The sequence below is a fragment of the Kitasatospora albolonga genome, assembly GCA_002082585.1.
Classification (GTDB): domain Bacteria; phylum Actinomycetota; class Actinomycetes; order Streptomycetales; family Streptomycetaceae; genus Streptomyces; species Streptomyces stephensoniae.
Map to the genome: position 1 here is coordinate 4,762,356 of CP020563.1, position 454,326 is coordinate 5,216,681.

At 71.7% G+C, this 454,326-nt stretch carries 432 protein-coding genes, 5 tRNA genes, 13 pseudogenes and 2 CRISPR repeat arrays (2 of these 452 running past the window's edge); of the genes and pseudogenes, 278 read left to right on the forward strand and 172 right to left on the reverse strand.

Features of this window, described 5'->3' with window-relative positions; all coding sequences use genetic code 11:
• From B7C62_20910 to B7C62_20925, 4 genes are all read left to right on the forward strand, one after another.
• On the forward strand, positions 1–309 hold the end of the coding sequence (locus B7C62_20910; protein ID ARF74418.1) for an amidohydrolase. 909 nt of this gene lie to the left of the window's left edge; the window shows 309 of its 1,218 coding nt (coding positions 910–1,218); its start codon lies beyond the left edge, outside the window; it ends in the stop codon at positions 307–309.
• Positions 310–319: 10 nt separating this feature from the next.
• On the forward strand, positions 320–1,477 hold the full coding sequence (locus tag B7C62_20915) for an acyl-CoA dehydrogenase (protein ID ARF74419.1): 1,158 nt from the start codon (positions 320–322) through the stop codon (positions 1,475–1,477).
• A 6-nt stretch (positions 1,478–1,483) separates the two neighbouring features.
• Positions 1,484–2,533, forward strand: a complete 1,050-nt coding sequence (locus B7C62_20920) for an acyl-CoA dehydrogenase (GenBank protein ID ARF74420.1) — start codon at positions 1,484–1,486, stop codon at positions 2,531–2,533.
• Positions 2,534–2,970: 437 nt separating this feature from the next.
• Entirely contained in the window at positions 2,971–3,477 is a 507-nt protein-coding gene (locus tag B7C62_20925; protein ID ARF74421.1) for a hypothetical protein, read from the forward strand.
• 25 nt (positions 3,478–3,502) lie between these two features.
• Here the strand turns inward: B7C62_20925 and B7C62_20930 are convergent, their stop codons facing one another.
• Positions 3,503–4,429: a cyclase gene (locus B7C62_20930; protein ARF74422.1), complete on the reverse strand. Its 927-nt coding sequence runs from the start codon at positions 4,427–4,429 to the stop codon at positions 3,503–3,505.
• Between the two features lie 84 nt (positions 4,430–4,513).
• On the opposite strand from B7C62_20930, the gene B7C62_20935 reads away from it, so the two are divergent.
• The 3 genes from B7C62_20935 (at position 4,514) to B7C62_20945 (ending at position 7,811) form a co-directional block, all read left to right on the forward strand.
• On the forward strand, positions 4,514–5,431 hold the full coding sequence (locus B7C62_20935) for a short-chain dehydrogenase (GenBank protein ARF74423.1): 918 nt from the start codon (positions 4,514–4,516) through the stop codon (positions 5,429–5,431).
• Positions 5,432–5,619: 188 nt separating this feature from the next.
• Positions 5,620–6,765 carry an acyl-CoA dehydrogenase gene (locus B7C62_20940; protein ID ARF74424.1) on the forward strand — a complete coding sequence of 382 codons (1,146 nt, stop codon included), beginning with the start codon at positions 5,620–5,622 and terminating at the stop codon, positions 6,763–6,765.
• Positions 6,762–7,811 carry a Zn-dependent alcohol dehydrogenase gene (locus B7C62_20945; GenBank protein ARF74425.1) on the forward strand — a complete coding sequence of 350 codons (1,050 nt, stop codon included), beginning with the start codon at positions 6,762–6,764 and terminating at the stop codon, positions 7,809–7,811. The genes B7C62_20940 and B7C62_20945 overlap by 4 nt, the downstream gene beginning before the upstream one ends.
• An 84-nt stretch (positions 7,812–7,895) precedes the next feature.
• On the opposite strand, the gene B7C62_20950 is transcribed toward B7C62_20945, so the two are convergent.
• Positions 7,896–8,885: an AraC family transcriptional regulator gene (locus B7C62_20950; GenBank protein ID ARF74426.1), complete on the reverse strand. Its 990-nt coding sequence runs from the start codon at positions 8,883–8,885 to the stop codon at positions 7,896–7,898.
• Between the two features lie 174 nt (positions 8,886–9,059).
• Here B7C62_20950 and B7C62_20955 point away from each other — a divergent pair, with 174 nt between their 5' ends.
• Both B7C62_20955 and B7C62_20960 read left to right on the forward strand, forming a co-directional pair.
• Positions 9,060–9,485: a hypothetical protein gene (locus tag B7C62_20955; GenBank protein ARF74427.1), complete on the forward strand. Its 426-nt coding sequence runs from the start codon at positions 9,060–9,062 to the stop codon at positions 9,483–9,485.
• 65 nt (positions 9,486–9,550) lie between these two features.
• A complete protein-coding gene (locus tag B7C62_20960) occupies positions 9,551–10,870 on the forward strand; it encodes an MFS transporter (GenBank protein ID ARF74428.1) in 1,320 nt (439 codons plus the stop codon).
• 114 nt (positions 10,871–10,984) lie between these two features.
• Here the strand turns inward: B7C62_20960 and B7C62_20965 are convergent, their stop codons facing one another.
• Together B7C62_20965 and B7C62_20970 are read right to left on the reverse strand one after the other, a co-directional pair.
• Positions 10,985–11,590: an NADPH-flavin oxidoreductase gene (locus B7C62_20965; protein ARF77299.1), complete on the reverse strand. Its 606-nt coding sequence runs from the start codon at positions 11,588–11,590 to the stop codon at positions 10,985–10,987.
• 94 nt (positions 11,591–11,684) lie between these two features.
• Positions 11,685–12,170 carry an HPP family protein+B94 gene (locus B7C62_20970; protein ARF74429.1) on the reverse strand — a complete coding sequence of 162 codons (486 nt, stop codon included), beginning with the start codon at positions 12,168–12,170 and terminating at the stop codon, positions 11,685–11,687.
• A 166-nt stretch (positions 12,171–12,336) separates the two neighbouring features.
• Here B7C62_20970 and B7C62_20975 point away from each other — a divergent pair, with 166 nt between their 5' ends.
• Positions 12,337–13,008 (forward strand): hypothetical protein, encoded by a 672-nt coding sequence (locus B7C62_20975; GenBank protein ID ARF74430.1) that lies wholly within the window; start codon positions 12,337–12,339, stop codon positions 13,006–13,008.
• An 81-nt stretch (positions 13,009–13,089) separates the two neighbouring features.
• On the opposite strand, the gene B7C62_20980 is transcribed toward B7C62_20975, so the two are convergent.
• The gene (locus B7C62_20980; protein ARF74431.1) at positions 13,090–13,710 is read right to left on the reverse strand and encodes a hypothetical protein; all 621 of its coding nucleotides are present in this window, start codon (positions 13,708–13,710) and stop codon (positions 13,090–13,092) included.
• Between the two features lie 163 nt (positions 13,711–13,873).
• On the opposite strand from B7C62_20980, the gene B7C62_20985 reads away from it, so the two are divergent.
• From B7C62_20985 to B7C62_21000, 4 genes are all read left to right on the forward strand, one after another.
• Complete coding sequence (locus B7C62_20985) at positions 13,874–14,329, forward strand: glyoxalase (GenBank protein ARF77300.1); 456 nt, start codon at positions 13,874–13,876, stop codon at positions 14,327–14,329.
• A gap of 43 nt (positions 14,330–14,372) precedes the next feature.
• Positions 14,373–15,332, forward strand: a complete 960-nt coding sequence (locus B7C62_20990; protein ID ARF74432.1) for a pyridoxamine 5-phosphate oxidase — start codon at positions 14,373–14,375, stop codon at positions 15,330–15,332.
• Positions 15,333–15,617: 285 nt separating this feature from the next.
• Positions 15,618–15,812, forward strand: coding sequence for a ferredoxin (locus tag B7C62_20995; GenBank protein ARF74433.1), 195 nt, complete (start codon positions 15,618–15,620; stop codon positions 15,810–15,812).
• Positions 15,809–17,020, forward strand: coding sequence for an FAD-dependent oxidoreductase (locus tag B7C62_21000; GenBank protein ARF74434.1), 1,212 nt, complete (start codon positions 15,809–15,811; stop codon positions 17,018–17,020). Before B7C62_20995 ends, B7C62_21000 begins: the two co-directional genes overlap by 4 nt.
• Before the next feature lie 63 nt (positions 17,021–17,083).
• On the opposite strand, the gene B7C62_21005 is transcribed toward B7C62_21000, so the two are convergent.
• The 3 genes from B7C62_21005 to B7C62_21015 all read right to left on the reverse strand — a co-directional run bounded on the left by B7C62_21005 (position 17,084) and on the right by B7C62_21015 (position 20,368).
• On the reverse strand, positions 17,084–18,379 hold the full coding sequence (locus B7C62_21005) for a hypothetical protein (protein ARF77301.1): 1,296 nt from the start codon (positions 18,377–18,379) through the stop codon (positions 17,084–17,086).
• A 190-nt stretch (positions 18,380–18,569) separates the two neighbouring features.
• Positions 18,570–19,931, reverse strand: coding sequence for a hypothetical protein (locus B7C62_21010; protein ID ARF74435.1), 1,362 nt, complete (start codon positions 19,929–19,931; stop codon positions 18,570–18,572).
• A 77-nt stretch (positions 19,932–20,008) separates the two neighbouring features.
• Complete coding sequence (locus tag B7C62_21015; protein ID ARF74436.1) at positions 20,009–20,368, reverse strand: hypothetical protein; 360 nt, start codon at positions 20,366–20,368, stop codon at positions 20,009–20,011.
• Between the two features lie 168 nt (positions 20,369–20,536).
• On the opposite strand from B7C62_21015, the gene B7C62_21020 reads away from it, so the two are divergent.
• On the forward strand, positions 20,537–21,271 hold the full coding sequence (locus B7C62_21020; GenBank protein ID ARF74437.1) for a hypothetical protein: 735 nt from the start codon (positions 20,537–20,539) through the stop codon (positions 21,269–21,271).
• Between the two features lie 94 nt (positions 21,272–21,365).
• On the opposite strand, the gene B7C62_21025 is transcribed toward B7C62_21020, so the two are convergent.
• Positions 21,366–22,199 (reverse strand): enoyl-CoA hydratase, encoded by an 834-nt coding sequence (locus B7C62_21025; protein ARF77302.1) that lies wholly within the window; start codon positions 22,197–22,199, stop codon positions 21,366–21,368.
• Between the two features lie 77 nt (positions 22,200–22,276).
• Positions 22,277–24,514 (reverse strand): pimeloyl-CoA synthetase, encoded by a 2,238-nt coding sequence (locus B7C62_21030; protein ARF74438.1) that lies wholly within the window; start codon positions 24,512–24,514, stop codon positions 22,277–22,279.
• A gap of 198 nt (positions 24,515–24,712) precedes the next feature.
• Here B7C62_21030 and B7C62_21035 point away from each other — a divergent pair.
• Positions 24,713–24,786, forward strand: a tRNA-Met gene (locus B7C62_21035).
• Between the two features lie 149 nt (positions 24,787–24,935).
• Positions 24,936–25,805: an NAD(P)-dependent oxidoreductase gene (locus B7C62_21040; GenBank protein ARF74439.1), complete on the forward strand. Its 870-nt coding sequence runs from the start codon at positions 24,936–24,938 to the stop codon at positions 25,803–25,805.
• 91 nt (positions 25,806–25,896) lie between these two features.
• Here the strand turns inward: B7C62_21040 and B7C62_21045 are convergent, their stop codons facing one another.
• The 4 genes from B7C62_21045 to B7C62_21060 all read right to left on the reverse strand — a co-directional run bounded on the left by B7C62_21045 (position 25,897) and on the right by B7C62_21060 (position 28,974).
• Positions 25,897–26,433 carry a hypothetical protein gene (locus tag B7C62_21045; protein ID ARF74440.1) on the reverse strand — a complete coding sequence of 179 codons (537 nt, stop codon included), beginning with the start codon at positions 26,431–26,433 and terminating at the stop codon, positions 25,897–25,899.
• Between the two features lie 491 nt (positions 26,434–26,924).
• Positions 26,925–27,875, reverse strand: coding sequence for an AraC family transcriptional regulator (locus B7C62_21050; GenBank protein ID ARF74441.1), 951 nt, complete (start codon positions 27,873–27,875; stop codon positions 26,925–26,927).
• A 71-nt stretch (positions 27,876–27,946) separates the two neighbouring features.
• Entirely contained in the window at positions 27,947–28,447 is a 501-nt protein-coding gene (locus B7C62_21055; protein ARF74442.1) for a hypothetical protein, read from the reverse strand.
• Between the two features lie 158 nt (positions 28,448–28,605).
• Complete coding sequence (locus tag B7C62_21060; GenBank protein ID ARF74443.1) at positions 28,606–28,974, reverse strand: hypothetical protein; 369 nt, start codon at positions 28,972–28,974, stop codon at positions 28,606–28,608.
• Position 28,975: 1 nt separating this feature from the next.
• On the opposite strand from B7C62_21060, the gene B7C62_21065 reads away from it, so the two are divergent.
• A complete protein-coding gene (locus B7C62_21065) occupies positions 28,976–29,317 on the forward strand; it encodes a hypothetical protein (GenBank protein ID ARF74444.1) in 342 nt (113 codons plus the stop codon).
• Positions 29,318–29,638: 321 nt separating this feature from the next.
• Here B7C62_21065 and B7C62_21070 read toward each other — a convergent pair whose 3' ends face one another.
• A complete protein-coding gene (locus tag B7C62_21070) occupies positions 29,639–30,832 on the reverse strand; it encodes a monooxygenase (GenBank protein ID ARF74445.1) in 1,194 nt (397 codons plus the stop codon).
• Positions 30,833–31,059: 227 nt separating this feature from the next.
• Between B7C62_21070 and B7C62_21075 the strand changes: the two genes are divergently transcribed.
• Genes B7C62_21075 through B7C62_21085 form a run of 3 tightly spaced genes read left to right on the forward strand, consistent with a single transcriptional unit; the run spans position 31,060 to position 34,262 of the window.
• A complete protein-coding gene (locus B7C62_21075; protein ID ARF74446.1) occupies positions 31,060–32,064 on the forward strand; it encodes a Fe2+-enterobactin ABC transporter substrate-binding protein in 1,005 nt (334 codons plus the stop codon).
• Between the two features lie 37 nt (positions 32,065–32,101).
• Positions 32,102–33,145 (forward strand): iron ABC transporter permease, encoded by a 1,044-nt coding sequence (locus B7C62_21080; GenBank protein ID ARF74447.1) that lies wholly within the window; start codon positions 32,102–32,104, stop codon positions 33,143–33,145.
• Positions 33,146–33,173: 28 nt separating this feature from the next.
• Complete coding sequence (locus B7C62_21085) at positions 33,174–34,262, forward strand: hypothetical protein (GenBank protein ID ARF74448.1); 1,089 nt, start codon at positions 33,174–33,176, stop codon at positions 34,260–34,262.
• A gap of 143 nt (positions 34,263–34,405) precedes the next feature.
• Here B7C62_21085 and B7C62_21090 read toward each other — a convergent pair whose 3' ends face one another.
• The gene (locus tag B7C62_21090) at positions 34,406–34,723 is read right to left on the reverse strand and encodes a transcriptional regulator (protein ID ARF74449.1); all 318 of its coding nucleotides are present in this window, start codon (positions 34,721–34,723) and stop codon (positions 34,406–34,408) included.
• A 3-nt stretch (positions 34,724–34,726) separates the two neighbouring features.
• Positions 34,727–35,152, reverse strand: coding sequence for a hypothetical protein (locus B7C62_21095; GenBank protein ID ARF74450.1), 426 nt, complete (start codon positions 35,150–35,152; stop codon positions 34,727–34,729).
• 203 nt (positions 35,153–35,355) lie between these two features.
• On the opposite strand from B7C62_21095, the gene B7C62_21100 reads away from it, so the two are divergent.
• Positions 35,356–35,808 carry a DoxX family protein gene (locus B7C62_21100; GenBank protein ARF74451.1) on the forward strand — a complete coding sequence of 151 codons (453 nt, stop codon included), beginning with the start codon at positions 35,356–35,358 and terminating at the stop codon, positions 35,806–35,808.
• Between the two features lie 62 nt (positions 35,809–35,870).
• Positions 35,871–36,314, forward strand: a complete 444-nt coding sequence (locus B7C62_21105; protein ID ARF77303.1) for a hypothetical protein — start codon at positions 35,871–35,873, stop codon at positions 36,312–36,314.
• Positions 36,315–36,338: 24 nt separating this feature from the next.
• On the opposite strand, the gene B7C62_21110 is transcribed toward B7C62_21105, so the two are convergent.
• The 5 genes from B7C62_21110 to B7C62_21130 form a co-directional block, all read right to left on the reverse strand.
• Entirely contained in the window at positions 36,339–36,833 is a 495-nt protein-coding gene (locus tag B7C62_21110; protein ID ARF77304.1) for a hypothetical protein, read from the reverse strand.
• A gap of 157 nt (positions 36,834–36,990) precedes the next feature.
• The gene (locus B7C62_21115; protein ARF74452.1) at positions 36,991–37,584 is read right to left on the reverse strand and encodes a hypothetical protein; all 594 of its coding nucleotides are present in this window, start codon (positions 37,582–37,584) and stop codon (positions 36,991–36,993) included.
• A 20-nt stretch (positions 37,585–37,604) separates the two neighbouring features.
• Complete coding sequence (locus B7C62_21120) at positions 37,605–38,513, reverse strand: zinc metalloprotease HtpX (protein ID ARF74453.1); 909 nt, start codon at positions 38,511–38,513, stop codon at positions 37,605–37,607.
• Positions 38,514–38,638: 125 nt separating this feature from the next.
• Positions 38,639–39,334, reverse strand: a complete 696-nt coding sequence (locus tag B7C62_21125) for an oxidase (protein ARF74454.1) — start codon at positions 39,332–39,334, stop codon at positions 38,639–38,641.
• A gap of 98 nt (positions 39,335–39,432) precedes the next feature.
• Positions 39,433–40,608 (reverse strand): acetyl-CoA acetyltransferase, encoded by a 1,176-nt coding sequence (locus B7C62_21130; GenBank protein ARF74455.1) that lies wholly within the window; start codon positions 40,606–40,608, stop codon positions 39,433–39,435.
• A gap of 230 nt (positions 40,609–40,838) precedes the next feature.
• Here B7C62_21130 and B7C62_21135 point away from each other — a divergent pair, with 230 nt between their 5' ends.
• Both B7C62_21135 and B7C62_21140 read left to right on the forward strand, forming a co-directional pair.
• The gene (locus B7C62_21135; GenBank protein ARF74456.1) at positions 40,839–42,152 is read left to right on the forward strand and encodes an acyl-CoA dehydrogenase; all 1,314 of its coding nucleotides are present in this window, start codon (positions 40,839–40,841) and stop codon (positions 42,150–42,152) included.
• A complete protein-coding gene (locus tag B7C62_21140; GenBank protein ID ARF74457.1) occupies positions 42,152–42,646 on the forward strand; it encodes a deazaflavin-dependent nitroreductase in 495 nt (164 codons plus the stop codon). The genes B7C62_21135 and B7C62_21140 overlap by 1 nt, the downstream gene beginning before the upstream one ends.
• A gap of 106 nt (positions 42,647–42,752) precedes the next feature.
• On the opposite strand, the gene B7C62_21145 is transcribed toward B7C62_21140, so the two are convergent.
• On the reverse strand, positions 42,753–43,400 hold the full coding sequence (locus B7C62_21145; GenBank protein ARF74458.1) for a TetR family transcriptional regulator: 648 nt from the start codon (positions 43,398–43,400) through the stop codon (positions 42,753–42,755).
• 448 nt (positions 43,401–43,848) lie between these two features.
• Here B7C62_21145 and B7C62_21150 point away from each other — a divergent pair, with 448 nt between their 5' ends.
• Together B7C62_21150 and B7C62_21155 are read left to right on the forward strand one after the other, a co-directional pair.
• A complete protein-coding gene (locus B7C62_21150) occupies positions 43,849–44,658 on the forward strand; it encodes a hydrolase (GenBank protein ARF74459.1) in 810 nt (269 codons plus the stop codon).
• Positions 44,659–44,886: 228 nt separating this feature from the next.
• On the forward strand, positions 44,887–47,313 hold the full coding sequence (locus B7C62_21155; GenBank protein ID ARF74460.1) for a serine/threonine protein kinase: 2,427 nt from the start codon (positions 44,887–44,889) through the stop codon (positions 47,311–47,313).
• Between the two features lie 248 nt (positions 47,314–47,561).
• Here B7C62_21155 and B7C62_21160 read toward each other — a convergent pair whose 3' ends face one another.
• Positions 47,562–48,275 carry a hypothetical protein gene (locus B7C62_21160; GenBank protein ID ARF74461.1) on the reverse strand — a complete coding sequence of 238 codons (714 nt, stop codon included), beginning with the start codon at positions 48,273–48,275 and terminating at the stop codon, positions 47,562–47,564.
• Positions 48,276–48,502: 227 nt separating this feature from the next.
• Between B7C62_21160 and B7C62_21165 the strand changes: the two genes are divergently transcribed.
• Positions 48,503–49,027 carry a hypothetical protein gene (locus B7C62_21165; GenBank protein ARF74462.1) on the forward strand — a complete coding sequence of 175 codons (525 nt, stop codon included), beginning with the start codon at positions 48,503–48,505 and terminating at the stop codon, positions 49,025–49,027.
• Positions 49,028–49,090: 63 nt separating this feature from the next.
• Here the strand turns inward: B7C62_21165 and B7C62_21170 are convergent, their stop codons facing one another.
• Genes B7C62_21170 through B7C62_21180 form a run of 3 tightly spaced genes read right to left on the reverse strand, consistent with a single transcriptional unit; the run spans position 49,091 to position 51,515 of the window.
• On the reverse strand, positions 49,091–49,888 hold the full coding sequence (locus B7C62_21170; GenBank protein ID ARF74463.1) for an enoyl-CoA hydratase: 798 nt from the start codon (positions 49,886–49,888) through the stop codon (positions 49,091–49,093).
• 3 nt (positions 49,889–49,891) lie between these two features.
• Complete coding sequence (locus B7C62_21175) at positions 49,892–50,344, reverse strand: hypothetical protein (protein ID ARF74464.1); 453 nt, start codon at positions 50,342–50,344, stop codon at positions 49,892–49,894.
• A gap of 22 nt (positions 50,345–50,366) precedes the next feature.
• On the reverse strand, positions 50,367–51,515 hold the full coding sequence (locus B7C62_21180) for a lipid-transfer protein (protein ID ARF74465.1): 1,149 nt from the start codon (positions 51,513–51,515) through the stop codon (positions 50,367–50,369).
• A 100-nt stretch (positions 51,516–51,615) separates the two neighbouring features.
• Between B7C62_21180 and B7C62_21185 the strand changes: the two genes are divergently transcribed.
• From B7C62_21185 to B7C62_21195, 3 genes are all read left to right on the forward strand, one after another.
• Positions 51,616–53,172: a fatty acid--CoA ligase gene (locus B7C62_21185; GenBank protein ID ARF74466.1), complete on the forward strand. Its 1,557-nt coding sequence runs from the start codon at positions 51,616–51,618 to the stop codon at positions 53,170–53,172.
• 77 nt (positions 53,173–53,249) lie between these two features.
• Positions 53,250–53,549, forward strand: a complete 300-nt coding sequence (locus tag B7C62_21190; protein ID ARF74467.1) for a hypothetical protein — start codon at positions 53,250–53,252, stop codon at positions 53,547–53,549.
• Positions 53,549–53,944: a hypothetical protein gene (locus B7C62_21195; protein ARF74468.1), complete on the forward strand. Its 396-nt coding sequence runs from the start codon at positions 53,549–53,551 to the stop codon at positions 53,942–53,944. The genes B7C62_21190 and B7C62_21195 overlap by 1 nt, the downstream gene beginning before the upstream one ends.
• A 566-nt stretch (positions 53,945–54,510) precedes the next feature.
• Here the strand turns inward: B7C62_21195 and B7C62_21200 are convergent.
• Positions 54,511–57,588, reverse strand: coding sequence for an AfsR family transcriptional regulator (locus B7C62_21200; GenBank protein ID ARF74469.1), 3,078 nt, complete (start codon positions 57,586–57,588; stop codon positions 54,511–54,513).
• 376 nt (positions 57,589–57,964) lie between these two features.
• Between B7C62_21200 and B7C62_21205 the strand changes: the two genes are divergently transcribed.
• Complete coding sequence (locus B7C62_21205; protein ARF74470.1) at positions 57,965–59,185, forward strand: amidohydrolase; 1,221 nt, start codon at positions 57,965–57,967, stop codon at positions 59,183–59,185.
• A gap of 167 nt (positions 59,186–59,352) precedes the next feature.
• Here B7C62_21205 and B7C62_21210 read toward each other — a convergent pair whose 3' ends face one another.
• A complete protein-coding gene (locus B7C62_21210; GenBank protein ID ARF74471.1) occupies positions 59,353–60,189 on the reverse strand; it encodes a MerR family transcriptional regulator in 837 nt (278 codons plus the stop codon).
• A 213-nt stretch (positions 60,190–60,402) separates the two neighbouring features.
• Positions 60,403–60,606: a cold-shock protein gene (locus tag B7C62_21215; protein ARF74472.1), complete on the reverse strand. Its 204-nt coding sequence runs from the start codon at positions 60,604–60,606 to the stop codon at positions 60,403–60,405.
• Between the two features lie 377 nt (positions 60,607–60,983).
• Between B7C62_21215 and B7C62_21220 the strand changes: the two genes are divergently transcribed.
• The 4 genes from B7C62_21220 to B7C62_21235 all read left to right on the forward strand — a co-directional run bounded on the left by B7C62_21220 (position 60,984) and on the right by B7C62_21235 (position 66,124).
• Positions 60,984–61,910, forward strand: a complete 927-nt coding sequence (locus B7C62_21220) for a menaquinone biosynthesis protein (protein ID ARF74473.1) — start codon at positions 60,984–60,986, stop codon at positions 61,908–61,910.
• A gap of 350 nt (positions 61,911–62,260) precedes the next feature.
• Entirely contained in the window at positions 62,261–64,171 is a 1,911-nt protein-coding gene (locus B7C62_21225; GenBank protein ARF74474.1) for a serine/threonine protein kinase, read from the forward strand.
• Between the two features lie 71 nt (positions 64,172–64,242).
• Positions 64,243–65,442: a dehypoxanthine futalosine cyclase gene (locus tag B7C62_21230; GenBank protein ARF74475.1), complete on the forward strand. Its 1,200-nt coding sequence runs from the start codon at positions 64,243–64,245 to the stop codon at positions 65,440–65,442.
• A 7-nt stretch (positions 65,443–65,449) separates the two neighbouring features.
• Entirely contained in the window at positions 65,450–66,124 is a 675-nt protein-coding gene (locus B7C62_21235) for a hypothetical protein (GenBank protein ARF74476.1), read from the forward strand.
• A 26-nt stretch (positions 66,125–66,150) separates the two neighbouring features.
• Here B7C62_21235 and B7C62_21240 read toward each other — a convergent pair whose 3' ends face one another.
• Positions 66,151–67,176 carry a hypothetical protein gene (locus B7C62_21240; GenBank protein ID ARF74477.1) on the reverse strand — a complete coding sequence of 342 codons (1,026 nt, stop codon included), beginning with the start codon at positions 67,174–67,176 and terminating at the stop codon, positions 66,151–66,153.
• 24 nt (positions 67,177–67,200) lie between these two features.
• On the opposite strand from B7C62_21240, the gene B7C62_21245 reads away from it, so the two are divergent.
• A complete protein-coding gene (locus B7C62_21245; protein ID ARF74478.1) occupies positions 67,201–67,671 on the forward strand; it encodes a hypothetical protein in 471 nt (156 codons plus the stop codon).
• Here B7C62_21245 and B7C62_21250 read toward each other — a convergent pair.
• The gene (locus tag B7C62_21250; protein ARF74479.1) at positions 67,653–68,201 is read right to left on the reverse strand and encodes a SigE family RNA polymerase sigma factor; all 549 of its coding nucleotides are present in this window, start codon (positions 68,199–68,201) and stop codon (positions 67,653–67,655) included. The two genes, B7C62_21245 and B7C62_21250, sit on opposite strands and share 19 nt — an antisense overlap.
• A 472-nt stretch (positions 68,202–68,673) precedes the next feature.
• Between B7C62_21250 and B7C62_21255 the strand changes: the two genes are divergently transcribed.
• The 5 genes from B7C62_21255 to B7C62_21275 are packed head-to-tail and all read left to right on the forward strand — an operon-like array spanning position 68,674 to position 73,144.
• The gene (locus B7C62_21255; protein ARF74480.1) at positions 68,674–69,549 is read left to right on the forward strand and encodes an ABC transporter permease; all 876 of its coding nucleotides are present in this window, start codon (positions 68,674–68,676) and stop codon (positions 69,547–69,549) included.
• A gap of 52 nt (positions 69,550–69,601) precedes the next feature.
• Complete coding sequence (locus B7C62_21260; protein ARF74481.1) at positions 69,602–70,654, forward strand: glycine/betaine ABC transporter substrate-binding protein; 1,053 nt, start codon at positions 69,602–69,604, stop codon at positions 70,652–70,654.
• Positions 70,638–71,465 carry an ABC transporter gene (locus tag B7C62_21265; protein ID ARF74482.1) on the forward strand — a complete coding sequence of 276 codons (828 nt, stop codon included), beginning with the start codon at positions 70,638–70,640 and terminating at the stop codon, positions 71,463–71,465. The genes B7C62_21260 and B7C62_21265 overlap by 17 nt, the downstream gene beginning before the upstream one ends.
• A 32-nt stretch (positions 71,466–71,497) precedes the next feature.
• Positions 71,498–72,421, forward strand: coding sequence for a taurine dioxygenase (locus B7C62_21270; protein ARF74483.1), 924 nt, complete (start codon positions 71,498–71,500; stop codon positions 72,419–72,421).
• 30 nt (positions 72,422–72,451) lie between these two features.
• Positions 72,452–73,144, forward strand: coding sequence for a bifunctional demethylmenaquinone methyltransferase/2-methoxy-6-polyprenyl-1,4-benzoquinol methylase (locus B7C62_21275; GenBank protein ID ARF74484.1), 693 nt, complete (start codon positions 72,452–72,454; stop codon positions 73,142–73,144).
• Positions 73,145–73,157: 13 nt separating this feature from the next.
• Here the strand turns inward: B7C62_21275 and B7C62_21280 are convergent, their stop codons facing one another.
• Complete coding sequence (locus tag B7C62_21280; protein ID ARF74485.1) at positions 73,158–73,688, reverse strand: GNAT family N-acetyltransferase; 531 nt, start codon at positions 73,686–73,688, stop codon at positions 73,158–73,160.
• Between the two features lie 97 nt (positions 73,689–73,785).
• Between B7C62_21280 and B7C62_21285 the strand changes: the two genes are divergently transcribed.
• The 6 genes from B7C62_21285 (at position 73,786) to B7C62_21310 (ending at position 79,591) form a co-directional block, all read left to right on the forward strand.
• Positions 73,786–75,069 carry a drug:proton antiporter gene (locus B7C62_21285; GenBank protein ARF74486.1) on the forward strand — a complete coding sequence of 428 codons (1,284 nt, stop codon included), beginning with the start codon at positions 73,786–73,788 and terminating at the stop codon, positions 75,067–75,069.
• 10 nt (positions 75,070–75,079) lie between these two features.
• Complete coding sequence (locus B7C62_21290) at positions 75,080–75,955, forward strand: GNAT family N-acetyltransferase (protein ARF74487.1); 876 nt, start codon at positions 75,080–75,082, stop codon at positions 75,953–75,955.
• Positions 75,956–76,346: 391 nt separating this feature from the next.
• Positions 76,347–76,562, forward strand: a complete 216-nt coding sequence (locus B7C62_21295; protein ARF77305.1) for a hypothetical protein — start codon at positions 76,347–76,349, stop codon at positions 76,560–76,562.
• A 395-nt stretch (positions 76,563–76,957) separates the two neighbouring features.
• Complete coding sequence (locus B7C62_21300) at positions 76,958–78,181, forward strand: chloramphenicol efflux pump (protein ID ARF77306.1); 1,224 nt, start codon at positions 76,958–76,960, stop codon at positions 78,179–78,181.
• A gap of 44 nt (positions 78,182–78,225) precedes the next feature.
• On the forward strand, positions 78,226–78,762 hold the full coding sequence (locus B7C62_21305; GenBank protein ID ARF74488.1) for a glycosyltransferase: 537 nt from the start codon (positions 78,226–78,228) through the stop codon (positions 78,760–78,762).
• Entirely contained in the window at positions 78,746–79,591 is an 846-nt protein-coding gene (locus B7C62_21310; protein ARF74489.1) for a MerR family transcriptional regulator, read from the forward strand. The genes B7C62_21305 and B7C62_21310 overlap by 17 nt, the downstream gene beginning before the upstream one ends.
• Positions 79,592–79,612: 21 nt before the next feature.
• On the opposite strand, the gene B7C62_21315 is transcribed toward B7C62_21310, so the two are convergent.
• The 3 genes from B7C62_21315 to B7C62_21325 all read right to left on the reverse strand — a co-directional run bounded on the left by B7C62_21315 (position 79,613) and on the right by B7C62_21325 (position 81,261).
• Positions 79,613–80,005, reverse strand: coding sequence for a hypothetical protein (locus B7C62_21315; GenBank protein ID ARF74490.1), 393 nt, complete (start codon positions 80,003–80,005; stop codon positions 79,613–79,615).
• 192 nt (positions 80,006–80,197) lie between these two features.
• Positions 80,198–80,395, reverse strand: a complete 198-nt coding sequence (locus B7C62_21320; GenBank protein ID ARF74491.1) for a hypothetical protein — start codon at positions 80,393–80,395, stop codon at positions 80,198–80,200.
• An 11-nt stretch (positions 80,396–80,406) separates the two neighbouring features.
• Positions 80,407–81,261, reverse strand: a complete 855-nt coding sequence (locus tag B7C62_21325) for a transcriptional regulator (GenBank protein ARF74492.1) — start codon at positions 81,259–81,261, stop codon at positions 80,407–80,409.
• Between the two features lie 267 nt (positions 81,262–81,528).
• Here B7C62_21325 and B7C62_21330 point away from each other — a divergent pair, with 267 nt between their 5' ends.
• Entirely contained in the window at positions 81,529–82,017 is a 489-nt protein-coding gene (locus B7C62_21330; GenBank protein ID ARF74493.1) for an ATP-binding protein, read from the forward strand.
• 124 nt (positions 82,018–82,141) lie between these two features.
• Here the strand turns inward: B7C62_21330 and B7C62_21335 are convergent, their stop codons facing one another.
• Positions 82,142–83,032 carry a glycoside hydrolase gene (locus B7C62_21335; protein ID ARF74494.1) on the reverse strand — a complete coding sequence of 297 codons (891 nt, stop codon included), beginning with the start codon at positions 83,030–83,032 and terminating at the stop codon, positions 82,142–82,144.
• Between the two features lie 833 nt (positions 83,033–83,865).
• On the opposite strand from B7C62_21335, the gene B7C62_21340 reads away from it, so the two are divergent.
• The 15 genes from B7C62_21340 to B7C62_21410 all read left to right on the forward strand — a co-directional run bounded on the left by B7C62_21340 (position 83,866) and on the right by B7C62_21410 (position 102,346).
• On the forward strand, positions 83,866–84,225 hold the full coding sequence (locus B7C62_21340) for an NADH-quinone oxidoreductase subunit A (GenBank protein ARF74495.1): 360 nt from the start codon (positions 83,866–83,868) through the stop codon (positions 84,223–84,225).
• An 18-nt stretch (positions 84,226–84,243) separates the two neighbouring features.
• Entirely contained in the window at positions 84,244–84,798 is a 555-nt protein-coding gene (locus B7C62_21345) for an NADH-quinone oxidoreductase subunit B (GenBank protein ARF74496.1), read from the forward strand.
• Positions 84,795–85,520 (forward strand): NADH-quinone oxidoreductase subunit C, encoded by a 726-nt coding sequence (locus tag B7C62_21350; GenBank protein ARF74497.1) that lies wholly within the window; start codon positions 84,795–84,797, stop codon positions 85,518–85,520. The genes B7C62_21345 and B7C62_21350 overlap by 4 nt, the downstream gene beginning before the upstream one ends.
• Positions 85,520–86,842, forward strand: coding sequence for an NADH dehydrogenase subunit D (locus B7C62_21355; GenBank protein ID ARF74498.1), 1,323 nt, complete (start codon positions 85,520–85,522; stop codon positions 86,840–86,842). Before B7C62_21350 ends, B7C62_21355 begins: the two co-directional genes overlap by 1 nt.
• Positions 86,843–86,871: 29 nt before the next feature.
• On the forward strand, positions 86,872–87,741 hold the full coding sequence (locus tag B7C62_21360) for an NADH-quinone oxidoreductase subunit E (GenBank protein ID ARF74499.1): 870 nt from the start codon (positions 86,872–86,874) through the stop codon (positions 87,739–87,741).
• The gene (locus B7C62_21365) at positions 87,741–89,120 is read left to right on the forward strand and encodes an NADH-quinone oxidoreductase subunit F (protein ARF74500.1); all 1,380 of its coding nucleotides are present in this window, start codon (positions 87,741–87,743) and stop codon (positions 89,118–89,120) included. The genes B7C62_21360 and B7C62_21365 overlap by 1 nt, the downstream gene beginning before the upstream one ends.
• A complete protein-coding gene (locus B7C62_21370) occupies positions 89,117–91,627 on the forward strand; it encodes an NADH-quinone oxidoreductase subunit G (protein ID ARF74501.1) in 2,511 nt (836 codons plus the stop codon). Before B7C62_21365 ends, B7C62_21370 begins: the two co-directional genes overlap by 4 nt.
• Positions 91,624–93,027: an NADH-quinone oxidoreductase subunit H gene (locus tag B7C62_21375; protein ID ARF74502.1), complete on the forward strand. Its 1,404-nt coding sequence runs from the start codon at positions 91,624–91,626 to the stop codon at positions 93,025–93,027. The genes B7C62_21370 and B7C62_21375 overlap by 4 nt, the downstream gene beginning before the upstream one ends.
• Complete coding sequence (locus B7C62_21380) at positions 93,020–93,700, forward strand: NADH-quinone oxidoreductase subunit I (GenBank protein ID ARF74503.1); 681 nt, start codon at positions 93,020–93,022, stop codon at positions 93,698–93,700. The genes B7C62_21375 and B7C62_21380 overlap by 8 nt, the downstream gene beginning before the upstream one ends.
• Entirely contained in the window at positions 93,697–94,563 is an 867-nt protein-coding gene (locus B7C62_21385; protein ID ARF74504.1) for an NADH:ubiquinone oxidoreductase subunit J, read from the forward strand. The genes B7C62_21380 and B7C62_21385 overlap by 4 nt, the downstream gene beginning before the upstream one ends.
• Entirely contained in the window at positions 94,560–94,859 is a 300-nt protein-coding gene (locus B7C62_21390) for an NADH-quinone oxidoreductase subunit K (protein ARF74505.1), read from the forward strand. Before B7C62_21385 ends, B7C62_21390 begins: the two co-directional genes overlap by 4 nt.
• A gap of 13 nt (positions 94,860–94,872) precedes the next feature.
• Positions 94,873–96,768: an NADH-quinone oxidoreductase subunit L gene (locus B7C62_21395; GenBank protein ID ARF74506.1), complete on the forward strand. Its 1,896-nt coding sequence runs from the start codon at positions 94,873–94,875 to the stop codon at positions 96,766–96,768.
• A gap of 4 nt (positions 96,769–96,772) precedes the next feature.
• Positions 96,773–98,344: an NADH-quinone oxidoreductase subunit M gene (locus B7C62_21400; protein ID ARF74507.1), complete on the forward strand. Its 1,572-nt coding sequence runs from the start codon at positions 96,773–96,775 to the stop codon at positions 98,342–98,344.
• Positions 98,341–100,005 (forward strand): NADH-quinone oxidoreductase subunit N, encoded by a 1,665-nt coding sequence (locus tag B7C62_21405; protein ID ARF74508.1) that lies wholly within the window; start codon positions 98,341–98,343, stop codon positions 100,003–100,005. The genes B7C62_21400 and B7C62_21405 overlap by 4 nt, the downstream gene beginning before the upstream one ends.
• Before the next feature lie 205 nt (positions 100,006–100,210).
• A complete protein-coding gene (locus B7C62_21410; GenBank protein ID ARF77307.1) occupies positions 100,211–102,346 on the forward strand; it encodes a DNA helicase RecQ in 2,136 nt (711 codons plus the stop codon).
• A 63-nt stretch (positions 102,347–102,409) separates the two neighbouring features.
• On the opposite strand, the gene B7C62_21415 is transcribed toward B7C62_21410, so the two are convergent.
• The 4 genes from B7C62_21415 to B7C62_21430 all read right to left on the reverse strand — a co-directional run bounded on the left by B7C62_21415 (position 102,410) and on the right by B7C62_21430 (position 108,111).
• Positions 102,410–103,099: a GPP34 family phosphoprotein gene (locus tag B7C62_21415; protein ARF74509.1), complete on the reverse strand. Its 690-nt coding sequence runs from the start codon at positions 103,097–103,099 to the stop codon at positions 102,410–102,412.
• On the reverse strand, positions 103,096–104,325 hold the full coding sequence (locus B7C62_21420) for a fumarylacetoacetase (GenBank protein ARF74510.1): 1,230 nt from the start codon (positions 104,323–104,325) through the stop codon (positions 103,096–103,098). Before B7C62_21420 ends, B7C62_21415 begins: the two co-directional genes overlap by 4 nt.
• Before the next feature lie 245 nt (positions 104,326–104,570).
• Positions 104,571–106,565 (reverse strand): peptidase S15, encoded by a 1,995-nt coding sequence (locus B7C62_21425; protein ID ARF74511.1) that lies wholly within the window; start codon positions 106,563–106,565, stop codon positions 104,571–104,573.
• Between the two features lie 46 nt (positions 106,566–106,611).
• Positions 106,612–108,111 (reverse strand): MFS transporter, encoded by a 1,500-nt coding sequence (locus B7C62_21430; GenBank protein ARF74512.1) that lies wholly within the window; start codon positions 108,109–108,111, stop codon positions 106,612–106,614.
• Between the two features lie 170 nt (positions 108,112–108,281).
• Between B7C62_21430 and B7C62_21435 the strand changes: the two genes are divergently transcribed.
• The 4 genes and pseudogenes from B7C62_21435 to B7C62_21450 all read left to right on the forward strand — a co-directional run bounded on the left by B7C62_21435 (position 108,282) and on the right by B7C62_21450 (position 111,868).
• Positions 108,282–109,292: a geranylgeranyl pyrophosphate synthase gene (locus tag B7C62_21435; GenBank protein ARF74513.1), complete on the forward strand. Its 1,011-nt coding sequence runs from the start codon at positions 108,282–108,284 to the stop codon at positions 109,290–109,292.
• Between the two features lie 263 nt (positions 109,293–109,555).
• Entirely contained in the window at positions 109,556–110,809 is a 1,254-nt protein-coding gene (locus tag B7C62_21440) for a DUF2092 domain-containing protein (protein ID ARF74514.1), read from the forward strand.
• A gap of 96 nt (positions 110,810–110,905) precedes the next feature.
• Positions 110,906–111,058, forward strand: a pseudogene (locus tag B7C62_21445) (ABC transporter permease).
• Positions 111,059–111,286: 228 nt separating this feature from the next.
• Entirely contained in the window at positions 111,287–111,868 is a 582-nt protein-coding gene (locus B7C62_21450; GenBank protein ARF74515.1) for a TetR family transcriptional regulator, read from the forward strand.
• Between the two features lie 50 nt (positions 111,869–111,918).
• On the opposite strand, the gene B7C62_21455 is transcribed toward B7C62_21450, so the two are convergent.
• From B7C62_21455 to B7C62_21470, 4 genes are read right to left on the reverse strand one after another with little or no spacing between them, the layout of a single operon-like run.
• Entirely contained in the window at positions 111,919–113,292 is a 1,374-nt protein-coding gene (locus B7C62_21455; GenBank protein ID ARF74516.1) for a hypothetical protein, read from the reverse strand.
• Positions 113,293–114,360, reverse strand: coding sequence for a hypothetical protein (locus B7C62_21460; GenBank protein ARF74517.1), 1,068 nt, complete (start codon positions 114,358–114,360; stop codon positions 113,293–113,295).
• Positions 114,357–115,115: a di-trans,poly-cis-decaprenylcistransferase gene (locus B7C62_21465; GenBank protein ID ARF74518.1), complete on the reverse strand. Its 759-nt coding sequence runs from the start codon at positions 115,113–115,115 to the stop codon at positions 114,357–114,359. Before B7C62_21465 ends, B7C62_21460 begins: the two co-directional genes overlap by 4 nt.
• Positions 115,112–116,797 carry a hypothetical protein gene (locus tag B7C62_21470; GenBank protein ARF74519.1) on the reverse strand — a complete coding sequence of 562 codons (1,686 nt, stop codon included), beginning with the start codon at positions 116,795–116,797 and terminating at the stop codon, positions 115,112–115,114. Before B7C62_21470 ends, B7C62_21465 begins: the two co-directional genes overlap by 4 nt.
• Before the next feature lie 240 nt (positions 116,798–117,037).
• Between B7C62_21470 and B7C62_21475 the strand changes: the two genes are divergently transcribed.
• Positions 117,038–119,311: a diguanylate cyclase gene (locus B7C62_21475; GenBank protein ID ARF74520.1), complete on the forward strand. Its 2,274-nt coding sequence runs from the start codon at positions 117,038–117,040 to the stop codon at positions 119,309–119,311.
• Positions 119,312–119,315: 4 nt separating this feature from the next.
• Here B7C62_21475 and B7C62_21480 read toward each other — a convergent pair whose 3' ends face one another.
• The 4 genes from B7C62_21480 to B7C62_21495 all read right to left on the reverse strand — a co-directional run bounded on the left by B7C62_21480 (position 119,316) and on the right by B7C62_21495 (position 123,406).
• Positions 119,316–120,236: an aminoglycoside phosphotransferase gene (locus tag B7C62_21480; GenBank protein ARF74521.1), complete on the reverse strand. Its 921-nt coding sequence runs from the start codon at positions 120,234–120,236 to the stop codon at positions 119,316–119,318.
• Between the two features lie 201 nt (positions 120,237–120,437).
• A complete protein-coding gene (locus B7C62_21485; protein ID ARF74522.1) occupies positions 120,438–121,244 on the reverse strand; it encodes a hydrolase in 807 nt (268 codons plus the stop codon).
• A 357-nt stretch (positions 121,245–121,601) separates the two neighbouring features.
• Entirely contained in the window at positions 121,602–122,537 is a 936-nt protein-coding gene (locus B7C62_21490) for a hypothetical protein (GenBank protein ARF74523.1), read from the reverse strand.
• Positions 122,534–123,406 (reverse strand): hypothetical protein, encoded by an 873-nt coding sequence (locus B7C62_21495; protein ID ARF74524.1) that lies wholly within the window; start codon positions 123,404–123,406, stop codon positions 122,534–122,536. Before B7C62_21495 ends, B7C62_21490 begins: the two co-directional genes overlap by 4 nt.
• 397 nt (positions 123,407–123,803) lie before the next feature.
• Here B7C62_21495 and B7C62_21500 point away from each other — a divergent pair.
• A pseudogene (locus tag B7C62_21500) lies at positions 123,804–124,073 on the forward strand (hypothetical protein).
• Positions 124,074–124,364: 291 nt separating this feature from the next.
• Here the strand turns inward: B7C62_21500 and B7C62_21505 are convergent.
• The 7 genes and pseudogenes from B7C62_21505 to B7C62_21535 all read right to left on the reverse strand — a co-directional run bounded on the left by B7C62_21505 (position 124,365) and on the right by B7C62_21535 (position 129,634).
• Positions 124,365–124,841 carry a hypothetical protein gene (locus tag B7C62_21505; protein ID ARF74525.1) on the reverse strand — a complete coding sequence of 159 codons (477 nt, stop codon included), beginning with the start codon at positions 124,839–124,841 and terminating at the stop codon, positions 124,365–124,367.
• A 6-nt stretch (positions 124,842–124,847) separates the two neighbouring features.
• The gene (locus B7C62_21510) at positions 124,848–125,072 is read right to left on the reverse strand and encodes a DUF397 domain-containing protein (protein ID ARF74526.1); all 225 of its coding nucleotides are present in this window, start codon (positions 125,070–125,072) and stop codon (positions 124,848–124,850) included.
• Between the two features lie 75 nt (positions 125,073–125,147).
• On the reverse strand, positions 125,148–125,981 hold the full coding sequence (locus B7C62_21515; protein ID ARF74527.1) for a transcriptional regulator: 834 nt from the start codon (positions 125,979–125,981) through the stop codon (positions 125,148–125,150).
• Positions 125,978–126,472, reverse strand: coding sequence for a hypothetical protein (locus tag B7C62_21520; protein ARF74528.1), 495 nt, complete (start codon positions 126,470–126,472; stop codon positions 125,978–125,980). Before B7C62_21520 ends, B7C62_21515 begins: the two co-directional genes overlap by 4 nt.
• A gap of 13 nt (positions 126,473–126,485) precedes the next feature.
• On the reverse strand, positions 126,486–126,680 hold the full coding sequence (locus tag B7C62_21525; GenBank protein ARF77308.1) for a hypothetical protein: 195 nt from the start codon (positions 126,678–126,680) through the stop codon (positions 126,486–126,488).
• A 142-nt stretch (positions 126,681–126,822) separates the two neighbouring features.
• A complete protein-coding gene (locus B7C62_21530) occupies positions 126,823–127,044 on the reverse strand; it encodes a DUF397 domain-containing protein (protein ARF77309.1) in 222 nt (73 codons plus the stop codon).
• Between the two features lie 102 nt (positions 127,045–127,146).
• Positions 127,147–128,273: direct repeats of the CRISPR family, unit length 29 nt; unit sequence GGGACCACCCCCGCGTGCGCGGGGACGAC.
• A gap of 330 nt (positions 128,274–128,603) precedes the next feature.
• Positions 128,604–129,634, reverse strand: a pseudogene (locus B7C62_21535) (MarR family transcriptional regulator).
• A gap of 471 nt (positions 129,635–130,105) precedes the next feature.
• On the opposite strand from B7C62_21535, the gene B7C62_21540 reads away from it, so the two are divergent.
• Together B7C62_21540 and B7C62_21545 are read left to right on the forward strand one after the other, a co-directional pair.
• Positions 130,106–130,480 (forward strand): hypothetical protein, encoded by a 375-nt coding sequence (locus B7C62_21540; protein ID ARF74529.1) that lies wholly within the window; start codon positions 130,106–130,108, stop codon positions 130,478–130,480.
• 245 nt (positions 130,481–130,725) lie between these two features.
• A pseudogene (locus tag B7C62_21545) lies at positions 130,726–131,139 on the forward strand (hypothetical protein).
• Positions 131,140–131,506: 367 nt separating this feature from the next.
• Here the strand turns inward: B7C62_21545 and B7C62_21550 are convergent.
• On the reverse strand, positions 131,507–131,728 hold the full coding sequence (locus tag B7C62_21550) for a DUF397 domain-containing protein (protein ARF77310.1): 222 nt from the start codon (positions 131,726–131,728) through the stop codon (positions 131,507–131,509).
• 102 nt (positions 131,729–131,830) lie between these two features.
• Positions 131,831–132,890: direct repeats of the CRISPR family, unit length 29 nt; unit sequence GGGAACACCCCCGCGTGCGCGGGGACGAC.
• 299 nt (positions 132,891–133,189) lie between these two features.
• A complete protein-coding gene (locus tag B7C62_21555; GenBank protein ARF74530.1) occupies positions 133,190–134,341 on the reverse strand; it encodes a MarR family transcriptional regulator in 1,152 nt (383 codons plus the stop codon).
• A gap of 375 nt (positions 134,342–134,716) precedes the next feature.
• Here B7C62_21555 and B7C62_21560 point away from each other — a divergent pair.
• Positions 134,717–135,197, forward strand: a pseudogene (locus B7C62_21560) (hypothetical protein).
• A 99-nt stretch (positions 135,198–135,296) separates the two neighbouring features.
• Here the strand turns inward: B7C62_21560 and B7C62_21565 are convergent.
• On the reverse strand, positions 135,297–135,512 hold the full coding sequence (locus tag B7C62_21565) for a DUF397 domain-containing protein (protein ID ARF74531.1): 216 nt from the start codon (positions 135,510–135,512) through the stop codon (positions 135,297–135,299).
• Positions 135,509–136,360 carry a transcriptional regulator gene (locus B7C62_21570; protein ARF77311.1) on the reverse strand — a complete coding sequence of 284 codons (852 nt, stop codon included), beginning with the start codon at positions 136,358–136,360 and terminating at the stop codon, positions 135,509–135,511. Before B7C62_21570 ends, B7C62_21565 begins: the two co-directional genes overlap by 4 nt.
• An 81-nt stretch (positions 136,361–136,441) precedes the next feature.
• On the opposite strand from B7C62_21570, the gene B7C62_21575 reads away from it, so the two are divergent.
• From B7C62_21575 to B7C62_21585, 3 genes and pseudogenes are all read left to right on the forward strand, one after another.
• A complete protein-coding gene (locus tag B7C62_21575; GenBank protein ID ARF77312.1) occupies positions 136,442–136,702 on the forward strand; it encodes a hypothetical protein in 261 nt (86 codons plus the stop codon).
• Between the two features lie 113 nt (positions 136,703–136,815).
• The gene (locus tag B7C62_21580) at positions 136,816–137,232 is read left to right on the forward strand and encodes a hypothetical protein (GenBank protein ARF74532.1); all 417 of its coding nucleotides are present in this window, start codon (positions 136,816–136,818) and stop codon (positions 137,230–137,232) included.
• Positions 137,233–137,302: 70 nt separating this feature from the next.
• Positions 137,303–137,728: pseudogene (locus B7C62_21585) on the forward strand (hypothetical protein).
• A gap of 171 nt (positions 137,729–137,899) precedes the next feature.
• Here B7C62_21585 and B7C62_21590 read toward each other — a convergent pair.
• Entirely contained in the window at positions 137,900–138,763 is an 864-nt protein-coding gene (locus tag B7C62_21590; GenBank protein ID ARF74533.1) for an alpha/beta hydrolase, read from the reverse strand.
• Between the two features lie 54 nt (positions 138,764–138,817).
• On the opposite strand from B7C62_21590, the pseudogene B7C62_21595 reads away from it, so the two are divergent.
• A pseudogene (locus B7C62_21595) lies at positions 138,818–139,411 on the forward strand (TetR family transcriptional regulator).
• 184 nt (positions 139,412–139,595) lie between these two features.
• Positions 139,596–140,375: a hypothetical protein gene (locus B7C62_21600; GenBank protein ARF74534.1), complete on the forward strand. Its 780-nt coding sequence runs from the start codon at positions 139,596–139,598 to the stop codon at positions 140,373–140,375.
• 118 nt (positions 140,376–140,493) lie between these two features.
• Here the strand turns inward: B7C62_21600 and B7C62_21605 are convergent, their stop codons facing one another.
• The gene (locus tag B7C62_21605) at positions 140,494–141,078 is read right to left on the reverse strand and encodes a hypothetical protein (GenBank protein ID ARF74535.1); all 585 of its coding nucleotides are present in this window, start codon (positions 141,076–141,078) and stop codon (positions 140,494–140,496) included.
• On the opposite strand from B7C62_21605, the gene B7C62_21610 reads away from it, so the two are divergent.
• Complete coding sequence (locus B7C62_21610; protein ID ARF74536.1) at positions 141,068–141,265, forward strand: hypothetical protein; 198 nt, start codon at positions 141,068–141,070, stop codon at positions 141,263–141,265. The two genes, B7C62_21605 and B7C62_21610, sit on opposite strands and share 11 nt — an antisense overlap.
• 147 nt (positions 141,266–141,412) lie before the next feature.
• Here the strand turns inward: B7C62_21610 and B7C62_21615 are convergent, their stop codons facing one another.
• Entirely contained in the window at positions 141,413–141,868 is a 456-nt protein-coding gene (locus B7C62_21615) for a hypothetical protein (GenBank protein ARF74537.1), read from the reverse strand.
• A gap of 22 nt (positions 141,869–141,890) precedes the next feature.
• On the opposite strand from B7C62_21615, the gene B7C62_21620 reads away from it, so the two are divergent.
• Positions 141,891–142,556 carry a zf-CGNR multi-domain protein gene (locus B7C62_21620; GenBank protein ARF74538.1) on the forward strand — a complete coding sequence of 222 codons (666 nt, stop codon included), beginning with the start codon at positions 141,891–141,893 and terminating at the stop codon, positions 142,554–142,556.
• Between the two features lie 15 nt (positions 142,557–142,571).
• Positions 142,572–142,961: an activator of HSP90 ATPase 1 family protein gene (locus B7C62_21625; GenBank protein ARF74539.1), complete on the forward strand. Its 390-nt coding sequence runs from the start codon at positions 142,572–142,574 to the stop codon at positions 142,959–142,961.
• Positions 142,962–143,108: 147 nt separating this feature from the next.
• Here the strand turns inward: B7C62_21625 and B7C62_21630 are convergent, their stop codons facing one another.
• The 3 genes from B7C62_21630 to B7C62_21640 all read right to left on the reverse strand — a co-directional run bounded on the left by B7C62_21630 (position 143,109) and on the right by B7C62_21640 (position 145,600).
• Positions 143,109–143,570: a hypothetical protein gene (locus B7C62_21630; GenBank protein ARF74540.1), complete on the reverse strand. Its 462-nt coding sequence runs from the start codon at positions 143,568–143,570 to the stop codon at positions 143,109–143,111.
• Between the two features lie 18 nt (positions 143,571–143,588).
• Positions 143,589–144,575 (reverse strand): EamA family transporter, encoded by a 987-nt coding sequence (locus B7C62_21635; GenBank protein ID ARF74541.1) that lies wholly within the window; start codon positions 144,573–144,575, stop codon positions 143,589–143,591.
• A gap of 161 nt (positions 144,576–144,736) precedes the next feature.
• A complete protein-coding gene (locus tag B7C62_21640; protein ID ARF74542.1) occupies positions 144,737–145,600 on the reverse strand; it encodes an NAD(P)-dependent oxidoreductase in 864 nt (287 codons plus the stop codon).
• 237 nt (positions 145,601–145,837) lie between these two features.
• Between B7C62_21640 and B7C62_21645 the strand changes: the two genes are divergently transcribed.
• Positions 145,838–146,173: a transcriptional regulator gene (locus B7C62_21645; GenBank protein ID ARF74543.1), complete on the forward strand. Its 336-nt coding sequence runs from the start codon at positions 145,838–145,840 to the stop codon at positions 146,171–146,173.
• A gap of 171 nt (positions 146,174–146,344) precedes the next feature.
• Here B7C62_21645 and B7C62_21650 read toward each other — a convergent pair whose 3' ends face one another.
• The 6 genes and pseudogenes from B7C62_21650 to B7C62_21675 form a co-directional block, all read right to left on the reverse strand.
• Positions 146,345–147,418, reverse strand: coding sequence for a 2-oxoacid:ferredoxin oxidoreductase subunit beta (locus B7C62_21650; GenBank protein ARF74544.1), 1,074 nt, complete (start codon positions 147,416–147,418; stop codon positions 146,345–146,347).
• On the reverse strand, positions 147,411–149,375 hold the full coding sequence (locus B7C62_21655) for a 2-oxoglutarate ferredoxin oxidoreductase subunit alpha (protein ID ARF74545.1): 1,965 nt from the start codon (positions 149,373–149,375) through the stop codon (positions 147,411–147,413). Before B7C62_21655 ends, B7C62_21650 begins: the two co-directional genes overlap by 8 nt.
• Positions 149,376–149,890: 515 nt before the next feature.
• Positions 149,891–150,550 carry a DNA-binding response regulator gene (locus tag B7C62_21660; GenBank protein ID ARF74546.1) on the reverse strand — a complete coding sequence of 220 codons (660 nt, stop codon included), beginning with the start codon at positions 150,548–150,550 and terminating at the stop codon, positions 149,891–149,893.
• A 251-nt stretch (positions 150,551–150,801) separates the two neighbouring features.
• Positions 150,802–151,014, reverse strand: a pseudogene (locus B7C62_21665) (hypothetical protein).
• Positions 151,011–152,390: a histidine kinase gene (locus B7C62_21670; GenBank protein ARF74547.1), complete on the reverse strand. Its 1,380-nt coding sequence runs from the start codon at positions 152,388–152,390 to the stop codon at positions 151,011–151,013. The pseudogene B7C62_21665 and the gene B7C62_21670 overlap by 4 nt, the downstream one beginning before the upstream one ends.
• A 282-nt stretch (positions 152,391–152,672) precedes the next feature.
• Entirely contained in the window at positions 152,673–153,863 is a 1,191-nt protein-coding gene (locus B7C62_21675; protein ARF74548.1) for a histidine kinase, read from the reverse strand.
• Between the two features lie 198 nt (positions 153,864–154,061).
• On the opposite strand from B7C62_21675, the gene B7C62_21680 reads away from it, so the two are divergent.
• From B7C62_21680 to B7C62_21745, 14 genes are all read left to right on the forward strand, one after another.
• The gene (locus B7C62_21680; protein ID ARF77313.1) at positions 154,062–154,496 is read left to right on the forward strand and encodes an NADH-quinone oxidoreductase subunit A; all 435 of its coding nucleotides are present in this window, start codon (positions 154,062–154,064) and stop codon (positions 154,494–154,496) included.
• Positions 154,487–155,215: an NADH-quinone oxidoreductase subunit B gene (locus tag B7C62_21685; GenBank protein ID ARF74549.1), complete on the forward strand. Its 729-nt coding sequence runs from the start codon at positions 154,487–154,489 to the stop codon at positions 155,213–155,215. Before B7C62_21680 ends, B7C62_21685 begins: the two co-directional genes overlap by 10 nt.
• Positions 155,212–156,543 (forward strand): dehydrogenase, encoded by a 1,332-nt coding sequence (locus B7C62_21690; GenBank protein ID ARF74550.1) that lies wholly within the window; start codon positions 155,212–155,214, stop codon positions 156,541–156,543. Before B7C62_21685 ends, B7C62_21690 begins: the two co-directional genes overlap by 4 nt.
• Positions 156,540–157,508, forward strand: coding sequence for an NADH-quinone oxidoreductase subunit H (locus B7C62_21695; protein ID ARF74551.1), 969 nt, complete (start codon positions 156,540–156,542; stop codon positions 157,506–157,508). The genes B7C62_21690 and B7C62_21695 overlap by 4 nt, the downstream gene beginning before the upstream one ends.
• Positions 157,508–158,101 carry an NADH-quinone oxidoreductase subunit I gene (locus tag B7C62_21700; GenBank protein ID ARF74552.1) on the forward strand — a complete coding sequence of 198 codons (594 nt, stop codon included), beginning with the start codon at positions 157,508–157,510 and terminating at the stop codon, positions 158,099–158,101. Before B7C62_21695 ends, B7C62_21700 begins: the two co-directional genes overlap by 1 nt.
• Positions 158,098–158,730 carry a hydroxyacid dehydrogenase gene (locus B7C62_21705; GenBank protein ARF74553.1) on the forward strand — a complete coding sequence of 211 codons (633 nt, stop codon included), beginning with the start codon at positions 158,098–158,100 and terminating at the stop codon, positions 158,728–158,730. The genes B7C62_21700 and B7C62_21705 overlap by 4 nt, the downstream gene beginning before the upstream one ends.
• Entirely contained in the window at positions 158,730–159,182 is a 453-nt protein-coding gene (locus tag B7C62_21710; GenBank protein ARF74554.1) for an NADH-quinone oxidoreductase subunit K, read from the forward strand. The genes B7C62_21705 and B7C62_21710 overlap by 1 nt, the downstream gene beginning before the upstream one ends.
• On the forward strand, positions 159,179–161,179 hold the full coding sequence (locus B7C62_21715; GenBank protein ARF74555.1) for an NADH-quinone oxidoreductase subunit L: 2,001 nt from the start codon (positions 159,179–159,181) through the stop codon (positions 161,177–161,179). Before B7C62_21710 ends, B7C62_21715 begins: the two co-directional genes overlap by 4 nt.
• A complete protein-coding gene (locus B7C62_21720; protein ID ARF74556.1) occupies positions 161,176–162,828 on the forward strand; it encodes an NADH-quinone oxidoreductase subunit M in 1,653 nt (550 codons plus the stop codon). Before B7C62_21715 ends, B7C62_21720 begins: the two co-directional genes overlap by 4 nt.
• Positions 162,825–164,435, forward strand: coding sequence for an NADH-quinone oxidoreductase subunit N (locus B7C62_21725; GenBank protein ID ARF74557.1), 1,611 nt, complete (start codon positions 162,825–162,827; stop codon positions 164,433–164,435). The genes B7C62_21720 and B7C62_21725 overlap by 4 nt, the downstream gene beginning before the upstream one ends.
• 117 nt (positions 164,436–164,552) lie before the next feature.
• A complete protein-coding gene (locus B7C62_21730) occupies positions 164,553–165,008 on the forward strand; it encodes a large conductance mechanosensitive channel protein (GenBank protein ARF74558.1) in 456 nt (151 codons plus the stop codon).
• Between the two features lie 312 nt (positions 165,009–165,320).
• The gene (locus tag B7C62_21735; GenBank protein ARF74559.1) at positions 165,321–166,184 is read left to right on the forward strand and encodes a zinc metalloprotease HtpX; all 864 of its coding nucleotides are present in this window, start codon (positions 165,321–165,323) and stop codon (positions 166,182–166,184) included.
• A complete protein-coding gene (locus B7C62_21740) occupies positions 166,181–166,573 on the forward strand; it encodes a hypothetical protein (GenBank protein ARF74560.1) in 393 nt (130 codons plus the stop codon). Before B7C62_21735 ends, B7C62_21740 begins: the two co-directional genes overlap by 4 nt.
• 99 nt (positions 166,574–166,672) lie before the next feature.
• Complete coding sequence (locus tag B7C62_21745; GenBank protein ARF74561.1) at positions 166,673–166,945, forward strand: transglycosylase; 273 nt, start codon at positions 166,673–166,675, stop codon at positions 166,943–166,945.
• Between the two features lie 14 nt (positions 166,946–166,959).
• Here B7C62_21745 and B7C62_21750 read toward each other — a convergent pair whose 3' ends face one another.
• From B7C62_21750 to B7C62_21760, 3 genes are all read right to left on the reverse strand, one after another.
• The gene (locus B7C62_21750) at positions 166,960–167,637 is read right to left on the reverse strand and encodes an alpha-ketoglutarate-dependent dioxygenase AlkB (protein ID ARF74562.1); all 678 of its coding nucleotides are present in this window, start codon (positions 167,635–167,637) and stop codon (positions 166,960–166,962) included.
• Between the two features lie 14 nt (positions 167,638–167,651).
• Positions 167,652–168,170, reverse strand: a complete 519-nt coding sequence (locus B7C62_21755; protein ARF74563.1) for a cysteine methyltransferase — start codon at positions 168,168–168,170, stop codon at positions 167,652–167,654.
• A 191-nt stretch (positions 168,171–168,361) separates the two neighbouring features.
• Positions 168,362–168,850 carry a YajQ family cyclic di-GMP-binding protein gene (locus tag B7C62_21760; protein ARF74564.1) on the reverse strand — a complete coding sequence of 163 codons (489 nt, stop codon included), beginning with the start codon at positions 168,848–168,850 and terminating at the stop codon, positions 168,362–168,364.
• Between the two features lie 167 nt (positions 168,851–169,017).
• Here B7C62_21760 and B7C62_21765 point away from each other — a divergent pair.
• Positions 169,018–169,099, forward strand: a tRNA-Tyr gene (locus B7C62_21765).
• Between the two features lie 71 nt (positions 169,100–169,170).
• Here B7C62_21765 and B7C62_21770 read toward each other — a convergent pair.
• Both B7C62_21770 and B7C62_21775 read right to left on the reverse strand, forming a co-directional pair.
• Positions 169,171–169,827: an NAD-dependent dehydratase gene (locus B7C62_21770; protein ARF74565.1), complete on the reverse strand. Its 657-nt coding sequence runs from the start codon at positions 169,825–169,827 to the stop codon at positions 169,171–169,173.
• Between the two features lie 34 nt (positions 169,828–169,861).
• Positions 169,862–171,154: a hydrolase gene (locus B7C62_21775; protein ARF74566.1), complete on the reverse strand. Its 1,293-nt coding sequence runs from the start codon at positions 171,152–171,154 to the stop codon at positions 169,862–169,864.
• Between the two features lie 255 nt (positions 171,155–171,409).
• Between B7C62_21775 and B7C62_21780 the strand changes: the two genes are divergently transcribed.
• From B7C62_21780 to B7C62_21805, 6 genes are all read left to right on the forward strand, one after another.
• Positions 171,410–171,482 (forward strand) — tRNA-Thr (locus B7C62_21780).
• Positions 171,483–171,527: 45 nt separating this feature from the next.
• Positions 171,528–171,603 (forward strand) — tRNA-Met (locus tag B7C62_21785).
• A gap of 85 nt (positions 171,604–171,688) precedes the next feature.
• Complete coding sequence (locus tag B7C62_21790; GenBank protein ARF74567.1) at positions 171,689–171,853, forward strand: 50S ribosomal protein L33; 165 nt, start codon at positions 171,689–171,691, stop codon at positions 171,851–171,853.
• 117 nt (positions 171,854–171,970) lie between these two features.
• On the forward strand, positions 171,971–172,423 hold the full coding sequence (locus tag B7C62_21795) for a hypothetical protein (GenBank protein ARF74568.1): 453 nt from the start codon (positions 171,971–171,973) through the stop codon (positions 172,421–172,423).
• On the forward strand, positions 172,423–172,851 hold the full coding sequence (locus B7C62_21800; GenBank protein ID ARF74569.1) for a dehydratase: 429 nt from the start codon (positions 172,423–172,425) through the stop codon (positions 172,849–172,851). Before B7C62_21795 ends, B7C62_21800 begins: the two co-directional genes overlap by 1 nt.
• Positions 172,852–172,961: 110 nt before the next feature.
• Positions 172,962–174,017, forward strand: coding sequence for a UDP-N-acetylenolpyruvoylglucosamine reductase (locus tag B7C62_21805; GenBank protein ARF74570.1), 1,056 nt, complete (start codon positions 172,962–172,964; stop codon positions 174,015–174,017).
• A gap of 81 nt (positions 174,018–174,098) precedes the next feature.
• Here B7C62_21805 and B7C62_21810 read toward each other — a convergent pair whose 3' ends face one another.
• Both B7C62_21810 and B7C62_21815 read right to left on the reverse strand, forming a co-directional pair.
• Entirely contained in the window at positions 174,099–175,112 is a 1,014-nt protein-coding gene (locus tag B7C62_21810; GenBank protein ID ARF74571.1) for an adenosine deaminase, read from the reverse strand.
• A gap of 116 nt (positions 175,113–175,228) precedes the next feature.
• Complete coding sequence (locus B7C62_21815) at positions 175,229–176,455, reverse strand: aspartate aminotransferase (GenBank protein ID ARF74572.1); 1,227 nt, start codon at positions 176,453–176,455, stop codon at positions 175,229–175,231.
• Positions 176,456–176,678: 223 nt separating this feature from the next.
• Between B7C62_21815 and B7C62_21820 the strand changes: the two genes are divergently transcribed.
• The 8 genes from B7C62_21820 (at position 176,679) to B7C62_21855 (ending at position 181,927) form a co-directional block, all read left to right on the forward strand.
• Positions 176,679–176,754: transfer RNA gene (locus B7C62_21820), tRNA-Trp, on the forward strand.
• Between the two features lie 103 nt (positions 176,755–176,857).
• The gene (locus B7C62_21825; GenBank protein ID ARF74573.1) at positions 176,858–177,145 is read left to right on the forward strand and encodes a preprotein translocase subunit SecE; all 288 of its coding nucleotides are present in this window, start codon (positions 176,858–176,860) and stop codon (positions 177,143–177,145) included.
• Between the two features lie 73 nt (positions 177,146–177,218).
• Positions 177,219–178,088, forward strand: a complete 870-nt coding sequence (locus B7C62_21830) for a transcription termination/antitermination factor NusG (GenBank protein ID ARF74574.1) — start codon at positions 177,219–177,221, stop codon at positions 178,086–178,088.
• 176 nt (positions 178,089–178,264) lie between these two features.
• Positions 178,265–178,699, forward strand: a complete 435-nt coding sequence (locus B7C62_21835) for a 50S ribosomal protein L11 (GenBank protein ARF74575.1) — start codon at positions 178,265–178,267, stop codon at positions 178,697–178,699.
• 81 nt (positions 178,700–178,780) lie between these two features.
• On the forward strand, positions 178,781–179,503 hold the full coding sequence (locus B7C62_21840; protein ID ARF74576.1) for a 50S ribosomal protein L1: 723 nt from the start codon (positions 178,781–178,783) through the stop codon (positions 179,501–179,503).
• A gap of 212 nt (positions 179,504–179,715) precedes the next feature.
• On the forward strand, positions 179,716–180,615 hold the full coding sequence (locus tag B7C62_21845; GenBank protein ARF77314.1) for a hypothetical protein: 900 nt from the start codon (positions 179,716–179,718) through the stop codon (positions 180,613–180,615).
• Positions 180,616–180,901: 286 nt separating this feature from the next.
• Positions 180,902–181,459: a 50S ribosomal protein L10 gene (locus B7C62_21850; GenBank protein ID ARF74577.1), complete on the forward strand. Its 558-nt coding sequence runs from the start codon at positions 180,902–180,904 to the stop codon at positions 181,457–181,459.
• Positions 181,460–181,543: 84 nt separating this feature from the next.
• On the forward strand, positions 181,544–181,927 hold the full coding sequence (locus B7C62_21855; protein ID ARF74578.1) for a 50S ribosomal protein L7/L12: 384 nt from the start codon (positions 181,544–181,546) through the stop codon (positions 181,925–181,927).
• A 417-nt stretch (positions 181,928–182,344) separates the two neighbouring features.
• On the opposite strand, the gene B7C62_21860 is transcribed toward B7C62_21855, so the two are convergent.
• Positions 182,345–182,581, reverse strand: coding sequence for a hypothetical protein (locus B7C62_21860; GenBank protein ID ARF77315.1), 237 nt, complete (start codon positions 182,579–182,581; stop codon positions 182,345–182,347).
• On the opposite strand from B7C62_21860, the gene B7C62_21865 reads away from it, so the two are divergent.
• The 6 genes from B7C62_21865 to B7C62_21890 all read left to right on the forward strand — a co-directional run bounded on the left by B7C62_21865 (position 182,549) and on the right by B7C62_21890 (position 192,207).
• A complete protein-coding gene (locus tag B7C62_21865; protein ARF74579.1) occupies positions 182,549–186,034 on the forward strand; it encodes a DNA-directed RNA polymerase subunit beta in 3,486 nt (1,161 codons plus the stop codon). The two genes, B7C62_21860 and B7C62_21865, sit on opposite strands and share 33 nt — an antisense overlap.
• Positions 186,035–186,163: 129 nt before the next feature.
• Positions 186,164–190,063, forward strand: coding sequence for a DNA-directed RNA polymerase subunit beta' (locus tag B7C62_21870; protein ARF74580.1), 3,900 nt, complete (start codon positions 186,164–186,166; stop codon positions 190,061–190,063).
• 232 nt (positions 190,064–190,295) lie between these two features.
• Entirely contained in the window at positions 190,296–190,697 is a 402-nt protein-coding gene (locus B7C62_21875) for a hypothetical protein (GenBank protein ARF74581.1), read from the forward strand.
• Between the two features lie 116 nt (positions 190,698–190,813).
• Complete coding sequence (locus tag B7C62_21880) at positions 190,814–191,404, forward strand: phage tail protein (protein ID ARF74582.1); 591 nt, start codon at positions 190,814–190,816, stop codon at positions 191,402–191,404.
• Between the two features lie 99 nt (positions 191,405–191,503).
• A complete protein-coding gene (locus tag B7C62_21885) occupies positions 191,504–191,794 on the forward strand; it encodes a hypothetical protein (protein ID ARF74583.1) in 291 nt (96 codons plus the stop codon).
• A 47-nt stretch (positions 191,795–191,841) separates the two neighbouring features.
• Positions 191,842–192,207 carry a hypothetical protein gene (locus tag B7C62_21890; GenBank protein ARF77316.1) on the forward strand — a complete coding sequence of 122 codons (366 nt, stop codon included), beginning with the start codon at positions 191,842–191,844 and terminating at the stop codon, positions 192,205–192,207.
• Positions 192,208–192,209: 2 nt separating this feature from the next.
• Here the strand turns inward: B7C62_21890 and B7C62_21895 are convergent, their stop codons facing one another.
• Positions 192,210–192,962: a hypothetical protein gene (locus B7C62_21895; GenBank protein ARF74584.1), complete on the reverse strand. Its 753-nt coding sequence runs from the start codon at positions 192,960–192,962 to the stop codon at positions 192,210–192,212.
• A gap of 48 nt (positions 192,963–193,010) precedes the next feature.
• Here B7C62_21895 and B7C62_21900 point away from each other — a divergent pair, with 48 nt between their 5' ends.
• From B7C62_21900 to B7C62_21950, 11 genes are all read left to right on the forward strand, one after another.
• A complete protein-coding gene (locus B7C62_21900) occupies positions 193,011–193,544 on the forward strand; it encodes a hypothetical protein (GenBank protein ID ARF74585.1) in 534 nt (177 codons plus the stop codon).
• Positions 193,545–193,823: 279 nt separating this feature from the next.
• A complete protein-coding gene (locus tag B7C62_21905) occupies positions 193,824–194,729 on the forward strand; it encodes a hypothetical protein (GenBank protein ID ARF77317.1) in 906 nt (301 codons plus the stop codon).
• Between the two features lie 6 nt (positions 194,730–194,735).
• On the forward strand, positions 194,736–195,581 hold the full coding sequence (locus B7C62_21910; GenBank protein ID ARF74586.1) for a hypothetical protein: 846 nt from the start codon (positions 194,736–194,738) through the stop codon (positions 195,579–195,581).
• Positions 195,565–197,943, forward strand: coding sequence for a hypothetical protein (locus B7C62_21915; protein ID ARF74587.1), 2,379 nt, complete (start codon positions 195,565–195,567; stop codon positions 197,941–197,943). The genes B7C62_21910 and B7C62_21915 overlap by 17 nt, the downstream gene beginning before the upstream one ends.
• 20 nt (positions 197,944–197,963) lie before the next feature.
• Positions 197,964–198,209, forward strand: coding sequence for a hypothetical protein (locus B7C62_21920; GenBank protein ID ARF74588.1), 246 nt, complete (start codon positions 197,964–197,966; stop codon positions 198,207–198,209).
• Positions 198,210–198,294: 85 nt separating this feature from the next.
• On the forward strand, positions 198,295–198,936 hold the full coding sequence (locus B7C62_21925) for a hypothetical protein (GenBank protein ARF74589.1): 642 nt from the start codon (positions 198,295–198,297) through the stop codon (positions 198,934–198,936).
• Entirely contained in the window at positions 198,839–199,093 is a 255-nt protein-coding gene (locus B7C62_21930) for a hypothetical protein (GenBank protein ARF74590.1), read from the forward strand. Before B7C62_21925 ends, B7C62_21930 begins: the two co-directional genes overlap by 98 nt.
• Positions 199,078–199,935, forward strand: coding sequence for an N-acetylmuramoyl-L-alanine amidase (locus tag B7C62_21935; GenBank protein ID ARF74591.1), 858 nt, complete (start codon positions 199,078–199,080; stop codon positions 199,933–199,935). The genes B7C62_21930 and B7C62_21935 overlap by 16 nt, the downstream gene beginning before the upstream one ends.
• Before the next feature lie 189 nt (positions 199,936–200,124).
• The gene (locus B7C62_21940) at positions 200,125–200,376 is read left to right on the forward strand and encodes a hypothetical protein (protein ARF77318.1); all 252 of its coding nucleotides are present in this window, start codon (positions 200,125–200,127) and stop codon (positions 200,374–200,376) included.
• Positions 200,373–200,627 carry a hypothetical protein gene (locus B7C62_21945; protein ID ARF74592.1) on the forward strand — a complete coding sequence of 85 codons (255 nt, stop codon included), beginning with the start codon at positions 200,373–200,375 and terminating at the stop codon, positions 200,625–200,627. The genes B7C62_21940 and B7C62_21945 overlap by 4 nt, the downstream gene beginning before the upstream one ends.
• A gap of 193 nt (positions 200,628–200,820) precedes the next feature.
• Entirely contained in the window at positions 200,821–201,117 is a 297-nt protein-coding gene (locus tag B7C62_21950; GenBank protein ARF74593.1) for a hypothetical protein, read from the forward strand.
• 128 nt (positions 201,118–201,245) lie between these two features.
• On the opposite strand, the gene B7C62_21955 is transcribed toward B7C62_21950, so the two are convergent.
• Genes B7C62_21955 through B7C62_21965 form a run of 3 tightly spaced genes read right to left on the reverse strand, consistent with a single transcriptional unit; the run spans position 201,246 to position 202,470 of the window.
• The gene (locus tag B7C62_21955; GenBank protein ARF74594.1) at positions 201,246–201,440 is read right to left on the reverse strand and encodes a hypothetical protein; all 195 of its coding nucleotides are present in this window, start codon (positions 201,438–201,440) and stop codon (positions 201,246–201,248) included.
• Positions 201,437–202,186: a hypothetical protein gene (locus B7C62_21960; GenBank protein ARF74595.1), complete on the reverse strand. Its 750-nt coding sequence runs from the start codon at positions 202,184–202,186 to the stop codon at positions 201,437–201,439. The genes B7C62_21955 and B7C62_21960 overlap by 4 nt, the downstream gene beginning before the upstream one ends.
• Entirely contained in the window at positions 202,186–202,470 is a 285-nt protein-coding gene (locus tag B7C62_21965) for a hypothetical protein (protein ARF74596.1), read from the reverse strand. The genes B7C62_21960 and B7C62_21965 overlap by 1 nt, the downstream gene beginning before the upstream one ends.
• Positions 202,471–202,654: 184 nt before the next feature.
• Here B7C62_21965 and B7C62_21970 point away from each other — a divergent pair, with 184 nt between their 5' ends.
• Positions 202,655–203,134: a transcriptional regulator gene (locus tag B7C62_21970; GenBank protein ARF74597.1), complete on the forward strand. Its 480-nt coding sequence runs from the start codon at positions 202,655–202,657 to the stop codon at positions 203,132–203,134.
• Between the two features lie 129 nt (positions 203,135–203,263).
• Positions 203,264–203,911: a hypothetical protein gene (locus B7C62_21975; protein ARF74598.1), complete on the forward strand. Its 648-nt coding sequence runs from the start codon at positions 203,264–203,266 to the stop codon at positions 203,909–203,911.
• Positions 203,912–203,990: 79 nt separating this feature from the next.
• Here the strand turns inward: B7C62_21975 and B7C62_21980 are convergent, their stop codons facing one another.
• Positions 203,991–204,260 (reverse strand): hypothetical protein, encoded by a 270-nt coding sequence (locus B7C62_21980; GenBank protein ARF74599.1) that lies wholly within the window; start codon positions 204,258–204,260, stop codon positions 203,991–203,993.
• Positions 204,261–204,708: 448 nt separating this feature from the next.
• Between B7C62_21980 and B7C62_21985 the strand changes: the two genes are divergently transcribed.
• From B7C62_21985 to B7C62_22000, 4 genes are all read left to right on the forward strand, one after another.
• On the forward strand, positions 204,709–205,080 hold the full coding sequence (locus B7C62_21985) for a 30S ribosomal protein S12 (protein ARF74600.1): 372 nt from the start codon (positions 204,709–204,711) through the stop codon (positions 205,078–205,080).
• Positions 205,081–205,082: 2 nt separating this feature from the next.
• On the forward strand, positions 205,083–205,553 hold the full coding sequence (locus B7C62_21990; protein ARF74601.1) for a 30S ribosomal protein S7: 471 nt from the start codon (positions 205,083–205,085) through the stop codon (positions 205,551–205,553).
• Positions 205,554–205,591: 38 nt separating this feature from the next.
• The gene (locus B7C62_21995) at positions 205,592–207,721 is read left to right on the forward strand and encodes an elongation factor G (GenBank protein ARF74602.1); all 2,130 of its coding nucleotides are present in this window, start codon (positions 205,592–205,594) and stop codon (positions 207,719–207,721) included.
• Between the two features lie 157 nt (positions 207,722–207,878).
• Entirely contained in the window at positions 207,879–209,072 is a 1,194-nt protein-coding gene (locus B7C62_22000; GenBank protein ID ARF74603.1) for an elongation factor Tu, read from the forward strand.
• 136 nt (positions 209,073–209,208) lie between these two features.
• Here the strand turns inward: B7C62_22000 and B7C62_22005 are convergent, their stop codons facing one another.
• Positions 209,209–210,405, reverse strand: coding sequence for a two-component sensor histidine kinase (locus B7C62_22005; GenBank protein ID ARF74604.1), 1,197 nt, complete (start codon positions 210,403–210,405; stop codon positions 209,209–209,211).
• Between the two features lie 262 nt (positions 210,406–210,667).
• On the opposite strand from B7C62_22005, the gene B7C62_22010 reads away from it, so the two are divergent.
• The 3 genes from B7C62_22010 (at position 210,668) to B7C62_22020 (ending at position 218,350) form a co-directional block, all read left to right on the forward strand.
• A complete protein-coding gene (locus B7C62_22010; protein ID ARF74605.1) occupies positions 210,668–216,928 on the forward strand; it encodes a sugar-binding protein in 6,261 nt (2,086 codons plus the stop codon).
• Positions 216,928–217,353 (forward strand): hypothetical protein, encoded by a 426-nt coding sequence (locus tag B7C62_22015; GenBank protein ARF74606.1) that lies wholly within the window; start codon positions 216,928–216,930, stop codon positions 217,351–217,353. The genes B7C62_22010 and B7C62_22015 overlap by 1 nt, the downstream gene beginning before the upstream one ends.
• A 394-nt stretch (positions 217,354–217,747) precedes the next feature.
• Positions 217,748–218,350, forward strand: a complete 603-nt coding sequence (locus tag B7C62_22020; protein ARF74607.1) for a DNA-binding response regulator — start codon at positions 217,748–217,750, stop codon at positions 218,348–218,350.
• 120 nt (positions 218,351–218,470) lie between these two features.
• On the opposite strand, the gene B7C62_22025 is transcribed toward B7C62_22020, so the two are convergent.
• Together B7C62_22025 and B7C62_22030 are read right to left on the reverse strand one after the other, a co-directional pair.
• Positions 218,471–219,196, reverse strand: coding sequence for a trypsin (locus B7C62_22025; protein ARF74608.1), 726 nt, complete (start codon positions 219,194–219,196; stop codon positions 218,471–218,473).
• Positions 219,197–219,322: 126 nt separating this feature from the next.
• Entirely contained in the window at positions 219,323–221,407 is a 2,085-nt protein-coding gene (locus B7C62_22030; protein ID ARF74609.1) for a PIG-L family deacetylase, read from the reverse strand.
• Between the two features lie 856 nt (positions 221,408–222,263).
• Here B7C62_22030 and B7C62_22035 point away from each other — a divergent pair.
• From B7C62_22035 to rpsN, 15 genes are all read left to right on the forward strand, one after another.
• Positions 222,264–222,572: a 30S ribosomal protein S10 gene (locus B7C62_22035; GenBank protein ARF74610.1), complete on the forward strand. Its 309-nt coding sequence runs from the start codon at positions 222,264–222,266 to the stop codon at positions 222,570–222,572.
• A 14-nt stretch (positions 222,573–222,586) separates the two neighbouring features.
• On the forward strand, positions 222,587–223,231 hold the full coding sequence (locus tag B7C62_22040; protein ARF74611.1) for a 50S ribosomal protein L3: 645 nt from the start codon (positions 222,587–222,589) through the stop codon (positions 223,229–223,231).
• 4 nt (positions 223,232–223,235) lie between these two features.
• On the forward strand, positions 223,236–223,886 hold the full coding sequence (locus B7C62_22045; GenBank protein ARF74612.1) for a 50S ribosomal protein L4: 651 nt from the start codon (positions 223,236–223,238) through the stop codon (positions 223,884–223,886).
• A complete protein-coding gene (locus B7C62_22050; protein ID ARF74613.1) occupies positions 223,886–224,209 on the forward strand; it encodes a 50S ribosomal protein L23 in 324 nt (107 codons plus the stop codon). The genes B7C62_22045 and B7C62_22050 overlap by 1 nt, the downstream gene beginning before the upstream one ends.
• A 40-nt stretch (positions 224,210–224,249) precedes the next feature.
• Positions 224,250–225,086 carry a 50S ribosomal protein L2 gene (locus B7C62_22055; protein ID ARF74614.1) on the forward strand — a complete coding sequence of 279 codons (837 nt, stop codon included), beginning with the start codon at positions 224,250–224,252 and terminating at the stop codon, positions 225,084–225,086.
• Between the two features lie 12 nt (positions 225,087–225,098).
• On the forward strand, positions 225,099–225,380 hold the full coding sequence (locus B7C62_22060; protein ARF74615.1) for a 30S ribosomal protein S19: 282 nt from the start codon (positions 225,099–225,101) through the stop codon (positions 225,378–225,380).
• A 43-nt stretch (positions 225,381–225,423) separates the two neighbouring features.
• Positions 225,424–225,771: a 50S ribosomal protein L22 gene (locus tag B7C62_22065; protein ID ARF74616.1), complete on the forward strand. Its 348-nt coding sequence runs from the start codon at positions 225,424–225,426 to the stop codon at positions 225,769–225,771.
• On the forward strand, positions 225,771–226,610 hold the full coding sequence (locus tag B7C62_22070) for a 30S ribosomal protein S3 (GenBank protein ID ARF74617.1): 840 nt from the start codon (positions 225,771–225,773) through the stop codon (positions 226,608–226,610). The genes B7C62_22065 and B7C62_22070 overlap by 1 nt, the downstream gene beginning before the upstream one ends.
• A gap of 5 nt (positions 226,611–226,615) precedes the next feature.
• Positions 226,616–227,035, forward strand: coding sequence for a 50S ribosomal protein L16 (locus B7C62_22075; protein ID ARF74618.1), 420 nt, complete (start codon positions 226,616–226,618; stop codon positions 227,033–227,035).
• Entirely contained in the window at positions 227,035–227,259 is a 225-nt protein-coding gene (locus B7C62_22080; protein ID ARF74619.1) for a 50S ribosomal protein L29, read from the forward strand. Before B7C62_22075 ends, B7C62_22080 begins: the two co-directional genes overlap by 1 nt.
• Complete coding sequence (locus B7C62_22085) at positions 227,259–227,546, forward strand: 30S ribosomal protein S17 (GenBank protein ARF74620.1); 288 nt, start codon at positions 227,259–227,261, stop codon at positions 227,544–227,546. Before B7C62_22080 ends, B7C62_22085 begins: the two co-directional genes overlap by 1 nt.
• 105 nt (positions 227,547–227,651) lie before the next feature.
• The gene (locus B7C62_22090) at positions 227,652–228,020 is read left to right on the forward strand and encodes a 50S ribosomal protein L14 (protein ARF74621.1); all 369 of its coding nucleotides are present in this window, start codon (positions 227,652–227,654) and stop codon (positions 228,018–228,020) included.
• A gap of 2 nt (positions 228,021–228,022) precedes the next feature.
• A complete protein-coding gene (locus B7C62_22095) occupies positions 228,023–228,346 on the forward strand; it encodes a 50S ribosomal protein L24 (GenBank protein ARF74622.1) in 324 nt (107 codons plus the stop codon).
• The gene (locus B7C62_22100) at positions 228,346–228,903 is read left to right on the forward strand and encodes a 50S ribosomal protein L5 (GenBank protein ARF74623.1); all 558 of its coding nucleotides are present in this window, start codon (positions 228,346–228,348) and stop codon (positions 228,901–228,903) included. The genes B7C62_22095 and B7C62_22100 overlap by 1 nt, the downstream gene beginning before the upstream one ends.
• A 2-nt stretch (positions 228,904–228,905) precedes the next feature.
• A complete protein-coding gene (rpsN, locus tag B7C62_22105; GenBank protein ARF74624.1) occupies positions 228,906–229,091 on the forward strand; it encodes a 30S ribosomal protein S14 type Z in 186 nt (61 codons plus the stop codon).
• 124 nt (positions 229,092–229,215) lie between these two features.
• Here the strand turns inward: rpsN and B7C62_22110 are convergent, their stop codons facing one another.
• Positions 229,216–229,380 (reverse strand): 30S ribosomal protein S8, encoded by a 165-nt coding sequence (locus B7C62_22110; GenBank protein ARF77319.1) that lies wholly within the window; start codon positions 229,378–229,380, stop codon positions 229,216–229,218.
• On the opposite strand from B7C62_22110, the gene B7C62_22115 reads away from it, so the two are divergent.
• The 16 genes from B7C62_22115 (at position 229,315) to B7C62_22190 (ending at position 239,957) form a co-directional block, all read left to right on the forward strand.
• On the forward strand, positions 229,315–229,713 hold the full coding sequence (locus tag B7C62_22115; protein ARF74625.1) for a 30S ribosomal protein S8: 399 nt from the start codon (positions 229,315–229,317) through the stop codon (positions 229,711–229,713). The two genes, B7C62_22110 and B7C62_22115, sit on opposite strands and share 66 nt — an antisense overlap.
• A 21-nt stretch (positions 229,714–229,734) precedes the next feature.
• A complete protein-coding gene (locus tag B7C62_22120; protein ARF74626.1) occupies positions 229,735–230,274 on the forward strand; it encodes a 50S ribosomal protein L6 in 540 nt (179 codons plus the stop codon).
• 2 nt (positions 230,275–230,276) lie between these two features.
• Complete coding sequence (locus B7C62_22125) at positions 230,277–230,660, forward strand: 50S ribosomal protein L18 (GenBank protein ID ARF74627.1); 384 nt, start codon at positions 230,277–230,279, stop codon at positions 230,658–230,660.
• A 47-nt stretch (positions 230,661–230,707) separates the two neighbouring features.
• On the forward strand, positions 230,708–231,313 hold the full coding sequence (locus B7C62_22130; protein ARF74628.1) for a 30S ribosomal protein S5: 606 nt from the start codon (positions 230,708–230,710) through the stop codon (positions 231,311–231,313).
• Positions 231,313–231,495 carry a 50S ribosomal protein L30 gene (locus tag B7C62_22135; GenBank protein ID ARF74629.1) on the forward strand — a complete coding sequence of 61 codons (183 nt, stop codon included), beginning with the start codon at positions 231,313–231,315 and terminating at the stop codon, positions 231,493–231,495. The genes B7C62_22130 and B7C62_22135 overlap by 1 nt, the downstream gene beginning before the upstream one ends.
• 1 nt (position 231,496) lies before the next feature.
• The gene (locus tag B7C62_22140; GenBank protein ARF74630.1) at positions 231,497–231,952 is read left to right on the forward strand and encodes a 50S ribosomal protein L15; all 456 of its coding nucleotides are present in this window, start codon (positions 231,497–231,499) and stop codon (positions 231,950–231,952) included.
• Positions 231,953–232,415: 463 nt separating this feature from the next.
• Positions 232,416–233,729: a preprotein translocase subunit SecY gene (locus B7C62_22145; GenBank protein ID ARF74631.1), complete on the forward strand. Its 1,314-nt coding sequence runs from the start codon at positions 232,416–232,418 to the stop codon at positions 233,727–233,729.
• Positions 233,729–234,391 carry an adenylate kinase gene (locus B7C62_22150; protein ID ARF74632.1) on the forward strand — a complete coding sequence of 221 codons (663 nt, stop codon included), beginning with the start codon at positions 233,729–233,731 and terminating at the stop codon, positions 234,389–234,391. Before B7C62_22145 ends, B7C62_22150 begins: the two co-directional genes overlap by 1 nt.
• A 142-nt stretch (positions 234,392–234,533) precedes the next feature.
• Entirely contained in the window at positions 234,534–235,370 is an 837-nt protein-coding gene (locus B7C62_22155) for a type I methionyl aminopeptidase (GenBank protein ARF74633.1), read from the forward strand.
• 297 nt (positions 235,371–235,667) lie between these two features.
• Positions 235,668–235,889 (forward strand): translation initiation factor IF-1, encoded by a 222-nt coding sequence (locus B7C62_22160; protein ID ARF74634.1) that lies wholly within the window; start codon positions 235,668–235,670, stop codon positions 235,887–235,889.
• A gap of 60 nt (positions 235,890–235,949) precedes the next feature.
• Entirely contained in the window at positions 235,950–236,063 is a 114-nt protein-coding gene (locus tag B7C62_22165; protein ID ARF74635.1) for a 50S ribosomal protein L36, read from the forward strand.
• Between the two features lie 195 nt (positions 236,064–236,258).
• Positions 236,259–236,639 (forward strand): 30S ribosomal protein S13, encoded by a 381-nt coding sequence (locus B7C62_22170; GenBank protein ARF74636.1) that lies wholly within the window; start codon positions 236,259–236,261, stop codon positions 236,637–236,639.
• A gap of 104 nt (positions 236,640–236,743) precedes the next feature.
• Complete coding sequence (locus B7C62_22175; GenBank protein ARF74637.1) at positions 236,744–237,148, forward strand: 30S ribosomal protein S11; 405 nt, start codon at positions 236,744–236,746, stop codon at positions 237,146–237,148.
• Positions 237,149–237,287: 139 nt separating this feature from the next.
• Entirely contained in the window at positions 237,288–238,310 is a 1,023-nt protein-coding gene (locus tag B7C62_22180) for a DNA-directed RNA polymerase subunit alpha (protein ARF74638.1), read from the forward strand.
• Between the two features lie 185 nt (positions 238,311–238,495).
• The gene (locus tag B7C62_22185) at positions 238,496–239,011 is read left to right on the forward strand and encodes a 50S ribosomal protein L17 (protein ID ARF74639.1); all 516 of its coding nucleotides are present in this window, start codon (positions 238,496–238,498) and stop codon (positions 239,009–239,011) included.
• A gap of 88 nt (positions 239,012–239,099) precedes the next feature.
• The gene (locus B7C62_22190) at positions 239,100–239,957 is read left to right on the forward strand and encodes a tRNA pseudouridine(38-40) synthase TruA (GenBank protein ARF74640.1); all 858 of its coding nucleotides are present in this window, start codon (positions 239,100–239,102) and stop codon (positions 239,955–239,957) included.
• A gap of 25 nt (positions 239,958–239,982) precedes the next feature.
• Here the strand turns inward: B7C62_22190 and B7C62_22195 are convergent, their stop codons facing one another.
• Both B7C62_22195 and B7C62_22200 read right to left on the reverse strand, forming a co-directional pair.
• Complete coding sequence (locus B7C62_22195) at positions 239,983–240,327, reverse strand: hypothetical protein (GenBank protein ARF74641.1); 345 nt, start codon at positions 240,325–240,327, stop codon at positions 239,983–239,985.
• A gap of 141 nt (positions 240,328–240,468) precedes the next feature.
• A complete protein-coding gene (locus tag B7C62_22200) occupies positions 240,469–241,314 on the reverse strand; it encodes a hypothetical protein (protein ID ARF74642.1) in 846 nt (281 codons plus the stop codon).
• Between the two features lie 90 nt (positions 241,315–241,404).
• Here B7C62_22200 and B7C62_22205 point away from each other — a divergent pair, with 90 nt between their 5' ends.
• From B7C62_22205 to B7C62_22220, 4 genes are all read left to right on the forward strand, one after another.
• On the forward strand, positions 241,405–243,024 hold the full coding sequence (locus B7C62_22205) for an ABC transporter (protein ID ARF74643.1): 1,620 nt from the start codon (positions 241,405–241,407) through the stop codon (positions 243,022–243,024).
• Between the two features lie 296 nt (positions 243,025–243,320).
• Positions 243,321–243,764: a 50S ribosomal protein L13 gene (locus tag B7C62_22210; GenBank protein ARF74644.1), complete on the forward strand. Its 444-nt coding sequence runs from the start codon at positions 243,321–243,323 to the stop codon at positions 243,762–243,764.
• A 44-nt stretch (positions 243,765–243,808) separates the two neighbouring features.
• Positions 243,809–244,336, forward strand: coding sequence for a 30S ribosomal protein S9 (locus B7C62_22215; GenBank protein ID ARF74645.1), 528 nt, complete (start codon positions 243,809–243,811; stop codon positions 244,334–244,336).
• Positions 244,337–244,626: 290 nt separating this feature from the next.
• Positions 244,627–245,985 (forward strand): phosphoglucosamine mutase, encoded by a 1,359-nt coding sequence (locus B7C62_22220; GenBank protein ID ARF74646.1) that lies wholly within the window; start codon positions 244,627–244,629, stop codon positions 245,983–245,985.
• A 159-nt stretch (positions 245,986–246,144) separates the two neighbouring features.
• Here B7C62_22220 and B7C62_22225 read toward each other — a convergent pair whose 3' ends face one another.
• Positions 246,145–246,744 carry a hypothetical protein gene (locus B7C62_22225; GenBank protein ID ARF77320.1) on the reverse strand — a complete coding sequence of 200 codons (600 nt, stop codon included), beginning with the start codon at positions 246,742–246,744 and terminating at the stop codon, positions 246,145–246,147.
• 173 nt (positions 246,745–246,917) lie between these two features.
• On the opposite strand from B7C62_22225, the gene B7C62_22230 reads away from it, so the two are divergent.
• Positions 246,918–247,544, forward strand: a complete 627-nt coding sequence (locus tag B7C62_22230; GenBank protein ARF74647.1) for an NADPH-dependent FMN reductase — start codon at positions 246,918–246,920, stop codon at positions 247,542–247,544.
• Between the two features lie 52 nt (positions 247,545–247,596).
• On the opposite strand, the gene B7C62_22235 is transcribed toward B7C62_22230, so the two are convergent.
• From B7C62_22235 to B7C62_22250, 4 genes are all read right to left on the reverse strand, one after another.
• A complete protein-coding gene (locus B7C62_22235; protein ARF74648.1) occupies positions 247,597–248,562 on the reverse strand; it encodes a hypothetical protein in 966 nt (321 codons plus the stop codon).
• Positions 248,563–248,588: 26 nt separating this feature from the next.
• A complete protein-coding gene (locus B7C62_22240; GenBank protein ID ARF74649.1) occupies positions 248,589–249,584 on the reverse strand; it encodes a type I pantothenate kinase in 996 nt (331 codons plus the stop codon).
• A gap of 111 nt (positions 249,585–249,695) precedes the next feature.
• Positions 249,696–250,676, reverse strand: a complete 981-nt coding sequence (locus B7C62_22245; GenBank protein ARF74650.1) for a hypothetical protein — start codon at positions 250,674–250,676, stop codon at positions 249,696–249,698.
• Complete coding sequence (locus tag B7C62_22250) at positions 250,676–251,296, reverse strand: RNA polymerase subunit sigma-70 (GenBank protein ID ARF74651.1); 621 nt, start codon at positions 251,294–251,296, stop codon at positions 250,676–250,678. The genes B7C62_22245 and B7C62_22250 overlap by 1 nt, the downstream gene beginning before the upstream one ends.
• 309 nt (positions 251,297–251,605) lie before the next feature.
• Between B7C62_22250 and B7C62_22255 the strand changes: the two genes are divergently transcribed.
• Positions 251,606–252,124, forward strand: a complete 519-nt coding sequence (locus tag B7C62_22255; protein ID ARF74652.1) for a SigE family RNA polymerase sigma factor — start codon at positions 251,606–251,608, stop codon at positions 252,122–252,124.
• The gene (locus B7C62_22260; GenBank protein ID ARF74653.1) at positions 252,117–252,797 is read left to right on the forward strand and encodes a hypothetical protein; all 681 of its coding nucleotides are present in this window, start codon (positions 252,117–252,119) and stop codon (positions 252,795–252,797) included. The genes B7C62_22255 and B7C62_22260 overlap by 8 nt, the downstream gene beginning before the upstream one ends.
• Positions 252,798–252,906: 109 nt before the next feature.
• On the opposite strand, the gene B7C62_22265 is transcribed toward B7C62_22260, so the two are convergent.
• The 4 genes from B7C62_22265 to B7C62_22280 form a co-directional block, all read right to left on the reverse strand.
• Positions 252,907–253,587, reverse strand: a complete 681-nt coding sequence (locus B7C62_22265) for a hypothetical protein (protein ID ARF74654.1) — start codon at positions 253,585–253,587, stop codon at positions 252,907–252,909.
• Positions 253,588–253,673: 86 nt separating this feature from the next.
• The gene (locus tag B7C62_22270) at positions 253,674–254,243 is read right to left on the reverse strand and encodes a hypothetical protein (protein ARF74655.1); all 570 of its coding nucleotides are present in this window, start codon (positions 254,241–254,243) and stop codon (positions 253,674–253,676) included.
• Between the two features lie 422 nt (positions 254,244–254,665).
• Entirely contained in the window at positions 254,666–255,892 is a 1,227-nt protein-coding gene (locus B7C62_22275) for a serine protease (protein ARF74656.1), read from the reverse strand.
• Positions 255,893–255,939: 47 nt separating this feature from the next.
• Positions 255,940–257,442 carry a hypothetical protein gene (locus B7C62_22280; GenBank protein ARF74657.1) on the reverse strand — a complete coding sequence of 501 codons (1,503 nt, stop codon included), beginning with the start codon at positions 257,440–257,442 and terminating at the stop codon, positions 255,940–255,942.
• Between the two features lie 447 nt (positions 257,443–257,889).
• Between B7C62_22280 and B7C62_22285 the strand changes: the two genes are divergently transcribed.
• The 3 genes from B7C62_22285 (at position 257,890) to B7C62_22295 (ending at position 266,185) form a co-directional block, all read left to right on the forward strand.
• Positions 257,890–262,227, forward strand: a complete 4,338-nt coding sequence (locus tag B7C62_22285; protein ID ARF74658.1) for a hypothetical protein — start codon at positions 257,890–257,892, stop codon at positions 262,225–262,227.
• Between the two features lie 17 nt (positions 262,228–262,244).
• Entirely contained in the window at positions 262,245–262,673 is a 429-nt protein-coding gene (locus B7C62_22290) for a hypothetical protein (GenBank protein ARF74659.1), read from the forward strand.
• Between the two features lie 698 nt (positions 262,674–263,371).
• On the forward strand, positions 263,372–266,185 hold the full coding sequence (locus B7C62_22295; protein ARF77321.1) for a helix-turn-helix transcriptional regulator: 2,814 nt from the start codon (positions 263,372–263,374) through the stop codon (positions 266,183–266,185).
• Between the two features lie 59 nt (positions 266,186–266,244).
• Here B7C62_22295 and B7C62_22300 read toward each other — a convergent pair.
• A pseudogene (locus tag B7C62_22300) lies at positions 266,245–266,523 on the reverse strand (hypothetical protein).
• A gap of 522 nt (positions 266,524–267,045) precedes the next feature.
• Here B7C62_22300 and B7C62_22305 point away from each other — a divergent pair.
• The 3 genes and pseudogenes from B7C62_22305 to B7C62_22315 all read left to right on the forward strand — a co-directional run bounded on the left by B7C62_22305 (position 267,046) and on the right by B7C62_22315 (position 268,744).
• Positions 267,046–268,107: a hypothetical protein gene (locus B7C62_22305; protein ARF74660.1), complete on the forward strand. Its 1,062-nt coding sequence runs from the start codon at positions 267,046–267,048 to the stop codon at positions 268,105–268,107.
• A pseudogene (locus tag B7C62_22310) lies at positions 268,104–268,358 on the forward strand (hypothetical protein). The gene B7C62_22305 and the pseudogene B7C62_22310 overlap by 4 nt, the downstream one beginning before the upstream one ends.
• A pseudogene (locus B7C62_22315) lies at positions 268,352–268,744 on the forward strand (RNA polymerase subunit sigma-24). Before B7C62_22310 ends, B7C62_22315 begins: the two co-directional pseudogenes overlap by 7 nt.
• Before the next feature lie 130 nt (positions 268,745–268,874).
• On the opposite strand, the gene B7C62_22320 reads toward B7C62_22315, so the two are convergent.
• Positions 268,875–269,324, reverse strand: a complete 450-nt coding sequence (locus B7C62_22320) for a hypothetical protein (protein ID ARF74661.1) — start codon at positions 269,322–269,324, stop codon at positions 268,875–268,877.
• Between the two features lie 182 nt (positions 269,325–269,506).
• The gene (locus tag B7C62_22325) at positions 269,507–269,893 is read right to left on the reverse strand and encodes a hypothetical protein (GenBank protein ARF74662.1); all 387 of its coding nucleotides are present in this window, start codon (positions 269,891–269,893) and stop codon (positions 269,507–269,509) included.
• A gap of 524 nt (positions 269,894–270,417) precedes the next feature.
• Here B7C62_22325 and B7C62_22330 point away from each other — a divergent pair.
• The 4 genes from B7C62_22330 (at position 270,418) to B7C62_22345 (ending at position 275,124) form a co-directional block, all read left to right on the forward strand.
• A complete protein-coding gene (locus B7C62_22330) occupies positions 270,418–271,287 on the forward strand; it encodes a transcriptional regulator (protein ID ARF74663.1) in 870 nt (289 codons plus the stop codon).
• Complete coding sequence (locus B7C62_22335; GenBank protein ID ARF74664.1) at positions 271,262–272,068, forward strand: S-adenosyl methyltransferase; 807 nt, start codon at positions 271,262–271,264, stop codon at positions 272,066–272,068. The genes B7C62_22330 and B7C62_22335 overlap by 26 nt, the downstream gene beginning before the upstream one ends.
• An 81-nt stretch (positions 272,069–272,149) precedes the next feature.
• Positions 272,150–273,604: a hypothetical protein gene (locus tag B7C62_22340; protein ARF74665.1), complete on the forward strand. Its 1,455-nt coding sequence runs from the start codon at positions 272,150–272,152 to the stop codon at positions 273,602–273,604.
• Positions 273,605–273,723: 119 nt separating this feature from the next.
• Positions 273,724–275,124: a carboxypeptidase gene (locus B7C62_22345; protein ID ARF74666.1), complete on the forward strand. Its 1,401-nt coding sequence runs from the start codon at positions 273,724–273,726 to the stop codon at positions 275,122–275,124.
• A gap of 58 nt (positions 275,125–275,182) precedes the next feature.
• Here B7C62_22345 and B7C62_22350 read toward each other — a convergent pair whose 3' ends face one another.
• The gene (locus B7C62_22350) at positions 275,183–275,593 is read right to left on the reverse strand and encodes a VapC toxin family PIN domain ribonuclease (protein ARF74667.1); all 411 of its coding nucleotides are present in this window, start codon (positions 275,591–275,593) and stop codon (positions 275,183–275,185) included.
• On the reverse strand, positions 275,590–275,814 hold the full coding sequence (locus B7C62_22355; GenBank protein ID ARF77322.1) for a hypothetical protein: 225 nt from the start codon (positions 275,812–275,814) through the stop codon (positions 275,590–275,592). Before B7C62_22355 ends, B7C62_22350 begins: the two co-directional genes overlap by 4 nt.
• 118 nt (positions 275,815–275,932) lie before the next feature.
• Between B7C62_22355 and B7C62_22360 the strand changes: the two genes are divergently transcribed.
• The 8 genes from B7C62_22360 to B7C62_22395 all read left to right on the forward strand — a co-directional run bounded on the left by B7C62_22360 (position 275,933) and on the right by B7C62_22395 (position 283,766).
• Positions 275,933–277,780, forward strand: a complete 1,848-nt coding sequence (locus B7C62_22360; protein ARF74668.1) for a glutamine--fructose-6-phosphate transaminase (isomerizing) — start codon at positions 275,933–275,935, stop codon at positions 277,778–277,780.
• Between the two features lie 45 nt (positions 277,781–277,825).
• Positions 277,826–278,194, forward strand: coding sequence for a holo-ACP synthase (locus B7C62_22365; protein ARF74669.1), 369 nt, complete (start codon positions 277,826–277,828; stop codon positions 278,192–278,194).
• 96 nt (positions 278,195–278,290) lie between these two features.
• Positions 278,291–279,748 carry a bifunctional ADP-dependent NAD(P)H-hydrate dehydratase/NAD(P)H-hydrate epimerase gene (locus B7C62_22370; protein ID ARF74670.1) on the forward strand — a complete coding sequence of 486 codons (1,458 nt, stop codon included), beginning with the start codon at positions 278,291–278,293 and terminating at the stop codon, positions 279,746–279,748.
• Between the two features lie 130 nt (positions 279,749–279,878).
• The gene (locus B7C62_22375; protein ID ARF74671.1) at positions 279,879–280,265 is read left to right on the forward strand and encodes a MarR family transcriptional regulator; all 387 of its coding nucleotides are present in this window, start codon (positions 279,879–279,881) and stop codon (positions 280,263–280,265) included.
• Between the two features lie 60 nt (positions 280,266–280,325).
• A complete protein-coding gene (locus B7C62_22380) occupies positions 280,326–281,513 on the forward strand; it encodes an alanine racemase (protein ARF74672.1) in 1,188 nt (395 codons plus the stop codon).
• Entirely contained in the window at positions 281,510–282,883 is a 1,374-nt protein-coding gene (locus B7C62_22385) for an alpha/beta hydrolase (protein ID ARF74673.1), read from the forward strand. The genes B7C62_22380 and B7C62_22385 overlap by 4 nt, the downstream gene beginning before the upstream one ends.
• Positions 282,849–283,397 carry a tRNA (adenosine(37)-N6)-threonylcarbamoyltransferase complex ATPase subunit type 1 TsaE gene (locus B7C62_22390; GenBank protein ID ARF74674.1) on the forward strand — a complete coding sequence of 183 codons (549 nt, stop codon included), beginning with the start codon at positions 282,849–282,851 and terminating at the stop codon, positions 283,395–283,397. Before B7C62_22385 ends, B7C62_22390 begins: the two co-directional genes overlap by 35 nt.
• Before the next feature lie 165 nt (positions 283,398–283,562).
• Positions 283,563–283,766, forward strand: a complete 204-nt coding sequence (locus B7C62_22395; GenBank protein ID ARF74675.1) for a hypothetical protein — start codon at positions 283,563–283,565, stop codon at positions 283,764–283,766.
• Positions 283,767–283,911: 145 nt separating this feature from the next.
• Here B7C62_22395 and B7C62_22400 read toward each other — a convergent pair whose 3' ends face one another.
• Entirely contained in the window at positions 283,912–284,460 is a 549-nt protein-coding gene (locus B7C62_22400) for a hypothetical protein (protein ID ARF74676.1), read from the reverse strand.
• A 188-nt stretch (positions 284,461–284,648) separates the two neighbouring features.
• Between B7C62_22400 and B7C62_22405 the strand changes: the two genes are divergently transcribed.
• The 4 genes from B7C62_22405 to B7C62_22420 are packed head-to-tail and all read left to right on the forward strand — an operon-like array spanning position 284,649 to position 287,189.
• Entirely contained in the window at positions 284,649–285,299 is a 651-nt protein-coding gene (locus B7C62_22405) for a tRNA (adenosine(37)-N6)-threonylcarbamoyltransferase complex dimerization subunit type 1 TsaB (protein ID ARF74677.1), read from the forward strand.
• The gene (locus B7C62_22410; GenBank protein ARF74678.1) at positions 285,296–285,802 is read left to right on the forward strand and encodes a ribosomal-protein-alanine N-acetyltransferase; all 507 of its coding nucleotides are present in this window, start codon (positions 285,296–285,298) and stop codon (positions 285,800–285,802) included. Before B7C62_22405 ends, B7C62_22410 begins: the two co-directional genes overlap by 4 nt.
• Positions 285,802–286,920: a tRNA (adenosine(37)-N6)-threonylcarbamoyltransferase complex transferase subunit TsaD gene (locus tag B7C62_22415; GenBank protein ID ARF74679.1), complete on the forward strand. Its 1,119-nt coding sequence runs from the start codon at positions 285,802–285,804 to the stop codon at positions 286,918–286,920. The genes B7C62_22410 and B7C62_22415 overlap by 1 nt, the downstream gene beginning before the upstream one ends.
• Positions 286,917–287,189, forward strand: a complete 273-nt coding sequence (locus tag B7C62_22420; protein ID ARF74680.1) for a hypothetical protein — start codon at positions 286,917–286,919, stop codon at positions 287,187–287,189. The genes B7C62_22415 and B7C62_22420 overlap by 4 nt, the downstream gene beginning before the upstream one ends.
• A gap of 221 nt (positions 287,190–287,410) precedes the next feature.
• On the opposite strand, the gene B7C62_22425 is transcribed toward B7C62_22420, so the two are convergent.
• The gene (locus B7C62_22425) at positions 287,411–288,097 is read right to left on the reverse strand and encodes a TetR family transcriptional regulator (protein ID ARF74681.1); all 687 of its coding nucleotides are present in this window, start codon (positions 288,095–288,097) and stop codon (positions 287,411–287,413) included.
• Positions 288,098–288,200: 103 nt separating this feature from the next.
• On the opposite strand from B7C62_22425, the gene B7C62_22430 reads away from it, so the two are divergent.
• From B7C62_22430 to B7C62_22440, 3 genes are all read left to right on the forward strand, one after another.
• Positions 288,201–289,685: an MFS transporter gene (locus B7C62_22430; protein ARF74682.1), complete on the forward strand. Its 1,485-nt coding sequence runs from the start codon at positions 288,201–288,203 to the stop codon at positions 289,683–289,685.
• A gap of 111 nt (positions 289,686–289,796) precedes the next feature.
• Complete coding sequence (locus B7C62_22435; GenBank protein ID ARF74683.1) at positions 289,797–290,261, forward strand: hypothetical protein; 465 nt, start codon at positions 289,797–289,799, stop codon at positions 290,259–290,261.
• Between the two features lie 105 nt (positions 290,262–290,366).
• Positions 290,367–291,020 carry a hypothetical protein gene (locus B7C62_22440; protein ID ARF74684.1) on the forward strand — a complete coding sequence of 218 codons (654 nt, stop codon included), beginning with the start codon at positions 290,367–290,369 and terminating at the stop codon, positions 291,018–291,020.
• 9 nt (positions 291,021–291,029) lie between these two features.
• Here B7C62_22440 and B7C62_22445 read toward each other — a convergent pair whose 3' ends face one another.
• Positions 291,030–292,262: an SAM-dependent methyltransferase gene (locus tag B7C62_22445; GenBank protein ID ARF74685.1), complete on the reverse strand. Its 1,233-nt coding sequence runs from the start codon at positions 292,260–292,262 to the stop codon at positions 291,030–291,032.
• A gap of 149 nt (positions 292,263–292,411) precedes the next feature.
• On the opposite strand from B7C62_22445, the gene B7C62_22450 reads away from it, so the two are divergent.
• The 3 genes from B7C62_22450 to B7C62_22460 all read left to right on the forward strand — a co-directional run bounded on the left by B7C62_22450 (position 292,412) and on the right by B7C62_22460 (position 295,613).
• The gene (locus B7C62_22450) at positions 292,412–293,362 is read left to right on the forward strand and encodes a polysaccharide deacetylase (GenBank protein ID ARF74686.1); all 951 of its coding nucleotides are present in this window, start codon (positions 292,412–292,414) and stop codon (positions 293,360–293,362) included.
• A 217-nt stretch (positions 293,363–293,579) separates the two neighbouring features.
• Positions 293,580–293,888 (forward strand): co-chaperone GroES, encoded by a 309-nt coding sequence (locus tag B7C62_22455; GenBank protein ARF74687.1) that lies wholly within the window; start codon positions 293,580–293,582, stop codon positions 293,886–293,888.
• A gap of 99 nt (positions 293,889–293,987) precedes the next feature.
• Positions 293,988–295,613, forward strand: coding sequence for a chaperonin GroL (locus tag B7C62_22460; protein ID ARF74688.1), 1,626 nt, complete (start codon positions 293,988–293,990; stop codon positions 295,611–295,613).
• A 93-nt stretch (positions 295,614–295,706) separates the two neighbouring features.
• Here B7C62_22460 and B7C62_22465 read toward each other — a convergent pair whose 3' ends face one another.
• Positions 295,707–296,480, reverse strand: a complete 774-nt coding sequence (locus B7C62_22465) for a short-chain dehydrogenase (protein ARF74689.1) — start codon at positions 296,478–296,480, stop codon at positions 295,707–295,709.
• A 222-nt stretch (positions 296,481–296,702) separates the two neighbouring features.
• Positions 296,703–297,371: an MOSC domain-containing protein gene (locus tag B7C62_22470; protein ARF74690.1), complete on the reverse strand. Its 669-nt coding sequence runs from the start codon at positions 297,369–297,371 to the stop codon at positions 296,703–296,705.
• An 81-nt stretch (positions 297,372–297,452) separates the two neighbouring features.
• On the opposite strand from B7C62_22470, the gene B7C62_22475 reads away from it, so the two are divergent.
• Positions 297,453–298,343, forward strand: coding sequence for a LysR family transcriptional regulator (locus B7C62_22475; GenBank protein ID ARF74691.1), 891 nt, complete (start codon positions 297,453–297,455; stop codon positions 298,341–298,343).
• A gap of 72 nt (positions 298,344–298,415) precedes the next feature.
• Here the strand turns inward: B7C62_22475 and B7C62_22480 are convergent, their stop codons facing one another.
• Positions 298,416–298,757, reverse strand: a complete 342-nt coding sequence (locus tag B7C62_22480; GenBank protein ARF77323.1) for a WhiB family transcriptional regulator — start codon at positions 298,755–298,757, stop codon at positions 298,416–298,418.
• A gap of 451 nt (positions 298,758–299,208) precedes the next feature.
• Here B7C62_22480 and B7C62_22485 point away from each other — a divergent pair, with 451 nt between their 5' ends.
• From B7C62_22485 to B7C62_22500, 4 genes are all read left to right on the forward strand, one after another.
• A complete protein-coding gene (locus B7C62_22485; GenBank protein ARF74692.1) occupies positions 299,209–299,820 on the forward strand; it encodes a DNA-binding response regulator in 612 nt (203 codons plus the stop codon).
• A gap of 276 nt (positions 299,821–300,096) precedes the next feature.
• Complete coding sequence (locus tag B7C62_22490) at positions 300,097–300,672, forward strand: RNA polymerase sigma factor ShbA (protein ID ARF74693.1); 576 nt, start codon at positions 300,097–300,099, stop codon at positions 300,670–300,672.
• A 140-nt stretch (positions 300,673–300,812) separates the two neighbouring features.
• Complete coding sequence (locus tag B7C62_22495) at positions 300,813–302,315, forward strand: IMP dehydrogenase (GenBank protein ARF74694.1); 1,503 nt, start codon at positions 300,813–300,815, stop codon at positions 302,313–302,315.
• A gap of 104 nt (positions 302,316–302,419) precedes the next feature.
• A complete protein-coding gene (locus tag B7C62_22500) occupies positions 302,420–303,544 on the forward strand; it encodes an inosine 5-monophosphate dehydrogenase (GenBank protein ID ARF74695.1) in 1,125 nt (374 codons plus the stop codon).
• A gap of 74 nt (positions 303,545–303,618) precedes the next feature.
• On the opposite strand, the gene B7C62_22505 is transcribed toward B7C62_22500, so the two are convergent.
• Together B7C62_22505 and B7C62_22510 are read right to left on the reverse strand one after the other, a co-directional pair.
• A complete protein-coding gene (locus tag B7C62_22505) occupies positions 303,619–304,260 on the reverse strand; it encodes a hypothetical protein (protein ID ARF77324.1) in 642 nt (213 codons plus the stop codon).
• A 166-nt stretch (positions 304,261–304,426) separates the two neighbouring features.
• Positions 304,427–305,689 (reverse strand): UDP-N-acetyl-D-glucosamine dehydrogenase, encoded by a 1,263-nt coding sequence (locus B7C62_22510; GenBank protein ID ARF74696.1) that lies wholly within the window; start codon positions 305,687–305,689, stop codon positions 304,427–304,429.
• A gap of 246 nt (positions 305,690–305,935) precedes the next feature.
• Here B7C62_22510 and B7C62_22515 point away from each other — a divergent pair, with 246 nt between their 5' ends.
• The 8 genes from B7C62_22515 (at position 305,936) to B7C62_22550 (ending at position 322,914) form a co-directional block, all read left to right on the forward strand.
• Positions 305,936–307,642 (forward strand): glycerol-3-phosphate dehydrogenase, encoded by a 1,707-nt coding sequence (locus B7C62_22515; GenBank protein ID ARF77325.1) that lies wholly within the window; start codon positions 305,936–305,938, stop codon positions 307,640–307,642.
• A 286-nt stretch (positions 307,643–307,928) separates the two neighbouring features.
• Entirely contained in the window at positions 307,929–310,127 is a 2,199-nt protein-coding gene (locus B7C62_22520) for a serine/threonine protein kinase (GenBank protein ARF74697.1), read from the forward strand.
• Between the two features lie 225 nt (positions 310,128–310,352).
• On the forward strand, positions 310,353–313,556 hold the full coding sequence (locus B7C62_22525; GenBank protein ID ARF74698.1) for a serine/threonine protein kinase: 3,204 nt from the start codon (positions 310,353–310,355) through the stop codon (positions 313,554–313,556).
• A 145-nt stretch (positions 313,557–313,701) separates the two neighbouring features.
• Complete coding sequence (locus tag B7C62_22530) at positions 313,702–315,468, forward strand: serine/threonine protein kinase (protein ARF74699.1); 1,767 nt, start codon at positions 313,702–313,704, stop codon at positions 315,466–315,468.
• An 89-nt stretch (positions 315,469–315,557) separates the two neighbouring features.
• Positions 315,558–317,189 carry a serine/threonine protein kinase gene (locus tag B7C62_22535; protein ARF74700.1) on the forward strand — a complete coding sequence of 544 codons (1,632 nt, stop codon included), beginning with the start codon at positions 315,558–315,560 and terminating at the stop codon, positions 317,187–317,189.
• Between the two features lie 244 nt (positions 317,190–317,433).
• Entirely contained in the window at positions 317,434–319,050 is a 1,617-nt protein-coding gene (gene gabD2 / locus B7C62_22540; GenBank protein ID ARF74701.1) for a succinic semialdehyde dehydrogenase, read from the forward strand.
• A 50-nt stretch (positions 319,051–319,100) separates the two neighbouring features.
• A complete protein-coding gene (locus tag B7C62_22545; GenBank protein ARF74702.1) occupies positions 319,101–320,981 on the forward strand; it encodes a cholesterol oxidase in 1,881 nt (626 codons plus the stop codon).
• A gap of 136 nt (positions 320,982–321,117) precedes the next feature.
• On the forward strand, positions 321,118–322,914 hold the full coding sequence (locus tag B7C62_22550; protein ARF74703.1) for a peptidase: 1,797 nt from the start codon (positions 321,118–321,120) through the stop codon (positions 322,912–322,914).
• 409 nt (positions 322,915–323,323) lie between these two features.
• Here the strand turns inward: B7C62_22550 and B7C62_22555 are convergent, their stop codons facing one another.
• Positions 323,324–323,626, reverse strand: a complete 303-nt coding sequence (locus B7C62_22555) for a chorismate mutase (GenBank protein ID ARF74704.1) — start codon at positions 323,624–323,626, stop codon at positions 323,324–323,326.
• A 332-nt stretch (positions 323,627–323,958) separates the two neighbouring features.
• On the opposite strand from B7C62_22555, the gene B7C62_22560 reads away from it, so the two are divergent.
• The 5 genes from B7C62_22560 (at position 323,959) to B7C62_22580 (ending at position 329,183) form a co-directional block, all read left to right on the forward strand.
• Positions 323,959–325,545 (forward strand): GMP synthase (glutamine-hydrolyzing), encoded by a 1,587-nt coding sequence (locus B7C62_22560; GenBank protein ARF74705.1) that lies wholly within the window; start codon positions 323,959–323,961, stop codon positions 325,543–325,545.
• Positions 325,546–325,681: 136 nt separating this feature from the next.
• Positions 325,682–326,290: a hypothetical protein gene (locus tag B7C62_22565; GenBank protein ID ARF74706.1), complete on the forward strand. Its 609-nt coding sequence runs from the start codon at positions 325,682–325,684 to the stop codon at positions 326,288–326,290.
• An 80-nt stretch (positions 326,291–326,370) separates the two neighbouring features.
• On the forward strand, positions 326,371–327,159 hold the full coding sequence (locus B7C62_22570) for a class II aldolase/adducin family protein (GenBank protein ARF74707.1): 789 nt from the start codon (positions 326,371–326,373) through the stop codon (positions 327,157–327,159).
• Between the two features lie 113 nt (positions 327,160–327,272).
• The gene (locus B7C62_22575) at positions 327,273–328,541 is read left to right on the forward strand and encodes a hypothetical protein (protein ID ARF74708.1); all 1,269 of its coding nucleotides are present in this window, start codon (positions 327,273–327,275) and stop codon (positions 328,539–328,541) included.
• Positions 328,542–328,664: 123 nt separating this feature from the next.
• Positions 328,665–329,183 (forward strand): hypothetical protein, encoded by a 519-nt coding sequence (locus tag B7C62_22580; protein ID ARF74709.1) that lies wholly within the window; start codon positions 328,665–328,667, stop codon positions 329,181–329,183.
• Here B7C62_22580 and B7C62_22585 read toward each other — a convergent pair.
• Positions 329,090–329,353: a hypothetical protein gene (locus tag B7C62_22585; GenBank protein ARF74710.1), complete on the reverse strand. Its 264-nt coding sequence runs from the start codon at positions 329,351–329,353 to the stop codon at positions 329,090–329,092. The two genes, B7C62_22580 and B7C62_22585, sit on opposite strands and share 94 nt — an antisense overlap.
• Positions 329,340–330,680 (reverse strand): hypothetical protein, encoded by a 1,341-nt coding sequence (locus B7C62_22590; GenBank protein ARF74711.1) that lies wholly within the window; start codon positions 330,678–330,680, stop codon positions 329,340–329,342. The genes B7C62_22585 and B7C62_22590 overlap by 14 nt, the downstream gene beginning before the upstream one ends.
• 227 nt (positions 330,681–330,907) lie before the next feature.
• On the opposite strand from B7C62_22590, the gene B7C62_22595 reads away from it, so the two are divergent.
• Both B7C62_22595 and B7C62_22600 read left to right on the forward strand, forming a co-directional pair.
• On the forward strand, positions 330,908–332,206 hold the full coding sequence (locus tag B7C62_22595) for a histidine kinase (GenBank protein ID ARF74712.1): 1,299 nt from the start codon (positions 330,908–330,910) through the stop codon (positions 332,204–332,206).
• Positions 332,203–332,898 carry a DNA-binding response regulator gene (locus B7C62_22600; GenBank protein ARF74713.1) on the forward strand — a complete coding sequence of 232 codons (696 nt, stop codon included), beginning with the start codon at positions 332,203–332,205 and terminating at the stop codon, positions 332,896–332,898. Before B7C62_22595 ends, B7C62_22600 begins: the two co-directional genes overlap by 4 nt.
• 34 nt (positions 332,899–332,932) lie before the next feature.
• Here the strand turns inward: B7C62_22600 and B7C62_22605 are convergent, their stop codons facing one another.
• Positions 332,933–334,024 (reverse strand): hypothetical protein, encoded by a 1,092-nt coding sequence (locus B7C62_22605; GenBank protein ARF74714.1) that lies wholly within the window; start codon positions 334,022–334,024, stop codon positions 332,933–332,935.
• Positions 334,025–334,289: 265 nt separating this feature from the next.
• On the opposite strand from B7C62_22605, the gene B7C62_22610 reads away from it, so the two are divergent.
• On the forward strand, positions 334,290–334,643 hold the full coding sequence (locus B7C62_22610; GenBank protein ID ARF74715.1) for a hypothetical protein: 354 nt from the start codon (positions 334,290–334,292) through the stop codon (positions 334,641–334,643).
• Positions 334,644–334,687: 44 nt separating this feature from the next.
• Here B7C62_22610 and B7C62_22615 read toward each other — a convergent pair whose 3' ends face one another.
• Positions 334,688–335,899 (reverse strand): glycoside hydrolase, encoded by a 1,212-nt coding sequence (locus tag B7C62_22615; GenBank protein ARF77326.1) that lies wholly within the window; start codon positions 335,897–335,899, stop codon positions 334,688–334,690.
• Between the two features lie 434 nt (positions 335,900–336,333).
• On the opposite strand from B7C62_22615, the gene B7C62_22620 reads away from it, so the two are divergent.
• The gene (locus B7C62_22620) at positions 336,334–338,775 is read left to right on the forward strand and encodes a DNA helicase PcrA (protein ARF74716.1); all 2,442 of its coding nucleotides are present in this window, start codon (positions 336,334–336,336) and stop codon (positions 338,773–338,775) included.
• Between the two features lie 91 nt (positions 338,776–338,866).
• Here B7C62_22620 and B7C62_22625 read toward each other — a convergent pair whose 3' ends face one another.
• The gene (locus tag B7C62_22625; protein ID ARF74717.1) at positions 338,867–340,699 is read right to left on the reverse strand and encodes a peptidase M23; all 1,833 of its coding nucleotides are present in this window, start codon (positions 340,697–340,699) and stop codon (positions 338,867–338,869) included.
• Between the two features lie 205 nt (positions 340,700–340,904).
• Positions 340,905–341,768, reverse strand: coding sequence for a lipase (locus B7C62_22630; GenBank protein ARF74718.1), 864 nt, complete (start codon positions 341,766–341,768; stop codon positions 340,905–340,907).
• Positions 341,769–342,050: 282 nt separating this feature from the next.
• On the opposite strand from B7C62_22630, the gene B7C62_22635 reads away from it, so the two are divergent.
• Positions 342,051–342,464, forward strand: coding sequence for a methylmalonyl-CoA mutase (locus B7C62_22635; protein ID ARF74719.1), 414 nt, complete (start codon positions 342,051–342,053; stop codon positions 342,462–342,464).
• A gap of 145 nt (positions 342,465–342,609) precedes the next feature.
• On the opposite strand, the gene B7C62_22640 is transcribed toward B7C62_22635, so the two are convergent.
• Together B7C62_22640 and B7C62_22645 are read right to left on the reverse strand one after the other, a co-directional pair.
• Positions 342,610–344,265, reverse strand: a complete 1,656-nt coding sequence (locus tag B7C62_22640; GenBank protein ID ARF74720.1) for a hypothetical protein — start codon at positions 344,263–344,265, stop codon at positions 342,610–342,612.
• Positions 344,266–344,487: 222 nt separating this feature from the next.
• Positions 344,488–345,987: a hypothetical protein gene (locus B7C62_22645; protein ID ARF74721.1), complete on the reverse strand. Its 1,500-nt coding sequence runs from the start codon at positions 345,985–345,987 to the stop codon at positions 344,488–344,490.
• A gap of 208 nt (positions 345,988–346,195) precedes the next feature.
• Here B7C62_22645 and B7C62_22650 point away from each other — a divergent pair, with 208 nt between their 5' ends.
• The 5 genes from B7C62_22650 to B7C62_22670 all read left to right on the forward strand — a co-directional run bounded on the left by B7C62_22650 (position 346,196) and on the right by B7C62_22670 (position 353,491).
• Positions 346,196–347,320, forward strand: coding sequence for an ATPase (locus B7C62_22650; protein ID ARF74722.1), 1,125 nt, complete (start codon positions 346,196–346,198; stop codon positions 347,318–347,320).
• Complete coding sequence (locus B7C62_22655; protein ARF74723.1) at positions 347,317–349,764, forward strand: hypothetical protein; 2,448 nt, start codon at positions 347,317–347,319, stop codon at positions 349,762–349,764. The genes B7C62_22650 and B7C62_22655 overlap by 4 nt, the downstream gene beginning before the upstream one ends.
• A 56-nt stretch (positions 349,765–349,820) precedes the next feature.
• Positions 349,821–351,107 (forward strand): hypothetical protein, encoded by a 1,287-nt coding sequence (locus tag B7C62_22660; protein ID ARF74724.1) that lies wholly within the window; start codon positions 349,821–349,823, stop codon positions 351,105–351,107.
• A 296-nt stretch (positions 351,108–351,403) separates the two neighbouring features.
• Entirely contained in the window at positions 351,404–352,585 is a 1,182-nt protein-coding gene (locus tag B7C62_22665) for a succinate--CoA ligase subunit beta (protein ARF74725.1), read from the forward strand.
• Positions 352,586–352,606: 21 nt separating this feature from the next.
• The gene (locus B7C62_22670) at positions 352,607–353,491 is read left to right on the forward strand and encodes a succinate--CoA ligase subunit alpha (GenBank protein ID ARF74726.1); all 885 of its coding nucleotides are present in this window, start codon (positions 352,607–352,609) and stop codon (positions 353,489–353,491) included.
• 82 nt (positions 353,492–353,573) lie between these two features.
• Here the strand turns inward: B7C62_22670 and B7C62_22675 are convergent, their stop codons facing one another.
• On the reverse strand, positions 353,574–354,824 hold the full coding sequence (locus tag B7C62_22675) for a DNA-directed RNA polymerase sigma-70 factor (protein ARF74727.1): 1,251 nt from the start codon (positions 354,822–354,824) through the stop codon (positions 353,574–353,576).
• A gap of 126 nt (positions 354,825–354,950) precedes the next feature.
• On the opposite strand from B7C62_22675, the gene B7C62_22680 reads away from it, so the two are divergent.
• On the forward strand, positions 354,951–356,843 hold the full coding sequence (locus B7C62_22680) for a hypothetical protein (GenBank protein ARF74728.1): 1,893 nt from the start codon (positions 354,951–354,953) through the stop codon (positions 356,841–356,843).
• On the opposite strand, the gene B7C62_22685 is transcribed toward B7C62_22680, so the two are convergent.
• Entirely contained in the window at positions 356,833–357,741 is a 909-nt protein-coding gene (locus B7C62_22685; GenBank protein ID ARF74729.1) for a hypothetical protein, read from the reverse strand. The two genes, B7C62_22680 and B7C62_22685, sit on opposite strands and share 11 nt — an antisense overlap.
• A 261-nt stretch (positions 357,742–358,002) precedes the next feature.
• Here B7C62_22685 and B7C62_22690 point away from each other — a divergent pair, with 261 nt between their 5' ends.
• The 3 genes from B7C62_22690 (at position 358,003) to B7C62_22700 (ending at position 361,914) form a co-directional block, all read left to right on the forward strand.
• Positions 358,003–358,659, forward strand: a complete 657-nt coding sequence (locus tag B7C62_22690; GenBank protein ID ARF74730.1) for a phosphoribosylglycinamide formyltransferase — start codon at positions 358,003–358,005, stop codon at positions 358,657–358,659.
• Positions 358,646–360,199, forward strand: coding sequence for a bifunctional phosphoribosylaminoimidazolecarboxamide formyltransferase/IMP cyclohydrolase (locus tag B7C62_22695; GenBank protein ARF74731.1), 1,554 nt, complete (start codon positions 358,646–358,648; stop codon positions 360,197–360,199). The genes B7C62_22690 and B7C62_22695 overlap by 14 nt, the downstream gene beginning before the upstream one ends.
• A 227-nt stretch (positions 360,200–360,426) precedes the next feature.
• Complete coding sequence (locus tag B7C62_22700; GenBank protein ID ARF77327.1) at positions 360,427–361,914, forward strand: hypothetical protein; 1,488 nt, start codon at positions 360,427–360,429, stop codon at positions 361,912–361,914.
• A gap of 34 nt (positions 361,915–361,948) precedes the next feature.
• Here the strand turns inward: B7C62_22700 and B7C62_22705 are convergent, their stop codons facing one another.
• Positions 361,949–362,548 (reverse strand): hypothetical protein, encoded by a 600-nt coding sequence (locus B7C62_22705; protein ARF74732.1) that lies wholly within the window; start codon positions 362,546–362,548, stop codon positions 361,949–361,951.
• 219 nt (positions 362,549–362,767) lie between these two features.
• On the opposite strand from B7C62_22705, the gene B7C62_22710 reads away from it, so the two are divergent.
• The 4 genes from B7C62_22710 (at position 362,768) to B7C62_22725 (ending at position 367,239) form a co-directional block, all read left to right on the forward strand.
• Positions 362,768–363,649, forward strand: coding sequence for a bifunctional methylenetetrahydrofolate dehydrogenase/methenyltetrahydrofolate cyclohydrolase (locus B7C62_22710; GenBank protein ARF74733.1), 882 nt, complete (start codon positions 362,768–362,770; stop codon positions 363,647–363,649).
• A gap of 24 nt (positions 363,650–363,673) precedes the next feature.
• A complete protein-coding gene (locus B7C62_22715) occupies positions 363,674–364,294 on the forward strand; it encodes a hypothetical protein (GenBank protein ID ARF74734.1) in 621 nt (206 codons plus the stop codon).
• A gap of 539 nt (positions 364,295–364,833) precedes the next feature.
• Complete coding sequence (locus tag B7C62_22720) at positions 364,834–366,027, forward strand: hypothetical protein (GenBank protein ID ARF74735.1); 1,194 nt, start codon at positions 364,834–364,836, stop codon at positions 366,025–366,027.
• Positions 366,028–366,249: 222 nt separating this feature from the next.
• Entirely contained in the window at positions 366,250–367,239 is a 990-nt protein-coding gene (locus tag B7C62_22725; GenBank protein ID ARF74736.1) for a malate dehydrogenase, read from the forward strand.
• Positions 367,240–367,356: 117 nt separating this feature from the next.
• Here the strand turns inward: B7C62_22725 and B7C62_22730 are convergent, their stop codons facing one another.
• The 11 genes and pseudogenes from B7C62_22730 to B7C62_22780 all read right to left on the reverse strand — a co-directional run bounded on the left by B7C62_22730 (position 367,357) and on the right by B7C62_22780 (position 374,675).
• On the reverse strand, positions 367,357–368,112 hold the full coding sequence (locus B7C62_22730; GenBank protein ID ARF74737.1) for a carboxyvinyl-carboxyphosphonate phosphorylmutase: 756 nt from the start codon (positions 368,110–368,112) through the stop codon (positions 367,357–367,359).
• A gap of 23 nt (positions 368,113–368,135) precedes the next feature.
• A complete protein-coding gene (locus tag B7C62_22735) occupies positions 368,136–368,648 on the reverse strand; it encodes an alkylhydroperoxidase (GenBank protein ARF74738.1) in 513 nt (170 codons plus the stop codon).
• Between the two features lie 169 nt (positions 368,649–368,817).
• The gene (locus B7C62_22740; GenBank protein ARF77328.1) at positions 368,818–369,204 is read right to left on the reverse strand and encodes a hypothetical protein; all 387 of its coding nucleotides are present in this window, start codon (positions 369,202–369,204) and stop codon (positions 368,818–368,820) included.
• 23 nt (positions 369,205–369,227) lie between these two features.
• On the reverse strand, positions 369,228–369,626 hold the full coding sequence (locus tag B7C62_22745) for a hypothetical protein (GenBank protein ARF74739.1): 399 nt from the start codon (positions 369,624–369,626) through the stop codon (positions 369,228–369,230).
• A 137-nt stretch (positions 369,627–369,763) separates the two neighbouring features.
• Complete coding sequence (locus B7C62_22750; protein ID ARF77329.1) at positions 369,764–370,714, reverse strand: hypothetical protein; 951 nt, start codon at positions 370,712–370,714, stop codon at positions 369,764–369,766.
• A 41-nt stretch (positions 370,715–370,755) separates the two neighbouring features.
• On the reverse strand, positions 370,756–371,211 hold the full coding sequence (locus B7C62_22755; GenBank protein ID ARF74740.1) for an NUDIX hydrolase: 456 nt from the start codon (positions 371,209–371,211) through the stop codon (positions 370,756–370,758).
• A 195-nt stretch (positions 371,212–371,406) separates the two neighbouring features.
• Positions 371,407–372,093 (reverse strand): annotated as a pseudogene (locus B7C62_22760) (methyltransferase type 11).
• 291 nt (positions 372,094–372,384) lie between these two features.
• Positions 372,385–372,771, reverse strand: a complete 387-nt coding sequence (locus B7C62_22765; protein ID ARF77330.1) for a hypothetical protein — start codon at positions 372,769–372,771, stop codon at positions 372,385–372,387.
• A 27-nt stretch (positions 372,772–372,798) separates the two neighbouring features.
• Positions 372,799–373,062, reverse strand: a pseudogene (locus tag B7C62_22770) (hypothetical protein).
• Positions 373,059–373,283 carry a hypothetical protein gene (locus B7C62_22775; protein ARF74741.1) on the reverse strand — a complete coding sequence of 75 codons (225 nt, stop codon included), beginning with the start codon at positions 373,281–373,283 and terminating at the stop codon, positions 373,059–373,061. Before B7C62_22775 ends, B7C62_22770 begins: the two are co-directional and overlap by 4 nt.
• Before the next feature lie 228 nt (positions 373,284–373,511).
• A complete protein-coding gene (locus B7C62_22780; GenBank protein ID ARF74742.1) occupies positions 373,512–374,675 on the reverse strand; it encodes a hypothetical protein in 1,164 nt (387 codons plus the stop codon).
• 169 nt (positions 374,676–374,844) lie between these two features.
• On the opposite strand from B7C62_22780, the gene B7C62_22785 reads away from it, so the two are divergent.
• Complete coding sequence (locus B7C62_22785) at positions 374,845–376,245, forward strand: GntR family transcriptional regulator (protein ID ARF74743.1); 1,401 nt, start codon at positions 374,845–374,847, stop codon at positions 376,243–376,245.
• A gap of 77 nt (positions 376,246–376,322) precedes the next feature.
• Here B7C62_22785 and B7C62_22790 read toward each other — a convergent pair whose 3' ends face one another.
• The gene (locus tag B7C62_22790) at positions 376,323–377,174 is read right to left on the reverse strand and encodes a hypothetical protein (GenBank protein ARF74744.1); all 852 of its coding nucleotides are present in this window, start codon (positions 377,172–377,174) and stop codon (positions 376,323–376,325) included.
• A 169-nt stretch (positions 377,175–377,343) separates the two neighbouring features.
• Here B7C62_22790 and B7C62_22795 point away from each other — a divergent pair, with 169 nt between their 5' ends.
• On the forward strand, positions 377,344–377,667 hold the full coding sequence (locus B7C62_22795; protein ID ARF74745.1) for a hypothetical protein: 324 nt from the start codon (positions 377,344–377,346) through the stop codon (positions 377,665–377,667).
• A 5-nt stretch (positions 377,668–377,672) separates the two neighbouring features.
• Positions 377,673–378,860, forward strand: coding sequence for a glutathionylspermidine synthase (locus B7C62_22800; GenBank protein ID ARF74746.1), 1,188 nt, complete (start codon positions 377,673–377,675; stop codon positions 378,858–378,860).
• A gap of 9 nt (positions 378,861–378,869) precedes the next feature.
• On the opposite strand, the gene B7C62_22805 is transcribed toward B7C62_22800, so the two are convergent.
• Entirely contained in the window at positions 378,870–380,078 is a 1,209-nt protein-coding gene (locus B7C62_22805; protein ID ARF74747.1) for an ornithine--oxo-acid transaminase, read from the reverse strand.
• Positions 380,079–380,504: 426 nt separating this feature from the next.
• On the opposite strand from B7C62_22805, the gene B7C62_22810 reads away from it, so the two are divergent.
• Complete coding sequence (locus tag B7C62_22810) at positions 380,505–381,497, forward strand: tryptophan--tRNA ligase (protein ARF77331.1); 993 nt, start codon at positions 380,505–380,507, stop codon at positions 381,495–381,497.
• A 102-nt stretch (positions 381,498–381,599) separates the two neighbouring features.
• Complete coding sequence (locus B7C62_22815) at positions 381,600–382,190, forward strand: phosphoesterase (GenBank protein ID ARF77332.1); 591 nt, start codon at positions 381,600–381,602, stop codon at positions 382,188–382,190.
• A 109-nt stretch (positions 382,191–382,299) separates the two neighbouring features.
• Here the strand turns inward: B7C62_22815 and B7C62_22820 are convergent, their stop codons facing one another.
• A complete protein-coding gene (locus tag B7C62_22820; protein ARF74748.1) occupies positions 382,300–383,055 on the reverse strand; it encodes a decaprenylphospho-beta-D-erythro-pentofuranosid-2-ulose 2-reductase in 756 nt (251 codons plus the stop codon).
• A gap of 72 nt (positions 383,056–383,127) precedes the next feature.
• Positions 383,128–384,501, reverse strand: coding sequence for a decaprenylphosphoryl-beta-D-ribose oxidase (locus B7C62_22825; GenBank protein ID ARF74749.1), 1,374 nt, complete (start codon positions 384,499–384,501; stop codon positions 383,128–383,130).
• 186 nt (positions 384,502–384,687) lie between these two features.
• On the opposite strand from B7C62_22825, the gene B7C62_22830 reads away from it, so the two are divergent.
• On the forward strand, positions 384,688–385,677 hold the full coding sequence (locus B7C62_22830; protein ID ARF74750.1) for a hypothetical protein: 990 nt from the start codon (positions 384,688–384,690) through the stop codon (positions 385,675–385,677).
• A gap of 107 nt (positions 385,678–385,784) precedes the next feature.
• Here the strand turns inward: B7C62_22830 and B7C62_22835 are convergent, their stop codons facing one another.
• A complete protein-coding gene (locus B7C62_22835) occupies positions 385,785–387,053 on the reverse strand; it encodes a D-alanyl-D-alanine carboxypeptidase (protein ARF74751.1) in 1,269 nt (422 codons plus the stop codon).
• Between the two features lie 133 nt (positions 387,054–387,186).
• On the opposite strand from B7C62_22835, the gene B7C62_22840 reads away from it, so the two are divergent.
• The 3 genes from B7C62_22840 to B7C62_22850 all read left to right on the forward strand — a co-directional run bounded on the left by B7C62_22840 (position 387,187) and on the right by B7C62_22850 (position 390,734).
• Entirely contained in the window at positions 387,187–387,432 is a 246-nt protein-coding gene (locus B7C62_22840; protein ARF74752.1) for a hypothetical protein, read from the forward strand.
• 33 nt (positions 387,433–387,465) lie between these two features.
• On the forward strand, positions 387,466–388,914 hold the full coding sequence (locus B7C62_22845) for a hypothetical protein (GenBank protein ARF77333.1): 1,449 nt from the start codon (positions 387,466–387,468) through the stop codon (positions 388,912–388,914).
• 266 nt (positions 388,915–389,180) lie between these two features.
• Positions 389,181–390,734: a peptide-binding protein gene (locus B7C62_22850; GenBank protein ARF74753.1), complete on the forward strand. Its 1,554-nt coding sequence runs from the start codon at positions 389,181–389,183 to the stop codon at positions 390,732–390,734.
• A gap of 65 nt (positions 390,735–390,799) precedes the next feature.
• Here B7C62_22850 and B7C62_22855 read toward each other — a convergent pair whose 3' ends face one another.
• The 9 genes from B7C62_22855 to B7C62_22895 form a co-directional block, all read right to left on the reverse strand.
• The gene (locus B7C62_22855) at positions 390,800–391,606 is read right to left on the reverse strand and encodes a TetR family transcriptional regulator (protein ARF74754.1); all 807 of its coding nucleotides are present in this window, start codon (positions 391,604–391,606) and stop codon (positions 390,800–390,802) included.
• A gap of 46 nt (positions 391,607–391,652) precedes the next feature.
• Positions 391,653–392,087: a hypothetical protein gene (locus B7C62_22860; protein ARF74755.1), complete on the reverse strand. Its 435-nt coding sequence runs from the start codon at positions 392,085–392,087 to the stop codon at positions 391,653–391,655.
• A 111-nt stretch (positions 392,088–392,198) separates the two neighbouring features.
• Positions 392,199–393,080 carry a hypothetical protein gene (locus tag B7C62_22865; protein ID ARF74756.1) on the reverse strand — a complete coding sequence of 294 codons (882 nt, stop codon included), beginning with the start codon at positions 393,078–393,080 and terminating at the stop codon, positions 392,199–392,201.
• Positions 393,081–393,096: 16 nt separating this feature from the next.
• The gene (locus B7C62_22870; GenBank protein ID ARF74757.1) at positions 393,097–393,714 is read right to left on the reverse strand and encodes a hypothetical protein; all 618 of its coding nucleotides are present in this window, start codon (positions 393,712–393,714) and stop codon (positions 393,097–393,099) included.
• 174 nt (positions 393,715–393,888) lie between these two features.
• Positions 393,889–394,656 carry a succinate dehydrogenase iron-sulfur subunit gene (locus tag B7C62_22875; protein ARF74758.1) on the reverse strand — a complete coding sequence of 256 codons (768 nt, stop codon included), beginning with the start codon at positions 394,654–394,656 and terminating at the stop codon, positions 393,889–393,891.
• A complete protein-coding gene (locus tag B7C62_22880; protein ID ARF74759.1) occupies positions 394,656–396,410 on the reverse strand; it encodes a succinate dehydrogenase flavoprotein subunit in 1,755 nt (584 codons plus the stop codon). The genes B7C62_22875 and B7C62_22880 overlap by 1 nt, the downstream gene beginning before the upstream one ends.
• A 30-nt stretch (positions 396,411–396,440) precedes the next feature.
• Complete coding sequence (locus B7C62_22885) at positions 396,441–396,923, reverse strand: succinate dehydrogenase (GenBank protein ID ARF74760.1); 483 nt, start codon at positions 396,921–396,923, stop codon at positions 396,441–396,443.
• A 5-nt stretch (positions 396,924–396,928) separates the two neighbouring features.
• The gene (locus B7C62_22890; protein ID ARF74761.1) at positions 396,929–397,309 is read right to left on the reverse strand and encodes a succinate dehydrogenase, cytochrome b556 subunit; all 381 of its coding nucleotides are present in this window, start codon (positions 397,307–397,309) and stop codon (positions 396,929–396,931) included.
• A gap of 246 nt (positions 397,310–397,555) precedes the next feature.
• Positions 397,556–398,086, reverse strand: coding sequence for an OHCU decarboxylase (locus B7C62_22895; protein ID ARF74762.1), 531 nt, complete (start codon positions 398,084–398,086; stop codon positions 397,556–397,558).
• 490 nt (positions 398,087–398,576) lie between these two features.
• Here B7C62_22895 and B7C62_22900 point away from each other — a divergent pair, with 490 nt between their 5' ends.
• The 4 genes from B7C62_22900 to B7C62_22915 all read left to right on the forward strand — a co-directional run bounded on the left by B7C62_22900 (position 398,577) and on the right by B7C62_22915 (position 402,615).
• Positions 398,577–400,187: a beta-N-acetylglucosaminidase gene (locus tag B7C62_22900; protein ARF74763.1), complete on the forward strand. Its 1,611-nt coding sequence runs from the start codon at positions 398,577–398,579 to the stop codon at positions 400,185–400,187.
• Positions 400,188–400,450: 263 nt separating this feature from the next.
• Positions 400,451–401,260, forward strand: a complete 810-nt coding sequence (locus tag B7C62_22905; GenBank protein ARF74764.1) for a hypothetical protein — start codon at positions 400,451–400,453, stop codon at positions 401,258–401,260.
• A gap of 86 nt (positions 401,261–401,346) precedes the next feature.
• Positions 401,347–401,928: a hypothetical protein gene (locus B7C62_22910; protein ID ARF74765.1), complete on the forward strand. Its 582-nt coding sequence runs from the start codon at positions 401,347–401,349 to the stop codon at positions 401,926–401,928.
• Between the two features lie 279 nt (positions 401,929–402,207).
• Positions 402,208–402,615, forward strand: a complete 408-nt coding sequence (locus B7C62_22915) for a hypothetical protein (protein ID ARF74766.1) — start codon at positions 402,208–402,210, stop codon at positions 402,613–402,615.
• A gap of 28 nt (positions 402,616–402,643) precedes the next feature.
• On the opposite strand, the gene B7C62_22920 is transcribed toward B7C62_22915, so the two are convergent.
• Together B7C62_22920 and B7C62_22925 are read right to left on the reverse strand one after the other, a co-directional pair.
• Complete coding sequence (locus tag B7C62_22920; GenBank protein ARF74767.1) at positions 402,644–402,931, reverse strand: hypothetical protein; 288 nt, start codon at positions 402,929–402,931, stop codon at positions 402,644–402,646.
• A 58-nt stretch (positions 402,932–402,989) separates the two neighbouring features.
• Positions 402,990–403,727: an HNH endonuclease gene (locus B7C62_22925; GenBank protein ID ARF77334.1), complete on the reverse strand. Its 738-nt coding sequence runs from the start codon at positions 403,725–403,727 to the stop codon at positions 402,990–402,992.
• 154 nt (positions 403,728–403,881) lie between these two features.
• Here B7C62_22925 and B7C62_22930 point away from each other — a divergent pair, with 154 nt between their 5' ends.
• A complete protein-coding gene (locus B7C62_22930; protein ID ARF74768.1) occupies positions 403,882–404,079 on the forward strand; it encodes a hypothetical protein in 198 nt (65 codons plus the stop codon).
• A gap of 27 nt (positions 404,080–404,106) precedes the next feature.
• On the opposite strand, the gene B7C62_22935 is transcribed toward B7C62_22930, so the two are convergent.
• Positions 404,107–405,279: a UDP-N-acetylglucosamine--N-acetylmuramyl-(pentapeptide) pyrophosphoryl-undecaprenol N-acetylglucosamine transferase gene (locus tag B7C62_22935; GenBank protein ARF77335.1), complete on the reverse strand. Its 1,173-nt coding sequence runs from the start codon at positions 405,277–405,279 to the stop codon at positions 404,107–404,109.
• Between the two features lie 345 nt (positions 405,280–405,624).
• On the opposite strand from B7C62_22935, the gene B7C62_22940 reads away from it, so the two are divergent.
• Together B7C62_22940 and B7C62_22945 are read left to right on the forward strand one after the other, a co-directional pair.
• Positions 405,625–406,404: an RNA polymerase gene (locus B7C62_22940; GenBank protein ARF74769.1), complete on the forward strand. Its 780-nt coding sequence runs from the start codon at positions 405,625–405,627 to the stop codon at positions 406,402–406,404.
• Positions 406,404–407,549, forward strand: coding sequence for a hypothetical protein (locus B7C62_22945; protein ID ARF74770.1), 1,146 nt, complete (start codon positions 406,404–406,406; stop codon positions 407,547–407,549). The genes B7C62_22940 and B7C62_22945 overlap by 1 nt, the downstream gene beginning before the upstream one ends.
• 398 nt (positions 407,550–407,947) lie before the next feature.
• Here B7C62_22945 and B7C62_22950 read toward each other — a convergent pair whose 3' ends face one another.
• The gene (locus B7C62_22950; GenBank protein ID ARF74771.1) at positions 407,948–408,568 is read right to left on the reverse strand and encodes a hypothetical protein; all 621 of its coding nucleotides are present in this window, start codon (positions 408,566–408,568) and stop codon (positions 407,948–407,950) included.
• A gap of 676 nt (positions 408,569–409,244) precedes the next feature.
• Here B7C62_22950 and B7C62_22955 point away from each other — a divergent pair.
• On the forward strand, positions 409,245–409,910 hold the full coding sequence (locus B7C62_22955; GenBank protein ID ARF74772.1) for a leucine efflux protein LeuE: 666 nt from the start codon (positions 409,245–409,247) through the stop codon (positions 409,908–409,910).
• A 35-nt stretch (positions 409,911–409,945) separates the two neighbouring features.
• Here the strand turns inward: B7C62_22955 and B7C62_22960 are convergent, their stop codons facing one another.
• The 3 genes from B7C62_22960 to B7C62_22970 all read right to left on the reverse strand — a co-directional run bounded on the left by B7C62_22960 (position 409,946) and on the right by B7C62_22970 (position 412,307).
• On the reverse strand, positions 409,946–410,326 hold the full coding sequence (locus B7C62_22960; GenBank protein ARF74773.1) for a hypothetical protein: 381 nt from the start codon (positions 410,324–410,326) through the stop codon (positions 409,946–409,948).
• Between the two features lie 268 nt (positions 410,327–410,594).
• Positions 410,595–411,059 (reverse strand): transcriptional regulator, encoded by a 465-nt coding sequence (locus B7C62_22965; GenBank protein ID ARF74774.1) that lies wholly within the window; start codon positions 411,057–411,059, stop codon positions 410,595–410,597.
• 69 nt (positions 411,060–411,128) lie between these two features.
• A complete protein-coding gene (locus B7C62_22970; GenBank protein ID ARF74775.1) occupies positions 411,129–412,307 on the reverse strand; it encodes an acyltransferase in 1,179 nt (392 codons plus the stop codon).
• 249 nt (positions 412,308–412,556) lie between these two features.
• Between B7C62_22970 and B7C62_22975 the strand changes: the two genes are divergently transcribed.
• Together B7C62_22975 and B7C62_22980 are read left to right on the forward strand one after the other, a co-directional pair.
• On the forward strand, positions 412,557–414,131 hold the full coding sequence (locus tag B7C62_22975; protein ARF74776.1) for a hypothetical protein: 1,575 nt from the start codon (positions 412,557–412,559) through the stop codon (positions 414,129–414,131).
• Entirely contained in the window at positions 414,128–416,455 is a 2,328-nt protein-coding gene (locus B7C62_22980; GenBank protein ARF74777.1) for a polysaccharide pyruvyl transferase, read from the forward strand. The genes B7C62_22975 and B7C62_22980 overlap by 4 nt, the downstream gene beginning before the upstream one ends.
• 85 nt (positions 416,456–416,540) lie before the next feature.
• Here the strand turns inward: B7C62_22980 and B7C62_22985 are convergent, their stop codons facing one another.
• Positions 416,541–417,896 carry a hypothetical protein gene (locus B7C62_22985; protein ARF74778.1) on the reverse strand — a complete coding sequence of 452 codons (1,356 nt, stop codon included), beginning with the start codon at positions 417,894–417,896 and terminating at the stop codon, positions 416,541–416,543.
• Complete coding sequence (locus B7C62_22990; protein ARF77336.1) at positions 417,893–418,885, reverse strand: glycosyl transferase; 993 nt, start codon at positions 418,883–418,885, stop codon at positions 417,893–417,895. Before B7C62_22990 ends, B7C62_22985 begins: the two co-directional genes overlap by 4 nt.
• Before the next feature lie 340 nt (positions 418,886–419,225).
• Here B7C62_22990 and B7C62_22995 point away from each other — a divergent pair, with 340 nt between their 5' ends.
• The 12 genes from B7C62_22995 to B7C62_23050 all read left to right on the forward strand — a co-directional run bounded on the left by B7C62_22995 (position 419,226) and on the right by B7C62_23050 (position 433,332).
• Entirely contained in the window at positions 419,226–420,617 is a 1,392-nt protein-coding gene (locus tag B7C62_22995; protein ARF74779.1) for a hypothetical protein, read from the forward strand.
• Between the two features lie 20 nt (positions 420,618–420,637).
• A complete protein-coding gene (locus B7C62_23000; protein ARF74780.1) occupies positions 420,638–421,903 on the forward strand; it encodes a transferase in 1,266 nt (421 codons plus the stop codon).
• Between the two features lie 12 nt (positions 421,904–421,915).
• The gene (locus B7C62_23005) at positions 421,916–422,851 is read left to right on the forward strand and encodes an N-acetylneuraminate synthase (GenBank protein ID ARF74781.1); all 936 of its coding nucleotides are present in this window, start codon (positions 421,916–421,918) and stop codon (positions 422,849–422,851) included.
• Positions 422,852–422,861: 10 nt separating this feature from the next.
• The gene (locus B7C62_23010; protein ID ARF74782.1) at positions 422,862–423,896 is read left to right on the forward strand and encodes a hypothetical protein; all 1,035 of its coding nucleotides are present in this window, start codon (positions 422,862–422,864) and stop codon (positions 423,894–423,896) included.
• Between the two features lie 155 nt (positions 423,897–424,051).
• A complete protein-coding gene (locus B7C62_23015; protein ID ARF74783.1) occupies positions 424,052–425,287 on the forward strand; it encodes an N-acyl-L-amino acid amidohydrolase in 1,236 nt (411 codons plus the stop codon).
• Between the two features lie 174 nt (positions 425,288–425,461).
• Positions 425,462–426,505, forward strand: a complete 1,044-nt coding sequence (locus tag B7C62_23020) for a BMP family ABC transporter substrate-binding protein (GenBank protein ARF74784.1) — start codon at positions 425,462–425,464, stop codon at positions 426,503–426,505.
• 371 nt (positions 426,506–426,876) lie between these two features.
• A complete protein-coding gene (locus B7C62_23025) occupies positions 426,877–428,460 on the forward strand; it encodes a heme ABC transporter ATP-binding protein (protein ARF74785.1) in 1,584 nt (527 codons plus the stop codon).
• Positions 428,457–429,572: a sugar ABC transporter permease gene (locus B7C62_23030; GenBank protein ID ARF74786.1), complete on the forward strand. Its 1,116-nt coding sequence runs from the start codon at positions 428,457–428,459 to the stop codon at positions 429,570–429,572. Before B7C62_23025 ends, B7C62_23030 begins: the two co-directional genes overlap by 4 nt.
• Positions 429,569–430,831, forward strand: a complete 1,263-nt coding sequence (locus tag B7C62_23035; protein ID ARF74787.1) for an ABC transporter permease — start codon at positions 429,569–429,571, stop codon at positions 430,829–430,831. Before B7C62_23030 ends, B7C62_23035 begins: the two co-directional genes overlap by 4 nt.
• The gene (locus B7C62_23040) at positions 430,828–431,250 is read left to right on the forward strand and encodes a cytidine deaminase (protein ARF74788.1); all 423 of its coding nucleotides are present in this window, start codon (positions 430,828–430,830) and stop codon (positions 431,248–431,250) included. The genes B7C62_23035 and B7C62_23040 overlap by 4 nt, the downstream gene beginning before the upstream one ends.
• Positions 431,251–431,366: 116 nt before the next feature.
• A complete protein-coding gene (locus B7C62_23045; GenBank protein ARF74789.1) occupies positions 431,367–432,644 on the forward strand; it encodes a thymidine phosphorylase in 1,278 nt (425 codons plus the stop codon).
• 97 nt (positions 432,645–432,741) lie between these two features.
• Entirely contained in the window at positions 432,742–433,332 is a 591-nt protein-coding gene (locus tag B7C62_23050) for a restriction endonuclease (protein ID ARF74790.1), read from the forward strand.
• Between the two features lie 105 nt (positions 433,333–433,437).
• Here the strand turns inward: B7C62_23050 and B7C62_23055 are convergent, their stop codons facing one another.
• A complete protein-coding gene (locus B7C62_23055) occupies positions 433,438–436,701 on the reverse strand; it encodes a peptidase S8 (GenBank protein ID ARF77337.1) in 3,264 nt (1,087 codons plus the stop codon).
• 273 nt (positions 436,702–436,974) lie between these two features.
• On the opposite strand from B7C62_23055, the gene B7C62_23060 reads away from it, so the two are divergent.
• Positions 436,975–437,466: a hypothetical protein gene (locus B7C62_23060; GenBank protein ID ARF74791.1), complete on the forward strand. Its 492-nt coding sequence runs from the start codon at positions 436,975–436,977 to the stop codon at positions 437,464–437,466.
• A 158-nt stretch (positions 437,467–437,624) separates the two neighbouring features.
• On the opposite strand, the gene B7C62_23065 is transcribed toward B7C62_23060, so the two are convergent.
• The 3 genes from B7C62_23065 to B7C62_23075 form a co-directional block, all read right to left on the reverse strand.
• Positions 437,625–438,677 (reverse strand): RNA polymerase subunit sigma-70, encoded by a 1,053-nt coding sequence (locus B7C62_23065; protein ID ARF74792.1) that lies wholly within the window; start codon positions 438,675–438,677, stop codon positions 437,625–437,627.
• A gap of 139 nt (positions 438,678–438,816) precedes the next feature.
• Complete coding sequence (locus B7C62_23070; protein ID ARF74793.1) at positions 438,817–439,536, reverse strand: hypothetical protein; 720 nt, start codon at positions 439,534–439,536, stop codon at positions 438,817–438,819.
• A gap of 173 nt (positions 439,537–439,709) precedes the next feature.
• A complete protein-coding gene (locus B7C62_23075; GenBank protein ID ARF74794.1) occupies positions 439,710–441,020 on the reverse strand; it encodes a hypothetical protein in 1,311 nt (436 codons plus the stop codon).
• 62 nt (positions 441,021–441,082) lie between these two features.
• On the opposite strand from B7C62_23075, the gene B7C62_23080 reads away from it, so the two are divergent.
• The 3 genes from B7C62_23080 (at position 441,083) to B7C62_23090 (ending at position 444,062) form a co-directional block, all read left to right on the forward strand.
• Positions 441,083–442,036 carry a LysR family transcriptional regulator gene (locus B7C62_23080; protein ID ARF74795.1) on the forward strand — a complete coding sequence of 318 codons (954 nt, stop codon included), beginning with the start codon at positions 441,083–441,085 and terminating at the stop codon, positions 442,034–442,036.
• 123 nt (positions 442,037–442,159) lie between these two features.
• A complete protein-coding gene (locus tag B7C62_23085) occupies positions 442,160–443,254 on the forward strand; it encodes a hypothetical protein (GenBank protein ID ARF74796.1) in 1,095 nt (364 codons plus the stop codon).
• 55 nt (positions 443,255–443,309) lie between these two features.
• Entirely contained in the window at positions 443,310–444,062 is a 753-nt protein-coding gene (locus B7C62_23090) for a hypothetical protein (GenBank protein ID ARF74797.1), read from the forward strand.
• An 81-nt stretch (positions 444,063–444,143) separates the two neighbouring features.
• On the opposite strand, the gene B7C62_23095 is transcribed toward B7C62_23090, so the two are convergent.
• Complete coding sequence (locus tag B7C62_23095; protein ID ARF74798.1) at positions 444,144–444,905, reverse strand: alpha/beta hydrolase; 762 nt, start codon at positions 444,903–444,905, stop codon at positions 444,144–444,146.
• Between the two features lie 113 nt (positions 444,906–445,018).
• Between B7C62_23095 and B7C62_23100 the strand changes: the two genes are divergently transcribed.
• Entirely contained in the window at positions 445,019–446,173 is a 1,155-nt protein-coding gene (locus B7C62_23100; protein ARF74799.1) for an adenosine deaminase, read from the forward strand.
• Positions 446,174–446,318: 145 nt separating this feature from the next.
• Positions 446,319–446,621, forward strand: coding sequence for a hypothetical protein (locus tag B7C62_23105; protein ID ARF74800.1), 303 nt, complete (start codon positions 446,319–446,321; stop codon positions 446,619–446,621).
• A 117-nt stretch (positions 446,622–446,738) separates the two neighbouring features.
• On the opposite strand, the gene B7C62_23110 is transcribed toward B7C62_23105, so the two are convergent.
• From B7C62_23110 to B7C62_23130, 5 genes are all read right to left on the reverse strand, one after another.
• On the reverse strand, positions 446,739–446,945 hold the full coding sequence (locus B7C62_23110; GenBank protein ARF74801.1) for a PspC domain-containing protein: 207 nt from the start codon (positions 446,943–446,945) through the stop codon (positions 446,739–446,741).
• Positions 446,946–447,047: 102 nt separating this feature from the next.
• The gene (locus B7C62_23115) at positions 447,048–447,620 is read right to left on the reverse strand and encodes a hypothetical protein (protein ID ARF74802.1); all 573 of its coding nucleotides are present in this window, start codon (positions 447,618–447,620) and stop codon (positions 447,048–447,050) included.
• A 162-nt stretch (positions 447,621–447,782) separates the two neighbouring features.
• Positions 447,783–448,343, reverse strand: a complete 561-nt coding sequence (locus B7C62_23120; GenBank protein ID ARF77338.1) for a hypothetical protein — start codon at positions 448,341–448,343, stop codon at positions 447,783–447,785.
• 113 nt (positions 448,344–448,456) lie between these two features.
• Positions 448,457–450,025, reverse strand: coding sequence for a two-component sensor histidine kinase (locus B7C62_23125; GenBank protein ID ARF74803.1), 1,569 nt, complete (start codon positions 450,023–450,025; stop codon positions 448,457–448,459).
• The gene (locus tag B7C62_23130; protein ID ARF74804.1) at positions 450,022–450,708 is read right to left on the reverse strand and encodes a DNA-binding response regulator; all 687 of its coding nucleotides are present in this window, start codon (positions 450,706–450,708) and stop codon (positions 450,022–450,024) included. The genes B7C62_23125 and B7C62_23130 overlap by 4 nt, the downstream gene beginning before the upstream one ends.
• Positions 450,709–450,930: 222 nt before the next feature.
• Between B7C62_23130 and B7C62_23135 the strand changes: the two genes are divergently transcribed.
• Positions 450,931–451,713: a SigE family RNA polymerase sigma factor gene (locus B7C62_23135; GenBank protein ARF74805.1), complete on the forward strand. Its 783-nt coding sequence runs from the start codon at positions 450,931–450,933 to the stop codon at positions 451,711–451,713.
• A gap of 374 nt (positions 451,714–452,087) precedes the next feature.
• On the opposite strand, the gene B7C62_23140 is transcribed toward B7C62_23135, so the two are convergent.
• On the reverse strand, positions 452,088–452,804 hold the full coding sequence (locus tag B7C62_23140; GenBank protein ID ARF74806.1) for a uridine kinase: 717 nt from the start codon (positions 452,802–452,804) through the stop codon (positions 452,088–452,090).
• A gap of 59 nt (positions 452,805–452,863) precedes the next feature.
• Between B7C62_23140 and B7C62_23145 the strand changes: the two genes are divergently transcribed.
• Positions 452,864–453,286: a hypothetical protein gene (locus B7C62_23145; protein ID ARF74807.1), complete on the forward strand. Its 423-nt coding sequence runs from the start codon at positions 452,864–452,866 to the stop codon at positions 453,284–453,286.
• 120 nt (positions 453,287–453,406) lie between these two features.
• On the opposite strand, the gene B7C62_23150 is transcribed toward B7C62_23145, so the two are convergent.
• Together B7C62_23150 and B7C62_23155 are read right to left on the reverse strand one after the other, a co-directional pair.
• Positions 453,407–454,324, reverse strand: a complete 918-nt coding sequence (locus B7C62_23150) for an aldehyde dehydrogenase (protein ARF74808.1) — start codon at positions 454,322–454,324, stop codon at positions 453,407–453,409.
• Positions 454,317–454,326 carry the 3' portion of a betaine-aldehyde dehydrogenase gene (locus tag B7C62_23155; GenBank protein ARF74809.1) on the reverse strand. Its footprint extends 1,427 nt past the window's final position, so only the last 10 of its 1,437 coding nucleotides appear in the window; its start codon lies beyond the right edge, outside the window — the gene reads right to left on this strand; its stop codon occupies positions 454,317–454,319. Before B7C62_23155 ends, B7C62_23150 begins: the two co-directional genes overlap by 8 nt.

The window sequence follows — 454,326 nt, forward strand, 5'->3', positions numbered from 1 at the left end:
GCCGACGACGTGTGGGAGGAGCACCGGGCGTGGGGCGGGGTGCGCGATCTGATCCCCGAGCCGCCGTCCACGTACTACTACCGCCAGATGTTCTGCTGCTTCTTCCGCGACAAGCACGGCATCGCCTCGCTGGACGTCGTCGGCCGTGACAACGCCACCTTCGAGACCGACTACCCGCACGTGGACTCGACCTTCCCGCACACCAAGGAGGTCGCGCTCGACCACGTCAAGGGACTGGACGAGGAGACCGTCCACAAACTGATGCGCGGAAACGCCATCCGGATGCTCGGCCTGGACCTGGACACGTAGGGGCCCGGTCGTGGATCTCGCGTACACGGAGGCCGAGGAGGAGTTCCGGGGGCGGCTGAGGGAGTGGCTGGCCGCCGTGCTCCCCGGGCTGCCCCCCAAGCCCTCGCCCGACGACTGGCCCGCGCGCCGGGCGTACGACACCACCTGGCAGCGGATGCTGTACGACGCCGGGTACGCGGGTCTGCACTGGCCGGTGGACGCGGGCGGGCGGGGCGCCACCCCGACCCAGCACCTGATCTTCCTGGAGGAGACGGAGAAGGCCGGGGCGCCCTATGTCGGGGCCAACTTCGTCGGGCTGCTGCACGCGGGCCCGACCATCGCCGCCGAGGGGACGGCCGCGCAGCGGGCCCGCTGGCTGCCGCCCGTGCTGCGCGGGGACGAGATCTGGTGCCAGGGGTTCAGCGAGCCGGACGCGGGCTCCGACCTGGCCGCCCTGCGCACGCGGGCGGTGCGCGACAGCGACGACTACGTGGTCACCGGCCAGAAGATCTGGACCTCGCACGCGGAGGTGGCCGACTGGTGCGAACTGCTGGTGCGGACGGACCCGGAGGCGCCGAAGCACCGGGGGATCAGCTGGCTGGCGATGCCGATGGACGCGCCCGGCATCACGGTCCGGCCGCTGCGGACACCGGCCGGGTCGACGGAGTTCGCCGAGGTGTTCCTCGACGAGGTCCGGGTGCCCGTACGGAACCGGGTCGGCGCCGAGAACGACGGCTGGCGGGTCACCATGGTCACCCTCTCCTTCGAACGCGGTACGGCCTTCGTCGGCGAGGTCGTCGCCTGCCGCCGCACCCTGGAGGCACTCGCCGCCGAGGCCCGGCGCAACGGGCGCTGGGACGACCTCGTACTGCGCCGCCGCCTCGGCCGCCTGAACGCCGAGTTCCGGGCCCTGTGGCGGCTCACGCAGTGGAACGTCGGTGAGTCGCAGCGCACGGGCGGGGTCCCGGGCACCGGCGGCTCGGTCTTCAAGCTGCGCTACTCCGGCGCCCGGCAGGAGCTGTACGAGGCGGCGGCGGAGGTGCTGGGCGCGGAAGGGGCCTTCGACCTGGACCGGGAATGGGTCCTGGACCGGCTCTCCTCCCTCGCGTACACGATCGCCGCCGGTACCTCGCAGATCCAGCGGAACATCGTCGCCGAGCGCATCCTCGGCCTCCCGAAGGGGCGCTGACCTGCCATGGACTTCCAGCTCTCGGACGACCAGCGGGCCCTGCGGTCCGGGATGCGCGACCTGCTCGGGGCGGTGTTCGACCGGGACCGGATGCGGGCGGCGGTGGAGCGGGGCGGGGGCCTGGACCGTTCGCTGTGGCGGGAGCTGGGGGCGGCCGGACTCTTCGCGCTGCGGCTGCCGGAGGAGGCGGGCGGGGTGGGCCTCGGGCTGCCGGAGGCGGTGCTGCTCTTCGAGGAGGCCGGCCGGGCGCTGCTGCCGGGCCCGCTGGTGGCCACGCACCTGGCGGCGGGGGTGGTGAAGGGGGCCGCCGAGGGGGAGGCGGTGGTGACGGTCGCGGAGGGGGGCGGGCGGCCGGTGGCGGACCTGGAGGGCGCGGACGCGGTGCTGGTGGCGGGGGAGGGGCTGCGGGGTCTCGTGGCGGGGGGTGTGCTGGCGGGGGAGGGGCTGCGGGACTTCGTGGCGGGGGCGAGGGCCGTACGGTCGGTGGACCCGCTGACTCCGCTGCACCGGGTGGAGGGGTTCCGGCGCGCTGAGGGGCCTGCGGGGGGCGCGGAGGCGCATCAGGCGGAGGGGCTCGCGAGGACCTCGGAGGCGTACCCCGGCGCACTTCGCCGCGAAGGGGCGCTTCTCACTGCTGCCGAACAACTCGGAAGCGCCGCGCGCACCACCGACATGGCCGTTCAACACGCCGGTACGCGCCAACAGTTCGGTTCGCTCATCGGTTCGTTCCAGGCGGTCAAACACCTCTGCGCCGACATGCTCGCCCGCACCGAGCCGGCCCGTGCCGCCCTGTACGCCGCCGCGCTGACCGGCGATCCGGTGGAGATCGCGGCGGCCAAGCTGCTCGCCGACGAGGCCGCCGTACGCAACGCACGGGACTGCCTCCAGATCCACGGCGGTATGGGGTTCACCTGGGAGGCAGATGTTCACCTCCACCTGAAACGGGCCTGGCTCCGGGCGGCCCGGTGGCTCACGGCGGCGGAGGCGGAGGAGCTCCTGGCCGCCGGTCTGACCCCCGTACGCCCGCTGTACGGCGGTTCAGCGGCACATGGTTGACGGCCGGACGAAGCAGGGGGCGGAGGGTGACTCAGTGCAGTCGGTCGGCGTCGATACCGGGTTGTGTCCTTTGCGTGATTCGTCACCGGGTGGAGTCGGCGCCGGGCTCGGGTACGCTCCGTGGGATGCGAGTGGTTCTGGAACCGGGCGATCCGGGGGCGGCCTGTGCGGCGGCTCCGGTCCGGGGCGAGGGCTCTTGCCGGAGATGTGCCGGGCCTGCCCGGGAAGCGATTCTCGCGGTCTCTGCGCGCTCCTGTTCGACTCCCCGCAGCGTGCGTCGCACAGTATGCACCACGCGTACTCCTTCGCGCTGGAATATGCCCGAAGCGCTTGTTGCGGTGACTGTACGTCAACCATGCTGTCGCGTAAGGGAATCACGTTCCGTGACCCTGAGGAGGCGCGAGGCGATGTGTCCGCCGGTTCGGATGGTGTGAGCGGTGCAGGTGCTTCAGGTTCAGCTGGAGGTCGGTCCCGATCCCGCAGAGGTGGGACGGGCCCGTAGGTGGGCGCGGTCGCGCCTGGTCGGATCGGGGATAGGGGATGACGAGCCGCTCGCGGAGACGCTCATCCTGCTGATCTCGGAGCTGGTCACCAACGCGGTCGTCCATACGGGCTGCCCGGCGGTGCTCCGGATGCTGTTCGGCGGGTCCGGGGCCTCCGGCGCGGCCGGGACGGTCCGGGTGGAGGTCGCCGACGCCAGCGACTGCCCGCCCCGCCCGCGCCACGCGCAGGGCGAGGACACGGGCGGCCGGGGCCTGGAGCTGGTGGACGGCCTCGCCGACCGCTGGGGCTGGCAGCGGGAGGGCGCCGGGAAGCAGATCTGGTGCGAGGTGGACCGGAGCGGCCCCGTGGCCAAGGAGGCGCCGCCGAAGGTCGTGGTGCAGGGCGGCGAGATCTGCGAGCCGCCCGTCTGCGTCTTCACGAACGCGCCGGGCCTGGCCTGAGAGCTCCTTCCGGGCTCCGCGGGATCTACAGCACCGCGACCGGGGCGACCGGGGAGCCGGTGGCCCCGGCGAACGGCTCCGGCGCGGCGGTGAGCAGGAACGCGTACCGCCCCTCCTCCGCACAGGCTGTGGACAGCGCCTCCAGGTCCCAGTTCTGGCCCTGGAGCATGCCCATCTCGACGAGGTGGAGGGCGTGCACGGGCATCCACAGGCCCTCGATCTCCGGCGGGAAGACCTCGAAGGTCAGGGTGTCGTTGGCGACCGCCGCCACGTCCCGGGCGTGGAACCACTCGGGCGTGCGCACGGACAGCCCGGGTGACGGATGGCCGTACGCGTGCCGGTCCCCGGCCAGGACGACCCGCACCTGCCCGGTCCGTACGAGGACGATGTCCCCGGCCCGTACGCGTACGCCCCCGAACTCCTCCGCCGCGTCCAGGTCCTCCGGCGTGACGGCGTGCCCGCCTGCCAGCCGGTCCACGCCCCGGGCGCGCGCGACATCCAGCAGCACCCCGCGTGACACCAGGTGCCCCACGGTGGCGATCGACGAGAACCGCGCGCCCGCGTGCGCCGTGATGGTGTCCGCCGGGCGGCCGTTGTAGATCCGCCCGCTGTGCGAGACATGGGTCAGGGCGTCCCAGTGGGTGGCGGCCTGGAGTCCCATGGTGACGGTGTCGTCGCTGGTGGCGACGGCCCCCGGCCCGAACATCTCCTGGTTGATCTGGACCATGGTGTGCAGCGGGTCGATCCGGCCCGGGATGAGCCCGCTCTGCACCCCGCCCTGCCGGAGCGGGAGCGCGAGCGGTATCCGGCGGCCGGTGCGGACGGTGGCGACGGCCTCCCGGACGACGGCGTCGGTGATCAGGTTGAGCGTCCCGCGCTCGTCGTCCTCCCCCCACCGGCCCCAGTTGTTCACGCGCTTCGCGATCTCGTGGAACTCGGCGGGCAGGGACATGGGGGCCTCCTGGGTCTTGTGCCGGGGCATCCGGCTGCCCGTAAAATCTAACGGTCCGTCAGAAACCGCGAGAAGGGGCCGGGCATGGGGAACTTCTTGGCAGGCAAGGTGGTCGCCGTCACGGGGGCCGGCCGGGGCATCGGACGGGCGGTCGCGCTCGCCGCGGCGGCGGAGGGGGCGCGGGTCGTCGTCAACGACTACGGCGTTTCGGTGGAGGGGTCCGAGCCCACCAGCGAGATCGCCCGGTCGGTGACCAAGGAGATCGAGGCGGCGGGCGGACAGGCCGTCGCGGTGGCCGACGACATCTCCACGATGGCGGGCGGGCAGCGGATCGTGGATACGGCCCTGACAGAGTACGGGCGGCTCGACGGGGTCGTGTGCGTGGCCGGAATCCTGCGGGAGCGGATGCTCTTCAACATGTCCGAGGAGGAGTGGGACCCGGTCCTCGCCACCCATCTGAAAGGCACGTTCACGGTCTTCCGGGCCGCGTCGGCGGTCATGCGGAAACAGGAGGGCGGCGGCACGCTGATCGGCTTCACCAGCGGCAACCACCAGGGGAGCGTGTCCCAGGCCAACTACAGCGCGGCGAAGGGCGGGATCATCTCGCTGGTCCGCAGCGCGGCGCTGGGCCTGCACCGGTACGGCGTGACCGCCAACGCGGTCGCGCCCGTCGCCCGGACCCGGATGTCGGCCGGGGTGCCGACGGAGCTCGCGGAGATCGGCGAGCCGGAGGACGTGGCGGCGCTGGTGGTCTACCTGCTGAGCGAGCGGGCGCGGGCGGAGGGGATCACCGGGCAGGTGTACACGGTCGCCGGGCCCAAGATCGCGGTCTGGGCCCAGCCGAGGGAGCTGCGGGCGGGGTACGCGGAGGGGGCGCCCTGGACCCCGGAGCGGATCGCGGAGTTCCTGCCGGGGACGGTGGGGGTGGACCCGATGCCGATGCTGGCGCGGGTGGAGGAGATGGCGAAGGCGGCGCGGGCGGGGGCGCGGCCGAACCGGTGACCGCCCTCGGGGGCTCCGCCCCCGAACCCCCGCTCCTCGAACGCCGGAGGGGCTGGATGTGACGGGCGGCCGAGCCAATTCAAGCCCCTCCGGCGATTGAGGAGCGGATGCCCGCACAACCAAGCCCGTCCGGCGTTTGAGGACCGGGGATCTGGGGGGCGGAGCCCTCAGGACGACAGGAGGCACGTATGGACTTCCGGGTCACCGAGAACGACCACACCTTTCGCACGCACGCCCGCACCTGGCTGGCGACCCACCTCGCCGACGCGGTGAGCCCCCGCGCGTGGGAACGCGAGTTGGGCCAGGCGGGATGGATCGGCATCGGCTGGCCGGAGGGCGGCGGCGCGGGCTACGGCAACCGCCCCGCCCCCCTCGCCCACCAGGTCGTCTGGGCCGAGGAGTACGCCCGCTCCGCCGCGCCGCCCCGGATGGGCCACATCGGGGAGAACCTCCTCGCGCCCACCCTCATCGCGTACGGCACCGAGGAGCAGCGGCGCCGCCATCTGCCCCCCATCGCCCGGGGCGAGACCCTCTGGTGCCAGGGGTACAGCGAACCCGGCGCCGGGTCCGACCTCGCGGGCATCCGTACCACCGCCACCCCGGACGGGACCGGGGCCTACACCGTCACCGGGCAGAAGATCTGGACCTCGCTCGCCCAGGACGCCGACTGGTGCTTCGTGCTGGCCCGCACCGAACCCGGCTCCACCCGGCACCGGGGCCTGACCTTCCTCCTGGTCGAGATGGACCAGCCGGGGAGGATCGAGGTGCGGCCGATCCGCCAGATGACGGGGACCAGCGAGTTCAACGAGGTCTTCTTCGACGGGGCCCGGGCCGCCGAGGCGGTCGGCGGGGAGGGCGACGGCTGGGCGGTCGCCCTGGGGCTGCTCGCCCTGGAGCGCGGGGTTTCCACCCTCGCCCAGCAGATCGGATTCGCCCGGGAGCTGGAGGAGGTGGTCGCCGCCGCCGTGGCGAGCGGGGCCGCCGACGACCCGGTCATCCGGGCCCAACTCGTACGTCAGTGGGCCGAGTTGGTCACCATGCGGCGGCACGCCCTGCGCACCCTCGGCGCCACGGGCGAACCGGGCGCCCCCAGTGTGGCGAAGCTGCTGTGGGGCGGCTGGCACCAGCGGCTCGGCGAGCTGGCCGTGCGGGTGAGGGGGGAGGCGGGGGCGGTCGGCCCGGCGCCCTGGTCGGCGACGGACCCGTATCAACTCTCCGACGCGCAGCGCCTGTTCCTCTTCAGCCGGGCCGACACCATCTACGGCGGCTCCGACGAGATCCAGCGGAACATCATCGCCGAGCGGGTGCTCGGCCTACCGAGGGAGCCGAGATGAGAGGCGTCGTCTTCGACGGCACACGGACCGAGGTCGTCGACGACCTGGAGATACGCGGACCGGGCCCCGGCGAGGTGCTGGTGGCGGTGGCCGCCGCCGGACTCTGCCACAGCGACCTGTCGGTGGTCGACGGCACGATCCCCTTCCCCGTCCCCGTCGTGCTCGGCCACGAGGGCGCGGGCGTGGTGGAGGCGGTCGGCCCCGGCGTCGGCCACGTACGGCCGGGTGATCATGTGGCGCTCTCCACCCTCGCCAACTGCGGGACCTGCGCCCAGTGCGACCGGGGCAGGCCCACGATGTGCCGGAAGGCGATCGGGCGGCCGGGGCGGCCGTTCTCGCGGGGCGGTGAGCAGCTCTTCCAGTTCGCCTCCAACTCGGCTTTCGCGGAACGTACGTTGGTACGGGCCGTGCAGGCCGTGAAGATCCCGGCCGACCTGCCCCTCACCTCCGCCGCCCTGATCGGCTGCGGGGTCCTCACCGGTGTCGGGGCCGTACTGAACCGGGCGAAGGTCGACCGGGGCGACACCGTCGTGGTCATCGGCACCGGCGGTGTCGGCCTCAACGTGCTCCAGGGCGCGCGGCTCGCGGGCGCGCTCACCGTCGTCGCCGTCGACAGCAACCCGGCGAAAGAGGCGGTGGCCCGGCAGTTCGGCGCCACGCACTTCCTGACCTCGGCCGACGGCGTACGGGACATCCTCCCCGACGGGGCCGACCACGCCTTCGAGTGCGTCGGCCGCACCGAGCTGATCCGGCAGGCGGTCGACCTGCTGGACCGGCACGGCCAGGCGGTCCTGCTCGGCGTCCCGGCGGCGGGCGCCGAGGCGTCGTTCACCGTCTCCTCGATGTACCTCGACAAGTCGATCCTCGGCTGCCGTTACGGCTCCTCGCGCCCGCAGCGGGACATCGCCCTGTACGCGGACCTCTACCGGGAGGGCCGCCTCCTCCTGGACGAACTCGTCACCGAGACCTACCCGGTGGAGGACTTCGCCAAGGCCGCCGAGGACGCGCACCACGGGCGGGTGGCCCGGGGTGTCCTGGTCTTCTGACCACCGTTGCCCGAAGGGGAGTTCGGCCGAGGGGCCCCGGTTCGGGGCGTCGGCTCAGGAGGTGTCCGCTCAGGAGGTGCCGACTCAGGAGGTGTCCGCCGACGCCCGGAACGTACGCCGGTACACCGTCGGCGGCACCCCCAGCGCCGCCTGGAGGTGCTGGCGCAGGGAGGTCGCCGTGCCGAAACCGGCGTCCCGGGCCACCTGGTCGATCGAGAGGTCCGAGGACTCCAGCAGATGCCGGGCCCGCTCCACCCGCTGCTGTGTCAGCCACTGGCCGGGGCTGACGCCCACCTCCTCCCGGAAGCGGCGGGTGAAGGTCCGTACGCTCATCGACTCCTGCTGGGCCATGTCCCGCAGCAGGATCGGCCTCTCCAGCCGCCCCAGCGCCCAGGCCCGGGCGGCGGTGGTCGTCGCGAACTGCGGTTCGGGAACGGGGCGCTGGATGTACTGGGCCTGTCCGCCGTCCCGGTACGGGGGGACCACCGTGCGCCGGGCGATCTCGGTGGCGACGGCGGCCCCGTGGTCGCGCCGCACGAGGTGGAGGCAGAGGTCGATCCCGGCGGCGACCCCGGCGGAGGTGAGGACGTCCCCGTCGTCGATGAACAGCACACCCGGGTCGACGCGGACCTGCGGGAAGGTCCGCTGGAAGTGGTCGGCGGCCGACCAGTGCGTGGTGGCGGGGCGGCCGTCCAGGTATCCGGCGGCGGCCAGGACGTAACTGCCGGTGCAGATGGAGACCATCCGGGTGCCCGGCCGGACGAGCGCGAAGGCGGCGGTCAGCTCCTCGGTGAGCCTGCCCTCGTCGAAGACCGGGCCCAGCTCGTAGGAGGCGGGGACGACCACGGTGTCGGCGGTGGCGAGCGCCTCGGGGCCGTGCTCCACGAGGATCGAGAAGTCGGAGTCGGTCCGGACGGGCCCCGGCGGGCGGACGGAGCAGGTCACGACCTCGTACAGCTTCCCGCCCTGGTTGCCCGGTATGGGGTCCAGGGAGCGGCCGAAGATCCGGTCCGGGATGCCCAGTTCGAAGGGGAGCAGTCCGTCCAGGGCCAGGACGGCGACGCGGTGCGGCATGGCGGGCCTCCTCGGAACGCGCCGACGGGATCGTGGGGGTCCGCCGGGAAGTCACTGGTTGGTATAGACCATGGGCTGGTACAGGGTAGCGATGTGAGAGAGAAGCCGACAGAGACCGCGTCCATTCCCGACGGCCCGCGTGCGCCGCGGCCGTCGCCACCGTTCCGGCCGCCGATGCCGTTCCGGGGGAGGCGTCCCGTACGGGGCTCCGCCCTCCGTGCCCGCGTCCTTGCGGCCTGCGCCGCCCTCCTCACCGTCGCCGCCGGGCTCGCCGTGCGCGCCGGGGCGGACGGCGCCTTCGCCAAGTACGCGGGGAGCGCGCTCTATACGGTGCTGCTCTGCGCCCTCGTCGCCTTCTGCGCTCCCCGCGCGCGGCCCCTCGCCGTGGCCGGGATCGGGCTCGGCCTGAGCTGGGCGGTGGAGTTCTTCCAGCTCACGGGGGTGCCCGCGGGGCTGTCGGCGCGGAGTGCGGTCGCCCGGCTGGTCCTCGGGTCGACGTTCAACGGGCCGGACCTGTTCTGGTACGTGGTGGGCGCGGCGGTGGCGTGGGGCGTGCACGCGGGCGTACGCCGGGGATTCCGGCCCCGTGCGGTGGCCTGATCCCTGCGAACCATGTCCCTCCGGCCACTCGTGGGGGTGGGGCGGCGGACCAGAGGCTGGTCCCCGTGACCGAGACCATCGAAAGCGCGGCCCAGGACGGCGACCGGCAGCGGTCCCGCGCGGGCCGCCGACCCCGTCCCCGTATCCACCGGGCGTGGACCGTCGCCGCCGTCACCTTCGTGACGATCGTCGGCGGCGCCGCGTTCGGGACCCTGCCCGGGCTGCTCATCAACCCGCTCCACACCGAGTTCGGCTGGTCGCGGGGCGAGATCGGGCTCGCGGCCTCCATCAACATGGCGCTGTACGGGGTGACGGCCCCGTTCGCCGCCGCGCTGATGGACCGGTTCGGCATCCGGCGGGTCGTGGCGACCGCGCTGACCATGGTGGCGGCCGGGGCGCTCGCCAGTGTCTGGATGACGGCCTCCTGGCAGCTGATGATCTACTGGGGAGTCCTCGTCGGCCTGGGCACCGGTTCCATGGCGATGGCCTTCGCCGCGACCGTCACCCACCGCTGGTTCGTGGCCCGGCGGGGCCTGGTCACCGGCATCCTCACCGCCGCCGGAGCCTCCGGACAGCTGATCTTCCTCCCGCTCTGCGCCTGGATCGTCTCCGAGCACGGCTGGCGGCCCGCCTCGGTCACCACGGCTCTGGCGGCGCTCGTCGTGGTCCCGTTCGTCTGGCTCCTGATGCGCGACCACCCGGCCGACGCGGGGCTCGCCCCGTACGGCGGTGTGTACGTGGCGAAGCCCGCCCCGGCGCGGGGTGCCGCGCGCCGCACGGTGAAGGTGCTGTTCTCGGCGGCGCGCACCGGCCCGTTCTGGCTGCTGGCCGGGACCTTCGCGATCTGCGGGGCCTCCACCAACGGCCTGATCCGCACCCACTTCGTCCCCTCCGCCCACGACCACGGCATGCCGATCACGGCGGCCGCCTCGCTGCTGGCGGTGATCGGGGTCTTCGACGTCGTCGGCACGATCTTCTCGGGGTGGCTCACCGACCGCTTCGACGCCCGCCGCCTGCTCGCCGTCTACTACGCGCTGCGCGGGATCTCGCTGCTGTTCCTGCCGATGCTGATGGCGCCGGAGGTGCAGCCGCCGATGGTCTTCTTCATCGTCTTCTACGGGCTGGACTGGGTGGCCACGGTCCCGCCGACGCTGGCGCTCTGCCGCGAGCAGTACGGCGACGACAGCGCCATCGTCTTCGGCTGGGTGCTGGCCTCGCACCAGGTGGGCGCGGCGGTAGTGGCATTCCTCGGCGGGGTCGCGCGGGACGTCTTCGGCAGCTACGACGTGGTCTGGTACGCGGCGGGGGCGCTGTGTGCCGTCGCCGCGCTGATGTCGCTGGTGATCCGGCGGGCCGGGGCCGCCCGGGCGCCTGTCGGCGGCTGAACCGGGGCGCGCGGCAGCGGCTGAACACCGGCACCTGCCGACGGGTGAACCGGGGCGCCTCCCGAGCGGCTGAACCCCTGCGTGCCCGCTAGCGGCTGAACATCGGCGCGCCTGCTAGCGGGTGAACCGGCCGAACACCCCCCGGTGGAACAGCAGCGGCTCCCCCTCCGCCACCGCCCCCAGCGCCTCCACCCGGCCGACCACGATGAGGTGGTCCCCTCCGGTGTGGACGGCGTGCACGCGGCAGTCGATCCAGGCCGGTACGGAGCCGAGCAGCGGTGACCCCGTCGCCGGGGCGTCCTCGTACGCCACCCCCGCGAACTTGTCCGCCCCGCTCACCGCGAACCCCCGGCACAGCGGCGCCTGTTCGGCCCCCAGCACGTTGACGCAGAACGCCCCGGCGCGGGCGATGCGCGGCCAGGTCGTCGACGTGCGGGCGACCATGAAGGCGACCAGCGGCGGGTCCAGCGAGAGCGAGGCGAAGGACTGGCAGGCGAAACCGGCGGGCCCGTCCGCGTCGCGCGCGGTGACGACGGTGACGCCACTGGCGAAGTGGCCCAGTACGCGCCGGAATTCGGCCGGGTCGACAGGGAGCCGCTCACCGTCCCGGACGGCCCTCAGATCCGGCCGGGGCAGGGCGCCCGGCGGCGCGTGCTCCGCCCCTGCCGCTGTCGTGTCGGCGCCGACGGACCTGAGGTACCGGACGGCGGTGGCTGCCATGCCTGCGTGTCCCATCACACCGTCCATTAGAACTGACGGTTCGTCAGATGTGAACCTCTTCCGCTGGGCGCGCGTTGGGGCGGAGGCCGCCCTTTCACCACCAGTAGGCGGGGTAGCGGGCGGTCTTTCCGCTGCGCCCGGCCAGGACGCCGACGCCCACGATCACGACCGTGGCGAGCAGCAGCAGGGCGAGAAAAAGGGGCGCCGCGGGCTGGGTCGCCACGACGATGACGGCGGTGGCGGCGGCGGGGGAGTGTCCGGTGCGGGTGAGGGCCATGGCGCCGATCGCCAGGCCGCCCGCCAGGGCCGAGGCCCACACCGAGCCGCCGACGGCGGCGAGGACCGCGAAGCCGGTGAGCGCCGAGACGAGCTGCCCGCCGATGACATGGCGCGGCTGGGCCAGCGGCAGGGCGGGCGCCGCGAAGACGAGCGCGGCGCTGGCGGCCAGCGGCGGGATGAGCACCGTCTGGCCGAGGGCGTGGCCGATGGCCGCGAGCAGCAGCAGGGCGACCGTACCGCCGAGGGTCGCGACCGAGACGGAGGAGGGCTTCGGGTGGGGCGGCGCCTTGGTGGCCGGCAGGGAGGAGAGGGAGGAGGGGGTGCGGGGGTTGAGCGGGGAGGGTGGTTGAGGGGGGTGTCGGGCACCGGGATTCCTTTCGCGACGACCTGTTCATGGGCTAACGGTTGAAGCATAGATTCATCCGTTAGCTTTGCGGGGGCTTTTCCGTGAGAGGCAGGATGGGGAGATGGCTGAAGGCGTCGCGGAGGAGCGGGAAGAGCGGGCGGAGGGGCGGGGGGAGCGGGGGCAGTCGTGGGTGGGCGTGCCGCTCACCGGCGAACCGCTTCCCCTCGACCTGGTCAACACCACGTACATCAAGGGCGGTCTACGGGGACGGCTCGTCGACGCACTCGCCGCCGGGCCGCAGGACCTGGACAGCTGGCTGGCCGCCCAGCGCCACCGCTTCGCCCCCGGGACCGCCGCCGCGCTGGCCGCCGCACCGCCCGCGGGCCCGGAGCGGCACCACGAGTTCCTGGAGCTGCGCCGGGCCCTGCGCTCCCTGGCCGGGGCGCGGGCGGCGGGCGGTGGCCCGGACTCCGGCGCGTCGGCCGTGGTGAACACGTACGCGCGCATGGCCGCCGACTGGCCGGAGCTGGCCCCCGGCCCGGAGTTCCGGGCCGTCGTCCGCCCGGTGGAGGGGGACCCCGTGCGCCGGGCGCTCGGGGCGATCGCCGCCGACGCGGTCGGGCTGTTCACGGGCGCCGACGGTGACCGGCTGCGGGCCTGCCCCGCGCCGGGCTGCATCCTCTACTTCGTCAAGACCCATACCCGCCGCGCGTGGTGCACGGCGGGGTGCGGAAGCCGGGTCCGCGTGGCCCGCCACAGCAGGCGCGCCCGTACGGACGGCGAAGAGGCGTGACGGGGCGTCCGACGTTCTCCGGTGCGGCCGTCCGGCTGCCCGCCGGGTGACTTCCCGGGCGGTACGGGCGTGGCTTCCGGCTCAGGTACCGGTGCGGCGGGCGTAGTGCCGCTGGGCCTTCGCGCGGTTGCCGCAGCCGGCCATCGAGCACCAGCGGCGGGTGCCGTTCTTCGAGACGTCGAAGAAGTGCAGGACGCAGGTGCCGTTCGCGCACGCGCGGATGCGGTCGGGCCGGTCGGCCACCAGCCGGAGCCAGTTCTCGGCCGCGTACCAGGCGGGCCCCCAGGACGGGTCGTCCACCTCCACCGCCGACTCCGGCAGCCCGTTCGCCCCGAGGCCGCGGCGGATGCGCCCGTGGGACAGCACCTCGTTGAGCGCCGCCGTGGCGGCCGGGGTGGCCGGGGTGGCCGAATCCTGACGGCCGGTCGCGGCTGCTGACGGTGCCGATGCCGTCGCCGCCGCCAGCGCTTCGAGCGCGGTGCGGGCCTCCAGCAGCCGGGTCAGGGTCTCGTGATCGGCGGTGGGGGCGAGGGGGGCCGTGTGCTCGCGCACGAGGTCGCTGCCCAGCCAGATGGCCAGGCCGTCCTCGGATTCCAGCAGGTCACGCGGGCCCTCCGCGTCGACCCACCGGGTGTTCAGCAGGTCGAGCGCGAGGGGTTCGCCGATCAGCGGCCGGGGGTCGGGCCCGGTGGGGTGCGGCACGGCAGATGTCCCTTCGTCGTGAGTACTTCCTGTACCCCCGTGTACACCGATACTAACCGGCCATGCGCCTTTCACCGGTTGACGGCCTCATCTCTAACCCTTAAATTCGATTTCACTGGTTACGAGATGTCTCGTGGCCCCGACCGAAGGCGTGGAATCGATCATGAGCAAGGCGAAGAACCTGCAGACCGGCCACATCGGCCTCAACGTCACCGATCTGACCCGTTCGCTCGCCTTCTACCGCGAGGTCTTCGATTTCGAGGTGCTGGGCGAGGGCATGGACGGCGAGCGCCGCTGGGCCTTCCTCGGGCGGGACTCCCGGCTCGTGGTGACCCTGTGGCAGCAGAGCGAGGGCGCCTTCACCCCCACGCTGCCCGGCCTGCACCACCTCTCCTTCCAGGTGGACACCATCGAGGAGGTCCGGGCCACCGAGGAGGCCCTGCGCGCCCTGGACGCCGAGTTCGCCTACGACGGTGTCGTCCCGCACGGCGAGATCGGCACCTCCGGCGGCATCTTCTTCTCCGACCCCGACGGCATCCGCCTGGAGGTCTACGCGCCCTTCGGCGCCGACCCGGCCGACGCCCCGACCGCCGGTGCCCCCACCTGCGGCTTCTTCTAGGCGGAACGCGGGTACGGGCCACTTCTCGGCGAAAGGCAGGATCATGAGCGGCTACCACCGGGGTGAGATCGCCGTGCAGGAGCGGGCGGGCCTCGCCCGCCGGGCCGGACAGTCGCAGGGGGCCATCGGCAACACCGTCCCCGATGTGGCGGTGGCCTTCCTCGCCGGACAGCCCCACGTGGTGGTGGGCGGCACGGACGAGCGGGGCCGGGTCTGGGCGACCCAGCTCACCGGGGAGCCGGGCTTCCTGACCGTTCCCCGGCCGCGGACCCTGCACATCGGGGCGCTGCCCCCGCCGGAGGACCCGCTCGCCCCGCTCCTCTCCGGCGCCGGGAAGGGGGGCGGGACCGGTGCCGGAGGGGAGCCCGTCCGGATCGGCATGATCGGTATCGAGCCGGCCACCCGCCGCCGGATGCGGATGAACGGCCGGGCGGTCCGCGACGGCCACGGGCTGCGCGTGGAGCTCGACCAGGTCATCGCCAACTGCCCCAAGTACATCCAGAAACGCGACCACCGCGCGGGTGCGGGCGTGGGTGTGGGCTCGGGTGCGCAGGGGCGGCGTACGGCCGTCGACAGCGCGGAGCTGAGCCCCGCCCAGCAGCGGGTGCTGCGGACCGCCGACACCTTCTTCGTCGCCACCGCATCCGACCGGGGCGACGCGGACGCCTCCCACCGGGGCGGCAACCCCGGCTTCGTCCAGGTGCTCTCGCCCCGGGTGCTGCGCTGGCCCGACTACCTCGGCAACGCCATGTTCCTGACCCTGGGCAACCTCGAACTCAACCCGGCGGCAGGGCTGTTCGTCCCCGGCTGGGAGACCGGCACCTCCCTGCACCTGACGGGCTCGGCCCGCACGGTGTGGGACGAGGCGGAAGTGGCCCGCCACCCCGGGGCGCAGCGGCTGGTGGAGTTCGAGATCACCGCCGTACGGGAGATCGCGGCGGCCTCCCCGCTGCGCTGGTCCGCGCCCGTCTACTCCCGCTTCAATCCGCCGACTTCGGGCTGAAGGCCCGCCGGGCCTACCGGGCTCGGCCGGGGCTCCTGGGCTTCGCGGGGGCTCCTGGGTCTTCCGGGCTCAGCCGGGCCTCCCGAGGCTCCCGGGCCTCCCGAGGGGCCCGAGCATCCCGAGCTCCGCCGGGTCTCCCGGGCCTCCTGGGCTCGGCCGGGCCTCCCGGGCCTCCCGGGGCCCGAGCCCTCCCGGGCTTCCCGAGCTTCCCCTCGCCTCCCTCCCGAGCTTCCCCCTCGGGAGCTCCCTCCGGCCCCCCGGGCCCACACCTGTGACGGAGTCCCCATGCAGATCACCGTGGACCTGAACACCTGCGAGAGTCACGGAAGTTGTGTCTTCGCCGCCCCCGAGGTCTTCTCGTTCGACGATGACGACCACCTCCAGTACGAAGCCGAGCCGGACGACGGGCTCCGCGCGGTGGCCGAGAAGGCCGCCGCCTCCTGCCCCGTCCGCGCCATCACCGTGGTCCCCGCCTCATGAGCGCCGCCGTCTCTCCCCGTCAGGTGGTGATCGTCGGGGCCTCGCTGGCCGGGCTGCGGGCCGCGACGGCCCTGCGGGAGGCGGGGTTCACCGGCCGTCTGACCATCGTCGGGGCCGAGCGGCACGCCCCGTACGACCGCCCGCCGCTCTCCAAGCAGTTCCTGACGGCCGACGTCCCGGCCGACACCGCCCTCCCCGTCCCCGACGGCCTCCGGGCCCGCTGGCTGCTGGGGCGGGCGGCGGTCCGGCTCGACCCGTACCGCCGGGTCATCACGCTCGCCGACGGCATGCGCCTGCCCTACTGCGGCCTGGTCATCGCCACCGGGGCCGCCGCCCGGTCCGGTGTCGTGGACGGCGAACCAGGCCCGGAACAGGGCGTGTTCACCCTGCGCGGCCGGGACGACGCGGCGGCGCTGCGGGCCGCGCTCACCCCCGGGCGAAGGCTGCTCGTGCTCGGCGCCGGGTTCCTCGGCGGTGAGGTCGCGGCGGCGGGCCGGGCGCTCGGGCTCGACGTCACGCTCGTGGAATCCGGGGCCGTACCGCTGGAGCGCGCGGTCGGCGCGGAGGTCGGCGCGTTCGTGGGGACGCTCCACCGGGAGAAGGGCATCGACCTGCGCACCGGCACCACGGTCACCGAGTTCGGGACCGGCCCCGACGGCAGGCTCAAGGGCGTCCGGCTGGCCGACGACCAGCTTCTCGCGGTGGATGTCGCGGTCCTCGCCCTGGGCGCGGCCCCGGCCACCGGGTGGCTGGCCGGTTCGGGCATCGAGGCGGTCGGCGGAGTGCCCACCGACTCCCGGCTGCGGGCCCTGTTCCCGGACGGTACGACGGTGCCCGGCGTGGTCGCGGCGGGCGACGCGGCCCGGGTCCCGCAGCCCCTCGCGGACGGCGCCGCGCCCGCCCTCGGCCACTGGGCGGGCGCGGCGGAGCAGGGTGCGGCGGCGGCCCGTACGCTGCTGCTGGGCGACGCGGCCCCGGCCTTCGCCGAGGTGCCGTCCTTCTGGTCCGACTTCCACGGTGTCCGGCTCCGCTCGGTGGGCCTGCCGGGGCTCGCGGACACGGTGAAGGTCCACGAGTGCGACCGGGGCGCCCGGCGCGTGGAGGCCAGCTACCACCTGGACGGGCGCCTGATCGGCGCCCTGACCATCGGCCGGACTTCCCGACTGGCCGCCTACCGCAGGACGTTGGCCGAGTACACCCCACGCTGACCCCGTGCTGATCCTCCTGTCCTCATGCCAAGCGGGGGGTGGGGGATGGGCCTGGGCCCGGCATCAACTCTCCACCCCCGCCTCCCGTTTGCGCAGACGCAGCACATGGTCGCTGAACAGATGCCGACCCCGGTCGAGCAGTTCACCCACCTCCGCGTCGCCCTGCGGCTCGTCCGGCGACGGGTGCCAGCGCTGTACCGACTGCCCGGCCCAGACACGCAGCTTCCTGTCCGGGTCCTCCAGCAGACCGACCGCCGCCCGCAGCGCCACGATGCCGCCCCGCGTGTCGAGCAGCCGGAACGCCCCGACGCGGACGTGCCGCGGCCGCTCGGAGCCGGTGCGCTCCAGCAGCCAGTCGGCGGGCAGTTCCCCGGCCGAGGGCAGCAGGGCGGCGGCGGTCTCCCGGACGACACCCGCGGCGGGATCGTCGAGGAGCGGCCGCAGCCGCTCCGTATCCACGCGGCCCAGCGCCCGCAGCCCCGCCACCGCCCGCGCCCGCACCCCGGGCGCCGGGTGCGCCAGCAGCGGCCGCAGCAGCCCGGCGTCCGCACGGTCCCCGCACTCGGCCAGCCCGATCACCGCACCGGGCGGCAGCCCGGGGTCGTCCGCCGCCGCGCACCGCTCCCGGTACCAGGCCGCCGGGTCACCTCCCCGCTGCCGTACGACGTACCGGGCGCAGGCGCGTACGAGGGCGGAACGGTCGCTGAGGAACGGCTCCGCCTGCTCCGGCCGCCCCGCCCGCCGCAGCGCGGTGACCCCGGCCGAGCGGGTACGCGGGGTGCGTGCGGCCAGCAGGGGAGGCAGCACGCCCTCGTGGGCATCCTCATCCGCCAGAGCCGCGAGCGCCGCGGTGGCGCACAGGTCCTGGACCACGGTGTCCCGGTCCCGGGCGGCCACGCGGGCCAGCTCGGCGGGACGGAGCAGCCGACCCTCGACGGCCAGCCCGTACGCGAACCGCCGGACGACGCGGTCGGGGTCGGCGAGGAGAACGGCGAGCTGTCCGCCGGACGCCTCGCGCAGGACCCGCCCGAGCACCTCGACGCCGAAGGCTCCTCTGTCGCGGCGGCCGACGCGGAGGACGAGGGGCGCGAGGCCGAGGGCGGCGTCCACGTCCAGGGCCTCCCGCAGCAACTGCCGGGCCTGCTCGCGGACGGGGCCGACCCAGTCGGCGCAGCGGATCACGACCAGCGGCAGCAGACCGGGGTGCCGGACCGCCTGCCGGACCGCCTCCTCGCGCACCCGCCCGTCGCGGTGGCAGAGGGCGATGGCGAGCCGGGACTCGTCCAGCCGGGCCAGACCGGCGGGCGGTGCGGCGGAACGCGCCCACTCCAGCAGGAACGGCGGGTGGAACCGGGACACCTCGCGCACCCCGCCGTCGAGCGCGAGCCAGTCACCGGGGTCGGCGACATCGAGCGTGCCGGTAAGCGGCGCGCCTCCCGCGAGCCCCATCGCCGCTGCTTTCACACCCTCGAAGCCCTCAAGCACCCTTCCCCGCCCCTTTCAGTAAGTCAGGCACCCGGTTTCAGTAAGTCAGGCACCCGGCCAGGCTTCAGAACGGTGGCGCTTCGGACCACAGGTGTGTCGTCGGTACGAGCGGGGGCCGGGAGCTCCTGTGCGGCAGCGACAGGATGGCCAGGGCCTCCTCGACGCGGCCGAGGTCGATGAGGTAGCCGGAGAGATCGTGGCCGATCCGGCGGTCGTGCTGCTGGAGGACGGTGACGGCTTCCCCGGTGCGCCCGGCACCGGCGAGGAGGCGGGCGATGTGCTCCGCCGCGTACCAGGAGGTGCCCTCGGGGTGGGCCCGGGCCCGTTCGACCGCCGCGTCGACCCCATGGCAGGCGGCGATCAGCGGCAACCGCATCCAGTACAGCTCCCACTCGGTCTCACCGCCGCGCCGGGCGTCGAGGGCGTCGAGATGGGCGAGGCCGTCGGCGGGGCGTCCCTGGTCGAGGCACAGCTCGGACAGGGCGTGAAGAATCCAGTCGTCGCCGGGGTGCGCGTCGGCCTGGGCGCGCATCACGGCGATCGCCTCCTGGCCCCGTCCGTGCCGGGCCAGGAGCCGCGCAAGGTCGCAGGCCGCGTTCGGGTCCCGGGCCGCGGGGCCGTCCGCCTGCCCGTACACCGCGATCGCGCCCTCCACATCGCCCTGCTCCTCCAGCAGCTCCGCCAGCCGCTGTACGGCCTCCTCGTGCCCGTCCGACGCGGCGTAGGCGCGAAGCTCCTCGACGCGGCCGTGCCGGGCCAGCAGGTCGGCGAGCTGGTCCCGGTTGTCGATCGAGGTGATCTGCCGACGGCGGAGCAGGGCGATGGCCTCGTCGATGCGGCCCTGGCGTTCGCGGAGCGTCGCGAGCAGGCCCAGCGCCAGCTCGGGGTCGAGTCCCCGGCAGCACCACGGGCCGTCGCAGCGGTGGTCGGCCCGGATGTGCCCGGCGAGCAGCGCGGCGGCCTCCTCTTCGCGGTCGGCCGCGGAGGCGACCTCGACCAGGGCGGTGGCGAGCGTCCAGTCGGTGATGTGCGGCGCGAGCAGATCGAACGCCTCCCCGGCCCGGCCGTGCCGGGCGAGCAGCCGCGCGTAGGCGTCCAGAGCCAGCGGGTGCCCCGCCTCCATGCGGGCCCGGCTGATCCCGATCGCCTCCTCGACGCGGCCCCAGCCCTCCAGCAGTTCGGTCATGGCGGCGACAGCCGTCCACCAGCCCGTCGCCACGTACGGGGCGAGCACCTCCGAAGCGTCGGCCTCGCGCCCCTGCTCGCCCAGCACCCGCGCCCACGCCAGCGCGCAGAACCACTCCCCGCGTCCGGCCTGCGACTCCACCACATCGGCATGGCCTCGTTCGAGCAGCCGCGAGACCAGCTCCGGCGGGATACAGCCGGACCGCGTCCGGGCCCGGTGGTCAAGGTCAGCAGCGTCCACGGTCCAGAACCTTAGCGCCCACCTCTGACACCGTACCGACAGCACCGGGCCAGCAGCACCGTCCGCAACGGCATCGGTCATACGGCGGAGAGCCAGGTGACCGCTGCCAGGACCAGGGAGACCAGGCAGGCCAGGGCCGCCAGCAGCAGGCTCCGGGCGTCGGCGCGCATCCGCCGCACGGCCGGTGCCAGACGGACCGCGACGAGCACGGCCGTACCGGCGGACGCACCGCCGACGCACCAGAGCAGGAAGCCCGTCATCGGCACGCCCTCGGCCATCCCCCACACCACCGTCAGACCGGCCAGGGCGACCGGCAAGGAGATCAGCACCCAGGCGAGCAGCCACAACCCTGCGGCCAGGAGCATCACAGGAGTACGCCGGGGCGGAGGGGCGATCCGGGCCGGTCGGTAGAGAATGTCGTACGTACGAGGGTTCACCCCCCGATCCTCACCGGCCCCCGCCGCCCCGGGCATGGGGCGGATGACTCAGCGGACCACGGCCCCGTACTCACTCCGTCCCGGGGGCTTGCCCGGTGCCACCCTGGACCTGAGCGACAACGAGCCACCGGTGAAGCCGAACGGATCGGCAGACGGGAGGACATCCCCATGACCGCATCACGAGCGCCCCTGACCCGGGACAGCCTGCGGGTGAAGATCGTCGTGCAGAAGGTGCGGCTTGCGGGTGCGGAGTACCGCGTGATCCGGCCGGCCAGACCGTTGAAGAACGTCGCTCTCCACAAGGACCACGGTTATCAGGGCCACTACAACATGTACGTCGACCGGGCGGACGGCAGGCGCATGGGCACCCTGTGGCTGCTCGCGGCGCGATCGCCGCGATCGCTGGTCCACGTGCCGATGCGGGCCGGTCCTGCTGTACCCGGTATCGGCCGGGAAGCCGGGCAGCCGCTCGATCTCGTGCTCGCTCCCCGCTCGGTGCAGTTGCGCCCTTCCCGCTGGAAGCGGATTCGGCAGTATCTCAACGCGGCCCACGCTCCCCGCGAGCTGCGTACCGCGTGTGTGCCGGAGCGGGACCTTCCTGCCTCCGAGGCCGAGTACGGCATTCCGGACGACCCGAAAGAGGCGAGCCGGTTCCTTCTCCGCAGGGACATCCACGCCGAGACCCTGCTGCTGACCGGTGGTTCAGCGGCGTTCCGGGAGGGGGCGAAGGAGATCTTCGCCGTCACGAAGCACGGGCCGCCCGCCGCCGCGACCGGGCTCTACCTGCCCGGGGGCTGCAACTACCACGTCTGCCGGTCCATCTACGACTGGGACTCCGGTCCACGGGACCTGAGCGGCTGGGAACAGTTACATGTGGAGTTCTGCCCGTCATGGGCAAGATGACGGTACCCGGGCAGCAACTCTCCGACCCCACAGATGTTTTCGCCCGTGGTCGCAGACCCCGGAGCGAACAGCCCCGCCGGAGCGGAACGCTCTCTCAGTACCCCCGGTACTCCGGTGCGCGCCGCTCGACGAACGCGGCGACGCCCTCGTTGGCGTCCCGGGTGGTCATGTTGATCTCCTGGGCGGCCGCCTCCGCCGCGAACGCCGTGGCCCGGTCGCCGGTCAGGGAGTCGTTCACGAGCTGCTTGGTCAGGGCGATGGCCCGGGTCGGCCCGCAGGCCAGCCGTCCGGCCCACGCGGTGGCGAGGGCGGTCAACTCATCGGGCGGTACGGTGCGGTTGACGAGGCCCAGCCGTTCCGCGTCTGCCGCCGTCAGCGCGTCCCCGAAGAACATCAGCTCCTTCGCCCGCTGCGGCCCCACCAGCCGGGGCAGCAGATACGCGCCGCCGCCGTCCGGGACGAGCCCCCGGCGTACGAAGACCTCGATGAACGTCGCCGTATCGGCCGCCAGGACCAGATCGCAGGCGAACGCCAGATGCGCGCCGATCCCGGCGGCGGTCCCGTTGACGGCGGCGATCACCGGCTTCTCGCAGTCCAGTACGGCGGCGACCAGCCGCTGGGCGCCGAGCCGGACGGTCCGGGCGACATCTCCGGGAAGGCGCTCGCCGGTCCGGGCCGGGGAGCCGCGCAGGTCGGCGCCCGCGCAGAAGCCCCGGCCGGTGGCGGTGAGCACGACGGCCCGTACGGCGGGGTCGGCGGAGGCGTCGGCCAGCAGGGCGATGACCCGTTCACGCTGCTCCCAGGTGACGGCGTTCATCGCCTCGGGACGGTTGAGGGTGATCCAGGAGACGCCGTCGGGGGTGGTGGAGTGGAGGACGGTGGACTCCACGGGTTCGGCATGCCCCGGGTCCGATGCCCCGCCGTTCACGGGCTCCGGGCTCGCTGACGCACCTCCGGTCGCGAGCTCCGGACCCACCGGCTCACCACCGTTCACGGGCTCCCGGCTCACCGGCACACCGCCAGCGCGTCCAGCGCCACCGCGCCCTGTCCGCGCCCCAGCACCACCAGCGGGTTGATGTCCAGCTCGGTCAGGTCGTCGCCCAGCTCCAGGGCCATGCGCTGCACCCGCAGCACCACCTCCACCAGGGCGTCCACATCGACGGGCGCCCCGCCGCGCACCCCGGCCAGCAGCGCCCGGCCGCGCAGCTCGTCGAGCATGTCCCGGGCCTCCTTCTCGCCGAAGGGGGGCACCCGTACCGCCGTGTCGTGCAGCACCTCCACCAGCACCCCGCCGAGCCCGACCGTGACCGTCGGCCCGAAGAGAGGGTCGTGGGTGACGCCGACCATCATCTCGACGCCCCGGTCGATCATCTGGCAGACCAGGACGCCGTCCAGGTCGACGGATTCGAAGCGGGCGATGTCCGTCAACTCGCGGTAGGCATCGCGCACTTGGCTGGCCGATGTCAGGCCCACCTTCACCAGGCCCAGTTCCGTCTTGTGGGCGAGGCGGGGGCCGGACGCCTTCATCACGACCGGGTAGCCGACCGGCCCGGCCGCCCGTACGGCCGCTGCCGCGCTCGTCACGAGCTGCTCGCGCGGGACGCGGATGCCGTACGCGCGCAGGAGCTGCTTCGCCGCGTGCTCGCTGAGCTGCTGGCCCGGGCGCATCAGGGCCCGCGCCTTGCGGAAGGAGGGGGAGGGGGTGCGCGGGGCCTCGTCGAAGGGGGAGCGGTAGCCGGAGGTGAAGCGGTGGTGGTCCAGGTAGGACTTCACGGCGGTGACGCAGTTGGCGAACGTACGGAAGGTGGCGACGCGGGAGGAGCCGAGGAGCGTGGTGCGGTAGGCGTCCTCGGTGCCCACGGGGGAGCCCCAGATCACGCACACCAGCTTGTCCGTGGCCTCCGCCGCGTCCACCAGGTCCTGGGCGAGCCGGTCGCTCATCGGCGGGAACGGGCCGGTGATCGGGCAGATGAGCACCCCGACGGACGGGTCCGCGAGGATCGCGTCGATGATCTTCCGGCCGCGCCAGTCCCCGACGGGGTGGCCGCCGTTGTCGATCGGGTTGGCGACGCTGAGGTAACCCGGTATCCAGGCGTGCAGCTCGTCCTGCTTGGCGGCGGAGAGGGTGGGCAGGGTGAGCCCGGCCGCCGTGGCGAGGTCCGCGAAGTGGGCGCCGGTGCCGCCGGAGATGGAGTACACGGCGACGCCCTCCGCGCGCGGTGGCCGGGCACGGGCCAACAGGGCGGCGGTGTCCTGGAGTTCGTCGAGGCCGTCCACCCGGACCACCCCGAACTGCCGCATCGCCGCGTCCACCACCCGGTCGGCCCCGGTCAGCTTCCCGGTGTGCGAGGCGGCGGCCTCGGCCCCGGTCTCCGTACGCCCCACCTTCACCGCCACCACCGGCACCCCCGCCCGTGCGGCCCGGTCGGCGGCGAGCAGGAACGAACGGCCGTCCTTGAGCCCCTCCACGTAACAGGCGATGGCCCCCACCTCGGGAAGCTGGGCGAAGTACGCCAGAAAGTCGGCGGTCTCCAGATCGGCCTCGTTGCCCGTGGGCGCCCAGTGCGACAGCCGGATGCCCAGCTGCTGGAGGGCGTGCAGGGGCCGCCCCTGGTGTCCGGACTGGGTGATGAGGGCGATGGCCGGGCCCGCCAGGTCGTCCCGGAACTCCTCGAAGGCGTTGAGGTTGGTGTTCGGCCCCAGCAGCCGCACCCCGGACCGCTCCACGGCCGCCGCCAGCCGGGCCTGGGCCACCGCACCGGCCTCCCCGGTCTCGGCGAACCCGGAGGCGAAGGCCACGGCGAAGGGGATCTTGGCCTCGGCCAGCTCCTCGATCACCGGGAGCGGGTCGGCGACCAGGAGGACGGCGAGGTCGACGGGTTCGTCCAGTTCGGCCAGCGCGGCGACGCTCGGCACACAGAGCCGCCCGAACACGGCCTCCCGGGCCGGGTGCACGGGGTGCAGCCGCGCCCCGACCCGCTCGGCCCAGGCGATGAGCTGCCGGGTGATCCCGGCGTTCGGGCGCCCCTCGGTGTCGGAGGCGCCGACGACGGCGACCGAGCGCGGCCGGAAGAAGCGGTCCAGGTCGGGCACGGCCAGGTGCAGCGGCCGTCCGCTGACATCGAGGCCGCCCTGCCGGGTGGCGGTGGGCAGACTGACGACGGAGGCGTGCGGCTCCTCGCCGCAGGCCACCACCCGGGCGCGGAAGTCGGTGGTGAAGGTGCCGTGAGTCGATCCAAGCATCGTTCCGCCACTCCTGCTCGATGGTCCTGCTCGATGGTCCGCCGGCCCGGTGTCCGTGGGGGCAGGCGCAATTGGCTGACGCACTGTCAGGTTACTGAACTGACGGGCCGTCAGGAATGGTCGTGCAGGCAAAGGCTTCCGGGGAGGCCGTCGCCGGTCACGGAGAGGTGCGAAGTGGCGTAGGGTGGGACGCACCGACGCGGGGTGGAGCAGCTCGGTAGCTCGCTGGGCTCATAACCCAGAGGTCGCAGGTTCAAATCCTGTCCCCGCTACTGATGAAGAAGATGACCGAGGCCCGGATCTCCTGAGATCCGGGCCTCGGCCGTGTGCCCGGGGCGGGACGCGAGGGCCGGACGGCTGGACATCCCTCCCGGACGCTGAGCCATGGCGGGCGGGACCGTGCCGGGCGAGGCTGGTGCGCATGACACAGACAGCAGAAGCCAACACCGCACCTTCCCCCGTCCTGGTCCTCGGCGCCACCGGCAAGACCGGCCGCAGGGTGCTGGCCCGCCTCCGTGAGCTGGGGGTGGAGACCCGGGCCGCCTCGCGCTCCGGGGAGACCCCGTTCGACTGGGCGGACCCGAAGACCTGGGGGCCCGCCCTGGAGGGGGCCGCCGCCGTCTACATCGTCCCGCTGGACACCACGCCCTCCCCGACGCCCGCCTTCGTCGAGCGGGCCGTGGCGGCCGGGGTGCGGCGGCTGGTGCTGCTCTCGGCCCGGGGCGTGGACACACCGGGCTACTTCGGTTCCCCCGACTACGACGGCGGCCCGCACGCCCAGGGCGAGGAGGCCGTACGGTCCTCCGACGTGACCTGGACGATCCTGCGGCCGGGCTGGTTCGCCCAGAACTTCACCGAGGGCGTCTTCCTCGAAGACATCCGCAACGGGTCCCTGACCCTGCCCGTCGGGGACGGCGAGGCGTCGTACATCGACGCGGACGACATCGCTGCGGTGGCGGTGGCGGCGCTCACCGAGGACGGCCACGAGGGCGAGGCGTACGAGCTGTCGGGGCCGCGCGCGCTCGGCGTGGCCGACGTCCTGGACGAGATCGCGAAGGTCTCCGACGTACGGGCCTCCTACATCCCGGCCGAGGAGGCCGCGTTCCGGGAGGGGCTGGTGGCGCAGGGGATGTCGGAGGTGGAGGCCGCGCTCTGGACCGCCGCGCTGGACCCGATCCGCACGAGCCGGGAGGCCCCGGTGAAGGACGGGGTCGAGCGGGCCCTGGGCCGTCCCCCGCGCGACCTCGCCGAGGTCGTCCGGGAGGCGGCGGAGAAGGGGGCCTGGGGCTGACCGGGTGCGGATGCTCGCCCGTACGGCATCAGATCTCGTCCGTGCGGCGTCAGATCTCGTCCGTGCGGCGTCAGACCTCGCCCGTGCGGCGTCAGATCTCGTCCGTACGGGCCAGGGCGTCCGAGATCAGCCGGGTGGCGAAGTCGGGGTCGTCGGTGATGCGGTTGATGTGCTCCGCGAGCAGGAAGGCGGTGGCCTCCAGGGGGGTCATCTCCGCCTCGGTCCACCCCCCGTACTGCTTGCGCCACAGGTTCGGGCTCAGTCCGGTGCCGGCGGCGATGACCAGGCCCGCCATGGTGGGGATGGCCTCGGGGCGGATGCTCATGGGCATCATGCGCATCGAGGCCACGAGGTTGGGCACCACGTACTCGATGACGTCCTTGCCGTGGTCCTCGTGGGCTCCCCGCAGCCAGACCATGAACATGTAGATGATCGTGCACGCGCCGTCCAGGACGTCATGGGCTCCCTTCGCGTCCATCGACGCGGTGAACTGCTCGATCAGCTCCCGCTGTTCGGTGTCGCCCTCAACGGTTCCGCTGTGGATGCTCTTGAGCCGGGAGTCGATCATCAGGAGCGCTGCGCCCACATCGCCTGCGGGGGCGTTCTGGGGGCCGTAGGGCGATGACACGGGATGCCTCCTCGGACGGGCTGCTGCCGGGTGGGGCAGCGCGGACGTGTCCGTACAGTAGACGGCCGTCGCGGCGGGCCCGGTGGGCTTTTCCCTTTACGGGACAGGGCGGGGGCCGGTGGGTTATGGCCCCGGTGGGGAGGGGCGCCGGAGGTGGTGCCGATGCCCCGGGACCGTGCGGGCCCGGGGCCGGTCGCCCCCGCTGTGACGTGCGCGGAAGCCGTCCGGCGGGGGCGCGGGGCCGCTGCCCGAGAGGGAGGGGCGACGCCCTCGGGAGGGGGGTGAGGGCGGGGAGCGGGGCTTACGGTGCACGGGTTCGGGTCCCCCGAAAGAGGGGCGGGCGACGCTCACGATGGACGCCCGTCCCTCACTCCGTACGGGACCCGCCTTCGTACTGCGGGACTCGCCCCCGTACCGACTCGCCTTCGTACTACGGGACCCGCTCCCGTACGGGACTCACCCCTGTACGGGACCCGCCCCCGTACGGCATCTCACCCCGCCGGAGCCTCCCGTACGCGGTCCGGGGCCGGGGTCTCCTGCCGGTACGCGCTCGGGCTCTCGCCCCGGAGCCGCTTGAACGCCGCGCTGAAGCCGAACGCGTCCGCGTAGCCGACCCGCCGGGCCACCGCCGCCACGGTCAGCTCCGGGCGGGTCAGCAGGTCGGCGGCGAGGGTCATGCGCCACTCGGTCAGGTACGCCACCGGGCCGTCCCCGACCAGCTCCGTGAACCGCTTCGCCAGGGTGGTCCTCGACACCCCTGCCAGGGACGCCAGTTCGGCCGTCGTCCAGGGGTGGGCCGGGTCCTCGTGCATCGCCCGCAGCGCGGGCCCCGCGACCTCGTCGCCGAGGGCCCCGTACCACCCCGGCGGCTCGGCCTCCGGGCGGTCGAACCAGTCCCGCAGGGTGCATACGAGCATCCAGTCCAGCAGCCGGTCCAGCACGATCTGGTGCCCGGGCCGCGCACCGCCGATCTGCGCGACCAGGTAGTCGCGCAGCGGCTCGCAGTCGTCCTCGTCGGGCACGACGAGAACCGGCGGAAGGGCCCGGAGCAGCCGTTGGGGGACCTCCGCCCGCACGTCGTAGGCGGCGGCCAACAGCACGGTGGGGCCGTCCAGTTCGGCACCGTGCCCGGCGGCGGGCGCCAGGTCGTCGCCCCAGCGGACCTCCCGTACGCCCGGGGCGGCCCCCGGCCCCGTACCGTTCGACGGGTCGTCGGTGAAGGTGAACGGCGCAGGCCCCCGGACGATCGCGGCCTCGCCGAAAGCCAGCCGCCGCGGCTCCCCGTCCTCCGGAACGATCCACCCGGCCCCCCGCATCGGCAGGCACAGGGTCAGATAGGCCCCGTCCGTGAAGCGCAGGGACCACGGCGGCCAGAGCACCGACTGCCCGAACACCGCGCCCTTGCCCCGCACGCCCCGCAACAACTCGTCGAACACGTCCATGGGCCCACGATAGGCAGACGCACCGCCCGCTCCGGACGTTCGCCTATGCACAGCGGACGGATGCCCATGGGTCAGGCGGTCCGGGTGTCGCCCGACACCACGGCGATCTTCCACTCGGTGGCCCCGCCGGTGACGCGGACCGAGAGCCGCTGCGGTTCGATCTCCGTGTGGATGACCCCCACGGTCTGCACGTCGTTGCAGACGATCGCATGGGGTTCGCCGCCCGGGTTGTCCCGGTCCACGAGGGTGACCGAGCCGTTCCCCGAACAGCCCGCGTAGATCGTGTAGATCTCCTCGGCAGGCGTGAACGCGGGAAGGTCCTTGTTGCCGGAGCCGGAGGTCTCGGGCACCAGGGAGGGCGCCTTTCCCGGAACGACCAGCCGGGGCGCGGCCGTTCCGTCCGAGGGCGCGGGCTGGGACGGGGACGGGGGCTGGGACGCGGCGGGCTCGCTCGCCGTGGGCGAGGCGGGACGGCCGGACCCCTCGGGGGTGCCGGTGTCCGCGGAACCGGTGCAGCCACTGATGAGAAGGACGGCGGTGAGCGGGGCGGCGGCGAGAACGCGTCGGCGCAAGGTGTGCTCCTTGGAGTGCGGCGGACTGCCCGGCCCGGGTGACCGGGCCGGGCAGCGGACGAGCCGAGGTGGTGGTGCCCTCCGGCTGATGATCCAGCCGTCGGCCGGTGATCCAGCCCCTCAGCTGAGGGCCCGGTTCTCAGCTGAGGGCCCGGTTCTCAGCTGATGACCCAGCCGTTGCGGTAGGGCGCCCATGCCTTCATGTTCTGCTTGTTGCTCTTCTGGCAGGCGCTGCCGCGGTGGTACTTGTAGCCTTCGATGTTCTCCTTGTAGATCCCGAAGTCGCCCTTCACGGTGCTCTTCGCCTTCACCTTGCCCCCGGTCTCGATGCCGATCTCCGAGGTCCAGCTCTTCTTGGCACTGGCCTGGATTTCGGCCTTGATGGAGCCGAGGATCTTGACGCCGATATCGGCGCTGATGGTCACGGACGCGCCGAGTTCGGTGGTTCCGGACTTCCTGGAGCTGAACTTGTAGTCGATGGCGTAGTTCTTTTTGTTCTCGACGAATGCCCTGTCCTTGACGGACATCGTGTTCTTGGTGTTCTTGGTTATCTTGAAGAACCAGCCCGGTGTGCACTCCAGCCCGTCCGGCGTGTCGGGCTCGGTGTCGGGGAACTTGACCTCCGGCGGCTCACCCGGAATCGGCAGGTCCTCTTCGTACTCGCCCTCGGCCGGGGTGTCGGCGGCCGAAGTGACGCTCCCGGGGGCGCTGTTGCTCGCGGCGGGCGCGGCGGGCGCGGCGGCGTGGGCGGCGACCGCGGGTGTGCCGAGTCCGGTGACGACCGCCAGTGCGACAACGGTGGTGAATCTCGCTCTGTTGATCTTGATGGCCTTTTCCCCTCGTTCTCGCTCCCGTGGCGGGAGCGGATGAGGCAGGAATCTAGGGCCTCGCGAATGCTTAGCGGAAGCGAATTTTCGCGATCCGGGCAAGATATGAGGTTGATATGAGGTTGATATGAGGTTGACGGGATGGATTGAGTGGAGTAATTGATTCCGAAACGATCGGTGCGGGCATAAGTGATGCCGTTTTCCGTGGAAGGGTTCCACTCTTTTCGGCTTTCTTTTCGGCCGCGAGGTCAAAGGCTTGAGGTTGGCCGGTTCTCGCCGTTCAGGGGGCGCGGGCACAGCGCGGGGGCCGCCACCGTGACCCGCGGCGCGGCTGGAGGGCCTTCCGTGGCGGCGGCCCGGGGCGTTAGTGCGCCCGCGCCACCCGCTTGGCGATCTTCCCCGCGTCCAGGGCCAGTTCGCGCAGCATCCCGCTGATCGGGTTGGTGAAGCCGGTGAAGTAGAGGCCCGGGGCCTGCTTGGGGGAGCGGGCGCCGTGGACGACCGGGCGGCCCCGCGCGTCCAGCACATCCAGGTGGCCGAGCAGCGGCTCCAGGGCGCGGGTGTAGCCGGTCGCCGCGATGACGGTGTCCGGGGCGATGCGGGTGCCGTCGGCCAGCACCACCGCGTCCTGGTCGAAGGAGGCGACGGCCGCCACCGGAACCACCCGGCCGGTCCTCACCGCGTCGATCAGCCCGACGTCCTGGACCGGGATCGCACCCTCGCGGACCCGGGAGTACAGGCCCTTCTCCGGGCGCGGCAGCCCCTGCGCCGACAGGTCCGGTACGGCGATCCGGGCCAGGACGGCCCCCAGCCGGTCCACCAGCCACACCGGCAGCCGGCGGACCAGGACACCGGTCGCCTGCGCGGGCCAGCCCGCAGTGGAGCGGCGCACGATGTGCGGGGCGGTGCGCACCGCGATCCGCACCCGGGAGGCGCCGCCCTCCGCCAGGTCCGCCGCGATCTCGGCCCCCGTGTTGCCGATGCCGACCACCAGGACGTCCTTGTCGGCGTACGGGGCCGGGTTCCGGTACTCCGCCGCGTGCAGCAGCTCCCCGGTGAACGTGTCGCGGCCCGGCCAGTCCGGCAGGCGCGGGGTGTGGTTGAAGCCGGTGGCGACGACGACCGCGCGGGCCCGCAGGACCCGGCCGCCGGTGGCGGTGAGCTGCCAGTCGCCGGAGCCGTCGGGGTGCGGGTCGACCCGGTTCACCTCGACGCCCGTCACCACTTCCAGCTCGTGGTGCTCGGTGTACTTCTCCAGATACCGCACCAGGTCGTCCCGGCCCACCCAGCGCCCGAACCTGCGCGGCATCCTCAGCCCCGGCAGCGCCGACCAGCGGCGGGTGGTGTGCAGGTGCAGCCGGTCGTAGTGGCCGCGCCAGGAGGCACCCACCCGGTCCGCCTTCTCCAGGACCACCGCCCGTACGCCCCGGGTGCGCAGCGCGGCAGCGGTGGCGAGCCCTCCCGGGCCGCCGCCGATGACGTAGACGGGACGGTCGTCCGTACGGTCGGTGAGGGCGACGGCGTCGGTACTGCCGGTGGGGGACGGGCTGTTGGGCATGGTTCGGAGCGTAATCGTCCGCTCTGTTGATGGGTCTCGGTCATGGTGGGAATCGATTGCGAATTGATCACGGGGGGCGGGATGCGGTGGTTGCGCACCCTTTCTGGCCCCTCGCCCCGCCTAAGGTAAGGCTAACCTTGCTTCGGTTGTTGTGAGGTGGCCACCGGGGGGCCCTCGCGCGGTGCAGTGCCGCGCGCCCGCCAGGCGGTCGAAGGGGTGGGACGTACATGAACGGCAGACAGCTTCGGACCCGGTTCCAGGGGGTGGCGGTCGTCGCCGCCGGACTCCTCGCGCTCACCGCTTGCGGCAGCTCCGCTCCGGCCGACAAGAGCGCCGGGAGCGGCAAGGACGACAAGGCGTCCGCCGCGACCCGCTCCGTCAAGCACGACGCCGGAACCGCCGAGAAGGTGCCCGCCCAGCCCCAGCGCATCGTCTCGGTCAGCGTCACCATGACGGGCCATCTGCTGGCCCTCGACGCCCCGGTCATCGCCTCCCAGGCCACCCCGCCCTCGGTCATCACCGACAAGCAGGGCTTCTTCACCCAGTGGTCCGACGCCGCCGCCAAGAACAGCGTCAAGGTCGCCTACCAGGGCTTCGAGCCCGAGGTGGAGAAGGTCCTCGCGCTGAAGCCGGACCTCATCATCGGCGCCTCCTCCGGCGCGGAGAACGCCGAGAAGTTCTACGACAAGCTCTCGGCCGTCGCCCCCACCCTCCTCTACCGTCACGACGACGTCTCCTGGCAGGACCTCACCGCCCGCCTCGGCAAGGACCTCGGCCTGGAGGAGCGCGCGACCGAGGTCGTCGCCGCCCACGACAAGCGGGTCGGCGAGGTCAAGGCCGCCATCACCGTGCCGAAGCAGTCCGCCGCGCTCGTCCGCGACAACCAGTCCGCGATGACCGTCTTCACCCCCGAGTCCGCCCAGGGCCGGCTGCTCACCTCGCTCGGCTTCACGGTGCTGGAGCCCCCGGCCGGCAAGGGCCAGACGCAGGGCGGCCGTTCGGACTTCGCGGAGTTCAGCCAGGAGAAGGTGGCCGACACCGCGAAGGACAGCTCGCTCCTCTTCGTCAGCCACACCCCCGAGGAGATCACCGCCGCCACCGCGCGCCCGGTCTGGAAGGACCTGCCCGCCGTCAAGGACAAGCGCGTGTACGACCTCGGCCTGGACACGTTCCGGCTGGACTACTACAGCGCGGGCAACCTGATCGACAAGATCGAGAAGTCCTTCGGCTGAGGTCGAGGCCGGGACCGAGGCCGATACCGGCATTGATGTGATCCGTAAGCGATCCGCCGTACGCGTACGGTACGCCGCCGGGCTCACGGCGGGGCTGGTCCTCCTGGCCCTCGCCGTGGCCGGCGGCCTTGCCGTGGGCGCGCAGCCCGTGCCCCCGGCGCAGGTGCTGGCCGCGCTGTTCGACCCGGACGCCCCGCACGCCTCGCTGGTCCGCGAGGTCCGGGTGCCGCGCACGCTCCTCGCCGTGGCGGCCGGGGCGGCGCTGGGCCTGGCCGGGGCGGTGATGCAGGGCATGACCCGTAACCCCCTGGCCGACCCCGGCATCCTCGGCGTCAACACCGGGGCCGCCTGCGCGGTGGTCGCCGCGACCGTGCTGCTCGGTACGCGCTCGCTCCAGGCCGTCGTCTGGTGGGCGCTGCTCGGGGCGGCCGTCGCGGTGATCGTGGTGTATCTGCTCGGCGGCCGGGGCGCGGGGCGCGGTACCCCCGAAGGGCTCGTGCTCGCGGGGGTGGCCGTCACCGCGGTGCTGGGGGCGGTGGTCAGCGGGCTCGGGGTGCTGGACGCGGACGCGTACGGGACCCTGCGCATCTGGTCCGTCGGCACGCTGGCGGGGCGCGAACTCCCGGTGCTGTGGGAGGTGTTGCCGTTCCTGCTGGTCGGTGCGGTGCTGGCGCTCGCCGTGGCGCCCGCGCTCAACGCGTTCGCGCTCGGCGACGAGGCGGGCCGGGCGCTGGGCGTCGCCCCCGGCCGCGTACGGCTGCTCGGCACGCTCGCCACGGTGCTGCTCAGCGGGGCCGCCACCGCCGCCATCGGCCCGGTCGGCTTCATCGGCCTGGTCGCCCCGCACGTGGCCCGCCTGCTCACCGGCCCGGACCACCGCCGCCTGATGCCGTACGCGGTCCTCATCGGCGCGGGCCTGCTGCTCGTCGCGGACATCGTGGGCCGGGTGATCGCGCGCCCGGCCGAGATCCAGGTGGGCATCGTGACGGCGTTCGTGGGCGCGCCCGTACTGATCTGGCTGATCGGCCGCAACCGGCGGACCCGCCGGAGCGCTTCCCGGAAGGCGGTGGCGTCGGCATGAGCGTTTGCCGGAAGGCGGTGGCGTCCACATGAGCGCCGTGCCCCGTACCCGATCCCGTGCCCGTGCCCGTACGGAGAAGGCGGCCCATCCCGTGTCCGTACGGGGCCGGACCCTCCGCCTCGCCTCCGGCCGCTTCTCCCTCCGCGTCCGCCCCCGCCCCCTCGCCATCACCCTCCTCCTCACCCTCCTCGCGGCGGGCAGCGGGGCCCTCGCGCTGACCCGGGACGGTCTCGTACCGCCCGCGGAGGTGCTGGGCGCGCTGTTCGGCGCGGGCTCGGAGCAGGCCGCGTTCGTGGTCCTGGAGCTGCGGCTGCCCCGGGTGGCCCTCGGGCTCGTCGTCGGCGCGGCGCTGGGCGCGGCCGGGGCGCTGTTCCAGCAGCTCTCCCGCAACCCGCTCGGCAGCCCGGACATCGTGGGCTTCAACTCCGGTGCGGCGACGGGGGCGTTGCTGGTCCTGCTGCACGGCGACCCGGCGTACGTGGCGGCGGGCGCGGCGGGCGGCGGCCTCGCCACGGCCGTGATCGTCCAACTCCTGGCCCGGCGCGGCTCGTTCCGGGGCAACCGGCTGATCCTCGCCGGGATCGCGGTCGGTTCGCTGCTGACCTCGGTCAACTCCTACCTGCTCACCCGGGCCGCCCTGGACCACGCCCAGTCGGCCCAGCTCTGGCTGATCGGCAGCCTCGGCTCCACCGAACGCGACCAGATCCTCCCCGCCCTCCTCGCCCTGGCGGCCCTGCTCCTGCTCGCCCTCCCCCTGGTCCGCCGCCTGGACCTGCTGGAGATGGGCGACGAGGCGGCCGGCGGCCTGGGCATCGACGCGGGCCGGACGCGCGTGCTCGTGCTCCTGGTCGCGGTGGGGCTCAGCGCGGTGGCGGTCTCGGTGGCCGGACCGATCGTGTTCGTGGCGCTCTGCGCACCGCAGTTGGCCCGCCGCCTCAGCCGCGGTACGGGAACGGGGCTGCTGCCCGCCGCCGCGATGGGGGCCCTGCTGCTCTCCGCCTCGGACCTGCTGGCGGTCACCCTGCCGACGGCGGGTCCGCTGCCGGTGGGGGTGGTGACGGGCGCGCTGGGCGGGGTCTATCTGGCGTGGCTGCTGGGGCGGAGGCAGCGGGGCTAGGTCTCGGGCGGCGGGGCGGAATTCCCGGTATCGGCCGTCTGCGCACTCTCCAGCTGACAAGTCGGTTTGAGGTGTGGTGTATTCGGCGCCTCACGTCGAATACACCACACCTCTTTCGACTTCCGGTACACGCGACCGATCAGTCAGTCGTGTTCGTCCACGATGGCGCGAAGACTGGTCAGATAGGCGGCGAAACGCTCGCGTCCGGTGTCGGAGATACGGACGTGTGTGACCGTGACCCTCTTCACGCGCAGCTTTGCCACGTCGACCAGTTCCTCCTTCTCCAGAATGGCGATCTGGCGCGACAGTTCGGCGGCGGTCAGGTCGAGGCTCTCGCGCAGATCGGAGAAGGCGACATGCTGGACCCGGTTGAGGGTGGCGAGGATGGCCAGACGCGTCGGTGAGTGAATGGCGTTGACCAGCGCCTCGCGTGGCTGGCGAGGCAGCGTTCCGTCGCCCATGGGTCACCGCCTCCAGCGCAGGACGAGGTGGACCGCGCCGGCGACGGTGGGGACCGCGGCGGCCACGAGGTGCGCGGCCAGTGTGTCGGGTCCGTCGCCGAAGACGAGGTTGATGCCCGGGATCGCCATGAGGACGGGCCCGCCGAACCGGGCCGCGCTCTCCACACGTGTGTACGGCCGTCGGCGTGCGGCGCCGATGTGGTGGGTGTTCCACGCGATGAATGCGGCCAGCCCCAGGACGAAGACGCCGACCCCGGCGGCACGGGGCAGGTCGAACTCCATGGCGGCGACCAGGCAGGCATAGAGAACGACGAGGGTGCCGAGCCCCGCGACGCGTTCGGCGGCGGAGGCGGGCCGGGTGAGGTCCGGGGCCGCGGCGATGGTGGCGAGCTGGTCGGCGGGGCTGGGTCCCGGGGCGTCGTGCGTCATATTTGAATAATTGCATCCACTTACGGAAACCGCAACTGCTTGCGCCATGCGTAGCGGTGGGCCGCGTCCGCCCTCGCGGCGGTGGTGCGTCGAGGCCGTCGCCTCCGTGTGGGGTGTTCGGTGATGCGCGCCCCTTGTGTTCGAGTGCCCCGTCCAGTGAACTGACGTACCGTCAGATAGCAGATAGCGACCGGAGGCTGCCCGTGCAGACGATCTGGCTCAGCGGTGCGGAATGGCTCGCCGTCCTGCGCATCGGTCTCGGCCTGTGGTGGCTGGAGAGCTGGCGGCACAAGGACAGGAAGGGCTGGTTCGAGCGCGGTACGGGGATCGCCTGGGCGGCCGACGTGGCGGGCAAGCACCGCTGGGGTGTGGTCCGTACCGGCTTCCGGCGGGTTGTCGAACCGCGCCCGAAGCTGATCGCGTACGTCGTCGTCTACGCCGAACTGGCCCTCGGACTGGGCCTGGTGACGGGCTTCCTGACCCCGGTCGCCCTGATCGCCGGGCTCCTCCTCAACCTGCTCTACCTCACCCTGATGATCCACGACTGGGCCGAGCAGGGGCAGAACGCGATGATGGCGCTGATCTCGCTGGTGGCCCTGTTCGCGATGGCCTGGCAGACGTGGTCGCTGGACGCGGCGTTCGGGCTGTTCCTGTGAGCCCGGAGCCCGGGGCGGCGCCGCGTCCTGTGCACCCCGGGCCCGGGGCGGCGCCGCGCCCCGTGAGCCCGGAGCGTGCGGTGGCCCCGCGCTTCGACCTTCCGGAGCCGGACGCCTTCACCCGGCCGTACTGGGACGCGGCGGGGGAGGGGCGGCTGCTGATCCGGCGGTGCGCCGGGTGCGGCCGGGCGCATCACTACCCGCGCGAGTTCTGCCCGTACTGCTGGAGCGAGGACGTCGGGTGGGAGCGCGCGAGCGGGGGCGCGACCCTGTACACCTGGTCCGTCGTCCACCGCAACGACCTGGCGCCCTTCGGGAGCCGCGTCCCGTACGTCGCCGCCGTGGTCGACCTGGCCGAGGGGCCCCGGATGATGACGGAGGTCGTGGAGTGCGCGCATGGCGACCTCCGCGTCGGTATGGGGCTGACGGTCACGTTCCGGGAGGCGGGGGAGGGCGGCGGCCCGGCCGTACCGGTCTTCCGGCCTGCGGGGCGGGGGGCGGCGTAGGCGGTCGCACGGAGCCGCTGGTTCTCAGCCCGCGGACAGCCAGCTGTGCAGAAGGGCCTCCCGCTGCCGCGAGTTCGGCGTCCCGGTCGGCTGTGCCTCCTCCTGCCAGTCGGACAGGACGGCGGGCGAAGAGGTGCCCTGGACGAAGCGGGCGAGCAGCGCGTGCGAGAGGTCGACCTCCCGTTGCGTGTACGCGGACGAGGCGCCCGAGTGGACCGGTGTCCTGATCTCGTCGTTCCGGGCCGTGACCACCACGGTCATCTCGGCCGGGCTGCCGGGAGTCCAGGCGTTCAGAGCCGCCGCGGCGAAGGACGCCGCCCGGGACGCCCACCGGGTGACCGTCGAACGGACAGGCGCCTCGGTCACGCGTACGGCCGAGAGGCCGGACCACGTCCACCGCAGGGGGTCGGCCCCGGTGATACGGAGGCCCTCCGGAGTGATGGTCACCCCCGGGGCCGGGGCGACCGGTGGCATGCCCAGGTGGATCGCCTCCGCCCCGATCCAGAAGAGGCCGACCATGGCGCCCGACCGCTGCTGCGGGTGGACCTGGGGCGATATCGGTTCCAACGGTCACTCCTCGGCTTCTCGCCGGGCCCCGGCTCGGGCCCGGCGCTGCCGAAGATATGCGGGCGCCCGCATGGGGCTGCCGGATTCGAGCCATGTCCAGGCCCACGGCTCACAGCCCCGGCGCCCCCCACACCGGGAACCACCGCGACAGGTCCTTCTCCACCCGGAGGTCGTCGCCGAGCGCGCCCCGTACCTGGAGCTCCAGCTGGTTGTCCCGCTTCTCGGCGTCGCCGGGGAGCGGGGCGAAGGGGTAGAACGTGCCGCGCTTGTAGAGGTACACGAGCGCCAGCGACCGGCTCTCGGCGCCCTCCCCGCCCCGGAAGCCGATCAGCGAGCAGAGCAGATGCGGGCCGAAGCCGCCGTCCTGGAGCAGGGTGTTCACCGCGTGCAGATCGTTGACCAGGCCCGCCGTGTCGTCGGCCGGGTGGGTGGCCAGCAGCCAGGTGTAGCCGTACGGGTCCCGGCTGAACTCCACCGGGATGCCCCCGCGCTCCGTGTCCGCGTCGAGCAGCTCCCGTACGTCCTCCTGGAGGCGGGCGAAGCCGCCCCCCTCCACCCCCGCGAAACAGACCGAGCCCAGGCCGGTCGGGGTGAAGCCGGTGGCGGCCTGGAGGGTGAGGGCGGCCGAGGGGACGGCGAAGAGCTGGTCGAGGTCGGGGCGGACGGGTTTGCTGCGGCCGAGGATCGCGTCGAGCAGGCCCACGGGCGTCACTCCTTGAAGGGTCAACGGGACAGGTCGGCGGAGATGCGGGACAGCTGGTCCAGGCGCTGTTCCAGCGTCGGGTGCGAGGAGAACAGCCGGCCCAGGGACTCCTTCGAGGAGAACGCGGGCATGAAGTAGAACGCGTTGTACGGCTCCGCCTTCCGCAGGTCCTCGGTCGGGATGCGGGCCATCTGCCCGCTGACCTTCGTCAGGGCCGAGGCGAGGGCGGAGGGCCTGCCGGTGAGCAGGGCGGCGGCGCGGTCGGCGGAGAGCTCCCGGTAGCGGGAGAGCAGCCGGGTGAGCAGGAAGCTGATCGCGTACACGACCGCGCTGATCAGCGGGATGAGCAGAAGCAGGATGCCCGCCGGGTCGTTGCCGGGGCGGCTGCGCGCGAAGCCGCCCCACAGGGCGATCCGGGTGATGACGCCCGCCAGGACGCCGAGGAACGAGGCGATCGTCATCACGGCCACGTCCCGGTGCGCCACGTGCGACATCTCGTGGGCGAGGACACCTTCCAGCTCCTCGGGCTCCAGTCTGCGGAGCAGGCCGGTCGTCGCGCAGACGAGGGCCGTCTTCTCGCTGCGGCCGGTGGCGAACGCGTTCGGTACGTCACTCTCGGCGATGGCCACCTTGGGCTTCGGCATGTCGGCCAGCGCGCAGATGCGGTCGATGGTGCCGTGCAGCTCGGGGGCCTGTTCGGGGGTGACCTCGCGGGCGCCCATGCCGTACGCCGCGATGCGGTCGCTGAACCAGAACTGGGCGATGAACAGGCCGCCCGTGATGATCAGGATGATCGGCCAGGACCCGCGCAGGGCCGCGAGGAGCACGCCCACGAAGACGACGTACAGCAGCCCGATCAGGAACATGGTGGTGACCATGCGGCCGGTCAGGCCCCGGTCCGGGGCGTAGCGGGAACGGGCTCGTGGCATCGGTGCCTCCCAGCGGTTCGCCTCCTCCCATAGTGCCCTCTTCCTGTTGAAACCGGGTTAAGCCGGTTGTAGGGGAGCCTCCGGGCGCTCCGGGTGCTCCGGGCGCCTCAGGGCACTCCGGGAGCTCAGGGCCAGAGCAGCTCGCGGGTCCAGGTGCCGGTCTGCGTGCCCGTTCCCGTATCGCTCTCCGTACGGCGGTAGCGCAGCCGGATGTGGCGGCGGCGGGCGTCGCCCTGGAAGAACTCGGCCTCCGTCGGCTCGACCACGTACCGGGTCCAGGTCGGAGCCTCGGCGTCCGGTTCGGCCCGGGCCCGCTCCCAGGCCGCGTCCGCCGCCCGGTGGAGGGTGTCCACGGACTCCACGACCTCGCTCTGCGCCCCGGTCAGCGCGGCGGCGAGCGCCCCGGTGGAGCGGGCGTGCAGGTCGGCGTGGCTCTCGGCGGGGGTGCAGCGGAGGACGGGGCCCCGGACGCGTACCTGCCGCCCCAGGCTCGGCCAGTAGAAGCCGAGCGCGGCGTACGGGCGGGCGGCGAGCTGGTGGCCCTTGGCGCTGGTGGCGTGCGAGGCGAAGTGGAAGCCGCGCTCGTCGGCGCCGTGGAGGAGCAGCGTGCGTACGTCGGGGAGGCCGTCGGCGTCCGCCGTGGCCAGCGTCATCGCGTGCGGCTCGGGCTGCCCGGCGGCCACCGCGTCCGCGAACCAGGTGTGGAAAAGGGGGACGGGGGCGGGCGGGGCGGTCGCCGGGTCGAAGGACGGCAGCTCGGTGTCCCAGACGCGCTGGGCGTGCAGGAGGGCGGGGAAGGGGCGCGGGGCGGGTGCGTTCATGGTGGCTATTGGACCGCACGCGCCCGTGAGAGGGCAGCTTCCTCAAGTCGGCCCCCTCGCCCTCGTTCCCTCGCCCCTGTCCTCTCGCCCCCGGCCCTTCACCCCCGCCCCAGCACCACCGTCCCCGACGAGCAGAACCAGCCGCCCGTCCCCGAGGCCACCGCCAGCTCCGGGAGGCGCCCGCCCGCCTTGTGGACCTGGCGCTCCCCGGCCTCGCCGCGCAACTGGCGTACCGCCTCCACCAGCAGGAACAGCCCGCGCATCCCGGGATGGCAGGCGGAGAGGCCGCCGCCGTCCGTGTTCACCGGGAGCTCGCCGCGCAGGCCCGTGCGGCCCTTCTCCACGAACGCGCCGCCCTCCCCCTTCGCGCAGAACCCCAGGTCCTCCAGTGTCACCAGCGTCATGTACGTGAACGCGTCGTAGATCTCCGCCAGGTCGATGTCGGCGGGGCGCACCCCGGCGCGTTCGAAGGCCAGGCGGCCCGAGACGGCGGCGGGGGAGACCGTGAAGTCCTCCCACTCCGACATCGTGGCGTGCGAGACGTGCTCCCCGGCGCCCAGGACCCACACCGGGGCCTTCGCCGTGTCCGGTACGTACTCCTCGGCGGCCAGCAGCACCGCGCAGCCCCCGTCGCTGCGGATGCAGCAGTGCAGTCTGGTGAACGGGTCCGCGATCATCGGGCCGGAGAGGACCTCGTCGACCGTGATCGGGGTGCGGAACATCGCCTCCGGGTTGGCCGCCGCGTTCGCCCGCGCCTGTACGGCCACCTCGGCGAGCTGTTCCAGGGTCGTGCCGTACTCGTGCATGTGGCGGCGGGCGGCCATCGCGTACTTGGCGATCAGGCTGTGCCCGTACGGCACCTCGAACTGGAGCGGCCCCCGCGCCCCGAACGACAGGTTCGACGTGCGGCGGCCCGCCCTGATGTCGGCCCGTGCCGTCGACCCGTAGACCAGGAGTACCGCCCTGGCCCGGCCCGCCGCGATGGCGTCCGCCGCGTGGGCGGCCATCACCTCCCAGGTGGCGCCGCCCACCGCCGTGGAGTCGACCCAGGTGGGCCGCAGCCCCAGGTACTCCGCGACCTCTACCGGGGCCAGCGTCCCGAGCCCGGCGGAGGCGAAGCCGTCGACCACCGAGCGGTCCAGGCCGGAGTCGGCCAGCGCGCGGCGGGCCGCCTGGGCGTGCAGGGCGTAGGGGGTGGCGTCGTCGACGCGTCCGCAGTCCGCGAGGGAGATGCCGACGACAGCGACCTTGCGGGGGTGGCGGGAGGCGGGCATGAATCTGACGGTACATCAGATAGGGGGAGTCGGAACCGTCGGTGCGTGCTCCTCGGGGAGGGGCGCGGTTATGCGGTGCGCGCGACTCGGGGAGGGGTGCGGTTGTGCGGTGCGCGTGGCTTCCGCGTCCATGCCTGCGTGCGGGACCCTGGGAATCGCCGCTCTCCGCACCTAATATGACGACCCGTCAGATCGGGGACCGCCGGTCCCTGAGGGGAAGGAGCCCGACCGTGGACGCCGCCTTCACCGCGGAACAGGACGAGATCCGCCGCACCCTGCGCGAACTGCTCGCCAAGCACGGCGGACCTCGCGAGGTCCGCGCCGCCGTAGGTACCCCCGAGGGCCACGACCCGGCCCTGTGGCACCGGCTCGCCCGGGAGCTCGGGCTGCCGGGGTTGGCGCTCGGGGAGGAGTACGGCGGCGTCGGCTGCACCGCCACCGAGCTGGCCCTCGCCTGCGAGGAGACGGGCCGCGCCCTGCTGCCCTCCCCGCTGCTCGCCACCGCCGTACTCGCCGCCCCCCTGATCACCGCCCTGGGCACCCCCGGTCAGCGCGCCCGGCTGCTGCCCCGGATCGCCGACGGGACCCTCACCGCCGCCCTCGCCGTCCCCGGCGGGTCGATGGCCACCGCCCTCGGCCTCACCGCCGACAACCGGGCCGCAGCCTGGGCGGGCGGCGGCCGGGCCGGTGGCGTCCAGGCCCGCCGGGACCCCGAGGGCGGCGGCTGGCGGCTGTACGGGGAGGCGGACCGGGTGCTGGACGGGCACAGCGCCGGGCTCCTCCTGGTCGCCGCCCACACCGGGGGCTACCCGCGCAGCCGGACGCTCCTGTTCCTGGTCTCCGCCGAGGCGCCCGCCCGGGCCCCGGTCCCCGCTGAGGCGCCTGCCCCGGTCCCGGTCCCCGCCGAGGTGTCCGCTCCGGTCGACGGGCTGACACGTACCCGGCTGACCTCCATGGACGAGACCCGGCCCCTCGCCCGCGTCGAGCTGCGTGACACCCCGGCCGAACTCCTGGGCACGGACGACGCCGTGGACGGTACGGACGTCTGCGGCGCGCTCGCCGACACCGGGTGCACCGCCGCCGCCGTGCTGGCCGCCGAGGCGGTCGGGGCGGCGGCGGGCGCGCTGGAGAGGACCGTGGCGTACGTGAAGGAGCGCGAGCAGTTCGGCCGGGCCATCGGGTCGTTCCAGGCGGTCAAACACCGCCTCGCGGACCTGTACGTACGGGTGGAGGCGGCCCGCTCCGCCGCGTACCACGCCGCCCGGGACCCGGCGGCGGGCCCGCTCGCGCTGGCCCAGGCGCTGGAGGCGGCCCGGATCGTGGCCGGTGAGGCCGTGCAGCTGCACGGGGGGATCGGCTTCACCTGGGAGCACGAGGCGCATCTGTACGTGAAGCGGGCGGCGGCGGACGAGCTGCTCTTCGGGCCCGTCCACCGGCTGCGCGACCACGCGGCGGGGCGGGCCGGGCTGTTCGGGGACGTAACGTCGCGGAGTCTGGCGTACGGGACCTCCGCAACGGGTGCCGCGCGCGGGGCGGCCGTCTGATGGCCGGTGGTGCCGACGGCCGGGCTGTCCGGGCCGTCCAGAAGGTCTCCTCCACCCGCGCCTTCGCGAAGCTCGCCCCGCACGTCGTCCCCGTCCTGGACCGCACCGTGCACCGGCTCACCCGGGGCCGGGTGCTGCCCAGCGCCCGGATGCTGCCGGGGCTCGTCCTGACCGTGCCGGGCGCGCGCACCGGGCGGCCGAGGGTGACCCCGCTGGCCTGTATGCCGGAGGGGGAGGCGGAAAGCACCTGGATTCTCGTCGGCAGCAACTTCGGCCGTACGGGGCATCCGGCCTGGACCGCGAATCTGCTGGCCCGCCCGGACGAGGCCGTCATCAGCTGGCGCGGCCGGTCCATTCCGGTACGGGCGCGGCTGCTGGAGGGGGCGGAGCGGGAGGAGGTGTGGCGGGTGGCGCTGACGTTCTGGCCGCCGTACGCGGCGTACCAGGCGCGGGTGGAGCGGCAGATCCGGCTCTTCCGGCTGGAGCGGCGGTAGCCGCTGCGCGCAGCTGCTCGTCGGGGGCGTCCGGGTACGCCGACGGCGGACCACCGGCAGGGGTGCGTGGTGGTCCGCCGTCGGTGCGACAGGACGTGCCGGTGGGCTACTTGGTGGGCTTCTTGCCGGTGATGCCGAGGTGCACCAACAGCGCCAGGTTCGGGCGCAGTTCGGCCTGCTTCACGCCCCAGGTGGTGAACCCCTTCTGGTGCGAGGCGACCGCCGCCAGCATCGCGACCAGGGAGCCCGCCATCGCGGCGGCGCTGACGTCCTTGTCGACCTTGCCCTTGGCCTGGAGCTCCTTCACCGAATCGGTGAGGGAGTTGGTGACCGAGTTCAGGATCTTCATACGGATCTTGTAGAACCGTTTGTCGCCCTCGGCCGCGCCGAGGTCGATCACGCGGAGGATCGCGTCGTTGCGGCGCCAGAAGTCGAGGAACCCTTCGACGAGTTCCTCGGCCGTCTGCCAGCCGGCCTTGCCGACCCAGGAGCGTCCGGCGACCAGTTCGGTCAGTCCGGCGCCCTCCTTGGCGACTTCCTCGGCGATTTCGAGGACGGCGCCCTCCACATCGGGGAAGTACTGGTAGAAAGTCGCGGGTGAAGTCCCGGCCTTCCGGGCGACGTCGATGACTTTGACGTCCCGGTACGGCGAGGAGCTGAGCATCTCGCTGAGGCAGTCGAGCAGCTTCTGCCGCGTCGCCTGACCGCGTCGACCGGCCACGCGGCCGTCGACGGTACGTACTTGTCCTGTCATGCCGTCAGCTTACCGAGGGGCGGTGGGAGCGCGATTCGGCCGACTGCAAATGGGGAACGCCGCAGGACCGGCGGGGTGCGGGGGCGCGGAACGAATGTTTTCGGCCGCTGTGGTGGCGGCGGGCGCGAGGGCCGGTCCAGGGCCTGATTCCGGCCGCGCGAACCAGTGGCGACCGGCCGCGCCGGACTGCGGTGACGGGCCGGGCCGGGCCTGGCGGCGGTGGCCGCGGTGTGTGGCTGGCGAAAGTGTTATCAACAGCCTGTGGACAACTTCGGTGGACAACTTTCGTCCACATGGTGACCGCGCCTTCATTATCCGAGCAAATGTTCCCTATGGGGCGTTCGGCGTCTGCCGGGGCGCGCCGGGTCGGCTGCGACGTTACGTTGACTGTGACGGGCGTCACGGCGACGGGGCCGCGACGGAACCGCGACGGAAGGGACCGGGCCCCATGGCCGCATTCGCGCACTCGGCGCCGTGCTGGGTGGACGTGCAGCTCTCCGACCTCGAAGCGGGCAAACGCTTCTACGGCGGCCTCTTCGGCTGGACCTTCCGCGCGGGCGACGGCATGCCCTTCGCGGACGCCCTGAGCGGCGGCAGGCTCGTCGCCGCCCTCGCCGCCAAGAAGGACGGGCGGATGCCGACCGCCTGGGGCGTCTACTTCGCCACCGAGGACATCCGGGCCACCGTCGCCGCGATCCGCGAGCACGGCGGCCAGATCATCACCGACCCCGTACGGGCGGGCCGGGCCGGGATCGTGGCGCAGGCCGCCGACCCCGGGGGCGCGGTCTTCGGCCTCTGGCAGCCGGAGGAGCGCGAGGGCTTCGAGAAGCAGAACGAGCCCGGCTCCTTCTGCTGGACCGAGGTCCACACCCGCCGCCCGGAGAGCGTGGACCCCTTCTACGAGAAGGTCTTCGGCTTCCGGGGCACCGGCCTGGACGAGGCGGGCAACGACGTCTCCGGCGACGCCGAGGCGCTGGTCGACTTCCGGATGTGGTCGCCCGAGGGCACCGAGCCCGGCCCGGACACCGCCGTGGGGGGCCGCAGCGTCATCACGGACGCGTTCCCCGCCGAGCTGCCCAGCTACTTCCTCACCTACTTCGCCGTGGCCGACTGCGAGGCGGCGGCCGAACTCGCCGTACAGCTCGGCGGCCGGGTCTCCGCACCGCCCTTCGACATCCCGTACGGGCGGATGGCCGTCCTCCACGACGACCAGGGCGCCCTCTTCGCCGTACTGCAACCGAGAGAGCTGCTTCCGTAACCCGTACGCGTACCGGTGTGGGCGAGAATCAGCCGAAGTGACATGAGACACCCCCATCCGCCCCCGGGTTCGCAACCGGCGCCCGAGCCAGGAAGAATCAGGGTGCGCACCGCCAGGCGGTGCCCAGCGGTGAGACGCTGCGCAGGCCGGGAATCGCACCGGGCGGTGACGGGCGGTAGTTCGCGGGCTTCGTTCCTGAGGCCAGTAGGGGGAGGTGGCAGGCACGTGATGGAGCAGCTGACGCAGCACGACCCGAGACGGATCGGCCCGTTCGAGGTGCTGGGACGGCTCGGGGCCGGCGGCATGGGGCTGGTCTATCTCGCCCGGTCGGCGTCGGGCCGACGGGTGGCGATCAAGACGGTACGGACGGAGCTCGCCGAGGACCAGCTCTTCCGGGTCCGCTTCACGCGCGAGGTGGAGGCCGCCCGCGCGGTCAGCGGGTTCTACACCGCCGCCGTGGTCGACGCCGACCCGCGCGCCGCCGTGCCGTGGCTGGCCACCGCCTATGTGCCCGCGCCCTCGCTCGAGGAAATAGTGAACGAGTGCGGCCCCATGCCGACCCAGGCCGTGCGCTGGCTGGCCGCGGGCATCGCCGAGGCCCTCCAGTCCATCCACGGCGCCGGGCTCGTCCACCGCGACATGAAGCCCTCCAACGTGCTCGTCGTGGAGGACGGCCCCCGGGTCATCGACTTCGGCATCGCGTCCGGCGTCTCCAACACCCGGCTGACCATGACGAACGTCGCCGTCGGCACCCCCGCCTACATGTCGCCCGAGCAGGCCCGCGACTCGCGCAGCGTCACCGGGGCCAGCGACATCTTCTCGCTGGGCTCGACACTGGTCTTCGCCGCCACCGGCCACGCCCCCTTCCACGGGGCCAACCCGGTCGAGACGGTGTTCATGCTGCTGCGCGAGGGGCCCGACCTGGAAGGGCTGCCGGACGACCTGCGCCCGCTGATCGAGTCCTGCATGCAGATGGACGCCTCCCGGCGCCCCAGCCCCGCCGACCTCCAGGCCCAGCTCTCCCCGCACCTCTTCGCCTCCGGCGGCGACGACAGCGGTACGGCGTCGGCCTGGCTGCCCTCGCAGGCCACCGCCATGATCGAACGGCGCCGGGGAGGCGGCCGGACCGCCCCGCCCGCCCCCACCGCGCCCCCGCCGCGCCCTCCGCAGCCCCCGCGCGCGCCGGAGCCCGCCCCCGCCCCGGACCGGGGGCCCGAGTGGGGCGGCGGCGACCTGCGCTCGCCCTCCCCGCGCTCCTCGCCCGCGCCGGTCTCCGCCCTGCCGTCCGCCCCGGCCCCGGACGGCGGCCCCGTCCACCTGCCCGGGGCGAAGGTGCCGATCGGGCCCGGGCCGCGTGCGGGGGAGGGGCGAGGTGCCGCCGCCGCGCACCCGGCCGCCGCGACGGGCTGGGTCCGCCCGCCCGCCGGACCGAACGGCCCGGCCGGTCCGTCCACGGCCCCCACCGCCCCCGTACCGGCTCCGGGTCCTTCCCCGGACACCGCACCGCCCGCCGCCCCCGACCGCTGGCGGCCCTGGCGCTTCCGCATGTCCAACGACGTGTGGGGGACGCCGGTCGTCTTCGGTGACCTGCTGTACGTGACGTCCTTCGAGATCCACGCCCTGGACGTGGGCAACGGGCGGCGCCAGTTCAAGACCCGGGACGTGGCCTGGGCGATGGCGGTGGAGGGCGGCCGCATCCACGCCTCGGACGGCCCGTCCCTGTACGCCCTGGACGCGGCGACCGGCACCGAGCAGTGGCGGCTCCGGACCGACGCCTGGGTGTACGCGCTCAAGGCCGACCGGGGCACGGTCCTGACCGCGACCCGCGGTGGCGGCGTCCAGGGGTGGGAGGCGTCCAACGGCGACAAGCTGTGGGAGATCACCGGGGTCCAGAGCGACTTCGAGACGGCGGAGGCCGCACCGGTCATCCACGACGGCACGGTCTACGTCTGGCAGGACGCCCGGCTGCGCGCGCTGGACGCCCGTACGGGCCTGGAACGCTGGTCGTACCCGATCGGCGACGCGGCCTCCTGCGGCGGCGTCCCGGTCCGGGTCACCGCGGCCCCCGACGGCTATGTGTACATCGCGGCGGGCACCCGGGTGCTGGCCGTGGAGACCGTCTCCGGCCGGGTGCGCTGGCACTTCGAGGCCCCGGCGGTCTTCCTCTCCCCGCCCGCGTTCGCCCCGGGCCCGGCCGTCACCGGGGGCGGGGTCTACCTCGCGGACTACCTCGGTACGGTGTACGCGCTCGACGCGACGACCGGCAAGGACCGCTGGCGCATCGCCACGGAGGCCCGCTCCTCCCTCGAACCGGTGCTCGTCGCGGTGGGCAACGTCCACGTGGGCAGCGGCAGCGCGCTCTACACCCTGGACGCGGTCACCGGCACCCCGAAATGGCGCTTCGCGGCGGGCGGCGACGTGGTGGGCTCCCCGGTCGTGGCGGACGGCCGCGTCCACTTCGGCTCGGCGGACCATGTGCTCTACACCCTGGACGCGGCGGGCGGCCAGCTCCGCTGGAAGCTGGCCACGGGCGGCGAGATCACGGGCTCCCCGGTGGCCCAGGCGGGCGTGGTGTACGCGTGCAGCAAGGACCGCTGCGTCTACGCACTGGACGCCCTGAAGGGCACGGGCACAGGAAACAGAGCAAGAACCTGACCCTCAGCCGATGCGCCGGAAATCCAGCCGGTCCGGGCGCTCTCCGGCCGGTCCGGGCACTCTCCAGCGGGTCCGGGCACTCTCCGGCCGGGTCTGGGCACTTTCCGGCTGGTCCGGCCACTCTCCAGCCCGTCCGGCGTTTGAGGACGGAACCCTCGACGGGGTGACCGTCAGCTCCAAGGGGCCGGGTGCGCCGGAAATCCCAGCCCGTCCGGCGCTTGAGGACGCCCCCCCCGGCAGGGGCACCGTCACCCCTGACGAGGCGGCGGCGGAGGCGGCGGCCGATGCGGCGGATGCACCGGGTCCCGAGGGTCCGACTCCGCCGACGGCACCTCGGGATGCGACGGATACGACGGATACGACCGCGTCCGCCCGTCCTGGGGATCGGGCCCCACATACGGGTCCACCTCCGGCTCCGGCCACGGCGTCGTCTGCACGGACATCCCCGGCTCCTGCGTGGGCGGCCAGGTGTCCACCTGATCCGGCGCGGGCGCGGCGTACGGCTCCGGCGCCGACCGAGCCCTCCGCCCTTGGCCCCGGTCCCGCCCCCGACCCCGCCCCGTCATCAGCAGCGCCCCGATCAGCATCAGCACCCCGCCCGCGGCCGCGTTCGCCACCCCCACCTGCAACCCCGCCCCGTCCCCGCCCACCACCAGCGACCCCGCCGCCTGCCCCTGGCGGACCATCCACAGGATCGTGAAGCCCAGCACCACCACCCCCGCGAACGCGACCACGATCCGCGACCGCACCACCACCCCCGCGATCACCAGCAGCGCCGCGAACAGGAACGGCAGCAGGATCGAGACCAGCACCCCCGACTCCGTGGCGGTGATCCCGCCGAACAGGTCCCGCACCCGGTAGTCCTGCCCCGCCCGTCCGGCGTACCAGTCGCGGAACGGGCTCAGCACGGCGGACACCGCCCCGGCGAGGGCGACGAGTGAGCCGAGGATGTTGCGGATCATCGTCAGCCTCCAACGGCGTACGGCGAACACCCCCCGCACGGCCGACGCTACGCCGGGACGATCACCCCCGCCACGCGGACGCGGCCGCCCGCCGCGCGGATGCCCCGGCCCGTGGACCATGACGGGACCGTGACAGGCTCATGACCTACGAGCTGTCCGCACCCGGCATGCTGGGCACGGACAGAGCAAGGAACGGCAGACGACCGACAACAAGGGGGGCTGCGTCCATGATGCGGCGACAGATCAAGCTCGCGGCGGTCCTGGTCGTGGTGGTGCTCGCGCTCACCGGGTTCTCCACGTCCAGCAGCGGCAAGAGCGGAAAGAGCAAGGGCAGCAGCAGTTCGGGCGGCGGCTGCTCCAACTCCAAGAAGAGCAACAGCGGTTACCGCCACAACTACGACAACGACAATGACGACGACACCTCCTCGTCCGGCTCGTCCGGTTCCTATGCGACCCCGACGCCCACCGCGTCCGACGCCCCCGCCTTCCGGGTGATCCGCTGCGCCCAGCCGCGCAAGGGCAAGCGCAAGGCGGTCACCTCGTCCCTCATCGAGCTGCGCTCCAGCGAGATCGGCTCGCAGAAGTACGAGGTCGACGTGGCCTTCCTCGACGCCCGCGGGAACACCGTCGACACCGCCGAGACCACGGCGACGCTCGACTACGGCGACACCCGCAACCTCACCGTGCGGATGGACCGCCCCGGCAAGGTGTCCCGGGTCAAGAGCTGCGATGTCAAGGTCCAACTGCTCTGACGGAGAAGGGGGTTCACGCTGCTCTGGCGGAGAAGGGGTTTCACGGCGCGGAACCCGCCACCGTCACCGCACCCTCGGCTCCCCGTTCCGGTCGCCGCTCCCGCCCCCGCCCCGTCGCCCCTCGAACAACTCGGCCTGCTTCTCCAGGGCCAGGTTCCCGAGTGCGATCAGGGCGGGCGCCTGGGCCATCGCCTGCGTACGGGCGGCCTCCCGCGCCGACCACACCGCCCGGACCGTGCCCTGCACCGCCTCCGTCGGATACCCGGCGATCACGGCCGCCGCCCGCAGCGCCGCCGCCACCGCGCCGCCCGGCTCCGTCACCTCGCTGACCAGCCCGACCGCGTACGCCCGTTCGGCGCCGATGCGTTCCGCGGTGCCCATCAGGGCCATCCGGGCCACCTCCCCGAACGGCATCCGCTGGGCCATCGCGACGGCCTCGTACGCCGAGACCATCCCGTACGTCGTGTGCGGGTCGAAGAAGGTGGCCGCGCGTGAGGCGACGATGAACTCCGCCTCGCCCAGCAGGTAGAACGCCCCGCCGCACGCCATCCCCTCCACGGCCGCGACCACCGGCTTCCACAGGTCGTTCGCCTTCGGCCCGACGCGCAGGAGCGGGTCGTCGATCGCGTACGGGGACGGGGGCTGCGGGACCCGTACGCCCCGGTCGATCCCGGTGCAGAAGGCGCGCGTGCCGGTTCCGGTGAGGACCACGGCCCGCACCGACTCGTCGTACCGCAACTCCCGCCACGTCGAGGCGAGTTCACCGGCCGTCTCCAGGTCGATGGCGTTCAGCTTCTCCGGCCGGTCCAGCACCACGAGCGCGACCCCGCGCTCCCCGTCCCGCTCGATGCGCAGCGCCATGGCTCACCGCTCCAGCAACCAGCGTACGAGCGGGAAACCGTCGGGTCCCACCGGGCAGAAGACGGCCCGCACCGGTGCCCCGATCCGCAGCCGCGCCGGGTCCACCGAGTTCAGCGGCGCGTCGGCGGAGGCGACGACGTTCCCGGCCAGCCGGATGTGCGGGGCCTCCACCAGTTCCACCACCACCGCGTTGTACGGGGCCTGTTCGGCATAGGCGGGGAGCAGCGGCGGGTGCGGGATCACGTACGACCAGAGCCGCCCGCGTCCGCTCATCTCCCGCCACTCGCTCGCGAACGACCCGCAGTGCGGGCAGCAGGGCCGGGGCGGGAAGCGCAGTTCGCCGCAGGCGGGTGCGGCGCAGGACTGGACGCGCAGTTCGCCCCGGGCGGCGTACTCCCAGAAGGGGGCGCCGTCCTCGTCGGCGACGGGAAGCAGCAGCGAATCGTTCACACCCATCTCCTCAACTCTCCTCACCTGCTCAGTTCCGCAACAGGACAGCCGACGTCGGTACACCCTCACCTGCTGTGACCAGGCAGGTGGCGGCGTCCGGCACCTGGGCGGTGGACGTGCCCCGCAGCTGCTTGACGCCCTCGGTGATGAGGTTGAACCCGTGGACGTACGCCTCGCTCAGCCCGCCGCCCCCGGTGTTGACCGGCAGCCGCCCCCCGCTCTCCAGCGCCCCGCCCTCGGTGAACGCCCCGCCCTCGCCACGCCCGCAGAAGCCGTACCCCTCCAGGGAGAGCGGGACGAGCGGGGTGAACGCGTCGTAGATCTGGGCCACATCGACGTCGTCCGGCCCGAAGTCGGCCTGTTTCCACAGCTGTCGGGCGGCTGTCCAGGCGGGTCCGGTGAGCGGGTCGTCGTTCCAGTAGTTGACCATCCCGTGGTGCTGGGCGGGCAGCCCCTGGGCGACCGAGTGGAGGTAGACGGGGCGCTGACGGCAGTCGCGGGCGCGCTCGGCGGAGACGATGACACAGGCCAACGCCCCGTCCGTCTCCAGGCAGTTGTCGAAGAGGCAGAGGGGTTCGCTGATCCAGCGGGAGGTCATGTACATCTCGCGGGTCAGCGGGCGCTCGTACATGATCGCGTCCGGGTTCTGGTTGGCCCGGTTGCGGCAGGCGAGGGCCACGTTGAAGAGGTGGTCGCGGGTGGCCCCGTACTCGTGCATGTAGCGGCGGGCCAGCATCCCGATCTCGTCGGCGGGGCGCAGGAGTCCGTAGGGCCGGGTCCACTGGGCGGGGGTGGGCAGCTGGACGGCGGTGTTCTTCCACGGTCGCGGGCCCGACCCGCGCTTCCGCGACCGCCAGGCCACCCCGACGCTCGCCTGTCCGGTGGCGACGGCGGCGGCGAGATGGCCGAGGGTGGCGCACGAACCGCCGCCCCCGTAACCGACCTTCGAGAAGAAGGTGACGTCCCCGGCGCCGATCGCCTTGGCGACCTCCACCTCGTCGGTCTCCTCCATCGTGTACGAGGCGAAGCCGTCGACCTCCGAGGGGGCGATGCCCGCGTCGTCGAGGGCGGCCAGGATCGCCCGGCAGGCGAGGGTCTTCTCGGATTCCGGGAGCCGTTTCGCGAAGGCCGTCTGCCCGATCCCGGCTATCGCTGTCGCGTCCTTGAGCGTCGCCATCCGCCAACCTCCCGCACTCCCGCGCCTGCTGACAGCCGCAGAGGCTACCGCTAATCTGACGGATAGTCAGCTAGTGCGGCGGCGGGAAGGCGGGCGCGTGATGCGGGACGACGAGGAGTGGGGCACCATCCCGGGGCTGGTACGGGAAGCGGCACGGCGGTACGGACCGGTGGAGGCGGTCGTCGAGGGCCGCACCCGTCTGACGTACGCGGAACTCGGCGACCGGGTGGAGCGCACCGCCGCCGCGTGCCTGGCCGCCGGGGTGGAGCCGGGCGACCGGGTCGCGATCTGGGCCCCGAACACGCTGGACTGGATCGTCTCCGCGCTCGGGGCGGTGAGCGCGGGCGCGGTGCTGGTGCCCCTCAACACCCGCTTCAAGGGCACGGAGGCGGCGCACATCCTGCGGCGCAGCCGGGCGAGGCTGCTCTTCGTCACCGGCACGTTCCTGGGGACGTCGTACGTGGCGTCCCTGCGCCGGTCGGAGGTGAAGCTGCCGGACCTGGAACGGGTGGTGGTGCTGGCGGACACGGCCCCCGAGGACTACACGAGCCGGCCGGACTTCCTGGCGGCGGGCGCGGGCGTACCGGCCTCCGCCGTACGGGAGCGGGCCGACGCCATCCGCCCCTTCGACCCCTCCGACATCATCTACACCTCGGGCACCACGGGCGACCCCAAGGGTGCGGTGATCACCCACGCCCAGACGCTGCGCGCGTACGCGATCTGGAGCGAGCTGGCGGGTCTGCGCGAGGGCGACCGCTATCTGATCGTGAACCCCTTCTTCCACACCTTCGGCTACAAGGCGGGGATCATCGCCTGCCTGATGCGGGGGGCCACGATGGTCCCGCAGCCGGTGTTCAACGTGGACACGGTGCTGGCGAACATCGCGGCGGAACGTATCTCCGTCCTGCCCGGCCCGCCCACCCTCCACCAGTCCCTGCTGGACCACCCGGCCCGCGACGCCCACGACCTCTCCGCGCTCCGCCTGGTGGTGACGGGCGCGGCGGTGGTCCCCCTCCGGCTGGTGGAGCGCCTGCGCACCGAACTGGGCATCGCCACGGTCCTCACGGCGTACGGCCTCTCCGAGGCGAGCGGCATCGTCACGATGTGCCGCCGGGGCGACCCGCCCGAGACCGTGGCCACCACGTCCGGCCGTGCGATCCCCGGCACCGAGGTCCGCGTCCTCGCCGCCCCCGGCAGCCCCGGCGAGATCCAGGTCCGGGGCTTCAACGTCATGACCGGCTACTTCGAGGACCCGGCCACCACGGCCGCCACGATCACCCCCGACGGCTGGCTCCGCACCGGTGACGTGGGCGTCCTGGACGCGGCGGGCAACCTGCGGATCACGGACCGGATCAAGGACATGTTCATCGTGGGCGGCTTCAACGCCTACCCGGCCGAGATCGAACAGCTCATCGGCCTCCACCCGGACATCGCCGACGTGGCGGTCGTCGGCGTCCCCGACCCCCGCCTCGGCGAGGTCGGCAAGGCGTACGCGGTCCGCCGCCGGGGCGCCACGGTGACGGCGGACGACCTGATCGCCTGGTCCCGCCGGGAGATGGCGAACTTCAAGGTGCCGAGGACGGTGGAGTTCGTCCCGGAACTCCCGCGCAACGCGAGCGGCAAGGTGGTGAAGGGGGAGCTGCGGGGGCGGGGGTAGGGCGGGCCCGCCGGGCACCTCTGTTCGACTTCACCGGATGGAGTGAACGGGCGGGGCCGGTGCCGCGCCCCGGAGGTATGGTCGTAAGTATGGCAACCAAGAAATACACGGTCACCCTGCCGGAGGAGCTGGCGGAGGAGATCCGGGCGGAGGTCGGCCCGGGGGCCTTCAGTGCGTATGTCACCAGGGCCATAGAGCGTCAGCGCGAGCACGACCGGCTGGGGGAGCTGGTGGCGTGGATGCAGACGGAACGTGGTCCGCTCACCGAGGAGGAGCAGGATGCGGCCGCCGCCGAGATGCGTGACATCGAGCGGTGGTTCGAGGAGCGGGAAGCCGGCAGACGCGGCGGGCACGGCGAAGAGGCGGCAGCCGCCTGATGAAGGACATCTGCTTCGTCCTGGACTCCGAGGCGCTGTCCAGGATCGCTCTGCGTGACCGTGAGATGACAGCGATTCTCGCGAAGGCGCATCAGGCGGGTAGCCGCGTGATGACGAGCCCCATGACCCTCGTGGAGGCGTACCACGGCAAAGTCCGTCCGGCGGAGTGGAACTGGGCCATGTCCCGCCTGGTCGTCGAGCCCGTCACCAAGGAGGTCGCCGACGAGGCGATCCGGCTCCTGCTGGACACGGGCCTCCACGGCCACAAGTACGCCATTGACTCGGTGCTGGCTGTGCTCGCCAACCGGCAGCGCGGCCGGACGGTCGTCTTCACCTCCGACGCGGACGACCTGACCAAACTGTGCGCGCCGCGCGTGCAGGTCCGGGCCCTGTAGCGGGCCCGCCCGGAGACTCCCGCGCACGCCCGAGGGGCCCGAGCCCATCCCCAGGCCCGGGCCCCTCGTGCTCCCCCGTACGTCCCCCGTAGATCCCCCGTGGGTCTCCGTACGTCCCCCGTACGTCCCCCCCCGTTGTCCCCCGTACCGCGACCGCGGCGGCTCCCCCTCGGCGCCGCCGTGGCCGCTCCCCCCGGGGAACCGGTCAGCGCGGGTCCGCGCCCGTCATGTGGCTGTCCAGCGGCTTCACCGTGGGCTTGGTGGCGGGCTTGGCGGTGGTGGGCTCGCCCGTCATGTGGCTGTCCTCGGGCTTGACGTCACCCGGGGTGCCGGGCTGGGCCTTCGGCGGCTTGATGTTCTTCGGCTCGGTCATGGCGAACTCCGTTGCTCGGTGCATGGACTGTTGGCGAAGCCCGTCCGGCTGCTCCCCCGTGGGCTGCCGGACGGGCCCTTCAGAGCCGCTCACCTTAGTGCTCGGTTCCACTGCCGAATCGTCTGCCCCCCGACGCGACGTTTCGACGGGAGCAACACTGCACGGCGGCGATAAACGAACGATGAACGCGCTGTCAGCTCCCGTCGGAGGCACCCACGGTGGCTCCTGCGGCACCGCCCCTGGGGGTTCCCGAAGCGGCTCCCGCGGCGGTCCCGGCGACGGCCCCCGCTACGCCTCCCGCGGCCGCCCCGGCTACGGCTCCGGCGACGGTCCCGGAAAGCAGGCGGCGGACCGACTCGCTCTCCGGGGCCTCCAGCCGCTCGAAGACCGCGAGCGCCTCCCGCCAGCAAGCCTGCGCCCGGTCGGCCTGCCCTATGCCGTGCAGCGCCTGGCCGAGCACGGTGAGCACATTGGCGCGGCGCCACTCGCCCCCTATGTGCAGCAGCACCGTGAGCGCCTGCTCGGCGAGGGCGGCGGCCCGGGCCGGGCGTTCGGCGGTGAGCTGGACCTCGGCCAGCCGGAACAGCGTCATCCCCTCCCAGAGGCGCTGGCGGCTCTCCCGGAAGACGGCCAGGGCCTCCTGGAGCCGCTCCTCCGCCTCGTCCGGCCGGTTGGCGCGGGCCAGTGCCAGGCCCAGCGCGTAACGGCCGTTCGCCAGGCGCAGGGTGAGGCCCATCCGGTTGTAGAGGGCGACGCCCTCGCCCGCCAGTCTCACCGCGCTGTCGGTGCGGCCCATCGCGAGGTGGACGCGCGAGAGGTTGCACAGGGCGCTGGCCTCCCCGGCCTGGTTGCTGTCCGCGCGGAACGCGGTGCACGCCTGCCGCAGGAGCGCCTCGGCCTCGCTCTGCTGATTGCGGTACGCGGCGATGATGCCCAGCTCGTTCGGCGCGTTGCAGTGGGTCCACACGTCGTCCGCCGCCGGGGCGAGCAGCAGGGCCCGGCGCGCCTCCTCCGCCGCCTGGTCGAACCGGCCCGCCATGCTGTGCACCTGGGCGAGGGTGGTCCGCGCCCTGGCTTCGGCGTACGGGTCCCCGGCCTGCGCCGCCGCGTCCCGCGCCACCGTGGCCGCGGACTCGAACTGGCGGGAGTTCGCCCCCGACTCCGCCAGGTCCTTCGAGGCCAGCAGGAGATCCACCGCCCGCCGGACCGACCCGGCGCCGCGGTGCTGCTGGACGCAGGCGAGCAGGCAGCCCGCCTCCGCGTACAGCCAGTCGAGGGCCCGGCCGTGGTCGGTGAACGAGAGCCCCTCGTACCGCGTCGCCTCCAGATGGTCCACGGTCCGGTCCCCCGGCCGCTCCAGCGCGTACACCCCCGCCGCCGTCGCCAGGTAGAAGTCCAGCAGCCGGGAGAGGGCCGCCTCGCCTTCCGTCGGCGCTTCGTCGCGTTCCGCGCAGGCACGGGCGTAGAGGCGTACGAGGTCGTGGTAGCGGTAGCGGCCCGGGGCGGCCGACTCCAGGAGGGAGGTGTCGACCAGGGCCTCCAGCAGGTCCTCCGCCGTGTGCGGCTCCAGGTCGAGCAGGGCCGCCGCCGCTGCCAGGGAGATGTCGGGGCCGTCCGCGAGGCCCAGCAGGCGGAAGGCGCGGGCCTGGGCCGGTTCCAGCTGGCCGTAACCGAGTTCGAAGGTGGCCTTGACCGCGAGGTCGCCCGCCTGGAGCTCGTCCAGGCGGCGGCGCTCGTCGGCCAGCTTGGCGGCCAGGACGGAGACCGTCCAGGTGCGGCGCGCGGCCAGCCGGGAGGCGGCGATGCGGATGGCGAGGGGGAGGAAACCGCAGGCGGCCACCACGTCGAGCGCCGCCTCGCGCTCCGCGCCGACGCGTTCGGTGCCCACGATCCGGGTGAAGAGCTGGAGCGCCTCCTCCGGTGACATCACGTCCAGGTCCACCAGATACGCCCCGGCCAGGTCGACCATCCGCACCCGGCTCGTCACCAGGGCCGCGCAGCCGGGCGTACCGGGCAGCAACGGGCGGATCTGGGCCGCGTCGTGGGCGTTGTCCAGCAGGACCAGGACACGGCGGCCGGCCAGCGTCGAACGGTAGAGCGCGGCCCGCTCGTCCAGGGTGTCCGGGATCGCCGAGTCCGCCGTACCGAGCGCCCGCAGGAACGAGCCGAGGACCGTCTCCGGCTCCGCCGCCCGCGCCCCCGCGCCCTGGAGGTCCACGTACAGCTGGCCGTCCGGGAAGTGCGGGCGGGCCTGGTGGGCGACATGGACGGCCAGGGTCGTCTTGCCGACCCCGCCGATCCCGGCCAGTGCGGAGACCGCCATCACCGACCCCTCGGCGGTGGCCAGTTGGGCACCCAGCTCCCGGACGAAGGGGACCCGCCCGGTGAAGTCCGGCACGGTGGCCGGGAGTTGCGCGGGCTTCAACGGCGCGGGCGCGGCGGCCGGTTCGTCCGCCGGGCGGGCCAGCTCCTCGTCGGCGCGCAGGATGCGCTGCTGAAGCTGGGACAGTTCGGGGCGCGGGTCGACCCCCAGTTCCTCGGCGAGGAGGCGGCGGGTGTCCGCGTACACGGCGAGGGCCTCCGCCTGCCGCCCGCTGCGGTAGAGCGCCACCATCAGCAGCTCCCGCAGCCGTTCGCGCAGCGGGTGGGCCGCCGTGAGCGCGGTGAGCTCCGAGACGGCCTCCGCGTGGTCGCCGACCTCCAGGTCCAGATCGAGCCGGGTCTCGGTGAGCGTGAGGTGCCACTCCTCCAGCCGGGCGCGCTGGTTCTCCGCGTACGGTCCCGGCACCGAGGCCAGCGCCTCCCCGGCCCAGAGCCCGAGGATCTTGTTGAGCAGGGTGCGGGCCTGCCCCCGGTCGCCGCCCGCCCGGGCCTTCTCCGCCTCGGCGGCCAGGTCCTGCGCCAGGGTGAGGTCGAGCGCGCCCCGGCCGATCCGGATCGCGTACCCGCCGGACTCGCTCACCAGGGTCTCCTGCCCCAGGATCTTGCGGAGCCGGGAGGCGTACGTACGGATCGTGGCCAGCGCCTGCGAGGGCGGCTCCTCGCCCCAGAACGCGTCGATCAGCTCGGCCGCCGTGGCCGTCCGGCCCTCGCGCAGGAGCAGGGCGGCCAGCAGGGCGCGCTGCTGGGGCGAGCCGGAGGGGAGCGACTCCGCCCCGCGCCATGCCCGTACGGGACCCAGGACGGTGAACCTGAGGGAGTCGGCGGCCCCCGGTTCCCCCGGAGCGCGCTGCTCCGGTACGCGCACGCGTGGCCCGTGGTCACGGTCCATTGATGCCCCCTGTCCTGCTCGCCTGCCGACCCCGCTCTTTAGCGGGTCCTGCCGGTGGTGCCCGTGCCCGTACCCGTACCTGAGCCCGCATCCGGAAGCCGTCCGCCCGCTGTCGTCCATGGCGCCCGTCCGCGCGTCCGGATGTGCGCGCGGACGTGCGCGCGGACGTGCGTACGGCGGAGTGCGGGTGCGGGCGTACATCCGGATTGCTCGGTACCGCTGGTATTGCGCTCAACAGTCTGCCTTGTCGCGGGCGGACTCGTCAGCAGTGGGTGACGCTCTGCACAAGGCTTCGACAACGATTGGGGAACCGTGTGCGGTACCGGTGCCGGACAGATAGCTGACGGTTCGTCAGATCGACGCTACCGTGGAACGCATGGAGACCTTCCCCAAGATCATCTCGGTGGACGACCACACGGTGGAGCCCGCACATGTCTGGCGGGACCGGCTCCCGTCCAAGTACGCGGACTCCGGGCCGCGGGTCGTCCGCGCACCGCTGAAGGAAATGACCTTCCTGGGCGGAAAGTTCGCACCCGTGATGGGTGCACCGGGCGACGAGGGCCCGGTGGGCGACTGGTGGGTCTACGAGGACCTGCGCCGGCCGCTCACCCGCCTGGACACCGCCGTCGGCTACGACAGGGACGAGATCAAGCTGGAGATCATCACCTACGAGCAGATGCGGCCGGGCTCCTTCTCGGTCCCCGACCGGCTCGCCGACATGGACGTCAACCACGTCCAGTCCGCCCTCTGTTTCCCGACCTTCCCGCGCTTCTGCGGCCAGACGTTCACCGAAGCGAAGGATCGCGAGCTGGGGCTGCTCGGGGTGCGCGCGTACAACGACTGGATGGTGGAGGAGTGGTGCGGCCCCGAGGCGCACGGCCGCCTCATCCCGCTCACCCTCGTCCCGCTCTGGGACGCGGAGCTGGCCGCCGCCGAGGTCCGGCGCAACGCGGCCCGGGGCGTGCGCGCGGTCGCGTTCTCCGAGATACCTCCCCATCTCGGGCTTCCGTCGATACATACGGACGAATGGAATCCGTTTCTCGCGGCCTGCGACGAGACCGGGACCGTCATCGCCATGCACATCGGCTCCTCGTCGAGGATGCCGTCCACCTCCGCCGACGCCCCGCCCGCCGTCGGCTCCACCATCACCTTCGCCAACTGCTGCTTCTCGATGGTCGACTGGCTGATGAGCGGCAAGTTCGAACGCTTCCCGAACCTCCGGATCATGTACGCGGAGGGCCAGATCGGCTGGATTCCGTACATCCTGGAACGCGCCGACGTCGTCTGGGAGGAGAACCGCGCCTGGGGCGGCGTCGCCGACAAGGTCCACCGCCCGCCGTCCGAACTGTTCGCCGACCACGTCTACGGCTGCTTCTTCGACGACGCCTTCGGGCTGCGGAACCTGGACGCGATCGGGGTCGGCAACGTTCTGTACGAGACGGACTACCCGCACTCCGACTCCACCTGGCCCAAGTCCCGCGAGGTCGGCGAGGCACAGATGGGCCACCTCGCCCCGGACGTCGTGGACCGTATCGTCCGGGGCAACGCGATCGACCTGCTGGGGCTGACGGAGGACGGGCTCTGGGCGGGGGCGTAGAGGGGGTACGTCCCCGGGAGCACGTGCCCGGGAGTACGTTCCGGGGCGACTTGGGATGTCATCCGGCTCACCGGCTCACCGGCTCACCCGCATCCCCGCGTCCACCGTCCCGGGCCACGCGGTGCGTGTACGGGGAGGGGCCGCCCCCTCCCCGTACACGCGGCGGGTCAGACCCGCTCCGCCCGCTCCACCGGCTCCTGGAGCTCCGTCACCCAGGCGTCCCGGTCCGGCGGGCACTCAAGGGTGACCTCGCGGGCGTACCCCGTGGAGCGGTAGCCGTTCTCCTCCAGCCAGTGGGCCAGGGTCTGCGCGGTCGGCAGCACGTCGTCCATCGCGCCCCGGTGCACGATCGTCGCCGCCTCGAACGGGGGCAGCTCCACCACCGTCACCCCGGTGTCCCCGACCGGACCCACCGGGGCCGACACGGTCACCCCCGCGTGGACGACGATCGCGCCGCCGCCCTCGGCCGCGTCCGCGTACCGCGCGATCCCGGGACCGGTGGGCCGGATTCCGGCGCCCTCCAGGAGCGGGAAGAGGTTCTCGTACAGCGGACCGATCACCGGCCCGATGTCCCGCGGCTCGTAGCTCGCGGCCGTCCCGGTCAGCTCGGCCACCCGGACCGCGGGAACGGTCTTCATCACGACGTCCTCGGCAGGCATACGCCCCTCGCTCTCGATCGACCGGAGCCTCGCCTCGACCCGGGCCAGCCGCAGGGTGGCGGCCTCCACCGCCGCCGCCAGCTCCGCCCGGCGCAGCCGCAGCATTCCGCGCAGCTCCTCCGGGCCCACCCGCTCGTCCAGGACGGCCCGCACCTGCTGGAGCGTGAAGCCGAGGTCCTTGAGCGCGATGATCCGGTTGAGCCGGGCGAGCTGGGCGGCGCCGTAGAAGCGGTAGCCGGTGGCGGGGTCGGTACGGTCGGGGCGCAGCAGCCCGATGGCGTCGTAATGACGCAGCATCCGGGGCGACACCCGCCCGTACCTGGCGAAGTCTCCGATGGTGAACATGACGGCTCCCACTGAACGGCTTCACACGGGGTGAAGGTCAAGCACCGCCGGTCCTCGCGCCGACGGCAGCCCGTACCGCTGCCTGTATACAGGCAGGAGCACAGCCCGTACCGCAGCCCGTACACAGGCAGGAGCCCCGTTCCTCCGCCGAAGCGGGGGAGCGGGGCTCCTTGGGTACTGCTATGTGCGGCCGCGATCGGCCGACCCGGGCAACTAGGCCGGGGTGACGTTCTCAGCCTGCGGACCCTTGGGTCCCTGAGTGACGTCGAAGTTCACGACCTGGTTCTCCTCGAGGGAGCGGAACCCGGACGCGTTGATCGCGGAGTAGTGAACGAAGACATCCGGGCCGCCGCCGTCCTGGGCGATGAAGCCGAAGCCCTTTTCAGCGTTGAACCACTTGACGGTTCCGGTAGCCATAAGCCCTCCTTGGGCCAAAGGGTTGCCCTGCTCCAGAACCTGCAAACAAGTCTGAAAACTACAAAAGCCTGCGGGTTACATGCTCCGCAGGCTCTGTACTGCAAGGGAAACCAAACTGCAACTTGCGAGCGAGCCTAGCACGCAGTCTCCGGAGAGCGGTAGAGGGAAAGATCACTTCACCCGAATGTTTGATTGCCCTGTCGGAGGTATGACGGGGAGGGCCGTACGGGGGAGCGCGGGCCGGGGTGAGGGCGGGGCGCGGACAGGGCGCGGACAAGGTGCGGGACGGGCGTGGGAGGGGTGCGGGAGGGGCGCGGAAGGGGTGTGCGGGGCGCCCCGGTGGTGCCCGCCGCCGGAGGCGGGTCTAGCCTCGCGATGTGGACAATTCAACCGTCTCGGCCAGTGAACCCGCCTCTGCCCGTGCTGACGCGGGCGCCGTCGCACCCGGCGGCGCAGGCGACGACCGTCGCAGCCGGCCGCGCGTCGGCCACATCCAGTTCCTGAACTGCCTCCCCCTCTACTGGGGCCTGGCGCGTACGGGAACCCTGCTCGACCTGGAGCTCTCGAAGGACACCCCGGAGAGGCTCAGCGAGCAGCTGATCAGGGGCGATCTGGACATCGGCCCGGTCACCCTCGTGGAGTACCTGCGCAACGCCGACGACCTGGTGGCCTTCCCGGACATCGCGGTCGGCTGCGACGGGCCCGTCATGTCCTGCGTGATCGTCTCCCAGCTCCCGCTGGACCGGCTCGACCGGGCCCGGGTCGCGCTCGGCTCCACCTCGCGCACCTCCGTACGCCTGGCCCAGCTGCTGCTGGCCGAGCGGTACGGGGTCCGGCCCGACTACTACACCTGCCCGCCCGACCTGGGGCTGATGATGCAGGAGGCGGACGCGGCCGTCCTGATCGGCGACGCCGCCCTGCGCGCCAACCTGCACGACGCCCCCCGCCTCGGGCTCCAGGTCCACGACCTGGGCCAGATGTGGAAGGAGTGGACGGGGCTGCCGTTCGTCTTCGCCGTCTGGGCGGCCCGCAAGGACTTCCTGGCCGCCCACCCCGAGACGGCCGCCAAGGTGCACGAGGCGTTCCTCGCCTCCCGGGACCTCTCCCTGGAGGAGGTCACCAAGGTCGCGGAGCAGGCGGCCCGCTGGGAGGCTTTCGACGCCGGGGTGCTGGAGGAGTACTTCACGACCCTCGACTTCCGCTTCGGCCCGGAGCAGCTGGCCGGTGTCCGCGAGTTCGCCCGCCGGACCGGACCGGACACCGGATACCCGGCGGATGTGAACGTGGAGCTGCTCGGCGGTTGAGCCGAACCGGGGAACCGGTCCGCGGAACCGGGGAATGGAGAGAATTCGCTTTTCCGTTCCCGGGCCGTGAATGGAGAGTCGGCGCAACAGCACATTCGCGCCTTTCCCCGGGGCGAAAACATCCCCTCCTGCCCTGAGAAGGGGGAATGGTCCGGCTGTTTCCCGGTGACCGCGCCGGTGGCGCCCCCTAGGCTTCGGTCCGAGTCCGGACCGTCTGCGAGGTTCTCAGCGGTCCACCGGGACCGGCGGCGCGCGAGGCCAGGGGTCCCGAGGGGTAAGGGGTCCACAGGGGCCAGTGGTCCACCGGGCCCAGCCGTTCACCGGGTTCAGCCGTTCACAGGGGAGTCCATATGCAGCCGCTGGAAGCGGGCGAACCGCGCACCATCGGTGCCTACCGGCTGCTCGGCAGGCTCGGCGCGGGCGGTATGGGCCGGGTCTATCTGGGGCGCAGCGTCGGCGGCCGTACGGTCGCGGTCAAGGTCGTCCACCCGCACTTCGCCCTGGACGAGCAGTTCCGCGCCCGGTTCCGGCGCGAGGTCGAGTCCGCGCGGCGGATCGGCGCGCAGTGGACCGCCCCGGTCCTGGACGCCGACCCGGACGCCCCGGTGCCATGGGTGGCCACGGGGTACGTCGCCGGGCCGCCGCTCTCCCAGGCGATCACCGAGCACGGCCCGCTGCCCGAACACGCGGTCCGCGCCCTGGGCGCCGGGCTCGCCGAGGCCCTCCACGTGGTCCACGGCCAGGGCATCGTCCACCGCGATGTGAAGCCCTCCAACGTGCTGCTGGCCCTGGACGGCCCCCGCCTCATCGACTTCGGCATCGCCCGGGCCCTCGGCGCGACCGTCTCGCTCACCTCCACCGGGGTCTCCGTCGGCTCGCCCGGCTACATGGCGCCCGAGCAGATCCGGGGCCGGGACGTCTCGGGGGCGGCGGACGTCTTCTCGCTGGGCGCGGTCCTGGCGTACGCGGCGACCGGCGAGGCCCCCTTCCCCGGCGACTCCTCCGCCGTACTCCTCTACAAGGTGGTGCACGAGGAGCCCGAACTCGGCGACCTGGAGGGCGACCTGCGCGAGGTGGTCGCCGGGTGCCTGGCCAAGGACCCGGACGCCCGTCCCACTCCGGCCGACCTCGCCCGCACCCTGGCTCCGGACGGGGCGGCGTCGATGGTGGCGGCGGGGTGGCTGCCGGGCCGCCTGGTGGGCGAGGTCAGCCGGTCGGCGGTGGCGCTGCTGGACCTGGAACCGCAGGACGCGCCGCCGGTCTCGGGCCCGGTGCCGTTCAGCAGCGCGTCCCTGGGGGCGGGGGCCGGGCCGGGGGCGGCGGCGCACGAAGGTTCCGGCCGCGATGGACGCACGGGCTCCGACTTCCGTACGGGCTCCGAACCCGACTCCCGTACGACCTCCGGCCCTGACTCCCGTACGGGGTCCGAATCCGACCCCCGTACGGGCCCCGCACCCGGCTCGCGTACCGGCTCCGACCCCCGTACCGGCGCCGGACCCGACACCGGCCTCCTCGGGGTCTTCGGCCCGCCCCTCATCCACGTACCGGACACCCCGCCCCCGCCCACCGCGCCCCCGGACGGCTTCCCCGGGCAGCGGGGCCACGACCCCCGGTTCTCCGTCACCGTCACCGCCGACGCGCAGACGGGCCCGGGCGCGGGCTCCGGCGCGGGCGCGCGCCGGAGCCGCCGGGTGAGCTGCACCGTCGCCCTGGCCGTGGCGGGCTCGTTCGCGGTCGTCGCCCTCGGCTCGGGCCTGCTCGACGGGCTCTTCCCGGGCCTGGGCGGCGACGCGGACCGCCGCAAGGGGGACGACATCGCCGCCACACCCCCCTCCGCGACGGCCCCGTCCGAGGACCCCTCCGACGCGGGCGAGGCCCCGCCGAGCGAGGTGCCGAAGGCGTTCGTCGGCACCTGGGAAGGCCCGCTGACGGAGAAGACGACCGGGCACCCGCACGGCACCCTCACCGCCGTGTTCAGCGAGGGCGGAAAGGGCGCCCAGGTGGTCAGGATGTCCAACACCATCTCCCAGCTCGGTATCACCGTCACCTGCAACAGCGTCGGCACCCTCACCTCCGGCACCGCGAAGGAGCTGAGGGTCCGCGAGCGCACCGACCCGGACCGCCCGAGCACCCCGGGCTTCTGCACCACCACCGAGGCCGACCTCGTCTTCCGGCTCACCGACGACGGAACGCTCGGCTACCGCTCGCAGGAGCGCGGCGCGGGCCTCCCGTACGGGAACCTCACCCGGTCCGGCCGCTGACGGCACAAGGGGCTGGCGTACGCTGGATCGGTCCGAGGTTCCCCCAAAAACCGCCGAAAGGTGACAGCCCGGTGACCGAGAAGGCCGACCTTCAGCCCGTCCTCGACCGAGCCGCCGAGGGCGGTCGGATCACTCCGGAGGAGGCGCTCGACCTCTACCGTTCGGCGCCGCTGCACGCGCTGGGGTCAGCCGCGGACGCCGTACGCCGACGCCGTTACGCCGGTACGGAGCACATCGCGACGTACATCATCGAGCGGAACATCAACTACACCAACGTGTGTGTGACGGCCTGCAAGTTCTGCGCCTTTTACGCGCCCCCCAAGGACAAGGCCAAGGGCTGGACCCGGAACATCGAGGACATCCTGCGCCGTTGCGCGGAGACCGTCGAGCTCGGCGGCACCCAGATCATGTTCCAGGGCGGCCACCACCCGGACTTCGGCGTGGAGTACTACGAGGAGCACTTCTCCGCGATCAAGAAGGCGTTCCCGCAGCTGGTCATCCACTCCCTGGGCGCCTCCGAGATCGAGCACATGGCCCGGATCTCCAAGGTCTCCGCCGAGGAGGCCATCGCCCGTATCCACGCGGCCGGGCTCGACTCCTTCGCGGGCGCGGGCGCCGAGCTGCTGCCCGCCCGGCCGCGCACCGCCATCGCCCCGCTCAAGGAGTCCGGCGAGCGGTGGCTGGAGATCATGGAGATCGCGCACGGCCTCGGCGTCGAGTCCACCTCCACCATGCTGATGGGGACCGGCGAGACCAACGCCGAGCGCATCGAGCACCTGCGGATGATCCGGGACGTCCAGGACCGTACGGGCGGCTTCCGCGCCTTCATCCCGTACACCTACCAGCCGGAGAACAACAAGCTGAAGGGCCGCACGCAGGCCACGCTCTTCGAGTACCTGCGGATGATCGCCATCGCCCGGCTCTTCCTCGACAACGTGGCCCACATCCAGGGCTCCTGGCTGACCACCGGCAAGGAGGTCGGCCAGCTGTCGCTGCACTACGGCGCCGACGACCTCGGCTCGATCATGCTGGAGGAGAACGTCGTCTCCTCGGCCGGTGCCAAGCACCGCTCCAACCGGCTGGAGATCATCGACCTGATCCGCAAGGCGGACCGGGTCCCGGCGCAGCGCGCCACGACGTACGAGCACCTCGTCGTGCACGACGACCCGGCGAACGACCCGGTCGACGAGCGGGTGGTCTCGCACATCTCCTCGACTGCGATCGAGGGCGGCACGGCCCACCCGGAGCTGAAGCTCCTCAACGCCAACTAGCCCTCCTGTGCTGACGATTCACGCCGCGCCGCTGGTCCTTCCGGTCGGTGCGGCGGCTTTCGTGGAGGGCGCCGTGGCCGTGGACGGCGACCGGATCGCCGCCATCGGCCCGTACGAGGAGGTCGTCGCCGCCCACCCGGCGGCCCGGGTCCGCCGCTGGCCCGGCCTCCTCACCCCCGGGCTCCGCCAGGACCGGGCCCGGGAGCTGCTCACCCGCTGCTACCACCCGGACCCGCGCGAGGCGGACGAGCTGGGCGAACTGCCGCTGTGGGGCGAGGAGTTCGACCGGCTCGCGGCGACGATGGACCCGGCCCGGCGGGCGGGCAGCGTACGGCGCGGACTCCAGCGGATGCTGCGGTACGGCACCACACATGTGGTGGGCCCGTTCGACGCGGACGATCCCGTGCTGCGGGCGGCCGTGAACCGGTCGGGGCTGGTCCAACTGCCTTCAAGGGATGGTCCGTCGAGGCTGGCCGGGGCGTCGTCCCCTGGTCCCGCGGACCTGGACCCCTTCGCGTACGGCGGCGATCTCGCCTCCACCGTCCACGGCCCGCTGACCGTGGGCGCCCGTGCGGACTTCGCCGTCTTCGACGTGCCCGACGGGGCGGCCCTGTGCGCGGGCGGGGCGGTCCGCTGTGTGGCGACGGTGCTCGCGGGACGGCTCGTGCACCGCGCCCGCTGAGCCCGCTCCGCCCGAAGCGCGAGGGCTCACGGCACCGAAGGGCCGCCCAGATAGCGCCCCTTGGCGTCGTACGGCCAGGCGTTGGCGACGCACCCCTTCAGCCCGTCGATCTGCTGCATCATCGCGGGCGCGGGGCGTCCCTTCCCCGGGCAGGTCTCGTGGCCGCGCCCCAGCCAGTGGCCGACCTCGTGGTTGATGATCAGGGCCCGGTACTCGGTGACCGGCCCGTCGAACTGCGGTGAACCCAGCTGCCAGCGCTTCAGGTTGACCATGACCTCCTCGCCGCCCCGGCAGTTGACCTCGCCCCGGGTCTTCAGGCCGTACCGGCCGCAGAGCCGGTCCGTGGTCGCCGGGGTGCCTATCCTGACCACCAGCCCGGCCGACTTGTCCGTGACCTGGCGGAACGAGCGCTCGCCGCCGTGGGTCCAGCCGCGCGGGTGGGCCAGGATCGCGGCGATCTCCTCGGCGGCCCGGTCGGGGTCGACGCCGATGCCGTCCTCCACCTCGACCCGGTAGGGCTCGCCCTTGCCGGACTTCGTGACGCCCGCGCGGGCGACGGTGAACGTGCCGGGGCCGGAGGCGGGGACGTCGGAGGCGCGGGGCGGCCGGTCCGTGTCGGCCGGGGGTGTGGGAGCGGGGGCGGGGGAGGGCGGTGCGGTGGTGGGAGGCGCGGTCGGCGGGGCCGGGGCGAGCGGGGTCTCGGCGTTGTCGGCCCCGGACCCGGGACCCGCGTCGGCGGTGACGGACGGGTCCCCGTTCCGCCGGGGGAGGTCGACGAGGACCGCCACCAGCGCCACGGCCGCCAGGGCGAGCACGACGAGCCCCGCCGTCCGGCGCCGGTTCCGCCGTCTTCGCCGCTCGCGGGAACGGGTACGGGAGCGGCTCTCCGTGCGGCCTCTCGGCGCCCGTCCCGGGCCGCCTGCCCTCGTCCCTGCCCCCGCCCCAGTCCCCGTCCCCGGGCGTTCCCCCGGGAGGGCGCGCAGCCGGAACGTCTCGGTGTCGCGGGCCGGTTCCTCGCGCGGCAGCGTGCCCAGACCGCGGCGGCCCGTCACCGGGTCGCCCCGGTGAATGAGGGCGTGGGGCTGGGCGAGGACGTAGCCGAGGGTGTCGGTGTGGGCCGGGGTGAGGACGTGGAGGAGAGCGTGGGCGAGGACGGGGGCGGGGATGTGGGGGAGGGCGGGGACGAGGGGGTCGGCATGCCGGTTACGGGCTCCGTCAGGTCGGGGGAAGGGGGCGGCGCGGGCCGGGTGATGGACGGGCCGGGGGCGGGGGCGCCGGGGTCGGTGTCGGGTGCCGGCCGCACCAAGGGTCCCAGCAGGGCGACCCCCAGCGTCACGGAGGTCACCGCGACGAAGGCGCCCGCCACCGCGAGCCCCCGGCTCCTGGCCCGTCGCCGCCGCCCTTCCCGTACGGCGTCGGGCACCAGGTCGGGCAGCGGGGACAGGGTGTCGGCGGTGCGGGTGAGCGCGTCCCGGAACAGCTCTTCCTCGGGCGAACGCGGCTGTGGTGGTGGCTTCATGACCGGCCCTCAGCTTCCGGTGGAGTAGAGCCGGGCGTCGCCCATGCGGGCGCGCAGCCGGACGAGTGAACGCGAGCACTGGCTCTTGACCGTGGACTCGCTGCACCGCAGCAGCGCGGCGACCCGCTCCACGCTCAGGTCGTCCCAGTACCGCAGGACGACCATCGCCCGGGCCCGGGGCGGGAGTTCGTCGAGCAGGGCGAGCAGGGTGACGCGGAGATCGGCGTGGGCCGCCGGATTGGGCTGCGGGCGGGGTGCGTTGGACCGATGGGCGAGCACGTCCCTCACCGTGCGGCGGCGTTCGGCCACATAGGTGCGGACGAGGACGGTCTTGGCGTAGGCGTCGAGGTTGTCCGCCCGGCTCGCCCGGCGCCAGTGCTGGAACAGCTTGGCGAGGGTCGTCTGCGTCAGGTCCTTCGCGCCTTCCACGTTTCCGCAGAGCAGGTAGGCCGTCCGGTACAGCCGCCGCTGCCCGTCCCGCGCGTACGCCTCGAACGCGGCGCTGTCGCCGTCCGCCCCGCCGGGCCCCGCTCCACCGGGCTCCGCCCCTGCCGGCATCCGCCCTCCCTTTCCTCGCTCACCCCTTACAGAGTTCGCGGGCACGGAAAAGGTTGAAGGCGAATCGCCATCGATTCGCGAGCCCGGTCCGCGGGACGGAACGTCTCACTCCGCGGTACGAACCTGGTGCCTCGCGGAGCGCCTGTGCTAGAACAACTGCCGTGACAGTCGATCGTTTTCTGGTGGAGTGCCTCCACATCGATCTCTGCCGTGTGTCCAGCGCTTCCTGTTGCTGAAGCCCTGCCCGCGGCATCCTCGGTGATGCCCCGACACGTTGACACGTGGACGCGCTGAGACACGCTGACGTCTCCGCCCCCGCTCTCCCCGTGTCTCTTTCCGCCTCCCGGTGTGCGCACCCGTCGGCCGACTCTTCGGCGGGCCCACTCTCCTTGCCTTCCGGCGGTCGCCCGCGCCCGGCTCGCCCCTGAGCCCGGCGTTCCGTTCCGGCCCGCCCTCGTCCCCGGAGCCCTCCATGACCACGCCCACTTCCGTACGGAAACGGGCTGCCGACGCCCCTGCCCCCGCCCCAGCCGTCGGGGCCGAGGGTCGGCGGCCGGAGCGCGGCGCCCGCCTGCGCCGCGTCGGGCTCCGGCTCGTCGCCCTCGCCACCCTGCTCGCGCTCTGGCAGCTGGTGGTCGTCCTCCAGCTCTGGTCGCCGGTCCTGGTGCCCTCGCCCGCTGCCGTGTGGAACGCGCTGCTGGAGACCTCCGGTACGCACGACGGAGTGCGCGGGTACCAGGGCCACACCCTGATCGAGCACCTCGGCATCAGCCTGCGCCGCATCCTCATCGGGGCCGGGGCGGGTGTCGTCGCGGGGCTGGTCGTCGGTGTCCTGATGGGAACGCTGCCGTGGGTACGGGTGGTGCTGGAGCCCGCCGTGGCGTTCCTGCGTACCCTGCCGCCGCTCGCCTACTTCAGCCTGCTGATCATCTGGTTCGGCATCGACGAGGCGCCCAAGCTCTGGCTGCTCGCCATCGCCGCGATGCCGCCGGTCGCCGTGGCCACCGCCTCCGCCGTCGCCTCCGCGCCGACCGCCCTGGTGGAGGCGGCGCGGGCGATCGGGGCCCGGCGCGGGCAGGTCGTGACGTCGGTCGTGCTGCCGTCCGCGCTGCCCGAGATCCTGGTCGGCGTCCGCCTCGCCTTCGGCATCGCGTACTCCTCGGTGGTGGCCGCCGAGACGGTCAACGGCCTGCCGGGCATCGGCGGTCTGATCCGCGACGCCCAGCGCTACAACCAGTCGGACACCGTCATCCTCGGCCTCTTCGCCATCGGCGTCTCCGGCCTGCTCATCGACGCCGGGCTACGGGTGCTGTCGGACCGGCTCGCCCCGTGGCGACGCCACGCGTAAGCCCACCCGCTCTCCCTTCCCTCTCATTCCCTCCCGTACGAAGGAAACACACATGGCCGGAACACGCGGTTGGCTCCGCCTCTCCTCGACCGTCGCGGCACTCGGAGCCCTGGTGGCGGTGACGGCCTGCGGCGGAGGCGGGTCCGCCGACGGGGGCAAGGGCGGCGACAAGACGATACGCATCGCCTACCAGGCGTTCCCCAGCGGCGACCTGATCGTCAAGGAGAAGGGCTGGCTGGAGAAGGCGCTCCCCGGCTACGACATCAAGTGGACCAAGTTCGACTCGGGCGCCAGCATCAACACCGCCTTCGTGGCCGGTTCCGTGGACCTCGCGGCCATCGGCTCCAGCCCGGTCGCCCGGGGTCTCTCCGAGCCGCTGAACATCCCGTACCAGGTCACCTGGGTGCTCGACGTGGCCGGGGAGAACGAGGCGCTCGTCGCCCGTAACGGCTCCGGCATCACCTCCGTCAAGGACCTGGCGGGCAAGAAGGTCGCGACGCCGTTCAGCTCCACCTCGCACTACAGCCTGCTCGCGGCCCTCGACCAGGCCGGGGTGGACGCCTCGAAGGTCCAGCTCCTGGACCTGGAGCCGCAGGACATCCTGGCCGCCTGGACGCGCGGCGACATCGACGCCACGTACGTCTGGCTGCCCACCCTGGAGGAGCTGAAGAAGACCGGCAAGGTGCTCGTCTCCAGCCGCGAACTCGCCGCCGCGGGCAAGCCCACCCTCGACCTCGGCGTCGCCGCCACCAGCTTCCTCAAGGCCCACCCCGACGTGCTGCCCGCCTGGCGCAAGGCCCAGGCCCAGGCGCTCGACCTGATCCACGACGACCCGGACGCCGCGTCCGCCGCCGTCGGCAAGCAGCTCGGCATCAGCCCGGCCGAGGCGGGCGCCCAGCTCCAGCAGGGCATCTTCCTCAAGCCGGCCGAGCAGGCCGACGCGAAGTGGCTCGGCACCCCCGGCAAGGTCGGCGGCCTCGCCGACAACCTGCACAGCGCGGCGCGGTTCCTGGTCGACCAGAAGCAGATCGACGCCGCGCCCGACCTGGAGAAGCTGCGGAAGTCCATCCACGTGGAGGGGCTCACCGATGCCGTCGCTCCCTGACACGGACGCCGCGAGGGCTCCACAGCAACGTGAATCCGCCGCCGTCGTCTCCGTACGCGAGGTCGAGCACACCTACGGCGGCAAGGGCCGGGGCGCGACCCCCGTGACCGCCCTCGGGCCGGTCTCCCTGGAGATCCCGGCCGGGGAGTTCCTCGTCCTCGTCGGCCCCTCCGGCTGCGGCAAGAGCACCCTGCTCCGCCTGATCGCGGGCTTCGAGCGGGCGTCCTCGGGCGAGGTCGAGGTGTTCGGCGAGCGCCCCGAGCCCGGGAACCAGGCGGGCATCGTCTTCCAGCAGCCCCGCCTCTTCCCGTGGCGCACGGTCGGCGACAACGTCGGGCTCGCGCTGAAGTACGCGGGCGTCCCCCGGGCCGAACGGGCGGAGCGCACCGCCGGGTTGCTGGAGCGCGTCGGCCTCGCGGACACCGCGGACCGCCGCGTCTGGCAGATCTCGGGCGGCCAGCAGCAGCGGGTGGCCATCGCCCGCGCGCTGGCGGGCGGGAAGCGGCTGCTGCTGCTCGACGAACCCTTCGCCGCGCTCGACGCGCTGACCCGGGAGCGGCTCCAGGAGGACCTGCGCACGGTCTCCGCCGAGACCGGGACCACCTCGGTCTTCGTCACCCACAGCGTGGACGAGGCGGTGTTCCTCGGCACCCGCACGGTGGTGCTCAGCGCGCGGCCGGGGCAGGTCGCCCTGGACCTCCCCATCGGCCTGCCGCGCTCCGGGACCGGCCCCGACGAACTGCGCGGGCTGCCGGAGTACGCCGCGCTGCGCGCCGAGATCGGTACGGCGGTACGCGACGCGGCCCGCTGACGTACCCGTACGACCACCGAGCGAGGAGAACCATGACCCTCACGACCGCCCCCGCCCTCCGCGACCACCGCATCCCCGCCGACGGCCTCTACGAGGGCCCGCGCACCCTGCGCCGCGTCCCGGAGGGGTGGACGGACCGACCGTACGAGCTCTTCGAGCTGGTGCCGCGCGGCCGGGTGATCGGCGCCGAGATCCACGGCGTCGACCTGTCCCGCCCCCTGGAACCGGCCGTGCGCGCCGAGCTGGACCGGGCGCTGCTGGAGTGGAAGGTGCTGTTCTTCCGGGAGCAGCACCTCACCTCGCTCCAGCAGCGGGCGTTCGCCGGGCACTGGGGCGAGCTGGAGACCAACCCGCTGCTCGCGACCGGCGACGACCCGGAGGTGGCCCGCCTCGACCGCACCGAGGTCCCCACCTTCGAGAACGTCTGGCACGCGGACGTCACCTTCCGCGAGCGCCCGGCGCTCGGCGCGGTCCTCCAGCTGCGCGAGGTCCCGCCGGTGGGCGGGGACACGCTGTGGGCGGACATGGCGGCGGCGTACGACAACCTGCCCGAGGAGGTGAAGGAGCGCATCGAGGGGGCGCGGGCGGTGCACGACTTCATCCCCGGGTTCTCCCGCTTCTCCCCGCCGGAGCGGCTGGCCCCGCTCCAGGAGCGGTTCCCGCCGGTCGAGCACCCGGTGGTGCGGCGCCACCCGGTCACGGGCCGCCGGACGATCTTCGTCAACGCGTCCTTCACCACCCGGATCGTGGGCTTCGAGCAGGAGGAGAGCGACCGCCTCCTGCGCCTGCTGTTCCAGCAGGCGCACGCGCCGGAGTTCCAGGTGCGGTACGGCTGGCGGGCGGGCGATGTCGCATTCTGGGACAACCGGGCCACCCAGCACTACGCGGTCAACGACTACGCCCCGCACCGCCGGATCGCGGAACGGGTGGCCATCGCGGGGGACCGCCCCCACTGACGTACGGGGGCGGGCTGCTTGAATGGAAGGGTGACCCGAGCCTCCCTGGACAAGCAGCCGCACGAAGTCGCCTCGATGTTCGACGGTGTGGCGGCCAACTACGACCTGACCAACGACGTGATCTCGCTGGGCCAGGCCCGACTGTGGCGCAAGGCGGTCGCGGCGGCGGTCGACGCCCGCCCCGCGCAGAAGATCCTCGACCTGGCGGCGGGCACCGCGACCTCCTCGCAGCCCTTCGCCCGGGCCGGCGCCTATGTCGTCCCGTGCGACTTCTCGCTCGGCATGCTGGAGGTGGGCAAGCGCCGCCACCCGTGGATGCCGTTCACGGCGGGTGACGGGATGCGGCTGCCGTTCAAGGACGAGGTGTTCGACACCGTCACGATCTCCTTCGGCCTGCGCAACATCCAGGACACCGAGACCGCGCTCCGCGAGCTGTACCGGGTGACGAAGCCGGGCGGCCGGGTCGTGATCTGCGAGTTCTCGCAGCCGACGTGGGCCCCGTTCCGCACGGTGTACACGGAGTACCTGATGCGCGCGCTCCCGCCCACCGCACGGGCGGTCGCCTCCAACCCGGACGCGTACGTCTATCTCGCCGAGTCCATCCGCGCCTGGCCCGACCAGCCCGGCCTCGCCGCACTCCTGCAGAAGGCGGGCTGGTCGAAGGTGGCGTGGCGCAACCTGACCGGCGGCGTGGTGGCCCTGCACCGGGCCACCCGCGCCTGAGCCTTCCCGGTCGCTACAACTCCAGCCGGAAGCAGTACGCCTCCAGACCGCTGCTGGTGGTGAACGTCTCCGCCTGCCGCATCCCGAGCCGCTCCGCCACTGCGATCGACCGGGCGTTGCGGGAGTTCACCATCGCGACGACGTCCGGCACCCCCGCCGCCCGCAGCCGCTCCAGCGTGGTGCGGGCGGCGGCGGTGGCGTACCCCCGGCCCCAGGCCGCACGCGCCAGCCGCCAGCCGATCTCGATCGCGCCGACCGGACCGAAGTGCGTATGCGGCCACGGCTGTGCGCCCGTGAAGCCGAGCACGGTGTCATCCTCGTCGGTGAGGGTCCACAGGCAGTACCCGAGCTCCGCGTCGTGCCGCCGCTGGCGCGCGGTGAGCTCCTCGTAGACGGAGAACTCCGCGCTCCGGCCGCCGTGGAACTCCATCACCTCGGGGTCGTCGAAGATCCGGTGCCAGACCAGGGTGTCCTCGTCGGTCGGTACGCGCAGGCGTACGGGGGGAGCGGGGGCGGTGGGCGGCGGAACAGGTGCTATCGACATGAGGGAGCCCTTCGGAGGGTTGTTCAGCAGGCCCCCATAGACTGCACGGGACATGTGCCGCGCGGCACGCGAATTCGAGTCTTCGGGAGATCCGACCGTGACCGAGCCCCTCTCCGAGCACAGCGCGGACGTGATCGTCGTCGGAGCGGGCCCAGCCGGCTCCACGACCGCGTACTACCTCGCCAAGGCCGGACTCGACGTCCTGCTCCTGGAAAAGACGGCCTTCCCCCGGGAGAAGGTCTGCGGCGACGGCCTCACACCGCGCGCCACGAAACAGCTCGTCGCCATGGGGATCGACATCTCCGAAGAGGCGGGCTGGCTGCGCAACAAGGGCCTGCGCATCATCGGCGGCGGTGTCCGGCTCCAGCTGGACTGGCCGGATCTCGCCTCCTACCCGGACTACGGGCTGGTCCGTAAGCGCGACGACTTCGACGAGCAGCTCGCCCAGCAGGCGCAGAAGGCCGGCGCCCGCCTCTACGAGCGCTGCAACGTGGGCGCCCCGATCCGGGACGAGCGCACCGGCCGGATCACCGGCGTGGAGACGCGGGTCGGTGAGGAGAAGACCCCGGTCACCTTCCACGCCCCGCTCGTCGTCGCCGCCGACGGCAACTCGACCCGGCTCTCCCTCGCGATGGGCCTGCACCGCCGCGAGGACCGCCCGATGGGCGTCGCCGTGCGGACGTACTTCACCTCGCCCCGCCACGACGACGACTACCTGGAATCCTGGCTGGAACTGTGGGACAAGCGCGGCGCCCAGGACCGGCTGCTGCCCGGCTACGGCTGGATCTTCGGCATGGGCGACGGCACCTCCAACGTGGGCCTCGGCATCCTCAACTCCTCCTCCGCCTTCAAGGAGCTGGACTGGCGCGAGGTCCTCAAGGCGTGGTGCGCCTCCATGCCGGAGGAGTGGGGCTTCACCCCGGAGAACATGACGATCCCGATCCGGGGCGCCGCTCTCCCCATGGCCTTCAACCGCCAGCCGCACTACACCAAGGGCCTCCTCCTCGTCGGGGACGCGGGCGGCATGGTCAACCCGTTCAACGGCGAGGGCATCGCGTACGCCATGGAGTCGGGCCAGATCGCGGCCGACGTCATCGTCCAGGCCCACGCCCGCGCCACCCCCGCCCAGCGCGAACTGGCCCTGAACAACTACCCGAAGGTGCTCAAGGAGACCTACGGCGGCTACTACACGATGGGCCGCGCCTTCGTGAAGCTGATCGGCAACCCGAAGGTCATGAAGGTCGCCACCCAGCGCGGCCTGACGCACCCGCTGCTGATGAAGTTCACGCTGAAGATGCTGGCCAACCTGACCGACCCGCAGGGCGGCGACGCGATGGACCGCATCATCAACGGGCTGTCCAAGGTGGCCCCGAAAGCCTGAGGCCCGCCGGATGTCCGTCCCGCTGCTCCGCCCCTTCACCCCCGCCGACCTCCCGGCGGTCCTGGCCCTGATCGACGAGGACCGGCTCCCCGGCCAGCCGCGCGCCACGCCCGAGCTGTTCGCGGAGGCGTCGAAGGGGAGCACGGAGGCGGACGGCCACTGGTGGGGCGCGTACGAGGCGCCGGAGGTCCAGGTGGCGGTCGGCTCCGGCGGCAGGGTCGTCGGGGCGGTCGCCTGCGCCCGGCGTACGGAGGACGGGACGGGCCTGATCCCGTGGCTGCACTGCCGGGAGGACGCGGCGGTGGCCGACACGCTGCTCGCCCACGCCGCGGTGGTCCTGCCGTCAGCGGGCCCGGTCGACGCGTTCCCGTTCGCCACCGCGCTCACCCAGGGCCTCGAAGGGCTCCCGGCCGGCCACCGCCCCGTGACCCACGCGGCGTTGGAGCGCGCCGGTTACGCCGGGGAACGCCTCTGGCGCTATATGCGCGCCGACCTCCCCCGCCCCGGCCTGCCCCGCGCCGAGGGCGTACGGGTGGGCCCCGCGCCGGACCGAGGGGCCGCACAGCGCCTGGAGGTCGTACGGGACGGACGGCCCGTGGCCGAGGCGGTGATCGGCCACCCGGTGCAGGGGATCGGCGTTCTGTGGTGGATCGAGGTCGAGGAGGCGGTACGGGGACACGGCCTCGGCCGCGCCCTGCTCGGCTCCGCCCTCGACGCGCTCGGCGGACTCGGCGCCACACAGGCGGTCCTGTACGTGGACGACGACGAGCCCCCGGGCGGCGAGCGCGACCGTACGGCGGCCAACCGGCTGTACGCGTCGGCGGGGTTCGCGGAGGTGGACCACGTGTGGTCGTACGCCCTGAGGGACGCGACCGCCCGGCCCTGACACCGTCGCCGTACACGCCACCCGTATCACCCCACGCGCGATATGCGTCCGTGCGCGATAGGTGTCAACGCGCGGAGGCCCCTCCATCCTGATGTGTGTCCCCACCCTCCCCGGCCGCGACGAGGGGCGCCGCGACGCCGACCCGGCCCCCGCCAGGGGATAATCCCGGGCCCCCCACGTGATCGTGTGCGATGATTTGCGCGCCATCCCCGGTCGTCGGACAGTCCCGGACCGGCTGGTGCCCGCCCTCGCCCGTAGCGGCGGCACGCGGCGCCGTACGACACCTGTCTCCGCCGACCACCGCACACATCGAACGCGGACCGGCGGGGTACGGGACAAGCCGATACAGCGCTGCTCGACCCAAGGACAGACAGCCATGACGACCGCCTCCCTGCCCCGGAAGTCCTCCCGCCCGGAAGCGGGCGCCCAGGACACCGCGCCGCTCCAGCACCACGGCCTCTTCCTGGAGCCCCGCTTCGCCCCGGGCCTGACCTCCCCGGACGAGGACGACGAGGAGCTGGACGCCGCGTACGACGCGCTGCCCGCGCCCACCACCTCCGCACGGGAGCCGGAGCGGACCACGAACCGCCGCCAGCGCCGCCGCTGACGGCCCGGTAGCCTCGCTCCCATGTCCAGCCCCGAGTCCGACAGACTCCGCCCACCGGTGATCCGGTGGGCGAACCACCGCTGAGCGTCGCCGGTCGACCCCCCTCCGGGGCACCGGCTTCCTCCGCCACGGCCGCGCCCCCGCCGGATCACCGCGGGTACGGGCCGCTTCCCACCCCGCGTACGCGCTGAAGTACCTCCGCAGGTACGCCCGTACGCCGGTTTCGTGCCCCGGGTCCTCAAGCACCCGGGTACTTCTCCGCACCGCCCCGCCGATCTCCGGCGGTGGCCTCGCGCGGCCCGCATCCCCGCACTTCGGTACGTCTGTCCACCGACGCTTCCGTCAAGGGGTCTGCACGCATGCCTTTCATGTCCTTCATGTCCAAACCACGGACACTGCCCTTCGCCGTCCACGCCCTCGGGCTCGCGGTTTTCGCCCAGGGCACCTCCGAGTTCATGCTGTCCGGGCTCGTCTCGTCCATCGCCGCCGACCTGAACGTCTCCCTCCCCGCCGCCGGTCTCCTCACCTCCGCCTTCGCTGTCGGGATGGTCGTCGGCGCCCCTCTGATGGCCCTCTTCAGCCGCACCTGGCCCAGGCGCCGGGCGCTGCTGCTCTTCCTCGCGGTGTTCGTCACCGTCCACATCGCGGGTGCGCTGACCCCGAGTTACGGAGTCCTCCTCGCCACCCGCTTCGTCGGAGCCCTCGCCAACGCGGGCTTCTGGGCGGTGGCGCTGTCGGCGGCGGTCTCGATGGTCCCCGACCGGCTGCGGGGCCGGGCCACCGCCGTGGTGGTCGGCGGGGTCACGATCGCCTGCGTGGTCGGCGTACCGGCCGGAGCGGTGCTGGGGGAGCGGTGGGGGTGGCGAGCGGCGTTCTGGGCGGTCGCGGTGGTGTCCCTGCCCGCGTTCGTCGCGATCCTGCGTACGGTGCCGGGCGGCGCACCACGTGACCGCGAGGAGCCCGCGCCGACTCCCGCACCCGCCCCCACCCCCGTACGGGACGAACTCCGCCTCCTCACCGGCCCCCGGCTCCGCCCCACCCTGCTCACGATGGCGCTGGTCCAGGGGGCCACCTTCTGCACGTTCTCCTACCTGGAACCGCTCCTCACCCGCACGACGGGCCTCGGCACGGCCTGGGTACCGGCGGCTCTCGCGCTCTTCGGGGCGGGGGCGTTCCTCGGCGTCACGGCGGCGGGCCGGTACGCCGACCGCCGCCCCACGGCGTTCCTCGCGTACGGCATGACCGCCCTGGCCCTCGGCTGGACCACCCTGGCCCTGACGGCGTCCGCCCCGCTCACCGCCCTGGCCCTGCTCCCGCTCCTGGGAGCACTCGCCTTCGGTACGGGCACGGCCCTGATCACCCGGGTCCTGGCTCTGGCCCCCGCCGCCCCGACGCTCAGCGGGGCCTTCTCGACGAGCGCGTTCAACCTGGGGGCGACGGTGGGGCCATGGGCGGGCGGTGTGGCCCTGGACGCGGGATTCGGCTACCGGGCGCCGGTCTGGGTGAGCGCCCTGCTGATGGGCCTGGCGCTGCTCACCGCGAACCACGTTCGGTCCAGGGCGAGGGCGAGGGAGAGGGCGGGAACGGGGACGGGAGCGGACGGGACAGCCGGTTCGTAGTCCGACTTGACCCTCACGTCGCGTGAGGCTGAAAGGTAGGCCGCATGAGCGACTACTACAACGCGTTCGAGACAAGTCCCGTGCCCGTACCCGGCCCGGACGCGGTCCCGCCGGAGCCGTTCCGCGGCATCTACGGAATGCCCGCGTTCGTGACGATCCCCACGAGCGATCTGGCGGAGTCGGTGGACTTCTGGATACGGGGGCTCGGGTTCTTCGAGCTGTTCAGCGTCCCCGGCACGATGGTGCATCTGCGCCGATGGGCGTTCCAGGACGTCCTTCTCGTCTCGGCGGAGAGCGTTCCGGAACAGCCACCGGCGATGAGCTTCAGCTTCGCGGGCGTGCTCAGCCAGGTCGCGCCTCTCGCCGAGGCATGTCGTACGCTGCGCCCCGGCTCGGTCGACGGGCCACGGGACACCCCCTGGAACACCCGCGATGTGGAGGTGATCACTCCAGAGAACGCACGGGTCGTCCTCACCGCGGCGAAGCCCTTCGATCCGGCCGGCCGGGAGGCGCGGAACCTCGCGGCCATGGGGATCACCCCGCCCGACGACGGTCCGGGCGACCATGGGAAGCATGCCTGACACCACCGAAACCGACGGACTGACCGTCGGCCAGGTCTCCAAGCGTCTGGACGTGACCGTCCGCGCGCTGCACCACTGGGACGAGATCGGACTGGCACGACCGTCGCTGCGCACGGCCGCCGGATACCGGCTCTACACCGCCGGTGATCTGGAACGCCTGCACCGCATCGTCGTCCACCGCGAGCTCGGTCTCGGCCTGGACAAGATCCGCGCCGTCCTGGACGACGGGACGGCGGATGTGCCCGGCGCACTGCGCGCGCAGCGCGACCAGGTCGCTGAACGGATCGACCGCCTCCAGCAGCTCAGCGCCGGACTGGACCGGATGATCGACGCCCACGAGCGCGGCCTGCTGCTGACCGTCGAGCAGCAGGCCGCGATCTTCGGCTCCCAGTGGGACCCGGACAATTCGGCCCGAGCCCGTCAGCGTTACGGAGACACGACGCAATGGCGGCAGTACGCCGAACGCTCGGCCTTTCGCGGTCCCGAGGAATGGCAGGCCGTCGCCGACGACACCGCCGACTTCGACCGCGCCCTCGGGGACGCGATGGACGCGGGCGTCACACCCGGCAGCCCGGAAGCGCATCAACTCGTCGAGCGGCACCGCGAAGTCTTCGCCGCGTACTTTCCCCTCACCAGACAGATGCAGGTCTGTCTCGGCCGCATGTACGAGGATGATCCGGGATTCGCCGCGCACTACGACGGCATCCGCACCGGCCTCGCCGCGTGGTTCCGCCGGATCATCGACGCCGACGCGCGTGCCCACGGCATCGACCCCGACACCGCGACCTGGAACGGGGAGCAGGAGGAGCGGTACAGGAAGTGCCGCTGAGCCTTTGAGCCGTGAACCCGGTCAGACAGCGCAGCGGCACCGGAGCGACGACGGGTCGCTGAGGGCCAGGTACGTCAGGGGCCGTACGTTCCACTCGATGTGCCGCCCCTTGCGGAGCATCAGGGTGAACCCGCAGCTCTCCCCCCGGTGCAGCGCCCCGAGCGCCTGCACCCAGCCGCCCTGATCGGCCCAGTGGAGGGCCCGCCCGGCGTCGTACGGGGTCAGCCCGAGAACATGGCTGGAGCGGAGCTGGACGCGCAGGATACGGATGGCGTCGCGCGGGTTGGCGAGGAGCCGGAGATCGACCGGCTCGGGGACGAACCCGTTGGCGGGCCCGTACCGCAGGACTTCGAACCGGAACCCGCGCTGGATCAGGGCCTGTACGGGCTCGTTGGTACGGGGAGAAGTGCGCATGGTCGACCGTCCGATCGCAGCGTCCGGGACACCGGGGCGCCTCGACAGGGCAGCCCGGTCCAACTGCGGTGACCGTAACGTCACGCGCCGCTACGGCGCAACCATGTTCCGGAACAAAAATGCTGGCTCATACGTGCGAAGGCCCTCCACCGCACGGTGGAGGGCCTTCGTGGCGCGGAGGGTCCGGACGCCCTACTGGGCGAAGTGGTCGAACTCGCCTGCCTTGACGCCCTTGATGAACGCGGCGAACTTCTCACGGGAGGTGACGGCCACGGTGCCGGGATCGTCGCTCTCGCGCATCAGGATCTGACCGGAATGCTCGGTGATCTCCACGCACTGCTCCTGCGTGCTGGAGAAGGTGGACTTCTGCCACTCAAGCGCTGAGTTCATGCCGGGAATTCTCACATATCCCGTGCGAGGTGTTGGATGAAGCTCAGTGACTCCGCGGGGTCCAGCGATGCTGTCCGGCCCAGATCGAGCAACAGTCGGAAGCGATGCAACTCCGCCTCCGCGTCCAGGTAAGGGCTGCGAGTGGGGGCGTCGATGTGCACGGTGTCGAGCTGGGGCACCACGCCACCCGCGTACAGAACGGTGTGGGTCATGTCGACGTGCAGCTCGCTGGCGAACGGGATGACTCGCAGAGACACGTTGGACCGGTCCGTCGCTTCCAGCAGATATTCCAACTGGGCGCGGGCGACCTTGCGTCCGCCGACCCGCACCCGCAGCGCCGCCTCATGGACGATGGACGCGAACTCCGGCGGCTCGTCCCGGTCGAGAACGGTCGCTCTCCGCATGCGGTGCTCCACCCGGGCCTCCACTTCGTCCTCGGGCAGCCTGGGCAGGGCTGCGCTGAACAGCGCTCGCGCGTACTCAGGTGTCTGGAGCAAACCGGGCATCGTCACCGGCTGAAAGCTGTGCATGTAGCGCGCATGGTGCTCCAGCTCCGCGATGTCCAGGAATCCGGGCGCGAGCACCCCGCGGTACTCGTCCCACCAGAACTGCCCCCGGTGCTCAAGGGATATGGCGCACAGCGCGTCGATCAGCGCCTTGTCGTCGCAGGCGTAGAAGCTCGCGAGCCGGCGGATGCGCTCCTCGCCGATGCCGCTGCGTCCGGCCTCGATGTTGCTGATCCTGGCCTGGTCGGTCGAGATACGCCCGGCTGCTTCCCGGGCGGTCTTGCCCGCACGCTCCCGGAGCTTCCTCAGCTCGGCGCCCAGGCGGACCTGGCGGGCGGTCGGGTTGTCCCTTGGTGGCATGTCACCTTCCCCTGTCTGCGTGTGCAGTGTCGCAGGGCCTGGGGCGGCTGGCGACGAATTCACCCATGCGGGTGAATGAATGAAGCGCATTATTGTTCCGGGCCATTTATTGACCCTAGCGTGTCCCGGAGACCGACGCGCCGGAGATGAACGCCGAAGTGCAGCCGTACGCAAGGGCCTTGACCGGTACCTGTATGCGGCCGGAGCCACGGCAGCCGAACACGGAATGGCGCGCCCACCGACTCTGGCTCACGTAGGGAGACCCCCATGCCGGCCGTCATCGCGCCACCCGCCCCCTTCCCGCACATCCCGCAACACCGCGAGGGCTATCAGCTCGCGATGCCCAACTCGCCCGCCGCCGCGAAGATCGTGCGGGACTTCGTCGGAACGCTGCTGCGAACCGGCGCGCACCCCGGACTCGCGGACGACGCCCGGCTCTGCGTGAGCGAGGTGGTGTCCAACGTGTACTGCCATACGAGCTCGAAGCTGGTCCGGGTCGAGGTCACGGTGGACCGGGACCAGGTGGCGATCCACGTCACCGACGACGGCCCCGGCCCCCTGCCGGAACCGCCGGACCGCCCCGAGGGCGAAGGCGGGCGCGGCCTGCTCGTCGTCGACGGCCTGGCCACCAGCTGGGGAAGCAGCACGCGCCAGGCGGACACCCGCCGAACCAACACCGTCTGGTTCGTCCTCACACCCCCGGGCCGAGACACCGAGCCGAGCACCGCCCCTGCCACTGGCACCCCCGACGCCTAGCCGGGCGGCGCGTGCCCGGAAGCGGTCCACCCGCCCCCGCCCACACCGTGGCGGCGACGGCCGAGGGCCGCCACTCCCGAGCGGGGGAGGGCGGCCCTCGGCCGTACTGCTTCGTGCTTGTGAATCAGAGAACGCGGACCGCGCCGGTCGGCCGGTCGTAGTCCATGGAGCGCTGGACCGTACCGGTGCTGGAGTTCTGCGCGCCGACGAACTGGCCGCCGCCCACGTAGATCGCCACGTGGTACGCGCTGCCCGCGGCGCCCCAGTACAGGATGTCGCCGGGCTGGAGGTTGCTCAGCGAGACCTGGGTGCCGGCCGTCGACTGGGCCTGCGAGACGCGGGGCAGGTCGATGCCCACCGAGCGGTACGCGGCCTGGACCAGGCCGGAGCAGTCCCACGCGTTGGGGCCGGTGCCGCCGGCCACGTACGCGTCGCCGACCTGGGCCTTGGCGAAGGCGACGATGGCACCGGCGGAGCCCGAGGCGTTCGACGACGGGGCCGGGGCGGCCGAGGGGGCGGAGGCCGCGGTCGAGTTGCCCGAGGAGGAGCCCGTGGAGGCGGTGGAGGAGGAGGGGGCGCTGAGCGTCGTGCGCTCGGCGGTGCGGGAGGCGCGCTCGGCGCGCTCCTGGGCCTCGGCCTCGGCACGGGCCTTCGCGGCGGCTTCGGCCTTCTTCTTGGCCTCGGCCTTGCGCACTGCCTCGGCCTTGGCCTTCTTGGCCTCCTTCGCGGCGCTCTTGGCCGCGGCGGCCTCGTGGGCCTGAGCCTCCAGGTCCAGGGCGATCTGCTGGGTGGCCTCGGCGGAGGCGGCGACGGCGGCGGAGAGCCCGGCGGTGATGGTGGGCATCTCGATGGTCTGGGTGACCGGTTCGGCCTGTGCCTCGGCCTGCGCCGGGCCCGCGGCACCCGCGACCGCGATGGTGCTGAGGACGCCACCGGCAACTCCGGCTCGCAGCGCCGACTTCGAGGCGCGCTGGCGGGGCTTCCGGTGGCTGGGTATGTGAGCGGTGTGGGACATGGGTACTAGCGCTATCAGGGCTGTAGGGGTCCCATCAAGAAACGTGTGTTGCGACACAGTTACGTTCGGAATCTGCGAATCCGCTTTCCGTGCGCCTTTATTGACGCCGTAACGGGCAAAACGGGCACCAGTGATCAGGGCCGTGATCTCTGCCTTTCGGCAATACGCCCGAATTGCCCGCTGCTTACCATCCGTTCACACCGATGGCCAAGCCCGGTTTCCGCGCGGCCCGCGCCCGGTGACGCAGGTCACGGCGTGGGTCTCCGGGGGCAGGCAACCCTCGCGCCCGCGAACGGGGTCCGCTCCGCTTCGGCGGCGGGTGCCCTGTCGCTCCTCCGACGGACTCGATGCGCGCGGCCCGAGGGGTGGTGCATGCGCGATGCGGAGGTCGGCGCACGCGTGATCCGGAAGTTCGTGAATGCGCGCACATGTCCCCTTCGGTCCTCGCCGCCCCTCGTCCGGGTGAGGGGCAGTTGGGACCGGCGCCCTTATCACCCCGTCGTGGTCCATCGCCAATTTGCTTGTAGTGGCTGTCCATTGATAGCGGCGCACCGCTTTGACCAGCGGTAACACCGGTGAATGTCACGTCTCGTGATCACTCGGCCGCTTCGCGTACGAAGATCACCGCTCATACGACTTCATGATCCTTCGTCAGGTGGTGGAGATCACAAAGACGGTGGCGTACCCCGTGTCGCAGATCACAGGGCGACGGGCATAGGATGCGGGGCAGTCGGGCTTGTGAACTGCCTCACATGTGCACGATCTTGGTGAGGTGGCGAGCCGGTCGCCCGATGCGGTCCAACGGTCAAGGACGACTGGAAGGAGCGAGGAGCGTGAATGCCTACGCGCCCATCCTCGTGCTCGGCGCCCTGGGGGCAGGGTTTGCGATCTTCTCCGTGGTCATGGCCACGCTTATCGGCCCCAGGCGGTACAACCGGGCAAAGCTCGAAGCGTACGAGTGCGGTATCGAACCCACGCCGACACCGGCCGGAGGCGGCCGCTTCCCCATCAAGTACTACCTGACGGCGATGCTTTTCATCGTCTTCGACATCGAGATCATCTTCCTCTATCCCTGGGCGGTCTCCTTCGACGCCCTCGGGATCTTCGGGCTCGTGGAGATGCTGCTCTTCGTGCTCACCGTCTTCGTCGCCTACGCGTATGTCTGGCGTCGTGGCGGCCTGGAATGGGACTAAGGGGCTGAGGGGCACACCATGGGACTCGAAGAGAAGCTGCCCAGCGGCTTCGTGCTGACCACGGTCGAACAGGCCGCCGGCTGGGTGCGGAAGTCCTCCGTCTTCCCGGCCACGTTCGGCCTCGCCTGCTGCGCCATCGAAATGATGACGACGGGCGCGGGCCGCTACGACCTGGCCCGGTTCGGGATGGAGGTCTTCCGCGGATCGCCGCGCCAGGCGGATCTGATGATCGTCGCCGGGCGGGTCAGCCAGAAGATGGCGCCCGTCCTGCGGCAGGTCTACGACCAGATGCCGAACCCCAAGTGGGTCATCTCCATGGGCGTTTGCGCATCATCGGGCGGAATGTTCAACAATTACGCCATTGTGCAGGGTGTCGACCATATCGTCCCGGTCGATATCTATTTGCCGGGATGCCCGCCGCGTCCCGAAATGCTGCTGGACGCCATCCTCAAGCTCCACCAGAAGATCCAGGACGGCAAGCTCGGCGTCAACGCGGAGGAAGCCGCCCGCGAGGCGGAGGAAGCGGCCCTCAAGGCGCTGCCCCTGATCGAGATGAAGGGGCTCCTGCGGTGAGCGACAACACCCACGGCGAGGGGCAGAACGGCAACTCCGTACCCGCCCCGCGCGACACCGGCGGCGAGGTCATCCGCGTACGCAGGGGCATGTTCGGCGCCAACAACGGCGGCGACACCTCCGGTTACGGCGGCCTCATCCGCACCATCACCCTGCCCGGCGCCGCCACCCGGCCCTACGGCGGCTGGTTCGACGAGGTGGCCGACGAGCTCGAAGGGGCCCTGGAGGAGCAGGACCTGCTCCCCGAGAACGCCATCGAGCGCACCGTCGTCGACCGCGACGAGCTCACCTTTCACATTGCCCGCGAACACCTGGTCCAGGTCGCCCGCACCCTGCGCGACGACCCCGCCCTGCGCTTCGAGCTCTGTACGGGCGTCAGCGGTGTCCACTTCCTCGGCGACAAGGGCCGCGAACTGCACGCCGTCTACCACCTGCGGTCCCTCACCCACGGCCGGATCATCCGGCTGGAGGTCTCCGCCCCGGACAGCGACCCGCACATCCCGTCCCTCGTCGAGGTCTACCCGACCAACGACTGGCACGAGCGCGAGGCGTACGACTTCTTCGGGCTCATCTTCGACGGGCACCCGGCCCTGACCCGGATCATGATGCCGGACGACTGGCAGGGCTTCCCGCAGCGCAAGGACTACCCGCTCGGCGGCATCGCCGTCGAGTACAAGGGCGCCCAGATCCCGGCTCCGGACCAGCGGAGGTCGTACTCCTGATGACCACTCCCCATGCGACACCCCGTGCCACGACCGAGGGGACCGTATATACGGTCACCGGCGGCGACTGGGACGAGGTCGTCGAATCCGCCGCCAAGTCCGACGACGAACGCATCATCGTCAACATGGGCCCCCAGCACCCGTCCACGCACGGCGTGCTGCGGCTGATCCTGGAGATCGACGGCGAGACCGTCACCGAGGCCCGCTGCGGCATCGGCTACCTCCACACCGGCATCGAGAAGAACCTCGAATTCCGCAGCTGGACCCAGGGCACCACGTTCGTCACGCGCATGGACTACCTGACGCCGTTCTTCAACGAGACGGCGTACTGCCTGGGCGTCGAGAAGCTCCTCGGCATCGAGGACCAGATCCCCGACCGGGCCACGATCCTGCGCGTGCTCCTGATGGAGCTCAACCGGATCTCCTCGCACCTCGTCTGCATCGCCACCGGCGGTATGGAGCTGGGCGCGACCACGATCATGATCTACGGCTTCCGCGACCGCGAACTGGTCCTCGACCTCTTCGAGCTGATCACCGGCCTCCGGATGAACCACGCGTTCGTCCGCCCCGGCGGCCTCGCCCAGGACCTGCCCCCGGGCGCGGTCGACGCGCTGCGCGAGTTCATCAGGACCATGAAGAAGAACCTGCCGGAGTACGACAAGCTCGCCACCGGCAACCCCATCTTCAAGGCCCGGATGAAGGACGTCGGCTACCTCGACCTCACCGGCTGCATGGCCCTCGGCGCCACCGGTCCGGTCCTGCGCTCCGCCGGGCTCCCGCACGACCTGCGCAAGAGCGACCCCTACTGCGGCTACGAGACCTACGACTTCGAGGTGCCGGTCACCGACACCTGCGACTCCTACGGGCGCTTCCTGATCCGCATGGACGAGATGCGCGAGTCGCTCCGGATCATCGAACAGTGCCTGGAGCGCCTGGAGCCGGGCCCGGTCATGGTCGCCGACAAGAAGATCGCCTGGCCCGCCCAGCTCGCCCTCGGCGCGGACGGCCTCGGCAACTCGCTCGACCACATCAGGAACATCATGGGCACCTCCATGGAGGCCCTGATCCACCACTTCAAGCTGGTGACCGAAGGCTTCCGGGTTCCGGCCGGGCAGACGTACACCGCCGTCGAGTCCCCCAAGGGCGAACTCGGCGTCCACGTCGTCTCCGACGGGGGCACCCGCCCCTACCGGGTCCACTTCCGCGACCCGTCCTTCACCAATCTGCAAGCCATGGCGGCGATGTGCGAGGGCGGCCAGGTCGCCGACGTGATCGTCGCCGTCGCGTCCATCGACCCCGTGATGGGAGGCGTCGACCGGTGACCGCAGCAAATCAAGAGGTCAGTCTGGGGATGCCGCAGCTCCCCGCCCCCGCCTACCCGGCCGACGTGCGCGCCCGGCTCGACGCGGACGCGAAGGAGGTGATCGCCCGCTACCCGGGAAGCCGCTCCGCACTGCTGCCGCTGCTCCACCTCGTACAGTCCGAGGAGGGGTACGTCTCCCGTACGGGGATGGCCTTCTGTGCCGAGACCCTCGGCCTCACCACCGCCGAGGTCACGGCCGTGGCGACCTTCTACTCCATGTACCGGCGCAGGCCCAGCGGGGACTACCAGGTCGGTGTCTGCACCAACACCCTGTGCGCGGTCATGGGCGGCGACGCCATCTTCGACACGCTCAAGGAGCACCTCGGCGTCGGCAACAACGAGACGACCGAGGACGGCAAGGTCACCCTCGAGCACATCGAGTGCAACGCGGCCTGCGACTTCGCGCCCGTCGTGATGGTGAACTGGGAGTTCTTCGACAACCAGACGCCCGAGAGCGCCACGCAGCTCGTCGACGACCTGATCGCCGGGCGGACCGTCGAGCCCACCCGCGGTGCCCCGCTCTGCTCCTACAAGGAGACCGCCCGCATCCTGGCAGGCTTCCCCGACGAGCGCCCCGGCGCCGTCGAGGCCACCGGCGGCGCGGGCCCCGCCTCCCTCGTCGGGCTCAAGCTCGCCAAGGGCGAGGCGCTCCCGAAGGCCCGGGTCGTCGCCCCGCGCGACGGACAGCCGGGCGGCGGGCAGCGCGAGGACGCACCGTCGCACGACGCGCAGCCGCACGACGCACAGGTCCACGATCCGTCGCCGGCCGAGCGCCTCAGCTCGCACGACGCACCGCAGCAGACCTCGGCCTCCGACCCGGAGCACCCGGCCGGGCCCACCGCCGAGGAGGGGGAGTGATGACCTTGGCCGCCGAGATCGACCACAACGGGACGAGCCCCGAGAAGCTGCTCGCCCCCGTCCTCTCCTCCTTCTGGGACCAGCCCGAGTCCTGGACCCTGGAGACCTACCGCCGCCACGAGGGGTACGAGGGACTGCGCAAAGCCCTCGCGATGGACCCCGACGACCTCATCGCGTACGTCAAGGACTCCGGTCTGCGCGGACGCGGGGGCGCCGGGTTCCCCACCGGGATGAAGTGGCAGTTCATCCCGCAGGGAGACGGCAAACCGCACTATCTAGTTGTCAACGCCGACGAGTCGGAGCCGGGGACCTGCAAGGACATCCCGCTCCTCTTCGCGAACCCGCATAGCCTCATTGAGGGCATTGTGATCGCCTGTTACGCGATCCGTTCGTCGCACGCGTTCATCTATTTGCGCGGTGAGGTCGTCCCCGTGCTGCGACGACTGCACGAGGCCGTACGAGAGGCGTACGAGGCGGGTTATCTGGGGACGAACATCCTGGGCTCAGGGCTCGATCTGGAACTCACGGTGCACGCGGGCGCCGGTGCGTACATCTGTGGTGAGGAAACCGCGCTGCTCGACTCTCTCGAAGGACGGCGTGGCCAGCCCCGGCTGCGACCCCCCTTCCCCGCGGTCGCCGGTCTGTACGCCTGCCCCACTGTGGTGAACAACGTCGAGTCCATCGCCTCGGTTCCCGCGATCCTGAACAAGGGCAAGGACTGGTTCAAGTCGATGGGCAGCGAGAAGTCCCCGGGCTTCACGCTCTACTCGCTCAGCGGCCATGTCACCAGCCCCGGCCAGTACGAGGCCCCGCTCGGCATCACGCTCCGTCAGCTCCTCGACATGAGCGGCGGGATGCGGGCCGGGCACCGCCTCAAGTTCTGGACCCCGGGCGGCTCCTCCACCCCGATGTTCACCGACGAGCACCTCGACGTCCCCCTGGATTACGAGGGCGTCGGCGCCGCCGGGTCCATGCTCGGCACCAAGGCGCTCCAGTGCTTCGACGAGACGACCTGCGTCGTGCGGGCCGTCACCCGCTGGACCGAGTTCTACGCCCACGAGTCCTGCGGCAAGTGCACACCGTGCCGCGAAGGGACGTACTGGCTGGTCCAGTTGCTCCGCGATATCGAGGCGGGCAAGGGCCAGATGTCCGACCTGGACAAGCTCAACGACATCGCCGACAACATCAACGGCAAGTCGTTCTGCGCGCTCGGTGACGGCGCCGCCTCGCCGATCTTCTCCTCGCTCAAGTACTTCCGCGAGGAGTACGAACAGCACATCACGGGCAAGGGCTGCCCCTTCGATCCCGCGAAATCCACGGCCTGGGCCGACGACAAGAACGCCGATGGCAAGAACGCTCACCGGGGGGTGAACGCATGACAGTCACCACGAGTGCGCCCTCCGGGGGCGGCGAGGCGGCCATCCCGCCCGAGGACCTGGTCACGCTGACCATCGACGGCATCGAGATCAGCGTCCCCAAGGGGACCCTGGTCATCCGGGCCGCCGAACTCCTCGGCATCGAGATCCCGCGCTTCTGCGACCACCCGCTCCTCGACCCGGCCGGCGCCTGCCGCCAGTGCATCGTCGAGGTCGAGGGCCAGCGGAAGCCGATGGCCTCCTGCACGATCACCTGCACCGACGGCATGGTCGTCAAGTCCCAGATCACCTCTCCTGTCGCCGAGAAGGCGCAGAAGGGCGTGATGGAGCTGCTGCTGATCAACCACCCGCTGGACTGCCCCGTCTGCGACAAGGGCGGCGAGTGCCCGCTCCAGAACCAGGCGATGTCCCACGGCGCCGCCGACTCCCGCTTTGAGGGCAAGAAGCGGACCTTCGAGAAGCCCGTCCCCATCTCCACCCAGGTGCTGCTGGACCGTGAGCGGTGCGTGCTCTGCGCCCGCTGCACCCGGTTCTCCAACCAGGTGGCGGGCGACCCGATGATCGAGCTGATCGAGCGCGGCGCCCTCCAGCAGGTCGGCACCGGCGAGGGCGACCCCTTCGAGTCGTACTTCTCCGGCAACACCATCCAGATCTGCCCGGTCGGCGCGCTGACCTCGGCGGCGTACCGCTTCCGCTCCCGCCCCTTCGACCTGGTCTCCACCCCCTCGGTGTGCGAGCAGTGCTCCGGCGGCTGCGGGATGCGCACCGACCACCGGCGCGGCAAGGTCATGCGGCGCCTCGCGGCCAACGAGCCCGAGGTCAACGAGGAGTGGATCTGCGACAAGGGGAGGTTCGGCTTCCGCTACGCCCAGCAGCGCGACCGCCTCACCACCCCGCTCGTCCGCAACGCCGACGGCGTCCTGGAACCGGCGAGCTGGCCCGAGGCGCTGGAGGTCGCGGCGGCCGGACTCCTCGCCGCCCGGGGCCGTACCGGCGTCCTGACCGGCGGCCGGCTGACCGTCGAGGACTCCTACGCGTACAGCAAGTTCGCCCGGGTCGCCCTCGACACCAACGACATCGACTTCCGCTCCCGCGTCCACAGCGCCGAGGAGGCCGACTTCCTGGCCGCCCGCGTCGCCGGGCGCGGCCGGGACCTGGACGGCGAGGGGGTCACGTACTCCGCGCTGGAGAAGGCCCCCGCCGTCCTGCTCGTCGGGTTCGAGTCCGAGGAGGAGGCCCCCGGCGTCTTCCTCCGCCTCCGCAAGGCCCACCGCAAGAGCGGCCAGAAGACCTTCGCGCTCGCCTCGCACGCCACGCGCGGCCTGGTGAAGGCGGGCGGCACGCTGCTGCCCGCCGCGCCCGGTACGGAGACCGAGTGGCTGGACGCGCTCGCGGGCGGGGTCGGGCTGGAGGCCGAAGGGGCTGCCGCCGCCGAGGCGTTGCGCGGTGAGCACTCCCTGATCATCGTCGGTGAGCGGCTCGCGGGGGTGCCCGGCGCACTGTCCGCCGCCATTCGTACCGCCGCCGCGACCGGCGCACGCTTGGTGTGGATTCCGCGCCGGGCGGGCGACCGGGGCGCGGTGGAGGCGGGCGCGCTCCCCACCCTGCTGCCCGGCGGACGCCCGGCCACCGATCCGCGGGCCCGGGACGAGGTGGCCGCCGTCTGGCGCGTCGCCGAACTGCCCACCCGCCACGGCCGCGACACCGGCCAGATCATCGAGGCCGCGGCCACCGGCGAACTGGGCGCGCTCCTCGTCGCCGGTGTCGGCGTGGAGGACCTGCCCGACCCGGCGCGGGCGCTTCAGGCCCTGGACGAGGTCGGGTTCCTGGTCTCGCTGGAGCTGCGGCCGAGCCAGGTCACCGAACGGGCCGACGTGGTCCTCCCGGTCGCCGCCGTCGCCGAGAAGTCCGGCACCTTCCTCAACTGGGAGGGCCGGGTCCGGATGTTCCAGGCGGCGCTGAAGCCGGAGCAGATGCCCCGGACGCTCTCCCCGGTCGACTCCCGCGTGCTGCACATGCTGGCCGACGCCATGGACGTGCACTTCGCGCTGCCCGACCTGACCGCCGTCCGCCGCGAGCTGGACCGGCTCGGCGGCTGGGAGGGCGGCCACGCGGACGACCCGCGCGAACCGGCGCAGCCGCTGCCCCGGCCAGGCGACGGCGAGGCGGTCCTCGCGGGCCACCGGATGCTGCTCGACCTCGGCCGGCTCCAGGAGGGCGACACCGCGCTGGCCGGGACCCGGCACGCGGCGCTCGCCCGGCTCTCGGCCACCACCGCCGCCGAGACCGGCGTCAAGGACGGCGACCTGCTCGCCGTCACCGGCCCCACCGGCACCGTCGAACTCCCCCTCCAGGTCACCGACATGCCGGACCGCGTGGTCTGGGTGCCGCTGAACTCGGTGGGACGCGGCATCCCCGCCGACACCGGTGCGAACCCCGGGGGCCTGGTACGGATCGGCCCCGCCGCCGTACCGGCCGCTCCCGTCGAACCATCGGAGGTACGAGCGTGACTGGCCTCACCGCACTCACGACGGCGCCCGGGGGTGCCGTCCTCGCCGCCGAGGATCTCTCGATGTTCGGCACCGACCCCTGGTGGCTGGTGCTGCTCAAGGCGGTCTTCTGCTTCGCCTTCCTGATGCTGATCGTGCTCTTCTCCATCGTGTGGGAGCGCAAGGTCGTCGCCTGGATGCAGCTGCGGATCGGCCCCAACCGGCACGGCCCCTGGGGTCTGCTCCAGTCGCTCGCCGACGGCGTCAAACTGATGCTGAAAGAAGACGTCGTCGTCAAGCGCGCGGACAAGGCGGTCTACGTCCTCGCGCCGATCCTCGCGGCGATCCCCGCCTTCATGGCGGTCGCGGTCATCCCCTTCGGGCCCGCGGGCAACGAGATCTCGATCTTCGGCACCCGTACGACGATGCAGCTCACCGACCTGCCGATCGCCGCGCTCTACATCCTCGCCGTCGGCGCGGTCGGGGTGTACGGCTTCGTGCTCGGCGGCTGGTCCTCGGGCTCGACGTACCCGCTGCTCGGCGGAATCCGCTCGTGCGCCCAGATGATCAGCTACGAGATCGCCATGGGCGCCGCGTTCGCCTCGGTCTTCCTCTACTCCGGGTCGATGTCGACCTCGGCGATCGTGGAGGCGCAGGCGGACCGCTGGTATCTGATCCTGCTGCCGATGTCCTTCCTCATCTACATGGTGACGATGGTCGGTGAGGCCAGCCGGGCCCCGTTCGACATGCCGGAGTCCGAGGGCGACCTCGTCGGCGGCTTCAACACCGAGTACAGCTCCATCAAGTTCGCGATGTTCATGCTCGCCGAGTACATCCACATGGTGACCGTGTCGATGATCGCGGTGACGCTGTTCCTCGGCGGCTGGCGGGCCCCGTACCCGATCTCCGCGTTCTGGGAGGGGGCGAACCACGGCTGGTGGCCGATGCTCTGGTTCTTCCTCAAGCTCCAGGCGCTGATCTTCTTCTTCATCTGGCTGCGCGGCACCCTGCCACGCGTCCGCTACGACCAGCTGATGAAGCTCGGCTGGAAGGTCCTGATCCCGGTCTCGGTGGGCTGGCTGATGCTCGTCGCCACCGTCCGCGCGCTGCGCAACGAGGGCTACGACTTCTCCCGGATCGTGCTGTACGTCGGCGGGGCCGTGCTCGCGATCCTGCTGATCTCCCTGGTTGTTGACATGTTCCGCGACCGCAGGATCAGGGCCCAGGAGGTGGAGGCCGAACCGGAGCCCGCCTTCGACCCGATGGCGGGCGGGTTCCCGGTGCCACCGCTGCCCGGACAGACCCTGCCGCCGGTGCCCAGGCGCGTACCACGACGGGAGCGGGAGCTCGTTGTCAGTGGTGGGCCGGATACTCAGAGTGACGGAAACGCGAGTGACGGAAAGGAGGCCGGCGGTGTCTGAGAAACCAGAGCTCACGGGCTCATCGGGGTCCGCTGGGTCCTCGGGGGAATCGGGATCGGCGGGGGAGAAGTTCCAGAACCCCGTGGCCGGCTTCGGCGTGACCTTCAAGGCCATGTTCAAGAAGCGGCTGACCGAGCAGTACCCGGAGACGCCGAAGGTGACGGCGCCCCGCTTCCACGGCCGCCACCAGCTCAACCGCCACCCGGACGGCCTGGAGAAGTGCGTCGGCTGCGAGCTGTGCGCCTGGGCGTGTCCGGCGGACGCCATCTACGTGGAGGGCGCGGACAACACCGAGGAGGAGCGCTACTCCCCGGGCGAGCGCTACGGCCGCGTCTACCAGATCAACTACGCGCGCTGCATCCTGTGCGGACTCTGCATCGAGGCGTGCCCCACCCGGGCGCTCACGATGACGAACGAGTTCGAGCTCGCCAACACCACCCGCGAGAGCCTCATCTACACCAAGGACGAGCTGCTCGCGGGCCTGGAGGAAGGCATGGTCGACAGCCCGCACGCGATCTTCCCGGGCATGGACGAACAGGACTACTACCGGGGCCTGGTCACCGAGGCCGCCCCCGGCACGGTCCCGCAGCAGGCGGTCTCCAAGGGCGAGCGGAAGCCCGACGAGTCCGCCGGAGCCACCGGCGTACAGCAGGACAGGGGGGCGGGCGCATGAACGTGATCGCCGCGGCCTCCACCACCTCGACCGGTGAGGCCGTCCAGTTCTGGATTCTGGGGACCGTCGCCGTGATCGGCGCGCTGGCCACGATCCTGCTCAAGAAGTCCGTGCACAGCGCCCTGGCGCTCGCCGGGACCATGGTCGTCCTGGCCGTCTTCTACCTCGCCAACGGCGCCTATTTCCTCGGCATCGTCCAGATCATCGTCTACACCGGCGCGATCATGATGCTGTTCCTCTTCGTCGTGATGCTCGTCGGCGTCACCGCGGCGGACTCCCTCAAGGAGACCCTCAAGGGGCAGCGCTGGCTGGCCCTGGGCTGCGGCCTTGGCTTCGGCATCCTGCTGATCGCGGGCATCGGCAACGCGTCGCTGTCCACCTTCAACGGGCTGGGCGCCGCCAACGCCCTGCACGGGGGGAACGTCGAGGGGCTCGCCAACCTCATCTTCACCAAGTACGTCTTCGCGTTCGAGATCACCGGCGCCCTGCTGATCACCGCGACCGTCGGGGCGATGGTGCTCACGCACCGCGAGCGCACCGAACGGGCCAAGACCCAGCGGGAGATGGCCGAGGAGCGTGTGCGCGGCAAGCACCTCCCGCCGCTGCCCGCCCCCGGCGTCTACGCCCGGCACAACGCGGTGGACATCGCCGGTCTGCTGCCCGACGGCACGCCGTCCGAGCTGACCGTCATGAAGACGCTGCGCGACCGGGGCCAGATCCGCGATGTCTCGCAGGAGGCCCTCGCCGATCTCAAGGCCCTGGAGCAGCGCTCCGGGGAGCGGCTCGGACGTGAGGACGCGGACGCCGTGTCCCGGGGCGCCGACCCCGCATCCGCGGCGGAGAACTCGGAGGCCGCCAAGTGAACCCGGTCAACTACCTCTATCTCGCGGCCCTGCTGTTCGCGATCGGCGCCTCCGGGGTGCTGATCCGGCGGAACGTGATCGTGCTGTTCATGTGCATCGAGCTGATGCTCAACGCGTGCAACCTGGCGCTCGTCACCTTCTCCCGGATGCACGGAAACCTCGACGGGCAGATCGTCGCCTTCTTCGTGATGGTCGTCGCCGCCGCGGAAGTCGTCGTCGGGCTCGCGATCATCGTGTCGTTGTTCCGCTCCCGCCACTCGGCCTCGGTCGACGACGCCAGCCTGATGAAGCTGTAAGGGGACCGGAATCGTGGAGAACCTGATCGCGCTGCTCGTCGCGGCGCCCCTGCTCGGAGCGGTGGTCCTGCTCTGCGGCGGCCGTCGGCTGGACAAGACCGGGCACTGGCTCGGCACCGCGCTCGCCGCCGCCTCGTTCGTCGTCGGTGTCGTCCTCTTCACCGACATGCTGGGGAAGGGCGCCGAGGACCGGGCCCTGCACCAGCACCTGTTCAGCTGGATTCCGGTGGAGGGCTTCCAGGCCGACATCGCCTTCCAGCTCGACCAGCTGTCGATGACGTTCGTCCTGCTCATCACCGGTGTGGGAACGCTGATCCACATCTACTCCATCGGCTACATGGAGCACGACGAGCGCAGGCGCCGCTTCTTCGGCTATCTCAACCTGTTCCTCGCGGCGATGCTGATCCTCGTCATCGCCGACAACTACCTGCTGCTGTACGTCGGGTGGGAGGGCGTCGGTCTGGCGTCGTACCTGCTCATCGGCTTCTGGCAGCACAAGCCCAGCGCGGCCACCGCCGCGAAGAAGGCGTTCCTGGTCAACCGCGTCGGTGACGTGGGCCTCTCGATCGCCATCATGCTGATGTTCACCACCTTCGGCACCTTCGCCTTCGGCCCGGTGCTGGAGGCGACCGGCGACACCAGCGAGGGCAAGCTGACGGCCATCGGCCTGATGCTGCTGCTGGCCGCCTGCGGCAAGTCGGCCCAGGTGCCGCTGCAGTCCTGGCTCGGCGACGCGATGGAGGGCCCGACCCCGGTCTCCGCCCTCATCCACGCCGCGACCATGGTCACCGCCGGTGTCTATCTGATCGTCCGCTCCGGCGCCATCTTCAACGGCGCCCCGGACGCCCAGCTGGTCGTCGCCATCGTCGGTGCCGTCACGCTGATCTTCGGAGCGATCGTCGGTTGCGCGAAGGACGACATCAAGAAGGCGCTCGCGGGCTCCACGATGTCGCAGATCGGCTACATGGTCCTCGCCGCGGGCCTCGGCCCGATCGGCTACATCTTCGCGATCATGCACCTGGTGACGCACGGCTTCTTCAAGGCCGGGCTCTTCCTGGGGGCCGGTTCGGTGATGCACGGCATGAACGACGAGGTCGACATGCGCAAGTACGGCGGCCTGCGGAAGTACATGCCGGTCACCTTCGTCACCTTCGGCCTCGGCTATCTCGCCATCATCGGCTTCCCGGGCCTGTCCGGCTTCTTCTCCAAGGACAAGATCATCGAGGCGGCCTTCGCCAAGGGCGGCACCGAGGGCTGGATCTTCGGCTCCGTCGCCCTGCTGGGCGCCGCGATCACCGCCTTCTACATGACGCGCGTGATGCTGATGACCTTCTTCGGCGAGAAGCGCTGGCAGCCCGACGCCGAAGGCCGTGAGCCGCACCCGCACGAGTCCCCGAAGTCCATGACGATCCCCATGATCGTGCTGGCCGTCGGGTCGGTCTTCGCCGGTGGCTTCTTCGCCATCGGTGACCGCTTCGTCAACTGGCTCCAGCCGGTCACCGGTTACGACCACGGGCACTCCCCGCTGAGCGTGGCCACCGTCACCGGAGCCACCGTCGTGGCCCTGATCGTCGGGGTCGCGATCGCCTGGACGATGTACGGGCGCAAGCCGGTCCCCGTCGTGGCCCCGCGCGGCTCGCTGCTCACCCGGGCGGCCCGCCGCGACCTGCTCCAGGACGACTTCAACCACGTGGTCCTGGTCCGGGGCGGCGAGCACCTCACCCGCTCGCTGGTCTACGTCGACCACTCCCTGGTCGACGGCGTCGTCAACGGCACGGCAGCGTCGGTCGGCGGGCTCTCCGGCCGGCTGCGCAAGCTGCAGAACGGCTACGCCCGCACCTACGCGGTCTCGATGTTCGGCGGTGCGGCGGTCGTCATCGCCGCGACCCTGCTGATGAGGGCGGTCTGATCACATGTCCTTTCCCCTCCTGACCGCGACGGCGGCGCTCCCGGCCATCGGAGCCATCGCCACCGCCGCCGTCCCCGCCGCACAGCGCACCGTGGCCAAATGGGTCGCGCTGTTCTTCTCGCTGGGCACGCTCGTCCTGGCGGGCATCGTCTTCGCCCGCTTCGAACCGGGCGGCGACCGCTACCAGCTGACCGAGTCCCGGTCCTGGATCGCCGACTTCGGCGTCCGGTACGAACTCGGCGTGGACGGCATCGGGGTGGCCCTCCTCGGGCTCACCGCGCTGCTGATCCCGTTCGTCATCGCGGCGGGCTGGCACGACGCCGACCCCCTGGAGACGAAGTCCTCGCGCTGGCGGCCGACCCAGGGCTTCTTCGCCCTGATCCTCATGGTCGAGGCCATGGTGATCCTGTCGTTCCTCGCGACCGACGTCTTCCTCTTCTACATCCTGTTCGAAGCCATGCTCATCCCGATGTACTTCCTCATCGGCGGCTTCGGCGACCGGGCCCACGCGGGAAGCGACGAGAACGCCGCGAAGCAGCGCTCGTACGCGGCGGTCAAGTTCCTCCTCTACAACCTGGCCGGCGGCCTGATCATGCTGGCCGCCGTCATCGGGCTCTACGTGGTCGCGGGCAGCTTCTCGCTCACCGAGATCGCGGCGGCCCGGGCCAACGGCGACCTGGCGATGGCGACCAGCACCGAGCGGTGGCTCTTCCTCGGGTTCTTCCTCGCCTTCGCGATCAAGGCCCCGCTCTGGCCGCTGCACACCTGGCTGCCCAACGCGATGGGCGAGGCCACCGCACCGGTCGCCGTGCTCATCACCGCGATCGTCGACAAGGTCGGCACCTTCGCGATGCTCCGCTTCTGCCTCGGGCTCTTCCCGGAGGCCAGCAAGTGGGCGACCCCGGTCGTCATCGCCCTGGCGCTCGTCTCCATCGTCTACGGAGCGCTGCTCGCGGTCGGCCAGCGCGACATCAAGCGGCTCATCGCCTACGCCTCGATCTCGCACTTCGGCTTCATCATCCTGGGCATCTTCGCGATGACCAGCCAGGGCCAGTCGGGCGCCACGCTCTACATGGTCAACCACGGCATCTCCACCGCCGCGCTGCTGCTCGTCGCCGGATTCCTCATCACCCGGCGCGGCTCGCGGCTCATCGCGGACTACGGAGGGGTGCAGAAGGTCGCCCCCGTGCTGGCGGGCACCTTCCTCATCGGCGGTCTGGCGACCCTGTCGCTGCCGGGGCTCGCCCCGTTCGTCAGTGAGTTCCTGGTCCTCGTCGGCACGTTCAGCGCCTATCCGGTGGCCGGGATCATCGCCACCTCCGGCATCGTGCTCGCCGCGATCTACGTCCTCGTCCTCTACCAGCGGACGATGACCGGCCCGGTCAACGAGTCGGTGCGGACCATGCCCGACCTCAAGGCGCGTGAGCTGGCGGTCGCCGTACCGCTGATCGCGCTCCTGCTCTTCCTGGGCGTCTTCCCGAAGCCGCTCACCGAGGTCGTCAACCCGGCGGTCAAGCACACCATGTCCGACGTACAGAAGAAGGACCCCCAGCCCGAGGTGGAGGCCGCCAAGTGAGCGCAACAGCTGTCCACAACCTGTGGACGACGGCGAGCGGGGTGACATCCGCAGCCCCGGGGGACCGCTTCACGGCGCCCACCATCGAGTACGCCCAGCTCGCACCCGTCCTGATCATCGTGGTCGCCGCCGTCCTGGGCATCCTGGTGGAGGCGTTCGTCCCGCGCAGGGCCCGCTACCACACCCAGCTCCTGCTGACCGTGGTGGCGCTGGCCGCCGCGTTCGCCGCGGTGGTCTCCCTCGCGGCCGGCGGGTACGGCACCACGAAGGCCCAGATCGCGGCCATGGGCGCCATCGCGATCGACGGACCCACCCTGTTCCTCCAGGGGACCATCCTCCTGGTCGCCGTGGTGGCCGTCTTCACCTTCGCCGAACGGCGGCTCGACCCCACGGCCCACGGCAGGAAGGTCGACTCCTTCGCCGCCCAGGCCGGTACGGTGCCCGGCAGCGACGCCGAGAAGGCCGCCGTCCGCGCGGGCTTCACCACCACCGAGGTCTTCCCGCTGACCCTCTTCTCGGTGGCGGGCCTGATCGTCTTCCCCGCCGCCAACGATCTGCTGACCCTCTTCATCGCGCTGGAAGTCTTCTCGCTCCCGCTCTACCTCCTGTGCGCCATCGCCCGCCGCAAGCGGCTGATGTCCCAGGAAGCGGCCGTGAAGTACTTCCTGCTCGGCGCGTTCTCCTCGGCGTTCATGCTCTTCGGGATCGCCCTCCTCTACGGCTACGCGGGCTCCCTCTCGTACGCCACCATCGCCAACGTCGTCGACGGCTCGGTCCTGGAGATCGACCCGGCCCTCGCCGGGACCATGGGCAACGACGCGCTGCTCCTCGTCGGCGGCGCGATGATCCTGACCGGCCTGCTCTTCAAGGTCGGCGCCGTCCCGTTCCACATGTGGACCCCGGACGTCTACCAGGGCGCACCGACCCCGGTCACCGGCTTCATGGCCGCCGCCACCAAGGTCGCCGCGTTCGGCGCCCTGCTGCGGCTGCTGTACGTGGTGCTCCCCGGGCTCACCTGGGACCTGCGGCCGGTCCTGTGGGCGGTGGCCATCATCACGATGCTGGGCGGCGCGGTCGTCGCGATCACCCAGACCGACATCAAGCGGCTGCTGGCCTACTCCTCGATCGCGCACGCGGGCTTCATCCTCGCGGGTGTCATCGCGACCAGCCCGGAGGGGGTCTCCTCGGTCCTCTTCTACCTGGGCGCGTACTCCTTCGTGACGGTCGGCGCGTTCGCGGTCGTCACGCTGGTACGGGACGCGGGCGGCGAGGCCACGCACCTGTCGAAGTGGGCCGGGCTCGGCCGCCGCTCGCCGCTGGTCGCCGCGGTCTTCGCGGTGTTCCTGCTGGCCTTTGCCGGTATCCCGCTCACCTCGGGCTTCTCCGGGAAGTTCGCCGTCTTCAAGGCGGCGGCGGAGAGCGGCGCCGGTGCGCTGGTCGTGGTCGGTGTGATCTCCTCCGCGATCGCCGCCTTCTTCTACATCCGTGTCATCGTCCTGATGTTCTTCAGCGAGCCGAAGGCGGACGGCCCCACGGTCGCCGTCCCGTCCCCGCTGACCATGACGACGATCGCGGTCGGGGTGGCGGTCACGCTGGTGCTGGGCCTGGCCCCGCAGTACTTCCTGGACCTCGCGGGCCAGGCGGGGGTCTTCGTGCGGTAGCCGCAACCCTTGTCGCACAGCGCCGGACGGTCGATATCCACAGACCGTCCGGCGCTGTCGTAGGAGGCGCCTATCGTGGTCGGGGACGGAGCAAGGACGGACAGGGCCGGGCGTGCGGCCGGGACGGACCGACGACGGAGCGGTTACGGGTCGGGCTGTGGACCGTACGGCGCGGACCTCGGGGGACAGAGCATTGGGCGTGAGCATGGATGTGACCGGGACGGTGACCGGCAACGGGACCGGCACCGACAACGGGGCAGGCGGCGGGACCGGTGGCGGAGCCGAGACCGAGGCGCTGCGGACGCTGCACCGGGTCTTCGGGTACGACGCGTTCCGCGGCGAGCAGGGCGCGGTCATCGAGCACGTGGTCTCCGGCGGCGACGCCGTCGTGCTCATGCCGACCGGTGGCGGAAAGTCCCTCTGCTACCAGATCCCGTCCCTGGTCAGGCGTGGCACCGGGGTCGTCGTCTCCCCGCTGATCGCCCTCATGCAGGACCAGGTCGACGCCCTGCGGGCGCTCGGTGTGCGGGCCGGGTTCATGAACTCCACGCAGGACTTCGACGAGCGCCGCTCGATGGAGGCGCAGTTCCTCGCGGGCGAGCTGGACCTGCTGTACCTGGCGCCGGAGCGGCTGCGGCTGGACTCCACGCTGTCGCTGCTGGCCCGGGGCGAGATCTCCGTCTTCGCGATCGACGAGGCGCACTGCGTCGCCCAGTGGGGCCACGACTTCCGCCCGGACTACCTGGCGCTGTCCGTGCTCGGCGAGCGCTGGCCGGACGTCCCGCGCATCGCCCTGACGGCGACCGCCACGGACGCCACGCACCAGGAGATCACCCGCCGCCTCGGGATGCCGGAGGCGAAGCACTTCGTCGCCAGCTTCGACCGGCCCAACATCCAGTACCGGATCGTCCCGAAGTCCGACCCCAAGAAGCAGCTCCTCACCTTCCTCAAGGAGGAGCACGCCGGGGACGCGGGCATCGTCTACTGCCTCTCGCGCGCCTCCACGGAGAAGATCGCGGAGTATCTGACCCGCAACGGCATCGACGCCGTCCCGTACCACGCGGGCCTGGACGCCAACACGCGCGCCGCCCACCAGGCGCGCTTCCTCCGCGAGGAGGGGCTCGTCGTCGTCGCGACCATCGCCTTCGGCATGGGCATCGACAAGCCGGACGTCCGCTTCGTCGCCCACCTCGACCTCCCGAAGTCCGTCGAGGGGTACTACCAGGAGACCGGCCGCGCGGGCCGGGACGGCGAGCCGTCGACGGCCTGGATGGCGTACGGGCTCCAGGACGTCGTCCAGCAGCGCAAGCTCATCCAGGGCGGCGAGGGCGACGAGGCGTTCCGCCGCCGGGCCGCCGCCCATCTGGACTCGATGCTGGCGCTGTGCGAGACGGTCCAGTGCCGCCGGGCCCAGCTGCTGACCTACTTCGGCCAGGAGCCCACGGCGGCGAACTGCGGCAACTGCGACACCTGTCTGACCCCGCCGGAGACCTGGGACGGCACGGTCGTCTCGCAGAAGCTGCTCTCCACGGTGGTGCGGCTGAAGCGCGAGCGGAACCAGAAGTTCGGCGCGGGCCAGATCATCGACATCCTGCTGGGCCGCAAGACGGCCAAGGTCATCCAGTTCGACCACGACCAGCTCTCCGTCTTCGGCATCGGCGAGGAGCTGGCCGAGGCGGAGTGGCGCGGTGTGGTGCGCCAGCTGCTGGCGCAGGGCCTGCTCGCGGTGGAGGGGGAGTACGGCACGCTGGTCCTCACCGAGGAGAGCGCCACGGTCCTCGGCCGGGAGCGGGACGTCCTGCTCCGCAAGGAACCGAAGAAGCCGACATCGCGCTCGTCGTCCTCGTCCGGCTCCTCCCGCGGTGCCAAGGGCAAGACGGCCGCCGCCGACCTGCCCGCCTCCGCCGTCCCGGTCTTCGAGGCGCTGCGCGCCTGGCGCGGCGCGACGGCCAAGGAGCAGGGCGTCCCGGCGTACGTGATCTTCCACGACGCGACGCTGCGCGAGATCGCCACCGTCCACCCGACGTCGCTCGCGGAGCTGGGCGGGATCAGCGGCCTGGGCGAGAAGAAGCTCGCGACGTACGGGGAGGGGGTTCTGGGGGTCCTGGCGGAGACGTCTCCGGGGGCGCCCGCTGCGGGGTCCGCTGCTCCGGAGGCCCCCGCCGCGCGCCGGGCGGCGGCACCGGCTCCCGCTTCCCGCCCGGCGGCGCCCCCGGCCCCGTCCGGTACGAAGGCTCCGGCCGCCCCGGCCCGCGCCGACAAGGCCCCCGCGGCCCCGGCCGCCCCGCAGTACAGCGACCCCGAGTTCGCCTGGGACGAGGAGCCGCCCGAGTACGAGTGAGGGCGGGGACCGGGCGGCGGCGGAGCTACTGCGGGCCCGCCGCCCGGGAGGCGGCCGGGCCGATCAGTCCCCGCCGCAGCCACCTCCGCCCCCGCTGTCGCCGCCGCTCCAGCCGCTGCCTCCGCCGGACTCGTTCTGCTTCACGTTGTGGTGGACGGCCGACGCGGTCCACTCGGAGCGGCGCATGACTTTCATCGCCGTGCGGCCGTTGCGGCCGAGGCGGGTCAGTTCACCGGCGAGGCCGATCGCCGAGACCAGGGCGGCCAGCACCCGGTCGCGGTGGTCCGGGTACCCCGCCGCCTCGGCCGCCGCGAACCGGTCGAGGACGTCCCGCGCGAGGTCCGGCACGACCGGGAAGTGGCGGTGGTACGGGAAGAGGCCGAGGACGCGGCGGGTCTCCCGGGAGAGGACGGCGCGCCCGACCAGGGAGTCCAGGTACTGCTCCTGTACGGACCGGTCGTTCTCGCCCACCCAGCGCCGGGCGCGGATGCCTCGGCGGCGGCCCTTGGCCGGCTGGTCCAGGGTCCGGAGCAGGGCGGCGAGGAGGGGGTCGGCCGGGTCCAGCGGGTTCACCACCTGGACCCGGCCGCCCTCCTCCCGTATCCGCCCCTGGATCTCCAGCTCGGCGAGGACGGCCCCGGCGGTCCCGTACGCCAGATCGCGGGCCGGGCACACCGGCTTGCCCCGCTCCGGGTCCAGGGCGAGCAGGATAAGTTCCTCGGGGAGCGTCAGGGCGGGGGAGGGCGAGGTCATGGTGCCGTGACGATCCTGCCCGTCACATCGCCCAGCCCCACGCGGGTGCCGTGCGGGCCGGGGGCCCAGGCGGTCAGGGTGACCGTATCGCCGTCCTCCAGGAACGTCCGCTTGCCCTCGGGGAGTTCCAGGGGGTCGCGGCCGTTCCACGTCAGCTCCAGGAGCGAGCCGCGCTGGGCCGTCTCGGGGCCGCTGACCGTGCCGGAGCCGTACAGGTCGCCCGTTCGCAGCGAGGCGCCGTTGACCGTCATGTGCGCGAGCTGCTGGGCCGCTGTCCAGTACATCGTGGCGAACGGCGGCTCGGAGACGACCTGGCCGTTGATCTCCACCGTGATCCGGATGTCGAAGCCGCCGTGCTCCTCCTCGCCGGAGTCGTCCAGGTAGGGGAGGAGGGGGACGTCCCGGGCGGGCGGGGCGGTGCGGGCCGCGTCCAGGGCCTCCAGCGGGGTGACCCACGCCGATACGGAGGTGGCGAAGGACTTGCCGAGGAACGGGCCCAGCGGCACGTACTCCCACGCCTGGAGGTCGCGCGCCGACCAGTCGTTGAGCAGCGAGAGCCCGAAGACGTGCTCGCGGAAGTCGGCGAGCGGGACCGGGGTGCCGTGGGCGGAGGGGACGCCGACGACGAAGCCGACCTCGGCCTCGATGTCCAGCTTCACCGAGGGCCCGAAGACGGGCGCCGGGTCGGTGGGGGCCTTGCGCTGGCCGCTGGGGCGCACCACGTCCGTACCGGAGACCACGACGGTGCCGGAGCGGCCGTGGTAACCGATCGGCAGGTGCTTCCAGTTCGGGGTGAGCGCGTCGCCGTCCGGCCGGAACATCTGCCCGACGTTGGTGGCGTGGTGCTCGCTGGCGTAGAAGTCGACGTAGTCCGCGACCTCGTACGGCAGGTGCAGGGTCACCGTGTCCACCGGGTGCAGCAGCGGCTCGATGTCCGCGCGGTGGCCCGGCACCGTCACCCAGGCGGTGAGCGCGCGGCGCACATCGCTCCAGGCGGTGCGGCCCGCCGCGAGCAGCGGCCTCAGGGTCGGCTGGGCCAGCAGCCCGGCGTAGGGGGAGCCGAGCGCGTGGGCGGCGGCGCCGGCGTCCAGGACGTGGTTGCCGATACGGACGCCGACCCGGCGGTCCTCGGGGTGGCCGGGGGTGGAGAACACACCGTAGGGCAGGTTGTGCGGGCCGAAGGGGTCGCCCTCGGGGAGGTCGAGCGGGCTGCTCTGCTCGGGCATGTGTTGCTGCCTCGCTTTCCAGGTCGTGTGGAGGACACGTTACGTCGGAGGTACCGCCCCACGGCAGTGCCCCGACCCTCCCCAACTGTGCCTATTGCCCGGAAAGTTCGATGGGTCCCCCGGGAATCCGGGGGACCCGGCCGCGTAACAGGGCCGGGGCCCGGTCGCCTGCACAGGAGCCGAGGACCCGACCGCGCAACGGGCCGCTCAGCCCGCCGTGCGACCGCTCAGCCCCGTGCGACCGCTCACCCCGCCGTGCGCGGAATCCGCTTCTCCCACGTGCGGTGGAAGACGATCTCGCCGCCGTCCTTGCAGATCACCTCGTCGGAGGTGATGAAGTCGTGCTCGTCGGCGGCGATCTCGGAGCGTGTCTCGATCTCCACGTCCCAGGCCATCTCCGGCCGGTGCAGCCTGATCCGCCAGTCGGAGCGGGTGCGGGCGGAGAGCGGGTCGTCCTGCTGGATCGTGTACGTCTCCAGGGCGTCCTCGGTGAACTCGAGGCCGTCCGGGTAGACCCGCGTACCGCCGTAGCGCGGGTCCACCTCAAGGCGCCACTCGCCCTTGGCGACATCGCGGACGACGAGGCGTTCGGGGCGGGGCTCCTCCAGGGTGACCGGATAGACCACGCCGAGCGGTTCGGACTGTTCCGGTTCGCCGAAGGTGATCGCCGGGTCCTCGGTGTGGCGGCGCACCGGCAGCTCGACGAAGCTGCCGTCGGCGTCGAGCGTGAACCCCGCCGAGCCCGCCTGCGGCCAGATCCAGGGCCAGTACGCGGAGGAGACGGCGATCCGGATGCGGTGGCCGGGCGGGAAGGTGTGGCCGATGCCGTTGAGGTCGAAGACCACGTCCTCGGTCTCTCCGGGCGGCCAGTCGTCGGTGCGGTCGCGGCCGTGCCGGGCGGCGAGGTTGAGCACGCCCCGGGTGACCAGGGTGGAGGCCCCGTCGGGCGCCACGTCGCAGAGCCGGGCGATGACCTGGCCGCGCGGCACGTCCATCCGGAGGCGGAGCTTCACCCGGGGGCGGCCCAGGATCTCGATCGGCGCCTCCGCCACCGGGAATTCGAACGACACCGACTTCGCGTCCTCGTCCCGCTGGTCCGGCGGCAGGTCCGCCTCGTTGCCGAACGGGAAGAAGCGGCCCGCGTCCAGCCCGGTCTGCTGCGGCGAGGCGACGATCCGCTCACCGCCCTGGAGCGCGTACGCCACCGGGGTGACGTTCTCCGAGGGCCAGGAGGCGTCCCCGACCCAGCGGCCCGGCAGCGTCTCGTACACCGTGGCGGGCGGGTGCGAACCGCTGATCCAGGACCGCAGCAGCGGCTCCCGCATCACGCCCGTCTCCTTGCCCTTCAGATGCTGGTCCCACCAGCGCAGCGTCTCCTGGAGGAAGCCGATCGCGGGCCCCGGCGGCAGCCCCCGGTCGGGGTACTGGTGCGACCACGGGCCGATGATGCCGCGCACCTGCCCGGGGTCGAGGTGCTCGACGAGGCGCAGGACGGTGTCCCGGTACGGGTCGTGCCAGCCGCCCACCGCCAGCACGTTCGCCTTGATCGCCCCGTAGTCCTCGCAGACGCTGCCGTGCTTCCAGTAGTCGTCGCGGCTCTGGTGGGCCAGCCAGGTGTGGACGAGGGGCTCGATCGCCTCCAGCCGCTCCAGCCACATCTCCTTCCACGCCTCCCCGATCTGCGCGGGGTCCGGCGGGCGGGCGACGAAGGCGAGCATGGTGGCAGCCCAGGCGTGCATGTCGACGGCGAGGACCGAGCCGCCCATGTAGTGGACGTCGTTGTCGTACCGGTCGTCGGCCGAGCAGACGGTGACGATCGCCTTCAGCGGCTCGGGGGCGAGCGCGGCGATCTGGAGCGAGTTGAAGCCGCCCCAGGAGATCCCGAACATCCCGACCCGGCCCGAGCACCACTCCTGCTGGGCCAGCCAGTGGATGACGGCCACCCCGTCAGCCAGCTCCTGCGCGTCGTACTCGTCGCCCGGCAGCCCCTCGCTGTTGCCGTGGCCGCGTACGTCGACCCGTACGGAGGCGTAGCCGTGGCCCGCGTACCAGGGGTGGCGCTGCCAGTCGCGGGGGGCGGTCCAGTCGCCGAGCCGGTAGGGGAGGTACTCCAGGAGGGCGGGGACCGGTTCGTCGGTCAGCGGCCGCCAGATCCGGGCGTAGAGCCGGGTGGAGCCGGACAGCGGGATGTACACGTCCTCGCGGGTCGTCTCGTACGGGAACTCGGTCGTGATGTTCATGGGTCACCTCGGTGTACGACGACGGGGTGCGGGTGCGGAGAGGCGGTCAGTGGACGGGGTGCATCGTGCGCTTCAGCCAGGGCGCGGCAAGGATCATCGCCACCCCGGCCGCCACCGCGATGCCCCCGTTGACGCCGAAGTACGCGGGGTTGGAGACCTCGCCGTAGAGCTTCACGACCTGGGCCTGGATGCCGTTGGCCAGGGCGAGGGAGAGGAACCAGAGCGCCATCGTCTGGCTCGCGAACGCCTTCGGGGCGAGCTTGGTGGTGGCGGACATGCCGGAGGTCTCCAGGAGTACGTCCCCGAGGCCGAGGAGCAGGTACGAGCCGACGATCCACCAGGCCGCCATCCGGTAGACGTCGTCCGCGTGGCCGGAGGTCGGCAGGACCATCAGCAGGAAGGAGAGCCCGCCGAGGATCACCCCGAACGCGATCTTGTTGGAGGCGTGCGGCTGGCGGGTGCCCATCCGGGCCCAGGTCGCGGCCACCACGGGGGCGAGCGCGACCTCGAAGGCGCCGAGCGCGGAGGCGTACCAGCTGGCCGGGAAGGTGAAGCCGAGGATCTCGGTGCGGGCGTTGGTCGACGCGAGCAGCATCATCGTCGAGTACGCCTGGAAGAGGATGAAGTTGAAGACGACGGACCCGAGGAAGAGGACGACGTACGGGCGGAGCCTGCCGCGCTCCTCGGCGGTGACCCGGGGCGAGCGGAACATCACCACGAAGTAGACGACCGGCGCGATCACCGAGACGAGGGTCAGCACATCGACGAACCGGTCCATCGTCAGCCAGCCCGCCAGGGCCAGCGCGGTGGCCAGGACGGCGACCGCGACGGCCCCGCCGACGATCATCCGTACCGCGCGGCGCATCGCGGCGGGAGCGAGCGCGAACTCGGCGGCGTGCTTACGCCCGGCCAGGTGACGGCGGCCCGCCACGTACTGGATCAGGCCGAAGGTCATACCGATCGCGGCGGCCGAGAAGCCCCAGTGCCAGCTCACGTGGTCGCCGAGCCAGCCGGTGATCAGCGGTCCGGCGAAGGCGCCGATGTTGATGCCCATGTAGTAGAGGGCGAAGCCCGCGTCGCGCCGCTCGTCCTCGGTGCGGTAGAGCTTGCCGACCATGGAGGCCACGTTGGGCTTGAGCAGGCCCGTACCGGCGCTGATCAGGCCGAGCCCGACCCAGGTCATCGCGTCGGTGGGCACGGCCATGCAGTAGTGGCCGCAGGCGATGAGGATGCCGCCGTACAGCACGGCCCGGTAGGAGCCGAGGATGCGGTCTGCCAGCCAGCCGCCGCCCACGGAGACCAGGTAGACGAGCGTCCCGTACGCGGCCGACACGGAGGCGGCCGTTCCGGGGTTCATGCCCATGCCGCCGTTGGCCACGGTGTCGGCGAAGAACAGCACCAGGATCGCCTGCATGCCGAGGAAGGAGAACCGCTCCCAGACCTCCAGCCCGGACAGGGTCATCAGACCCCGTGGCTGGCCGAAGAAGGCGCGGTCGTCCTCGGGCGGTGGCTGGGCCGGTTCGGTGTCGGCGGTGCTGTGGGACAAAGCGGATGCTCCTGACCGTATGGGCTGATCCCGAACATACCGGCGGTGGCGGGAAGGCGCCCACGGTGATCCACAGGGGACCGGATACGCTGAAGTTGCCAGGAGAGATGCAAGAGAGACAGCGACACATCGACATCGGGTGTGGTCGTCAGCAGACAGGAGATGCCCCCGTGACCGTCGTCGGGCCGTTCGGACTGCACGTGCGGGACCAGGCTCTTGAGGCCGACGTCCAGACGGGCCTGGCCGCTGTCGAGGCGGGGCTGCTCGAAGCCACCAAGAGCGATGTGCCGTTCATCACGGACGCCGCCCAGCACCTGGTGCGGGCAGGCGGCAAGAGGTTCCGCCCGTTGCTGGTCATGCTCGCGTCACAGTTCGGTGATCCGGACGCGCCGGGCGTCGTCCCCGCGGCCGTCGTCGTCGAGCTGACCCACCTGGCCACGCTGTACCACGACGACGTGATGGACGAGGCCGACGTACGCCGGGGGGTGGCGAGCGCCAACACCCGCTGGGGCAACTCGGTGGCCGTGCTGACGGGCGACTTCCTGTTCGCCCGCGCCTCCCACATCCTGGCCGACCTCGGCCCCGAGGCCGTACGCATCCAGGCCGAGGCGTTCGAACGGCTCGTCACCGGCCAGATCCTGGAGACCGCGGGCCCGCGCGACGGCCGCGACCCGGTCGACCACTACCTGGACGTGCTCAGCGGCAAGACCGGCTCGCTGGTCGCCGTCTCCGGCCGGTTCGGCGCGCTGATGGCCGGGGCCGACGAGCGGACCGTGGACATCCTCACGCAGTACGGGGAGCGGCTCGGCATCGCCTTCCAGCTCGCCGACGACGTCCTCGACATCGCCTCCGACACCCACGAGTCCGGCAAGACCCCTGGCACCGACCTGCGCGAGGGCATCCCCACCCTCCCGGTGCTGCGGCTGCGCGCCCAGGCGGCGGCCGACGGCAAGCCCGACGACCTGGAGCTCGTCGAGCTGCTCGACGGCGACCTCGGCGACGACGCCCGCCTCGCCGAGGCGCTGCGCCGACTGCGCGCCCACCCCGCGCTGGAGCAGGCCCGCCAGGACACCGTCCGCTACGCCCAGGAGGCACGGGCCACGCTGGCGCCGCTGCCCGAGGGGTACGCGAAGTCCGCGCTGGAGGAGCTGTGCGACGCCGTGGTGCACCGCGCGGGCTGAGCACCTCCCGGGCTGAGCGCCCCCGCCTCCCCGGCCGTGCAAGGTCCCACCCCTCAAGGGTCCTACCCCTACTGGACGGTTGACCCTCCCCGCCCGGTTGTCATACCGCAGCAGTAGGCAGGTTGATCCCGGGGGCTGACGCTTCATCCCGCCCGATTTGGTCAGATGGATAAGAACCACTCCTGACCACATCGGGTGAGAAGGGCGGCAGGGAGTGGACGGGCAACCGTACGGAAGCCGCCGACCACGGAGGTAGGGCACACATGGCACCGAACGACAGCGCGGAGACCACCGGCGAGGCCACGGGCACCGTCGTGGGCCGCCGGAAGGCGGCGCGCTACATCGTCCCCGTCGCGGTCGCGGGAGTGGCGGCCGCGACCATCGGGCTCGTCCCGGCCCTCGCGAACAGCGGCGACCCGGACCTGCCGAAGATCAGCGCACAGGAACTCATCGAGAAGATCGCCGCTTCCGACGAGGAGCAGCTCTCCGGAACCTTCAAGATCAGCACGGACCTCGGTCTGCCCCTCGACGGCCTCGCGGGCTCGCTCCTCCAGGGCGCCGGTGAGGGCGGCGGCAAGGGCGCGGCGGCGCCGGAGGACAAGCTCATGGAGCTGACGTCCGGCACGCACACCCTGCGCGTGGCCGTCGACGGCCCGGAGAAGCAGCGACTCTCCGTCCTCGGCAAGGCGTCCGAGTACAACGTCATCCACAACCGGGGCGAGGTCTGGGCGTACGACTCCCAGTCCGACGAGGTCTACCACGCCAAGGCCCCCGAGGGCACGGACGCGGAGAAGGAGACCCCGCGGGGCCCCGAGGGCGCCCCCGCCCTGCCGAAGGACTTCGCCGAGCAGGCGCTCGCGGCAGTCGGCGACACCACCTCGGTCACCGTGGACGGCACCGCCCGGGTGGCGGGGCGGGACGCGTACCAGCTGCTGATCAAGCCCAAGCAGTCCGGTTCGACGATCGGTTCGGTGCGGATCGCGGTGGACGCGGAGAACGGCGTACCGCTGAAGTTCACGCTGGCCGCCGCGAGCGGCGGCAAGGCCGTGGTCGACGCGGGCTTCACCAAGGTCGACTTCTCCCGGCCCGCCGCCTCCCAGTTCGACTTCACCCCGCCCAAGGGCGCCAAGGTGACGGAGGCCGACGAGCCGGCGCCCGGCAAGGAGGGGCACGACGCACCGCGGAAGGCGCTCCCGGAGAAGTTCTCCGGGCAGCTCCCCGGGCTGGAGGGGCTTGAGGGCTCCGAGGGCGTCAACGTCATCGGCAAGGGCTGGACGTCCATCGCCGCCATCGAGATCCCCGGCGGCAAGGGCCTGCCCACGGCGGGCTCGGACGGCCTCCCGGCCGAGGCCCAGGGCTTCCTGGACGCGCTCGGCGACAAGGTCACCGGGAAGTTCGGCTCGGGCACGGTCTTCAAGACCCGCCTGGTCAACGCCCTGGTGACGGACGACGGCAAGGTATACGTGGGAGCGGTGACGAAGGACACGCTGGTACGGGCGGCCGACGGCGCCAAGTAGGGCTCCGCGTCACCTGTCCGCTCGCTCCTGCCCCGCCCCGCCGCGCATCTGTGCGGCGGGGCGGGGCAGGACTGCGTACAGTCCCACCTCTCCCAGTTCCCGCACTACTGGATGTCGTTCGCGGACGTCCTGCGTGAGCCGGTCCACTGGGACGAGCTCGTCAGGAACTTCCAGCTCCAGGGCCTGTACGCGGGGGTGTTCGGCTCGGCGGCCTGGGCGCGGTTCACCACGAAGGACATCACGACCTGAGCAAGTCCGCGGGGTCGTCCCATGGCCGGATCGGATCGGTGAGCAGCCGTCCGCGCCGTCGGCCGGGCGAGCCGTCCCCCGATCGGCTCGTCGCGGCACGAACGGCACGAACGGTGCGGAGGGTGGGAACGACACGACACGGTACGTTCCGTTTCCGCTTGGGTATTGTTCGGCCTAGGACGACTCGATGTCAATAAGGATTGGCCGAAACCCCCCTATGCTCACCGGATGATCACACCGCCCAGTAGCCTGCGCCGCAGCGAGAGAGCACGCCGCGCGACGCTGCAGGCCGCGCTCGACCTCTGTACGGAGAAGGGGTACGGGCGCGTGACGATAGAGGCCATCGCGGCCCGCGCCGGCGTCAGCAAGAAGACGATCTACCGCTGGTGGCCGTCAAAAGGAGCGGTGCTGCTGGAGGCGTTCACGGACGCGCTGGTGGACGCCACACCGTTCGTGGACACCGGTGACATCGCCGCCGACCTGCGCACCCATGTGGCGGGCGCGGTCGCACTGCTCTCCGTGCCGCCCTTCGGCCCGGCCTACGCGGGCATCCTCTCGGAGCTCCACCACGACGACGTCCTCGCGCGGGCCCTGAAGGACCAGCTGGTCGACCCGCGCGTCGAGGAGGCGGTGGCCCGGCTGCGCAGCGCCCAGGACCAGGGCCAGATCCCGCCGGGCGCGAACCTGCCGCTGGCCGTGGAGATGCTGTACGGCCCCGTCTACTACCGCCATGTCCTGCGCAAGCCGGTCCAGGACGAGGAGACGATCGCCACCCTCGTGGCGCATGTGCTGCGCGCGCTGGGGGCGTGAGCACGTGCTCGCCCCGGCGCTCCCCGGCACGCTCGGCTCCGCCGCCGGGGTCAGGTCCCCCGGCGGCCGGGGGCCAGGTGGCTCAGGAGGCGGGCGGCGGCCTGTTCTCCCGAGCGCAGCGCGCCGTAGGTGCTGGAGGGCCCGAAGTAGTCCCCCGCGAGCTGGAGGCGGGGGTCCGCGGCGCGCCGACGGGCGTTGAAGGCGCGCAGGTCCGCGTAGCCCCCGGGCGGGCGGACGACGAGTGCCGGGTCCTGGCGGCTGACGTGGCTGGTCAGGACGGTTTCGCGGAGGCCCGGGAAGACGGCGCCGGCAGCGGTGACGGCCTGCTCGGTGACGGTGGTGTCGTCGGCGTCCCACCAGAGGTCGGTGAACTCCTGACGGGGGTGGAGCGTGATAAGCCCCCGCCCGTCGTCGACCCGGCCGGGGATCTTGTTGTGGTGGAGTTCGACGCCCACCAGCGCGGGATGTGTCCGCCGGGCGAGGAAGAGCGCGAAGGCCCTTTCCGGCGGCGGGCGTTCGAGGCCGAGGGAGACGATCAGGGCCCGTGAGTAGGGGACAGAGGAGAGGTAGTCGCGGTCCGGGGCCGACAGGTCCGGCAGGATGCCCGGCACCTGCGGGGCGGGGACGGCGACGACCACGGCGTCGGCCCGCTCGGTGTGCTCCTCCCCGGCCCCGCCGCCTCCCTCCTTCCCGTCCCGCCAGGTGACGGAGAGGCCGTCGGCGTCCCGGCGGACGGAGGTGACCGGGCTGTTCAGCTCCACGGGAAGACGGTCGGCCAGGGTGCGGGTCAACAGCCCCACACCCTGAGGGCTGTTGAAATGCGGGACGAGAAGCTTCGCCGTGTAGAACAGCATGTCGGCGGCGGCCATGCGATCCGGGGAGGCCAGCACGATGCCCCCGCCGAAGAGCGGCTCGCAGAGGTGGTCGATCGCTTCCCGCGTCAGGTGCCGCCGGGCGTACTGGGTGGCGCTGAGGGTGTCCAGATAGGTGTTCCGGTCCATGGTGTCCCAGTCCAGGCGCCTGCGGTGCGCCAGGAAGTTCGGGAGGGCGCGGAACACCGCCGCCTTGGTGCGGAGGCCGACCAGACGGGTCCGGAGCAGGTCGGCCCGGGAATCGGTGCGCAGCCGGTGGACGGTGTCGCCCCGGCCGAAGCCGCACAGGGTGCTGGAGGGCCCGAACTGCTGGGACAGGCCCAGCTCTTCGATGAGGCCGAGCATGCCGGTGTAGTTGCGGCCGAGGATGCTGGCGCCGAGCTCGACGCGGAAACCGTCGTGCTCCACGGTCCGCATACGGCCGCCGGCCGCCGGTCCGCGTTCCAGGACGCGCACCCGCAGACCGGCTTGGCGCAGCCGCCAGGCGGCGGTGAGCCCGGCGATTCCGGCTCCGACGACGATGGCGGTGGGGCGGCGGGTCTCCACGGTGATTCAGCCTGTTCCTCGGGTCGGGTGGGTGGCGAGCAGGTGGTGCCAGTACGGTTCGACGGCCGCGGCGCTTCCCGCCACCCAGCCCGCGACAGCGCGTACGAACCGGCGCTCGGCCTCGGAAAGGGCGGCGTCGGCCAGCAGCCCGGCGCACTCGGTACCGAAGCGGTGCTGGTGACCGGCGTGCAGGACGACCGCCGCCCGGTACGCCTCCGGCACGGGCAGCCCGTACTCGTGCGCGAGGACGGTGACGGCGTTCACCGGGTCGCCCTGCCGCTGTTCGGCGGCGTGGCCGAGCAGGTCGTTGGCGAGTCCGCCGATCAGGAAGGCGAGTTCGGCCAGGCCGGTCAGCGGCGCGGTCAGGGGCGCCGTCGGCGTGCCGGTCGGGGGCGCGGCCCGCGGGGCGTGGTCCGAGGGCATGCCCGGGGCCAGCAGGTGGAGGTACAGCGGATGGCCGCCCGAGGTGTGGACGCGCTGCGCCAGGTATTCCGCCAGCGTCGGCGGAGTCCCCGTCTCCCGCCAGGGTGCTTCCCGTGCGCAGCTCTCGGCGTACCGCCGCAGCCCCTCCGCCAGGAGTGGCAGCAGTCCGGTACCGCCCGCTGCCACGACCTCGTCGTGCACGGAGACCAACGAGGTGAGATGGGCGCAGGCGGGTGCTCCGGCGGGCAGGCGGCCGGAGCGCAGGATGCCGGGCGGGTCCCATCTCCGGTGCGCGGCCAGCCGGTCCGCGTACTCGGCGACCGTGTCGTCGAAGTGGAACACCCACGCCAGATAGCGCGCGGTGAGCCGGGCCACGCCGACGGGCGCGCCGGGCATGCACCGGCCTACCAGCCGGCCGATCCTGCGGCGCTCCAGCCCGCCGCTTCCGCCGCTTCCGTCACCGCGGTCGTCACCGGGGCAGCCACCGGCGGGGTCGGCACCGCTCAGGCCGCGGCCGACCGCCCAGGACCGTACATCCGCCTCCAGCTCCCCGGCCAGCGGATGGTCACCGGCCGCCGGGGCCAGCCGGTTCATGTGCCGACGGGCGTACGCGGCCAGTGCGTACGGGGTGTCCCTCACGCCGTCCCTCATGCACCGAACCTGCGCTCCCGGCCGGCGAAGGAGGTGAGCGCGGCGTCGAAGGCGGCCCGGTCGAAGTCCGGCCAGTGCTCCGGGCTGAAGTGCAGTTCGGCGGTGAGGCTCTGCCACAGCAGGAAGCCGGACAGGCGCTGCTCGCCGGAGGTCCGCAGGATCAGGTCGCAGTCGGGCTGCCCCCAGCGGCCGAGGCGCTCGCCGACCGCCGTGCTGTCCAGGCCCTCGGTCCCGCGCTCGGCGAGTACGGCACGGGCGGCGGCGACGATCTCCTCCCGCCCGTCGTACGCCACCGCCAGATTGACCCGCAGCCGTCCGTCCCCGCCCCCGTAGGGGTCTCCGGCCCCGGCCCCGGTCCCGTTCCCGGTCCCGTTTCCGTGGCCTGTCCCCCCGCCGTACGGGCCCATAGCCGAGTCCCGGGCCCGTGCGGAGAGCTCCGTCAGCCCCAGAGAGCTCAGGTGCTCGGGGCAGCCCAGCACGTTGACGTGCCGCGAGGCCCCCGCTGTCAGGCTCTCCACGAGCGCGGCGATTCCTTCCAGCATCACGGGCAGCTCCGGCCGCTTGGCGGCGTTGTCCAGGGACAGCGCCCAGACGGTGACGGTCTCCACGCCCGCCTCCTCGCACCACCGCAGCACCTCGACGGTCCGGGCGGCTCCCCGCAGATATCCCTCCTGGGCCGGTACGCCGTGCCGCCGGGCCCAGCGCCGGTTCCCGTCCGGGACGATCCCCAGGTGACGGGGAACGAGCCGGCTCACCCGACGCCCGCCAGTTCCGCACCGGCCCCGTCGCCCGCCGGGCCCGTACCGAACGTGCCCTCCGCCCGTCCCGTACCCGTCACGTCACCCGCCGGGGCGGTCCGGCGCGCGAGGTGCCCCAGGGCCAGCACGGTGAAGACGTCCGCCAGCACGGGAACGGTGAAGACGAACGGGCGCGGGCCGATCGAGTCGGGGCGCGCGCCGCGGACGCTTCCGTTCCGCTCGGCCGCGACCAGGAAGGACACCGCGGCGAGCGCGGGCTGGGGGTCGTCCTGGCCGCACACGGCGATCAGGCCGTACGCCGTGCTGATGACATCGCTCGCCTCCCCGTCCTGCTGGCCCCAGCCGCCGTCGCCGTTCTGCCGGTCGAGCACCAGGCGCATGCTCCGCTCGACCATCCGGCGCACCTCGGCGGGCCGCTCGCGGGGGGACCGGGAGGCTGCCAGCAGAACCCGGAAGACCGTGTGGAGCCTGCTGCTGCTCCAGTCGGGCGGGAAGGAGCCGTCGGCGCGCTGGTGGGCCGCGAGGTGGAGCAGCCCGGCCCGGACGCGGGCCGCGTGGGCGGCCGGCCGCACGGTGAGGGCGTCCACGACGGCGGCGGTCATGCAGCACTCGGCGGGCGCTCCGGCCACATAGGTGGGGTAACCGCCGTCCGGCGAGGCGACGGCGGCCATCGAGTCCAGCCCGCGGGTGATCGGTTCCCGGTACCGCGCGGGGTCCAGGGAGTGCAGGAACTGCACGGCGACGGACGTGTCGTCGACATCCGTCTGGTACGAGAGGTCGGTGTAGGACCAGCCGCCGCCCGGCAGCTGGCGGCCGACCAAGTGGGCCGCCACCCGCTCCAGCACGTTCCGCGGAGCCCCTGCGGCAGTCAGGGCGACGCCCGCCGTGGCGGAGCTCCAGGTGTCGGTGTCCGTCACGAACGGCAGCCCACCGTCCGCGCGTTGGTGTTCGAGCGCGCGCCGGAGGCCCTCCCGGACGACCGTCCCGGTACCGGGCAGCCCCGACAGGGCGTGCAGGACGGACAGGTGGATGAGGACATTGCCCTCCCACACGTGCGGTCGCCCCTGCGTGTCCAGCAGCAGCCGTACGTCCTCGTCGCTGATCCGGGTGGTGTTCCCGGTGGCCCGGGCCAGGATCACCTTGCTCGCCGTCACCTGCACAGCCGCCCAGCTGTGCAGCCCCGACAGATCGAACGCCGCCTCGTTCCAGCAGGCCGGGAACCTGTCGTCGACGGCCGCCGCGAACGCGTGGACGAGTGCCTGCTTGCGACCGGCCGTGAAATCCGGTGCCGTACCGGTCACCTGCCGGACGAGCGGGCCGGGCGACGTGACGGCCCGCCGGTCCAGCACCGCGGCAGCCAGCGAGCGCTCCGTGGCCTCGACCGCCCCGCCTGCCATCCGGGTACGGAGGAACCTGCGTACGGCGTCGGCGGCCCCGCCCCCCGACGGCACGCGCTCCAGCCCCGCGTCCTTCCTCCCGGCGCCCTCCAGCCCCGTGCGCTCCAGCAGGGCAGCCGCCAGAGCCGACTCCAGGACGCGGCTGCCGCACGGGTCGCGCACCGCGCCGTCCGGACCGACCCGGGCAGCCAGAGCGGAGACCATCCGCTGCCGGACCCCCGCGAGCTCGGAGGGGAACAGCTCTGTGGGCCAGGGGTTCGCCCCGGCCTCGCTCATCCGCATCGCCGGATTCCTCTCCGCCCTCGCCTCTGTCTCCCTGAGGAACGATCAGGCCGGGAGGAGGAACGGCCGACCGCCCGGACACGGTCCGAACGTGTGTCGATTCGATCGAATGTTCGTCGAAAATGCTCCCTTCGTCAGCGTGCGCTCTCACACCCCTGCCGCCCACCGGTGGCCGCTCCCGCCGTGCCGGGTGATGCTGGTCCGGCACGTGCCGGTGCTCCGGCACGCCGGAGCCTGAGGGTGGGTGGACTCGTGTCGTACGCCGATACCCCGGCCGGAGCCGGGAAGGACGGGCCCGCCGCCGCTCTGGACGACACCCTCCTCGACGCGCTCCTCAACGCCCTCTTCACCCAGTCCGCCGTGGGCATCTTCGTGCTCGACCCGCAGCTGCGGCTCGTCCGCGCCAACTCGCTCGTCGAGGGCGTCGGGACGGGGGAGTACATCGGGCTCCGCTTCACCGACGCCTTCCGGCTCGACGACCCGGACGGGTCCGAGCAGCTCATGAAGCGGGTGCTCGCCGGGGAGGGGCCCGTACGCGACCATCTCGTACGGGGCCGGCTCCGGCACATCCCCGGGGACCGGACCTTCCTGGTCTCCGCCTACCGCCTCGAAGCCCCCGCAGGAACCGGGGGCCTAGCAGGAACCAACGGCCCCACAGGAACCGACGACCCCGCCGGAACCGACGAAACCAACAACCTCAGCAGCCCCAGGGACCCCAGCAGCCTCGCGGGCCCTGGCGGCACCACCCTCGGCCTGCTGAGCGCGGTCGTCGACGTCACCGAGCGGGAGCGGGCCCGGGCCCGGGAGGCCACGCTGGCCGCCGTGCGGGACGGGGTCGGCGGGTCCCTGGACGTGGCCGCCACCTGCCGGTCCTTCGTCGATGTGCTGGTGCCGGGGTTCGCGGACCTCGCCGTCATCGAGGTGGTGGACGAGGTCCTGCGCGGCGCCGACCCGCCCGTGGGGCCGCTGCCGCCCGACACCCCGCTGCGCCGTGCGGCGAGCGGGCAGTGCGCGACCCTGCGGGGCGAGGAGGCCGTCCGGGGCCGCCCGGTCGGCGGGACCCGCCGCCTCCCGCCCCGTACGCCGTACGCGCTCGCCGTCGCGGACCTGCGGCCCCGGCTCGTCCCGCTCACCGCCGACACCCCGTGGCTGGATTCCGACCCGGACGGAGCCCGCACCGCCCTCGCCGAAGCCGACGCGCACTCCCTGGTCGTCGTGCCCCTCACCCTGCGGGGAGCCGTCCTCGGCCTGGTCAGCCTCTACCGCTGCGGGGCCGCCGAGCCCTTCGACGAGGAGGACGTCTCCCTGGCCGCCACGGCGGCCACCCGCGCCGCCCTCGCCATCGACAACGCCCGCCGGTACGAGCGCGAGCACGTCATCGCCTCCACCGTCCAGCGGCGCCTCCTCCCGCAGGCCGAACGCCGCCAGGCCGCCGTGGAGACCGCCCACGTCCTGCTGCCCGGCCGGGACAGCGGCTGCTGGTTCGACACGATCGCGCTCTCCGGGGCCCGTACGGCACTCGTCGTGGGCGGCGTCGCGGGGGAGGGGCTCCAGTCGGCGATCGCCATGGGCCAGCTCCGTACGGTCATCCAGGCGCTGGCCGACCTCGACCTGGAGCCGGAAGAGGTCCTGGCCCGCCTCAAGGAGACCGCCGACCGCCTCGCCCGCGAACGCGCGGCCCTGCCCCCGAGCGACTCCCTCCAGGGCGAACCGCTGCGGGCGGGATGCGTGTACGGGGTCTACGACCCGTTCACCCGCACCTGTACGGTCGCCCGCGCCGGGCACCCCGCGCCCCTGATCGTCGGACCCGGCGGAGAGCCGGTCCCCGTCGACGTACCGGAGGGTCCCGGCCTCTTCGCCGCCGACAGCGCCCTCTTCGCCCCGGCGACCGTCACCCTGGAGGAGGGCAGCGTCCTCGCGTTCTGCACGGCCGAACTCCTCACCGACGAGCACGCCGGAGAACGCGCGGGGGAGCCCGCCGGGGAACGCATCACGCACGCCCTCGCCGAGGGCGTCCGCGCAGGCCACGGCCTCCAGCAACTGGGCGACGACATCGTGTACGCCCTCCCCGACGGCACCCGCTCCGCCGGGGCGGCGCTGCTCCTGGCCCGTACCGGTACGGTCTCCGACCACCGCGTCGCCACCTGGGACCTCGCCCCGGACCGTACGGCCCCCGCCACCGCCCGCCTGCTCGTCCGCGACCGGCTCCAGGGCTGGGGCCTGGACGAGGACACCGTCGACTCGACCGAGCTGATCGTCAGCGAACTGGTCACCAACGCCGTCCGCTACGGCACCCCGCCGCTACGGCTGCGCCTCCTCCTGGACACCACCCTCACCTGCGAGGTCCACGACGGCTCCACGGCCTCCCCGCACCTGCGCCACGCCCGTACGGTCGACGAGGGCGGCCGGGGCCTGTTCATCGTCTCCCGCCTCGCCGCCCACTGGGGAGCCCGGCACGGCCCGGACGGCAAGGTGCTCTGGACGGAACAGGAGCTTCCGGGCAGCTCCACCTGAGCCCTTATGACGCTGGTGCCGTCAGACGGCGCAGGGCCGCGTGCGCGGGCGGCCCCCAGGTGGCCTTCCCGCCGGGGCGGCCGTGGACGCCCGCGTCGCCGATGAGGATGCCGCTGAGCGCTTGCAGCACCGCCCAGCCACGGCCGCGGCGGAGAGTGGCGGGGTCGGCGGCCGGGCGGTAGGCGGCGCGGAAACGGTCGGCGGCCCCGTCCGGCAGCAGCACCCAGGCAGCGGCGAGATCGCAGGCGGGATCGCCCGCGCAGAGGTCCCCGAAGTCGATCACACCGCAGAAAGTCCCGTCCTCGGTGAGGATGTTGGCGGGATGCAGGTCGCCGTGGAGCCAGAGCGCCGGACCTGCCCAGTCCGGCGCGGCGACGGCGTCCTCCCAGACCGCGCGGACGGCGTCCGGCTCGGTGACCAGCCCCCGTTCGACGGCCGAGGCGAGCTGCCGGGCGAAGCCTTCGGCGAGTGCGGCCAGCGGCCCGCCGCGCCCGTACGCACCGACCGGCGCGGCGGCGGGCGCGGGCTGATGAAGGGCCGTCAGGAAGGTCCCCAGCGCCTCGGCCGCCTCCACCGGACGCGTGGCCGGGGCACGGTCGGCGGGCGCGCCGGGCACCCAGGTGGCGACGGTCCAGGGCCGCGGGAAGGCGTTGGAGGGTTCGCCGAGGCGCTGGGGGACGGGCACCGGCAGCGGCAGGCGCGGGGCGAGGCCGGGCAGCCAGGCGTGCTCCTTGAGCAGGAGCGCGTCGGCGCCCTCGGTCGCCCAGGGCAGCCGTACGGCGAGGTCGTCGCCGAGCCGCCACAGCTGGTTGTCCCACCCGCGCGCACCGAGCGACACGGGGAGACCCGCCAGGTCGGGGTGCTGATCGCGCAGCAGCTCCCGGACCAGCTCGGCGGTGATCTCCGTCTGGGTGTGGGTCGTCATGCGGAACAACGGTAGTGGGCGGGTGGCGACGGCACCGGTCGTGGTGCCAAAGGGAGTTGGGGGCGTGTACGGGGCGTACGCGCGCATACATCCGCTTCTGGGTTCCCTGGCTTCCGGCTTCAGGGCTTCCGGCTTCCGGGCTCCTGTTCCTCGGGGCTCCCGCTCCCGCCCACCCCCCGTCTCCCGCCCCCAGGTCCGCGCTCAGCCGAACAACCGCTCCAGGACCGCCGCCACCCCGTCCTCCGCGTTCGTCGACGTCACCTCGTCGGCCGCCGCCCGCAGTTCGTCGTGAGCGTTGCCCATGGCCACCCGGTGGCCCGAGCGGCGGAACATCGGCAGGTCGTTGGGCATGTCCCCGAATGCGACCGTCCGCTCCGCCCCGATCCCCAGCAGCTCGGCCGCCGCCGCGATGCCCGTGCCCTTGTCCACCCCGTACGGAGCCAGCTCGACCGTGCCCGGACCCGCCATGGTGACGCTCGCCAGATCGCCCACGGCCGCGCGGGCGACGGCGGTCAGCGCGTCGTCGCCCAGCTCCGGGTGGCGGACCAGCACCTTGATGACCGGCCGCTCCCACAGGGCGTCCCGGGAATCCACGCGGACGGCGGGGAGCGTCGGGTTCGGCATCCGGTAACCGTTCTCGGTCAGCGTGACGCCGTCCACCCCGTCCTGGTCCACGGCCGCGAACACCGCCCCGACCTCCGCCTCGATCTTGCCGAGCGCGGTGTCGGCGGCCTCCCGGTCCAGGGTGACCGAACGCAGGAGCCGCGCGCTTTCGGCGTCGTACAGCTGGGTGCCCTGGCCGCACACCACGGGCCCGGAGTACGCCAGGTCCGCGAGCAGCGCCCGTATCCCCGGGACGGGCCGCCCGGTGACGATCAGGTGCCGGGCACCCCGGGAGGCGGCGAGGGCGAGCGCGGCGCGGGAACGGGCGCTCACGGTGTTGTCGGGGCGCAGGAGGGTGCCGTCCAGGTCGGTGGCGACGAGGGCATATGCGGGTGGCGTGGGCATGGGGCACAGCCTAGAAGGGCCTGGATGGCCGCTTGCGCGGGAGGGGAGAGTCCGGTAGAGGGGCCGCCGCCCTCACCCCTTCACCGGCAGCCGCAGAGCCGACCTGACCTTCCACCAGGCCCGGCGGACGGCGGAGGTGGAGGCGGAGTAGGTGACGGGGCGCCCGCGTTCATGACCGGCCTGCCGGTCCAGGGGACGGCCCTCACGGGGATGGCGTTCCTCGGGGGTGGGGGCCATGAGTCCTCCTGCGGTGGGCTGAAGCCGGGTCGGCGGGAGCGCCTGAGCGGAGTATGCCCGACGTCGTGTGCGGGGAGACCGGGAGACCGGCGAAGGCGCCGCCGTGCCCGAGCCGGCGGTTCAGGGCGGTGTCGCGGAGAAGCAGCGGCGTCCGTCCTTCCGGACCAGGCATGCCTGAACACGGTCGAGGGCCTTCTCGGGTGCAGCGGCCATGGAGGTCGACACGGAACCCGTCTCGTCGAACTCGTCCTGAACGACGGCATGGTGGGCACGGCCCCCCGGTGCCAGGATCTCCACCCGGTCTCCCGCCACGCCCCGGTCGATACGGGCCCACACCGTCTCGCACACCTCGGAGCGGCGGATCTTGACGACTGTGCCCGCGAACCGGTGTTCCCCCAGCTCGACGGGGGGTGTCCTGGCCGTCGAACAGTCCTGGTCCTCGGCGTTCTTTCCCTCGCAGGAAGCCCCGTGGCAGCCGACGCTCGGGATGGTGAGGCCGGTGGTCGAGGCATGGTCCTCGGCCGGGCGGTCGCCGGAAGGGAGCAGGGCGATCAGCAGTCCGGCGGCCAGTGCGGCCGCACCGCCGAGGGCGGCCGCGTGGAGCCAGGGGAAGGGCGGGCGGGTTCGTCGCGGGTCGACGGGTGGGGCCGTCGTCCTCCCCGGCGTGTGCCTCGGGGCGTCCTGGCGGTGGGCGGCCCGCTTTCCGGGCCGCACGCTCGGGCAGTCGCGGCCACTCCACGCGTTCTCCGCCAACTCCCATAACGCGATGGGGCGTTGTTCTTCCCGCCCGGCCAAGGCGCACAGTCGCTCGACGGCGTCCCGGGGAGGCATGGCCCTCGCGTTGAGGTAGCGGTCCCATGAGGACTTGCTGTAAGGAGTCCTGGCCGCCAGCCCCACCAGGCTCAGCCCTGTGGCGGCACGCAACTCACGGAGGGTCGCGGCGAGACGGAGACACTCCGCGGGCAGTTCCCGGGGCTCCCGCTCGCCCCGGGCCCCGGACGGACCGCCTCGGGCGCTCCGGGCGCTCCGGTCATCCCGGTCACCCCGGTTGCTCATGTCCGCAGGGCCTTCCAGGTGTCCGGACCGACGATCCCGTCCACAGCGATGCGCGCCCGGTCCTGGAGGCGCCTCGCCGCGCGCTCGGTGTTCCTGCCGAAGGACCCGTCGACGACCCCGGGCGCGATGCCGTGGTAGGCCAGCAGGCACTGCGCTTCCACCACCGACCAGCGGGAGGCGTCCTGCTGGATCATCTCCGTGTGCGTACGGCTGTAGCCTGCGTACAACAGACCGTCACCGGAATCCTTCTGGACCTCGCAGGCGTATTCCTTGCCGGGCTCGTACACGAACTCCCCCAGAACCGGATGGGCCGGACCGGTGTACGGCTTCCGGTTCCCGCCCTCCGCGTCCACCACGGCCCGCGATGCGTTCTCCCAGGGTGCGAGCAGCAGCAGGCCGATCATCATGGCCAGGGCCGTGGTGACGCTGGTGAGCACGATGGCCGCCCACGGAACCGGCTGGTGTACGCGGGTGGTTGGCGTGCCCAGCTCGCTCTGCGGGTCCGCCGCGCCAGCTGTGACCAGTGGTTCCGATTCCGGTTCCGTTTCCCTTTCCGGCGGTTCCTGCGCTTCCTGTGTCCCCTGCGCCTCCTGCGTTTCCCCGCCCCCTTCCCGGGCCGCCGCCAGCTCCCGCAGTTCCACGAGGGGCGCGGGCTGCGTGCCACATGCCTGCGCGAGCAGTTCGACAGCCTTCTTCGGAGGTGTCACCCGACCGTTGAGGTAGCGGTCCCAGGAGGACTTGCTGACTCCGGTACGGGCGGCGAGGGCCGCGATGCTCAGTCCGCTGCGGTCCTTGTGCTCGCGCAGCAGCACGACGAGTTGCCGCAGCTGCGGATCGAGTGAGTCGGGTAACTGCTTCCAGCGAGACATGTCAACCCCCGGCTTGTCCTGCGACTGGCGTCAGGATGGCAGAGCCCGTGTGCCCGAAGCACGGGGTTCGCCGCGTGTCCCGGCCTTCTGCTGCGTCGGCATCGGCTACCTCGGCTCCCCCGCGGAGCAGCCCGCGATCCACCACGGCGATCCGACCCGTCGCTCCGCCCCAATGTCCCGCTCAGACCCCACCAGGGATGCCATCCCCGCAGGTCAACCCGGGTCACTTCCCGTGATCGCCCCACTTGCCCGACTGCTCTGGCGAGCGGGTTCGGGTGCGGCACATCCTCTGATGGACGCGGTCGGCGCCGGGACGTCCCGAACAGCGGGACCGCGTTCGTACGACCACCGACAGGACAGGGGGCGCCCGCGTCCCATGAACGGGGAAAGGATCACCATGACCCTTCGCAGGAAACTCGTCAGCCTCGCCGCGACCGGAGTACTCGTCGGCGGCGGCCTGGTCGCCGCCACCACCAGTGCCGGGGCGGCCTCACCGGGCGACGTGTCCGCGCAGTCCTGCTACGGCAGCGCCAAGAGCTACACGAAGAAGACGAACTACCACCTGGTTCCCCTTCCGAGCCAGACGCCGCAGTTCTTCACGACGACGAGCAACTGCTCCGACATCAACATCAAGACGAACAGCAACCGCAGCGTCAAGGTCTGCTTCTACACCAGCAGCGGCGCCCTCAACTACTGCCAGGCGGACTACAAGTCGGCCAAGAACGGCGTGTGGAAGGTGATCGCCACCAACGTCAAGAACAACGTCAAGTTCCGCTTCTACTTCTCGACCACCAGCGCCGCCACCGGTACGTACGCGGCCTGATCGGCTCCTTCCGGGAGGTCGCGGGGGTCCTCGGACTCTCGCGGCCTCTTCGGGCTTGGCGCCGGACACCCGGCGCCAGGCCCGCCCACCTGCCGCGATCCGGCGGGTCGAGAACAGCGACAAGGTCCACGGCCCTTATGAGCCGGGCTGCCGGGTGGGGCAGGGCAAGCCGGGCTCGCTGCGGTTCGGGGAGCAGGTCACCAGGGCGACGGAGTGGAAGACCGTGCCCCGCAGATAGTGGCCGAGGGACACGTCCCCGCCCCAGGCGAGCCGTTCGACCGCCGCTCCGACCAGGAGGACCAGTCTGGTGGCCTCCCGGTCGTGTGCGGAGGCGAACCGGGGCGCGAAATCGGTGAGTTGCCTGCCCAGCCAGGCGCCGGCCTCCTTCGGCTCCTCCCAGGTTCCCTGGACCGCCGAGGCCGGTTTCATGAGCCAGTGGGCTGTCTGGACCGGCGGTACGTCGGAGGCGGGGAACACGGCCACCGCTTCCCTGTACCGCTCGTGCACTTCCTGCTCGCTGGTCGCCGTCGGGGCCTGGCCCGGGGGCCTGCGGGTGCTCTCCTTGTCGAACGTCCGCTTCTCCCCGAGCCAGGTGTAACCGTGGTGGTGCACGGCGGCTCAGGCGGAGAGGCCGAAGCGGGAGGGGTCGATGCCCGCCGCGTCCAGCTCCGCCGTGGTGAACCGCAACGGCTCGGCGCCCGGGCGCTTGCTGTCGCCGACGGCCCACGCGTCCGGCCCGATCCGCGCGAGCGTCACGCATGTCTCGCCGTCGGGGTGGGTGTTACCGCCGCATGCCTTCGAGAACGCGGCTCCACGGATGGGGATCTCGTACAGGTCGGGCATATCTTTTCCCTTTCTGGGCTGTCGGCGTATTCGTTTCCCGCCGGTAGTCATGGTGTGCAGAAAGGGGGGCGATTTCTAGGCGGTTTCCTGTTCACGCAAAAACTCGTCCCGGATTCCTTCGATCAAGGCCCGCATGGCGTCACCGGAAACAGCAGATTCGCTGAACTTCTCGAACTTGGATACGTACAGGGAAACGTCTCTCGGGTCGGTCGCGATAACTTCCGCGTGAACGGTTTCGACGGCCACGGCGCGGTCATCCTGGATCGCAAACGCATGGTTTGGAATGTCATACTTTCTTCCGTTGGTAGGCACCACGCGTACATCTACGCTCGGTAAGCGAGAGGCTGAAACCAGCCGATCCAGTTGGCTGACCATGACCGTGGGCGGCACGATCAGCCACCGAAGCACTGGTTCAGTGATGACGAACTGCAATGTCTTGGACTCGTCGTACAGAATCTCTTGGCGGTCGATCCGCGCACTGGCAGTGCGGCGGACAGTCTCTTCGGACAGATCGTCGTAGCGAGACAGGATCGCCCTGATGTATTCAGGAGTCTGGAGCAGTCCGGGCACCAGAGCCGGCTGGAATACCCGCAGGAGGCTCATCCGGGCCTCCACGTCCCGTAGACGTTGCTGGGCCTTGTGAAGACCCGCACGTTGGATAAGACGCCATGCTGTGGCCTCTGTTGCCGCGGCGCGGGCAGCATCCATGTACTCCGTCTTGACGTCGTCCGAGACGCCTATGGCTGTCAGGATGCGGTCGACGTCATCAGCGCTCGGCGAGACTTTGCCCGTCTCGATCCTGCTGAGCTTGCTGGGCGACATGACAGCGCTGCGGGCAACCGCTTTGGCTTCCTTCCCGGAAGCGTTCCGCAGTACCCGCAGCGCATTGCCGATCTCTGAGCGGTTCACTTGCCGTGCTCTGCCCACCAGTTCGTGAACGGCACGGCGTGCGCCAGCGCCGTGTCCCTGTAGCCGACGTACTCGTCGGCCCGGCCCTCGGGGAGCACATCGGCCCCGGTGAACTCTCCATCGGGGGCGTAGCGCATCGGTGCTGCGCTGACCGAGTCGAAGAGCCAGAAGTCGCCCACACCGCCGAGAGGGTTGGGTCGTTCGGTCACGTCGAGGATGAAGAACTCCTCACCTGCTGTGATGTTCGTGGTGTACCCCCAACCCAATTCGTACCGCAGGTAGGGTGTGAGCGGTCGCGTGACCACGTGTACGCGATACATCCTCCGGCCCGCGTCGACGTGTCCGCGTACCTCGTCGAGCCAGTCGGCGTTGTAGTCCTCCGGCTTCGGCTCGCCGTCGAGGAACAGGCGGTACGCGTCCGCGTTGCCCGAACGGCCGTAGTCGTCAAGAGTCTCCAGCCGGAATGCTTCCTGCTTGAAGCCGTCGAACATGTCCTCCAACGTCTTAGGCACCGAGTTGGCCTCCGAATGCTTCACGGATCAGTTCCATGGGGATCTCGACCAGGGTTTCGTGGGCCGGAATCGTGAGCCCGTGGTCTGCCGGAGTTTCACCCTGAACGAGGATCGTGCCCCGGTCCGTCTTGTAGACCGTCGGGCAGTTCTTCTTCTCGCATGTTGTCGCAAGCATGGTCACCTTCATGGGCATTCCCCTTTGCCTTTAGCGACGTCTCGTCTGATCCTCCAGGTCCGAGGTGAGGAGGGCAAGGGGCTTCAGTTTCCAGGACGGGAAACCGATGGTCCCCTCTCTGAGGCGCAGTCGGCCGATTTCTCGGTCGGGGCCCTCAGACGGCGTCGAACTCCCCGGCCTGGACGCCCGCGACGAAGGAGGTGAACGCGGCTGCGGGGATGGCGAGGACGGGGCCGGTGGTGTCGTTCTTGGAGTCGCGTACGGGGACGATGCCGTGCGGGGCGGCGGCGAGGTTGGTGGCGACCTCGACGCATGCGCCGCCGTTGTTGCTGTACGAGGACGTGAACCAGCGGGGGTTTGCGGTGTCGGCCCTCATCGTCACGGGGTGCCCTTTCGTCGGTGGCCCGGTCAGTTCATGGGCAGGGATACCCACGCTTGAGGCGGCGAACGCGTCGTCGGCCGAGCTGGTGGTGCGGGTGGGGTGATCAACAGATTCGCGGGGACCACGGGGTGACCGTGATGCTGTGCCCCTGGAGCAAGGGGCCACCCCCGCGGGCGCGGGGACGCCCCGACTATCAAACGGCGCAGAGTTGGCGGTCAGGGACCACCCCCGCGTGCGCGGGGACGACTGTATCCAGCGGACGGGGATCGGGGCGCGAGTGGGACCACCCCCGCGTGCGCGGGGACGACGTGCCCGTGCGCCCGTGTGCCCGCGCCTCCGTGGGACCACCCCCGCGTGCGCGGGGACGACTGTTCCTGCGTCGTGATCGGGTCGGGGGAAGCGGGACCACCCCCGCGTGCGCGGGGACGACAAGGCGTGGCTGGACGAGGACGGGCACAGCCGGGGACCACCCCCGCGTGCGCGGGGACGACCGCCCCGATCTCATCGACGAACTCGCCGCCGAGGGACCACCCCCGCGTGCGCGGGGACGACATGGCGTCCTCGTCGAGGTCGATGCGGATGTCGGGACCACCCCCGCGTGCGCGGGGACGACACCGGTGAGTAGGTGCCTAGCCCGTAGGACTGGGGACCACCCCCGCGTGCGCGGGGACGACAAGGCCGGACTCCTCCTCACCTTGGACGGGCTGGGACCACCCCCGCGTGCGCGGGGACGACCGCCCGCCGGTCAACATCGGCCTGCGGTCTGGGGGACCACCCCCGCGTGCGCGGGGACGACCGGGAGACGGACAACGTCGCGGTGGGTCTTGAGGGACCACCCCCGCGTGCGCGGGGACGACAGGGTGCAGGTCGGCCAGGTATGGAAGGGCCTGGGACCACCCCCGCGTGCGCGGGGACGACACTCCGTCGCAGTGGTGGATAAGCGCCGAGCCGGGACCACCCCCGCGTGCGCGGGGACGACGCGGCCGGGGACGGCAGCGCGTCGGGGAGGTAGGGACCACCCCCGCGTGCGCGGGGACGACGGGATGCCTACCCACCCCCTGGTCGCCGCCGGGGGACCACCCCCGCGTGCGCGGGGACGACTGGGCAGCATGGGAGGACCCTTCCGGTTCGGTGGGACCACCCCCGCGTGCGCGGGGACGACTGGAGCAGCGGCTCAAGGCCCTGGAGAGCCGCGGGACCACCCCCGCGTGCGCGGGGACGACAGTTCGTGACCTGCGGGTTTATGCGGTCAGGGGCTCGTTTTTGCTTACTTCTTGAGAAACGGACATCTCTCCCCTATGGGGCGGGCGGGCTGGGCCGGGACCTGTGTCTGTCAGGAGTGGTGCTGCCTTCCGCTGGTTGCGGCAGGCATTTCGTTCCTTGCGGGCGAGGCTTCGTCCTCTCCGCAGGTTAGTCACTGCGCAGCGGAGGCCGGGAGCGTTCGCGGGCTTTCTGTTCGCTGTCGCGAGCTCGGTGTCCAGGGTCTCGGTCAGGGCCGCGCAGGAGGCGTTGTCAGGCTGGCTGAAGTGTGGGTCGAGCCACCGTTGTTGGTTTCAGACGGGTTTGAGGAGGTCTCGGAGGTTGGCCATATGTGCCTTGATGTCGGCGACCTCGGCGGGTGGGGGCTGGGTTTCGTTGGTGTGGGTGGTGCGGCAGGGGCGGCAGAGGCCGTCGGGGAGGGCCTCTGGTTGGCCTGGGCGGCCGCAGGTGGTGCATTCGATGAGGATGCGGTGGGTGGGGGTGGGGCGCGGGGTGCTTGTGGGGGTGGGGAGGTGGGGTGGGAGTTTGTCGGTGAGGCGGCGGCGGATGAGGCCGGCGGGGTGGTCGATCGTGGCGGGGAGTCCTGCGGTGAGGGCGTTGGTGAGGTAGTCGATGCTCACGCCCCGGGCCAGCCATTGGGTGGCCTGTGCTTCGAGGGCGGTGCAGTCGTGGGCGGAGAGGGTGAGGCGGTGGTCCTGGTGGCCGAGGCGGGCCAGGGCCAGGTAGGCGGGGGAACGGGTGGCCTCGGGGTGGTTTGGCGGTGCCGGGGGTGGCGTCGTGTCAGGGGTGGGCTCTGCGTCCGGAACCTGGGGCGAGTTGCGTTGGCGCGGTACGGCGGTGGGGGCGTCCGGGGGCTTCGGGGCGGAGGTGGGGGTGGGGGCTTGTGCCGGAGGGGGTTCTCCGGCGGTGCGGGCAGTGGCGGCTCGGCGGTCGGGCTTCCCGGTGGTGGGGGTGGTGGCGAGGTGTCCGGTGCGGGGGTGGTGGTCTGGGCTGCCAGGTAGGTGTTCCACCACTCGTTGTCCCGTGCTGTGCGGGACCAGAAGGTGCGGAAGACCCAGCGGGTTTCGTCGCCCGCGCCGACCGGGCACCGGACCCGCCGTAAGTGCCCCGCCACCGACAGGGCCGTCAGCGCCGTCGAGATCGCCTGCTGGCCGTAGAGCGGGAGCTGCTTGGCCAGGTGTTTCACGCTCATCGCCGCGCCGTCGGGGAGGTGGTCGACGAACCCGGCCACGTACCGCTCGCGCGTCGGGAGCAGTGCGAAGTCGTGGCGCGTACGGGGCTGTTGGTCGGGGGTGGAGCGTTTGCCGTAACCGGGCTTGGCCATCGGGTACGGGGCACACGGTGCGGGTGTGTGCAGGGCGGAGCTAAGGTTCTGGGTAGCCACGGGATCGGCTTTCTGGGTTGCGATCTTGCGGTCAGACCCCGGCACTGGTGTTGTCATCACCGTGTCGGGGTCGCTTGGTTCTTGAACCGTAAGCAGTCCTCACGCTCCGCCGCAAGCTGTCACGATTAGTCATACTTCCCCAGCTGTGCGAGGGGAGGGAGGTGGGGGAGGTTTTCCCCAACCCCCCTGTTGTGGCCGCCGGTTAAAGAAGGCGCTCGAACCCCGAAGCTTGTGTCCCGACACCCGTGTCCCGAGGCCCGAGGCCCGAGGCCCAAGGGCCGAGCTTCGGGCCCCGTGCCCCGCATCACTGCCTCGGCCACCTGCCCTCGGGAGAACTCCGCGCGTGGGCTCGGAGTTCGGCTGCCGAGGTGGCGGGTTGTCCTGGCCGGGCGCGGACGTCATGATCGCGGCATGGCTGAGGAGACGGTGGTCGAGAAGACCTGGCGGGGGATATTGGAGAGGCGTCCCGGGGCGCGACTGGGGGAGCCCGCGGTCATAGAGGCCGCCTACGCCGAACCGCGGTTGCGGGCCTTGTTCCCTTTTCCGAGTCATGGGGCGCTCAACTTCCACCGGAACACGCAGGACCCGTGGAGCAACGACCTGCCGTTCATCGTGGGTGACGCGAAATCGTGCACCGTGTACGCGCCGCTGGGCGTGCCGCAGCGTGTCCTGGGTGCATCACTCACACCGCAGGAGGCGGCTGCGTTGGTCGTGGCCCATCTGCCCCTTGGCTGTGGCCCGGCCTTCGACGGGCCGTGGCCCCCACCGAAGAACTCCATCGACTGAACCAGCCGCCGAGCTGCCGTGCCGGTCCGAACGGTCAAGCTCCGCTGAGACGGGACACCCGGACCCCGTCCTCGTACCCTCGCACGAGGGAACCGGCCGGACCCGAAGCCCGGAACCCGGAGCTTGAGACCCGGGCTTCGGCCGCATCCGTCGGGGGCCGCCGAGGAAGGCGGACCGGGGGCGAGGGGTGTTCCCCACGCGGCCGGAGACGGTGAGGTGGTGAGGGAACGAGGGAGTGAATCGGCTTGGCAGAGATCGAAGTTCCGGGGCCTGAGCCCGACTGGCAGCCGGCCACGCAGCCGTCGTACGGCACCGGCAGGAACCCTGCTCATCAGTTCAGCGTCTGGGAGCATTCCGTCCACCTGTTCCAGATGATCGGCGTGCTGGCGCTGCCGGTGCAGCCCGTGGCCGAGCGGCTGCGTCTGGTCGTGGAGCGGTCGTGGGACGGGCTGGACAGCCTCGACGCCGTCCTGTTCGAGCTACGAGGTTTCGGCTTCGCGATCAGCAAGCACGACGGCAACCCGGTCGGCGTCTCGTACGTCTGGCTCACCATGCCGCACGAGCAGGCCGACCAGGCTCTGGACACCCTCCTGGAGGTGGTCGGGATCGGGGAGGACGCCGTCGTGTTCCGGGGGAATCCGCATGAGGGTCCCGGTGAGGGCCTCGGCGGGGGCTGCGGTGGGAACCTCGGTGGGAGCTCCGGTGAGGGCCCTGGTAAAGGCTCCGGTGAGGATCTCGGCGAGCGGATCGGTCCGGCGCGGATCGGCCCTGCGCGGGACGGTCCGGCGCGGGACGGTGGCGCTCTGGGCTGCGGTTCGCCGGATGGTGGTTCTTCGGACGGTGGGTCTCCGGATAGTGGCTCTTCGGACGGCGGCTCCCCAGGTGACGGCACAGGTGGCACCTCGTCGGCCTCGCTCCGGGCGTGGTTCCGGCGTGCCCTCCGTACGGCAAGAGCCTCCGGCTTCCCGTTCCGGAAGTAGGAGGCTCTTGCCGTCGTACGGCCGTGGGCCGATGTCCGTCGGGCCGTCAGGCGGCGTCGAACCCGCCGGACCGTACGCCCGCGACGAAGGAGGTGAACGCGGCGGCGGGGATGGTGAGGACGGGGCCGGTGGTGTCGTTCTTGGAGTCGCGGACGGGGACGATGCCGTGCGGGGCGGCGGCCAGGTTGGTGGCGACCTCGACGCACGCGCCGCCGTTTTCGCTGTACGAGGACGTGAACCAGCGGGGGGTTTCGGTGTCGGCCCTCATCGTCACGGGGTGCCCTTTCGTCGGTGGCCCGGTCAGTTCATGGGCAGGGATACCCACGCTTGAGGCGGCGAACGCGTCACTGGCCGAGCTGGTGGTGCGGGTGGGTTGATCAGCAGGTGCGCGGGACCACGGGGTGACGCGATGAAGGCCCCTGGAGCAAGGTGCCCCCGCGTGCGCGGGGACGACGTCGCGGACGAACTCACCGCAGTGGGTTGGACGGGAACACCCCCGCGTGCGCGGGGACGACTCGATGGTCACGCGGTCCTTCTTCCGTACGGGGGGAACACCCCCGCGTGCGCGGGGACGACTTCTCCGCGAAAAGGCACAGGTGCCAGTAGTGGGGAACACCCCCGCGTGCGCGGGGACGACGCGTCCGGGGCGCTGACCGGGCCGACGGTCGAGGGAACACCCCCGCGTGCGCGGGGACGACCTCGCCCTCCTTGAGGGCTTCTACCGCGGACTGGGAACACCCCCGCGTGCGCGGGGACGACAAGCACTCCAGGTACTGAGAGAAGTTCTGATCAGGAACACCCCCGCGTGCGCGGGGACGACGACCGCGACGACTGCGACACCGACTGATGGCCGGGAACACCCCCGCGTGCGCGGGGACGACCGGGGGGAGCTGTCGGTCGGCTCCCGCTCTGCGGGAACACCCCCGCGTGCGCGGGGACGACTCCTCCCACCCCCGGCCAAGCAGCGGCCGGGCGGGAACACCCCCGCGTGCGCGGGGACGACGCGATCCCCGAGGGCTACGACGGCTGGTGGACGGGAACACCCCCGCGTGCGCGGGGACGACCGTACGCCCGCTCAGAGCAGGACGGGCTTGATGGGAACACCCCCGCGTGCGCGGGGACGACTCTCGTACGCTCGTCACAGAGCAACGTCCTCGGGGAACACCCCCGCGTGCGCGGGGACGACGCTACTCCCTTAGCCCTCGCGGAGGCGGACAAGGGAACACCCCCGCGTGCGCGGGGACGACGCGGCGCGCAGGCGGCGGGTAGTGTGCTGGGTGGGAACACCCCCGCGTGCGCGGGGACGACACCTCGGGGCGCATCGGGATCGACTCGAACGCGGGAACACCCCCGCGTGCGCGGGGACGACCACCCGTGCAAGACCGGCCGGGCCAGCGCCAAGGGAACACCCCCGCGTGCGCGGGGACGACAGTTCGTGACCTGCGGGTTTATGTGGCCAGGGGCTCGTTTTTACTTACTTCTTGAGAAACGGGCATTTCTCCCCCATCGGGCGGTCAGGCCGAGCCGGAAGCTGCCTCTCCTCGCGGGCCGGAGGCTCGTTCTCTCCGCAGATTAGTCACTGCGCATCAGGGGCCGGGAGGGTTCGTGGCTTTCCGTTGCTTCTCATGGTCCCGGGGCCCCTGGTTTCTGCCAGGGTTGTGCGGGAGGCGTTGTCAGGTTCCAGGGCAAGGTACTTGGGTGATCCCGTGTGATCCCGTGCTGCTGGTTCTCAGACGGGTTTGAGGAGGTCGCGGAGGTTGGCCATGTGTGCCTTGATGTCGGTGACTTCGGTGGGTTGGGTCGGGGTTTCGTTGGTGTGGGTGGTGCGGCAGGGGCGGCAGAGGCCGTCGGGGAGGGCTTGTGGTGGGCCGGGGCGGCCGCAGTCGGTGCATTCCATGAGGATGCGGCGGGTGGGGGTGGTGGGGGTGTTCTCGGTCGGTAGGTGGGGCGGCATTTTGTCGGTGAGGCGGCGGCGGATGAGGCCGGCGGGGTGGTCGATCGTGGTGGGGAGTCCTGCGGTGAGGGCGTTGGTGAGGTAGTCGGTGCTGACGCCCCGGTTGAGCCATTGGGTGGCCTGGGCTTCGAGGGTGGCGCAGTCGTCGGCGGAGAGCGTGAGGCGGTGGTCGGTGCGGCCCAGGCGGGCCAGGGCGAGGTAGGCGGGGGAAGGGCCCGTTTCGGGGGTCTGGGGTGCTGCCGGGGCCGCGTCTGGGGTGGGAGGTGTGGGTGCGGTGTTTGGGGCCTGAAGCGGGGTGCGTTGCTGCGGTACGGCGGTGGCTTCGGGGTCCTGGACCGGCCCGGGGCCCTGCATCAGCCCGGGGTCCTGGGCCAGCCCGGGGTCCTGGGCCAGCCCGGGGTCCTGGATCGGCCCGGGGTCCTGGGCCGGCCCGGGGGTCTCCGGTGCGGGTGGGGGCTCCTCATCCGGGGCGCACGGAGGTGGTGGAGTGGTCGCTTTCGGTGCGGGGGCCGCTGCCTTCGTGGCGGTTTCGGTGGCGAGGTAGGTGTTCCACCACTCGTTGTCGCGTGCTGTGCGGGACCAGAAGGTGCGGAAGACCCAGCGGGTTTCGTCGCCCGTGCCGACCGGGCACCGTACGCGCCGTAAATGGCCCGCCACCGACAGGGCCGTCAGGGCGGTGGAGATCGCCTGCTGGCCGTAGAGCGGGAGCTGCTTCGCCAGTTGCTTTACGCTCATCGCCGCGCCGTCGGGGAGGTGGTCGACGAACCCGGCCACGTACCGCTCGCGTGTGGGGAGCAGTGCGAAGTCGTGCCGTGTACGCGGGGGTTGGTCGGGGGTGGAGCGCTTGCCGTAGCCGGGGTTGGCCATCGGGTACGTCGGGGAAAGTGCGGGGGCGCGCAGGGCGGAGCTAGGGTGTTGTGTAGCCACGGGATCGGCTTTCTAGGGTTTCGATCTTGCGGTCAGACCCCGGCGTCGGTGCTTCCAACACCGTGTCGGGGTCGCTTAGTTCTCGAACCGTAAGCACTCGTGACGCTCTGCCGCAAGCTGTCACGATTAGTCATACTTCCCCAGCTGTGACAGGGGAGGGGGGTAGGGAGGTTTTCCCAAACCCCCTGGTTTTCCCGCCGGTTAAAGAAGGCACTCGAACCTCGACGCTCGGGTCCCGACGCCCGTGTCCCGGGACCCGAGCTTCGGGCCGGGACCCCGCCCCCGTACCCTCACCCGACTGAACCGACTGAACCGACTGAACCGACTGAACCGACTGAACCGGGGGCCCGAGGCTCAAGGCTCGGGGGTCGAGCCCCGGGGTCTGGGCCCGACTGGCAGCCAGCCACGCAGCCGCCCTACGGCACCGGCAGGAACCCTGCTCACCAGTTCAGAGTCTGGGGGCATTCCGGTCCACCTGTGCCGGTGCAGCCCGTGGCCGAGCGGCTGCGTCTGATCGTGGGGCGGTCGTGGGGCGGTCGTGGGGTGGGCTGGACAGCCTCGATGTCGTTTTGTTCGAGCTGCGCGGTTTCAGTTCGCGATCAGCAAGCACGACGGGAATCCCGTCGGCGTCTCGTACGTCCCGCTCACCCTGCCGCACAAGCAGGCCGACAAGGGCCTGGACACACTCCTGGAAGTGGTCGTCGGGATCGGCGAGGATGCCGTCGCCTTCCGTGGAGACGCCCACTCGGCGCCGGATGCGGGCCCCCGGACGCGAAGCCGGGGAGTTGGTGCGGACCTCGGTGCTGCCTCGTCCGCTTCTCCCCGGGCGCCGTTCCGGCGTGCCATCGGCCGGTAGCGGTTTCGTACCGCAGTGACGGTCATGACAAGAGCCTCCTGCTTCCCCGATGCGGGAGCTGGAGGCTCTTGTTGTCCGGCCGGGCCGTCCGTCGGACCCTCAGGCGGCGTCGAACCCGCCGGACCGTACGCCCGCGACGAAGGAAGTGAACGCGGCGGCGGGGATGGCCAGCACCGGGCCGGTGGTGTCGTTCTTGGAGTCGCGGACGGGGACGATGCCGTGCGGGGCGGCGGCCAGGTTGGTGGCGACCTCGACGCACGCGCCGCCGTTGTCGCTGTACGAGGACGTGAACCAGCGGGGGGTTTCGGTTGTCACGTGATGCCCTTTCGCAACTGCTTGACGATGTCGACGGAGGCCGCCTGCGAGGGCGCTACCGCCTGCATCCGATGGTAGTCCGTGTGCAAGGGGAGCACAGCGGTCATTTCCCGTTCGACGTAGCCCTGTTGCGCGGATTCGGCGTACGACGCGAGTGAGCGGTCCACCATGGTCAGGATGTAGACCGGCAGGTTGAAGGGGCGGCGCTCCCCGAGGCTGAACGGGACCGCCTGGAGGATCGTGTTGGGCAGGTCGGCGAAGTCGATGAGGTGCTCGTACTGCGCCTTCATGACCTCGGGGCCGCCGACCGGGCGGAGCAGGCAGCTCTCGTCCAGCATGGCGAAAACCATCGTCTCCCGGCCCGCGAAGACCGCCTCCTGGCGCTGCGCGGTGACCGCGACCCGCTCCTTGGCCTGCTCGGGGGTGATGGCCCCGCGCCGGACGGCGCTCTCCGCGAGGACCGTCGCGTACTCCGGGGTCTGGAGCAGGCCCGGGACGACTCCGACCTCGTACAGCCGGATCTCCGCCGCCCGCTGCTCCAGGCGCAGGTACTCCGGGAAGCCCGCCAGCAGGCTGCCCTGCTTGATCGCCCGCCACTCCCGCTCGAAGGAGTCGGGGCTGCCGACCAGGCCGAAGATCTGATCGGCCCGTCGTGAGAAGGGGAGGGTTGCGGACTTGCGGCCAGTTTCCATCGCCGAGATGTGCCTGCCCGTGCAGCCCGCCAGATCCCCCAGCTCGTCCTGGGTCCAGCCGCGCTCGTCGCGTAACCTGCGCAGTCGCGCACCGTACGCGGCCTGCGGGCTGGCTTCGGCATTCAACTGCTTCCGATACACCAACGTGCCCTCCATTACGGCCAAGTTGAAGACCTTTCGACCGTAGGACACTCTGAGTCTCCCCGGTAGCCGTATAGCTACAGAGAGGAGCCAATGGTGTACGGCGAGAACAAGTGCCCGAATCCGCAGGAACCTCCCCGCGTCCCGAATCGTGGCGCGGTCATGGTCGACACCAGCCTCGGGGACCGCGTGGGGGAGTTCCGGGGGTTGGCCGGTCCCTACTGGTCGCTGCGGCCCATCGGCGGCGGACGCGAGTGGACCGCGCGGCCCCAGGATGTCCGCCCCGCGCTCCCGATAGAGGAGATCCGCGCCAAGAACAATCGGATGAACGCCCGCAGTCGAGGTGAAGTGCTGTGAACGCCTCTGCTCCGGTGGTCACTTGGCGGACCTTCGCTCCGGTGCCTGCCCGTCGTCGGTGCCCTGCTCCGGCGTCTGTACCCGCTCCCGTACCTGCTCCCGTACTCGTCTCTGTGCCTGCTCCCGCCCCTGCCCCCGTCCCCGTTCGTTGGTACGTTGCCGAGAGCAGCGCGGGCGATGCGGCGCGGTCCGTCCGGCTCGGCGGGATCATCGCCCCTACCCGGCGCCTCGCGCTCCGGTGGCTGCGGCGGCAGGCCCGGCGGTTCGCGGACGCGCTCGACCCCGACCCGTACACCTCCTGGATTCCGCCCCGCGCACTGCACCCGGTCGCGACCGGCACCCCGGGCGGCTCGCTCCCTGTCCCCAACGGTGCGCGGTACGACGCACCGGCCGAACTCCGGGCGTGGGCCGACAGTTTCCGCGAGCACGACTACGCGCTGCTGCGGCTCGCGGACGGGCTGCCGTACGAGTTCGTCGCCCGGGACCCTTCGGGCTGGTACGGGCTCGTGGTCCGTCCGCTGGCCCGGTAGTCGGACGTGCCTCTTCTTTCCCTCCCTGCCCCAACCCCCCTGCCCCCTCAACCATCGAGGATCGAACGACGTGTTGCAGTGCACCGCATTCGCCGTAGTCCCGCCGATGGGCGCGCTCGCCGTGCTCACCGCCCTGAGCGTCGAACCCGGCCGGACGCCGGACATGCCCGAGCTGGACGACATGCTGCTGTGCGAACTCGGCGAGCACGGCGGGGAGATCGAGCACGCCGCGCAGCTCTGGTCGGCCGAGATGGCCGCCGCGCGGGACCTGTGGATGTTCTGGGCCGATACGGACACCGATACCGGTATGCGGCGCAAGTTCCGGTTCGCCGAACTGCCCCCGTGCCTCGCCGTCAAGCGCTATCTGGCCACCGACGAAAGGGAGGCGTGCCTCCTGTTCGACCAGCACTCGGCCCCGCACTCCTGGGACGTGACGGACCCGCTCGCGGACCTGATGGCGGAGCGGGTGAGGGAGGAGGTGCGGAGGGAGCGGGACGGGGATGAGGGTGAGGACGGGGATGAGGGTGAGGACGGGGATGAGGGGGGCGAGGGAGAGAGTGGGGATGGAGGCGGCCGTCCGCCCGTGATTCCCGGGTAGCTCGGCTGGGAACAGGGGTCGGCAACTCTGAGGTGCGGGTCCGGTTCTGTCGCCCCGGTGGAAACGCCGTCATTCTGCCGCGCGCCGCAGGATACGGGCGGCCACCAGCTCCGGATCGTCGGTCGGCAGGGCGTGGCCCGCACCGGGCACGACCTCCACCTCGGCGGTGGGCGCGAGGGCTCCCACCCGCTCCGCGACCTGGTGTGTGTCGTGCAGTGAACTCCGCTCCCCCAGCAGGAAGAGCGAGGGGACGCGTACCCGGCGCAACTCCTCGTCGGAGAAGACCCGAGCCGGTGGAAGAGCGCGCCGGAACCCGACGGAGGCACGTCCCAGCTCCATCAACTCGGTCTCCAGGATGGCGCTGTTGCCGATCCGGCGGGAAAGCCAGGGCCTCAGTGCGTGCGGCGCCATGCCCGCCAGACCACCGGCGATGAGCCAGGCGTAGAAGCGGCGGCCGGGGTCGGCGAATCCGGCGGGTTCGACCAGGGTGAGGGCGGCCGTGCGGCCCGGGTGGTGCATCTGATGGCCGAGCGCCAGCCAGCCGCCGTAGGAACAGCCGACGAGGTGGGCGGCGGTGGCCTCCAGTCCGGTGAGTACCTCCTCCAGCCAGTGGGCGCCGTCCTCGGCGCCGGTCAGGGGCGCGCTCTGGACGCTGGCGCCCGGCTCGCCGACCGTGTCGACGGCGATCACCGTATGGCGGCGGGCGATCGGCGCGATGTACCGGTGCCACATCAGGGAGTTGCCGTTGGCGCCCGACAGCAGGACGACCGGGTCGGAGCTGGGCGGCCCGGCCCGGTGGACGCGGGTGGTGCCGAAGGAGGTCGGCAGGTCGAAGGTGTCCCCGGGGCCCGGCCAGAGCCGGTCGAGCAGGCGTCCGTAGACGGAGTGGAAACGCTCGCGGGTCTTGTCGTTCCTGAATTCGCCTATGCTCATGGTACAGGCGTATCACAACGTGGTACACGTGTACCACTACTAGGAGGTCGGACCATCGCCGCGCGTGTCGATCACGAGGAACGCAGAAAGCAGATCGCGGAGGCTCTGCTGCGTATCGCCGCCGCCGAGGGGCTTCAGTCGGTGAGCATGCGGGCGGTCGCCGCCGAGGCGGGCGTCTCCCTCCGGCTGGTGCAGTACTACTTCACGACCAAGCAAGCCCTGGTACTGGACGCCCTCGCCCGGCTGGGCACCCAGCTCCAGGCCCGTATGGACCGTTGGGTCCGCGAGGCGGAGTCTCCGCCGCAACCGCGCTCCACGGTCACCGCCATTCTCTCCAGCATCCTGCCGACCGACGAGGAGAGCCGTCGGATCACCCGGATCTACGCCGCCTACTACGTTCTCGTCCTCGGTGACAGCTCGCTGGAAGAGCACGCCACCCCCCAGCCCGCCCTGCTCGAAGGCTTCCTCGCCAAGCAACTCCGCCTGGCGCAGGAGGCCGGTACCGTCGGCCCCGAGAAGGACCCCGTCATGGTGGCGGCCGGACTGATGGCCATGGTCAACGGCCTCGGCTCCAGCGTGCTGGGCGGCCAGCGCACCGGCAAGGCGGCTCTGGACATCCTGCGCCACCACCTGGACGAGCTGTTCGGCCCGGCCGCCCCGCCATCCCGGCATCCGGCAGCTCATGACGGCGTATCACCCGACGACGATCCACCACGTGAGATCGTTTGAAGACACCGCACTCAGGGGCTTCATGGGCAGGCAGGCCGAACGTCATCAAGGGGATGCCGAGCGCGGCGGGAACGTCGGACGGCGCGGCGAGATCCCCTGGCCGGTGGCGCTCGTCCACGGTGTGGTGGCGGGCAGCTGTACGGCCTTCGGCGTGGCGCTCTCGTTGCTGTACGCCGACGGGGTGTCGGCCGGCCTGGTCCTCTTCTGGGTGCTGATCCTGGCGGCGGGGCCCGCGGCGGCGGTGCGGCGTTTCGGTATGCCGAGGGAGAAACGCCGGTTCGGGCGGGTCGTCGGCCAGGGGCTGGTGTCGGTGCTGTGGCAGGCGATGGCGGTTGCTCCGTTCACCTCGCTCTTCATCTTCTTCGCGCCGACGGACACGTTGTTCTGGCCGATTCTGCTGGTCTGGCTGTTCAGCGGCGGGTTCTGCGCCCTGTGGGCGAAAGCCGTCAGCCGGGAGCGGCCCTCGGCGGCCGTCGTCCGTCCCGGTGAGCCTCCGCTTGCCGCCGCCCGGTCGGCGGAGGAGGAGCGGGCCATCACGGAGTTCGGTGAGCTGCTCGCCCATCACCCCTTCGACGCGAGCCTGCCGGTCACGGAGTACGTGGAGCGGGCGGACTACTCGCTCGCGCTGACCGCGTACGAGCAGGCCAGGGCGGCCCGTCCGGGCGAGGTGCTGGGCATTCTCGCCGAGGGACGGACCGCGCTGGCCAGGCTGGATGCCCGGATGGGGCTGGACACCGTGCAGTCGAGGACCGGGTGCTTCTTCGACCACCGCCACGGCCCGGCCGTGGCCAGCGTGGAGTGGGCACCCGCCGGAGGGACCCGGCGGCGCATCGAGGTGTGCCGCGCGGATGCCGTACGGCTGGCCGATGAGCTGGGCCGATGAGCGGGGGCGGGGGGACGGCGCCGGGCTGGGCTGATGAGCGGGGCGGCGGGGACGGCGCCGGGCGGGGCCGATGAGCGGGGGCGGCTCGGCCTCCACCCGCCCGTCGGGACCGGCGGTGTTACTTCACCACGACCTTGTCCCCGGACGACTTCGACGGCCCGGTGGTGGTGTTGCCGTGGTACACCCAGCGCCACGTGCCCGTCTTGGACGCCTTGACGGTCGTCTTGAGGCCACCCGAGCTGTTCGCGTACACCTTCTTCACCGTGGTGTAGGAGGTGGACCCGGCGGGCTTGAACTGAAGGCTCACGTGGCGGCCTCCGTAAGAGGCGTACTTCCTGGTCTCCCAGTTGGCCCGCGTGACCTTTCCGGTCACGGTGATGGTCTTGCCCTTGACCGCCGGTTCGGGCGAGGCGTTGACGGTGAGGCGGGAGTTCCGCTTGACGTGGACCGTCAGGTTCTTGGTGTCGACGTCCCGGCCGCCGCCCTTGAAGTACACCTCGGCCGCGACCTTCCAGGCCCCGGCCTCGCTGTTGCGCATGGGCCACTCGCTCGGGTTGAAGTACATCGTCTCGTTGATGTCGCAGACGCCCGGGCCCCCGTCGGGGCAGTCGTTCCAGTCGATGGAGTGCCACAGCCGGTCATCCGTACCGTTGCGGTAGAGGAACACCACCCCCGGAACCTTCCACTTGCGCGTGGTCGTCATCCGGAAGGAGGCGGGTACCTTGACCCCCTTCGACGTCCCGATCACGATCGGCTTGCCGCCGTTCACCTGGACGCGGCTGAACGAGGCCCCGCCCTCGGCCGCTCCGGCCGGTACCGCGGCCACGGCCGTGAACACCGCCGCCGCGCCACCGGCCACGACGGCTCTCCAGATCTGCTTCCCCACGTGATCCCCGTTTCTTCGTACGGAAAGGCACCGGAGGCTCAACTCTTCGGCCCCCGGCGTCTCATAGACCGTCGGCATCCGCACGGAGTTGTACGTTCCTGCGTCACGATGGGGTATCGGGCCTTTTCGAGCTTCCGGCTTCCGGCAGCCCCTAGCTCACGCAGAACTCGTTGCCCTCGGGATCTGTGAGGACGAGCCAGCTGCCGCCCGGTTCGTCGACCGCGTGCAGGATGCGCGCGCCCAGGGCCACCAGCCGTTCCGCTTGCGTGTCGCGTTCGCCGGGGGCGGTGTGCACGTCGATGTGGAGGCGGTTCTTCACCGTCTTCGGTTCCGGGACCCGCTGGAACAGCAGCCGCCGCCCCAGCCCCGTACCGCTTCTCTCGTCGTACGGGTCCTCCGGGTGCCGCGCTGCCGCGAGGTCACGCCAGGCACGGCGGCCGTGGGCGTGGGTGGTGGCGGCCTCCGGTACGGCTCCGGCGGCGAGCAACTGCTCTACCAGGGCGCTGTTGTCCTCGACCAGGTAGCCCAGGGCCTCGGCCCAGAATCCGGCCTGGGCGTGCGGGTCGGCGCTGTCGATCACGAGCTTCCAGGACAGGGTGTGTGTCATGGAAACCGTTTATAGTGGTTACATGAGCGGAAGGGCAACGGACACGCCGGACACGTTGAGTACGGGGAGCGCTGGGGCTCCGGGTGCGCAGGGGATGGTTCTGCGGCATCCGGACGGCAGCTCGTTCCGGTTCGATCCGGGCGCCCTGTGCCTGGAGCTCCTGCCGACCGGGGGGCCGGGCCCGCTCGCGTACTTCGAGGTGCTGCACGGGCCCGAGGATCTGGTGCGCTGGGCGGGGGAGAGCCGGCTGCCCGGCGGGCTCGGCCTCGCCGTGCGCCCGGCCGAGGTGGCGGCCGCCCGGGCGCTGCGGGACGCGCTGTGGCGGGTGGCGGAGGCGCGGGTGGCGGGGCTGCCGCTGGGGGCGGACGACCTCGCCGTGGTGAACGGTGCGGCGGCGCACCCGCCCCTGACCGCCCGGCTGACCGCCGAGGGGGTGCGGGAGTGGGCGCCGGGGGCGACCGGGACCGGGCTGCTCTCCACGGTGGCCCGTGACGCGGTCGAGCTGTTCACCGGGGCTTATGCCCACCGGGTCCGTACGTGCGGCGCGGACGACTGCCGCCTGCTGTTCGTCGACACCTCCCGGCCGGGCAGGCGGCGCTGGTGCTCGATGGAACGGTGCGGAAACCGCCACAAGGTCCGGGCGCACCGCGCCCGGTCGACGACGACCACCACCACCACTGCTGGCTGAAGGGTGTTGTGCGCCATGCCTACCGGACTCACTCAGGACGCGGGCTGGGAGATCGGTGTCTCCCGGACGATCCAGCAACCGCCGCAGGCCGTATGGGAGTTCATCACCGGACCGGAGGGCGTTTCTCTCTGGCTCGGCGCCGAGGGGCCGCTCCCGACGGAGAAGGGCGCTCCGTACCGTACGGCCGACGGGACCGAGGGCGAGATCCGCAGCTACCGCCCCGGCGACCGCGTCCGCCTCACCCACGGCACCTCCACGGTCCAGGTCACCGTGACCCCCGGCAGCTCCGACGACCGGGCCGTGCTCCGCTTCCACCAGGAGCGGCTGGCGAGCGCGGAGGAGCGCGAGGAACGGCGTACGCACTGGAAGGCTGTGATGGACCGGGTGGTGGCAGAGCTGACCTGAGCCGGGGCTCCGTGGCCGTACGGGCGGGGCATTTCATCCTCGTACGGGCTGGGCTTTCGGACCTCGTACGAGCGAGGCTTTCATCCTCGTACGGGCTGGGCTTCGCACCCGTACGGGCGGGCTTTCGGACCTCGTACGGGCCGGGCTCTACGTTGTGCGCGGTGGGCAGGCCCCGCAGGTGTGTCCGTCCGTCGCGGCCAGCAGGCGCGCGGCCGTGTCCCGTACGGCCTGCGGCGCGGAGGCGTCGGCGGCCAGCCGTGCGGCCGTGGGGCGGCCCGCCGCCACCGCCTCGTGCGCTGCGCGGGTCCACTCGGGGTGCTGGGCGTGCCCGGCGGCGAGGATCGTGGCGAGCAGTTCCAGGACGCCCGCCCGGTCCCGTACCGTCTCCGTCGCCGCCAGCTCCCACAGGAACGGCACGGCGGCCACGGTCGAGTCGAACACCGCCGGGGCGCCTATCCACTGGCCCAGGTCGCTCAGCGCGTCCTCGGCGGTCGGGCCGTCACCCCAGGCGATCCGCGACAGGGTGCCGGGAACCTGGGACGCGGAGCCATACGCATGCCGCAGCTCGTGCCACCGCACGTTCCTCATCTCGCCCAGGACAGTCCCCATCCGGGCACTCAATCAGCCTTATCGGACCGCGTCCACACCATGGCGGCCCTGATCCGGGGTGACGGGCGCGGGGGCCGCCGTGGCGGTCGCCAGCAGTTCCGCCGCCAGGGCCCGGTTGCGGCGGGCGTTGCGCAGGGCGTCCCAGGTCAGGAGGGACAGGGCCAGCCACACCAGCGCGAACCCGGCCCACCGCTCGGGCGGCATCGCCTCGCGGAAGTAGAGGATGCCGAGGGCGAACTGGAAGACCGGCGCCAGGTACTGGAGCAGCCCCAGCGTCGAGAGCGGTACCCGGATCGCCGCCGCCCCGAAGCAGATCAGCGGGACCGCCGTGACGATGCCCGTCGCGGCGAGCAGCGCCCCGTGGCCCAGGCCCGCGGGCCCGGCGGTGAACGTGGACGCGCCGGTGGCCGCCAGCCAGAGCAGGAAGCCGAGCGCGGGCAGGAAGAGGACGGCGGTCTCGGCGGCCAGCGACTCCAGGCCGCCCATGTTGACCTTCTTCTTCACCAGGCCGTACGTGGCGAAGGAGAACGCCAGGACCAGGGAGATCCACGGCGGACGCCCGTAACCGATCGCGAGGACGAGTACGGCGGCCAGGCCGATGGCGACCGCGATCCACTGGACCGGGCGGAGCCGCTCGCCGAGCAGGAGGACGCCCATGGCGATGGTGACCAGCGGGTTGATGAAGTAGCCGAGCGATGCCTCGACGACGTGGCTGTTGTTGACGGCCCAGATGTAGAGGCCCCAGTTGACGCCGATGGTCACCGCCGCCAACGCTATGAGGCCCAGCTTGCGCGGATCGCGGACCAGCTCGCCGATCCAGGCCCAGCGCCGGATCACGAGCAGGGCCACCCCGACGACGGCCAGGGACCAGACCATCCGGTGGGCGAGGATCTCGACCGCCCCGGACGGCTGGAGCAGCGGCCAGAAGAGGGGCACGAGGCCCCACATCCCGTACGCACCGACTCCGTACAGCAGGCCGGCCCGCTGTTCGTTCTTCCCCTTCACGGGCCCCTCCCGGACTGCCTGCGCCGACGCGTCTGCCGACGGGACGACGGTAACGCCGGAAGGGCCTCCTGTCATAGCCGTATTCGGTAAACACTCATGACACTCGGGGAGGGGGGTGGGCGCTCGCTGGGCAGCCCAGGTGCCGTTTTGAGGGCGGCGGCTCAGGCGTCGGTCTTGAGGGCGGCGCGTACCGAGGTGGCCAGTGGCGTGGTCGGGCGGCCGATCAGCCGGGCCAGGTCGCCGCTCGTCCCCGCGAGCAGGCCGCGCGCGACGGCCTCGTCCACGTCGGTGAGGATCGCGGCGAACCCTTCGGGGAGGCCCGCGCCGACCAGGATCTCCTGGTGCACGGCGGCCGGGACGTTCTTGTACGCGATCTCCTTGCCGGTCGCCTCGGACAGCAGGGCCGCGAACTCGGCGAACGACCAGGCGGTGTCGCCGCTCAGCTCGTAGACCTTGCCGAGGTGGCCCTCGCCGGTCACCACGGCCGCGGCGGCGGCCGCGTAGTCGGCCCGGGCGGCGGAGGCGATCCTGCCCTCGCCCGCGTTGGCGACGACCGCGCCGTGCTCCAGGGCGGCGGCGAGGTGGGCGGTGTGGTTCTCCGTGTACCAGCCGTTGCGGAGGAACGTGTACGGCAGCCCGGCGTCGAGGATCAGCTGCTCGGTGGCCTTGTGCTCGTCGGCCAGCAGGAAGTCCGCGTCCGGCCCGCCCAGGATGCCCGTGTACGCGAGCTGCGCCACGCCCGCCGCCCTGGCCGCGTCGATGATCGCGGTGTGCTGGGCGACCCGCTTGCCCACCTCGCTGCCGGAGATCAGCAGCACCCGGTCGCCGGGCCGGAACGCTCCGGCGAGCGTCTCGGGGTGGTCGTAGTCGGCGATACGGAGCTCGACGCCCCGGGCGGCGAGCGCGGCGGCCTTCTCCTTGTTCCGGACGACCGCGGCGATCTCTCCGGCCGGGACCGTGGCCAGCAGTTCATCGATGACGAGGCGGCCGAGTTCTCCGGTTGCTCCGGTGACGACGATGCTCATGGGGGCTCTGCTCCTGTTTCGGGGGGTGGGGCTTTCCCGGTCGAGCGTACGGCGAGCACTAACTGAGAGAAAGTACCCACTTTGAAGTAAGGTACTGGCATGGGAGTTAGTGATCAGAGGACAGGGAGCGCCGGAAGTACGGGGAGTACGGGGATTCCAGGGAACACGGGGAGTGCGGGATCGGCCCCGGTCGGCCTGCGAGGTCTGCCGACCCCCGTCCAGGACGTCAACCAGCCGATGTGCCCGTCCCGTCTGGTGCTGGAGCATGTGACGAGCCGCTGGGGCGTCCTGGTCCTGGCGGCCCTGCTGGAGCGCTCGTACCGCTTCAGCGAGCTGCGCCGCACGATCGGCGGGGTCAGCGAGAAGATGCTGGCCCAGACCCTTCAGACGCTGGAGCGTGACGGCTTCGTCCACCGGGACGCGAAGCCGGTGATCCCGCCCCGGGTGGACTACTCGCTGACCCCGCTCGGCACCGAGGCCGCCGAACAGGTGTGGGCGCTCGCCCGCTGGACCGAACGCCGGGTGGACGCGGTGCAGGCGGCACGCGAGGCGTACGACGAGGCCAGGGCCTGATCCTCCTCGGTGGTCGGGGGGACCGGGCCCGGGCCCTGTCTTGTGTCCGGGGCCTTCTCTCGGCTCCGCAGCGGCGGCCGGTGCTGTAGCCGCAGGGACAGCCCCGACCGCCGCTCCCGATCGCTGCTCCCGGCCGCCGCCCCGGCCGCCGCCTCAGCCGTCGTCTCGGCTTCAGCCGATGACGGTCCAGGTGTCGGACCCGGCGAGGAGTGCGCCGAGGTCCCCCTTGCCGTCGCGCTGCACGGCGGCGTCCACCTGGTCGGACATCAGGGTGTCGTAGACGGGCCGCTCGACGCTGCGCAGCACCCCGATGGGGGTGTGGTGCAGGGTGTCGGCGTCGGCCAGCCGCGACAGCGCGAACGCCGTGGTGGGGGAGTCCGCGTGGGCGTCGTGGACGAGGACCTGGGAGCGGTTGTCGTCGGTGACGGCGACGACTTCCAGATCACCGGTGGTCTGATTGCGGACGACGCCCTTGGAGCCGTCGGCTCCGAAGAGGATCGGCTGCCCGTGTTCGAGGCGGATGACGGCCTCGGCGGCCTGCTCCTTGTCCTTGAGGACCTCGAAGGCGCCGTCGTTGAAGATGTTGCAGTTCTGGTAGATCTCCACCAGCGCCGTGCCCGGGTGCTCCGCCGCCGCGCGCAGCACGCTGGTGAGGTGCTTGCGGTCGGAGTCGACCGTCCGCGCCACGAACGTGGCCTCCGCGCCGATGGCCAGGGAGACCGGGTTGAAGGGCGCGTCGAGCGAACCCATCGGCGTCGACTTGGTGATCTTGCCGAGCTCGGACGTGGGGCTGTACTGGCCCTTGGTCAGCCCGTAGATCCGGTTGTTGAAGAGGAGGATCTTCAGGTTGACGTTGCGGCGCAGGGCATGGATGAGGTGGTTGCCGCCGATGGAGAGCGCGTCGCCGTCCCCGGTGACCACCCAGACCGACAGATCGCGGCGGGAGGTGGCGAGCCCGGTGGCGATGGAGGGGGCGCGGCCGTGGATGGAGTGCATCCCGTACGTGTTCATGTAGTACGGGAAACGGGAGGAGCAGCCGATACCGGAGACGAAGGCGATGTTCTCCTTCGCGAGGCCCAGCTCCGGCATGAAGCCCTGCACCGCGGCGAGGACGGCGTAGTCACCGCAGCCGGGGCACCAGCGCACTTCCTGGTCGGATTTGAAGTCCTTCATGGACTGTTTCGCCTCGGCCTTGGGCACCAGCTGCAGCAGTTCGTTGTGCTGCAGTTCCTCGGTGTCAGGCATCGATGGCCTCCTTGAGGGCGGTGGCGAGCTGCTCGGCCTTGAACGGCATTCCGTTGACCTGGTTGTAGCTGTGGGCGTCCACCAGATACCTCGCCCGCAGCAGCATCGCGAGCTGGCCCAGGTTCATCTCCGGGACGACGACCTTGTCGTACCCCTTCAGCACCTCGCCGAGGTTTCTCGGGAAGGGGTTGAGGTGTCTCAGGTGGGCCTGGGCGATCGGCTGCCCGGCGGCGCGCAGCCGGCGGACGGCGGCGGTGATCGGCCCGTACGTCGAACCCCAGCCGAGCACCAGCGTGCGGGCGCCCGCGGGGTCGTCGACGGCGAGGTCGGGGACGGCGATGTTGTCGACCTTCGCCTGCCGGGTGCGGACCATGAGGTCGTGGTTGGCCGGGTCGTAGGAGATGTTCCCCGTACCGTCCTGCTTCTCGATGCCGCCGATGCGGTGTTCGAGGCCGGGGGTGCCGGGGACGGCCCAGGGGCGGGCCAGGGTCTGCGGGTCGCGCTTGTAGGGCCAGAACACCTCGGTGCCGTCGGCCAGGGTGTGGTTGGGGCCGGTGGCGAAGGGGGTCTTCAGGTCGGGCAGGCTGTCCGTCTCCGGGATGCGCCAGGGCTCGGAACCGTTGGCCAGATAGCCGTCGGAGAGCAGGAAGACCGGGGTCCGGTACGTCAGGGCGATCCGGGCCGCGTCGATCGCGGCGTCGAAGCAGTCGGCCGGGGTCTGCGGGGCCACGATCGGCACCGGGGCCTCGCCGTTCCTGCCGTACATCGCCTGGAGCAGGTCGGCCTGCTCGGTCTTGGTCGGCAGGCCGGTGGAGGGCCCGCCGCGCTGGATGTCGATGATCAGCAGCGGCAGCTCCAGGGAGACCGCGAGCCCGATCGTCTCCGACTTCAGCGCCACCCCCGGCCCCGATGTCGTGGTCACGCCCAGCGCCCCGCCGAACGCGGCGCCCAGCGCCGCCCCGATCCCGGCGATCTCGTCCTCGGCCTGGAAGGTCCGCACACCGAAGTTCTTGTGCTTGGACAGCTCGTGCAGGATGTCCGAGGCCGGGGTGATCGGGTACGAGCCCAGGTAGAGCGGCAGGTCCGCCAGCTGCCCGGCGGCGATCAGGCCGTAGGAGAGGGCCAGGTTCCCCGAGATATTGCGGTAGGTGCCGGTGGGGAACGCCTGGGAGGCCGGGGCGACCTCGTAACTGACGGCGAAGTCCTCGGTCGTCTCACCGAAATTCCACCCCGCCCGGAAGGCCGCCACGTTCGCCTCGGCGATCTCCGGCTTCTTCGCGAACTTCTGCCGCAGGAACGTCTCCGTCCCCTCGGTCGGCCGGTGGTACATCCACGACAGCAGCCCGAGCGCGAACATGTTCTTCGACCGCTCGGCCTCCTTGCGGGAGAGCCCGAACTCCTTGAGCGCCTCGATCGTCAGCGTCGTCAGCGGCACCGGGTGGACGTTGTACGCCTCCAGCGAGCCGTCCTCCAGCGGGCTGGTCGCATAGCCCACCTTCGCCATCGGGCGCTTGGTGAACTCATCGGTGTTCACAATGATCTCGGCGCCGCGCGGCACGTCGTCGATATTGGCCTTCAGAGCGGCCGGGTTCATCGCGACCAGGACGTTGGGGGCGTCGCCGGGGGTGAGAATGTCATGATCGGCAAAATGCAGCTGGAAAGAGGAAACCCCGGGCAGAGTGCCTGCGGGGGCCCGGATCTCGGCCGGGAAGTTCGGCAGGGTGGACAGATCGTTCCCGAAGGAGGCCGTCTCCGAGGTGAACCGGTCACCTGTGAGCTGCATCCCGTCACCCGAGTCACCCGCGAAGCGGATGATCACCCGGTCCAGGCGGCGGACCTCTTTCCCGTCGCCGCCGGTCGTTCCCGTCGTACCTGACAGGGGGGCGCGCTGACCCCCGAGGACGGCGTCATTGGCCTCATCGGCCTTCTCTGCCGCGCTACTGACCTGGCTCGTCACTGAACTGGACCTCCCTTGGGGCGGCGGTTCGGAACCGTCCGGCCAGCCGGCGGTCCCAGAGGCAACCCTACGTCCGTGCGGTTCGCCCTCCAGGGGCCGATCATATGGTGGACGCTGTTTTGAGACACCCTTTTAGCCCGTTTTGCCATCTTCCTTAAGCCCCCCGATCGCTGGATGGACGTGCTCTGCTCGTAGGTCTTTCGTGCTAGGCCCTCCGTAGCCCTTCCGCCCAGGACTGCCCGGCGGAGGTCTGCCGGACACCCCTGGCGGAGATCTGCGGGGCGCACGCCGGGTGCTCGTCGGGCGCCTGCGGGGCGCCTGCCGGGTGCCGGTAGGTGTCGGTGGTTGCCGGTGGGCGTCGGTGAGTGCCGGTGAGTGTCCGTCGGCGGCTCGGGGTGGGTGGTCCGGTGGGCGGGCTGGTGGATGGCCTGGTGGAGGGGCGGTCGGGGCGGGTGGGTGGTCGAGTGGGCGGCTGTGTGGGCGCCCGGGCGGGTAACTGACAGGGTGTCAGATCGCTAGGAGTTCAGATAGGTGAGTACGGCGAGGACGCGCCGGTGGTCCCCGTCGCTGGGCGAGAGCCCCAGCTTCTGGAAGATATTGCTGACGTGCTTCTCCACCGCCCCGTCGCTCACCACGAGCTGCCGGGCGATCGCCGAGTTCGTCCGGCCCTCGGCCATCAGACCTAGAACCTCCCGCTCGCGCGGCGTCAGCCCCACCAGCACGTCCTGCTTGCGGCTGCGGCCCAGCAACTGCGCCACCACCTCGGGGTCCAGCGCCGTCCCGCCGCGCGCCACCCGTACGACCGCGTCGACGAACTCGCGGACCTCGGCCACCCGGTCCTTCAGCAGATACCCCACGCCCCGGCTGCTGCCCGCCAGCAGCTCGGTGGCGTACCGCTCCTCCACGTACTGCGAGAGGACCAGGACCCCTGTCCCCGGATACTCCTTCCGCAGCCGCACCGCCGCCCGTACGCCCTCGTCGGTGTGGGTCGGCGGCATCCGCACATCGGCCACCACCACATCGGGCAGTGCCTGCTCCGCGTCGAGGTCCGCCACGGTCTTCAGCAGGGCCTCGGCGTCCCCCACCCCGGCGACCACGTCGTGCCCGAGATCGGTGAGCAGACGGGTGAGACCTTCCCGCAGCAGGACCGAATCCTCGGCGATGACTACCCGCACTCTGTTCTCCACGTGCTCCACGGTGCTGCGCCCCCGCTGTTCTCCGGTGATTCCGCGCTCTCGCGGCTCTGCCTGCTCTGCCTCTTCACGGCCCGCGTCTCCGCGTCCGACACCCTCAGCATCCCAGGCCCGGGGCACGGATGGGGGGCCTGTGGATAACGTGCCCGATCGCGCCGCCCCGCCCGGAAATCCGGCATCGAATGCAGACCGACGGTGAGGCTGCGCGGTGGGCGGGTGGTGGGGGCGGGGTGGAGCGGTGGCCGAGGGGGAGGCTGGGCCGTGGGCCGTGGGCCGTGGGCCGTGGGCCGTGAGGCGTGAGGCGTGAGCCGTGAGGCGTGGGGCGTGGGGCGTGGGCCGTGAGGCGCTGGGCCGTGGGGTGCTGGGCCGTGAGGCGTGGGCCGTGAGCCGTGAGGAGTGAGGCGCTGGGCCGTGGGGTGCGGGGCTTGTGGGGTGAGCTGGTTCAGCCGCGCCAGGGCAGTTCGGCGGTGACCGTCGTCGGGCCGCCTGCCGGGGAGTCCACCACCAGGACCCCGTCCACGGCGTCCAGCCGTTCCGTCAGCCCGGCCAGACCGCTGCCTGCCGAGACCGCCGCGCCGCCCCGCCCGTTGTCGGTGACCTGGAGCATCAAGCGGTCCGCCGTACGCCACACATCGACCGTGGCCCGGGTCGCCCCCGCGTGCTTGCTGACGTTCTGCAGGAGCTCCGAGACGGTGAAGTACGCGATGCCCTCGATGGCCTGTGCGGGCCGTGCGTCCAGGTCCACCTCCACCGTGACGGGGACGGTGCAGCGTGAGGCGATGGCGGAGAGTGCGGCGTCGAGGCCGCGGTCGGTGAGGACGGCGGGGTGGATGCCGCGCGCGAGGTCGCGCAGTTCCTGGAGGGCGACCTTCACCTCTCCGTGGGCCTCCTCCACCATCCGCGCCGCCACCTCCGGGTCATCGGCGAGCTTCTCCTTCGCCAGGCCGAGATCCATGGCCAGGGCGACGAGCCGGGCCTGCGCACCGTCGTGGAGGTCCCGTTCTATACGGCGCAGGTCGGCGGCGGCGGTGTCCACGACCACGCCCCGGTCCGACTCCAGCTCGGTGACCCGGGCGGACAGCGAGGACGGGCCCAGCAGACCGGACACCATCAGCCGGTCCACCGAGACCAGCCCCTGCACGATCCACGGGGCCACCAGCACCAGCACCAGGCCCACCGCACCCGTCGCCGCCAGTTCGAGGGGGGAGTCCAGGTACTGCGTGTGGGTGCGGTCCCCGTACAGCTGGATGCCGTCGGTCCCCACGAACACCGGGAAGATCCAGTGCCACAGCGGGTACGTCAGCGCCATCAGGCCGTACCCCCAGAACACCACCGACACCGAGAACGTGAACACGGCCCAGGGAAAGTGCAGCAGAGTGTAGAGAAGGTGACGCCAGGAGACCCCGCTCTTGAGGACGGCGCTCATCCACGACATCGGGCTGCCGGTCTTCCCCCGCACCCGGGCGGGCTCCGCCACGTCCAGCTTCAGCAGCCCGCGCGCCCGGGCCCGCTCCATCGCCCCGAACCCCCGGCAGACGGCCAGGCCGACCGCGAGCAGCGGAACCCCGACGAAGGTGATGAGCAGACCGGCGCTCATGGACGTCATGGTGACCGAGAAGACGAACATCACCGTGGCCAGCGGCAGGCTCAGCACGGCATAGAGGAGCTCGCGCCAGCTACGTGCCTCCAGGGGCGCGCGCAGTACAGCAGGGAGGAAGTGGTCCCCCGGGGACTGCCCCCGGGACCCGGGGTACTGACCCGTGTGGTCGCGCATGCCCGACTCCCTGTGGTCCCGCGTGTCCGGTCCGTATGCCGTGGCCATGAGTGCCGTCCGTTCTTTCTCTTCTGCCGATTCTTCTGTCGATCACTTCTGCCGATCGGCGGAGCGCTCCGCTTTCCCGCTCCGCGCCCACGCCCGTGCTCGTCGTTGCTCGTGCTCGCCGTTCGTGCTCGTCCACCGCGGACCGTGTTCTTCAAGGGTGCTCGGCCGTGCTCTCCGGCACCATGCAGCCGGTCTCCGTATCCGTCCGGGGGTTTTCCCCACCCCCGGACACACTTCGGGGGTGCCCGGACCGCTCGGAAGCGACCACGGGCCCGGGGGCGCTCACGACACCCGGCCGGCCGCCGGAGCCCGGTCGCGCCAGGGCAGCTCGGCGGTAACCGTCGTCGGGCCGCCCACCGGGGAGTCCAGGACGAACAGCCCGTCCACCGCCCCCAGCCGCTCGGCCAGCCCCGCCATCCCCGTACCGCCGTCGATCCGGGCCCCGCCCGATCCGTCGTCCCTGACCTGGAGCATCAGCCGGTCCGCCGTACGCCACACCTCGACGGAGGCCGACCGGGCACCGCTGTGCTTGCTGACGTTCTGGAGGAGCTCCGAGACCGTGAAGTACGCGATGCCCTCGATCGCCTCCGCCGGACGCCCCGGCAGATCCACCGACACGGTGACGGGGACGGTGCAGCGTGAGGCGATGGCGGAGAGTGCGGCGTCGAGGCCGCGGTCGGTGAGGACGGCGGGGTGGATGCCGCGCGCGAGGTCGCGCAGTTCCTGAAGAGCGACCTTCACCTCTCCGTGGGCTTCCTCCACCATCCGCGCCGCCGCCTCCGGATCGCCCGTCAGCTTCTCCTTCGCCAGCCCCAACCCCATCGCGAGGGCGACGAGCCGGGCCTGCGCACCGTCGTGGAGATCCCGCTCGATACGGCGCAGATCGGCGGCGGCGGTGTCCACGACCACGCCCCGGTCCGACTCCAGCTCCGCGATCCGCCGCTCCAGCTCGTCCGAGCGCGACAACAGCCCCCGCACCATCGCCCGGTCAACCGCCGTCAGCCTCCGCGCGATGAACGGGAGCACCGGCCACAGGACGAACAGGCTCACCAGCGTCACCGTGAACGTCAGCACCCCCCACGGCAGCCGGACGAACGCATACAGCAGCGAACGCCAGCCCACCGGGTCCTTCAGCCCCGACCAGAGCCGGGGAAAGAACCCCTCCTCACGCCGACCGAGCGTCAGCGGACTCGGCTCCTCGATCCGCACCCCGAGCAACGACCGTGCCCGGCCCCGCTCCAGCCGCCCCAGCCGCCGCGCGCCCCGCAGCCCGACGACGAGCACCGGCAGCCCGATCACGGTGACGGCGAGCCCCACACCGACGGCGATCACCAGGATCGCGTGGACGAACCCGACGATCGCCATCGGCAGGTTGACCAGCAGATGCGCGATCTCCCGCCAGGTCCACCGGTCGAGGGCGAAGCGGGCGGGCGGCAGCTCGTCGGGGGCCGGTACGGAAGGGCTCATGGTCATGGCACCAGCCTGCCGGGCCGGTTCCGCGCACGCCATGGGGCTCGTGGGTGGCATGAAGTAGGGATAACCCCACCTCGGCGCGACGCGGCTGCTTACTGTGCGTTTATCAGGGCCTAGACTCCCGTGCGTACGAAGAGACCCCGGGAACGGGCGGGGCCAGAACTGGATGACGATGAGCAAGGGGCGGACGTGAAGGACATGGCGTACGTGCCGGAAGTGCCGCACGTGGCGTACGTGCCGGTCCACCAACAGACCGCCCTCGCGTCGGAGTACTTCCAGAGCTACTCGGTGGTGGGCCTGCTCGCCCTGGTCGGCGTTCTGTTCGTGGCCGTCGCGTTCGGGGCGGGACGGCTCCTGCGCCCCGTGGTCCCCACCCCGGAGAAGCTGCTCACGTACGAGTGCGGTGTCGACCCCGTCGGCGAGGGCTGGGCCCACACCCAGGTCCGCTACTACGTCTACGCCTTCCTTTACGTCATCTTCGCCGTCGACTCCATCTTTCTGTTCCCGTGGGCGACGGTCTTCGCGGCACCCGGGTACGGCGCGACCACGCTGGTGGAAATGTTCGTCTTCCTCGGCTTCCTCGCCGTGGGACTGCTCTACGCATGGAAGAAGGGCGTCCTCGCATGGGCCTGACGAGCCGGCCGACTCCTGAGGAGCAGCAGCCCGATCCGGTGTCTCCGGCCGACGCGCGGACGGCGGCGGCCGAGCCCGAACCGGTGCTCCTCCCGGAACCGAAGCGCCTCGGCCTCCTCTCCCGGCTCGCGCCCGAACCGATGAAGGTCGTCCTCAACTGGGGCCGCCGCTACAGCCTCTGGGTCTTCAACTTCGGACTCGCCTGCTGCGCCATCGAGTTCATCGCCGCCTCCATGGCACGCCACGACTTCATCCGCCTCGGCGTGATCCCCTTCGCGCCCGGCCCCCGCCAGGCGGACCTGATGATCGTCTCCGGCACGGTGACGGACAAGATGGCGCCCGCCGTGAAGCGCCTGTACGAGCAGATGCCCGAACCGAAGTACGTCGTCTCCTTCGGCGCCTGCTCCAACTGCGGCGGCCCCTACTGGGACTCGTACTCCGTCACCAAGGGCGTCGACCAGATCATCCCCGTGGATGTGTACGTACCCGGGTGCCCGCCCCGGCCCGAGGCGCTGCTCCAGGGCATTCTCAAGCTCCAGGAGAAGATCGCGCGCGAGTCCCTGGCGGAGCGGTACGCGCCCGGGGCCGACCCTTCGCCGACGGTCTCCGGCCCCTCCGGCGGAACCCCGTCAACGGCGGCGCTGCGCAGCGGCCTTGTCACCGCCCCGACGCCCCCGGGGGCGGCCCGGGGGAAGGGACCGGAGGAGGAGCAGCGGTGAGCGAGCGTCAGCACCAGGACCCCCACCCGTACGACCGGCTTCCTGACGCCGTCGCCGAGCTGTTCGGCGAGGGCGCGACGGCGGAGTCCGCGTACGACCTGCTCACCGTCGACATCCCTGCCACGGAGTGGACCACCGCCCTGCGGACCGCCCGCGACCAACTCGGCTGCACCTACTTCGACTGGCTCAGCGCCGTGGACGAACCGGGTACGGGCTTCCGCGTCTGCGCCCATGTCGCGGCTCTCGGGCACGGCACGGTCCGGCGGCTCATGCTGCGTACCACCGTCCCGCACGACGCGGCCGTCCTGCCGACCGCGATCGACGTCTACGCGGGCGCGGCCTGGCACGAGCGCGAGACGCACGAGATGTTCGGCATCGCCTTCGAGGACCACCCCGATCTCGCCCCGCTCCTGCTGCCCGAGGGGTTCGAGGGCCACCCGCTGCGCAAAGACTTCGTCCTGGCCGCGCGGGTCGCCAAGGCATGGCCGGGCGCGAAGGAGCCGGGGGAGTCCGAACACGGCGGCCCCAAGCGCCGCACAATGCTTCCGCCCGGGGTCCCCGACCCGAACGAGTGGGGCCCCCTCAAGGGCCAGCTTCCCCCTGCCGCGGCCCGCCCGGGACGCGCGGCCCGTCCCGCGGCGGCCGGTGACCGCCCGCCCCGCCGCACCCGTTCGGCGAGCGAGGGCTCGGCGGCGCAACGCCCGCAGCCGACAGGGGCGGAGGCCCCCGCCGCTCCGGCCACCCCGGCCTCCACCCAGCCGGAGGCCGTACAGCCTCCGCCCGCGCCCGCACCCACGCGTCCGCGCCGCTCCCGTTCGGCGTCCGGCGGTTCGGCGAGTCAGCGGAGCGAGCAGGGGTCGGAGACCGGGCAGCCGGGTCCCGAGACCTCGGGGGATCGAGCCCTCGAGGCCCCCGCGCCGCGCCCGCCCCGTCGCTCCCGCTCCGTCTCGGACGGCTCCGCGAGCCAGCGGCCCGAGCAGGGGGCGGAAGCGCCCGCGCCGCGTCCGCCGCGCCGGTCCCGCTCCGCGTCGGACGGGTCCGCGAGCCAACGTGTCCGCAGCACCGACGCCCCCTGGCACGACGCCCAACCGGCGTTCGACGACCCGGCGGCCCCATCGGACAGGCCCGACGCCTCTCCCGGCGGGCCCGACGCCACCCCCGCATCCGAGAAGCCCGGCCCCGGCTCCGACAAAGCCGCCCCCGCTTCCGGGAAGCCCGACCCCGAACCCGAGACGCACACCCCCGCATCCGAGAAGCCCGGCCCCGGCCCTGACCCAACCGGGCCCGACCCCGACACCCCCCATCCCGCCGGAGGCGATACCGAGTGAACGACGTGTCCGACGTCGCCCTCCGCCTGGCCATCGTCTTCGCCGTGTTCCTGGTCGCCCCGCTCCTCGTGGGCCAGACCGAGCACAAGGTGATGGCCCATATGCAGGGCCGCCTGGGCCCCATGTACGCGGGCGGCTTCCACGGCTGGGCCCAGCTCGTCGCGGACGGTGTGAAGTTCGCGCAGAAGGAGGACGTGGTCCCGGCCGCCGCCGACCGCCGCGTCTTCCAGCTCGCCCCCGCCGTCGCCCTCCTCCCGTACCTCCTCGTCCTCGTGGCCATCCCCGTCGGCCCCGGCGACGGCGCGGTGGGCCAGGTCATCGACGCGGGCATCTTCTTCGTGCTGGCCGTGATGGGCATCGGTGTCCTCGGCTCGCTCATGGCGGGCTGGGCATCGGCCAACAAGTTCTCCCTGCTGGGCGGCCTCCGTACCGCCGCCCAGCTCCTCTCCTACGAACTCCCGATGCTCCTCGCCGCCGCCTCCGTGGCGATGGCGGCCGGTACGGTCTCGCTCACCGGCATCCTCGACGCCTTCGAGTGGTGGTGGCTGCCCTGGCAGATCGTCGGAGCCCTGGTCTTCTTCGTCGCCGGTCTCGCCGAACTCCAGCGCCCGCCGTTCGACGCGCCGGTCGCCGACTCCGAGATCATCTTCGGCGCGTACACCGAGTACACGGGGCTGCGCTTCGCCCTGTTCCTCCTCGCCGAGTACGCGGGCATCGTCATCCTCTGCGCCCTGACCGCCGTCCTCTTCCTCGGCGGCTGGCACGGCCCGTTCGGCGCCGACGGGCTCGGCTGGCTCTGGACCCTCCTCAAGACCGCCCTCCTCGCGTTCGTCGTCATCTGGCTGCGCGTCAGCTACCCGCGTCTGCGGGAGGACCAGTTGCAGAAGCTCGCCTGGACCACCCTCGTCCCTCTCGCCCTCGCGCAGATCGCGCTCACCGGCATCGTGAAGGTGGCGATCAACTAGTGCCCCCGATCCCCGGCTCCGGCCTCGCCAAGGGCCTCGCCGTCACCCTCCGTACGATGACGAAGAAGACCGTCACCGCGCAGTACCCCGACACCCAGCCCGAACTCCCGCCCCGCTCCCGGGGCGTCATCGGGCTGTTCGAGGAGAACTGCACGGTCTGCATGCTCTGCGCCCGTGAGTGCCCCGACTGGTGCATCTACATCGACTCCCACAAGGAGACGGTGCCGCCCGCGGCCCCCGGCGGGCGCGAGCGCAGCCGCAACGTCCTCGACCGCTTCGCCATCGACTTCTCCCTCTGCATGTACTGCGGTATCTGCATCGAGGTCTGCCCCTTCGACGCCCTCTTCTGGTCGCCCGAGTTCGAGTACGCGGAGACGGACATCCACGAGCTCACCCACGAGCGGGACAAGCTCCGCGAGTGGATGTGGACCGTGCCGGAACCGCCCGCGCTCGACCCGGGCGCCGAGGAGCCGAAGGAGATCGCCGCGGCCCGCAAGACGGCGGAGAAACTCGCCACCCAGCAGGCGCAGGAAGCCCAACAGACCCAGCAAGCCCAGCAGGCCCAGCAGAACGAGGAGGGAGGAACTCCGTGACGCTCCCCGCACCCTCCCTGCTCGCCACAGCCGCAGCCACCACCGGCCACCCCGGCTTCCTCTCCCCGACCGGTGTCGAGATCGCGTTCGTCCTGGTCGGCCTCGCCACCCTCGGCGCCGCCGTCATCACGGTCACCACCAGGCAGCTGGTGCACGCCGCCCTCTGGCTCGTTGTGGCGCTCGGCGGGCTGGCCGTCGAATACCTCCTGCTCACCGCGGAGTTCATCGCCTGGGTCCAGGTACTGATCTACGTCGGTTCCGTCGTCGTCCTCCTCCTGTTCGGCCTGATGCTCACCCGGGCCCCCATCGGCCGCTCCCCGGACGCGGATTCGGGCAACCGGTGGGTCGCCCTCGGCGTGGCCCTCGCCTCGGCCGCCGCGCTCGTCTGGGTCGTCGTGGACGCCTTCCGCACCACCTGGATCGACCTTGAAGGACCGGCCCAGGGCTCCACCGCCGTCACCGGAGCCTTCCTGTTCCGGAACTGGGTCCTCCCTTTCGAGGCGCTCTCCGTCCTGCTGCTCGCCGCCCTCGTCGGCGCCATCGTCCTGTCCCGCAAGCACGACACGGACACCACCGTCCGGCCCGCCCCGGACGCGGACCCCCGACGCGGCAAGGAGGAGCAGAGCTGATGCACCTCGCCTATCCCGCCGTACTCGCCGCCCTCCTCTTCTGCACCGGCCTCTACGGCGTCCTCGCCCGCCGCAACGCGATCCTGGTCCTGATGTCCGTCGAGCTGATGCTCAACGCCGTCAACCTCAACCTCGTCGCCTTCGACGTCTGGCTCCGCGACACCCTCCACTCCGGCCAGGCCCTCACCCTCTTCACCATCGCCATCGCCGCCGCCGAGATCGGTATCGGCCTCGCGATCGTCCTCGCCGTCTACCGCAACCGCGGCTCCTCCGCCATCGACCGGCTCCGCGACACCGCCGAGACGGACGACGCCGACAGGGCCATCGACGCCGAGACCGACGGCCACCCCGCAACGGCAGAGAACGCCACGGCCGGAAACGCCACGGCCGGAAACGCCACGGCCGGGAACGCCACCGCAGGGCACACCACGAACGCAGAGGCCACCTCGTGACCACGACGACCCTCGCCGCCCTCGTTCCGCTCCTCCCCTTCCTCGGCGCCGTCGCCGGACTCGCGCTCGGCCGCACCGCCCCCGGCTTCGTCCGCCCCCTGGCGATCCTGCCGACACTCACCGCCGCCGTACTCGCGGTGATCGTCGCCGTCCGCCAGGGCGGCGGGCGCGCCATCGACGCCGCGACCCAGCTCACCCCCACCGGGTCCGTCCCCATCGACCTGGCCCTGCACCTGGACGGCTTCGCGGTGCTGACCGCCGTCCTCGTCGGGCTCGTCGCCACCTGCGTACAGCTCTACTCCACGGCCTACCTCCGCGACGACGCCCGCTACCCCTCCTACGCGGCCCTGGTCTCCCTCTTCACCTCCGCGATGCTGCTCGTCGTCTACTCCGGCGACCTGATGGTGCTCCTGGTCGGCTGGGAGATCATGGGCATCTGCTCGTACTTCCTCGTCGGCCACTATTGGGAGACACCCGAAGCCCGCGCGGCCTCCCTGAAGGCGTTCCTCGTCACCAAGCTCGGCGATGTCCCCTTCCTGATCGGCCTGTTCGCCCTGGCCGCCGACACCGGCAGCTTCCGGATCACCGAGATCCTGGCGGCCGTCGCCCACGGCGGCCTGGACCACCCCACCCTCATCGCCCTGCTGCTCCTCGCGGGGGTCGCCGGGAAGTCCGCCCAGTTCCCCCTGCACACCTGGCTGCCCGACGCGATGGCCGGCCCCACCCCCGTCTCCGCGCTCATCCACGCCGCCACGATGGTCGCCGCCGGGATCTACTTCGTGGCCCGGCTGCTGCCCGTCTTCGCCGCCTCCGACGCCGCCCTCACCGTTCTCGCCGTGATGGCGGCCGTCACGATGATCGGCTCCGGGCTCGCCGCCCTCGCCCAGGACGACATCAAACGCGTCCTCGCCTACTCGACCATCGGTCAGCTCGGCTACATGTCCGGTGCCCTGGCCGTCGGGGACCGCGGTGCCGCCGTCTTCCACCTCCTCTCGCACGGTGCGTTCAAAGCCGTCCTCTTCCTCGCGGCCGGGGTCGTCATCCATGCCGCCGGTACCAACTCACTCGCCGCCATGTCCCGTATGGGCGGCCTCGCCCGCCGCGTTCCCGACGCCTACTGGACGATGACCGTCGCCCTCCTCGCGCTCGCCGCCATCCCGCCGTTCGCCGGCTTCTTCTCCAAGGAAGCCGTCCTCGTCGCCGCCGAGCACACCGCGCTGGGGGAGCGGACCGTCGCCCCCGCCGCCGCGGGCTGGACCGTCCTGCTCGCCGGACTCCTCGCCGCCGTCCTCACCGCCGCCTATGCCACCCGCCTCTGGCTCCTCGCCTTCCGGGGCCGTGGCGCCGAACTCCCCGACCACGGCGGGCAGCCCCTCGCCATGACCTCCGTCCTGTGGGTCCTGGCCGCCCCCACCATCGCTTTCGGACTCGCCGCGGGCCTGATCGGCGACTGGTTCGACGGGCACGCCCTCACCCCGTCCCTCACCACCGCCGTCCTCTCCACCGGTGTCGGCCTCGTCGGCGGCCTCGTCACCTACGGGGCGTGGCGCCACACCACGGCTCTCGCCGCCCGCACCCCCATCGGTGCCGTCGCCGCCCACCCCGGCGCCGAACCCGCCCTCGTCGAAGCCGAGGCCATGACGTCCCACACCGCCGCCTACGGCACCATCGCGGACGCCGCCGACCCGGCCGACCCCGGACGCCTCATCCTGGGCCCGCTCCACCGCCACGCGGTCACCGGCTTCCACCTCGACGCCCTGTACACGGCGCTGTTCGTCCGGCCCGTCCAGCAAGCCGCCCGCCTTGTCCGCTTCCTGGACCGCACGGTCATCGACACCTACGTCAACGGATCGGGCGCCGTCACACGCCTCCTCGGAACCGCCGTACGCCGCGCCCAGACCGGGAACGTGCAGACCTACCTCAGCGTCCTGCTCGCCGGTTCCCTGGTCCTGGTGATCGCCGCCGTCGTCTTCGCCAACGTCAACGCGGGGTCGTGACCGTGATCGATATCAGCCCGTCCGTGATGCAGTTCCTTCTCGCGTTCATCGTCGTCGCCCCGCTCCTCGGCGCCGTCGCGGCCCTGCTCCCCGCCCCGCCCGGGCTCAAGGGCAAGAACCCCGACCAGGCCGTGCTCCGCCACGGTGTGACCGTGACCGGTGCCGTCCTCATCGCGGCGATCGTCCTGGCCGTCGGCTTCGACCACGGCCACCCCGCCACGATGCAGGCCACCACCGACATCAGCTGGATTCCGGCGCTCGACGTCCGCATCCACCTCGGCATCGACGGCATTTCGCTCCCCCTCCTGCTCCTGACCGCGCTGCTGACCTTCCTCTGCGCGCTGTACAGCTACTTCAAGCCCCCGGCGGGCCCCTCCCCGAAGGCGTTCACCGCCCTCGTCCTCGTCCTGGAATCCGGCACCCTCGCCACCTTCGCCGTCCTCGACCTGCTGCTCTTCTTCCTTGCCTTCGAGATGGTCCTCATCCCGATGTACTTCCTCATCGCCCGCTGGGGCGGTGACCAACGGCAGTCCGCCGCCTGGAAGTTCATCCTCTACACGCTGCTCGGCTCGGTTGTCATGCTGCTGGGCCTGCTCCTCATCGGGCTGAAGAGCGGCACCTTCGACATGGTGGCACTCGCCACTGACAACGGCCGCGGCCTCACCGCGTCCGTGCAGGTCATCGCCGTTCTCGCGATCGGCGTCGGGCTTGCCGTGAAGACCCCGATGTGGCCCCTGCACAGCTGGCTCCCCGCCGCCCACACCGCCGCCCCCACCGTCGGGTCCGTGCTCCTGGCGGGCGTCCTGCTGAAGATGGGAACGTACGGATTCGTCCGCATCCTGCTCCCCATCGCCCCCGACGGCATGCGCACCTTCGCGCCCTACCTCGCCGCGTTCGCCGTCGTCGGCATCGTCTACGGCTCGCTCGCCTGCCTGGCCCTCGCCCGTACCGGCGCCAAGGGCGACCTCAAGCGGCTCATCGCGTACTCCTCCGTCGGCCACATGGGCTTCGTCCTCCTCGGCATCGCCACCATGACCCCCACCGGGGTCAACGGCGCGCTCTTCGCCAACATCGCCCACGGCCTCATCACCGGCCTTCTGTTCTTCCTGGCCGGCGCCGTCAAGGACCGTTACGGCACCGCCGACCTGGACACCCTCGCCGGTGCCACCGGGGCCGCCCTCTACGGCCGCGCCCCCCGCCTCGGCGCCCTCCTCGCCTTCGCCGCCGTCGCCTCGCTCGGGCTGCCCGGACTCGCCGGGTTCTGGGGCGAGATGCTCACCCTGTTCGGCGCCTACAGCCCCGCCGAGGGCCTCAGCCGCCCCGCGTTCCGCACCTTCATGGCCATCGGCGCGTTCGGCACCCTGCTCACCGCCGCGTACATGCTCATCGTGGTCCGCCGCGTCTGCATGGGCGAGCACACGCCCCACTCCCAGCTCTCGCCCGATACGCGGCCCCCGCAGCCCACGGACGGCCCCCGGCCGTCCGCGGCCGCCGGAAGCCCCCCGCAGCTCGCCGACATCCAGGCGTACGAAGCCGCCACCTGGACCCCGCTCGCCGCCCTCACCGTCCTCGCCGGACTCTGGCCCGCCGTCCTCCTCGGCCTCACCGACCCGGCCGTGCAGAAGCTTCTCGCAGGAGGCAAGTCGTGACCGCGGACCTCAGCAGCGTCACCACCGGGGCGGCCCGGGACGCCCTCGCCACCGGGACAGCGCAGGACGCCCTCGCCACAGCGGCCGACTCCGCCCCCAGCGTCGTCCAGACCATCGACTGGCTCGCCATCGCACCCCCCACCCTCACCGCGCTGGCCGCCCTGCTCGTCCTCGTCGCCGACCTCTTCCTCCCCGGGCACCGAAAGAAGCTCCTCGGCTACGGAACCCTCACCGCCCTCGCCGCCGCCCTCGCCCTCCTCGTCCCGCTCCGCGCCGGAGACCGCTCCACCTTCTGCGTCACCACCGGCACCCAGGCGTGCAGCTACACCGCCGACCACTTCACCCTGGTCATCCAGGCCCTCGTCCTCGGCGGGGCGTTCCTCACCGCGCTGCTCTCCCTCGACGGGACACGGAAGCTCCCGGCAGGCGAGTACTGGTTCCTGCTCCTCGCCTCCGCCGCGGGCGCCGCCCTCCTCCCCGCCTCCCGCGACCTCGCCACCCTCGTCGTCGCCCTGGAAGTCGCCTCGCTGCCCGCCTTCGCTCTCGTGGGCATCAAACGCGGCGACCGGCGCTCCTCCGAGGCCGCGCTCAAGTTCTTCCTCTCCTCCGTGGTCGCCACCGCTGTCATGCTCCTCGGCGTCTGCTTCGTGTACGCGACCACCGGCACCCTGCACCTCACCGAGATCGCCGCCCGCCTGGACGACGTCCCTCCGGTGCTCGACACCCTCGCCAAGACCGGCGTCGCCCTCACCCTCGTCGGCTTCGCCTTCAAGACCGCCGCCGCGCCCTTCCACTTCTGGGTCCCCGACACCTACGTGGGCGCGCCCCTGCCGATCGCCGCCTACCTCTCCGTGGTCGGCAAGACCGTCGGCTTCTCCGGCCTCATCCTCGTCACCCTCGTCGCGTTCCCTTCTTACGCCGACGTCTGGGGGCCCGCCGTCGCCGTCCTGGCCGCCCTCACCATGACCGTCGGCAACGTCGCGGCCCTGCGCCAGCGGGCCGACCGCGCCCGCAGTGCCGTCCGGCTCCTCGCCTGGTCCTCCGTCGCCCAGGCCGGCTATCTGCTCGTCCCGATCGCCGCCGCCGCGTACTCCGGCGACGAGCGGATCGGCTCCACCGTCGCGTACGCCCTCATGTACGCCGTCGTGAACCTCGGCGCCTTCGCCGTCGCGGCCCTGGTCGCCCGTACGGAGCCCGGGAACCGCATCGCCGACTACCGGGGCCTGTACGCGAACCGGCCCCTCGCCGCCCTGGCGCTCGGCTTCTTCCTGCTCTGCCTGGCCGGACTGCCGCCGGGCGTCATCGGGCTCTTCGCCAAGGTCACCGTCTTCTCGGCCGCCGTCGACGCGGGCCTCGGCTGGCTCGCCGTCGTCATGGCCGTCAACGTCGTGATCGCCCTCTACTACTACCTTCAGTGGACCGCGATCCTCTTCAGGAGCCCGGAAACCGCGAAGACGGCCACCGGAACACCGGCCTCCGGACCGCAGCGCCGATTCCGCGCCCCCGCCCCGCTCACCACGGCGATCGTCCTCACCACCGCCGTCGGCATCCTTCTTTCAGGAGCTCCGCAGCTCGTCCTGCGCTTCGCCGCCGTCAACCTCTTCTGACGCTCCACGGACGCGGAAGATCGGTTTGCCCGCGCCCGCCGCCCCAGGGCATGGTTTTGGCTGCATACGTCCCGTACACGACGGCGACGCAGAGAAATCCATAGAGGAGAGAGAGCAGTGCTGAACGGGTTCAAGGACTTCATCCTGCGCGGAAACGTCATCTCGATGGCGATCGGCCTGGCCGTCGGAGCCGCCTTCACCGCTGTTGTCACCGGCTTCAGCAATGCTTTCATCACCCCGCTGATCGGCCTCGCGACCCGCGGTACCGGAGACTTCAGCAAGGCCACCTACGAAGTCGACGGGGTGGACTTCCCCTACGGCCTCTTCGTGAGTGCCGCCATCGCCTTCCTCATCACCGCCGCGGTGCTCTACTTCTGCGTCGTGGTCCCCATGGCCAAGGTGCAGAACCGCTTCGCCAAGGAGGAGGAGGTCGACATCAAGGCCGCCCTCCGCGACTGCCCGCGCTGCTACAGCTCGATCCCGGCCATCGCCTCCCGCTGCGGCCACTGCACCAGCGAGGTCGAGCCCGACCCCGAGGCCCTCTCCCTCGCCAAGCTCCCCGTCCAGCGCTGAGCCGAGCCCCCGGCCCGGCGTTGCCCCGAGCCCCCGCCCGGGCGCTGACCCGAGCCCCCGCCCGGCGCCGAGCCGATCCCTCGTCGGCGCCGACGAACGCCCGCCCCCGACACCCGTACGGCCCAGTGCCCCGCCGTACGGGCCAGGAGCCCGAACCGGCCGGATCACGCCGGAGCGGCCCCGCCCTCCGGCCGCACGCACAAGGGAACTAGCTCCCCTCGCCTGGCGTTGACCAGTACGGGAGGCTCCACTGGGGGAGTGGAGCACCACCACGCAAAGGGTTCCCCTGCCGCACCACTTGGAGGGCGTACCGTGCACCGCCGGCACAACGGGCTGAAAACCGCCGTACTCCTCGGGGGCCTGTCCGCACTCATCATCATCATCGGCAGCTTCTTCGGACGTACGGGTCTCGTCATCGCGCTCGTCGTGGCCGTCGGCACCAACGCCTACGCCTACTGGAACAGCGACAAGCTGGCCCTGCGGGCGATGCGGGCCCGCCCCGTCAGCGAATTCGAGGCGCCCCAGCTCTACCGGATCGTCCGTGAGCTCTCCACGGCGGCCCGCCAGCCGATGCCCCGCCTCTACATCTCGCCGACCCAGGCGCCCAACGCCTTCGCCACCGGCCGCAATCCGCGCAACGCGGCGGTCTGCTGCACCGAGGGCATCCTCCAGATCCTCGACGAGCGGGAGCTGCGCGGTGTCCTGGGCCACGAGCTGAGCCACGTCTACAACCGGGACATCCTCATCTCCTCCGTCGCCGGAGCCCTCGCCTCCGTCGTCATGTTCCTGGTCAACTTCGCCTGGCTCATCCCCATCGGCCGCTCCAACGACGACGAAGGCCCCGGCCTCCTGGGCATGCTCCTGATCATGATCCTGGGCCCGCTCGCCGCCTCCGTCATCCAGCTCGCCGTCAGCCGCTCCCGCGAGTACGAGGCCGACGCCTCCGGAGCCCAGCTGACCGGGGACCCGCTTGCCCTCGCCGGTGCCCTGCGCAAACTGGAAGCAGGAACGAAACAGCTCCCGCTGCCCCCGGAACCCAGGATCGAGACCGCGAGCCACATGATGATCGCGAACCCCTTCCGCCCCGGCCAGGGAATGGCCAGGATGTTCTCCACCCACCCACCCATGGCGGAGCGCATCGCCCGACTGGAACAGATGGCAGGTCACCGTCCATGAAAACCATCCTGAACGTCATCTGGCTCGTCCTGTGCGGGTTCTGGATGTTCCTCGGCTACCTGCTCGCAGGTGTCCTCCTCTGCATCACGATCATCGGTATCCCGTTCGGCCTCGCCGCCTTCAGGATCGGGATCTACGCCCTCTGGCCCTTCGGCTACACCGTCGTCGACCGCAGGGACGCCGGATCGCCCTCCTGCGTCGGCAACGTCCTCTGGCTCGTCCTCGCCGGATGGTGGCTCGCCCTCGGCCACATCACCACCGGCATCGCCCTCTGCATCACGATCATCGGCATCCCCCTGGGCATCGCCAACTTCAAGCTGATCCCCGTCTCCCTCCTGCCCTTCGGCAAGGAGATCGTCCCCACGGACCAGCCCTTCGCCGCCCGCTGACCAGCCGTCCGACCTGCCCTTCGGCGACGGCCCGCGCAACCGATCCCCCTCCCCTCGCGTCTTGGATTCCATAACCCAGCAAGGGGTAGGGAGATCGACATGAGCATCATCAGCTGGATCATTCTCGGGCTGCTCGCCGGAGTCATCGCCAAAATCCTGCTCCCGGGCAGGGACCCGGGCGGCATCGTCGGGACCACCCTCATAGGCATCGCCGGTGCCTTCGTCGGAGGCTGGCTCTCCAGCCAGTTCCTCGACCGCCCCATCAGCAACGACTTCTACGACACCGCGACCTGGATCGCCGCCATCGCCGGTTCCCTGGTCCTGCTGATCGTCTACCGGCTGCTCTTCGGCAACTCCCGCGAACGCCGCTGACCCGGCGCTTCCGCTCAGCTCAGCCCGGTCTCCCGCAACGTCACGTTCAGCCGCCCCGCCCGCATCCCCGCGGCGGGGTCGGCCGACCCGGCGTACACCTTCGGCACCCCGTGGAACGCGAAGCGCGACGGGCCGCCGAAGACGAAGAGGTCCCCGGAGACCAGCTCCACATCGGTGTACGGCTGCCCGCGCCCCTCCGGGTTCCCGAAGCGGAACACGCATGTCGCCCCGATGCTCAACGACACCACGGGAGCACCCGACCGCTCCTCCTTGTCCTGGTGCATCCCCATCCGCGCCGCACCGTCATAGAAGTTGATCAACGCGGTGTCCGGAGCGAACGCCTCCGCCGCGCCCTCGTCCTCGTACGCCACCGCCGCCCGCCCCAGCGCGACCAGCCACGGCGGCAACGCGGCCACCCGGGCGCCATTCACATCGTCGGCGGTACGGGTGTACCGGTACGGCTGCCAGTGCCACCCCAGGCACACCGTCCGCACCGACATCACACCACCGCCCGGCAACACCGTGTGCCGCAGCGGAACCGGCCCCCGCGCCCACTCCCGGCACGCCGCCACCAGCTCCCGCCGACGCTCCACCGGGAGCCACTCCGGCACATGCACGGCACCCGGCGCCACGACCCGACGGGGCCGCGGGAACAGCCCTCCCGAAGCAGCCGGAACCCCACGCGGAGCCACCCGTCACACCACCCTCAACGGCCGGCGCTCACACACGCCGCCCCCTCCAGCCCCAGCAGCAACTGCTTGCGCTCCAGGCCACCCGCGTACCCGCGCAGCGCCCCGTCCGCACCGATCACCCGGTGGCACGGCCGTACGACCAGCAGCGGGTTCCGCCCGATCGCCGTGCCCACCGCCCGTACACCGGCGCCCGAGGCCCCCACCCGCGCGGCGACCTCCCCGTACGACAGCGTCTGCCCGTACGGGATCGACTCCAGCACCTTCCAGACGCGCCGCTGGAACTCCGTACCCACGCCCTCCGCGAACGGCACGTCGAACCGCGTCGACCGCCCCGCGAAATACGCCTCCACCTGCGCGACAGCCCCCGTGAACAGCTCGGGCGCCGACAGCCACCCGTCCTGGACGACCGCACCGCCCTTCTGCCCGGGCACCGACAGCGACACCAGCCGCAGCCCCTCGGCCGTCCCGTCCGACTCGCCCACCAGCAGCAACTCGCCCAGCGGACTCGCCACCCGCGTGTACACCGTCGTCACGACCGCTCACTTCCCTCCGTCGACGGACCCACGGCCAGTCTGCTCCGCGCCCGCACTCCGGGCTGGCGGTTTTCGGACACGGCATCCCGGGCGTCATGGACCACACCCCATGAACGCGAGGGGGCACGCCGTCGGAGCCGACCCCGACGACGTGCCCCCTCCGCGCACGAACTGCCCTACCAATGCACGGACTACCGGTAGTTCACGAACTGGATGGCGAAGTCGAGGTCCTTGTCCTTCAGCAGCGCCTGCACGGCCTGGAGGTCGTCCCGGCTCTTCGAGCTGACCCGCAGCTCGTCACCCTGGACCTGTGCCTTGACGCCCTTGGGACCCTCATCGCGGATGATCTTCGCCACCTTCTTGGCGTTCTCCTGGGAGATGCCCTCCTCGATGGTGGCGAAGATCTTGTATTCCTTGCCGGAGAGCTGCGGCTCACCGGCGTCCAGCGACTTCAGCGAGATGCCCCGCTTGATCAGCTTGGACTGGAAGATGTCGAGGATCGCCTTGACCCGCTCCTCGCCGTTCGCCTCCATCAGGATCTTCTCGCCGGACCACGAGATCGAGGCGCCCGTGCCCTTGAAGTCGTAGCGCTGGGAGATCTCCTTGGCGGCCTGGTTGAGGGCGTTGTCGACCTCCTGCCGCTCGACCTTCGAGACGATGTCGAAACTGGAGTCGGCCATGACGTGTGGCTCCTTGCGTCGAATGTGCGTGGGATACAGCGCAAAGCCTAGCCACCGCCGCCACCGTCGGCTGCTGATCAATGAGGTGGCGGAGCACCCCTGGCCATCGGGTATTGTTTACGTCGTCGCCAAGGAGCTCACCAGTGGAGATCCGACGCGTCGCCCGAGGCGGTGTGCCCGAGTGGCCAAAGGGAGCAGACTGTAAATCTGCCGGCTCAGCCTACCCAGGTTCGAACCCTGGCGCCGCCACGCGAACGAAGCCCCCGACCGGATCATCCGGTCGGGGGCTTCCTCGTTGCCGAGCCCGCGACGGCCCCGTGTCAGTTGCCCGCGATGTCCTTCACGGCCACCGTGACCGGCACGTTCCCGGAGATCACTTCGAGGGTCAGGCCCGCCGTCGCCGGGGTGTCCAGCAGCTCCAGGATCGTCGCCGCCACGTCGTCGCGCGGGATGGGACCGCGACCGGTCCTCGCGGCCAGCAGCACCTGCCCGTTGCCCGCGTCGTTGGTGAGCATCCCGGGGCGCAGGATCGTCCAGTCGAGCGCGGACCGGGAGCGTACGTCGGCGTCCGCCGCGCCCTTCGCCCTCAGATAGACGTCGAACACCTCGTCGCCGGAGTGGTCGGGGTCGGCGCCCATGGAGGAGACGACGATGTACCGGCGTACGCCCGCGGCCTGCGCCGCGTCGGCGAACAGGACGGCGGCGCCCCGGTCGACGGTGTCCTTGCGGGCGGTGCCGCTGTTCGGCCCGGCGCCCGCCGCGAAGACGGCCGCGTCGGCGCCGCGCAGCACCTCGGCGGTCTCCTCGACGGAGGCCGACTCGAGGTCCAGCACGACGGGCTCGGCGCCGATGTCGGTGAGGGTCTGGCTCTGTTGGGGGTTGCGGATGATGCCGACGGCCTCATCCCCGCGTGCGGCGAGCAGCCGCTCCAGCCGCTGGGCGATCTGTCCGTGTCCACCTGCGATGACAATGCGCATACCTCCGACCGTACGCCCGGCGGCCGCCGTGTGCTCAGTTCCCCGGCCCGGCACCGGAGTCGGACCGCCCCTGGCGGGGGAGGTCGGGACCGGCGGCCGCGTCGGCGTCGGAGTCGCAGTACTCGCGTACGGCGCTGGTGCGGGCGACGACCCGGCCGCGGTGGACGACGATCCGGCTGTAGGCGAGGGAGAGCACGGCGGGGAGCCGTTCACCGCGTACGGCGAGGAGTTCGGCGGGGAAGCCCGCCTCCACGCGGACATCGGGCAGGCCGAGGGCGGAGCGGGCGGTCGTGGAGACCATGGCGTAGGCGTGTTCGGCGCGCAGCCCGTGCTGCGAGGCGAGGAGGTACGCGGCCTCCAGGGGGTCGCCCCGGCCCACCGGGTTGGCCGTGTCGCGCAGTGCGCCGCTGCCCGCCGCCACGCGTACGCCCGCGGAGCGCAGGAGGCGTACGGGAGCGGACGTACGGCGTTCGGAGCCCGCACAGCCGCCCTGGGGGAGGCAGACGACGGTGATGCCCGCGGCGGCGAGCCGGTCGGCGGCGCGGGTCGCCGTGTCCAGGGGGAGATGGGCGAGGCCGGCGCAGGGGCCGATGGTGACGCCGGGGCGCAGCCCGCCGGCCATGGCGGCGAGGCGGGCGAGCCGGGTGGGGTCGTCGCCGTCGGTGTGCAGGTCGACGGGGCAGCCGTGCTCGGCGGCGACCTCCAGGACGGCCGCGGTGTAGCCGGTGGGGTCGGGGTCCAGATCGGGGCAGCCGCCGACGACCGCGGCGCCCATCTTCACGGCGTCGCGGAGCATGGCCAGGTTGTCGGCCCCGGCGACCCCGGTCAGGAGGCGGGGGACGGCGACGGCGGTCAGGTCGGCGAGGCCGCGCAGGGCCCGCCGGGTCTGCAGGACGGCCTCCAGGGCGGCCAGGCCCCGGACGTCGCCGATGCGGACGTGGGCGCGCAGGGCGGTGGCACCGTGGCCGAGCTGGAGGAGGGCGGCCTCGGTGGCGCGGCGCTGGATGTCCTCGGCGCGGTGGGAGGCGGGCCCCGGGCCGTCGGGTCCGGCGCTGTCGGCGGTCAGCGCGCTGTCGCTGTGGGCGTGCGGCTCGGCCGGGGCGGGGAGCAGGAGGTAGCCGCGCAGGTCGATGCGGGGGCCGCGGGTGGCGAGGCTGCCCGCCGTCCCGACGGCCTCGATCCGGCTGCCGCTGAGGCGTACGTCGACGGTGCGGCCGTCGGTGAGGCGGGCGCCGCTCAGGACGAGGGCGGGGGCGCCGTCGGTGGGGGCCGCGTCGGCGCTGTCGGGCGCGTTGTCGTCGGGCCGCCGCGGCTGGCTGTCAGGCATCGCGCTCCTGGGAGAGGTGCAAGATCACACGGAGTGGGTCGAGCCTAGGGGCGGGCCGGGGCGGCTTCCGGGAGGAGCGCAATAGTCGTACCGGTGTGCCTGCGCCGGTGCGGGGAAGGGCCCGGTCCGGAGGACGGCATGTGGTGGATCAAGCCCTGATCAGGGGGTGTGGACGGGCCCGCGCCGACGGCCGGAGCCCGGTGCCGAAACGGATTTGGGCGATCGGCCGGAGAGCGTGTAATGTCTTCCTCGCTCGCCCCAATAGCTCAGTCGGTAGAGCGTCTCCATGGTAAGGAGAAGGTCTGCGGTTCGATTCCGCATTGGGGCTCTGGTGATCGGGAAACCCCGCTTCGGCGGGGGGACTCATCATCAAAGCGGTGTAGCTCAGTCGGTAGAGCAAGCGGCTCATAATCGCTGTGTCACCGGTTCAAGTCCGGTCACCGCTACTAACGGTAGCCGATTGTTGGGTCGGTCCTTCGATCGGCTACTCTTTTATGCGTTCATCCGTCCATCGTCCGTCCAAGGAGCACTCACGTGGCTGCCACCGACGTCCGCCCGAAGATCACGCTGGCCTGCGTGGAGTGCAAGGAGCGGAACTACATCACCAAGAAGAACCGGCGTAACAACCCGGACCGTCTTGAGATGAAGAAGCACTGCCCGCGCTGCAACTCGCACACCGCGCACCGCGAAACGCGCTGAATCAGGCTCGTACACGAGGCCGCCCCCACTGGGGGCGGCCTCGTGTCGTTGTATGGGGTCGTCCCCCGCAACAGGGGTGCGCCCTTATTCGTCTTTCCATCAGGAGGTAGCGAGCTCATGGCGCTCGACCAGTCCTTCGTGGGGCGGACCTATCCGCCCACTCCGGCGTACGAGGTCGGCCGGGAGAAGATCCGCGAGTTCGCCGAGGCGGTGGGTGACCCCCATCCGGCGTACGTCGACGCGGAGGCCGCCCGCGCACTCGGCCATGCCGATGTGATCGCGCCGCCCACTTTTGTCTTCTCGATCACCTACCGGGCCGCCGGCCAGGTGGTGCAGGACCCGCAGCTGGGCCTGGACTACAGCCGGGTCGTCCACGGCGACCAGAAGTTCTCGTACGTGCGTCCGGTACGGGCGGGGGACCGGCTGACGGTCACCTCCACGATCGAGAGCATCAAGTCCCTGGCGGGCAACGACATCGTGGACATCCGCGGGGACGTGCACGACGAGGCCGGTGAGCTGGTGGTCACGGCACTCACGAAGCTGGTGGCACGCGCCGCCGAGGAGGCGTGATGACGGCGAAGGTCTCTTACGGGTCGGTCGAGGTCGGGACGGAGCTGCCCGCGCAGTCGTTCCCGGTGACGCGGGCGACGCTCGTGCAGTACGCGGGTGCCTCGGGCGACTTCAACCCGATCCACTGGAACGAGAAGTTCGCGCGCGAGGTCGGTCTGCCGGATGTGATCGCGCACGGCATGTTCACGATGGCCGAGGCGGTCCGCGTGGTCACGGACTGGGCCGGGGACCCGGGCGCGGTCGTCGACTACGGGGTCCGGTTCACCAAGCCGGTCGTCGTGCCCAACGACGACAAGGGCGCGCTGATCGAGGTCAGCGGCAAGGTCGCCGCCAAGCTGGACGACAACCTGGTCCGGGTGGACCTGGTGGCCATGTGCGACGGGAAGAAGGTGCTGGGGATGTCCCGCGCCGTCGTCCGGCTCGCCTGAGGGTCACGCGGAAGTCCGTACGTCCCCTCGGTCCCCTGAAGGGCAACGCGGAACCTGTACGGTCCGTGGCCCCGCCCGAGCGGCGGGGGCGCGGACCGTACCCTTGTCCCGTGCAGGAACTCCACGATGCCCCCCTCGCCCCCCTGACCACCTTCCGGCTCGGCGGCCCCGCCACCCGGCTCCTGACGGCCACCACCGACGCCGAGGTGGTCGCCGCCGTGCGTGAGGCCGACGCGAGCGGCACCCCGCTGCTGATCATCGGCGGCGGGTCCAACCTGGTCATCGGCGACAAGGGCTTCGACGGCACGGCGCTGCGCATCGCCACCGAGGGGTTCACGCTCTCCGGTACGTCGCTGGAGCTGGCGGCCGGTGAGACGTGGACCGACGCCGTCGCCCGGACCGTCGAGGCGGGCCTCGCGGGCATCGAGTGCCTGGCCGGAATCCCCGGCTCTGCGGGCGCGACGCCCATCCAGAACGTCGGGGCGTACGGACAGGAGGTGTCCTCCACCATCACGGAGGTCGTCGCCTACGACCGGCATACCCGGGAGACGGTGACGATTCCGAACGCGGAGTGCTCCTTCTCGTACCGGCACAGCCGCTTCAAGGCGGAACCCGACCGTTTCGTGGTGCTCCGTGTCCGATTCGCGCTGGAAGAGGCGGGCGGTCTCTCCGCGCCCCTCGCGTACCCGGAGACGGCCCGGGCCATGGGTGTCGAGCAGGGCGAGCGCGTTCCCGCCTCCGCCGCCCGGGAAACCGTGCTGAAGCTCCGCGCAGGCAAGGGCATGGTGCTGGACCCGGAGGACCACGACACCTGGTCGGCGGGGTCCTTCTTCACCAACCCGATCCTCGACGCGGCCGCGTACGGGGACTTCCTGGCCCGGGTCCGCGAGCGCCTCGGCCCGGACGTGGCACCCCCGGCGTTCCCCACCGGGGACGGCCGCACCAAGACCTCGGCGGCCTGGCTGATCGACCGGGCGGGCTTCACCAAGGGGTACGGCGACGGACCGGCCCGGATCTCCACCAAGCACACCCTCGCCCTCACCAACCGGGGCGGGGCCACCACCGAGGACCTCCTCGCCCTGGCCCGTGAGGTCGTCGCCGGGGTCCACGCGGCCTTCGGCGTCACCCTGGTCAACGAGCCGGTGACGGTCGGCGTCTCCCTGTAAGGCCACGCGTGGCCCCCGGGGTTACGCGTTGCCTTCCTATGGCCACGCGTCGCCCCTCGGGGCACGTAACGGCGCTTCTGCTCAGCCCGCCAGCCAGTCGTCGATCCCCGACAGCAGCTTCTCCCGTACGTCCACGGGCGCGGCCGACCCGCGCACCGACTGGCGGGCCAGCTCGGCCAGCTCCGCGTCGGTGAAGCCGTGGTCGCGGCGGACCAGCTCGTACTGCGCGGCCAGCCGCGAGCCGAACAGCAGCGGGTCGTCCGCGCCGAGCGCCATCGGCACCCCCGCGTCGAACAGAGTGCGCAGGGGGACGTCCACGGACTTCTCGTAGACGCCGAGCGCCACGTTGGAGGACGGGCAGACCTCGCAGGTCACCTGGCGCTCGGCCAGCCGCGCCAGCAGCCGGGGGTCCTCGGCGGCCCGCACCCCGTGGCCGATGCGCGAGGCGTCCAGGTCGTCCAGGCAGTCGCGGACGCTGGAGGGGCCCGCCAGCTCCCCGCCGTGCGGAGCCGCCAGCAGACCGCCCTCCCGCGCGATGGCGAAGGCCCGGTCGAAGTCGCGGGCCATGCCGCGCCGCTCGTCGTTGGAGAGCCCGAAGCCGACGACGCCCCGGTCCGCGTACCGCACGGCCAGCCGGGCCAGGGTCCGGGCGTCCAGCGGGTGCTTCATCCGGTTGGCGGCGATCACCACGCGCATCCCGAGCCCGGTGTCCCGCGAGGCGCTGTCCACCGCGTCGAGGATGATCTCGATGGCCGGGATCAGCCCGCCGAGCAGCGGGGCGTACGAGGTGGGGTCGACCTGGATCTCCAGCCACCCGGAGCCGTCCGCCACGTCCTCCTGGGCGCTCTCGCGGACCAGGCGGTGGATGTCCTCGGGGGACCGCAGACAGGACCGGGCGATGTCGTAGAGCCGCTGGAAGCGGAACCAGCCCCGCTCGTCGGTCGCCCGCAGTTTCGGGGGCTCGCCGCCGGTCAGTGCGTCGGGGAGGTGGACCCCGTACTTGTCGGCGAGTTCGAGCAGGGTGGTGGGCCGCATCGACCCGGTGAAGTGCAGGTGCAGGTGGGCCTTGGGCAACAGACGTACATCACGCTCCATCGGAAGATCCTGCCGCACGGGCGGGCCGGAGCGAAAGCCGCTTTCCTCTTTGGAGTGGGCCTCGAACAGAAAGTGCCCCCGGCCGGGGCGGCCGGGGGCACAATCGCGCGGGCTTCTCAGTCCCTGGCCTCGCCCAGCAGCTTCTGGATGCGGGAGACGCCCTCGATCAGGTCGTCGTCGCCCAGGGCGTAGGAGAGGCGGAGGTACCCCGGGGTGCCGAAAGCCTCGCCCGGGACGACGGCCACCTCGGCCTCGTCCAGGATCAGGGCCGCGAGCTCGACCGAGTCGGCCGGGCGCTTGCCGCGGATCTCCTTGCCGAGCAGGCCCTTCACCGACGGGTAGGCGTAGAACGCGCCCTCGGGCTCCGGGCAGAGCACGCCGTCGATCTCGTTGAGCATCCGCACGATCAGCTTGCGGCGGCGGTCGAAGGCGGTGCGCATCTCCGCGACGGCGTCCAGCGGGCCGGAGACGGCCGCGAGCGCGGCGACCTGGGCCACGTTGGAGACGTTGGAGGTGGCGTGCGACTGGAGGTTGGTCGCGGCCTTGACGACGTCCCTGGGGCCGATGATCCACCCCACGCGCCAGCCGGTCATCGCGTACGTCTTGGCGACGCCGTTGACGACGATGCACTTGTCGCGCAGCTCCGGGACGATCGCCGGGAGCGAGGTGAAGGCCGCGTCGCCGTAGACGAGGTGCTCGTAGATCTCGTCCGTCATGACCCACAGGCCGTGCTCGACGGCCCAGCGGCCGATGGCCTCCGCGTCGGCCTCGCTGTAGACCGCGCCGGTCGGGTTGGACGGCGAGACGAAGAGGACGACCTTCGTCCGCTCGGTGCGCGCGGCCTCCAGCTGCTCGACGGAGACCCGGTAGCCGGTGGTCTCGTCGGCGACGACCTCGACCGGGACACCTCCGGCGAGCCGGATCGACTCGGGGTAGGTGGTCCAGTACGGGGCGGGGACGATGACCTCGTCGCCCGGGTCGAGGATCGCGGCGAAAGCCTCGTAGATGGCCTGCTTGCCGCCGTTGGTCACCAGGATCTGGCTCGCGTCGACCTCGTACCCGGAGTCCCGCAGGGTCTTCTCCGCGATGGCGGCCTTGAGCTCGGGGAGCCCGCCGGCCGGGGTGTAGCGGTGGTACTTCGGGTTGCGGCAGGCTTCGACCGCGGCGTCGACGATGTAGCCGGGGGTCGGGAAGTCGGGCTCGCCTGCACCGAAGCCGATCACCGGACGGCCGGCGGCCTTGAGGGCCTTGGCCTTGGCGTCGACGGCGAGGGTCGCGGACTCGGAGATCGCACCGACGCGGGCGGATACCCGGCGCTCGGACGGGGAAGTTGCAGCGCTCATGGCCCCATGCTCGCAGACCGGAAAACCCGTCGGCGCACGCGTTTCAGGGACCGGACGAGACCCGGACAGGACCCGAAAGGGAACCGGACAGGACCGGTCGGTAGTTGTCTGTTCGACGCAGCGGCGCTGAGCACGTACACTCACCTGTCGTTGGCCTTCACCAGCCACACCGTTCCTGCACCCGGGCATCCGGGAACATGCGGTAGGTTGGTGGAAACCACAAAGGGTCGTAGCTCAATTGGTAGAGCACTGGTCTCCAAAACCAGCGGTTGGGGGTTCAAGTCCCTCCGGCCCTGCTACACACTCCTTCGCCAGGATGTGTGCGCATGTACGTACTTCATTGCACAGCCGTGCGGCTCCACCGGGCGCGGCACGGCCACGACCCGGAATCAGGTGAGAAGCGTGACGGACGCCGTGGGCTCCATCGACATGCCTGATGCTGAGGATGAATCCCCCGAGTCCAAGAAGAAGACTCGGAAGGGCGGCAAGCGCGGCAAGAAGGGTCCTCTGGGCCGTCTCGCGCTGTTCTACCGCCAGATCGTCGCCGAACTCCGTAAGGTTGTCTGGCCGACTCGCAGCCAGCTGACGACGTACACCATCGTCGTGATCGTGTTCGTCGTCGTGATGATCGGTATCGTTACCGTTCTCGACATGGGGTTCGCACGAGTCGTCAAGTACGTCTTCGGCTGAGTCGGCGGAAGGCGTCGGACCGGCGCCCCCCTCCGCATGTTCCACCCTTTGTATCCAGGAAGAAGCAGCCATCGTGTCTGACCCGAACCTGAACGACGCCGTCGAGCCCGAGGCGGGCGCCTCCAAGTCCGGCAAGGACGAGCTCGACATCGTTGAGGCTGCTGACTCCGTGGAGCCCGACCCGGCCGAGACCGCTGTGGACACCGAGGCCGTGGCGGACGAGACGGTCGAGGCCGACGAGGACGCCGCCGTCGCCGAGGCCGCGGAAGCCGCCGAGGCCGACGACGAGAGCGCCGATGAGGAGGAGGCCGAGCCGGCCGCCCCCGTCGACCCCGTCGCCGCCCTGCGCGAGGAGCTCCGCACCCTCCCCGGCGAGTGGTACGTCATCCACACGTACGCCGGTTACGAGAAGCGTGTGAAGGCCAACCTGGAGCAGCGCGCCGTCTCGCTCAACGTGGAGGAGTTCATCTATCAGGCCGAGGTGCCTGAGGAGGAAATCGTCCAGATCAAGAACGGCGAGCGCAAGAACGTCCGGCAGAACAAGCTCCCCGGCTATGTGCTGGTGCGCATGGACCTGACGAACGAGTCCTGGGGCGTCGTGCGGAACACGCCGGGCGTCACCGGCTTCGTGGGCAACGCCTACGACCCGTACCCGCTGACCCTGGACGAGATCGTCAAGATGCTCGCCCCGGAGGCCGAGGAGAAGGCCGCCCGCGAGGCCGCTGAGGCCGAGGGCAAGCCCGCTCCGTCCCGCAAGGTCGAGGTCCAGGTGCTGGACTTCGAGGTGGGCGACGCGGTCACCGTCACCGACGGTCCGTTCGCCACCCTCCAGGCCACGATCAACGAGATCAACGCCGACTCGAAGAAGGTCAAGGGCCTCGTCGAGATCTTCGGCCGCGAGACCCCGGTCGAGCTCAGCTTCGACCAGATCCAGAAGAACTAGCGGCTCCGCCGCTCTCTGGACACATGCCTACCCAGCAGGTCAGAAGGGCTTCGCGGCCCTTCTGACCTGCTTGGTTTTTGGTCGCACAGCTATACCCGTTATCGTTGTGCGGTATGCCTCCATCCGGATGACCGGAATCGGCGGCGAAACACTCTCACTAGGACCCGGAGAGAGCAATGCCTCCCAAGAAGAAGAAGGTCACGGGGCTTATCAAGCTCCAGATCAACGCCGGTGCGGCGAACCCGGCCCCGCCGGTCGGCCCCGCGCTCGGTCAGCACGGCGTCAACATCATGGAGTTCTGCAAGGCCTACAACGCCGCGACCGAGTCGCAGCGTGGCATGGTCGTGCCGGTGGAGATCACGGTCTACGAGGACCGTTCCTTCACCTTCGTCACGAAGACTCCGCCGGCCGCCAAGCTGATCCTCAAGGCCGCGGGTGTGGACAAGGGCTCCGGCGAGCCGCACAAGACCAAGGTCGCCAAGCTGACGGCCGCCCAGGTCCGCGAGATCGCCACGACGAAGCTCCCCGACCTGAACGCCAATGACCTCGACGCCGCGTCGAAGATCATTGCCGGTACCGCCCGTTCCATGGGCATCACGGTCGAAGGCTGATTCAGCCCCGTAGCCCCCCAGTGGTAGGACCAAGCGCTGGTCCGCACCACGACTCCACACTCTGAAACCACAGGAGTAGAAGTGAAGCGCAGCAAGAACCTCCGCGCTGCGGACGCCAAGATCGACCGGGAGCGCCTGTACGCCCCCCTCGAGGCCGTCCGTCTCGCCAAGGAGACCGCCTCCACGAAGTTCGACGGCACCGTCGAGGTCGCCTTCCGCCTGGGTGTCGACCCGCGCAAGGCCGACCAGATGGTCCGCGGCACCGTGAACCTCCCGCACGGCACCGGCAAGACCGCCCGGGTCCTGGTCTTCGCGACCGGTGACCGTGCTGCGGCCGCGGAAGCCGCCGGAGCCGACATCGTCGGCGCCGACGAGCTCATCGACGAGGTGGCCAAGGGACGTCTGGACTTCGACGCCGTCGTCGCCACCCCGGACCTCATGGGCAAGGTCGGCCGCCTGGGCCGCGTGCTCGGTCCGCGTGGTCTGATGCCGAACCCGAAGACCGGCACCGTCACCCCCGATGTCGCCAAGGCTGTCAACGACATCAAGGGCGGAAAGATCGAGTTCCGCGTCGACAAGCACTCCAACCTGCACTTCATCATCGGCAAGGTCTCGTTCGACGAGACCAAGCTGGTGGAGAACTACGCAGCGGCGCTGGACGAGGTCCTCCGTCTGAAGCCGTCCGCCGCCAAGGGCCGCTACATCAAGAAGGCCGCGCTGGCCACCACGATGGGCCCCGGCATCCCGCTGGACGCCAACCGCACCCGCAACCTCCTCGTCGAGGAGGACCCGGCCGCCGTCTGAGCCACCGCGCTCACCTGGTAGCCGCGTCGCACGCGTGCACTGTGTGGACGGGCCCCGCAACCTTTCGAGGTGCGGGGCCCGTCCTCGTATCCGAAGGAAGAACACGCGGGACGTGTCCGTGAGGGCATACCCGTGAGAACGAGTGACTGTCAGTGCCCTGTGCCAGTGTGGGGCGGGTACGGCAGGACAACAACGAGGGGTGGACCGGTCCGATGAGGACGAGCACGATACGGCGCGTGGGTACGGGGGCCGCGGTGGTGGCCCTGATGTCGGTGGCGGCCTGCAGCGGCGGCGGGGACGGCAACAGCGGCTCCGGTACGGAGAGCAAGCCGAAAGCCGCAGGTGCGGCCGGGGTGAACCACCTCGCGGCGCTCCAGCAGATCCAGAAGAAGTCCGGCACCGCGCAGTCGGCCCGCGTCGAGGGCACCACGAAGATGGGCGACGCCGTCTCGATGAAGCAGACGGGGGCCATCAGCTGGGCGGACGGCCTCACGGGCTCGCTCACCATCACGTACACCGGCGGCACGATGGCCGAGCAGCAGGGCGGCCCCAAGTCGGTCGAGGCGCGCTATTTCAAGGACGCGTACTACGCCGACATGGGCAAGGAGTTCGCTGCGCAGTCGGGCGGCAAGCGCTGGGTCCGGTACGCCTTCGAGGATCTCGCCGAGCTCGGCGGGCCCGCGGGCGACGCCATGAAGGAGCAGCTGCAGAAGCAGGACCCCCAGGAGGGCGTGAAGGCTCTGCTGGCCGCCGGGGACGTCAAGAAGGTCGGCCAGGAGGACGTCCGGGGCGTGTCCGCGACGCGCTACTCCGGCACGGTCGACGTGGCGGAGCTCACCGCGCGGAACAGCGCCCTGGACGCCGAGCAGCTGGAGGCCCTCAAGGAGCAGCTCTCCGCCGCCGGAGTCACCACGCAGACCGTCGACATCTGGGTCGACAAGGACGACCTGCTGGTGAAGAAGACCGAGCGCGGCGAGAGCGCGCTCGGCGCGTTCAACACGACGGCCTTCTACAGCGACTACGGCACGGCCGTCTCCGTGGAGAAGCCTCCGGCCTCCGACACCGCAGACTTCACGGAGCTGCTGAAGCAGGAGGGCGCGGGGCTCTCCTGACCTGCGGCCAAACCTCCCGCACCGGGGTGATCGGCGCCGGATTTGCCCGGCGCGCCCCCGGTCGCGTACGCTCCACAGGAAGCCAAAGACCGCTGGTCGTCGCTGTGCTCCCGCGAGGGGGACGGTGACCGAAGGTTCCGCTAGACCGGACGACCTGCGCAGGTGACTGTGGAATTGCTCCCGGACTCTGTCCGGTCGAGCCGCGCCCTGGCACTTGTGCTGGGGCGTTTCGTCTTTCCCGGCCCCTTCTGAGCGGTCCTCATCACCCGGAAGGAGGCCGACGCTCATGGCAAGGCCCGACAAGGCTGCCGCGGTAGCCGAGCTGACGGACCAGTTCCGCAGCTCGAACGCCGCCGTGCTGACCGAGTACCGGGGTCTCACCGTGGCACAGCTCAAGGAGCTGCGCCGTTCGCTCGGTGAGAACGCCCAGTACGCCGTGGTGAAGAACACGCTGACCAAGATTGCGGCCAACGAGGCCGGGATCGACGCGCTGGACGACCTGTTCTCGGGTCCGACGGCGGTTGCCTTCGTCACCGGTGACCCGGTGGAGTCGGCGAAGGGTCTTCGTGACTTCGCCAAGGACAACCCCAACCTCATCATCAAGGGCGGTGTCCTTGACGGTAAGGCGCTGTCCGCCGATGAGATCAAGAAGCTCGCGGACCTCGAGTCCCGCGAGGTTCTGCTCTCCAAGCTGGCCGGTGCTTTCAAGGGCAAGCAGACGCAGGCGGCGCAGGTCTTCCAGGCCCTGCCCTCCAAGTTCGTCCGCACCGCGGAAGCTCTTCGCGCCAAGAAGGAAGAGCAGGGCGGTGCCGGTACTCCGGCTCCCGCCGAGGCCGCCGAGTAATCACGCTCAGCGGTCCAGCGGGCTCCACGTACGCCCGCCGACATACACCCCCGGCACCTGCCGAATAGTGGAAGGACGCCTGTCATGGCGAAGCTGTCCCAGGAAGACCTGCTCGCGCAGTTCGAGGAGATGACCCTCATCGAGCTCTCCGAGTTCGTGAAGGCGTTCGAGGAGAAGTTCGACGTCACCGCCGCCGCGGCCGTCGCCGTCGCCGGTCCGGCCGGCCCGGGCGCCGTTGCCGAGGCCGTCGAGGAGAAGGACGAGTTCGACGTCATCCTCACCGGCGCCGGCGAGAAGAAGATCCAGGTCATCAAGGTCGTGCGTGAGCTGACCTCGCTGGGTCTGAAGGAGGCCAAGGACCTCGTCGACGGCACCCCGAAGCCGGTCCTCGAGAAGGTCGCCAAGGAGGCCGCCGAGAAGGCTGCCGAGTCCCTCAAGGCCGCCGGCGCTTCCGTCGAGGTCAAGTAACACCCCGGGAGTCCGCAGCGACTCCCCGGGCGCGTCCCGCGTCCGTACCGAAGGGCGATCATCCATCCGGGTGGTCGCCCTTCGGCGTACCCGTGGCGGCTGCCTTGCTCTTCTCCCGGTGACGAGTAGGGTGATCTTCGCCGTGCGTCTCCGCGAGGCGTCCAGGGGCCTGCTGAAGGCTTCCCCGGGGCGGCCGGAGCCCGCTCCCAAGGGCCCGTCCGGACCGGTGGGCCTTGACGAACGGCACGAGGCGCGCAATTCTCAGGACGCGTCCTCACTTCGATCCGTATCCGAGGCATGGATCGAGAGTGAAGAGGGCAGTAAAGAAGAGCGCACCCCGCGCGAGGGCCTGACCACATAGGTAGTTGAGAACAGCTGTTGAGAGCAACGTGGGTCTCTGAGAACCCCGACTGGACATCAGTGTGCCGCTTGGCTACACTGACCCTTTGCGCTGCCTGTTAGCTGCCTCCTGCCCGTCACCAGGGGCATGCCCGCACTTGAGCATCGATGACCGACCCTCGCTGAGCTGGCCTTTTCGGCCGGTTCGGGACGGTGTGTCTGGGTGTCCAATGCGGGACCGGTACGCGCGTAGTGAGTCCGAGCCCTCGGAAGGACCCCCTCTTGGCCGCCTCGCGCAACGCCTCGACCGCGAATACGAACAACGGTGCCAGCACCGCCCCGCTGCGCATCTCCTTTGCAAAGATCAAGGAGCCCCTCGAGGTTCCGAACCTCCTCGCGCTGCAGACCGAGAGCTTTGACTGGCTCCTCGGCAATGCCGCCTGGAAGGCTCGCGTCGAGGCTGCTCTGGACAGTGGACAAGACGTCCCCACCAAGTCCGGCCTGGAGGAGATCTTCGAGGAGATCTCACCGATCGAGGACTTCTCCGGGTCGATGTCGCTCACGTTCCGCGACCACCGCTTCGAGCCCCCGAAGAACTCGATCGAGGAGTGCAAGGAGCGCGACTTCACGTTCGCCGCGCCGCTCTTCGTCACGGCCGAGTTCACCAACAACGAGACCGGCGAGATCAAGTCCCAGACGGTCTTCATGGGCGACTTCCCGCTCATGACCAACAAGGGCACCTTCGTCATCAACGGCACCGAGCGTGTCGTGGTGTCGCAGCTGGTCCGCTCGCCGGGTGTCTACTTCGACTCCTCCATCGACAAGACGTCCGACAAGGACATCTTCTCCGCCAAGATCATCCCCTCCCGGGGTGCCTGGCTGGAGATGGAGATCGACAAGCGCGACATGGTCGGTGTCCGCATCGACCGCAAGCGCAAGCAGTCCGTCACCGTCCTTCTCAAGGCGCTCGGCTGGAGCACCGAGCAGATCCTCGAGGAGTTCGGCGAGTACGAGTCCATGCGCGCCACCCTGGAGAAGGACCACACCCAGGGCCAGGACGACGCGCTGCTCGACATCTACCGCAAGCTGCGCCCGGGCGAGCCGCCCACCCGCGAGGCCGCTCAGACGCTGCTCGAGAACCTCTACTTCAACCCGAAGCGCTACGACCTCGCGAAGGTCGGCCGCTACAAGGTGAACAAGAAGCTCGGCGCCGATGAGCCGCTGGACGCCGGGGTGCTCACCACCGACGACGTCATCGCGACCATCAAGTACCTGGTCAAGCTGCACGCCGGTGAGACCGAGACGATCGGTGAGTCGGGCCGGGAGATCGTCGTCGAGACCGACGACATCGACCACTTCGGCAACCGCCGTCTGCGCAACGTCGGCGAGCTCATCCAGAACCAGGTCCGTACGGGCCTGGCGCGGATGGAGCGCGTCGTGCGCGAGCGCATGACGACCCAGGACGTCGAGGCGATCACGCCGCAGACCCTGATCAACATCCGGCCGGTCGTCGCCTCCATCAAGGAGTTCTTCGGCACCAGCCAGCTGTCGCAGTTCATGGACCAGAACAACCCGCTGTCGGGTCTCACCCACAAGCGCCGTCTCTCGGCGCTCGGCCCGGGTGGTCTCTCGCGTGAGCGGGCCGGCTTCGAGGTCCGTGACGTGCACCCGTCGCACTACGGGCGCATGTGTCCGATCGAGACCCCCGAAGGCCCGAACATCGGTCTGATCGGTTCGCTCGCCTCGTACGGCCGCGTCAACGCGTTCGGCTTCATCGAGACGCCGTACCGCAAGGTCGTCGACGGCCAGGTCACCGACGACGTCGACTACATCACCGCCGACGAGGAGGACCGCTTCGTCATCGCCCAGGCGAACGCGACCCTCTCCGAGGAGCTGCGCTTCACCGAGCCGCGTGTCCTGGTCCGCCGCCGCGGGGGAGAGGTCGACTACGTCCCCGCCTCCGAGGTGGACTACATGGACGTCTCGCCGCGCCAGATGGTGTCCGTCGCCACCGCGATGATCCCCTTCCTGGAGCACGACGACGCCAACCGTGCCCTCATGGGCGCGAACATGATGCGGCAGGCGGTGCCGCTGATCAAGTCGGAGGCCCCGCTCGTCGGCACCGGCATGGAGTACCGCTGCGCCACCGACGCCGGTGACGTCCTCAAGGCCGAGAAGGACGGTGTGGTCCAGGAGGTCTCCGCGGACTACATCACCGTCACGAACGACGACGGCACGTACACCACGTACCGCATCGCCAAGTTCATGCGCTCCAACCAGGGCACCTCGGTCAACCAGAAGGTCGTCGTCTCCGAGGGCGACCGGATCATCGCCGACCAGGTGCTGGCCGACGGCCCGGCCACCGAGAACGGTGAGATGGCCCTCGGCAAGAACCTCCTCGTGGCGTTCATGCCGTGGGAGGGTCACAACTACGAGGACGCGATCATCCTGTCGCAGCGCCTCGTGCAGGACGACGTCCTCTCCTCGATCCACATCGAGGAGCACGAGGTCGACGCCCGTGACACCAAGCTCGGCCCCGAGGAGATCACCCGGGACATCCCGAACGTCTCCGAGGAGGTCCTCGCCGACCTCGACGAGCGCGGCATCATCCGGATCGGTGCCGAGGTCGTCGCCGGTGACATCCTCGTCGGCAAGGTCACGCCCAAGGGTGAGACCGAGCTGACGCCCGAGGAGCGCCTGCTCCGCGCGATCTTCGGTGAGAAGGCGCGCGAGGTGCGCGACACCTCGCTGAAGGTGCCGCACGGTGAGATCGGCAAGGTCATCGGCGTCCGCGTCTTCGACCGCGAAGAGGGCGACGAGCTGCCGCCGGGCGTGAACCAGCTGGTCCGCGTCTACGTTGCGCAGAAGCGCAAGATCACCGACGGTGACAAGCTCGCCGGCCGTCACGGCAACAAGGGCGTCATCTCCAAGATCCTGCCGATCGAGGACATGCCGTTCCTGGAGGACGGCACCCCGGTCGACATCATCCTCAACCCGCTGGGTGTCCCGTCCCGAATGAACCCGGGACAGGTCCTGGAGATCCACCTCGGCTGGCTCGCCAGCCGCGGCTGGGACGTCTCCGGCCTCGGTGACGAGTGGGCCAAGCGCCTGCAGTCCATCGGCGCCGACCAGGTCGCCCCCGGCACCAACGTCGCCACGCCCGTCTTCGACGGTGCGCGCGAGGACGAGATCTCCGGTCTCTTCGAGGCCACGATCCCCAACCGCGACGGCGACCGCCTGGTCCAGCCCTCCGGCAAGGCCAAGCTGTTCGACGGCCGCTCCGGCGAGCCATTCCCGGACCCGGTCTCGGTCGGGTTCATGTACATCCTCAAGCTCCACCACCTGGTCGACGACAAGCTGCACGCGCGTTCGACCGGTCCGTACTCCATGATCACCCAGCAGCCGCTGGGTGGTAAGGCCCAGTTCGGTGGACAGCGCTTCGGTGAGATGGAGGTGTGGGCACTGGAGGCGTACGGCGCCGCCTACGCCCTCCAGGAGCTGCTGACGATCAAGTCCGACGACGTCACCGGCCGCGTGAAGGTCTACGAGGCCATCGTCAAGGGCGAGAACATCCCCGAGCCCGGCATCCCCGAGTCCTTCAAGGTGCTCATCAAGGAAATGCAGTCGCTCTGCCTCAACGTGGAGGTGCTCTCCTCGGACGGCATGTCCATCGAGATGCGCGACACGGACGAGGACGTCTTCCGCGCGGCGGAGGAGCTCGGTATCGACCTGTCCCGGCGCGAGCCGAGCAGCGTCGAAGAGGTCTGACGGGTTCGCCGGCCGGATCTCCGTGATCCGGCCGGCTCTCCCCGGACCCGTTCAGACCATTGCTGAAGTGCCCCGTTTTCTCGCCTGACGCGAGGGGGCTCGAACCCCCGAAAGAGGGATTGACGACAAGTGCTCGACGTCAACTTCTTCGACGAGCTGCGGATCGGCCTTGCCACCGCGGACGACATCCGGACCTGGTCCCACGGCGAAGTGAAGAAGCCGGAGACCATCAACTACCGCACGCTCAAGCCCGAAAAGGACGGACTCTTCTGCGAGAAGATCTTCGGTCCGACCCGGGACTGGGAGTGCTACTGCGGCAAGTACAAGCGTGTCCGCTTCAAGGGCATCATCTGTGAGCGCTGCGGCGTCGAGGTCACTCGCGCCAAGGTGCGTCGTGAGCGGATGGGCCACATCGAGCTGGCCGCTCCCGTCACCCACATCTGGTACTTCAAGGGCGTTCCCTCGCGCCTCGGATACCTGCTGGACCTCGCGCCGAAGGACCTGGAAAAGGTCATCTACTTCGCCGCGTACATGATCACGTTCGTGGACGAGGAGCGTCGTACCCGCGACCTGCCGTCCCTGGAGGCGCACGTCTCCGTCGAGCGCCAGCAGACCGAGAACCGCCGCGACGCCGACCTGGAGGCCCGGGCCAAGAAGCTCGAGACCGACCTGGCCGAGCTGGAGGCCGAGGGCGCCAAGGCCGACGTACGCCGCAAGGTGCGCGAAGGTGCCGAGCGCGAGATGAAGCAGCTGCGCGACCGTGCGCAGCGCGAGATCGACCGCCTCGACGAGGTGTGGAGCCGCTTCAAGAACCTCAAGGTCCAGGACCTGGAGGGCGACGAGCTGCTCTACCGCGAGCTGCGTGACCGCTTCGGTACGTACTTCGACGGCTGCATGGGCGCCGCCGCGCTCCAGAAGCGCCTGGAGTCCTTCGACCTCGACGAGGAGGCCGAGCGCCTCCGCGAGATCATCCGCACCGGCAAGGGCCAGAAGAAGACCCGTGCGCTCAAGCGCCTCAAGGTCGTCTCCGCGTTCCTGCAGACCAGCAACAAGCCCAAGGGCATGGTGCTGGACTGCGTGCCGGTCATCCCGCCGGACCTGCGTCCGATGGTGCAGCTGGACGGTGGCCGCTTCGCGACCTCCGACCTGAACGACCTGTACCGCCGTGTGATCAACCGCAACAACCGCCTGAAGCGCCTTCTCGACCTCGGTGCCCCCGAGATCATCGTGAACAACGAGAAGCGCATGCTCCAGGAGGCCGTCGACGCGCTCTTCGACAACGGCCGTCGCGGCCGCCCGGTCACGGGCCCCGGCAACCGTCCGCTGAAGTCGCTGTCCGACATGCTCAAGGGCAAGCAGGGCCGCTTCCGTCAGAACCTCCTCGGCAAGCGTGTGGACTACTCCGCGCGTTCCGTGATCGTCGTCGGTCCGCAGCTCAAGCTGCACCAGTGCGGTCTGCCGAAGGCGATGGCGCTGGAGCTCTTCAAGCCGTTCGTGATGAAGCGCCTGGTCGACCTGAACCACGCGCAGAACATCAAGTCGGCCAAGCGCATGGTCGAGCGTGGCCGCACCGTCGTGTACGACGTCCTCGAAGAGGTCATCGCCGAGCACCCGGTGCTGCTGAACCGCGCGCCCACCCTGCACCGCCTCGGCATCCAGGCCTTCGAGCCGCAGCTGGTCGAGGGCAAGGCCATCCAGATCCACCCGCTCGTCTGCACCGCGTTCAACGCGGACTTCGACGGTGACCAGATGGCCGTGCACCTGCCGCTCTCCGCGGAGGCGCAGGCCGAGGCCCGCATCCTGATGCTGTCCTCGAACAACATCCTGAAGCCCGCCGACGGCCGCCCGGTCACGATGCCGACCCAGGACATGGTCCTCGGTCTGTTCTTCCTGACCACCGACGGCCAGCTCCGTGACACCAAGGGCGAGGGCCGCGCGTTCGGCTCCACGGCCGAGGCGATCATGGCGTTCGACGCCGGTGAGCTGGCGCTCCAGTCCACCGTCGACATCCGCTTCCCGGTCGGAACCATGCCGCCGCGCGGCTGGGTGCCGCCGGTCGCCGAGGAGGGCGAGCCCGAGTACCAGCCGGGCGACACCTTCCGGCTGCGCACCAGCCTGGGCCGCGCGCTCTTCAACGAGCTGCTGCCCGAGGACTACCCGTTCGTCGACTACTCGGTGGGCAAGAAGCAGCTCTCCGAGATCGTCAACGACCTGGCCGAGCGCTACCCCAAGGTCATCGTGGCGGCGACGCTCGACAACCTGAAGGCGGCGGGCTTCCACTGGGCGACCCGTTCGGGCGTCACCGTGGCCATCTCCGACGTCGTCGTGCCCGAGGCCAAGAAGGCCATCGTCAAGGGCTACGAGGAGCAGGACGAGAAGGTCCAGAAGCAGTACGAGCGCGGTCTGATCACCAAGGACGAGCGCACGCAGGAGCTCATCGCGATCTGGACCAAGGCGACCAACGAGGTCGCCGAGGCGATGAACGCGAACTTCCCCAAGACCAACCCCATCTTCATGATGGTTGACTCGGGTGCCCGAGGAAACATGATGCAGATGCGGCAGATCGCCGGTATGCGTGGTCTGGTGTCGAACGCGAAGAACGAGACCATCCCGCGTCCGATCAAGGCGTCCTTCCGTGAGGGCCTCACCGTTCTGGAGTACTTCATCTCCACGCACGGTGCCCGTAAGGGTCTGGCGGACACCGCCCTGCGTACCGCCGACTCGGGTTACCTGACCCGTCGTCTGGTGGACGTCTCGCAGGACGTGATCATCCGCGAGGAGGACTGCGGCACCGACCGCGGCCTGAAGCTGAAGATCGCCGTCAAGGGCGCCGACGGCGTGCTCCGCAAGACGGACGACGTCGAGACCTCGGTCTACGCCCGTATGCTCGCCGAGGACGTCGTGGTGGACGGCAAGGTCATCGCGCCTGCCAACGTCGACCTCGGTGACGTCCTGATCGACGCCCTGGTGGGCGCCGGAGTCGAGGAGGTCAAGACCCGCTCGGTCCTGACCTGTGAGTCCGCGGTCGGCACCTGTGCCTTCTGCTACGGACGCTCGCTCGCCACCGGCAAGCTGGTCGACATCGGTGAGGCGGTCGGCATCATCGCCGCCCAGTCCATCGGTGAGCCCGGCACCCAGCTGACGATGCGTACCTTCCACACCGGTGGTGTGGCCGGTGACGACATCACCCAGGGTCTGCCCCGAGTCGTCGAGCTCTTCGAAGCCCGTACGCCGAAGGGTGTCGCCCCGATCTCCGAGGCCAAGGGCCGCGTGCGGATCGAGGAGACCGAGAAGACCAAGAAGATCGTCGTCACCCCGGACGACGGCAGCGACGAGACGGCGTTCCCGATCTCGAAGCGTGCCCGTCTGCTCGTGGGCGAGGGCGACCCGGTCGAGGTGGGCCAGAAGCTCACCGTGGGTGCCACCAACCCGCACGACGTGCTGCGCATCCTCGGCCAGCGTGCGGTCCAGGTCCACCTGGTCGGCGAAGTCCAGAAGGTCTACAACTCGCAGGGCGTGTCGATCCACGACAAGCACATCGAGATCATCATCCGGCAGATGCTGCGCCGTGTGACGATCATCGAGTCCGGCGACGCGGAGCTGCTTCCGGGCGAGCTGGTCGAGCGGTCGAAGTTCGAGACCGAGAACCGTCGTGTGGTCACCGAGGGCGGTCACCCCGCCTCCGGCCGTCCGCAGCTGATGGGTATCACCAAGGCGTCGCTCGCCACCGAGTCGTGGCTGTCGGCGGCGTCCTTCCAGGAGACGACCAGGGTCCTGACCGACGCGGCGATCAACGCCAAGTCGGACTCCCTGATCGGCCTCAAGGAGAACGTCATCATCGGTAAGCTCATCCCGGCCGGTACGGGTCTCTCCCGCTACCGCAACATCCGGGTCGAGCCGACCGAGGAGGCCAAGGCCGCGATGTACTCGGCCGTCGGCTACGACGACATCGACTACTCGCCGTTCGGCACCGGCTCCGGCCAGGCCGTCCCGCTGGAGGACTACGACTACGGTCCGTACAACCAGTAAGCGAGTCGCTTGAACGCCTGAGGGCGGTCACCCCTGTACGTCACGGGGTGGCCGCCCTCCGGCGTGTGCGGCCTTCCCGGAGCAGCCCGGTTCCGTACTGAGTTGCGAAGTCGCTCTCCATGGATCACAGTTGGGGCAGCGGCAGAGCTGCGCCCGGAACACCCGGGCGGCGGACCTGCCGCTCTGTGTTTTCCGCAGCACCGCACCGCAGGCCCCCGAAGGGAGTGTCCATGTGAGTCCCCTTGCTTTCCCGGACGCGGAACGGCTGGTCGTCGACCACCTCAGGAACCGGCCGGAGCTGGCCGGGACGGTGATCGACAACAGGCCCCCGCCCGGCTTCGACGGCACCCAGAAGGCCGTCCTCGTCTCCCGCGTCGGCGGCGCGTGGGTGGACGACCTCCATCTCGACCAGCCGCTGATCGACCTCGAGGTCTACGGGCCGGACAAGACAGCGGCGCACACGGTCGCGCTCGCGGCCCGTGCCGCCGTCCTCACCCTGACCGGCACCACGTACGGCGGGGCGGCGGTCACCGATGTCACCGAGGCGGACGGGCCGCGCTGGCTGCCCGACCACAACCGGCCCGCCGGTCACCGGTACCTCTCCACCGTACGGATCTCCGTACGGCCCGCCTGACCGCTTCACCCGAACGTTCTTCCTTGCAGGCCCCGCCACCGGCGGGGCCTTCGTCGTTTCCGCACATCGGCGCGGGCCGGATACCGCCCGCACCGCACTCTCACCGAGGAGCAGACATGGCAGGCAACAACGGCAGTCAGATCCGTGTGGCCGGCAGTGGCCGGATTCTGGTCGCGAAGGCCGGTGCGACCGGTCCGGCGGCACCGGCCCACACCGGCGACGCGTGGGCCGCCGGCTGGACCGAGCTGGGCTACACCACCACCGACGGCATCAAGTTCAACAAGAAGGACAAGATCGACCCGGTCGACACCTGGCAGTCGGTGAGCCCGGCGCGGTTCATCTACTCGGACCGCGATCTGACGGTGAAGTTCCAGCTGCTCCAGCTGAACAAGGACACGCTGTCGTTCTTCATGGGCGGTGACGCCGTCACTCCGGTGACCGCGGCCGGTGTGACGGACACCTACCAGTACAAGCTGGCGGCCGAGCCGAAGCAGGACGAGCGCCAGCTCGGCATCGAGTTCAAGGACGGCGCCGATGTCACGTACCGCTTCATCATCCCGCGCGGTCAGGTCACCGAGACCGAGGAGATCGCCCTGACCCGTACGGGCTCGCTGAAGCTCGGGGTCACCTTCACTGCGCTGGCCGAGGAGAACAGCTCGACGCTGGCGACCTGGATCATGAAGGACAAGGCGTTCGGCGCCGCGTAGCCGCTCTGTTCGCGGTGGCGGGGCCGGGTTCGCCCCGGTTCCGCCACCGCTGCCCGTACATCTCCCTCCCGCTTTCCACCTCTCGTAGAGGAGCCCCGCATGTCCGGCTTCAACGTCAACGCCGCTCGCGCCCAGCGCCTCGAAGCGCTCGGCCGCGCCTGGACCTTCGAGCTCGACGACGATGTCTTCGAGCTGCCGACCGAACTGACCCGCGCGACCGCCCGCAAGCTGCGCGACCTCGACGACAACGACATCGACGGTCTGCTGCGGCTGCTGCTCGGCGAGAAGCAGTACGCGCGGTTCGACCGCCACGAGATCACCATGCAGGACATCGCCGCCATTCTGGAGGCGTACGGCAAGGAGACCGGGCTCGGCCTGGGGGAAGACTGAGCCTCGGCGCGTTCGTCGACGAACACGCCGAGGCCCTTGAGGCGGACCTGCTCCGCCATTACGGTCTCGATCTGCTCGACTGGCACCGCGGGCTGCTGTCCTCCCGGCGGCTCGCGGTGCTGCTCAGACATCTGCCGAAGGACAGCGCGGTGACGCGGGAACTGCACGGCGAGGCGGCGGAATGGTCGGTCTCCGACTATCTGCTGGCCACGGCGGTGGACCAGCTCGCCGAAGCGAACTGGATGTTCGCCACGGTGAACCAGGACGAGGACACGGAGCCACTGGACTACCCCGTGCCGGTCCGCCGCCCCGGCGACGCGGATACGGGCGGTGAGGACGCCGACGCCACGGAGACCGGTGAGGCGGGGCGGGAGCTGCCCGATGGAGCCGCGCTCCACCGGTTCTTCGCCTGAGGTCAGGCCGTCGAAGGCGAACGCCTGGCCTGCCAGCGCGCGAAAGGACCGAGGACGCCGCGGTAGAAGAGGTACTCGGGGGTCTCCTGGATGCGGTCCCAGCCGTTGTAGAGGCCGACGTTTCTGATGTGCGGGGCTTCGGCGCGCAGTGCGTCGAGGTGACTCAGGGCGGAGCCGCCGTCGGAAGTGTCTCCGAAGAATTGCCAGAAAACATTCTTCCCGGCCGCGCCGTCGAGTGCGCTTGCCAGGTGTGTCCCCTCCGACCGGAGGGCGTAGACGAAGAAGAGAACCAGAGTCGGCTCGCCGTCGTCGGACACACCGCGAGAGATTTCATTGATCGCCGCAGCGGCATCTTCGGGTCCGAACAAGGAGAACTCGTCGGCATTCCTCAGGAGGAGGTTACGCGGTTCTCCGTCCCGGGGAAGCAGGGACTCCTTCGGCAGTGCGGCCCAGTCGCCGATCCAGCGCTGAGGGCTCCGGACGTCGAGCGGCGGAACCCGATGAGCTGTTGACGTGTAGATCCAGCTGTCCAGAAGGGGCGTGCCGGAAAGAAATCCCCCCACTCTGGCCGCCCTGCGTGCCATGTCGGCGATCGACCCGTCCTGGAACGGATAGCGGTGCGCCCCCGGAAGAGCCAGGACCACTCTGGCGGAATGCTTCCGCGCTCTGCACATCCGAGCGGCCATAGGGGCCGAAAAGCGACCTTTTCTGGTCTTCGTGGTGAGCACCGGAGCATAACCGTCATCGGTATTCATGGCGGGAGGCTACGGCACTGAACGGCCCTGGTGCAATGAGGAGTACGCATGGGATTCGATGTCGATAAGGACCTGTATTTCGTCAGCAAGGAGATATCGGGAGTAAAGAAGAGTCTCACCGGTTTCAGTCATTCCGTGACCGCGCTCAAGCTGGATGTCGAGGCGCTGAAGGTCGTCGTCTCGGTCGTCGCGGTTACCGCGCAGATCCTCAAGGTGGACTATAGCCTCTGGAAGGTCGACGAGAAGGGGATCACCTTCCGTGGAGTGCAGAAAGTCACCTGGAGAAATGTCAAGGAAGCTGAGTCCGCGAAGGCGTCCGAGAAGGAGAAGAAGCTCGACGACCGGCTGAAGGCGATGTTCCTCGCCAAAACGGAGGGCGAGGAGATCAGGAAGGCGCGGGAAGCGGCGAGGTCCGCGAAGGAATCGGCGGACGATGCGAACAGGGATATCGCCCGGCTGCGGAGCCAGCTGCGCAGTGTGGGGAGTGGGATCGATCTCGGTGCACGTTCGAGAAAGAGGGATGAATTCAACAAGATGAGGACCTCCGTTCAGCGGCTCAGTCAGGCGCTCGGAGGGATCTGATGGCCGTTCTTCCAGCGAATTGAGGAACAAATGAATTTGAAGCAAGCCATCACCGGAGTGGACGCCCGGCTCGGCACACTGAGGAACTCGCTGAGCCGGGCGGGAGCGGCCATGGGGAGTGTCGGGGGCGGTGCCGGCAAGGCATCCGGCGCCCTGGGCGGACTCCGCACCGCGGCCGGCAACGGCGACACGGCCATCGGCAGGCTGCGTGGCGGACTGCGCAACGCCGACCTGGCGCTGGGGAAGTCCGGAGGGGCCGCCGACAGGTTCCGCGGTTCGCTGGGGAGGCTCCAGACGTCCCTCACGAGGAGCCGGACCGGTGCCGGGCAGTTCAGGACCTCCCTGGGGCAGGCCGACGGCGCCCTCGGCAAGTCCCGTACGTCCGCCGACCGGTTCAGGTCCTCGCTCGACAGGCTCAAGGGGTCGGCGGATCGGGCGAGGACCGCGCTGCGCGGGGTCAAGCAGCAGTCCGACGAGGTGGAGAAGTCCGTCGGCCGGGCCGGCAAGAACGCCGACAAGGCCGGCCGGACCATGGGCGGCGGGCTGACCAAGGGCCTCAAGGGGGCGAGCCTGGCGCAGCGGGGGCTCAACCTCGCCATGGCGGCCAGTCCGTTCGGGCTGATCATGACGTTGCTCGCGCCGCTCATCCTGCAGTTCGTGAAGGTCGACAAGATCGTCGCCGTCGTGCAGAAGGGGTTCAGGACCGGGATGGCCGCCATCCGGTCCGCGACCTCTGCCGCGATGAAGGCCATCGGGCCGGTCCTGCGGGGCATCGGCAACGTGCTGCTCGCCCCGTTCCGCGGCTTCGCGACCGCGGTCAACGTCGTCATCGGCGCCCTGAGCAGGTTCAAGGTGAGCATCCCGGGCTGGGTGCCCAAGTTCGGCGGCAAGTCGTTCTCGATCAGCCTGCCGAGCATCCCCGTCCCGCGTCTCGCCCAGGGCGGTGTCGTGCCCGCCCGCAACGGCGGAACCCTGGCACTGATCGGCGAGGCCGGTGAGTCCGAGGCCGTCATCCCGCTGAGCAAGCTCGACCGGATGATGAGCCCCGGCGCCGGCCGGGCCCAGACAGCCCGTCTCGCCGCCGCCGTCGAGCGGCTGGCCGAACGCCCCGTCCACGTACAGGTGGACTCCCAGACCATCGCCCGCGCCGTCCTCGCCGGACAGCGCCAGCTCGCCCGGAGGTAGGCGGACATGGCAAGGAACCTCTGGATCGGCAAGCCCGGTCTGCTGCGGGAGATCTCCCAGGCGGCCAGGAGCTGGGATCGCAGCCCGGACCTCAACGTCACCGAATTCCGTTCCCTGGAAGGGCAGTCGACGCTCGTCGCCCCGCCCCTGACCACCCGCCGGATGAAGCTCTCCTTCGAGTGGCTGGAGCCCGAGGACGCCCAGCACCTGGTGCGCCTGGCGCGCCGGGTCAGCGGACCGGGCATGCTCGGGCGGAACACGTACGCCGGTGGCTCGGCCGTCGTGCTCGACCCCGTCTCCGTCAACCTGCTCGACCCGCTCCAGGCGGCGGGCCAGAGCCGTCACATCAGGGGCGGCGACCACTGGTTCACCGCGACCGGTGACATCACCCTGCGGCCCTCGTCCGGTGATGTGTTCACCGGCGACTGCAAGGACGCCACCAGCGCCCTCGGATGGCGGCACGGAACCTGGACCGGGTGGCCGGTGGCGCCGGGGATGAACGTGTCGTGGATGGTCCCGCCGGAGTGGGACCCCGCGCTGTCCACCGCGCAGCTCGACTGGAAGGCACTGGACGGCTCGTATCTGTCGACCGCCATGGCCTCCGGCACCGTGGTCTCCGGCACCGCCCCGGCGGAGGCGGCCTTCGTCACTCCGGTGGGACGGCCCGGTGCGACCGGCGCGACCGCGCTGGCCGGCGCCTGCCTGACCATCGGGGAGACCCCGTTCGCGTACGCACTCGGCGACGGCTGCCCGCCGATGGCGGTCACGGGCCTGACCGACACCCCGGCGCCCCGGCTGCCGTACCGGAACATCGGGATCGATCTCGTGGAGGTGCGTGGTGCAGCCAACTGACGAGAACCTGGACGCCGCGCTCGCCGCCCCGGAGCGGGTGCCCGTGCACACGACCCGGCTCGGCGGTACGGAGCTCGGCGGCCAGGTGCAGTCGTGGAAGGTGGAGCGGGCGTACAGCACCGATCTGCCGGAGGCGGTGCGCGCGGTGTCCGGCAGCTCCTCGGCGCAGCTGGAGCTGCTGCTCGGCGGGGCCGGCGGTGAACCCGCGCCGCGGCTCTACTCGGCGTGGGCCGGACGGTCCACCGGCGATGTGGTGCGGCCGGGGCAGTCCGTGGTGCACTCCGCCGGCGTCGACGGCCGGGCACTGCCCGCTTTCCGGGGTACGGTCCGCTCCCGCTCGGCGGCGTCGGGCGGTGACACGGTCACCGTCCAGGCGCTGGACGGCGCGGAGCGGCTGCGCGGCCCGGCTTCGCTGCCGCGTCCGTACCACGGCTTCTACTACGGCCGCCCGGTCGCCACCGCGACCTGGTGCGTGGACGAACTCCTGCGGCAGGGCGGCATCCACACCTGCCCGCCGCCGCGCGCGCCGCTCGCCGACGCGGCCGACGTGGCGCCGTTCACCGTGCTGTACGCCTCCCTGCACGGCGGCTTCAACTCGACGTACGGGCAGCCGGAGGTGCTGCCGGGCAGTGCGTCGTACCGCTGGGTCAGGGACGGCGCCCCGTTCGAGATGGCGCTGATGCCGGAGCAGCCGGGGCTGCGCGCGTCCTGGATGCCGCGCTCGCGGTTCGTGCTCCCGGGCAAGGTCTTCCAGGTCGAGTGCTGGGTCAATACGGCGCTGGCGAAGGGCAGCACGGTCGAGATGAAGGCCGTCTTCGACCGCACCGGCGGGGCCGCGGGCTATCTGAGCGGAAAGTTCGACATCTCGACAGGGGCCGTCCACATCGCGTCGGGGACGGTCGACGGCGGTTACTGGTACTTCACGTGGACGTTTCCCAAGCTGGCCGCCCTCCGGGGCAGCTGGCACCTGGGGTTCACGGTCGACACCCGGAGCAGCGGCAGCACCGTACTGCCGCTGGTCCAGCCCCGGCTCACCGCGCCGGACGGCACGTACTACGCCGGGACCCCGGCGACCTACGTCGAGTCGGTCGCGGCCCATCCGCGGTCCGAACTCCAGCAGATCGACCTCGTCACCGACATGGCCGTGGAGTGCCTCCAGGTCACCGACCGGCTGTGGGCGGACAGCGTGTCCTATCCGCGCGCGGAGTGGGAGCAGAAGGACCAGTGGCGCAAGGGCGCGGAGCTCGACGAGGCCGCGCTGCCGCTGTACGACATCCCCGCGGTCTCCGGCTCGCAGTGGGACGCGATCACGGAGATCGCCCGCGCGTCGATGTCCACGGCCGAATTCGACGAGCAGGGCGTCTTCCGCTGGCGTGGCCCGTCGCGGTTCGCCCGGACGCCGGCCGCCCCGGACGCCACCGTCACCACCCTCCGGGACATCTCCGCCCTGACCGTCAGCGAGGAGATCGACGCCTGCCGCAACCACTGCGAGCAGCCCTACCAGGACTGGACGGGCATCGGACTCGTCCACGGTGAGCCGCAGGCCGACACCGTGATCCGGGAGCTCAGGCCCGGCATCCCGCAGGAGGTCTCGTACGCGATCGCCGACGACGAGAGCGATATCGGCCCGCTGACGATCGTGGACGACACGCCTGCCTCGACCGCCGGTCACCGGGTGCGGTTCGGCAGTGCGCCGACGGGCGGTACGGCGGTGAAGGGCCAGGTCACGGTGAGCTCCCGGCGGGAGGGACCGGCGTACATCGTCCGGTTCACGAACACCGGGACGACGAGTGTGTGGACGGTCACTAAGGACGGCAAGCCCTCGGTGCAGATCTACCCGCTCAAGCGGTCGGCCGACCCGAAGCAGCGGGTGTGGGCGCGCTGGAGCGAGGTGAGCCAGCGGTACTACGGCAAGCAGCAGTACCACGCGCCCGCTTCGGACTGGGTGCAGTCCGGGAGCGTGGCGTACACCCTGGCCCAGACCATGCTCGACGCCGGGCGGTACCCCGTACCGGTGCTCGGCGAGGTCGAGGTGCTGCACGATCCCCGGCTCCAGCTCGGTGATGTCGTACGGGTGCTGGACACGGCCGGTGCGAAGCTCGACACCCTCGCGTGGATCGTCGGCATGCGCACCACCTGCGCTGCGGGGTCGGCGCCGCAGCAGGTCCTCGTACTGCGCGGGACCGGCTACAACGGGGTGCCGACCGACGGGGGACTGATCCCGGACGCACCGCTGGACCCGGCCTACGGGCGGCTCCGTACGTACCAGATGGTGACGGCGCAGTACGCCCAGCTCGCCGATCTGACGGCGGAGCAGCTGACGTACCGGACGCTGGTGGAGACGCTGGGAGGTGCGGCGTGAGCGCGGAACACGGTGGTGACGTGCGTACGGCAGCCGGTTCCGGTGCGGAGCACGGTGGTCCGGCACACGGGGCGGCGGAGGACCCGGGGCAGGCCGTCGGCGTTCCGTCCGCCCCCGACCCGGGGGCGGATCTGCCGGCGGGTGTCCCCTGGGGGCCGCCGCCGGACGCCCCGGCGCCCGTTCCGGTGCCGATCGACGACCCGGCCACGCGGGAGGGGGACGGCGGTATGCCCCCGGACACCCTGCCCCCGCCCATCGGCGGCTGACCGCTCCCGCCTTCCCGACCCGCAGGCCGGTGCCCCGCCAGGGGCGCCGGCCTCTTCCGTACCGGCCTTCCAGGAGGGTTCTTCCATGGTCCAGCTCACCCCGCTCAGCAGCCTCCCCTACCCGCAGCCCGCCGACGCGGCCAACATCCCGCAGCACCTCCAGTCCCTCGCCAGTGCCCTCGACGGCCGGACGGTGCTGCGGCTGGCCACCACGGTCGCGCTCAACTCCGTGTCCGCGCCGGTGACGGGCATGCTGGCCTGGGTCACCAACCCCGGCCGGTACTACTACTACACGGGCAGCTACTGGCACCCGGTCCTTCCCACCCCGGTCCTGAAGCTGAACCCCGTCGCCGGTACGACGACATCGGCCACGTACGCCGACGCTCTCACGGGCTCCACGGGCGACACGATGGTCACCGCGTTCACCGCGCCCCCGTCCGGGACCGTGATCGTCACCGTCGGCGCGCGGATCAGCTCCAGTGTCGCCACCGCGACCGGCCTGATGTCGGTGACGGTCAAGCAGGGCACGACGGTCACCCTGGCCACGGCCGACACCCGCGCGGCGGTCTCCGTCGGGACCGGACAGAGCTCCGTGTCGACCTTGTTCCAGGTCAGCGGGCTGACCGGCGGTGTCGCCTACACGGCCACCCCCGCGTACCGGTCCTCGGCGGCGAGCAGCACGGCGACGTTCGCCAACCGGTTCCTGCGGGTCGACCCGGTCCACTGACCCGGCGCCGTCGCCGCCTCAGCCCCCGCTCCGCCCCGGCCGTCGTGTTCCGCGACGGCCGGGGCGGTCGCCGTTCCCGCCCGATTCCGCCCGCCCCGGTCCGCGCCGGCACCGGCCGGACCCGACCCGAGGAGAGAACCCATGGCGGCACCTCTGACCGCCGACGCCTTCGTCCGTGCCCTGCGCGCCGAGGGGGTCCGTGTCACCGAACACACCGGCTGGCACAGTCACAACCGCAACCACAAGGGCGCCTGGGGGCCGGTCCACGGTGTGATGCTCCATCACACGGCCGGCTCCAGCAGCGTCGGCTACTGCCGCCGGGGCACGTCCGAGCTGCCCGGACCGCTCTGTGCCGGTGTCGTCACCAAGGACGGTGTGGTGCACCTGGTCGGCTACGGCCGCACCAACCATGCCGGCAGCGGCAGCTCCGCGGTGCTGGCCGCCGTACGAGAGGAGCTGCCGCTGCCCGCGCCGGGCCCGGACGCCGTCGATGGCAACGCCCGTTTCTACGGCTTCGAGATCGAGAACCTCGGCTCCGGCCGCGACCCTTACCCAGCACCCCAGCTCGACGCCGTGGAGCGGCTCTCGGCCGCGCTGTGCCGTGTGCACGGCTGGTCGGCGGCGAGCGTGATCGGCCACAAGGAGTGGACCCGGCGCAAGATCGATCCGTCGTTCTCCATGGCCGGGATGCGCAACCGGGTCGCCGGGCGGCTCGGCGCGCGCCCGGGGCCCGGCGCGCCGCCCGTGCGGGATGACGCGCCGTTCCCCGGCGGGGCCTTCTTCGTCCCCGGCCACCGGGACCCGCTCTTCACGGCGGTGGGCAGGCGGCTGGTGGCCGAGGGCTGCGGCCGGTACTCCGTCGGTCCGGGGCCGGTCTGGGGGGCGGCCGATCGCAGTTCCTACGCGGCCTGGCAGCGCAAGCTCGGTTACCGGGGCGCGGACGCCGACGGGACCCCGGGGCGGGCGAGCTGGCAGCGGCTCCGCGTCCCCCGGGTCTGACCCGCGGACGCGGACGGAGCCGCAGGCACAGAGGCCGGATACGGATACGGATGCGGATGCGGAGAGACCCGGACGCAGGTCCGGACGCAGATTCGGACAAGGCCGGACACAGGTCCGGACGCACAGGCCCGGACGTGGATGCAGGCATAGATCCAGACAGAGATTCGAACAGGGAGGAGCAGGGTGATCATGACCGATTCGACGCGCCGTGCGCTGCGCACATTCGCCCAGGTCTGCTGCGCGCTGCTCGCGGCGGCTCCGCTGCTGGCCGGGGAGCCGGCCGTACGGGACGTTCCCGTCCTGGCGGGAGCCGCCGCGCTCGCGGCCGCTCTCAGCCGCGCGATGTCGGCGCCCGCCGTGCAGCGATGGCTGCCGCCGTGGCTCCGCCTGCCCGCCGGGGACGCGGCGGAGGCGGCGGAGGGAGAGGAGATCCACAGATGACACGGGAGCACGAGGAGAGAGGCGTGGCGGTGGAGCTCGAGCGGCTGCGGCGTTCGGTGGACGTCGGGTTCGCCACCACCCGGGGTGATCTGGCGCTGCTGCTGCAACGGGCGGACCAGACGGACAAGGTGCTCGGCGAGCACGAGGAGCGGCTGGACGCACTGGAGCGCACCCGGTGGCCCCTGCCGTCGCTGGCCGCGCTCACCTCCTGTGCGGCGCTGGTCCTGACGCTGTGGCAGGCGGCCCGCTGATGACGGGGAGTCCGGACAGCTGATCGCGCGAGCACGCAACCAGCCTGTTCGCGTCCGGGGCGTGGGGTGTGTGGGACCCGTGAGGCTCCGCGCACTCCGGCGCCGCTGCGCTACGCTGCGATTTATCGAACGTGTATTCGATGAGGTGGCGGTTCTGGAGCGTGGACGCCTGACGTGACGAAGGGGAGGTGTGATGGTCAGCAGTGCGGGAGACCGGCTTGCCGATGTAGTGGCCGCGGTCGTCGAGGTGGCGGCCGAGGCGGGTGAGGCGGGAACGTACACCGTGGAGATGGCCCAGACGGTGGCGGCGGTCCTGAACAAGGTCGCCGCACGGGTGGTCATCGACGCGGAGGTGCGGGGCTTCACGAGCGGGTGGCGCGAGGCCATGGACCTGGCGGCCGGCGACGGCGCCGACGCGGCCCGCACGGTCCGGCTGCCCGGACCCGACGGCGGCCCCGGCGCGGTGCCCCCGGGTCCGGGAGAGCGCTGAGCGCCGCCGCGAACCGATCGGGGCACCCGCCCCCTGCTGTCCGGCCGTGGCCGGGTCCGTCACACCCGCCGTGGACGAACGAGGCGGCCGCACCCGTGACCGGGTGCGGCCGCCTCGTTTTCGTGCGTTCAGGACCGCCCGCGCGCGGCCCGCTCCGCGGCGAAGACGTCCTCCAGCCGGAAGAGCTGGGCCCGGCCCTGGCGGCCGGCGGGCGTGAGGCGGCCCAGCTGGACCCACTTGCGGATCGTCGCCGGTGCCACGGCGACCTCCTGGGCGGCGAGGACGCCGGTGATCAGCGGCTGTACTCCGGCGCCGGGGCTCATCGGGTCCGGCGGTCCGTCGCCGCGGGCGCGCTCTCGTCGAGCGCCGCCCCGATCTCGCCGGGGTCGGCACCGCCCGCACGGGCGAGCGTGGCCCAGGAGTCCTCGTACCAGAGGTGCCGGAAAGCCGCATCCGTACGGCAGTCGCACTCGGCGCCCGGGCAGCGGCACCCCGGGTTGACGCAGAGCACCGCCCGCCGGGCGGGGAACGCGCGCAGCGAGACGGAGTCGCACCAGGGGCACCGGCCGCTCACCCGGGCCATGGGCTCGGTGTCGCCGAGGGCGCGCCCGCAGCGCCTCGCCATCCGCCGGAGCTCGTCCCTGACGTGGGCGGCGAGCACGGGTTCCGCCGCGATCCGGCCGAGGAGCCGGCGGATGCGGAGGAGCCGTTGCGGCACGTTCGTGCGGCGCGGCCGCCCCAGGCCCAGCTTCTCGTGGACGGCTTCGTCGAGCTCCAGGACGCCGTCGCCGATGTCGCGCAGCGCGTCGGAGACGTGGAGGCGCAGGGGGGCGGCCGTGTGGCCGGGAGCGGTGAGGCCGTGCGCCTGCTCGACGGCGAGCGCCTCGTGGCGCTCCTCGCGGATACGGGCGTCGCGGGCGGCCAGTTCGGCGGGGGCGGGCTCGGGCCGGTCGGCCGGCCGGCTCCGGGTGCCGGGGGCCAGTTCCACCAGGAGCTCGGGAAGCTGACGGACCAGCAGGTCGAGCCAGAGGACGGTGTCGTCGGCGGGTGCGGGCGTGGTGGGCGGCATCAGCGTTCCCCTCGGTGCTGGCTGGTGTGCCGGGTGACAGGGCGGCCGTTGCGCCAGAGCCGGCCGGCGCTCACGCCGTCGAACCAGCTGTCGGCGGGCGCCACGGTCTCTTCGCAGCGGCGCAGAACGGGGCAGCGCGCGCAGGCTTGCAGCGCGGGCGCGGCGTCCCTCTCCCGGCGGGCGAACACGACCTGCGGCGGCATTCCGGAGCAGGCGGCGGCCGAGCGCCACCACGAGGAATCCGGACCGTCCGCGTCGTCGTGCTGCGGGGTTAATGGGGTCATGACCGGCACCCTGGCATGTTGCGAGCGAGCGCGCAACAAAGATTCGCGGCCGTGGGCCGGTAGTGCCCGTCGCCGCGGTGACGGCTGGTATCCGAACAAAACCCACACATGAAGTTGCTTACGCGCGCGGATTCTGTGCGTGCGAGCGCGCTACGCTGTGCCTGCTTCGGAGGGAGGCGACGCCATGACCATGAGTGAGCTGGAGCGGTTCGCGAGCTGGGTCGAGGACCTGATCCGACAGCGTGGCTACGACATCGACAGTCCCCGCGGAGGGGGCAAGTCGCGTCTCGCCGACGACGCGGGTGTGCACCGCGCGGCCATCACCCGGCTGCTCCAGGGCCAGAGCATGCCGGACCTGGAGACGACCCGGCGGCTCGCGCACGTCCTGCGCGTCCCGGTGCGCGACATGCTGATCCGCTCGGGCCGCCTCTCCGAGGAGGATCTGCCGCTGCCGGACCTCGGGGGCGGCGCGCCAGGGGCCGCCGCGCCGCACCGCCGGCTGACCCTTGAGGAGGCTGCCGCCGGGCTCGGCGTCCCGCCCGATCAGTGGGACATGTTCATCAGGGTCGCGGCGCAGTTCCTGCCGCCCGCGGATGCGGACTCCGCGCGGAGCCAGGCCGAGTACGGTTCGGCCGCCGCCGTGAAGGGCGCGGGCAAGGGCTGACCGGATTCCTCTGTAGCTGACCGGATTTCCCCGCATGCGCGGCCAGTATGATTTTTCTGGCCTGTCCCCCCCTTCCCGCAGGCTCCACGCCCTTCGGGGCGACCGATGGGACGTGAAAGTGGGCCGTGCATGGTCGAGGGTGAAGAGCGTGCCCGCTCGGCACGCGGTTCCCCCGGCGAGCGCGGGGGCGGGACGGTGTGCGGCGCGCCTCCGGAGCGGGACGAGGAGAAGGTCCCGCCCGCCCGCGAGGCGCCGACGGGGCACGGCGGTGCCGGTCCGGGTCCGGCCTCCGGGCCGCCCGACGGCTTCTCCGATCTGCTCGCCACCCTCGGCGCGTACCTGGAGCACCACCCCCCGGCCGATGTCGCCGTCCTGTTACGGGCGGAGCTGGAGCGCCGCGAGTTCCTGGCGTACGCGAACGGCTGGCGTGACGCCGCCGACCAGTACGAGCCCGCCCTGGAACAGGCCCGGCGCATCGCCCGGACCCGCAGGCTGAGGCTCGTCGGCCGCACCCCCGGCCAGGCCGCCGTCATCCCGTTCCCGCAGGACGCGCCCACCGCCACGGAGGGCGCGCCGAACGCGGCGGAAGCCGGGGAGCCCGCGCCGGGGCCGGAACCAGGCCCCGACGGCGTACCGGAACACTCCCCGGACACCCCCGCACCACCGCGATCCGCCCCGCCGGGCCCCGGTCTGGTGGCGAAGAACCGGAACTCCCGGGCCCCCACCATCCCGCGCCTGGCCGTCCACCGGCCCGGCCGCCCCGACCTCCTCCGATGAAGGAGTCCGGGAAGGAGCGCCCGAAGCCGGTGAAGGGTCTGCCGGCTCGTGGAACGTAGGGGAGAGGTACGGGGAGGGATCAGCCGAGCAGCCCCCGGTGGACCCGCAGCAGTGCGCGGGTGCCCACGGCGAGCAGGGGCGGTACGTCGGGCAGCGGGACCCTGCGGGCGAGGGCCAGGATGTCGACGACGATCGCGTAGTCGTCGACCACGGACTGCGGCACCCCGGGGGCGCTCATCGCCGGGGCGTAGGCGGAAGCGGCGTCACCGTACTCGATGACGGCCAGGCTGATATCGGTCTCGACGGCGCTCGGCGTCTGGAACACGGGCTCGCGCTGGTCTGCTGTCACGGTGTGGACCCCCTCTGGCCGGGACCGCCCCCACGGACCGGTCCGCCGGTCGTCGGCTGACCGTATTGTCCGGCAGCGCGGAAGGCGGCGGCAGTCCGTGAGTACGCTGTTCCCGTGCCGCTTGGCTGCCGGGTTCCGGCAATGGACCGGAGCGTCGGCCATCAGGGGCCGCGGCCCGTCCGCCGTGGTCGGCGGCCCCGGCGTGTCGGGGTGGACAGCATTTGTTTTGACCCAGCTCCGTGAGGTAGGTACGCTCAAGCCTTGTGCCTGGGGTGTGCCTGGGCTCCGGTGCGTGTCCTCAACCGCACCGCGAGCTCGTCCGTAGCCACCGCAATCTGCGCCCTTCTGCCCCTAGGGCGGAAGTCTGCAGTATTCGACACACCCGACCGCGTGGGTCGGTGATGTTCCAGGTTAGTTTCACGAACGGCACACAGAAACCGGAGAAGTAGTGCCTACGATCCAGCAGCTGGTCCGGAAGGGCCGGCAGGACAAGGTCGAGAAGAACAAGACGCCCGCGCTCGAGGGTTCGCCCCAGCGTCGCGGTGTCTGCACGCGTGTGTTCACGACCACCCCGAAGAAGCCGAACTCGGCCCTCCGTAAGGTCGCGCGTGTGCGTCTGACCTCCGGTATCGAGGTCACGGCCTACATCCCGGGTGAGGGACACAACCTGCAGGAGCACTCCATCGTGCTCGTGCGTGGTGGCCGTGTGAAGGACCTGCCGGGTGTTCGTTACAAGATCATCCGCGGTTCGCTCGACACCCAGGGTGTCAAGAACCGCAAGCAGGCCCGCAGCCGCTACGGCGCCAAGAAGGAGAAGTAAGAATGCCTCGTAAGGGCCCCGCCCCGAAGCGCCCGGTCATCATCGACCCGGTCTACAGCTCTCCTCTTGTCACGTCGCTGATCAACAAGATCCTGCTCGACGGCAAGCGTTCCACCGCCGAGCGGATCGTCTACGGCGCCATGGAAGGTCTCCGCGAGAAGACCGGCAACGACCCGGTCATCACGCTGAAGCGCGCGCTTGAGAACGTCAAGCCCTCGCTCGAGGTCAAGTCCCGCCGTGTCGGTGGCGCCACCTACCAGGTGCCGATCGAGGTCAAGCCCGGTCGTGCCTCGACCCTGGCTCTGCGCTGGCTCGTCGGTTACTCCCGCGCCCGTCGCGAGAAGACCATGACCGAGCGCCTCATGAACGAGCTGCTCGACGCCTCCAACGGCCTCGGCGCTTCGGTCAAGAAGCGTGAGGACACCCACAAGATGGCCGAGTCCAACAAGGCCTTCGCGCACTACCGCTGGTAGTCGCTCACCCCATCGAGACCGAGAGAAGACTGAGCCATATGGCCACCACTTCGCTTGACCTGGCCAAGGTCCGCAACATCGGGATCATGGCCCACATCGACGCGGGCAAGACGACCACCACTGAGCGGATCCTCTTCTACACCGGTGTGAGCTACAAGATCGGTGAAGTCCACGACGGCGCTGCCACGATGGACTGGATGGAGCAGGAGCAGGAGCGCGGCATCACGATCACGTCCGCCGCGACGACCTGTCACTGGCCGCTCAACGATGTTGACCACACCATCAACATCATCGACACCCCCGGTCACGTCGACTTCACCGTCGAGGTGGAGCGTTCGCTCCGCGTCCTCGACGGCGCCGTCACCGTGTTCGACGGTGTGGCGGGCGTCGAGCCGCAGTCCGAGACCGTGTGGCGTCAGGCGGACCGCTACGGCGTGCCGCGTATCTGCTTCGTCAACAAGCTCGACCGCACCGGCGCGGACTTCCTGCGCTGCGTCAACATGATCGTGGACCGCCTCGGCGCGACCCCGATCGTCATGCAGCTCCCCATCGGCGCCGAAGCGGACTTCACGGGCGTCGTCGACCTCGTGTCGATGAAGGCCTTCGTGTACCCCGAAGAGGCCGCCAAGGGCGAGATGTACAACATCGTCGAGATCCCGGACAACCTCAAGGACTCCGCCGCCGAGTGGCGCGGCAAGCTCCTCGAGGCCGTGGCCGAGAACGACGACGCCATGATGGAGCTGTACCTGGAGGGCAACGAGCCCACCCAGGAGCAGCTGCACGAGGCGATCCGCCGCATCACCCTGGCGTCGAAGGGTGGCGCCGACTCCGTCACCGTCACCCCCGTGTTCTGCGGCACCGCGTTCAAGAACAAGGGCGTCCAGCCCCTGCTCGACGCGGTCGTGCGCTACCTGCCCTCCCCCCTGGACGTCGAGGCCATCGAGGGCCACGACGTCAAGGACCCCGAGGTCGTCATCAAGCGCAAGCCCTCGGACGACGAGCCGTTCTCCGGCCTGGCGTTCAAGATCGCGAGTGACCCGCACCTCGGCAAGCTCACCTTCGTCCGGATCTACTCCGGTCGCCTGGAGGCCGGCACCGCGGTGCTGAACTCCGTCAAGGGCAAGAAGGAGCGCATCGGCAAGATCTACCGCATGCACGCGAACAAGCGTGAGGAGATCGCGTCGGTGGGCGCCGGCGACATCATCGCCGTCATGGGCCTGAAGCAGACCACCACCGGTGAGACGCTGTGCGACGACAAGAACCCGGTCATCCTGGAGTCCATGGACTTCCCGGCGCCGGTCATCCAGGTCGCCATCGAGCCCAAGTCCAAGGGTGACCAGGAGAAGCTGGGTGTCGCCATCCAGCGTCTCTCGGAGGAGGACCCCTCCTTCCAGGTGCACTCCGACGAGGAGACCGGCCAGACCATCATCGGTGGTATGGGCGAGCTTCACCTCGAGGTGCTCGTCGACCGCATGAAGCGCGAGTTCCGCGTCGAGGCGAACGTCGGCAAGCCCCAGGTCGCGTACCGCGAGACGATCCGCAAGGCCGTCGAGCGCATCGACTACACGCACAAGAAGCAGACTGGTGGTACCGGCCAGTTCGCGAAGGTGCAGATCGCCCTCGAGCCCATCGAGGGTGGCGACGCCTCCTACGAGTTCGTCAACAAGGTCACCGGTGGCCGCATCCCCCGTGAGTACATTCCCTCGGTGGACGCGGGTGCCCAGGAAGCCATGCAGTTCGGCATCCTGGCCGGTTACGAGATGGTCGGCGTCCGCGTCACCCTTCTCGACGGTGGTTACCACGAGGTCGACTCCTCGGAGCTCGCCTTCAAGATCGCCGGTTCGCAGGCGTTCAAGGAAGGTGCCCGCAAGGCATCTCCCGTGCTCCTCGAGCCGATGATGGCCGTCGAGGTCACCACGCCCGAGGACTACATGGGCGATGTCATCGGCGACCTCAACTCCCGCCGTGGCCAGATCCAGGCCATGGAGGAGCGCAGCGGCGCTCGCGTCGTGAAGGGCCTCGTGCCCCTCTCGGAGATGTTCGGCTACGTCGGAGACCTCCGCAGCAAGACCTCGGGTCGCGCAAGCTACTCGATGCAGTTCGACTCCTACGCCGAGGTTCCGCGGAACGTCGCCGAGGAGATCATCGCGAAGGCCAAGGGCGAGTAACTCTCCCGAGCTCACGCTTTAGGCTTGTCACCGGAGCCGGGCGGGCATACGGCACAGCGCGCGAGCACTGTGCCGTATGCCCCCGGCGCCGGCACCCCAGCAAAGATCACCTGGCGCCGATGAAGCAAGGCGTACAGAACCACTCAGGAGGACCCCAGTGGCGAAGGCAAAGTTCGAGCGGACTAAGCCCCACGTCAACATCGGCACCATCGGTCACATCGACCACGGTAAGACGACCCTCACGGCCGCCATTACCAAGGTGCTGCACGACGCGTACCCGGACCTGAACGAGGCTTCGGCCTTCGACCAGATCGACAAGGCTCCCGAGGAGCGCCAGCGCGGTATCACCATCTCCATCGCGCACGTCGAGTACCAGACGGAGTCGCGTCACTACGCGCACGTCGACTGCCCGGGTCACGCGGACTACATCAAGAACATGATCACCGGTGCCGCGCAGATGGACGGCGCCATCCTCGTGGTCGCCGCCACCGACGGCCCGATGCCGCAGACCAAGGAGCACGTGCTCCTGGCCCGCCAGGTCGGCGTTCCGTACATCGTCGTCGCCCTGAACAAGGCCGACATGGTGGACGACGAGGAGATCCTGGAGCTCGTCGAGCTCGAGGTCCGTGAGCTCCTCTCCGAGTACGAGTTCCCGGGCGACGACGTTCCCGTCGTCAAGGTCTCGGCGCTCAAGGCCCTCGAGGGCGACAAGGAGTGGGGCCAGTCGGTCCTGAACCTGATGGCCGCCGTGGACGAGTCCATCCCGCAGCCCGAGCGTGACGTCGAGAAGCCGTTCCTCATGCCGATCGAGGACGTCTTCACGATCACCGGTCGCGGTACGGTCGTCACCGGCCGCATCGAGCGTGGTGTCCTCAAGGTCAACGAGACCGTCGACATCGTCGGTATCAAGACCGAGAAGACCACCACCACGGTCACCGGCATCGAGATGTTCCGCAAGCTGCTCGACGAGGGCCAGGCCGGTGAGAACGTCGGTCTGCTCCTCCGTGGCATCAAGCGCGAGGACGTCGAGCGCGGCCAGGTCATCATCAAGCCGGGTTCGGTCACGCCGCACACCGAGTTCCAGGCGCAGTCCTACATCCTGTCGAAGGACGAGGGTGGCCGCCACACCCCGTTCTTCAACAACTACCGCCCGCAGTTCTACTTCCGTACCACGGACGTGACGGGCGTCGTGACCCTTCCCGAGGGCACCGAGATGGTCATGCCGGGTGACAACACCCTCATGGACGTCGCGCTGATCCAGCCGGTCGCCATGGAAGAGGGCCTGAAGTTCGCCATCCGTGAGGGTGGCCGGACCGTGGGCGCCGGCCAGGTCACCAAGATCATCAAGTAGTTCTCTGCTTGGTCATCGCTGACCTGGTGGCTCACTGAGCCGCACGAGGGGCCCCGCATCTCGCGAGAGGTGCGGGGCCCTTCGCCATGCCCGGACGGCTGAGAGGTACGGACCCGGGTGCGTCGGCCCGTAACCGCTACGAACCCTCCGTGACGGCCCCCGCCCCCGGCACGGCCGCCGTCAGGGTGAAGGTCCCCTCCTCGGCCCCGGCGGTGAACTCCCCGCCCAGCGCCAGGACCCGGCCCCGCAGCCCGGCCAGTCCCGTACCCTGCCGCCCGGACACCGCACCGGACCGGCCGGCCTCCTCGGCGCCGTCGTTGCGGACCGTCAGCCGGATCACCGTCCCGTCCGTGCGCAGGGCGATCGAGCAGTGCGTGGCCCGGCTGTGCTGGAGTACGTTGCCGACCGCCTCGCGCAGCACGAAGCGCAGGCACCCCACCACCGCCGCCGGGGCGGACCCGGCGCGCGGCGGCAGCACGGTCCGCACCTCCACACCGGACGCGGTGAGCACCCGCTGGGCGTGGGCGAGCTCCTCGGAGAGGCTGAGGTCCCCGCCGTCCGGCCGGCTGATCGACCGCACGTCGTCGTGGAGCCGCCGGGCCAGGGCGATGATCTCGGTCAGCGCGCGGCGCTCCTGCGCGGGGCGCTCCCGCACGGAGGCGCCGGGAACGGCCGGGGCACCCCGGTCACGTAGTGCCGCCTCGCCCTGGAGCGCGATCGCCGTCAGCGACGAGCCGACCAGATCGTGCAGATCCCGCTGCATCCGCTCGCGCTCCCGCTGCTCGGCGAGGTGCGCCGCGTGCTCCCTGCTGCCGTGCAGCCGGGCCGTGAGCAGCGCGAGGTGGGCCACCGCGAAGACGGTGCTCGCGGTGATCGCCGTACCGAGCAGGATGCTGAGCGGGCTCCGGTTGGTGACGACGAGGCCGGTGGTGGCCAGCAGCGGACCGCTCGCCCCCACCGCCAGGGCGATCGGCACGGAGGTGTTCGGCGGCAGGGTCAGTAGGACGGCCCCGGCGAGGAAGCCCAGCAGGCTCAGCCACCGGTAGTGGAAGAGCAGCAGCGGGAGGTACGTCAGCACCGCCTGGACGAGCAGCAGCCCCCACCGCCAGCGGTAGGGCAGCCGGTACGGCGGTGGCGCGTACTGGCCCAGCATGACCGCGGGCATCAGCACCAGCACGGTCAGCCCGGCGACCACCGTGCGCTTGCCGAGCGGTGAGGCCGCCACATCCAGCGCGACGAGTGCCAGCGAGCCGACCACCAGGACGACCAGCGCCCCGAAGGCCACTCCGGCGCCCTGGGGCGCACCCGCTCCCAGACGTGCTGGGCCCCTCATCCGTGTCCCCCGGCCTTCTCGTCCCGCGTCCCATCTTTTTCGTGTACCCGTCATTGTCCCGCAGGCAGGGCGGGCACCGGGAATCACCGCCGGGTGCCCCCGCGCGGGCCGGTGGATGAACTCCTGGCGGTACGTGAAACCTTCACTTCTCCGGCCCCGGCCCGCTTGCTTGGATCGCCTCTGTTCCGTGTCCACGTACGACAGAGAGTTGCTGACAGTGTCGGAGCAGATATCTCCCGAACAGCCGTGGGAGGGTTCGTCGTTGGCCATGCAGCGGCGAAGACGCCTTCTGCCGCGGATCGCCCTCGGCGCGGCCCTGGTGCTCGCGGTGGAGATGGCCCTGGTGACGGAGAGCGGCCATGCCGTGGCCCTCTCCCGGCAGGCCCCGGAGACCCCGGTCGCCGAGCAGCCCGCCCCCGAGGGGCCGCGTGAGGCCGAGGACATCCTCTCGGCGAAGGTCGCGGCCAAGCTGTACGGCAAGCGGGTGGAGGCGCTCTCCGAGCGCACCGAGACCTCCACGACCTGGGTGAACAAGGACGGTTCGCTCACCACCGAGCTGGCGGCGGGCCCGGTCCGCTTCGAGGAGAACGGCAGCTGGACCGATGTCGACGTCGAGCTCCGCGAGACGGCCGACGGCGTCGAGGCCAAGGCCCACCCCAACGGACTGAGCCTGGCGGGCCGGGGCGGCGCCCTGCCGCGTTCGCTGCGCGAGGCGGGCCGGGCCCCCGCCCGTGACCTGGTCACCCTTGGCGAGGGCGACGAGCGGATCACCCTCCAGTGGAAGGGCGGACTGCCCGCCCCCGAACTGGACGGCACGCGGGCCACCTACCCCGAGGCCCTCCCGGGCGCCGACGTCATCGTGGAGTCGACCCGTACCGGCTTCGAGCAGTACGTCGAGATCAAGAAGCGTCCGGCCGAGGGGTACTCGTACACCCTGCCGCTCAAGGCCAAGGGCCTGACGGCGAAGGAGCAGCCCGACGGCAGCGTGCTGTTCACCGACCGGAAGAACAAGAAGCGGGCCCTCATGCCCGCCCCGGTGATGTGGGACGCGAGCGTCGACAAGGTCTCCGGCGAGCACACGCGCCGGGTGCCGGTGGCGATGAAGGTGGTGCCGCGGAAGGACGCCGTCGACCTGGTCGTCACCCCGGACGCGGAGTTCCTCGCCGACCCGGCCACGCGGTACCCGGTCACCGTGGACCCCTCCACCTCGGCGCTCTCCAACGTCTTCGACACCTACGTCCAGCAGGGCGAGACCGGCGACTGGTCGGCGGCCACCGAACTGAACTGGGGCTACCCCGGGACGACGAACCCCAACGGCACACCGCGTACGGCCCGCTCCTTCATCTCCTGGAACACCTCGCCGGTCCGGGACGCGCTGGTCATGGACGCCAAGCTGGCGCTGTGGAACCACCACTCCGGGAACACCGACTGCAAGGCGTACCCGTGGGAGGTGTGGGCCACCGGAGCCGCCTCGACCTCCTCGCGCTGGACCGCGCAGCCCGCGTGGACCGCGAAGAAGGCCACCTCGACCCAGACGCGGGGCAACCCCGCCTGCACATCGGCCCCAGACGGCTGGATCAACGCCGACGTCACCACGATGGTCCAGGAGTGGGCCTCGGCCAAGGCCACCCGCGGGCACATGGGCCTGCGGGCCACCAGCGAGACGGTGGTCGCGCAGTGGAAGCGGGTCAACTCCGCGAACGCCGCGAAGAACCCGCCGAAGCTGACGGTGACGTACAACTACCGTCCCCGTAACGGCACCAAGCAGGAGGCGGGCCCGCCCTACTTCTCCTACGGCGGCGCCTACACCGTCAACACCCTGACGCCGACCCTGCGCGACACCTTCGTCGACGCCAACGGCGACAAGGTCAACGGCACCTTCCAGATCTTCGACAGCGCCACCGACAAGCAGGTCGGCAGCCCCGTCGTGTCGAAGTTCGTCCCCTCCGGGCAGGTCGCCTCGGTGACCGTTCCGGCGGGCGTGCTGGCCGAGGGGAAGACGTACAAGTTCCGTACGAGCCCCTACGACGGCACGCACTACAACACCGGCTGGTCCGCGTGGAAGACCTTCACGGTCGACACCAGGGCGCCCTCCGCCCCGACGCGGATCATCTCCACGGACTACCCGGCCGGCCAGTGGGTCAAGGGCGCCGGACAGGCGGGCACCTTCACGGTGACACCGCCGGGCGGCACCGACCACAACTGGCTCGAATGGTCGCTCGACGGGGTCAACTGGACCAAGGTCACCACCGGCGGGGCCGCCGCCGCCAAGGCGATCAGCGTCGCCCCGCCCAAGGACGGCACCCACACCCTCGAAGTGCGCGCGGTCGACAAGGCCGACAACAAGTCCGAGGCCATCGAGTACACCTTCCACGCCGGGCCGGGCGGCTTCGTCCAGCCGTCCGAGGGCGAGCGCACCGCCCGCCGGCTCCTCCTGCTGGCCGAGGCCGAGGCGGTCAAGTACAACGCCGTCTCCTTCTCCTGGCGCCGCTCCGAGGCCGACCCCTGGGTGCGCATCCCCGCCGCCGACGTCACCTCCGGCGGTACGCCGCTGAGCGCGTGGCCCGTGCCGATGACGGGCGGCCGGAACGCGGCCCTGGTGTGGAACGCGACCTCCACCGTCGACCCCGACGGCACCGTCCAGATCAAGGCCGACTTCACCGGCCCCGGCAACGCCACCGGCTCCACCGAACCGCTCGGTGTCGTCGTGGACCGGGCGGCGGAGGGCGCGGCCACCGAGGACGTCGGCCCCGGCTCGCTCAACCTGCTGACCGGTGACTACACGCTGTCCGCCACCGACGCCTCCGCGTTCGACCTGGCCGTCTCCCGTACGGCGACCTCCCGGGCGCCCCGCAAGGGCGGCGACCAGGAGGGACAGGCCCCCATCTTCGGCAAGGAGTGGGTCGTGGGCACCGTCGCCGAGATGACGGAGTCCGACTACACCCACCTGCGCAGGGTCTCCGACACCGCCGTGGCGGTGGTGACGGACGACGGGGAAGCGGTCCACTTCACCGCGAACGCGGCCCGGACCGGCTGGATTCCGGAGGCCGGGTCGGAGGACCTGACGCTCCGGGGGAGTGTGAGCTCCTCCTTCACCCTGTCCGACACCGACGGGACGGTCACGGAGTTCACCAAGCCGGACGCGGCGGCCGAGACCTGGCAGGTCTCCAGCACCCTGCTGGACGGACTGGCCAACTCCGCCACCACGATCGTCTCCGAGACGGTGACCGTGGACGGCAAGAAGCTCGCCCGGCCCCGGCGGATCATCGCCCCGACCTCCGGAGCGACCGCCGCCGCCTGCACCGCGAACGCGGCGACCAAGGGCTGCCGGGCCCTGGAGTTCGTGTACGCCACCGCCACCACGGCGACCGGCGCGGAGTTCGGCGACTACGCCGGGCAGGTCAGGGAGGTCCGCCTCTGGTCCACCCAGCCGGGTGCCGCGGCGGCCACGTCCAAGGCGGTCACCTCCTACCGGTACGACACCGAGGGCCGGCTCCGCCAGCAGTGGAACCCCAACCTGGCGCAGAGCACCGGGACCCAGTACTCCTACGACTCCGCGGGGCGCGTCACCGGGCTGCAGCAGCAGTCCGAGCTCCCCTGGACCTTCACCTACGGCAAGGCGGGCAGCTCCGACGCCGCGGGTGAGGGCATGCTCCTGAAGGCGTCCCGGCCCGGCCTCAAGCAGGGCACCACGGACGTCGAGGAAGGCACGGCGGCCACCAGCATCGTCTACGACGTGCCGCTGACCGGGGCCTCGGCGCCCTACAGGATGGGTGCGGCGGACGTCAGGGCGTGGGGGCAGACCGACGCGCCCACCGACGCCACCGCCGTCTTCCCCGCCGACTCCGTGCCCTCCGCCCACTCCGGCGCCTCGCTCGGCGCGGCCGACTACAAGCGGGCCGCGCTCCACTACCTGGGTGTCTCCGGCCGCGAGAGCAACACCGCCGCACCGGGCGGGCACATCAGCACCACCGAGTACGACCGCTTCGGCTCCACCGTGCGTGAGCTGACGGCCGCCAACCGCGCGGTGGCCCTCGGCCTGAGCGCCGCCGACCGGGCCGTCCAGGCCGAGCTGGGCATCGCCGGGCTCACCCCCGCCGAGCGGGCCGACCTGCTGGCGACCCGGAGCGTCTACAACGACAACGGCACCCGGGAACTGGAGGAGTTCGGCCCGCTGCGGCGCGTCGACCTCACCGCCGACCTGAAGTCCGGCTCCACCACCCTGGTACCGGCGGGCACCTCCGTCGTCGCCCGGTCCTGGAAGACCACCGTCTACGACGCGGGCCGCCCGACCGACGGCACGGCGAAGGTCAAGGACCAGGCCACCACCGTCACCACCGGCGCCCAGGTCCGCGAGCACCCCACGGTCCTCGCCGAGCCCCGCGTCTCGCGGACGGTCTACGACTGGACGAAGGGCCTGCCCACCAGCACGGTCCAGGACCCCGGCGGCCTCGCCATCACCACCCAGAAGGCGTACGACGCCCAGGGCCGTGAGACGAGGACGGTCGCACCGGGCTCCACGGGCACGGACGCCGCCGCCAACGTCACCACCTACTGGTCGGCGACCGGCACCGGCACCTGCCAGGGCCGCCCGGAGTGGGCCGACCTGGTCTGCTCCACCGGACCCGCCGCGGCGATCACGGGCGGCGGGAGCAACCCCGCGGCCCTGCCGACCACCACCACCGAGTACGACTGGTGGGGCAACCCGGCCAAGGTCGTGGAGACCGCGAACGGCGTCACCCGTACGACCACCACCACCCACGACGGAGCCGGCCGCCCCGAGCGGACGGCCGTCACCGGAGGCAGCGGCGCGGCCGTCCCGGAGACCACCACGGAGTACGACCCGGTGACGGGCCGTGCCCTGCGGACCGTGTCGCCCACCGGCGGCACCCTCACCCGGGCGTTCGACAGGCTCGGACGGCAGATCGCGTACACGGACGCGGACGGCGGACGGACGGTCACCGAGTACGACCTGCTCGACCGCCCCGTCAAGGTCACCGACAACGTGCCCTCGACGGTCACGTTCACCTACGACCACAACGCCGAGCCGCGCGGCCTGGCCACCACGACCACCGACTCCGTCGCCGGTACCTTCCGGGCCACCTACGACGCCGACGAGTCCGTGGCCACCGAGAGACTGCCCGGCGGCTACACCCTCACCACCACCGAGGACACCACGGGCGCGACCCTCGACCGCACCTACACCCGGGACAGCGACGGCACGGTCGTCTACTCCGACACCGTGACGGAGTCCATCCACGGACAGGTCACCAGCCACGCGGGCTGGTCGGACCAGACCTACCGGTACGACGTCACAGGCCGGCTGACCACGGTCCTGGACACCGCCGACACGGTCTGCACGCGCCGCGCCTACACCTTCGACGCCCGCTCCAACCGCACCGCGCTCACCACGGCGAGCGGACTGCCGGGCGCCGACTGCCCCACCACCGGAGGGACCACCACCAGCCACACCTACGACACCGCCGACCGGCTCGTCGACACCGGTTACGTCTACGACGCCTTCGGCCGCACCACGGCCACCCCGAACCACGGCACCCTGGGCTACTACGCCAACGACCTCGTCCACCAGCAGACCGCCGCCAACCAGCGCCAGACCTGGCTGCTCGACGCGGGTCTGCGGCTGCGCTCCTGGCGGACCGAGGCCAACAGCGGCGGCACCTGGACGCAGACCGCGTCCAAGCGCAACCACTACGACAGCGACGGCGACAACCCCCGCTGGATCGTCGAGGACACCGCCGCCGGGACCGTGACCCGTAACGTCGACTCGGCGTCCGGGGACCTCGCCGCCATCACCGGGAAGAGCGGCGGCACCGTCCTCCAGCTCACCTCCATCCACGGCGGCGTCGCCCTCCAGCTCCCGCTGGACACCGCGCAGGCCCCGGTCGCCCTCGAAAGCGACGAGTACGGCAACCCGCGCACCGGACAGGCACCCGCCCGCTACGGCTGGCTGGGCGGCAAGCAGCGCTCCGGCGAGACCCTGACCGGGCTCACCCTCATGGGCGTACGCCTGTACGACCCCAAGGTGGGCCGCTTCCTCCAGACCGACCCGGTCTCCGGAGGCAGCGCGAACCGGTACGAGTACGCGTACGGCGACCCCGTCAACAAGTACGACCTCGACGGCCGCTGGGTGCCGTTGGCCATTCTCGGCGTCCGGGCCGCCTGGGCGTGCTTCCGGCACTGCGGAAAGATCTACCGCGCGGCGAAGAGCGGATACCGCGCCTACAAGGCGTACAAGAAGAAAAAGAAGTACGTGAAGGCGCTCTTCCAGTACCGGTCCCGCGGGGCATCCTGGAACAACAGCAGGTTCTTCGGCGAGCGCAGCCGGCTCTTCGGGGACAAGCACCGGGGACGCCAGGGCATCTTCAACGGCCAGAACCGCGGTATCGGCTGGAGCGCCGTGGGCTTCAAGAGGACGCTCGGCATCAAGAAGGCCCGTACGGTCTTCCGGGTGAAGTTCGGCCGGAAGCGCCACTGGGACCTCAGAGTGGGGAGGTGGTTGTGATGACGGCCCCCGGCCGGAAGTTCCTTCCGGTCACCCTGGCCGAGGAGGCCCTGCACACCGCCGGAGCACCGGACGCCTCCTTCGAGCAGCGCGATGTGGAGGACGGCGGCTGGTTCGCCGACTGGGACGGCACGGTCGCCGGGTCCGATGTGTACATCGGCCTCATGGGCGGGTCGCCGGACGCGGAGTCGGTGCGCGTCCTCCTGGACGACTGGACCTTCGACGAGGTGGCCACCGGTGACGTCGGTGAGTTCCTCGCGCGGGTCCTCTCCGGGCAGGCGGCCCTCAGCAGACAGAGGTCCTTCCTCTTCTCCTCCTCCCATCTGCTGGAGGTCCGGGTCGGGGCGTCCTCCTACTCCGCCGGGAGGGACGTCCGGCCGGACGACGAGCTCGTTCCGTGGGAGCGGGCTCTGACCGTCGGGTGAACCGAGGTGTGCTGCGGCCCCGGGGCCGGGGCCGCAGCACACCGTTCCCCACGAACACGTGAACATCTCACTCCCTCCGCCCGTCCTGGCGTGGTCGGATCGGTGCCGACCTACCCGCGCCACCTGCCCACAAGGCAGCCGCGGCGCGCCACACAGCGGGGGAAACACAGCGCCATGACCGGGCGGACACAGCGTGAGAGAACCGAGATCGCCGCCATAGGGGCGGTCGCCGGGCTGGTGTACGCCCTCGCCGCCCTCTGCGCGGTGGTCCGGGGCCCGCAGACGCTCCTCTTCTTCCTGCCCGCCCTGCTCGGCGCCCCGGTCGCGGTGTGGTGCGTACGGCAGGGAGTCCTCGTCGCCGTGAAGGCCCGGGCCGTCGGCGATAATCGAGCATGTGATCAGGGTGCTGGTGGTCGACGACCATGACGTGGTGCGGTCCGGTCTGACGGCACTCCTGTCGGCCGAACTCGGCATCCGGGTCGCCGGGCAGGCGGCGGACGGCCCGGCCGCGCTCGCCGAGGCGGAGCGGCTGCGCCCGGACGTGGCGCTGCTCGACATCGACCTGCCCGGCCTGGACGGGATCACGGTCGCCGCGGGGCTCGCGGAGCGCCTGCCCTCCTGCCGCACGCTGATGCTCACCGCGCTCGACCGCCCCGGCCATCTGCGCCGCGCGCTGGCCGCCGGGGCATTCGGATATCTGCTCAAGAGCACGCCCCCGGCACAGGTCGCCGACGCCATCCGGCGGATCGCCGCGGGCGGCCGGGCCATCGACCCCCGGATGCGCGGGGACGAGCGCCCCGGCCCCAGCCCGCTCACCGAGAAGGAGACCGAGGCCCTCCGGCTCGCCGCCGGGGGAGCGCACTCCCGGGAGATCGCCGCCGACCTCTTCCTCAGCGTCGGCACCGTACGCAACCGCCTCTCCTCGGCGATCGGCAAGCTCCACGCCCGTACCCTCGTCGACGCCCTGCGGATCGCGGAGCACCACGGCTGGCTGTGAACACCCCGCCCGCACATGGATGTAGGGCCCCGGTACCTCAGGGCGGAGAGGTACGGGGGCCCTACGTGCTACGGGGACGGCGGTCGGTCAGGTTCCGCCGCCCCCGGGTGTGAGTGCCGGTCAGACGCCGGTGATGGACTGGATCCAGGAGCGGTACGCCGTGACGTTCGTGTACGCCGTCGTGGTCTGCCGGTCGCTGGTGGAGGCCACGCCCACCTGGATGCCGTTGGCCGTCATCGGGCCGCCGGAGTCGCCGCCGGCCGTGATGCCGTTGCCGCGGCGGGCGCAGATCGCCGAGCCGCCGTACGCGTCACCGCAGCCGCCGGTCACCGTCACGTTGGCGACCTTCAGGTAGCGGGACTGGCAGGTGGACTCCGGGCTGCACCGCGCGGTGGCGCCCCAGCCCCAGACCTGGACGCTCTGACCCACGCTCACCGAACCGGGCGAGCCGAGGCGGGAGTAGGTCGTCTGCACGGAGCGGTCCAGGCGGACCAGGGAGATGTCCGCGCTGTGGTTGTACGTCTGGACGCCGTTGGCCACCACACCGCCGCTGTGCTGGTCCAGGCTGCCGATGCGGAACGACAGCCCGCCGCCGGTGACGCAGTGTCTGGCGGTGAGAATCCAGGTCGGCGCGATGATCGTCGCCGAACAGGTCTCCCGGCCGTTGGAGAAGAGGCGTGCCGCCCACGGGGCGTTGCTCGCCTGGCCGCCGCCGATGATCTGCGTGGTGGGGGGCGGGGCGTCCGTCAGCGGGGGCGCCGGGGCGGCGGCGGCCGTGGGGGTGAGAAGAGCGAGGACGGTGGCCGCTGTGGCGAGAACAGCGGGAACTAGCCTTGCTATTCGCATGGTTCCTCATTTCGGGGATCACGCTGAGGGGCGTGTTTGTGGGGGTTGACGGCCCCAGGGTGTCGAAGAACCAACCGGCCGGGTACTAACGCTTCCCCATAACACGGCGTTATGGGCCGGTGAACTCTAGGTAGTTCCACCCTCACGATAGGCCCACGGCGCCGCGTCCGGCCCCAGCCCCACCACGGTGGGTGTCCCGTCCGGGCCGAGGTGGAGCACGGCCCCGTCCAGGGCGACCGGCCCCCGGTCGCGTACGGAGGTGACGTCGGCGGCGGTTCCGGCGGTTCCGGCTCCGGTTCCGGCGGTGGTGGCTCCGGTGGCTCCGGTGGTACGGAGGCGGAGCACGCCCTCCGCGTCGCGGCCGAGCAGCACCCGGCCCCGGGGGGAGCGCGCGACGGCCACGGGCCCGTAGCCGTCGAAGCGGGGGACCGGCATGTTCCGGCCACCCACCACCGTGAGCGGGGCCGCCGCGGCGGCCCGGAAGTACAGCTCCACCGACCCGTCGGGCGCGGCCACGGCGGCCGGTGCGTGGGCCGGGACGGGTGCCCCGGTGAGCTGGGTACGGGCGGTGACCTCCTGGTCCGGGGCGTCCTGGGTCCAGTGGTGCACGGCATGGTGCCCGGCCGCGTACACATGGACGCACCCCGCCGTGTCCACGACCGCGCTCAGCCCGTCCTGTACCTCGCCACCGCCCAGATCACGCCACGCGCCCCACCGCCCGCCCTCGCCGCGGACCCGGGTGCTCACCCCCTTCTCCGCGTTCCGTACGAAGAGGTGGACGCGCCCGTCCGGGGCGGCGACGGCGACCGGTATCCCGATGCGGCGCCCGTGGTCGCGGCCTGCCGCGGGGTTCCCGAGCCCCCGCCAGGCACGGAAGGGCCCGTCCGGGGAGCGCTGCTCCAGCACCACGATCTCGCGCTCGTTGTCGGAGCCGTGCCCGCCGAGCGCCGCGAACCGCAGCCCGAACAGCAGCAGCCGCCCGTCCGCCGTGACCGCCGACCCCAGCGCGGGGGCGAGCGGCCCGCCGCCGAGGTCGTCCGGCTCCTCCCAGACCCCGCTGCCGGGGGCGCTCTCCCGCCACCGCACGGTCCGCAGCCCCAGCACCCCGTACGCGGTGAGCCGGCCGTCCGCCCCGGGGGCCACGGCGGTACGGGGACCCGGGTAGCGGTGATGGGTGGACCGGACCCAGCCCTTCCGGTTGGTCAGGGGCCGGTCGCCGCCCACGTTGTAGTCGCCGCAGCCGGACGGATTGCCGCACTCCCACGCGGGCGACCCGCCGTACGGGACGAGATGCGCGGCCTTCCGCTCCAGCACGTCCGGCGGCAGGTTCTTGGGCCAGTGCCGGTTGTAGTACCCCCGGAACGACGACACGACGAACCCCGGCACCCCCTCCCCGCCCGCCGTCGCCCGCGCCACCCACCGGATCAGCGCCGCCCAGGCGAAGGAACCGGCGGCGGTGTGGTCGGCGTGGTCGGAGTACCCGCGCTGCTCACTGTCCCGGCGCCGCTCGGCCTCGGAGCTCGCCTGGAGGTCCGGATCGGGGTCCAGGGTGTGCACGAGGGTGGGCCGGTACCGCTCCAGCAGCCCCACGAGGACGTCGATGAGACCGTCGTACGTATAGGAACCGGCCCGGTCCAGCGGCGATCCGTCGGCCACGACGGTACGCAGCACGAGCCGCCGGTCCTGCCAGAGGCTGGGCAGCCCGAGCCGCCCCCAGCCGGTGTGCATCGCGGTGTTGAGGAAGACCAGCTCGACCCGGCGCACCCCGTCGGCCAGCACGTTCACCTCGGCGCGGTGGCCGCCGTGCAGGGTGAGCACGGACCGCTCCCAGGGCGTGAACCGGTCGAGCCCGAGCAGGACCGCGTACGCCTGGCGCAGCCCCTGGTGGCGCGAGGAGGAGTACGCGCTCCGGTCCGGCGCCGGGCGGGGCGCCCCGGGGATCTTGTTCACCCCGTCCGCCTCGCCCGCGGTCAGGTACACGCAGACCAGCGGGGTCCCGGCGTCCAGCGCCTGCCGGGTGTCCGGGTTCATGAAGTACAGGTCGTCGTCGGGGTGGGCCAGCAGCTGCATGATCTGCGCCCGCCGGGTGGTCGCTATCGCCAGCCCGGGCGCCGGGTCCGGCACGGGGCCCCGGCGCCGGGGGGACGGTACGGCGCACCCCGCGACGGCGGCGGTCGCGGTGGCCGCGAGGAGGAGGGCGCGCCGGGGCACCCGTATCCGGCCCGGTACAGATCGATCCGCCACGCCACGCACTCCGTCCGCTCCCGCTTCCCCCGCAGCGGGCGAACGGTCGCCCCGTGCTGCGTACTCCTGACTACCCGCGCAGGCCGGCGGCTGGTCGGGCCGTGGTGCCTGCGGGGGGACAGACGGGGGCCGGGGCGGGCGGGTTGCCCGGCCGTGAGGTGGCGTTGCGCACGCCGTACCCGTACGGCGGGTTCGCGGGCTACGGCCGCACGATGCACCGGGCGGGTGTCCGCCGTCGGCCGGGCGTTCGCGGTTCCCCTGGTCGGCACGGTCGGCTCCTGCGATCGGCCCGCTCCGTCCGGCGGGCGGCCGTGACCAGCACAGTGCGCCGCGGCTCGTCTGCCGACCGGTTTTCCACCGCCCCGTCGGCCCCGGGGCCCGCGCCCCGGGGCCGACGGGGCGGTGCGGCACCCCCGGATGCGCGCCTGCGTTTGAGTACTCGCTCGCCCGGGGTAGGATTCCCGACTCGATTGGCCAGGCCCGCGCCCCGTATGGCACACTGACCAGGTTGCTCGGTTGAGTGTCAATGCTGCGCGCCTCCCGCCGGGAGGACCGGAAGCGAGTCCCACAGTACTCGTCGGCCCTGTACGGGCCGGACGTACGGGAATCTTCCGGGAAGCAATGCAGGGCGCCGGCCAGGCACCCGGTGGGTGTTCCACCCCCGGTTCCGCGGTCCCCGGGCCCGCACCCCCTTGGTTGGGATCTCCTTCGGGAGATTTTCGTAGAGGGGATGCGACACGCCCGACCGCGTGGGTCGGAGGAGGAGTCCAGAGAGCCCCCGGGTTCCAGAGCGTTAAACAGAGAGACAGGACTACTAGTAGCCATGGCGGGACAGAAGATCCGCATCCGGCTCAAGGCCTACGACCACGAGGTCATCGACTCCTCGGCGAAGAAGATCGTCGAGACGGTGACCCGCACTGGTGCGTCGGTCGCGGGCCCGGTGCCGCTGCCCACTGAGAAGAACGTGTACTGCGTCATCAAGTCGCCGCACAAGTACAAGGACTCTCGCGAGCACTTCGAGATGCGCACGCACAAGCGCCTCATCGACATCCTCGACCCCACGCCGAAGACGGTTGACTCGCTGATGCGCCTCGACCTCCCGGCGGGCGTCGACATCGAGATCAAGCTCTGAGGGGACGGGCCGAGATGAGCAAGAACATCAAGGGCGTCCTGGGCGAGAAGCTCGGCATGACCCAGGTCTGGGACGAGAACAACCGGGTCGTCCCGGTGACCGTCGTCAAGGCCGGTCCGTGCGTCGTGACGCAGGTTCGCACCAACGACAGCGACGGCTACGAAGCGGTCCAGATCGCCTTCGGCGAGATCGACCCGCGCAAGGTGAACAAGCCCCTCAAGGGTCACTTCGCCAAGGCCGACGTCACCCCGCGCCGCCACCTGGTGGAGCTCCGCACCCCTGACGCCAGCGAGTACACGCTGGGCCAGGAGGTCACTGCCGAGGTGTTCGAGTCCGGCGTCAAGGTCGACGTCACGGGCAAGAGCAAGGGCAAGGGCTTCGCCGGTGTCATGAAGCGTCACAACTTCAAGGGCCTCGGCGCCGGGCACGGCACCCAGCGCAAGCACCGTTCCCCCGGTTCCATCGGTGGCTGCGCCACCCCTGGGCGTGTCTTCAAGGGCATGCGCATGGCGGGCCGCATGGGTAACGAGCGCGTCACCACCCAGAACCTGACCATCCACGCGGTTGACGCGGAGAAGGGTCTGCTCCTCATCAAGGGCGCGGTCCCCGGTCCGAACGGCGGCCTCGTCCTGGTCCGTACCGCGGCCAAGGGGGCTTGAGGTAATGAGCACCATTGACATCCTTTCGCCGGCAGGCGACAAGGCCGGTACCGTCGAGCTCCCCGCGGAGATCTTCGACGCGAAGACCAGCGTTCCGCTGATCCACCAGGTCGTTGTCGCTCAGCTGGCGGCTGCCCGTCAGGGCACGCACAAGACCAAGCGCCGCGGCGAAGTCCGCGGTGGTGGCAAGAAGCCCTACCGCCAGAAGGGCACCGGCCGCGCCCGTCAGGGTTCGACCCGCGCCCCGCAGTTCGCCGGCGGTGGCGTCGTCCACGGCCCGCAGCCGCGTGACTACTCGCAGCGGACCCCCAAGAAGATGAAGGCCGCCGCCCTGCGCGGTGCCCTCTCGGACCGGGCGCGTCACTCCCGTATCCACGTCGTCACCGGCGTGGTCGAGGGTGCCGCCTCCACGAAGGCCGCCAAGACGCTGCTCGGCAAGATCTCGGAGCGCCAGAACCTGCTCCTGGTCGTCGACCGTGCCGACGAGGCCGCGTGGCTGTCCGCGCGCAACCTGCCCCAGGTGCACATCCTGGAGCCGGGCCAGCTCAACACGTACGACGTGATCGTCTCTGACGACGTGGTCTTCACCCAGGCCGCTTTCGAGTCCTTCGTGTCTGGCCCCCAGACCGCTGAGACCGAAGGGAGCGACGCCTGATGAGTGAGGCGACCGTTACCAGCAAGACGTACTCGGACCCGCGTGACGTTCTCGTCAGGCCCGTGGTCTCCGAGAAGAGCTACGCGCTGCTCGACGAGAACAAGTACACGTTCATCGTCGCGCCCGGCTCCAACAAGACCCAGATCAAGCAGGCCGTGGAAGCGGTCTGGTCGGTCAAGGTCACCGGGGTCAACACGATCAACCGGCAGGGCAAGCGCAAGCGCACCCGCACCGGTTTCGGCAAGCGCGCCGACACGAAGCGCGCCATCGTGACCCTCGCCGAGGGCGACCGTATCGACATCTTCGGCGGCCCGACCTCCTAATTGGAGGCCGAGTCGTCCGGAATCGGACGAGGACTGAGAAATGGGTATCCGCAAGTACAAGCCGACGACCCCGGGCCGTCGTGGCTCCAGCGTCGCCGACTTTGTCGAGATCACGCGGTCCACGCCGGAGAAGTCGCTGGTCCGCCCTCTGCACAGCAAGGGCGGCCGTAACAACGCCGGTCGTGTGACCGTTCGCCACCAGGGCGGTGGCCACAAGCGCGCCTACCGCGTGATCGACTTCCGTCGTCACGACAAGGACGGCGTGCCGGCCAAGGTCGCGCACATCGAGTACGACCCGAACCGCACCGCGCGCATCGCGCTGCTGCACTACGCGGACGGCGAGAAGCGTTACATCGTCGCTCCCCGTGGCCTGTCGCAGGGTGACCGTGTCGAGAACGGTCCGACCGCCGACATCAAGCCCGGCAACAACCTGGCGCTGCGCAACATCCCGGTCGGTACGACCATCCACGCCATCGAGCTGCGGCCCGGCGGCGGCGCGAAGTTCGCCCGTTCCGCGGGTGCCTCCGTGCAGCTGCTGGCGAAGGAGGGCACCATGGCCCACCTTCGTATGCCGTCCGGCGAGATCCGCCTGGTCGACGCGCGCTGCCGCGCGACGATCGGTGAGGTCGGCAACGCCGAGCAGTCGAACATCAACTGGGGCAAGGCCGGCCGCATGCGCTGGAAGGGCGTCCGCCCGACCGTCCGCGGTGTCGCGATGAACCCGGTTGACCACCCGCACGGTGGTGGTGAAGGCAAGACCTCCGGTGGTCGTCACCCGGTCTCGCCGTGGGGTCAGAAGGAGGGTCGTACGCGTTCTCCCAAGAAGGCGAGCAACAAGTACATCGTCCGCCGCCGCAAGACGAACAAGAAGCGCTAGGAGCGGGTTTAGATGCCGCGCAGTCTCAAGAAGGGGCCCTTCGTCGACGGCCACCTCATCAAGAAGGTGGACGTACAGAACGAGGCAGGCACCAAGAACGTCATCAAGACCTGGTCCCGTCGCTCGATGATCGTCCCGGCCATGCTGGGTCACACCATCGCGGTGCACAACGGCAAGATCCACGTCCCGGTGTTCGTCACCGAGTCGATGGTCGGCCACAAGCTCGGCGAGTTCTCGCCGACTCGCACCTTCCGCGGCCACGTCAAGGACGACCGGAAGTCGAAGCGCCGCTAGCAGCGGGGTGGAAACGACTATGACTTACACCGAAGGGACAACCATGGAAGCCAGGGCCCAGGCGCGGTACATCCGCGTCACGCCCATGAAGGCCCGCCGCGTGGTGGACCTCATCCGTGGCATGGATGCCACGGAGGCTCAGGCGGTCCTGCGTTTCGCCCCGCAGGCCGCGAGCGTGCCCGTTGGCAAGGTGCTGGACAGCGCCATCGCCAACGCCGCACACAACTACGACCACACCGACGCCTCTTCGCTGGTCATCAGCGAGGCGTACGTGGACGAGGGTCCGACCCTGAAGCGGTTCCGTCCGCGTGCCCAGGGCCGTGCCTACCGGATCCGTAAGCGGACCAGCCACATCACCGTGGTCGTCAGCAGCAAGGAAGGAACCCGGTAATGGGCCAGAAGGTAAACCCGCACGGGTTCCGGCTCGGCATCACCACGGACTTCAAGTCCCGCTGGTACGCCGACAAGCTGTACAAGGACTACGTCAAGGAAGACGTCGCCATTCGTCGCATGATGACGAAGGGCATGGAGCGGGCCGGCATCTCGAAGGTCGAGATCGAGCGCACCCGCGACCGCGTCCGCGTTGACATCCACACCGCCCGCCCGGGCATCGTCATCGGCCGCCGCGGCGCCGAGGCCGACCGTATCCGCGGCGAGCTGGAGAAGCTGACCGGCAAGCAGGTCCAGCTGAACATCCTCGAGGTCAAGAACCCCGAGGTGGACGCTCAGCTGGTGGCCCAGGCCGTCGCCGAGCAGCTCTCCTCCCGCGTCTCCTTCCGTCGGGCCATGCGCAAGAGCATGCAGTCCTCGATGAAGGCCGGCGCCAAGGGCATCAAGATCCAGTGCGGCGGCCGCCTCGGCGGCGCCGAGATGTCCCGCTCGGAGTTCTACCGCGAGGGCCGTGTGCCCCTGCACACGCTCCGCGCGAACGTCGACTACGGCTTCTTCGAGGCCAAGACGACCTTCGGCCGCATCGGTGTGAAGGTCTGGATCTACAAGGGCGACGTCAAGAACATCGCCGAGGTTCGCGCCGAGAACGCCGCGGCCCGTGCCGGCAACCGTCCGGCTCGTGGCGGCACCGACCGCCCGGCCGGCCGTGGTGGCGGCCGTGGTGGCGAGCGTGGCGGTCGCGGCCGTAAGCCGCAGCAGTCGCCGGCAGCCGAGGCCCCCAAGGCCGACGCCCCCGCCGCCGCTGCTCCGGCTGCTGAGAGCACCGGAACGGAGGCCTGACCGAAATGCTGATCCCCCGTAGGGTCAAGCACCGCAAGCAGCACCACCCGAAGCGCAGCGGTATGTCCAAGGGTGGCACGCAGGTTGCGTTCGGCGAGTACGGCATCCAGGCGCTGACCCCGGCGTACGTGACGAACCGTCAGATCGAGTCCGCTCGTATCGCGATGACCCGTCACATCAAGCGTGGCGGCAAGGTCTGGATCAACATCTACCCGGACCGTCCCCTGACGAAGAAGCCGGCCGAGACCCGCATGGGTTCCGGTAAGGGTTCTCCCGAGTGGTGGATCGCGAACGTCAAGCCGGGTCGGGTGATGTTCGAGCTGTCCTACCCGAACGAGAAGATTGCTCGTGAGGCGCTCACCCGCGCTGCTCACAAGCTTCCGATGAAGTGCCGGATCGTTCGGCGCGAGGCAGGTGAGTCGTGATGTCGGCCGGTACCAAGGCGTCCGAGCTGCGCGAGCTGGGCGACGAGGAGCTTCTCAACAAGCTCAGCGAAGCCAAGAAAGAGCTGTTCAACCTCCGCTTCCAGGCGGCGACGGGCCAGCTCGAGAACCACGGCCGGCTCAAGTCCGTCCGTAAGGACATCGCCCGGATCTACACCCTGATGCGCGAGCGCGAGCTGGGCATCGAGACGGTGGAGAGCGTCTGATGAGCGAGAAGACTGTGACTGAGACCAGCAAGACCGAGCGCGGTTTCCGCAAGACCCGTGAGGGTCTGGTCGTCAGCGACAAGATGGACAAGACCGTCGTCGTCGCCGTCGAGGACCGCGTCAAGCACGCGCTGTACGGCAAGGTCATCCGCCGTACGAACAAGCTCAAGGCGCACGACGAGCAGAACTCCGCCGGCGTCGGCGACCGCGTCCTCATCATGGAGACGCGTCCGCTGTCCGCCTCGAAGCGCTGGCGCATCGTCGAGATCCTCGAGAAGGCCAAGTAATTCCTGAGGGGTTCCCCTCAGGTCAGTTCCGCCAGGCTCGGTGAGGTGCCTCTCCCGTAACGGAGAGGCACCCGCCGGGAACCGGCAGACGATCAGGAGATAGACGTGATCCAGCAGGAGTCGCGACTGCGCGTCGCCGACAACACGGGTGCGAAGGAAATTCTCACCATTCGTGTTCTCGGTGGCTCGGGTCGCCGCTACGCGGGTATCGGTGACGTCATCGTCGCCACCGTCAAGGACGCGATCCCCGGTGGCAACGTGAAGAAGGGTGACGTCGTCAAGGCGGTCATCGTTCGCACCGTCAAGGAGCGTCGCCGTCCGGATGGCTCGTACATCCGCTTCGACGAGAACGCCGCCGTCATTCTGAAGAACGACGGCGACCCCCGCGGCACCCGCATCTTCGGCCCCGTGGGCCGGGAGCTGCGCGAGAAGAAGTTCATGAAGATCATCTCGCTCGCGCCGGAGGTGCTGTAAGCATGAAGATCAAGAAGGGCGACCTGGTCCAGGTCATCACCGGTAAGGACAAGGGCAAGCAGGGCAAGGTCATCGTGGCCTACCCCGCTCAGGACCGCGTCCTCGTCGAGGGTGTCAACCGGGTCAAGAAGCACACCAAGGCCGGTCAGACGGCTCGCGGTTCGCAGACGGGTGGCATTGTCACCACCGAGGCCCCGATCCACGTCAGCAACGTTCAGCTGGTTGTGGAGAAGGACGGCAACAAGGTTGTCACCCGCGTCGGCTACCGCTTTGACGACGAGGGCAACAAGATCCGCGTTGCCAAGCGGACCGGTGAGGACATCTGATGACTGCCACCACTGCGCCGCGTCTCAAGACGCGCTACCGCGAGGAAATCGCCGGCAAGCTGCGTGAGGAGTTCTCGTACGAGAACGTCATGCAGGTTCCCGGTCTGGTCAAGATCGTGGTCAACATGGGTGTGGGCGACGCCGCCCGCGACTCCAAGCTGATCGACGGTGCCGTCAAGGACCTCACCACGATCACCGGCCAGAAGCCGGCCGTCACCAAGGCCCGCAAGTCCATCGCGCAGTTCAAGCTGCGCGAGGGCCAGCCGATCGGCTGCCACGTCACCCTCCGCGGTGACCGGATGTGGGAGTTCCTGGACCGTACGCTGTCGCTCGCGCTGCCGCGTATCCGTGACTTCCGCGGCCTGTCGCCGAAGCAGTTCGACGGCCGTGGCAACTACACCTTCGGTCTCACGGAGCAGGTCATGTTCCACGAGATCGACCAGGACAAGATCGACCGGGTCCGGGGCATGGACATCACCGTGGTCACCACGGCGACCAACGACGACGAGGGTCGTGCCCTGCTTCGTCACCTCGGCTTCCCGTTCAAGGAGAACTGACCGTGGCGAAGAAGGCTCTGATCGCTAAGGCCGCCCGTAAGCCGAAGTTCGGCGTCCGCGGGTACACCCGCTGCCAGCGCTGCGGCCGGCCCCACTCCGTCTACCGCAAGTTCGGCCTGTGCCGCGTGTGCCTTCGTGAGATGGCTCACCGTGGCGAGCTGCCGGGCGTGACCAAGAGCTCCTGGTAACTCTCCTCCGCCCTAGGGCGAAGGGAAGTTCCGGAGACTCTCGGTAAGTATCTGGTCGGCAGGAGCCCCACCTTTCATGCCGTAGGCTAGAAGGGTTGGGCGCCTGCCGCCCACGACCGACTTACTACGCCGTAGGTCCCCGCGCCGCACCCGTCCCGCCACTGAGTGGGGAGAGGGATGGCGCATACAGGAAACCCCGGCGAGAGAGGCCGAAGGCCAACTCATGACCATGACTGATCCCATCGCAGACATGCTCACGCGTCTGCGTAACGCGAACTCGGCATATCACGACGATGTCTCGATGCCGCACAGCAAGATCAAGTCGCACATCGCGGAGATCCTCAAGCAGGAGGGTTTCATCACCGGCTGGAAGGTCGAGGACGCCGAGGTCGGCAAGAACCTCGTCCTCGAGCTGAAGTTCGGTCCGAACCGCGAGCGCTCGATCGCCGGCATCAAGCGGATCTCGAAGCCGGGTCTGCGTGTATACGCAAAGTCCACCAACCTGCCGAAGGTCCTCGGCGGCCTGGGCGTGGCGATCATCTCCACGTCCCACGGTCTCCTGACCGGCCAGCAGGCAGGCAAGAAGGGCGTAGGTGGGGAAGTCCTCGCCTACGTCTGGTAGTCGGGAAAGGAAGGAAAGCTCATGTCGCGAATCGGCAAGCTCCCCATCCAGGTTCCCGCCGGTGTGGACGTCACCATCGATGGCCGTACGGTCGCGGTGAAGGGCCCCAAGGGTTCCCTCACGCACACCGTCGCCGCGCCGATCGAGGTCTCCAAGGGTGAGGACGGCGTTCTCAACGTCACCCGCCCGAACGACGAGCGTCAGAACAAGGCCCTCCACGGCCTGTCCCGCACGCTGGTGGCGAACATGATCACCGGCGTGACCGCGGGTTACTCCAAGGCGCTCGAGATCAGCGGTGTCGGTTACCGCGTCCAGGCGAAGGGCTCCAACCTGGAGTTCGCCCTGGGCTACAGCCACCCGATCCTCATCGAGGCGCCGGAAGGCATCACCTTCAAGGTCGAGTCGCCCACGAAGCTCAGCGTCGAGGGCATCGACAAGCAGAAGGTCGGCGAGGTGGCCGCCAACATCCGCAAGCTGCGGAAGCCCGACCCGTACAAGGCCAAGGGCGTCAAGTACGCGGGCGAGGTCATCCGCCGCAAGGTCGGAAAGGCTGGTAAGTAGCCATGGCATACGGTGTGAAGATCGCCAAGGGCGACGCGTACAAGCGCGCTGCCCGCAAGCGGCGCCACATCCGCGTCCGCAAGCACCTGTCGGGTTCGCCGGAGCGGCCCCGTCTGGTCGTGACGCGTTCCAACCGCCACATCGTGGCCCAGGTCATCGACGACATCGCGGGCCACACGCTCGCGTCGGCGTCGACCCTGGACACCTCGATCCGTGGTGGCGAGGGTGACAAGAGCGCCCAGGCCAAGCAGGTCGGCGCCCTGGTCGCCGAGCGCGCCAAGGCCGCAGGCGTCGAGGCCGTCGTGTTTGACCGCGGTGGTAACCAGTACGCCGGGCGGATTGCCGCTCTGGCTGACGCCGCCCGTGAAGCCGGGCTGAAGTTCTAAGCCCCGGTTCCTACGCACAGCGGACGTAACAGAGAGAGGTAAATCCAATGGCTGGACCCCAGCGCCGCGGAAGCGGTGCCGGTGGCGGCGAGCGGCGGGACCGGAAGGGCCGTGACGGTGGCGCCAGCGCCGCCGAGAAGACCGCGTACGTCGAGCGCGTCGTCGCGATCAACCGCGTCGCCAAGGTTGTGAAGGGTGGTCGTCGCTTCAGCTTCACCGCGCTGGTCGTGGTGGGCGATGGTGACGGCACCGTCGGTGTCGGATACGGCAAGGCCAAGGAAGTTCCCGCGGCCATCGCCAAGGGTGTCGAAGAGGCCAAGAAGAACTTCTTCAAGGTCCCGCGCATCCAGGGCACCATCCCTCACCCGATCACGGGCGAGAAGGCTGCGGGCGTCGTCCTGCTCAAGCCGGCTTCCCCCGGTACCGGTGTTATCGCCGGTGGCCCGGTGCGCGCCGTGCTCGAGTGCGCCGGCGTTCACGACATCCTGTCGAAGTCGCTTGGCTCGTCCAACGCGATCAACATCGTGCACGCGACCGTGGAGGCCCTCAAGGGCCTGCAGCGTCCCGAGGAGATCGCGGCCCGCCGCGGTCTGCCGCTCGAGGACGTCGCCCCCGCGGCTCTGCTCCGTGCGCGTGCGGGAGCGGGTGCGTAATGGCTCGCCTCAAGATCACGCAGACGAAGTCGTACATCGGCAGCAAGCAGAACCACCGCGACACCCTGCGTTCGCTCGGGCTCAAGCGCCTGAACGACTCGGTTGTCAAGGAGGACCGCCCCGAGTTCCGCGGCATGGTGCACACCGTCCGCCACCTCGTGACGGTTGAGGAGGTTGACTGACATGGCGGAGAACAGCCCGCTGAAGGCCCACAACCTCCGGCCTGCCCCGGGCGCCAAGACCGCCAAGACCCGTGTGGGTCGTGGTGAGGCGTCCAAGGGTAAGACCGCAGGCCGTGGTACGAAGGGTACGAAGGCCCGTTACCAGGTTCCGGAGCGCTTCGAGGGTGGCCAGATGCCCCTCCACATGCGTCTCCCGAAGCTCAAGGGCTTCAAGAACCCGTTCCGCACGGAGTACCAGGTCGTGAACCTGGACAAGCTCGCGACGCTCTACCCCGAGGGTGGAGAGGTCACGGTGGCCGACCTGGTCGCCAAGGGTGCCGTGCGCAACAACCACCTCGTCAAGGTCCTCGGACAGGGCGAGATCTCCGTGGCGCTCCAGGTTTCGGTTGACGCCGTCTCCGGCTCCGCCAAGGAGAAGATCACCGCCGCCGGCGGTACGGTCACCGAGCTCGTCTGAGCCCGGATACGGACCCGAGCCCGGCCGGTCGCCTCTTCGGAGGTGGCCGGCCGGGCTTCTCCGTTTCCCGGGCCGTTTCCCCAGGCCGCCGTTCCCGGGCCCTTCCGCCGCCCTACCACGAGGCGTTGAGGAGCGGGCGCCCGACACTTTTTGTGGCGCTGTACGGGAACCGTAAAGGCTCGGGAAAGGTTGAACGAGTGTCCACCGCACCGGTGGTGGGCGCGCCGGGGGGCGTTCGCGTCCCAAATGGTGTGGCTTGGCCGGTCTTTCGCGGCGGGGCCGGAGGGCGGGCGGTGCACCTGTGCACAGCGCGTGTTTCCTGCTCAGTCCCGGGCCGGGTAGGGTAGCGCCGTTCATCTTTTGTGGCCTCCTTACGATGTAGGGCTGCCTTGTATCCGATCCCATCCAGTCCCATCCAGACCCGTCGCCTCTGACGCATAGCGCGGGGGTCGCAGGAGGCACCGTGTTCACCGCGTTCGCCCGAGCGTTCAAGACGCCCGACCTGCGCAAGAAGCTGCTCTTCACGCTGGCCATGATCGTGATCTACCGGCTCGGGGCGCACGTCCCGGCTCCCGGTGTCGACTACGCGAAGGTCCAGCAGTGCATCGACCAGGCCGATTCGGGTGGCCTGCTCGGTCTGATGCAGATGTTCAGCGGTGGCGCCCTGCTGCAGATCACCATCTTCGCGCTCGGCATCATGCCGTACATCACGGCCAGCATCATTCTCCAGCTGCTGACCGTCGTGATCCCCCGGCTCGAAGCCCTCAAGAAGGAGGGTCAGTCCGGTACGGCCAAGATCACGCAGTACACGCGTTATCTGACGGTCGCGCTGGCCGTCCTCCAGGGCACCGGCCTCGTCGCCACCGCCCGCAGCGGTGCGCTCTTCCAGAACTGCAACGTGCGCGACCAGATCGTGCCCGACAAGTCGATCTTCACGACGCTGGTCATGGTCATCACCATGACCGCCGGTACCGCCGCCGTCATGTGGCTCGGTGAGCTCATCACCGACAAGGGCATCGGCAACGGTATGTCGATCCTCATGTTCATCTCGATCGCCGCCACGTTCCCCGGCGCCCTGTGGGCCATCAAGGAGAGCGGCAAGCTGGCCGACGGCTGGATCGAGTTCGGCACGGTCATCCTCATCGGCTTCGTCATGGTGGCCCTGGTCGTCTTCGTCGAACAGGCCCAGCGCCGCATCCCCGTGCAGTACGCGAAGCGCATGATCGGGCGCCGTTCCTACGGCGGTACATCGACGTACATCCCGCTCAAGGTGAACCAGGCGGGTGTGATTCCCGTCATCTTCGCCTCGTCGCTGCTGTTCATCCCGTCGCTGATCGTCCAGTTCTCCGGCTCCACCTCGGGCTGGGCAACCTGGATTCAGGACCACTTCGTGACGGGTGATCACCCGTACTACATCTCGGTGTACTTCGTACTCATCGTCTTCTTCGCCTTCTTCTACGTGGCCATTTCGTTCAACCCCGACGAAGTCGCCGACAACATGAAGAAGTATGGTGGCTTCATCCCGGGCATCCGGGCAGGCCGACCTACTGCCGAGTACCTGAGCTACGTGCTCAACAGGATCACTTGGCCGGGCTCGCTGTACCTGGGCCTGATCGCTCTGGTGCCGACGATGGCGTTGGCAGCATTCGGCGGCGCGAACCAGAACTTCCCGTTCGGCGGGACGAGCATCCTCATCATCGTGGGTGTGGGTCTGGAAACCGTGAAGCAGATCGAGAGTCAGCTCCAGCAGCGCAATTACGAAGGGTTCCTCCGCTGATGCGAATCGTCCTCGTCGGGCCTCCGGGTGCCGGCAAGGGAACGCAGGCCGCGTACCTTGCCCAGAACCTGTCGATTCCGCACATCTCCACGGGCGACCTCTTCCGCGCCAACATCAGCCAGGGCACCGACCTTGGCAAGCAGGCCCGCGCCTACATGGACGCAGGCCAGCTGGTGCCGGACGAGGTCACCATCGGGATGGCCAAGGACCGCATGTCCCAGTCGGACGCCGTGAACGGCTTCCTGCTGGACGGCTTCCCGCGGAACGTCGGCCAGGCCGAAGCCCTTGACGTGATGCTCAAGGACGAGGGCGTGAAGCTGGACGCGGTCCTCGATCTCGAGGTCCCCGAGGAAGAGGTCGTGAAGCGGATCGCGGGTCGCCGCATCTGCCGCAGCGACAGCGCGCACGTCTTCCACGTGACGTACAACCCGCCGAAGACCGAGGGCGTCTGCGACGCCTGCGGCGGCGAGCTGTACCAGCGGGACGACGACAGCGAGGAGACGGTCCGTACGCGGCTCGAGGTCTACCACACGCAGACCGAGCCGATCATCGACTACTACCGGGCCCAGGGCCTGGTGGTGACCATCTCCGCGCTCGGCAAGGTCACCGAGGTGACCGAGCGCGCCATGGCGGCTCTGAAGAAGTCCGACGACCAGGACTGAGCCCCACCACCCCGTACCACCGCTGTACAGCCGGCCGCGGCGCCCCAGGGCGCCGCGGCCGACTGTTTGCGCCCGTATCGTTGGGTACGGCCGCGCTGCGGACCCGTCACCCGTCACCGACGATGCAGAGAGGCGCCGAGCAATGGTGCAGATCAAGACCCCCGAGCAGATCGCGAAGATGCGCGAGGCGGGGCTGGTGGTCGCTGCCATTCACGCGGCCACCCGGGAGGCGGCCGTGCCCGGCGCCACCACGAAGGACCTGGACCAGGTCGCCCGCAAGGTGATCGCCGACCACGGGGCGAAGTCGAACTTCCTCGGTTACGGCGGGTTCCCCGCGACGATCTGCACCTCGGTCAACGAGGTCGTCGTCCACGGCATCCCGGACGAGAAGACGGTCCTCAAGGACGGCGACATCATCTCGATCGACGCCGGCGCCATCGTGGACGGCTGGCACGGCGACGCCGCGTACACCGCCTTCGTGGGCACCGGTCACGCTCCGGAGCTGGTCGAGCTCTCCCGGGTGACCGAGGAGTCGATGTGGGCCGGGATCGCCGCGATGAAGGTGAACAACCGCCTCGTCGACATCTCCCGGGCGATCGAGACCTACATCCGCCGCCAGCCCCGCCCGGCCACCGGCAAGTACGGGATCATCGAGGACTTCGGCGGCCACGGCATCGGCTCCGAGATGCACATGGACCCGCACCTGCTGAACTACGTCTCCCGCAAGCGCGGCAAGGGCATCAAGCTGGTCCCGGGGGTCTGCCTGGCGATCGAGCCCATGGTCTCGCTCGGCACGGCCCGTACGGAGACCCTCGGCGACGACTGGACGGTCATCACGACGGACGGCACCTGGTCCTCGCACTGGGAGCACTCCATCGCCCTGACGGAGCAGGGGCCGCTGGTCCTGACCGCCCCGGACTGCGGCAAGGCGAAGCTCGCGGAGTACGGGATCGAGGCGGCGCCGGACCCGCTGGGGTGACGCCGTCCGGCGGGCGGAGCCCGGCGCAGCGGCCCGAAGCCTGTGAGGCGCCCCCGGCGCCGAGCCCGCGAGGGCTGCGTGGAGAAGGGGCCGGGATCACGGCGGCGCCGGACCCGCTGGGGTGATACGCCCCCTTCGGCAGGTCTAAGGATCACCCGCAGTGGGCAAACTTGACGGATTCGTCTTTTGGAGTCCGCTGACGTAGACTGACTCGTCGGCTCCGGTGCATCCGTATGTCCGCAGGTAGGACAGGGGATCGCAGGAGCCGATCAAGGTAGCCGATTCGAAAGGCGAAGCGTGGCCAAGAAGCAAGGTGCCATCGAGATTGAGGGCACCGTGATCGAGTCCCTCCCGAACGCAATGTTCAAGGTGGAGCTCCAGAACGGTCACAAGGTCCTGGCGCACATCAGCGGCAAGATGCGGATGCACTACATCCGTATCCTCCCGGATGACCGGGTTGTGGTGGAGCTCTCTCCGTACGACCTCACGCGCGGCCGGATCGTCTACCGCTACAAGTAGATCTTGCCCCCACCCCGTTTCGGCGCGGTGATGGCACTGACCCGGAGAACCTGACATCCCATGAAGGTCAAGCCGAGCGTCAAGAAGATCTGCGACAAGTGCAAGGTGATCCGCCGTCACGGTCGGGTCATGGTCATCTGCGACAACCTGCGCCACAAGCAGCGCCAGGGCTGACGCACGACCGCCTGCATCTCGCAGTTCTTCGCGCGACGCACGTAATCACGTACATACGCAGGGCCCGTCCAAGCCACGGCTGACGACACCTCCGGCGGGGGCCGGAGACCCGGACGTACCACTTCTCCCAGCGGGAGGTCGGCGGTCGGGAGTGGTCCTGCGGAAGACCCCCGAAATAACAACTGGAGCCATTGAATGGCACGCGTTTCAGGTGTTGACATCCCGCGCGAAAAGCGCGTGGAGGTTGCCCTCACCTACGTCTTCGGTATCGGGCGCACCCGGTCCAAGGAGATCCTCGCCTCCACCGGCGTGAACCCGAACACCCGCGTTCGTGACCTGGCCGAAGAGGACCTGGTCAAGATCCGCGAGTACGTGGACGCCAACCTCCGCACCGAGGGTGACCTCCGCCGCGAGGTTCAGGGCGACATTCGCCGCAAGATCGAGATCGGCTGCTACCAGGGCATCCGCCACCGTCGTGGCCTGCCGGTCCACGGTCAGCGCACCAGCACGAACGCGCGTACCCGCAAGGGCCCGCGTCGCGCCATCGCCGGTAAGAAGAAGCCGGGCAAGAAGTAGTCCTCAGCGGACGCACTGCGCAGTCCGGTTCGCCGGGCCGACGCAGCAACCAGCGGTCTTCGCTGTAGGACCGATCACCTCCCCTCTCCATCTGGAGTCAAGACATGCCCCCCAAGGGTCGTCAGGGCGCAGCCAAGAAGGTGCGTCGCAAGGAAAAGAAGAACGTCGCTCACGGCCACGCGCACATCAAGAGCACGTTCAACAACACCATCGTCTCGATCACGGACCCCTCGGGCAACGTGATCTCCTGGGCCTCCGCCGGCCACGTCGGCTTCAAGGGCTCGCGCAAGTCCACCCCCTTCGCCGCGCAGATGGCCGCCGAGTCGGCCGCCCGCCGCGCGCAGGAGCATGGCATGCGCAAGGTCGACGTCTTCGTCAAGGGTCCCGGCTCCGGCCGTGAGACCGCGATCCGCTCCCTCCAGGCCACGGGCCTCGAGGTCGGTTCGATCCAGGACGTCACCCCGACGCCGCACAACGGCTGCCGTCCGCCGAAGCGTCGCCGCGTCTGATCCGTCGCGGCCGGTGACGGCCGTGCGTCAGTAGCGTCCGGGTCCGGGCGGTACGCCTCATTCGGGGCGTACCGCCCGTACCCTTGTTGCATCTGTCGGGCATCAAATAGTGGGTGCCCACGACTGAAGGACTCTCCCCATGCTTATCGCTCAGCGTCCGTCGCTGACCGAAGAGGTCGTCGACGAATTCCGCTCCCGGTTCGTGATCGAGCCGCTGGAGCCGGGCTTCGGCTACACCCTCGGCAACTCCCTGCGCCGTACCCTCCTCTCCTCGATCCCCGGTGCCGCTGTCACCAGCATCCGGATCGACGGGGTCCTGCACGAGTTCACCACCGTGCCGGGCGTCAAGGAGGACGTCACCGACCTCATCCTCAACATCAAGCAGCTGGTCGTCTCCTCGGAGCACGACGAGCCCGTCGTGATGTACCTGCGCAAGCAGGGCCCGGGTCTGGTCACCGCCGCCGACATCGCGCCCCCGGCCGGTGTCGAGGTGCACAACCCCGACCTCGTTCTCGCCACGCTCAACGGCAAGGGCAAGCTGGAGATGGAGCTGACCGTCGAGCGCGGTCGCGGCTATGTCTCCGCCGTCCAGAACAAGCAGGTCGGCCAGGAGATCGGCCGCATCCCGGTCGACTCCATCTACTCGCCGGTGCTCAAGGTCACGTACAAGGTCGAGGCGACCCGTGTCGAGCAGCGCACCGACTTCGACAAGCTGATCGTCGACGTCGAGACCAAGCAGGCCATGCGTCCCCGTGACGCCATGGCGTCGGCCGGTAAGACCCTGGTCGAGCTGTTCGGTCTGGCGCGCGAGCTCAACATCGACGCCGAGGGCATCGACATGGGCCCGTCCCCGACGGACGCCGCGCTCGCCGCGGATCTGGCGCTGCCGATCGAGGAGCTGGAGCTCACGGTCCGCTCGTACAACTGCCTCAAGCGCGAGGGCATCCACTCCGTGGGTGAGCTCGTGGCCCGCTCCGAGGCGGACCTGCTCGACATCCGCAACTTCGGTGCCAAGTCGATCGACGAGGTCAAGGCGAAGCTGGCCGGTATGGGCCTCGCGCTGAAGGACTCGCCTCCCGGCTTCGACCCGACCGCCGCCGCCGACGCCTTCGGCGCCGACGACGACGCGGACGCCGGTTTCGTGGAGACCGAGCAGTACTGAGCCGCCTCCCGGCTGGGGGTGCCCGGTTTTGAGGGTGCCCCCGGGCCGGGGCTGAGGCTCTGTCCTCGATCGCCGGACGGGCTGGTAGACCCAGTCCGGCAGTTATGACTTCCGTGAGGCGACCGCTTCACGGGAACTGACACCGGTACCTGATACGGCCGGTGCAGCACACAAGGAGAATCACCATGCCGCGTCCCGCAAAGGGTGCCCGTCTGGGCGGCAGCGCCGCGCACGAGCGTCTGCTCCTCGCCAACCTGGCGAAGTCGCTGTTCGAGCACGGCCGCATCACGACGACCGAGGCCAAGGCCCGCCGCCTGCGCCCCGTCGCCGAGCGCCTCGTCACCAAGGCGAAGAAGGGCGACATCCACAACCGTCGCCTGGTGCTCCAGACGATCACGGACAAGAGCGTCGTCCACACGCTCTTCACCGAGATCGCTCCCCGGTACGAGAACCGCCCCGGTGGTTACACCCGTATCACCAAGATCGGCAACCGTCGTGGCGACAACGCCCCGATGGCCGTCATCGAGCTGGTCGAGGCGCTGACCGTGGCCCAGCAGGCCACCGGTGAGGCCGAGGCCGCGACGAAGCGCGCGGTCAAGGAAGACGCCCTCAAGAAGGAGGAGGCCCCCGCGGCCGAGTCCGAGGTCGTCGAGGACGCCAAGCCGGTCGAGAAGGCCGACGAGGAGTCGAAGGACGCCTGAGCGTTCTGAGGACCACGGGACGGGCCCGCACCACCCTTCGGGGCGGTGCGGGCCCGTTTCGCTGAGCAGGGTGGGAGAGGGAGACACGGTGAGTGACGAGGCGGAGCCCGGGTTCGTACGGGTGCGGCTGGATCTGGCCTACGACGGCAAGGACTTCTCCGGCTGGGCGAAGCAGACCGGCCGGCGCACGGTGCAGGGCGAGATCGAGGACGCGCTGCGGACCGTGACGCGGTCGGCGGTGACGTACGGCCTGACGGTGGCGGGCCGCACGGACGCCGGGGTGCACGCGCGGGGGCAGGTGGCCCATGTGGACCTGCCGGAGACGGTGTGGGCGGAGCACGAGGAGAAGCTGCTGCGGCGGCTGGCGGGGCGGCTTCCGCAGGATGTACGGATCTGGCGCGCGGCCCCCGCCCCGGCCGGGTTCAACGCCCGCTTCTCCGCGCTCTGGAGGCGTTACGCCTACCGGGTCGGCGACCGGCCCGGCGGGGTGGACCCGCTGACGCGCGGTCATGTGCTGTGGCACGACCGGCCGTTGGACCTGGACGCGATGAACGAGGCCGCCGCGCTGATGGTGGGCGAGCACGACTTCGCCGCGTACTGCAAGAAGCGCGAGGGTGCGACGACCATCCGTACGCTCCAGAAGCTGAGTTGGGTACGGGACCCGGCTTCGGGCGTCCTCACCGCGACCGTGCAGGCGGACGCGTTCTGCCACAACATGGTGCGGGCGCTGATCGGGGCCGCGCTCTTCGTCGGTGACGGGCGGCGTCCGGCGGCCTGGCCTGCCGAGGTGCTGGCCGCGAAGGTGCGCGACCCCGGTGTGCACGTGGTGCGGCCGCACGGGCTGACGCTGGAGGAAGTGGCGTATCCGGCGGACGAGTTGCTGGCCGCGCGGGCCGAAGAGGCCCGTAACGTGCGGACGTTGCCGGGGTCGGCGGGGTGCTGCTGAGGCACTGAGGGCGGAGGCCGGGCGGTCAACTGCTGCGGCTGCGGCGGCACTCGGTCCTGAAGTGGCGTACGAAGGTGAGGACGCCCCACACGATCAGCACGTTGACCACCGCCCCGGCCCCCTGGAACAGCGGGTCGATGAGGCTGAACCCGGCCTCCTCGACGCCCGAGGCGTCGCCGGTCAGCAGGGTCAGCGGGTAGAGCACGAAGACCAGCAGCAGGACGTCGCCCGGCCAGGCCGCCAGGGTCATCGCTCCCACGCCGTACTCCGGCCGTCCGGCGAACTCGTAGGCCACGGCGGCGAGCGTGACCACGCCGACGTAACCGGCGGCGATGCGGCGGGCCGTGCTCCGGGTGATGGGCTTGTTCATCGGGGCCGTCCTTCGTGCGGGGGCTGGGGGCATGGTCGCCCCCGGGCAGGAGTTCGCGCCTGCCCGTACCCATTATTGAACACGTTCAGTTCGGTGTGGGGCGCACCGCCCCCGGGAACGGCCCGAATGGCCCGCGCGGGCCTACTGAGCGGGTTCCGCCGCCTGCGATGCCTGGACCCGGCCCCGGTGGTGGATCTGGCGGAAGACGAAGTTCGTCAGATCGTCGCCGACCGCGAAGACGTTCTTGTCCTGGGCGGTGACACGGGTGCCGTCGGTGAAGCCGCCGACGGTGAAGTAGGCGTACCGGCCGTAGGAGTTGGTGGTGCGCCGGCAGACCGTACCGCCCCGGCAGAAGGTGGGTACGCCCTCGCCCGCGAGGGAGGCGATGCCGCCCGCCGCCTGGTCCACCGTCTTCTTCGCGCGGGCCTCGGTGTCGAAGACCGCTATGCCGACGGTGACGGCGACCCCGTCCTTGCGGTAGGTCGCCCGGATGAGCTGCTCGCAGCCGTTGTTCGTGAGGACCGCGCCGAGGGCGCCCTGGGTGCCGCTCGCGCAGTCGGTGACGCGGTTCGTCGCGCCCTTCAGATGGACGCGGTCGCCCATGGCGAGCTTCTCACCGGGGAAGAAGCCGTCGACCGTGATCGGCGCCTTGTCCTTGTCGGCGCTGACTATGTACTCCTTCGGGTCCGGCGGGGGCGGGGGTGCCACCGGGGAGAAGGAGGGCTCGGGCGCGGAGGTGTCCTCGGGCAGGTCGGCCGGGGCGGGCAGTTTGCTCGCGCTGCTCCCCGGGGCGTTCCCGCCGCTCCCCGTGCTGACCACGGCGGTGGCCACCGCCGCGCCGACCAGCGCGGTGGCCAGCACCCCGCCGCCGATCATCAGCCACCGCTTGCGGCGGGTGCGCGCGGCCGACTCCTCGGCGAGCGCCGCCCAGTCCGGAGTTCCGTTGTCCCCTGGCCCCCAGGAGGGCCCCCCTTGCCATGAACTCATGCGCGAATCCTAGAGCGTCGCGTTCGGCCGCAGACCCTCGCCGGGTAAACCGGTTGGGCCATCGCATCGCGGGCGGTGACAATGCTCCGTATGGGACATCTGGAAGCGGGCCACCTGGAGTACTACCTGCCGGACGGGCGGGTGCTGCTCGGCGATGCCTCGTTCCGGGTGGCCGACGGAGCCGTCGTCGCCCTCGTCGGGGCCAACGGGGCGGGCAAGACGACCCTGCTGCGCCTTCTCGCCGGTGAGCTCCAGCCGCACGGCGGCACGGTCTCGGTGAGCGGCGGGCTCGGTGTGATGCCGCAGTTCGTGGGGTCGGTACGGGACGAGCGGACCGTACGGGACCTGCTGGTGTCGGTGTCGCAGCCGCGCATCCGGGAAGCGGCGAAGGCGGTGGACGCGGCCGAGGAGAAGATCCTCACCGTCGACGACGAGGCCGCGCAGATGGCGTACGCGCAGGCGCTCAGCGACTGGGCCGAGGCGCGCGGGTACGAGGCCGAGACGGTCTGGGACATGTGCACGATGGCGGCGCTGGGTGTCCCGTACGAGAAGGCGCAGTGGCGCGAGGTGCGCACGCTCAGCGGTGGTGAGCAGAAGCGGCTGGTCCTGGAGGCGCTGCTGCGCGGCCCCGACGAGGTGCTGCTCCTGGACGAGCCGGACAACTATCTGGACGTCCCCGGCAAGCGCTGGCTGGAGGAGAGGCTCAAGGAGACCCGTAAGACGGTCCTCTTCGTCTCCCACGACCGGGAGCTGCTCTCCCGGGCCGCCGAGAAGATCGTCAGCGTGGAGCCGAGCCCGGCGGGCAGCGATGTGTGGGTGCACGGCGGCGGCTTCGCCACGTACCACCAGGCGCGCAAGGAGCGGTTCGCGCGGTTCGAGGAGCTGCTGCGGCGCTGGCAGGAGGAGCACGCCCGGCTGAAGGCGCTCGTCCTGCGGATGCGGCAGCAGGCGGCGAACAGCCCGGACATGGCCAACCGCTACCACGCGATGCAGACCCGCTTCAAGAAGTTCGAGGAGGCCGGACCGCCGCCGGAGCCGCCGCGCGAGCAGGACATCCGCATGCGGCTGCGCGGCGGGCGGACCGGGGTGCGGGCGGTGACCTGCGAGGGCCTGGAGCTGACCGGGCTGATGAAACCGTTCGACCTGGAGATCTACTACGGGGAGCGCGTCGCGGTCCTCGGCTCCAACGGGTCCGGCAAGTCGCACTTCCTGCGGCTGCTGGCGGGGGAGCCGGTGGCGCACACGGGGGAGTGGAAGCTCGGGGCGCGGGTCGTGCCCGGGCACTTCGCGCAGACCCACGCGCACCCGGAGCTGCTGGGGAAGACCCTGGTGGACATCCTCTGGTCCGAGCACGCCAAGGATCGTGGCGGGGCGATGGGGGTGCTGCGGCGGTACGAGCTGGAGCGGCAGGGGGACCAGGCGTTCGAACGGCTGTCCGGCGGGCAGCAGGCGCGGTTCCAGATCCTGCTGCTGGAGCTGGCCGGGACGACGGCGCTGCTCCTGGACGAGCCGACGGACAACCTGGACCTGGAGTCGGCCGAGGCGCTCCAGGACGGTCTGGAGTCGTACGACGGCACGGTGGTGGCCGTCACCCACGACCGGTGGTTCGCGAAGTCCTTCGACCGGTATCTGGTCTTCGGCTCGGACGGGGTCGTACGGGAGACGCCGGAGCCGGTGTGGGACGAGCGGCGGGTCCGGCGGGCGCGGTGACCCCGGCGGCCGGTGGGGCTGGGACCGGTGATCGGCCGGGCTGGTCCCGGCGGGTCCGCGGGGCCGGCCCCGCGGACCCGTTTTGACCCGTCCGGGGCGGGGCGGGTACTGTCGACAGTTGTTATGCGCAGGGGCTGCGCCCTTCTCACACGAAGAGCCTCTGCGTACGTTCTCTGGAGCAGTTACCAGTGGCTCGCATACGGGCGGTGTCCCGGCACTGTGAGCCCCAGCTGCATGATCGCTTCAGAGGTGTCGTGTGTCTGGACCCCATCCACTGAAGAAGCGAAGGCTACGAAGTGCGTACGTACAGCCCCAAGCCCGGCGATGTCACTCGCCAGTGGCACATCATTGACGCTCAGGACATCGTCCTGGGCCGTCTGGCCACCACGGCTGCGAACCTCCTCCGAGGCAAGCACAAGGCGATCTACGCCCCCCACATGGACATGGGCGACTTCGTCATCATCATCAACGCCGACAAGGTGCACCTGTCCGGCAACAAGAAGACCCAGAAGATGGCGTACCGCCACTCGGGCTTCCCGGGCGGTCTCCGTTCGGTGCGCTACGACGAGCTTCTCGCGAAGAGCCCCGAGAAGGCCGTCGAGAAGGCGATCAAGGGCATGATCCCCAAGAACACCCTGGGCCGTCAGGTGCTCTCGAAGCTCAAGGTCTACGCGGGCGACCAGCACCCGCACGCTGCTCAGCAGCCGGTCCCGTTCGAGATCACCCAGGTCGCGCAGTAGTTCCGGCCACCCCCTAAGACATACAGAAAGATCTGAGGAGCATCGTGGCCGAGACCACTGTTGAGAACCCTGTCGAGGGCACCGAGGGCGAGGAGACCTTCGCCGAGGTGACCACCTTCGAGTCGGAGGTCCCCGTCGAGGGTGAGTACACCTCCGAGTCGCTCGCGGGCCGCTTCGGCGACCCGCAGCCCGCGGCCGGCCTTGGCCGTCGCAAGAACGCCATCGCCCGCGTCCGGATCGTTCCGGGCACCGGCAAGTGGAAGATCAACGGTCGCACCCTTGAGGACTACTTCCCCAACAAGGTGCACCAGCAGGAAGTCAACGAGCCCTTCAAGGTGCTCGAGCTCGACGGCCGCTACGACGTCATCGCCCGTATCTCGGGTGGCGGCGTTTCCGGTCAGGCCGGCGCCCTGCGCCTCGGCGTGGCCCGCGCGCTGAACGAGGCGGACGTGGACAACAACCGCGCCACGCTGAAGAAGGCCGGCTTCCTCTCCCGCGACGACCGTGCGGTCGAGCGCAAGAAGGCCGGTCTCAAGAAGGCCCGCAAGGCGCCGCAGTACAGCAAGCGCTAATCAGCCTGCTCCGTCTGCACCACACGTACGCCCCGGCGGCACACTCCGTGCTGCTGGGGCGTTCGTTTATCGGGCCCCGCAGGCGTATAACGGCATGAGACGTTCATCGGCCCGCACGCCGCGTACCCCGCACGCAGCTCACCCCTCGCGCGTGTGCCGGGCGGGCCGTGCCGTCCGCCCATGCCGTCCGCCTGGCGGTTTTGCTGTTTTCGTTGTTGTGGTTGTTTAGTTTCGCCTTGCTTTGCTTTGGTTTGTTTTTTTGTGGTTTCGGAGCACCTCGGAGGACACCAGTGGGACGACTCTTCGGTACGGACGGAGTGCGCGGTGTCGCCAACGCGGATCTGACGGCCGAGCTCGCGCTCGGGCTCTCGGTCGCGGCGGCGCACGTACTCGCCGAGGCGGGCACCTTCGAGGGCCATCGCCCGACGGCTGTGGTCGGCCGTGACCCCCGGGCGTCCGGAGAGTTCCTGGAAGCCGCCGTGGTGGCCGGTCTTGCCAGCGCGGGCGTGGACGTCCTGCGCGTGGGCGTGCTGCCGACGCCGGCCGTGGCGTACCTCACCGGCTCGCTCGGCGCGGACATCGGCGTGATGCTCTCCGCCAGCCACAACGCGATGCCGGACAACGGCGTGAAGTTCTTCGCGCGCGGCGGCCACAAGCTCGCCGACGAGCTGGAGGACCGGATCGAGACGGTCTACGAGCAGCACCGCACCGGTGAGCCGTGGAACCGCCCGACCGGCGCGGGCGTGGGCCGGGTCACCGACTACACGGAGGGCTTCGACCGGTACGTCGCCCACCTCATCGGTGTCCTCCCCAACCGCCTCGACGGGCTGAAGGTCGTCCTGGACGAGGCGCACGGCGCCGCCGCCCGGGTCTCGCCCGAGGCGTTCGCGCGGGCCGGTGCCGAGGTCGTCACCATCGGCGCCGCGCCGGACGGCCTCAACATCAACGACGGCTGCGGCTCCACCCACCTGGACCTCCTGCGCGCCGCCGTCGTCGAGCACGGCGCCGACCTCGGCATCGCCCACGACGGCGACGCCGACCGCTGCCTCGCCGTGGACGCGGCGGGCGAGGAGGTCGACGGCGACCAGATCCTCGCCGTCCTGGCCCTCGCCATGCGGGAGGCCGGGCAGCTCCGCAAGGACACCGTCGTCGGCACCGTGATGTCGAACCTCGGCTTCAAGCTCGCCATGGAGCGCGAGGGCATCCAGCTCGTCCAGACGGCGGTCGGCGACCGTTACGTCCTGGAGTCGATGAAGGCCGAGGGCTTCGCGCTCGGTGGCGAGCAGTCCGGCCACGTCATCGTCCTGGACCACGCCACGACCGGCGACGGCACGCTGACCGGCCTGATGCTGGCGGCCCGCGTCGCCGCCACCGGCCGCAGCCTCGCCGAGCTGGCCGGGGTCATGGAGCGGATGCCGCAGGTCCTCATCAACGTCCCCGACGTCGACAAGTCCCGGGTCACCACCTCCTCCGAGCTGGCCGCGGCGGTGACCGACGCGGAGCGCGAGCTCGGCTCCACCGGCCGCGTACTGCTGCGCCAGTCGGGTACGGAGCCGCTGGTACGGGTCATGGTCGAGGCCGCCGACATCGAGCAGGCGCGCGCGGTCGCGGGCCGTCTGGCGGACGTGGTGAAGTCGGCGCTGGGCTGAGACGCGGAGACGTACGCGCAGGGGAGCCTCGGAGGCCCCGTACCGGCGAGGGGCCCCGAAGGCTCCCGGGCCCGGTGCGGGGCCTCCGGGCCGTACGGGGGCCTCGCCGGTACCCGTACGGGAGCTCCGCGTCGTACGCGTACGGCCTCCGGCCCCCGGTCAGACGCGGTGGCCGCGGACGAACACCGTGACGCCGTCGGCGATCCAGGCCGCGCGCTCGTCCGGGGCGACGGCCGACGCGGGCGGGCCGGGCGTGGCCGAGACCAGCCGGGCGAACTGGGCCGCGGCGCGGTCGGCGTCCGGGACGCGCAGCAGCCCGGCCCCGTCCCACCGCCGGAGGACGGCGGCCAGTTCCGCGCGGACCCGCGCCGGGCCGGCCTGCCACCACCGGGCGATGACCTCGGCGTCGAGGTGGGCGGCCTCGGCCCGGACCTGACCGATCAGCGCCCGGTGCGCCGCCGAGTGCGCCAGGCCGGACAGCCAGTCTCCCGTGTCGTCGAGCCAGTCGGTGGCGAACGCCAGCAGGGCGGCCTCGGCCTCCTCCGCGTTCGCGGCGGCCGGGAGATGACGTTCGATCAGGGCGATCTCGGCCTCGGCGACATGCGTGGCCGAGTCCACGATCACGGTGGCGAACAGGGCGTATTTGTCCGCGAAGTGCTTGTAGATCGTGCGCGTCGAGGTCGCCGAGGCCGTGGCGATGGCGTCGATGCTGGCGCGTGCGTAGCCGTCGCGGGCGAAGACCTCACGGCCGCCGGTCATGATCGCCTGGTGTTTGGCCGGGCGCAGCCGTCCGGACGTCTCTGCCGCTGGGCTCACCGATAACTCCTTGCCTCTCGAACGTATGTGGTGCACGCTCGACGGTAGCAGGTAAAGTCTACGTTGTACTTTACAGCTGACACCCCTATCCGCATGTGTACGGAGGAGAGAACGTCATGACACGTCTCGCGATCGTCACCGGCAGCACCCGCACCCACCGCAGGGGCGCGGCCGTGGCCGACTGGGTCCTGACCACCGGCCGTAAGGCCGCCCCCGAGGGCGTGGAGCTGGAGCTCGTCGACCTGGCCGACTTCGCGCTGCCGGTCCTCGACGAACCGGCCCCGGCCGCCTGGGGCATCTACGCCCACGAGCACACCCGGCGCTGGTCGGAGGCGATCGCCGCCTTCGACGGCTATGTGTTCGTGACGCCGGAGTACAACCACGGCGTCCCCGGACCGTTGAAGAACGCCATCGACTACCTCTACGCCGAGTGGCACCACAAGGCCGTCGGGTTCGTCGGTTACGGGGTCGAGGGGGGCGTGCGCGCGGTCGAGCAGCTCCGCCAGATCGCCGCCGAGCTCAAGCTCGCCGATGTGGGGACCCAGGTGGCCCTGAACACCTACACCGACTTCGACTACACCGGAGTCGACCTCGGTGACCCCGCGGCCACCGGTGTCTTCGCCCCGGCCGAGCGCCACGCGGACGGCCTGGCGACGCTGCTGGAGGAGGTCACGGTGTGGAGCCGCGCCCTGGCCACGGTCCGCGCCCGCACCGACCGGGAGCTGACGGCGACCGCGAGCTGACACCGGCCGGGAGCTCGCGTCAGCCACGAGCTGACGCGAGGGCGGCGAACGGTCACGTCCCCACGGAGGCCCCCGGCGTGCTCGCCGGGGGCCTCCGCGCGTGCCGGACCCGCCACAGCGCCTTCTGGACCAGCAGCGTCAGCGTGCCGGCGAGGACGATCCCGCCGAGGTTGGCGAGCAGCTGCTGCCCGGAGCCGACGGTCTGCTGGTAGTCGCGGTAGCTGAACGCCACGGCCGCGTTGGCGGCGGCCGGGACCGTGGTCACGGAGATCGCCACCCCGATCAGGGCCCCGGACTTGGCCGACGTCAGGGAGAGCGTCCCGGCCACGCCCGCCAGGAACGCCACGACGAACGACATCCAGTCCGGCTGCCAGATGAACCCGGTGATGGGCCGCTCCGCCTCGATCATCGACCGCTCGAAGAGGCCGAGGGCGTCCATCAGCCAGGCGAACCCCGCCGTGATGACCATCGCCAGGGCGAACCCGCCGATCAGCGCCCCCAGCGAGCGCCCCACCAGCCGGGGCGCGCGCTGCACGAGAGCCGTGGAGATCCCGGCGAGCGGGCCGAACTCCGGACCGAGCGCCATCGCGCCCACGATCAGCACCGCGTTGTCGAGCATCACCCCGCAGGCGGCGAGCATGGTGGCGAGGGAGAGGAAGGAGACGTACGTGACGGAGAACGTCGAGTCCTCGTGCGTGGTCTCCTTCAGCTCCTCCCACAGCACGGCGTCCGCGCCGTCACCCGGCGCCTCGTGCTCGGCCCGGTCGGCGTGCGAGGAGAGGGTGAGGTCCAGGCGCTCGACGCTGATCGCCCCGGACTCGTCGATGCCGAGCCGCCGCAGCTCCCCGATGAGCTCGTCACCGGCCTCGCGCGCCACATCGCACAGGACCACGTCCCCGGCCGGGGAGCGGGCCGCGCCCGGCAGGACGACGAGGTGGGCGGTGCCGACGGTGGCCCCCAGGAGGGCGACCACCTCATCGGTCCTCGTGGCGGGCACGATCAGACGCAGATGCAGCACGCGGCCGGCCCTCCCGGGCTGAGGGGTCAGAGCTTGCGCAGGGAGAGCCTCTGGACCTTGTGGTCCGGCCCCTTGCGGAGGACCAGGGTGGCACGGCCGCGCGTCGGAGCCACGTTTTCCAGGAGGTTCGGCTTGTTGATGGTCCGCCACATGGTGCGCGCGTAGTCCAGCGCCTCCTCCTCGGAGACCTGGGTGTACTTGCGGAAGTACGAGGACGGGTCCTGGAACGCCGTGTCGCGCAGCTTGCGGAAGCGGCTCAGGTACCAGGTCTCGATGTCGTCGGCGCGCGCGTCCACGTACACGCTGAAGTCGAAGTAGTCCGCCAGCCCGACCCGCGTACGGCCGTCCCGGCCCGGCAGGGCGGGCTGGAGGACGTTGAGCCCCTCCACGATGAGGATGTCCGGGCGCCGGACGGTGAGCCGCTCACCGGGGACGATGTCGTAGATGAGGTGGGAGTAGACGGGGGCGGTCACCTCGTCCTTGCCCGCCTTGATGTCCGCGACGAACCGGGTCAGCGCCCGCCGGTCGTAGGACTCCGGGAACCCTTTGCGCGAGGTCAGCCCGCGCGCCCGGAGCTCCTTCATCGGCAGCAGGAACCCGTCCGTGGTCACCAGCTCCACCCGCGGGTGCTCCGGCCAGCGGGCCAGCAGCGCCTGGAGGATACGGGCGCTGGTGGACTTGCCGACGGCGACACTGCCCGCGACCCCTATGACGAACGGGGTGCCGCGCTGCTCCCCGTGCCCGTTCCCGGCGTCCCCGAGGAAGGTGTTCAGCGCGCCGCGCAGCCCGGAGGTGGCCTGCACGTACAGGTTGAGAAGCCGGGAGAGCGGCAGATAGACGTCCCGCACCTCGTCCAGGTCGATGACGTCCCCGAGCCCCCGCAGCCGCTCCACCTCGTCGGCCGTCAGCGGCAGCGGCGTCTTGTCCCGCAGGGCGCTCCACTCGTCGCGCGAGAGGTCGACGTAGGGGGTCGGCGCATGCTCGGTGCGGCGCTGGGGGCTCCGTGCGGGCGAAGTGATCACCCTTCATTGTTGCGGGAGTTTTAACGGAGCGGGGGGTGGGGTCGGTCACGTGGGCGAACGGGGCGCGGCCCGGCGGCCCCCGTGACCGGCCCCGCTCCGGGCCGACAGGGCCTACGCCCGAGGCGTCTCGCCCTGGGCGTCGACCACGGCCGCGGCGGTGCGCGCGCGGTCGTCGGTGACATCGCCCGCCGTCATACGGGAGACCATGCCCAGCTCCTTCACCTCGTGGTCCTCCGTCACGACGCTGCGGGTGCCGGCGTAGGAGTAGTCGGACGGGGAGAGCAGGAGTTCCCGCCGCTCGTGGCCGCCCGGTTCCGTGAAGGTGACGGCGATGGCCTCGCGGCCCGCGGCGTCCCGTACGAGCTGACCGGTGACGCCCACTCCCGGTACGGTCGCCAGGGCCCGGTAGACGCGGGCGCGGGCGGCGGGGGAGAGCGGGTAGGACTCGATGAGCGCGCTCAGCCCCCGGAACGTGCGGGCGTCGTCGCTCTCCTTCCGGCCGCGCTCGGTGTCGAACGCCGGGTAGAGGGCGCGGACCTTCTCCAGCAGGGCCGCGGGGCTGTCCGGCAGGCTCTCGGCCGCCCGGTAGGTCTCCCGGGGCGACCCGGTGCCGTCCGTCGGGTCCTCCTCCGCCCCCGGTTCCGCGTAGGGCTTCCAGTCCGGGGTGGTGCTGTCGGGCTGGCCGATCACCTCGGTCTCCGCGATCCTCGGCCTCTTGAACACCTCCACGGTGTAGATCCACTGGTCGGCCCGTGGCTCCGGGGGAGCCTTCTGCTGCTCCAGGTGGTCGGCCGCCTGGTTCAGCGCGGCGGCCGGGCTCGACAGGTCGGGCTCCCCGGCGACGGCGGCCGGTCCCGAGGGCCGGGACGCGGAGAGGTCCACGGCCTGGGTGAGGAACAGGGCCGCCGCGGTGATCGCCACGACCGCCCCGAGCGAGGCGATCCGCCAGTCGCCCCGCAGACGCTGGAGGAAGGTACGGCGGCCGCCCCCGGCGATGGCCTCGGTCAGCCGCCTGCGGCCCGGGGCGAGGGCGGCCCGGTCGGGTACGGGGGCGTCGGCGCGCAGCCCGCGCAGCTGGGTCATCTCGTCCATCACGGGTTCAGCTCCTGTCCGGCCGGGGCGGGCGGCGCGTCGAGCGCCGAGGAGAAGGCGGGATCGGCGCTCAGCGCCTCCCGGACCTTGCGGCGGGCCCGGTTCAGCCGGGACCGTACGGTGCCGAGCGGTATCCGCAGCGCCTCGGCCACCTCCTGGTAGCCCAGGTCGGCCCAGGCCACGAGCAGCAGTACGTGCCGGTCCCCGGGCGAGAGCGCGGCAAGCGCCCCCGCCAGCGGCGCCTGGACGGCGATCCGGTCGTCGGCCCGGTCGCTCCAGGACGCGGCGACGGAGTCGTGCCCCGTACGGGCCAGGGCCTTCAGCGCCCGTACCTCGGTACGCCGGTGCTTGCCGATCAGGTTGGCGGCGATGCCGTACAGCCAGGGCCGGGCCAGCCGGTGGGCGGTGTCGTAGCGCTCCCGGGTGCGGAACGCGATGAGGAACGTCTCCGCCGTGATGTCGTCCGCCGCGCCTTCCCCGAGCCGGCGGGCCGCATAGCGGTGGATGTCCGGGGCGTGCCGGTCGTAGAGCCCGGCGAAGAGCTCGGGCTCGGTGAGGGACCGCGTAATGACGTCGGCGTCGTCTTGTGCGGCGGGGCGGGCCGGGGGTGGTCCGGTCACTGAGCCTCCAGGGTGCGTCGGTCGGTGTGTCTGTCACCCCTGTTGTCCACAGCGACCGGAAAGGTTCACGGCCGCTTGTAACATCACGGGCCGCTCAGGCGTGTTCAGGACAGGAAGCGGGAGAGCACGAGCAGCAAGTACACGGCCACAGGAACCGCAGGACCGCAGGAACCACAGGGCCCACAGGAACCGGACAGCGGTGCCTGTGGTCCAGGGGACGGTCGGTAAGGGCCCTCGGTACAGGCACGCGCCGAGGGACCACTCGTACAGGCTCCCGCCACGGGGACCCGGAACACAGACAGGAACAGGATGTCGACGGAAGACGAGTTCGACGCCTTCTACACGGCGACGGCCAGACGCCTGGTCGCCACGGTCTACGCGATGACCGGCGATCTGGCGGAGGCCGAGGACGCGGTCCAGGAGGCGTACGCACGGGCCTGGCAGCGCTGGGACCGGCTGGCCCGCGAGGGCGACCCGCTCCCCTGGGTGCGGACCGTCGCGTCCCGGCTGGCGGTCAGTGCCTGGCGCCGCGCCCGCAACCGGCTCCGCGCCCAGCTGCGCCACGGCCCCGCCCCGGACGACCCGGGCCCGTCCGGCCGCTCCGGCGACCGGGCCGAGCTGGTGGCGGCCCTGCGTGAGCTGGGCCCGGACCAGCGGCGGGCGGTGGTGCTGCACCACCTGCTCGATCTGCCGGTGGAGGAGGTGGCCCGCGAGACGGGCTCCACCAGCGGCGCGGTACGGACCCGGCTCAGCCGCGCCCGCAAGCAACTGGGCGAGCGGCTCGCGCACATCAACACCTACGACGAGGGGATGGCACGGCATGGCTGACATCGAGGAGCTCCTGACCGACACCCCCGTCCGGCTGGCCCCGGCCGCGGCGGTCCGCGCCCGCGGCGAGCGCCGCCGGGCGGGAAGGCGGACGGCCGTGGCGGCGGTGGCGGTCGTGGCCGCCGGATCGCTGGGCTTCGGCGTGTGGGGGGGCCTTCTCCTGCCGCAGGAGAAGGGGACGGGCGGTACGGACGTGGCCACCCAGGGCCCGAACCCGTTCAAGTCCGACGGGGTGGTGCAGTACCCGGACCCCTCGGAGCTGCCCGGGCACGAGGTCCTGCGCTGGAGGAGCGTCGATGTGGCGACGAACGACTACGAGAACGAGACCGCCCCCCTGCCGCAGGCGGGGCTGGACACCGCGTGCGGGCTGTGGGTCGGTGGCACGGACAGGCCCGAGATGCAGTACACCAACATGTACGCGGGCAAGGACGACGCACGCGCCCGGTACCGGGTCTCCCAGTACCCGACCCCGGCCGCAGCCGCCGAAGCCATGAGTCGGCTGGACACGACGCTCGTCAACTGCGGGGTGGAAAAGGTCAAGGGGACGGCGGACACCGAATACTCCGGGGTGAGCCGGCACACGGCCGCGCAGCTCAACGTCACGGTGAAGTCCTGGGGGGCGTGGGTCGCGGTGCAGGAGACGCAACTGCCCCCGGTGGACTCGGACGACTGACCCGGCCCCGCCGGGCGGTGAGGACGGCCGGTGCCGCGCGGTCGTCCTCACCGACGCGTTCGCCGAGATCCTCACCGGCCGTGGCACCCCGGCAGAGCTGTGACGGCTTCTAACGTGTTTCGCGCACGTGGTCGGCGAGGTTGGCCACCTTGTCGTACTTCTCTCCCTCGGTCACCACCACGTTGGACGTCTCATCCTCGTTCACCAGGGGGTTGACCACCTCTTGGCCTTCCTGGACGAAGAGCCCCTGGGAGGAGACGACACGGTAGTACGGCCTGTCCCCCTCGATGGCCTCGACCACATCGGGAGAAGGAGTGCTGCCCGCCTGCTTGAGCTCCTCCAGATGGTGCTTGCCCTCCTCCGCCTTGGAACGGAGGAACCAGACCGACTCCCCTTCGGCCAGAGTCGACTTCATCCGCTCCACCGCCGCGGCCGGGTCCTCGCTGCCCCCGATGAACTCGACCGTCAGCTGCTGCCGCGACGCCTCGTCCAGCGCACCGTTCAGGATCTCGACCGGCCGTATGACCACACCGATCATGTACAGACGGTCGCTCTCCTCGCCTTCGATGACCCTGGTCGTCCGCACGTCGACGACTTCGGCCGTCACCACGGCGGAGGCGGCCTCGGCAGCGGCCTTGAGCGAGTCGTACCGCTCGGTCTCCCGCATACTCGTGCCGAACCGGACCGGCTCGAAGAACGCGGAGGCCGACCGCTGCCCCTTGCTGCCCGCCGTCCCGTCCTGGCCGAAGAGCTGCGGACCTGCGAGCAGCGCGACAGCCGTGGTCGCCACTAGGGCGCCGACGGCGATCAGCCCTGTCCGGGCGGGACGTCGACGCGCGGGGGATGTCATGTGGGTCTCCTCTTCCGGCGTGATGCTCAGTGGTAGGCGTTGATGTGGGCGTCGTCGTGGAGGCTGGTGATGGGGCTGACCTTCGAGGGCGGTTTCACGCTCATGCAGGACCCTTCGGTCTCCCGGTGGCGCAGGCCCACGGTGTGGCCGATTTCATGACATGCCACGGACCTGCGGCTGTGAGCGTCGCGGTAGTCGGCCGGGTAGCTGCCGTTCAGGCGGAGCTTTTGCCGGTCACAGCGCTTGAAGGGGTGATTGCCGCTGGTCGCCGAGCCGGGCAGGCACTCCACCCAGCCGGCGACTCCGTTGGCGCCGTAGTTGTAGTCCGTGACGAGGACGTCGAGGGTGGAGTGGTTCTTCTTGGTGGTGGTGAGGTCGGTGTAGCGCTCGTAGTCGTCCATGGCCTGCTGGAACGAGGCCGCGATACCGGGTATCTGGTTCCCGAAGGTTCCTTCCGGGTACCAGGTGTGCTCTGCGTTGTCCCCGAGGCTGACGCAGTTGCGCGGGGTGCCGCCGCACCATGTCGAGCCGAAGTTGGTGGCGTGAGCGCTGGGTGCCATCAGGGCGTGGGCCACCGTGAAGGTGACCGCGCTCATCACGACGGCTTCTGCGCGCTGGAGTCTTCGCCGCCTCCGGCCGGTTCTGTCGACCGCTGCCCGATCTTCGTCGCTCCATGCCGGCATGAGACCTCCGTCGATTGCGTCCGTCGCGTGACCAAGCGTCAGGCTAGGCGCGATTTTTGCGTGTGTGAAGAATCTTCCATGAAGTAAATATCGACGTTCCGGATCAGCTTGAGGCCGAGGGTTGCGTCTGTTCCCCTCCCGACTGAAGGTCGTTCGGGGGCGGTCAGGGCCTTCCGCAGTTCCGGCCCAGCGCAGAGCCCTCCTCTCGGCCGCCCTGTCTTTCCGCCCGCAATGGTGTCTGATCAGCGCGTGGTGCACGTTGCATGGGAACGGCGGCCCACCCGACCGCGGTCGGGTGGGCCGCCGTTCCCATCGATGCGGTGCGGTGCCCTCGCTCAGGAGGCGGTGTTCAGGGTCAGGCCGTAGTGGCGGAGCAGGTCGTCCAGCGGCTGCATCCAGCTGGCGCCGCCGCCGAAGCTGCCGTCGCAGGTGAGGTCGCTGGAACCGGAGGTCACACCCTGGGCCTGGCCCTGGTTGGTGATCCAGGCGCCGCCGCTGTCGCCCTTGTGGATGCAGACGGTGGACTTGGCCAGGCCCTTGACCAGGGTCCGCGGCTGCCCCGGGTCGGTGTAGGTGACCGAGTGGTTGTAGCTGCTGATGGTGCCGCAGGTCCACCTGGTGGTGGCGCCGGACTTGCACACCGTCGAACCGACGGCGGCCCGCTGGCTCCCTCGGACCGGGGTGTCCGCCACGACGCGCCAGCCGCCGACCGTGGTGGTGACGGAGTTGCCGGAGCTGATGGCGGCGATGCCCATGTCGACGCTGTCGTAGCCGTGTGCGAAGCGGGTGCGGGTCCCCTTGGCGAACTGTGAACCGCTGAAGTACAGGGTGTCCAGGTTCTTGATGCAGTGACCGGCGGTGGCCAGGTACTGCCTGCCCTGCTGGTCCCGGGCCCCGAAGCCGACGGAGCAGTAACCACCGTTCACGTCCGAGGTGTTGATGTTCATCTTGCTGCCGGGGGCGATGGCGGCGGTGGCCTGCGGGGCGTCGTCGGTCGTGGTCTCCACGGTGACGGCCGGGCCGTGGGAACGCGCCGCGGCGACGAAGGCGCGGCTGGTGGCGTCGGCGGTGTCGCGCACGGTGACGACGACCTTGTTGCTGACCGGGTCGACGTGCCACGACTCCACACCGGCCGGGAGCTTCTTCTCGGCGAGCCGGTCGAGCTCCGACTTGATCCGGTCGAGTGCCGACGGGGCCCGGGCCGGGATGCGGGCGGCGAGTCCGGCCGCCTTCACGTCGGCGGCCTGTTGTGCGGTGGTGACGTCGACCGTGAGGGTGCCCCTGGCGTCGAAGTACGCGCTCGCGGTGGGTACTCCCGATATGCCGAGGCGCTCCAGGGTCTTCTGCTGGGCGCTCTGGCGGTCGAGCTTCCGCTCGGCCTCCGCGACGGACACGCCGAGCGATTCGGCGAGCGCCTTCACCATGCCGGTGGGCTGTGTACGGACCGACGGGGCGGGCGTCGGGTCCGTGGTGGCGGGCTGGGAGGCCGTCGCTGTGCCTCCGGTCAGAGCCAACGCTCCGACTGCCGCGCCGATCGACAGAGTCCTGCTGATCCTGTTCACGTCTTCTCCTTGGGGTGCGGTGCCGTTCCGGCGTGCTCAGGACCGGGTCAGCTGCCGGTGGAGCTCAGGGCCTTCGCCGCGTCGGCGAGGCCGGCACCGCAGCCACCGGTGCAGGAACCGGGCAGGCCGCGCGTGCTGTCCTTGACCGTCTGCTCGATCCGGGCGGGGGTGAGGGAGGGGGCCTTCTGCTTCAGCAGCGCGGCCAGCCCGGCGATGTGCGGGGCGGCCATGCTGGTGCCCTGGTAGGAGGCGTAGCCCTCACCGCTCAGCGCGCGGGTCCCCTTGTCGACCGTCGACCAGATGCCGTCGCCGGCGCGTACGGCGGTCTCGCCGCCGGGGGCGGTGACATCGACGGCCCTGCCGTAGTTGGAGTAGGCGGCGCGGTTGCCCTCGCGGTCCGACGCGGCGACGGTGATGACGTTCGCGCAGCCGGCCGGGCTGTAGGCGGAGGCGTCGGCGGCGTCGTTGCCTGCGGCCACGACGACGGTGGTTCCCCGGTCCATGGCTGCCTTGATGGCGGTGTTGTACGCCTGGTCGCAGGCGAATTCACCGCCGAGGCTCATGTTGATGACCGCGGCGGGGTACTTGTTGGCGGGTACTCCGGACACCGTTCCGCCCGAGGCCCACGTGATGGCGTCGATGATGTCGGAGGTCGACCCTCCGCACTTGCCCAGGACGCGGACGGGCTGGATGTTCGCTTCATGGGCGACGCCGACCGTGCCGTACCCGTTGGCGGTGGCCGCGATGGTGCCGGCGACATGGGTGCCGTGCCAGGAGTTGTTCGTGTTACGGGCGGGGACCGGGTTCCCGTTCTTGTCCCGGCCGCACTCCCCGCGGTTCGCCCAGTCCCCGGTGTCGGAGGGGTCGCTGTCCCGGCCGCCTCCGTCCGTGGCCGTCCAGGAGTGGGAGATGAAGTCGTATCCCGGCACCAGCCGGGAGTCCAGCTCGGTGTGCCGGGTGATGCCGGTGTCGATGACCGCCACGGTGACGCCCTTGCCGGTGGCCTGCTTCCAGGCCGAGGGAACGTTCATGCCTGCGTGGGTCTCGTACAGGTCCCACTGGTAGCGGTACTCGGCGGGGTCGACGGCGGTGGGGTACACCCGGCGGTCGGGCACGACGTAGGCCACGTCCGGATCGGCCCGGAAGGCCGCCATGGCCTCCCGCGCGTCCTGGGGCCTGTCGGTGCCGGGCAGGTCCACGAGGGCGGCGCCCGTGCCCAGACGGCGTTCGAAGGAGATGTGTTCGCCGGTCTCGGCGGCCTTGGCCTCGGCGTCCTTCACGAGCGCCGTGTTCGATGTGGCCTCTTCCGCATGGGACTTGTACCCGACGATGAAGCGCTGGGTGGGCTCGGTGGCGTCGGTGGCCGCGGGGGCGGACGCCCGGGCCGGGCCGGTGGGGCGGGCCGTGTCGGAGGACCCGGCGAAGGCGACGCCGGTGCCCATCACGGCGACGACGGTGGCGAGCGCGACGGATATGCGGAGGGGGGTGAAGCCGTGCACTTCGGTTCCTTTCGGTCCGTTCGGGCAGGTCGCCCAGCTCGAACGGGGCATGACAAAAATGGGGGGTGGCGCATGCGTGCGGAATCGCGGTACGCGCATGCTCAGCAGGCGGGTTTCCGGTGGGAAGGGAAGCCCGCCGTGGTGCGGCTGATCACGGTGAGGTGCGAGTGACTGGCCGATGGGGGGAAACCTACGAACGCGGCACCCGGATGACCATCCGGGTGTCGCGTATACGGACCCCTAATTAATTCGCCGTCCGTTCACCGTCTCCCGGACGGGGGCCCGGCCAAGTCCCCTGAGGGGCGGAGCCGTCGGACGGTTTCCCGGGGCGTCCTCGGGCGGCGGCGGACGATATGCGGACAGCCCTGTCCGGTTCGGGTGGCCGGACCGGCTATCGGGCGACAAAAACGCCCTGTCTACACTTACGCCCTCTTTAACACTTTTTAGGGGAGGGGCTCCTTGCGGAGCATACGCATGTCCAGATTCAGATGGCCGCTGGTGGCCTCTGTGGCGCTCTCGGGCCTCTTGGCCGTCGACGTGGCCGCACCGGCCACCGCGCTCTCGACCACCACCGCGGCCGCACCGGCGACCGCGACCACCGCGGTCCTGGCCGCACGTGCCACGGGCGTACCGCTGCCCAAGGGCGACATCACCTCGGCGCTGCTCCAGGCGCGCCTGGAGCACAAGCGCGTCGAGGTCACCGACAGCCGGACCGAGACCCGCACCCTGTGGGCCAACCCCGACGGCACGCTGACGGAGGACCATGCCGCCGGCCCCGTCCGCTTCCGTGCCGACGACGGGACCTGGACCGCCGTGGACGTCAGCCTCACCCAGGCCGCCGACGGCACGGTCGAGGCCAAGGCCCACCCGCTGGACCTCACCCTCGGCAGGGCCACGCCCGCCCGCGCCGACGCTCCGGCCGCCCGACGGCTGGGCGCCGCGGCACCCGTGGCCGCCGCCACACCACTGGTGTCGCTCACCTCACCCGAGGGCGAGCAGATCGAGCTCGGCTGGCGCGGCGCCCTGCCCGCCCCGCGCCTCGACGGCACACGGGCCACGTATCCGGGCGCGCTGCCCCATGCCGACCTCGTCGTCTCGGCCACCCGCACCGGCTTCGAGCAGTTCCTGATGCTCAACTCCCGTCAGGCCGTGGAAGCGGCGGGCACTCTGCGGATGACGCTCACCGCGAAGGGCCTGACCGCCAAGGCCGACGCGGACGGCGGAGTGACCTTCGCCGACAGCCGTACCGGCAAGCCCGCGGGCACCCTGCCCGCCCCCGTGATGTGGGACGCCCGCACCGACGAGCGCTCCGGGGAGCACCCGTACCGCGCACCGGTCGCGATGTCCGTCGCCCAGCAGGGCGACCGGATCGACCTGACCCTCACCCCCGACGCGGCGTTCCTGGCCGACCCGGCCACCCGTTTCCCCGTCACCGTCGACCCGGCGGTCGGTCTGCTGACCACGTTCACCACCTTCGTGCAGGAGGGCTACACCACCGACCAGTCCACTGCCACCGAGCTCAAGCTCGGCAACAACGGCTCGGGACAGGTGGCCCGCTCCTTCCTGCGCTTCGACACCCGTGCGGTGAAGGGCAAGGACGTCAGGTCGGCCACGCTGAAGCTGTGGAACCACCACTCCTGGTCCTGCCAGGCACGTGACTGGCAGGTGTGGGACACCGGCACCCCCGGCACCGCCACTCGCTGGACCGCGCAGCCCGCCTGGAACCGCCTGTGGGCGACCTCCGCTCAGACCAAGGGCTTCGGCACCGGCTGTGCTGACGGCTGGGTGGCCGCCGACCTCACCGCCCTCGCCCGGGCGTGGGCGGCCAACGCCCACGACCAGAACACCCTCGGCATCCGCGCCGCCGACGAGAAGGACCCTTACGGCTGGAAGCGATTCCACTCGCGCAACGCGCCGACCAACGTGCCCGTCCTGTCGGTGACGTACAACAACCCGCCGGGCGCGCCGACGGCGACGGCGCTCTCCCCGTCGTCGTACAACTCCTTCAACAAGCGGACGTACGCCACCTCGCTGACCCCCACCTTCTCGGCGAAGGTCGCGGACCCCGACGGCGGCACCGTACGCGCCCAGTTCGAGGTCACCCCCGACCCGGCGTTCAACGACGCGGGCACCTACAGCTGGACGGGTACCAGCGGTGCCGTCGCCTCCGGCGGCACCGCCATGCTGAGGCTTCCCGATGACAAGAAGCTCGGCGCGTTCGGCTACCGGGTCCGCTCACGCGCCCACGACGGTTCCGTGTACGGCGCGTGGAGCGCCTACGTGCCCTTCCGGGTGAACACGGCCAAACCCGCGGCGCCGCAGATCGACTGCACCCGCTTCCCCCGGGACACGTGGACCGACAGCGGCGGCGAGATCAGCTGCACCCTCACCACGACGTCCACCGACGGCCGCGGCTACCTGTGGGGGCTGGACAACCCCAACACCCCGCAGCAGGTGAACGACCCCGCCGGTACCGGCGGCAAGCCGCAGACCGTCAAGATCAACCCGGCCCAGGGCTGGCACACCCTGCACGCCCGCACCGTCGACTCCGCGGGCCTGCTCTCCGGCATCACCGCCTATCAGTTCGGCAAGGGACCCAAGCCCGCTGCTCTGCCCACCCTGAACGTTCCGGGCGCACTCCAGGAGGGCGCCCAGGACACCCCCACACCGGTCCTGTCCGGTGTGGTGACATCCGGAAACCGCGGCGCGTACCTGCACGGTGAGTTCGCCCTGTACGACGCTACGGGCACGCCCCTGCCCGGTGTGCAACTGCCGCCGTCCTTCCAGGAGAGCGGCCAGCGCGTCGCCACCCTGATCCCGGAAGGCACGCTCGTGCCCGGGCGCGCCTACCAGTGGGCCATGCGCGCCTGCGGTGACACGGCGTGCTCGGGGTGGACGCCCAAGCGCACCTTCACCGCCAAGGCCGCGGTCGTCCGGCCCGCCCCGCCGGTGCGCACGGTCGACATATCCGGCGCGGCCCTGCGCGACGCCACCGCCCCGGTCGGCCCCGCGGACTGCGGGACCGGCCCGTGCGCGGCCGTCGAGGACGGCACGCTGCGCGTCGGTACCCCCGGCGGCACCGCCTGGCGCAGCTGGTTCAAGGCGAATCTGTCGGCTGTGCCCGCCGGTGCCCGGATCACCGACGCACGGCTCAGGCTGCACCGGGCCGACTGCGCGACCGGGACCGCCGAGTGCACCGAACCCGCGGCCACCGTGCACGACCTCGCCGAGGCGTGGGACCCGACGCACAGCGGCCAGGCGCTCGCCGCGGCCGCCGACGAGGAGCCGCTGCTCGCCGATGACGAACTGCCCACCGCACTCGGTGACCTGAACCTGGGAGCACTCGTCGCGGACTGGCTGCCCGAGGCCGACAACCACGGCCTGAGCCTCCAGCTCGGCGACGAGCGGACCGCGGGCCCCGGTGTCGTCTACCACTCCTCACGCGCCGCCGACAAGGCGCTGCGCCCCGTGCTGACGGTCTCCTACGTGCCCTCCGGTGCCCCCGGCGCCCCCGAGAACGTCAAGGCCGTCCCGGCCGACGGCGGGCTGCTGGCCACCTGGAACCCGCCGGCCGACCCCGGCGCCGCCACCGACGCCCTCACCTACACCGTCGCTGTCCACCGCGGCGGCACCGAGGTCGCCCGCACCACCACCGGGGACACCCGTGCCGTCTTCGGCGGCCTCACCAACGGCGCCGACCACACGGTGACGGTCACGGCCGACTCCCCGCACGGAACCTCGAAGGCGGCCGTGCCTGCCACGGCCAAGCCGGTCGCCGTCGCGGGGCAGGAACGTTATGCCCAGGCGGTACGCGACTACTTCGCCGCCCGTGCCGGAGTCCTCAAGGGCACGTACACCACCGTCGAGCAGGCCACCGCGAGCAGCCCGCACGGCGCGATGTTCCGCGAGCTCATCGCGCAGCAGCTGCCCGAACTGAACGGCCGCCGGGAGGCGTACGCCCGCCACGAGCGCCGCTTCACCGAGATCACCACGGCCTTCGACGACGTGCTGACCGGGCCCGGCCCCGACAACACCGTGGTGGTGCGCGCCACCGTCTCGGAGAGCAGTGTGCTCACCCACACCGACGGCACCCAGGAGCCGGAGGAGGGCGAACTGCCCGGCCGCTTCGTCTTCGCCGACGGCGCCCTGCGCATCGAGGCCAACGACACCGCTGTCGAGGTCACGCTGCCCACGACGGGCGACGTCGTACGGGACGCCTCCGTGGCCCCGCCCGCCGAGGAGAGGGTCGAGGACCTCGCGGAGGGCGAGGAAGCGCTGCCCATCGTGCTGGACTCCGACGGCATGCTCGCCGAGGAGCCGGTCCCCGGCACCACGGCGATGCGGCTCGCGGCAGTGGTCGCCGCCGCGCCCAGTGCGAGCGGCACCGCGAACTGGGCCAAGCGCAACGCCAACATCAAGTACGACTACGAGAACGACTGCGCGAACTTCGTCTCCAAGGCGCTGCACTACGGCGGCAAGATGAAGCAGCGCAAGGGCGGTCGCAAGAATCAGGCGCGCTGGTTCCGCAACAACCTCAGCTTCCTCCGCCTCGACAGCTACACCTGGGCCGCCGCGGCGAATCTGCGCCAGCACCTCAAGAACTACCGGGGCGGCCGTGAGATCTCGCGTTACGATGCCCGGCCCGGTGACGTGATCTTCGGCTTCTACCGGACTTCCAAGGCGTGGAACCACACCGGAGTCATCACCGCTGCCAAGGGGGGCAAGATCAACATCACTCAGCACGGCCGGTCCCACCACACGACACTGAACCAATGGTTCAAGAACAACAAGAATCTGAGTGCTATCAGCATCATCCGACCGGGGAAGCGAAGTTGAGGCGGGCGAGTACGTCGGTGTGGCTGGCCGGAGCGCTCGTGCTGCTGCTCGGCGGCTGCGACACCCTCTCCACCGACAAGACGCCCGACCGCATCAAGGACGGCACGGCCGAGCTCGAACTGACCGTGACCGGGCGCCCCACCCCTGGCACCCTCGCGACCGCCGAACACGTCCTGGCCCGCCTGGAGGCCCGTGACGCCGACGGTCTGGCCGAGCTCGCCGCGGAGGGCGGCGAGAGGGAGAAGGACGCGAAGCGCTGGGTGGCCCGCTGGGGCGATGCCGCCCAGCGCCCCGCCACGGTGGACTTCCGCCTGGGCGAAATGGAAGCCTCCGCCGACGTCCGTTTCAAGGGCGAACGCTCCAGGCTGTCGCTTCTGCTGATACCGAAGGACAAGAACAAGCCCTACGACGACAGGTTCGTCGTCGTTCTGGGGGAGGACCAGTGATGTAACGGACGAAGTGACGTAACGGCCGAGGAGACCCGTGGGCAGACAGAGGGTTCCTCGGGAGCACCGCGTCATCACGCGGAACGCCCGGCCGGTTTTCCGGCCGGGCGTTCCGCGTGGGCGGGCGGCGTACCCGTACCGGCGTCCGCACCGCTCTCACCAGGGCAGATGCGCCACCGGGGGCAGGCCGGCCGCCGCACCCCGACCTGTTTATGAAAGTTAATTGCGTATCCGTGGACCCGCTCCCCGGATGTTCGCGAGCGCGTGGAGGACGTAGGTTCAGGCGTCGGTCGACCGGACTCGCGGAACGCGCGAGTGGGGTGCGCGGAACCGCGTGGCCCCGGCGGTCGGCACGGGCACGGGTGTGCGGAAAGAGCTGTGCGCGCGCTTTCGGAAGTCCCAGCCGAAAGGGCGTCGCGCCCTGCTTTTCGAGCAGTCGGCCGGGCGTGATCCGCTGCGCGCCATATCGCCGGGAGCTCTTTTCCGCGCGCCCGTTGTCGAAGCAATTTCGGCAGCCGCTCGAAAAAAGCCGCTGCTCGCCAAATCCGCCGCTCGCACAAGGTGTGCAGCCCGCTGTTGTTCACCGAGGACAAGTGATCTACTTGTTTCTCCAGGAGGCAGGAAAAAGATCTCGTGGCATGGTCCGGGCCACCTGGACGCATCCGCCCCTGGGGACGGAGGAGAGCGAGGGTGGCGACGTGATCACGACGTGCGGTTCCGCCCTGCGGTCCCTGGAGCGTGCGCTGTCCGGCCGGGAGGCCGATCCGGTGCTGATGTTCGTCGAGGGCGCCGCGGGTGAGGGCAAGAGCCACCTGCTCCAGGAGCTGGCCGATCTCCCCGGGATACCGGACCTGGCCCGTCTGTGGTGGCGGTGCGGGGGCGGGCCGCCCGGGGAGGACGAGCACCGGCGGGAGCCCACCCTGTGGCTGGTGGACGATGTGCACCGGGCGGACGAGGACGAGCTGCGGCGGCTGCGCCGGGTGCTGGAGGGGCTGGAGCGGGGCTCGGCGGCCGTGGTGACCTACCGCCCCGAGGAGCTCGCCCTGCCCGGCCTGCCGCTGGGCAGGGCGCCGATGGCGTATCCGAACCGGCTGGCGGTGCTCCGGAACCGGCTGGCGCCCTGGGACGAGGAGCGCGTCCGCCGGGCCGCCGCCGAGGCGCTGGGCGGGAGCGGCTGTACGGACGAGGCGGTGACCAGGCTCCACGAGCGCACCGGCGGAGTGCCCCGGGTGGTCGTCGACCTGCTGGCCATGGTGCGGGAACAGTGGCCGGCCTTCACCGGCACGGCCGCCGAGGTGGACGCGGCCGGTGTGCCGGCCCGGCTGGCGGAGCTGGTCCTGAGCCGTACGCACGCCCTGTCACCGGCGTACCGGCCGGTCGTCTGGGCGGCCGCCGTCCTGGACGGGCCCGTCGGCCGGGAGGAGCTGATCGCGGTGTCGGGGCTCGGGGCCGCGACGGGGAACAGCGCGCTGCTGCGGGCCCTGGAGAGCGGGGCCCTGGCGGAACCCGCCGAGGGCCGCTACGGCTTCGCCGTCCCGCTGGCCGCGTCGGCCGTACGGGCCACCGTGCCCGGCCCCGTACGCCAGGATCTGCACCGGCGGACGGCGCGTGTACTCAGCCGCAGACACCCCGTGGCCTGGGCCGATGTGGCCGAGCACCACCGGGCGGCCGGTGACGGCCACCGATGGATCAGAGCGGTGGAGAGGGCGGCCGGGGCGGCGGAGGCTTCCGGGCGGCACCAGCAGGCGATCACGCTCCTGGAACGGACACTGGCCACGCCCGACCTCCCCCCGCAGGCCCGGGCCCGGCTGGCACCGCTGCTGGCCCGCAACGCGGTGACCGGGCTGCGCTCGGACCAGACCGTGGAGGTGCTCGCGCAGATCGTGCGGGACGCGGCCCTGCCACCGGCCGTACGGGGAGAGCTGCGGCTCGACCTGGGACTGATGCTCTGCAACCAGATGGGCCGGTTCCCCGAGGGGTGGCGGGTGCTGGAGGTCGCCGCCGCCGAACTGCGCGAGGTCCGTTCCGCCCTGGCCGCACGCGCCATGGCGGCCCTGGTCCTCCCCTACCAGCCGGGCGTCTCCCTCGACGTCCACCAAGGATGGCTGATCAAGGCCGTGGCCGCCGCCGACGACAGCGGGGACGAGGCCATGCGTACGGCGGTCCTGGCCAACCACGTGGGGCTCGCGATGAGCTGGGCCGACCCCGAAGCGTGGGAGCTGGTGGAGAAGCTGCCCGTGAGGAGCACGGACCCCGCCTGTGTCCGGCAGGCGGCGCGCGGTCTGTGCAACGCCGCGGACTCCGCGGTCTGGCTCGGTTTCTACGGGCGGGTGGACGACCTGCTGGCCCAGGGGCGCGAGCTGTCCGCGCAGACCGGCGCGCCCTACACCGAACACAGCGCGCTGGGGACGCTGCTGCTCCAGGCGTGGTGGACCGGCCAGTGGCTGGGCCTGGACAAGCGGTGCGAGGACTTCATCGCCACCACCGCCGACATGCCGTTCATCGCCTCCGACGCCTATGTCGTACGCGGCCTGCTCGCCGTCGCCCAGGGGGACTGGGGGGAGGCGAGGTCCTGGCTGTTCCAGTGCGGGACGTTCGACATCGAGAGGCTGCCCGTGCCCCTGGGCGCGGCGGCGGCCGGTGCCGTGATCCGGCTGGCCCTGGCCCGGCAGGAGGTGGCCGCCGCGGCGGAACAGGCGCGTTCGGCCTGGCAGGTGGTGGCCGAGAAGGGGGTATGGCCATGGGCGGCTGAGCTCGCGCCGTGGGCCGTGGAGGCGCTGGTGCGCGCGGGCGACGGCAGCACGGCTCACACCATGGTCCGGAACTTCGCCCAGGGCCTCGGCCGCTGCGACGCGCCCGCCGCCAGGGCGGCGCTGGTGTGGAGCCGGGCGGTGCTCGCCGAGACGGAAGCACCGGCCCGGGAGCGGCGGGGCGGACTGCTGGAGGCCGCGAAGCTGTACGGGAAGGCGGCGGCTGCCTACGCGGAGCTTCCCCGCCCCTACTCCGAGGCGCTGACCATGGAGGGCGCCGCCCGCTGCGTACTCGCGGCGGACACCGAGGAGACCTCCGGCCCGGCCCCTGGCCAGGCTTCCGGCCCGGCCTCGGAGACGGAGGGTGCCGCGGAGGCGGAGGCGGAGGACAACGCCGTTCCGCCGCCCCCGGTGTCCGACGACCCCGCCACCATGGCGGCGCTCACCGAGCTGGAGTCCTGCGCCCAGCGCTTCACCGACCTCGGGGCCGTCTGGGACGCCGCCCGGGCCAGAGCCCTGCTGCGTACACGGCAGCCCGCCAGGAAGGGCCGCCCTCCCGGCCGCCCCTCGCACGCCGACCAGCTCTCCCCCCGGGAGGAGGAGGTGGCGCAGCTCGCGGTCTCCGGCCTGACCAACCGGGAGATCGCCGCGACCCTGCACCTCTCCCCGCGGACCGTGGAGCAGCACATCGCCGGTGCGATGCGCAAGACCGGCGCCCTCTCCCGCCGCGACCTCGCTCACCGTCCGGGGCCGACGCCGTGAGCCGGGCCGGGACGGGTGCCGTGAGCCGGACCGCCGCCGACGCCGTGAGCAGGGAAGGTCCAGAACGCCCTGTCGTGCTCCCAGACGGCCACGGTCGCGGCCGCCCAGTCGAGCACCCAGCCGGATCGCACCCCGCGTGCTCCCCAGCCGTCCGGGCTCCGGCGCGGGACCGCGAAGCCCGCCTCGCGTGCGGCGACCGCCGCCTCACATGCCTCGCGCGCTATGCGGAGGGCCTCCGACTCGGTCTCGGCGGGCCCGGTGAAGACATGCAGACCGCACCGCTCCGGCTGGGCGGAATTCCGGGTGGGGACATCGACCTGGAAGTAGAGCTTGGTCATGGCGCCATCTCCTCGGGGTCGCGGTCTTCTGCCCGGTCGGCGCCGACTGTGAGTGACTCGTGCCGGTGGGGCCGCGCTCCCTGGTGTCGGATCGACCGCTGACGGTCATTCCAACGTACGGAGCGCACCCGGCCCTGAATATCCGGGACGGCCCGATCACCTATACGTATCCCGGCCCGGCGGCGAGGTGGGGCACGGGGGCACGGAGGCACGGGGGCGGGAATGACCGGGACGCGGTGGCCGCGTCCCGGTGGACCGCGTCGCGGCGGCCCACGACGCAAAAGCTTTTGAGTACCTGGCTTGAGTACGGGAGAAACAACCCGACCCAACCCTGTGTGAACCCGAGCCGGTCCGCGTGAGGCGTCGTCACTCACATGGGTGAAGTGTGCCAACCGGGCTGGATTTTGGCCCCGTTGGCGGGCATATGCTCACGCTGACCACAACAGCAGACATGAGACGGCCCCCGGCCGGGACTGGCATCCCGACCAAGGGCCTGACCAACGAGGAAGCAGGATCTTCCCGATGGGTACCCAGCAGGTTAGCGCGCCCTCGCGCGTCCCGTCCTTCGGCGTCGTCCAGGTCAACATCCGCCTCACCGACGGCTACACGATCATCTCCAACCGGCTCTCCCAGCACCGGGGCCTGTCCCTGCTGGCCATCGGCCTCGGCACCCACATCCAGTCGCTGCCCGACGGGTGGCGGGTCGGCATCAAGGCCCTTGCCGCGGTCTTCCCGGAGAGCGAGGCCCGGATCGCCGGCGCGCTGCGGGAGTTGGAGCAGCACGGATTCCTCCGCCGTACCCGCGAACGCGGCCGGGGCGGCAGGCTGATCACGCGCACGGTGTTCCACAACCACCCGGACGCGGCGGCCCGGGGGGCGGTGAAGGCCGTGCCCGTACCGGTGGGGGAGGCGAGGGTCACGCCCGTACCGACGCCTGAGCCCGTGCCCGCACCTGCGACGGAACCAGCGCCTGTGCCTGAGCCCGTACCCGTACTCGTAACGGAACCGGCGCCCGTGCCCGTGCCGGAACCAGTGCCCGTGCCCGTAACGGACCTGGCTCCCGTGCTCACTCCCGTACCGGAGCCCGCGGCCGTACGGGAGGAACCCACGGCCGTACGGGAAGAGCCCGCCCCCGCGCCCCGGCTCGTGCCGGTGCCCACCGCGCCCCGGCAGCAGCGGGCGCCGCTGCCCGGTCCGGACCGCCCCACCGAGGCCCTGAGCGCGGCGGCTGCCGACCTGCTCGCCGGGTTGCGGCGGACCGCGCCCGTCTTCGTCCTCTCCGAGGAGGACGTGCGGCGGCTCGCTCCGGGGGTCGCGGCCTGGCTGGAGCGGGGGGTGCGGCCCGATGCCGTACGGGAGGCGCTCACCGACGACCCGCCCGTACCGCTCCGGCACCCGGCCAAGCTGCTGCGCCACCGCCTGACCGTGCTTCTCCCGCCGCCGCTGCCGGTTGCCGCGCCGGTTGTCCCCCTCCAGAACTGCGAGGACTGCGACCGGGCGTTCCGGTCATCGGTGCCGGGGGTGTGCCGGGGGTGCGGAGAGGGCCGTGCGGGTGGTGGCGAGTGGTTCGGCCTGAGCGCGTGAAGGCGGCACTGTCCTGTTCGCACGGGTTTGCGAGGATCTGCACTGCTGGAGTGACCGCTGCGCGCGACTACGAGGACATGCATCATCTGGTGGACCGGCTCTCGCCTCACCAGGTGCGGCGTTTGCGTCTGCTGGTGACCCAGGACGAGGAACTGGGGCAGGTGGCCGATGCCGTTTCCCCCGAGCGGTCATCCGAGGAGGAGCCGGTGCCCGAGGGGCCGATCGCCCTCATCGGCAGCATCCAGGGCCCGCCGGGCCGTACGGGGTGCAGGCCGCCATCGCCGCGCTGCACGACGAGGCGGCGGACGTGGAGTCGACGGACTGGGCGCAGATCGTGGCCCTGTACGAGGTGCTCCTCACCCTCACCCCGTCCCCCGTGGTCGCGGTGAACCGTGCCGTGGCGGTCGCGATGCGGGACGGGCCGGGGGAGGGCCTTGCACTGCTGGACGCGCTGGCAGGTGAGCCCCGGCTGCGGGCGTACGGGCCCTACGCGGTCGCGCGCGGGGACCTGCTGAGCAGGCTGGGGCGGGCGGGGGAGGCGGCCTCGGCCTACCGGGAGGCGCTGGAGCTGACGGGCACCGAGCCGGAGCGGGCCGCGCTGCGGCGGAAGCTGGGGGAGGGGCAGGAGGGCGGGTGAGCCCGGGTCCCGCCCGCCGCCCGCCTCGGCGCCCAGCTCACGGTGCGGCCCTTGCTCACGGTGCGGCCCGTGCCCAGGGTGCGGCCCGTGCCCAGGGGCAAGGCGCCCGAGGCGAACGCGCGAGCGCCCCTCAGCCCTTGACCGTGAAGTCCGCCGCCTTCGGTACGAACGTGCTGCCGCCGTCCTTCGCGGACGCCAGGACCCCCACGTGCCAGGCGCCCTTCGGCGACTCGGCCGCCTCGGCGCCGGTGACCTTCACCTCGTACGTGCAGAGCACGGCCGCGCCCGACGGTTCGCAGGCGGCCGACTCCACGTGGGCCATCTCCTTCGCGTCCGGGGCGGGGCTCATGCCCGCGGGCCAGGCCAGCACCTTCAGGTTCCGGATGCCGGAGTCGTCCGCGACCCGGGCGGTGAAGGTGAGCGAGCCGTCCTTGCCCGCGCTCGGGGCGACGTACCGGGCGGCGGCCTCCGTCACCTCCGGCCCGGTGCCCCTGGACTCCCCGGCGAAGGCGTAGGCGCCCGCTCCTCCCAGCAGGGCGGCACCGGCGAGGGCGGAGATGATGACGACACGCTGGGACATGGGGGCTCCTCGGTGAAGTGATGGCTGGTCAGGTCATCGGTCGATCGGTTGATCGTTGCGCTGTGTCCATGGTGGGGCGACCGGGGAGCCAGGGGCGTGAGTGCGCGTGCTCATTCCTCGTACTCAGTGGGGTGGGTGGTGCGTGGGTGGCAGGCACCTGGGTGTGGGTCCTGTACGCGTTGTCAGATCTCCAGGTCCTGGCCGTAGCGCAGCTCCAGGGAGACGGGCTCGGTCTGCTGGTCGGAGGCGGTGACGTGCGTCGTGTGGAGGGTGAGGCGCAGGCCCATCGCGGCGAGTTCCCCGGGTTCGTGGAGGGCGCAGAGCAGGGCGGCCGCCGCCGGGAGGGTGAGGGGGGCGGTGGGGCTGTGGCCGAGGGCGGCGGCGGTGTCGGGGGCGGTGAGGGCGGCCCGCTCGGCGTGGTCGAGGACCTTGCCGGGGTCGTCGACGATGAGCTCCTCGACCTGGATGCGGCGGGTGCGGACGCGGAGGTCCAGCGGGCGGCGGGGGAGCTGCCTCGGGGCGGCGGGGGCGGGGGGCGGGTCCGGGTGCGTCAGGTTCGGGTGGGTCATGGGGCGGGCTCCAGGGTGCGGGCGTAAGGGACCGTCGGGTTCGGCGCGCGGGAGGGGGGTCGGGGCGACAGAGCCGGAGGCGAGGGCCGCCCTGAGGTGGGCGGGTGGCCGGGGCTCTGGACGATCCCGGTGGCCGGTTCTCATGCCGTTGGTCCCTTCCCGCTCGTCGCGTACCGGCAGGTCAGGCCGTACGCCGTTCAACTGGAGCCCCATGAGCGGGCGATGATGGTGCGACGGGTGAGGGGGAGGCTGATCCGGGCGGGCTGGAGGGCGGTGGTCGAGGTGGCCAAAAAGAGCTCCGCGAGAGGTGCCGGAGGCGGTGGGAACGCTCCGCCGTGCTGCGGTCGTTGGAGTCGGACATACTCACCATGAGAGCGGCGTGCGCTCGTCGCAAGGTGCGCTGTGTGCACTGCGCGCAGACTGCGCGAAGTGTCGGATGCGGTGTCGGACGTCGAACCGGGGCAGGAGCCGGATGCCGGACGGGAGCAGCTGTCGGATGCCGGGTCGGAGCAGGAGGAGGAGCCGTGGCGCGTGAACGGTCGGGCCGGACGGCACAGCACCTGGTCCTGGTGGCGCGGCTGCGGCACCTGCGGGAAGGGGCCGGTCTGTCCGTGCCCCAGGCCGCCAGGCGGCTCGGCTGGCACCCCTCGACGCTGCGGAGGCTGGAGCAGGCGCAGACCTCGCTGGACGTGGGGCAGGTGTCCGATCTGCTCGCCCAGTACGGGGCGGGCGCGGCCGAGACCGACGACATCATGGGCCGCCTCAACGCGGCCAACATGCCCGGCTGGTGGCATCCGTGGCGCGATGCGATGGACCCCTGGCTCATGGACCTGATGAGTGTGGAGTCCGCCACCAGTTTCGTACGCACATGGGACCCGGCGCTCGTGCCGCTGCTGCTGCGGACCCCGGCGTACGCCATGGCCGTGGACGAGGCGATGCGGCCGGAACTGGACGCCGCGGCCCGGCGGCGGCGCGCGGATCTGCTGGCGATGCGTCAGCGGCGGCTGCGGGAGCAGCAGGCGCGGGTGTGGGCGGTCCTGCCGGTCACCGCGCTGCGCTGCCGGGTCGGCGGCGGCGAGGTGATGCGTGAGCAGCTCGCCGCGCTCCAGGAGGCCGCGGACCGGCCGGATGTGATGGTGCAGCTGCACCCCGAGTGCTCACCGCCCCATCCGCTGACCGGAGTTCCGGCACTGAGCCTGTACCGCGTGGAGATCCGGGAAATCGCGGATCATGTGGTGCGTGAGGGCGGGCTGCCGGGAACGGCGGAAGTGTGGGACAGCAACCCGTCGGTACAGGAATATCAAGCGATGCTGGACGTGTCGTGCGTGATGGCGATGCGTCCGGACCGGACGAGGGAGGTTCTTCAGGATGAGTACGACCGGGAACAGGGCTGAACTGCCCGCCCAGATCGACACGAGCGTGGCGCACTCCGCCCGCGTGTGGAACTACTGGCTCGGGGGCAAGGACAACTTTCCGGCGGACCGGGCCGCGGGTGATGCGTACCGCGAGAAATACCCGCTGATCGAGACGTTCGCGAAGGAGTCGCGCGACTTCCTGCGCCGTACGGTGACCTACCTCGCCCGGGACGCCGGGATCAGGCAGTTCCTGGACGTCGGCGCGGGCCTGCCGACGGCGAACAACACGCACGAGGTCGCGCAGCGGATAGCCCCGGACTCGAAGATCGTCTACGTCGACCACGACCCGCTGGTGCTGCTGCACGTCCACGCGCTGCTGACCAGCAGCCCCGAGGGCGCGACCGCCTACGTGGAGGCGGACATGCGCGACACGGAGGCCGTCCTGGACGGCGCGGCGAAGACCCTGGACCTGGACGAGCCCGTCGCCCTCGTCATCTCCGACGTGCTCGGGCACATCGTGGACTGGGACGACGCGCTGTCCCTGGTACGGCGGCTGGTGGAGCGTCTGCCCTCGGGCAGCTACCTCTCCCTGTCCCACTCCACCGCGTCGGACGAGGCCCACCGGGCCGTCCAGGACGAGTACAACAGCAGCGGGGCGATCCCGTACATCTTCCGTGAGCCGGAGACCACCATCGCGTTCTTCGACGGGCTGGAGATGGTGGAGCCGGGGATGGTGTCCTGGCCCAACTGGCGGCCCGACGCGAACACCGGCACCACGACCGCCCGGGCCGGCTGGGGAGCCGTCGCCCGCATTCCCTGACCCGTCCCCGTAACCGCCGCGCCGCGCACCCGGACCCGCCACCGGTGCGCGGCGCGCTCCGTCCGGCCCTGGGGGCGCAGTATGAGCACCACGCACACGACCGGCCCCGGCCCCGACGCCGCCGGTCCGTGGGACGCCCGCGGCGTACGGGAAGCGGCGACGGGCCGGCTGGTGCGGGCCGCCGCGCGGTCCGGTGCGCAACTGGTCAGCGAGGCCGCCGTCCTCATCCAGGGGGCGGTGGTGCTGGCCGACCCGATCGCCGGGGCCGTCTACAGCACGCCCGCCACCGCCGCCGCCGACGGCGTCCACGCCGCGGCCCATCCGCAGGACCGCCCGCACCACGTCCAGCGCCCGGCCGCCGGAGCCGTTCTCGTCCTGCACCCGGCCCCCGCCGTGCCCGCCGAGCACGTCGGGTTCGTCGCCGCCACCACGGCGGCCCTCCTGGAGGTGCGCGGGCAGCGCGCCGCCGAACTGCGCGCCGAACAGATGCGGCTGCACGCCACCCTGCTCCGGCTGCTGCTGGCCGGCCACACCGCCGCCGTCACGGACACCGTGAGCGCCGAGGGGCTCACCCATGTCACGGTCTACCGGCTCACCGGCCCCGACGTCCCCACCGCCCACCAGGTCCTCTGGCGGGCCGCCCGCCCGTCCCTGGCGGGGCACGGCGGGTCCTGCGCGCTGATCGGCGAGCTGGACGGCGAACTCCTGGTCGCCGAGCTCCACCGGGGCAGCGACGACGGGCGCATCCTGCGCCTGGTCTCCCGGGTGAGCGAGCGGCACCGCCTCCTCGCGGGCCTGGCCGGACCGCTGCCCCTGGCGGAGATGCCCACCGCCCACGCCGACGCCGCCGCCGCCCGGCACAGCGCCACCCCCGCCCACCGCATCGCCCCCGCCGACGCTGTCGGCACCACCCACCTCGCCCGCCTGCTCCCCCCTGGCCCGTACACCGCCTGGGCGCGATCCGTGCTGCGCCCGCTGGCCCCCGAGCACCGACATCTGCTCCTGGTCCGGCTCCGCACCGGCAGCACCCCCCGGGCCGCCGCCGCGCTCGGGCTCTCGCCCGGCACCGTACGCACCCGGCTCCGCGACCTCTCCGCCCGCCTCGGCACCGACCTCGACGACGTCACCGTGCAGGCCCACCTGCTGCTCGCGCTCCGCGCCCCCACCCACGGCGACGACGAGGACGTGGCGGGCGGTCAGGCCCGGCTGGAGAAGCTGCCCGGCGGCATCCTGGACACCGACGAGGTGCGCGCCTGGGCCGTCGACCTGGTCGGAGGGCTCGAACCCCAGCTGCGGATCGCGCTCGCCTGCTGGCTGCGCCACCACGCCAGGACCGCCCCCGCCGCCACCGAACTGCACGTCCACCGCACCACTCTGACGGTCTGGCTCAGGCGGTGCGCCGAACGCCTCGGGCAGAACCTCGCCGACGCCACCGTCCGCGCCGAGCTCCACCTCGCCCTGGAAGCCACCGCGAAGGACGGGGACGACCCGCGGACCCTGCCCCGCCGAGGCGGCCGGACCTACCGCCGTCTGTGAGCACCCCCGCCGCGCCCCGGCATGGCCGAAACCCCCTTCTTGACCCGGTCATGACATGGCTCCATCCTGTGCCCGTCGCACAGCTCCACCCCCCACCCGACGGACAGGAGACTGCCAGCATGCGACTCGCCAGCACACGGAGATCCCGCACGGCGAAGGCCGGAACGAAGGCCGGGGCGAAAGCCGGAACGAAAGCCAGAAGGAACGCCACCCTCGCCGTCCTGCTCGCCCTCGGCCTCGCCGCCCCGGCGTCCGCCGTCGCCACCGCCGAGCCCTCCGCCCCGAACGCGGCCGTCGCCGCGGACGAGCGGACACTCCAGTACGAGATCATCGGGCGCACCACCCCCGCCGCCCGCACCGAGATCGCCCGCGCGGGCGTCTCCATCGACGAGGTGCACCAGCACGGCATCGTGATCACCGCGGACGCCGCCCAGGCCAAGCGGCTCCGGGCCAAGGGCCACGCCCTGGAGGCGCTGCCCGCACCCGGCGCCCACGCCCACGCGCACGGCGAGGAGGAGGGCGTCACCGCGCTCGACTTCCCGCCCGCCGACTCCCGCTACCACAACTACGCCGAGATGACGGCGGCCATCGACGCCCGGGTCGCCGCCAACCCCTCGATCATGAGCAAGCGCGTCATCGGCAAGACCTACCAGGGCCGCGACATCGTCGCGATCAAGATCAGCGACAACGTGGCCACCGACGAGGCCGAGCCCGAGGTCCTGTTCACCGCCCACCAGCACGCCCGCGAGCACCTCACCGTCGAGATGTCGCTCTACCTGCTCCGCGAGTTCGCCCAGGGGTACGGCTCCGATCCCCGGATCACCCAGGCCGTCAACGGGCGCGAGCTGTGGATCATCCCGGACATGAACCCGGACGGCGGCGAGTATGACATCGCCACCGGCTCGTACCGCAGCTGGCGCAAGAACCGGCAGCCCAACTCCGGCTCCACCGCCGTCGGCACCGACCTCAACCGCAACTGGGCCTACAGGTGGGGCTGCTGCGGCGGCTCCTCCTCCAGCCCGTCATCGGAGACGTACCGGGGCAGGGCCGCCGAGTCCGCGCCCGAGACGAAGGTCGTGGCGGACTTCGTACGGAGCCGGGTGGTCGGCGGGAAGCAGCAGATCACGGCGGCCATCGACTTCCACTCGTACAGCGAGCTGGTGCTCTGGCCGTACGGCTACACCTACGCCGACACGGCCCCCGGCATGACGGCCGACGACCGCAACGCGTTCGCGGCGGTGGGCCGCAAGATGGCGGCGAGCAACGGCTACACCGCCGAGCAGTCCAGCGACCTCTACATCACCGACGGCTCGATCGACGACTGGCTGTGGGGCTCGCAGCGGATCTTCGGCTACACCTTCGAGATGTACCCGCGCTCGGCCTCCGGCGGCGGCTTCTACCCGCCCGACGAGATCATCGAGCGCGAGACCTCCCGCAACCGGGACGCGGTGCTGCAACTGATCGAGAACGCGGACTGCATGTACCGGTCGATCGGCAAGGAGGCGCAGTACTGCACGTGACGGGCGGCTCCTGTTCCGGTGCGGGCCGCGGGTGCGCGGGCCCGCACCGGGCGGAGCTTCAGGCCACGTCGTGAACGCTGTGTTCGCCGAGGTCCGGAGCGTGCCGGGCGATCGTGCGGTAGTCGAGGTCGTCATGGAGGACCGTCAGGCCGTGATGGGCCGCCGTGGCGGCGATCATGAGGTCCACGGCGGAGGCGCTGCGGTGCTGCCCGGCGCGTGCCATGCGGTGCTGGACCGAGGTGACCCAGCGTCCCGCGCTCTTCGGCACGGAGACGTCCGGGTAGAGGTCGGTGAACATCTCCACGATCTCGTCGTACTCGCCCGCGTTCCGGGCGCCGTACAGGAACTCGGTTCGCTGCGGGTAGCAGGAGGCGACCGTTCCGGCCTCGATCGCATCGGCCCACGCCGACTGAAGGGCGGTGTCGGAGAGCAGCCGTACGAGGCCCGAGGTGTCGAACAGGTAGATCACCGGCCGTTCTTCTCCGCCTTCTCCGCCAGGTGCCGCCGCTCCGCGTCCTCGACCGCGCCCCAGTGGCGCGCCCGCTCGAAGTGGCGGCTGATGCGCGCCGCGCGCTCCTGCTGCTCCGCGTAGAAGCGGAGGGCGAGGTTCACGGTCTCCTTCTTCGTCCGGGCCTTGGAGAGTGCCATGGCCCGCTCCAGGGCTTCATCGTCTATGTCGATCTGGGTCACCGACATGCCCGGCCGCCCTTCGTGGAGGTCATATGTTGGTCATGTACAAAGAATTGTATGCCACCAACATGGCTCCCGCATTCCTCTGGCGAGCCGCTCCCGGCCTTATGGTGCCGCTATGTGCGGAATCGTGGGTTATGTCGGTGGACAGTCGGCGCAGGACGTCGTCGTCGCAGGACTCAAGCGCCTCGAATACCGGGGCTACGACTCGGCGGGTGTCGCCGTGCTCGCGGACGGCGGGCTCGCCGCCGCGAAGAAGGCGGGCAAGCTCGTCAATCTGGAGAAGGAGCTCGGGGACCGGCCGCTGCCGGCCGGGCGGACCGGGATCGGGCACACGCGGTGGGCGACGCACGGGGCGCCCAACGACGTGAACGCCCACCCCCACCTGGACAACGCGGGCCGGGTCGCCGTCGTCCACAACGGGATCATCGAGAACTTCGCGGCCCTGCGGCGCGAGCTGACCGGGCGCGGGCACGCCCTGGAGTCCGAGACGGACACCGAGGTCGTCGCGCATCTGCTGGCCGAGGCGTTCTCGGCGGGCGGGGACCTCGCGGACGCCATGCGGCAGGTGTGCCGGCGGCTGGAGGGGGCCTTCACCCTGGTCGCCGTGCATGCGGACCAGCCGGACGTGGTGGTCGGCGCCCGGCGCAACTCGCCGCTCGTGGTGGGGGTGGGGGACGAGGAGTGGTTCCTCGCCTCCGACGTCGCCGCGTTCATCGCCCACACCCGGTCCGCGATCGAGCTCGGCCAGGACCAGGTCGTCGAGCTGAGCCGCGAGGGCGTCACCGTCACCGGGTTCGACGGGGCACCGGCGGACGTGCGCGAGTACCACGTCGACTGGGACGCCTCCGCCGCCGAGAAGGGCGGCTACGCCTCCTTCATGCTCAAGGAGATCGCCGACCAGCCCCAGGCCGTCTCCGACACCCTCCTCGGCCGCGTCGACGGCGAGGGCTCGCTCCACCTCGACGAGGTGCGCATCCCCGACGCCGAACTGCGCGAGGTCGACAAGGTCGTCATCGTCGCCTGCGGGACCGCCTTCCACGCCGGGATGATCGCCAAGTACGCCATCGAGCACTGGACCCGGCTGCCCTGCGAGACCGAGCTCGCCAGCGAGTTCCGCTACCGCGACCCGATCCTCGACCAGCGCACCCTGGTCATCGCCATCTCCCAGTCCGGCGAGACCATGGACACCCTCATGGCCCTGCGCCACGCCCGTGAGCAGGGCGCGAAGGTGCTCGCCATCTGCAACACCAACGGCTCCACGATCCCGCGCGAATCCGACGCCGTCCTCTACACGCACGCCGGGCCCGAGGTCGCCGTCGCCTCCACCAAAGCCTTCCTCACCCAGCTCGTCGCCTGCTACCTCGTCGCCCTGTACCTCGGCCAGCTGCGCGGCACCAAGTGGGGCGACGAGATCCGTACGGTGGTGCGCCAGCTCTCCGCGATCTCCGGCGAGGTCGACCGCGTACTGGAGACCATGGAGCCCGTCCGCGAGCTGGCCCGCTCCCTCGCCCACCACGACACCGTGCTCTTCCTCGGGCGCCACGTCGGCTACCCGGTCGCCCTCGAAGGCGCGCTCAAGCTCAAGGAGCTCGCCTACATGCACGCCGAAGGGTTCGCGGCCGGGGAGCTCAAGCACGGGCCCATCGCGCTCATCGAGGAGGGCCTGCCCGTCGTCGTCATCGTGCCCTCCCCGCGCGGGCGTTCGGTCCTCCACGACAAGATCGTCTCCAACATCCAGGAGATCCGGGCCCGGGGCGCGCGCACCATCGTCGTCGCCGAGGAGGGCGACGAGGCCGTCGTCCCGTACGCCGACCACCTCATCACCGTCCCCGCAACGCCTACGCTGCTTCAGCCGCTGGTCGCCACCGTGCCGCTCCAGGTCTTCGCCTGCGAGCTGGCGACGGCCCGCGGCAACGAAGTGGACCAGCCGCGCAATCTGGCGAAGTCCGTGACCGTGGAGTGAGCCGGGGCGTGCGCCCCGCGTGATGAGGATGGCGAGGGTGGGGTCGTGATCATCGGAGTCGGGATCGACGTGGCCGAGATCGAACGGTTCGGCGCCGCGCTGGAGCGGACGCCCCAGCTGGCCGAACGGCTCTTCGTCGGGAGCGAGCTGACGCTCCCGAGCGGCGAGCGGCGCGGAGTCGCCTCGCTCGCCGCCCGGTTCGCCGCGAAGGAGGCCCTGGCGAAGGCGCTCGGCGCGCCGGGCGGGCTGCTCTGGAGCGACGCGGAGGTCTGGGTCGAGGAGAGCGGGCAGCCCCGGCTGCGCGTACGCGGCACGGTGGCCGCACGCGCGGCCGAACTGGGCGTGCGCGGCTGGCACGTCTCGCTCAGCCATGACGCGGGGGTGGCGTCGGCGGTGGTGATCGCGGAGGGGTAGGCCGGGGGTGCCGGGCGCGTGCGTGGCCGTGGGCTTCCGGCCGGGCGGGGCCCGTGGAGGTGGCGTTCCGCCCCCTGATCGCCCAGGGTTGGTCCCATGCGACGTGCCTACAGCGTGGAGACCGTACGGGCCGCCGAGGCCGCCCTCATGAAGCGGGTGCCGGAAGGTGCCCTCATGCAGCGCGCCGCCGCCGGGCTCGCCGCCGCCTGCGGGGAGCTGCTCCGGCGCAACGGCCGGGTGTACGGGTCCCGGGTCCTGCTTCTCGTCGGCAGTGGCGACAACGGGGGTGACGCCCTGTACGCGGGCGCGCGCCTGGCCCGCCGGGGCGCCGGGGTGCGCGCCCTCCTGCTCTCGCCCGACCGGGCGCACGCGGGCGGGCTCGCCGCGTTCCTGGCCGCCGGAGGGCAGGTCGTCGACGGGCCGGACGACATCGGTAGCGCCCTGGACCTCGTCGTGGACGGCATCACCGGGATCGGCGGGCGCGGCGGGCTCCGCGAGGACGCCGTGGCCCTGCTGCGGGCGGTGCTCCGGGACCGTGACCGTACCCCCGTCGTCGCCGTCGACCTGCCCAGCGGGGTCGAGGCCGACAGCGGGGAGGTGCACGGCGAGGCCGTCCGCGCCGACGCGACCGTCACCTTCGGCACGTACAAGCCGGGCCTCCTCATCGACCCGGCCGCCGAACACGCGGGCGCCCTGCGGCTGGTGGACATCGGGCTCGGGCCGGAGCTGCCGGAGCCGCCGGACCTGGAGGCGCTCCAGTACGCGGACGTGGCGGCGCTGCTGCCGGTGCCGGGGGCGGAGAGCGACAAGTACAGCCGGGGTGTCGTCGGCGTCGTCGCCGGGTCCGAGCGCTACCCGGGCGCGGCGGTCCTCGCGGTCGCGGGCGCGCTGCGCGGCGGGGCGGGGGCCGTGCGGTACGTGGGGCCCGGCGCGGACGCGGTGATCGCCCGCTTCCCGGAGACCCTGGTGCACGCCGGGCCGCCGTCGAAGGCCGGGCGCGTCCAGGCGTGGGTGCTCGGGCCCGGCCTCGGGGACGGGCGGTGGGCGGAGGAGGCCGCCGCCGATGTGCTGGCCGCCGACGTCCCCGTACTGGTCGACGCGGACGGGCTGCGGCTGCTGGAGCCCGACACCGTACGGACCCGGACCGCCGCCACCGTCCTGACCCCGCACGCCGGGGAGGCCGCCGCCCTGCTCGGCGTGGCGCGCGAGGAGGTGGAGGCCGGGCGGCTCGCCGCCGTACGGGAGCTGGCCGCCCGCTACCGCGCGACCGTGCTCCTCAAGGGGTCCACGACCCTGGTGGCGGAGGCCCGGGACACCCCCGTACGGGTCAATCCGACCGGGACCGGGTGGCTCGCCACGGCGGGCAGCGGCGATGTGCTCTCCGGGCTGACGGGGTCCCTGCTCGCGGCCGGGCTCGCCCCGCGCGACGCGGCCTCCGTCGGCGCGTATCTGCACGGGCTCGCCGCCCGGCACGGCTCCGGCGGGGGCCCGGTCTCCGCGCAGGACGTCGCCGACGGCATCCCGGCGGCCTGGCGCGACGTGCGGGCGGGGTGAGGCAGGGCGCGCGAGTGAGGCAGGGCGCGCGGGGGAGGCAGAGGGAGCGCGGGGGAGGCGTGTGACTCGCGGGCGGGGTGAGCGGGGGCGAAGGTGGAGGTCCCGGCAGCGGCAGAGAGGACCCCGACCCGTGAGCGGCAGCGAACCCGTACGCGTACGCAGGGTCTACGACCCGCCCGAGGACGGCGACGGCACCCGCGTCCTCGTCGACCGGCTCTGGCCGCGCGGGGTCTCCAAGGAGCGCGCCGCGATCGACGTGTGGCTGAAGGACATCACCCCCTCGGACGAGCTGCGGTCCTGGTACCACCAGGACCGCTCCGGCGCCCGGCACGACGCGTTCGCCGAGCGCTACCGCACCGAGCTCGACGACCCGGCTCACACCGAGGCCGTCGAGCGGCTGGTGGGGCTGGTGCGCGAGGGCGGGCCCGTCACGCTGATCACCGCCGTCAAGGACGTGGCCGACAGCCATGTGCCCGTCCTCATCGAACACCTCGAACATGTGATGAAACGTACATAGGTGTGGATACCGGCGTGCGCTGCCGGGGAGGCGACAGGCGCCTCTGAGACACTGGGCGCGATGAACGAGACAGCGTCCCTGAGAGCCCGTGCCGAGATCGACCTCGCCGCGCTGCGCGCCAATGTGCGTGCTCTGCGCGAGCGGGCGGCCGGGGCACAGCTCATGGCCGTGGTGAAGTCCGACGGTTACGGGCACGGGGCCGTGCCCGTGGCCCGGGCCGCCCGCGAGGCCGGGGCCACCTGGCTCGGCACCGCCACCCCGCACGAGGCCCTCGCCCTGCGGGCCGCCGGGCTCGACGGCCCGATCATGTGCTGGCTCTGGACGCCGGGCGGGCCCTGGCGCGAGGCGGTCGAGGCCGGTATCGACGTGTCGGTCAGCGCGTTGTGGGCCCTGCGCGAGGCCGTCGCGGCGGCCACCGCCGCCGGTCGCCCGGCCCGCGTCCAGCTCAAGGCCGACACCGGCCTCGGACGCAACGGCTGCCAGCCCGCCGACTGGCCGGAACTCGTCGCCGAGGCCCGCACCGCAGAGCGGACGGGCGCCATCCGGATCACCGGCCTCTGGTCCCACTTCGCCTGCGCCGACGAGCCCGGCCACCCGTCGATCGCCGCCCAGCTCTCCGCGTTCCGGGACATGGTCGCGTACGCCGAGAAGGAGGGCGTCGACCCCGAGGTCCGCCACCTCGCCAACTCCCCGGCCACACTGACGCTCCCCGAGGCCCACTTCGACCTCGTACGGACCGGCATCGCGATGTACGGCGTCTCGCCCGCCCCCGAGCTGGGCACCCCCGCCGAGCTGGGGCTCCGCCCGGTGATGACGCTCGCCGCCGCCGTCGCCCTGGTCAAGGACGTCCCGGCCGGGCACGGCGTCAGCTACGGCCACCACTACGCGACCCCCGCCGAGACCACGCTCGGCCTGATCCCCGTCGGCTACGCGGACGGCATCCCGCGCCACGCGTCGGGGCGCGGCCCCGTCCTGGTCGGCGGCCGGGTCCGTACGGCGGCGGGCCGCGTCGCCATGGACCAGTTCGTCGTCGACCTCGGCGGCGACCGGCCCGAACCGGGCGCGGAGGCCGTGCTGTTCGGACCGGGCGACCGGGGCGAGCCGACCGTCGAGGACTGGGCGGTGGCCGCCGGGACGATCGGGTACGAGATCGTCACCCGGATCGGGAGCCGGGTACCGAGGGTGTACGTGAACGAGACGGCCGGTCCGGAAGGCCCGGCCCATCCGAGCGGGGGCACGGCACGGTGAGCGACAGCAGCGCGGGGGCGGCGGGGGACGTCGTGGCGGCGGCCGCCACGACAGCGGCCAGCTGGCGGCGGGCGGGTGTCGCCGGGGCCGCGATAGGAGTGCTCGCGGCGAGCGCGGCGGCCGGGGTCGCCGTCGAGCGGCTCACCGTCGGGCGCGGGATGCGCAAGAAGGCCCGCCTCGCGCTGGACGCGACCGGGCCCTACGGCTCGCTGCGCGGGACGCCGGGCCGGGCGGTCGCCGACGACGGGACCGAGCTGTACTACGAGGTCGACGAGGTGGAGCCGCCGCGGGCGGCCGGGGGAAACGGTTCACCCGGGGGCGCCTCCGGCCTCGCCGACCGTACGACCGCTTCTGATGTGGGCCGTACGACCGCCACTGATTCCGGCCGTACGACCGCCACCGCCGACCGTACGAGTGCTTCCGACCGCCCGACCGCCTCCGGCAGCCGTCGGCGGCGGCTCTTCGGGCGCAAGGCCCCCGCCCCCGTCACCGTCGTCTTCAGCCACGGCTACTGCCTCGGCCAGGACTCCTGGCACTTCCAGCGCGCCGCCCTGCGCGGCCTCGTCCGCGCCGTCTACTGGGACCAGCGCAGCCACGGCCGCTCCGAGCGCGGCCGGGCCCAGGCGGACGGGGTGGCCCTCGGCATCGACCAGCTGGGCCGCGATCTGAAGGCCGTCATCGACGCGGCGGCCCCCGAGGGGCCGATCGTGCTCGTCGGCCACTCCATGGGCGGCATGACGATGATGGCGCTGGCCGACCAGTACCCGGCCCTCATCCGCGACCGGGTCGCCGCCGTCGCGTTCGTCGGCACCTCCAGCGGCAGGCTCGGCGAGGTCAACTTCGGGCTGCCGGTGGCGGGCGTGCGGGCGGTGCGCCGGGTGCTGCCGGGGGTGCTGCGGGCGCTGGGTACGCAGGCGGAGCTGGTGGAGAAGGGGCGCCGGGCCACCGCCGACCTCTTCGCCGGGCTCATCAAGCGGTACTCGTTCAGCTCCCGGGACGTGGACCCGGCGGTCGCCCGGTTCGCGGAGCGGCTGATCGAGTCGACCCCGATCGACGTGGTCGCCGAGTTCTACCCGGCCTTCACCGAGCACGACAAGAGCGGTGCGCTGCCCGTCTTCCGGGATCTGCCCGTGCTGATCCTGGCCGGGGAGAAGGACCTCGTCACCCCCAGCTCGCACAGCGAGGCCATCGCGGACGTCCTGCCGGAGGCCGAGCTGATCCTGGTGCCGGACGCCGGGCACCTGGTGATGCTGGAGCACCCGGAGACGGTCACCGACCGGCTGGCCGACCTGCTCGTACGCGGCGGAGCGGTGGCTGCCGCTAACGTTGGCGAGCATGGAAACACCGCACAGCAGCCCGGCCGCCGATAGCTCCGGGACGGCCGTGGCGCCGGCCGTTCCCGAGGCCGTCACCCTGACGCTCACCGTCGAGTCCCCCGAACAGATGCAGGACCTGGGCCGCCGCCTCGCCCGGGTCCTGGCCCCCGGCGACCTGGTCATGCTCACGGGCGAGCTGGGCGCCGGGAAGACGACGCTGACCCGGGGGCTCGGTGAGGGCCTCGGCGTACGCGGCGCGGTCACCTCGCCCACCTTCGTCATCGCCCGCGTCCACCCCTCGCTGGTCGAGGGCCCGGCCCTCGTCCACGTGGACGCGTACCGCCTGGGCGGCGGGCTCGACGAGATGGAGGACCTCGATCTCGATGTGTCGCTGCCGGAGTCGGTGGTGGTCGTGGAGTGGGGCGACGGCAAGGTGGAGGAGCTCTCCGAGGACCGGCTCCGCGTGCTCATCGACCGCGCGACCGGCGACACGGACGACGAGCGGCGCGAGGTGACCCTGGTGGGCATCGGGGCGCGCTGGGCGCGGCTGCGGGAGGAGCTGGCGTAACCCGGGCGTCACGCGGCGGAGCGGCCGGGCCCCGCACGGGACTCGCCTTCCCGACGGGCTGTCGGTAAATTGTTGCGCACGGGACGGTGGTCGTGGTCACATGGGTACGAGACCTGGTTAGGTCTACCTAACCACGACCTCCACCGGAGCCCCCAGGAGGCATCCATGCCGACGCCCGAGCGCGCGGAGCAGCCGTCGCAGCAGCAGCCGACGCCGTCCGCCCTGTCGATGAAGGACCTGCTGGCTTCGTACGCGGCGGCCACCGCGGTCTCCACCCCACCGAGCGACGCGGCGGACGAACCGGACGCGGCGCGGGACGGGGACGAGGAGACCGGGCACGGGAGCGCCGTGCGCCGCCGGGCAGCGTAAAGAGCACGCCGAAGGCAACAGCGTAAGGAGCACGCCGAAGGCCGACAGCGCAAAGAGCACGCTGAAGGACGACAGCGTAAAAAGGCGCCTCCTGGGGGAGCGCCCTCCTGAAAGAGCGCTCCAAAAGAAGGCGCCCGGTCCCGCCCTAGCGGACGACGACCACCTTGGCGCCGACCGTCGCGAACGTCCACATCGCGTTGCCGTCCTCCCGCGTCATCCGTACACCGCCCGTCTTCGACGTCGGGTCCGGGGCCTCCATCGAGCCGTCCTGCGCCGCGCTGAAGCCCACCGCCACGTTGTCCACGTTGGCGAAGCGCACCACGTGCTCGATCGGCACGCCGTCGGAGCCCTGGACCGTGCCCGAGCGCGAGGTGACCTGGTAGACGTCCGGCGGCGGGCTGACGGGGCTCGGCATCACGGTGAAGGTCCGCAGCGCCTTGCCGTTCCCGTCGACCAGCCACACCCGCCGGTCCTTCAGCGCGTAGACCACACGCTCACCGGTGCCCGAGTCCGCCGGGACCGCGTGCGGGTCCTTCGTGGGCTTCGGCTTCGCGGTGGGCCGGTCGGTGGCGGACGCGGAGGACTTCGGGGTGGCCGAGGCGGACGAGGCCACCGAGTCGGGCGCGTTCGCGGACGCCTGGTAGGCGAGGACGGCGACCACGACGACCGCCGCCGCAGTGAGCCCGGCCACCATTCCCGAGCTTCCCCTTGCCACCGTGACTCCCCTTTCGGCTGCGTTCTGCCGCATGTCGTACAAGCGTTTACGTCGTACCCGCGGATACCCGGTGACGGTAGCAGCAGAGGGCGGGCCGACCGGGACGCCGTACGGACGCCGTACCGCCGTCGGCGGAGCCGTAGGCTGTTTGCGTGCTCTTGCTCGCCATGGATACCGCCACGCCCGCCGTCACCGTCGCCCTGCACGACGGTGCGTCCGTCATCGCCTCCTCCGGCCAGGTCGACGCCCGCAGGCACGGTGAACTGCTGCTGCCCGCCGTCGACCGGGTCCTCGCCGAGGCCGGGGTGAAGCTCGACGCCGTGACGGGCGTGGTCGTGGGCGTGGGCCCCGGCCCCTACACCGGGCTGCGGGTCGGCCTGGTCACCGCCGCCACCTTCGGCTCCGCCCTCTCCGTCCCCGTGCACGGGATCTGCACCCTGGACGGACTGGCGTACGCCGCCGGGCAGGACGGCGGCCTGGAGGGGCCCTTCGCCGTGGCGACGGACGCGCGCCGCAAGGAGGTGTACTGGGCACGGTACGAGGACGCCCGCACCCGTACGGGTGACCCCGCCGTCGACCGGCCCGCCGACATCGCCGCCGAACTGGCCGGGCTCCCCGTGGTCGGCGCGGGCGCGGCCCTCTACCCGGACGCCTTCCCGGACGCGCGCGGCCCCGAGCACGTCTCCGCCGCCTCGCTCGCCTCGCTCGCCGCCGAACGGCTCGCCGCCGGGCAGGAGCTGCTGGAGCCGCAGCCGCTCTATCTGCGCCGGCCCGACGCCCAGGTACCGAAGAACTACAAGGTGGTCACCCCCAAGTGAGCGCCGCCACCACCGCCGTACTGCGCGAGATGCGCTGGTGGGACATCGAACCGGTGCTGGAGCTCGAACACGCGCTCTTCCCGGACGACGCCTGGTCGCCCGGCATGTTCTGGTCCGAGCTGGCCCACGCCCGCGGCCCCGGCGCCACCCGCCACTACGTCGTCGCCGAGGACCCGGTCACCGGCCGGATCACCGGATACGCGGGGCTCGCCGCCCTCGGCGACCTCTCCGACGTCCAGACCATCGCGGTCAGCCGGGACGCCTGGGGCACCGGCCTGGGCTCCGAGCTCCTCACCGACCTGCTGAAGGCCGCGACCGCCTTCGAGTGCGCCACCGTGCTCCTGGAGGTCCGCGTCGACAACACCCGCGCGCAGAAGCTGTACGAGCGCTTCGGCTTCGAGCCGATCGGCTTCCGGCGCGGCTACTACCAGCCGGGGAACATCGACGCCCTGGTCATGCGCCTCACCCTGCAAGAGCACGCACCAGAGACCGGGACTGAATGATGGCTGCCGACGAACCCCTCGTACTCGGCATCGAGACCTCCTGCGACGAGACCGGCGTCGGTATCGTGCGCGGGACCACCCTGCTCGCGGACGCCGTCGCCTCCAGCGTCGACACCCACGCCCGCTTCGGCGGCGTCGTCCCGGAGATCGCCTCGCGCGCCCACCTGGAGGCGATGGTCCCCACCATCGAGCGCGCCCTGAAGGAGGCCGGGGTGAGCGCCCGCGACCTCGACGGGATCGCCGTCACCTCGGGCCCCGGGCTCGCGGGGGCGCTGCTCGTCGGCGTCTCGGCGGCGAAGGCGTACGCGTACGCCCTGAACAAGCCGCTGTACGGGGTCAACCACCTGGCCTCCCACATCTGCGTCGACCAGCTGGAGCACGGCCCGCTGCCCGAGCCGACCATGGCGCTCCTGGTCAGCGGCGGCCACTCGTCCCTGCTGCTGGCCCCCGACATCACCGCCGACGTCCGCCCGCTCGGCGCGACCATCGACGACGCGGCGGGCGAGGCGTTCGACAAGATCGCCCGGGTGCTGGACCTCGGCTTCCCCGGCGGCCCGGTCATCGACCGGCTGGCCCGGGAGGGCGACCCGAAGGCCATCGCGTTCCCGCGCGGTCTCACCGGCCCCCGCGACGCCCCGTACGACTTCTCCTTCTCCGGCCTGAAGACCTCGGTCGCCCGCTGGATCGAGGCGAAGCGGGCGGCGGGCGAGGAGGTGCCCGTACGGGATGTGGCGGCGTCCTTCCAGGAGGCCGTGGTGGACGTGCTGACGCGAAAGGCGGTGCGGGCCTGCAAGGACGAGGGCGTCGACCACCTGATGATCGGCGGCGGGGTCGCGGCCAACTCCCGGCTCCGCGCGCTGGCGCAGGAGCGGTGCGAGCGGGCGGGCATCCGGCTGAGGGTGCCGCGGCCGAAGCTCTGCACGGACAACGGCGCGATGGTCGCGGCGCTCGGTGCGGAGATGGTCGCCCGCAACCGGCGCCCCTCCGACCTGGAGCTGTCGGCGGACTCCTCGCTGCCGGTGACAGAACCGCACGTTCCGGGTGCGCAGCACGGGCATGGCCACTCCCACGACCACGATCACGTGCACGAGATCAGCAAGGACAACCTGTACTCATGAGTGGCGCCGCGACCATCGTCCTGATGTGGGAGGCCCGCGCCGTGGAGGGCCGGGGAGGCGAGCTCCTGGAGTGGGCCCGCGCCCGGTCCGCCGAGCTCTCCCGCGAACCGGCCCGCCGCGAACTCCTGCGCGCCCCGCAGGACCGGGTGCTGGTCATGACGTGGTGGGAGGGCGCCTCGTACGCCGATGACCTCCCCGAACTCCCCGAGCCCGACGCCACCCTGATCACCCGGCCGGTGCACCGGTGGCGGTTCGAGGCGGTGGGCTGAGGGGGCTGTCCTCCGGGGGCTTTCGCGGGGGCCGCTGAGCCCCTCGATTGATCAGCGCCGCGAGCCCCGGCCGATCGCCCCGTGCCCCTCGGCCGCTCAGCTCCGCGTGCCCCTCGGCCGCTCAGCTCCGCGTGCCCCCCGGCTGCTCAGCGTCGCGCGCCCCCCGGCCGCTCAGCTCCGCGTGCCCCTCGGCCGCTCAGAGCCGCGCGCCCCCGGCCCGATCAGTCCCGGGTCCCCCGGGCGATCAGCCCCTCCACGATTGCGTCCAGCTCGGCCGCGACCTCGTAGTCGGCGGCGTACTCCCGCCAGTGCTCCTTCACCTCGGTGAGCCGGGGCAGCTCCGCCGTGTCCTTCTCCGTGATCATCTCCGGGAAGAACTCCCGGCGTGACGGCTGCTCCGCCCGGCGGGCCGCCGCCCGGCGGAAGACCAGGTCGCCGTAGACGTAGCTCCAGATCGTCCGGTACGCGCGCACCGAGCGGGCGGGGGAGAGGCCGCAGGCCAGGGCGGAGTCGATGATCTCCTCCACCATCCACAGCGCGTTCCGGTCGGTCAGCTCGCCGAGCGCCAGGATGTCCAGCACCCAGGGGATGCGGCCGATGATGTCGTGCATGTGCACGGCCACCGCCACCAGCCGCTCGCGCGGGTCCTCCGGCAGCTCCGGGCGGGGAAAGGCGGCGGCGGTGCCGGAGAGGGTGAGCATGAGCAGCTCGTCCTTGTCCTGCACGTAGTGGTAGAGCGCCATCGGCGTGCTGCCCAGCTCCTTCGCCACCCGCCGCATGGACAGGGCCGCCACGCCCTCCTCCTCGACGATGCGGCGCGCGGTGGCGACCATCACGTCCGGGTCCAGCCTGCGGGGGCGGCCCACGGGTTTCTTCGGGGGTTTCTTGGTCTTCTCGGTGCCTGACACCTGGGCATTCTCCCCTTCCGGGGCCTTCTCCGTCCCTCCGGGTTTATTTTCTATACGTGTATGGTAATTATCGGACCGAGGGCGGCGAAGGGGAGGGTGCGTCATGGGCGGCACGGTGGCGGGCGGGTCGGGGACGGACGGGGCGGCGCGGCACGCGCGGTGGCTGCTGGTGGTGGCGCTCACCGTGCAGTTCCTGGTGTCGCTCGACATGTCCGTGGTCAATGTCGCGCTGCCCGACATCCGCGGTGACCTCGGCTTCGGCCGGGACGGGCTGCTCTGGGTGGTGAACGCGTACGCCCTCGCCTTCGGCGGGCTCCTCCTGCTCGGCGGACGCCTCGCCGACCTGGCGGGACCGCGCCGCGTCCTGACGGCGGGGCTCGTCCTCTTCGGCCTTGCCAGCCTGGCCGGCGGGCTCGCCTGGTCGCCCGGTTCGCTGGTGGCGGCGCGGGCCGTCCAGGGCGTCGGTGCCGCCGCCCTCGCCCCGGTGGCGTTCGCCCTGATCACCCTCGCCTTCCCGGCCGGGCCCGCCCGCTCCCGGGCGCTCGGGCTCTGGGGCATGGCGGGCGCGGCGGGCGGTGCGGTGGGGGTGCTGGCGGGCGGTGTGCTCACCGACGCGGCGGGCTGGCGGGCCGTGATGCTCGTCAACGTGCCGATCGTGGCCTTCGCCCTGGCCGCCGCCGCCCGCAGCGGGCCGGTCGGCGGGCAGCGGCGGACCGGCGCCCGGCTGGACCTCGCCGGGGCGCTCCTCGCCACGGCCGGGACGACGCTGCTGGTCCTCGGGCTCGTACGGGCATCGGAGGGCGGCTGGGGGTCGGCCGTCACGCTCTCCACCCTGGGCGCGGCGGTGCTCCTGCTCGCCGCCTTCGTCGCCGTCGAACTCCGTACGGCGTCGCCCCTGCTCCGCCCCGGCCTGCTGCGGGGGCGGCCGGTGCTCACCGCCAACCTGTTCTGCCTGCTGCTGGCCTCGGCCCAGTTCGGCGCGTTCTACTTCGTCTCGCTCTACATGCAGCTGGTTCTCGGGTACGGGGCGACCGCCGCCGGGTTCGCGTTCCTGCCGTTCTGCGTGGGCGTCGTCGCGGGCTCGATCCTCGCCACCCGCGCGGTCGCGGCGCTCGGCGTCCGGCGGCTGATGACGGTGGGCGGCACGCTGGCGGCGCTGGGGATGGCCTGGTTCGCGGCGACCGCCACGGTCGACGGCTCCTTCCTCACCTCGATCCTCGGCCCGTCGCTGCTCTGCTCGCTGGGCATCGGGCTCTGCTTCGTCCCGCTCGGTACGGCCGCGACGACCGGCGTGGTGCCCGGGGAGACGGGTATGGCGTCCGGGCTGCTCAACAGCTCGCGCCAGGTCGGCGGTTCGCTCGGCCTCGCGGTCCTGGTCACCGTCGCCGCTCAGGTCACCGGCGGCGGGACCGGGCGCGGTGCGCTGTCCTCGGGGTACGCGGCGGCCTTCTGGGTCGCGGCCGGGCTCCTGGCGGCGGCGGCCCTGGCGGCGTACGTCCTGCTCCCGGGCGAGCGCCGGGCGCCGGGCGGTCCGGTGGCCGCCGCGCCCGCCGCGGCCGAGCATGAGGAGGACGCGGCGGGCCGATGAGTCCTTGCCGTCCGGCCGATGAGTTCGGGCGCCCGGGCCGGTCTACCCACCAAGAAGCTCGACGCGGCACGCGCCCCGGACCCGGGGCGACCGGAAAAGGAGACCAGCACCATGCAGAAGATCACCCCCTGTCTCTGGTACGACGGCCAGGCGAAGGAGGCGGCCGAGCACTACGTCTCCGTCTTCGGCGGCGACTCCCGCATCCTGGACACCACCTACCGCGGCGAAGCCGGACCCGGCCGGGCGGGTGACGTCCTCACCGTCCGCTTCCGGCTCGCGGGCCAGGAGTATCTCGGCCTCAACGGCGGCCCCCAGTTCTCCTTCACCGAGGCGATCTCGCTCTCCGTGGACTGCGCCGACCAGGCCGAGGTGGACCGGCTCTGGGCCGCGCTCTCCGAGGGCGGCGAGGAGGGTCAGTGCGGCTGGCTCAAGGACCGGTACGGCGTCTCCTGGCAGATCATCCCGAACGAGCTCCCGACGCTGCTGGCCGACCCGGACCCGGCGAAGGCGGAGCGGACGATGAAGGCGATGTTCGGGATGCGGAAGCTGGACATCCAGGCGCTGCGGGACGCCTGATCCACTCGGGCCAGGACGGAGTGGGCGGCCTGCCCGCCCGGCTCGCTTCCGGTCGGCCGGCCCGTACGTCCGGCAGTCCGGTCGTACGTCGGTAGTGTCTGGTCCATGTCATCCCGCCCCTCCCTGCCCCCGCCCCCGCCTCCCGTGGAGATCCGGACCTGGCCCGACCGGGAGGCGATGCTCGCCGACCGGGCGCTGATCCTCGGCGCGCTGGTGCGGATGCACATCGGGCCCGGGCGGCTCGGGGTGCTGGTGATGTGGGCCGGGCTCGCCGCGTTCGGGTGGCTGCTCGTGGGGTCCGGGCTCGTCATGGTCGAGCAGGCGGCGGCGGACTTCTTCAGCGGGATCGCCGGGTTCGTGTCCCTGCTCCTCGGGGCGGGGGCGCTGATCCCCGCCGTCATCCTCGTCGCCCTGCACCTGGCCCGGGACCGGGAGATCCGCGCGCTGCTCGCGCAGTGGGGGGAGCTCGGCCACGACCCGGAGCGCGACCGGGAGCTGCGGCTGCCCGGGGTGAGCCTGGTCTGGCTGCTGCTGTCGTTCGTCCTGGCGGCGGGCGGGCTGGCGCTCTGTGTGATCGGCCCGGCGAGCGCCCGGCCCGGCGACGACACGTACGGCATGGTCGCCCTGATCATGGGCCTGGGCATGGTCGCCTGGCTCACCGGACTCATCGGGGCCGCCAAGGCGTGGGCGCACCGGCGCTGGGTGCTGCGGGTCCTGATGGCGCCCGCCCCGCTCGACGCCCCGGCCGCCCACCGCTGACGCCTCGCCTCACTCCAGCGGATGCCCGATCAGCATCGTCGGGGCCCCGGCCACCCGGGTCAGGAACACCGTCGCGGAGTGGGGCCCGCTCAGCTTCATCCGGCGGCGGAGCTCCTCCGGTTCGACCGCCGAGCCACGCTTCTTGACGGTCAGTACGCCGACCTCCCGCTCCCGCAGCAGCGCCTTCAGCCGCTTCATGTTGAACGGCAGCCGGTCGGTGATCTCGTACCCGGCGACGTACGGGGAGGAGTACGGCACATCGCTGGTGACGTACGCGATCGTCTCGTCCACCAGCCGCCCCCCGCACCGCTCCACGATGTCGGCGACCAGGTGCGCCCGGATCACCGCGCCGTCCGGCTCGTACAGATAGCGCCCGACCGGGCCCACGGGCGGGGCGGGCAGCGGGGCCGGGGCGGTGAGGGCGGCCCCGGACGGCAGCAGGGTGGCCCGGAACGAACCGGGCGCGAACCCCTCCCCGTACCAGAGCACCGCCTCCTTCACGTCCCCGCCGTCCGAGATCCACTCGGCCTCCGCCTCCGGGCCGATCGCCTCGTGCGGGATGCCCGGCGCGATCTTCAGCGCCGCGCGAGGAGCCTTCAGGGCGGCGGCCGTGGCCCAGGACAGCGGCGGTGAGTACGCCTCCGGGTCGAAGATCCTGCCCCGGCCGCCGCGCCGGGCCGGGTCCACGAAGACCGCGTCGTACGGGGAGGTGTCGACCTCCGTGACGTCGGCGCACCGCACCTCGATCAGCGAACCCAGGCCGAGCGCCTCCGCGTTGGCGCGGGCCACCTCGGCGGTGAGCGGATCGCGGTCCACGGCGAGGACGGCGATCCCGGCGCGGGCCAGCGCGATGGCGTCGCCGCCGATGCCGCAGCACAGGTCCGCCACGCTCCGCACGCCGAGCGCGGCGAACCGGGCCGCGCGATGGGTGGCGACCGAGGTGCGGGTGGCCTGCTCGACGCCGTTGGGCGTGAAGTACATCCGGTACGCGTCCTCGGCCCCGAACTTCGCCACCGCCCGCTGCCGCAGCCGCGCCTGCCCCAGGGCGGCTGACACCAGCTCCGCCGGGTGCGTGCGGCGCAGCCGGGTCGCGGTGGCCAGCTCCCGGGCGGGGTCGTGGTCGCGCAGCTCGGCCAGCAGGTGTTCGCCCTCGGGGGTGCGCAGGGCGGCGAAGGCGGCGCGGGCGGGGTCGCCGGGGTCGCCGGCCGGGGTGGCGGGGGTCGTTGCGTTCACCCGGTCCATTGTGGCCGGTGCACGGGGGCGGGCGGCCGGAGGGCGACGCGGGCCCTATAGGGCGACGCGCGGCCCCTGTGGGCCGGTCGGGCGACGGGCGTGGACCCCTCGCGGTGTCGGGCCGGGCGGCGGCCGGGTGGCTGGCAGGATGCGGCGCCATGCAACTAGTACGACAAAAAGGAAAATCACCCACGAAGCGGCACCGGCCGGTCTCCGTCGTGCTGGCGGCCCTCTTGGCCGCCACCGTCACCTCCGCCTGCGCGGCGGAGACGGCCGGCGGCGGCGCGGGAACCCCGGACGGACCGGTGAAGCCCGCCGCCGGGCAGCAGGGCGAGGCCGCCCCGCAGGCCGCGCCCGCCGTGGACACATACGCCGAGAAGGTGAAGCGGAAGCAGGCCGCACGGGCCGTCGCCGCGAAGAAGTGGGGGCTCGCCAAGACCCCGCTCGCCGCCCCCGAGCCCCCGAAGGTGAAGCCGCGCATCACCACCCGTAAAGGGTTCGAGGTCCGGGACGACAAGGGGCTGCCGCCCGTCTTCACCACGGTCCCCACCAAGGAGAAGGTCGTCTTCCTCACCATGGACGACGGCGCGGAGAAGGACCCCGCGCTGCTGCGGATGATGACCGAACTGGACATCCCCTACAGCGCCTTCCTCAGTGACTACGTCACCAAGGACAACTACGGGTACTTCAAGGAGATGCAGAAGCGCGGTGTGGTCATCAGCAACCACACGCTCAACCACCGCTATCTGCCCGGTCTCTCCTACGCCGAGCAGAAGAAGGAGATCTGCGGCCAGCAGGAGAAGATCCTCAAGGAGTACGGGAAGCGGCCCACCCTCTTCCGCCCGCCCTACGGCAACTACAACCGCGACACCCTCGTGGTCGCCAGGAGCTGCGGCATCACCGCCGTACCCCTCTGGTCCGCCGAAGCCTTCGCCGACCACATGGAGTGGCGCGAGTGGGACCGGGACCTGCACCCCGGCGACATCGTCCTCACCCACTTCCGGGGCAAGGGCGACTGGAAGGGCACGATGCCGGACATGATCCGCCTGGTCATGAAGACCATCACGGACAAGGGGTACGCGGTGGCGAAGCTGGAGGACTACGTCTGATCCCCGCCCGCCAGGACGGCGCGGGGATGGTGAATTGGCACTCCGCTTGACCGAGTGCTAATCGCGGTCATAGTCTCGGGTCTGGCACTCCCCCCTGGAGAGTGCCAGCACCACACTGTGCGACAGGGCAGGTCCGGCACCCGCGACGACGGATCGGTCTGGTCGCCGCCCAATGACTGCTAAACCCCGTGAGATCTCCGAAGGGGGAGACCGGATCGTGTCGACCACCAGCTCCAAGGTTGCGATCAAGCCGCTCGAGGACCGCATTGTGGTCCAGCCGCTCGACGCCGAGCAGACCACGGCCTCCGGCCTGGTCATTCCGGACACCGCGAAGGAGAAGCCCCAGGAGGGCGTCGTCCTCGCCGTGGGCCCGGGCCGCTTCGAGAACGGCGAGCGCCTTCCGCTCGACGTCAAGACCGGCGACGTCGTCCTGTACAGCAAGTACGGCGGCACCGAGGTGAAGTACAACGGCGAGGAGTACCTCGTCCTCTCGGCCCGCGACGTCCTCGCGATCGTCGAGAAGTAACTCACCCACGTTTGCCTGTGTTCTGCGCCCCTGGCCCCCTGCGTAACAACTAGCCGGGCGGCGAGGGGCGCAGTTCATTTTGAGAGGGAAGTACAGCCCATGGCGAAGATCCTGAAGTTCGACGAGGACGCCCGTCGCGCCCTTGAGCGCGGCGTCAACAAGCTTGCCGACACGGTCAAGGTGACGATCGGCCCCAAGGGCCGCAACGTCGTCATCGACAAGAAGTTCGGTGCTCCCACCATCACCAACGACGGTGTCACCATCGCGCGCGAGGTCGAGCTCGACGACCCGTACGAGAACCTCGGTGCCCAGCTCGTCAAGGAGGTGGCGACCAAGACCAACGACGTAGCGGGTGACGGCACCACCACCGCGACCGTCCTGGCCCAGGCGCTCGTCCGCGAGGGTCTGCGCAACGTCGCCGCCGGTGCCTCCCCGGCCGCCCTGAAGAAGGGCATCGACGCCGCCGTCAAGGCCGTGTCCGAGGAGCTCCTCTCCACGGCCCGCCCGATCGACGACAAGTCCGACATCGCCGCCGTGGCCGCGCTCTCCGCGCAGGACACCCAGGTCGGCGAGCTCATCGCGGACGCGATGGACAAGGTCGGCAAGGACGGTGTCATCACCGTCGAGGAGTCCAACACCTTCGGTCTGGACCTGGAGTTCACCGAGGGCATGGCCTTCGACAAGGGCTACCTGTCCCCGTACATGGTGACCGACCAGGAGCGTATGGAGGCCGTCCTCGACGACCCGTACATCCTGATCCACCAGGGCAAGATCGGCTCCATCCAGGAGCTGCTCCCGCTGCTGGAGAAGGTCATCCAGGGCGGTGGCTCCAAGCCGCTGCTGATCATCGCCGAGGACGTCGAGGGCGAGGCGCTCTCCACCCTCGTCGTCAACAAGATCCGCGGCACCTTCAACGCCGTCGCGGTGAAGGCCCCGGGCTTCGGCGACCGCCGCAAGGCCATGCTCGGCGACATCGCCACCCTCACCGGTGCGACCGTCATCGCCGAGGAGGTCGGCCTCAAGCTCGACCAGGCCGGTCTGGACGTGCTGGGCACCGCCCGCCGCGTCACCGTCTCCAAGGACGACACGACCATCGTCGACGGCGGCGGCAACGCCGACGACGTCAAGGGCCGCGTCAACCAGATCAAGGCCGAGATCGAGTCCACGGACTCCGACTGGGACCGCGAGAAGCTCCAGGAGCGCCTCGCGAAGCTGGCCGGCGGCGTGTGCGTCATCCGTGTCGGCGCCGCCACCGAGGTGGAGCTCAAGGAGAAGAAGCACCGCCTCGAGGACGCCATCTCCGCCACCCGCGCCGCGGTCGAGGAGGGCATCGTCTCCGGCGGTGGCTCCTCCCTCGTCCACGCCGTGAAGGTCCTGGAGGGCAACCTCGGCAAGACCGGCGACGAGGCCACCGGTGTCGCGGTCGTCCGCCGCGCCGCCGTCGAGCCGCTGCGCTGGATCGCCGAGAACGCCGGCCTGGAGGGTTACGTCATCACCTCCAAGGTCTCCGAGCTCGACAAGGGCCAGGGCTTCAACGCCGCCACCGGCGAGTACGGCGACCTGGTCAAGGCCGGCGTCATCGACCCGGTCAAGGTCACCCGCTCCGCCCTGGAGAACGCCGCGTCCATCGCGTCGCTGCTGCTCACGACCGAGACCCTGGTCGTCGAGAAGCCGGCCGAGGAAGAGGCCGACGCCGGTCACGGCGGCCACGGCCACTCCCACTAGTCGCCGCGGTACCTTCCGGTACGCCCGAGGCCCGGTACCCCCGTCGCGGGGGCACCGGGCCTCGGTGCGTCTCCGGCAGGAAGCCCGAAAGGACTACTGCGGGCCGTACTTGCGCCCCGTACGCGAGGTGACCCCGCCCAGCAGACCGCGCGGCGTCACCTTCGCCAGCCCCATCAGCGCCTTGTAGCGCGGGTCCGGGACCGACACCGGCTTGCCCCGGGCCAGATCCGCCAGCGCCGAGGCCACCAGCTTGTCCGCGTCCAGCCACATCCACCCCGGGATGTTGTCCGTGCCCATCCCGGCCCGCTCGTGGAACTCCGTACGGACGAACCCGGGGCACAGCGCCATCAGCCGCACCCCCGACCCGGCCAGGTCCTTCGCCGCGCCCTGGGTGAACTGCACGACCCACGCCTTGGACGCCCCGTACGTACCGCGCGGCAGGAACGCCGCGACCGACGCCACGTTGATCACCCCGCCCCGGCCGCGCTCCCGCATCCCCGTGACGGCCGCCGAGGTCAGCCGCAGCACCGCCTCGCAGTGCACCTTCAGCATCGTCAGCTCATCGGCCATGGGTACTTCCAGATAGCGCCCCTTGTTGCCGAACCCGGCGTTGTTGACCAGCAGATCGACCGGGTGCGTCCGGTCCGCGAGCCGCTGCTCGACCGCCTCGATCCCGGCGTCCGTGGACAGGTCCGCGCGCAGCACCTCGGCCTCGATGCCGTGCCGGTCGTGCAGTTCGGTGGCCTGCTCGCGCAGCCGGGCGGTGTCCCGGGCCACCAGCACCAGGTTGTGCCCCTGGGCCGCGAGCCGTCGCGCGAAGGCCGCCCCGATACCCGCCGTCGCGCCTGTGATCAGTGCAGTCGTCATACGCGGCACGTTAGTGCCCTGCGTACTCCCGGGGTGCACCCGCCCGCTGCCCCTCCCCACCACACGAACCGGCCCATCGTCCCGTCGCCCTCGGGGGACAGCGGACGGCAGGCGTACCGGCACGGAGTGTCCGGACCGGACGGCCGCTTCGGGCCGCTACGGAGAGGCCGGGCCCCGGAGACCCCGTGGCCCTCCGCGGCGGCAGAGGCCCACGCCCGACCCTCAGCCCTGGCGTGCCACGTACTCCCGGGCCTTGCGCAGCGCCTCGGGGTGCAGCGCCGACGCGGCGGCCAGCAGGGACGGGAGCAGCGTGCGCTCCGTCGTGACGGCCCGGAACTGGAGGGCCGCCGTGACCTCGTGGTCCGGCCGGTGCACGATCTCGACGGGGTCCCCGGCCCGGATTGTGCCCGGCTCGATGACCCGCAGATACGCGCCCGTCACCGCCTCCTGGGTGAACTGCCGGACCCACTTCTCCTCCCCGATGTGGTCGGCGAACGTCCGGCACGGGATGCGCCCGGAGGTCACCTCCAGCAGCAGTTCGTCCCCCACCCGCCAGCGCTCGCCTATCAGCGCGCCGCTCACCTCGATCCCGAGGGTGGTGAGGTTCTCGCCGAACGCCCCGTTCACCAGCTCCCGGCCGCCGAGCCGCCGCTCCCAGGCATCCAGCTCCTCCCGGGCGAAGGCGTACACCGCCTGGTCGCTGCCCCCGTGGTTGCGCAGGTCGCAGACCGCGTCCCCGGCGAGCCCGCTCCCGCCGGTCCCCTTGGGGCCGGGGTCACTGACCCGTACGGGCCCCTCGAAGGGCCGCTTGTCGATCCCGGTCAGCCCGCCGGGGCCACCGGCGGACGGAGAGGGGGCGGGGCGGCCGACATTCACGCTCAGCAGTCTCATGCGGTCACGCTAATGGCTCAGCCTCTCAAAGGGGTACGTCATTAGTTCGCCCCCACCCCAAGCGTCTCTTATGGTGGAGGGGTGATCGAAGCACGCCACCTCCGCGTCCTGCGCGCCGTCGCCGCCACCGGCTCGTTCTCCGCCGCCGCCCGCGAACTCGGCTGCACCCAGCCCGCCGTCAGCCAGCAGATGAAGGCCCTGGAGTCCTCGGCCGGCACCCCCCTCCTCATCCGCACCGGGCGCGAGATGCGCCTCACCCAGGCGGGCGAGGCGCTCGTACGGCACGCCTCCGGCATCCTCGCCGGGCTGACCGCGGCCGAGGAGGAGGTCGCCGCCATTGCCGGACTGCGGGCGGGCCGGGTCCGGCTCGTCTCGTTCCCGAGCGGCAGCTCCACCCTGGTGCCCGGCGCGCTGGCCGCCCTGCGCGCCGAACACCCCGGGACCAGGGTCTCGCTGGTGGAGGCCGAGCCGCCGCGCTCGGTGGATCTGCTGCGCGACGGCGACTGCGACATCGCGCTGGCCTTCCGGTACGGGACCTCCGGCGGCGAATGGGACGACCTGGTGGTCCGGCCGCTGCTCACCGACCGGCTGATCGGCCTGGTCCCGGAGGGGCACCGGCTGGCCGACGCGACGGAGGTCTCCATCGGCGAGCTGGCGGACGAGTCGTGGATCGCGGGCTGCCCGCGCTGCCGCCGTCAGCTGGTGGAGGTCTGCGAGGAGTCCGGCTTCACCCCCCGCATCGACTTCGCCACCGACGACTACCCGGCGGTGATGGGCCTGGTGGGGGCCGGGCTCGGGGTGGCGGTCCTGCCGGAGCTGGCCGTCGAGTCGGTCCGGCCCAAGGGGGCGAGGACCGTGGCGGTGGAGCCCGCGATCGAGCGGGAGATCGTGGCGCTCACCCTGCCCGACCTGGCCCGGGTCCCGGCGGTGGCGGCCACCCTGGACCAGCTCTCCCGGGCGGCCGCCCGCTGAGGGGCTCCACCGGGGACCGCTGAGGGGCTCCACCGGGGAAACGTTTCTGCGTTCGATCGGGACCGATGGGTGTCAGGTCGGGCGGGAGCCCGTGGTGGCGGTCGTGGCACCCGAGGGCGCCGCGGTGATGAGTCTGGTTCTGGCCCGGCCCATGAGCTCTTCGCGCTCATCCTCGGTCAGGCCGCCCCACACCCCGTACGGCTCCCGTACGGCCAGGGCGTGGGCCGCGCACTCGGCGCGTACCGGGCACCGCATGCACACCTCCTTCGCGGAGGTCTCACGAGCGCTGCGGGCGGCGCCGCGCTCACCTTCGGGATGGAAGAACAGGGAGCTGTCGACGCCTCGGCAGGCGGCGAGCAGTTGCCAGTCCCACAGGTCTGCGTTGGGTCCGGGAAGGCGGGAGAAATCTGCCATGGCGCTTGTCCCCTCGAAGCCGTGCTGCGTCGGAAGCGGCATCCTCGACCGCCGGTTCACCGGCGGTCCGTGATCGGCGATCGTCTCTTCGGTGACCTGAGTCTCGACCGTACATCTGCGGTGCTAGTAGATGTAAATATGACTGTTTGCGAATCTAGCCACAGACACCCTCGAAAGGGAAGAAATCTCGCCAAATAGGGCAAGCCAAGGAGTGAAGATTCGGTTGACGGGTGAATCACCCGCGTCGTTCTCCTCCGTGTGCGCCCCCTCACGTAGAGTGCCGAACCCGACGGTCCGACCCGTAACTCTTTCGAGTGACCATCGTTAAGAGGGTGGATGCGGTTGACGGAGAACGAGCTCGGGCACATGTCCGAAGGGGTCAACCGCACAGGTGACGACTTGTATCAGCCTGGAGGCTCAAGGTGACGCGCATCAGCTGCGGAGGACGGTCATGACATCCGTGCTCGTCTGCGACGATTCCCCGCTTGCCCGAGAAGCGCTCCGTCGCGCGGTGGCCACCGTGCCCGGTGTCGAGCGCGTGACCACGGCGGCCAACGGCGAGGAAGTCCTCCGCCGCTGGGGGGCCGACCGTTCGGATCTGATTCTGATGGACGTACGCATGCCCGGTCTGGGGGGTGTGGAGACGGTCCGGCGGCTGCTCTCCGCCGACCCCGGCGCCCGGATCATCATGCTGACCGTCGCCGAGGACCTGGACGGGGTCGCGCTCGCGGTCGCCGCCGGGGCCCGCGGCTATCTGCATAAGGACGCCTCGCGCGCCGAACTGCGGGCCACCGTCACCCAGGCGCTGGCCGACCCGACGTGGCGGCTCGCCCCGCGCCGGCTCCGCTCCGCCGAGATGGGGGCGGCCCCCACGCTCACCGCGCGGGAGATCCAGGTGCTCGAAGGTATGAGCCACGGCCGCTCCAACGCCGAGATCGGCCGTGAGCTGTTCCTCTCCGAGGACACGGTCAAGACCCACGCCAGGCGGCTGTTCAAGAAGCTCGGGGCCTCGGACCGCGCCCATGCGGTGGCCCTGGGATTCCGCTGGGGGCTGGTCCGCTGACGCCCGGCCCGGACCGCCCCCGTCCGCGGACCGGACGGGGGGACGGGACGGGTCACCCAGCGGTACGACCCCGAATGCCGGCGCCCGCCGACGGTGCCATGTGACGCTTCCCGGCCGATGACGCATCCTTGAGTCGTGGAGTTCCTCGGGAACGATTCGGTCGAGCGGAAGGGGAGGGCGCAGGACATGACATCCGGCGCACCCGCTCATAACGCTTCGGTGCACAACTCGGGACGCGGTGAAGCGGACCGCGGGGCATCAGGGCACCATGGTCCGATGCGCGAGGACGAGACCACGGTGATCGGTGCCCTCGTGCACCGTGCCGTCGACGGCGACGCGCAGGCCACGCACGATCTGCTCGCCCACGTCCACCCCCTCGCCCTGCGCTACTGCCGCGCCCGGCTCAACCGTCTCCCCGGTGACGCTCGCCACTTCGTGGAGGACCTCGCGCAGGAGGTCTGCGTCGCCGTGCTGATGGCGCTGCCGCGCTACAAGGACACCGGCAGGCCCTTCGAGGCGTTCGTCTTCGCCATCGCCGGGCACAAGGTCGCCGACCTCCAGCGCGCCGCGATGCGCCACCCGGGCTCGACCGCCGTCCCCTCCGACGAGATGCCGGAGCGGCCCGACGACTCCCTCGGCCCGGAGGAGCGCGCCCTGCTCAGCAGCGACGCCGCCTGGGCCAAGAAGCTTCTCGCCAATCTCCCGGAGAGCCAGCGCGAGCTGCTGGTCCTGCGGGTCGCGGTCGGACTGACCGCCGAGGAGACCGGGCGGATGCTCGGGATGTCCCCGGGGGCGGTCCGGGTGGCCCAGCACCGCGCGCTCAGCAGGCTGCGGGCGCTGGCCGAGCAGTAGGGGCCGTCCGCGGAGTGCACCTGTAAAGGTTCCGTAGGAAGCTACAGAACACTCAAGTGATCTTGTTCGTGGAATGAGACGCCCGTAGAGGCCGTTAGCATGGACATCCGCACCGATCAAGGCCATTTGGGGAAGGTGTCATGACTGCAAACGTCGACGGAGTGCCTGAGAAATTTGCGACGCTCGGGCTGACATACGACGACGTGCTGCTGCTGCCGGGCGCGTCCGAGGTCCTGCCCAACGCGGTCGACACCTCGACCCTCATCTCGCGCAACGTCCGGGTGAACATCCCGCTGCTGTCGGCCGCCATGGACAAGGTGACCGAGTCCCGGATGGCCATCGCCATGGCCCGTCAGGGCGGCGTCGGCGTGCTGCACCGCAACCTCTCGATCGAGGACCAGGTCAACCAGGTCGATCTGGTCAAGCGGTCCGAGTCCGGGATGGTCACCGACCCCATCACCGTGCACCCCGACGCCACCCTCGGCGAGGCGGACGCGCTCTGCGCCAAGTTCCGCATCAGCGGCGTGCCGGTCACCGACGCCTCGGGCAAGCTCCTGGGCATCGTGACCAACCGCGACATGGCCTTCGAGTCGGACCGTACGCGCCAGGTGCGCGAGGTCATGACGCCGATGCCGCTCGTCACCGGCAAGGTCGGCATCTCCGGCGTCGAGGCCATGGAGCTGCTGCGCCGCCACAAGATCGAGAAGCTGCCGCTGGTCGACGAGGCCGGTCTCCTCAAGGGCCTCATCACGGTCAAGGACTTCAAGAAGGCCGAGCAGTACCCGAACGCCGCCAAGGACGCCGACGGCCGTCTGCTGGTCGGCGCGGCCGTCGGTGCCAGCCCCGAGGCGCTGGAGCGCGCCCAGGCGCTCGCGTCCGCCGGGGTCGACTTCCTGATCGTCGACACCTCGCACGGCCACAACCGCAACGCCCTCGACTGGATGGCGAAGATCAAGTCGAGCGTCGGCGTCGACGTCATCGGCGGCAACGTCGCCACCCGCGACGGCGCCCAGGCGCTGATCGACGCCGGGGTCGACGGCGTGAAGGTCGGCGTCGGACCCGGCTCGATCTGTACCACCCGCGTGGTCGCCGGTATCGGCGTCCCGCAGGTCACCGCGATCTACGAGGCCGCGCTCGCCGCGCGTGCCGCGGGCGTCCCGGTCATCGGCGACGGCGGCCTCCAGTACAGCGGCGACATCGGCAAGGCGCTCGCCGCGGGCGCGGACAGCGTGATGCTGGGCAGCCTCCTCGCGGGCTGCGAGGAGTCACCCGGCGAGCTGATGTTCATCAACGGCAAGCAGTTCAAGTCCTACCGGGGCATGGGCTCGCTGGGCGCCATGCAGTCCCGCGGCCAGGGCCGGTCGTACTCCAAGGACCGCTATTTCCAGGCCGAGGTCTCCTCGGACGACAAGCTCGTCCCCGAGGGCATCGAGGGCCAGGTGCCCTACCGGGGTCCGCTGGCCAACGTCCTCCACCAGCTCGTCGGCGGCCTGCGCCAGACCATGGGATACGTGGGCGCCGAGTCCGTCGACCAGATGGAGAGCAAGGGCCGCTTCGTGCGGATCACCTCGGCGGGGCTCAAGGAGAGCCACCCGCACGACATCCAGATGACGGTGGAAGCACCGAACTACAGCAGGAAGTAACGCGTCACCGCAGGTGAGGGGCGGACCGGAGTTCCCGGTACCGCCCCTCACGTGTGCGTCGGGGATACTGGTCAGCGCAGACGTAGAGGGAAAGGCCACACATCGTGACTGAGATCGAGATCGGGCGCGGCAAGCGCGGCCGCCGGGCTTACGCATTCGACGACATCGCTGTCGTACCGAGCCGCCGCACCCGGGACCCGAAGGAGGTCTCGATCGCCTGGCAGATCGACGCCTACCGCTTCGAGCTGCCGTTCCTGGCCGCTCCCATGGACTCCGTGGTCTCCCCGCAGCACGCCATCCGCATCGGTGAGCTCGGCGGCCTGGGCGTCCTCAACCTGGAAGGGCTCTGGACCCGGCACGCCGACCCGCAGCCGCTGCTGGACGAGATCGCCCAGATGCCGGTCGAGACCGCGACCCGCCGGCTCCAGGAGATCTACTCCGCCCCCATCCAGGAGGAGCTGATCGGGCAGCGCATCAAGGAGGTGCGCGACTCCGGTGTGGTCACCGCCGCCGCGCTCTCCCCGCAGCGCACCGCCCAGTTCTCCAAGGCCGTCGTGGACGCCGGGGTGGACATCTTCGTCATCCGCGGTACGACGGTCTCCGCCGAGCACGTCTCGGGCGCGGCCGAGCCGCTCAACCTGAAGCAGTTCATCTACGAGCTGGACGTCCCGGTCATCGTCGGCGGCTGCGCCACGTACACCGCCGCCCTGCACCTGATGCGGACCGGCGCGGCCGGTGTCCTCGTCGGCTTCGGCGGCGGCGCCGCGCACACCACCCGTAACGTCTTCGGCATCCAGGTCCCGATGGCCACCGCCGTCGCGGACGTGGCCGGGGCCCGCCGGGACTACATGGACGAGTCCGGCGGCCGGTACGTGCACGTCATCGCGGACGGCGGCGTCGGCTGGTCCGGCGACCTGCCGAAGGCCATCGCCTGCGGTGCGGACGCCGTGATGATGGGCTCCCCGCTGGCCCGCGCCACGGACGCGCCCGGCCGGGGCCGCCACTGGGGCATGGAGGCCGTCCACGAGGACGTGCCGCGCGGCAAGCTGGTCGACCTCGGCCCGGTCGGGACGACGGAGGAGGTCCTCACCGGCCCCTCCCACACCCCGGACGGCTCGATGAACATCTTCGGTGCCCTGCGCCGCGCGATGGCCACCACCGGGTACAGCGACCTCAAGGAGTTCCAGCGCGTCGAGGTGACGGTGGCGGACTCGCAGCACCGCCGCTGACCAGCGCGTACGTACGCGGAGGGGCCCGGACCGTGGTGAACGGTCCGGGCCCCTCCGCGTGGTCGTACCGGGTGTCAGTTCGCCTTCTTCACGCCACCGAACGCGGCGAGCGCGCCGAAGGCGAAGAAGACGTACGTCATGAAGCCGGACTCCGCCGTCCAGGCCCGCGTCACGGCGTCGAAGTGGTCGAAGAGGACGTCGGAGAACGAGACGTGCGCGACGTCCGCCATGACCATCGTGTAGCCGATGAGCTGGCCCAGGTAGACGGCGGCGATCGAGAGGACGGCCGCCGCGCCGATGATCACCGGGTTGGCGCCGCCGAGCTTTCCGGCCGCGAAGCCGATGAGGAAGCCGACGCCGACCGCCGCGTAACCGAACTCGCGCTCGATGGACCCCATGAGCACGCCGTACAGGACGCCCGCGACGATCGCCGCGCCGAGGGCGGCCAGGACGCCGTACAGGATGTTGTTGCGGGCCGGGGGAGCGGGGGGAGCCGGGGCGAAGGGGGTGCCGCCGCCGAAGGGACCGGGCTGCTGGCCCTGCTGGTCCGCGAAGGGGTTGCCGGTGGGCGCCGGGGCCTGCTGGCCGTACGGGGCCGGGGGCTGCTGGCCGTAGGGGGCGCCCGCCGGGGCGGGGGCGCCCGGTCCGCCCGCGTACGGGTTGCCGTCTACGGGCTGGGCGCCGTACGGCTGCTGGGGCTGGTTCGGCGGCTGCACGGGCTGGCTCACGTGGGTCTCCCCCTGGGGCGAAATGCGCAGGTGCGTTTCTTGACGCGAACATGTGTGCGCTCTGTGACGCCGCACGGTAGCAGTACGCACCGGAATTGGTCACTAGCCAATCTCGGTGGCTGGTACACGCCCTCGGAGTGGCCGGTACATGTCGTCAGAGCCGGTGCGCGGCTCCCGCCGGGGTGGCGCCCCGGGTGTCCAGGAGCAGCTGCGCCTTCACCGCGAGCCCCTGGAGGTCGTACGTGCGGTGCTGCTGGAGCAGTACGGTCAGGTCGGCGGCGGCCGCCGCCTCGTACAGCGAGTCGGCGCGCGGGACGGGGAGTTCGCGTACCCGCCAGTCCAGGACGTGCGGGTCGTGGTAGCCGATCTGGGCGCCCATGTCCATCAGCCGGGTGGCGATCTCGCGGGCGGGCGCGGCCTCCTGGTCGGCGCTGTCCGGCTTGTAGGTGACCCCGAGCAGCAGCACGCGCGCGCCCCGGACGGATTTGCCGTGCTCGTTCAGGAGGGTGGCGCAGCGCTGGATGACGTACCGGGGCATCCGCTCGTTGATCTCCTGCGCCAGTGAGACCATCCGCAGCGGGTGGCCGGGCGTCCGGCCGCTGTACGGGAGACAGCCCGGGTCCACCGGGACGCCGTGGCCGCCGACGCCGGGGCCGGGGCGGAAGGGGTGGAAGCCGAAGGGTTTGGTCTCGGCGCACCGGATGACGTCCCACAGGTCGACGCCCAGGTCGTGGCAGGCCACCGCCATCTCGTTGACCAGCGCGATGTTGACGTGCCGGAAGTTGGTCTCCAGCACCTTGGTCATCTCCGCCTCGCGCGGTCCCCGGGCCCGTACGACCTTGTCGGTGAGGCGGCCGTAGAAGGCGGCGGCCGACTCGGTGCAGGCGGGGGTGAGGCCGCCGATGACCTTGGGGGTGGAGGCGTAGGTGTGGGTGCGGTTGCCGGGGTCGAGCCGGCTGGGGGAGCAGGCGAGGTGGAAGTCGCGTCCGGCGGTGAGCCCGGAGCCCTCCTCGAGCAGGGGGCGCAGGAAGCCCTCGGTGGTGCCGGGGGGTACGGCGGACTCCAGCAGCACGGTGGTGTGCGGGCGCAGCCGGGCGGCCAGGGCGCGGGCGGCGTCGCCGAGGGCGGTGAGGTCGACGGTGCGGTCGGGGCCGAGGGGGGTGGGGGAGCAGATCACGGCGGTACGGACCCGGCCCAGCTCGGCGGCGCTGGTGGTGGGCCGGAAGCCGCCGGAGAGCATGCGGCGGATGTCGGACGCGGTGAGGGGCCCCTCGACGGGGGTGCGGCCCGCCCGCAGCTCCGCGCAGGGGCGTGGGTCGGTGTCGTAGCCGACGGTGTCGATCCCGGCGGCCACGGCGGCCTGGACGAGGGGCAGGCCGAGGTGGCCGAGTCCGATGACGGCGAGGTCTGCGGGCATGTCGAAGGCCGCCTTCCCTAAGACCGAGGAGCGAAAAGCGCAACCGCTGTGGACAGCGCAATGTCAGACTAGGCGTAAATATGACCTATATGTCGCATTCCGTGACGCCTGTCGTCCGGGTGTTGTCCACAGGCGGTGGCTGAAGTCGCGGAGCGCGGACAGAATCGAGAAGTGGACACGGGCGGCCGGCCCCTCGGCCGGGTGGCGCTCCTGTGTCCGACCACCCCGATCCACCGGGAGGCAGCAGTGAGGACAGCGACACTGGGACCCGCCGAGCGCACCGCCGCGCTCGCCGCCATGGCCGAACGCGAACTGGACGTGCTGGTCGTGGGGGCGGGAGTCGTCGGCGCGGGCACGGCGCTGGACGCCGCCACCCGGGGGCTTTCGACCGGGCTGGTCGAGGCGCGCGACTGGGCGTCCGGCACATCGAGCCGGTCGAGCAAGCTGATCCACGGGGGGCTGCGCTATCTGGAGATGCTCGACTTCGCCCTGGTGCGGGAGGCGCTGAAGGAGCGCGGCCTGCTGCTGGAGCGGCTCGCCCCGCACCTGGTGAAGCCGGTGCCCTTCCTCTACCCGTTGCAGCACAAGGGGTGGGAGCGGCTCTACGCGGGCTCCGGCGTCGCGCTGTACGACGCGATGTCGGTCTCCTCCGGCCACGGCCGGGGCCTCCCCGTGCACCGCCACCTCTCCCGCCGCCGCGCCCTGCGGGTCGCCCCCGCGCTGAAGAAGGACGCCCTGGTCGGCGCGTTGCAGTACTACGACGCCCAGATGGACGACGCCCGCTTCGTCACCGAGCTCGTCCGCACCGCCGCCTCCTACGGGGCCCAGGTCGCCAACCGGGCCCGGGTGACCGGCTTCCTCCGCGAGGGCGAGCGGGTCGTGGGCGCGCTGGTCCAGGACGTGGAGGGCGGCACGGAGTACGAGGTCCGCGCCAAGCAGGTCGTCAACGCGACCGGCGTGTGGACGGACGACACCCAGGGGCTCATCGGGGAGCGCGGACAGTTCCACGTCCGGGCCTCCAAGGGCATCCACCTGGTCGTCCCCAAGGACCGCATCCACTCCTCCACCGGCCTCATCCTGCGCACCGAGAAGTCCGTGCTCTTCGTGATCCCGTGGGGGCGGCACTGGATCATCGGCACCACGGACACCGACTGGGACCTGGACAAGGCCCACCCGGCCGCCTCCAGCGCCGATATCGACTATCTCCTCCAGCACGTCAACTCCGTCCTCAACACCCCGCTGACCAGGGACGACGTCCAGGGCGTCTACGCCGGGCTGCGCCCGCTGCTGGCCGGTGAGTCGGACGCCACCAGCAAGCTGTCCCGCGAGCACACGGTCGCCCACCCCGTCCCCGGGCTCGTCGTCGTGGCGGGCGGCAAGTACACGACGTACCGGGTGATGGCGAAGGACGCGGTGGACGAGGCGGTGCACGGGCTCGACCAGCGGGTGGCCGCCTGTGTCACCGAGGACACCCCGCTGCTGGGCGCCGAAGGGTACCGGGCCCTGTGGAACGCGCGGGCCAGGATCGCCGCCCGGACCGGGCTCCATGTCGTCCGGGTGGAGCATCTGCTCAACCGGTACGGCTCAATGACGGAAGAAATCCTGGAACTGATCCTGGCCGACCCCACCCTGGGCGAACCCCTGCCCGCCGCCGACGACTACCTCCGCGCCGAGATCGTCTACGCCGCCTCCCACGAGGGCGCCCGCCATCTGGACGACGTCCTGACCCGGCGCACCCGGATCTCCATCGAGACCTTCGACCGGGGCACCCGCAGCGCCCGCCTCTGCGCGGAGCTGATGGCCCCGGTGCTGGGCTGGGACGCGGACCGGATCGACCGGGAGGTCGAGCACTACGAGAAGCGGGTGGAGGCCGAACGCGAGTCGCAGCGGCAGCCCGACGACCTCACGGCGGACGCGGCCCGGCTCGGCGCGCCGGACATCGTGCCGGGCTAGGGGGTTCCGGGAGAGGCGTTCACCCGGGTTCACCTGGCGGTTCACCCGGTCGGTCACCGCCCTTCACGTACGGGCCAGTTGGGCGGGTAGGGCCCGGTGGAGCGGTGGTGGCCGCCCGGCCGGGCCTGGACGGGGAGGGCGGGTAGGTAGCAGGCTGTGGGGGATTCCCTCTTCGGGCCCTGTCGCGGCGGACCCCGGACCCGGCACCAGGACCGGTCCCGGGGTGAGGGACAATGAACGCTCTGCCAGGGCGGGTTGATCGCAGAGTTGATCGCAGAGGGGACGCATGTCGGAGGCGGAGCAGGCACGGGAGCCCCAAGGGGACAAGGACGGTCGTCTCCTCGCGGGGCGCTACCGGCTCGGGGGAGTGCTCGGCCGGGGCGGCATGGGCACGGTCTGGCGCGCCGATGACGAGACGCTCGGCCGCACGGTGGCGGTCAAGGAGCTGCGGTTCCCGGGCGCCATCGACGAGGACGAGAAGCGTCGGCTGATCACGCGCACCCTGCGTGAGGCCAAGGCGATCGCCCGGATTCGCAACAACGGCGCGGTGACGGTCTACGACGTGGTCGACGAGGACGACCGGCCGTGGATCGTGATGGAGCTGATCGAGGGCAAGTCCCTCGCCGAGGCGATCCGCGAGGACGGCACGCTGACGCCGAAGCGGGCCGCCGAGGTCGGGCTCGCCATCCTCGACGTCCTGCGCTCGGCGCACCGCGAGGGCATCCTGCACCGCGATGTGAAGCCGTCCAACGTGCTGATCGCCGAGGACGGCCGGGTCGTGCTCACCGACTTCGGCATCGCCCAGGTCGAGGGCGACCCCTCGGTCACCTCCACCGGCATGCTCGTCGGCGCCCCCTCGTACATCTCGCCGGAGCGGGCGCGCGGCCACAAGCCCGGACCGCCCGCCGACCTGTGGTCGCTCGGCGGACTGCTGTACGCGAGCGTCGAGGGCTGCCCGCCGTACGACAAGGGCTCGGCCATCGCCACCCTGACGGCCGTGATGACCGAACCGCTCGACCCGCCGAAGAACGCGGGCCCGCTGACCGAGGTCATCTACGGGCTCCTCGCCCGCGACCCCGACCAGCGGCTCGACGACGCCGGGGCGCGGGCGCTGCTCAACGACGTGATCAACGCCCCCGACGCGCCCGCGGTGCCGCCCGCCGACTCCACCCAGGTCATGGCCCTGCCCGCGGTTCCCGAAGCCGGGTCCGGCGCCGGGAAGTTCACCAAGGTGCCCAAGCCGCCGAAGCAGGGCGGCGGACCGGGCTCGGGCGACTCCGGCGAAGGCGCGCGCGACCGGCTGCGCGGAGCGCTGCGTTCCGTGCGCGGCGCGAAGGCCGCACCGGCCGTCGCGGCGGGAGCGGCAGGCGCTGCGGCGGCAGCCACGACTTCCCCCGCAGCGGCCGCTTCTTCCTCGCCCGCGGCTTCCGCGTCCGCCGCCACCGGCTCGCCCGTCCCCCCGCCGAAGCACGCAGCGCCGCCCACCACGCCGACCGGGAAGGCCACCACCGCCTCTCCGTCCTCCGGCTCTCCCGCAGCCGCCACCACCGCCACGGCCACCGGCACCAAGTCCCCGGCGGGACCGACGGGTTCCGGGGCCGCATCCGGCGCGTCCGTACCCGGGCAGCGCCCCCCGGCCTCACCGGCCTCCACCCGCGCCTCGATCACGGATGTCGTGCCGCGCCGCACGCTCGCGATCATCGCGGGCGTCATCGTGCTGGCGATCCTCGGCACGGTCCTGGCGTTCAGCCTGGGCGGCGACGGCGACAAGGCCAACGCCGGTAAGGGCAAGGGCGACACGGCCTCCGCCGGGGCCTCGGCGGGCGGTTCCGAGGGCGAGGGCGACAGCGAGGGCGGTGCGTCGGGCGGCCAGAAGGAGGGGCAGGGCACCGGGGAGGGCAAGGCTCCCGAGGGCGACCCGTCCGACGGCCCCGCCGATGGCCCGAAGACGGACGATCCGGCCGACGGCCCGGAGGGCGACGACGAGGGCGACGACCCGAAGGACGACGAGCCGGGCGACACCCTGCCCGCCGGGTACGCCACGGTCACCGACGACCGGTTCCACTTCACGATGGCGATGCCCGGCACCTTCAAGCGCACGGCCATAGCGGGCCGCAACTCCGGCGGGGTCTACAACGCCGAGCCCGGCAGCTTCCCCCGGGTCCAGGTCGACTTCAACAACTCGCCCCGGGACGACGCGTCCGCCGCCTGGCGCGGGGCCGTCGCCAGCACCAAGATCCTCAGCGACGCCTACAAGCACGTGAGCATAAAGAAGGTCGAGTACAACGGCTATCCGACCGTGGCCGACTGGACGTTCGAGCGCAGCCACAAAGGCGTCCGGGTCCGGGTGCTCAACCGGGGCTTCAAGGTCGATGCCCGGCGCGGCTACTCGATCATGATCAGTTGCAAGATCGACGAGTGGGACGGCGAGGAGTGCCGCACGCTCCGCGAGACGGCGTTCGCCACCTTCACGCCCACGAAGTGACCTCCGCGAACGGGCCGTCGAGCAGGGCGGGAAAGGCGTATTGGGCGGGCCGGGTTGCCACGACCCGGCCCGTTGGCCCGCGTTGCCACGTATCGTAAGAAGACGGAGACCGTACGCAGCCGGAACAGCGGCCGGAACAGTGGGCCGATCGCCCGCCGGACGACCGCGACCGACTGATGCGTACGGTTCGATGACCGGGGGAACAGCGCGCTCTGGGGAGGCGTCGTGGACGACTACGCGGGTCGGGTGCTTGCCGACCGCTACCGCCTTCCGCTGCCCCCGTCCGACGGGTACGAACTGGTCGAGACCCGGGCGTTCGACACGTACAGCGGGCAGGAAGTCCTGGTCCGTCAGGTGCCGTTGCCGGAGATCGTGGACGCCGAGGTGCTCGACGCGGACGGCCGGTCGGCGGCCGGGCGCACGACGGGGCGGGCGGTGCGCCGGAGTACAGACCCGGCGGTCCGGCGCGCGATAGAGGCCGCGCAGGCCGCCGCCCAGGTGCCCGACCACCCCCGGCTCGACCAGGTCTTCGACGTGTTCGCCGAGGCCGGTTCGCTCTGGATAGTCAGCGAGCTCGTCGCGGCCCGCCCCCTCGCCGCCCTTCTCGCCGAACGCCCCCTGAACCCCTACCGGGCCGCCGAGATCGGCTCCGACGTGCTCACCGCCCTGCGGGTGCTCCACGCGCACGGCTGGACCCACCGCAACATCACCGTCCGCACGGTCCTGGTCTGCGACGACGGCCGCGTGATGCTGACCGGCCTGGCGGCGGGCGCCGCCGAGGAGGCGCTCTGCGGATATGCCCCCGAGCCGCTGCCCGACGACGAGCAGGCGCCGCCGTCGCCCGCTTCGGAGGCGTACGGCACCGGCACCGGGAGCCAGGAGATGTACGGGGGGTACGGGACCTACGGGGCCCCTGAGGTTTCCGGTGCCGACGAGACGCAGGGGATACCGGTCGTCGAGGCGGTCGACGCCGTCGAGCCGGGTGAGCTGCCCGGTGAGCTGCCGGGCGGGGATGACGGGGCTGAGGGGGCTGACGGGCCGTCCGACGGGCCGAACGCGTCCGGTCCGCCCGGCGCGCGTGGCGTGTCCGGAGTGCCGGACGGCCGGGGGCCCTATTCCTTCCCGTCGGCCGGGAGCTACGACAGCCAGGAACTCCCGCTCGTACCGCCGTATGTGCGGGCGCACCCCCCGCACCCCCCGCAGCCGTACGCGCACCGCCCGGACCGGGGCGAGGAGCAGGCGCCCGAGCAGCACAGGGCTCTCGGGGCCGAGGAGACGTATGGGACGCCCGGCGGCCAGGAGCTCGTTCCGCGTCCCGCCACGCCCGCCGTGCCCTACACCGCCGCCCCCAGGCCCCCCGCCGAGCCGGGAGCCGGGAGCGCCGCCCAGCTGCGGGCCGCCCGCGCCGGGGCGATCGCCGCCTACCGGGCCGGGGCGCGCGCCGCCGCCCGGGTCACCGAGGACCGCAGGCAGCCGACCGGGACCGGCGGGGAGGCGACGGACGCACCCGGTACGGGGACGGCGCCCGCCGCAGACACCACGCACGCGCCCGACGAGCACACCCCCGGCACGGGGACCGGCTCCGGAGCCGTCCCCATCCAGCGCCACGACCTCGACCCCGACCCCGCACCCCCCTCCGCCTCCTCCCTCCCCGGCCCCCGTCTCACCGCCGGTCCCTGGGGCAGCCCGCCCGAGGACCCCTACGACGACGAGGACGAGGACGACGACGAGGAGGGCCCCCGCCCGTCCGGCCGACGCGTCCACCTCGCGGGCACCTGGGACGACGGCCCAGGCTCCGGGCGCTCCGTCCCGGCGGGCGGCTCCGGCGGCTTCGGCGGCTCCGGGCAGGACGCGCTGCGCGCCGACTCCCGGCGCCCGGGACCGCCCGCCCTCGCCCCCGCCTCCCGTCTCCCGGCCGAGCGGCCCCCCTCCAGCGCCTGGGAGGAGGCCGTCGCGGGCAGCCGCAAGGTCGCCGTCTACCGGGGCCCCGCCACCCCGCTCGCCGCCGAGCGCGCCCGGCAGGCGCGGATCGCCGTCGTCGGGCCCGTCACCGAACGGTGGGCGCCGGAACAGGCCGGTCCGGTCCACGACAACTGGCAGCTCGCGCCCCCCATCGGCCCCGCCACCGACCTGTGGGCGCTCGGCGCGCTGCTCTACCGCGCCGTCCAGGGCCACGCGCCCTACCCCGAGGAGAACGCGGCCGAGCTCGTCCAGATGGTCTGCGCCGAGCCGCCCGCCTTCGCGGAGGAGTGCGGCGCGCTGCGGCCCGTCGTCGAGTCGCTGCTGCGCCAGGACCCCACGGAGCGGCCGGAGTTCGAGGAGCTGCGCGGCTGGCTGCGCTCCCTCGTGCGGTCCGCCCCCGAGCCCGAGGCGGGCGCCGACGTCGTCCCGCTGCCCGCGCCCGACGCCACCCGGCTCCCGGTCGTACGCCGCCGGGGCGAGCTGGTCCGCAGGCGCCGGGGCCGGTTCGGCGGCGGGTCCGCGCACGGCCGTCACCGCCAGGGCAGGCGGCAGCGCCGGCAGGTGGAGGAGCAGCGCCTCGACCCGCGCCGGACGCCGACCCGCCACGAGTCGGTGCTGCCCCCCGACCCCGAGCAGGGCCGGGCCCACCCGGTCGACGCCTGGGAGCCCCGGCCGCGCGAGGGGCGCGCACCGCGCGAGCCCAAGGGCCCCCGGGTGCTGCGGGAGCCGTCCCGGCCGCGCGACGGGCGCTCGCCGCGCCACCTCGGCCGGCTGCTGCTGGTCCTGATCCTGCTGCTGATGGCCGCGGCCATCGCGTACGCCTTCCTCTTCATGCCGAAGCAGGAGCCGGCCGGGCAGCAGGGGGCGCGGACCGGCGCGTCCGGACAGCCCACGGGCTCCGCCGCCCCGCCCCCCGCCGCCTCCGGTTCGCCCGCACCCTCCGACGGGCCGGGCACCGACCCCGGCTCCGGCTCCCAGCAGCCGCAGACCAGCGGCTCCGCCGTCGCGCTCCCCGCCGGGTATGTGCTCCGCAAGGACACGGAGGGCTTCGAGGTCGGCGTACCGAAGGACTGGCAGCGCAGCCCGGCCAACGCGGACCGTCAGATCCGTTACGGCAGCGACGGGTTCACGCTCCTCGTGGTGCCCGGCCGGGACACGGTCAAGGCGGGCGGCAGCGACCCGCTGGACTACCAGCGCGTCAAGCAGCTCGAACTCCAGCCGTTCCGGGAGTCCAGCTGGGCCACCTCGTCGGGGCTGCGCCGGGTCGACGTGGGGCGGCAGGCCATGGCCGAGGGGCAGTTCACCTGGCAGGAGAGCGGCGGCCGGGAGGTGTACGTCCGCAACCTCGCCATGATCGTCGACGGCCGCTACCACGTCATCCAGGCCATCGGCCCGGTGAACGACCGCGACAAGGTCACCGAGATCTACCAGCAGGCCATCGCCTCGTACCGGACGAACGCCTCCTGACCGCCCGTCACCGGCTCCTCACGGGACCGGCCGTTGTGCGGTGCCGACAACCATCACGGTGCGGTCTCGTGGGCGATCCCCCGTTCCGCCCCGCCGCCCCGGCTCCGTAATCTGGCAAGCTGAGGAACTGGGGGGCGGGACACACGTGGACCGATCAGAAGGCACGGCTGCGGGACTGGTGCTGGCGGGGCGTTACCGGCTGGGCGAGGAGCTGGGGCGCGGGGGCATGGGCAAGGTGTGGCGCGCCCATGACGAGGTGCTGCACCGCACGGTCGCCGTCAAGGAGTTGACCGCCGGGCTGTACGTGGCCGAGGCCGACCGGCTCGTCCTGCACGCCCGCACCCAGAAGGAGGCGCGCGCGGCGGCCCGCATCACGCACCCCGGCGTCGTCACCGTCCACGACGTGATCGAGTACGACAAGCGCCCCTGGATCGTCATGCAGTACGTCGACGGGCCCTCGCTCGCCGACGAGGCCAAGGAGAAGGGCGAGATCGCCCCGCGCGAGGCGGCCCGCATCGGCCTCCACGTACTGAGCGCCCTGCGCGCCGCCCACACCGCCGGGGTGCTGCACCGGGACGTCAAGCCCGGCAACGTCCTGCTGGCCCGCGACGGGCAGGTGCTCCTCACCGACTTCGGGATCGCCGCGATCGAGGGCGACTCCACGATCACCCGGACCGGTGAACTGGTCGGCTCCATCGACTACCTGGCGCCCGAACGGGTACGCGGCGGCGACCCCGGCCCCGCCTCCGACCTCTGGTCGCTGGGCGCCACGCTGTACACGGCGGTGGAGGGGCGCTCGCCCTTCCGCCGTACGTCCCCGATCTCCACCATGCAGGCCGTCGTCACCGAGGAACCGCCCGCCCCCGTCAACGCCGGTCCCCTCGGTCCCGTCATCACCGCGCTGCTCCGCAAGGACCCGGCCGGGCGCCCCACGGCCGCCGAGACCGAGCAGATGCTGCTGGACGCCATGGAGGGCCGGGAGCCGCGCTCGGTCCAGGCGTACGTGCCGACCGAACGGGTGCCGGAGGAGGCCAGGTTCGGGTACGCAGGCCAGGACGGCTCCACGGCCCGGCTCCCCGGAACGGCCGGACTCCCGGGAACGGCCGGACCGACGGGAACGGCCGGACTCCCCGGAACGCCCGGTGCGGACGGAACCGCTCCCGGCAACGGAACCGCCCCCGGCCCCGCTCCCGCCTTCGGCCCCGCCTCCGCCCCCGTCACCCGGCGCGCAGGCTCCCGGCGGTGGCGCACGGTGCTCGCCGTGGTCGTCGCGGCGGCGGTCCTCGGGGGAGCGGCCGGGCTGGTCGCGATGAAGTACGGGCCCGGCGCCTCGGCCAGCGGCCGTACGGGCACCGCCCCCACCACCGCCCCCACCGTCCCCACCACGCCTTCCGCGCCGCGGACGACCCCGGCCCCCACCACCCCCGCCCCCACGCAGGGAGGTTCGGAGATACCCGACGGCTGGCACCGGGTCGACGACCCGGCGGGCTTCAGCCTGGTCGTACCGGAGGACTGGACGCGCCAGGTGAACGGAGGGCAGATCGACTACACCCCGGACGACGGGGTCCACCGCATCCGCATCAGCGTCGACCCGGACCCCGACTTCGACCATCCGTATCTGCACATGCGGAACATGGAGGAGCAGCTGGCGGAACGGCTGCCGGGCTACCAGCGCATCAGGCTGGAGAAGAACACCTTCCGCGACCGGCCGGGCTCGCTCTGGGAGTTCACCTGGAACGAGACCAAGGACCACGCGGGCCCCCGGCACGGGATCGACCAGATGTACTACGGCGGGCCCGGCGGCCCCGAGTACGCCCTGTACCTGACCGCCCCGCAGGAGGGCTGGGAGACCAGCCGCGAGCAGTTCGACATCATGCTGCGCAGCTGGCGGGCGCCGGGCACGCAGGACTGAACGGCCACCCCGCCCCCGTACGTCACGGGTCTGCATCCGGTGACCGGCTCCTGTGGTGTCCGCCCCGGGGTGTGACCCAGGATGGGGCCATGAACAACCACGGGGGACGGGCGGACGAGCCCACCAGCTACGGACTCCAGCCGCCGCACACACCGCCGCCCGCTCACATTCCCGCTCCCGCGAGCCCTGTGGACACCACGAGCGCCCCCACCGTCCCCGCGAGCGCCCCGGACGGTGCGGCGAACCGGGTCGTCGGCGGGCGCTACCGGCTGCTGTCCCGGCTCGGGCACGGCGGGATGGGCACGGTGTGGCGGGCGCACGACCAGGTCGTCGACCGTGAGGTGGCCGTCAAGGAGCCCCGCGTACCGGACCATCTGGGCGAGCGCGAACACGCCACCGCCCACCGGCGCATGCAGGTGGAGGCGCGGGCCGCCGCGCGGATCGACCACCCCTCGGTCGTCACCGTCCACGATGTCGTCGTGGAGGACGGCAGGCCGTGGATCGTCATGGAGCTGGTGCGCGGCCAGTCGCTCGGCGACCGTCTCCAGGAGGGCATCCTCGACACCCGCGAGGCCGCCAGGATCGGCCTCGCGGTCCTCGACGCCCTGACCGCCGCCCACACCGCGGGCATCCTGCACCGGGACGTCAAGCCGGACAACGTGCTGCTCGGCACCGCCGACCGGGTCGTCCTCACCGACTTCGGGATCGCCCAGGTGGAGGGGGAGCAGCGGCTCACGGAGACCGGGGCGTTCATCGGGTCGCCCGAGTACATCTCGCCGGAGCGGGTCCTCGGCCAGCACCCCGGGCCCGCCTCGGACCTCTGGTCGCTGGGGGTCGTGCTGTACGCGGCGGTGGAGGGGATGTCCCCGTACCGCCGCTCGAACACCCCGGCCACCCTCCAGGCCGTGCTCTCCGCCGAACCGCAGCTGCCCGCCCGGGCCACGGGCGCCTTCGGGCTGCTCGTGATGCGGCTGCTCCGCAAGGACCCGGCGGCCCGGCCGTCCGCCGCCGAGGTCCGCCGGGTGCTCCAGGAGACCGCCGCCCCGGCGCCGGTCACGGAGCCCTTCGTGGCGAAGGAGGGCGGCGGCAGGTGGCTGCCGCCGGTCCTGCACCGCAACCGCCCCGCGCAGTTCGGCCTGGCGGGCGGGGCGCTGGCCGTCCTCCTGGCGCTGGTGCTGGTGCTGTTCAACCCGTTCGCGGGCGACGGACCGCCCGAGGGCTGGCAGATCCGGCCGGAGAACGAGGTGCTCTCGGCGGATGTGTCGGTGCCCGAGGAGTACAAGCGGGTCCAGCAGGACGGGGAACTGGTCTGGTACGCGGACCCCAGCGACGTCTTCGAGATCACCTTCTGGCGACGGGGCCTGAAGGAGGACGGCGAGGACGGCGGCGACCCCGGCCCCGATGTGGCGGCCCGTACGGCCTATTACGAGAACGGCGGGGAGGACACCACACAGATGGAGGGCGCTTCCGTGACCCATAAGAAGGTCACGCACCAGGGCCGCGCCGCCATCGAGATGACCACCGACTACATCCCGTACGGCTCCGGCTCCGACGACGACCCGGTGCGCTACCGCCTCCGGGAGCTGCTGATCCCCGGTGAGAAGGCGGCGGACCCGCACTGGAACGTACGGGTCCGGATGCCCGCGAAGGGGCAGGCGTCGAGGGACGGGGAGAAGATCTTCGCCGAGGCCGTCAAGGGCCTGAAGATCCATGGTTCCTGAGCGCGGCCGACCCATGGTTCCTGAGCGCGGCGGATTCCTGTTCCCGGGAGGGGCGGGAATCAGAATTTCGCGCGCGGCGGGCAGACCGCGCCCGCCCGGTCTGCCGTATAGCCCCTGATCAGGCGTTATACCGCCAGTGATCACTGGCTTGTTCGAGCCGATGGCTCCGAGCGGCCGACGGGTCCGGCGAAAAACTGTTACCCACGGGTACCCAAAGGGTGCGCCGCGGCATACTCTCGGCCTCATGACGGACTCGCAGGCCCCTGACGCCCCCCTCGGTACGAACCCCGTCGCGGTTGCCCCCGCGGGCGTACGCACCGCCGCCGATGTGGTCACCCCCGAGGTGATCGCCCAGCTGGTCCGCGGTGTCGTCGGATCGGGACGTACGGCCAACCACGCGCCCTTCACCGGGGAGAAGCTGGCCGATCTGCCCGAGTCCACCCCCGAGGACGTGGCCACCGCCTTCGACCGGGCCCGCGCCGCCCAGCCCGCCTGGGCCGCCACCCCCGTACGGCAGCGGGCCGCGATCCTCCTGCGCTTCCACGACCTGGTCCTCAGCCGCCAGTCCGAGGTGCTCGACCTCATCCAGCTGGAGACCGGCAAGGCCCGGCTGCACGCCCACGAGGAGGTGCAGTCCGTCGCGGTCGCCGCCCGCCACTACGGCCGCCGGGCCGCCGCCTACCTCAAGCCCAAGCGGCACACGGGTGTCGTCCCGACCCTCACCAAGGTCACCGAGCTGCGCCAGCCGCGCGGGGTCATCGGCCAGATCGCCCCCTGGAACTACCCCTTCGAGCTCTCCGTGGGCGACGCGCTGCCCGCGTTCGTCTCCGGCAACGCCGTCGTGATGAAGCCCGACACGGAGACCGCGCTCACCGCGCTCTGGGCCCGTGACCTGCTCATCGAGGCCGGGCTGCCCGCCGGGGTCTTCCAGATCGTGCTGGGCGAGGGCCCCGTCGTCGGCCCCGAGGTCGTCAGCCGCGCCGACTACGTCTCCTTCACCGGCTCCACCCGCACCGGCCGCGAGGTCGCCGTGGGCGCCGCCTCCCGTCTCGTCGGGGTCTCCCTGGAGCTCGGCGGCAAGAACGCCATGCTCGTCCTCAAGGACGCCGACGTGGAGAAGGCCGCCCAGGGTGCCGTGCGCGCCTGCTTCTCCTCCGCCGGACAGCTCTGCATCTCCATCGAGCGGCTGTACGTCCACGAGTCGGTCGCGGACGACTTCGTGGAGCGGTTCGCCACCCGGACGAAGGCCATGCGGCTCGGCAACTCCCTCGCGTACGGCGCCGACATGGGCTCCCTCGTCGGGCCGCGCCAGCTGGAGACCGTCAGCCGCCATGTGGCCGAGGCCGTCGAGAAGGGCGCCACGCTCGTCGCGGGCGGGGTCGCGCGCCCCGACATCGGCCCCCTCTTCTACGAGCCGACCATCCTGGACGGGGTGGAGGCGCCGATGGCCGTCTGCACCGAGGAGACCTTCGGTCCGGTCGTCTCCATCTACCGCTTCACCGACGAGGACGAGGTGATCGCGCTGGCCAACGCGACCCCGTACGGCCTCAACTCCAGCGTCTGGACCACCGACGCCAAGCGCGGCCACCGGGTCGCCGCCCGCCTGCGGACCGGCACCGTCAACATCAACGAGGGGTACGCCCCCGCCTACGGCAGCGTCCAGTCCCCGATGGGCGGCATGAAGGACTCCGGCCTCGGCCGGCGGCACGGCTCCGAGGGCATTCTCAAGTTCACCGAGGCCCAGACCGTCGCCCAGCAGCGGCTGATCCCGCTGGCCCCGTCCTTCGGCATGGACGACGAGAAGTACGCCGCGTTCATGACCCGCAGCCTGAAGGCGATGAAGGCGTTCCGGCTGCGCTGAGCGCCCGTCGAGACGCCCTGTCCCCTGCCCTTTTCGTACCGAGGAGCGCCATGTCCCAGGACAGCCCTGCCCAGAAACAGCCCGTGAGCCATGTCCCGGCCGAGGACGACGCCGCGTACGACTACGACGTCCTGGTCGTCGGCTCGGGGTTCGGGGGCGCGGTCTCGGCGCTCCGGCTGACGGAGAAGGGCTACCGCGTCGGCGTCCTGGAGGCGGGCCGCCGCTTCACCCCCGGCACGCTCCCCAAGACCTCCTGGGACCTGAAGAACTACCTGTGGGCCCCCGCCCTCGGCCTCTTCGGCATCCAGCGCGTCCATCTGCTCGGCAACGTCATGGTGCTCGCGGGCGCCGGGGTCGGCGGCGGCTCGCTCAACTACGCCAACACGCTGTACGTGCCGCCCGCCCCGTTCTTCGAGGACCGCCAGTGGGCCTCGATCACCGACTGGCAGGACGAGCTCAAGCCGTACTACGACCAGGCCCGCCGGATGCTCGGGGTCCGCCTCAACCCCACCATGACCCCCTCCGACATCCACCTCAAGGCCGCCGCCGAGGCGATGGGCGTCGGCGACACCTTCCACCTGGCCCCGGTCGGCGTCTTCTTCGGCGACGGCAAGGACGCCGACGGCACGGCCAGGGCGAAGCCGGGGGACACCGTCCCCGACCCGTACTTCGGCGGCGCCGGACCCGCGCGCAAGGCGTGCACCGAGTGCGGCGAGTGCATGACGGGGTGCCGCCACGGCGCGAAGAACACCCTCAACGAGAACTACCTCCACCTCGCGGAGAAGGCCGGAGCGGTCATCCACCCGATGACCTCCGTCGTCGCGGTCACCGACCACCCCGACGGCGGCTACCGCGTCCTCACCGTCCCCACCGACCGCCGCCGCAAGGCGAAGCCCACGAAGCTGCGCGCCCGGAAGGTGGTCGTCGCGGCGGGCACGTACGGCACCCAGACCCTGCTGCACACCATGAAGGACCGGGGGCTGCTGCCCCGGCTCTCCACCAGGCTCGGCGAGCTGACCCGGACCAACTCCGAGGCCCTGGTCGGCTCCCAGACCAGCGACCGCCGCTACCGCAAGAAGCACGGCATCGCGAAGGCCGACTTCTCCCAGGGCGTCGCGATCACCTCGTCCATCCACCCGGACGACAACACCCACATCGAGCCCGTCCGCTACGGCAAGGGCTCCAACGCCATGGGCTCCATGTCGATCCTCCAGGTGCCCTACGGGGCCCACCGGGTGCGCGGCTGGCTCGCCAACATGATCAAGCACCCCACCCTCGCGGCCCGTTCGCTCTCCAACCGCCGCTGGTCCGAGCGGACCATCATCGGACTCGTCATGCAGTCGCTCGACAACTCCCTGACCACCTACCGCAAACCGGGCGGCATCGGCAAAGGGCTGCTCACCGCCCGCCAGGGCCACGGCGCCCCCAACCCGACCCAGATCGCGGAGGCCACCCGCAGCGCCACCCTGCTCGCGGAGGAGATCAACGGCTTCGCCGGCTCCAACGTCGGCGAGCTGATGGGCACCCCGCTCACCGCCCACTTCCTCGGCGGCTGCCCGATCGGCGCGAGCGCGGAGGAGGGCGTCATCGACCCGTACCACCGCCTCTACGGCCACCCCGGCATCAGCGTGGTCGACGGCTCGGCGGTCTCCGCCAACCTGGGCGTCAACCCCTCGCTGACCATCACCGCCCAGGCCGAGCGCGCGATGTCCTTCTGGCCCAACAAGGGCGAGGCGGACCCGCGCCCGGAGCAGGGCGAGTCCTACGAACGCCTCACCCCGGTCGAGCCGTTGGCCCCGACCGTGCCCAAGGACGCGTTCGCGGCGCTGAAACTGCCGTTCCTGGGCATCCCCGTCGTACCGCCGAAGGGGACGGTGGAGGCGGGCACCGGGGTGAAGGGCGTCGGGAACACCCCCGTACCCCGTCCGTGACCGGATAGCGGACGCCTCCTCGGAGAGCCGCAGGGCCGACCCCGTACGCTGCGGGATCGAAAGCCCGAGCGCGGGTCACGGTCCTGGTCACCGTGGCCCGCGGTCGCACAGCCCCTGCCGAACCCAGAGGTCCGCGATGAAACGCTTCTCCCCGCGCACCGCGCCGCTCCGCAGGGCGGGCGGCCTCGCCGCCACCGCCCTGCTGCTCGCCGCCGGTCCGCTCACCGCGGCCACGGCCGTCGCCGCCCCCGCCCGGCCCGCCGCCCCGGCGGCCGTCCTGGGCGGGCCCGCCGAGACGGCCCTGCACCCGTACGCGAAGGGCGGCGAGCAGCGGCGGTCCACGGCCGCCATCACGGTCACCCGCCCCACGGAGGAGCCCGAGGGGGCGGGGGAGGCGGAGGGAGCCGGGCAGGCCGAGAGGGCCGGGGGAGCCGGGCAGGCAGCGGGGCCCGGGGGGCAGGGAGAGCAGAACACGGGCTACGAGGGCGAGTTCACCGTCACCTTCGACCTGACCGGGATCGCGGGCATCGCCGACCTCTCCTTCGACGAGCAGCCCGGCGTGACGTGCAAGACGACCGGGACCCGGTCCGCCGTCTGCACGGGCCGCGGCATATCGCCCGGCGTCTCCACCGTCACCGACCTCGTCCTCAGCGCCGCCGCGGACAGCCGACAGGGCGCCACCGGCACGGTCCGGGTCACCGGCGAGGCCGGGGGAGCGGCCTTCACCCCGTTCACCACCCGGGTCACCGTCGGCGGCCCCGACCTCGTGATGCACGAGCTCCCCTTCGAACGGGAGCTGACCCCCGGGCAGAAGCAGCAGGCGCCGATCACCTTCACCAACCGGGGCAGCCGCGACGCCGACGGGGTCGTTCTCACCCTCCGGTACTCGCGCGGCCTGGACATCCCGCAGCGCTACAGCAACTGCGCGTACGCCACCGACGACCCGAGCTGGACCACGGCCCGCTGCTCCGTCGAGGGCGCCTTCGAGGCGGGCGCCACCTACACCCTGGCCGCCCCGCTGACCCTGGAGGCCACCGCCCGCGCCTACCGCGACATCTTCGGGTACGGCATCCACGAGCGCGGCCCGGAGCGGCGCGCGGCCTCCCCCCGCGCCACACACCTGTCGGGCGCCGTGCTCAGGGCCGTACCGGCGCGAAAGCCCCTGGCCGCCCGGGGCGCGGACCTCGAACCGAGCGACAACGAGCACGAGGCCGACTTCCGTACGGCGAACACGGCCGACTTCGTCGCGTACGGGGACACCGCCTCCGGGGCCGTCGGCACCACGGTCACGGCGGACCTCGGGTTCCGCAACGACGGCCCGGCCTGGATCGGGCACCTCCGGTCCGGCGAGAGCGTGGCCGCCGTCGACTTCACCGTCCCGCAGGGTGCGACGGTCACCTCCGCGCCGAAGGGCTGCCGGGGCGTGACCGCCGAGGGCACGCCCCGCGCGGACCAGACCACCCCCGCCCCGCGGTACGTCTGCCCGGCCCCGGCGACCGTGCGCGACGACGGCGGCCTGGACCTCTCCTTCGGGCTGCGCATCGACCAGGTGCTGATCGGCGCGGTGGGCAGGGTGGCGGTGCGCGGCCCGTGGCTCCGGGCGCCGGGGCTGCCGTTCGACCCGGAGCCGGGGAACAACACGGCGCGGGTGGTGCTGAACGGGGAGAGCGGCGGCGGTCCGTCGCCGTCCCCCGTCCCTCCGGCGGGAGAAGGGCCGGGTGCGGGTTCCGGAACGAACCCTTCCCCCACGGCCACCCCGGGGGCGGGCAGCACGGTCGCGCCCGGTACCGCGCAGAACACCGCCACCGGAGACGGCGGCAGCCTGGCCGCCACCGGATCGCCGACGGCGACGGCCGCGGCGGGCCTGGCGGTCACGGCCCTGACGGTGGGCCTGGTGCTGTTCACGGCGGCAAGGCGCCGACGGAGGGCCTGAGGGCCTGACGGTGAAGCGGGGGAGGGGAACGGCCTCCGAGCGGTCCGACGAGCGGTCCGAGCCGGGGGGAGTGGGGAACGCCTCCGCCCCGTGCGTACGCACGTCCCGTACGTACGTCCCGATGCGGCCGACCCGGGCGTCCCCGGGTACGGCCGCACATGGGGTGACCGGGCTGCTGTCCCCTGCGGACCGGTCACTTGCGCCGGGATGTGGTCCCACGACGTACCTTCGGTACGTCACACGTCCCGGCGGAGCCACGCGTGGTTTTCTTACCGATGCCGCCCCTGGTTGGCACGGACACCGGGACCAACGAAGCCACCTCGGTCCCGGTCACGCGCCGTACGGGTGAGACGGGCACCGAACGCAGATACGGTCCTGCGCCCCCGGGGCCGGCCCTCGGAAGCCGGCCTCACACCCGGCCCCGGCACAGCTCCAGCAGGGTCATCGCCAGCGCGGTGCCCGGCTTGCCGAGGGCGTCCCTGTAGTGGCTGAGCACGGCCGTCTCGCGGGAGAGGTTGACCCGTCGGCCGCCGGAGGTGATGCGGGCCTCCTGGATCACCGCCGAGACGGCCATCCGTTCCTGGATGAGACCGATGATCCGGTCGTCGAGGGCGTCGATGCGCTCGCGGGCGCCGCCGATCAGGGCGGCGGCCTCGTCGGTGCGGGCGCCGGTGGCCGCTGTGGTGTCCGTGGCGGTGGTGGTGCTGCTCATGGTGGTGACTCCCGGTGGGTCGGTGGCCCCCGGGGCGACGGGCCCGGACAAACGCAGAGCGCCCCGGGCCTGATGGCCCGGGGCGCCTGGAACGTTGCTTGTCAGTTGCTCAAGCAGCACGACCATGGCAGCCGGCGGGCCGGATGCCATAGGTAAAGACGAAGGTCGTGTGCTGACGCATGGGGGACAGTATGGCCCCGGCCCGGCGGCCCCGCCAAAGCGGGGCCCGGATCGTGAGACGCGGGCCCCCGTGGCCGACCGGCGGAGGGCCCGCGCACGGCCGGTAGAATCGGAAGAACCGACCCCCTTCACCACCGCCGGAAGGCCGCCCCGTGCCAGCAGCACCCCCCGCCGCCCCCGACGCCACGGCCGACGTGGTCCTCGTCGTCGACTTCGGCGCGCAGTACGCCCAGCTCATCGCCCGCCGCGTCCGTGAGGCCCGGGTCTACAGCGAGATCGTGCCGTCCACCATGCCGGTGGCCGAGATGCTGGCGAAGAACCCCCGCGCGATCATCCTCTCCGGCGGTCCGTCATCGGTCTACGCGGAGGGCGCCCCCTCCCTGGACCGCTCGCTCTTCGAGGCCGGGGTCCCCGTCTTCGGCATGTGCTACGGCTTCCAGCTGATGGCGACCACCCTCGGCGGCACGGTCGACGACAACGGGGCGCGGGAGTACGGCCGCACCCCGCTGCACGTCACGAAGGCGGGTTCGACGCTCTTCGAGGGCACGCCCGTCGAGCAGCCGGTGTGGATGTCGCACGGCGACGCCTGCTCGGCGGCGCCCGAGGGCTTCACCGTCACCGCCTCCACGGACGTGGTCCCGGTCGCGGCCTTCGAGAACGACGAGAAGAAGCTGTACGGCGTCCAGTACCACCCGGAGGTCCTCCACTCCACCCACGGGCAGCAGGTCCTGGAGCACTTCCTCTACCGGGGCGCGGGCATCGAGCCGAACTGGACCACGACCAACGTGGTCGAGGAGCAGGTCGCCCTCATCCGCGAGCAGGTCGGCGACAAGCGCGCCATCTGCGGCCTCTCCGGCGGCGTCGACTCCGCGGTCGCGGCCGCGCTCGTCCAGAAGGCCATCGGCTCCCAGCTCACCTGCGTCTACGTCGACCACGGCCTGATGCGCAAGGGCGAGACCGAGCAGGTCGAGAAGGACTTCGTCGCCGCGACCGGCGCGAAGCTGAAGGTGGTCGACGCCGAGAAGCGCTTCCTCGACGCCCTGGCCGGGGTCTCCGACCCGGAGCAGAAGCGGAAGATCATCGGCCGCGAGTTCATCCGCGTCTTCGAGCAGGCCCAGCTGGAGATCCTCCAGGAGGAGGGCCCCGAGGTCGCCTTCCTGGTGCAGGGCACGCTCTACCCGGACGTGGTGGAGTCCGGCGGTGGCACCGGCACCGCCAACATCAAGTCCCACCACAACGTGGGCGGCCTCCCCGACGACATCGAGTTCCAGCTCGTCGAGCCGCTGCGCCAGCTGTTCAAGGACGAGGTCCGGATGGTCGGCCAGGAGCTGGGCCTCCCCGAGGAGATCGTCCAGCGCCAGCCGTTCCCCGGCCCCGGCCTCGGCATCCGCATCGTCGGCGAGGTCACCAAGGACCGCCTGGACCTCCTCCGCGAGGCCGACGCCATCGCCCGCGAGGAGCTGACGGCGGCCGGCCTGGACCGCGAGATCTGGCAGTGCCCGGTGGTCCTCCTGGCCGACGTCCGCTCGGTCGGCGTCCAGGGCGACGGCCGCACCTACGGCCACCCGGTCGTGCTGCGCCCGGTCTCCTCCGAGGACGCCATGACGGCGGACTGGTCGCGCCTGCCGTACGAGACGCTGGCGAAGATCTCCACCCGCATCACCAACGAGGTCGCCGACGTCAACCGCGTGGTCCTCGACGTGACGAGCAAGCCGCCGGGGACGATCGAGTGGGAGTGACCTCCCGGGTTCGCGTGAACCCGTAGGGCCTCCTGGTCAACGTTGATGCCGTCGCTCATTCGTTTGGGCGGCGGCATTGTCGTATCGGCTGGGTACGCTGAGTGAAGAGACGAGACTTCGGTGTATGGGAGCAATCATGAGCGCCGCACCCGACCCCAGGCTCGAACAGCAGCCGTACCGGTGGCCCGTCCCGCCGGAGGGCGGCTGGACGGCGGACGACCTCGACCGGATTCCGGGCCTCCCGCCCCACACCGAGCTGATCGACGGGAGTCTCGTCTTCATGAGTCCGCAGACCGCCTTTCACGGGCGTGCCATGCGTCTGTTCGAAAATGCCCTCCTGGACCAGGCGCCGGCTGACCTGGACGTCCTGCGTGAGATGACCATCAGGCTGGACGAGAGGAACCGGCCGGAGCCGGACGTGCTGGTGTTCCCCGCCGAGGCGAACACGGGGCCACGCCAGACATGGTTCCGTCCCGAGGACGTCGTGCTCGCCGTCGAGGTGGTGTCCGACGACTCGGTACAGCGTGACCGGGAGGTCAAGCCCCGCAAGTACGCCGCTGCCGGAGTGCGGCACTTCTGGCGGGTGGAAGCGGACGAGGAGGGAGTACCGGTCGTCTACGTCTACGAGCTCGACCCGGCTCTCAAGGTCTACGTACCCACGGGCATCCACCGGGACAAGCTTACGCTGACCGTCCCCTTCCCTCTGGAGATCGACCTCACCGCGATCAACCGCCGCCGCCCCTAGCCCGCCCCACCCCTTCCCCTCACCCCCACCCGCCGGTAACTTCCGGTCCCGTACGCCCCCGGGAAAGTGAGGAGTCCGCCATGTCCGAGCCGCCCGCCGTGCCCGCCCCCGCACCCGTCCCCGTGGAGCAGCTGCACTTCGCGATGCCGCCCGTGCACGCGTCGCCGGACGAGGAGCGGACGTACCGCAGGCGTCGGCTCGCGGGGGCGTTGCGGCTGTTCGGGCAGTACGGGTACGAGGACGGGGTCTCCGGGCACATCACCGTCCGCGATCCGGAGCTGGACGACTGCTACTGGGTCAACCCGTTCGGGGCGCCCTTCGCCGACATCGCCCCGCAGGACCTGATCCTCGTCAACGGCGACGGACAGGTGGTCCAGGGCCGGTTCCACGTCAACCAGGCCGCCTTCGCCGTCCACGCGGCCGTGCACCGGGCCCGGCCCGGGGCCGTCGCCGTCGCGCACACCCACTCCACGCACGGGCGGGCGCTGGCCGCGCTGGGGGAGCTGATCGAGCCGATCACCCAGGAAGCCTGTGCGTTCTACGAGGACCATGTCCTCCACGACACGTACACGGGCGTCGTCGTGGACGAGGAGGAAGGGCGGCGGATCGCCGCCGCGCTCGGTGAGCGGAAGGCGATCATCCTGCGCAACCACGGGCTGCTGACCGTGGGCGACTCGGTGGACGCGGCGGCCTGGTGGTTCTTGACCATGGAGCGCGCCTGCCAGGTGCAGCTGCTGGCGCGGGCCGCCGGGAAGCCCGTGCTGATCGACCACCGGGACGCCGTCACCACCCGTGAGCAGCTCGGCAGCGACCTGGTGGCGTGGATCAACTACCAGCCCCTGTGGCAGCGGATCAGTCGAACGTTCTGACGGCTGCCCGCCCCCGGCCGCCCCGATGCGCGGGGCGGCCGTCCTGTACGGCACAATTCGCTGGTATCACAGGTGAGTTGGCTGTACCGGGGTGGGAAAGGGTGTAAATCTCCGTGGCGTTGGACGAGGCAAGGGCGAGCGGTACGCACGGAGGGGGCTGTACGTGCGGCGACTGCCCGCACGGAGCACGCGAGGGACACCGGCGCGCGGTCGCCGCGTTCCTGGCCAAGCGGGACGAACTGGCCGCCGGGAACGGTCTGCCCGCCGGGGTCGCCCAGTCCGCCTCCGCCTCCCGGCAGTGGGTCTCCGACGAGCTGACCGAGTCCGCCCGGACCGTCGCCGAACGGGGCCGGGCCGCCGGGGACGTCTGGCTCCACCAGGTGTGGCGGTCCACCCTGTTCGTCGTCTGGGGCGCGGTGCTCGCCCTGCTCGTCGGCGCGAGCCTCACCGCGATCGGGCCCGGCTGGACCACCGCCCGCACCGCCGCGCTGGCCGCCGCGTTCGTGACCGCCCTCCTGCTGACCGCCGCCGCCCGCTTCCACCGGGCCCGGGGCGGCCTCCTCGCCCCGCTGATCGGCGAGGACAACCGGCTCTCCACGTCCAGGACCGTCGCCGCCGCCTGGGTGCTCCTCGCCGTCTTCGCCGTTCTCGTCCTCGCCCTCCAGTTGGCGGGTGCCTCCGACCCGGCCGACCGTGACGCGCTGATCGAGGGGCTCGACCTGGTGCGGTCCGTCGGGGTGCTGACCGTGCTGGCGCTGGTGTGCGCGGTCGCCGTCGTCGTACGCCGGGTGGTGACCGTACGGGTGCTGGGCCAGCGGCTCCAGAAGCTGCGCGCGGACCGGCCGCGGGCCGCCGATCTGCTCACCGACGACTCGGGGCGCGGCTCGTTCACGGATGTGCAGTACGTGCTGGTCAGCGCCGTCGCCGTACTGTTCGCCGCCGTCCGGCTGGCCCGCCGCCCCGAGCAGCTGCCCGATCTGCCGTGGGGGCTCGCCTTGCTGGTGGCGGTCTCGGCGGCGACGTACTTCGCGGGCAAGTACGCGGAGGGCGGCCGTCCGGTCGTGCTCTCCGTCGTACGGGCTCGGGAGGCTGGGGACCTGGACGCCCCGATCCGGACCGGCGACGACATCGAGATCCGGGGCGCGGGCTTCGTACCGCCCGGCGCGGGCAGCCCCGACCGGCTGGCCCGGCTCGTCGTCCGGATCGGCACGGTCCATGTCCACGTACCGCTGATCCCGGTCGCCGGAGGCTTCGCCAACCCGACCGACACCGTCCTCACCGTGCCGGTGCCGGTCGAGGTCGAGCCGGGGACCGTGGACGTCCAGGTCGTCACCGCCGCCGGGGTGGAGACCAACCGCTGCTCCATCGATGTGACGGACTGACCGCATCCGCTTCCCTGCTCCCTTGCAATTTCTTCCGCTGATTGCCCCGCAACCCTGGTGAGCGCCGCCGGACCGGCGTACGTATGGTCGGATGACGGGTCTTCGGGAAGCGGGGCAGCGGTGATGAGCGGTTACGGCGGCGACAGCGGCGGTTCGTACGGTCCGGACGAACCGAAAGGGCTGCGCGAGCGGGCGCGGGAGTACGCCCTGCTGCCGCTGCGGATCTTCCTCGGCGTCACCTTCGTCTACGCGGGGCTCGACAAGCTGACGGACAGCGCGTTCCTCTCCGCCACCGGCTCCGGCTCCATCGGCGAGACGATGAGCGTGGTCCGCGACTCCGCCGCGGTCCCCGCCCTCGTCGACCTGGCGCTCAGGAGCCCCGAGGGGTTCGGTTACGCCATCGCGATCGGCGAACTCCTCGTCGGCCTCGGCACCCTCGTCGGCCTCTGGGCCCGGCTCGCCGCGCTCGGCGGCGCGCTGATCTCGCTGAGCCTGTGGCTGACCGTGAGCTGGCAGACGACCCCGTACTACTACGGCAACGACCTCCCCTACTTGATGGCGTGGCTCCCCTTGGTGCTCGCGGGCGCCCCGGTGTTCTCCGCCGACGCCTTCCTCGCGTCCCGGCGCCGCCGGACCAGGTAGGCGGCCCAGGTCGCCGCGGCGGAGAGCCACAGCCCGCCGAGGAGCACCGGCAGGAAGAAGGCCCAGGGGATCTTCCATGCCCCGGCCGCGTCGGCCGCGAACCCCCCGGCCAGGGCCAGCATCGACAGGCCCAGCACCGCCCGCCCGGGCCGGAACTCATGACGCAGCACGGCTGACCTCCACCTGTCCGAGTCCTACCTGCACATCCAGCTCGACCGTCCCGGACGGCCCGGCGCCCTCGGGCGGTGCCAGGGTGCGCTCGATGGTCTCGTCGCTCCTGATCCGGAGCTGCTCCCGCTGCCCCTCGTCCAGCCGGACCTCCCCGAGCCCCATCTTGGCCCGCACCTTCACCGTCACGTCCTCCGGGACGACGACGACGACCCGCCCGGCCCCGATCTCCACCAGGGTCCGTACGGTCTCGCCCCGGGGGACCTCCACCCCGGACAGGTCCAGCCGGACGTCACCGCCACCCAGCTGGTACACCGGCTCCACGGCGGCCACTTCGGAGGGGCGCCACTCCTTGCGGGCCCAGTCCGTGCTGATGTCCTTCGGCACCAGCGTCGCGCCCGCCAGCAGCACCACCGTCACCATCGCCAGCAGCACCGTGCCGAAGCCGGTCCGCCCCAGCAGGGAGGAGACCAGCAGGCCGAGCCCCAGGACGGCGAGGGCGGCCACCAGGCCGATCTGGAGCACCGTGCCCAGCGGCTGGTCCGGCCAGCTCAGCCAGATGCCCAGCGCGCCCGCCGCCAGCGCGGCGGAGAAGGTGAGGCCGCCGATCGAGCGCGGCCCCGGCGGGGCGGGCGCCGGACCGGGCGGGCGGAACGGGGCGTCGGGGCTGGGGCCGTGGGCCAGGACCGTCTCCCGAGCCGCCTCCAGGTCGATGTCCGAGGGGCCCCACAGATAGCCCGTGCCGACCGGGCCCGTCGTACCGTCCTTGACGATCGGGTCGCGCCACCACGACGGACCGCCCGGCTTCGGCGGGGCCTTGACCTCCGGCGGAGCCGTACCGAGGCCGCCTGGGTGCGCGGGGGCCGGGGCCGGGGGCGCGCCCGGTGGGTCCTCCGGGGGCGCCGCCGACCGGCGGGCCTGCGTCCACACCGCGAAGCCGACGACAGCCACCGACAGCAGCGCGGCGAACGCCAGCATCCCCCGGTTGCCCAGCATCGACAGGAAGAGCCCGCAGCCGATCAGCGCCAGCAGCAGCGCCACCAGGGACGCCCCGTCGACCCGGCCCGACAGCAGTCGGCGCGCCTCGTTCTCCTCCTCCCCCTCCAGGGGCAGCAGCAGCCAGGCGAAGCCGTAGAAGATCAGACCGATGCCGCCGGTCACCGAGAGGACGCCGAGCACGATCCGGAAGATCACCGGGTCCACGTCGCAGTACCGGCCCAGGCCGCCGCAGACCCCGGCCACCACCTTCTGCCGCGGGCTGCGCCGCAGCTGCGGTGGGGGTGCGTCGGGGGGCGCGACGCCGGGGGCGGCGTCCGAAGGAGCGGTCATACCCCCATGGTGACGGCCCGCACCGCCCGACGGGACCCGCGCCGACCCTGGCCGGTCCCTGATTTTGCGCCGGGCCTTCCCGCAGGGGTGCCGGGGGTGCCGGGGCGACGGGGCTCCGGGGCGACGGGGGTGGGGCAGGCATCAGGGTCGTCCGGTGGGAGCCCTCAGGGTCGATCAGGGGGACTACCCTGATGCCTCGCGCCCCCGGGCCGTGTGACGATCGGGGTATGCCAGCCGCCACCGCCCGAGCCGCGCACAGCTCACTCGCCTCCGACCCGGAGGAGCCGCCGCTGCGCAAGCTGTACCGCAGCGCCGACGGGCGGATGCTGGGCGGCGTCGCGCGCGGGCTCGCCGGTCACCTCGGGCTGCCGGTCGCCTGGGTCCGGTTCGTCTTCCTCGGGCTCTTCCTCAGCGACGGCCTGGGTGCCCTGCTGTACGCGGTGTTCTGGATCGTCGTCCCCCTCGGTGTCGGCGGTGTCGGCGACGCCCACCCCCCGCGCTCGGTCTTCGAGACCGCTCCGGACGGCCGCCGTCGGCTCCGCAAGCCGGACCCGGGCCAGGTCTTCGCGCTCGTCGCCCTGCTCGTCGGGGCCGTCGCCTTCGTCTCCAGTGTCGACATGGGCAGCGAGGCGGACCGCTACATCTGGCCGACGCTCCTGATCGGCGCGGGCTCCGTCCTGGTCTGGCGCCAGGCGGACAACGCCCGGCGGGCCCGCTGGATGGAGGTCGGCCGCCGCCGTCGGCTGCTGCACCTGGCGCGCGCCCTCGCCGGGGTCGCCCTCGTCGGCCTCGGACTCGCCGTCTTCATGGTGGTGCGCGGTTCGGCCGCCCAGCTCGGCAACGTCCTGACCGCCGCCATCGCCGTCCTCACCGGCATCGCCCTGCTCGCCGGTCCCTATCTCGTCCGGATGACCCAGGACCTCTCCGAGGAGCGCCTGATGCGCATCCGGGCCCAGGAGCGCGCCGAGGTCGCCGCCCACGTCCACGACTCCGTCCTGCACACCCTCACCCTGATCCAGCGCAACGCGGACGACGGCGGCGAGGTCAGACGCCTGGCCCGCGCCCAGGAGCGCGAGCTGCGGAACTGGCTCTACAACCCCGAGGGCACCGGCAAGGACGAGGACGACGAACCGGAGACCCTCGCCGAGGCCGTGAAGCGGGCCGCCGCCGAGGTGGAGGACAAGCACGGCGTCCCCCTGGAGGTCGTCGTGGTCGGCGACTGCCCCCTCGACGACAAGCTGGGCGCCCAGATGCAGGCCGCGCGCGAAGCGATGGTCAACGCCGCCAAGTACGGTGGCGAGGGCGGTGCCGTCCAGGTCTTCGCGGAGGTCGAGGGCACCACGGTCTTCGTCTCCGTACGGGACCGGGGTCCGGGGTTCGACCTGGACGAGGTTCCCGCCGACCGGATGGGCGTACGAGAATCAATCATCGGCCGGATGCAGCGCAACGGCGGTACTGCCCGGCTGCGTTCGGTGCCCGGCGGGGGCACCGAGGTCGAGCTGGAGATGGAGAGGGCGAGCGAATGACCGAGAACACCGAAGCCACCGGGGGCCCGGAGCGACGGGTACGGGTCGTGCTCGTCGACGACCACCGGATGTTCCGCACCGGGGTCCAGGCCGAGATCGGCCGCACCGAGGAGACCGGCGTCGAAGTGGTCGGCGAGGCCGCCGACGTCGACCAGGCGGTCACCGTCATCACGGCGACCCGCCCCGAGGTCGTCCTCCTCGACGTCCACCTCCCCGGCGGCGGCGGCGTCGAGGTGCTGCGCCGCTGCGCCCCGCTGATGGGCGCGGCCGACGACCCCGTCCGTTTCCTCGCGCTCTCCGTCTCGGACGCGGCGGAGGACGTCATCGGCGTGATCCGGGGCGGCGCCCGCGGCTATGTCACCAAGACCATCACCGGCACCGATCTGGTCGACTCCGTCTTCCGGGTCCAGGAGGGCGACGCGGTCTTCTCCCCGCGGCTGGCCGGCTTCGTCCTGGACGCCTTCGCCTCCACGGACGCCCCGCCGGTCGACGAGGACATGGACCGGCTCACCCAGCGCGAGCGCGAGGTGCTGCGGCTGATCGCCCGGGGGTACGCGTACAAGGAGATCGCGAAGCAGCTGTTCATCTCGGTGAAGACGGTCGAGTCCCATGTCTCGGCGGTGCTGCGCAAGCTCCAGCTCTCCAACCGGCACGAGCTGACCCGCTGGGCGACGGCGCGACGGCTGGTCTGAGCGCGCCGGGCCCGAGCCCCCGGGGCTCGTGGCCTCACGCCACCCGGGTGGCCCCCGCGAAGGGCATCTGATCGATGGGCGCGATGCGGACCGGCGCTCCCGGGCGTGGGGCGTGGATCATCTGGCCGTTGCCGATGTAGAGGCCGACGTGGCTGATCCCCGAGTAGAAGAACACCAGGTCGCCGGGGGCCAGTTGGGAGCGGGAGACCCGCTGCCCGGCGTTGATCTGGGTGTAGGTGGTGCGGGGCAGGCTGACGCCCGCCGCCCGCCAGGCCGCCTGGGTCAGCCCCGAGCAGTCGAAGGCGTTCGGGCCGGTCGCGCCCCAGACGTACGGCTTGCCGATCGCCCCGTGCGCGAAGGAGATGGCCCGGGCCGCGCGGGTGCCGGAGGCCGGGGGCGCGGGGGCGGCGGCCGGGGTGCGGGCGGTGGAGCGGTCGGCGTGGGCCGGGCCGCCGCCGTGGCGGGCGTCGGCGGAGCGCTCGAAGGCCGCGCGTTCCTCGGCGGTGAGGGTGGCCAGGAGCCTGCGGGCGTCGGCCAGCCGGGTCTGGACCGCGGTGCGGTGCCGGTGCAGTTCGGCCCGGCGGGCGGCGAGCGCCTCGGTCTCCCGGTCGGCGCGGGCCTTGACCCGGGCGAGGCCGGAGAGCTGCCGCCGGACGCCGCTGAGCAGACCCGCCTGCCGGTCGCCCGCCCGGTCCAGATAGGCGGACCGCTCCAGATAGGTGTCGGGGTCCGAGGAGAGCGCCAGCTGTACGGCGGGGTCGAGGGCGCCCGTGCGGTACTGGGCGGTGGCCAGCGAACCGAGCGCGTGGCGGGCGGTGTTGAGACGTTCGGTGCGGCGCGCGGCCTCGTCGGCCAGGGCGTCGACGGCCTTCGTGGCGGCAGCGGCCTTCTCCTTCGCCCCGTTGTACTTCTCGGTGGCGACCTCGGCGTCGTGGTAGAGCCGGTCGACCTTCGCCCGGGCCTGGGCGGCGGTGGGGGCGGGCTCGGCGGGGGCGGCCCCGGCCCCGGTCGCCGAGGTGGCGGTGGCGGCCCCGGCGAGCGCCAGGGTGGCGGCGGTGCGGGCAGCAGGGCCGGAGAACGGGCGCTGCTTGGGTTTCCGGTGAGCGGATTTCCGGTGCGCGGCCACGGGGGCGGCATCCTTCCTGTCGGCTGCCCGCCGGGGGATACCGGCAGGTCCGCCAGGGACGCTAATCCGGGCGCGCGGAAAAGGTTCGCCATGACAGCTATTGCCCGGATGTGACGTTTCAGCACCGCCGGATGACCGGTGACGCAGAGGTGGAGCTGATCATTCCGGCAGCTTCGGGCGCGCGGCGTACAGTTCCGGCGAAGGCGTCAAGGAAGGCTTGCCTCACTGCTGGGTAAAGTTTTGGCCATGGCTAGGCTCCGGAGCCATGGACGTACTCATCAATGTCTTTGTCGCCCTGCACATCATCGGCATCGCCTCCCTGCTGGGCGGCTTCCTGACGCAGATGAAGGCCATCGGCGCGGGCACCGCACGCTTCGTGCCCGCCATGCTGCACGGCGCGCTGACCATGCTGATCACCGGCGTGGCCCTGGTCGGCCTCAACGAGTCCGACGGCCAGGCCGTGAACAACATCAAGATCGGCGTGAAGCTGGCGCTCCTCGTCGTCATCCTCGCGCTCGTCTACGTCAAGCGGGACGAGGAGAAGGTCGAGAAGGGCGCCTTCGCGGCGGTCGGCGCCCTGACGGTCGCCAACATCTTCATCGCCACGCTCTGGACCTGAGAGACCCGGGTGGCAGCCCGCCGAGGGCTGCCACCGCACACCCCCTAAGCCGGACGCACGCTGCCGTAGATCGGCATGGAGTAGATCGACTCCTCGCGGACGTTCGTCCCCGGCTTCGGGGCGTGGATCATCATCCCGTCGCCCTTGTAGATGCCGACGTGGCTGATGTCGTCGTAGAAGAAGACCAGGTCGCCGGGCTGAAGATCGGACGTGGCGACCCGGGTGCCCACCTTCACCTGGTCCCAGGTGGTCCGGGGCAGCGTCACGTTCGCCTCCCGCCACGCCGCCTGCGTCAGCCCCGAGCAGTCGTACGAGGACGGGCCCGAGGCCCCCCACACGTACGGCTTGCCGATCTGGGCGCGTGCGAACGCCAGCACCTGCTCGGCCTTGGCCGCGTAGCCGCTGCCAGCCCCGGCGCCCGCCCCCGTACCCGTACCGGCGCCCGGGCCCGTCCCCGTACCGCCGCCGTTGCCGGAGCCGGAGCCGTTGTCCCCGCCGGACTCCTTCGCGGCCTCCTCGCGGGCCTTCTTCTCCGCCTCCTCGCGCTCCTTCTTCTCGGCGGCCTGGCGGGCGGCCAGCTTCTCCGCCTTCTCCCTGGCCTCGGCCTCCTTCTTGCGCTCCAGCTCCGCCAGCCGCGCCTTCTCCTCGGCGGTCAGCCGCGCGAGCAGGGTCCGGGCCTCGGCGAGCTTGGTCTGCACGTTCTGCTTGCTGGAGCGGAGTGTGGCCTGCGTCTCGGTGAGCGACTCCAGGCTCTTCACGGCCTCCGCGCGCTTCTTCGCCGCCGCGGCCTGCTGCGTACGGAAGTCCTCGACGGCCTTCTGCTGCCGTTCCGTCGACCGGCTCATCAGCCGGCTCTGGTCGAAGTACGCCTGCGGATCGTCCGCCAGGAAGAAGGTCGCGGTGGGCGCGATGCCGCCCGTGCGGTACTGCGCCGCCGCGTAGGACCCCAGCTCCCGGCGCGCCTCGTTGATCTTCTCGGTCCGCTTCGCCACGTCGGAGAGCAGCGTGTCGACCTTGGTGCGCTGGGCCGTGGAGGCGGCCTTGGCGCGGTTGTACTGCTGGGTCGCGCTGCCCGCCTGCCGGTAGAGCTCGTCGACCTTCTTCTGCACGTCCTCGACGGCCGGCTTCGGCTCGGCGGGCGCCGCCGTCGCGTTCTGCGTGGAGAGCAGCGTCACGGAGGCCAGCGCGGCCGTCGTGAACCCGACGGCGGGGGTGGTGGTGCGCACCTTCGTGCGCGGCTTGCGATGCGATGCCAAGACCGGCATCTCCTTCCGTGGACCGCCTACCGGGTTAGCTGTCGGGTTCGGACGGGAACGGAAGGCTGTCCTACGGTCCGTCATGCGCGGGCACGGACCGATTCACCCCGGTTACGCGTGTGGGTCCCCGGTTCCGAACCGCCGGGAGGGCGGCACGGATTCGGCAGAGGTGACCGTGAGACGCGGTTCGCCTCAGGGAGCTACGGATCACCTGACCGAGCACGCTAGCCAACCCGGCCCGCCGCTGGGAAGGAGGATGAGCGATATGCCCGATACATTTTCGTGACCTTTTCCCGTCCCGGGCCCCGCACCCCCTCCGACCGGGCACTCCTTCACGGAACGTCGACGTCCGCTCTCCGTCCGTACGGGCCCGGGGAGCTGCGTGCGGCCTTCGGCCGAACGTTGTCAGTGCGGCCCCCTAGACTCGGAGGGCGATGAGCAGCCTCTTTGACGACAACTTCCTGACCGGCCTCCAGCCCGCGGAGGACGGCCCGCCGCCGCCCCCCGAGGACCACGCACCCGAAGCGGTGCCGGAGGGACTCTTCGAGGGCGTCTTCGACGCGCCCCCGCCGCCCCGCGACGGGTATTACCGGGACGGCCACCCGCGCCCCGTCATCGACTCCGCCGCGCTGCTCGAAGGGCTGAACACCGAGCAGCGCGCCGCCGTCGTGCACGCAGGGTCCCCGCTGCTCATCGTCGCCGGGGCAGGCTCCGGCAAGACCCGGGTGCTGACCCACCGCATCGCCCACCTGCTGGCCGAGCGCGGGGTCCACCCGGGGCAGATCCTCGCGATCACCTTCACCAACAAGGCCGCGGGCGAGATGAAGGAGCGCGTCGAGCAGCTCGTCGGCCCGCGCGCCAACGCCATGTGGGTCATGACCTTCCACAGCGCGTGCGTCCGCATCCTGCGCCGCGAGTCGAAGAAGCTCGGCTTCACCTCGTCGTTCTCGATCTACGACGCCGCCGACTCCAAGCGCCTGATGGCCCTGGTCTGCCGCGATCTGGAGCTGGACCCCAAGCGCTATCCGCCGAAGTCCTTCACCGCCAAGGTCTCCAACCTCAAGAACGAGCTGATCGACGAGGAGACCTTCGCCGGACAGGCCGCCGACGGCTTCGAGAAGACGCTGGCCCAGGCGTACAGCCTCTACCAGGCCCGCCTGCGCGAGGCCAACGCGCTGGACTTCGACGACATCATCATGACGACGGTCCACCTCCTCCAGGCGTTCCCGGATGTCGCCGAGCACTACCGCCGCCGCTTCCGTCATGTCCTGGTCGACGAGTACCAGGACACCAACCACGCCCAGTACACGCTGGTGCGGGAGCTGGTCGGCCCGGCCGGAGAGGCCGCCGACGCCCCCGCCGAGCTGTGTGTCGTCGGTGACGCGGACCAGTCGATCTACGCCTTCCGGGGCGCGACCATCCGCAACATCCTCCAGTTCGAGGAGGACTACCCGGACGCGAAGACGATCCTCCTGGAGCAGAACTACCGCTCCACGCAGACGATCCTCTCCGCCGCCAACGCGGTCATCGAGCGCAACGAGAGCCGCCGCCCCAAGAACCTGTGGACCAACGCCGGCAGCGGTGCCCGCATCACCGGTTATGTGGCCGACACCGAGCACGACGAGGCCCAGTTCGTCGCCGACGAGATCGACCGGCTCACCGACAAGGGCGACGCCAAGGCGGGCGATGTCGCCGTCTTCTACCGCACCAACGCGCAGTCCCGTGTCTTCGAGGAGATCTTCATCCGCGTCGGCCTGCCCTACAAGGTCGTCGGCGGTGTGCGCTTCTACGAGCGCAAGGAGGTCCGGGACGTCCTGGCCTACCTCCGCGTCCTCGCCAACCCCGAAGACACCGTCCCGCTCCGCCGCATCCTCAACGTGCCCAAGCGCGGCATCGGCGACCGTGCCGAAGCCATGATCGACGCCCTGTCGCTGCGCGAGAAGATCTCCTTCCCGCAGGCCCTGCGCCGCGTCGACGAGGCGTACGGGATGGCGGCCCGCTCCTCCAACGCCGTCAAGCGCTTCAACACGCTGATGGAGGAGCTCCGTACGATCGTCGAGTCCGGTGCCGGGCCCGCCGTCGTGCTGGAAGCGGTGCTGGAGCGTACGGGCTATCTCGCCGAGCTCCAGGCGTCCACGGACCCGCAGGACGAGACCCGTATCGAGAACCTCCAGGAACTCGCCGCCGTCGCCCTCGAGTTCGAGCAGGAGCGCGGCGACGAGGAGGGCACCGGCACGCTCGCGGAGTTCCTGGAGAAGGTCGCGCTGGTCGCCGACTCCGACCAGATCCCCGACGAGGACGAGGACGGCTCCGGCGTCATCACGCTGATGACCCTGCACACGGCGAAGGGCCTGGAGTTCCCGGTCGTCTTCCTCACCGGCCTGGAGGACGGCGTCTTCCCGCACATGCGGGCCCTCGGCCAGACCAAGGAGCTGGAGGAGGAGCGGCGCCTCGCGTACGTCGGCATCACCCGCGCCCGCGAGCGGCTCTATCTGACCCGGGCCGCGATGCGCAGCGCCTGGGGTCAGCCCTCGTACAACCCGCCCTCGCGGTTCCTGGAGGAGATCCCGGAAGCGCACCTGGACTGGAAGCGCAAGGGCCCGATGGCCGCCCCGGCCGGACCCACCTCGGGCATCACGTCCTCGCTCTCCTCCTCACGCACCCGCTCCGGCCCCTCGGGCTTCGCGACCCGGCGGGGCACGGAGAAGCCGACGGTCACGCTGGTGGTCGGGGACCGGGTCACGCACGACCAGTTCGGGCTGGGCACGGTGACGGCCGTCGAGGGGGTAGGCGACCAGGCCAAGGCGACGGTGGACTTCGGCGACGAGCGCCCCAAGAAGCTGCTCCTGCGGTACGCGCCGGTCGAGAAGCTGTAGGACCCGGGACGCGTACGGGAAGAGGCGTACGCGAAGGGGGCGGGGCGGCTGTCGAAGCCGCCCCGCCCCCTTCGCCGTATGTACGTTCCCGTCAGGTCGGGTCGACGCCGTGGCTGCGCAGCCACGCCAGAGGGTCGACCGACGCACCGCCGCCGGGCCGGACCTCGAAGTGCAGGTGCGGGCCGGTGGAGTTGCCGGAGCTGCCCGCGTACGCGATGACGTCACCGGCCTTCACCGGGCCCGAGCGGATCTTGGTGCTGCTCAGGTGGCAGTACCAGGTCTCCGTGCCGTCGGCCATGGTCACGATCGCCATGTTGCCGTAGGCGCTGTTGTACTGGGTGCGCACGGTGCCGTCGGTCGCGGCCATCACCGGGGAGCCGTACCCCACGGGGAAGTCGATGCCCGTGTGCACGGACATCCAGTTGACGCCCGCCTGGCCGTAGTAGGCGCTCAGCCCGTGCTGCCGGACCGGCAGGACGAACTTGGGGCGCAGCGCCTCGCGGCGTGCGGCCTCCTCCTCGCGCTTCTTCTTCTCCGCCACCTGGCGCTGCTTCAGGTCGATGCGCTCCTGGGTGCGGCTCGCGCGCTCGCGGAAGTCGTCGCTGCCCTCGGAGAGCTGCTCCAGCTGGCTGTCGAGCCGCTTGTTCGCGGCGGCCACCGCCTTGACCGTGCTCGGGTCGGCGACGGCCAGGGAGGTGGTCTCCTCCGGCTTCTCCTCGCCGCCGATGCCGTTGACGGAGGCGGCGGCGATGCCAGCGACGCTCATCACGCAGGCGGAGGGGACTGCGACGGTCAGGAGGGCGGACCGCTTGGCGGGGGTGCGGCGGCGGCCCCGGCTGCGCGGGGTGGGCGTGCGGACCACCGTACGGTCGACGGAGAGCGGGGCTTCCGGAGCCCTGGCCGCGGTCTCGGCTTCGGCCTCGGAGGGGGCGGGGCCGCCCCGGTTCGGGGAGGGCGCGGTGTCCGGTACGAGGGCGGGGAACTCGGCCGTGCTGGAGACGGCCTCCCGCTCCTCGGCCGTACGGTCCGCTCCGGGCTCCTCGGCCGCTTCGGGGCCGTCCGCCTCGGGCGCCTGCTGTTCGTACAGCTGATGCGACGTCTGTTCGGGCTCGTACGCGGTCTCCCCGGGCGTGGCGCCGGAGTTCCAGGCGGTCGCGTCGTAGGCGCCGGTGTCGTACGTCCCCGTGTCGTACGCGCCCGTCCCCGTGTCGTACGAGCCCGTTCCCGTGTCGTACGTGCCGCTGTCGTACACCCCGGTGGTGAAGGCGGTGGTGGCGTACGCGCCGGTGTCGTCGGCCCCGACCGTCCCGTACGCGCCGGTGTCGTACGCGCCGGCGTCGTGTGCACCGGTCTCGTAGCCGTCCGTCCCGTAGGAGCCGTCGGCCGCGTAGGCGGTGCCCGTCCCGTACGTGGGGGCGTCGTAGGAGCCGGTGTCGTACGCGCCCGTCCCCGTGTCGTACGTGCCCGTCCCGTAGGGGGCTGTGCCGTACGTGGTCGCGGTGAACCCGGCGGTGGGGAACGCGCCCGTGTCGGTGGCCGCCCACTGGCCGGCCGGGTCCGGGTCGGAGGTCTGCTGCCAGGCGGGCGTCGCCCCGGTGTCCCACGGCTGGTGGGCGTCGGCGGTCGGTGCCGGGGAGGCGTACGTGTCGTACGTGACGGTCTGCTGCGCGCCCGTGTCCCAGGCGGAGGAGTCGTACTGCCCGCTGTGGCCCTGGTGAACGTCGTGGCCGCTGTGCGTGGGGTGGCCGCTCACGTCGGTGTAGGAGCCGTCGTATCCGGAAGTCGCTCCGGAAGCCGCGTAGTCCGCGGTGTCGCGGGTATCAGAACCGCCGTGGAGGGAACCGAAGAGCGGGTCGGTGTCGAAGCTACCGGTTGATCGGGTGTCGTACCCGACGGGCCCGGCGTGGGGGTGCTGGTCGTTCACCAACTTCTCTCTCGCCTCGGCAGCAGGACTGTTCTGGGTCCCGGTCAGGGGTGTCCCAGAGGGAAGCAGTGGCCGCGACTGTACCCGGCAGTATGTGAGGACGACAATCTTCGGCAGGTTTTGCGTCCTCAGGAAACGGGCAATCGGCCGTCTTTCGGTGGACGGCAGACAGAGGCTTGGCTCTATGTTCGAAGCGTGTTCTATTTCAAGCGGCGGAAGTCGTTCCGCTTGAGGCCGCTGTGGTCTCCCGCGTCTCCGGTGACTCCAGAGCCTCACGGACGGCGGTGGCGACCGCCGGGTGCACCGGCAGCGCGAGATGCCCGATCCCGGTGACGCGTACGTTCACCGCGTCGAGGTCGGGGTGGTCGACGCAGGCCGTCTCCACCGGGACCATCACCTGGTCCAGCTCGCTCCAGAAGCTGACGAACCGGGTCCGGCAGCCGGGGGCGGGGCGGCGCAGCTCCTCGATCAGCGTGGAGCCGCCGCGCATCTGCCGCACGATGGGGTGAATGCCTGCTCCGGGGGCGACGGCGGTGCCGCCGTGCGGTGTGCCGAGCGTGACGAGGGTGCGCACCCGGTGGTCGCCGCCCAGTCGTTGCACGTAGTAGCGGGCGATCAGTCCGCCGAGGCTGTGCCCGACGATGTCGACCTCGCGCTGCCCGGTGCGGGCGCAGACCTCCTCCACGTGCCGCCCGAGCAGCTCGGCGGCGGTGCGCAGGTCGCGGGTGAGCGGCGAGTAGTTGAGGGACGCCAGATGGCGGCGGCCGTGCCGGGCCAGGGAGCGGCGCAGCAGGACGAAGACGGAACGGTTGTCGATGAACCCGTGCAGCAGGACGACGGGCCGGTCGGCGCCGGGGGAGCGGGGCAGGGGGCCGGTGGGCGCCTCCGGCCGGGGGCGAGGGAGGCGGCGCTCCTGGGTGAGGCCGAAGGGGTAGGCGGCCAGATGGCCGGTGAGGACGACGAGCTCCAGCAGTGTGGCGCCGAGCAGCGCGGTCGACAGCCCGGGCCCCGGCAGGGACGGCAGGCCCGGGAGGCGGGGCGGTAGGGAGAGGAAAGGGAGGACCTTCACGCCGACCTCCTGCTACTGGCGTACGGGGAGGCGGCGACGTGCCGTACCACCGTGCCGTGCGGCTGGCGGCGCGGTGGTACGGCGACCTCGTAGCGGCTCCCCAGGCGGGTGTCCCGCGCGGCCGGACGGCCGCGTCATAAGGGGGACGACGCCTGGCGAACATGTCCCACGTGTGATTTCCCCCTCCCCGCCTGCCGCGAAACGGCGGCTTGCGGGATGCTGTGGATAACGTTCGTTCACATCCCCGGCCCTTCAGGCACGGGAGACCATGTGGAGGCAGTGATGGGTGTGACCGGTCCGATCCGTGTGGTGGTGGCCAAGCCGGGGCTCGACGGCCATGACCGCGGGGCTAAGGTGATCGCGCGGGCGCTGCGGGACGCCGGTATGGAGGTCATCTATACGGGGCTCCACCAGACGCCCGAGCAGATCGTCGACACGGCGATCCAGGAGGACGCCGACGCGATCGGCCTCTCGATCCTCTCCGGGGCGCACAACACGCTGTTCGCGAAGGTGATCGAGCTGCTCAAGGAGCGGGAGGCGGAGGACATCAAGGTCTTCGGCGGCGGGATCATCCCGGAGGACGACATCGCCCCGCTGAAGGAGCTGGGCGTGGCGGAGCTGTTCACCCCGGGTGCGACGACCACCGAGATCGTCTCCTGGGTGAACGCCAACGTCCGCCAGCCCGCACAGACCTGACGCACAGACCTGACGCACAGACCTGACGCACCGACCTGACGCACAGACCTGACGTGCGGGCCGTACGTCCCCGCGTACGGCCCGGGAGCCCGCACGCGTACGCGGTCGGGGCCGGGGCGACCGGCCCGGCGTCGGCCCCGGGGCGTCAGGCGGTCAGCTCGGCCTCCATCGCGGCGCGCAGACGCAGGGTGGAGATCAGGCGCTGGAACGCCTCCGACCAGTAACCGCCCGCCCCCGGTGACGCTCCCTCCTGCTCGTCCGGGGTGGTCGTGAGGACCTCCAGGCGGTCGGCCTCGGCCGGGTCCAGGCAGCGTTCGGCCAGGCCCATCACCCCGCTGAAGCTCCACGGGTAACTCCCGCCGTCCCGCGCGATGTCCAGCGCGTCGACCACGGCCCGGCCCAGCGGCCCGGTCCAGGGCACCGTGCAGACCCCGAGCAGCTGGAACGCCTCGGAGAGCCCGTGCGCGGAGATGAACGCCGCCACCCAGTCGGCGCGTTCGGCCTGGGACAGCACCGCCAGGAGCTTGGACCGCTCGGCGATCGACGCGGGCCCGGGGGAGTCGGCCGGGGGCGCCGACGGCGAACCGAGCAGGGCCCGGGCCCACCGCGGGTCGCGCTGGCGCACCGCCGCCCGGGCCCAGGCGGCGTGCAGCTCGCCCGCCCAGCCGTCGGCGACCGGCAGCGCCACGATCTCCTCGGCCGGGCGCCCGCCGAACCGCTCCCCCCAGACCCCGAGCGGGGTGGCCTCCACCAGCTGCCCGAGCCACCAGGACCGCTCGCCCCGGCCCGTCGGCGGAACGGGCACCACCCCGTCCCGCTGCATTCCGGCGTCGCACTCGTGCGGTGCCTCCACGGCGACGGAGGCACCGGTCCCCGTACGGTCGGGACTGACGCACGAGGCCGCACGGTCCGCCATCCGCCCGGCGAAGGCCGACGAGGGCAGGGCAGAGAGCAGCTCGGCGGCCGTGGCGCGCACATTGCGGCTGCGGTCGGAGAGCGCCTGCTCCAGGAACTCCTCGTCGGCGGCGCCGAGCCCCGTACGCAGGGAGTCCAGGAACATCAGCCGGTCCTCGGCCCGCTCGGTGGACCAGGTGGTGGTCAGCAGGGCGAGCGCGGCGGCGGGGTCCTGCGCCCGTACGGTGTCGAGCAGCGCGATCCGCTCCGCGAACAGCCCCTCCTCCCACAGCCGGCGCACCGCTTCCGGGTCGCCGGTGTCCGGGACGAGCGCACCGCCCGCCGAACCGCGCAGGGCGAACTTCCACTCGGGGTTCAGCGCGGCCAGCCACAGCCCGCGCGGCCCGGCGAAGGCGAGCGCCTGGGGGCGCAGGTCGGTACGGGCCCGTGCGGCGTCCAGCAGCGGCGGCAGCAGGGCGACCGGGGCCCGGAACCCCTGCCGGTTGGCGGTGGCCAGCCACTGCGGGATGAGCTCGGTGAGGTCGGGCGAGGCCCCGCGCCGCCCGGCGGCGTTCGGCGCGGACCGGTCGGCGAGCAGCTGGGCCAGCCGCTGCCGGGCGGCCTCGGGAAGCGGCGGGCGCGGGTCGTGGGGCGCGGGCGCGGGCCTGGCCCCCGGCACGGCGGGCCGCAGCCCGGCCCGCCGCCGCACGGTGTGCAGGGCGGCGGCGTCCAGCAGGGCACCCGGCCCGTCGGCCGGTGCCGGACCCCCGGGAGCCGTCGGCGGACGCCGGTCGGTGCCCAGCAGCGCCGAGGTGACCAGCTCCTCCCAGGGGAGGGAGGCAAGGGGATGGCGGGGCGCCGCGGTGTCCGTCGCGGGCCCGGTCGGCTGAGTGGTGGTGCGAGGCATCGGGTCCCTTTCAGTGGCGTTCAGCGGGAGTCGGTGGCGGTGGCGGGGGTGGGCGGCGGGGCGGGTTGCGGGTGGCTGCGAGGTGAGGGTGGGGTGCCGGGTGCCGGTGGGTGGCCGCCAGGCCGCGTCCTCACGGCCGTCCCCATGGGATGCCGGTGGGCGGGGAGCCCAGGCGCATGCCCATGGCGCCCCCACGGAACGCCCGCAGGGCACCCGCGCAGGTCAGATGAGCCGCACGATCCCGTCCGTGGCGTCCCCGGCGCCGCCCCGGCCCTCCGCCCCCGTGTCCCAGGCCGCGAACGGGTCGAAGCCGCGGTGGCCCACCTCGCCGAAGACCGTGACCGGGCCACCGCCGGAGAGCGCGACGAGCTTCCACAGCCCCGGGCGGGACAGGGCCGCCGGGGCGAGGGGCAGCGCGGACTCGGCCTCCGCGTCGGCCAGTTGCCAGCCGTCCCCGGACGGCACGGGTATGACATCGCGCAGGGTGACCGGCCAGGCGTCCAGCCACGGATCGCCCCGCAGCGCGTCCCCGTACGCGGCGAGGGCGGCGGCGACGGAAGCCCCCGGCGGTGTGCCCAGCGGTGTCCCCGGCACCGAGCGGAGCGCCTCCGGGGTTGGAGCCGGAGGGAGCGCCTCCGCACCACCCGCTTCCGGCCCGGGCACCGCCACCGGCAGCGCGAACTGCCTGCCCAGCTCGGCCCGCAGCCCGCCCCCCGGGTACGGCGTGAGCTCGGCGTCGAGCGTCGCGCCCGTCGGCAGCGCGAGCTCCGGGGCGCGGCCCACCGCACCGAAGGAGAGCAGCAGGGCCGTGCGGCCCGATTCCCTCCCGTACAGCCAGATCCGCCGGGTGACGAGCCGGCCGTCCGGGGTGTCGTACTGCGCGAGGACCAGCCAGTGGTCGCGGACCGGCGGGCCTTCGGCGGACATGGGCAGCCCCACCCTCGTACGCACCGTCGCGGCCAGCGGCTCGGGCAACCGCTCCTGGCCCAGCCAGGCCGTGTCCAGCAGATGGAGCAGTCCGCACTCCTCCAGCAGCCGCACCGGCCAGCCCGGCCCGGAGCCGGGTATGGCCCCCAGCTCCCGGACCCGGCCCGCCAGTCCGGGCGCCTGGGCGTCGACCATACGGGCGGCGGTCTCCTCCCACAGGGCGTAACCCGCGTGGTCGGCGGTGGCGAGTCCGCCCCGCAGCAGATCGGTGAGGCGCTGCTCCAGCTCCTGCGCGCCCCCGGTGACACGCTCCGCCCGGCGCTCCGCCCGCTTCCTGGCGGCGGCGCTGTCGGCGGGGCCGGGCGCCGACTCCCCGCTCGCGGCGGCCTGTTGCCTGGCCTGCTTGGCCTCCGCCCGGCCCCGGCGGGACTCCAGCCACTGCGCGGCCCAGTCGGCCTGCTCACCCGGCTGGAGCGCCCCGTCGCCGGACGCCCGGAGCAGCAGCAGCCCCAGCGCGTGCTTGCAGGGGAACTTGCGGCTCGGGCAACTGCACTTGTACGCGGGGCCAGTGGTATCGACCACCGTCTGATACGGCTTGCTCCCGCTTCCCTTGCACAGCCCCCACACCGCCCCCGATCCGTCGAAACCGGCCCCCGACCAGTGCCCGGCCGAGGCCAGCTTGTTCCCCGCCTTGCGTGATGCGTCGTCAGGAGCCAGGGCCAGCACCTGTTCCACCGTCCAGCGCGCCACCGGTTCCGTGGCGGGCAAGGGTTCTCCCCCGTGAGATAGCAGCATGGGAACGACGGTAGGGGGCACCACTGACAATCCGCCCCGACCTGCGGATTCGACCGTGGGCCGATCCCCCCGGGGGGCCTTCCCGGCCCTCCGTGCCCCCGGCCTCCGCAGGGGCTCCGACCTGCGGTGAGGGCCCGTTGTCAGTGGCATGGTGCACGGTGGGAACCACATCAGGTCGACGGTCTGTCGACGATCTGGAGGGGGATACATGACCGTGCCCGAAACCACCACCGCAGCCGCCGAGGCGCCCGGCACCGAGGCCCTGCGCCCGCACGCCGAGGACGCGTTCGCCGACGAGCTGAAGGCGCTCGCCGCCGCCGACGACCGCCCCAGGCCCGCCCGTTGGCGCCTCTCGCCCTGGGCCGTCGCCACCTATCTCCAGGGCGGGACCCTGCCCGACGGTACGGTGATCACGCCCAAGTACGTGGGCCCGCGCCGACTGATCGAGGTGGCCGTGACCACCCTGGCCACCGACCGCGCGCTGCTCCTGCTCGGCGTCCCCGGGACCGCCAAGACATGGGTGTCCGAACACCTCGCCGCCGCCGTCAGCGGCGATTCCACCCTGCTCGTCCAGGGCACCGCGGGCACCCCGGAGGAAGCCGTCCGCTACGGGTGGAACTACGCCCAGCTGCTCGCCCACGGCCCCAGCCGCGACGCGCTGGTGCCCAGTCCGCTGATGCGGGCGATGTCGGAGGGCATGACCGCCCGGGTCGAGGAGCTGACCCGCATCCCCGCCGATGTGCAGGACTCGCTCATCACGATCCTGTCCGAGAAGACCCTCCCCGTCCCCGAGCTGGGGCAGGAGGTCCAGGCCGTCCGGGGCTTCAACCTCATCGCCACGGCCAACGACCGCGACCGGGGCGTCAACGAGCTCTCCAGCGCCCTGCGCCGCCGGTTCAACACCGTCGTCCTGCCGCTGCCCGCCACCCCCGACGCCGAGGTCGACATCGTCTCCCGGCGCGTCGACCAGATCGGCCGCTCCCTGGACCTGCCCGCCGCACCGGAGGGGCTCTCCGAGATCCGCCGCGTGGTGACGGTCTTCCGGGAACTGCGCGACGGCGTCACCACCGACGGCCGCACCAAGCTCAAGTCGCCCTCGGGCACGCTCTCCACGGCCGAGGCGATCTCCGTCGTCACCAACGGCCTCGCCCTCGCCGCCCACTTCGGCGACGGCATCCTGCGCCCCGGCGATGTCGCGGCGGGCATCCTCGGCGCGGTCGTCCGGGACCCGGCCGCGGACCGCGTGGTCTGGCAGGAGTATCTGGAGACCGTGGTGCGTGAGCGGGACGGCTGGAAGGACTTCTACCGCGCCTGCCGCGAGGTCTCCGTATGAGCGACCGCACCGTATCCGAGGCCCCGGCGGCGGACGGACCCGCCCTCGACGCGCCCCTGCTGCTGGGCGTGCGGCACCACGGGCCCGGCTCGGCCCGGGCGGTCCGTGCCGCGCTCGACGCCGCACGCCCGGCCGCCGTCCTCATCGAGGGGCCGCCCGAGGGCGACGCGCTGCTGCCGCTCGCCGCCGACCCGCGGATGCGCCCGCCCGTCGCGCTGCTCGCCCATGCCGTGGACGACCCGGGGCGGGCGGCCTTCTGGCCGCTGGCGGAGTTCTCGCCGGAGTGGGTGGCGATCCGCTGGGCCCTCGCCCATGACGTCCCGGTGCGGTTCATCGACCTCCCCGCCGCCCACTCCCTCGCCCTGAAGGAGCCCCACGGCGGACCCCAGGGCGAGGAGACCGGCCCGGCAGCCACCGAGGAGGAGGTCACGCCCGTCGTCGACCCGGTCCGGGTGCTCGCCGAGACCGCCGGATACGACGACCCCGAGCGCTGGTGGGAGGACGTCGTCGAGCACCGCTCACCGGAAGCCGACCGCCCACCGGGCACCGGCACCCCGACCGGCACCACTCCAGGCAGCACCCCGGGCACCGCCACCACCGCCACCTCCGGTGACCCGCTCGCGCCGTTCACCGCGCTCGCCGAGGCCATGACCGCCCTGCGCGAGGCGTACGGGGACGGCGGGCACCCCCGGGACGCCGTGCGCGAGGCGTACATGCGCATCCAGCTGCGCACCGCGCGCAAGGAGTTCGGGGACGGGGTCGCCGTCGTCTGCGGCGCCTGGCACGTCCCCGCGCTCGCCACCCGCACCACCCTCGCCGCCGACCGCTCGCTGCTCAAGGGGCTCCCCAAGGTCAAGACCGAGATGACGTGGGTGCCGTGGACCCACCGCCGCCTCGCCCGGCACAGCGGTTACGGTGCCGGGATCGACTCACCCGGCTGGTACGGGCACCTCTTCGCCGCCGCCGACCGGCCCGTCGAACGCTGGATGACGAAGGTCGCCGGACTGCTGCGCGAGGAGGACCGGTTCGTCTCCACCGCCCATGTCATCGAGGCCGTCCGGCTCGCCGAGACGCTCGCCGCGATGCGGGGCCGCCCGCTGGCGGGGCTGACCGAGACCACCGACGCGGTACGGGCCGTGATGTGCGAGGGCTCCGACGTACCGCTCGCGCTCATCCAGGACCGCCTGGTGGTCGGCGAGACCCTCGGTGAGGTGCCCGACAGCGCCCCCGCCGTCCCGCTCCAACGCGATCTGACCCGCACCCAGCGCACCCTCCGTCTCAAGCCGGAAGCGCTGGAGAAGGAGCTCGACCTCGACCTGCGCAAGGAGACCGACGCGGCCAGAAGCCGTCTCCTGCACCGGCTGCGCCTCCTCTCCATCGGCTGGGGCGAACCGGCCGAGGGCCGGGGCAGCACCGGCACGTTCCGGGAGAGCTGGCGGCTGCGCTGGGAGCCCGAGCTGCATGTCCGGGTCGCCGAGGCCGGGGTGTGGGGCACCACCGTGGAGACCGCCGCCACGGCGAAGGCCGAGTCCCAGGCCCTGGCGGCGACCGCGCTCTCCGAGGTCACCGCCCTCGCCGAGCACTGCCTGCTGGCCGGGCTGCCCGAAGCGCTGCCCGTCGTGATGAAGGCCCTCGCCGACCGCGCCGCGCTCGACGCGGACGTCGGCCACCTCGCCGACGCCCTCCCCGCCCTCGCCCGCTCCCTGCGCTACGGGGACGTGCGCTCCACGGACACCGCCGCGCTCGCCGAGGTCGCCGCCGGGCTCGCCGAGCGGATCTGCGTCGGCCTGCCCCCGGCCTGCACCGGCCTCGACGCGGACGGGGCCGAGGCGCTGCGCCGCCAGGTGGACGGGGTGCACGGCGCGATCGGGCTGCTCACCGCGGGCCCGGCGCCCGCCGAGGGGCTGCGGGACCGCTGGAGCACCGTCCTGCGCAAGCTGGCCGACCGCGACACGGTCGCCGGGATCATCCGGGGCCGGGCCGCCCGGCTGCTGCTCGACGAGGGGCGGCTCACCGAGGACGAGGCCGCCCGGCTGATGGGCCTGGCCCTCTCGCCCGGCACCCCGCCCGCCGACGCGGCGGCCTGGATCGAGGGGTTCGTCGGCGGGGCGTCCGGCGGCGGCATGCTGCTGGTCCACGACGAACGGCTGCTCGGCCTGGTCGACGCCTGGCTCACCGGCGTACCCGCCGACACCTTCACCGACGTACTGCCGCTCCTGCGCCGTACGTTCTCCGCCTACGAACCGGGCGTACGCCGCACCCTCGGCGAGCTGGTCCGGCGCGGCCCCGCCCCCGAGAGCGCCGGGGGCGCCGGGTCCGACGGCGCGGACCACCCGTACCCGGGGTTCGGACCGGGCCTCGACACGGACCGGGCCGACGCGGTGGAGCCGGTGCTGCACCTGCTCCTCGGCAGCCCGCCCCAGCCCGCGGAGGCCGCCGTATGACCGGAGCCAGCACCCCAGGACCCACGCACACCACGCACGCCACAGGAGACGACCGCATGGGGGACACGAAGAAGACGGCGGCGATGAAGACGGCGGCGGTGGACACGGTGGATGCGGCGGCACCACCCGCCCGGCCCGCCCCCGCCCCAGCCGCTGCCGACGGAGAGCGGATGCGGCGCTGGCGCATGGTGCTCGGCGCGGACAGCGCGGAGAGCACCGGCCACACCCTCACCGGTCAGGACGCCGCGATGGACGGCGCGCTGAACGCGCTCTACGGCGGCGGGGGCGGCGGGAAGAAGCCCGGCGGCCGGAGCGGCGGGCGTTCGGCGGGCCTCGGCGCGTCGGCCCCCTCCGTCGCCCGCTGGCTCGGCGACATCCGTACGTACTTCCCCAGCTCCGTCGTCCAGGTCATGCAGCGCGACGCGATCGACCGGCTCGGCCTCTCCGCGCTGCTCCTGGAGCCGGAGATGCTGGAGGCCGTCGAGGCGGACGTCCACCTCGTCGGCACCCTGCTCTCCCTCAACAAGGCCATGCCCGAGACGACCAAGGAGACCGCGCGGGCCGTCGTCCGCAAGGTCGTCGACGACCTGGAGAAGCGCCTGGAGAACCGCACCCGGGCCACCCTCACCGGCGCCCTGGACCGCTCCGCGCGGATCAGCAGGCCCCGCCACCGGGACATCGACTGGGACCGCACCATCCGCGCCAACCTGAAGAACTACCTGACCGTCCCCGGGGCGGACGGCGGACCGGACACGGGCACGGTCGTCCCGGAGCGCCTCATCGGCTACGGCCGCGCGTCGCAGTCCGTGAAGAAGGACGTCATCCTCTGCATCGACCAGTCCGGCTCGATGGCCGCCTCCGTCGTCTACGCCTCGGTCTTCGGCGCGGTGCTCGCCTCCATGCGCACCCTCGCGACCCGGCTCGTCGTCTTCGACACGGCGGTCGTCGACCTCACCGACCAGCTCGACGACCCGGTCGACGTCCTCTTCGGCACCCAGCTCGGCGGCGGTACGGACATCAACCGGGCGCTCGCCTACTGCCAGTCGAAGATCACCCGGCCCGCCGACACCGTCGTCGTCCTCATCAGCGACCTCTACGAGGGCGGCATCCGGGACGAGATGCTCAAGCGGGTCGCGGCGATGAAGGCGGCCGGGGTGCAGTTCGTGACCCTGCTCGCCCTCTCCGACGAGGGGGCGCCCGCCTACGACCGCGAGCACGCGGCGGCGCTCGGCGCGCTGGGCGCCCCCGCGTTCGCCTGTACGCCGGACCTCTTCCCGGACATCATGGCCGCCGCGATCGAGAAGCGCCCCCTGCCCATACCGGACAAGGAGACCCAGCCGTAGACCGCCGGGAAAGCAGGAGCGGAGCAGGAGTGGGGCAGGAGCGGAGCAGAGCGGGGGGCAGGCGGGAGCAGGAGCCCGCGCGACCCGCCGACGGTACCTTCTGTGACCGTTATCACCGCTCAGGTGTGATCTGCGATTTAGGGTCACACGGAGCGCGGGGATAACCTGCCGGATGGACATGCCGCGTACTCGGACACCGTGTACGCCTCCCTAGTGACAGCGCAGTCACGTTGCCCTTCGCGGCACGCCCACGCAGAAGAACGAACCGCGATACCACTTAAAAGGGACGGACGCGCGTGGACCTGTTCGAGTACCAGGCGAGGGACCTCTTCGCCAAGCACGGTGTACCGGTGCTGGCCGGTGAAGTCATCGACACGCCTGAGGCAGCCCGCGAGGCGACCGAGAAGCTGGGCGGCAAGTCTGTCGTCAAGGCGCAGGTGAAGGTCGGCGGCCGCGGCAAGGCCGGTGGCGTCAAGCTGGCCGCCGACGCCGACGAGGCGGTCGCCCGGGCGACCGACATCCTCGGCATGGACATCAAGGGCCACACGGTCCACAAGGTGATGATCGCCGAGCTGTCCCCGGAGATCGAGGCGGAGTACTACGTCTCGTACCTCCTCGACCGCACCAACCGCACCTTCCTGGCCATGGCCTCGGTGCAGGGCGGCATGGACATCGAGGAGGTTGCGGAGAAGACCCCCGAGGCCCTCGCGAAGGTCCCGGTCGACTCCAACTCCGGCGTCGACATCGTCAAGGCCCGCGAGATCGTGGCCCAGGCGAAGTTCCCGGCCGAGGTGGCCGAGAAGGTCGCCGAGGTCCTGGTGACGCTGTGGGACACCTTCGTCGCCGAGGACGCCCTCCTCGTCGAGGTCAACCCGCTGGTGAAGACCAAGGACGGCCGCATCCTGGCGCTGGACGGCAAGGTCTCGCTCGACGAGAACGCCGACTTCCGCCAGCCGGACCACGAGGCGCTCGAGGACAAGGCCGCAGCCGACCCGCTCGAGGCTGCCGCCAAGGCCAAGAACCTCAACTACGTCAAGCTCGAGGGCGAGGTCGGCATCATCGGAAACGGTGCCGGTCTGGTCATGTCGACCCTGGACGTCGTCGCGTACGCCGGTGAGAACCACGGCAACGTGAAGCCCGCCAACTTCCTCGACATCGGTGGCGGCGCCTCCGCCGAGGTCATGGCGAACGGCCTGGAGATCATCCTCGGCGACCCGGACGTCAAGTCCGTCTTCGTCAACGTCTTCGGTGGCATCACCGCCTGTGACGAGGTCGCCAACGGCATCGTGCAGGCGCTCGCGCTGCTCGAGTCCAAGGGCGAGAAGGTCGAGAAGCCGCTCGTCGTGCGTCTCGACGGCAACAACGCGGAGCTGGGTCGCAAGATCCTCTCCGACGCCAACCACCCGCTCGTGCAGCGCGTGGACACCATGGACGGCGCGGCCGACAAGGCCGCCGAGCTCGCCGCGGCTGCGAAGTAAAGGACGAGGGACTCCAACACCATGGCTATCTTCCTCACCAAGGACAGCAAGGTCATCGTCCAGGGGATGACCGGCGCGACGGGTATGAAGCACACCAAGCTCATGCTCGGTGACGGCACCAACATCGTCGGCGGAGTGAACCCGCGCAAGGCCGGTACGTCCGTCGACTTCGACGGCACCGAGGTCCCGGTCTTCGGCTCCGTCAAGGAAGCGATGGAGAAGACGGGCGCGAACGTCTCCGTCCTCTTCGTCCCGCCGGCCTTCTCCAAGGCCGCCGTCGTCGAGGCGATCGACGCCGAGATCCCGCTCGCGGTCGTCATCACCGAGGGCATCGCGGTTCACGACTCCGCCGCCTTCTGGGCGTACGCGAACGAGAAGGGCAACAAGACCCGGATCATCGGCCCGAACTGCCCCGGTCTCATCACCCCGGGTCAGTCCAACGCCGGCATCATCCCGGGCGACATCACCAAGCCCGGCCGCATCGGTCTCGTGTCCAAGTCCGGCACGCTGACCTACCAGATGATGTACGAGCTCCGGGACATCGGCTTCTCCTCCGCCGTCGGCATCGGTGGCGACCCGGTCATCGGTACGACGCACATCGACGCCCTCGCGGCGTTCGAGGCCGACCCCGACACCGACCTCATCGTGATGATCGGCGAGATCGGCGGCGACGCCGAGGAGCGTGCCGCCGACTTCATCGCGAAGAACGTCACGAAGCCGGTCGTCGGTTACGTCGCGGGCTTCACCGCCCCCGAGGGCAAGACCATGGGCCACGCGGGCGCCATCGTCTCCGGCTCCTCCGGCACCGCCCAGGCGAAGAAGGAGGCCCTTGAGGCCGCCGGTGTGAAGGTCGGCAAGACGCCGACCGAGACCGCCAAGCTGGCGCGCGAGATCCTCGGCGCCTGAACCGGGCAGCCGACCCACGCGTGAACGGCGCGGGCCCGCACCCCTGAACGGGGGGTGCGGGCCCGCGCCGTTTGCGTTGCGCTCAGGGGATACGCGGCACCAGCCGTTCCGGGCCGTGCGTCAGCTCCTCCCTCAGTGCCTTCTGGAGCTTCAGGTCCTGCGGGGTGAGCTTCTGCGGACCACCGCGCGGCGGTACGCCCCCGACCCGTTCGGCGGGCGGGACGGGCGGCTCGTAGTGCGTGGGCGCCGTGTGCAGGGTCAGCGCGGTCGCGCCGATGAGCAGGGCGGCGAAGGCGATGGCGGCCCTGGTCCAGAGCCGCGCCTTGTTCTCGCTGCCGGTGCGCACCGTACGGGCGGGCGACGGTACGGGGACGTGCTCGGCGCGGGCGAGCGCACCGAGCCGGTCGTGCAGCAGCTCGGACTGCTCGGCGGGCGAGGAGGCGGCGGCCAGTTCGGGGAACCGTTCGGCGACGGCGGCCCGCGCCACCTCCAGCCGCCCCGCCGCCGCCGGGGTGGACGCCTCCGTCTCGGCCGCGGTCTCCGGCAGGTCCAGCCCGACCCCGTCGTACAGGAGCAGGGTGCGCCGGTAGGCCGGGGGCAGTTCGAGGAGCGCCTCGAAGAGAGCCCGCCTGGCCGGTTCGGTGGGCGGGGCGTCGGGGTGCCGGTGGGTGCGGCGCAGCCGGTGCCAGGGGGACATGGCGTACTCGTACGCCGCCGCGCGCACCCAGCCGACCGGGTCCCGGTCCACGGCCACCTCGGGCCAGCGGTGCCAGGCCAGTTGGAAGGCCCGCTCGACGGACTCACGGGCCAGACCGCGACGCCCGGTCAGCAGGTAGGTCTGCCGTACGAGGCCGGGGGCGGCGTGCGCGTACAGCGCGTCGAACGCCTCGGCGGGGGAGAGGCCGGGTTCGGCGGGTTCGGATTCCGGCTCGGGGATCGGTGCCGGGGGCGGGGCCGGGTTCGGCTCCGGTTTCTGGACCGGTTCCGGTTCGGCCGCGGAGGGCGGGGGAGCGGGCGCAGGTTCGGCCCCGGAAGCCGGGGGAGCGGGCGCAGGTTCGGCTGCGGAGGCCGGGGGAGCGAGCGCCGGATCGGGTGCGGGCACCGGGGCGGGGGCCGGTTCCGGATCGGGGGCGATGAGCTTGGCGTACAGCGTGCGCTTGCGTCCGCGCGGGCTCGTGCGCCCCGTCTCCCAGGAGCGCACGGTGGCGCGCGTGACCCCGACGGCCGCCGCCACCTGCTCCTCGCTCAACGACTTCGCCTCACGCAGTCTGCGGCGCTCCTTGGGGGAGGGCAGCGGCGGTGCGGCGGCCTCATCGGTGGTGCTCCGGGTCATGGACGACCCCCGGCAGCGCTGCACTGGGAGAAAAAGTACATAAACGTATATTGGGCGACACGTCGGCTGTTCGCGCGTTACGCGATATAAGCGCGTGTCGTTGGGAGCATGAGCCGCGTGACCCAAATGACCGAACGCGGCCCGATGTTGCCGACCGAACGGACCAGGACCCTCGCCCTGGCCTCCGCCTTCGTGCGGGGCGGAGTGGCCGCCGGGCTCGGTCTCGGGGCGATGGCCGTGCTGGTGACGGTGTTGTGGATCAGCTCGCCCCACCCCGACAGCGGCCCCGGCGGCGCCCTGCGCGCGGCGGCCGGGCTCTGGCTCCTCGCGCACGGCGCCGGACTCGTCCGGCCCGACACCCTCAGCGGGGCCCCGGCTCCGGTCGGCGTGGTGCCGCTGCTCCTCGTGGCGGGCCCCGTCTGGCTCGCGCACCGGGCGGCGCGGGACGCGGCGGAGCCGGAGGAGGGGCGGCCGAGGCCCTCGCAGGCCGGGGCGTTCTGCGCGGTGACGGCGGGATACCTGCTGGTCGCGGCGGGGGCGGCGGCCCATGCGCGGGGCGGGCCGCTGCGCGTGGTCCCGGAGACGCTGGCGTTCCCGGTGGCGCTGGTGGTGGCGGGCGCGGCGGCGGCCGGGGTGTGGACGGCGGCCGGGCGCCCGTTCGGGCCGCTGCCGTCCTGGTCGCCCCTGGTCCTTCAGGAGGCCGTCGCCCGGACCCTCGTACGCGACCGGGCCGAGGCCGCGTGCCGGGCGGCGGCGGTGGGGGTGATGGTGCTGCTCGGGGGCGGTGCGCTGCTGGTCGCGGTGGCCCTGGGCCGGAACGCGGAGGTGGCGCAGGACTCCTTCCTGGCGCTCGCGGGCGACTGGCCGGGGCGGTTCGCCGTGCTCCTCCTCGCGGTGTCGCTCGTGCCGAACGCCGCGCTGTGGGGCGCTGCGTACGGGCTCGGGCCCGGCTTCGCGCTCGGTACGGGGGCCACGGCCACGCCCCTCGGCCTCGCCGGGGACCCCGCCGTGCCCCTTTTCCCGCTGCTGGCGGCGGTACCGGCCGAGGGTCCGGGGACCCCGCTGAACGGGGCGGTGCTCGCGGTGCCGGTCGTGGCCGCGCTGGCCGTCGCCCGGTGCACCGTACGCAGGGCGGCCCCCGCCGACGCCCCTCGCGCGTCCGCCTGGAGCCCGCGCGAGACGGCGCTGGTCACCGCTCTCGCCGCCCTGGGGTGCGGTGCGGTCACCGCCCTGCTCACGGCGGCTGCGGGCGGCCCGCTGGGAACGGGGGCGCTCAGCGCGTTCGGGCCCGTGTGGTGGCTGGCGGGCCCGGCCGCGCTGGCCTGGACGGCCGTCATCGGCGTACCGGCGGCCCTGCTCCTCCGGCTGTGGCGCCTGCGCGAACCGGGGTGGGCCTGGCGCAGGGACGTACCGGAGACAACCGGGGAAGAGGCGGCCCCCGCCGACGGCACGGCACCCGCAGGCCGTGCCGTCCCCGCAGACCGCACGGCACCCGCAGGCCGCACAGCCCCCGCCGAGCGGGCAGTGCCCGCCGGTCGGACAGTCCCCGCCGAGCGGGAGCCGAAGCCCGAGGCGGGCCGTGAGCCGGGTCCCGGGCCGGACGGCGAGGCGACGGCCCCCGCCGGGGTCCGCCGCTGGTGGGCACCGTGGCGCAGGCGCGGACGGACCCCGGGCGACGGGTCGGCGGCGGAGAGCCCGGCCGTGTCGGCGGCGGCCGAGGGGGCGGCGACCGGTGGAACGGCCCCCGAAGGCGGTATGCCCGGCGACGGCGCGGGCCTGGAACCGTACGACTTCCTGCCGACCGACCCCTGGCACGAGAACGACGCGAGGGAGGCCCGGTGGGCCTCCCTCAAGCAGCGCTCCGGCGGGCTGATGGCCGACTTCCCCGCCCGCCTCCCGACCGCCCTGCACGGCGATCGGACCGACGGCACGGACCGTACGGACGACACCGACCGTACCGACCACGCTGACCGTGCCGACCGCGCTGACCGCAGCGGCGGTCCGGGCGCTACTCCTTGACGCCGAAGAGCGGTTGCAGCGGCTTCGGCAGCTGGTCGTTGCAGGCCACCGTGCCGACCTTGGTCAGGGAGTCGTTCACGCAGGTGTAGTAGTCGCGGTAGACGAGCTGCACGGTGAACGTCGTGATCACGATGACCAGGGCGAGCAGGGCGGTCACCAGACCGCTGATCGCCGCCGTGGTCTGGGGTCGGCTGCCGTTCTGCGAGCCGGAGCCGGAGCCGGAGCCCGCGGTCACGGGCGAGGCGCCGCCGGTACCCGCGGCCGGGGCACTCCCGCCGCCGACCGCCGTACGGTCCGCCGCCGACGGGCTCCTGGGCCCGGCCCGCAGAGAGCTGACGGCCCAGTACACGGAGAGCGCGCCCAGAAGCAGGGCGATCTCCGAGAACTCGAAGAGGGCGAAGAAGACGGACCACATACCGCCGAGCAGTGCGTAGCGGGCGCGCCGCTGGGTGGGGTCGGTGGGGTCCCAGCGCGGCCCGGACGCCCCGCCGTCGCCGCCCGGTCCGTTCCCGCTGGAGCGACCGCCGAAGCCGCCGTTGCCCCGGCCCGGCTGCTTGTTGCTCCACTGGCTGCCCCAGGAGGAGCGGCCCCCGGACCCCTCGCCGGAACCGGAACCCGACCCCTCACCGGAGTCCGGGCCGGAGTCCGGGCCCGAGGGGTGGCGCGGCTGCCACGGCTGGTCGGGCCGGTCGGCGGGCGGCGCGGCGAACGGATTGTCGTCGGCCGGCTTCGCGGGGGCGTCGGGCGTGGAAGAGGGCGATACGGAATCGGGGGAGCCGGACGCGGGCGAGGAGCCCGGGGAGGAGTCCGGCGAAGAGGACTGGCGCTCCCGCATCAGCAGAGCGGCCCGCGCGGGCAACGGGAGGCGGAAGGCGGTGCGACGGCGTCGGTCCGGCATGTGGTGAACGTCTTCCCCATCTCGTCATGTCCGTCCGAAGGACGGTTCGTCCGCCCGGCGGACGGCTCGCTGTCCCCTGACGCTACCTGTCGGCCCGGCCCCCGTCCCGTGGGGGCCGCCCGGTGTGCCGGTATCGTTGCTGACGGTCGGCCCGTTCGTAGGGTTCCCCGTATCGGGCGAAGCGATTCTTTCGTACGACCCTACAAAAAGCGTGCCGCACCTGCGTCACCCTGCGGCCATCACGTGAGAAAGGGCCCCGACGTGGCCTCCCCGCCCCCCTCCGCCGTTCCCGCCCGGCTGGTCGTGCTGGTCTCCGGCTCCGGCACGAACCTCCAGGCCCTGCTCGACGCCATCGGCGACGACCCGGCGGCGTACGGGGCCCAGGTCGTCGCCGTCGGCGCGGACCGGGACGGGACCGGCGGGGCGGAGCGGGCCGAGCGGGCCGGAATCCCCACGTTCGTGTGCAAGCTCAAGGACCACGCGACGCGGGCCGGGTGGGACGAGGCGCTCACCGCCGCCGTGGCCGAGCACCGCCCGGACCTCGTCGTCTCCGCCGGTTTCATGAAGATCGTGGGCCCGGCGTTCCTCGCCGCCTTCGGCGGCCGGACCGTCAACACCCACCCCGCCCTGCTGCCCAGCTTCCCCGGCGCCCATGGAGTGCGTGACGCGCTCGCGTACGGCGTCAAGGTCACGGGCTGCACCGTCCACTTCGTCGACGACGGTGTCGACACCGGTCCGATCATCGCGCAGGGCGTGGTCGAGGTGACCGAGGAGGACACCCCGGAGGGCGAAGCCGCCCTCCACGAACGCATCAAGGAAGTCGAGCGCTCGCTGCTCGTCGAGGCCGTGGGGCGGATCGCCCGTGACGGCCATCGCATTGAGGGACGAAAGGTTCATCTCGGTCATGTCGGTGAATAAGCCCATCCGCCGCGCCCTGGTCAGTGTCTACGACAAGACGGGGCTCGAAGACCTCGCCCGCGGTCTCCACGAGGCGGGCGTCGAACTCGTCTCCACCGGCTCCACCGCCGGGAAGATCGCCGCCGCCGGAGTGCCGGTCACCAAGGTCGAGGAGCTCACCGGCTTCCCCGAGTGCCTGGACGGCCGCGTCAAGACGCTGCACCCCCGCGTCCACGCCGGCATCCTCGCCGACCTGCGCCTGGACGCCCACCGCGAGCAGCTGGCCGAGCTGGGCGTCGAGCCCTTCGACCTGGTCGTCGTGAACCTCTACCCGTTCAAGGAGACCGTCGCCTCGGGCGCCTCCGACGACGAGTGCGTGGAGCAGATCGACATCGGCGGCCCCTCCATGGTCCGCGCCGCCGCCAAGAATCACCCCTCCGTCGCCGTGGTGACCAGCCCCGAGCGGTACGCGGACGTCCTCGCCGCCGTCAAGGCGGGCGGCTTCGACCTCACCGCCCGCAAGCGGCTGGCCGCCGAGGCGTTCCAGCACACCGCCGCCTACGACGTGGCCGTGGCCTCCTGGTTCGTGGACGGCTACGCGCCCGCCGACGACTCGGGCCTCCCCGAGTTCCTGGGCGACGCCCTCACCCGTAAGAGCGTCCTGCGCTACGGCGAGAACCCGCACCAGCCCGCCGCCCTGTACACCTCGGGCACCGGCGGTCTGGCCGAGGCGGAGCAGCTGCACGGCAAGGAGATGTCGTACAACAACTACACGGACACCGACGCCGCGCGCCGGGCCGCGTACGACCACACCGAGCCGTGCGTCGCGATCATCAAGCACGCCAACCCGTGCGGCATCGCCATCGGTGACGATGTCGCCGAGGCGCACCGCAAGGCCCACGCCTGCGACCCGCTCTCGGCGTTCGGCGGGGTCATCGCCGTCAACCGCCCGGTGACGGTCGAGCTGGCCGAGCAGGTCGCGGAGATCTTCACCGAGGTCATCGTCGCCCCGGCCTACGAGGACGGCGCGGTCGAGGTGCTCGCCCGCAAGAAGAACATCCGCGTGCTGCGCGCCCCCGGGGTCCCGGCCACCACGGTCGAGGTCAAGAACATCGACGGCGGCGCGCTGCTCCAGGTCACCGACCGTCTCCAGGCCGAGGGCGACGACCCGGCCAACTGGACGCTGGCGACCGGCGAGGCGCTCTCCGAGGCCGAGCTGAAGGAGCTGGCCTTCGCCTGGCGGGCCTCCCGCGCGGTCAAGTCCAACGCGATCCTGCTCGCCAAGGACGGCGCCTCGGTCGGCGTCGGCATGGGCCAGGTCAACCGGGTCGACTCCGCGAAGCTCGCCGTCGAGCGGGCGGGCGCGGAGCGGGCGGCCGGCGCGTACGCCGCCTCCGACGCGTTCTTCCCGTTCCCCGACGGCCTGGAGATCCTCACCGCCGCCGGTATCAAGGCGGTCGCCCAGCCCGGCGGCTCGGTCCGTGATGAGCAGGTGATCGAGGCCGCGAAGAAGGCGGGCGTCACGATGTACTTCACCGGGACGCGCCACTTCTTCCACTGACCGGCACCCGTACGCTCCGAGGCCGCACCCGTTCCGTACGGGTGCGGCCTCGGCCGTGTCCGTGACCTCTGCCGTGTCCGTCGTACGGAATCGTCTCGCCGCTCTGTTCTAATGAACGGCCGTGTCCGATGAGCGGCCGTATCCGAAGAAGAGCAGGAATCCCAGCGGGAGCAGTCACCGTGCTTGAGCTGAACAAGAGTGGAACGGACCGTTCGGAGCCGGGACGGCTGCCCGCCCAGGGAGCCGGGCCGGACGCCCGCCCGGCGGACGGCTCCCCGGGCACGGGCGCCGCCGCCGCTCCCGAACGCGTACCCCTGCGGCCGTATCTGATCGTCGGCGCGATCCTGTGCGGGCTCTACTTCCTCTACTCCTACCTCCAGTACGCCCGCTTCGGCTCGCCCTCCTGGGACCTCGGGATCTTCGAGCAGGAGGTCCGGGCGTACGCGAACTTCCAGGCGCCGATCGTCGACATCAAGGGCCCCGGCTATCTGATCCTGGGCGACCACTTCTCCCCGATCGTCGCGCTGCTGGCCCCGCTCTACTGGATCTGGCCCTCGGCCGAGGCACTCCTCTTCGCCCAGGCCGCGTTCTTCGCGCTGGGCGCGGTCATCGTCGGCCGCACCACGCAGCAGCTCCTCGGCGGCCGCTCCGGGCTCTGCGCCACCGTCGCGTACGGACTCTCCTGGGGCATCCAGGAAGCGGTGAAGTCCGACTTCCACGAGATCGCCTTCGCCGTCCCGCTGCTGGCCCTCGTCTGCCGCGCGCTGCTCCTGAAGCGGTGGACGGCCGCCGTCCTCTGGTCGCTGCCACTGGTCCTGGTCAAGGAGGACCTCGGCGCGACCGTCGCCGTCGTCGGCTTCCTGCTCTTCGTGTACGGGCGCCGCCTCCAGGGCGCGCTGCTCGCCGCGTTCGGGGTGGCCGCCTTCGTGGTCACCCTCGTCGTCCTCATCCCGGCGGCCAGCAGCGCTGGGACGTACGACTACTGGCAGAAGATCGAGAAGAACGGCGAGCAGGACGTCTCGATGCTGGACTCGGTACTCGGCGTCCTGAACTCCTCCGTCAAGATCGAGATGCTGGTCTTCCTGATCGGCATCACCGCGTTCATGGCGCTGCGGTCGCCCCTGACGCTGCTCATCGTCCCCACGCTCGGCTGGCGGCTGCTCTCCCAGGACAGCAACCACTGGGGGATGGTCTGGCACTACAGCGCGATCCTGATGCCGGTCCTCTTCCTGGCGATGGCCGACGGCGTCCGCCGCAGCCGCGACTCGCACCGCCCCTGGCTCGCCTCGTACGCGAAGGCCGCCGTCCCCGTCGCCGTGGCCATCGCCGTCGCGATGACCCAGCACCTGCCGCTGCGCGACCTGCTGCGCCCGGAGACCTACCGCACCGACGACGCCCGCATCCAGGCGGCCCGGGCGGCGCTGGACGCCATCCCGGTCGGCTCACGCGTCGAGACGGACATCACGCTCATGGCGCACCTCACCTCCGACCGGACCGTCTACTGGATCGGCGGCGCCCCGGGCACGGCGCCCGACATCGTCGCCATCAACATGGACTTCGGCTGGGCACGGCCGATCCAGGACCCGGTGGCGTACGCCCAGCAGCTCCACCCCGAGGCGCGCTACCGGCTCAAGCAGCGGAGCGGCAGCTTCGTGGTGATGGAACGGACGACACCGGAGCCCGAAACGGCCGAAGGCCGTGACGCCCGCGGTTGAGCGGGTGCCACGGCCTTCGTGAGCGAGGTGCCTCTTACCGCTGCGGGCGGTTGAACCAGGCTTCGCCGTCGGACTTCGCGACGAAGACGACCACCAGAACGGCCAGGACCGTGTGGACGAGGCCGACCACGACGAAGGGGTAGATACCGAGGATCGCGGTGATCGCGCCGAAGACGATGGTCGTGATGCGCAGGCCGTTGCCGCCCTTGCCGAACTTGGCGGCGAGGACGATGGCGAACACACCCCACGCCAGTGCGAAGAAGGCCATGCCCCACAGCACGCCGCCCGAGTAGTCGGCGAGCTGCTGGAACTGCACGTCGTCCTGGAGCGTGGCGTCGTTCTTGGCCGCGCTCACCGCCGCCGCACCGAGCATGATGAAGATCGCGCCGATGACCTGGAGTCCGGCGATCACGTACAGGAGGACGCGGGAAGCCTTCACACCGCCCGGCATCTCGGTCGGGCCGCCCGGGTAGCCGCCGTAGCCGCCGCCCTGGACGGGGGACGCCTGCGGGTAGCCGTAGCCCTGCTGCGGAACGCCCTGGGGAGCCTGCTGGGGATACCCGTAACCGGGCTGTCCCTGCGGCTGCCCCTGGGGCTGCTGGCCATACGGGTTGTTGGGGTCGCCGAAGCTCATAAAGGGTGTTCCTTCAACAGACGTGTGGGGACGGATGGCCACACGGAGGAAGGACGACATCATGCGGCCCACCCCCCGTACAACCGCGGCTCTCATCGTTATAAGAGGCACCTGTGTTTGTCCAGCCCGGAGCCCCAGACGTTGTGCAAGTGCAATCTCGGCCGGGGAAGAGGCACCGGCAATTGGTATGCGGGCGGGGTCATCCGCGAGGATGGGCCCATGACTGCCCAGATTCTCGATGGCAAGGCCACCGCTGCCGCGATCAAATCCGATCTGACCGTCCGTGTGGCGGCCCTCAAGGCCCAGGGGATCACCCCCGGCCTGGGGACCCTGCTCGTCGGGGACGACCCGGGCAGCCGGTGGTACGTCAACGGCAAGCACCGCGACTGCGCCGAGGTCGGCATCGGCTCCATCCAGCGCGAACTTCCCGACACCGCCACCCAGGAGGAGATCGAGGAGGTCGTACGGGAGCTCAACGCCAACCCCGAGTGCACCGGTTACATCGTGCAGCTGCCGCTTCCCAAGGGCATCGACACCAACCGGGTCCTGGAGCTGATGGACCCGGCCAAGGACGCCGACGGGCTGCACCCGATGAGCCTCGGGCGGCTCGTCCTCAACGAGACCGGCCCGCTGCCCTGCACCCCGCAGGGCGTCGTCCAGCTGCTGCGCGCGCACGGCGTGGAGATCAACGGGGCGCATGTCGTGGTCGTCGGACGCGGTGTCACCATCGGCCGGTCGATCCCGCTGCTGCTCACCCGCAAGTCCGAGAACGCCACGGTGACCCAGTGCCACACCGGCACCAAGGACCTCTCCTCCCACCTGCGCCAGGCCGACATCATCGTCGCCGCCGCCGGGGTACGGCACCTGATCAAGCCCGAGGACGTCAAGCCGGGCGCGGCCGTGCTCGACGTCGGCGTCAGCCGGGACGAGAACGGCAAGATCGCCGGCGATGTCCACCCGGGCGTCCGCGAGGTGGCGGCCTGGGTCGCGCCGAACCCCGGCGGGGTCGGCCCGATGACCCGCGCCCAGCTCCTGGTCAACGTGGTCGAGGCGGCCGAGCGGACCGCCGCCGAGGCCGCCGACGCCGCCGCGGCGGGCTGACGGCCGGATACCGGAAGGAACGCCATGGGCGCTGGTACGAGTCCGGCCGACCCCGCCCCCGACCCCGTTCCGGCGGGCCGGGGGGCCGACGGTCCGGACCCTGTGGAGGAGGAGAGCGGCGCGGCTTCTACGGCGGCCGTAACAGCCGCTACGGGCTCCACAGCCGCTACGACCGCTGAAGGATCTGCGGGCTCTGCGGGCTCGGGCTCCACGGCCTCCGCTCCGGCCGGGCAGGCGCCCGCGCGGCGCAGGTCACGGCGGTTCCCGCTGTTCACACGGGACACCGCCCGTCCCGAGGGCGGCGGCCGGGCCGCCCCGGGCGACGCGCCCGCCCCGGCCCGGCAGTGGCCGCTGCTCACCGTGCTCTGCGCGGCGGGCGCCGGCCTGCTGATCGTGGCCATGGACCCGTTCGACCAGGCGTTCCGGATCGGCACCATCCTGATCGGCGCGGCCCTGATCGCCGGGGCGGTGCTGCGCTGGGTGGTGCCGTCGGTGGGGATGCTCGCCGTACGGTCCCGCTTCACCGACCTGGTCACGTACGGGCTGATGGGCACGTTGATCGTGCTGCTCGCCCTGGTCGCGCAGCCGAAGCCGTGGCTGGACGTCCCGATCCTGGAGGACGCGGTCCGCTTCACGATCCGCTGACGGTTCGCCCGGCCCCCGGGCGGGCCGGGCGAACCGAACCGTCCCGGGCGGGCACCTGTCGTCAGGTGCCCGCCCGGGGGCGCCCGTCCCCACCCCCGAGGAGGGACGGACAGCGCGGTTCGGGGCTTTCGAGGGCAACAGCCCCGGTATACGGCGGAATGAGCGGCCTTGCCCCGTCCCGACTCCAGCGTCCTGGGCAGGAAGGCCCCGGGACAAGGAGCCGGTGTGGCCTGTGGCACGGAAGTGACCATTCCGGCACGGTGTGAACGCCGCGCAACGATGGCAGACTGGCACGGCGCACGGATCAGGCTGAGCATCGACCGGGGCGCGCTAAGGTGCGCGCTGACGATCCGGATGCTCCCGTGCGCCCCCTCGTCAGGAACTGACACCCTGGCACGGCGCATCCTCCTGGGTAGTCCAGCTGAGCGGTCCGCGACGGACGCGACAGCGGGAGCGGTCCGGGGGGACGCACCTGCTGGTGGGACCGGCCGCAGCGGGGCACAGCAAGCACGTCCGGGGGAACACAAGGGGGGAACGCGATGCCTCGTTGGAAGGCACTGCCCGAAGAACTCGACCCGCAGATCAGGGAGTTCGCGAGCCAGCTGCGCAGGCTCGTGGACCGCAGCGGGCTGAACATCAACGCGGTGGCCGACCGCACGGGATACAGCAAGACGTCCTGGGAGCGGTACCTCAACGGCCGGCTGCTCCCCCCGCGCCGGGCCGTCGTGGCCCTCGCCGAGGTGACGGACACACCGCAGCACCACCTCACGACCATGTGGGAGCTGGCCGAGCGGGCCTGGAGCCGGGCCGAGATGCGCCACGACATGACGATGGAGGCCATCCGCATCACCCAGGCGCGGGCGGCCCTCGGCGAGCTCGGCACGACGGGGCCGGCGGACGCGAAGTCCCCGGCGGCGGGCGGCAAGGCCGGTCCCGGCCGGTCCGCGGGCGGGCGCCACAGCGCGGCGGGCTCCGCGGCGCGCGTACCCACCGCGACCGGACCGGACGGTTACGGCCCCGGACCGGGCGTCCAGGAACCGGCGGGCTACGGCTCCGACCCGTACGGCTCCGACCCGTACGGCTCCGACTCGTACGGCGCCTACGGCCCCGGCGGCCACGGCGACGGACGAACGCCCTCCGTGCCCGCCCAGCGCGGTTCCGCCCCGCACGCCCCGTACGCCGAGCAGCCGGGCGCGAGCACCGGGGAGAAGGCGGGCAAGGCGCGCAAGGCCCCCGCCCCTCGCGGTCGCGGCAAGGTCGCCATGCTCGTCGGTGCGGCCGGAGCCCTGATCGTCGTGGTCGGCGCGGTGCTGCTGGCCCCGGGCGGCGACGACCCCGCCAAGGCCACCCCGCCCCCGACCGTGGCCCCCACCACGGCCGCCCCGGAGCTGCCCGTCGGCGTCGAGTGCAACGGCGAGGACTGCACCGGGCAGAACCCGGAGGAGATGGGCTGCGGCGGCGAGTACGCCCGTACGGTGTCGAGCACCGTGGTCGGCGCCAGCAAGGTCGAGGTCCGGTACAGCGAGGTCTGCTCCGCCGCCTGGGCCCGGCTCACCGAGGCGGCCATCGGCGACACCGTCACGATCACGGCGGGCGCGGCGGCGGACGGGCAGGACGGCGAGGTCATGGGCGACACGGACGCGTACACGCCGATGGTCGGGGTGAAGAAGCCGGGCGAGGCGAAGGCATGCGCCACGCTCACCTCCGGCACGAAGGGGTGCACCACGCCGTAGGGCCCGACGGGCAGGAGGGGTCACGCACCGCGCCTGCGGTGGGTGACCGTTTGTGCGCGGTGCCACAGGGGGCCGGGCGGGCGGGCCCGCCCGGGTCCGATAGCCTGACCGCCGGATATCTCTTCACGTCAAGATTTGATCCGGGCGCGAAGGGATCTCCCGCACCAGGGTCCGGCACCAGGGGCCGGGACCCCCACCGCCAGCTGTCTAACGGAGACCGCCATGACCCGCACTCCCGTCAATGTCACCGTGACCGGCGCTGCCGGCCAGATCGGCTACGCGCTGCTCTTCCGCATCGCCTCCGGCCACCTGCTCGGCCCGGACGTGCCGGTCAACCTGCGCCTCCTGGAGATCCCGCAGGGCCTCAAGGCCGCCGAGGGCACCGCGATGGAGCTCGACGACTGCGCCTTCCCGCTGCTGCGGGGCATCGAGATCACCGACGACCCGAACGTCGGCTTCGCCGGTGCGAACGTGGCCCTGCTCGTCGGCGCCCGCCCCCGTACCAAGGGCATGGAGCGCGGTGACCTGCTCGCCGCCAACGGTGGCATCTTCAAGCCGCAGGGCAAGGCCATCAACGACCACGCGGCGGACGACATCAAGGTCCTCGTCGTCGGCAACCCGGCCAACACCAACGCGCTCATCGCGCAGGCCGCCGCCCCGGACGTACCGGCCGAGCGCTTCACCGCGATGACCCGCCTGGACCACAACCGCGCGATCTCGCAGCTGGCCGCCAAGACCGGTGCCGCCGTCTCCGACATCAAGAAGCTGACGATCTGGGGCAACCACTCGGCCACCCAGTACCCGGACATCTTCCACGCGGAGATCGCCGGCAAGAACGCGGCCGAGGTCGTCAACGACGAGGTGTGGCTGGCCGACACCTTCATCCCGACCGTCGCCAAGCGCGGCGCCGCGATCATCGAGGCCCGGGGCGCGTCCTCCGCCGCCTCGGCCGCCAACGCCGCCATCGACCACGTCCACACCTGGGTCAACGGCACCGCCGAGGGCGACTGGACCTCGATGGGCATCCCGTCGGACGGCTCCTACGGCGTCCCCGAGGGCATCATCTCCTCCTTCCCGGTCACCACGAAGGACGGAAAGTACGAGATCGTCCAGGGCCTGGACATCAACGAGTTCTCCCGCGCGCGCATCGACGCGTCGGTCAAGGAGCTCACCGAGGAGCGCGACGCGGTCCGCGAGCTCGGCCTGATCTGACCGATCCGCACGCATGGACCGATCCGTGCGCCTAGCATGACGAGTGCCCCGGCAGTCGGCGCAGGCCGCCGGGGCACTTCGCTGTCCGCGGGGCCACGGGTCCACAGGGCTGGGGGCCTACCGCACCCCCTCCGCCGCCTCCCGCGCCGCCGCCACCGCCAGCCGCTGGAGCGCCGGGCCGAACGTGACCCGGGCCGCGCCCAGTTCGCCCAGCCTGCGCACGGCGGCCGGGGAGTCCGGCGTACCGAGGGCGTTCAGCGGTACGGACACGGCGGCGGCCAGCCGGGGCAGCGCCCCGTGCGGCGCGCCGATCGGGTAGACCCCGTCGGCGCCTGCTGCCGCATAGCACCGGACCCGCTCGAGAGCGTCCGCTTCCAGACCCGTAGGGGCACCCGCCTCCCCACCCGTACCGTCGGGTGTCGCGCGTACGAAGGTGTCGACCCGGGCGTTCAGGAAGAGCTGCCCGCCCGCCGCCGCGCAGAAGCGGGCCAGCCGGTCCGCCTGGCGGGCCGGGTCCAGCAGGACGCCGTCCACCGAGTCCTCCAGGTTGCAGCCGACGGCCCCCGCCGCCAGGAGCCGTTCCACCAGCTCCTCCGGCTCCAGCCCGTACCCGGCCTCGATGTCCGCCGACACGGGTACGGAGACCGCGCGGACGATCCTCGCCACGGCGGCGAACATCTCCTCCGCCGGGGTCCGCCCGTCCTCGTGGCCGAGCGCGGCGGCGACCCCCGCGCTCGGCACCGCCAGCGCCGGGAACCCGGCCTCCTCCAGGGCCCGCGCACTCGCCGCGTCCCACGGCCCGGGCAGCACCAGCGGGTCGCCGGGGGCGCGGCCGTGGTGCAGGGCGCGGAAGACGGAGACCGGGTCGGTCATGGGGCTCTCCTCCAGGGGGGCGGTCAGTGCTTGAAGTCGCCGGGCGTGTAGTGGCCGGGGACCTGCCGGGTGGTGACCCCGAAGCGGTTCCAGGCGTTGATCACCGTGATCGCGGCGATCAGCTGGGCCAGTTCGGCCTTCTCGAAGTGGGCGGCGGCCCGCGCGTACACCTCGTCCGGGACGAACCCGTCGGTCAGGACGGTGATCGCCTCCGTCAGCTCGATCGCCGCGATCTCCTTCTCCGTGTAGAAGTGCCGCGACTCGTCCCAGGCGCTCAGCTGGACGATCCGCTCGGCGCTCTCCCCGGCGGCCAGGGCGTCCTTGGAGTGCATGTCCAGGCAGAACGCACACCGGTTGAGCTGCGAGGCCCGGATCTTCACCAGCTCCAGCAACAGCGGGTCGAGCCCCTTCCGGGAGGCGGCGTCGAGGCGGACCATCGCCTTGAAGACCTCGGGGGCCAGCTCGGCCCAGGGCAGCCGGGCGGGGTGCTCGGGGGCGTACGCGGGAGTGCCGTGCGTGTGCGTGTGTGTCGTCATGAGAACGACGCTACGGGCTCGGTGGCGCAAGGGTGTGGTCCACTGCGGTGACGGATTCCTGGGCCATTTTCGGCGGCGACCGGGGCATCCTCCCGGAGCACGGCCACGGGAGCCTGCGGCGGCGTCGGCCCCGGTCGGGGGAGCCGGACGACCCCTCGGAACGGATCGTCTACTCCCCGCCTTCCTCGGTGAACTCGGGCGACCGGTGCGGACGCTCCTTCGCCAACTCTTGTCTGAGGGCTTCCAGGGTGGGGTCCGTCACGTCCCATGTGTGTGCGGACGGGTGGTCGGCGAACAGCCCGCAAGCGTCCTCCTCGGCAGTGAGCGCGGGGCACCAGGGCAGTGACGCGAGCTTTACGTCCTGTCCGTTCCACCGGGCCCAGACGGCACTGCCGGGCCGTCCGCCCTCGTCCCACACCATGTCGGCGTGGTCGTCGTCATGGTCCTCGCCGAGTTCGCAGAGAACATGCCGGGCCTCCAGGCGGTGCACGGGGGCGAACAGGGAGACGACGTGGTTGGTAGGTGACAGGAAGACCACGGACGTGCACTTGTTCATGGTTCGGGTGACCTCCTGGGCCGTCATGATGCGTCGGTGTCGTCGGTGTCCAGGGCGCCGAGCGGGTCCGTCACCTGGAAGGAGTGGGTACGGGGACGGTGGCCGAAGAAGAGCGGGCACCGCCTGATGGAGCCTCGGTCGAAGTCGTGGAGGGTCGCCAGGCACAGGGGCAGGGTGGCGAACCGGTAGACCCGGTGAGTGCTGCTTCCGGCCCACAGGAACCACAGGTCCCGATCGTCCCGGCCCTCGGCCGCACACAGGTGTGCGGCGTGTTCGGTGGACTCGTCGTGCTCGCCGAGTTCGCACAACAGGAAGTCCCGGGCGAGGGCTTCCTGCGGATGGTCGGGGCCCCCTTCCATGTCGGCAAGGGCAACGAGCGCTTCAACGAACGGTGTTCCGGCGACGGCGGTGCATTGCAGCACGGTGCGTTCGATCTCTTTCGTGGGTGTCGGGACAGCGCGAAGCCCCACCCATGGGTGAAGGGGCAGTGCGGGAGCGGGGCTCGTTGCTGCGGAATCAAGGGACTGCACCACGTTCGGGTGGGGCCGCGTCGAGCCGATCAGGCGCTGAGATCCAGGGCGGGAGCGAAGTACGCACCCGACTGGAACACTCCGGCGAAGCTTCCGGGACCGTGTCGGGCATCGAGCCAGACGCCCAGCCCTCGGGTGTCCCCGCTGACCACTGCGGTGAGCAAGAGGTCGTGCAGGTTGTCTTCCTCACCGGGCGCGAACTCGGACAGGAACACGGTGTAGCGGCGGTTCACTCCTGTTTCGTACCGGCGGAGTGCCCCGGCGTACCGGGCCGCCTCATCAGCGCCCTCCTCCACCGGCCCCGTCATCACGTCGTCGGCCGACAGCGTTCCCGTGGTGTCCCGGAACGCGAGCCGGCCGAACACGTCGTCGGGCTCCAGCAGTCCGGCGCGAGCTGCTGTCTCGCGGGTGACGCGGCGGGCTTCCCTGTCGCAGGCCCCTTCCATCACGACGCCGAGGTTGCGGGTGTGGGGGGTGCCCTGCGGGTCGGCCGAACTGTACGTCTGGCCCGTGATGCGGCGGTAGTTGATGCCGTACTGCGTCCGGGTCGGCTTGCCCGCGACGTCTACGTACCGCCGACGCGATCCGAAGTGAAGGCAGTCGTGGGCGTAGGCCCGAAGCAGGTCGAGCAGCGCGAGTTCCGGGCGTTCCGGGACGGTGTGTTCCATCGGCCCGTACATGGTGATGACCGACAGCATTTGCAGATGCCGGTATCCCTGGTCCGGGTGGTGGAATCCGCCGAAGGCACCGGGCCGGACCGACTCGGCGCCCACCAACATTCTGTGAAGGGGCAGCATGTGTGAGAGCCCGAGTTCGGCGTACCTGCCCCGCGTGGCGTACAGACCTAGGTGGAAAGGGGCCGTGTCGATCCCCGCCGCCTGCCACTGCGCCAAGCGGTCGGGAGCGGGGCGGAAGATGTGGTCCGGGTGTCTCGCCGTGAGGACGGACGAGTCGGCCCGCAGCGCACCGAGCGCGTGCAGCACCTCGGCACCGACGACAGTTTCATTGGGTGCCAGGATGGTCAGGGGGTGTTGCCCCCGAGCACCAGTTGCCGGTGGGATTCCTGCATTCCTTCCGGCAGTGTGTCCAAGCTGAACCACTGTGCCTCCAAGATTTCCAACTCGTCGATTTTCAGGGTTCCCCCGACGTGCAGCGCTTCGTAGGCGACCTCCACGCGGAGTTTGTAGCCGCTCGTGACGTTCACCAGCCGACCGGGCTTCACATCGAGTCCGGTCTCCTCCTTCACCTCCCGGGCGATGGTCAGCGGGAATTCCTCGCTCTTGATGGCGTAGCCGGTGGGGAGCCCCCAAGGGCGCTCCGGGGGCCACATGCGGTGCTTGAGCAGCAGGACCTGCCCCGCGTCGTTCCGGACGACTCCCGTCACACCGACCATGAACTTGGCGTGCGCGAACCACAGGACCCGCCATTGCAGGGGGCCACGGATCAGACGCCACAGACGCGCAACGAGTCGCTTCATGGAGTTACCTTTCGCTGAGTCGGCGGGCACGTGAGCTACGAACCCGCAGTGATTGACGTAACTCTTTCAGTCACAGCGGGACACGCTGAGGCAGAGCCGTCGGCTGAACCCCGTCCGGCTACGGCCGACAGCGGGAGCGCACGGGTACGGCCGCCTCCACCCACCTGCCTCCGGTTCGAAGCGGCCCGGCCGGGCCTATCGGTCGCCCAGGGAACCGCGCCAACCGCCGCGCCACAGGTGCACCACACCATCAGGCGTGATGCGCACCCGCGCCCCGAGCAGCGGCAACGACCCTTCGGTGTTCAGCCGGTTCCGGACGCGCTCCAGCGCTCCCCAGAGCCGTTGCGGTCCGCCCTGGTGCACTTCCGGCGGATCGGTCCACTCCGCAGTCGCCCGGGCCCATGAACCGTCCGGGTGCACCAGGTAGGCGGTGCGGGTCTCGCCGTCGGTCTCGAACGCGGACTCCACGCCCGGGGTCGTGACTTCCAGCATGGAACGGAGTTCCCACGCTTCGGCCACGTCCACCACGGGGTAGCGTCCGATGCCGGTGGTCTCCCCTTCGCTCGTCCGGGCGAGGGCGAACAACCCGGTCAGGGCGGGCGGGTAGTCGTCGCCGGACCGGGTGGGCAGGAAACCGGCGGTGTCCCGCTCGACCACGCCCACCACGTCCCCGTCGTTGTGCTTCCACCCGGTCACGATCAGGGACGTGCGCCCGATGGTCGTCGCGATCCGCCCACCGGGCACCAGAGCGGCGAGCACCGGACGGAGCCCCGGACCGGCGGGCAGCCCGACGGTGGACACGATCCGTTCGTAGGTCCCCGGAACCCGCGTGGTCGCGTCCGCCGTCACGAACGTGGGGTGCAGCCCCATGGCGCCGAGTCGCCTCGCCTCCTTCTCCCAATTCATCATCGGCCTCTCAGTACTTGGGGCTGCACGCGGTGGTCGACGCCGGGTTGCAGTCGCTGGAGTCGTTGGGGGTGCAGGCGTTCCGGACGGGGCGGGGACACACACCTTGAGGTTCGCGCGTGGGCAGTTCCATGAACGTCGTCATGCTGATGTACCTCCCATGGGGCGGGGTGTGGTGGAGACGGTCGACTGCTGTCGGCAGCAGTCGACCGGAGCAGCGCCGCGTGCTTTCTGCCGCAGAGCACGTCACGCGGGAGGCAGCGGAGTTCAGGGCGAGCCGTCAGGCAGGTCGTCACCCACGGCCCGCGCCGAACGGACGGGCCATCCCGCGAGGGTGACGTGCATGCCCACGGCGGGGTCGGTGACGGTGAGCACTGCGGGCAGCCCGCACTCCAGGGCGCGTATCGCGTTGTCCTGGCGTTCGTCGTCACCGGCCCACGACCGCAGCCTTTCCGGTGCGTCGGAGCCGTGGAAGACCACCGGGTCCACGTCTCTGGCCGGGAGGTGCGGCGCGCCGGGTGGTACGTCGCCTCCGTGGCCGTCCGCGAGCCGAAGCGCCTGTCTGCGGAGCCACCGCATGACGAGCCGACGGTTCGGCAACGTGCCACCGCCGAGCGAGGTCACGCGCCGCCCGTCCGTCACGGTCACATCCACGGCGTAACGCGCCGGACCGACCGGGCAACGGAGCGCGCCTCCCGCCGCGTGCGGTTCGTCCGCCGCCTTGTGCTCCGCGGCCTGGTCGGTGATCGCCGTGTCCAACTCGGCGCAGAACAAGGCCCGGTAGGCGGAGACCGACTCGATGCGGACCAGCTCGGCGAACGGTCGGTCCTGCTCGGGCGGACGAGGAGTCAGCGCCCACATGATGCGGGGGAAGCGGAGTCGTAACAGGATCTCCACGGTTCCCACGGCGAGGGCGAGCCGAGCCCGTAAGCGTGTTGGGTTCACAGCGCCTCGCCCCGGCTTCGGGCGTTGGCGCGAGCGGTCCCGGAGCTCAGGCGTTCCGCGGGCGTTGCGGGGCGTACGTTCTCGGGTGCGGCTTCCCACTCCTGCCCGCCGCAGACCGGCCGCAGCGACCAGTACGGACCGGCGACCCCTCGGAACTCACCGACACGGTCTCTGCGGCTGGCGTCCACCATGAGCGTGCCGATCTCCGGTAACGCGGTCACCGTGCGCCCCCGCTCTCGGGCGTCGGCTCGCCCAGGACCCGCGCGGGACGGCGCGCGGCTACCGGGTACGGGTAGGGGGCGATGGGCCACAGACCGGCGGCGGCGTCCAGGAGCACGCGTCGGCGTGCACGATCGGCGGGGCTTCGTCGGGGCATGACATGACGTTAGGACTGCCCTGTGATCGCTTTCTGTGGCACTCTCGCTACCAGCAGTGCGGAAGTGCCCCTTCTACAGAGCCAGTTGCAACGTACTGGCCATGTGGCGCATTTCGGGAGTGAGGGTGCGTCGTCCCTCGACGATGGTTCGCAGAGTGTCCCGGGCGGGCGTTTGGTTCGGGAACCACTGAGGGGAAGCGGCTTGCAATTCGCTCAACTTGCCGAACGATTCTGTGAATCGACCGAGCCGGGCGTACGCGTTGGCCACGTCCAGTCCGTGTCGGCTCCGTACGCTGCTGGAGGGGCGGACAGTGAACAGGGGCATCTGCGCGGCGAGCCGCAACGCTGTGTCCGGCTGATCCTTGACCAATGCGTCCTCCACGGTCAGCATCCGGACTGTTGTGGGGCCGAAGGTCCGAACCGTCTCGTGTGCGACCTTCACCTCCCGGCCGATCGCGGTCGCCGCGCTCCGGGCGAACCTCTTCATGTCCGCGGCGACCTCGGGTTGGTTGTTGCGGACCGCCGCGCCAGAAGCCCGCAGCAACAGCAGTCCCCATGCGGCGAGTTCAGAGGTTGTCGCACGGGTGATCCGGGGTTCCAGGTCGTCCGCCCACTGCGTTGCCAGCGCCAGAGCCTGGTCCAGCTGTCCTTGCCGGATCATGAGCCATGTCAGCGTGTTGATGCTGGCGGATGCTTCCAACCGGTCCTGGGCGTTCGCCAGGGAGCGGCGGACCACCAGCTCCGCGATATCGAACTGCCGGGTGTGTGTCAGTGCTCCCGCCGCCATTTGCAGCACGCGCACTTGGACGCCCCGCCCGTCACCGGACAAGGTGTCCGCATCACGCAGTAGGCCGGGCAGCACGGCGGCGAGTTCGGTGAACTGGTGGTTGCTGTAAAGAAGTTCCGCTGCCCTGAGGACGCCGCTGACTCCGGCAGGAGTCGCCGGGGCGTCGATTGCCGAAGCGGGGGGCCGTGTCAGCTCGGCCCGAACCGGTGCCCACAGTTCGTGGGTCTCCGCCCGGGCCCCCTCCTCCTTGGGCTTGGCAACCAGATCCATGGTTTCCAGGCGTAAGGTCCTGGCGAGCGCGTGCAACGTCTCCATACGCGCGGTGGGACGTTCCCCTTGTTCGAGCTTGCGGATGGTCGAGACCGAAACCCCGGAGTGGTCGGCCAACTCCCTTTGGGTGAGCCCGCGCAGCTTGCGGGCCTGCTTGACTTTCTTCCCCGCATCAGTCATGGAATCCAGAGTACGGCCGCGCTGCCCGTTGCGTACCGGAGCGCGAGAACGGAAGAAGCCCTGTCCCGACCCGGGTCGGGAGCGTGAAGAGGGGGAGGACCCAGCTCGATGGTCGGCCGGTGAGAGCCCTTCACACGACCCCGGTGGCACAGCGATAGGGTTCACCCCCATGACGGATTCCTGGGCCACCTTCGGCGCCGACCTGCACCTGGAGCCGGTCGGTACGGGGCTGCGCAGCGGGCTGATGGAGGCCCTGCGGGAGGCCGTGCGCAGTGGGCGGCTGGCCCCCGGCACCCGGCTGCCGTCCTCCCGGGCGCTCGCCGCCGACCTGGGCATCGCCCGCAACACGGTCGCCGACGCCTACGCCGAACTCGTCGCCGAGGGGTGGCTCACCGCCCGGCAGGGCTCGGGGACCCGGGTCGCCCAGCGGTCGGCGCCGCGCCGGGCCGACCCGGTGGTGGTCCGCAGCAGGCCCGCCCGCCCCCGGACCGGCCACAACCTCAAACCGGGCTCCCCGGACGTGTCCTCCTTCCCCCGCACCGCCTGGCTCCGGGCGGCCCGCAAGGCGCTCACGGCCGCGCCCGACGAGGCGTTCGGCTACGGCGACGCGCGCGGGCGCCCCGAACTGCGCACGGTGCTGGCCGAGTACCTGAGCCGCTCGCGCGGGGTGCACGCCGACCCGGAGCGCATCGTGGTCTGTTCCGGCTTCGTCCACGGGCTGACGCTGCTGGGCAAGGTGCTGCGGCAGCGCCGGGTGCGGGACCTCGCCGTCGAGTCGTACGGCCTCGACCTGCACCGCGACCTCCTCACCGGCACCGGCCTGCGCACCCCCCGGCTGGTGGTGGACCACCTCGGCGCCCGCACCGGGGAGCTGGCCGCGATGCGCGGTACGGGGGCGGTCCTGCTCACCCCGGCCCACCAGTTCCCCACCGGGGTGCCGCTCCACCCGGACCGGCGGGCCGCCGCCGTCGACTGGGCGCGCGCCACCGGGGGCCTGATCCTGGAGGACGACTACGACGGGGAGTTCCGCTACGACCGGCAGCCCGTCGGCGCCCTCCAGGGCCTGGACCCCGAACACGTCGTCCACCTCGGCACCGCCTCCAAGTCCCTTGCCCCCGGCCTGCGCCTGGGCTGGATGGTGCTGCCCCGGAGCCTGGTCGCGGAGGTCGTGGCGGTGAAGGGCGCGGCCGACTGGATGACCGGCACCGTCGAGCAGCTGACGCTCGCGGAGTTCATCGCCTCGGGGGCGTACGACCGGCACGTACGCTCCATGCGGCTGCGCTACCGGCGCCGCCGCGACCAGCTCGTCGCGGCGCTCGCCGAACGCGCGCCGGGCATCGAGGTCAGCGGTATCGCGGCCGGGCTGCACGCGGTCCTCGAACTCCCCCCGGGCACCGAGCGTCCGGTGATCCAGGCGGCGGCCTTCCAGGGCCTGGCGCTGGACGGCCTCGCCCGCTACCGCCACCCCGACGCCCCGGCCGGGCGCGACGCGCTGGTGATCGGCTACGGCTCGCCGTCGGAGAGCGCGTGGACGGGTGCCCTGGACGCGCTGTGCCGGGTGTTGCCGTAAGAAGTCCAGGGCCAGGCCCCTAAGGGTGTGTCCGGCGGATCTTGACCGGGTCCGCGTCCTGATCCGCCGGACACGCCCTAAGGGCGGCCCGGCGCGCCCCCGCCCTCCGCCTCCGGCGCCTCCCCGAACCGGGCCAGGGCCAGCGACCCCGCCACCGCCACCGCGAAACCGGTGACCGCCAGCCAGCCGAGCCCCGCCCGGGTCCCGTCGCCCAGCCACACCACGCCCACCAGCGCCGGGCCCACCGTCTCGCCGAGCACCATCCCGGCCGTTGCCGTGGTCACCGACCCCTTCTGGAGCGCCGAGGTCAGCAGCAGGAACGCCGCCCCGCCGCCCAGCAGCAGCCCGTACGCCGCCGGGTTCCGCACCAGCGCGCCCGGCGACACGTCGTCGACCAGCCGCACCGACACCTCCACCACCCCGAAGCCGAACCCCGCCCCCAGCCCCAGCGCCAGGGAGCGCGGCCGGGTCGGCAGCCGACCGCCCACCGCGCCGAGCAGCAGCACCCCCAGCGCGGCGGCGGGCATCGCCCACGGCAGCCAGTCCGGGCCCGGCCGGTCGCCCTCCACGCCCGAGGCGAGCCCCAGCATCCCGAGCCCGGCGCAGACCGTCGCCACCGCCGTCCACTCCGTCGCGCTGAGCCGGACCGCCAGCAGCCGCGCCGCGACCACCGCCGTCACCGCGAGGGAGGCGGCGAGCGCGGCCCCCACCGCGTAGATGGGCAGCGAGCGCAGGGCGACGATCTGGAGGACGAACCCCAGCCCGTCCAGGGCGAGCCCGGCCACGTAACGCCACTGCCGTACGGCCCGGAGCAGCAGCGCGGGGTCCACGCCCGCCCCGGACTCCGGCCGGGCGGCGGCCCGCGCGGCGATGGCCTGGAGGACGGAGGCCGTCCCGTAGCAGAGCGCGGAGGCGAGCGCACAGATCATCCCCAGAGGCACAAAAGGGAATGTACCGGGCGGAGAGGGGGGAGGGAGGCCGCCGGTCCGCCCGCTCCGGTTCCGAACCCGCGCACCCCGCAACTAGTCTGACAAGAGGTCCGGTGGCGAGACGTGCCGGACGCGCACCACGTACGACGCACGGGGGAGAACTGAAGAGATGGCTAAGCGGAGGCTGAGGTCGAGCACGGTCGTGCTCGGCGGCATGGGGCTGCTCGCCCTGACGATCACGTCCTGCGGATCGGAACCGGACCGGCGGTGCGCCGACCGGACGACCCGCGAGACCCTGCCCAGTTACGAGTGCCGGGGCTCCGGCGGCGGTGGCGGAGCGGGCGGCTCCGGGGGCACCGGAGGCTCCGGCCGGGGCTCGTACTACTACGGCGGCTCCACCAGCAGTTACGACGGCAAGGTCCAGGGCGGCAGCTTCGACAAGTCGGCGGTCGACCGGGGCGGCTTCGGCTGCACCAAGTCCGGTGGGGGCTGAGCCCGGTGGAGCGCCGCACGATCGCACCGCGCCCCGGCTGGCAGGAGACCGTCGAGTCCCAGGGGCTCGTCTATCCGCTCACCCGCCACCCGGACGGGTCGCTGCGCCCCTACTGGGACGAGAGCGCCTACTACGTCTTCTCGCTGCCTGAGGTCGAGGCGCTGGAGGAGACCGTCGAGGAGCTGCACACGATGAGCCTGGCCGCCGCCGCGCACATCGTGGAGCGCGACCGGTTCGCCGACCTCGGGATCACCGATCCGCGCCTGGCCGCCCTGGTCGCCGAGTCCTGGCGCCGCCGCGACGAACTGCCCTCCCTGTACGGGCGGTTCGACCTGCGCTACGACGGGGACGGCCCGGCGAAGATGCTGGAGTACAACGCCGACACCCCCACCTCACTGGTGGAGGCCGCCAGCCCGCAGTGGTTCTGGATGGAGGAACGGTTCCCCGGCGCCGACCAGTGGAACTCGCTCCACGAGCGGCTGGTCGACGCCTGGAAGCGGCAGGCGCGGCTGCTGCCGCCGGGCCCGGTCCACTTCGCCCACTCGGAGGGCGACGAGGCGGGCGAGGACCTGATGACGGTCGCGTACCTCCGCGAGACCGCCCAGCAGGCCGGACTCGACACCGAGGCGCTGTCCGTGGAGGAGATCGGCTGGGACCGGCTGTCCGGGCGGTTCGTCGACGACCGGCTCCGCTTCATCCGCAGCTGCTTCAAGCTCTACCCCTGGGAGTGGCTCACCACGGACCGCTTCGGGCCGCAGGTGCTGGAGACCCTCGACAACGGCGGCGGCTCCGGCACCACCTGCTGGATCGAGCCCGCCTGGAAGATGCTGCTCTCCAACAAGGCGCTGCTGGCGGTCCTCTGGGAGCTGTACCCGGGCCACCCCAATCTGCTGCCCGCCTACCTCGACGGCCCGCGCGAGCTGGCCGGGCCCGCCGGGGCGGGGTACGTCTCCAAACCGCTGCTGGGCCGCGAGGGCGCCGGGGTGGACCTGTACGGGCCCGGCTCCCCGGCCGTCGCGCGCGAGGAGCCGTGCTGCTACCAGGAGCTGGCCCCGCTCCCCGACATCGACGGCAACCGCGTGGTGCTCGGGGCCTGGGTGGTGGAGGACGAGGCGGCCGGGCTCGGCATCCGGGAATCGGCGGGGCCGGTCACGGACGAGTACGCCCGCTTCCTGCCCCACGTCATCCTCTGAGCCTTCGTCCTAAGAGGTGCTGAGCACCGTACGCAGCCGGTCGAGGCCCCAGTCCAGGTCCTCCTTGGAGATCACCAGCGGCGGCGCGATCCGGATCGTCGAGCCGTGGGTGTCCTTCACCAGCACTCGTTCCTCCATCAGCCGTTCCGAGATCTGCCGCCCGGTGCCGAGGGCGGGCGCGATGTCGACGCCCGCCCACAGCCCCCGGCCGCGTACCGCGTCCACCGCGCCGCCGCCCGCCAGCAGCCCCAGTTCCCGGTGCAGATGCTCGCCCAGCTCCGTGGCGCGCTCCTGGAACTCCCCGGTCCGCAGCATCGCGACCACCTCCAGCGCCACCGCGCACGCCAGCGGGTTCCCGCCGAAGGTGGAGCCGTGCTCGCCGGGCCGGAACACCCCGAGGATCTCCGCCGAGGAGACCACCGCCGACACCGGCACCACCCCGCCGCCGAGCGCCTTGCCCAGCACGTACATGTCCGGCACCACACCCTCGTGCTCGCACGCGAACGTCTTCCCGGTACGCCCCAGACCCGACTGGATCTCGTCCGCGATGAACAGCACGTTCCGCTCGCGGGTCAGCTCCCGCACCCCGGGCAGATAACCGGTCGGCGGCACCAGCACCCCGGCCTCGCCCTGGATCGGCTCGATCAGCACCGCCACGGTGTTCTCGGTCATCGCCTCCCGGAGCGCGGTGAGGTCTCCGTACGGCACGATCTCGAACCCCGGGGTGTACGGGCCGAAGTCGGCCCGCGCCTCCGGGTCCGTGGAGAAGCTGACGATCGTCGTCGTACGGCCGTGGAAGTTGTCCGAGGCCACGATGATCTTCGCCATCCCGTCCGGGACGCCCTTGACCCGGTACCCCCACTTCCGGGCGGTCTTCACCGCCGTCTCCACGGCCTCCGCCCCGGTGTTCATCGGGAGGACCATCTCCATGGAACAGAGCTCGGCCAGCCGCGTACAGAAGTCGGCGAACCGGTCGTGGTGGAAGGCCCGGGAGGTCAGGGTCACCCGCTCCAGCTGGGCCTTGGCCGCGTCGATCAGGCGGCGGTTGCCGTGGCCGAAATTGAGCGCCGAGTACCCGGCCAGCAGATCGAGGTAGCGGCGCCCCTCGACATCGGTCATCCAGGCGCCCTCCGCCGAGGCCACGACGACCGGCAACGGGTGGTAGTTGTGTGCGCTGTGCGCCTCGGCGGAGGCGATGGCGGTTTCCGTGGTCGACACGGGATCTCCGTTCGTCGTGCGGCGTGGGCGGGGGTGGTGCCCACTTTGTATCGTCGGTCGCATCCGGCGCGGGGAAACCTTCACTCTCCGGCGCGCCCGCCCGCGCAGCGCCGCACGCCCGCCCGCGCACGCCGCCCGTCCTGCCTCCCGCGCACGCGTCCGTGCTGCGGCGCGTGCTCCCCGTACGCCCACCTCCGCACCGGCCCGCGCGCGCTCCGGCGGCCGGAATGTGCGCTTCGTCTCAGGCGCGCGCTCCCGGGGCGTGAGCGGCCCCGCGCCCGAGCGGGTGCGCCCCCGCTGCGCCCCGCACCGGCTGCCGGAGATCGCCCCCGCACCTGAGACAATGGGCCCATGGCCTCTGATCGCCCCGCGCTCTCCACCGACCAGCCGCAGACGGGCCGCCCCGGCGCGCCCGCCCGCCCCCGTGTGCTCTCCGGTATCCAGCCCACCGCAGGCTCGTTCCACCTCGGCAACTACCTGGGCGCGGTGCGCCAGTGGGTGGCGCTGCAGGAGACCCACGACGCCTTCTACATGGTCGTGGACCTGCACGCGATCACGGTCCCGCAGGACCCCGCCGAGCTGCGGGCCAACACCCGGCTCGCCGTGGCGCAGCTCCTCGCGGCCGGCCTGGACCCGGAGCGGTGCACGCTCTTCGTCCAGAGCCATGTGCCCGAGCACGCCCAGCTCGGCTGGGTGATGAACTGCCTCACCGGCTTCGGCGAGGCGTCCCGGATGACGCAGTTCAAGGACAAGTCCGCCAAGCAGGGCGCCGACCGCGCCACCGTCGGCCTCTTCACCTACCCGGTCCTCCAGGTCGCCGACATCCTGCTCTACCAGGCCGACCAGGTCCCGGTCGGCGGCGACCAGCGCCAGCACATCGAGCTGACCCGCGACCTCGCCGAGCGCTTCAACGGCCGGTACGGGCAGACGTTCACCATCCCGGCGCCGTACATCCTCAAGGAGACGGCGAAGATCCTCGACCTCCAGGACCCGGCGGTCAAGATGAGCAAGTCGGCCTCCACGCCGAAGGGCCTCATCAACCTCCTCGACGACCCGAAGGCCACGGCCAAGAAGGTGAAGAGCGCGGTCACCGACACCGACACGGTGATCCGCTACGACGAGGAGAAGAAGCCGGGCGTCAGCAACCTGCTCACGATCCTCTCCACCCTCTCCGGCAGCTCCGTCGAGGACCTGGAGCGGGCGTACGAGGGCAAGGGCTACGGCGCGCTCAAGACCGACCTGGCCGAGGCCATGGTGGAATTCGTCACCCCCTTCCGGGCCCGCACCCAGGAATATCTGGACGACCCGGAGACGCTGGACTCCATCCTGGCCAAGGGAGCGGAGAAGGCCCGGGCCGTCGCCGCCGAGACCCTGGCGCAGACGTACGACCGGATGGGCTTCCTGCCCGCGAAGCACTGAGTCCAAGGGCCCTGGCGAGATCGGGGCCCGAGGGGCCACACTTGCGGCGGCAGGTCGCGGCGCAAGGCCGGAAATCGACCATCGACGATGGAGGAGAACGACGTGGGGACCGTAACGCTCGGCGTTTCGATCGCGGTCCCGGAGCCCTACGGCAGCCTGCTCCAGGAGCGGCGCGCGAGCTTCGGGGACCCTGCCGCGTACGGCATTCCCACCCACGTCACCCTCATGCCGCCGACCGAGGCGGAGGCGGCCGACCTGCCGGCGATCGAGGCGCACCTCGACACGATCGCCATGGCCGGGCGCCCCTTCCCGATGCGGCTCTCCGGCACCGGCACGTTCCGGCCGCTCTCCCCGGTCGTCTTCGTCCAGGTCGTGGAGGGCGCCTCGGCCTGCTCCTGGCTCCAGAAGCGGGTCCGGGACGCCTCCGGGCCGCTGGTGCGCGAGCTCCAGTTCCCGTACCACCCGCACGTCACCGTGGCGCACGGCATCTCCGAAGAGGCGATGGACCGGGCGTACGCGGAGCTCGCCGACTACGAGGCGGCCTGGACCTGCGGCTCCTTCGCCCTGTACGAACAGGGCGCGGACGCCGTCTGGCGCAAGCTCCGGGACTTCCCGTTCGAGACCGGCGGCTCCGCCCCCGCCGTCCCGGCCCAGGGCGGCTACTCGGTCGACACACCGTCGCTGCGGTCCTGAGCCGCCGGGGCCGCCGGGTCTGTCGGCCCGCCGCCCCGGCCGCCGGGTGATCCGACGGCCGGCCGCCGGGTGGCCCCCCGGCCGGTGGATCTGCGGTCGGCCGGGCCCGTCACACCGGCAGCCGCCGGAACAGCGGGCGCGGCACATGCCGCAGCGCCGACATCACCACCCGGAGCGAACCGGGCACCCACACCGTCTCCGAGCGCCGCCGCAGCCCCGTCACGATCGCCCCGGCGACCTCCTCCGGGGTGGTGGAGAGCGGCTGCTCCGGCTGCCCGGCCGTGCCCCGTGTCCGTACGGAGCCGGGGCGCACGACCATCACCTGTACGCCGGTCCCCTGGAGCGCGTCCCCGAGCCCCTGCGCGAACGTGTCGAGCCCCGCCTTGCTGGAGCCGTAGATGAAGTCCGCCCGCCGGGCGCGCTCCCCGGCCACCGAGGACAGCACCACCAGCGAACCGTGCCCCTGCGCCTGGAGTGCGCCGGCGCACACGAGCCCGGCGGAGACCGCCCCGGTGTAGTTGGTCTGGGCGACCCGGACGGCCGCGAGCGGCTCCTCCTCGTCGCGTGCCTGGTCCCCGGCGATCCCGAACGCCATCAGCACCACATCGATGTCGCCCTCCGCGAAGACCTTTCCGAGCACCTCCTCGTGGGTGCCGGTGTCCAGCGCGTCGAAGTCGACCGTCCGCACGTCGGCGCCCCGGCCGCGCAGTTCGGCGGCGGCCGTGTCCAGGGCGGGGGAGGGCCGCCCCGCCAGCCAGACCCGGCGGGTGCGCAGGGCGATCAGGCGGCGCGCGGTGGCGAGGGCGATCTCGGAGGTGCCGCCGAGGACGAGCAGGGACTGCGGGGCACCGAAGGCGTCCTTCACGGAACACTCCTGTTCAGGGGGTTGGAGGGGGAGGGGGAGCGGGACTTCGAGGGAAGCGGTATCGCGTGTACGTCACAGGGCGAGTCGGCGGGCCAGGTCCGAGCGGAACGCGCCCGTCGGGTCCAGCTCCGCCCGCAGCTCCCGGAACTCCGCGAGCCGGGGGTACATCGCCGCCGCCGTCTCCGGGCGCGTCCGGGAGTCCTGCGCCAGGCAGACCCGGCCCCCGGCCGCCGCCACCTCCTCGTCGAGCCCGTCCAGGAAGCGGCCGAGGCCGGGCAGGGCGGCGGGCAGGTCGAGGGTGAGCGTCCAGCCGGGCACGGGGAACGACAGCCACCCCGGTGAGGGGGCGCCGAACCGCTGGAGCCCGGCCCGGAACGCGGGGCAGCGCCGGGCCGAGATCCGCCGTACCACGCGGTGCAGGGCCTCCTCCTGCCCGTACCCGACCGTGAACCGGTAGCGCACGAGCCCGGCGCGGCCGTGCAGCCGGTTCCCCTCCGGGAGGGCGTCCAGGGCGTGGAAGAAGGCGGCGGTGGTGCGGAGCTCGCCGGTCCGGGAGCGGGGCGCACTCCGGTAGCGGGCCTCGTTGTAGAGGGCGGCGGAGGTCCGGCCCAGCAGCCCGCCGGGGAGGACAGGCCCGGCGGGACGGCCGTCCGGCTGAACCGTGCGCGGGGCGCGCATAGTGCGCCGGGCGTGCGCCGGTAGCACGGAAGGGGGCGCGTGCTCCCCTCTGGTGAGCACCCCGCGCCCGGTCGCCCGGCCCCGCGCCAGCAGATCGACCCAGGCGGAGGCGTACGGCATCGGGGCGCCGTGCCGGTCACCGCCCCGGCCTGCCGTGAAGCGGGCCAGCAGGTCGTCCAGATCGGTGGCCCGCTCGGTGGAGACGGAGACCAGCGGGGAACCCACCCGCTTCAGGCGGAGGGTGGCGCCGAGGATCACCCCGGTCAGCCCCAGGCCGCCGGTGGTCGCGTCGAAGAGGGCGGTGCCGGGGGACACCGTACGCACCTCACCGTCGGCGGTGAGGAGGTCCAGTTCGCTGACGTACCGGGCGAGGGAACCGGCGGCCGGGTGGTCGCGGCCGTGCACGTCGGAGCCGATCGCCCCGCCCACGGTGATCCGGCCCGTCCCCGGTACGACCGGCAGGAACCAGCCACGCGGCAGCAGGACGCGCAGCAGCCGCTCCAGGCTCACCCCTGCGTCGCACCGGACCGTACCGGTGGACTCGTCCAGGGCGCGGACGCGGTCCAGGCCCGTCATGTCGAGCACCGAGCCGCCCGCGTTCTGCGCCGCGTCCCCGGGCGCCCGGCCGAGCCCCCGGGCGATGGCGCCCCGGGGCCCGCGGCCCCGGACCGCGGCGGCCGCTTCCTCGTACGTACGGGGGCGAAACCGTACGGCGGTGCTCGGGGCGGTGCGGCCCCAGCCGGTCAGGGACACCGTGTCGACGGACATGCCCGTGACCGTAGCCCCGGCCGTATCGTCCGGGAAAACCTATTCGTCCCCTTTGTTACACCGCTCACCGGAATGGGTGATGGCGGGTGTGTCACCGGGGCGGGCGGTGGGCCGTCCGGACGCGTCCGAACGCGTCCACGGCGCGGGCCGCAGGTTTTCCGGGCCCGGGAGGGTACGCGTACGTTCATGGACTGGCTCAAGAAACTCCCCGTCGTCGGGCCGCTCGTCTCCCGGCTGATGGAGACGCACGCCTGGCGCTCCTACGAGCGGCTGGACCGGGTCCACTGGGCCAGGCTCGCCGCCGCGATCACCTTCATCAGCTTCCTGGCGCTCTTCCCGCTGATCGCGGTCGGTGCGGCGATCGCCGCCGCGCTGCTCAGCGACAAGCAGCTCGACACGATCAAGGAGAAGCTCGCCGACCAGGTGCCGGGCATCTCCGACCAGCTCGGCATCGACGGCCTGGTGGCCAACGCGGGCACGGTCGGTCTGGTGGCCGGTGCGCTGCTGCTCTTCACGGGTGTCGGCTGGATCGGCTCGATGCGGGAGTGCCTGCGCGCGGTCTGGGAGCTGGACGAGGTCCAGGAGGCCAACCCGGTCGTCGCCAAGGTCAAGGACGCCGTGCTCCTGGTCGGCCTGGGCGGCGCGGCGCTCGCCACCCTCGCGGTCTCCACCGTCGGGACGACGGCCGTCGGCTGGACCGCCGACCAGCTCGGCATCTCCCACGGCGGCGCGGGCGGCGTCCTGCTCCGGGTGGCGGCCCTGGTGGTGGCGGTCCTCGCCGACTTCCTGCTGATGCTCTATCTGCTGTCGCTGCTGCCCGGGGTGGAGCCGCCCCGGCGCCGGCTCGTGGTCGCGGCCCTGATCGGCGCGGTCGGCTTCGAACTGCTCAAGCTGCTGCTCGGCAGCTATATGAAGGGCGTCGCGGGCAAGAGCATGTACGGGGCGTTCGGCGTGCCGATCGCGCTGCTCCTGTGGATCAACTTCTCCGCGAAGCTGCTGCTGTTCTGCGCCGCCTGGACCGCGACCGGGTCCAAGGAGGAGGAGATCGGGGACAGGAAGGACGAGGAGAAGGACAGCGAGAAGGGCGACGGGAAGGACGGGGAAGCCGTCGGAGACGGGGCCCGGCCCGGGGAAGCCGCCGGGAAAACCCGGGGCGGCTCCACCCGGGCCTCCTGACCCGGGCGCGTATCAGGCACGTACCAGCGCGCGTCAGGCACCGGTCAGCACGTACCGGTCGCGCATCAGCGCACCGGTCAGCGCGCGTCAGGCACGGATCGCGCGCGTCACTCGCTCGGGTTGCGGCGGGCCAGACCGGGCACCGGCCAGCGCCGGTTGACCAGGAACACCCCGGCCGCCAGCGCCACCAGCAGGCCGCCGACGATCGCCAGGGCGACCCCGACCCCGCTGGAGCCCTGACCGGCCGCCGCCGCGTGCGCGGCCTTCGCCTGGCCCCCGGAGCCCTGGTCCGCCCCGGCGGCCGGCTGCGCGCCCTTGCCGCCGGAGACCGTGCCGGTCCCGGTGTCCACGGACTTCGGCGGCACCAGCTCACCGACCGGCCGCACCTTGCCACTGGCGGCGAAGCCCCAGTCGAGCAGGTGGGCGGCCTCCTTGTAGACGACGTGGCTCTCGTCCGCCGACGGGTTCATGACGGTGACCAGCAGCACCCGGCCGTTGCGCTCGGCGACTCCGGTGAAGGTGTTGCCCGCGTGGGTGGTGTAACCGTTCTTGACGCCCGCGATGCCCTTGTACGGCTCGATGCCGTTGTCCCCGGTGATCAGCCGGTTGGTGTTCTGGATCTCGAAGGACTCGCGCTTCTTCCCCTTCTTCTTCTCGCCGGGGAAGTCGGCGGAGGCCGTCGCCGCGTACTCGCGGAAGTCCTTCTTCTGCATGCCGCTGCGGGCGATCAGCGTCAGGTCGTAGGCGCTGGAGACCTGGCCCGGCGCGTCGTACCCGTCCGGCGAGACCACCGTCGTGTCCAGCGCCTGGAGCTCCTCGGCGTGCTTCTGCATGGCCGCCACGGTCCGGGGGATACCCCCGTACATCTCCGAGAGCACGTGCACCGCGTCGTTGCCGGACCGCAGGAAGACCCCGAGCCACAGGTCGTGGACCGTGTACGTGTGGTCCTCCTTGACGCCCACCAGGCTGCTGCCCTCGCCGACCCCCGTGAGATCGCTCTCCTTGACCTTGTACGTCAGGGAGGTCGGCTGGAGCGCGGGCAGGACCGTGTCCGCGAAGAGCATCTTCAGGGTGGAGGCGGGCGGCAGCCGCCAGTGGGAGTTGTGCGCCGCCAGCACCTCGCCGCTCTCCGCGTCCGCGACGATCCACGAGCGGGCGGTCAGATCCTTCGGCAGCACGGGTGCTCCCGGGCCGAGGTTGACCTGCGTGCCGTTCATGGAGAGCTGCTCGCCCCCGACGCTCGACATGATGTGGTTCGGCACGGGCTGCTTGTCCTTCTCCTTGTCCTTCTCGGCTGCCGAGGCGGGGGAGAGGACAAGACTGGACAACACGGCGGCGGAGGTGACCGTCAGAGCGATCTTTTTCAGAGCAGGCACGGTCGAAAACGTACAGGGCGAAGATGTGGATGAGGACCCGGACCGGCTGACCCGCCGGAAGGGCGGCCGGGACTGCTCCTTTCGGACGCCACCCCGGCCGAGGGGCCCGGGGGGCGGCGGCGATACTGGACCCATGAAGCTCAGCCGCTCCGCCTCCTGGTTCCTGCTCGTGTTCGGGGTGTGGAGCTGGTTCATCTGGATCTCTTTCGTCAAGAACCTGTGGCAGGACGGCAGCGGACTCGCGTTCGACGACGCGGGGGAGCCGACCGGGTACTTCTGGGTGCACCTGCTGCTCGCCATCACGTCCTTTCTTCTGGGGACGGTGGTCGGCGCGATCGGGTTGCGTGGCGTCCGGGCTTTGCGCGACGAGCGCTCATGACGACAGGAACGTAGGGAAGCGCGGATGACCGCAGTGATCTTCGCCCTGGTGGCGCTCGTGGTGCTCGCACTGCTCGCGAGCGTGCACCGCTATGTGTGGCGCCGGTTCGTCGGTGACACGACGGCACCCGGCAGCACGATGCGCAAGGTGGGCACGGTGGCCGCCTTCGTGCTGCCCCTGCTGAGCGTCGGCGCCCTGACCTCCGGCCGGATCGGCGCGCCCTTCTGGCTCCAGCAGGTGCTGGCCTGGCCGGGCTTCCTGTGGCTGGCCTGTCTGATGTACCTGACGCTGGCCCTGCTGGTCGGCGAGGTCGTCCGCCCGCTCCTGACCCGGGTGCTCGCCCGGCGGGACGCGAAGGCCGCCCCGGAAGCGGCCGGAAGCGGAACCTCCGTAACGACGGTGAACGGAACCGTCCCCGCGACGACGGGCGGAACCCGTCCCCGTACGGAAGAACTCGTCCCGGCAGGTCAGCCCGGCACCTCTACGGCCTCGGCGGTCCCGTCGACCGCCGAAACGGAACCGGAGACGGTACGGGAAACGGAACCGTTCCCGAAGCAGGGGGCGGACGCCACGGCACCGCAGCCGACGGCCCCCGCCCCCACTCAGCCCCCCGCCTCCGCCACCGCACTCCCCGCCCCCGCCACCCCGCTCTCCGCCCCCTCCCGGCGCCTCTTCGTCTCCCGGGTCGTCGGCGGGGCCGCTGCCGCCGCCGGGCTCGCCACCGTCGGGTACGGGACCGCCAACGTGCTGCGCGGGCCGAGCGTCAAGCGCGTCACCGTGCCGCTCGCCAAACTGCCCCGGGCCGCCCACGGTTTCCGGATCGCCGTGGTCAGCGACGTCCACATCGGCCCGATCCTCGGCCGTGCCCACACCCGGCGCATCGTCGACACGATCAACTCCACCTCGCCCGACCTGGTCGCCGTCGTCGGCGACCTCGTCGACGGGTCCGTGGCCGACCTCGGCTCCGCCGCCGAACCGCTGGCCGGGCTGCGGGCCCGGCACGGCAGCTTCTTCGTCACCGGCAACCACGAGTACTTCTCCGGCGCGGAGCAGTGGGTGAACCACGTACGGGAGCTGGGGCTCATCCCGCTGGAGAACGCCCGGGTGGAGATGGACGGGTTCGACCTCGCCGGGGTCAACGACGTGGCGGGGGAGACCGAGGGCCAGGGCCCCGACTTCGTCCGCGCGCTCGGCGACCGGGACCGGGCCAGGGCCGCCGTCCTCCTCGCCCACCAGCCCGTCGTCATCCACGACGCCGTTGAGCACGGCGTCGACCTCCAGCTCTCCGGCCACACCCACGGCGGCCAGCTCTGGCCCGGGAACTACCTCGCCGAGCTGGCCAACCCGACCGTCGCCGGGCTCGAACGCTACGGTGACACCCAGCTGTTCGTCTCGCGCGGGGCGGGCGCCTGGGGGCCGCCGGTACGGGTCGGGGCGCCGGCGGACATCACCGTCGTCGAACTGGCCTCGCGCCAGGCGTAGGAGAGGTGCGGGCGTTGCGGTTGCGATCATGCACCCTTCAACAAGACTGCACCGTAACGTCACCCTGAGCTACGGAAAACCGCAGGTGGGGACCGGGAAACGGCCTTTTCGGACACGCTGCGTCGATCGTGTCCAACAAAAGGCCGTGAGCACCCCATTTACTCTTCCAGATGTGAAAATCGTGTGATTGGGTAAGCGCGAACATGCGGCGACGTGCGTGTCTGAGCGCAGCGTTCGTGGTGGGGCAGGTAAGGGAGAGCACGGCAATGCGGTCGGTCCGGGTACGGATTCTCGCGATTCTCGCGGTTTTGGTCATCGCAGGCGTCGGCGCCTGGCAACTCCTCCCGTCGGGGGAGGCGAAGACCGACGCGGTCACCGTCGGGACATCGGACGAGGTGACCTCTCTCGACCCGGCCGGTGCGTACGACGCGGGTTCCTGGGCGATCTACAGCAACCTCTACCAGTCGCTGATGACCTTCAAGTCCGGCGCCATCGTGCCGGAACCGGACGCCGCCGAGAGCTGCGCGTTCATCGGGCAGAAGCTCCAGACGTACCAGTGCAAGCTCCGCGACGACCTGAACTTCTCCAACGGCCGGAAGATCACCGCCGAGGACGTCAAGCACTCCTTCGACCGGATGCTGAAGATCAACGCCGACGTCGGTCCGGCGGCGCTCTTCCCGACCCTCGACTCCGTGGTCACCGAGGGCCGCACGATCACGTTCAACCTGTCCGGCAAGGACGCGACCTTCCCGCACAAGCTCGCCACCGGTGCCGGCGCGATCGTCGACTCGACGAAGTACCCGGCGGACAAGCTCCGTACGGGCAACCAGGTCGACGGCTCCGGCCCGTACGTCCTCAAGGCGTACGAGGCGGGCAGCCGCGCCGAGCTGGTGCCGAACCTGCGGTACAAGGGCGCGCTGAAGAAGCTCGGCAAGCCGGTCACCATCCGCTACTTCAAGGGCTCCGAGGAGCTCCTGAGGGCCTGGGACGGCGGAGAGGTGGACGTCAGCCACCGTCAGCTGCCGCCCTCCCGGCTCGCCGAGCTGGACTCCGGCGACCCCGACCTGCGGGTGACCGAGGCGGACAGTGCGGAGATCCGCAACATCATCTTCAACGTCCGTGAGGACTCGCCGTTCGGCAACAAGAAGGTCCGCCAGGCCGTCGCCTCGATCGTCGACCGCGGACCGCTGGTCAGCAAGGTCTACGCGAGCACGGTCGAGCCGCTGTACTCGCTGATCCCCACCGGGTTCATCGGCCACAGCACCCCCTTCTTCGACGCCTACCCCTCGTCCGACCCGAAGCGCGCCGAGAAGCTCCTCCAGGAGGCGGGTGTCGAGACACCGGTCTCCATCAAGTTCGGTTACCGCGCCGACGGCGCGTACACCAAGGAGACCGAGGAGCTGCGGCGCCAGCTGGAGAAGGACGGGCTGTTCAAGGTCTCGGTCAAGGCGGCCGAGTGGAAGGACTACCAGAAGGCGTACGCAGCCGGTGAGTACGACATGTACACCGTCGGCTGGCTCCCCGACTTCCCGGACCCCGACACCTTCAGCCAGCCGCTCGTCGGCACGGACAACGTCCTGCACAGCGGCTACTCCAGCAAGCGCGTCGACAAGCTGATCTCCGCCACCCAGCAGCTCAGCGACCGGGGCCGCACCTCCAACGACTTCAAGGAGATGCAGCGCCTGGTGGGCGAGGACGTCCCGCTGCTGCCGCTGTGGCAGAAGAAGGAGTACGTCGTGGCCAAGTCGGAGGTCGCCGGGTCCCAGTACCTCTCCGACGGCACCGGCCTGTGGCGCCTGTGGGAGCTGGGCCGCATCTGACGGCCCCCGCCCCGCCCCGGCCGGGCCCAGAGGCACGCCGGGGCGGCCGGCCCGGACCTGGCGGCTCAGCCCTTCGGCCGGGACTCCGTCCCGGCCGTCGCGGTCGCGGTCGCCGTCGCACCCGGCATGAACTCCACCAGCAGCGCGTGGACCTGCCGTACGAGCGGTCGCAGCACCCGGAACCGGGAGAGCGCGATCGCGCGTGCGGCGATCGGTGCGGTGCGCTCGACCAGCCGTCGGCTGCGCTCCGCGCCCTCGGAGCGGTCGTACACCCAGAACAGCACCAGCCCCATCTGCATCAGCCAGAGCAACTCGGGCAGCAGCGGGGCCAGTTCGGGATCGCTCTTGGTGGCCGAACCGGCGAGGCTCTCCCGGTGGATGGCGATCGCCGCCTCCCGGGCCGCCACCGACTCCTCGGAGAACGGCGAGAGCGGACTCTCCGGGTCCGCCGCGTTCTTGAAGAACTGGGACGCGAACCGGTGGTACGGCTCCGCCACGTCCAGCCAGACCAGCAGGACGCCCCGGATGCGGCCGGCCAGCTCCGCCTCGCCCGCGAACACGGGCCGGACGGCCGCCGCGTGCTCATCGGCGATGCGGTCGTAGAAGCCCTGGACCAGGTGCTCCTTGGACGAGAAGTAGTAGTAGGCGTTCCCGACGGAGACGCCCGCCTCCTGTGCGATGGCCCGCATCGTCGTCCTGTCGTACCCGCGCTCGGCGAAGAGCCGCAGAGCCGTTTCGAGAATCAGCGTGCGGGTCTGCTCGCTCTTCGCGGCCTTGCCGGACGGGGCGACCTTGCCGGACGGGACGGCCCTGACGGCCTTGGCGGGCTTCTCGGCCCCGTTCTCCTGCACGTTCTTCTCTTCCTTCACCACGGGCCCAAGGTTAACGGGGAACCCACCGCGCCCCGTGCGCCCCTGCTCACCGCCCCGGCGCGGGTGCGGCCCAGGGCCCCGGGGTTCCCGGCGGCGGCGTCCAGCCCTGCGGCGGTACGGGCGGCCGGTTCCGCTCCAGGGCGCTGCGGCGGCGGATGCGGCTGAGGACGTACACATTGCCCAGGTGCATGACGCCGAGCACCAGCAGGACCACGCCCACCTTCACCGAGAGCGCCTCGAACAGCTCCCGGGCGCTCGCGACCCCGTCGGCGCTCTTGAGGTAGAGCGTCACGAACCCGAGGTTGACCAGGTAGAAGCCCACCACCAGCAGGTGGTTGACGGCTTCGGCGAGCTTCTCGTTCCCGTGCAGCACATCGGCGAGGAAGACCCGCCCGTTACGGCTGAGGGTACGGGCGACCCAGACGGTGAGCGCCACGCTGACCAGCAGGTAGACGACGTACGCGACAACAGTGAGGTCCATGCCCCATCCTCCTTTGAACGCGTTCAAAACTACTTGTGGGCATGACTGTAGCCCCCTTCTTGAACATGTTCAAGAAGGGGGCTGCGGGGGGTGCGTTCTACGGGACGTGTTCTACAGGGACTTGGGCGCGGGCTCCGAAGGCTCCGGCCCCTCCACCGGCTCGGCCGATTCCACGGGCTCCGGCGGTTCGGTCAGCGCGTCCGCGATCTCCGCGCGCAGTGCCTCACCGCGCAGCGTCGGTATCTCAGCCAGCATCTCGGCCCACTCCTCGACCGTGCTCTCCACTCCTTCCCGGAAGCCGCGCTCGATCGGCCGCCGGGCGAAGAACAGCCCCACCGCCGCCACCGGCCGCAGCAGCCACCGCCCGCGCACGCTCAGCACGACGGAGACCCGCCAGGAGCCGTCCTCGGCCGGGCGCGGGGTGACCGTGAGGCGGCCCTTGCCCAGCCGGTGCGTCATCCTGCCGCTGACCGGGGGCCGGGCGGCCGGGGGCGCCGAGGGGGGCCGGTCCAGCGCCGCCCACCAGGCGTGCAGGTCGGCCCTGGCGCGCCCCGAGAAGCGGTACAGCGAACCGCCCTTCGGGTTGTGGCCGTCGAGGGAGACCTCCAGCGCCTTCGGGGTGCGGGGCTCGTCCAGCCGTACCCTCACCCGCATGGACATGCCCTCCTCCGTCGCGTGGCTCTCCACCTCGATGGCGCGGGAGGGCCGCCACTCACGCAGGACGCCGGTCTCCAGGGCGGGCTCCCGGCCGGGCTCAGCGGCCTCCGGGGCGCGCTCCCGGCCCGGCTCGGGTATCTCCCCGTACTGCGCCCCCGGTTGCAGATGACGCCCCTTCAGCAGCCGGAAGCCGTAGACGGGGCGCCCGTCGGGGAGCAGGATCGCGCCGTCCCGCTCCCGGGAGGCGTCGATGAGGTCCACCGCATGCCCGACGGCCTCCTCGAACCAGGAGCGGTCCAGGGCGGCGACGGTGACCGTGTGCTCGAAACGTGCCATGACGCGGGCCCGGGGCTCAGGCGCTCATCGAGCGGGCCTGGTTGAGCTGGCCCATCACGGCGGGGAAGGTGTACGGGCCCGCCGCCGGGATCATGGTCGCGTGGTGCCGTCCGCCGCTGGTCACCGTCACCTGGATGAACCCGACGGTCCGCTTCTCCTTCATCAGCAGGAACAGCAGGCCGATCAGGCAGAAGATGGCGAAGACGATCGCCAGCACGACCGCGTGCGTCGGGATCTTCTCCTCGGTGTGCGACATGTCCGTCGCCGTCCAGACGGCACCCTTGAGGGGCAGGGTTCCGGACGGGGTGACGATCGTGTCGCTCATGACGGTGATGTCGCCGATCGACAGCATCGGGACACCGCCCTGAGGGCCACCGCCCTGACCGGGCACGCCCTGCGGTACGGCGAGGTGGTGGCCGGGCATCGTCGGCTGCGCCGGGTTCGGGTAGCCGTAGCCCGGCCCTGGCTGGGTCGCCGACTCGGGCAGCGGCTGCGGATAGCCGTACGCGGGCGTGGCGCCCGCCGCCGGGTACCCGTAACCCGGGCCGTCGGCCATCGTCGGCGGGTGGCCGGGCTGCTGCTGGGGAGGACCCCACTTGTACGCGTCGCCCGCGGACGGATTCGGCTCGCTCATGGGGAACCCCGTTCTCTGCTTCTCAGCACATCGCTTCCGAGCACATCTTCAGCACGTCTTCTTCGGCTCGCACGACCGTACCGCCCGCACCGCGCGGACGCAGCAACAGGCCCCGCCCGCCGCAGCCGTGAGGCTGCGGCGGGCGGGGCCGGGAGACCGCCAGGGGCGGGAGGGTCAGAAGCGACGCGTGATGAGCGCGCGCTTCACCTCCTGGATCGCCTTGGTGACCTCGATGCCACGCGGGCAGGCGTCCGTGCAGTTGAACGTCGTACGGCAACGCCACACGCCGTCACGGTCGTTGAGGATCTCCAGCCGCTGCTCGCCGGCCTCGTCGCGCGAGTCGAAGATGAAGCGGTGCGCGTTGACGATCGCCGCCGGGCCGAAGTACTGGCCGTCGTTCCAGAACACCGGGCACGAGGACGTGCACGCGGCGCACAGGATGCACTTGGTGGTGTCGTCGAACCGCTCGCGGTCCTCGGGAGACTGAAGACGCTCGCGGGTCGGCTCGTTCCCCTTGGTGATGAGGAAGGGCATGACATCGTGGTACGCCTGGAAGAACGGGTCCATGTCGACCACGAGGTCCTTGAGGACCGTGAGGCCCTTGATGGCCTCCACCATGATCGGCTTCTCCGGGTTGATGTCCTTGATCAGCGTCTTGCAGGCGAGCCTGTTCTTGCCGTTGATCCGCATCGCGTCGGAACCGCAGATGCCGTGCGCGCAGGAACGGCGGAACGTCAGGGTTCCGTCGAGCTCCCACTTGATCTTGTGAAGGGCGTCGAGGACACGCTCCTTCGGGTCGATCTCGATCTGGAAGTCCTGCCAGTGGACCTCGTCCGACACCTCGGGGTTGAAGCGGCGGATGCGGAACGTGGCCGTGATGAACGGCGAGTCGGCGAAGCCGGCCTCGGCGTTGCCGGTCTTGTCCAGGGTGGGGGTAGCCATCAGTACTTACGCTCCATCGGCTGGTAGCGGGTCGTGACGACCGGCTTGTAGTCGAGCCGGATCGACTCGGAGCCGTCATCCGCGACCTCGCGGTACGCCATGGTGTGGCGCATGAAGTTGACGTCGTCGCGGTTGGGGTAGTCCTCGCGGTAGTGACCGCCGCGGGACTCCTTGCGGGCGAGCGCGGAGACCGCCATGACCTCGGCCAGGTCGAGCAGGTTGCCCAGCTCGATGGCCTCCAGCAGGTCGGTGTTGAACCGCTTGCCCTTGTCCTGGACCGACACGTTGAGGTACCGCTCGCGCAGCTCGGCGATCTTGCCGACCGCCGTCTTGATGGTCTGCTCGGTGCGGAACACCATCACGTTGGCGTCCATGCACTCCTGCAGCTCCGTGCGCAGGTCGGCGACCCGCTCGGTGCCCGTCGAGTTGCGCAGCCGCTCGACCTGGTCCTGGACCAGCTGGGCCGGGTTCTCGGGAAGCTCGACGAAGTCGCTCTTCGCCGCGTACTCGGCGGCGGCGATGCCCGAACGCCGTCCGAAGACGTTGATGTCGAGCAGCGAGTTGGTGCCCAGACGGTTGGCGCCGTGCACCGAGACACAGGCGACCTCGCCGGCGGCGTACAGGCCCGGGACGACGGTGGTGTTGTCGGCCAGCACCTCGCCCTCGACGTTGGTCGGGATGCCGCCCATGGCGTAGTGCGCGGTCGGCTGGATCGGGATCGGGTCCGTGTAGGGCTCGATGCCGAGGTACGTACGCGCGAACTCCGTGATGTCCGGGAGCTTGGCGTCCAGCTGCTCCGGCGGCAGGTGCGTCAGGTCCAGGTACACGTGGTCACCGGCCGGACCGCAGCCGCGGCCCTCACGGATCTCCGTGTAGATGGAGCGCGAGACGACGTCACGGGACGCGAGGTCCTTCATGACCGGCGCGTACTTCTCCATGAAGCGCTCGCCGTCCTTGTTGCGGAGGATGCCGCCCTCACCGCGGGCGCCCTCCGTCAGCAGGATGCCCATGCGCCAGATGCCCGTCGGGTGGAACTGGAAGAACTCCATGTCCTCCAGCGGCAGACCGCGCCGGTAGCAGGCGGCCTGGCCGTCACCGGTCAGGGTGTGGGCGTTGGACGTCACCTTGAAGAACTTGCCGGTGCCGCCGGAGGCGTAGACGACCGACTTCGCCTGGAAGACGTGGATCTCGCCGGTCGCCAGCTCGTACGCGACGACGCCTGCGGACTTCTTGACCCCGTCGACCTCGGTGATCAGCTGGTCCAGGACGTAGAACTCGTTGAAGAACTCCACACCCTCCTTGACGCAGTTCTGGTACAGCGTCTGGAGGATCATGTGGCCGGTGCGGTCGCCCGAGTAGCAGGCGCGGCGGACCGGGGCCTCACCGTGGCTGCGGGTGTGACCACCGAAGCGGCGCTGGTCGATCTTGCCCTCGGGGGTGCGGCCGAACGGCAGGCCCATCTTCTCCAGGTCGAGGACGGCGTCGATGGCCTCCTTCGCCAGGATCTCGGCGGCGTCCTGGTCGACCAGGTAGTCGCCGCCCTTGATCGTGTCGAAGGTGTGCCACTCCCAGTTGTCCTCCTCCACGTTGGCGAGCGCGGCGGCCATGCCGCCCTGCGCGGCGCCCGTGTGGGAGCGGGTGGGGTAGAGCTTCGTCAGCACGGCGGTACGGCTGCGCTTGGTGGCCTCGATGGCCGCGCGCATGCCGGCGCCGCCTGCGCCGACGATGACGGTGTCGTACTTGTGGATCTGCATGGTTTTCCTCTGGTCCCTCTGTCCCGGCGCCTAGCGGATGTTCGGGTCGAAGGTGAAGATCACCAGCGTGCCCAGCAGGATGGTGAACACCGTGGCGGTGTACAGGAGCATCTTCAGCCAGAAGCGGGTGTTGTCCCGTTCGGCGTAGTCGTTGATGACCGTACGGAGGCCGTTGGCGCCGTGGAGCATGGCGAGCCACAGCATCAGCAGGTCCCAGATCTGCCAGAACGGCGAGGCCCAGCGGCCCGCCACGAAGGCGAAGCCGATCTTGGAGACGCCGCCGTCGAGCACCAGCTGGATCAGCAGGTGGCCGATGACGAGGACGGTCAGGAGGATGCCCGACAGGCGCATGAAGAGCCAGGCGTACATCTCGAAGTTGGTGCGCGATGCCTTGGGCGTCTTGGCCGTCCGCTTGCGCGGGGGCTCGATCACCGGGGCCGGGTTGTCGGCGTCGTAGAGGCTCACGCCCTCGACATCGCCGATCGCGGCTGCGGAAGAAGTCTCGCTGGACATGGGCCTCAGCTCCCGAAGACGTCGCGTACGGCGTGACCGAGGACGGGGTACAGGGCCCCGACCATCAGCACGATCCAGATACCCAGCACGGTCCAGAGCATCTGCTTCTGGAAGCGCGGGCCCTTGGCCCAGAAGTCCACGGCGATGATCCGGAGACCGTTCAGCGCGTGGAAGAGAATGGCGGCCACGAGGCCGTATTCGAGGAGCGCGACGATCGGCGTCTTGTACGTGGCCACGACGTCGTCGTAAGCCTCCGGGGAGACGCGGACGAGAGCGGTGTCCAGGACATGTACGAACAGGAAGAAGAAAATGAGGACACCGGTGACTCGATGAGCCACCCAGGACCACATGCCTTCCCGGCCGCGGTACAGCGTTCCAGCCGGCACGGAAGAACCCTCCGGGAGCGGGGATTGGGGTCGGCCGGCTTGACTGTCGGTCTGACCCGGCCGGGTACGGTCCACCGGCCCCGGCCATCGTAGCGACGCATTGTCGGTTCGTTCGCGCGGGGGCCTCTGGTGTGATCAAAGTGGCAATCAAACAGGCACGTACGGGCTAGAGCGGACGCTTGTTCCGGGGCGCGGGCCGGGGTGCGGGCCTACGGGTCCCCCGCCCCTGGGTCCCCCGCCTCCGGGTCACCAGCCCTCGATCACGAGCTCGACGAGCCGGCTCCGGGCGAGTCGGCGCAGTTCGTCGGCGGTCACGGCCCGCTCCTCGTCCACCTCGTGCGTCAGCCGGACCCGGATGCCGGCCAGGACCTGGTCCACGGCCTGCGAGGGCGGGCACGCGTCCAGGCAGATCACGAAGGAATGGCCGAATCTGCTCTCGTACGCCGCGTGCGCGGCCCGCAGCGCCAGATGGGCGGCGCGGGGCGCGTCGTGGTGCAGACAGGGGGCGGGCTCGGCGGCGAGCGCCTCCGCGATGTCCCCGGGCGCCAGGTCGTACCCCGCCTCGTCGGAGGCGGCCAGCAGGGACGCCAGGTCCGGGAAGGGGCGGTGGGCGGCCATCCGGTGGGCCCAGCGGCGGCTGCCGCAGCACTCCAGGAGGGCGGCCTCGGCGGTGGCGAAGGGGGCGCTGTTGAAGCGGGCGAGCCCGGCGACCAGGGCGGCGGACGGTACCCCGGGAGCCCCGCTCACCTGCGGTGGACGGCGGTGCTGTACGGGTATGGCGGAGCGCCCGGCCGGGGGCGTGGTCTGCTTCGGCAGGCCGGCGGGGGACTCGCTGGACCTGGACAGCGTGGACTCCTCGAATCAACGACATCTGTGACCCTGAAGAGGGGCAGGAGGGCGACAAGGTTGCCCGACGGGGGCGTACGCGGGGGTGAACATCGCCCGCGTGCGGGATGCGCGTGCGACGGGCGTGCGGCGGGGGCGGGGCGGAAAGGAGCGGAAGAGAAAGGAGAGACGAATGTGCCGCAACGCTAGCGAGATCGGTCGGCGGCCGTCCGGCAGATTGGCGAGAAATCACCCGAACGGGAGAGTTTCGGAACGTTTGACGACCGTCGGCGACCGCTTGACCTGCGACGTCCGAGGTTTCGTCCGTTCCTCAATCGTTCTCGGTGGGCGGATCGTCGGCAAAAATGTCAATCTTTCAGCCTATTCAATCACCCCTGCCCCCTACCTTCCCCCTGGCCCCTATTCCGGAGGAATCTGACCGATGTCGCCCACGCGTGGTGCCCTCGTCACCGGCGCGGCTGTCACCGCCGCGGCCGCCGTCGTCCTCACCGTCGTCGTCTGGCCGGAAGGCTCCGGCAGCCACCCCTCCCGCGACACGGCGTCACCGTCCGGGACCTCCGCCACGGCGGCCGCCCCCTCACCCTCCCGCAGCTATCCGATGTCCAGCGCGCCCAGCAGCATCCCGGCGGTCCGCGAGCACACCGCCGCGCGCGGGCCCGGCTGGCAGCCGGGCAAGGACAGCGCGGTCGTCATAGCCGAGGGCAGCCAGGTGCTCGCCGACGAGGCCCAGCTGCTCGCCAAGGAGCTGAAGCTCGCCTACCGGGGGGCCGAGGCGCCCCGCGAGGGGGACGTCGAGCTGGCGCTCGGCGCGAAGGACTCGGGGCCCGCCGAGTCGTACACGCTCACCGTCCGCGACCGGAAGGTGAAGATCACCGGCCCCGACGAGTCGGGCGTCTTCTACGGCACCCGGACCCTCAAGCAGTCGCTCAAGGCCGACCGGACCTTCCCCGAGGGCGTGGTCAACGACCGCCCCGACCGGCCGCAGCGCGGGCTGAACCTCGACATCGCCCGTAAGCACTACAGCGCGGAGTGGATCGAGGACCGCGTACGGGAGATGGCCGACCTCAAGCTCAACCAGCTCGGCCTGCACTTCTCCGACGACCAGGCGTTCCGGATCGAGTCGAAGACCCACCCCGAGGTGGTCTCGGACGAGGCCCTCACCCAGGACGAGGTCCGCCGCATCGTCGGCCTCGCCAACAGCCTGCACATCGAGGTCGTCCCCGAGATCGACTCGCCCGGACACCTGGGCGCGGTGCTGCGCGCCCACCCCGACCTCCAGCTCCGCAACACCCAGGGCCGGGAGTCCCGGGGCTCCATCGACATCTCCAAGCCGGGCGCGGCGAAGCTGATCGACGAGCTGCTGGACGAGTACACCGAGCTGTTCCCCGGGAAGTACTGGCACCTGGGCGCCGACGAGTACCAGGCGCTGATGGTCCGCGACCCGGCCGCCTCCTACCCGCAGCTCCAGCGGGCCGCCGAGCAGAAGCACGGCTCCGGCGCCACGATCGAGGACCTCGCCACCGGCTGGCTGAACGACCGGGCGGCGGTGGTCGAGCCCAAGGGCCGTACGGCCAAGGCATGGAACGACGGCCTCTTCCGCGACTCGCGGATCAAGGCCGACAAGAACATCGAGATCGAGTACTGGACCGGCAAGGAGATCGGCGCCCGGCCCCCGCAGGAGTACCTCGCCGAGGGCTACAAGCTGCTGAACCTCAACGACGAGTTCCTGTACTACGTGCTCGGCGAGCCCAACGAGTTCGTCTACCCGACCGGCGAACGGATCTACGAGCAGTGGACCCCGATGGTCCTGCGCGGCACCGAGCCGGTCGCGGAGCGCTACTCGCCGCAGATCCTCGGCGGCCGGTTCGCGGTCTGGGGCGACCTGCCGAACGCCCAGACGACACAGCAGGTGGCGGACGGCATCAGGATGCCGCTGGTGGCGACCGCCCAGAAGGTCTGGGACCCGCGGAAGCCGGAGCTGAGCTGGGCGCAGTTCCGGGAGCTGGCGGAGCGGACGGGCAGCGCGGGCTGAGGGGGAGGGGGCCGGGCGGGTCCGGCGGCCTCTTCCTGGGCCGGCGCGGGCTGAGGGCCCGGGTGTACGAGGGCGGGGCCCGGATGGGTCTGGGGGCCGGGGCGGGGCCCGGGTGGACGGGGTTCCCGTCGGCTCCGGGCGGCCTCACGGAACGTAAGTCCGTGGACATCGGAGCCGTACACGGGCTACGGTCCGCCGACCGAACACTCCTGGGGAGAGACGTGAGAGGTCGCCGATCACGTTCACCCTGGGGGGACCGCCTCATGCTCTGTACCCGCTGCCGTATCCGAACCGCTGTCACCGACGACGGTCTCTGTGCCCTCTGCTCGGGCACCCGGCCGCTGCTGCCCGGCCGTCCGGTCGTCCCGGTCATCGGCCCCGGCGGCTGGGGCGTCGGGACCTGGCCGCGCTCGCCCGTCGGCCTCTCCCGGGCGGTGGTCGCCCTGCTCGGCACGGTCATCGCGACCGACCTGGCCGCCCTCGCCTCCGGGCTCCACCTGCGCGGCCTGTGGACGGGATACGCGGACGACGGCGACCCGGCCGTCCTCGGCAGCCGGGGCCAGGGGGCCGAAGTGCTCTACGTCGTTGTCGGGGGCGCCCAGCTCGCCGCCTTCCTCGCCACCGCCGTCGTCTTCGTCATCTGGTTCCACCGCACTCGCCGGAACGCCGAGGTCTTCGACCTGAGCGCCCATACGATGGGCCCGGGCTGGGCGGTGGGCGGCTGGTTCGTCCCCGTGGCCAACTTCTGGTTCCCCTACCGGGTCGCCGCCGGGAGCTGGCGGGCCAGCTCCCCCGTGGACCCGGAGGGCGTCCGGCTCCCGGTCTCGCGGGCGCCGCTGAACCTCTGGTGGGCCGCATGGGCCGTGTCCCTGATCCTCGACCGGGTCGCCGCACGGATGTGGGACCGGGCCGAGGAGCCGGGGGAGATCGTGGACAGCCTCGCCCTGGTGATGGCCGCCGACGCGCTGGACATCGTCGCCGCCGTGCTGGCCGTTCTCTTCGTCCGCGCCCTGACCCGGATGCAGGTGGCACGCGCCGGACTCCACGCGCAGCGGCCCGCCGCCGCTGTCTAGCCGGTGCCGGGCTGCTCTCCCCTCGCACGGATAGTGACGCTTTCCAGCCATTCGGCGCAGTACGCGGTAGACCGAGGGAGACGTCGATGAGTCTGCTGGAACTGATCGAACGCGCCGACGAGCGAGCGCTCGCCGCCAGTGCCGTGGCCTGCCTGGACCGCTGCCTGCCGCTGCTGGCGGGCCCGGACGGGCCCGAGCCGCTGCGCCCGCTCTGGGCGAGCTGCGAGGACGGACGGGAATGGGCCACCCGCCTCGCGGCCGTCCGTACGGCGATGGACCACGAGCCCGTCACCGACGGACCGGCCGCACGGGTGCGCGCGCTGCTGGGAGCCGCCCCCTCCGACTTCGCCCCCGCCCCGCTGCGGGAGTGGGCGGACGCCTGCTCGCTGGTCGCGCTGGAGATCCACGGCCGGTTCGACGCCCCGGACGGCGACACCTCACCGGACGTGGCCGCCCTCCTGAAGGCCGCCCGCGACGGACAGCCGACCGAGGCGGGCCCGCTGGTGGCGGGTGAGTTGGAGCGCCAGGTCCGCATCCTGGAGATCCTCGCGGAGACCACCGGCTCGCCGGGCAGCGGAGCCGGGGTGCGCAAGGCGCTGGACCTGTCCACGGAGGGGCGCCGGGTGCTCCGCGCGGTGATGTCGCGGCGGGCCCGCATCAGGGGCTGACGGCGGAGGGTTCCCGGGCGCGGGCTCGATGACGTGACCGAGGCGGGCCGTCGTGCGCGGCGACCTGACCGAGGCGGGCCGTCCGTGCGCGGCCGCGCACCGGAGGCGGGCCGCGGCTGAGCCCTCGCGGGGAGCCGGGCCCGAGCTTAGTGTGATGCGGAAACGGATTTCCGATCACTTTCCGGGCACCGGCGTCCTCTCCGTACGGAGGCGGTACGGAGCCCGCATGGTGCCGGTCGGGCCGCGCGTCACCCACGTCGAGGATCAGGAGCGCATCCAGTGAACACCCCCACCCCCGGAGCCGGTGACGGTGTCCCCGGCGCGGTCCGCCGGTTCGCCGGGCGCGTCAACTCCCTGCTCAGCAAGCCTGCGGCGGCCGTCCAGCTCGGGGCCGACAGCCTGATCGTGCAGGCTCCCCTCGAAGGCGAGGTGTGGGAGACGGGGAAGGAGTACCCGGTTCGCTGGCACCTCACCGGCCCCGTCGACCCGGTCGACATCCACCTCGTACAGCGGGAGGGCGTCTCCACCGTCACCCGCGCCGTCCTCGCGACCGGTCTGCCCGCTCAGGAGACATCGGTACGCGTCACCGTGCCCGTCGGCACACCGGCAGGCGACTACCTCGTCCTGGTCACCAGCCAGGGCCTGCTCGACGCCTACAGCCGCCCGTTCCGCGTCACCGCCGCCTGAGCCACCGACGGCCCGAGGCCCGTCGCCCTCAAGGCCCGGCCTGTGCCCCGCCCCCCTGGCTGATGCGGTCGAGGAGGGAGCGGTGCAGGGCCTCCAGTCCGGTGGGAGGGAGCGGGACGGGGCTGCCGGTGAGGACGTACCACTCCTCCGCGCCGGTGTACTGGACGGCGACCTCGGCGCGCCCGTCGGGGCGCAGCGTGGTGGAGACCGTCAGCTCGCCGGTGACGACGCCGACTTCGTCGGTCATCGCCCCGCCGGGCCCCGCCTTCACGTCGTCCACGAACTGCTGTGGCTGTGCCGGGTCAGGTCCGTTCATGAGGGTGCTTCCGTTCGCGAGTCACAGGTTCATGAGCTACGGGTCATGAGCTATAGGTTCACGAGGCGCAGGTGTCCAGCATCTCCGTCAGCATGTCCTTTTCCGCCTCCGTCACCGAGAGCTCGTACGACGCCTTCACCGACACCCAAGCACGGGAGTAGGTGCACCAGTACGCCTTGGACGGCGGCTGCCACTCGTCCGGCCCCTGGTCGCCCTTGGAGCGGTTCGAGGACGCCGACACGGCCAGCAGCTGAGGGCGGGTCAGGTCGTTGGCGAATTCCTTGCGCTTGTCCTGTGTCCAGGTCCTGGCCCCGGAGCGCCAGGCGTTGGCGAGCGGCACCATGTGGTCGATGTCCAGGTCGCGGGCCTCGGTGAAGGGCTTGTCGTCGTAGACGCTGGTCCACTTCCCGGAGACCGCCCGGCACTGCGCGTCCCGTTCGACATCGGTGCCGTCCCGCTCCAGCACGGTTTCCCGGGTGTCGCAGGACTCGCCCTGCGACGACCAGTGGGGGAACTTCGCCCGGCTGTAGCCGGACATCGAACCGTGCCGGGCCACCTCCAGTCCGGCCAGCTGCTCCTTCGCCTGCCCCGCGGTGGGTATGCCCGGCAGGGTGCCGTCGGCCGCCGTGCCGCCACCGCCACCGGCCCCGGTGGAGGCCGATCCCGATGCCGAGGCGGACGGCTTCCCGTCTGCAGGCTCGGGCGTCGTCGCGTCCTCGATCGCCGCGCATCCGGCCAGTGCGAGGACGGCCCCGGCCGCCAGCCCCCGTCGCCACCAGTTCTGTCGCCTCGTCATGACCTGGTCCACCCCACCCCGTTCGCCGCTGAATTCCTGATTCCGGGCAGCTTATCGGCTCCCGGCCGCCCGCCCGGTGCCCTCTTGTGCGCCGGGTCCGCCGTGGAACAATGCTCACCGCCAGGCAGTTTCTAGTGGAGGAGACGAATCCCGGATGTTCGATGCTCTGAAGGGTCTGAAGGAAAAGGCCGAGACCCTTGCCGAGGCCCACGGGGACAAGATCTCCGACGGGCTGGAGAAGGCGGGCGACTTCATCGACAGCAAGACCGACGGCAAGCACAGCGACAAGATCGACACCGCCGTCGACAAGGCCCAGGAGTACGTCCAGGGTCTGGGAGAGAAGAAGGACTGACCCCGAAGGACTCGCGGGCTCGCAGCGTTACCGGGACGCCGCGGACAGGATCACGTCCACGAGCCTTTCCGCCGCGTCCGGGCGGCCGTGCGCCCCGGCCGCCGCGGCCATCGTGGCCCGGCGCTCCGGATCGTCGAGGAGCGGGCCCACCGCCTCGCGCAGCTGACCGCCGGAGACCTCGCCGAGGAGGGCGACCGCCGCTCCGGACTCCTCCAGGTGGCGGGCGTTGTGGGCCTGTTCGTTCCCGGCCGCCGTCGCGAGCGGGACGAACACGGCGGGCTTGCCCAGGGCGGTCAGCTCGGCCAGGGTGCCCGCCCCGCTACGGGAGACCACCAGATCGGCCAGGGCCAGCACGTCCGGCAGCTCCGGCCCGACGAACGGGGTCAGGTGGTACCGGGCGGCCAGGGAGGCCGGAAGTCCCGCCGCGCGGGCGGACAGCGCCTCGACATGGGCCGGGCCGCACTGGTGCACCACGTTGGCGCGCTCCAGCAGCCACGGCAGCTCGCCGCCGACCACGTCGTTGATCTGCTGCGAGCCCTGCGCGCCCCCGGTGACGTACACCGTCGGAAGACGCCGGTCGAAGCTGTGCAGGCCGAGGGCGGTCACGGCCTTGTCCGGGTGGCCGGTCAGGACCTCCGGCCGTACGGGGTTGCCGGTGACCACCGCCGCCGCCCGGACGCTCTCCGGCAGGAGCGGCAGCGTCGATTCCGAGGAGACGGCGATCCGCGCGGCCGAACCGGCGAGCTTGCGGTTGGCGAGGCCGAGACGGACGGTCTGCTCGTGCAGGACCAGCGGAACCCGGCACATCCTGGCGGCCAGCCCGGTCGGTACGGCGACATAGCCGCCCGTGGCGAGGACGACGTCCGGGCGGAAGCCGGAGACCGCCCTGCGCGCCTGGGCCACGCCGATCGGCACGCGGGCCATGTCCCGGACGTTGGCGGGCGACACCATCTTCAGCGGGTTCGCGTGACGCCGGATCTTCCCCGTGGCGACGGTGGTGAACGGGATGCCCTCCGCGCCGGTGACCCGGGCCTCCAGGCCCTCGGCCGTACCGATCCACAGGACGTCGAGCGTGCGGCCGGAAGCGGCCAGCCGCGCCTGCAAGGTGCGGATCGCGGTGAGGGCGGGGTAGGTGTGCCCGCCGGTGCCGCCGCCCGTGACGATCAGGCGGAAGGGGGCGGAGGGGGAGGGGGCTGCGATGTTCACCCGGAGCAGATTAGTGGCAGGCCGCCCCCGTGATCATCGCGGCTGCGGGGGTACGGGACACCCACCGACCTGCACGCGGAGAAGAGGAGCGACGACCGGGGCCGCCACCCCCCACAGGAGAGGCCCCGGCCGTCTTCCACGGGGTCGCAGCACGACCCCGTACTCATCTCAGCGCCGCGACTGCGTTTTCTGTCACACCCCACTCGGGAGCTGCGAATTGTTGCGAGTTGTACAAGTCATGGACGTGGCCCCTGCCGAGCACGTAGCGTGCTGAGTCGCGCAGAGAGGCGCAGCAGCGATGACCAGCTGCGATTGAGTACAGCAGGGCGGGTTGAGGGAGTGCTGGGGGACGACGCGGAGCTGACTGCCGCGGTGCTCGCGGCACAGGACGGGGACGAGGACGCCTTCCGTGCTGTGTACCGCGCCGTACAGCCGCGGCTGTTGGGCTACATACGGACGCTGGTGGGGGAGCCGGACGCCGAGGACGTGGCGTCCGAGGCATGGCTCCAGATAGCGCGCGACCTCGACCGGTTCAGCGGGGACGCCGACCGGTTCCGGGGCTGGGCGGCCCGGATCGCCCGCAACCGGTCGCTCGACCATCTCCGGATGCGCAGCCGCCGCCCCGCGATCGGCGGCGACGAGACCGAGCTGACCGGCCGGGCCGCCGAGTCCGACACCGCCGGTGACGCCATGGAGGCGCTCGACACCGACCGGACCATGTCCCTCATCGCCCAGCTCCCGCAGGACCAGGCCGAGGCCGTCGTGCTGCGCGTGGTCGTCGGGCTGGACGCCAAGAGCGCCGCCCAGACCCTCGGCAAGCGGCCCGGCGCCGTACGGACCGCCGCCCACCGCGGCCTCAAGCGCCTCGCCGAACTCCTCGGCGCCGACCACCCCGACCCGCCCCGCTCCGGCGGTGCGCCCGTCCCGGGCGGCGGGCAGGACGGGCCGGTTCCGGCTCCGGGCCAGGGGGCCGGGAGCGAGGCGGGGCAGGACGCGGGCGGCGGTGCCGAGCTCGATGCCGTACCCTCTCAGCGCCCCGGTAGGGGCGGTCCGGCAGCGCCCGCCGGGGTCACTCCCGGTGTGACGCATTCGCGACCGTGGACGCAGAGGGACATGTGATGGCCGACGAGCAGTACGAGTGGCTCGACAAGGACGCGGCGGAGAAACTGCTCCGCGGCGAGCCGGTCGTCCCCCTCGGCGACCAGGCACGCAGCGATGCCTTCCGGCTCGCCGAAGCACTCGGCGCGGCGCGCTCCACCCGCCGTACCCCGCCCGGCGCGCTCCCCGGCGAGGACGCCGTGCTCACCGCGTTCCGGCAGGCCAACCGCGCCGCCACCACCGATCGGCTCGCCGGGCGCGGTGCGGGTGCCGCGCTCCCCGGGCAGCCCGGCACGCTGCACTCCGTCCACCTCGGCGCCGTCCCCGCGACCCCGCCCCGCCGCCCGCGCTGGAGCCGCCCGGTCCGCTTCGGCCTGGCCGTCTCGCTGGCGGGCTGCGCGCTCGGCGGGGTGGCGGTCGCCGCCGGTACGGGCATGCTCCCGGGCCCCTTCGGCGGCCACGCCTCGCCCGCGCCCGCCGCCTCCGTATCGGCGGCGGCCCCCGAACCGCTGGTGTCCCGGACGCCCGCCGAGGACCCGTCCACCCCGGCCGAACCCTCCCCGCCCGACGATCCCGAACCGCTCGCCTCCCCCGAGAGCCGACAGCCCGGGGCGTCCGAGGAGCCCGCGCGACCGGAGCCGGACGGCACCGGCCGGGAGAACGGCCGAAACGGTACGGGCGACCGCGACCGGCCGGGCGGCTCCGGCCGTGAGGGCGCCTCCACCGACCCCACCGGCCGCGAGGAGCGGCCCGGCGGCTCCGGCGACGGCCGGGGCCAGGGCGACAACTGGCACGAGAAGGCCGTCAAGGCGTGCAAGGCATTCCGCGACGGCACCCTCGACGAGCGGAGCCGACGTCATCTGATCCAGCTGGCCAAGGGCGAGGAGAACCTGGAGCGCTTCTGCGACCGGCTCCTCGGCGGTGGCGACGGCGGCGGAGGGACCGGAGGAGGGGTCGGCGGGCCCGGTGGCTCCGTCGGCGGTGGCGGAGGCGGCGGTGACGACGACCGGCCGGGCGACGGCGGCTCCCTGCCCCCGGTCTCCTTCGAGCCCGCCCCCGAGGCTGACAGCGAGCGACGGGCCGACGTCGGGGTACGGGCCGAAGCGGAGGCCGGTGGGCCGCTGACCCGGGCGACTCCCGGCCCGATGGTCCTGCCCGCCCGCTGATCCGGGTGGGTTCCCCGTCCGATGGCCTTGCCCGCCCGACGGCCTGGGTGGTTCCCGGCCCGACGGTCCTGCTCACCCGCTGATCCGGGTGGTTCCCGGCCCGATGGCCCTGCCTGCCTGCCTGCCTGCCTGCCTGCCCGCCGGCCTGGGCGGCTTCCCGCCCGACGGCTTTGCCTGCCCCCTGACCTGCGCTTTTCGCCTGTCGCAGCGGACCGGTTCCGGGTCCTCCATGTACACGTGTGACGTTTTTCGAGGTCCGGGCGCAGTACAGAGTGAGCCGACTGGTCATCGGCAGCGCGACGAGCCGGGGTTCCCCCCGTACCTTCGGCTCAGCGCATCGGCGCGGGCGGGACACGTTCCCCCGGTTCCGCCCGCGCCCTCCCTTCCCCGCCCCGGCCTCACCAGTAGACGACGACCTTGTCGTTGTTCCTCACCTGGTCGAAGAGGGCCACGGCCTTCTCCTTGTCCCGTACGTTCACACAGCCGTGCGAGGCGCCGCCGTAGCCGTTGGCCGCGAAGTCGGCGGAGTAGTGCACGGCCTGGCCGCCGCTGAAGAACAGGGCGTACGGCATCGGGGTGTCGTACAGCGTCGAGACATGGTCCCGGGACTTCCAGAACACCGTGAACTCGCCCTCCCGCGTGGGCGTGTACTCCGAGCCGAAGCGCACGTCCATCGCGGAGACGACCCGGCCGTCGATCATCCACGCCAGGGTCCGGCTCTTCTTGCTGATGCAGAGCACCCGGCCGGTCAGACAGCGCTGGTCCGGCTTGGCCACCGGCCGCTCGGTCGGCGGGTCCAGCTCGTCTGCCGTCGGCGTACGGGTCATGGCCAGCAGCTTCTGCCAGGTGGCCGCGTCGGTGGAGCCGGTCGCCCCCGTACCCCGCTTCACCTGGAAGGACCGGACGGCCTCGGCGGTGACCGTGCCGTAGTAGCCGGTGGGGGTGCGTCCGAAGTGCCCGATCTGCCGCAACCGGGCCTGCAACTCCCGTACCTGCGCCCCCTCGGACCCGGTCCGCATCAGAACCTGCGGCGGCGGGGCGGTGCTCGGCTGCGGGGCGGGGGGAGGAGGGGGACGCGGGGGCGGGGGTCGGGGAGGGCGGTGGCGCGGGGGTCGGCTCGATGGCGTCGGCGTCGGCGTCGGTGGCCGTTGCGGGGGGAGGGGGAAGGGGAGAGCGCGGGAGGCGTCGGTGCCGGGGTGGGTACGGCGGCGGGAGCTGCCTGGGGCGGGGGCTGTTGCCGCGCGTCGGCTGCGGAGTCCTGCGGCCCGCATCCCGCCGCCAGGGCGGCTATCGCGAGCGTTCCGGCGACGGTCACGGTCAGCGGCCGTCTGCCGCGCGGGTGCTGCCTGCTCCTGTTCGCCTGTGCGTACGGGACGCCCCCGGTTCCGTACGGGCCCCTCTCCGCGCCCATGTCGTTCCTGCCCGCCATCCCCGCTGTCCCCGCCATCCGTGCTGTCCCCCTGCGACTCTTCTGCGCCTCTGCGCCTCTGCCCGGTGGTCGCATCCTGTGCATACGGAGAGCGGTGCGTCCAGACCGCCCGTCGCCGACCGGCCACCATGAGGCGGGCGCCCGCGCACGACGGTAGTGCCGCCAGGTCACGGCCGGAGCGCCGCCAGGTCACGAGGGGGACGGGCTTCCGCCCGGCCGGTGAAACGGCTGGACGGCGCGCCGTACGGACGTGCGAGACTCCGTCCATGCTGGGTGTCACCGATCTTCCGACCTATCTCGCCGGCCTGCTGCTGATCGTTCTGCTGCCGGGGCCGAACTCGCTGTACGTGCTCTCCGTCGCGGCGCGACGCGGCGTCCGTACCGGCTACCGGGCCGCCGCCGGAGTGTGGACCGGGGACACCGTCCTGATGACGCTGGCCGCGCTCGGTGCGGCCTCGCTGCTCCAGACCACGCCGCTGCTCTTCGCGATCGTCAAGTACGCGGGCGCCGGTTATCTGACCTGGCTGGCGATCGGCATGCTGCGGGCGGCGGTCTCCCTGTGGCGGGAACGGCACCGCCGCACCGCCGAACTGGTGGAGACGGCCGAAGCGCCCGGGGCGGGGGCTCCTGCGGAGAACCCCTACCGGCGGGCGCTGGTGGTCAGCCTGATCAACCCGAAGGCGATCCTGTTCCTGATCTCGTTCTTCGTACAGTTCGTCGACCCGGGCTACGCCTATCCGGCCCTGTCGTTCCTGCTGCTGGGGACGCTGCTCCAGCTCGCCAGCTTCCTGTACCTCTCGGTGCTGATCTTCGGAGGCACCCGGCTGGCCGCCGCCTTCCGCCGCCGCAAGCGGCTCTCGGCGGGGGCGACTTCGGCGGCGGGCGTGCTGTTCCTCGGGTTCGCGGCCAAGCTCTCGCTCAGCAGCGTCTGAGTCTCGGCGGTGCCCGTGCTCGGCAGCGTCCCGGCTCAGCAGCCGCTGCCGACGCGGAGGGAGGTCATCTTGTCGTTGAAGTGCGAGGCGACCGCCGCCTCCGATCCGCCCGGCGCGATCGAGAACATACAGCCGACGTAGTTGGAGTGCTCGTAGACGCTGACCGTCCTGCCGGTGCGGTTCCAGTACGAGGTCATGCGGTCGTTCATGTAGTTCCCGACGTTCGGGGTCGACGCGGTGTAGTGCCGGAAGTCGCCCCGGTAGCTGGACTGTTCCCAGACGCAGAACGAGCCGTTGGGGCACTGGTTGGGGTCGGCCGCCGCCGGGGGCGCGGTCAGTACGGCGGTTCCCGCGGTGACCGCCAGGACGGTGGCGGCGGTCCACAGGCGCGGGGCGAGGCGACGGGAGCGGGGCATGGGTTCTCCTTGGATGCGGCCCGCGGTCGGTTCCGCGGGTCTGACGGCAGGTTATGGAGCTTTTGTCCGCCCGGTGTCGGCCCGCGGGGGTCGCTCTCCCCGCGCCTCATGCCCTTTTTGCTGGAATACGGGGAGTTTTGGTGGTGGAAACGAGAAGGCTGACATATGCCTGAAAGGGTGATGCTCCTGGCATGTGCCAGATATCGGGGGCCGTGGGACCGCCGCGTTCACCGTGAGGTGACGGGTCCGCCGCGCTCGTCGTGGCGCGTCAGTGGTGCCACGCCTTGCCGCCCACGTTGTGGATCATCCGCTGGAGCACCTTCAGCGCGGCGACGAACTCCTCGTCGGGGATGCCCGCGTGGATCTCGGCACTCGCCCGCGCGACCCGTTCGTACGCCCTGCCGCGCAGCTCCCGCCCCTCCGGGGTGATCCGCAGCCGGGACCCGTCGTCCTGGGTGATCAGCCCCCGCTCCAGCAGTTCGTCGACGGCTGTCTCCATGCCGTCGGTCCCGGTGTCGAGGTAGCCGCTGAGCATCGTGGTCAGCCCGGACCGGTCCCGCCCCTCCGCGCCGCCCGGTCCGTCCAGCTGGTTGAGCACCCACCAAGGGGGCTGGGTGAGTCCGTGTTCCGCCAGTGCCGCCCGGATGTGCGTGACCGTCGCCTCGTGCGCGGCCCAGCTCCAGTAGCCGATCGGCTGGCGGGCCAGGCCCGCGTCGTCGTGTGTGTAGTCCATGGCCCGAACGTAGGACCTCAAGTCAACTTGAGGTCAAGCGGTCTGTCTCCGGCCCGTCGTCCGTCTCCGTCAGCGGCCCGCCGTCAGGGCCTTCCGCAGCAGCGGGGTGAAGCGGCGTTCCACGAACCGGTGCAGCAGCCACGCCAGCCCCAGCATCGCCGCCAGGGTCAGCGCGAACGTCGCCCACGACGGCACGCCCAGGCCCCGGTGCAGCGCCCCCACCACCACCCAGCCCAGGTGCTCGTGGACCAGGTAGAACGGGTAGGTGAGCGCCCCCGCGACCGTGAGCCACGGCCAGTCGATCCGGTTCAGGGCGCCCAGCGCGACGGCCGCGACGGCGGCGAAACCGGCCGTCACGATCAGGATGATGACCGCCGACGAACGGTGCGAGAACGCGTCCGGGCCGCCCGGGTGCCACAGCTCCGCCACCGCGTAGTGCTGGCCCAGCAGCCAGCTCACGCCGACGATGCCCCAGGCCAGCGCGTCGCGCCGGTCCCGGTGCAGCAGGTAGAGGCCGATGCCGCCGATGAAGTACGGGGCGTACTGCGGCATCAGCAGCACCTCCAGGAACGGTTCGCCCGAGGCCCGCGCGAGCGCCGCCGCCAGCGTCCACCCGGCGCAGAACAGCACCACCCGGCGCCGGTTCACCCCCGGCAGCACCACGCACAGGGCGAACAGCGCGTAGAACCGCACCTCGGCCCAGAGCGTCCAGCACACCCCCAGCACCCGGTCCGCGCCCAGCGGCTGCTGCAACAGCGTCAGGTTGAGCAGGGCGTCGCTGGGGGAGACGGCCTCGTACGCGACCATCGGCAGCGCGAACACCGCCGTCACCAGCACGACCGCCGCCCAGTACGCGGGCAGCAGCCGCGAGGCGCGCGAGGCGAAGAACGCGAGCGGCGTGCGCCCCCAGCCGCTGAGGCAGATCACGAAGCCGCTGATCACGAAGAAGACCTGCACCCCGAGACAGCCGTACGCCAGCCAGGTGTGGGCCGTCGGAAACTGTACGGCGGCCGAGCTGCCCCAGGCTCCGGTGATCTCGCCGCCCCGGCCCCCGTAGTGGTACCCGGCCACCATCAGCGCGGCGAGCAGCCGCAGCCCGTCCAGGGCGCGCAGCCGTGCCTTCGGACGGGGGGCCGCCGCCGTTCCCCGTGGTGGTTCCCCAGCGGCCGGGGCGCCCCGGCCGCTCCGGTCGTGATCGGGCGGGGCGGTCCGGGATGCCGCCCTGGTGTCCTGCGGTGCGGTGGTCAAAGCCGCTCCCTTCTCCGACGCCGTGCCGCGTCAGCGTAGGGCTGCGACAGCGCGCGGAACGTCCGGGCAGCACGCCGTTTCCCGGTCCGACAGGGGGAGTTCATCCTTCGGTCTTTCAGGTTTCCTACGGTGACGCGGAACCGACAAACGCTGCGCGGAACCTCACTCCGGGTCACCGTCGAGGAGACCCCGGACCCCGCGCGAGACCGAAGCCCCCTCCCCCCACGGGCACCAGACGCTTGGAGCGCCATGACGAAAGCCCGCACCCGCTGGCCACGGCAACGTGACGCGGAGGTCCCGATAACCTCCGGGACCTCCGGAGAGACGGTGGCCGCCGCCCGGGTGAACGCCATGGACCTGGAGACCTGCCTGAGCGCCTGTGCCGCGCACAGCGCCAAGCTCGTCGCGAGCCTGGACAGCCGGCGCAACGCGCTCGCCGAGGCCCTCCGCCATCTCCTCGCCACCCACGCGGCGACGGTCCCGGCGGCCCCGGCCACCAGCCCGCTGCCGCTCCTGCGCCGCCCGGCCAAGGCCGGTTCCGGCTCCGCGCTGCTGCTCGGCGACGCGCTCATGGACCCGCTGCTCGCCGTCGGCAACAAGGCGTTGGCCTGCGGTTACGAGGACGAGACCAAGCTCGCCCTGATGGTCGCCGACACCGTGCTCACCCAGCGCAAGCGCTCCCGGGCAGGCTGGCGGCTGCGGGCCCGCGTACTGGAGGCCATGGGCGCCGAGAGCGCCGCGGTCATCGCGTACGAGCGCTACCTCGAACTCACCGACGACGACGGCTTCGGCGTGGCCGTCAAGGTGGCCGGGCTGCGGGAGGGCGCCCGGCTCCGGGCGGAGCTGGTGCAGCGGCTCGCCACCGGCTGCCCCGAGGCCCGGGAGTTCGCCGACCGGCCCGTCGTCGAGTCCTGGGCGAAGGGCCTGGAGCTGCACGCCCGGGGCGCCTGGGACGAGGCCCGGCCCCGGCTGATCGGCGCGCTGCTCGCCCAGATCGCGGCCGACGCCCCGGTGGGCGAGGTCCAGCAGACGCTCTCCCGCTACCTCACCCTGGCCCGCGAGCAGGCCGGTGTCGCGGGCGGCGGAAGCGCACCCGCGAGCACCGGCACGCGGGTTCCCGCCGAGCTCGCCGCTCCCGCCGAACTCACCGGCCTCACCACGCTCTACGCGGAACAGCGCAGGGCCCGGATGCGCGGACCGGTCGAGGACCCCACCTTCGGGGGCGTCCAGTGGCTCACGCTCGGCGAGTTCCGCAACCGGATCGCCGGGAAGTCCATCTGCCTGATCGCCAACTCCCAACGGGTGGGCAACAGTTCGCTCGGCGCGGAGATCGACGACTACGACCTGGTGGTCCGCTTCAACTCGTACCGGATCGACCCGGCGGCCACCGGCCGGCGCACCGACATCCACGTCAGCATCCACAAGCACGGCTTCAACTGGGACCAGCACGTGGACACCCGGCTGATCTTCGGCGGGATCTCCGGCGACTGGAAGTACTCGCTGCGCAACCGGCTGGTCCCGGGCGCGCAGACCTACCTGGGGGACGAGTCCCTGCGCTGGCCGGTGCGCGACATCGGCCGCCTGGGCCGGGACGTCTGGTCCTCGATCCCCACCAGCGGCTTCAACATGCTCTGGCTGCTGGACTTCCTGGACGTGAACCCGCGCATCGACCTGATCGGCTTCGACTTCTACGAGAGCGGCGCCTACCGGCTGCCCGCCGCGATGCGGATGCCCATCACGTCCGTGCACGAGTACACCAGCGAGAAGGCGTGGGTCATGGAACGGGCCCAGAGCGTCACCGACATGAGGATCTGCCTGCGATGACCCCGCCCACCGCGTCCACCCCCACCGCGCCGCCCGCGAACGCGCTCACCGGGAAGCGTCGCATCGCCTTCGCCAGCTTCGTGGACGAGAACTACCTGCCCGGCTTCCTCACCCTGCTGCGCAGCCTCGCCCTGTCCAACCCCAACGTCTGCGAGGACTTCCTCGTCCTGCACGACGGGCTGCGCCCCGAGTCCGTCGGGAAGATCCGCGCCCTGCACCCGCGCGTCGACTTCCGGCAGGTGAACGCCGCGCACTACGACACGTACGCCAAGGGCGACCAGGACAACTACCTGGTGCGCAAGGCGTACTTCATCCTCGACGTGTTCCGGGTCCGCGACTACGACACCGTGATCACCCTGGACACCGACATGGTCGTCCTCGACGACCTGGGGGAGCTGCTGCGGCTGCGCGAGGGCCTGGCCGCCGTCCCGCAGTTCTTCTACGGACAGCACAAGCTGAACAGCGGGCTGCTGGTCATCCAGCGCGAGTATCTGACCGACGCCTTCTGCGCCGAGCTGGACGAGGTCGGCCGGGCGGGTACGTACGAGCTGGACAAGCACGACCAGGGCATCCTGAACGCCGTGCTGGACGGCGGCTTCGTCCAGCTGGACGCCCGCTTCAACTTCGTGAAGCGGCGGCTGTCGGGCGACCTCCCGGTCCCCGACGGCACGGCGATCCTGCACTTCACCGGGCGGCACAAGCCCTGGCAGGGCGGTGAGTCGGGGTACGGCGAGGCCGAGGCCCGCTGGCACGCGTACCACCTGTCCGACGCCGAGTTCCACGCCGCCTACCTCGCGACCGGCGGCACCAAGCACCACGACCTGCTGGTCCACTACGGCACCCCGCACGTGCGGCGCACCGCCGACGTGGAGAGCGCCCGCAAGGTGGCCGCCGCCCACATCCTGGCGGGGGAGTACCAGGAAGCCGTCGACCTGCTCGCCCCGCTGCGCATCCCGGTCGACGAGTCCTGGCCCAACGAGGTGCTCGGGCACGCCCTGATGAGCGTCTCCCGGTACGAGGAGGCCCGCGCCCAGCTCCTGCTGGCCGCCTCCGCGCCCAACCGGGCCGCGACCGCGTACGGGCGGCTCGCCCAGATCGCCTGGATTCACGGTGACGACGAGGAGGCATCGCGCCTCGCGCTCCAGGGGCTCGGCGTCGACCCGACGCACCGGGCGAACCGGCTGATGCACCTGCGTACCACCGGCCTCACCCCGCCCGCCGAGGGCCCCGCCTCCGGCCAGCTCGCCCATGTCGCCTTCTACATGGAGCGCCAGGGCAACGCGGGCGACAAGCTGCTGCCCGAGAGCGTACGGCTGGCCTTCGGCCAGGACACCGGCCCCGACCGCTGGCACTCGGTCCACGCCCACCGGCTCTTCGACGAAGCGGCCCTGGAACGGGTCAACGCCCGCCGGGGGCTGGTCATCGGCGGCGGCGGACTCTTCATCCCCGACACCGCGCCGAACGGCAACAGCGGCTGGCAGTGGAACGTCCCCGACGAACTGCTGGAGCGGATCGACGTCCCCGTCGTCGTGTACGCGGTCGGCTTCAACGCCTTCGACGGGCAGGCGTACGGACACGGCCGCAAGCGGTTCCTGTCCAGCCTGCGCAAGCTGGTGGAGAGCTCCGCCTTCTTCGGGCTGCGCAACCACGGCTCGATCGAGAAGGTCCGGGACCTGCTCCCGCCGGAGCTCCACCACAAGGTCCGCTTCCAGCCCTGCCCGACCACGGTCACCCGGCAGCTGGTCGACGGCTGGCGCGACCCGGCCGGGCGCGAGGACACCATCCTGGTCAACGCCGCCTACGACCGGGCCGGTCTGCGCTTCGGCCACGACTACGGGCACTTCCTCCGCGAGATGGCCACCGCGGTCACCGCGCTCGGCGAGCAGGCCGAGGTGAAGTGCGTGGCGCACTCGCTGGACGACGAGCGGATCGCGTTCGACCTGCGGCGCGAGCACGGCATCTCGCTGCCGGTCATCCCGATGTACGACTTCGACAACGACGCGATACGGGACGTCTACGCCCGGACGAAGCTGGTCATCGGCATGCGCGGACACGCGGGCATGATCCCGTTCGGCTGCGGCACGCCGATCATCAGCCTGATCTCGCACCCCAAGATGGCGTACTTCCTGGCCGACATCGAGCGGCCCGAGTGGGGCATCTCCGTCCACGACCGCCACCTCGGCGCCCGCCTCACCGAGCGGGCGACCGCGCTGCTGGCCGACCACGCGGCGTCCGTGGCGGATGTGCACGGCCGTCAGCAGGAGCTGTGGAAGGTCACCGAGGCCAACGCGGCGGACCTCCGGGTGATCCTGGCCGGCAGGTAGGACGTACGAAAGGCCGGTGGGGCGGGTCCGTTTCCGGACCCGCCCCACCGCCGTGTCCTGCGCGAAGGGCTACCGCCCCACCGCCCTACCGCCCCACCGCCCGCCGCAGCGACCGGGCCCGCCGGACCGCCCTGCGCACCGCCGCACTCCGCGGCAGGAACGAGAACTGCGCGGGCACCCCGCCCGGCAGCCCCAGCGAGGTCAGTCGGCGCCGCTTGAAGTACCGCCAGGTCACCGGGGTCAGCCGGGTCGAGAGATACCGCTCCGCCGCCGCCCGCAGCCCCGGGTGGAGCCTCGGCTGCATCGCGAACCCGACCGCCGCCACCAGCGCGGACACCTCCCGCTCGGCGTCGTCGCCGGGCCGCCGCTCCGCCACCGCGACCCGGTCGCCCAGCTCCGGCAGCAGCGCGTCCACCAGGGTGACCGGCATCCGGTTGCTGTTCTCGTACGGGGAGAGCCGGTCCAGCAGCAGTTCCGTACCGACCCGGGCCACCGGCAGCCCGTAGAACGCCGAGGCGGTGAGCAGCGCCGTGGAGAAGCAGCCGACCACCAGGGCCGGGCGCATCCGCTCGTAGAGCACCTCGGCGAGCACCGGAGCCCGCAGTATCCCGGTGTCCAGCACGGTCAGCTCCGCGCCGAGCCGCGCCGCCTCCGCCTCCATCGACCGCGACCACTGGGCCGGGGCCGTCGGGTGCGGCTTGAACACCAGCCGGGTGTGGCCGAGGGCGACCGCACCCCGCATCATCCGCAGATGCAGCTCCTCCTCCTCGGCGGCGGAGATCAGCCCCAGCGCCGACAGATACTGCCCGAGCAGCAGGGCCGGGGCCTCGACGGACGGCAGCTCGGCGGGGGCGGCGGCCAGCTCGCCGAGCACCTTGAGGAAACCCTCGGTCTCCACGAGGACCGGCTCCACCCCGAACTCGGTCAGCAGCAGCGGCTTCAGACCCGGCACCAGATCGAGGTGCAGCAGCCGCCGCACCCGCGTCCCGACCAGCGGATCGAGCTTGTTGCGGGTGGGCCCGTAACTCATCAGCCCGTCGGCGTACACATCGATGGGGGCGCCGGTGAAGATCTCCGTGATCGCCATCGCCGGGTTGACCTGGATCGACTCGACGGCCAGCTCGATGTCGTCGTCCCCCAGCTCCCAGGCCAGCCGCAGATGGCGCTCCCACAGGGGGATGTCGTCGGGGCGCGGGGACCAGCGGCTCGGGTGGAAGGGGGCGATGGTCCCGTTCCAGGAGACCACGTCGTCGAACCGGCCGCGCAGCCGCTCGAAGCCCGGCATCGCGTCGAGCGCCGGGGTGGTCTCGGGGACGGCGGCGTTGTTGCAGACGACCAGGACCCGGCGGTCGGCCGGGCCGAAGCGGCCGGTGTCCAGGGCGGCGGCGAGGGTGGCGGCGCCGTAGAGGGTGGAGGCGGCGAAGAGCTGGGTGGTGCTCATGCGGACGTCACCTCCTTCGCTCCCTTCGCGGTGGTGGGCCGACGTCGCAACCGGCGCAGCAGCGTGGCGCGTTGGACGTCCATGGAGTCGAGCGCCTCGTCCAGCACGGCCTGCGGCATCCGGCCGAGCGCCTGCGCGCTCCGCGACTTCAGCATGCGGGCCACCGCCGGTTCGAACCTCCCGATCGAGTTCATGTGGTGGAAGATGATGGCGCAGTACGTACGGACCGCCTTCGGCAGCAGCGCCTCGGCCTCCGGGTCCTCGGCGGTCTCCCGGACGACCTGGTCGAACGAGCGGATGAAGTCGAGCTGGCGGGCGTCACCGATCTGCGTCAGCGAGGAGGCCACGCCCCGCCGGTAGAAGACGCCCAGCAGACCGAGCACGGCGAAGGACTCCGCGCGGCGGTGCAGCCGCCAGATCCACGGCCGGTCCTCCGCCGTGCGCAGCCCGTCGGTGAAGTGCAGCAGCCCCGCGTCGAGCAGCCTGCGGTGGTAGAGACCGGCCCAGGCGTACGGGTAGTCCACCGAGGTGGTCCGGTCGGCGGGCAGGATCGCGGTGCGCGGGTCGGTCACGGTGTCGCGCCGGCCGTGCGGGACGCGGTGCACCGTACGGTGGGTGCGCTCGACCTGGACATGGTCGGTACGGACGAAGTCGCAGCCCAGCGCCTCGGTACGGGCGAGGAGCTCGGCGAAGTGGCCGGGGGCCACCCAGTCGTCGCCGTCCAGGAAGGCGATGTACTGCCCGCGTGCCGCGTCCAGCCCGGTGTTGCGGGCCGTGGCCAGCCCCCCGTTCTGTTCGTGTCTGTGCACGACCGCCCCCGGGATCTCGTCCCGGGCGCGGAGCAGGATGTCCGCCGTCCCGTCGGTCGAGCAGTCGTCGACAAGGATGAACTCGAAGTCCTCGCGGATATTGGCCCGAAGACTCCTGAGGGTGTCTGGCGCATATGTCTGCACGTTGAAGAACGGCACGATGACGGAGAGCTTAACCACGTGCATGACGTTAGAACGGGCCGCGGCACAGGCACTGTCCCCGGCGAGGACGTCGGGTGAACGGCGGCCGTCGATGCGGTGAACCCATGCGGTGAACCGGCATGACGGCCGCCGTACCGCCCCTCTCCTGTGCGGGAAGGCCGATCACCGGTGGGAAATGCGCGGCATTTTCGACGGGCGCGAACCATGGTGAACGGTGCGTGGAATAGAGGTGAATTACCGTCTCTGCCAAGAGATTTGATGTTCCGGGAGACCGATTCCCCAAGAGGCGGCTCGCTGTTAACCATTTGTTGCCGTCACGTTGGGCCGCGCATCGAAATGCCTTCCTAACTTCTAGGACGTGCCCCCACGTACCAGCAATGCGGCCGATCCGGCCCGAACCCCCGCCGAGCCCCGCCCGGCGCTCCGGGTCGCCGTCCTCGCCGACTCCGACACCCGGTGGAAATGGGGCGCGCTCACCGCGCGCCGCCTGACCGCCGAGGTTGCCGGGACGGACGGGCGGGGCGCGCGCCCCGTCGAGGTCAGCGGGCTGCTGCTGCGCGGCCGGGCCACCCCGACGCCCCGCCAGCTCGCGGAGGTCGGCGAGGTCGGGATCGAGGCGGAGAAGGTCCGCGAGGTCACCGCCGTCGAGTTCCTGCACACCGTGCGCGACGAGGGGTACGACGTCGTCGTCCTCGCCCTCGTCGGCGGCGGGGTCCAGGCGATGCTGCACGGACTGGCCGCGCTGCACCTCACCCGCCGCCCCGTCATCGTCACCGGATACGTCGGCGTGGTCTACGAGAAGCTCGCCGACGGCCTCCTCCTCCGCCACGGCGCCGACATCGTCCTCGCCAACTCGGCCCACGACGCCGGGCGTTTCCGCGCGGTGTACGAGGGAGTGGACGCCGACGCATCGGCCGTGACGGAAGCCGCGCTGCCGTTCCTCGGCGGAGCCCCGTACCGCCCCGAAGAAGGCCGCGACACCGTGGTGTTCGCCGCCCAGCCCTCCGTACCGGCCTCCCGCGCCGACCGTACGTACCTGCTCCGCCGACTCGTCGAGCACGCCCGGCTGCACCCCCGCCGCGAGGTGCTGCTCAAGCTGCGCTCCAAGCCCGGTGAGCACACCACGCACATCGAGGAACTCCCGTACCAGAAGCTCGCGCAGAAGCTGCCCGGCGGGCTGCCGCCCAACTTCCGCCTGGTGTACGGGCACATGGGCGAGGTCCTGGACCGCACCGACCTCCTGGTCACCGTCTCCTCGACCGCCGCGCTGGAGTCCCTGCACCGCCGCATCCCGACCGCGGTCCTCACCGACCTCGGCGTACGCGAACCCCTCGGCAACCACCACTTCGTCGGCTCCGGGCTCCTCACCTCCTGGGACAAGCTCGACGGCGGGTTCCGCCCGCGCCCCGACAGCGGGTGGCTGGCCGGTCAGGGCGTGGCCGCCGACGGTTCGTACGGCACCGCCTACGACACCGCCCGCGCCAGGGTGGCCGAACTGCTGGCGGAGGGCCAACTCCCGCCCCTGGCCCCCTACTACACGCCCGCCACCGCCCCCGGCTACCTCCCCGGCATCCTCGCCCGCCACCACCTGGCCCCCGACGGCACGCCCCTGCCCGGCGCCGCCGCACCGCAGGAGCCCGGCCGGGTCCGGGGCGCGGTGCGGGAGACCGTACGCAACGCGGCGCGCGGCGCCTACCGGCACGGCGTCCAGCGCGTCGCCCCGGTGATCCGCCGGATGGGGGAGCTGTGACCACTACTTCAGGAGCTTCGATGACCCCGACCGTGACTTCAGGGGCCTCGACGACCCCCACCGTCCTCGCCGTGATCCCCGCCCGCGGCGGATCGAAGGGCGTGCCCGCCAAGAACCTCGCCGAGGTCGGCGGCATCCCGCTGGTGGCCCGCGCGGTGCGCGCCGCGCTCGGCGCCCCCGAGGTCACTGACGTCGTCGTCACCACCGACGACGCGACCATCGCGGAGGCCGCCCGCACCGCCGCCGCCCACCTCGGCGCCGCCCACCGGCTGCACTGCGTGGAGCGCCCCGCCGCCATCGCGGGCGACACCGCGACCAGCGAGGCGGCGGTGCTGCACGCCCTGGACGTCTACGAGGCCGAGCGCGCCCGCACCGTCGACGTGGTCCTCCTCGTCCAGTGCACGAGCCCCTTCGTCTCCCGCGAGGACATCGACGGGGTGGCCCGCGCGGTGGCCCGGGAGGGCGCCGACACGGCCGTCACCGTCGCCACGTTCCACGGCTTCGTCTGGCGCGACGGACACGCGGTGGAGGAGGGCACGTACGGCGTCAACCACGACAAGTCCGTACGCCCCCGCCGCCAGGACCGCCCCCAGGACTACCTGGAGACCGGCGCCGCCTACGCGATGGACGCGGCGGGCTTCCGTACCCACCGCCACCGCTTCTTCGGCCACACCGCGCTCGTGCCCACCGACCCGGCCCGGGTGCTGGAGATCGACGACCCGCACGACCTGGCCCGTGCCCGCGCGCTCGCCCCGCTCCTGGACCCCTCGCCGCTGCCCTCCCTCGCGGACGTGGACGCGGTCGTCCTGGACTTCGACGGCACCCAGACCGACGACCGGGTCCTGGTCGACTCCGACGGCCGCGAGACCGTCGCCGTCCACCGGGGCGACGGCCTGGGCATCGCGGCCCTGCGCAAGGCGGGCGTCCCCCTCCTGATCCTCTCCACCGAACAGAACCCGGTCGTCGCCGCCCGCGCCCGCAAGCTCCAGGTCCCCGTCCTGCACGGCATCGACCGCAAGGACGAGGCGCTCAAGCAGTGGTGCGACGAGCAGGACATCGCCCCCGACCGGGTCCTCTACGTCGGCAACGACGTCAACGACCTGGGCTGCTTCGCCCTCGCGGGCTGGCCCGTCGCGGTCGGCAGCGCCCATGACTCGGTACGCGCCGCGGCGCGCGCCGTCACGACCACCCCCGGCGGCTACGGCGCCATCCGCGAGATCGCGGCCTGGCTGCTGGGCCCCACCCTCACCGCTGACATCTCAGCCCCCACTGTCCCCACCAAGTAAGGAAGCACCACCATGACCAGCACCTCCCGCCTGCGCACCTTCGGCACCCGTACCGCCGGACCCGGCCGGCCCGTCTACATCACCGGCGAGATCGGCATCAACCACAACGGCGACCTCGGCAACGCCCTCGCCCTGATCGACGCGGCCGCCGAAGCAGGCTGCGACGCGGTCAAGTTCCAGAAGCGCACCCCGGAGATCTGCACCCCGCGCGACCAGTGGGACATCGAGCGCGACACCCCCTGGGGCCGGATGACGTACATCGACTACCGCCACCGCGTCGAGTTCCGCGAGGAGGAGTACCGCGCCATCTCCGAGCACTGCGCCGAGCGCGGCATCGACTGGTTCGCCTCCCCGTGGGACACCGAGGCCGTCGCCTTCCTGGAGAAGTTCGACGTCCCCGCCCACAAGGTGGCCTCCGCATCCCTCACCGACGACGAGCTGCTCCGCGCCCTGCGCGCCACCGGCCGCACGGTCATCCTCTCCACGGGCATGTCCACCCCGAAGCAGATCCGCCACGCGGTCGAGGTGCTGGGCAGCGACAACATCCTGCTCTGCCACGCCACTTCGACGTACCCGGCGAAGGCCGAGGAGCTGAACCTGCGGGTCATCAACACCCTCCAGCAGGAGTACCCGAACGTCCCGATCGGCTACTCCGGCCACGAGACCGGCCTCCAGACCACCCTGGCCGCCGTCGCCCTCGGCGCCACCTTCGTCGAGCGCCACATCACCCTGGACCGCGCCATGTGGGGCTCCGACCAGGCCGCCTCCGTCGAGCCGCAGGGCCTGACCCGCCTGGTCCGCGACATCCGCACCATCGAGGCGTCCCTCGGTGACGGCGTCAAGAAGGTGTACGAGTCCGAGCTCGGCCCGATGAAGAAGCTCCGCCGGGTCGCGGGCGTCGTCGCCGAGGCCGAGAACACCCCGGCCCCCGAGCCGGTCGCGGTCTGAGCGCCGACCGGTGAACCTCGCCTTCGTCGAGAGCCCGGTCCAGCTCCTGAACGTCCTGGAGTGGGTGCACACCGAGGGGGGAGACGATCCGGCCGCCACCACGGTCGTCGTTCTCCCCCCGGTCGACCCGATGTCGCGCGGTCAGCTGCGCCGGATGGCGGAGCTGGCCCGCGACGAGGGCATCACCGTCCGCTGGCAGGAGGCGCGCGGGGACTCCGGCGCGCCTCTCAAGGCCCTGCGCGCCCTGGCCGGACTGGTCAGGCGCGCGGACCACATCGTGATCGGCGACCCGTTCTCCCGTTACGTCCAGCTCCTGCTGACCCTGGTCCGCGCCGAGCGCCTCACGGTGGTCGACGACGGCACGGCGACCATGGAGTTCGTCGCCCAGCTGGCCCGGGGCGAGCGGCTGACCCGCTGGCACCGCAAGGGCCGGGGCGGCCCGCGCGAACTGCTCCTCACCCCGGTCACGGCCACCGCCCGCCGCCGCTTCACCCCGACCCCCCGGCACCGGGTGGAGGTCTTCACCGCGATGCCGGTCGAGCCCCCGCCGGGCATCACGGTCACGGCCAACACCTTCACCTGGACCCGCGCCCGCTTCGGCCCCCCGAGCATCGGCAAGGGCGCGGACCTGGTCGGCACCTCCCTGGTGGAGACGGGCGTGGTCGACCCCGTCCCGTACCAGGAGGCGGTCGCCTCCCTGGCCCGCACCCACGGCGCCACCCGCTACTTCGCCCACCGCCGCGAGTCCGCCGAGAAGCTCCACGCCCTGGAAGCCGCCACGGGCCTGGAGATCGTCCGCCCGGACCTCCCCCTGGAACTCATCGCCCGCCGCGGCCCCATCGGCCACACGGTGGTGAGCTTCCCCTCGACGGTGGTCCACACCCTCCCCCTGGCCCTGGCCGGCACCGGTGTGAACGTCGCGGTCTGCGACATCGCCCCGGAGTGGCTCCGCACGACGGCCTCCCCGCGCGCGCAGGGGTTCCTGAGCGGGGTCACGGAGACGGCGCGGGGGGTGCAGCGGCTGACGTCGACGGCGCACGCGTAGGAGGTCTCCAGCTCCACCGAAACCCTCCGTTATACCCACTGTCACAAGCCGTCACACACCCCCACCCCGCCTTTTGTTCCCCTGCACGGCTGAAATTTCCTAGATCCATGGCCAGTTGAGGGGTGAAGGGGCCTACCCTTCACAAGGTGAACCAGTTGAAGTCCCGCGCCTCCCGCCCCGAAGACCTGGTCGACCAGCCGGGGGGAGGTGGGCTGCCCGGCAGGCTCGGTGACGAGCTGCGGGCCGAGCTGATCGCCTTCCGCCGGGATCTGCACATGCACCCGGAGCTGGGCAACCAGGAGTTCCGGACCACCGCCGCCATCAAGGACCGGCTGGAGAAGGCCGGGCTGAAGCCGCGGGTGCTGGACGTCGGGACCGGGCTCGTCTGCGACGTGGGGGAGTGGGACGGGGTGACGCCCATGCTGGCGTTGCGGGCGGACATCGACGCGCTGCCGATCCCGGACACCAAGGTGGACGTCCCCTACCGGTCCACCGTGCCCGACCGGGCCCACGCCTGCGGCCACGACGTGCACACCACCACCGTGCTCGGCGCCGGCCTCGTGCTCGCCGCGCTCGACCGGCAGGGGCTCCTCCCCAACGCCGTACGCCTGGTCTTCCAGCCGGCCGAGGAGGTCATGCCGGGCGGCGCGCTCAGCGCGATCGAGTCCGGGGTGCTGGAGGGCGTCGGGCGGATCATCGCGGTCCACTGCGACCCGAAGGTGGACGTCGGGAACATCGGGCTGCGCGTCGGGCCCATCACCTCCGCCTGCGACCGGCTGGAGATCTCCCTCGACGGGCCCGGCGGCCACACCGCCCGCCCGCACCTCACCACCGACCTGGTCACCGCCGCCGCCCGGGTCGCCGTCGACGTGCCCGCGCTGCTCGCCCGCCGGGTCGACGCCCGCTCGGGGCTCGTCCTCACCTGGGGCCGCCTCCAGACGGGCCACGCCCCCAACGTCGTCCCGCAGCACGCCGAGCTCTCCGGCACGGTCCGCTGCCTGGACCTGAGCGCCTGGCGGGACGCAGCCGACCTGGTGCACGCCGCCGTGGACGAGGTGGCCGGAATGCACCGGGCCAAGACCGTGATCAATTACGTACGGGGCGTGCCGCCCGTGGTGAACGACGCCGAGTCCGTCGGCCTGCTGGACGCGGCGATGACCGAGCGCCGCGGATCGTATGCGATCGAGGACACCGAGCAGAGCCTCGGCGGCGAGGACTTCTCCTGGTACCTGGAGCGCGTACCGGGCGCCATGGCCCGCCTGGGGGTGCGCCCGCCCGGCGACACGCGCGGTCTGGACCTTCACCGGGGCAACTTCGACGTGGACGAGGAAGCCATCACCGTGGGAGTCGAGCTGTTCACGGCCGCCGCCCTGCTGGCCGGACGCTCTTAGAACAGCCTTAACGAACTGTTCGCAGTACATCTGTCGACCGACGCGACACCTTCTGTTCGCGACGATCCGATAACGGCTTCCGTACGTGCTCTTATCTGACATCTACGCGCGTTACGATCGCCGCGAAACCAGCGCCGGAAGAGGCGCTTCGGTCAGGTTTGAAGGAGCCTTCCCTTGCGCCGGATCACCAGGATTGCCACCGTGGGTGTCGCGTCAGCGGCCCTCGCGCTCAGCGCCACCGCGTGTGGCGGGAAAACGTCGTCGGACGCCGGTTCCGACGGTGACAAGGCCGCCATCGCGTACGACATCGGCGGCCGCGGCGACCAGTCGTTCAACGACGCCGCCTACGCCGGTCTCGCCAAGGCCGAGAAGGACCTCGACGTCGACGGCAGCGAGGCCGAGCCCTCCGACGGTGAGGGTGACGCCGACAAGGTGCAGCGCCTCACCGAGCTGGCCCGCGCCGGCAACAACCCGGTGATCGGCGTCGGCTTCGCCTACGCGCCCGCCATCAAGAAGGTCGCCCCGAAGTTCCCGAAGACCACCTTCGGGATCATCGACGACGCCTCGGTGACCGGCGACAACATCGCCAACATCGTCTTCAACGAGGAGCAGGGCTCCTACCTCGCCGGTGTCGCCGCCGCCAAGGTCACCAAGACGAAGGTCGTCGGCTTCATCGGTGGTGTCGAGACCCCGCTGATCAAGAAGTTCGAGGCCGGTTACGTCCAGGGCGTCAAGGACACCGACCCGTCGGTGAACGTGCTCCCGCAGTACCTGACGCAGCCGCCGGACTTCGGTGGCTTCTCCAAGCCCGACCTCGGCAAGGCCGCTGCCCAGGGCCAGCTCGACAAGAAGGCCGACGTGATCTACTCGGCCGCCGGTCTGGCCGGTTCCGGTGCCATCGAGGCCGCCTCCAAGGCGGGCAAGTGGAACATCGGCGTCGACTCCGACCAGTACAACCAGGCGGGCCTCGCCAACTACAAGGACTCCATCCTGACCTCGGTCACGAAGGACATCGAGGACGCGGTCTTCAACCTGATCAAGTCGGTCCAGGACGGCAAGCCGCAGTCCGGTGAGGTCCGCTACGGCCTGGACAAGAACGGCGTCGCCCTGTCGCAGTCCAACCCGGCCTTCGTCAAGATGAAGGACGTCATCGCCGCGGTCGACAAGGCGAAGCAGGACATCATCGACGGCAAGGTCACCGTCAAGACCGCCCCGTAACGGACCGGTCCGCCCGGCCGGTCCTCCGGCCGGTGACCTCCCCGGCCCCGTCCGCCCGCCCCGCCGCACACCGGCGCGGCGGGCGGACGAGGCCGCCGGGTCCCCGTCGCCCGCACCAGGGCGACGGCGCCCGGTCCCGGAGCCGTACCGAAGCGCCATCCTCAGCAGCACCCGCAGCACCGCAGTCCCGAAAGAAGACCCGAAGAAGATCCGCCTCTCGCAGCGCTCTCCCACCCGGTCCGGACCCCGCGTCCGGACTGTGACGTGCGCCTGTGTTTCACGATTCGGCAGCTCTACGCGTGTAGACGGCCCTCCGGCGCGATAACTTCACCCCGCTCACCAGAGCCCCTCCAGCCCCTCCGCCCCCGCTCCTGTCCGGCCAAGGAGAGTGCGTCATCAACGCGTCCAGCAGCCCCCCCGCCGTGGAACTGCACGGCATCACCAAGCGTTTCCCCGGCGTCGTCGCCAACCACGACATCGACATCACGATCGGCAAGGGCACCGTGCACGCCCTCGTCGGTGAGAACGGTGCAGGCAAGTCCACCCTGATGAAGATCCTCTACGGCATGCAGAAGCCGGACGAGGGCACCATCGCCGTCAACGGTGAGCAGGTCTCGTTCTCCAACCCGGGCGAAGCCATCGAGCGCGGCATCGGCATGGTGCACCAGCACTTCATGCTCGCCGACAACTTCACCGTCCTGGAGAACGTGGTCCTCGGCGGCGAGAAGCTGTACGGCATCGGCGCCGGAGCCCGTAAGAAGATCAAGGAGATCTCCGACGCGTACGGGCTCGGCATCCGGCCCGACGCGCTCGTCGAGGACCTCGGGGTCGCCGACCGGCAGCGCGTGGAGATCCTCAAGGTCCTCTACCGGGGCGCCCGCATCCTCATCCTGGACGAGCCGACCGCGGTCCTCGTGCCGCAGGAGGTCGACGCGCTCTTCGCCAACCTGCGCGAGCTCAAGGCCGAGGGCCTGACCGTCATCTTCATCTCGCACAAGCTGGGCGAGGTGCTCTCCGTCGCCGACGAGATCACGGTGATCCGCCGCGGTACGACGGTGGGCACCGCCGACCCGGCCACCACCACGACCAAGCAGCTCGCCGAGCTGATGGTCGGCAGCGAGCTGCCCTCCCCGGAGACCCGCGAGTCCACCGTCACCGACGTGCCCATGCTGCGCGTACGGGACCTCGCGCTCACCGTCACCGACCCCGACGGCACCGTCCGCGACGTCCTCGCCGGGATCGACTTCACCATCCACAAGGGCGAGGTCCTCGGGATCGCCGGTGTCGAGGGCAACGGGCAGACCGAGCTGATCGAGGCCCTGATCGGGATGCGCGACCCGGACGGCGGGGTGATCACCCTCGACACCGACGACATCTCCCACGCCCCCACCCGCAAGCGGCGCGAGTCCGGCATCGGCTACATCCCCGAGGACCGGCACCGCCACGGCGTCCTGCTGGAGGCCCCGCTCTGGGAGAACCGCATCCTCGGCCACGTCACCGAGAAGCCCAACAGCCGGGGCTGGCTGCTGGACAACAAGGCGGCCCGCACCGACACCGAGCGGATCGTGCGCGAGTACGACGTCCGCACCCCCGGTATCGAGGTCACCGCGGCCTCCCTCTCCGGCGGCAACCAGCAGAAGCTGATCGTCGGCCGCGAGATGAGCCACGCCCCCAAGTTCCTGATCGCCGCCCACCCCACCCGAGGGGTGGACGTCGGCGCCCAGGCGCAGATCTGGGACCAGATCCGCGAGGCCCGCCGCGAAGGACTGGCCGTCCTGCTGATCTCGGCCGACCTGGACGAGCTGATCGGGCTCTCCGACACCCTGCGCGTCATGTACCGCGGCCGACTGGTCGCCGACGCCGACCCGGCCACCATCACCCCGGAGGAACTGGGCACGGCCATGACCGGCGCCGCCACCGGTCACCTCGAAAGCCCGGAGGACGAGGCCCGATGAAGAAATTCGACAAGGACCGGCTGATCCTGGGCCTCGCCGGCCCGGCGCTCGCCCTGGTCGTCGCCCTCGCGCTGACGACCGTGGTGCTGCTGGCCTCCGGCCGCAACCCCTTCGAGCCGTACCGGATCATGTTCGAGTCGGCCAGCTACGTCGACGTACAGGTCCTGATCTTCAACCAGGCCGGTACGTACTACCTCGCCGCGCTCGCCGTCGCCGTCGGCTTCCGGATGAACCTCTTCAACATCGGCGTCGACGGGCAGTACCGCCTCGCCGCCATGATGGCCGCGCTGGTCGGCGCCAGCGTCAACCTGCCGGGCCCGCTGCACATCGCGCTGATCGTGATCGTCGCGATGCTCGTCGGTGCCTTCTGGGCCGGGATCGCGGGCTTCCTCAAGACCACGCGCGGGGTGAGCGAGGTCGTCTCCACGATCATGCTCAACTCGATCGCCACGGCCCTGGTCGCCTGGCTGATCCTGCCGAAGAACTTCGGCGAGCAGCCCCCGGGCTCCAACAACCTGACCACCGGGGAGATCCCGGAGTCCGGCTGGTTCCCGGGTCTGCCGATGGGTGACGGCGGCGAGATCTACGGCTTCACCTTCGTCGCGGCGGGCTGCGGCCTGCTGTACTGGTTCGTCCTCAACCGCACCCGGTTCGGCTTCGACCTGCGCGCCACGGGCGCCAGCCAGAGCGCCGCCCAGGCATCCGGTGTGGACGCCAAGAAGATGATCCTCACCTCGATGCTGATCTCCGGCGCGGTCGCGGGCCTCGCGGGTCTGCCGACGCTGCTCGGCGACACCCACACCTACAGCCTCGACTTCCCCACGGGCATCGGCTTCACCGGCATCACCATCGCGCTGCTGGGCCGCAACAACCCGCTCGGAATCGCGTTCGCCGCGCTGCTCGTCGCCTTCCTGGACAAGTCCTCGGCCTCGCTCGACCAGTACGGGTACGAGAAGGAGATCGCCACGATCATGCAGGGCCTGATCGTGATCTCGGTCGTCGTCTCCTACGAGCTGGTCCGCCGGTACGGCATCCGCCGCCAGCAGCAGAAGGTCGGCGAGGAGCTCGCCGCCGGACACGCCATCAAGACCGAGAAGGAGGCGGCCCTGTGAGCACCAGCAAAGCCATCGCCGCACGCCCCGCCCCCCAGAAGGGCGGCCGCCGCAAGCTCACCCTGCCCGTCGTCCTGCTCATCATCGCGGGCGGTCTCGCGCTCGTCTCCCTGGTCCGCCTCATCAGCGGCGCCGAGGACATCACCTCGGTCGGCCAGGTCGCCGGTGCCCTGGAGCTCGCCGTCCCGATCGGCCTCGCCGGACTCGGCGGCCTGTGGGCCGAGCGCGCGGGCGTCGTCAACATCGGCCTCGAAGGCATGATGATCCTCGGCACCTGGTTCGGTGCCTGGGCCGGGTTCCAGTGGGGCCCGTGGATGGGCGTCCTCTTCGGCATCCTCGGCGGCTGCCTCGGCGGCCTGCTCCACGCGGTCATCACCGTCACCTTCGGCGTCAACCACATCGTCTCCGGTGTGGCCGTCAACATCCTCGCCGTCGGTGTCACCCGCTACCTCTCCAACTTCGCCTTCGACGGCGTCCAGGGCGGCTCCTCCAAGCAGTCCCCGCGCCTCGAACCGATCGACAAGATCACCGTTCCGGGGCTCTCGGACTGGATGCAGGACCTCCAGCAGCAGCACTGGTTCCTGATCTCCGACATCGCGGGCATCATCGGCGGCCTGGTCACCGGCCTCTCCCTGCTGACCCTGCTCGCCCTGCTGCTGATCCCCGCCACCTGGTGGATTCTGTGGCGCACCTCGTTCGGGCTGCGGCTGCGCTCCTGCGGCGAGTCCCCGGTGGCCGCCGAGACGCTCGGCGTCAACGTGTACAAGTACAAGTACATCGCCGTCACGATCTCCGGCGGGCTCGCGGGCCTCGGCGGCGCGTTCCTCGCGATCGTGGCCACCGGCATCTACCAGGAGGGCCAGACCGGCGGGCGCGGCTACATCGGCCTCGCCGCCATGATCTTCGGCAACTGGATGCCGGGCGGGATGGCGCTGGGCGCCGGACTCTTCGGCTTCACCGACAGCCTCAAGCTGCGCGGCGGCGCGGAGAACGTCCACGCGATGCTGCTCCTGCTGGCGATCCTGCTGGTCATCGCGGTGTTCTGGCAGCTGTACAAGAAGAAGTACGTCGCCGCGGTGATCTCGGCGGCCGTCTCGGCGCTGCTGTTCACCTGGTACCTGCTGACCGACCAGGTCCCGAGCCAGTTCGTCGACGCCGCCCCGTACGTCACCACGCTGCTGGTCCTCTCGCTCTCCGCGCAACGGCTACGGATGCCCAAGGCGAACGGAATCCCCTATAGGAAGGGCGAGGGCAAGTGACCTCGCCCGCCCCGGAGCCCGCCGTCCTCTTCGGCGAGGCCGACTGGGAGGCCCTGCGGGTCGCGGCCCGGGACGCCATGTCCCGGGCGTACGCCCCCTACTCGGGCTTCCCGGTCGGTGTCGCCGCCCGGGTGGACGACGGCCGCACGATCACCGGCTGCAACGTCGAGAACGCCTCCTACGGCCTCTCGCTCTGCGCCGAGTGCGGCCTGGTCTCCACCCTCCAGGCGACCGGCGGCGGCCGCTTGACCCACTTCACCTGCGTGGACGGCACCGGGTCGGTCCTGGTGCCGTGCGGCCGGTGCCGGCAGCTCCTGTACGAGTTCGGCGGCCCCGGACTCGTCCTGGAGACGCCCGACGGGCGCCGCACGCTGGACGAGATGCTGCCGCAGTCGTTCGGCCCGCAGCACCTCGGCTGAACCCGCATTCTCCGGCGGTGGCCCTTCCCTCCGAGGAAGGGCCACCGTCCTTTCCCCTCTCTATGCGCGTAGAGTCAACGAGGACTCTTGCGTACGCACCGGCCGGAAGGACTCCCATGGACGCCATCTCCGTCATCCGCACCAAGCGGGACCGAGGCGAGCTGACCCCCGAGCAGATCGACTGGGTCATCGACGCGTACACCCGCGGCGAGGTCGCCGACGAGCAGATGTCCGCCCTCGCCATGGCGATCCTGCTCAACGGCATGAACCGCACTGAGATCGCCCGCTGGACCGCCGCGATGATCGCCTCCGGCGAGCGCATGAACTTCGACGCGCTCTCCCGCCCCACCACCGACAAGCACTCCACGGGCGGCGTCGGCGACAAGATCACCCTGCCGCTCGCCCCGCTGGTCGCCGCCTGCGGCGCCGCCGTACCGCAGCTCAGCGGCCGGGGCCTCGGCCACACGGGCGGCACCCTGGACAAGCTGGAGTCCATCCCCGGCTGGCGGGCCCACCTCTCCAACGAGGAGATGCTGAACGTCCTGGACACCACCGGAGCGGTCATCTGCGCCGCCGGTGACGGCCTCGCCCCCGCCGACAAGAAGCTGTACGCGCTGCGCGATGTCACCGGCACCGTCGAGGCCATCCCGCTGATCGCCAGCTCGATCATGTCCAAGAAGATCGCCGAGGGCACCGGGGCGCTCGTCCTGGACGTCAAGGTCGGCTCCGGCGCCTTCATGAAGACCATCGAGGACGCCCGCGAACTGGCCTCCACCATGGTCGCCCTCGGCACCGACAGCGGCGTCCGCACGGTCGCCCTGCTCACCGACATGTCGACCCCGCTCGGCCTCACCGCGGGCAACGCCCTGGAGGTACGGGAGTCGGTCGAGGTCCTGGCGGGCGGCGGCCCCCAGGACGTCATCGACCTGACCCTCGCCCTGGCCCGCGAAATGCTGGACGCGGCCGGGCTGAAGGACGCCGACCCCGAGAAGGCCCTGGCCGACGGCTCCGCGATGGACGTCTGGCGCCGCATGATCTCCGCCCAGGGCGGCGACCCGGACGCCACCCTCCCGGTCGCCCGCGAGCAGCACATCGTCACCGCCCGCTCCTCCGGCGTCCTGACCCGCCTGGACGCCTACGACGTCGGCGTCGCCGCCTGGCGCCTGGGCGCGGGCCGGGCCCGCAAGGAGGACCCGGTCCAGGCGGGCGCGGGCGTCGAACTCCACGCCAAGCCCGGCGACACCGTCACCGAGGGCCAGCCCCTGATGACGCTGCACACGGACACCCCGGAGAAGTTCGACTACGCCCTGAAGGCCCTCCCGGACGCGTACGACATCGCCCCGGCCTGCACGTCGTTCGCCCCGCTGCCGGTGGTGCGGGAACGTATCGCCTGACCTGCGGTTTCCTCGTACGGGTGAACGGGACCGGTGGACTGCCACCGGTCCCGTTCGGCATCCTGGAGTCGGTGACGTACCGATAGAGGAGACCGCCATGAGCGCACTCACCGTCGACCCCGTGCCGGGCCCCGGCCAGGACTGGGACGACCTCGTCCGGATCTGGGAGGAGACGGACGCACCCGAGGGCTGCAAGGTGGAGATCATCGAGGAGATCGTCACCGTGTCGCCGCCGCCCTCCACGGACCACAACGTCACTGCGGAGCTGCTTCAGCGCAGCCTCTACACCGTCATTCCGCCGGAGTGGGGGATCTATCAGACCCTCGGTGTCTCACTGCCCGGCCGGGGTGGGCTCTACATTCCTGACCTTGTCGTCGTGCCCCGCTCGGTGCTCTCCGCGCCGGGGCACCACGTGCCCGCCGCCGAGGCCCGCCTCGTCGTCGAGATCACCTCCCGGGCCAACGCCAACCACGACCGCATCAGCAAAGCCGACGGCTACGCCAAGGCCGGGGTGGAGCTGTTCCTGCTCCTCGACCCCTGGCACTCCGGTCGGCCGACCGCGACGCTCTACGGAGAGCCGCAGGGCGGTACGTACCGGGTGCTGCAAGCCGTCGAGTACGGCGGGAGGATCAGCCTTCCCGAACCGTTCGCGCTGGACCTGGACACCGGCGTCTTCCCGACCGGCTGACGCTCGGCTCCGGCGGCTGCCGGGTACACGCGAGCGGCCCGCCGCACGGAGTCGATCCGTGCGGCGGGCCGCCGTCGTGCGGGGTGAACTACCGCTCGTAGCCGGTCACTTGCCCAGGTACGCGTTGTAGATCTTCACCGAGGACTTGTTGCCCTTCTTGTCGGTGACGTTGGCCGAGAAGGAGATGCCCTTGCCCTTCGCCGGGTTCTTCACCGTGATCTTGCCCTTCTTCACGGTGACCTTCTTCCAGGTCTTCCCCTTGTTGTAACTGACGTACGTCGTCAGCGACTTCAGGTTCTTACCGGCAGCCGCACCGGTCACCTTCACCGGAACGGAGACGGTCTTGCCCGCCTTGGCCCGGCCGTCGACGCCGACCGCCGGAGAGAAGCGGACCGTGGAGACCGGCAGCACGGCCAGGCCGGTCTTCTTGGAGCGGAAGGTCCAGGCCACGTCCACCTGCGTGGAGAGCGGGCTGATCTTCGCGCTGCGCTTCACCGAGCTCGTCAGCTTGTAGTTCGCCGCGCCCGACGGGACCTGGAAGGGGTTTCCGGTCAGCGGGTCGTCGTTCTGGCCGATCTTCTTGCCGTTGCGGTACAGGACGGTCTTGACCGACGAGTAGTTCTGGAAGAGGTCGGCGTTGCCCTTGCTGTCCGCCAGCAGCGGCACGTAGGCCGAGATCCAGTTGTCCTCACGCACGACGCCGTGGTCGTTGTTCACCAGCGGTCCGAAGACCGGGGTGTTCACGGACTTCGTGTACGACTTGCCCGCCTTGTAGGTGGCTTCGTCCCCGAGGCTGTACGCGGAATCGTAGGTCGGGAAGCCGTTCTGGACGGGGCCCAGCTGGGCGAACTCCAAGCCCCACTTCACCTTGTCGGCGGTGGAGAGGTACAGCGTGCGGGTGCCGGGCAGGTTCTGCCCCGACGCGAAGGACCAGGCGCTGTCGTTCGTGGGCAGGAAGCCCCACGGGGTGACCGTGCCCTTCTTCTTCGGCGCGCCCGCACCCATGCCGACCTTCACCTTGGCCAACTGCTTCGCGGTGAACTTCCGGCTGTAGCCGGTCGCGAGCTTCTTGACCTTGCCGCCCGTGGCGATGGAGTACTGGGTCTTCGACCCCGCCGTCCAGGAGGCCGACCAGTGCTGGGCGACCGAAACGCCGGTGGGCTGCGGACCGACGTGCAGGGTGCGGAAGTTCTTCGCCTCGTCCAGCAGCCAGCCGGAGCCGAAGCCGTTGGCCTTCGTGCTGACGGAGTACTCCGCCACGAACATCTTGGGCTTGGCCTTCTTGTCCGGCACCGTGATGTTCACCAGCTTCGCCTTGCGGGCGTCGAAGGTCAGCGAGGTGTTCTTGGTGACGGCGACCTTCGGCTGGGCGATCGTGTTGACGCCCTGCGAGAACTTGGAGCCGTTGAAGATGGCCGAGTCGACGGTGTACGTGCCCTTCGGCAGCCGTATCTTCGTCGTACCGTTCACGACGCGCGCGTTCACGAAGGAACCGCCCGCCCCGCCGCTCAGGTCGTAGATCGTGATGGCGGCGTTGGAAGCGGCCTTGCCGGCGCGGTCGATGTGCTTGACCGTCAGGTCGTACGACTCCACCTCGCGGTCGACCGCGGCGGCCGTGCGCACGGTCTGACCGCCGCCCGTGGCCACCAGGTACGCGGAGTACGCGCCGTCGAGGGTGCCGCCGAGGCGGGTGTCGGTCGTCAGCGTCACATCGGCCGTGCCGCCCGCCGGGACGGTCACCTGGTTGGCGCCGAGGGTGAAGAAGCCGGCCGGTGCGGGCTTGCCCTTGGGACCGGTGCTCGTGAGGCTCAGGTCGAGCGTGATGTCACTCGTACCGAGGTTGCGGTAGGTGACGTTCCTGGTGACGGGCTTGTCGTCGGTGTGCGGCCACTGCTGTGTACCGAAGCTCACCGACGAGGGCTCGGCGACGACGCTCTGCTTGAGCGCGCGGTCCACCGAGATCCGGCCGGAGCCCTGCTGGAACGGGCTGTACGCCCCGGCCTTCGTGGACGCGGTGAGCACGCCCTTCAGCTCGGTGGCCTTCCAGCCCGGGTTCTGCTGCTTCAGCAGGGCGGCGGCGCCCGCGACATGCGGGGTGGCCATCGACGTACCTGAGATGGTGGAGTAACCGGCGGGCTTCTGGCCCACCTCCTGGGCGATCAGCGACTTGCCCGGGATCGCCGCCGTGATGTCCACACCGGGGGCGGTGACATCCGGCTTGACGGCCCCGTCACCGACGCGCGGACCACGGCTGGAGAACTCCGCCAGCTTGTCCTTGACATCGACCGCGCCCACGGTCAGCGCGGCGTCCGCACTGCCCGGGGAGCCGACCGTACCGGCGCCGTCGCCCTCGTTGCCCGCCGCGATGGCGAACAGGACGCCCTTCTCGGCCGTCAGCTTGTTGACCGCTGCCTCCAGCGGGTCCACATCGGGGGTGTCCTCGCCGCCGAGGCTCAGGTTGACGATGTCGGCGCCCTGCGCGACCGCCCACTCCATCCCGGCCAGGATGCCGGAGTCCTCGCCGTAGCCTTCGTCGTCCAGCACCTTGCCGGAGAGCAGCTTGGCGTCCGGGGCCACACCCTTGAACTTGCCCTTCGACGCGGCACCGGTGCCCGCCGCGATCGAGGCGACGTGCGTGCCGTGGCCGACCCGGTCCTTCGTGTCCTTGGAGGCACTGAAGTTCTTCGAGGCCAGGATCTGGCCCTTGAGGTCGGCGTGGGTGCTGTCGGTCCCGGTGTCCAGGACCGCGATCTTGACGCCCTTCCCGGTGAAGCCGGCCTTCCAGGCCGCCGGGGTGCCGATCTGCGGGACGCTCCGGTCCAGGCTCGCCTGACGGACGCCGTCCAGCCAGACGCGGTCGATGCCCGCCGCGGTGGTGGCCCGGCTGTCGTCGCTGTCGGTGAGCGCTTCCCAGATCTCCGGCGCGTCCTCGGTCGGCGTGACCACCGACTCGGCGTTCAGCGACCGCAGGCTCCGGCCGACCTCGGTGCCGCCCGCGTCGCGGACCTGCGCCTTGGCGGCCTTGGCCGCGCCCCGGTAGCCGACGATCAGCTTCAGGCCGCCCCGCTGGGACCGGAGACTCTCCGGCTTGCTCAGCTCGGTGACGTCGAACAGCCGCTGGTCGAGCTTGCCCGAGCTGATGAGCTGACGGGCGTCGGCCGGAATGACGAGCGTGTGTCCCTTGCTGCTCATCCGCTGGACCGGTATGTGCTCGCGCCCCTTGGCGGGCTCGAACTTCACCGGCCGGCCCTCGTCGTCCACGGTGACCCGGTCACCGGTGATGAGGGTCAGGTGGTGCTGGGCTCCGGTCAGCGCCCGGGTGTCGGACGCCCCCTTCTGACCAGGCTGGGCCATGGCCGGACTGACCATGCCCGCGGCCAGCGCCACGGCGACCGCGGTGGCGACCGCCGGTATGCACGCGTTTCTCACGTGTCTGCGCAACTCTCCCCCAGGAGAACTCGGTGGTTCTTCAACCCCCCTCGGTCCGCAGACACGTACGAGTGTGACGGCTGCGGCCGACGGTTCAACGAACTAGAGGGTAAGCCGGGCAGGTTGGTTCACAGAATCAGCACAGGAATGGGGAACTGGCGGAAAATAGTCGCACCGGGGGGCCCGGTGTCCGGCGCGCCGATGGTTGCGCCGATGATTTTCGTCCGCCGGAGAGGTCTGCCCGGTGTGGAAGCCGAAACCGAAGCCGAGATCCAACCCGAGACCGCGAACGTGAACGAGGACGAGAACGGGGACGGGGACGAGGAAGCCGGGAGTCCGGTCGTCCTGACCGTGACCGTAACCGTGACCCTGACCGGCCGGGTCGGCCGCGCAGCCGTACCCGGTCTCTGTGCCGAACTGGAGCGCCGCCTCGCCGACCGTCCGGGTGCCGCCCCGGTCGAGTGCGATGTGGGCGGTGTGGACCGTGCCGATCTGGCCCTGGTCGAGGCGGTGGCCCGGCTGGCCCTCGTCGCCCGCCGGGCCGGGCGCCGACTGCGGCTGCGCGGGGTGGCGCCCGAACTCCGGGCGCTGCTGGACCTGGTGGGGCTGGAGGACGTGGTCGGTCTGGCGGGGGAGGTGCCCGAGGTGGCCGAGGAGGTGGAGAGCCCGGAGGGTCCGGAGCGGCGGGTGCCGGGGCCGTACTGACCTGGGTGCTGGGGCCGTACGGGCCGGGACTGTACGGGCCAGGGGCCTGGGATCGTACGAGCCAGGGGCCTGCGACCGTACGGGCCGGGGGCGGATGCATCTCCGGCCCGTACGTGCCCCCGGCCAGTACACGCGCTCAGTGCGCTCTCAGTACGGGATCACTCCCCGGCCGTCGCCGCCGGAAGCCGGTCGGGGAGGCCGAACAGCGGGAACCAGCGCTCCACGTCCAGGAAGCAGTGCATCCCCGAGACCGCCCCGTCCTGGATGTCGATGACCTGCACCGCCCACGGCACGAAACCGGACCCCTCCGGATCGGGCTTGTAGTGCGCGAAGCCGGGGGACCCGTTGGCCGGTACCGGCACCAGCCGGGAGCCCGCGCAGGCCGCGCCGATGGTCGTCATGAAGCCCGTGATGTCGGAGGTGCCCCGGAGCCACAGGTCGAACGGCGGCATCGTCATCACCGCGTCCTCGTGGAGCAGCGCGGTCAGGGCGGCCATGTCGTACCCCTCGAACGCCTTCACATAGCGCTCCAGCAGCTTCCGCTGCTCCTCGTCGAGCGGGTCCGCCGCGTCCGGGACCCGGCCCGCCCGCTCGGTCAGGGTGGCGCGGGCCCGCTGGAGGGCGCTGTTGACCGAGGCGACGGAGGTCTCCAGCAGCTCGGCGACCTCCGCGGCCTTCCAGGCGAGCACCTCGCGCAGGATCAGCACGGCCCGCTGCTTGGGCGGCAGGTGCTGGAGGGCGGCGATGAACGCCAGGCGCACCGACTCCCGCGCCACGGCGGCCTCCGCCGGGTCCTGGACGGTGGGCAGGACGCGGCCGTCCGGCATCGGCTCCAGCCAGACGTTCTCCGGGCGGGGGGTGAGCGCGGCCTGGGCGAGCGGGGTCGGGTCGGTCAGATCGACCGGGCGGGCCCGCTTGTTGCCCGCGTTCAGCATGTCCAGGCAGACGTTGGTGGCGATGCGGTAGAGCCAGGAGCGCAGGGAGGAGCGGCCCTCGAACTTGTCGAAGTTGCGCCAGGCCCGCACCAGGGTGTCCTGCACCGCGTCCTCGGCCTCGAACGCCGAGCCGAGCATCCGGTAGCAGTACCCCGTCAGCTCGGTCCGGTGGCCTTCGAGGCGGGCGTCGACGCCGGTGTCACCGGAGGCCCCGGTCTCACCGGCCCCAGCACCCGCCCCCGCACCCGTGGCCGTCGTCGTGGTCAGATCGCTCATCGCTCCACCCCTGTCGCGCCCTGTGGCGCAGCCGCTGTGGCATCCGTCACCCAGTACGTCGGAAGCTACCGCAGGCCACTGACAACGAGAGGGGAAAGAGCCCGACGGGCCCCGACGGGCGAGCGTCGACCGGGCGGGATCAGGTGCCGGGCTTGCGCCCGTAGACGTACACGTCGTCACCGTTCTTCAGCAGTTTCCAGTATGCCTTCGCGTCGGCGGGGCGCATGTTGACGCAGCCGCCGGAGCCCGGCGGGTTGTACATGGACTTGGTGACCGAGTGGAACGCCTGGCCGCCGTCGAAGAACTGGGCGTGCGGCATCCACACCTTGTAGATCGTCGACCAGTGCTTGATGTTGCGCCAGTAGATCTTCTTCGCGCCCGTCCGGGTCTCCGCGCCGTCCCGCCCGGTCCGCACCGGCACCGGCCCGTACTTCAGCTTCTTGCCGTCCTGTATCCAGCTCAGCTGGCGGGTCAGGTCGACGCAGGCGATGCGGCCCTTGTTGGTGGGACACTTCCCGGCCTTGTTGGGGTTCTTCCCGGCCGCCTTCTGGGCGAGCATCGTGTTCATGGTGCGCCAGGTCAGCGGCCCGGCGTAGCCGATGGTGGGGGTGATCCCGTGGGCCTTCTGGAACTTCTGGATCGCCTTGCAGTCGGCGGCCGACTGCTTGCCGTCGACCGGCCGCTTCAGGAACTTCTCCACCTGCTTCTGGTGCGGCCCGGCGGAGGTGGTGCAGGAGGGCGCCGCCTGGGCCGTGGTGCCGGTGCCCAGGACCAGGGCGGGTGCCGCCACCAGCCCGGCCACGGAGAGCGCCGCCCCGCGGCGCAGCCGTACGCCGGTTACTTTCGCCATCACTCCCATGTCCCCCAACTCCCCTTCGCCCACAGTGGTTTTGTGGTTACGCCTGGTAGACGCGCGAAGGGGAGGCGGGGTTGCACGGGGCAGGTCTCGGTTGCGTCGCGTTCCGGCATAGCCGGAATTACGGCTTCCGGAACGAGTCCCCGGACGGCTTCCGGAGCGTGCCCCCCGGAGGGTCAGCGGGCAGCCGGGACCAGCGCCCGCCGCTCGGCCCGCGCCACCCGGGTCCCGTACAGCGTGATCGAGACGACACCGAGGACCGCGAACAGACCGAGGGCCACCGTCGCCGCCCAGCCGCCCGTGTGGAAGGCGACCGCGCCGAGCGTGCCGCCCGCGCTGGAGCCCAGGTAGTACGCCGACTGGTACAGCGCCGACGCCTGCGCCCGGCCCTCCGTCGCGGTCCGGCTCACCGAGGACGAGGCGACCGCGTGCCCGGCGAAGAAGCCGGCCGTGATCAGCACCAGGCCCGCCAGCACGGCGAGCAGCGACTCCGACAGCGAGAGCAGCAGCCCGGCCGCCGTCGTCGAGACCGCCAGATAGAGCGCGCCCCGGCGGCCGAGCCGGGCCACCAGCCGTCCGGCGGCGGCCGAGGAGACCGTACCGACCAGGTAGATGAGGAAGACCGAGCCGATGATGCCCTGCGGCAGGCCGAACGGCTCCTCCGCCAGCCGGTAGCCGATCACCGTGTAGACCGCGCCGAACACCGTCATGAACAGCGCGCCGATCGCGTACAGCCGTACCAGCAGCGGGTTGCCCAGGTGGGCGGCGACGGTCTTCGCGAGCGCCTTCGGGTTCAGCGAGCCGGGGGTGAAGTTACGGGCCCTGGGGATCAGGAAGTGGAAGGCGACGGCGCACGCCAGCGCGAGCAGGCCGACCGCCGCGAGCGCCGCGCGCCAGCCCCACAGCTGGGCGACCCAGCCGGTGAGGACGCGGCCGCTCATACCGCCGATGCTGTTGCCCGCGACGAACAGCCCGATCGCCGCGATCAGCGCCTTGGGCCGCACCTCCTCCGCCAGATACGCCATCGCGGAGGCCGGAAGCCCGGCGAGCGCCGCGCCCTGGATCGCCCGCAGCGCGATCAGCCAGCCGATGGAGGGCGCGAACGGCACCAGCATCCCGACCACGACCGCGACCGTCAGCGAGGCCGTCATCATCTGCCGCCGCCCGAACCGCTCCGAGAGCGCGCTCAGCGGCAGTACGCAGAGCGCCAGCGCGCCGGTCGCCGCGGAGACCGTCCAGCTCGCCTGCCCGGCGCTCACGCCGTACGCGGTGGAGATCGCGGGCAGCAGGGCCTGGGTGGAGTAGAGGAGGGCGAAGGCCGCGACCCCGGCGGCGAAGAGCGCGAAGCTCATCTTCCGGTAGCCGGGGCGGCCGGGCTCCAGCCGCTCGACAGAGGTCGGCGCGGCGGCGCGGGAGGTGATGACGGGGGACGACGGGGCAGAGGCATCCACGACGACGGTGGATGCCCCGGTATCGGCGGGAGGCATACGTCGAACGTAGAGCTGCACGTTTCATGCGTCCAATGCACGAAACCGCCATAATCAATCCCATGGCGCATCAACGCAGCTCACAGCCTCGGCTGTCACCGAGCAGTTACGAAGAAGACATCCGGGCCGTCCTCGCGCCACGCCTCGCGTACTTCGAGGCGGTCGCCCGGCACGAGCATGTGACCCGCGCCGCACACGAGCTCGGCGTCCCGCAGTCCACGCTCTCGCGGGCCATGGTCCGGCTCGAAGAGGACCTGGGCGTCGCCCTGTTCGCCCGCAAGGGCCGTACGGTCTCGCTCACCCCGGCCGGCCGCACCTTCCTCGCCTCCGCCGAACGGGCCCTGGCCGAGGTGGAGAAGGCCGCCGACTCGGTCCGGGCCGACGCCGACCCCACGGCGGGCCGGGTCTCCTTCGGCTTTCTGCACACCATGGGCTCGGAGACCGTACCCGCCCTGATCCGCGCCTTCCGCGCCGACCACCCGAAGGTCCGCTTCCAGCTCGTCCAGAACTACGGCGAGGCCATGATCGAACGGCTCCGCGCGGGCGGCCTCGACCTCTGCCTCACCTCACCCGTGCCCGACGCCCCCGACCTGGTCACCCGCCGCCTGGACGAACAGCGCCTGCGCCTGGTGGTCCCCGACGACCACCGCCTCGCCACCCGCCGCCGCATCCGCCTCGCGGAGGCCGCCGACGAGACGTTCGTGACCCTCGAACCGGGTTACGGCCTCCGCCGCATCACCGACGACCTCTGCGCGGAGGCGGGATTCACCCCGCGCGTCGCCTTCGAGGGCGAGGAGGCCGAGACCCTGCGCGGCCTGGTCGCCGCCGGTCTGGGGGTGGCCCTGCTGCCGCCGCCCGCGGTCGCCCGGCCGGGCGTGGTCGAGCTGACGGTGACGGCGCCCCGCGCGGTCCGCGAGATCGGGGTCGCCTGGCTGGACGGCCACCCCGACACCCCGCCGGTCGCCGCCTTCAAACGGTTCCTGCTCTCCCGGCGGGGGAACCTGCTGCCGGAATGAGAGGGCCCGGAAGCCGTGCTGAACGGTGGCGACGACCCCTCCCGCCGTCGACCCGTGCGAGACGGGCAGAATGTCCAGGTGACCCACGCTTCGCCCGCCACCCCGGACACCTCACCCGCGTCTGTGCGGTGGGAGGCGAGGGACGCCCTCCTTCCCGGCGCCACCGGAATCGTCCTGGTGGTGATCGCGCTGTTCCTCGCCGCCGGGCTGCCCGGGAAGTTCGCCGAGGTACGGGAGTTCCGGGCAGCCCTCCCGTGCGCAGGTGCTGTCGGCCCGGCGGCCGGCCACGGGGACTGCCTCTCCGAACGCCCGGCCACGGTCCTGGCCAAGGAACGTCGGAAACAGTCCAAGTCCGAGATCTGGCTGGTGAAGGTCGACCCCGGTGCGGGCGCTTCACCGGTCCAGGTGAGGATGCAGGGCCCCGGGCCCGTCTTCGACGAGGTGGAGCGCGGGGACCGGGTGGTGCTGCACTCCTGGCGTTCCACGGTGTGGGCGCTGGGCCTGGGGGATCTGCGCCAGGACGCGCACGGCAAGCCCGGTGACATCGCGTTCGCTCAGCTGGGGGTGACTCTCGCGCTGGCGATCCTCGGTGCGGCCCTCCTGCTGGCGGCGCTCCGACGGGCCCTGCGCCGTCCCCGCGACCCCGTGGTCCGGGCGTGGCGCGCCGCCGTGCCGTGCGTGGCGGCCCTGGTGGCAGCCGGAGTCGCGATCACCGCCTCCGCCGTCGCCGACGACGCTCCGCTCGTCCTCCTGGTCTCCGCCGCCGGTTGCGCGGTCTCGGGAGCGGCAGCGGCGCTGCTGACCTGGCTGCTCGGGCGGCGCGCCACGGACGACGTCGTCCTCGAACCCACGGCCCTCACCGGGAGACAGGTCGTACGGGCCACCGTGGTCGGCGACGTGCCCTACAGCGTGGAGGGGTACGACCACCTCGTCCTCGATCCGCCGCTGGAGCCCGGCGGCCGCGCACGTCTCGCGCCGGCCCCGGACGCGTACGGGAAGGTCGTTCTCGATCCGCTGCCGGACACCCTCGTCCCGCTGCGGTTGCGGCGCAAGCACGTGGCCGACCCACGCCCGGGGCGGTGGTGGTCGGACGTGGTGCTGAGGTGGTACTCGGAAGTGGTGCTGGAGTGCCGGGACGGGGAGGCCCCGGTGCTCGTCGTGGCGGAACGGCACGACATGCGCCGCATCCTGGGCGCGCTGCCGCCACCGGCCGGCTGACAGCCCCCTCGACCCCCGTCGCCTCTCTGTTCGAAGAGGAGGGGAGAATGGCCCGGTGAACCCTGCTTCCTCCTCCTTTTCGCCGCCGCCCGCCCGCCCGGGCCTGATGGGCATCACCCTTGCCGCCGTGATCGGATCGGTGATGGTCCTGGCCGCATTCGTCCTGTTCGCGCTGCTGCCCGGGTCCCTCTCCGAGGCCCGCGACTTCCGGGCCGCGCGGTCGTGCGAGGAGATCGGGGGCTCGGCGGTGGAGAACGGCGACTGCCTCGGCGCGTGGCCCGCCACGGTCGTCTCCACCGACGTCGGCCGGAAGAACAAGGCCGTCACCAACTGGGTCACCGTCGACTTCGGCCCCGGGCAGGAGCGGTCGCTCCGGATACGGATGCAGGGTTCCGGGCCGGTGTGGGAGACGCTCGCGCCCGGGGACCGGGTCACCGCGCTGACCTGGCGCGACCGGCTCTGGGGGCTGGAGAAGGGGGAGCTGCGCCAGGACACGACCGAGAAACCGGGCCGCGCCTCCACCGTCCAGCTCGCCCTGGGGCTCGCGCTGCTGATCACCGGCGCCGTCTTCCTGCGGGGATCGGGGTGGCTGCACCGCCGCCGCGCCGTCGGCGCCCCGCCCGCCCGCGCCTCGCAGATCGTCGTGCCGATGGTGGCGACCTTCCTGGCGGTCGCCACCGCCGTCACCGTCGCCGCCACCACGGACACCCTCTGGCTCGTCCTGCTGGTCACCGCCGCCGGGTGCGCGCTGGCGTGGACCGCCTCGGTGCTGCTGGTCCGGCGGCTGGGAGGCGGACGTACGGGCTGAGCCCCTGGCGTACGTACGGCTTGGGCAACGGGCCGCGATGTGCGACCCGCCGTACGGGCTCTGCCCCCGTACCGCCCCGGCTCAGTGCCGCAGCGACCGTCCGAACCCCGCCGCCAGCGGCATCCGCAGCCCCAGCGGCGGCGGAGCGGCCAGCGCGTCCTTGACCGGGCGGGCGTAGGACCGGGCGAAGAGCGATCCGCGGATGAAGTCGGCGGCCAGCGCGACCACTTCGGAGCGGTGCTGGCGCAGCGCGTTCCCGTCCGAGTGGACCTCGAAGCGGCAGGTGTCCCGGTTGGACTTCTTCGCCCGCTCGGCCAGCCGGTACGACAGCTCCGGGTCGGTGCGCTCGTCGTTGGTGCCGTGCACGATCAGCACCCGCCGCCCCACGAGCTGTTTCACCGGCTCCGGTTCGGCGGTGGTGTGCTCCGGCAGCCAGGGGGCCATCGCCAGCACCGAGTTCACCGCCCCGTGCCCGGCGGCCCGCAGCGCCGCCCGCCCGCCCATCCCGTGGCCCACCAGGCAGACGGGCACGTCCCCGTACCGCCGCTGGACCTCGTCCGCCGCCCAGGCGGCGTCCTCGGCGGGGTGCGCGTCGGTGTCGTTCCAGCCCCGGTGGCGGTAGCGCAGAACGTGCACCGCAAGCCCGTCCCCCTCCCCGGCGCGCGCCAGCGCACGGGCGAACGGCAGCTGTATCGCGTACGAAAGGGGGGAGGGACGGCGCCGTGAGTCGGGTTCGCCGTCCGGGAGCAGCAGGACCACGCCGCTGACCTCGTATGGTGCTCCGGCCGTCGAGACGGCCCGTCCCAGCCTGGCGGCAGGCAGGGGGAGTGCGCGCTGTGCCATGACAGAACAGTCTCAGAAGAGCAGGTGTACTCCACCCGACTTTCCGGTCACTGTTACGCATCGACGGAAGGCGTCGGCAGGCGCTCTACGCGCGTAGGCGCTACAGTGCCCAGATGACGAGCCAGACCCTGAATGTCCCCGATTCCGACCAGATCCGGCGCGCCCCCAAGGTGCTGCTCCACGACCACCTCGACGGCGGCCTCCGCCCGGGCACGATCATCGAGCTGGCCCGCGCGCAGGGGTACGACTCCCTGCCCGAGACCGAGGCCGACAAGCTCGGCATCTGGTTCCGCGAGGCCGCCGACTCCGGTTCGCTGCCCCGGTATCTGGAGACCTTCGCCCACACCTGCGCCGTCATGCAGACCCGTGACGCGCTCTTCCGGGTGGCCGCCGAGTGCGCCGAGGACCTCGCCGAGGACGGTGTCGTCTACGCGGAGATCCGGTACGCCCCCGAGCAGCACCTGGAGGGCGGGCTGACCCTCGAAGAGGTCGTCGAGGCGGTCAACGCGGGCTTCCGCGAGGGCGAGCGCATCGCCCGCGCCAACGGCCACCGCATCCGCGTCGGCGCCCTGCTCACCGCGATGCGGCACGCGGCCCGCGCGCTGGAGATCGCCGAACTCGCCAACAGCTACCGGGACCAGGGCGTCGTCGGCTTCGACATCGCGGGCGCCGAGGCGGGCTTCCCTCCCACCCGCCACCTCGACGCGTTCGAGTACCTCAAGCGGGAGAACAACCACTTCACCATCCACGCGGGCGAGGCGTTCGGCCTGCCGTCGATCTGGCAGGCCCTCCAGTGGTGCGGCGCCGACCGGCTCGGCCACGGGGTGCGGATCATCGACGACATCGAGATCGCCGAGGACGGCTCGGTCACCCTCGGCCGCCTCGCCTCCTACGTACGGGACAAGCGCATCCCGCTGGAGATGTGCCCGACGTCCAACCTCCAGACCGGCGCCGCCACCTCGTACGCGGAGCACCCGATCGGGCTGCTGCGGAAGCTGCATTTCCGCGTCACCGTGAACACGGACAACCGCCTCATGAGCGGGACGAGCATGAGCCGGGAATTCGAGCTGCTGACCGAGGCATTCGGATACACGCTCGACGACATGCAGTGGTTCACCGTCAATGCGATGAAATCAGCTTTCATTCCTTTCGATGAACGTCTCGCGATGATCAACGAGGTCGTCAAGCCCGGTTATGCCGAGCTGAAGTCCGAGTGGCTTTTCCGGCAGACCGCTGTGACCAGCGGTTCTGCTGCTTCCGCGAGCTGACGTTCGAGCCGCGGAAGAGACATGGAAGATGGCCGGGAGGCGAAATCCCGGCCATTTTTCGCGTGTCGGGATGTTTGCGGTGGGGGCGGCGGGATGGCTAACTTGCAGAGCCGCTCACATCCCCTTCCCCAAGGATGAATTCTCCATGAAGAAGTCTGCTGCCAAGACTCTCGGTGTCGCCGCCCTCGGTGCCGCTTTCGCCGCCGCCGCCGCGGGCAGCGCCTCCGCCGCCCCGGCCCTGCCGCTGGACTCCGCCGCCGGTGTGCTCCCCGTCTCCACCACGGCGCTGGAGACCCTCGCCGCCTCCGCCCAGTCCGCGCCGGTCCAGGACACCGTCGGCAAGGTCCTCGGCGGCGACGCCACCGACGCCGCCGCGCCGGTCACCGCGCTGCTCGGCGGACTGCCCACGCAGGGCCTCTCCGCCAACGGCATTCCGCTCGGCGGCTGACCCGCGGCACCCGCACCACCCCGACGCGCCGCCCCGCGGCGCGCACCCGCACATGACAGTGGGGCGCACACCCGGACCCGGGTGTGCGCCCCACTGCGTTCCCCGTGGGCCCCCGCGTCACCAGGCCGTCGCGGACGAGGAGGACTTCTCCGAGGGCAGCAGCGCCCACAGGGCCAGGTAGATGAGGAACTGCGGGCCGGGCAGCAGGCAGGAGACGACGAAGATGATGCGCATCGTGCCGGCCGAGGTGCCGAAGCGCCGTGCCAGCCCCGCGCACACGCCGCCGATCATGCGGCCTTCGGTGGGGCGGACCAGTGCGGCCATGGTGGGCTCCTTCGCGAGACGTGGACCGTAGCGGGGGGAGCGGGTTCCTTTCCGCTCCCGATGTACCCATGGTGCCTCCGCGAAGAGGGACAAAGCATCGCTCTACGGGGCGATGCCGACCCTGGTAATCGTCGGGGTCGACCCCCCAGGGGCCTCGTCCCTGAGGCGGGTCTCCTGCCGGTACCGGGGGAGGTCCCGCACCCCCGGCAGCCCCCGGCGGCGCAGCCGCGCCCGCCAGACCGGGACCACCAGCAGATGCGCCACGGCCACGCCCGCGGTGTTCAGCAGCACCGAGTCGACGTCCACGACCTGGCCCGGCACCCCGGTCTGGCCCAGTTCGATGGCGAGCGAGATCAGCGCCCCGGCCGTCACCGTGCGCAGCAGCGAGACCCAGGAGGAGACGAAGACCCGGCCCCCGGCCATCGGCAGCAGCACCCCGAGCGGGGCCAGCAGGAGCAGCGCCCCGCCGATCCGGCGCGTGGCCTCGACCGGTCCCAGCGCGAGGTCGGCTCTGATGCCGGCGAGCAGCTCGAAGTTGGCCGCCGTGATCCAGGGCACGTCCAGCGGGCGCAGCGTCAGCCACCCGACGAGCAGCAGGTGCGCGAGGAGGAGAGTGACCCCCACCGCGCGGAAGTGGATGACGGTCTGACCGTCCGAACCTTGACGCACGCCCACCAAGACGCCCCGGGCGGCGGGATCGGTTCCGCGACATGGCCGATGTCCGCCGTCCGCCCGGTCCCGCACCGGTCGGACCCGTACTGCTCTATCCCGTACGGCTCGATTCCGTACCGCCCAGTCCCTACCGCTCGGTCCCGTACCGCCCAGTGTCCCTACCGCTCAGTCCCGTACCAGCGCGTCCGGTGTCGTCACGTCCTGCGGCCGGGCCTTCGTCTGCGAGGTGCACACATAGCCGCGCGGCGGATACGCCCCGGGCCCGCCCAGGACCACCGAGCCCTCCGTCACGAGCGCCTCGTTCTCCGCGTACGTGCACACCAGCTGCGCCAGCGCCTCCTCCGACAGGTCCTCCGGCTGGCTGCTCAGCCGTACGGAGCCCGCCGGGTCGCCGTCGCGGGAGGGCTCGACCCGCAGCCCCGCCGGGACCGCCGTGGAGAACCCGGCCCGGCGCTCGCTCTCGGGCGGCACCTGCTGGACCTGCTCCAGCAGCGCGCGGGCGGCCGCCGGGCGGTCGGAGCCGGACGCGCCCGCCGCCACCGGCCGGTCCACGGCCACCAGCTCCGAGGCGCAGAGCAGGTACACCGGTGCCGTCACGCTGTCCGGGGACCGGGTCGCGACGCTCGCCGAGGACGGCTTGCACGGCACCCGGGAGGGCGCGGCCCCCGCGTCCACGGGCACCGACGTCGTACGGATTCCGCACCCCGAGGCCAGTACGGCGGCCATCAGTACGGCACCGAGCACGGCACCGGCACTCCGTACCCGGGAAGCGCCGCCCGTCACCGGCAGGGGAGGCGGGGAACCACCCGACGCACACGTACCCGTCCGGGAACCACCCCTCATGACGCCTCACCGTCCCCGTCCCGGTCCCCGCCCCGGGACCCGTCACCGTCCTCGCGCCCGTTCGGGTCCTCCACCCCGCCGCCGCCCGTCAGCTTCGAGGCGTCGCGCGGGAGCCGCAGGACGAAGACCGCCCCGCCCTCGGGGGAGTTGGCGGCCGTGATGTCACCGCCGTGGATGTGCGCGTTCTCCACGGCGATGGAGAGGCCGAGCCCGCTGCCCTCCGAACGCGGCCGGGAGGCGCTCGCCTTGTAGAAGCGGTCGAAGACGTGCGGCAGCACCTCCTCGGGGATGCCCGGACCGTGGTCCCGTACCTCGATGACCAGCTCCTCGCCCTCGGTCCGCACCTTCACGTTCACCGGCGAACCGCCGTGCTTGAGGGCGTTGCCGATCAGATTGGCCAGGATCACGTCCAGGCGGCGTGGGTCGAGCCGGACCATCATGCCGCGCTCCGCGTCCAGGTCCACCGCGTCCAGCCAGGCCCGGGCGTCGATGCACGCGGTGACCTGGTCGGCCACGTCCACGTCGTCCAGGACCAGGCGGGCCGTGCCCGCGTCGAAGCGGGTCACCTCCATCAGGTTCTCCACCAGGTCGTTCAGCCGCCGGGTCTCGCTGACCACGAGGTGCACGGCGGGCGCGATCATCGGGTCGAGACTGTCCGCCTCGTCCTCCAGCACCTCCGCCACCGCCGTGATCGCGGTCAGCGGGGTGCGCAGCTCGTGGGACATGTCGGCGACGAACCGCCGGCTCGACTCCTCCCGTGCGCTCATGTCCGCGACCTTCTTCTCCAGCGAGCTCGCGGTCCGGTTGAACGTACGGGAGAGATCGGCGAGTTCGTCCGTACCGGAGACCGTGAGCCGGGTGTCGAGCTTGCCCTCGCCCAGCTTGCGGGCCGCGTCACCGAGCCGCTGCACCGGGCGCAGCACGGTCGTCGCGGCGGCCTGCGCCAGCAGCGCCGAGCCGATCAGGGCGAGGGTGGTGGCGATCCCCAGCGACCAGGCCAGCGAGTTGAGGTCCTGCCGCTCCTGGTCCAGGGACTTGAGCATGTACCCGGTCGGGCCGCCGCCGATGATCCGCGTACCGGCGACGAGGTACGGGGTGCCTGCGATGCTCGTACGCTGCCAGAACAGGTGGTACTCGTGCTCGTTGTTCGAGGTCAGCGGCTGCTTGCGGGCCACCTGCTTCCGCAGCGGGTCCGGTACGTCCTCCAGGGTGAAGGTGTCCAGGTCGGAGAAGCCGACCATCGGCCTGCCGCGCTCGCGCTCGTCCACCAGCAGCACGTCGTAACCGGGGCCGCCGGACGCCATCTGCCCGGCGGCCCGCTGGAGGTCCTCCTCGAGGGGCCGGGCAGGCAGCGCCGCCGCCGTGTCCTGCATCTGCCGCCGGAAGTCGTCGAGCGCGGTGCCCTGCGTACGGGTCAGCACGGCCTCGCGGTTGAGCCAGTACGCGATCCCCGACGCGGAGACCGCGGCGGTCAGCGCCACCAGCGCGAACACCACGACGAGCCGCAGCCGCAGGCTGGTCCAGCGCAGACCGGCCCGGATCGACCGCTTGGTTCGCTCCGTCACTGAGGCGAGTCCAGCCGGTAGCCCACGCCCCGCACCGTACGGATCAGGGTCGGCGAGGACGGCACGTCCTCCACCTTGGCGCGCAGCCGCTGCACACAGGCGTCCACCAGCCGGGAGTCGCCCAGGTAGTCGTGCTCCCACACCAGGCGCAGCAACTGCTGCCGGGACAGGGCCTGTCCGGGCCGACGGCTCAGCTCCAGCAGGAGCCGCAGCTCGGTCGGCGTGAGCTGGAGGTCCTCACCGCCCTTGGTGACGGTCATGGCGGAGCGGTCGATGACCACGTTGCCGAAGGTCGCCGAGTCGGTCGACTCGCGCTCACCGCGGCGCAGCACCGCCCGGATGCGGGCGTCCAGCACCCGCCCCTGGACGGGTTTGACCACATAGTCGTCCGCGCCGGACTCCAGTCCCACCACGACGTCGATGTCGTCGCTGCGCGCGGTCAGCAGAATGATCGGCAGCTGGTCGGTGCGCCGGATACGCCGGCACACCTCGAAACCGTCGATCCCGGGCAGCATCACGTCCAGCACGACCAGGTCGGGGCGCTGCTCGCGCAGCAGCTCCAGGCCGTCCTCTCCCGTCGCCGCGGTGGCCACACGGTGGCCCTGGCGTGACAGCGAGAGTTCGAGGGCCGTGCGGATGGCGTCGTCGTCCTCGATCAGCAACAGGAAAGGCACGAGCGTCATTCTGGCCCATGGTGGCGCTTCAGTTCGACCTGTGGCCCGGTCCCGTTCTCCCGGCACGGCCGTCTCCGCTGCCGGGCACGGCCGCAACTGCCCCTGTGACAGGGCTGTGACAGTCGGGGGACAGCGCCATGAAACTGCCCCGGCAAGCTCTTGGTCAGCAGGGAAAGCACGAAGAGCGGGACCGAACGGACTCCACCGATCTCCACCGATAGGGGGCGCGAGATGAACGCACTGCACAGCACCGGTTCAAGCGCAGTCGTGACGCGTCTCCACGATGTCGGCCGGAGCGGTGAGAAGTCCGGCGTGACGAATGTGCGGGGGTGCGTTCGGAGCGTCGGGCGTCAGCACCTGCCGTCGCAGTCGGCTGCGGAGCAGACGCGCAAGCCGTACATGACGGTGGTCGACGCGCCCATGGGGGACAACGGGGGAAGCGCGTACGGGGAGGTCACGGGGGACCGCACCACCCGGGCGGGGACCGAGGGCGCCGAAGCGGCGTTCACGGCCTACGTCCAGGAGCGGCGGGCCTCCCTGTACGCCACCGCCTACCACCTGACCGGCGACCGGTTCGAGGCCGAGGACCTGCTCCAGAGCGCCCTGTTCTCGACGTACCGGGCGTGGGACAGGATCAGCGACAAGGCGGCGGTCGGCGGCTATCTGCGCCGCACCATGACCAACCTGCACATCAGCGCCTGGCGCAGGCGCAAGCTGAACGAATACCCGACCGAGGAGCTGCCGGAGACGGTGGGCGACACGGACGCGATGCGCGGTACGGAGCTGCGCGCGGTGCTCTGGCAGGCGCTCGCCCGGCTGCCCGAACTCCAGCGCACGATGCTGGTCCTGCGGTACTACGAGGGCCGCACCGACCCGGAGATCGCGTCGATCCTCGACATCAGTGTCGGCACGGTGAAGTCGAGCATCTGGCGGTCCCTCCGCCGGCTGCGCGAGGACGAGGTCCTCAGCTTCGGACGTGACGAGCAGGAGTCCTTCGGCGAGCTGGTGGCCTGAGGCAAATGGGGGAACGGCCACTGCTTCGGGGGAGGCAGGGGCCACGGGGGGAGAAACGGGGAACCCACGGGGGAGTGGGGGAACCACGGGGGAGCGCAAGAAAAACGGGGACCGAGGGGGACCCTGGGGAAACACGGGGGAACGGCCGGCGCTTCGGGGGAGGCGCGGGCACGGGGGAACGCAGCGGGGTCGTACGGGCCGGGGGGTCCTGTACGGCCCCGCTCTTTTCAGCCTCTCCGGCGTTCGAGGAGCGGGGTCCGGGGCGGAGCCCCGGTTACGGGAAGGGGCGGGGCGGGGAGAAGGCCCGCCGCAGGCGCCCACCCGCCCCCCGGGCTGCACCCGCTTTGCCCGCTCCCGCGCCACACCGCCCCGCGCTACACCGTCCGACCCGCCGGTGCCCCACGGTGGCACCGCCCGGCCGCCGCCGCGGCGAACCGCCCCAGCGCCTCCTCCTTGCCGCAGGGGTACGCCCCCAGAGCCGTCTGGCGGGCCACGATGCGGCGTTCGGCCCGCATCAGGCGCCAGCCGCGCCGCAGCAGGAACGGCACCGACTTGCGGCCCTCGCGCAGGTCCCGGACCAGGCGGCGGCGGAACGTCGTGGAGGGGCGGCCGCGCAGGCAGAGCGCGTCCGCCAGCAGGCCCAGCTCCTGGCAGCGCCCGACGATGTCCGCCGCGAAGATGCCCTCGGCCACGAAGAGCGGCGAGCGCTCGATGCGGAAGTTCTCGGTGCCCGTACGGGAGCTGGTGGCGATGTCGTACACCGGGACGTCCGTGTGGCCGGACCGGCACAGCTCCGCGATGGAGGCCACCGCCGCGTCCGCGTCCCAGGACAGGGCCGAGTCCCAGTCGATGTCCGTGGAGCCGGGGACCCGGGGCAGCGTCGGGTCGTCGTGCTCCTTGTAGAAGTCGTCCAGGCGCAGCACCGGAAGGCCGGTGCGGGCGGCGAGGGACGACTTGCCGGAGCCGGAGGGGCCCGCGAGCAGTACGACGCGGGTCGGAATCGGTTGGGAACGGGAACTCACAGAACAGAAGTGTGAGGCATTGACCCGCGCAGGGGACCACTCGGGCCTCTTGTTGGTATCCAGCGTCACACCTCAACTACTCTGCGCGTACGGACGATTACCCGACCAGGCTCGATCAGGTGGAAAACATGGCACTTCACGCACGCAAGCCCGAACGTCGCGTCCTGCTGCGCGCCGGTCTGACCGTCACCGCGCTGGGGGCGGCCCTGGGAGCCGGTGCGGGCTCCGCGCAGGCCGCCCCGCAGCTGCCCCCGGTGGCCGAGATCCCCGAGCAGGGCGTCGCGGCCGTCCAGGCGGTCACCGAGAGCGCCGGGCCCGCGGTGACCAGCGCGCTCGGAACCTCGCTGACCAACAGCATCCGGCCCGTCACCGAGCTTCAGCTGCACCCGCTGGCCAAGACCGGGGTGGACCCGCTGGACAACGCGGTGGGCACCCAGGTCGCCGACTTCCAGCCGGTGTCGACGGCGATTCTCACCGACCCCCTCACCAGCGGCGGGGCGATCGCCGATCTGCCGGTGGTGGGGCAGGTGGCCCGGCTGGTCACGGGCTGACGCCGGTCGCGTACGGCATGACGAGCGGGGCCGCCCCACGTCCTGGGGGCGGCCCCGCTCGTTCGCGTACGGAAGCGCTGGGTCCTAGGGCGTGTCCGGCGGATCAGGACCGGACAGGCCCTAGTACGACGAGCCCGCGGCTCCCAGCGCACCCGTCGGGTGCCAGACCGTCTTGGTCTCCAGGAAGGCCGTCAGCCGGTGCGTGCCGGGCGCGGCCAGCCAGTCGGTGGACGCGTCCGAGCCGTCCGCCTCGGCGGGGAGCGGGCGCAGGACCCGCTTCAGGTTGTCCGCCGCCGCGATCTCCAGCTCCTTGGCCAGCTCGGCACCGGCGCCGGTGAGGTCGATCGCGTTGACGTCCTGGTGGGCGGCGAGCGGGGCCGCGAGCTCCGCCGTGGCGCCGGACAGGATGTTGACCACGCCGCCGGGGACGTCGGAGGTGGCCAGCACCTCACCCAGCGAGAGCGCGGGCAGCGGGGCGTCGGCCGAGGCGATGACGACCGCCGTGTTGCCGGTCGCGATGACCGGGGCGATCACCGAGACCAGGCCGAGGAACGAGGACTTCTGCGGCGCCAGGACGGCGACGACACCCGTCGGCTCGGGGGTGGAGAGGTTGAAGAACGGGCCCGCGACCGGGTTGGCCCCGCCGGAGATCTGGCCGATCTTGTCGGTCCAGCCCGCGTACCAGACCCAGCGGTCGACCGCCGCGTCCACGACGGCCGCCGCCTTGGACTTCGACAGCCCCTCCGCAGCGGCCACCTCGCGGACGAACTGCTCCTTGCGGCCCTCCAGCATCTCCGCGACGCGGTAGAGGACCTGGCCGCGGTTGTACGCGGTCGCGCCCGACCAGCCGCCGAACGCCTTCCGCGCGGCGACGACCGCGTCGCGGGCGTCCTTGCGGGAGGACTGCGGCGCGTTGGCCAGCCATGCGCCTTTGGAGTCGGTCACCTCGTACACCCGGCCGCTCTCGGAGCGGGGGAACTTGCCCCCGACGTACAGCTTGTAGGTCTTGAAGACGCCAAGTCGGTTCTGCTCAGACATCG

Bases quoted from the DNA above. Each gene is read 5' to 3' on its own strand.
- B7C62_20920 (ARF74420.1), top strand. From the start codon at position 1,484: ATGGACTTCCAGCTCTCGGACGACCAGCGGGCCCTGCGGTCCGGGATG.
- B7C62_20930 (ARF74422.1), bottom strand. From the start codon at position 4,429: ATGTCCCTGCCCGCCGAGTTCCACGAGATCGCGAAGCGCGTGAACAAC.
- B7C62_20935 (ARF74423.1), top strand. From the start codon at position 4,514: ATGGGGAACTTCTTGGCAGGCAAGGTGGTCGCCGTCACGGGGGCCGGC.
- B7C62_20940 (ARF74424.1), top strand. From the start codon at position 5,620: ATGGACTTCCGGGTCACCGAGAACGACCACACCTTTCGCACGCACGCC.
- B7C62_20945 (ARF74425.1), top strand. From the start codon at position 6,762: ATGAGAGGCGTCGTCTTCGACGGCACACGGACCGAGGTCGTCGACGAC.
- B7C62_20950 (ARF74426.1), bottom strand. From the start codon at position 8,885: ATGCCGCACCGCGTCGCCGTCCTGGCCCTGGACGGACTGCTCCCCTTC.
- B7C62_20955 (ARF74427.1), top strand. From the start codon at position 9,060: ATGCCGTTCCGGGGGAGGCGTCCCGTACGGGGCTCCGCCCTCCGTGCC.
- B7C62_20965 (ARF77299.1), bottom strand. From the start codon at position 11,590: ATGGCAGCCACCGCCGTCCGGTACCTCAGGTCCGTCGGCGCCGACACG.
- B7C62_20975 (ARF74430.1), top strand. From the start codon at position 12,337: ATGGCTGAAGGCGTCGCGGAGGAGCGGGAAGAGCGGGCGGAGGGGCGG.
- B7C62_20985 (ARF77300.1), top strand. From the start codon at position 13,874: ATGAGCAAGGCGAAGAACCTGCAGACCGGCCACATCGGCCTCAACGTC.
- B7C62_20990 (ARF74432.1), top strand. From the start codon at position 14,373: ATGAGCGGCTACCACCGGGGTGAGATCGCCGTGCAGGAGCGGGCGGGC.
- B7C62_20995 (ARF74433.1), top strand. From the start codon at position 15,618: ATGCAGATCACCGTGGACCTGAACACCTGCGAGAGTCACGGAAGTTGT.
- B7C62_21000 (ARF74434.1), top strand. From the start codon at position 15,809: ATGAGCGCCGCCGTCTCTCCCCGTCAGGTGGTGATCGTCGGGGCCTCG.
- B7C62_21020 (ARF74437.1), top strand. From the start codon at position 20,537: ATGACCGCATCACGAGCGCCCCTGACCCGGGACAGCCTGCGGGTGAAG.
- B7C62_21030 (ARF74438.1), bottom strand. From the start codon at position 24,514: ATGCTTGGATCGACTCACGGCACCTTCACCACCGACTTCCGCGCCCGG.
- B7C62_21040 (ARF74439.1), top strand. From the start codon at position 24,936: ATGACACAGACAGCAGAAGCCAACACCGCACCTTCCCCCGTCCTGGTC.
- B7C62_21050 (ARF74441.1), bottom strand. From the start codon at position 27,875: ATGGACGTGTTCGACGAGTTGTTGCGGGGCGTGCGGGGCAAGGGCGCG.
- B7C62_21060 (ARF74443.1), bottom strand. From the start codon at position 28,974: ATGTCCGTCAAGGACAGGGCATTCGTCGAGAACAAAAAGAACTACGCC.
- B7C62_21070 (ARF74445.1), bottom strand. From the start codon at position 30,832: ATGCCCAACAGCCCGTCCCCCACCGGCAGTACCGACGCCGTCGCCCTC.
- B7C62_21075 (ARF74446.1), top strand. From the start codon at position 31,060: ATGAACGGCAGACAGCTTCGGACCCGGTTCCAGGGGGTGGCGGTCGTC.
- B7C62_21085 (ARF74448.1), top strand. From the start codon at position 33,174: ATGAGCGCCGTGCCCCGTACCCGATCCCGTGCCCGTGCCCGTACGGAG.
- B7C62_21090 (ARF74449.1), bottom strand. From the start codon at position 34,723: ATGGGCGACGGAACGCTGCCTCGCCAGCCACGCGAGGCGCTGGTCAAC.
- B7C62_21095 (ARF74450.1), bottom strand. From the start codon at position 35,152: ATGACGCACGACGCCCCGGGACCCAGCCCCGCCGACCAGCTCGCCACC.
- B7C62_21110 (ARF77304.1), bottom strand. From the start codon at position 36,833: ATGGTCGGCCTCTTCTGGATCGGGGCGGAGGCGATCCACCTGGGCATG.
- B7C62_21120 (ARF74453.1), bottom strand. From the start codon at position 38,513: ATGCCACGAGCCCGTTCCCGCTACGCCCCGGACCGGGGCCTGACCGGC.
- B7C62_21125 (ARF74454.1), bottom strand. From the start codon at position 39,334: ATGAACGCACCCGCCCCGCGCCCCTTCCCCGCCCTCCTGCACGCCCAG.
- B7C62_21130 (ARF74455.1), bottom strand. From the start codon at position 40,608: ATGCCCGCCTCCCGCCACCCCCGCAAGGTCGCTGTCGTCGGCATCTCC.
- B7C62_21140 (ARF74457.1), top strand. From the start codon at position 42,152: ATGGCCGGTGGTGCCGACGGCCGGGCTGTCCGGGCCGTCCAGAAGGTC.
- B7C62_21145 (ARF74458.1), bottom strand. From the start codon at position 43,400: ATGACAGGACAAGTACGTACCGTCGACGGCCGCGTGGCCGGTCGACGC.
- B7C62_21150 (ARF74459.1), top strand. From the start codon at position 43,849: ATGGCCGCATTCGCGCACTCGGCGCCGTGCTGGGTGGACGTGCAGCTC.
- B7C62_21155 (ARF74460.1), top strand. From the start codon at position 44,887: ATGGAGCAGCTGACGCAGCACGACCCGAGACGGATCGGCCCGTTCGAG.
- B7C62_21160 (ARF74461.1), bottom strand. From the start codon at position 48,275: ATGATCCGCAACATCCTCGGCTCACTCGTCGCCCTCGCCGGGGCGGTG.
- B7C62_21165 (ARF74462.1), top strand. From the start codon at position 48,503: ATGATGCGGCGACAGATCAAGCTCGCGGCGGTCCTGGTCGTGGTGGTG.
- B7C62_21170 (ARF74463.1), bottom strand. From the start codon at position 49,888: ATGGCGCTGCGCATCGAGCGGGACGGGGAGCGCGGGGTCGCGCTCGTG.
- B7C62_21175 (ARF74464.1), bottom strand. From the start codon at position 50,344: ATGGGTGTGAACGATTCGCTGCTGCTTCCCGTCGCCGACGAGGACGGC.
- B7C62_21180 (ARF74465.1), bottom strand. From the start codon at position 51,515: ATGGCGACGCTCAAGGACGCGACAGCGATAGCCGGGATCGGGCAGACG.
- B7C62_21185 (ARF74466.1), top strand. From the start codon at position 51,616: ATGCGGGACGACGAGGAGTGGGGCACCATCCCGGGGCTGGTACGGGAA.
- B7C62_21190 (ARF74467.1), top strand. From the start codon at position 53,250: ATGGTCGTAAGTATGGCAACCAAGAAATACACGGTCACCCTGCCGGAG.
- B7C62_21195 (ARF74468.1), top strand. From the start codon at position 53,549: ATGAAGGACATCTGCTTCGTCCTGGACTCCGAGGCGCTGTCCAGGATC.
- B7C62_21200 (ARF74469.1), bottom strand. From the start codon at position 57,588: ATGGACCGTGACCACGGGCCACGCGTGCGCGTACCGGAGCAGCGCGCT.
- B7C62_21205 (ARF74470.1), top strand. From the start codon at position 57,965: ATGGAGACCTTCCCCAAGATCATCTCGGTGGACGACCACACGGTGGAG.
- B7C62_21210 (ARF74471.1), bottom strand. From the start codon at position 60,189: ATGTTCACCATCGGAGACTTCGCCAGGTACGGGCGGGTGTCGCCCCGG.
- B7C62_21215 (ARF74472.1), bottom strand. From the start codon at position 60,606: ATGGCTACCGGAACCGTCAAGTGGTTCAACGCTGAAAAGGGCTTCGGC.
- B7C62_21225 (ARF74474.1), top strand. From the start codon at position 62,261: ATGCAGCCGCTGGAAGCGGGCGAACCGCGCACCATCGGTGCCTACCGG.
- B7C62_21250 (ARF74479.1), bottom strand. From the start codon at position 68,201: ATGCCGGCAGGGGCGGAGCCCGGTGGAGCGGGGCCCGGCGGGGCGGAC.
- B7C62_21255 (ARF74480.1), top strand. From the start codon at position 68,674: ATGACCACGCCCACTTCCGTACGGAAACGGGCTGCCGACGCCCCTGCC.
- B7C62_21260 (ARF74481.1), top strand. From the start codon at position 69,602: ATGGCCGGAACACGCGGTTGGCTCCGCCTCTCCTCGACCGTCGCGGCA.
- B7C62_21265 (ARF74482.1), top strand. From the start codon at position 70,638: ATGCCGTCGCTCCCTGACACGGACGCCGCGAGGGCTCCACAGCAACGT.
- B7C62_21270 (ARF74483.1), top strand. From the start codon at position 71,498: ATGACCCTCACGACCGCCCCCGCCCTCCGCGACCACCGCATCCCCGCC.
- B7C62_21280 (ARF74485.1), bottom strand. From the start codon at position 73,688: ATGTCGATAGCACCTGTTCCGCCGCCCACCGCCCCCGCTCCCCCCGTA.
- B7C62_21290 (ARF74487.1), top strand. From the start codon at position 75,080: ATGTCCGTCCCGCTGCTCCGCCCCTTCACCCCCGCCGACCTCCCGGCG.
- B7C62_21305 (ARF74488.1), top strand. From the start codon at position 78,226: ATGAGCGACTACTACAACGCGTTCGAGACAAGTCCCGTGCCCGTACCC.
- B7C62_21310 (ARF74489.1), top strand. From the start codon at position 78,746: ATGGGAAGCATGCCTGACACCACCGAAACCGACGGACTGACCGTCGGC.
- B7C62_21315 (ARF74490.1), bottom strand. From the start codon at position 80,005: ATGCGCACTTCTCCCCGTACCAACGAGCCCGTACAGGCCCTGATCCAG.
- B7C62_21320 (ARF74491.1), bottom strand. From the start codon at position 80,395: ATGAACTCAGCGCTTGAGTGGCAGAAGTCCACCTTCTCCAGCACGCAG.
- B7C62_21325 (ARF74492.1), bottom strand. From the start codon at position 81,261: ATGCCACCAAGGGACAACCCGACCGCCCGCCAGGTCCGCCTGGGCGCC.
- B7C62_21330 (ARF74493.1), top strand. From the start codon at position 81,529: ATGCCGGCCGTCATCGCGCCACCCGCCCCCTTCCCGCACATCCCGCAA.
- B7C62_21335 (ARF74494.1), bottom strand. From the start codon at position 83,032: ATGTCCCACACCGCTCACATACCCAGCCACCGGAAGCCCCGCCAGCGC.
- B7C62_21345 (ARF74496.1), top strand. From the start codon at position 84,244: ATGGGACTCGAAGAGAAGCTGCCCAGCGGCTTCGTGCTGACCACGGTC.
- B7C62_21355 (ARF74498.1), top strand. From the start codon at position 85,520: ATGACCACTCCCCATGCGACACCCCGTGCCACGACCGAGGGGACCGTA.
- B7C62_21360 (ARF74499.1), top strand. From the start codon at position 86,872: ATGCCGCAGCTCCCCGCCCCCGCCTACCCGGCCGACGTGCGCGCCCGG.
- B7C62_21365 (ARF74500.1), top strand. From the start codon at position 87,741: ATGACCTTGGCCGCCGAGATCGACCACAACGGGACGAGCCCCGAGAAG.
- B7C62_21370 (ARF74501.1), top strand. From the start codon at position 89,117: ATGACAGTCACCACGAGTGCGCCCTCCGGGGGCGGCGAGGCGGCCATC.
- B7C62_21385 (ARF74504.1), top strand. From the start codon at position 93,697: ATGAACGTGATCGCCGCGGCCTCCACCACCTCGACCGGTGAGGCCGTC.
- B7C62_21400 (ARF74507.1), top strand. From the start codon at position 96,773: ATGTCCTTTCCCCTCCTGACCGCGACGGCGGCGCTCCCGGCCATCGGA.
- B7C62_21410 (ARF77307.1), top strand. From the start codon at position 100,211: ATGGATGTGACCGGGACGGTGACCGGCAACGGGACCGGCACCGACAAC.
- B7C62_21415 (ARF74509.1), bottom strand. From the start codon at position 103,099: ATGACCTCGCCCTCCCCCGCCCTGACGCTCCCCGAGGAACTTATCCTG.
- B7C62_21420 (ARF74510.1), bottom strand. From the start codon at position 104,325: ATGCCCGAGCAGAGCAGCCCGCTCGACCTCCCCGAGGGCGACCCCTTC.
- B7C62_21425 (ARF74511.1), bottom strand. From the start codon at position 106,565: ATGAACATCACGACCGAGTTCCCGTACGAGACGACCCGCGAGGACGTG.
- B7C62_21440 (ARF74514.1), top strand. From the start codon at position 109,556: ATGGCACCGAACGACAGCGCGGAGACCACCGGCGAGGCCACGGGCACC.
- B7C62_21450 (ARF74515.1), top strand. From the start codon at position 111,287: ATGATCACACCGCCCAGTAGCCTGCGCCGCAGCGAGAGAGCACGCCGC.
- B7C62_21460 (ARF74517.1), bottom strand. From the start codon at position 114,360: ATGAGGGACGGCGTGAGGGACACCCCGTACGCACTGGCCGCGTACGCC.
- B7C62_21470 (ARF74519.1), bottom strand. From the start codon at position 116,797: ATGCGGATGAGCGAGGCCGGGGCGAACCCCTGGCCCACAGAGCTGTTC.
- B7C62_21480 (ARF74521.1), bottom strand. From the start codon at position 120,236: ATGACGACCCACACCCAGACGGAGATCACCGCCGAGCTGGTCCGGGAG.
- B7C62_21485 (ARF74522.1), bottom strand. From the start codon at position 121,244: ATGCCCACGCCACCCGCATATGCCCTCGTCGCCACCGACCTGGACGGC.
- B7C62_21490 (ARF74523.1), bottom strand. From the start codon at position 122,537: ATGAGCAACCGGGGTGACCGGGATGACCGGAGCGCCCGGAGCGCCCGA.
- B7C62_21495 (ARF74524.1), bottom strand. From the start codon at position 123,406: ATGTCTCGCTGGAAGCAGTTACCCGACTCACTCGATCCGCAGCTGCGG.
- B7C62_21510 (ARF74526.1), bottom strand. From the start codon at position 125,072: ATGCCCGACCTGTACGAGATCCCCATCCGTGGAGCCGCGTTCTCGAAG.
- B7C62_21520 (ARF74528.1), bottom strand. From the start codon at position 126,472: ATGTTCGACGGCTTCAAGCAGGAAGCATTCCGGCTGGAGACTCTTGAC.
- B7C62_21525 (ARF77308.1), bottom strand. From the start codon at position 126,680: ATGAAGGTGACCATGCTTGCGACAACATGCGAGAAGAAGAACTGCCCG.
- B7C62_21530 (ARF77309.1), bottom strand. From the start codon at position 127,044: ATGAGGGCCGACACCGCAAACCCCCGCTGGTTCACGTCCTCGTACAGC.
- B7C62_21540 (ARF74529.1), top strand. From the start codon at position 130,106: ATGGCTGAGGAGACGGTGGTCGAGAAGACCTGGCGGGGGATATTGGAG.
- B7C62_21550 (ARF77310.1), bottom strand. From the start codon at position 131,728: ATGAGGGCCGACACCGAAACCCCCCGCTGGTTCACGTCCTCGTACAGC.
- B7C62_21570 (ARF77311.1), bottom strand. From the start codon at position 136,360: ATGGAGGGCACGTTGGTGTATCGGAAGCAGTTGAATGCCGAAGCCAGC.
- B7C62_21590 (ARF74533.1), bottom strand. From the start codon at position 138,763: ATGAGCATAGGCGAATTCAGGAACGACAAGACCCGCGAGCGTTTCCAC.
- B7C62_21605 (ARF74535.1), bottom strand. From the start codon at position 141,078: ATGACGACCACGCGCAAGTGGAAGGTTCCGGGGGTGGTGTTCCTCTAC.
- B7C62_21615 (ARF74537.1), bottom strand. From the start codon at position 141,868: ATGACACACACCCTGTCCTGGAAGCTCGTGATCGACAGCGCCGACCCG.
- B7C62_21620 (ARF74538.1), top strand. From the start codon at position 141,891: ATGAGCGGAAGGGCAACGGACACGCCGGACACGTTGAGTACGGGGAGC.
- B7C62_21625 (ARF74539.1), top strand. From the start codon at position 142,572: ATGCCTACCGGACTCACTCAGGACGCGGGCTGGGAGATCGGTGTCTCC.
- B7C62_21630 (ARF74540.1), bottom strand. From the start codon at position 143,570: ATGGGGACTGTCCTGGGCGAGATGAGGAACGTGCGGTGGCACGAGCTG.
- B7C62_21640 (ARF74542.1), bottom strand. From the start codon at position 145,600: ATGAGCATCGTCGTCACCGGAGCAACCGGAGAACTCGGCCGCCTCGTC.
- B7C62_21645 (ARF74543.1), top strand. From the start codon at position 145,838: ATGTGCCCGTCCCGTCTGGTGCTGGAGCATGTGACGAGCCGCTGGGGC.
- B7C62_21650 (ARF74544.1), bottom strand. From the start codon at position 147,418: ATGCCTGACACCGAGGAACTGCAGCACAACGAACTGCTGCAGCTGGTG.
- B7C62_21670 (ARF74547.1), bottom strand. From the start codon at position 152,390: ATGGCCACGGCATACGGACCGGACACGCGGGACCACAGGGAGTCGGGC.
- B7C62_21675 (ARF74548.1), bottom strand. From the start codon at position 153,863: ATGACCATGAGCCCTTCCGTACCGGCCCCCGACGAGCTGCCGCCCGCC.
- B7C62_21680 (ARF77313.1), top strand. From the start codon at position 154,062: ATGGCGTACGTGCCGGAAGTGCCGCACGTGGCGTACGTGCCGGTCCAC.
- B7C62_21685 (ARF74549.1), top strand. From the start codon at position 154,487: ATGGGCCTGACGAGCCGGCCGACTCCTGAGGAGCAGCAGCCCGATCCG.
- B7C62_21710 (ARF74554.1), top strand. From the start codon at position 158,730: ATGCACCTCGCCTATCCCGCCGTACTCGCCGCCCTCCTCTTCTGCACC.
- B7C62_21740 (ARF74560.1), top strand. From the start codon at position 166,181: ATGAAAACCATCCTGAACGTCATCTGGCTCGTCCTGTGCGGGTTCTGG.
- B7C62_21745 (ARF74561.1), top strand. From the start codon at position 166,673: ATGAGCATCATCAGCTGGATCATTCTCGGGCTGCTCGCCGGAGTCATC.
- B7C62_21760 (ARF74564.1), bottom strand. From the start codon at position 168,850: ATGGCCGACTCCAGTTTCGACATCGTCTCGAAGGTCGAGCGGCAGGAG.
- B7C62_21770 (ARF74565.1), bottom strand. From the start codon at position 169,827: ATGCGCATTGTCATCGCAGGTGGACACGGACAGATCGCCCAGCGGCTG.
- B7C62_21775 (ARF74566.1), bottom strand. From the start codon at position 171,154: ATGCCTGACAGCCAGCCGCGGCGGCCCGACGACAACGCGCCCGACAGC.
- B7C62_21795 (ARF74568.1), top strand. From the start codon at position 171,971: ATGGCGCTCGACCAGTCCTTCGTGGGGCGGACCTATCCGCCCACTCCG.
- B7C62_21800 (ARF74569.1), top strand. From the start codon at position 172,423: ATGACGGCGAAGGTCTCTTACGGGTCGGTCGAGGTCGGGACGGAGCTG.
- B7C62_21810 (ARF74571.1), bottom strand. From the start codon at position 175,112: ATGGAGCGTGATGTACGTCTGTTGCCCAAGGCCCACCTGCACCTGCAC.
- B7C62_21815 (ARF74572.1), bottom strand. From the start codon at position 176,455: ATGAGCGCTGCAACTTCCCCGTCCGAGCGCCGGGTATCCGCCCGCGTC.
- B7C62_21835 (ARF74575.1), top strand. From the start codon at position 178,265: ATGCCTCCCAAGAAGAAGAAGGTCACGGGGCTTATCAAGCTCCAGATC.
- B7C62_21845 (ARF77314.1), top strand. From the start codon at position 179,716: ATGAGGACGAGCACGATACGGCGCGTGGGTACGGGGGCCGCGGTGGTG.
- B7C62_21850 (ARF74577.1), top strand. From the start codon at position 180,902: ATGGCAAGGCCCGACAAGGCTGCCGCGGTAGCCGAGCTGACGGACCAG.
- B7C62_21855 (ARF74578.1), top strand. From the start codon at position 181,544: ATGGCGAAGCTGTCCCAGGAAGACCTGCTCGCGCAGTTCGAGGAGATG.
- B7C62_21880 (ARF74582.1), top strand. From the start codon at position 190,814: ATGGCAGGCAACAACGGCAGTCAGATCCGTGTGGCCGGCAGTGGCCGG.
- B7C62_21885 (ARF74583.1), top strand. From the start codon at position 191,504: ATGTCCGGCTTCAACGTCAACGCCGCTCGCGCCCAGCGCCTCGAAGCG.
- B7C62_21895 (ARF74584.1), bottom strand. From the start codon at position 192,962: ATGAATACCGATGACGGTTATGCTCCGGTGCTCACCACGAAGACCAGA.
- B7C62_21900 (ARF74585.1), top strand. From the start codon at position 193,011: ATGGGATTCGATGTCGATAAGGACCTGTATTTCGTCAGCAAGGAGATA.
- B7C62_21910 (ARF74586.1), top strand. From the start codon at position 194,736: ATGGCAAGGAACCTCTGGATCGGCAAGCCCGGTCTGCTGCGGGAGATC.
- B7C62_21925 (ARF74589.1), top strand. From the start codon at position 198,295: ATGGTCCAGCTCACCCCGCTCAGCAGCCTCCCCTACCCGCAGCCCGCC.
- B7C62_21935 (ARF74591.1), top strand. From the start codon at position 199,078: ATGGCGGCACCTCTGACCGCCGACGCCTTCGTCCGTGCCCTGCGCGCC.
- B7C62_21940 (ARF77318.1), top strand. From the start codon at position 200,125: ATGACCGATTCGACGCGCCGTGCGCTGCGCACATTCGCCCAGGTCTGC.
- B7C62_21945 (ARF74592.1), top strand. From the start codon at position 200,373: ATGACACGGGAGCACGAGGAGAGAGGCGTGGCGGTGGAGCTCGAGCGG.
- B7C62_21950 (ARF74593.1), top strand. From the start codon at position 200,821: ATGGTCAGCAGTGCGGGAGACCGGCTTGCCGATGTAGTGGCCGCGGTC.
- B7C62_21955 (ARF74594.1), bottom strand. From the start codon at position 201,440: ATGAGCCCCGGCGCCGGAGTACAGCCGCTGATCACCGGCGTCCTCGCC.
- B7C62_21960 (ARF74595.1), bottom strand. From the start codon at position 202,186: ATGCCGCCCACCACGCCCGCACCCGCCGACGACACCGTCCTCTGGCTC.
- B7C62_21965 (ARF74596.1), bottom strand. From the start codon at position 202,470: ATGACCCCATTAACCCCGCAGCACGACGACGCGGACGGTCCGGATTCC.
- B7C62_21970 (ARF74597.1), top strand. From the start codon at position 202,655: ATGACCATGAGTGAGCTGGAGCGGTTCGCGAGCTGGGTCGAGGACCTG.
- B7C62_21975 (ARF74598.1), top strand. From the start codon at position 203,264: ATGGTCGAGGGTGAAGAGCGTGCCCGCTCGGCACGCGGTTCCCCCGGC.
- B7C62_21990 (ARF74601.1), top strand. From the start codon at position 205,083: ATGCCTCGTAAGGGCCCCGCCCCGAAGCGCCCGGTCATCATCGACCCG.
- B7C62_21995 (ARF74602.1), top strand. From the start codon at position 205,592: ATGGCCACCACTTCGCTTGACCTGGCCAAGGTCCGCAACATCGGGATC.
- B7C62_22005 (ARF74604.1), bottom strand. From the start codon at position 210,405: ATGAGGGGCCCAGCACGTCTGGGAGCGGGTGCGCCCCAGGGCGCCGGA.
- B7C62_22015 (ARF74606.1), top strand. From the start codon at position 216,928: ATGACGGCCCCCGGCCGGAAGTTCCTTCCGGTCACCCTGGCCGAGGAG.
- B7C62_22025 (ARF74608.1), bottom strand. From the start codon at position 219,196: ATGCGAATAGCAAGGCTAGTTCCCGCTGTTCTCGCCACAGCGGCCACC.
- B7C62_22035 (ARF74610.1), top strand. From the start codon at position 222,264: ATGGCGGGACAGAAGATCCGCATCCGGCTCAAGGCCTACGACCACGAG.
- B7C62_22040 (ARF74611.1), top strand. From the start codon at position 222,587: ATGAGCAAGAACATCAAGGGCGTCCTGGGCGAGAAGCTCGGCATGACC.
- B7C62_22045 (ARF74612.1), top strand. From the start codon at position 223,236: ATGAGCACCATTGACATCCTTTCGCCGGCAGGCGACAAGGCCGGTACC.
- B7C62_22050 (ARF74613.1), top strand. From the start codon at position 223,886: ATGAGTGAGGCGACCGTTACCAGCAAGACGTACTCGGACCCGCGTGAC.
- B7C62_22055 (ARF74614.1), top strand. From the start codon at position 224,250: ATGGGTATCCGCAAGTACAAGCCGACGACCCCGGGCCGTCGTGGCTCC.
- B7C62_22060 (ARF74615.1), top strand. From the start codon at position 225,099: ATGCCGCGCAGTCTCAAGAAGGGGCCCTTCGTCGACGGCCACCTCATC.
- B7C62_22065 (ARF74616.1), top strand. From the start codon at position 225,424: ATGGAAGCCAGGGCCCAGGCGCGGTACATCCGCGTCACGCCCATGAAG.
- B7C62_22070 (ARF74617.1), top strand. From the start codon at position 225,771: ATGGGCCAGAAGGTAAACCCGCACGGGTTCCGGCTCGGCATCACCACG.
- B7C62_22075 (ARF74618.1), top strand. From the start codon at position 226,616: ATGCTGATCCCCCGTAGGGTCAAGCACCGCAAGCAGCACCACCCGAAG.
- B7C62_22080 (ARF74619.1), top strand. From the start codon at position 227,035: ATGTCGGCCGGTACCAAGGCGTCCGAGCTGCGCGAGCTGGGCGACGAG.
- B7C62_22085 (ARF74620.1), top strand. From the start codon at position 227,259: ATGAGCGAGAAGACTGTGACTGAGACCAGCAAGACCGAGCGCGGTTTC.
- B7C62_22095 (ARF74622.1), top strand. From the start codon at position 228,023: ATGAAGATCAAGAAGGGCGACCTGGTCCAGGTCATCACCGGTAAGGAC.
- B7C62_22100 (ARF74623.1), top strand. From the start codon at position 228,346: ATGACTGCCACCACTGCGCCGCGTCTCAAGACGCGCTACCGCGAGGAA.
- B7C62_22115 (ARF74625.1), top strand. From the start codon at position 229,315: ATGACCATGACTGATCCCATCGCAGACATGCTCACGCGTCTGCGTAAC.
- B7C62_22120 (ARF74626.1), top strand. From the start codon at position 229,735: ATGTCGCGAATCGGCAAGCTCCCCATCCAGGTTCCCGCCGGTGTGGAC.
- B7C62_22125 (ARF74627.1), top strand. From the start codon at position 230,277: ATGGCATACGGTGTGAAGATCGCCAAGGGCGACGCGTACAAGCGCGCT.
- B7C62_22130 (ARF74628.1), top strand. From the start codon at position 230,708: ATGGCTGGACCCCAGCGCCGCGGAAGCGGTGCCGGTGGCGGCGAGCGG.
- B7C62_22135 (ARF74629.1), top strand. From the start codon at position 231,313: ATGGCTCGCCTCAAGATCACGCAGACGAAGTCGTACATCGGCAGCAAG.
- B7C62_22140 (ARF74630.1), top strand. From the start codon at position 231,497: ATGGCGGAGAACAGCCCGCTGAAGGCCCACAACCTCCGGCCTGCCCCG.
- B7C62_22150 (ARF74632.1), top strand. From the start codon at position 233,729: ATGCGAATCGTCCTCGTCGGGCCTCCGGGTGCCGGCAAGGGAACGCAG.
- B7C62_22155 (ARF74633.1), top strand. From the start codon at position 234,534: ATGGTGCAGATCAAGACCCCCGAGCAGATCGCGAAGATGCGCGAGGCG.
- B7C62_22165 (ARF74635.1), top strand. From the start codon at position 235,950: ATGAAGGTCAAGCCGAGCGTCAAGAAGATCTGCGACAAGTGCAAGGTG.
- B7C62_22170 (ARF74636.1), top strand. From the start codon at position 236,259: ATGGCACGCGTTTCAGGTGTTGACATCCCGCGCGAAAAGCGCGTGGAG.
- B7C62_22175 (ARF74637.1), top strand. From the start codon at position 236,744: ATGCCCCCCAAGGGTCGTCAGGGCGCAGCCAAGAAGGTGCGTCGCAAG.
- B7C62_22180 (ARF74638.1), top strand. From the start codon at position 237,288: ATGCTTATCGCTCAGCGTCCGTCGCTGACCGAAGAGGTCGTCGACGAA.
- B7C62_22185 (ARF74639.1), top strand. From the start codon at position 238,496: ATGCCGCGTCCCGCAAAGGGTGCCCGTCTGGGCGGCAGCGCCGCGCAC.
- B7C62_22195 (ARF74641.1), bottom strand. From the start codon at position 240,327: ATGAACAAGCCCATCACCCGGAGCACGGCCCGCCGCATCGCCGCCGGT.
- B7C62_22200 (ARF74642.1), bottom strand. From the start codon at position 241,314: ATGAGTTCATGGCAAGGGGGGCCCTCCTGGGGGCCAGGGGACAACGGA.
- B7C62_22205 (ARF74643.1), top strand. From the start codon at position 241,405: ATGGGACATCTGGAAGCGGGCCACCTGGAGTACTACCTGCCGGACGGG.
- B7C62_22225 (ARF77320.1), bottom strand. From the start codon at position 246,744: ATGACCGGCGGCCGTGAGGTCTTCGCCCGCGACGGCTACGCACGCGCC.
- B7C62_22230 (ARF74647.1), top strand. From the start codon at position 246,918: ATGACACGTCTCGCGATCGTCACCGGCAGCACCCGCACCCACCGCAGG.
- B7C62_22245 (ARF74650.1), bottom strand. From the start codon at position 250,676: ATGGACGAGATGACCCAGCTGCGCGGGCTGCGCGCCGACGCCCCCGTA.
- B7C62_22255 (ARF74652.1), top strand. From the start codon at position 251,606: ATGTCGACGGAAGACGAGTTCGACGCCTTCTACACGGCGACGGCCAGA.
- B7C62_22260 (ARF74653.1), top strand. From the start codon at position 252,117: ATGGCTGACATCGAGGAGCTCCTGACCGACACCCCCGTCCGGCTGGCC.
- B7C62_22270 (ARF74655.1), bottom strand. From the start codon at position 254,243: ATGAGCGCGGTCACCTTCACGGTGGCCCACGCCCTGATGGCACCCAGC.
- B7C62_22280 (ARF74657.1), bottom strand. From the start codon at position 257,442: ATGCCCCGTTCGAGCTGGGCGACCTGCCCGAACGGACCGAAAGGAACC.
- B7C62_22305 (ARF74660.1), top strand. From the start codon at position 267,046: ATGGGTACCCAGCAGGTTAGCGCGCCCTCGCGCGTCCCGTCCTTCGGC.
- B7C62_22320 (ARF74661.1), bottom strand. From the start codon at position 269,324: ATGTCCCAGCGTGTCGTCATCATCTCCGCCCTCGCCGGTGCCGCCCTG.
- B7C62_22325 (ARF74662.1), bottom strand. From the start codon at position 269,893: ATGACCCACCCGAACCTGACGCACCCGGACCCGCCCCCCGCCCCCGCC.
- B7C62_22335 (ARF74664.1), top strand. From the start codon at position 271,262: ATGAGTACGACCGGGAACAGGGCTGAACTGCCCGCCCAGATCGACACG.
- B7C62_22340 (ARF74665.1), top strand. From the start codon at position 272,150: ATGAGCACCACGCACACGACCGGCCCCGGCCCCGACGCCGCCGGTCCG.
- B7C62_22345 (ARF74666.1), top strand. From the start codon at position 273,724: ATGCGACTCGCCAGCACACGGAGATCCCGCACGGCGAAGGCCGGAACG.
- B7C62_22360 (ARF74668.1), top strand. From the start codon at position 275,933: ATGTGCGGAATCGTGGGTTATGTCGGTGGACAGTCGGCGCAGGACGTC.
- B7C62_22370 (ARF74670.1), top strand. From the start codon at position 278,291: ATGCGACGTGCCTACAGCGTGGAGACCGTACGGGCCGCCGAGGCCGCC.
- B7C62_22380 (ARF74672.1), top strand. From the start codon at position 280,326: ATGAACGAGACAGCGTCCCTGAGAGCCCGTGCCGAGATCGACCTCGCC.
- B7C62_22390 (ARF74674.1), top strand. From the start codon at position 282,849: ATGGAAACACCGCACAGCAGCCCGGCCGCCGATAGCTCCGGGACGGCC.
- B7C62_22395 (ARF74675.1), top strand. From the start codon at position 283,563: ATGCCGACGCCCGAGCGCGCGGAGCAGCCGTCGCAGCAGCAGCCGACG.
- B7C62_22400 (ARF74676.1), bottom strand. From the start codon at position 284,460: ATGGTGGCCGGGCTCACTGCGGCGGCGGTCGTCGTGGTCGCCGTCCTC.
- B7C62_22405 (ARF74677.1), top strand. From the start codon at position 284,649: ATGGATACCGCCACGCCCGCCGTCACCGTCGCCCTGCACGACGGTGCG.
- B7C62_22415 (ARF74679.1), top strand. From the start codon at position 285,802: ATGGCTGCCGACGAACCCCTCGTACTCGGCATCGAGACCTCCTGCGAC.
- B7C62_22420 (ARF74680.1), top strand. From the start codon at position 286,917: ATGAGTGGCGCCGCGACCATCGTCCTGATGTGGGAGGCCCGCGCCGTG.
- B7C62_22430 (ARF74682.1), top strand. From the start codon at position 288,201: ATGGGCGGCACGGTGGCGGGCGGGTCGGGGACGGACGGGGCGGCGCGG.
- B7C62_22435 (ARF74683.1), top strand. From the start codon at position 289,797: ATGCAGAAGATCACCCCCTGTCTCTGGTACGACGGCCAGGCGAAGGAG.
- B7C62_22440 (ARF74684.1), top strand. From the start codon at position 290,367: ATGTCATCCCGCCCCTCCCTGCCCCCGCCCCCGCCTCCCGTGGAGATC.
- B7C62_22445 (ARF74685.1), bottom strand. From the start codon at position 292,262: ATGGACCGGGTGAACGCAACGACCCCCGCCACCCCGGCCGGCGACCCC.
- B7C62_22450 (ARF74686.1), top strand. From the start codon at position 292,412: ATGCAACTAGTACGACAAAAAGGAAAATCACCCACGAAGCGGCACCGG.
- B7C62_22460 (ARF74688.1), top strand. From the start codon at position 293,988: ATGGCGAAGATCCTGAAGTTCGACGAGGACGCCCGTCGCGCCCTTGAG.
- B7C62_22465 (ARF74689.1), bottom strand. From the start codon at position 296,480: ATGACGACTGCACTGATCACAGGCGCGACGGCGGGTATCGGGGCGGCC.
- B7C62_22470 (ARF74690.1), bottom strand. From the start codon at position 297,371: ATGAGACTGCTGAGCGTGAATGTCGGCCGCCCCGCCCCCTCTCCGTCC.
- B7C62_22480 (ARF77323.1), bottom strand. From the start codon at position 298,757: ATGGCAGATTTCTCCCGCCTTCCCGGACCCAACGCAGACCTGTGGGAC.
- B7C62_22485 (ARF74692.1), top strand. From the start codon at position 299,209: ATGACATCCGTGCTCGTCTGCGACGATTCCCCGCTTGCCCGAGAAGCG.
- B7C62_22490 (ARF74693.1), top strand. From the start codon at position 300,097: ATGCGCGAGGACGAGACCACGGTGATCGGTGCCCTCGTGCACCGTGCC.
- B7C62_22495 (ARF74694.1), top strand. From the start codon at position 300,813: ATGACTGCAAACGTCGACGGAGTGCCTGAGAAATTTGCGACGCTCGGG.
- B7C62_22510 (ARF74696.1), bottom strand. From the start codon at position 305,689: ATGCCCGCAGACCTCGCCGTCATCGGACTCGGCCACCTCGGCCTGCCC.
- B7C62_22520 (ARF74697.1), top strand. From the start codon at position 307,929: ATGTCGGAGGCGGAGCAGGCACGGGAGCCCCAAGGGGACAAGGACGGT.
- B7C62_22535 (ARF74700.1), top strand. From the start codon at position 315,558: ATGAACAACCACGGGGGACGGGCGGACGAGCCCACCAGCTACGGACTC.
- gabD2 (ARF74701.1), top strand. From the start codon at position 317,434: ATGACGGACTCGCAGGCCCCTGACGCCCCCCTCGGTACGAACCCCGTC.
- B7C62_22545 (ARF74702.1), top strand. From the start codon at position 319,101: ATGTCCCAGGACAGCCCTGCCCAGAAACAGCCCGTGAGCCATGTCCCG.
- B7C62_22550 (ARF74703.1), top strand. From the start codon at position 321,118: ATGAAACGCTTCTCCCCGCGCACCGCGCCGCTCCGCAGGGCGGGCGGC.
- B7C62_22555 (ARF74704.1), bottom strand. From the start codon at position 323,626: ATGAGCAGCACCACCACCGCCACGGACACCACAGCGGCCACCGGCGCC.
- B7C62_22565 (ARF74706.1), top strand. From the start codon at position 325,682: ATGAGCGCCGCACCCGACCCCAGGCTCGAACAGCAGCCGTACCGGTGG.
- B7C62_22570 (ARF74707.1), top strand. From the start codon at position 326,371: ATGTCCGAGCCGCCCGCCGTGCCCGCCCCCGCACCCGTCCCCGTGGAG.
- B7C62_22580 (ARF74709.1), top strand. From the start codon at position 328,665: ATGAGCGGTTACGGCGGCGACAGCGGCGGTTCGTACGGTCCGGACGAA.
- B7C62_22590 (ARF74711.1), bottom strand. From the start codon at position 330,680: ATGACCGCTCCTTCGGACGCCGCCCCCGGCGTCGCGCCCCCCGACGCA.
- B7C62_22595 (ARF74712.1), top strand. From the start codon at position 330,908: ATGCCAGCCGCCACCGCCCGAGCCGCGCACAGCTCACTCGCCTCCGAC.
- B7C62_22600 (ARF74713.1), top strand. From the start codon at position 332,203: ATGACCGAGAACACCGAAGCCACCGGGGGCCCGGAGCGACGGGTACGG.
- B7C62_22610 (ARF74715.1), top strand. From the start codon at position 334,290: ATGGACGTACTCATCAATGTCTTTGTCGCCCTGCACATCATCGGCATC.
- B7C62_22620 (ARF74716.1), top strand. From the start codon at position 336,334: ATGAGCAGCCTCTTTGACGACAACTTCCTGACCGGCCTCCAGCCCGCG.
- B7C62_22635 (ARF74719.1), top strand. From the start codon at position 342,051: ATGGGTGTGACCGGTCCGATCCGTGTGGTGGTGGCCAAGCCGGGGCTC.
- B7C62_22640 (ARF74720.1), bottom strand. From the start codon at position 344,265: ATGCCTCGCACCACCACTCAGCCGACCGGGCCCGCGACGGACACCGCG.
- B7C62_22645 (ARF74721.1), bottom strand. From the start codon at position 345,987: ATGCTGCTATCTCACGGGGGAGAACCCTTGCCCGCCACGGAACCGGTG.
- B7C62_22650 (ARF74722.1), top strand. From the start codon at position 346,196: ATGACCGTGCCCGAAACCACCACCGCAGCCGCCGAGGCGCCCGGCACC.
- B7C62_22655 (ARF74723.1), top strand. From the start codon at position 347,317: ATGAGCGACCGCACCGTATCCGAGGCCCCGGCGGCGGACGGACCCGCC.
- B7C62_22660 (ARF74724.1), top strand. From the start codon at position 349,821: ATGGGGGACACGAAGAAGACGGCGGCGATGAAGACGGCGGCGGTGGAC.
- B7C62_22670 (ARF74726.1), top strand. From the start codon at position 352,607: ATGGCTATCTTCCTCACCAAGGACAGCAAGGTCATCGTCCAGGGGATG.
- B7C62_22675 (ARF74727.1), bottom strand. From the start codon at position 354,824: ATGACCCGGAGCACCACCGATGAGGCCGCCGCACCGCCGCTGCCCTCC.
- B7C62_22680 (ARF74728.1), top strand. From the start codon at position 354,951: ATGACCGAACGCGGCCCGATGTTGCCGACCGAACGGACCAGGACCCTC.
- B7C62_22685 (ARF74729.1), bottom strand. From the start codon at position 357,741: ATGCCGGACCGACGCCGTCGCACCGCCTTCCGCCTCCCGTTGCCCGCG.
- B7C62_22695 (ARF74731.1), top strand. From the start codon at position 358,646: ATGTCGGTGAATAAGCCCATCCGCCGCGCCCTGGTCAGTGTCTACGAC.
- B7C62_22705 (ARF74732.1), bottom strand. From the start codon at position 362,548: ATGAGCTTCGGCGACCCCAACAACCCGTATGGCCAGCAGCCCCAGGGG.
- B7C62_22710 (ARF74733.1), top strand. From the start codon at position 362,768: ATGACTGCCCAGATTCTCGATGGCAAGGCCACCGCTGCCGCGATCAAA.
- B7C62_22715 (ARF74734.1), top strand. From the start codon at position 363,674: ATGGGCGCTGGTACGAGTCCGGCCGACCCCGCCCCCGACCCCGTTCCG.
- B7C62_22720 (ARF74735.1), top strand. From the start codon at position 364,834: ATGCCTCGTTGGAAGGCACTGCCCGAAGAACTCGACCCGCAGATCAGG.
- B7C62_22725 (ARF74736.1), top strand. From the start codon at position 366,250: ATGACCCGCACTCCCGTCAATGTCACCGTGACCGGCGCTGCCGGCCAG.
- B7C62_22730 (ARF74737.1), bottom strand. From the start codon at position 368,112: ATGACCGACCCGGTCTCCGTCTTCCGCGCCCTGCACCACGGCCGCGCC.
- B7C62_22735 (ARF74738.1), bottom strand. From the start codon at position 368,648: ATGACGACACACACGCACACGCACGGCACTCCCGCGTACGCCCCCGAG.
- B7C62_22740 (ARF77328.1), bottom strand. From the start codon at position 369,204: ATGAACAAGTGCACGTCCGTGGTCTTCCTGTCACCTACCAACCACGTC.
- B7C62_22755 (ARF74740.1), bottom strand. From the start codon at position 371,211: ATGAAGCGACTCGTTGCGCGTCTGTGGCGTCTGATCCGTGGCCCCCTG.
- B7C62_22780 (ARF74742.1), bottom strand. From the start codon at position 374,675: ATGACTGATGCGGGGAAGAAAGTCAAGCAGGCCCGCAAGCTGCGCGGG.
- B7C62_22785 (ARF74743.1), top strand. From the start codon at position 374,845: ATGACGGATTCCTGGGCCACCTTCGGCGCCGACCTGCACCTGGAGCCG.
- B7C62_22790 (ARF74744.1), bottom strand. From the start codon at position 377,174: ATGATCTGTGCGCTCGCCTCCGCGCTCTGCTACGGGACGGCCTCCGTC.
- B7C62_22795 (ARF74745.1), top strand. From the start codon at position 377,344: ATGGCTAAGCGGAGGCTGAGGTCGAGCACGGTCGTGCTCGGCGGCATG.
- B7C62_22825 (ARF74749.1), bottom strand. From the start codon at position 384,501: ATGTCCGTCGACACGGTGTCCCTGACCGGCTGGGGCCGCACCGCCCCG.
- B7C62_22830 (ARF74750.1), top strand. From the start codon at position 384,688: ATGGACTGGCTCAAGAAACTCCCCGTCGTCGGGCCGCTCGTCTCCCGG.
- B7C62_22840 (ARF74752.1), top strand. From the start codon at position 387,187: ATGAAGCTCAGCCGCTCCGCCTCCTGGTTCCTGCTCGTGTTCGGGGTG.
- B7C62_22850 (ARF74753.1), top strand. From the start codon at position 389,181: ATGCGGTCGGTCCGGGTACGGATTCTCGCGATTCTCGCGGTTTTGGTC.
- B7C62_22860 (ARF74755.1), bottom strand. From the start codon at position 392,087: ATGGACCTCACTGTTGTCGCGTACGTCGTCTACCTGCTGGTCAGCGTG.
- B7C62_22865 (ARF74756.1), bottom strand. From the start codon at position 393,080: ATGGCACGTTTCGAGCACACGGTCACCGTCGCCGCCCTGGACCGCTCC.
- B7C62_22870 (ARF74757.1), bottom strand. From the start codon at position 393,714: ATGAGCGAGCCGAATCCGTCCGCGGGCGACGCGTACAAGTGGGGTCCT.
- B7C62_22875 (ARF74758.1), bottom strand. From the start codon at position 394,656: ATGGCTACCCCCACCCTGGACAAGACCGGCAACGCCGAGGCCGGCTTC.
- B7C62_22880 (ARF74759.1), bottom strand. From the start codon at position 396,410: ATGCAGATCCACAAGTACGACACCGTCATCGTCGGCGCAGGCGGCGCC.
- B7C62_22885 (ARF74760.1), bottom strand. From the start codon at position 396,923: ATGTCCAGCGAGACTTCTTCCGCAGCCGCGATCGGCGATGTCGAGGGC.
- B7C62_22900 (ARF74763.1), top strand. From the start codon at position 398,577: ATGTCGCCCACGCGTGGTGCCCTCGTCACCGGCGCGGCTGTCACCGCC.
- B7C62_22905 (ARF74764.1), top strand. From the start codon at position 400,451: ATGCTCTGTACCCGCTGCCGTATCCGAACCGCTGTCACCGACGACGGT.
- B7C62_22910 (ARF74765.1), top strand. From the start codon at position 401,347: ATGAGTCTGCTGGAACTGATCGAACGCGCCGACGAGCGAGCGCTCGCC.
- B7C62_22920 (ARF74767.1), bottom strand. From the start codon at position 402,931: ATGAACGGACCTGACCCGGCACAGCCACAGCAGTTCGTGGACGACGTG.
- B7C62_22925 (ARF77334.1), bottom strand. From the start codon at position 403,727: ATGACGAGGCGACAGAACTGGTGGCGACGGGGGCTGGCGGCCGGGGCC.
- B7C62_22930 (ARF74768.1), top strand. From the start codon at position 403,882: ATGTTCGATGCTCTGAAGGGTCTGAAGGAAAAGGCCGAGACCCTTGCC.
- B7C62_22945 (ARF74770.1), top strand. From the start codon at position 406,404: ATGGCCGACGAGCAGTACGAGTGGCTCGACAAGGACGCGGCGGAGAAA.
- B7C62_22950 (ARF74771.1), bottom strand. From the start codon at position 408,568: ATGCGGACCGGGTCCGAGGGGGCGCAGGTACGGGAGTTGCAGGCCCGG.
- B7C62_22955 (ARF74772.1), top strand. From the start codon at position 409,245: ATGCTGGGTGTCACCGATCTTCCGACCTATCTCGCCGGCCTGCTGCTG.
- B7C62_22960 (ARF74773.1), bottom strand. From the start codon at position 410,326: ATGCCCCGCTCCCGTCGCCTCGCCCCGCGCCTGTGGACCGCCGCCACC.
- B7C62_22965 (ARF74774.1), bottom strand. From the start codon at position 411,059: ATGGACTACACACACGACGACGCGGGCCTGGCCCGCCAGCCGATCGGC.
- B7C62_22975 (ARF74776.1), top strand. From the start codon at position 412,557: ATGACGAAAGCCCGCACCCGCTGGCCACGGCAACGTGACGCGGAGGTC.
- B7C62_22980 (ARF74777.1), top strand. From the start codon at position 414,128: ATGACCCCGCCCACCGCGTCCACCCCCACCGCGCCGCCCGCGAACGCG.
- B7C62_22985 (ARF74778.1), bottom strand. From the start codon at position 417,896: ATGAGCACCACCCAGCTCTTCGCCGCCTCCACCCTCTACGGCGCCGCC.
- B7C62_23000 (ARF74780.1), top strand. From the start codon at position 420,638: ATGACCCCGACCGTGACTTCAGGGGCCTCGACGACCCCCACCGTCCTC.
- B7C62_23005 (ARF74781.1), top strand. From the start codon at position 421,916: ATGACCAGCACCTCCCGCCTGCGCACCTTCGGCACCCGTACCGCCGGA.
- B7C62_23030 (ARF74786.1), top strand. From the start codon at position 428,457: ATGAAGAAATTCGACAAGGACCGGCTGATCCTGGGCCTCGCCGGCCCG.
- B7C62_23045 (ARF74789.1), top strand. From the start codon at position 431,367: ATGGACGCCATCTCCGTCATCCGCACCAAGCGGGACCGAGGCGAGCTG.
- B7C62_23050 (ARF74790.1), top strand. From the start codon at position 432,742: ATGAGCGCACTCACCGTCGACCCCGTGCCGGGCCCCGGCCAGGACTGG.
- B7C62_23055 (ARF77337.1), bottom strand. From the start codon at position 436,701: ATGGTCAGTCCGGCCATGGCCCAGCCTGGTCAGAAGGGGGCGTCCGAC.
- B7C62_23060 (ARF74791.1), top strand. From the start codon at position 436,975: ATGATTTTCGTCCGCCGGAGAGGTCTGCCCGGTGTGGAAGCCGAAACC.
- B7C62_23065 (ARF74792.1), bottom strand. From the start codon at position 438,677: ATGAGCGATCTGACCACGACGACGGCCACGGGTGCGGGGGCGGGTGCT.
- B7C62_23070 (ARF74793.1), bottom strand. From the start codon at position 439,536: ATGGGAGTGATGGCGAAAGTAACCGGCGTACGGCTGCGCCGCGGGGCG.
- B7C62_23075 (ARF74794.1), bottom strand. From the start codon at position 441,020: ATGCCTCCCGCCGATACCGGGGCATCCACCGTCGTCGTGGATGCCTCT.
- B7C62_23080 (ARF74795.1), top strand. From the start codon at position 441,083: ATGGCGCATCAACGCAGCTCACAGCCTCGGCTGTCACCGAGCAGTTAC.
- B7C62_23095 (ARF74798.1), bottom strand. From the start codon at position 444,905: ATGGCACAGCGCGCACTCCCCCTGCCTGCCGCCAGGCTGGGACGGGCC.
- B7C62_23100 (ARF74799.1), top strand. From the start codon at position 445,019: ATGACGAGCCAGACCCTGAATGTCCCCGATTCCGACCAGATCCGGCGC.
- B7C62_23105 (ARF74800.1), top strand. From the start codon at position 446,319: ATGAAGAAGTCTGCTGCCAAGACTCTCGGTGTCGCCGCCCTCGGTGCC.
- B7C62_23110 (ARF74801.1), bottom strand. From the start codon at position 446,945: ATGGCCGCACTGGTCCGCCCCACCGAAGGCCGCATGATCGGCGGCGTG.
- B7C62_23120 (ARF77338.1), bottom strand. From the start codon at position 448,343: ATGGCCGCCGTACTGGCCTCGGGGTGCGGAATCCGTACGACGTCGGTG.
- B7C62_23130 (ARF74804.1), bottom strand. From the start codon at position 450,708: ATGACGCTCGTGCCTTTCCTGTTGCTGATCGAGGACGACGACGCCATC.
- B7C62_23135 (ARF74805.1), top strand. From the start codon at position 450,931: ATGAACGCACTGCACAGCACCGGTTCAAGCGCAGTCGTGACGCGTCTC.
- B7C62_23145 (ARF74807.1), top strand. From the start codon at position 452,864: ATGGCACTTCACGCACGCAAGCCCGAACGTCGCGTCCTGCTGCGCGCC.
- B7C62_23150 (ARF74808.1), bottom strand. From the start codon at position 454,324: ATGTCTGAGCAGAACCGACTTGGCGTCTTCAAGACCTACAAGCTGTAC.